The sequence below is a fragment of the Rhizobium sp. SRDI943 genome (assembly GCF_057653695.1).
In genome coordinates, this window is the sequence record NZ_JBYGKN010000002.1 from 110244 (window position 1) to 568789 (window position 458546).

A 458546-nucleotide genomic window follows, 5' to 3' on the forward strand; every position below is an offset into this window, starting at 1 on the left:
CTTCGTCAATTATGCCGCGATCCGCAGGGTAGCCGAGGACGCGCTCGCCCGGCTCGGCATCACCCTCGACGTCGACAGACCCCTCAAGGACTTCGCCATCGCCCAGCGCCAGATCGTCGCAATCGCCCGCGCGCTGGTCGGAGAGGCCCGCATCGTCTTCATGGACGAGCCGACCGCCTCGCTCACTCAGTCCGAGACCGATCATCTGCTGGCGATCGTGCGCACGCTGTCGGCTTCGGGCGTTGCCGTGGTCTTCGTCAGCCATCGTCTTGCGGAAGTGCTGGAAATCTCCTCGCGCATTACGGTGCTGCGCGATGGCGCGCTGGTCGGGGTCTATCCGGTGGAGGGCATGACCCAGTCTAAGGTCACCGAGCTAATGACCGGGCGCACCTTCGACCAGAACGTTCGCGCCCGCGACCGATCGCAGAACCCGGTCCTGCTCTCCGTCAGCAAGCTTTCCCGGGCTGGCGAGTTCGAGGACATTTCCTTCGATCTGCGCCGTGGCGAAACGCTCGGGATCACCGGCCTGCTCGGCGCAGGGCGCACCGAACTTGCGCTGACGCTCTTCGGCATGCGCCGTCCCGCCGCCGGAACGATCGTGCTGGAGGGAAAGCCGATGCGCTTTGCCTCCAACCGCGAGGCGATCACATCAGGTGTCGCCTATCTCTCCGAAGACCGCCTTTCGCTTGGTCTCAACCAGCCGCAATCCATCGCCGACAATCTGGTCATGGCCTCGCTCAACCGTATCCTGGGCGGCCGGCTCATTTCGCCGGAAAAGAAGCGCGCGCTCGTCGCGCGCTGGATCGCCGATCTCGGCATCAGGATCGGCAAGCAGGACGATGCGATCTCGACGCTTTCGGGCGGCAACCAGCAGCGCGTCGCGATCGCCAAATGGCTCGCCACCGATCCAAAAGTGTTGATCCTCGATGCGCCCACGGTCGGCGTCGATGTCGGCGCGCGCGCCGGCATCTTCGAAATCGTTGCGCGTCTGGCCGAGACGGGGCTTGCGATCATCCTCATCTCGGACGAGGTGCCGGAGGTCTATTTCAACGCCGATCGGATCGTCCATATGGAAAAGGGCCGGATCGCCGGCTGGCACGATCCCCGCACGACCACACTGAAGGACCTGGAGGCGGCGGTCTATGCGTAAGCTGTTTCTGGCCTATACGACCGAATTCGTGCTGTTTGCCGTCATCATCGCGATGAGTGTTGTCCTCGCTTTTACGACCGACCGCTTCTTCACGCTCGGGAATGGGTTCGACCTGCTTAATATCAGCGCGGTCAACATCATCTTTGCCGTCGGCCTGCTCGTGGTGCTGATATCAGGTGGGATTGACATCTCCTTCGCCGTCGCCGCCTCGATCGTACAATATGTCACCGCACTTGCGCTCGAGAGGATCGGCGGCGGCGGCTGGCTATCCGGCTTCCTGATTGCGGCCGGCATCGGCATCGTGCTCGGCATGATCAACGCCTTCCTGATTCATCGCTTCCGCATCATCTCGATCGTCGCGACGATTGCCACCTTCAACGTCTATTTCGGCCTGCTGATGTTCTTCACCAAGGGCGTGTCTATCTACAATCTGCCCGACTGGCTGACGAGCCGCGTCATTATCTACGAGCGCGAAATGGCCGATGGGAGCTGGGCTGAGATCACCTTGCCGGTTGTCGTCATGGCCGTCTGCACGCTCGCCACCTGGTTCTTCATTACCCGCACGACGACCGGACGGCAGCTCTATGCCTTCGGCGACAATCCGGAAGGCGCGCGCCGCTTCGGCATCAATATCGGCGCCATGCAGTTCATCGCCTTCGGCTGGCTTGGATTGATGGCAGGCATCGCCGGGCTCATGCAGGCGCATTATGCGCAGGAGGTGGTGCCGAACGCACTGTATGGCCGCGAGCTCGATGTCCTGGCCGCAGTGGTGCTCGGTGGGGCGCGGCTGGGCGGCGGCAAGGGCTCCGTGCTCGGTTGCGTGCTGGGCGTGCTGCTCGTCTCGATCACCCAGAACGGCCTTAACCTAATGGGTGTCTCGCCCTTCGCCTTCAAGATGATCGTCGGCGCGATCATCCTCGTTGCGATCACCTTGTCGAGCGCCCGCATCGGCAATCTGGTGCCGGTGTTTGCGACCCGCAAATCGACCGGTGACAGGACTGTAGACAGAGGAGAGAGCTGATGGACGCGCTCGCCGCCCGCTTCAACGCCATCTTCGGGGCCGACATGGCAGGTCCCCTCGCCGCGCTGGCGGCGGTGCTTGTCGTCTTCGGCTTCGCCTCGCCGCATTTCCTGACGGGCGCGACCTTCGGATCGGTCGCCTTTCAGCTTCCCGAGCTTGGCGTCCTGACGCTTGCCATGCTGATGCCGATCCTCACCGGCGGCCTCAACCTTGCAATCACCTTCACCGCCAACATCGCCGGCCTGACGCTCGCCTGGACGCTGGAGGCCAATGGCGGCATCGATGCCGGCCCGGGCGCCTTTTTGCTCGGTTCGGCTCTGGCGCTTGCCGTCGGCGCGGCAAGCGGCCTGGTCATGGGCCTCGTCATCGCTTTTACCCGCGCCCATCCGATCCTCGTTTCGCTGTCGATGATGATCTTCCTGCGCGGCCTCGGCGAGTTTCTGACGCGCGGCGGCGATATCTCGGGCTTTCCCACCTTCGTCGCTCCGATCGGCCACGGCAGCGTCCTCGGCATCCCGGTCCCGTTGTTGATCCTGATCGCCTGCGTGATCGCCAGCCACATCCTGCTCTCGCGCTCCAAGCTCGGCTTTTCCACCTATATGATCGGCTCCAATATCGAGTCTGCCCGCTATTCTGGCATCAACACCCGCAAGGTCCTGGTGCTGGTCTATATGCTTTCCGGGGTTATGGCTGCGGTTGCCGGCATTATTATGCTTGCGCGGTTCAATTCGGTGCGTGTCGGCCACGGCGAATCCTATCTGCTGATCACCGTGCTCGCCTGCTTTCTCGGCGGCATCAATCCCTTCGGCGGCTTCGGCCGCGTCCTGCCCGTCTTCGTGGCGCTCATCGTGCTGCAGCTCCTCTCTTCGGGGCTCAACCTGCTCGGCGCCAACCAGCACCTCACCACTGCCGTCTGGGGCATCCTGCTCATCGTCGTGATGGTGCTGCGCTGGCTCTCGGCCAAGTTCATCAAAATCGTCAAATAGGAGATACGACCATGGAAGGTTTCGGCGTTCACACCAGCATGTGGACCATGAACTGGGATCGCGCAGGCGCCGAAAAGGCAATCGCCGGAGCCGTGCACTACAAGATGGACTTCATCGAGATCGCGCTGCTCAACGCGCCGGCCGTCGATGCCAAACACACCCGCGACCTGCTTGAAAAGAACGAGCTGCGCGCCGTCTGCTCGCTCGGCCTGCCGGAGCACGCCTGGGCCTCCGTCCGCCCGGATGCGGCGATCGAGCACCTGAAGGTTGCTATCGAAAAGACTGCGGAAATGAACGCCGAGGCGCTCTCGGGAGTCATCTTCGGCGGCATCGGCGAGCGCACCGGCCTGCCACCGACGCAAGGCGAATACGACAACATCGCCAAGGTGCTCGACGCAGCAGCAAAACACGCGAGGAAGTACGGCGTCCAGCTCGGCGTCGAGGCCGTGAACCGCTATGAGAACCACCTGATCAACTCGGCGCAGCAGGCCGTCGATATGGTGGAGCGTGTCGGCGCGGACAACGTCTTCGTTCACCTCGACACCTACCACATGAATATCGAGGAGAAGGGTGCGGCAAACGGCATCCTGATCGCCCACGACCACCTCAAGTATATCCATCTTTCCGAAAGCGACCGAGGCACGCCGGGCTACGGCAATATTCCTTGGGATGCGATCTACGCCGCGCTCGCCGCAATCGGCTTCAAGGGCGGACTTGCGATGGAGAGCTTCATCAATATGCCGCCCGAGGTCGCCTATGGCCTGGCCGTCTGGCGCCCCGTCGCACGCGATATGGAAGAGGTCATGGACAAGGGCCTGCCATTCCTGCGCAACAAGGCGGAACAATATGGTCTTATCTGACCCCAGTTGCCGGATGTCGCCCATTCGGTTGCATCAGCTTTAGATCGAGGCTGATGCTGGCCGTCTGCCATTGGTCACAAGCCGCAACCGTAGCGTCCACATGGGGCGTTTGACTGAAGAGATCTCGCCATCGCTGGCAGAGGACCGTGTCGGCGGCCCGCCTCTTCAGCACATCCCCTGAATATCACTTGGCCTCGGGCAGGCGAAATGACTGTCAAGAAATATCATACTGTTTGTGATATTGTTATTATTGCTTGTTACATTCTTCCTCCTATGCCATTTTGCCTATTAAAATAAGAGGCTTGAACGGCTCACGCCCGGGCTCTAGTTTCAAAGAGATGGCGGCGTTTCGATCGACCATCGATATGGGGGAATCTTGGATGGCACGCATTACGCTGAGGCAACTGCTCGACCGTGCTGCGGAGGAAGGCTACGGCGTTCCCGCTTTCAACATCAACAACATGGAGCAGGCGCTCGCCATCATGGAAGCCGCCGACGCGTGTCATGCGCCGGTTATCATGCAGGCGTCGCGCGGAGCCCGCGCCTACGCCCATGACATCATGCTGAAGCATATGATGGATGCCGTCGTTGAAATCTATCCGCATATTCCGGTCTGCGTGCATCTCGATCACGGCAATGATCCCTCCAACTGCATGACGGCGATCCAGGCGGGCTTCACCTCGGTGATGATGGATGGTTCGCTGAAGGCCGACGCCAAAACGCCCGCCGACTGGGCCTATAATGTCGGCGTCACCAAGATGGTGACCGATATGGCGCATTTCGGCGGCATCTCGGTGGAAGGCGAACTCGGCGTTCTCGGTTCTCTCGAGACCGGCATGGGCGAGGCCGAGGACGGCCACGGCGCCGAGGGCAAGCTTTCGCACGACCAGCTGCTGACCGATCCAGACGAAGCCGTGAAGTTCGTGCGTGAAACCAAGGTTGATGCGCTTGCCATCGCGATGGGCACATCGCATGGCGCCTACAAGTTCACCCGCAAGCCGGACGGTTCGGTGCTGGCGATGAACGTCATCGAAGAAATTCACCGTAAGCTCCCGAACACGCATCTTGTCATGCATGGCTCGTCCTCGGTCCCGATCGAGCTGCAGGAGATCATCAACAAGTATGGCGGCCAGATGAAGCCGACATGGGGAGTGCCGGTCGAGGAAATCCAGCGCGGCATCAAGAATGGCGTGCGCAAGGTCAATATCGACACCGATGGCAGAATGGCGATGACCGGTCAGATCCGCCGCGTGCTGCAGGAAGACCCAAGCGAGTTCGACCCGCGCAAATATCTGAAGCCGGCAATGACGGCGCTGACCAAGCTCTGCAAGGAGCGGTTCGAACAGTTCGGCACTGCCGGCATGGCGGGCCGCATCACGCCGCTTCCCGTTTCGGAAATGGCGAAGCGTTATAAATCCGGTTCCCTCGATCCGGCTTTCTCTTGAAACTGGGTTAGCCTGAGGCCGGGCGGGGTGCCTTTTCCGGCTCGGCGGCCGCAGGCTTGCCCGTCAGCGTTTGGCCGTGGAAACGGCTCAGCTGGCTGACAACCTCCTGGATTTCGCTTGCCGTGCGTTCGCCGTCCCAGCCCAGCGCTGCCTCAGCAACGCCGGCGATTTCCCGCAAGCCTTCCAGCGTCAACCGACCCTGGATCGCAAGCGTCGTGCGGCGCATCACGATGTCCGACAGGTGGATAACGAGTTCATTCCGGGCAATCCAGTCGATCTCGCGGAGGCTGTAATGCGGCGCACCCGTCAGGCGCTGTTCGTCGGAATAGCTTGAAGGGGAAGAAAGCAGGGCCGTTGCCGTCGTGCCGTAGCGGCCGAGCAGTTCGTCGGCTCGCTCGGCAACAACAGCGCCGCGCGCCGCGGCATCGCTGATCCAGGCGTGACGCTGCTCAGCATCCGCCGGAAAGGCCTTACCGCCGCCGATCGCCAGATAGCGTGTCGAATGGCTGCGGCGGCGCTGTAGCCGGGAGAGAACGGTGTCGGCGACCTCTTCCGCAAATCCGCGGAACGTCGTCCACTTGCCGCCGACCAGTGAAACGATCGGAAACGGTCTGCCGCTTTCTGGCTCCTTTACCGGCGCGGAGTGATCGCGGCTGATCAGCCCCGGTGCTGTCGCATCCGATGCCGGCAGCGGGCGGATGCCGCTATAGCTGTAAACGATCTGATCGCGATCGAAGCGAAGCGTCGGCAGCAGCGAGCGGATGCTTTCGAGGAAATACTCCGTTTCCGGCTCCTCGCAGGAGACATTGTCCGGATCACCGGCCGGAATGTCGGTCGACCCGACCAGTGCCAGCCCGAGATAGTCGTAGACCAGGCAAATGCGGCCGTCGTCGGCCTCGAAATAGATCATATGGCCGTTGAGGCTTCGCACCAATTCGGGATGGTTAAGCAGGATATGGGAACCCTTGGTGCCGCCGATCAGCCGCGATGGAGCGCCGAGCAAAGTGTTGACCTGATCGATCCAGGGACCTGCCGCATTGACGACCAGCTTGGGAGCGACGCTGAACTCGCGGCCATCGGGCTGACGGAAGGTCAAACGCCCTTCTGAAACGGCAGCCAGTGTCGCGAAATTTGCCGTGAGGCTTCTCGCGTTCGCGTCGAGACCATCACGCACGAGCTCATAGACGAGCCGCTCCGGCCTGCTGATCTTGGCGTCGTAATAGATGCCGCCGGCGACGATGGCGGGGGTAATATGCGGCATTTCTCTGCGCGCCTGTTTCTTCAGGATCAGCCGGTGGCGCGGCATGACCTGATCGCGCGAACCGAAGAAGTCGTAGAGCCGAAGCCCGATCTTGATGAGAACCGCACCACGGCTGCGTGGCGCCGTCTTCGACCCAAAGAGCGTCCGGATCGCTGCCCAGATGCCGCGGGTCCAGGAAAAGACCGGAATGAAGGTCGGCAGCGGCTCGACGCAATGCGGCGCGTTCTTGAGCAGGAGGTTGCGCTCAAGCGTCGACTGCGCAACCAGTCCGAACTCACCCGTTTCCAGATATTTCAGGCCGCCGTGAATAAGCCGCGATGGTGCGGCGCTCGTGCCGGAGCCAAAGTCGGCCTTGTCGACGATCAGGCAATTGACACCCTGTAGTGAGAGGTCGCGGAACAGGCCGGCACCGTTGATGCCCGCCCCGATGATCAAAACGTCGATATCGTTCTCGCCGAGATTCGAGAAGCGCTGCTGCAAATCGGAGGTCATGCTCATCGTCCTAAATCGCCCGCCGCAGCAGGCATCTATCTTTTCAGTTTGCCGATTGCTCCGGCGCAAGCGCGGCAATCCTAGGCCAAAGGGGGACCATCGCGTCGGCAATGTCGCGGAACACCTGATAACGCTTTTCATAATCCGCGCTGCGCACTGCATCCGGCCGGCAAGTCTTCGCGATGGAGGCGGTGTCGCGCGGATCGCTCTGCGGATCGGCAAAGATACCCACGCCCGAGCCGGCACAAAGCGCAGCACCCCAGGCGGCCGCCTCATCCGTCTCGGTTACCGTCACTGGCATGCCAAGCACATCGGCAAACATCTGCACGACGGCAGGATTGCGCGAGACGCCCCCGGCGAGCCGCACCTGATCGAAGGCAAAGCCGTCGCGAAGCGCATCGACATGGATGCGATGATTGAAAGCGATGCCTTCAAGCACGGCGCGCAGCATGTCGCCGCGGTCGTGCCATCCACCGAGCCCGAAGAAACCGGCGCTGGCGGCTGCGCCATAAGGCGAGCCGAACAGATAGGGATGGAAGAGCGCCGTCGAGGGGCGCTCGAAGGCGGCGTCGATCTCGGGCGCCAGCAGGGCGTGGATCGAGTTGCCTTGGACCTCGCCATTCGTTCGCTCGGCAGCGCAGAGCGTATCCAGAAACCAGTCGTAATTGGCTGTCGATGCCGGGGAGATCGACATGCTGTTCCAGATCCCGGGCGCAATCCCGTTGCGGCAGAACCAGCGCCGATCGACACGCGGTTCCGACGAAAGCGTCTCGTTGATCGAATAGGTCCCGGCAATGACCGCGACAACGCCCTTGGCATAGCCCCCTGCCCCGAGCGCCGAGGCGGTGACATCGTGCAGACCGGCAACGACAGGCGTCCCTTCGGCAAGGCCCGTCAGCTGCGCGGCTTCACGGGTCACGCGTCCGACCATCTGGTCGGAGCACGAGGCTGGTGGCAGGGCGTGGACGAGATCCTGCAATCCAAACAGCCGCAGGGCGTCCTCACTGTAGTTCTGCGTTTTGACATTGGTGAAGGAGGTGCTGGCTTCGGTGCGGTCCGTACCGATGATCCCGGTCAGGCAGAACCGCAGCCAGTCCTTGCAGCTGCAGAAATGGCCAATGCGCTTGTAGCGCTCAGGCTCCATGTCGCGGATCCAGGCAAGCAAGGCCGATGGAGCGGAGACATGCGGGATCTGCCCGGTCAGCTCGATCGCCAGGTCGGCGACATCGCTCTGCGTCCACCGGTCGACGATCGCCCCTGCCCGGCTGTCCAGCGAAAGAATGGCCCGGCCGAGCGGCTTTTGGGCGTGATCGAGCAGGTAGATGCCGTCTCCATGTGCGGTAGCGGCAATGCCCTCTATGTCGCTTGCCGGTCGCCCGCTGAGCGAAATCGCTTCGCGGATGGCATCGGCCGTCGCGTTCCACAATTCATCCATGTCACGCTCGATATGGCGGGCCTTCGGAATGAACTGCGTGACGCGGCGCCGGGCGGCTGCAAGCGGCGTGCCGTCGATATCGAAGATGACCGCCTTGGTGACTGTCAAACCACTATCGATCCCGAGCAGTGTCGGCATTTAAATTTACCTCACGAGGAGCAACGGGCCGGCGCCGTCAGGAGCGCCCTCCGGCGCCCTTGGCGATGACCACGTTGATATCTCTGGACCGCATGCGGTCGATGTGCACCGGCTGGGTCTTGTCGTCGACGATAACGACGTCGAACTCATCCAGTGCTGCGAAACTGTGGAGCGCACGCCGTTCGAACTTGGTATGATCGGCAAGCAGGATGCGCTTTACGGAGCAGTCGAACATGGCGCGCTTGGTATCGACTGTCTCGGGAGACTGGTGCAGCACCGTGCCATCGCTGATCGCCGACATCGAGATGAATGCGACATCTGCCCTGAGAGCCTTGATCTCGTTGATGGTCATGCGACCCATGAAGGCATTGCACCAATTGTAATATTGGCCGCCGAGGGCGAGCAGCGTCACGTCGTGCAGGCCCGTCAGCGCATTCATCAGGGTCAGGGAATTGGTAATTGCGGTGACCGGTACCTTCGAAGGCAAATGCGCCGCCATCTGAAGTACCGTGGTCGAGTCATCGAAAAAGATCGCCTGTCCCGGTTCGACGAATTGCATTGCCGCCTCGGCGATCAGCTTCTTTTCCGCCGACTGGCGGTTGGAGCGGTAGACGTCGCTGGATTCGATGAGATTGGTCGCCGCCGCAGTGACGATGCCGCGTGTCTTCCTGAAGAGGCCGCGGCTGACGAGTTCATCGACATCGCGGTGAGCCGTCATCAGGCTGATCCCAAAGCGGTCGGTCAGGTCTTCAATCCGCATCGAGCCTTCACCCATCACGGCTTCTGCAATCATGCGGCGGCGCGCAATCTGGCGCGTCTGCCGGCTGTCGCTGGTGAGCTGGTCCAACAGATCGTCGTCCCGGCTGGTCTTCTGTGTCACGGGTCACCCCTGTCGCTGAATAATGGATCCCAGCTTCGTACAGCGATTGCCGCGCCAAGGCAAAAAGGCGAAACACAACTGGCGGTTGGACCGCCGGCCATAGCTTCGAGCATGAAAATGAGGGCGCTCTTGCGAGCGCCCTTTACCGTTTTACTGCGACAGGACGAACGGGCCAGTGTATTTGTCGATGTTGTCCTTGGTGATCAACAGGCAATCGAAGAGCTGCTTCTCGCTCTTGGCACCCGTGTTACCCGTCTTGATCAGATTGTCGGCCTGCTTGACCGCTTCTTCGGAAAAGACGGCAACCGGTTGGAGGACGGTGTATTGGAGTTCGCCCGCCTTGATGGCAGCAACGGCATCCGGTGAACCGTCGAAGCCGCCGACCTTCACATTGGCGAGCTTGCCGGCTTCCTTGAGTGCGGCAATCGCACCAAGCGCCATTTCGTCATTGCCCGAGATGACGCCGACGATATCCGGGTTGGCCTGCAGCATGGACTGCATCTTGTTGTGGCCCTGGGTGCGGTCCCAGTTGGCAACTTCCTTGGCGACCTTCTTCAGATCCGGATACTGCGAAAGGACAGTCTCGTAGCCATTCGACCGCGTTGCCGCGTTGTTGTCGGACGGAGCGCCGAAGAGTTCGGCATAGTTGCCCTTGTCGCCGATTGCTTCGACCCATTGCTGTGCGCCGAGGGCGGCGCCCTGTGCGTTGTTGGAAACAAGCTGCGCCTTGGCCAGGCCTTCCTGGTTGATTTCGGCGTTGACGAGGATGACCGGGATGCCGGCAGCAACGGCCTTCTTGACCGCACCGACGGAACCGTCGGCGTTTGCCGGGTCGAGGATAATCGCCACCGACTTGTTGGTGATCGCCGTATCGATCAGGTTGCTTTCGGTATTGGTGTCACCCTTGTGGGCGTTGACCGAGGCCGTATAGCCGAGCTTCTCGGCGGTTGCCTTGGCGACATTGCCTTCCGTCAGCCAATAGGGATTCGACGGATCGTTGACGATGATCGTCATCATGCCCGCTGCCCAAGCCGAGCTTGCCAGAAGCGGTGCTACGGCCGCGGCGGCCAGAAGTATGCGCATGCCTTTCTTAAACATAGTCTCTCTCCCATTCGTGAGCTCAGTTATTGCCGGTGATCCGGCGTTGCTTTCCCCAATCGGCTTTCTGGACTCCAGGCTGCCGTCGTGGATAAGTTTCGGTCTCAGCCGTCAGGACGATTTGACCCGGCGGCCGTATTGGATGCTGTTCATGAGGACGGCGAGAACGATCACAGCGCCGGTAAATACTGTCTGCCAGTAGGCCGAGACACCGATGATCACGAGGCCGTCCGAAAGGAAACCGATGACGAAGGCGCCGAGCATCGTGCCGCGAACCGTACCGCGGCCGCCGGTCAGCGCCGCGCCGCCGATGACCACGGCTGCGATCGCCGTCAGCTCGTAGGTTGTGCCTGCCGTCGGGCCGGCGGAGGTCAGCTGCGAGGAGAGGACCAGGCCGGCGATTGCGGCACAGACGCCCGAAAGCACATAGACGATGATCTTCACGCGCTTCACCGGAACGCCGGAGAGATCGGCAGCACGCTCGTTCCCACCTGAGGCGTAGAGCCAGCGGCCGAAGGCGGTGCGGCTCAGCACGATGCCGCAAATGATGGCGAGAACCGCAAGCACGATGACGCCGATCGGAATGCCTGCGAGGCGGTTGAAGCCGAGCCAGTCGAAGCCGGTATTGCCGAGTTCCGGACGGCCACCGAGATTGTTGTAGGTCAGGCCGTTTGTCATCAAGAGCGCGATACCGCGGGCGACGTAGAGCACGCCGAGCGAGGCGACGAAGGCCGGCACCTTGAGATAGGCGATCAGCACGCCGTTGACCGCACCGACCAGCGCGCCGAGCGCACATGTGATGACGACGACGGCCCAGACCGGCGGGTAGAGGATGACGCCGAAATAGGTGAGCGTGACGCCGTGCATCAGGAAACCGGCAATGCAACCCGCAAGCCCCAGTGTCGAGCCGACCGACAGATCGATGCCGCCATTGAGGATAACGAGCAGCATGCCGATCGCCAGAATGCCGAAGATCGCGACGTGCGACGCCATGATCAGGAAGTTGTTCAGCGTGAAGTAATAGGGCGACAGGAACGAGAAGACCGCGATGATGACGATCAGCGCGAAGAAGGCCCGGCCCTCCAGGATGAGACGCACGATATTGGTGTTGCGCTTCGGCCCGCTGGAAACTGATTTCTTTTCGGTGACGTTCGTGACTGACATAATCAGTGCTCCATAATCCAGGCTAGTGCGCGATCACGGCTTCGCCGGAGGCGGCCATGATCTTTTCCTTGGTGACATCCGAGCCGAACTCGGCCGATATCCTGCCGCGGTGCATGACGATGATGCGGTGTGCGATACTCAGGCATTCATTGACTTCGGACGTCGAATAGATGACCGCCAATCCCTGCTTGGCGCGCTCCGCGAGCAATTTGAAAACTTCCGCCTTGGCGCCGATGTCGATGCCGCGGCTTGGCTCATCAAGCAGGATGACCTTCGGCTGGGTTGCCAGCATCTTGCCGATGACGACCTTCTGCTGGTTGCCGCCGGAGAGCGAGCCGATCGAAGCCGCACCGCCATCGGTTTTCACATGCACCCGCCGGATCGCGTCATTGACGAGATCGCGCTCCCGATGGCCGGAGGTGAAAAGCCCTTTGGTGAAGGCGCGGATACTCGCAAGCGACAGATTGGAGCCGACCGTCATCGTCTGGACGAGGCCGTCGCGCTGGCGATCTTCGGGCACGAGCACGAGACCGCTGGCAATGCGCCTGGCGATGCTGAGCGCACTGACGTCCTGTCCTTCGAGCAGAACCTGTCCGCCACTTGCGCGCAGACGTCCGGCAATGCACTCGAGCAGTTCCGTGCGCCCCGCCCCCATCAGCCCGTAGATGCAGACGATTTCGCCGGCACGCACCTTGAGAGACAGACGATCGACTGCATTATAAGCAGCGCCGGAGGGACCGGGGACACTGAGGTTTTCGATGGAAAGCGAGACGTTTCCGAACGGGTGATCCTCCGGTGGGCTGCCAAGGTCGAAATTCTCGCCGACCATGTTGCGGACGATCCATTCGAGATCGATATCCTTGCGCTCGGCATAGGCCGTCATGTTTCCGTCGCGCAGAACGACGGCGTGATTGGTGATCTGCAGCGCCTCTTCCAGATGATGCGATATGTAGACGATCGACACGCCGCGGCTCGTCAGGTCGTGGATGACCTTGAAGAGCACTTCCACCTCCGTCGCGCTCAGCGCCGAGGTCGGCTCGTCCATGATCAGGATGCGCGAATTGACGGAGAGTGCCCGTGCAATCTCGACGATCTGCTGCTGGCCGAGGCGAAGATCCTCGACGCGCGTCAGCGGATCGATGTCTTCCTCGAGCTCTTCCATCAGCGCCCAGGTCTGACGCGCCTCTTCAGCGAAGTCGACGACACCGCCCTTGATGATCTCCCGGCCCATGAAAATATTGTCGCGGACACTCAGATTGGGGGCCAGGCTGAGCTCCTGGTGAATGATCGAGATCCCGCACTCGCGCGCATGGGTCGATGAGCTAAAGCTGATCGGTGAGCCGTCGAGAATGATCTCGCCGGAGCTTGGCTGCGCCACACCCGAAAGGATCTTCATCAAGGTTGACTTGCCGGCGCCGTTCTCTCCGAACAGCGTTGTGACCTGGCCGCGATGGATGTCGAAGTTCACTCCCTTGAGGGCGTGAACGCTGCCGTAGGATTTTGCGATATTGCGGGCGGCGAGGACGACCTCGCCTTTCGGCCCGTTGTTGCGTTGCGGCTGGCTCATTTGAGCTCAACCTTCACCGGCGTGACCAGCCAGTTCTTCGGGTTGATGAGCTTGAAGACGCCGACCACGGTCGCCTGCTTTCCGTCCAGGGCGTCAGCATCCAGGCCCGCAAAAACCGCCTTCTTCATCTCGTTATTGATGGCCGAGCCGGCATCCTGATACTGGATCTGGTTGGTAAACTGGCCGAATTCGATGGTGCCGGTTGCATCGCGGAGGTCCGTGCCGTTGACCGCAGGGCCGGTCTGGACACGGACCACCGTCTCGGGAGGCAACCCATCGATCTTCATTTCGTTGGTGTTCGACTTGCGGGCGCCGAAAACGCCGGTCAGCGTGACGGGAATGACCGGTCCGGTGCTCGTCGCAGTGCCGTATTTCTCGGCCGCCGCCTTCTTGTCGGCGGCAATGGCGGCCGCGAGATCGGCGGCTGCAATCGCCCGCTCCTCGACATTTGCCTTGATCTTCGGGAATTGCTCGGCGCCGAAGGTTTCCGGAGAGAATGCCTGCTGGCGCACATCGTTTTCGGAGCCGATCTTGACCACCGTCGTGTCGAAGGCGATCGCTGCAACGACGATGACCGCCAACGCCGCGCTGACAAGGAGCCCGCGATTGCCGCTGCTCGGCTTTGATGCTGCATGATCGGGCGAGGTACTCATGTCCGGACGGCCTTTGGCTTGGAATGGCAAGATGGAGAGGGCTAGCGAGATGATGATCGCAGGCGGCCTGGAGCATTGCGCCGCACCGGATCACAAACCGGCGGGCCACCCGCAAGAGCGCAACTCTGGACGAATATTCGCATTGGAAGCCTCCTCAACAAGACCGGCGGCTGTCTCCTCCAACCGCCTGGGCCTGCAAATTCTCCATCAGGAAGCGCACTTCCGTGATAGAAGTATGTTAGTTATGCCGTAAATCATGTTATATATTTTATCAGCTGTCAACGGCACTTTCGCGGCAACTCGACTGGAATGCACGACCTCACATCTTGTTCATCACGCTGCAGCGCAGCAAAAAGCGACGGAAAATGCAGACATTTTGACATTTGTCACTCAGCCGTAAAGTGGCGCCATCCACATGTTTTTAATGCAATATACGACAGATGAAACATTGCGTGCACTGCCGCTTTTGATGCCGCCCCCCGCTGGCGCGACGGCGCGCAAGCAAACTCCTTGCTCTTCTATTTTAGATGAAAAAAATTACATCGCTAGAAAAATCTTACTGGCATTGTGGTATCTTTATGTTATCTTTTCGAGCGAGCTCAGGGAGGTTTCAGCTGCGCGCCGTCTGGAATTTGTCAAAAGCGGCGCGCTTGCCGTTGCCCATGGACGAGCCGACGTTGGCAGCCGGATGCATCATCCCAGAGAGTTTAGGGATCGGGAGGACTTCAGATGAATTTGATGCGCGTATTGCCCGCCGCGGCGCTTGCTGTGGTGGCGAGATAGGCCTGCGATGACATCGACCCAGAAGATCATCATTGGCATAGATGCCGGCACCTCGGTCATCAAGGCCGTCGCCTTCGATCTGTCCGGCCGCCAGATCGCCACGGCCTCCGTTCGCAACCGATACGCCACCGGAGACGATGGGTCGGCAACGCAGTCGCTGGATCAGACCTGGCTCGATTGCGCCAGCGCGTTGCTTGGTCTCGGCGAAAAAGTCGCCGATCTTGCGTCACGCACCGCAGCCATCGCCGTCACCGGACAGGGCGACGGCACCTGGCTCGTCGGCCGCGCCAATAGGCCCGTTGCCGATGCCTGGCTATGGCTCGACGCGCGCGCCGCAACGACGGTTACGGCACTCGCCGGCGGAACGCAGAATCGTGCCCGCTTCGAGGCGACCGGCACCGGCCTCAACACTTGCCAGCAGGGTGCGCAACTCGCCCATATGGACCGCTTCACGCCGGATCTTCTCGATCGGGCGGAGACGGCACTGCACTGCAAGGACTGGCTCTATCTCAACCTAACAGGCGTGCGGGCAACCGATCCATCGGAGGCAAGTTTCACCTTTGGCAATTTCAGGACGCGCCAGTATGATGCCGTCGTCATCGACGCGCTCGGCCTTGACCACAGGCGCGGGCTCCTGCCCGAAATCATCGACGGCAGCGAGATCAGTCACCCGCTGACATCGGAGGCGGCGAAGGCCTGCGGGCTTCTTGCCGGAACGCCGGTCTGCCTCGGCTATGTCGACATGGTGATGACGGCGCTTGGTGCAGGTGTGCGCAGCGGCGCTCGCAACGCTGCCTGCTCGACGATCGGCTCCACCGGCGTGCATTTGCGCGCCAAGTCCGTTGCCGACGTTCAGCTCAATCGCGAGGGCACCGGCTATGTGATCGCCCTGCCTATCCCCGGCATCGTCACTCAGGTCCAGACCAATATGGGCGCCACGATCAACATCGACTGGATCCTTAATGTCGCCGCCTATCTGATGGCCGAGGCAGGCAAGCCTGCTTTGCATGCAGACCTCATTGCACGCATTGACGGCTGGTTTGCAGAAAGCCGACCGGGGTCGGTACTTTACCACCCCTACATTTCCGAGGCGGGCGAACGTGGGCCTTTCGTCAACGCCAATGCGCGCGCGGGCTTCACTGGGCTTTCGATGCGTCACGGCTTCCCTGACCTGCTGCGCAGCGTGGTCGAAGGGTTGGGTCTTGCCACCCGCGACTGCTACGCGGCGATGGGTGCGATGCCCGAAGAACTGCGGGTCACAGGCGGGGCAACACGCTCCGTCGCCCTTCGCCGTTCACTCTCGGCCGCCGTTAACGCACCGATCCGCCAGTCGCGCCGCGAGGAGACGGGGGCGGCCGGCGTGGCGATGATGGCCGCGGTGGCTGTCGGCGTCTATTCCAGCATGGACGATTGCATTGCCGACTGGGTGACGCCGCTGCTCGGCGATCCGGAGACACCGGATGCCAGCGAGGCCCACCGGTTCGACCGGCTCTTTTCTGCCTATACCGATGTGCGCCAGGCAATGGCGCCCGCCTGGGACAAGCTTGCCGCAGCCGCAACGACGCCGCCGGTGGGCGCGCAATTCTGATGCAGCAGGCATCGAAGGAGCATGACATGACCGAACCCGAACTCCTGGATCTCTTCGTCATCGGCGGAGGCATCAACGGCGCGGGGATAGCACGCGATGCTGCCGGCCGCGGCCTGAAGGTCGTGCTCTGCGAAAAGGACGATCTAGCCCAGGGAACCTCGTCGCGCTCGGGCAAGCTGGTGCATGGCGGCCTGCGTTACCTCGAATATTACGAATTCCGCCTGGTGCGTGAGGCGCTGATCGAGCGTGAAGTGCTGCTCAACGCCGCGCCGCATATCATCTGGCCGATGCGCTTCGTCCTGCCGCACAGCCCGGAGGATCGCCCAGCATGGCTCGTGCGGCTCGGCCTCTTCCTCTATGATCATCTCGGCGGCCGCAAGAAGCTGCCCGGGACCCGCACGCTCAACCTGCTCCGCGACCCGGAAGGCACGCCGATCCTCGATCAATACACACGCGGCTTTGAATATTCCGATTGCTGGGTCGACGACGCCCGCCTCGTGACCTTGAACGCGGTCAGCGCAGCGGAAAACGGCGCTCTTGTTCTCACCCGCTCGCCGGCCGTGTCGGCCCGTCGCGAGAATGGCGGTTGGACCGTGGTCACGAAAAGCAACGCCACGGGCGAGATGCGAACCTTCCGTGCCAAATGTCTGGTGAACTGCGCCGGCCCCTGGGTGATGGACATCATCAATCGCGTCGCCGGTTCGAACTCCGGCCGCAATGTCCGCCTCGTCAAGGGCAGCCACATCATCGTGCCGAAGTTCTGGGCAGGCGCCAATGCCTATCTGGTGCAGAACCACGACAAACGCGTCATTTTCATCAATCCCTACGAGGGCGACAAGGCGCTGATCGGGACGACCGACATCGCCTACGAAGGCCGGGCCGAGGATGTCGCCGCCGACGAGACGGAGATCGAGTATCTGCTCAAGGCGGTCAATCGCTACTTCAAGGAAAAGCTGCGTCGCCACGACGTGCTGCACAGCTTCTCCGGCGTGCGCCCGCTGTTTGACGATGGCAAGGGCAACCCGTCCGCCGTTACCCGCGACTATGTCTTCGATCTCGACGAGACAGGCGGCGCTCCGCTGCTCAACGTCTTCGGCGGCAAGATCACCACATTCCGCGAGCTTGCCGAACGCGGCATGCAGCGTCTCAAGCATATTTTCCCGAATATGGGAGGCGACTGGACTGAGAAAGCGCCGCTGCCGGGCGGCGAGATTCCGAATGCCGATTACGAGAGCTTCGCCAACAGCCTGCGCGATATTTATCCCTGGATGCCGCGCAAGCTCGTGCATCACTACGGCCGTCTCTATGGCGCCCGCGCCAGGAATGTGGTTGCCGGTGCGACGGGCATAGAAGGGCTCGGACGGCATTTCGGCGGACAGCTCTATGAGGCCGAGGCCCGCTATCTCGTCGCCACGGAATGGGCCGAAACGGCGGACGACATCCTCTATCGCCGCACCAAACACTACCTCCATCTGAACGAAGCGGAGCGCGCGGCCTTTGGCGAGTGGTTTGCTTCAACCCGCCTTGCCGCCGCCTGAAGGATGCCGCCATGCCGCTGACCCTTTCGCTCAATACCAATCCGCTGGTGAACCGCTTCGCCGACCCAGACGATCTGATCGATACGGTTGCGCGTGACCTGCGGATCCGCGACCTTCAACTGACCCACGAGTTCATCAATCCGAGCTGGCAGGCGCCCGTGATCAGCCGCCTGACGCGCACGATGAGCGCTGCACTGAATCGCACCGGCGTGCGGGTCACCTCGGGCATGACCGGCCCCTATGGGCGCCTCAACCATTTCGGACATCCGGATGCCGATGTGCGCCGCTACTACGTCGACTGGTTCAAGACCTTTGCCGACATCACCGCCGATCTCGGCGGCCATTCGGTCGGCACGCAATTTGCGATCTTCACCTATGAGGACTTCGACGATCCGGCCAGACGCGAGGAACTGATCAAGATCGCCATCGATTGTTGGGCCGATGTCGCCGATCATGCGCGCGCCGCAGGCCTCTCCTACTTGTTCTGGGAGCCGATGAGCATCGGCCGCGAGTTCGGCGAGACGATCGGCGCTTGCCTGTCGCTGCAGGAGCGTCTGACAGGCGCCGGGATGGCTATCCCGATGTGGATGATGGCGGATATCGATCATGGCGACATCACCTCCGCCAATCCCGACGACTACGACCCCTATGCCTGGGCACGCGCCGTCCCGCCGGTATCTCCGATCATCCACATTAAACAGAGCTTGATGGACAAGGGCGGGCACCGGCCCTTTATCGCCGAATTCAACGCCAAGGGCCGCATACAGCCGGCAGCTCTGCTCCAGGCGCTGGCCGAAGGTGGGGCGAAGGACAATGAAATCTGCCTGGAACTTTCCTTCAAGGAACGCGAGCCGAACGATCGCCAGGTCATCCCGCAGATTGCCGAAAGCGTCGCCTTCTGGGCGCCGCATATCGACACCGGCGTCGCTGACTTGAACATCTGAGGCGGAGATCTTTAAAAGGCAGCACTGCGATACGGCGGAATCGCCGCATGACCTTCGAAAAGGAGCCGTGATGACGGACGCCGATGATACGCTTGCCGTGCGTGCTGCCTGGCTTCACTATGCCGGTGGTCTGACGCAGTCCGATGTTGCTCGCCGCCTCGGCGTGCCGTCGGTAAAGGCCCATCGCCTCATCGCCAGAGCGGTCGCCGATGGCGTCGTCAAAGTCACCATCGACGGGGATATCGTCGAGTGTGTCGAGCTGGAGATGCGGCTATCGGAACGGTTCGGGCTTCAATATTGCGAGGTCGCACCCGATCTCGGCGAGGAAGGCTTGCCACTGCGCGCACTCGGCCATGCCGGCGCCGGCTATCTCAAGCGCGAGATCGAGCGCGGCGACAATACGGTCATCGGCCTTGGTCATGGCCGCACGCTTTCCGCCGCCGTCCAATATATGCCGAGGGTGAGCGCGAAGAACCTGCGTTTCGTCTCATTGCTTGGCGGGCTGACACGAAATTACGGCGCCAATCCCTATGACGTGATGCATCGCATCGCCGAAAAGACCGGCGCCCATGCCTATGTCATGCCGGTTCCCTTTTTCGCCAATACCGGCGAGGACCGCGAAGTGCTGAAGGCGCAGCGGGCCGTCAAGGAGGTCTTCGACCTTGCCAATAATGCCGACCTGAAGCTCGTCGGCCTGGGCACTGTCGATGCCGAGGCGCAGCTGGTTTTGTCCGGGATGGTCGAACCCGGTGAAATCGACGACATTGCCACTGCCGGCGGCGTCGGCGAGATCCTCGGACATTTTTTCGACGCCGACGGCCATATCCTCGACACCGCGCTGACGGCACGCACGCTCTCTGCGTCTTTTCCCAAGACCAAGAAAGAGCGGCTCGTGGCGCTGGCGGGCGGACAGTCGAAGGTGCCGGCCATCCGGGCAATTTTGAATAGCCGCCGCCTTTTCGGGCTGATCACCGACGAGCGAACCGCGCAGGCGCTGCTGAAGTAGCTACGGGAACACAACAATATTTTGATGGCAAAATCACAGAATAAATGTTGATTATCACGCAAACTCCGTTATCTTAACATTAAGCGAGGGTGGAGACCGGGATGAGGCGGGAAGAGCGGCAGCAGTTGATCGTCAACCTGCTCGTCGAAAACAAGACCGTCGATCTCGACGACCTTGCCGATCGCTTCACTGTGTCAAAGATGACGATCCATCGCGATCTCGACGATCTCGAGCAGGCCGGCGTCCTGCGCAAGGTTCGCGGCGGCGCGACCATTGACGCCGGAACGCAGTTCGAAAGCGACTTCCGCATTCGCGAACGCCAGGGCAACGAAGCCAAGCTGGCTATGGCTGAGACCGCGCTGGAACTGGTCGAACCGGGGATGACGGTGATGGTAAATGACGGCTCGATGGCGGCCGTGCTCGGCGAAATGCTGCTGCAGAAGCGGCCGCTGACCTTGATCACCAACAACGCGGCGATCATGGAGCGGTTGAAAGGCGAAGCCGGCATCGCGCTGATCGCGCTTGGCGGTATCTATTCGGCGAAATTCAACGCCTATCTCGGCGTCGTCACCGAGGAGGCACTGTCGCGGCTGAGGGCCGACATCGCCTTCATTTCAACGCCCGCCGTCAGCGGCGGGCGCGCCTATCACATGGACGATAACGTCGTGCGCGCCAAACGGGCGATGATCGCGTCGTCGACCAGGACCTGCCTTCTGGTCAACCATCAGCGCATCGGCCACACCGCCCTGCATGTCATGGCGGACCTGGCCGACTTCGACGCGATTATTACCGACAGCGCACCGGATGCTGCTGTCCTGGAAGAATTCGAGCAGGCCGGCATTACGCTCACCATCGCATCAACGCAGGATCCGACATGACCGAAAAGCCGCGCTTCTGGATTGGCACCAGCTGGAAGATGAACAAGACGCTTGCTGAAGCCGAACACTTCGCCCGCGGTCTCGAAGCTGCCGACGCCGCACGCGACCCGCGTATCCAGCGCTTCGTCATTCCGTCTTTCACCGCCGTGCGCGAGGTCAAGGCGATGCTTGCCAAAACTTCGGTGAAGGTCGGCGCCCAGAACATGCATTGGGCCGACCAGGGTGCCTGGACCGGCGAAGTCTCGCCGGTAATGCTGAAGGACTGCAATCTCGATCTCGTCGAGCTCGGTCATTCGGAACGGCGCGAACATTTTGGTGAGACCGACGAGACTGTGGGTCTGAAGACTGAAGCGGCCGTTCGCCACGGTCTCGTTCCGCTGATCTGCATTGGCGAGACGCTTTCCGACCGCGAAAGCGGAAAGGCTGCCGACATCCTCGCGACCCAGGTGCGCGGCGCGCTTTCGAAACTTTCGGGCGCCCAGAAAAGCGCCGAAATCCTGCTCGCCTACGAGCCGGTCTGGGCGATCGGCGAGAAAGGCATTCCGGCGACTGCGGATTATGCCGATGCCCGCCAGTCTGAAATCATCGCCGTTGCCGAAACGGTGCTGGGCCGGAAGATCCCCTGCCTTTATGGTGGGTCGGTCAACCCGCAGAACTGCGAAGAACTGATTTCGAGCCCGCATATCGACGGGCTCTTCATCGGCCGTTCGGCCTGGAATGTCGAAGGTTACCTCGACATCCTGGCCAAATGCGCCGCCAAACTCTGAGGAGAAAGACAATGAAACTTGCCATTGCAGGAGACAGCGCCGGCGAAGGCCTCGCCAAGATTCTGGCTGACCATCTGAAAGAGCGCTTCGACGTCTACGAAGTCTCGCGCACGAGCGCCGGTGCCGATCCTTTCTACGCCAACCTCTCGGACCGCGTTGCCTCAGGCGTCATCGACGGCACCTACGACAAGGCGATCCTCGTTTGCGGCACCGGCATCGGCGTCTGCATCTCGGCCAACAAGGTTCCGGGCATCCGCGCCGCCCTGACGCACGACACCTATTCTGCCGAGCGTGCCGCGCTTTCCAACAATGCGCAGATCATCACCATGGGAGCCCGCGTCATCGGCACGGAGCTTGCAAAGTCGATCGCTGACGCGTTTCTTGCCCAGACCTTCGACGAGAACGGCCGCTCTGCCGGCAACGTCAAGGCCATGGATGATCTCGACGCGAAATACAGCGCCCGCTGAAGAATGACGATGCCGGGCAGGAGTGTGTTCGATGTCACTGAGGCCGCACCCGACGACTGCTCGACCCGATCCAGATCCGGCAGCGAATTCGGGACGCGGAATACGGGAGGCATCTCCGCGTTAAGTCGTTGAATTGAGATTCGTTTCGACTCGGAACAATCCGCCGTGTGATTCGGTTGAGTCGCGTTGTTGCCATCGAAGCGAAGAAGAAGCAGATGAAAAAGCCGAGCAGGACAAAGTCCAAGGCTGGGGAAAAGCAAGGGCCGGCACCGGGCAATGTCATCAGAATCATGAGTGCTCGGCGCAAGCCGGTCGAAGTGGAAAACCGCTCGGGGAGGCGTCAGACTTAATCATGAAGCGCACGCGCCGCCCACTGCCCTTGCTCGACGAGTCTCACTCAACGCTGCATTCTCGTCCGATCCGCAAACGCGATCCTGACCAGCCCAGCCTGCCCTTCGATCCAATGCCATCGCGCGTCGAGCCCTGCCTCGCGCTGCTGAAGCCGACTGTGCCCATTGGGCCGGATTGGCTCTATGAGGTGAAGCTGGATGGCTATCGATTGGCAATCCACGTTGAGCCGAAGGGCGTGCGGGTCATCACCCGTGGCGGCCATGACTGGACCCATCGCTTCCCCACCATCGCCGCGGCAGCGAAACAGCTTGGCGTAACGACCGCCATTCTCGACGGCGAGGCCGTTGTACTCGATGATAACGGCCGATCGGATTTTGGTGCCCTGCAGCGTTCGCTCGGCGGGCGGGGAGGCAAGCGAGTATCGACCGAGTCGATCCTCGTCGCCTTCGACCTTCTCTATCTCGATGGACACGATCTGACCGGCACCGAGCTTGACGTACGCCGACACCTGCTCGAAGACCTGATACCGGGCGGCGACGATCAGACGATCCGCCTCTCCGAGCAGATAGAGCTGCCGGCCGAAGAACTCCTCGAGCACGCCTGCCATCATCATCTGGAAGGTATCATCGCCAAGCATCGCGACCGGCCCTACGGCAGTGGCCGTACGGGCGACTGGCTGAAGATCAAATGCGTCCAGAGCGAGAGCTTCATGATCGTCGGTTATGAGCAGTCCGCATCCGCCCGCGGCGGCATCGGCAGGCTACTGCTGGCCGGCAGACGAGGGCTCGACTGGATTTACGTTGGCTCCGTCGGAACTGGTTTCGGTGCCAGGGATGCTGAATACCTGAAAAAGACGCTGGACCGGTTAAAGACCAACCGGCCGGTCGTTCCGCTGAATGGCAAGCGCCTCGTCCTCGTCCAGCCGACGCTGATCGCTGAGATCGAGTTTCGCGGCTGGACGGATGACGGCAATCTCCGCCATGCTTCGTACAAGGGGCTGCGCGAGGTCCAGGATAATGCCGCAGTCTTCGATATGACCTAACCGCTCGCACTTTTCGGCATCATGCTCTAGATTTGAGCGCTTGCAGCAGGTCAAAACGTCGATCAGAGGCTCTTCAGAAGAAGCCCAAAACTGTGCCGTCCATTGGAATATATCGACGCTCACGTAAACACCGGAGCGGACGAAGGGATCTCCTGCGCTCATGAGTTGCTGTATCGCAAAAAAGCTGATTGATGGTCAGATTCTCGGCAGGTCTGGCATCCAGAACCTGCCGGAAAGGCTCTAGCAGACCGGCGGTCGAGCAGGTCGGCTAAATCGTCCTGATAAAACAAGCTAAATAGTCGACGAAGCAGCCGAGATCCCGTATGCCGCTCATATGTCGATCCGACAGGCAATAGAAAGTCATACCGATGGCAAACTCGCCCCGCAGACCTGTCAATCCAATGGATGCTGCCGAAGCGTTGTTCAAACCCGCGAAGAAGAAGCCCGAACAAGCTGTTGAGCGGCCAGCGCTGCCGAATATCAAGGAGCTCGTTTCGCTCAAGATCGACAGTGATGTGCTTGCCCTTTTCCAGGAAGATGGCCCCGGTTGGCAGGATCGGATCAACGATACATTGCGCGCCGCGATGAAGAACAGGCTCTGACCCTGTTGCGCCATCTTGTCCGCCACGGGTGGTCGCTGTGATGCCGAATGCGCTGCACCGGCTTCTCCGCAGTGGTGTTGTCCATGTTCTCTTCGCCTTTTTGGCAATGGGCAGCTGGGCGGTTTTCGCCAATCTCGCGCACGCCATGCCATTGCCGCTCTATGCCGGCCTTGTGCAGGGGACGATATCCGCCTGCCTGACGCTGTTCCTGAAATCTGTGATCGACTGGCTTTCGAAGCGCTTCGTCGGATCTGCGCGATTTTGGGCGCCGCCTCTCATTGCTTGTCTCGGCTCCGCCAGCATTCTCGCGGCAATCCATGCGGCGACCGGTACACCGGAAATACTCAAGACCATCGCACTTCCGCTGCTCGTATCGACGAGCTACGCGGCAATTTACAACTATTCGATCTCGCCAAGACGAGGTTTCGATACATGATGGGCAGGCAACTGGTCCCATTGGCGGACACGCCTCCTGCGATAACAAGCAGCCGCATGCTGGAGGAAGCAAGGCGTGTCCGCGGTACATGTCACTCCTTCACTGCCCCGGTCATCGATGAGACGTAGTAGTCCACGAAGAACGAGTAGAGGATGACCACCGGGAGCGAGCCGAACAATGCGCCCGCCATCAGTGCCCCCCATTCGAAGACGTCGCCGCGCACCAGTTCGGTCAGCACGCCGACCGGGATGGTTTTGTTTTCCGACGACTGGATGAAGGTTAGCGCATAGATGAATTCGTTCCAGGACAGCGTGAAGGCGAAGATGCCAGCCGAAATCAGTCCGGGTACGGCGAGCGGCAGGATGATCTTGGTGAGAATCTGCCATCTATTGGCGCCGTCCACCAGCGCGCTTTCCTCCAGCTCGAATGGGATCGAGCGGAAATAGCCCATCAGCAGCCAGGTGCAGAAGGGAATGAGGAAGGTCGGATAGGTGAAGATCAGCGCTAGCCGCGAGTCATAGATCCCGAGCTTGAAGACGATGAAGGCAAGCGGGATGAAGAGGATCGACGGCGGCACGAGATAGGCGAGGAAGATGACGAGGCCAACCGAACGGGAGCCTGTAAAGCGGACGCGCTCGATCGCATAGGCGCCGAAGACTGAGGCCACCAGCGAGAGGAAGGTGGAGCAGACCGCGACCAGCATCGTGTTCCACAGCCAGCCCGGATAGGATGTCTCAAAGAACAGGTATTTGACGTGATCGAGCGTCGCTCCTACCACCCAGAAGGGGCTGTAGTTGCTGTAGTCGGTCAGCTGGTCGTTCGGCTTCACCGCGGTGATCGCCATCCAGTAGAACGGGAAGAGCAGCACGACGACGAAGACGGCCATCGGCAGGTAGAGCATCACGATCCGCCGCGGCAGGCGGTTCAGATAGCTCATGCCTTCGGCATTGTCGGTCACGACCTGATCGGCGGCGTTTGAGTTTATCGACATCGTCACTCTCCCCTAATCCTGGCCGCCCTGTTGCCATTTGCGCCGTTGCAAGCCGAAGAAGCTAAACATGATGGCGCCGAGCAGGAAGGGCACCATGGCGACTGCGATGGCCGCACCTTCACCGAGCTGACCGCCCGGAATGCCGCGCTGGAACGATAGCGTCGCCATCAGATGCGTCGCGTTGACCGGTCCACCCTTGGTCAGCACGTAGATGAGCTGGAAATCCGTAAAGGTGAAGAGAACCGAGAAGGTCATCACAACGGCAATGATCGGCGTCAACATCGGCAGCGTCACATAGCGGAACCGTTGCCAGCTCGTGGCGCCGTCGAGAGAGGCGGCCTCCTGCAGCGACGCCGGAATCGTCTGCAGCCCCGCAAGCAGCGAGATCGCCACGAAGGGAATGCCGCGCCAGACATTGGCGACGATGACGGATATGCGCGCATTGATGGGGTCGCCGAGAAAATTGATCGGTCCGTTGATCAACCCCAGCTGCATCAGCGACCAGGAGATGATCGAAAACTGGGAATCGTAGATCCACCAGAAGGCCAGCGCCGAAAGCACCGTCGGCACGACCCAGGGAAGCAGCACGATCGCCCGGAAGAAGGACTTGAACGGTAGGTGCTGATTGAGCAGCATCGCCAGCCAGAGGCCGAGCGCGAATTTCAGCACCGAGGCAACGGAGGTATAGAGAATGGTGTTGAAGACCGACAGCCAGAAGACGCTGTCGTCCATCAGGAACTGGTAGTTCTCCAGGCCGATGAAGACGCCGTCGCGGCCGATCCTCGTATCGGTGAAGCCGAGCCAGACACCGAGCCCCAGCGGATAGGTCAGAAAGCAGACGAGGAACACTGCCGCTGGCAGCATGAACAGGAAGCCGAGAACATTGTTGTTCTGCAGGAGCGAGGAGATCGGCCCGCGTCTATCCTCCGGATTCACCATCGACATTGCTTATCTCCCAGATTGCACTTGAACTCTCAGAGGACGTTGCGGCATGCCGCAGCCGGCATGCCGCTTGCTTTGAAGCGCGGCTCAGACGCGGTAGTAGCGGTTGGCCCGCCGTTCAGCTTCCTTCATCGCATCCTCGGGCGACATCTGGCCGGTGACGGCGGCGGCATACATGTCGACCAGAACGTAATCGGCCATGGTCGCTGCCGAGGCATAACCGAGTGGGCCGGCATAGCCGTTCGGACGCAGCTTTTCCGAGGCACGTGCATAAGGCGCGTGGATCGGATCGGATGTCCAGATCGGGTTCTTGGCGAAAGCCTTGAGCGGCTGGCAGCAATAGGCGCTTGAGCCCTGGATCCAGGCATTCATCTGGTCGGCTTCCATCATGAACTTGATGTAGGCCTTCGCCGCTTCCGGATATTTCGTATGCTTGAAGAGAAGCAGCGAGCTCGTCTGGAAAAGCTCGACGCTCTGGCCAACCGGGCCGATCGGGAAATTCGTCGTGCGGATGTCCTTGGCGATCTCGGCGAGCTTCGGGTCGTTCTTGGCCGTGTAATAGACCGAGACGCCGTTGGCGATCAGCGACACCTGGCCGGCGAGGAAGGCGCGGTTGTTGTTGACGTCCTGCCAGCTTTCCGTGCCCGGAATGAAGGTCGCATAGAGTTCCTTGGCATAGTTGATCGACGCCAGCGTTTCCGGGCTGTTGATCGTCACCTTGCCGCCTTCGTCGACCATCTTGCCGCCATGGCTCCAAAGCAGCCAGTGGGCGTAGTTGTTGCCGTCGCCGACGGCCTTGCCGTGCGGGAAGCCGGCCGGCGTGCCCTTGGCTTTCATCGCCTTGCAAAGCTCGAGGAAGCCTGCCGTGTCCTTCGGGAACTCGCTGAAGCCAGCTGCTTTCACGTGAGTGTCGCGATAGACCACCGCATTGCCGATTGCCGCCAGCGGCATGGCGATGAAGGTATCGCCGCGCGCGGCATAGCCCTTCACACCGTCGTACCAGCCGCCATATTTGTTGCCGAGATAGTTGGCGAGTTCGGTCAGGTCGACCAGCTTGTCGGGATACTGGTGAGCGTCGTCGAACCAGCACATGATGAGGTCCGGGCCGGAGCCGACATTGGCCGCGACGGCAGCCTTCGGGCGTATATCTTCCCAGCTTTCCTTGTCGATGCGCACCTCGACGCCGGTCGCTTCGGTGAATTTCTTGGTGTTGGCAAGCCATGCCTCCTCGTCGCCCTTGACGAAAGGTGTCCAGCGCAGCAGCCGCAGGCTGGCGCCGCTTTCCGGCGTGTAGGTCGGTTCAGCCTGCGCGAAGGTCGGCCGAATGCCGAGGCCGGCGGCGCCGGCGACGGCAGCCGAGGCGGCAAGAAAGTCACGTCTTCTGATCCTCATGAGATTCCTCCTCATTAAAAAGCGGGTGCGAACTCCCCGTCGTTCACTTCCCGCTTGGTGAGCGACGGTCCTTGCATCCCTGAGAGGGGATGCGTGCCTGTCTGCGGGTGACGAGAGGGCTCCTCCGCCCCGCGCCGCCGCCGGCCGGCCTCAGTCTGTCAATCTCCGCCCGGTTTCGGTGTCGAAGAGATGAACATGCGCGGCGTCGATAGAAACGCGCAGGGTTTCGCCCGGCCGCGCGCTGACGCGTTCGCGGAAGACGCAGCTGAGGTCGCTGCCGCCGAGCCTGAGGATAAGATGCGTCTCGTAGCCGGTCGGCTCGATCACCACGATTTCGCCGGGCAACCCGTTGGCATCGAGTAAAATGTATTCCGGGCGCAGCCCGTAGACGAGGTCGCGGCCGATGGCGTCGGCTGGCGGATTGGCGACCGGGAGCGCAGTGCCGTCGGATGCCCTGAAACTTGTCGGGTTTTCGGGTTCGAGCCTGCCCTTGATCATGTTCATCGCCGGCGAGCCGATAAACCCGCCAACGAAGAGATTGGCCGGCTTGTCGTAGAGCTCGAGCGGTGTGCCGATCTGCTCGACGACGCCGTCATGCATGACGACGATCTTGTCGGCCATGGTCATGGCCTCGATCTGGTCGTGGGTGACATAGACCGTCGTCGTTTTCAGCCGCTGGTGCAGTTCCTTGATTTCGGCGCGCATGGCGACGCGCAGCTTCGCATCGAGGTTGGATAGCGGTTCGTCGAACAGAAAGACTTCCGGATCGCGGACGATCGCCCGCCCCATGGCGACACGCTGGCGCTGACCGCCGGAAAGCTGGCGCGGATAACGGTCGAGCAATTTGTCGAGACCGAGGATGCCGGCGGCATATTTCACCCGCTTCTCGGCTTCCGCCTTCGGTGCCTTGTTCAGCATCAGCGAGAAACCCATGTTCTCCTGTACCGTCATATGCGGATAGAGCGCATAGTTCTGGAACACCATGGCGATGTCACGGTCCTTGGGCGGCAGCGTGTTGACCACGCGCCCGCCGATCTTGATCTCGCCGCCGGAAATATTCTCAAGTCCCGCCAGCATCCGCAGAAGAGTGGATTTTCCACAACCCGACGGGCCGACCAGGATCACGAACTCCCCGTCGGCAATGTCGATATCCACGCCTTTGATGACCGGAAATGTCCCGAATGATTTCCGCACATCCGCGAATTGAACGCCTGCCATACCCACTCCTCCCAGAAATCGAGCGCTACATGCTATGTATTCGTACTTTCGTATCTCTTGCCGGCGGCCTTATGTTCTCAAGTCCTTCTGTCAGGGCAATCCCGCATATGCGGGTGTGCCCTGGCGGCACTCTCCTCCTATGGGGCGGCTCAACCTCATTTGGACGCACCCGGAGCGTCTTCGGCGAGGTAGACCTCGATCAGCTCGTCCACCGTGGTTTCGGCGACGAAACCCAGTTGCGTCGCCCGTTCGGGCGTAAAGGACTTCGGCCATCCGGCGACGATCCCTTCAATGACCTCGTCGCGGCGACGATCGATCAACTCCGCCGCCTCGGGACCGGCAGCACGGCGTAAGGCGGCAATCTGGTCGGCAACGGTGGCGGCGACGCCCGGCATGGTGAGCGTGCGCCGGACACCCAGCGCCGCGGTGTCGAGCGTCGCCGCATGGATCAGGAACTTGATGGCGGAACGCGGGCTTGCCAGCCAGTGCTTGACCGTTTCCTCGACCGGAAGAACAGCCCGCTGGCCTGAAAGCGGTTCACGCAGGATTCCGGAAAAGAAGCCCGATGCGGCGGCATTCGGCGCACCCGGCCGGATCACGATGGTCGGCAACCGGATTCCGACGCCGTCGATAAAGCCGCGCCGCGAATAGTCGGCAAGCAGAAGCTCGGAAATCGCCTTCTGGACTCCGTAGCTGGTCAGAGGTGCGAGCACGTAATCATCGGGAATGGGATCGGGAAACGGCGAGCCATAGACCGCGATCGACGAGGAGAATACGAACCGGGGAACATAGGCTTGGCGGCTTCCTTCCCGGCGGATTGCTTCCAACAGCAATCGCGTGCCGTCGAGATTGACCTTGTAGCCGAGGTCGAAATTGCGCTCGGCTTCGCCGGAAACGATCGCGGCGAGATGGAAGATCACGTCGGCCCGGCGAGCCGCCAGGGCTTCCGCTGCGCCGCTTTCGCAAATATCGGCAGCCAGCGCTTCCACCGGCGCAACGACACCGGCGGGTATCGGCGGAGGCGCGATATCCACGAGCGTCATGCGCGTGATTGTATCGCCGCCGAGTGACCCGCTGCGCCCCAGCGTGGCTGCGAGCTTCCGGCCGATCATTCCTCCCGCCCCGATAATGAGAATATGCATCGTGTTTCGCCTCCTTGCGAACTACGAGAAGAGTAACTTGGTCGTCGTATAAATACGGGTTTCGTGGATTGCGAAGGCCGTGCATGCGGCATCCGGGTCCCGCGTCTCCAAACCAGCGAGGATCAACCGGTGATCGGCGATGCTCGTGGTGATCGTTCCGGGCTGCGATACGACGCGCCTTCGGTGGCTCAGAAGATAGGAATAGAGGTCGGCGGCCATATCAGCCAGCACCGCGTTGCCGCTGGAACGGTAGATAACGGTATGAAATTCCCGGTCACATATCAAAAAACGCACAGGATCGTCACAGGCGGCCTCCTGCGCTGCGATCGACTTGCGGAGATAATCAAAAGTTGAAGGCTCCATCTTGAGCGCGGCAGCCCTGACGACCTGCGCTTCGATAAGAAGCCGGGCCTCATGAACATTGTCGAGACTGTAGGCCGCGATGTCGCGATAGCGCGCAGCCTGGACGGCCAATTCGCCGACGTCCTCCGATGCCACTACCGTGCGCGTTCCGTGCACAACCGAGAGAATCCCATGGGTGGAAAGGATAAGGATCGCCCCACGGACTGTCTCGCGGCTGACCGAGAGTGCGGAGGCGAGTTCACGTTCGCTTGGCAACGGATCGCCTACCTTGAGAATGCCGGTGGCAATGAAGGTCGCAATCTTCTGGACAACGAAGTCTTTCATCGACTTCTTCGGCGCTCCACCGAGCGCCGCAACGTCTTCGAGCATCGCTCGAACGTCCATTGCTTTTCCCCTCCCCGCTCAGGTCTACTGGTCCGGTAAGTGGACCAGTAGACCTGAGCGAAGGAGGATTGTCAACGCATGATGGCTGCGATTTACCCACCGTTATTTGGAGCAGTTTTGTGAATGGCAATATCAGCGCGCCGAGAAAATTCACGCCGAGAAAGCCGGCTGATCACAGTGCCGGACGGTCCATAGTCCGATAACGCTCAAGCCACTTTGGAGACTTTGCCGAGCCGCTTGATCGCCTGTTCCAGCGGACGCTTGCCATCGCCGTAATCCTCCCAGGCAGAGGACTTCGACAGCAGCGTCGGGACGGTGCGAATGGTGAAGCGCTTCGGGTCGAGATCAGATTTGACCTGGGTCCAGGTCAGCGGCATCGAGACGGTGGCACCCGGCCGGGCGCGCGGCGACAAAGGTGCAACCGCCGTCGCCATCCGATCGTTGCGCAGATAGTCGAGGAAGATCCGGCCATCCCTCAGGCTCTTCGTCATCTTGATCAGATAGAGTTCGGGATTGTCGCGTGCCATCTGCTGGCAGACGTCGTGGGCAAATCCCTTCGCTTCGGCCCACGAAAGCGGCTTGCGTTTGTTGATCGCAAGCGGAGTGACGACGTGCAGACCCTTGCCCCCAGTGGTCTTGCAAAAGCTGATCATTCCCAGCGCGTCGAGACGGTCCCGCATTTCGCGGGCCGCCGAAACGACCGCGGAGAAGGGCACATCCGGACCTGGATCAAGGTCGAAGACGAGCCGGCCGGGCACCTCAGGCTGACGCGGTTCGCAATTCCAGGGATGCAGCTCGACGGCGCCGATCTGCGCGACGGCAGCAAGGCCTTCGATACGGTCGATCTGCAGGTATGGTTTTTTGTCGCCGAAAACCTTGACCAATTCGACAAGATTCGAGGTGCCGGGCATCGCATGACGCTGAAAAAACTGCTCGCCGCCGATCCCGTCGGGTGTACGGATGATCGAACACGGACGTCCCTTGATGTGCTCGATCAGCCACGAACCGACGGCTTCGTAGTAGCAGGCCAGGTCCTCCTTGGTAACGGTTTTGCCGTCATTGGCATCCGGCCACAGCGGCTTGTCCGGGTTGGAGATCAGCACCCCCATGACCTCGGCCTTGGCGCCTTTTTTGCGGACGGGTCTGGTTTTCGCCTCCACCGTCGGCTGTGGCACGTCAGGTTGCGCGGGCTTTGCCGGCCGTTCGGCCTTGACCTCTTTGGCCGGCTTGTCTTCCCGCAGTCCCTTGAAGGCCGCCTGCCGGACAATGCCGTCGGCGGTCCAGCCTGCGAATTCGATTTCCGCTACGAGCTCGGGTTTTAGCCAGATGACCTCGGCCTCCTTCTTCGGCGCGCCGATGCCGGTGAACGGCGATTTCGCCGTCTCGAGCGCTTTCAACTTCGGAAGCAGCGTTTCCACTTTCTTCGCGCCATATCCCGTGCCGACGCGGCCGACATAGACGAAGTGGTCGCCGTGGTAGACGCCGACCAGCAGGGATCGGAATTTCCCGTTGGTCTGGGCATAGGCGCCGATCACCACCTCGTGGCCGGAGCGGCATTTCGACTTCGCCCAGCTTTCGGTGCGGCCGGATTGATAGGGTGCATCCGCCTCTTTCGAGACGATGCCTTCCAGTGAAAGCTTGCAGGCAGACTGGAGAACTGCATCACCGCCGGTGTCGAAATGCTCGACGAAACGGACGCGCGGATCATCGCCGGCGTCGGACAGAAGGCTTTGAAGCCGCGCCTTGCGCTCGACGAGCGGCAGCGATCGCACATCCTCGCCACCCTCATAGAGAAGATCGAAGGCGAAATAGACGAGCTCGCCGGTCTTGCCTTCCGAAAGGGCCGCCTGCAGGGCCGCGAAATCAGGAGCGCCATGATCGTCGAGGGCGCAGATCTCGCCGTCGATGATCGCATCGGGCAGTGTCGATGCCGCCTCGGCGATCTCGGGATATTTTGCCGTCCAGTCGAGCCCTTTCCTGGTCTTCAGCGTCGCCTCACCATCCAGCACTCGCATCTGGATCCGGTAACCGTCGAATTTGATCTCGTGAACCCAGCCAGTGCCGGCAGGAGGGCGTTCTAGTGTCCGGCAGAGCTGCGGCGCAATGAAATCCGGCAGATCGACCTTTTTGACCGGTTTCGATTTCCGATCGCCTCCGGCGTCTTTTCGCTCTTCGGCAGCCAGCCCGTGATTGCTGTCCCAAATGGCATCAGCCTGAACGTCGCCACCCTCGATCATGAAAGGCCTGGGCTTTCGTCCCTTGCCGGCGGCAATCATCTCCATGGTTCGGCCGGAGGCGACAGAGGTGTCGTTCTCCTCGAGGACCGCTTCGCCTTTGTTTTCGACGGAGAACTCATCATGGTGTTTGATGAGCAGCCAATTTGTCCGGTTGCCGCCGTTGCGATCATTGCGCATGCGCACCAGCACGAAGCTACCGTGCAGGCGTTTGCCTTCCAAGGTGAACTTGAAGTCACCCTTGGCGAGGGCCTGCTCGGGGCTCTTCTTTCCTTCCGGTTCCCAATAGCCCCGGTCCCAGAGCATGACCGTCCCACCGCCATACTGGCCCTTCGGAATGGTGCCTTCGAAGTCGCCATAGTCGAGCGGATGATCCTCGACCTCAACTGCCAGCCGCTTGTCGTGCGGGTCGAGAGACGGGCCTTTGGTGACCGCCCAGGATTTGAAGACGCCATCCAGCTCGAGCCGCAGGTCGTAGTGCAGCCGGGTGGCATCATGTTTCTGGATGACGAAGCGACGGCGATTGCTGCGCGCGAGGCGTTTTTCACCGCTCGGCTCATCCGTTTTTTTAAAGTCGCGCTTCGACCGATAGGTCGATAGTTTGTCACTGGCCATGGTCGTTCCCGAAAGCAGCCCCGACAGCGAAATGCCGCCTGGCGGCTGAAGTTCCATCAGGGTGCTCCTCCAGCCGTCAGCGGATGAAACGGCTGGGATAGACGAGAAAAAATTTCTCGGCCTCGCCGCATCGTTCTCTTGCTTGAAACGTTAATTGCTACCACCGGGATGCAAACATGCGCGCTGATCAATGGCTATCTCTTCTCATCATCGCGCTGATGATGGGCGCGTTCCTGTGGGGTCGTTATCGATACGATATAGTCGCCGTAAGCTCCCTTCTCGCTGCAATCATTGTCGGCATCGTTCCCGCCAAGAATGCTTTTTCCGGCTTTTCCGATGACATTGTCATCATCGTTGGCAGCGCGCTCGTCGTCAGTGCGGCGATCTCCAGATCGGGGATCATGGATGTCGCCTTGCGCCGATTTTCTCCCGAACGACGCGGGCCACGGATGCAGCTGATCATTCTGGTTGCCATTGTCGCAGCCCTGTCGGCTTTCATCAAAAACATTGGTGCGCTGGCGATCATGATCCCGGTCGCTGTGCAGATGGCCCGGAAATCGCGCGTATCACCGTCGATGTTCCTGATGCCGATGTCTTTCGCCTCTCTGCTCGGAGGGCTTATGACGCAGATCGGCACGTCGCCAAACATCATCGTTTCCCGGGTGCGCGAGGAGATCACCGGGCAGCCGTTCATGATGTTTGACTATACGCCTGTCGGCCTGGCGCTCTCGGTCGCCGGCGTTGTCTTTCTGGCGCTGTTCTACAAGCTGCTGCCTGAAAGATCACGGGTCGAAACGTCGATGGATGAGGCGGTGGCGATCAAAAACTACACGACCGAGGCCAAGGTCACCACGCCATCAGGGGCGATCGGGCGGTCCGTCAGCTGGCTGCAGAAGCCGGCGGGCGGCGATGCGATGGTGACTGCGATTATCGGTGGCAACGGCCAAAGACGAACGCCCCTTCCCGACACGGTGCTCAAGGATGGCGACCTTCTTATTATCGAGGGAGAGCAGAGCGCCCTCGACAAGATCGTCAGTGAAGCCAAGCTTCAACTGTCCGACCGTAAACACGAGCCTGAGACACGCCAAGACATCAGTTCTGTCGAAGCTATCGTTGGCGAACATTCCCGATTGATCGGCGTCAGCGCAAAAGACGTTTCTCTCTTCCACAATACCGGGCTCAACCTTCTTGCCGTCAGCCGCCGCGACAGGCGCTTCACCGAGCGCCTGGGTGAGATCAAGATCCGCAATGGCGACGTCGTGGTCTTGCAGGGCGACTTGCAGAAACTACCGGATCTTCTACGCGAATGGGGATGTTTGCCGCTGGTCGAACGAGATATGAAGCTCGGCAACGCCCGCAACGGCATGATCCCCGTCATTATCCTGATGGCAACGATGGGAGCAACAGCCTTCGGGGGCATTCCCGTAGCGACAGCGTTTTTCGCCGCCGCTTTTCTGATGGTGGTCACCGGATGCGTTCCTTTGCGGGAAGTTTATCAGCATCTCGATGCGCCCATTCTGATCATGCTGGCCGCTCTCATTCCGATCAGCGACTCGCTCAGGACCACAGGAACCACCGACATCATCGCGGACCTCCTCTCGCGAACCGCCGAAATGCTCCCGCCCTTCGGTGCTTTGGCTCTGATCCTGGTTGCGGCCATGGCCGTAACCCCGTTTTTGAACAACGCAGCGACGGTTCTGGTCATGGCCCCGATCGCCGCGACCTTTGCCGAGAAGCTGGGCTTCAGGCCCGATGCCTTTCTGATGGCGGTGGCAATTGGAGCCGGCAGCGACTTCCTCACGCCCATCGGACACCAGTGCAACACGCTGGTGATGGGACCGGGCGGATATCGTTTTGGTGACTACGCCCGACTGGGTCTGCCGCTGTCGCTCATTGTGGTGCTCGTCAGCGTGCCGATCCTGTTATTGGTCTGGCCGATCTGATTGCACCTGACACCGGATGTTGCGGTGACCGATAAGAAATTTCGAAGCAGAGTTGTGTTCCTCACGCGGTGACGTCGGGAATAGGCAAGCCTAGGATCTCGGCATGTTTGCAAAGCTTTTGCCAAGCTGCATCGCCGACCGGCACGCCCTCTTCTAACGCCGAGCGGCGCTTTTGCGCTGCGCTGTCGCCCGGCATGCGAACGGGGCCATTGTTCCAGGGCGCCGGAGGATTGCTGCGGCAGGCAGAGGCGAGAAAGTCAGACTGCGCTGTAAAGGCATCGAGCCCGGCAAAAAAGGCCGGATCGATGACCTGAAGGAAGGCGCTTTGCGAAAAGACACCGGATGGCGTGTTCGCCCGTCCCTTGCCGGAAAGCCCCTGCCCGAGCAACTCGACGATCAGTCCGAGCCCAAAACCCTTGTGCCCCTTCAACTGGCCGCCGAGAGGCATCATCGTCCCGCCCCGTTCCGTCACCTCGCGCGGATCATCGGTCGGCTCGCCTGCGACAGTGAAAGCCCAGGCCTCAGGAAATTTCTTGCCGGCCTCCGCCAGGTCTTGCGTCATGGTCGTGGTGGTGATCGAGGCCGAGACGTCGATCAGGATCGGATCCGCAGATGTCGGGAAGCCGGCCGCCATCGGGTTGGGCGTCAGAAGCGGCTTCGTGCCGCCATAGGGCGCAACGCGGCTCGCCGCGGGATGCGACACCGACAGCTGTACGATGAGGCCCCGTTCGGTCACCTGCCGCATGAAGGCTGAAAGCGCGCAGGTATGGTGGCAGTTGCGGATCGCGGCGGTGACGACGCCATGATCGCCGACCCGTTCGCAGGCCTGCTCGATCGCCTTCGTCAGCAGCCATGCGCCCGGCAGGGATTTGCCGTCCCAAACAAAGGCTGCGCCGCGGTCATTGACGATCTCATAGCTGCCGGACTTTGCCAGCGAGCCGTCTTCCAACGCCTCGACATACCAGCTCAAAAGACTGACGCCATGGGTTTCGTGGCCGATCATGTCGCCTTCCACCAGGATGGCGGCAGTCGTTTCGGCCTTGTCGGCCTCCATGCCGGCGCGGGTCAATATCTGCTTTGCGAATTGAGTCACGGCAATGCGGTCAATCAGCGGCATCGGCATTTCTCCCTCACGTCATGGAAAGCACGGGCCGCTGTTTGCGGCGGCCCGTGGTTAAGTGTGGCATACCGGCTTACTTGAAGCGGATCTGCGACAGCTGCAGTTCGGAATTCGTCGCGATCGTCGGCTTGAAGTCGAGACGCGGCGAAACGCGGGTGAAACCGACCATGTGAAACATCGGGATGTCGGCGATGATTTCGGTGTTCACCTTGGCGAAAAGCTCCTTCCAGAGTTTTGTGCGCTCGTCGCCGGTGGCAGACGTCGCCTTGGCGATCAGCGCGTCAACGGCCGGATCGCGAACCATGGAGTGGGAACCGTCGGTCGCGTATTTCACGAATGCGGTGAAGACGGGGTCGCCGGTCGCATTGTCGTGCTGCGACTGGGTCAGCGTCGGACCGGAATCGGCGACAAAGGGTGCAACGAAGTAGCCGTTCCACACGGACACGTCATACATGTCGAGCTTTACGTTCAAGCCGACTTCCTGAAGCATCGCCATCATCGCTTCCATCGCTTCGGTTGCGTTTGGATATTGTCCATTGCGACCGATGATACGGATCTCACGATCGACCGGGACGCCGTCCGCTTTCGCTGCTCCGACCAGTTCCTTTGCTTTTTCGGGATCATAGGGCCAAGCGGGGATATCGGCATTGTAACCGATCGTGGTCGGCACGACGAGCTGTGTCGCGATCTTTGCCTGTTCGGGGAACAGCGTTCCGAGCATCGCCTGACGATCGATGGCGAGGTTCATCGCTTCGCGGATGCGCCGGTCGTTAAGGGGTGCTGCGCGCGTATCGATGCGCAGCGATGTCGTCTCCGAATTCGGGTAGGCGAAATCGGTTTCCTTATTGGTGGCATCCTGTACGGATACGGCCGGAACGATATCGGCTTCGCCAGCATCGACCATGGCGGCAGCAACGGCGCTGTCGGACCGGAAGAGATAGGTCGCCTGTTCGACCTGGGGTTTCTCCCCCCAATATTCCGGATTGCGTTTCAGCACGATTGACTGGCCGATTTCCCATTTGTCGAACGTATAAGGGCCAGTGCCAATCGGCTTGCGGGTGAATTCGTCGGCTGGTGTCGCCTCGGCCGATTCCACAGCCATCACCGTCATCAGAAGCGGAAGAATCGGCTGCGCCGGTTTTGTCGTAATGCGGATCGTGTTGGCATCGGGCGTTTCGAAGCTGAACTCCGTGCCGCCGAAATATTTGCCGCCGGTCTCACAACTGAGCTTCTTATTCTTGTTGCGCTCGATGGTGAATTGGACATCCTTGGCGGTGAACGGTTTGCCATCGTGCCATTTGACATTCGGGCGCAGCTTGAACTCCCAGGTGTCGTCATCGATCTTCGACCATTCCGTCGCCAGGCGGGGTTTCAGGCCGCCATTGACGTAGTCGAACTCCACCAGCATCTCGTTGACGTTTTCAGAAATGACCCGGCCGACGTCCTGGCGCGCTGCCATACAGGGTTCGACGACATCGACGGTTTCGGCAAGCACAACAGTGACGTTGCTCTTGGCATCCTGAGCGTGTGCCGTACCGCCGCTCAGCGCGAGCACCGTTGTTGAAAAGCAGGCAGCTAACAAATGCAGTTTCATTTCGTTCTCCTCCCATGCGCCTTTGGCGCTCCTCACAGTGAATCTGCGTCCCGTTTCCGGTGCTCCGACGTCCATCTCCTCATAGTTCTATAAAGCACAAGTGCACTAATATACTAGTTAGTGACAGCCTTCAACCCAGGCGCTCCGAAGCACGGAGCCCTCAACCGTGTCTGGAACCCTTCATTTTTACTGGGCCGAAGCAATCAGTTCGCGCATCATCTCGACTTCCTCGTCGGTGAGATCCGTCAGCGGCGCCCGCACCGGTCCCGCCTCAAAGCCGCGCAATCGCACGCCTGCCTTGACCGCGGATACCGCATAACCGGCTTTGCGATCGCGAATACGGGCAAAGGGATAGTAGAAATCGCGCAGCATCTGTTCACAGGCAGCGTCGTCACCGGCAAGGAATGCCTTGTGGAATTTCAATGCCGTTTCAGGCACGAAATTGAAGACCGCGGAGGAATAGGTCGGCATGCCGGCTCCGCGATAGGCCTGGGCAAACAGTTCGTGTGTCGGCATGCCGCCGATATAGGAAAGGCGGTCGCCGAGCGCGATCGTGACACGGCGCACTGTATCGATGTCACCGGTTCCATCCTTGAAGCCGATCAGATTCGGGCATTCGTCGGCAAGCTGAGCAAGCTGCTCGGCCGAAACCCGCGCCTGGCCACGATTATAAACGATAACGCCCATATTGGTGGCCTTGCAGACGGCCCGTACACGCGCGGCGATGCCATCTGCCGGCGCCTCGGTCAGGTAATGCGGCAGCAGAAGAATGCCGTCGCCACCGGCCGCCTCGATCTCGCGCGCCATGTCACAGGCAATCCGCGTGCCGTAGCCGCATCCGGCAATAACCGGCGCGTCACCGGATACGGCGCGGGCGGCCTTTACCACCTCGACCACCTCGCCCGGCGTCAGCGAGAACAGCTCACCGGTGCCGCCGGCAACGATCAGGCCGGCAACGGGATAGGACGACAGCCATTCCAGATGCGCTGAAAACGGCTTGGCGGCAAACCGGTCCTCGGCATCGAAAGGAGTGACGGGAAAAGACAGCAGGCCGTTGCGAATGATCTCGCGAAGTTCCGTCGGGGCGATCAATTTGGTACTCCTCGGTTTCAGTTGCGCAGGTCTTGCGGCAACAGGTCGGCGGGGAAATTCTGATAGGCGACGGGGCGCAAAAACCTGCGGATCGACATGGTTCCGACGCTGGTCGCGCCGAAGTTGGTCGAGGCCGGGTAGGGTCCGCCATGCACCATGGAATCGACAACCTCGACGCCGGTTGGAAAGCCGTTGACCAGCACCCTGCCGGCCTTCCGTTCGAGGATTGGCAGCAGGTCGCGGGCAAGGCCCAGATCGGCGTCGTCCATATGGATCGTCGCGGTCAGCTGTCCCTGAAAGCTTTCGGCAAGGGTGAGCAACTTTTCAGGCGAGCCGACGCGCACGACGAGGCCGAGAGGACCGAATACTTCTTCGCTGAGCGAGTGATCGGCAAGCCAGGCCGAGCCGTTGGTCTCGAACAGGTTCGGCGTTGCTTCGCGGCCAGCACTCTGTGCCGCCAGAACCGGCGCGACGGCATTGCTTGTCCGCATGCGCTCGACACCTTCGTGATAGGCCGTGGCGATGCCTTTGGTCAGCATCGTCTGCGGCGCCACCTTTTCAAGAGCCGCCTTGGCGGCACTGGTGAACTTGTCCGCTTCCGGCCCATCGACGACGACGGCGATGCCGGGTTTGGTGCAGAACTGGCCGGCACCAAGCGTCAGGGAACCGGCCCAGCCTGAACCGATTGCCTCGGCCCGGGCAGCGGTAGCGGCCGGCAGCAGGAACATCGGATTAACGCTGCCGAGTTCCCCGAAAAAGGGGATCGGCTCAGGGCGCTGGGCGCAAAGGTCAAAGAGCGCCCTTCCGCCGGCAAGTGAACCGGTAAAGCCAACGGCTTTGATGGCCGGGTGCGTCACCAGCGCCGTTCCGACATCACGACGGCCGCCCTGGATCAGGCTGAAGACGCCGGCCGGCATTCCAGTGCGCTCGATAGCGGCTGCAATCGCCTCGGCAATGATCTCACCTGTGCCGGGATGGGCCGAATGTCCCTTCACCACGACCGGGCAGCCCGCGGCAAGCGCGGCTGCCGTATCGCCGCCGGCCGTCGAGAATGCCAGCGGAAAATTCGAAGCGCCGAAGACGGCGACCGGGCCGATCGGCCGTTGCACCAGACGGATCTCGGGCCGCGGCGCCGGCTGCCGATCGGGTTGGGCTGCGTCGACGCGTGCGTCGAGATGCGCGCCCTTGCGGATATGGTCGGCAAACAGTTTGAGTTGGCCGGTGGTGCGGGCGCGTTCGCCGTTGAGCCGGCCCTCTGGAAGCCCGGTTTCCTGCGTTCCGATGAGGGTGACGGCCTCGCCGCGCTTGTCGATCTCCTCGGCGATTGCCTCGAGGAAAATGCCGCGCTCCTCGCGTGTCGTTGCCGAAAACACTGCAAAAGCAGCTTCGGCGGCGCGGCAGGCGCGGTCGACCAGTTCCGTTGTGCCGACAGCAAAGTCATGTGCCTGCCCATGCGCCGGCTCTGACCGAAATGTCGTCGTTCCGGCAATCCACTCGCCGGCGATGAAATGCCTGCCTGAAGGGGTCCAGCTCATTGTTCTTCTCCTCGGCGGAGCCTCGCTCCGTCCTGATGCGTGAAGTGTTGTCCAAGTTTGGGTCGCCTTAGAACAGGATGATTTTAGGCCTGTTCGGCCCTGAAATCTGAATCCTGTTCTAAATTAAATAGGTAGAGCATGATGTCGTCCGAAAACCGCTCACACTTTTCGGCATCATGCTCTAGCGGCCATTCGCCTTCCGCCATTCGGCAAAGAGCGTCAGATTGCTTTCGTCGGTGGCCGGGTAGAGGCCGATGATCGTATGACCTTGCTTGACGCGCTCGGTAACGAAATCTTCGTAAGCGGTCATCTCTACCGCTTCATCAGCGATCTCGTCGGCGATCTCGGCAGGGATGACGATCACGCTGTCGTCGTCGCCAACCATGATGTCGCCGGGGAAGACCGCCACATCGCCACAGCCTATCGGCACATTGATGTCGATTGCCTCGTGCAGCGTCAGGTTCGTCGGGCTGGAGGGACGATTGTGATAGGCGGGGATATCAAGGCCACCGATGGTCATGGCGTCCCGGAAGCCGCCATCGGTGACGACGCCGCCGCCGCCGCGCATCATCAGGCGGGTGATCAGGATGTCGCCGGCAGAGGCTGCGCGCGGATCCTTGCGGCTGTCCATCACCAGAACAGAGCCTTCCGGGCAAGTCTCGATGGCAAGCCGTTGAGGATGTTTCGGGTTGCGAAAGACGTTCATCGCGTTGCGGTCCTCGCGCGCCGGCATGTAACGCAGCGTAAAGGCCGGTCCGACCATATTGCGGCCCTTCGGCTGCACCGGCCGAACATCCTGGATCGTCTGGTTTCTCAGACCGCGCTTGAACAGTGCCGAACAAAGCGTCGCGACAGAGACACCCATCAGTTTATCACGGGTTGCGGGGTTCATTTGCTTCTCCTCGTTCTCATTCAGGCGCCGAAACTGCGCGTTTCCACGGTCCAGTCGCGGGCTTTGCCCGTCAGGCTGCAGCCGAGCCCCGGACGGGCCGGCACGATCATCCGGCCGCCCTTGATCTCGAGTTGTTCGTTAAACAGTGGCGCCAGCCAATCGAAATGCTCTACCCACGGCTCATGCGCATAGGCGGCGGCCAGGTGCAGATGGATTTCCATGGCGAAATGCGGGGCCAGGCGCATACGTTTCGCCTCGGCGTGTGTGCAGATGCGCAGAAAGGGCGTGATGCCGCCCACCCGCGGCGCATCCGGCTGAATGAAGTCGACCGCATCGGCCCGGATCAGCGCCATGTGTTCGTCGGCGCTTGCCAGCATTTCGCCGGTGGCGATCGGCGTGGCGAGTTCGCGTGCCAGTGCCGCATGGCCCTCGGCGTCGTAGGCATCGAGCGGCTCTTCGATCCATTCGAGGTTGAGCGGTTCGACCAGCCGGCCGAAACGCAAGGCCGTCGTGCGGTCCCATTGCTGGTTTGCATCGACCATCAACGGGACACGGCCATCGATATGGCTGGTCACCGCATCAAGCCGGCGAAGGTCGATCATCGGGTCCGGTTGTCCGACCTTGATCTTGATGCCGCCGATACCGGAGGCGATCGAGTGGTCGATGGCATCGCGGATTTCCTCGACGCTCGATGACAGGAAGCCGCCGGAGGTGTTGTAGCAGGCGACACTGTCGCGATGCGCGCCAAGCAGTTTTGCAAGCGGAAGGCCGGCGCGTTTCGCCTTCAGGTCCCAGAGGCAGATGTCGATGGCGGCGATTGCCTGCGTTGCAATGCCGGAGCGCCCGACCGAGGCCCCGGCCCAGCAGAGCTTGTCCCAGATGCGCGCGGTATCGTTGGGGTCTTCGCCGATCAGGTTGTCGGCAAGCTCGCAGGCATGTGCATAAAGCGCAGGTCCGCCTGCCCGCTTCGAGTAACTGAAACCAAGCCCACTATGGCCAGCCTCGGAGACGATCTCGCAAAATAGAAAGGCCACCTGGGTCAGCGGCTTCTGCCGGCCGGTCAACACCTTGGCATCGCTGATCGGCCGCGCCAAAGGCAGGTAAGCGAGCGACAGGGTGACCGATCGGATGGCGTCCAGTTTGGACGGACCGGCAGCGAAGCCAGCCTTGGGCGGCTGTGCGGGGATCGTGCGTTGATTGGGATCAAACATCGTGGTGCCTCAGTTGATGGCCGGTTCCGGCGTCTTGCCACCGAATTCGGTTGTCAGGAAATCAAAGTCGCAGCCTTTGTCGGCCTGCTCGATATGCCCGGAGAACATAAAGCCGTAACCGCGTTCATAATGCCGCGTCGGCGCCACCCAGGCGGCCCGCCGCGCTGTGATCTCTTCTTCGGAAACCAGCATATTGAGGCTGCGTGCCGGAATATCAAGCTCGACCATGTCCCCCGTCCTCAGCAGCGCCAGAGGCCCGCCAACATAAGATTCCGGTGCGACATGCAGCACGCAGGCGCCGAAACTGGTTCCGGACATGCGGGCGTCCGAGATGCGTACCATGTCGCGCAGGCCGAGTTTCAACAGCGCCTTTGGCATCGGGATCATGCCCCATTCCGGCATGCCTGGTCCGCCCTGTGGGCCGGCATTGCGGAGAACGAGAACCGTGTCCGGCGTCAGCGGATAGTCGGGATCGTCGATGATCTTCTTCATCTCCGCATAGCTGTCGGCGACCAGCGCCGGGCCACAATGACGATGGAATTTTGGGTCGCAGGCCGCCGGTTTGATGACCGCGCCGTCGGGACACAGGTTTCCCTTGAGCACGGCCAGCGAACCTTCGTGATAGACCGGGTTCGACAATGGCCGGATAACGTCGTCATTGTAGATCTTCACCTGGTCGAGACCATCCACCAAGGGTTTTCCCATAACGGTAATCGCGCTGGGATCCAGCTTGTCGCCGAGCTGCTTCATCAGGGCGCGCAAGCCGCCGGCATAAAAGAAATCCTCCATCAGATAGGTCGAACCGGAAGGCCGGATGTTGGCGAGAACCGGCGTCGTACGACCGATGCGATCGAGATCATCGAGCTCCAGCGGGACGCCGGCGCGCCGCGCCATGGCGATCAGGTGTATGATGGCATTGGTGGAGCAGCCGGTCGCCATGGCGACCGTGACCGCGTTGTCGACGGCCGCCGGAGTGATGATCTGGTCCGGTGTCAGATCCTCCCACACCATATCGACGATGCGCCGGCCACAGGCCGCAGACATGCGCTGGTGGTTGGCGTCGGCAGCCGGGATCGAGGATGCGCCCGGCAGCGTCAACCCCATAGCCTCGGCGATCGCCGTCATCGTCGACGCCGTGCCCATGGTCATGCAATGGCCGTAACTGCGGGCGATCCCGCCTTCGATGCCCTGCCACTCCTCCTGGGTGATCGTGCCGGCGCGGCGCTCGTCCCAATATTTGAAGCCGTCGGTACCAGAACCCAGCGTCTTGCCGGCATAGTTGCCGCGAAGCATCGGGCCGGCCGGCAGATAAATGAAGGGAATGCCCATGCTGACTGCGCCCATGACAAGGCCTGGTGTGGTCTTGTCGCAGCCACCCATCAGAACGGCGCCATCGACAGGATGGCTCCGCAGCAGTTCCTCAGTCTCCATCGCCAGCATATTGCGATAGAGCATCGTGGTCGGCTTGACGAAGTTTTCGGAAAGGGAAAGAGCGGGCAGTTCCATGGGGAACCCACCCGACTGAAGAATTCCCCGCTTCACCCATTCGGCGCGTTCACGGAAATGCATGTGGCACGGCTGCGCATCGGACCAGGTGTTGATCACGGCAATGATCGGCTTTCCCTGCCAATCCTCCGGCGCGTAACCCATCTGCATGGTCCGCGACCGGTGGCCGAACGAGCGTTGATCATCCGGCAGCATCCATCGGGCGGACCGCAATTGCTCGTAGGTTTTCCTCGCGGTCACGGCTTTCTCCCACCTTTTCGCTTGCTTACTTCAGCGTTTGCACCAACTGATATTTTAGTTTGACATATATATCAATGGCAAGTTTGCGTTCTTGTGCATTAGGTCGTGCAAAGCTATGAATGGACTCGAATAGGACGCCTCAGATGAATTCCCAGTTCGCCTCTACATTCGGCCTGACCGCGCCCGGCTTTCCAGTCGTTGCCGGCAGTACCGTCCAGCGGGTCTATGATGACCTGCGAAAGCGTATCATTACTATTCAGCTGCCGCCGGACACCACACTGTCGCGCACTGAGCTCACCGAGACTTATGAAGTCAGCCAGACGCCCATCCGCGACGCATTGCAGCTCCTCAAACAGGAGGGTCTGGTTCGCATTTATCCGCAGTCCCGCACTGTGGTGACCAGGATCGACGTCCTGCAGATTTACGAGGCACATTTCCTTCGCGTGGCGCTGGAAACGGAAGTTTGCCGCCGCCTCGCAACCGATCCGGATCCGGATCCGAGCGTCGTTACCCGCGCCCGGTCGATCATCAAGATGCAGGCGGCAGTCGCCGACGACGTCGATCAGGTCGCGATCTTCCAGGAACTCGACGAGCTCTTTCACCAGACATTGTTCGCAGGCGCAAAGCGCAGCAGCCTCCACCAATTGATACGCGAGCGATCCGGCCATCTCGAGCGCATTCGTCGCCTGCATCTGCCCGAGAAGGGCAAGATCGTCAGCATTCTCGATGGGCACCACGCCATCATCGATGCGATTGCCGCGCGCAACGAACAGGGTGCGGTCGATGCAATCCGTGAACATCTCAGCCAAACCGTCGCAAAAGTGGAAGACCTCAGGAAGGAGTTCCCGGACTACTTCGTCTGATCTGCCGCGCCGCGGGTTTGCCGGATCAATTGACCGGCGTCAGCAGCGGCCTGCCTGCGAAGAAGGCGGCAAGGTTGTCGACCGTCAATTGCGCCATCCTGTCGCGCGTTTCCTCGGTACCGCTGGCATGATGGGGATAGAGCACAACGTTGTCGAGCGCTGCAAAGCGCGGATCGGGATTGGGTTCGTTGAGGTAGACATCGATGCCGGCCGAGGCGATCCGCTTTTCCTGCAAGGCCTTGATCAAGGCCGGCTCGTCGACCACGGTGCCCCGGGCAATGTTGATGAAGCTGCCCGTCGGTCCGAGCGCATTCAGCACGTCCGCCGAAATCAATCCTTCGGTCGAGGCCCCGCCAGGCGTCGCGACGATCAGGATATCGGCCCAGTCCGCAAGTTTGACCGGCGTGTCGAAATAGGCAAAATCGTTGCCGGCTTTCTTCGTCCTTCCATAATAGCCGACCGTCAGCCCGACAGCTTCGCATCGCTTGGCAATCGCCATCCCGATGCGGCCGAGGCCGACGATCCCGGCCTTCTTGCCCCACGTCGATGTCGTCAGCGGCATCATGCCCTTCTGCCCCCAATCGCCGGAGCGCACATAGCGATCGCCTTCCGGCAGGCGCCGGCGTGCCGCCAGCATCAGAAGCAGTGCCATGTCAGCAACGTCGTCGCACAGCACCTCGGATGTGTTGGTGAGCTTGATGCCGCGCCGTGTCATCGCCTCGACGTCCATCTGGTCGTAGCCAGCCGAGGAACAGGCGGCGAGCTTTAATGCCGGCAATTTCGAAAGCAAGGCTTCGTCGATCGTCACATGGCCGTTGCAGACCAGGGCGGAAGCGATCGGGCCGGCTTGCCGCAAGAGAGCATCGCGCTCTTCGCCTTTGACAAGATCCAGCCGGTGCAGCGTGTAGGTCTCCTCCAGGATCGCCATCTGATGGGGCCGGAGCGGATAGGCGACGATGACATCGGGCTTCATGCGGAAACGAGTCCTTCCTGTCGTTGGCGGGCGGCGCGTCGGGTGGCCTGGATCTCCGGATCGGGGTCGAGGCTCGCGGCAAGAAGTGCCTGCGTGTAGGGGTGGGAGGGCGCGGTGAAGATCTGTTCGACCGGCCCCTCCTCGACAATCTCGCCGGCCTTCATGACGATGACACGATCGGCGAAATCGCGAACCACCGGCAGGTCGTGCGCAATGAAGAGGTAGGACAGGCCGAATTCGCGACGCAGGCCCTCAAGCAAGGCGATTACCTGCGCCTGGATCGACACGTCGAGCGCCGAAACCGCCTCGTCGCAGATGATCAGTTTCGGCTCCATCGCCAGCGCCCGGGCAATCGCGATGCGCTGGCGCTGGCCGCCGGAAAACTGATGTGGATACCGGTCGGCCATATCCGGTTTCAGGCCAACCTTGACCAGCAGTTCGGCCACTCTCTCCTTCCATCTCGCTTTCGGCAGGATATCCGGGTGAATGACCCAGGCCTCTGAAATCAACCGGAACACGCTCATCCGCGGGTTCAGTGACTGGGTCGGATCCTGAAAGACCATCTGCAAATCGCGACGCAGCCCGAATATTTCTCTGGGGGTCATCGCAAGCAGATCGTTGCCGCGATAGAGAACCTGGCCCTCCTGCGGATCATCGAGGCGAACGATTGCCCGGGCAAGGGTCGACTTGCCGGAACCGCTCTCGCCGACAACGGCAACCGTCTCGCCGGGCATGATGACGAAATCCACGCCCTTCAGCGCCTGGAATGCGCCGAAACTCTTTTTCAAGCCGATGGCGCGCAACAACGGCTCGCCCTGCCGGTCACGCTCTTGCGCCATCGCACCCTTCCCCGGCGCGGCAGCTATCAGCTTCTTCGTATAGGCGTTCTGCGGGTTGCGATAGACTTCGGCCGCATTGCCGGTTTCGACCACGCAGCCGGAATTCATCACCACCACCCGGTCGGCGATCTCGGCAACGACGCCCAAATCGTGGGTGATCAGCAACAGGCCCATGCCGGTTTCCTGCTGCAACTCCTGCAGAAGTTCGAGCACCTGCGCCTGCACCGTCACATCAAGCGCGGTGGTGGGTTCATCCGCGATCAGGATATCGGGCTTGCAGGCGATCGCCATGGCGATCATCAGGCGTTGCCGCTGGCCGCCGGAGAACTGGAATGGATACTTTCGCATTGCCGCCTGCGGATCGGTTATGCCGACGCGCCCGATCAATTCGAGCGCCCTCGCGCCGGCGCGCTCCGCCGACTGGCCATGCGTCGTCATCATCTCGGTGATTTGCCAGCCGATCGGATAGACCGGATTGAGGTGGGCGAGCGGGTCTTGAAAGATCATGGCGATCTTGGCACCGTTGATCGAGCGCCGCTCCTCGGGCGTCATTTTCAGCATGTCGCGCCCATTGAGGAGGATTGTGCCGCTGGTGATCTTGCCGGGTGGCATGTCGATCAGGTTCATGATCGCCGAGGCCGACACGGATTTGCCCGAACCGCTTTCCCCAAGGATCGCCAGCGTCTCGCCGCGATCGAGATGCCAACTGACATCCTGCACCGCCTTGACGGTCCCGCTGGCGGTGTGGAACTCGACCGAGAGGTCACGCACTTCCAAAAGATGTTCAGCCATTTTTCCTGCCCCTCATTTCAAGGCGCCAGCGTTGTGTCGGATCGAGCGCGATGCGCAGCCAATTCGACAGAAGGTTCAGCGACAGCGTCGTCAGAATGATTGCAAGGCCCGGCCAGAAGGAAAGCCACCAGGCATTGGTGAGATAGGGTCGTCCTTGCGCAACCATGAGACCCCAGGTGATCTCCGGCGCCTGAATGCCGATTCCAAGGAATGACAGGGAGGATTCGGCCAGCATGACGAAGGCGAAATCGAGCGTCGCGATGGTCACCAGCGTGGGGAAGATCACCGGCAGGATGTGATGGAAGACAATCCGCCAATACGATGCTCCCATCACCTTCGCCGCCTGCACGAACATCCGCTCGCGCACTTCCAGCACTTCGGCGCGCGTGGTGCGCAGATAGATGGGAATGCGGGTGATCGCCAGGACGAGGACGATATTGGTGACCGAGGGCTCGAGCATGTAGAGCACGATCACCGCCAGAAGCAGCGACGGAAAGGACATGATGACGTCGCCGAGGCGCATGATCCATTGAGCAGCAGAAGAGCGGCTGTAACCTGCGACCAGACCGAGCGCCGTCCCGACGACGGATGATGCAAGCACGGCTGCCGCGGCAACCAGGATGGTGTTTTGCGCCGCCACGATAACGCGGGCAAGAAGCGGCCTGCCCAGCGCATCGGCGCCGAGGACATAAAGCATTCCGCGGGTGATATCGAACGGCGGCGCGTTGCGGCCCCGCAGGTTCTGCTTGGTGGCGATGGCTTCCAGCAGGAGCGGGCCAAACAGCGCACAGAGCAGAACGATCAAGAGGAACAGAGCCGCGAAGAAAGCGAGCTTGTCCGCCCACAGCATCGTCAGCCAGCGCCCGATCGGGCCGCTTGGTTTTTTCTCGGCGAGGATTTGTGTGTCGGCCATCGTCATCGCTCAATACCGGATGCGCGGATCGAGCAGCGCATAGGCGATGTCGATCAACAGGTTCATGATGAAGATCGCCAGTGCCGAGACCATGATGACGGCCAGCACGACGGCGAAATCGCGAAGCAGGATGGAATCGATCATTAGCTTGCCGATTCCAGGAAAGCCAAACACCGTCTCGACGACGACGGCACCGTTCAAGATGGCGGCCGCCTGGTCGCCGATGACTGTGATCACCGGCAGCATGGCGTTGCGCAGTCCGTGAATGAAGATGATTGAGTTCGAGCGGACCCCCTTGGCGCGGGCCGTCTTCACATAGGCGGAAGACAGAACACTGATCATCGAGCCTCGGACCACCTGCAGGATCAGGCCGAAAGGCCGGATGAACAGCACGCTGACCGGCAGGACCCAGTGCCAGAAAGTTCCCGTTCCCGATGTCGGCAGGACATGCAGTTTAACGGCGAAAATGACGATCGCCACGATGGCCAGCCAGAAATCCGGCGCCGCAGCGCCGATCAGCGAGAAGAAAGTGGCAAGACGGTCGAAGACGCCGCCGACGCGAAACGCCGCAAGCGAACCGATGACGATCGCGGCGATCGTGACCAGCACCATGGTGATGGCAGCCAGCCAGAAGGTCCAGACGAAGGCCTCCAGCACGACATCCATGGCCGGACGGGCCTGCCGCAGTGACTGACCGAAATTGCCCTGGGCAAGATCCGAGACATAACGGCCGAACTGGATGATCAACGGATCGTTGAAACCGTTCATCTCACGGAATTGCTGGCGCATTTCGGTGGTCGCATCGATCGGCAGATAGAGGTCGGTCGGATCGCCCGTCAGCCGGGACAGGAAGAACACGATGACGATAAGCACCACGAGCGATACGCCACTGGCGATCGCGCGTTTGCCGATGAAACTCTTCATGCCACTCCTCCCGAGTGAACCCCATGGGGTCGTGATGTCCGGTTTTTCGTCTTCGTTTGTGCTACCTGTGATACCCCTCCGGCAACAGGCACGGCTCGACGACCAGTCGCTGTAACTGAAATATTAGTGCATCTAGAATTTTTGTGAACCCCAAAAATGATTGGGGCTTATCGCGGCGGCTTGCGTCGCCATGTCATGCCGCGGGTTCCAATAATGGCCGCGCCGAAGATCACAGCCGCGCCGATCCACGTCTGTACGGCCGGAACTTCCGCGAAAAATGAGAAGGCCATAAGGGCCACGACGGGCAGTCGGAGAAAGTCGAGCGGTGCCAGAACGCTTGCGGTCGCCATACTGAAGGCGCGCGTGATCAGCGTCATGTTGAGTGCGCCGAGTGCCCCTTGGAGGGCAAGCAGTCCCAGTTGGCTCCAGGTCGGCATCGACCAGACCGGCAGCATAACGATCAGGCCAAGCGGTACCGTCGCTATCAGGTTCCATGCAACCAGCCGGTCGGCACTATCTCTCAATGCCATCCGCCGCAGCATCAATTGGCTGGCCGCCGTCAAGACCGCTCCTGCCAGCGCAAAAAGCAGCCATTGGTCGAAACCGGACGCTCCAGGGCGAATGATGATCATGACGCCGATAAAACCTGCGACAATTCCCACCACGCTGGAGATGCCGACATGTTCCTTGAGCACCAGCCACGCACCGAGAACGAGAAACATCGGCATGGTGAAATTGATCGCCGTGGCATCGGCGAGTGGCGCGTGCGCAAAGGCGACGAACAAAGCAACCAGTGAGGCAAGCTTCAGAGCCGCACGCACGACATGCAGAACACGATAGGGAGAGGATTTCAGGTCGACCCGCGACACGATCCAGGGCGTGACGACAAGAAGTCCGAAAAACGACCGGAAAAAGCCGATCATCAATGGATGCACCTCGCCGGCCAGCAAACGCACAATGACTGCGTCGAAACTATTTAAAATGGAGGCAGCCACCATCAAGCAGACGGCAAGGCCTGTGCGACCAGGCTGCATCACGCTTCTCCTGACCAAACCAAGGTGAACCCCGCTATATCGGCCATTCGATACAGCTGCGCGTTGAACCGGCAATCCATTGGAAATAAAGCCTTCCTGGCGTGTCTGCTAATCTCCGGGCCTCCCAACGGTTTGCCGCGGCTGAGACCGCTCGTTCTTGCCAGGGGCCGGCAGCATCCATTATCTCCGGCGCGGATTAACGGCTTTATCTCAATCCATCGGCCGCCGTCCACACTGACAGAGCGCACTGCTGACGGGGCCGCCCTCGCCCCCGCTAGTGGATCACTCCGTTCGTTTTCGCCCGGTTCGAGAACTGGTGGACGAGCATGATGCCCTGCTCAAGGAGTAACTCGGCTGCCTGCAGATCGCGCGGCGTGAGATCGCCGGATAGACCGCGAATCGTATTGGCGACGCAGATGGAGTTGGCGACGAAGCGGGCGTCGCCCTCCCCTTCCGCCTCCTCGGCCGTTGCTTCCAAGGCGTCGGCGACGGTGTCGAGCAGGCTCGAGCGTTCGACGAGCGTCATGTCGTTCAGGGTTTTGGAAATGCCGTTCATGATTGTCTCCTCGCGTGTGCTCAAGGCGGATCGCAGCTCCGTTTTCTCGATTTCAGTGACGTGGCGGTGACTGTCAGATAGGATAGCTGTTTTCAGAAGCAACTCATGGCTGCCGCGCACCTCACGCATGAGTGAAGCGAGATCGGACGGCTCAATCAATAATTTCGGGCCGATCATTCAAGATGCGTCAGTAGGTCGGCAAGCATCGGTCGCTGCCCTTTCAACAGCTTTATGGCTGCGTCGCGCGGGGAAAACCACCCGGCGCGATCGACCTCCGGAAAGCTCTTTACCCGGCCTGACCGTGGTGGCCATTCCATTTCAAACTCGGAACTCTGTATCGCATTCACGTCCAGTACCGGATCGGCTTCGATCGACCACGCGACAACCATCTTTCCGCCAGGTTGTCGGTATTCGCCCAACGGTGTGAACCTGCCATCGACTGCTACACCCAACTCTTCGGCAGTTTCCCTTATTGCCGCCGCGAGCTCATCTTCTCCAGGTTCGATCAACCCCTTCGGGATCGACCACGCAGCCTCGTCTTTCCTAGCCCAGAAAGGACCGCCCGGATGGACGAGAAGCACTTCGATGTCCCTGGAAACACGCCGGTATAGCAGAAGTCCGGCGCTGCGGATTGCCATCGCCTTGTGCCCTCCTTGTGTCGATCACGAGGCCAGGCATTCCTCACAGATGCCGCAGCCGTCATCGTCCATCCACTGACGCCGGCGCTTGCAGCAAAGGCAAGCAGCACTGTCGGGTTGTTCCTTCAAGTCTTCCGGAGGAATGATCTCGATAGTCGTGTCGAATAGAGTGTCAGCCACAAGCTCCGCCATCTCGTTGCTCCATTAGTCTGTTCTAAATAAGATAGGAACGGCGATCGATACCGGCAAGCTCTCGACGACGTCAGGCGGTTCAATGAAAGGGTCAACTTCGACGTCGGTCAGAGCGGCAGATGGCATTCCGAACCACATTCGGCGATCTCAACATCGAACGCTGGGCCTTCTTGCGACAAGTGGTATAGTCAAAATTCGGTCGTCCACCTCGGCGATACGACAAAGGAATTATTCCATGGGAGACCAGAAACGCCCGCTGCAACCAGGAGAAACCGCCCCCGCCTTCGCACTCGCCACGGCCAACTTCGACGGAACCGTCTCTTTCGCCGACTTGAGGGGTCGCCCGTTCGTGATCGGGTTCTTTCGCGGGTTGCACTGCCCGTTCTGCCGGCGCCAGCTCGAACAGCTTGCCGGCGTACAACCGACCCTGCGCGCCGCCGGTGTGGAGACCGTGGCCGTCATCAACACGCCGGTGGAACGTGCCCGCCTGTATTTCCGCCACCGGCCGACGCCAATAACACTTCTATGTGACCCGGACTGCCGCACGCATCGGGCCTACGGTGTGCCGCATGGCGAGTTCCTGCCCGAAGGGAGCTGCGAGCAGCCCGAATGGCCCTATGGCGCAACGATGGCGCAATTCCAGGCGGCACGTATCAACCCCACGGGCGAGCTGCCGGAACCGCTGCACCCGATGGAAGCCAACACCATACTCAACGCCAAGGACGGCTTCGAGCTTGACGAAGCCGATCATGCGATCTTCGCGAACCACGCTACCCAGCTCGTCGGTCACTTCCTGGTCAATGCGAATGGCACCATCGGCTGGGCACAAATCGAGGCGCTCGACGGACCGAACAGCCTCTCCATCTTCCCGACCGCAGCGGAGATCATCGCCGCCGCTGGCAGCCTTGGACGCTGACGTGCAGCGAACCTTCCGCTAGCGTTGGCGAACTCGTCTCCGACCTGTCATTAGCTTGAACTCTACATCACATTCCGCCAGTCCGGAATTAGATGGATCGCAACCGTTTTTCGGTTTTTGCGTCGAACAGATGCAGTTTGCTGAGGTCCGGGGTAATGACGATCTGGTCGCCGGCGTGGAGATCAAGGCGCTCTCTTACCGTCGCAACGAGGTGATCCGTACCAAACTTCGTGGTTACCTGGATCTCGGCACCGGTGGGCTCGACGAGGACGACCTCAGCGGCAACAGGACCTTGTCCGATTGTAAGGTGCTCAGGGCGAATGCCGTAGATAAGCTGCGCGCCGCGTTCCAATGGCGCTGCTTCGGGCAGCGGCAGCCTACCTCCGTCGTCCGCGATCAACTCCAGCGGCCCTGACGTGCTGACCTGGCCTCGAATAAGGTTCATCGCCGGCGAACCGATGAAGCCCGCCACGAAAAGGTTTGCCGGCCGGTCGTACAGATCCAGTGGCGAGCCTATCTGCTCGACGAAGCCGTCCCGCATCACAACAATCCGATCGGCCATTGTCATGGCCTCGATCTGATCGTGAGTGACGTAAATGGTCGTTGTCTTCAGTCGCTGATGCAGTTGCTTGATTTCCGAGCGCATCTGTACCCGCAGCTTCGCGTCCAGGTTTGACAATGGTTCGTCAAACAGGAAGACTTGCGGATTTCTAACGATGGCACGGCCCATCGCCACACGTTGGCGTTGGCCACCCGACAGATTTCTCGGATATCTGTCGAGCAGATGTTCGAGCCCAAGAATTTCAGCGGCCTCCCGAACACGTTGCCTGGTCTGTTCTTTGGGCGCTTTCGCCAGCTTGAGGGAAAAACCCATATTCGCCTCGACTGTCAGATGGGGGTAGAGCGCATAGGACTGGAAAACCATCGCGATATCACGTTCTTTTGGCGCGACATTGTTCACGACCTTGCTGCCGATCGATATCCGGCCAGCCGAAATCTCTTCGAGGCCGGCGATCATCCGCAACAATGTCGACTTCCCGCACCCGGACGGACCGACCAGGATCACGAATTCGCCGTCTTGGATATCGATATCCACCCCATGAAGAACCTCGAAGTGACCGTAGCTCTTGCGGGCATTCGCCACACTTACTGACGCCATAACTTTCTCCGGCTGAATGTTGATATCTTCGGGACGCAGCCGCTTGTCTGACACGGCTGTCGATTGCTCATCGGCTTGCCGTGGCGGCTGAATAAGGTGCCAATACCGCGTCGACAGCAGCAAGGCAGAGTTCGCGGGCCTTCGGAGCGACCCGCTTTGACACCACGTCGGAATAGAACCGGCCGAGATATTGGCTGATCAGAGTTTCGGGAATTTCATCGGGGAGCCGGCTGAACAATTCGCCGACCGCGGCGGATGCGCGAGGATCCGGCCAGTAATAGCGAATTCGATCACTATAGCTGAAATGCCGTTGCAGTCGCTGCTCGTCGGGACTGCCGCCATAGTGGCCCGTCCAGCTTACCGGCTGCTCGACCATGATTTTTTCCATGGTCGTCACCAGTCCGGTTCGTGGCGTCTTCCCAGTAAGCACATCAGCGATCGCATCGAGACCGTACAGCGCTTCGCGCAGCGCGAAAGTCAGCCCCGGTCCGACCTTGAGGATTGCAAAGCCGCCGTCAACGAGAGCAGACAGGGCTTTGGCCGGTTGGTAGTCGGTGGAATGTGCTTCGAAAACCAAGCCGGGCATGCCGTCCAGCGAACGAATGAGGCTCTTGGCCCGTTCGGGCTTGTAGAGCGCCACGTCCGTGTTGCCAAATTCCACGCCCGGCTGAACCACGATCCCAATGACCCGCCCCATCGCCGACGTCAAACCTGCTTCGGCAAACGACGCCCGGTGAACCGCCAGGGTTTTCATCGCCGCATCGGCCCGGGTGATTTCGATGTCTTCGAGTGCGTGTGTTGCACCACCTGGAGGCGGCACCTCGGTTCCGATGATATAGACCGGCGGACGGCGGCCTGAACGAAGAGCGGCCTCCTCAGCGGCCTTTGCCAATCGAGTGGCCCGCGCCGCGGTCAATTCGTCATCGAGCGCCGTTGGTTCACCGGCACAGCCCATCGACGTGTCGAGGTGAATCTTTTCAAACCCTGCCTCGACATAGGCCGTCACCATAGCCGCAGCGCGCAGCATTGCCTCCTCGGCCGCCAATTTTCTCCATGGGTTGGGACCGAGGTGATCGCCTCCCAGGATGATGCGTTCGGCTGGAAAATCAGTCGCTGCGGCGATGTCCTCGATGAACCTGCGAAAGTCTGCCGGCGTCATCGCCGTATAGCCGCCCTCCTGATTGACCTGATTGCAGGTGGCTTCGATGAGGACCGCCCGGTGCTCCATGCCGGCGCGCCGAAGGGCTGCCTCGATGACCAGCGGATGCGCCGAGCAGACCGAAGTGACGCCATGCGGAAGAGGCAGGTTTCGGGCACCGAAAAGCTTTCGCAGCGCGATCTGGCGGTTCTCTTCGATCGACGTCATGCGAGGGTCACAACCTTCGTCAGGTGACGGGGAGAAACCGTGTCGATTTGTCGAGCCTGCGCGGCCCGTTCGCCGAGGACCTGCAGTGCCGGAAGGACAACGAGACCCGCAAGCGACAGATCGACATCGACGGCGAGTTCCAGATCGCCCGGACCGCCCACACCAATGACGACTGCGCCTTTTTCTCTCAGTTCTCCCACCAGTTTCGTCTCCGCCTCCTTCTGGTCGGAGCTGTACAGCATGACCGCAACCGTCTTCCCGTCAACGAGGCTGATCGGCCCATGCCGGTATTCCAGCGGGTGGAAGGCCTGGGTCATGATCTGGCTCATTTCCATGAGCTTGAGCGCTCCCTCCAGGGCGACGCCGAAGAGCGGCCCGCCGCCGAGAAAGACGAAGTGCGACCGGTCGGCGATAATTCCAGGAAGTGCGGCATCGAGAGCGCTTGCGAGCTGGCGGGCGGAATTCACGACAGAGACAGGAACCTTCTGCCCGATCATCTGCAAACCGAGAAGGACCATGAGGCTCGCCGATACCGTCATGACGATCCCTTCGTCCGGATGGGTTGCGGCCGCGACCATCCGATCGCAATTTTTCGCCAGAGAGCTTTCCGGTTCGACGGTGATCGCCGTCACGAAGGCGCCGGCGGCGCGGCTTGCCTTTGCCGCGGCAACTGTCTCCGTCGTCTCGCCGCTCCGGGAAAGTGCGACGACGTGCGTGTTGCGCCACTCCGGCCAGAAGGCCGAGGGGCGGTTTTGCCATTCGGCTCCGGGCACCGCGATTGCCTTGCGTCCGGCCATATTGGCATAGGCTGCCAGCGAGAGTGCAAGATTGAAGGATGTGCCGCAGCCGACGAAGACGAGCAGCTCCGCCCTATCGACAGCTGAATTCGAGCCGATCGCCTTCTCCCAGTAGGGAAATTGCTCGAAAATGACTTTTTCGGTCGTGTTCATGAAGTCTCCGATTATTTGACTGAACCAGCCAACAGGCCGCTGACGAGGTAACGGTTGAGGAAAATGACGACGAGGGCGGGGATGACGATGGCGATCGAGCCGCTCGCTGTGATGAGCCCGTAGTCGATGAAGTTCTTCGTTACGAATTCCGGAATCAGAACCGTTAGCGGCTTCGTCGCCTGCGGCGAAAAAATGAGCGGTACGAGATACTGTCCCCAGGCACCCAGAAACGTAAGGATTGCCGCTGCCGTCAGGCCCGGTCCGGCCAACGGCAGGACGATATTGAAGAAGATGTAGAGCCGGCCGGCTCCGTCGAGTTGTGCCGCCTCTTCCAGTGAGATCGGAAGAGCTTCGAACACGCTCCGCAGCAGCCATAACGACAGGGGCAGGAAGGCCGAGACATAGATCAGCGAGACGCCCAGATAGGTATCGACGAGATGCAGCTTGATCATGATCTGATAGAGCGGGATCAAGACGGCGTAGGCAGGAATGGCCAGGGTCGCGACGACGGCGACAAAAAGCGCTTTGCGGCCGGGAAACTGCAGCCTGGTGAACGCGTAAGCCCCAAGTGAGGATATCGCGACGCAAAGCAGCGTAGCGGCGATCGATGTCACCACGCTATTGAGCAATGCGGCACGGAACTGTTTGAACACCTCCACACCCCCGATCCGGGCGATATTGATGCCGAGCAGCCGCGAGTAGTGATCGAGCGTAAAGTGCTGCGGAAAGAAGTTGATCGGTCGGGTCGAAAAGTCTTCGCTGGGCGTAACCGAACTCGCGATGGTCCAGTAGATCGGCCCCAGAGACCAGATCAACAGGACGACGACATCGGTCCAAATCATCATTCGATAGGCAATAGTGGATCTCATCAGTCGAACCGTGTGTTGCGATAGACACGAAGGACGTAGACCAGCGAAATCAGCAGAGATACGAGAGTGATCACGACCGATAGCGCCATGCCATACGAGAAGCGGAGATTCTGGAAGGTTTCGAGGTAGATCTGGACGAGCACCGGCCGGGTCTCGAGGCTGGCACCCGCCAGAACCCAGGCCTCGTCGAAGAGATTGAAAGCGTTCACGGTTGCGTTCGTCATGGCGACAGCGATCGCACTGCGAACCAGCGGAAGGGTTACCCATCCAAACATCTGAACGCGCGTGGCCCCATCGATCCGCGCAGCCTCGTAGAGATGGGCAGGTATGCTCTGCATCGCGGCAAGAACGATGACGATCGTCAAAGGCATCATGCGCCAGACATGGACGACCGTTACGGCGACGATGGCGCTGGTGCGATCGTTGAACCAGACATGATTTTCGAAGGGGAGCCCGAGCGCCGAAAGAATACCGTTCAACAGACCCGCACCCGGTTGATAAATCCAAAGCCAAATGACCGAATTCACAACGCCGGGCAGCGCCCAGGGCAAGATCACCGCTGCGAGAACCCACTGCCGCCCGACCTTGATCTGATTGATGAGAGCGGCGGCAAGAACGCCGAACACCGTTTCGGCGGTGACGGCCAGAACAACGTACATGAGCGTGTTGCTCCAGGTCGTCGCGAGTTGGCCATCCGACAGCATTCGGCTGTAGTTTTCCAGGCCGATGAATGGCGTGCCGGCCTGCATGGGGTTGACCCTGTGCAGGCTGTCCCAGACGGTTCTTCCCATCGGGTAGAAGACCAAAGCTGCCATCGTGAGAACGATGGGCGACACCAGCAGCAAGCCGAGTGTGGTGTCGGCGTTGAAGCCGACCCCACGTTTGCTCGTGGCCTCTTCGGACGCCAAAGCTGTCATTGCGCCATTGCCTGCTTGGCGGCGGAAGCGATGGCCTCCATCGCCTGGTCGACGCTCATCTGTCCCTTGGCAGCGCTATTGATCGCTGTGTTCACGCCGCTGGAAAATTGCGGGTACCAAGGCGGCGTGCCTTGCGGGAACAGCGGCTCAACCGTCTTCGATTGCGCCACCAGAGCGTCGCCGCTGTTCAGCTTTCCGGACTCGTTGAGTTCGGAAAGCGCCGACGTGCGTGTCGGCAGGAAGCCGTTCACGGCATTCTTCTTCTGGAAGTCCTTGCTGGTAAACCATTTGACGAAGGCAATCGCCGCCTCCTTGTTGGGAGAGACGTTTGGAATAGCCAGCGCTTCCGGAAGGCCGAAACTGCGCGTTTCGCCGCTTGCCGTCGGCACGAGGATCGCCTCTACCTGGCCGGCGACTTTCGACTGCTTGGGATCGTTCATCTGGCCAAGACGACCAGGCTCGCCGGAGATCATGATGCTGGTGATGCCCTGCGCGAACATGCTCTCATTGATTTGGCTGTCCTTCAGGCCGGTAGACGCCGGATCGACCAGGCCTTCCTTGAGGAGCATCAATTCGAAAGCAAGCGCCTTGTAACCAGCCGAATCCGGCGAGGTGAAGAGCGGATTGAAGTCCTTGTCGAAGAGTTCGCCACCGAAGGCCTTGGTCAGCAGGTACCAGCTCGTTGACGCGCCTTCGGTCGCTGAAACCGGCAGGCCGACCGGATACTCGACAATACCCTTTTCCTTGATCTTCTTAGCTGCAGCGACCAGGGCGTCCAATGTTTTCGGCATCTCGGTGATGCCTGCATCCGCGAAATGCTTCTTGTTGACGAGCATCACCCGGAAGTCGTTGGTGTAGGGAATTCCCAATAATTTGCCGTCAACCGTGAAGATCTTGGCAACGCCGATATCTTTCACCGTATCGGCGTCGATCACGTCGTTGAGCGGCATATACCAACCGGCCGCGCTGAACTGACCGGTCCAGGACCAATCGAATTCGGTCACATCCGCTGGCGCTGTACCGGCAACCAAGGCTGTCACCAGCTTCGGGCGGATGTCGTCCCACGACAGGGTCTGCAGGTCGACGTGAATGCCGGTTTCGGCCTCGAAGTCAGAGGCGATGTTCGGTCCCTGCGGCGATGGCATGAGCACCGTGATCGACTGACCGGCAAGCGGCTTGGCGTCCTGGCCCAGAGCGGGTGCGGCGATTGCCAAGGCCGCCGATGCAAGTAGAGGCAAGATCAATTTATGCATGTTCCCATCCTTCATTATTCTTGAGCTCAATTACTGGGATGCGCAGTCACCGCCTTCGGCCGTGGCCACGATTTGCCCGAACCAGCCGTCGTCTAACGGCCAGTCGAGAAGTTGGGCGGCAGCCAGGAGCGCGCCGCCAATCGGGGGAAGTTTCGGCAAAGCCGGAGGCCTGCCAATTCGCCGTTCAAGCGCCTGCAAAAGAAGCCGGCTCGAAAAAGTACCGCCGGCATAGGTCCAGTCGGCATTCGGATCACAATGGCCGGCAATTGCCGCATGATGCTTCGCCAGTTCATCGGCGGCCTGCTCGATCAAGCCGACCGCCCCTTTATCGCCGCCAAGTGCGACCTGATCGACGAGGGCCGAAATTGCTGCAATATCCGCTCGTGGGTTCGCCAGGGAGCTGGCCCAATCGCCGAGCCCATTCATCGGATTGCTCAAGTCGATGCGAAGATGGTCAAACAAGGCCTTTGCGAGAGCCGTTGTCGGGGCACGCCCGTCCAGGCTTTGGCTGACGAGATTGAGCGCCCTCTGCCCGATCCAATGGCTGCTGCCCTCGTCACCGATGAGGTCTCCCCAGCCGCCGGTGCGCGCCGACTGGCCTTTGGAATTACGCGCCCATGCCATTGAACCCGTGCCGGAAAGAAGGAGGATACCCGGCTCGCCGGCAAAAGCACCAAGGTGCGCCGCGTCGACATCGTTGAGGACGCGGCGGTGGACGTTTAGGAACAGGCGCTCGATCGCATCGCGCTGTAGAGCCGACAAGCGCTCAACCTCGCCGTAGGCCGGCAGCGCCGCGGCGACGGCCGCCAGATTTCCTTCATCGAGAAAGGGAAGGAGATGCTGCTCCAGCTCCTGGAGCCAATTCGGATTGTCCATGGGATTGACGCCATGGCCACGGGAACGCCGCAATATCCGGCCACGCTTGTCCGCGAGGGCAACCAGCACCTTGCTTCCGCCACCGTCGATGCCGAGGATCAGCTCGTTGCTCACTCTTTCGCCCTCAGATCGGCGATCGTTGCGTCGACGCCGAAGTTGACAAGCTCGTCACGCCAATGCCGCGAAAGCCCGGAATCGGTAATGACTTTCGCGGTGTCCAGCGGCGCGACCTTGTAGGTCGCCGTGGTTCCGAATTTCGAGGAATCGGCCAGGACGAAACGATTGGCCGACCGAGCCAGCATGCGCCGGTTGAGGCTCGCTTCCGCACTGTCCACGCTGTAGATCGAGCCGTCGGAACTAATGGCGCTGGCGCCAAGAAAGAGCTGGTCGAACCATAAAGTTTCCAGCATTGCCTCCGCCTGAGGTCCGACAAGCGACGCATTCTCGCTGCGCAACTGACCGCCGAGAAGCACCACTTCCAAATTCGGAATATTCAGGAATTCCTGCGCTACCGTCAGGCCGTTGGTGAATATCCTGAGCGGCATGGGGTTGATGCGAACGAGGCGCGCAAGCTGCAGGACGGTGGTTCCCGCGTCGAGAAAGATCGCCGTACGCGGATGAAGCAAGTCGTAGGCGGCGGTGGCAATCGCCCGCTTCGCCGATAAATGGCGCTTTTCCCGCTCCTGAAATGCAACCTCAACCGACGATCCTTCGGCAATGCGCGCTCCACCATGCACGCGATCAATGGCGCCCTCCTGCTCAAGGATCTGCAGGTCTCTACGAACCGTAGCAAGCGATGCTCCGATCGCATCGGCAAGCGCCTGAATGGTCGAAAAGCCGTTCGCGTAGAGGTGGCTGCGAATGGCATCCAGTCGATCGACCTTCACTCCAACTGCCTGGCTCAACGAAAACCTCCCTCACGGCCGATCCCAATTTCAATCATGCTTTCATTTCAAATGATCAATGTCAATCAATTTCCTGACGTTTTTTGATTTATTGGAGGGCGCTGGAATGAAAAAAACGCGCCGTGAATTCACGACGCGTCTAAACGAATGAACTGCCATGCGCTTGTGGCTGGCTTATCCGCGGGATCTCACTGATATCTCGGCAACAAATCGCCGTGTGCGACGATCAGGTCGTCGACAAGGTTCCAGATTTGGTCTGGCGACAATTCCGCAGACGTATGCGGATCGAGCAGAGCGGCCCGGTAGATGCGCTCGCGGTTTTTTGTAAGAGCCGCCTCGACCGTCAACTGCTGAACGGAAACGCTCAAGTTCATGACGGCGGCAAGCTGAGAGGGGATCCGACCGACCCGGACCGGCTGAATTCCGTTTCTGTCGACATGGCAAGGCACTTCCACGATGCATTCATCGGGCAGATTCTCGATCAGGCCGTTGTTTGGGACATTGCCGTATATCAGCGCCGGGTTGCCGGTTGCCGCGGCATGAATGATGCCGGCGGCATACTCATTGCTGCGGCACACCTCGATCGGCTTGTCGCCTTCCAGTTCCTTGCGCAGGGCATGCCATTCATTGATCTGCACCTCGCAGCGCCGGATGTATTCGTCCAACGGAATATTGAGCTGATCGATCAGATCCCCTCGTCCCTCCTTGATGTACCAGGAGGTATACTCGGAGAAATGTTCGCTGGATTCGGTGACGAAGTGGCCGAGCCGTTTGAGCACATCGAACCGCACCCGATCGTCCGACGGGACGCGGCCATCGGCGGCGAGCGCGTTCAGTCTCGGATAAAGATCTTCCCGCCGTCCGTCGCTGTGAACTTTCTCATATTTCAGGAAGAAGCCGACGTGATTGATCCCGGCCGAAATATAGTTCACGTCGGCAATGTCCTCGCCGAGGCATTGCGCGAGATGCCCGGCTGTGTGCTGCACGCTATGACACAAGCCGACGGTGCGGATTTCCGGGGCCAGCTCCTTGATCGCCCAGCAGTTGATGGCCATCGGGTTGACGTACTGCATCAGAAGAGCCTGCGGGCAGACCTCCTGCATGTCTCGGCAGATCGCCTCAAGGACTGGTATCGTCCGCAAACCGCGGAAAATGCCGCCGATGCCGAGGGTGTCGGCGATCGTCTGACGCAAGCCATATTTTTTCGGAATGTCGAAGTCCGTGACGGTAGCCGGCTTGTAGCCACCGACCTGCATCATGAGGATGACGAAATCCGACCCCCGCAGCGCTTCCCGCCGGTCGAGCGTGGCGTCGATCCTGACACTTGAAAGCTTAAGCGACTCGCAGATCCGGCGAGCGACGATCTCTGACGTCTTCAGTCGCTCGGGATCGATATCGAAGAGGCTGATGACGTAGTCGCCGCCTCTCTGCGAGGACAGGACGTCTCCCAGAATGTTCTGTGCAAAAACGGTGCTACCAGCGCCTACCAGGCAAATCTTCGGCATTGCAATCTCCCCATGGGTTGTGATTGCTTGTTGCTCCTTCTAGATCAGAATTTCTTCCTGAAATCGGCCTATTAATTCCGGGATTCGAGTCTACAGATGAAATATACCCAAAGCCGCGGCGAATGGATTGGATCCCGAGGGCAGTTCTTGATCGAGCGTCACATCGCTGATGCGATGGCGGCACCGCATTGGCACGACCACGTTGAATTAAACCTGCTCATGGAAGGCCGGATGACCTACCTTTTTAATGGAAGGCAGGAACAGGTTGAGGCCGGCCGCCTGGTTTTATTCTGGGCCGCAATTCCTCATCAGACGATCGCTGTTGCCGAAAACGCGCCGCTCGTATGCCTCTATCTTCCCCTTATCGATTTCCTGGGTCTGCCGGTGGACAGAAAGGCCAGGCAGTCGATCATGCAGGGGAGATTTCTGGCGCAGGCAAATCAGGAAACGATGGATGCGTTGACACTCCCACGATGGGAAAAGGAATGGCAATTCGGCAGTGCGGCAAGACGGAAATTGATCGTCGAGGAGGTTCGACTGCGAATACGGCGTCTGATTCTCGACAATGCCGAAATCGACAATTCGCCAACCCATGTCTCTCCGACATCGTTGGCCGGCCAGGCAGTGCGACACGTCGAGCTACTGATCGACCTCATCAATATCCGATATGCAGATCCGATTAGCGTACCCGATCTCGCCAAGCTTGCGGAAATGCATCCAAGCACCGCCAACAGCGCTTTCCGAAAGGTTTTGGGAATATCAGTCAACGAATACCTGACCCGACACCGGATTGCCCGGGCGATGCAGCTGCTGACGGACACGGAGGATCCCGTCCTCCAGATCGGCTTTGACTGCGGGTTTGGTTCCAGCAGTCGCTTTTACGAGATTTTCAAGGAGCGAACGGGTACGACACCCCGTCATTTCCGGGAAGCGGTGAACTCCAGGACCACTCCGGCGCCTTGATGCGATATGAACTGTCGACCTCCAAATTGCTCGCGGGATCGACAAGAACGAGTTGATGCTGGATATTCCGGCGTTAGGATCGGAGGCGGTCCGTGAAGAAAATCTCGGATTGGTGGCAAGCTCAAGCGGTGGCCGCATTCGAAAGCTGTTGGCGCAAAGCCCACTCCTCCTTCGTCAGAGTCTTGATGTCGAACTGGTCGCGCGTCCTGGCATAGGTGTGGCTGCCCATTCTGCCGACGGCATCCATTCGCTGCTGGTCGATGTGCAGGTTCGCCGGATTGACCGCATCGCTTCTGACATGGACACCGAGCACTTCGCCGAGGATGATTTCGCGGGCGGGGCCGACCTGCAGGGTCGTGTGGCGGCGGCATTCGAGTGCTGCGGGCGCTGCCAGGATGCGAGGGCTTCTGACCATCTGTCCCGGTACCGTTACCAGTCCGGCTTCGGAGAGTTCGTCGACCTCGGGCCCGAACTTGATGGCGCAGACCTCCATCTGGTCGACAAGGGCGTCATCGCAGATATGGACCGTAAACTCGCCGGTTTCGCGGATGTTGCGGGCCGTATCCTTGAAGCGCATGTCGGAATAGTTTTCGACGCCGATGGCGACAATCGCGGGATCATGGGTCAGAACGTTGAAGAAGCTGAACGGGCGGGCATTCGGCTTGCCATCCTTGCTCACCGTCGTCACCAGCGCGATCGGGCGGGGAATGACCGTGCCGATGAGGATCTTGTAACGCTCGCGCTCGGTCAGTTTGGCGAAATCGAAATGCGTGTGTTGTTTATGATGGGTCATCTCAGGCCTCGGCAGCGACGCGGTGGGTTTCAAGCGGGGTATGGCGGCTGAGGTTCTCAAAGCCGTCCTTGGTCACGACATACATGTCGCCGATATTGCAGCCGGCCGACAGCGGTTCCAGCCACTGCGTGTGCAGCACGAAGACCATGCCCTCCTCCATCCTGTCGTAGTTATGTGAGGAGATGTTGAAGCTGTTCTGGCCGCCTGCCATGCCGACCGAATGGCCGAGGTTCGGATTGTGCGGTCCGTGCGTTGCCGGATAGACGTGCATGAGTTTGCGGCCCTGCGCCTCCCAGTCTATGTCCTTCACATACTGATTGGGGATCAGGCGGGCCCCGCCGTCTTCCATCGGCGACCAGTTATAGGGCATGGTGCGCGCCTCGGGTGAGGTCAGCATGCCGCGCTCGATCATCGGTTCGAAGGCAGCATTGTTGACGTCGCGCATCAATGCGCCGGGCTTGATGAGCTTTTCGGCCCGCTTGACGCCCTCGGTGCAGGCGGCAAGCACCTCCTCCTGACGGCTGGTGATGTCACCAATCGCGATCATGCGGGCGGTCTGGGCGGTATAGCCGCGATAGGTGACGTTGGAGATGTAGAGGTTGATGAGGTCGCCTGGGCGGACGATGTGGCCATAGGGCTTGCCGCAATGGGTGCCGAATTCGTTGATGCCGATCTGGTAGCCGTCGCCGGTTTCGCCGCCGAGTGCCATCTGCGCATAGGTGAAGGCGGCGAGGATTTCATGGTCGGTCACGCCTGATTTTGCCACATGATAGGCAGCCTGCGTGCCGATGCTGATCAGCTGGGCGGCGGCGCGGAAGATCTCGATCTCGCGCGTCGAGCGGACCTTCTGCATGCGGTCGAGAATGGCGTTGTCAGCCACGAACTTGCTCTTCGGCATCAATTCCTCGAGTGCAGACCAGAAGGTCAGCGACGTGCGGTCGCCGATCCTGCCGATCTGGGCCTTGGTGAGGCCGAGACTGGCGAGAACCTCGGCGCATTTCTCGGCAGTCTTGATGACGGAATCGCCGGGGCGGTCGGCATATTCGCGGCCGATCGGACCGATCTGCCAGATTTCGTCGACGAGCACAGGCTCGCCGCCCGGCGGAAGCAGGACGGATTGGGTGAAGAAGGACAGAAGCACCATCGCCTTGTCGGCGTCGGTCGGGATGATCAGCACGCCTTCGCGCATCCAGTCGCAAATATAGCGCAGATAGGCGTTCGAAGCGTGGAACCAGCCGACGCTGCCGGCATGGACGATCAGCGCGTCATGACCGGCTTCGATCGCCTGACGGCGAATTCGGCGAAGGCGGTCCTCGAACTCTTCGACAGCAAGCGGCAGCGGCGCGGAGAAATCAAAATCCGGCTGGAAATCGGCCAGCAGCGATCCCATCCGATAGCCGCCTGCGTTTGTCGCGTGCATGTTCATGAGTTTGTTCCTTCCAATTCAAGCATAGGTCAATGGCGGATCGTTCAGGCCGGCCGCGGCGGCGCGAGAACGCGCCGGGCAACCAGCAGTCCGACCAGCGTCACGGCGATCAGAATTCCGGAGATTGCCGCGACGCGCACATCGAGGGATTCCTCGATCAAAGCGAACATGCGCAGCGGCAAGACGGTCGTTCGGGCATCGGCGAGGAAAAGCGATACCGACACATTGTCGAGCGACTGGATGAAGACGAGGAATGCCCCGGCCAGAATGCCGGGCATCAGCAGCGGCAGGGTCACGCGCCGCAATGTCATGAACCAGCTCGCGCCCATCGTCGTCGATGCCTCGGCAAGCGAGGGATTGAGACCCTGGGCGACGACTGAGGCGGCGCGGTACATCAGCGGCCCGAAGACCACGACATGGCCTGATACGGTCAGCCAGAGCGACGGCTTGAAGCCGATGAAATTGGCGACGATCAGGGCGGCAAGGCCGTAGACCAGGCTCGGCAGGACGAGCGGGGCGAGCAGCAGTGGCTCGATCGTGCCGACCGCGCTGCGCTTCATGCGCGTCATGCCGATGGTTGCCGGAACCGCAAAGATCAGCGATCCGAGGACGGCAAGGCCGGCGATCTTCAGCGAATTCCAGGCGGCGATATGTTCGGTTGCCGAGCGCACCGGATCGAGCAGCGCCGCATACCACCTGAGCGAAAAGCCCTGCGGCGGATATTTCAATGTCTGCCCCGAGGTAAACGACATCGTCAGCGCAATCACGATGGGTGCCACGAGATAGATGACGCAGAGGCCGCCGAAACCGTAGACGAATGCCTTATAGAGCATGACGGGAATGGGATTTTCGCGACGATCAGGCATGACCGACCAACCTCCTGTGACGGGACATCATGGTAAGGGCGACCAGCAGGCAGCCGGTGGACAGCAGCAGGACGACGGCGATGGCCGAGGCCAGCGGCCAGTCGAACAGCGTACCGACCTCGCGGTAGATCAGCTGCGGCACATAGACGTTGCGCGCGCCGCCGATGACAGCCTGGGTAACGAAGGAACTGCTGGTGCTGGCAAAGACCAGGATCCAGCCCGCCAGCAGGCCCGGCAGCATCAGCGGCAGAAGCACGGTGACGAGGATGCGCCAGGGACCGGCGCCGGAAACCTGAGCCGCTTCCGTCAGTTGCACCGGCGTGCGCGACAGGATGGCAATCAGCGGCAGGATGATCAGCGGCAGGTCGATCTGGCACATGGCCATGACCAGGCCGAGTTCGGTAAACAGCAGGCTGGTCGGCATTCCCGTCAGGCCGAGCGCGACCAGCGCTTCGCTGATCGGCCCCTGGCGTCCGAGGATGACGATCCAGGCGAAGGTGCGCACGACATTGCTGGTCAGCATCGGAATGAGCGTCAGGAAAATCAGCACCTGCCGAAGGTTTCGGCCGCCGTGCCAGTAGAGGAGTGCGATCGGTACGCCGAGCAAGGTCGTGCCGATGACGGTTTCGAGCCCAAGCCTTGCGGTATTGACGAGGACGCGGAAATTGAACGCGTCGCCGAAGAAGCGGGCATAATGTTCGAGGGTCGCTCCGCCGGGCCCGGCGAAGCTGAAACCGACGAGGACGGCGAGCGGCGTTGCGAAGAACGCCACGGAAAGCAACAGCATCGGCAGGACGTATGGGAAGCCGCTCGCCTTCATCACATCACCTCAACCGGCAACGAGGGCGTCGAACTGGCGGATCCAGCCGTCGCGGTTCTTGTTGATCGCGACCCAGTCCGGATAGACCATGGTCTTGATCTGGTCGCGGGTGACATAGGCTTCGATGCCAGGTGTCAGCGCCACATCCTTGTTGGTCGGGAACATCTCGGTCGGCGGCTCCTTGAGCTGGTCCTGGGCGGCCTTGGAGATCGCGGCATCCATATAGGCATAGGCCGCATCGAGATTGGCCGTGCCCTTGGTCAAGTGGATGTTGACGGGGGCTGCCGGCGAGCCGGTTTCGGGTTGGACGAACTCGGCGTTGAGGCCGAGGCTCTTCAGGCGGGCGACGTTGCCGGTCGAGCACATGAAAACGGCGATTTCACCCTGCTGAAACAGCGTCATCTGGTGGTTGGTGCTGTCGACCACGCCCTTCAGATGCTCCGGATGATCCTTGAACAGCTTGAAGACGGCGTCCATGTCGTTGGGGCCGGAACCGAAGATCTTGGCGATCTCGGTATAGGCCATGACGGCGGTGTTAGAGGCAAAGCCGGTCCAGGAAACCTTGCCGCTATAGGCCGGGTTTTCGAAGAGATCGCGATAACCCTTCGGCTTCGGAACGAGATCGGGATTGTAGGCGATGCCGTTGACTTCGATGGTCACGGTCGGGCCGTATTCGCCCTGGAAGGACGGATCGAGCATGCCCCAGTTCTTGAGCTTGCTCGGATCGATCTTCTGGATGAGATCCTTCTCGATGGCGACGGCCATCTGGCCGGGCGACATCAGCAGCGTGTCATAGGGCGGGTTGCCGGGGCTTGCCATGATCTTGGCAAGCTGGTCCTGCGCCATCGCCGGGGCAATCGTCAGGTCATAGCCTGCATCCTTGACCATCGGCGTCAGCACTGTGCGGTAAGCATCCTCCCAACTGCCTGGGAAAGTGGCGGCAACGGCTCCTCCGCCGGCAGCGCGGGCGGAAAGCGGAAGCATGGCCGATGCGGCGACACCGGCCGCCAGGAAACCGAACCCACGACGGGTAATCTGAAAGTCCTTCATCACGTTCACCTCTGTTGAATTGTTTCTTCACTCATGATTTCCGGTTCGGCCGGAAAGGCGTGACACCTTGCGGTGTCGATCTCGGCAAATAGCGGCGTTCCCGGTTCGGGAAGAATGTGGAGGGGCCTCTGACCTCGGAAGCGCGCAGGCCCGTGCCGTCTTCCAGAACAAGGTCATGGACGAGGGAAGGGCCGAGCGGCACGGAAACGGTCATGTGAACCGGCAGAGTACTCTCGCTCGGCTGCGTCGACAGGCGAACTTCCTCCGGCCGGAAGGTGATCGTGACCTTCGAGCCGAGGGTGAAGTTCAGCCGGCGCGGCAGGAGCAGGGTCCGGTCATTCGCAAGGCCGATCAGCGTGCTCTCGGCATCGAGCCGCAGCACCGTTCCATTGAGCAGGTTTGCCTGGCCGATGAAGGTGTTGACGAAGAGCGTCTTCGGGCGGTCATAGACGGTCATCGGCGTGTCGATCTGCTCGACATTGCCCTTGTTCATCAGCACCAGGCGGTTTGCGAGGCTCTGAGCCTCCTCCTGGTCGTGCGTGACGATCAGCGTCGTGATGCCGAGCGTCTTCTGCAGGTGCAGTAGCTCGACCTGCAGATCGAAACGCAAGGCGCGGTCGAGCGCGCCGAAGGGTTCGTCGAGCAGAAGAAGGGACGGGCGCCCGGCGATGGCGCGGGCGACGGCGATGCGCTGCTGCTGACCGCCGGAGAGTTCCCGCGGCAGGCGGTTGCCGTAATCCTTGAGCCTGACGAGAGACAGCATCTCCTCGACGCGCGCCTTGCGCTCAGCGCGAGGAAGCTTCTGGCAGGCGAGCGGATAGGCGATGTTTTCAGCGACCGTCAGATGCGGAAACAAAGCATAGTTCTGGAAAACCATGCCGACGCCGCGTGAGCGGGCCGAGACATCGGCCAAGTCCTTCTCCCCGAGCACAATCCTGCCAGTCTTCGGCTGGATCAGCCCGGCAATGGCGCGCAGCACGGTCGACTTGCCGCAGCCGCTCGGCCCAAGCAGGGCAACGATCTCGCCGGCCTCGATATCGAAGGCCACGTCGCTGATGGCATTCTGGCCACCATAGCTGTGTGTGAGGCCCTGAACGCTGAGCCGTTTGCGTTCAGCCATATTCGGTATGCCTGGCATAGGGCCTCCCTGGTGCTGGGTCGAGGTCACGGATTGCTGCGCGGTCTCCGGGACAAGACGGAGATGCGGTCCGGCGAGAAATTTTGCGTCGAGCTTGTTCATGAGAAACGACTTGCAAGCGGCGTGCCAGTTTTGTCCTTCGCCGCTGACGGCGATAACAAGTCTATGAAAATAAATAGATATTTTTGACTTACAAACTTGCGAAAGTTTGTAATAATAATTATTCTATTTAGAATGCGCATTTACTTTTTGTATAAATTTTCGCCAGCCTCGTATATTAAATGGGCATCAGATAGAAACAGCCACGGCCCCTGAACGGGCGATCAAGCGCCGAAAAGCGCGGGGTTTGGCATCTGAAGAGGTGTTTTTGGGTCTTGTGAGCGAATGCGGCGGTCAAAAGTGATGCGGCAGGGCCGGCAAGCGTAAAAATTGTGCATCATATGTTCGAAACTTCATGCGAAATATATTGCGAAACTCTATCAGAAATGTCGTCATCAACAAAAATCCTATTGATATCAGATAATTATTGACGCGTCACTGCAGGTGGCACGGCGATTGCATGGATGATCCCGAGAATGCACCGGTACAAAAATGAAAGGGGATCACATGATGCGCATTCATAAAATCTTGAAGGCCGGGGTTGCCGGAGCGATGGTCTCTTTGATCGCGGCCTCTGCTTATGCCGCCGGAGGTGCCGCTGAGAAGATGACGCCCGATGCCGATGTCGCCAAGCTCCCCGGTGTCGTCCTCACGCAGAAACTGGCCGACGGGCTGCCGCCCTCCATCAAGTCATCGGGCGTGCTGAAGGTCGCGACCGACCTGACGCCGCCGATCAGCTTTCACGGCGAAGACGGCAAGCTGATCGGCATCGATGCCGATATTGCTGCCGCAGTCGGCGTCATCCTGGGTGTCGATGTTGAGATGACCGATGTCGGGGCGGGTGCGGCGATCGTGCCCTCCATATTGGCGAAGCGCTTCGACCTCTCGATCTCGGGCATCAACGACGATCCGGAGCTGGAAAAGCAGGTCGACGTCATCGACTATATGTATGACGCGACGACGATCATGACGATCAAGGACAATCCTCTCGCCATTAAGGGCCTGGAGGATCTGTGCGGCAAGAAGGTCGCCGTTCCCGTCGGTACCTTCCAGGCGAAGATGGTCGAGGCGGCATCGGCCAAATGCGCGACCCCGGTCAACATCATGTCGATTCCGAAAATGCCGGATGTGCTGCAGGCCGTCCGCACCGGGAGGGCTGACGCCACGGTCAACGGTTACGCCACCAGCGTCTACACCACCGAACACCAGACCGGAAACGGCAAGGGCCTGCAGGCGCTGCCGGATATCCGCCTTGCCGTCGGTTATCTCGGCATGCTGACCGCCAAGGAAAATCCGCAGCTGCGCGACAGCGTCGTTGCCGCCTTGCAGCAGATGGTGGACTCCGGCGCCTACGAGACCATCATGAAGAAGTGGAGCCTCGGACCGCTGGCCGTGAAGACCGTCAAGGTCAATGATGCCGCCAACATGCCTGCGGATTGACGCCGATGGCCCTGTTTGAAGCGTCACCCATATCGCTCTCCCTTGCGCCATCGGTCGGAAGACCGATGCGTTGGGGACAGATCGCAACCGGTGCCATCGCGATTTCAGCGCTGGCCTTCTTTGCGCTCGTCGTCGGGCAGAGCCAGAGCATCCAGTGGTCCGAGATCCCCCGCTATCTGGTGGATCCTTCGATCCTGCGCGGCGTGCTGCTGACGCTTGAACTGACGGCTGGCGCCATGGTGTTTGGCATCGTACTCGGATGCCTGCTGGCGCTGATGGCGACGAGCCAGAACCCGGTTCTCAAGGTGATCGCCGCCGGCTTCGTCTGGTGGTTTCGCGGCGTGCCGTTGATTGTCCAGATCTTCTTCTGGTTCAATATCGCCCTCTTCATCCCGCAGGTCGGGATGGGAAGCTTCACCATTTCGATCAACGATCTGGTGACGCCGGCCCTGGCCGGCTTCCTCGCACTCGGGCTGCATGAAGCTGCGAACATGTCGGAGATCATCCGCGGCGGCCTGGTCGCAGTCGATCGCGGCCAGCGCGAAGCGGCAACGGCGCTCGGGCTGAAAAAGACACAGACCTTTCTCACCGTCATCATGCCCCAGGCCACGCGTATCATCGTGCCGCCGACGGGGAACCAGGCCATCGGCATGCTGAAGGCCAGCGCTATCGTCTCGGTCATCGGCATGCAGGATCTGCTGACGCAGGCCCAGGCAATCTACGCCCGGAACTTCCTCGTCATCGAACTGCTGTTCGTCGCCTCGATCTGGTACCTCGCCATCACGACCGTCGCATCCATAGGCCAGCACTATCTCGAAAAGAGTCTCGTTCCGAAAGGCCGGACAGCAGAGAAGCCTCGTGCTCCCGGACGGGCGTGATCGCGGATCCATCGACGTGAATTGAGATCAACAACGAAGGGGTCGCCAGTGCAGCGCGCCCCATCAGGAAACAGCAGAGGAGCATGACATGAAATTGGGAATCGACAGCATAAAGCTGCCCGAGTCAAAGAAGCGGGGGCCTCTGGCAAGCCTCGATCACGTCAAGGAACTTGGGCTCGCAGGCATTTTCTTCAGTACGGCGCTGGACATGAGCCCCGATCTCGACAGCGGCCTGCTGCGCGACATCAGGGCGAAGGCCGACGACCTTGGCCTCTATCTCGAAAGCGGCATCGGCAAGATCAATCCCTATTGCAGCGCCGAGGAACCGGCGCTGCGGGCAGCCGGCGGCGGCGATATCATTGCCGGTTTCACGCGCATGATCGAGGCAAGTGCCGCGATCGGCTGCCATGAGCTCTGGGTTGCTCCGGGCAATTTCAAGAGCGAATATCGCGGCCGGCTGGCCAATGACCGCTTCCGCACCGATGTGACCTGGGAAGAGCAGTTGATCGGGATCGAAAAGGTCCTCCGCAAGCTCGCGCCCGTCGCGCGCGCCAATGGCGCGCACATGAACATCGAAACCCACGACGAGATCACCTCCTTCGAGATCCTGCGATTGATCGAGAAGGTCGGCGCCGATTGCGTCGGCGTCGTCTTCGACACGGCAAACGGACTGCAGCGGGGCGAGCATCCGGTCTTCGCCGCCAAGCGGCTGGCTCCCCATATCCGCCAGACCCATATCAAGGATGCCTATGTCGGGCGCGCTCCGGGTGGTCTCGATTTCCAGACCAGACCCGTTGGCGGCGGCATTGTCGATTTCGCCGCGATCCTTCCCATTCTCAGCGACGCCAACGCCGCGCTGAACCTATCGCTGGAGGTTGCCCAGTCTGTCGCCGACAAGCCTCGCAAGGCCAATCCACGCCAGTGCATCGAGATCGACGATCCGGTCTGGCGAGCTGGCCACCCGGACCTGACGGCGGATGAGCTTGCGGCCTACATGGCGATGGTGGATGCCTATGAAAAGCGGGTCGCCTCCGGAGCGGTTCTCGACTGGGAAGCCTATGAGAGCAGCCGCTACGGCTACCCGACCTATGAGGTGCAATCCTACGGTTTCGACGAGGCGATTGGTTTCATCAAGCAGTCGGCCCGCCACATCGAGGCTATTTGCGCCGAAAAGGGTATTACCTTGTCCCCGCCGGCAAAAGAACAAAAGGCAGCCTAGCCTTTGAAGATAGCGCGGGCGGATATTTTTGTCGGCGCCTTCAATTGGGATTTCTATCAAAATGCAGTGGTTGCGCAGAAACATTCTTATAGAAATAATTACGACGAACGGATATTCGGTGCACGAGTAACTGGACGCAAAACATTACCGAGGCTTGAAGTGGTGAAGGCAATAAGGAAGACGCGCCGTCAAAGCGTCAAGGCGCCACCCGCGTCCAGTGGGGCGGTCGATAGCGCCGACAACAACGACGACGTCTCCGAGCGCATTCGCGCCACGCTGGCGGCAGCTATCGGTGAAGGCGCCTTAAAGCCGGGCACGAAAATCCTGGAGGAGGCGATAGCGGAGCATTTTGGCGTTAGCCGCACGGTCGTACGCGGCGCGCTCGGTGTTCTCGAAAGTGATCACCTCCTGGAGCGAAAGAGAAACCGCGGCACTTTTGTTGCCGAACCCAGCATTGCCCAGGCCAAGAACCTGTTCGAAGCCCGCCGAAAACTTGAAGGACTTCTGCTGGAGCTCGTTATTGCACGGGCAACGGCCGAACAACTCGATGCCCTGCAAAAACTGACCGACGAAGAAGAGCACATCCATCATCATGGTGATGAGAAATCCAAGACGGTTCTGTCTGGCAAATTTCATATCGTACTCGCCGAAACCGCCGGAAATCCTGTCTTGACGGAAATGCTGTCGAAGATCGTCGCTCGCCTGTCCCTCGTCATGTCCTTGTACGAAGAAGAGCGTAAGGACGATTGCGGCGCAGACCACCACCGAATGATCGTGGCGGCGCTGAAGGCCAAGGACCTGGCGAAGGCTCAGCAACTAATGGACCATCACCTGGCCGATATCGAGGGCCGAGTGCGGCTCACCGAAGGACACGGTGATCGGCATACGTTCCTGGCTGTCCTGGAGAACTTCTCGTAGTTTCGAACGTCGCTCTCCGAATAAGATATGCCCATCAATGTTCGCTTTGATGGGAATCAAACCGACGAGATGGAGATCGGTTCTTGTGACCCCGGCCCTGCTGCCGAAATGACCGCCGATCCGGAGCGGAGTTGCAATTGACGTTTGGCCGGTGCGACGCGCCGTATGGCAAATGACGGATCTATTGCAGCGTGCCGCTGATCACCATTTTTGACACGAATGCGGAAAGAAGCTGGCTATCGAAATGGCCCGGCGAATTCATCATCATGTTGATCGCCTCTGCTTGTGAGAAGGCGCGCTTATACGGCCTGATGGTGGTCAGCGCTTCGTAAACGTCACAAATCGCCGCAAGCCGGGCGACGTAAGGGATCTTCTTTCCGGCGAGGCGACCAGGATAGCCGGAGCCATCGAACTTTTCGTGGTGGTAGCGACAGATGTCGAGCACCGGCTTCGGGACATGGGCGACATGGGAAACCAGCTCATATCCCCGCTGAGGGTGCCCGCGCACAAGATCCATTTCCTCGGCCGTCAGTTTACCGGGTTTCGTCAAGATGTCGTCCGGAAGCGCCATTTTTCCAAGATCGTGAACCAGTCCACCCAGTCCCAATACCCGCACATCCTCTTCTCCATGACCGAGGCTGCGCCCCAGGGTGATCATCAATGCGCTAACCGCCAGCGAGTGGAGGAACGTCAGCTCATCTTTTTCCTTCAGCTTGGCGACTGCGATCAGCGCACCCGCATTGTCGAAGGCTGCCGACATGATCCGCTCCACAGCTGCGCTTGCCGCATCACTGGCGAAAGAGGCTTTGATCCTGGCATGGGCAAGCATATGACGGATCTGCGGTCTCGTATCCTCGACGCATTCCCTCGCCTGCTTGATATCCTTGGCCGAAAACACGGCACGAAGCTGGGCGTCAAACGCAGCCCGGTCGATGTCCTGTGCCCCGCCCGGATCGACATCCGCGCCCTTTCCGACGTCGATAACAACAGTCATGAGGCGGCTTGCCATCAAATTCTCGACCTGACCGGTGGCCGATATCAGGAACGGCTTGAACCGGCGTGTCCTGTCTTCTCCCTCAATTTCGACGTCCTCAACATACATTCCGACCCGCAATTGGCTGACATGTATCCGTTTTCGCATCTCTGATCCGTTCAAAGTGATCTTGGTATTCAAGCGTTGTCTCAGGTATCCGGGGCCGGCTCGAGCGCGAAAACCTCGCTCAGGCTATAGGGCTCCGGCACGGGTCTTGTCTTGGTTGAGCCGTTGTCCATGCTGATCTAAAAAGGCCGCGGCAACCGTTCGATCGACGGCTTTCGAAAATAGATAGCCCTGCCCGAGCTTGCAGCCGAGCTGGCTCAATTGAGCAGCTTGGGGTTCTGTTTCAATCCCCTCTGCGACGACCCGGATTCCCAGCTTGTGAGCTATTCCGATCAAGCCCTCAACGATGAAGGTCCCAGCGTCGCCCGGCACCATGCGGTCGATGAAGGACTTGTCGATCTTGATGATGTCGACCGGCACCGTCAGCAGGTGGGTCAAAGACGCGTAACCCGTGCCAAAGTCGTCGAGGGCAACCCGCAAGCCCTTGGACCGAAGAGCCTTTATCTCGTCCGCGACGACATAGTCCCGTTGTCCGAGATAAACCGATTCCGTCACTTCGAGGATGATGTGCTTGAGGGGAACCTGCGCTTCCCCGAAAATTCGGCACAGCCTGTCTTGCAGATTACCGCCACGAAAATCTGCCGCGGACAGGTTGATGCCTACATGCTGGAGAGGAAGGCCTCGGGCGAGCCAGCTGCGGATGTCTTTCGCAACCCTCAGCAACATCCGTTCGGTCAGCTCAGCAGCAATATGCGCGTCTTTCGTCGCCTCATGGAAATGCGCTGCGGCTATGATTTCGCCGGAAGGCGTGGTCATTCGACACAAGGCTTCGAAACCGACAATTTCGCGCGTATCCAGGCGCAAGATCGGCTGGTAATGCGCATCGATCCGATCGTCTTTCAGGGCGACGCCCACGTCCCGAACCGCCCTGAAGCGTCTGGTCAGGGCGGTGCCCAGGCCGGGATAGTGTTGCACGTACCGGCCGCGATTGTGTTCTTTTGCATGATAGAGCGCCACATCGGCGTTCTGGCGGGTCTGGTCAGGGTTTGTTTCCGTCTCTGCCAACGCGCCGCCAATCGTCGCGGCGGGAAAGACGACATGACCGTCGCAGGTTGAAGGAGAAGACAGTGCTGTGAGGATGTCGGTCGCGCTCGCCTTCAGATCAAGGTTTTTGTCGCCCGACACAATGACAGCAAACTCATCTCCACCGAGCCTAAAGGTGTTTTTGGTGCCTGCTGTCGTGGCGACCCGGTCTGCGACCACTTGAATCAATGCGTCGCCGGCTGCGTGCCCGAACGTGTCGTTCACGAGTTTCAAGTTGTCGATGTCAACAAGCAAGATGCCCCAGGCGCGCCGGGATCGAGGCAGCTCTTCGGCGAGAAGCTGGTTGAAACGAGCGCGATTCGACAGGCCCGTCAAAGCGTCGCTGTATGTCAGCCGCTGACGTTCCATCACCCGCTCTTCGCGATCGATGGCGATCGTGCAGAGATGGGCACAAGCCTCGACGAGGTCCCGTTCGACGACCTTCGGACCGCGGCGGTCTCGATAGTAGAAGGCGAAGGTGCCGATCACCCGGCCGCCGCTCTTGATTGGGCTGGACCAGCAAGCCCGCAACCCCAGCGGAAGCACCAGAGACTTGAAATCCTGCCAACGAGGATCGGTCTCAATATCGGTGACAACGACCGCTTCTCCGAAATAGGCAGCAGCGCCACAGGAGCCCGCAAGAGGACCGGCTTGAAGATTGTCGACAGCCGTTGAGTAGTCAGGCGGCAGGGAAGGTCCGGCAAGTGTGTGGAGACGGCTCCCGTCGAACGTCAGCACCGAAGCGATGACTCCAGGAACGGCGGCCTCAACCTTAAGGCAAAGTTGCTCGATCGTTGCTGCCAGCGGTTCCCCTTTGGCAATCATTTCCAGAATGGCATTCTGCAACTCAAGGATCATGACGTTACTTCCCGGAAGGAGACCCCTGCCTACCAAACCGACTTTCAAATCAGGTTACGCCGTTGATTAGATTTTGATCGAATAGACGCCGAATGATCGGTTGGGACCTGTCGTGGCGAGCTTCGCGTGCGAAAGCTCTCCAGCATTCTGACCTCCTTCTCGGAGTGAGATTGACCGATGTCACGATCGTTCTCTAAAGACGGTTATGAAATGCAATCCTCAGTCGCGCTCTTGAGGGCGCCGAGTCGGGAGCACGGCATAATTTTCGAGAGTCAGAAATCAGCTTATCGGATATGGTTCTAAATGCGTTGCAATGTCACCATCTGGCTGTCGCCGCACAAATGGAAATTGGCCTAAAAGATGATCGGTGGCGATAAATACGTTGGCTCCGTAGGAAAAGCATCGCTCGCGATCATCGCGCTGATGTTTCTGTCACTGACCACCCTTTTGTCGCTCTGGCTCATTTCCAGTTACGAGACAGCTGTTCGCCGGGGCGATGAGCGTGTCAGCGCGGCTTCCAAAATCGTTGCAGCGAACGCGAACTGGTTGAATTCCCTTGCCCGGGAGACCCTGCACCGGATTGATGATGCTCTGGGGCCGAGTATGTCTTTGCCCGGGCCGGATCGCGTGCGCGATCTCGACGCTGCCGTCTACGACCTTCCTCCTCAGGCGACTGCCTATGTCATCGGAGCCGTTGGAGAAACGCTCTACTCAAATGATCGCGATATCCGGCCGGTCAACGTTACGGATCGCGACTACTTCGTTCGGCTGAGAAACGGTGCTGACGAATATACATCGCCGCTGATCATCAGCCGCCTTTCCCAGCGGCAGATATTCGTCTTCAGCCGCAGGCTGGAACGAAATGGCGAGTTCGCCGGCGTCGCCGTGATTGCCTTCGACGCGAGCATCCTAAGGCCAATATGGGACGCGGTGGCGATAGGCGAGAACTCGATTGTCAGCCTCATAAGACGCGACGGGCAACTTATCGCCCGATACCCGGAACCTGCCGGACCAGTCGATATGCGAAACCACAAGCTGTTTACCGACTATATGAGGAAGGCGACATCAGGCACATATCGCTCCGTGTCGCCAGTCGATGATGACGATCGCCTGGTTGGATACCGAATCCTCGAACGCACCCCTTTCGTGGCCATTGCTTCGGCAGATATCCATGTGATCATGCAGCCCTTTTGGGAGGATGCAAAAATCGCGGCTTTGTTGGTCGCTTTCGCCCTCGTCGGCGCTTTGGCCGCTGCATTGTGGATTCAGAACCTGATCAAGGTAGACACATTGCACACCAAGCAGCTTGCGGATGCGTTGCGGTCAAATAAAACGCTCATGCGCGAGATACACCATCGAGTGAAGAACAACCTGCAGACGGTGATGGCCCTGCTGCGCTTGCAGGGTTTTGAACCGGAGGCTGTTCAAAAATTAAATGAGCGCATTTCTGCGATGTCTGCCGTTCACGAGCAGATGTACGGCTTCGACCAGTTTAGCGGAATATCTGCTCGAGAGTTCATTCCATCATTCGTTAGGACGCTCGTCGACGTCCATGGCCGCGCCGTTTCCGTCGACTTTGAAATCGACGACATCGTGATTGCAGCCGACAAGGCAACGCCGTTTGCCCTCTTGCTCAACGAGTTGATTGCCAACAGCATGAAATACGCGTTCGACGGCCGAGCATCCGGAAACATTCGCGTCATGCTGCACGTGACCGAAGGAGAGGAATCCCAACTTACCGTCGCTGACGACGGGATTGGATTCGATGGTCGATCGGACAGCGCCGGGATGGGGACGCGGCTGATTAAAGCCTTCGTCAATCAACTGCATGGCGAGGCGAGATATAGTCGCCTGGAAGGGACGCAGTTTACGGCAACACTCAAGCTTGCCGATTGAGCGAGAGAAGCCACCTCCCTGCCCAAAGCAAGCCTTGGGTTATCCCGCCGTGTCGGGAGCACTTTTCATTGGGTTGGAGCGACACATTTTCCAGATGGCCTGCCGCTCGTGCGGGATTGTTCCTCGCCGTCGGCTTGCTTCGTTCAGATGTCACTGGGAGCAAAACATGACGAATGTTCCAACCATAGCCCGTATCTGGCGTGGCCGCACCAAGCCGGAATTTGCCGATGAATACGAGGCTTACAATCGCGCTGAGGGAATTCCGCCACTGCTTAAGACGGCGCTCGGCGTCCAATTGCTACGCGAAGATCGAAAGGATGAAACATGGTTCACGACGATCTCCTACTGGGCCGACATGCAATCGATGACGGCGTTTACGAAAGGTGATCCGGAGCAGGTTCATCATCTGGCGCGAGATGCAGAACTGCTGTGCGAACTTCCGGAGCGTATCCAGATACACAAGATAGTGGTCCCTCCCAATCTGCGTTGAGAATCCTTGGCCGCTTTCCGAGTCTTGCGCCCTTCCGCTAATCCAAAGATAATCATGGATTCCGGCGCCTCTCATGGAGCCAAAACGTTTTGGCTTGACTCCCAAAACGTTTTGGAGAATCTTTTTCTCAATTCGGGAGGAAGATCTTGGCCAATCTCAAACAGCTCGCGCAATCGCTGGGACTGTCGATCACCACGGTATCGCGGGCGCTCGATGGTTATGCCGATGTGTCGGCCGCCACGCGCGAACGGGTTCGAGAGGCTGCCGACAAGGTCGGCTACCGGCCGAATGCTTCGGCGAGGCGCCTCCGCAGGCAGCGCGCCGAACTGGTTGCGGTCACGCTGCCGAGCGATCCTGGCCATATCGGTCCTCCGCATTTCCTCGATATGTTGTCCGGCTGTGCCGAACACCTTGCCGCTGCCGGCCTCAATCTGGTGATTGCGCCGGTGCCGCGCGGCGAGAGCGAACTCGACATCTGCCGCCGCTTCGTCGATGGCCGCCGCGTCGACGCCATGCTTCTCGTCCGCACCAAACGCAAGGACGAGCGCGTCGAATTTCTGCAGTCGCGCGGCATTCCCTTCGTCACCAACGGCCGCACGGAAAGCCTGCTGTCCCATCCCTATATCGACGGCGACGGTTTTGCCGGCTTTCGAGCCGCGACGCTGCGCTTCCATGCTGCCGGCCACCGCCGTATCGGCCACATCGCCGGCCCGCAGGAATATTACTTCGCACATGACCGCTGCCGTGGCTGGCGGGCGGCGATGGAGGAATGCGGCCTTGCCACCGACCTCTGCGCCGAAGGCGCGCCGTTGGAACAGGGCGGTTATCTCGCCGCACTCGAACTTCTGCGCCAACCCTCGCGTCCGACCGCACTCGTTTGCGCCACCGACGAAATGGCGATCGGAGCGCTCCGGGCGCTACGCGAGGTCGATGGCGGCAACCAGATCAGCATTGTCGGCCATGACGACCTGGCAATGGGCGCCTTCACAAGCCCGCCGCTGTCGACCATGCGCATGACCGGCGAAAACCTCGGCGCGAACTTCGCCTCGCTGCTGCTGCGCGCCATCGCCGGCGAACCTGCCGAAGAACTCCAGGAGCTTCACGCGATCGAATTCGTCGATCGCGACAGCCATCGCCGTCCCGCCAAGGCGGCATAGACAGCCGTGCATCTCAAACAATGAACAATGAAGGAGGAGAAGATGAAACATATCATGTCATTTGGAATTCTGGCTTCCACGGTGCTGGCCTTCGCCTCGCCGGTGCTGGCCCAGACCGTTTTCGTATCCACCCAGCTTCGTCCGATCGAGGAGGCGACCGTCGTTCGCGAGGAACTCCTGAAGGACGTCGGCTCGGTTGACTACGTGGTCGAGGAGCCGCCGCAGTTTGCGGTGCGCATGGAAGCCGAGCGTCAGGCCGGCAAGCACACCGTCAGCCTCGTCGGTGCACTGCATGGCGAGCTCTCGCCGCTCGCCGACAAGGACACGCTCGAGCCGCTTGACGATCTCGCCAAGAAGTTGGCAGCGAGCGGCATGCCGCAGTCGCTGCTCGATCTCGGCAAGCTCGGCAAGTCGACCCAGCAGTACATCCCGTGGATGCAGGCGACCTATGTGATGGCCGCCAAGAAGGAAGCGCTGCAATACCTGCCTGCCGGCGCCGACGTGAACGCGCTGAACTACGATCAGCTGATCGAGTGGGGCAAGAATATGCAGGACGCAACCGGCCAGCCGCAGATCGGCTTTCCCGCCGGCCCGAAAGGCCTGATGGCGCGTTATTTCCAGGGCTATTTCTATCCCTCCTTCACAGGCGGCGTCGTGCGTACTTTCCAGAGTGCCGATGCGGCCGCCGGCTGGGAGAAGCTGAAGGTGCTGTGGGCCTATGTGACACCGAACTCGACCAGCTACGACTTCATGCAGGAGCCGCTCGCGGCCGGCGAAGTCATGGTTGCCTGGGACCACATCGCCCGGCTGAAGAATGCCATTTCCGCCGCACCGGATGATTATGTGGTCTTCCCCGCTCCCGCCGGTCCGAAGGGCCGCGGCTACATGCCAGTCGTCGCCGGTCTCGCCATTCCGAAGGGCGCGCCTGACAAGGCCGGCGCAGAAAAAATCATCGAGCACCTGTCCATGCCGGACACGCAGCTCCTGACCGCCTCCAAGGTCGGCTTCTTCCCGACCCTCAACGTCAAGCTGCCGCCGGATCTCGATGCCGGCGTCGCCCTGCTCGCCGGTGCCGTCACCGCCACCCAGGCCTCCAAGGACGCGGTCATCTCGCTGCTCCCGGTCGGCCTCGGCGACAAGGGCGGCGAGTTCAACAAGGTCTACATGGACAGTTTCCAGCGCATCGTGCTGCAGAACGAGCCCATTGCAGACGTGCTGAAGGCCCAGGGCGCGACGATGGCCAAGCTGATGACCGACACCAAGGCTGCCTGCTGGGCGCCTGACGCCAAGAGCGACGGCCCCTGCCCGGTTCAATAAACCCACTTAGCAAGCGTCCGGGCGAAATGCCCGGACGCTCTTTCACCCCTCTGCTCGTCGAGGCGGGAGCCGATGACCAATAGCCGACCCTGGATCCCCTATCTGCTGATCCTGCCATCCGTCGCCTTCCTGGCACTGCTGTTTGTCGTGCCGCTGGTGCAGACGATCTGGCTGGCGGTGTCGGATAATGGCGCGCCGTCGCTTGCAAATGCCGAGCGCATGGTCACCGACATCAACTTCACCCGCTCGGTGAAAAATACCTTCCTGCTGACGATCGCGGTCGTGCCGGTGCAGATCGCCCTTGCGCTGGCCATGGGCACGATGGTCGCCAAGGTCGGCCGCGGGCGCGAGACGATCCTGTGGATCTGGACGATCCCGCTCGGCATTTCCGATCTCGCCGCCGGTCTCGTCTGGCTGTCGATCCTGCAAAATACCGGCTATCTGAATTCGCTGCTCTTCGGCCTCGGCATCATCAGCCGGCAGGCAAGCTGGCTCTCCTACCAGACGCCGGTCGCGCTCTTCATCGCGATTGCAGTTGCCGAAATCTGGCGCGGCACGGCAATCGTCATGGTCATCATCGTTGCCGGCCTCAACCAGGTGCCGAAGGAGTTCAAGGAAGCCGCCGAAATCTTCGGCGCGGGTCCGTGGACGCGTTTCTGGCGCATCACCCTGCCGCTGATCCGCCCCGCGCTGCAATCGGCGCTGATCCTGCGCACCGTGCTCGCCTTCGAGGTCTTCGCGGTGGTCTATGCGCTCGGCGGGCGCAATTTTCCGGTCCTCGTCGGCGAGGCCTACAACTGGCAAAACCAGAACCAGAATTACAGCGTCGCTGCTGCCTACGCGGTGCTGATCATGATCATCTCGCTTGCCGCCACGCTTATCTATCTCAAAGCCCTGAAGGTCGATCCGGAGCGCCTGCCATGACCACGGATACCATCAGCACGACCACAGACACCCCTAAAGCCGCCAGCTTCGTCTCCTCACGGCGCTGGCTTTTGTGGAGCGGCATCGCCGCCCTATGCGCCTGGGTGCTGGTGCCGATCTATCTGGTGGCGCTCGGGGCGCTCGGTGGTCGCCAGGGCGTCTATGTCTGGCCGAAGACCGGTCTTCCCGCCGGCATATCGCTCGAGCCCTTTTTTCTCTTTCTGAAGACCGAAGGCGTCGTCCAGTCCTTCCTCAATTCGCTGGGGGCAGCCGCCATCACGGTGGCGCTTTCGATCCTGCTCGGCGCGCCGGCAGGTTACGCGCTCGCCCGCTACGATTTCCGCGGCAAGGACAGCTACCGCCTTCTGGTGCTGCTGACCCGCGCCTTTCCGCTGGCGATCCTGGCCTTGCCGCTGACGGTCTCCTTCATCCGGCTCGGCCTCTACGATACGATCCTCGGCGTCGGCCTTATCCATACGGTTCTGGCGCTGCCTTTTGCCGCACTCGTCACCCAGGGCATTTTCCTCGGGGTACCCAAGGAGTTGGAGGAAGCCGCCTGGGTGTTCGGCTGCACCCGCATTCAGGCCTTCTTCAAGGTGGTGGCACCCTTGGCCCTGCCGGGCATCGTCGCGACCGCCGTCTTTGCCTTCGTCATCTCGTGGAACGAGGTTTTTGCCGCCTCGGTACTGACGGTGCGCAACCGCACGCTGACCGCCTACCTGCTGACCGTGCTTTCGGAAAGCCCGATGCATTACCGCTTTGCCGGGGGCCTGATGCTCATCCTTCCATCGGTTGTCTTCATCTTCGCGGTCAGGCGCTACCTCTTCGCGATCTGGGGCATTTCCTCCAAATAACGGGACCAGAGATATGGCCAACATTGTCATCGACCGCATCCGCAAGAGCTTCGGAGCCTTCCAGGCGCTGAAAGAGGTCTCGCTGACGATCAACGACGGCGAATTCGTCTCGCTGCTCGGTCCGTCCGGCTGCGGCAAGACCACGCTGCTGCGCATCATCGCCGGCCTCGAGACCGCAACATCGGGAGATATCCGCATCGGCGACAAGTCGGTGATCGGCTTGCCTCCCAAGGATCGCGGCCTTGCGATGGTCTTCCAGAACTACGCCGTCTTTCCGCACATGACGGTCTATGAGAACGTCGCCTTCGGACTGCGGATGCAGAAGGCCGACGACGCCAGGGTGAAGGCGCAGGTCGAGAAGGCCGCCGGCCTCCTGCATATCGAGCAATATCTCGACCGCTACCCGAACAAGCTTTCCGGCGGCCAGCGCCAGCGCGTCGCGGTCGCTCGCGCCCTTGCCGTCGAACCGAAGGTTCTGCTGATGGACGAGCCGCTTTCGAACCTCGACGCGCTGCTCCGCCTCGAAATGCGCACCGAACTCAAGACGGTGCTGCAATCGGCCGGCACCACGACGATCTACGTCACCCACGACCAGACCGAAGCCATGGGCCTTTCCGACCGCATTGCCGTCATGCATGGCGGCGTGGTCGAACAGGTCGGCCATCCGGTCGAGATCTACAACCACCCGGCGACACGTTTCGTCGGCGGCTTCATCGGCAACCCGCCGATGAATTTCATCAAGGTGCCGGTGACAAACAGCCAGGTGGCGGCAGGCGCCGTACAGCTTGTCGCGCCGCGGGGGTCCGGCAATGAAGTGATCCTTGGCCTGCGCGGCGAAGCCGTCGAACTCGCGCCGCTGCCGCAGGGTCTCGAAATGCGGGTGCGCGTTGCCGAACCGATGGGCTCGCACCTGCTTCTGACCGGCTCGATCCACGACCAGCCGGTGCGCGTCATCCTGCCGGCCTCGGAGACCGTAAAGAGCGGCGACACGATCGGTCTGAAGCTCGACCAGAAGCGCATCACCTGGCTTTCACCCGAAAGCGGCAAGTCCTTTCCGGCCCTCTTGGCCTAAGAATACCGGAGCATCCGACATGAACATGCATACCGACCAGGCGAAGCGCATCCTCGCCGCCAACGATCGCGGCGGCTATACCGTGCCGACCGACCGGCTCTACCCGTTCCAGTGGAACTGGGATTCGGCCTTCGTTGCCATGGGCTTTGCGCTCTACGATACCGACCGCGCCTATCGCGAGCTGGAGCGGCTGGTCGAGGGCCAGTGGGCTGATGGAATGATCCCGCATATCGTCTTCCATGCGCCAAGCGATACTTACTTCCCGGGACCGAACGTCTGGCGCACGAGACACGCTATCCCGACCTCCGGCATAACCCAGCCGCCGGTCTTTGCGATTGCGCTGCGCAAGCTGCATGAAGCCGCCGGCAAGGATGGCGAAGCGCGCACCCTGCCCCTCTACGTGGCGGCGCTGAAATGGCATCGCTGGTGGTATTCGGCGCGCGACCCTGAAGGCACGGGGCTCATAGCACTCCTGCATCCCTGGGAAAGCGGCAGCGACAATTCTCCCGCCTGGGACATCGCGCTCGCCCGAGTGCCGACCAATACCGATACGCCTGTGGTGCGCAAGGATACCGGTCATGTCGATGCCGATATGCGCCCGCGCGACGAGGATTACCGCCGCTTCATCCATCTCGTCGATACCTATGCCGCCTGCGGCTGGGATCCGGCGCGGCAATGGGAAAAGGCGGCGTTCAAGGTCGCCGAGATCCAGACGACCGCAATCCTGCTCAAGGCGGGCGAAGATCTGGAACACCTTGCCCGCCTGTTTGGGCGGACCGATGACGCGATCGAGATCGCTGCCTTCAACGACCGCAGCCGCAAGGCGATAGTGGCCCAGTGGCGGCCGGAGCTTGTCCGCTTCGTCTCGCGCGACCTGATCTCCGGCGAAGATGTCGAAGCCGCCACGCAAGCCGGCTTCATCCCCCTCCTCTCGCTGGACCTCGACAAGCAGGTTGCGGACGCCCTGGTCTCCGAAATGAAGGCCTGGTCCAAGGATCTCAAGGTTGCCTTCCCCACGACCAAACCCGGCATCGCCAGTTGGGAGCCGAAGCGCTACTGGCGCGGCCCCGCCTGGGCGATCATCAATTGGCTGCTGATCGACGGCCTTAAGCGCAATCGCTACGCGGATGTCGCCGAAGAGCTGCGGCAATCCACCATCGCAGCGATCGAAACGGAAGGTTTCGCCGAATATTTCGACCCGGTCACCGGCCAGGGCTGCGGTGGCCTCGGCTTTTCCTGGACGGCTGCCGCCTATCTATGGCTTGAGCGAGGCGTCGTCCTCGCCTGAGTGTAGAGCCGCGCCCAACTAAGCCGTTTCTACGATTGGCTTAACCCCTCCAGGTCGCCTAAATGTAAAGTGTATGATTTAATCATACACTTTGTTATAAGGAGATAACCGAGGACACACACTATGCGTACAACCCAACCCCTCACCATCACCCTTCCATTGGAAATGGCGCAGATGGTGAAGGCCAAAGTCAGCTCCGGCGAATATGCGACCGAGAGCGAAGTCATCCGCGACGGCCTGCGCACCTTGGCCGCCCGCGACGCCGCCGTTGAGAAATGGCTGCGAGACGAGGTCGTGCCTACCTATGACGAGACGAAAGCCCACCCCGAGCGCGGCCTTTCTGCCGAGGACGTCGGCCGGCGGCTCGATGCCCGTATGGCCGCTCACGCCAAGAAATAGCGCAGGGCATGAACTACAACGTCATTTGCGCCCAAGGCGAGCGACGACCTCGAAAGCTTGCACCCGAACCTTCATCCAACTGCGATTGAAGTTTCAGCGGCTCAGGACCTCTCCCTAATCCGGCTGCCACGGCTGCATGGTGAGCACATTGCCGCCCAGCTTGGCGAAGGCGCGCTGGCGGCAGGAGAAGACGAGGATCTGCTGGTCGCGCGATTGGCGGTGCAGCGCATCGAACATCCGCTCGATTCGGTCGTCGTCGGAATAAACAAGCGCATCGTCGAGGATGACAGGCGCCGGCCGGCCATCGCGGGCAAGCAGCCGGGCGAATGCGAGGCGGGTCAGCACCGAGAGCTGCTCCCGCATGCCGCCGCTCAGCCGGTCGACATCTTCGTCCAGACCGTTGCGGCGCACGATCTGCGGCAGCAAGGTGTCGCCGTCGAAGGTGATCGAGATGTCGTCGAACAGCAGGCCGAGCAGCGGGGCTAGTTCGCTCATGACCGGCTTGAGATAGAGGTCACGCGCCGCCGCGCGCGTCGCCGTCAGCGCCTTGCGCAAGCGATCGAGCACGCCGACCTCCGTCTCGAAACGCTTCACCTGTTCGCGCGCCGCTGCCAGAGAATCGCGCGTTTCCGACCAGTTTTCTTCCAGCGCACTGTCCGAACGGGTGCGGATCTGACCGCCGAGATCAGCAAGCTCTTCGCGGAGCCTGGCAATTTCGCGGCCTGCGGCGTCGGCGACCGAGCGCGCCCTGGCAAGGGCGGCCTCTGCGCCTGCGAGGTCCCGCCCTGTCCTGCGCAAAGGCGCGGCCCGAAGTTCGACAGCATCGACCTGCTCTCTGGCGCTGGAAAGTTTTATGGCGAGGTCCTGCTGCAATTCAGTTCGGCCGGACTCGGGGCCGATGACCGCTTCGATGGCCTCGAGTTCCTGGCCAAGCCTGGCGTGCTCGGTCTGCGCGCGCAATATGGCCTCGCCGGCTTCCGTGCGCATCATTGACGCCTCCCGCGCCCGGTTGCGCGCCAGTTCGATGCGCCGTGTCGCATCCGCGAGACCGGCACGCACCTCTTCCGGGTTGGCGTCGAGTTCGACCGCACCCTGGCTGAGTTCGGCAAAGCGTGCGGCGTCGAGGTGAAGTGCGTCAATGCCATTCGGGGCGAGATCGGCGAGCCGCTGGCGCGCCCGCACCAGTTCCTCCTGCTTGTTCCGCGCGGCAATTTCGCGCTGCCGCGCCGCCCGCAGACTGTCGATACCGAGCTTGGCAAGCAATGTTTGGCGCATGGCTTCCGCGGTCTCCAGCGCCCCATTGTGATCGGCCTGCCGGTTGGAATGGATGGTCAGGGTGCCGACGCCTGCTATGTCGAGCCTCGCCATCCCGGCAAAGCTCTTATCCTCGCCCCCAATCAAAGGCTGGCGGTCCATGCTCACCAATCCGGAGACGTCCTTCAGGTAATCGATCCGGAGCGTGGGAAGGCCGACTTCGGCGGCTGCGCGCAAGCCGACGATCTTGATGTCCAGCGCTTCAAGCCGTTCGATGGCATCGGCTGGAATGGCGAGCAATGCATGCGCCGCATCCCCATCCTCGATCTGCTGGCGCGCGGCTTCCGCCTGTTCGAGACGCAGGCGGACCTCGGCCAAGCGCTCTGCGGCGTGGCGTGAACGTAGCGCTGCCTCGATCCGCGCGAGAAGTTCGCGGTTTACCCGCTCCTCCTCTTCGGCCGCCTGAACCTCCGCCGTTGCAGCCTCGCTTTCAACAAGCGATGCCGTGCGTCGCTCGGCTGCATTTGAAAGGTCCTTTTCCGCCAAGGCGAAACGCCGCGCGAGTTCGCCGCTGCGGTTCAATGCTGCGTGGAAGCGGTCGAATGCCTGCTGCGCGTCGTCGCGGCGGCTGGCGGCCAAGGCAGCCTCGGCATCGAGCGCTTTGAGTTCCCTGTCATGCAGTTTAGCAGCTCCGAGCGCCGACTCGGCATTGGCAATCGCGGTCTTCCGGCCGGCCTCCTCATCGGAGTTTTCCAGTTCGCTGAGTCTCGCCTGCACTGAGCGGCGGCGATCGAGCGCGCCGTGCAGCATCTCCACCTCCTTGGCCAGCCGCGCCTCCTCCGCCTGCAGCCGGTCACGCTCCTCGAGCGCGGCGGCAAAGCGGCCTCCGGTCTTTGGCCGGAGCGTCGCGGTGACCAGGCGATTGAGTTCATCCTCGCAGGCTTCGAGCACCGCCGACATGCGCCGTCCGCCCGTCAGCGCCTCCACCTCTCCCTGCACCGAAGTCAGCAGGCTTTCTCGCACCCGCTTGTCGTTCTCTTCCTCGCTCTTGCTACGATTTTCGATGCCGGTGATGCCCTGGCGCACCCAGAGCAGGCCTGCCGGGCCGGCAGTTCCGCCGGAAATGAGATCGCCGATGAAAGCCTCGGCCTCGTCTGCCTGGGCGACGATCCGGCCGCTGCCGAGATCGGTGACGCTGGCGCGCCGTCCGCTATGGAACTGCTTGGTCAGGCGGTAGCGGCCGGCTTCGATCGTGATGTCGGCCTCGACGATCGGATTGCCGCCGCTATAGGGGCGCAGCATCTGCACGCTCTTTGGATTACCGCTGTGCGGCTGGAAGAACAGAGCATGCAGCGCCTCAAAACAGGTCGATTTGCCATGTTCGTTGGCGGCGCTCAGCACATTGACGCCGTCGGCGATTCCTTCGACGGATATGCCGCGGCCGGCGAAGCGTTTGACATTGTGAAGGCGAAGAGCGTTAAGTTTCATCGATCAATCGCCTCGCAATAGGAAAACAGGCGGATCAATGCCTCGCGCGCCACGCCCCTGTCATCGCCGGAGCGGGATTGGTCGAGGCTTTCGGAAAGCAGCAATTCCGCAGCATCGCGCAACGCGCCGGCTCGGTCGATGGTCTCGAGATCATCGCTCTCACAGTCGGTCCCCAGAAGGTCGGTATCGATCTCCAGATGCGCAAATTCCGGCGCGACCTGCTCCAACAGGCTGATCATTGCCGTCCGCCCGTTCAACCGGGCACGGCCGGACAGCGCGACGCGCAACAGGGTTTGTCGCCGCGCGAACGGTTCCGGCAGCGCGGCCTTCAGCGCTTCAACACCGTCTTCCGATGCCAGCAGCGGAAGCTGTAACGTCTGCCAGGAAAAGCTGGCGGTCGTCACCGCTGTCGTCGTCGGCATCGCTCCCTGCCCGGCAATGGAAACAACCATCGCCTGCCCCGGCCGGTCATGCTTGAAACGGTCGGGCTCGGGAGCGCCGCTGTAATATGTTCTGGCGTCCACCGCTACCGATCCGTGCCAATCGCCGAGAGCCATATAATCGAGGCCGGCCAGCGCCGCGCGGTTCGGCGCAATCACGTTGGTGGCCGTGGCATCCTCCGAGAATTCCTGGATTGGGCCATGGGCGAGGCCGATGCGGATAGAGCCATCAGGTGTGGCAGCACCCGTCATCCATTCGGTCAGGTCGCGGCCCGGCCTCCTGGTCGTGCAAGGCGCCGGCAGCAGGATGACACCAGGTTCAAGCGGAAGGGGCGCCGCCTCCGTCGCCAGGATGACATTGTCGGGCACCACGCCGCGCGCCGCACTCCAGAGTTGGTCCGCCAGCAGCGAATCGTGATTGCCCGGAAGCAGCACCCAGCGCAGCGAAGCATTCCGGGCCATCTCACCAAGCGCTTGCCGAAGCACGGCCGGCGTCGGCGTCTCGGTATCGAAGGTGTCGCCGGCGAGCAGGATGACATCCGTCCCATGCTCTCGTGCCGCGCTGGCAAGCCTGGCGATGACACCATGCCGCGCCTCGCGCAGGCGCCCTCTCAAATCCTCCGGAAGATTGCCAAATCGCTTGCCAATATGAAGGTCCGAACTGTGCAGGAAGGAAAACATTAATCAGCCATGTTTGCGATGCGCCGCGAGCTTTCGAGCATGGCCAAGGACCTCTCGTCCACAGTTTCATGATTCCGTTGTTCCGAGGCAGACCATGCCTCCCGGCTATGGGCGAGGCAAGTCCATCCTGGCCGAGCAAGCAGTTATCCAATGTTTGTCTAATTTTGGGCGGTGCACGACACCCATCCCGTAGCCCTACAAGAATTAGGCAGACGCGGTGACCCGCCACGCGGCGAAGGCATCGTCTATTATCCAAGGGTTTTACCTGCCGATGGAAATCGAACGGTTGATCCCATGATCGCCGCCCCTAAGTCACCTGGTTGAATACCACCATCTTGTCGTCGGCCATTTCTTCCATCGTCCAGGGAATGCCGCCGACGCCGTATCCTGACTGTCTGCGTCCGGCGAAAGGCATCCAATCGGTGCGGAACGCGGTGTGGTCGTTGACGAGAACGGCCGATGCATCCAAATGTTTTGCCGCCCTGAGAGCAATCGCTATGTCGGCGGAAAAGACGCTCGCCTGGAAGGCATAGGGCAGCGAGTTGGCAATGCCGATCGCTTCGTCGAGGTCGCGGTAGCCGTAGACGCAGGTCAGCGGTCCAAAGACCTCGAGCATGGATACTTTCGCTTCAGTAGGCGGGTCCAGCAAAACCGAAGGCAGAAGTGTCGTCTCGGACATCCGACCGCCGCCGATCTGCCTGGTTCCGGCGTCCGTCGCCTCCTTGATCCAGGCGGCGACGCGGTCTGCCTCGCGTGGCAGGATGAGCGGCCCTACCTCGGTTTGCGTAAGCGTGGGATCGCCGACATGCAGAGCTGCCACCCTGGCAGCGAGAGCCTCGGTGAAGGAAGCCAGAATATCTTCATGCACGAAGAGACGCTGGGCCGACACGCAGACTTGCCCGGCGTGATAATAGCCACCTTTGACAATGGTGCCGACGATCGCATCGACATTGGCGCTGCGGTCGACGATGACGGGTGCCGCTCCACCGTGCTCAAGCGCGCATCGGGTCCCCGGCGGCAGCTTGCCCTTGAGGTACCAGCCGACCTTGGCGGAACCGATGAAGCTCAAAAACGCGACGCGGCGATCGGTTGCAAAGGCTTCGGCAAGCGCGTTGTCCTCGGTGATGAGGGTCTGGCACCAGCGCTCATCGAGACCTGCCTCCCAGAACAGCTTGACGATCTCGATGCAGGAAATCGGCGTCGTTGCCGCCGGCTTCACGATAACCGGGCAGCCGACCGCGATCGCCGGCGCGATCTGGTGGATGATGAGATTGAGCGGATGGTTGAAGGCCGAGATCGCCGCCACGACGCCGATCGGCTCCTTGGTGGTGAAAGCCCATCTGTTGGCGCTGGCCGCAGTCAGCCCCATGGGGATTTCCTTGCCGCCGAAATTGCGCAGCTCGTCCGCCGCATTGAGGAGGCCGTCGATCCCGCGCGTCACCTCGATGATCGCATCCGTCAGCGGCTTGCCGCCTTCACGGGCGATCATCATCGCAAAACGATCGCGGTTCTCCTGCAAAAGCGCCGACGCCTTTCTGAGGACCGCCATCCGCTGATGCGCGGGCAGCCAGCCGTCGCGATCGGCGAAGGCGTTGGCGGCGATCTGAAGCTTGCGTTCGAGTGCGGCCGCGTCATCGGCCGGCAGCTCTGCAATCGGTTCGCGGTCGAACGCCTGGTAGACCTTCATGGCAAGCGGCATCTCAGGCCTCCAATATCTGGGGGAGCCGTTCACGAAGCTCCTTCACCAGCACGCGTTCGTTCTCCGAATAGTCGACAGGAACGTTCACCAGATGGACGCCGCCTCCGGCGAACGCCTCTTCGAGAACCTGTTTGAACTGGCCGATATCGTCGACCCTGGTTCCCTTGGCGCCGTAGGATTCGGCATATTTCACGAAGTCGGGATTGCCGAAAGTCATCCCGAAATCCGGGAACTCGTCCACCGCCTGCTTCCAGCGGATCATGCCATAGGCATTGTCCTCGATCACGAGGACAACGAGATTGAGTTTCAGCCGGACGGCGGTTTCGAGTTCCTGGGAATTCATCATGAAGCCGCCGTCACCGCAGATCGCCATGACGCGCCGCTCCGGGTAGAGCATCGAGGCAACCATCGCAGACGGCAGCCCGGCTCCCATGGTCGCAAGAGCGTTGTCGAGCAGCAGCGTGTTCGCCATCCGCGTCCGGTAGTTTCGCGCGAACCAAATCTTGTACATGCCGTTGTCGAGCGCCAGGATGCCGTCATGCGGCATCACCTCTCTTATATCGTGAACCAGCCGCTGTGGCGTGAAGCGATCCTCCGTCGCCCGCGCGGCGATACGCTCGAGAATGCGCTCGCGCAGATGAAGAAGCGCTTGCGCGTTTGGTAGCTTGCCCTCGAGGCGATCGGCCAGCGCCTTCAGAGAGGGGCCGATGTCGCCGATGACTTCGGATTGCGGGAAATAGACCTGCTCGACGGTCGCCGGCTGATATCCGATATGGACGACCTTCGGGCCGCTCTTGCCCATGATGAACGGCGGCTTCTCGATGGTATCATGGCCGATCGTGATGATCAGGTCGGCCTGTTCGATGGCCTCATGGACATAATCCCGCTCCGACAGCGCGGCGGTGCCCATATAAAGCTCGGTTCCGCCGGGAACCGTTCCCTTCCCCATCTGGGTGGTAAAGAACGGAATGCGCGTACGGATCACAAACTGCGCAATATCCGATGTCGAGCGTGGACGAGAGGCGGCGGCCCCGAACATCAGAAGCGGACGTTTGGCTGCGGCAATGAGTGCAGCGGCGCGGTCGAGAGCCGCGTCGCTTGCCGTCGGCAATTCGAGCTGATGCGGCGCAATCAGCGCCACCTCCTGGCATTCCTCGGCCGCGATATCTTCCGGAAGCTCGAGATGGACCGGACCCGGCCTTTCCTCCTGGGCTATGCGGAACGCCTCCCTGACCGTCGTCGGGATCATCTGCGGCGACACGATCTGCCTTGCGAGCTTGGTCAGCGGCTTCATCGACGCGACGACGTCGACCACCTGGAAACGTGCCTGGCGGGACGAGAGGATCCCCTTCTGACCGGTGATCATCACCATCGGCATCGCACCGAGCAAGGCATATGCGGCACCCGTCGAGAGGTTGAGGGCACCCGGCCCGAGCGTCGTCAGGCAGACGCCGGGCTTTCCAGTCAGGCGGCCATAGGTCGCGGCCATGAATGCCGCCGCCTGTTCATGCCGGGTGAGCACGAGCTCAATCGACGACTTGCGGATGGATTCGACGACGTCGAGGTTCTCTTCGCCGGGAATGCCGAAAATGCGGTCGACACCTTCGTTTTCAAGCGCTGCCACTAGAAGATCGGAGCCTTTGGTCATGGATGTGTGCCCGTGCTGTTTGGTTTGAGACTTCCAGAAAGGAAGGTCCTTCGAAGATATGTTCTTTTCCGGGGCTGTCCATGCGTTCGGCGGCTTCAGCCGCAGTTCCAGCTTGATCTCGGACCGTGACGGGTGCTTGAGCCGTCATCGAGCGCTGGCTGATATGGACGTTCCCGAGCGCTCCCTGAGGAGGAAGCTCGCCGGAGCACTGCGGGCATTTGGAGCCAGCGCTCAGTCGAAAAATACGACTTGGTCTTCACCTGCGAATTTGAAGTTGCCTTAAGACCAAGAACAAAATTGAAGATATTTGCGCCGCCGGCCTCGCGCGTGAAGCTGAGATAGGAGCCGAATCGTTCGGATTCAACGTTTTGAAGGTTTCGGATCGAGGCAAGAGTATCCTCGAAATCACGCCAGCACGCCTGCTTCACGATGATCTCGAAAATGCGAAGGGTGGCCGGGGAGAGACGTCCCTGGGCGTCGGTCGTCGGCCCGATGATCTTGGCGCGGATCTCAAGAATATCGCCCATTTCATCTCCACGAACCTTAACGAAGGTCGAGCTGAGTGGACGCACCTCGTCGCGTTCGTAGATCCGCTGAAAATAACACTCAAAGCTGCGATTGCGCATCGATGCGGCTTTCCATTCGCTCATATCGACGCCGGCTTCTCGAAGAGCAGCGCAAAAGTTCGACCCCGAGACGCGCCACATCCGCAGAAACTGACTTGCCAACTCCAGCTTCGGGACCTCGATCAGCTGCAGCGGTATCGGCGTCGACGGGAGGGGAGAAGGAGCCGCTGGATCAGGGCGGGCGGCGATGCGAGATGATCGGGCAGCCTTATTGACAGTTCGATTTTCGAAGGGGCCGACCGGATCTTCGAGGTGATGGATTTCACGGTAAAAAACGACGGTGCCTGCAAGAAGCAAAATTAATATCAAAAGCCCTGGCCAAAGCAGGGACCAGCGGTTCCTCGGCATTGGGAAATTCCGGTGCCAAGGCGGGCTGTCTCGAGGAGGATCGACTGCTGATGGCACTTTATCCACGGCGCGACCTCACAAGCAAACAGGAGCGGCTGTGAGTTCGAGCTCAATCACTCTTGATCCTATTTGCGACCAACCGGTGTCGGTCGGCGCGTTGACCAATCAGCTCTGCTGACGACTCCCCCTGAGATGAGCAACGGATGCGAAAAACGGTACAGTCTGTCCGACTCACCTTCGACGCTGCAAGTGTGAAGTCGCGTGAGTGGAGCGTCAAGCATCAACCCCAGTGGATGGCGCTCGTCCCCTAATATTCACGTGGCGGCTTTGCAATGTCGGCAGCAACGTCGAGCGTTTCACAAGAAGCAACGCAGGGGTTAGTCTGCGAGCAGACGCAGCCTTAGACAATGCTTTGAAGCAATGGTGTCATGCGGTCATATGACGCGCTTGGCGCCAGGCCTGATAACGCTCCAGGGTCTCCTTGTTGGGCGGGTATACGCCCAAGGTCGATTTGCCTGATTCGATTTCCAGCTTGAGAAACTCTTCCTGCTCCTCCATCGCGACGGCTTCTTCGGCAATGTCGTCGACATATTCCCGCGGAATAACGATCACCGCTTCGCTGTCGCCGAAGATGATGTCATCGGGGTAAACGGCAACGCCGCCGCAGGCGATTGGCTGGTTCATGTCCGAGGCGTGGTGGGCAACCAGGTTCGCCGGCGCTGCCGGTCCCATGCAGTAGGTCGGGAGGCCCAACTGCGCGATATCGGCCGTATCGCGGACGCCGCCGTCGAGCACAAGACCGACGGCGCCACGATAGACGAGACGACGGGCGAGCATGGCGCCAATGCCGGCGACTTCCGCCAAGGAGCGGCAATCCAAGACGAGAACATGGCCGTCGGGGATCGTATCGATGGCCTTGCGCTGTTGATTGGATGGATCCGAACTGTAAGTCGAAGCGTCGATATCTTCGCGCGCGGGGATGTAGCGTACGGTGACGGCCGGGCCGATCATCGGCCTGCCGGCGCTCGCCAGCGGCCGCACGCCGCGAACCGCGGTGTTCTTCAAACCACGCTTCAGCAACAGGGTGCTGAGACTTGCAGAATTCGTCCGCAAAAGCTTTGCGTAAACTGATGGGTCCAAAACCGTCATGAGATCCTCCATTGTCCGGTGGAAGCTCTAGCACAAGGAATAGAGAGTTCAATAGAGAATTTTATGTTTCTTATTTGGATAAAGGCTGTTTGCCATTAATCGCCTTTGTCAAGATGGCGGCACCCTCCACAACCTCGCGCTTGATTGCGCGCGCCCTGTCTGGGGTGGCTTCACCGATAAACGGGACGCTGATCGTTGCCACAAGTCGACCCTCGGAATCGAAGACAGGCGCGGCAAAGGCCCGGAGGCCAAGGTTGGATTCCTGGTTGTCCTCAGCGCATCCATTGCGCCGAATTTCAACGAGTGCTTCCTTTAGCGCCTCCGGATCGGTAATCGTATATGGCGTCTTTCCTTCCAGTCCGACGCTGCAATAGGCCTCGATGTCACCGTAGTCTGAATAGGCAAGCGCTAGCTTGCCGGCGGCGCCGACATGTTTAGGCGAGCGACTGCCGACCTTGATGAAGAGCGAATAATCGCCGGGACTGGAGGCTGCAAATATCGTCATCATCTCGTTGCCTTCGGGGGCGGCCAGCCTGAAGGATTCGAAAATGCGGTCAGCCGCAGCCGTCAGGATCGGCCTTGCCGCCTCGATCACCGTTGCCCTGTCGGCGCCAGGCGAGATGCGGCGCGCAAGCTCGACGAATTTTGGCCCCAGCTCGTAGGACGCTCCACCATTCACCCGCGCCACAAGCCCATGCGCGGCCAATGAATTGAGGATCCGGTAGACGGTCGAACGCGGAACTCCAAGCTGATCAACCAGCGCGGCCAGGGAAATTCCCGTCCTCGCATCGGCGACTGCCTCGAGCAGGTGGGCGGTCTTTTCGACGATGGGTGAGCCATGCTTTGGTTCAATCATGAACTTAGAATTCCATATGAGAATTATAATATTGACTTCGCCGGACCGAGCGAGCATGCTTGGCGGCGTAAGTGTCACATTTGACACTACGCGCTTGGCGGAGGAAGTAAAGCCATTTGGATAACCGCTGCGGCGGTGCTCAACCGGGTGGTTTTCACAAGACGGCACTGCGATGGACAGGATGCCGCTCGTTTGGTCTGGAGGAGGGATTTCATGAAGAAGATGAAGGCAATTGGTGCGCTGAGCATCGGACTGGCATTTCTGCTGGGTCCGGGCAGCGCAATTCGCGCCGACGCTGCCTCGGATAAGCTGACGGTCGTGGTGACCGACGAACCGAAGTCGCTCGATCCCTGTGACACCGACCTTTCGGGCAATTCTCGCATTCTGCACAACAACATCACCGAAGCGCTGGTCAATCTGAGCCCGGCCGACGGATCAGTCGTCCCGAGCCTTGCCGCCAGCTGGCGGCAAGTGGACGAGCTGACCTGGGAATTCAAGCTCCGCGACGACGTCACCTTCCACGACGGCAAGGCGTTTGATGCCAGTGCAGTCGTTGCCGCTCTCAAGCGGGCGCAGGATCCGGCACTGGCCTGCGAAGTCGGACTTGCGACGCTGAAGGGCGTCAAGTTCAATGCAGAAGCGGTGAACCCCACCACCCTCCTCATCAAAACGGATATCGTCGAGCCGATCCTGCCGAACAAGATGTCCGCCGTGGACATCGGTTCGCCGGCGACCCCGAACGACGGCAAGTCGCGCTCCCCGGCCGGAACCGGACCTTACAAGCTTGCAGCGTGGACGCCCGGGCAATCGGTCGACCTCGTGGCCTATGACGGCTATTGGGGCGACAAGCCGGCGATCAAGAACGCGACCATCATCTGGCGCGCCGAATCCGCTGTTCGCGCGGCAATGGTCGCCACCGGTGAAGCGCAGATCGCCTATGAAATAGCACCCCAGGACGGCACGACGGAACAGGATCATGCCTTCCCGAACGCCGAAACCTCGCTGCTGAGGATCGACGCAGAAATTGCGCCACTCAACGACAAACGCGTGCGCGAAGCCCTTAATCTTGCGATCGACCGGGACGGACTTGTCGGCACCATCTTCCACCAGGATGCCCAAAAGGCGATGCAGGCGGTGCCGCCGTCCGTCTTCGGCTTCAATCCCGACATCCCCGTCTGGACGTATGATCTCGAAAAAGCGAAGTCCCTGCTCGCCGCGGCGAAAGCCGATGGCGTGCCGGTTGACAAGGAAATCGTCATCTACGGCCGCATCGGCATCTATCCCAATTCGTCCGAAAGCCTGGAAGCCATTCAGGCGATGCTCGCGGATGCAGGTTTCAATGCCCGGCTCGAAATGCTTGAAACAAGCCCGTGGCTGAAGAAGCTTCTTAAGCCCTGGGACAAGGAACGTCAGCCGTCGATCCTGCAGACGCAGATCGACAACACCGAAGGCGACGCCGTATTCACGCTGCCGAACCGTTTTACCACCGACGGCAACCAGTCGACCATCGCCGATGCCAAACTCGACACATTGATTGCCGACGCGTCGAAGGCAACCGGCGACGAACGCAAGAAACTGTTCGAGGAGGCCTTCAGCTACATCGCCGTCGATGCGGTCAATATCGTGCCGCTGTTCCACATGGTCACGATTGCCCGCGTCGCCGAGAACGTCACCTACACGCCCGATGTGCAGGCCGGCAACGAGATCAAGCTTAAATCGATCAGCTACCGCTGACGGCGCAGACTGGTTGCCGAACGTCCCTTGAGGAGAGCGGATGTCCTTCACCTACTTCCTGAAACGTGCGGCCTTTGCGGCACTCGCCCTTGCAGCATTGATGACGTCCGCCTTCTTCCTCGTGCGGTTGACGGGCGATCCCGTCAATCTCTACCTGCCCGTCGATGCCTCGGATGGCGCCCGCGAAGCCATGCGCGTCCGTCTCGGCCTCGATCGTTCCCTCCCGTGGCAATTCCTCGATTGGGCCGGGGATATGCTGAGCCTCGATTTCGGCACGTCGCTTTGGCACAACCGCCCGGCCATGGACGTTGTCCTGGAGGCGCTGCCGAACACGCTGGCGCTCGGTGCCATTGCCTTGACCCTGGCCTTCATCGCCGCCGTCATCATCGGATCAATTGCCGCTGTCAATGCCGGCGGTTGGATCGACCGGGCCATCAACGTGCTGTCGCAGGCGGCGGCCAGCGTGCCGGATTTCTGGCTCGGGCTGATGGGCGTTCTGCTATTTGCCGTCACCTTGCGCATTCTGCCGACATCGGGTTTCGGCGGTCCGATCTATTGGATCCTGCCGGTTGCCTGTCTTTTTGCCAGACCGTTCGGGACGCTGGTGCAGATCGTCCGCGGCTCGATGATCGAAGCACTGAACGCGACATTTGTCCGGACTGCGCGGGCCAAGGGCGCGCGCGGCGGCCGGGTTACCTTCGTGCATGCGCTGCGCAATGCCCTCCTGCCCGCGGTGACCGTGACCGGTGACCTCGCCGCCCAGTTCGCCGGCGGCGGTGGCGTCGTCGAGGTTGTTTTCGGGTTTCCCGGCATCGGCAAGCTGCTGATCGACGGCATCCTGAAGCGCGATTTCGCGATCGTCCAGGCATCGATCTTCGCGGTCGCCGTCGTTATCTTCGTCATCAATATCCTGGTCGATATGCTCTATGCATCGATCGATCCGCGTGTGAGGGTCGAATGACCAGCACCTCCGCCGACGTCCTCCCTGCCCGCGAGCGCCGAAGCCGCCGCATCTTGTGGTTCATGCGTGCGCTCGCGGGTGACCCTATGGCGGTCGCAGCGACAATTTGGCTGCTGATCGTCGTCCTTGCCATTCTTGCGGATGCATCGTCGCTGCTGGGCGAAAACCGCATTTCGCTGAAGGCGCGCAACCTGCCGCCCTTCGACTTCGGCCAGTCCTGGACGTTGTGGCTGGGCGCCGACGCTCTGGGGAGACCACTTCTCGTTCGCCTCATTCAGGCGGCATCGACGACGATCGGCATAGCGCTGGTGACCGTTCTGACGAGCCTGATCGGCGGAACGCTGCTCGGCGTGATCGCCGGTTACTTCGGTGGCATCATCGGCAACCTTGTCATGCGGATCTGCGACATCATTCTGGGTTTCCCGACACTGCTGGTGGCGCTCTTCGGGCTCTACCTGTTCGGCCCGAGCGTCGGTAACCTCATCATCGTGCTCGCCGTTACCCGCATGCCGGCCTATATCCGCGTCGCAAGAGCCGAAACTCTCGAAGTCCGGGAGAGGCTTTTCGTTGATGCGGCGCGCGTCTTTGGCGGCGGGCCTGTCTGGATATTGCGCAATCACATTCTCCCAAGCGTCGCTCCCACGATGCTGACGCTCGCCTCGGTCAATCTCGCCATGGTCATGCTGTTCGAATCCGGGCTGAGCTATCTCGGCCTCGGCATCCAGCCACCTGCGGTGAGCTGGGGCCTGATGGTGGCGCAGGGCCAGGGATATCTGTCATCCGCCTGGTGGCTGGGTTTTTTCCCCGGCCTGGCTGTGATGCTCACGACCATGTCCTTCAATCTCCTCGCCAACTGGTTCCGGATCATCAATGACCCGTCGCAGCACTGGCGTCTTGTCAGCCGGAGGCGCTGATGGCTCTTCTCGAAGTCAAGGACTTGCAGGTCAGTTTCGATACGGCAGCCGGCCGCATCCTGGCGCTCAACGGCGTCTCCTTCTCGCTCGAGCGTGGAGAGGTTCTGGCGCTGCTCGGCGAAAGCGGCTCCGGCAAGTCGGTGACCGCATCGGCCATCATGGATCTCGTTCCCAACCCTCCTGGCGAAATCAATCAAGGATCGATCCGTTTCGACGGTGTCGAGCTGTTGCAGCTCTCGCGAAACGAGCGGCGCGATCTCTGCGGCGATCGGATCGCCCTGATCTTTCAGGATGCGCTCGCAGCGCTCAACCCGGTCTATTCCGTGGGTTGGCAGATCGCTGAAATGTTCCGCATCCACGGCCGCACTCCGGAAGGCGGTGTCGAAAAGGCCGTGATCGACCTTCTGACGGCCATCGGCATTCCCGACCCTGAAAGCCGTGCCAGGCAATATCCGCATGAATTTTCGGGCGGCATGCGCCAACGCATCATGATCGCCATGGCCGTGGCACTGGAACCGGATGTCATCATCGCAGACGAGCCGACGACGGCGCTCGACGTGACGATCCAGGCGCAGGTGGTTGATCTTCTGGAGACTATCAGCAAACGCAGCGATGCCGGCATGATCTTCATTACCCATGATCTCGGCGTCGTCGCCGAACTCGCCGATCGCGTTGCCGTCATGTATGCCGGCCGCGTCGTCGAAACCGCAAGCGTCTTCGAACTGTTCGAAGATGCCCGCCATCCCTACAGCGTCGGATTGCTTGCCTCGCAGCCGCGCATGGACACGGATGAAGACGAATTGGTGCCGATCCCCGGCTCCGCGCCCAATCCTGTCGCCCTGCCTTCCGGCTGCGCATTCAGAACGCGCTGTCCACGCGCCGAAGGGCTCTGTGCCGAGGTCGTCCCCTCTCTTGAAACCGTAGGGCCGGGCCGCCAGGCCGCCTGCCACTTCCCGGTATCACCAGTATGATCGAACCTCTGCTCAAGATCCAAAACCTCTCCCGGCACTTCGGTAGCTCCTCTGCACCGGTGCGTGCCGTCGACGATGTCAGCTTCGAGATTGCCAGTGGAGAGACGCTCGGCCTCGTCGGCGAAAGCGGTTGCGGCAAAACCTCGCTGGTTCGGACGCTCTTGAAGCTTGGACCGGCAACAAGCGGCAGCGCTTTGCTTGACGGTGTGGACATTACGACAGCCGGTGGCCGGCGGCTGCATGAATTGCGCCGCAAGATGCAGGTCGTTTTCCAGGACCCCTACCAGTCGCTCAATCCCCGCATGCGGGTCGACCGGCTGATTTCCGAACCCTGGGCGTTGCACCCCGGGGTCGTGCCCAAGAGCAACTGGCGTGAAGAGACGGTCAAGCTGCTCGAATCCGTCGGGCTGCGCGCCGAGCATGCGGAGCGTTATCCCGCGGAATTCTCAGGCGGCCAGCGGCAGCGCCTTGGCATTGCCCGCGCTCTCGCGCTCAATCCGACACTTCTTGTCTGCGACGAGCCTGTCTCGGCCCTCGACGTCTCGGTGCAGGCGCAAGTGATCAACCTGCTGGCCGGATTGAGGCGCGAGCGCAATCTGGCGATGCTGTTTGTCGCGCATGATCTCGCCGTCGTGCGGCATGTCTCGGACCGTGTGATGGTCATGTATCTCGGCAAGATCATTGAAACGGGGCCGAAGCAATCGATCTTCAGCGCGGCGGCCCATCCCTACACGCAGGCACTGATGTCGGCGGTCCCGACACCGGATCCGAGGCGTCGTGCGCAGCGCAAGCGTATCGTTCTGCAGGGAGATCTGCCGAGCCCCGCAAATCCGCCCAGCGGATGCCGTTTTCGAACGCGTTGCTGGAAAGCGACGTCGATCTGTGCAGAACAGGAGCCTGCCCTGACCAGGCGAACGGCGGCCCCAGGTCTTCTGACCGCCTGTCATCACGCCGATCCGGAAATCGCCGACACAGCGCCTGAATTGGACACTGCATGGGTCCCCTCGCCTTGAAGGGAACTGAAGCCAGGCCCATAATGCCAAGGTGATCGCAAAGCTGCGCAACCGTTGCGCCGGTCAGCGACGATTATTTTCCGTTCGTGTTTCCCGTTTGTTTTGTGGCTGCCTTTAGCCCGCCTTGCTGCAAATCCGCCTCGTCGGCAAGAATGGCGGCGGCTTCATCGAGCAGGACGTCCTTTGCGTTCTTGCGAGCATTCTCGATGGCAATATCAGCGCTCAGGCTGCGCTCGCCTGCCTCCAGACCATCATCTCCACCCGGATCCTCGCCATCGCTCACTTGCGCTCGATCCTTGAACCGTTTCTCTCGAGCCGTCGCTTCTTTGCGACGTTCCGCTTCATTGAGGGAGATAACCCCTTTCTCGCGCTGTGCCTTGAGGTCGGCAAGGTCTTTTAACAAGCGTTGGAAATCCGGATCGCTTCCAGCCCGCGCATCATGGCGGCTTTGCAATGTCGGCAGCAACGTCGAGACAGTGTCGGAGGGCGTGTAATTCGCGGGCTTGACCTGCGCCCACGGCAGCGCATTGTCATAACTGGTCTCGCCGAAGCTCGTGGGATCGGTAAGTCCCGGTAAGCTGATATCAGGCGTCACGCCGCGCAGCTGCGTCGTACCGCCGTTGACCCGGAAAAACTGGGCAATCGTCACTTTCAGCTCCCCGAACTCAGGCTTGCTGTTGCGGACGATCTGGTCAAGGTCGACGACGGTCTGAACGGTGCCCTTCCCGAAACTGGGTTCGCCGACGATCACGCCTCGACCATAATCCTGGATGGCCGCGGCAAAAATCTCTGAAGCCGACGCCGAGCCGCGATTGATCAGGACACCCATCGGGCCTGCCCAGACAGGCGCTGCAAGCTCAGCGCTTTTGACCTCGATCTTGCCGTCGCTGCCGCGTTGCTGAACGACCGGTCCATTGCCGATGAAGAGACCGGTCAAATCAATCGCCTCGTCCAATGAACCGCCGCCATTGTTGCGCAGGTCAATCAGAACGCTGTCGACCTTTTCTTCCTTCAGTTCGTCGAGAAGCTTGGCGACATCGCGGCTTGCGCTTTTGTAATCCTGGTCACCTTTGCGCTTGGCTTCAAAATCCTCATAGAATACCGGCAGCGTGATGATCCCGATTTTACGCGTGGCGTCGCCCGCCTTCACGGACAGCACAGTCTTCCTGGCAGCCTGCTTGTCGAGACTGATTTTATCGCGCACCAGGCTGATGACGCGATGCGTGCCATCTGCTCCGGCATCTGCCGGCAGGATATCCAGCCGCACGACGGAGTCTTTTTTTCCGCGTATCATCTGCACGACTTCATCAAGGCGCGTGCCCACCACTTCTTTGATCGCCCCATCCTTGCCTTGACCAACGCCCGTAATGCGGTCTCCGACCGCGAGCTTGCCGGAAAGCTGCGCCGGCCCGCCAGGCACGAGCTCACGGATCGTCGTGTAGTCGTCGCGTTCCTGCAGCACGGCACCGATACCAAACAGCGAAAGCTTCATCGAGACATTGAAGTCGGCTGAAGCGGCCGCGCCGAAATAGTCCGTGTGCGGATCGATCGACGTTGAATAGGCATCCATGAACGACTGGAAAACGTCGTCGCTTTTAAACTTGTAAGCGCGCTCGAGTATGTTCTCATAACGTTTGTCGAGCGTTTCGCGGATGGCCGCGTCGTTTTTGCCGCCGAGTTTCAACCGCAACCAGTCGCTCTTGACGCGCTTGCGCCAAAGCTCATTGCTCTCGGCTTTCGACTGCGACCACGGCGCTTTATCGCGCAGCACCGAATAATTTTCCTGCGTACTGAAATCGAAGTCCTGCTTCAGCAGGCTGCGCGCATAGTTCATGCGGTCGACAACGCGCTGTTCATAGGCGTTGAAAATCGCAAACGGGATCTTCAAGTCCTTCCGTTCTATCGCATCGTCGATCTCGCTGCGATCGGACATGAACTTGTCGATGTCCGCTTGCAGGAAGAGCATGCGGTCCGGATCAAGTGACTTGATGAACTGATCCATGATCCTGGCCGACAAGGCGTCGTCGAGTGGAACGGGCTTGTAGCTATACCGCGAAAGAAATTGTGCGCTCAACTCAGCGGCCTGCGCTTGTCGCTTTAGCGGCGCCAAAACAGGCGGTGATGCGACTTCAGCATATGCGGACTGTGCAATTGCAAGAAATGCACCAAGGAAAACGTAGGCTATGCGCATTCAGCGTTGATCCAATTCTTGATGCCGAGTGTCGATGTGCGATCTATGTGACGCAATCATGGTTTTTTGGCAACCAAATGGCAAACGACATGGTTTGCAAAGTGGCGGAAACATATCCGCGCGTGGTCGGCGTCTCCGTAGCCGACGCTCAATCCGCCTGCACGTCTTTCCAGGAAACGAATGTCGCAGCTTGACCGCGACGGCATCCGATGCGGTCGACGAGATCCCAGACGATGGCGTTCTCGATATAGAAACGCCGCCCTGACTTGGCAATGCGAAGTCCGCGGTAGTCGGCGATAAAGCCGTTGGCCGCCACGGTATTCAACAGCCTGTCACGTTCCGCGCGATCGGGTGCCTCCGCCGAAAGGCGCGATGGCAAAGTGATGAACTCGTCCCATGAATATTCAAAACAGGCCTGGGCGGCGCGGTTTGCGTAGATAAAGCGCGGATCGGCGTCGGTATTGTGAGCAAGGACCACCGCCGGCGAGTGGTCATACAGCCATTCGGCACCCTGGCCTTCCGGCGTCAGGCGGCGTCCCACGCTTCGTTCGAAGCTTTCCGCCATCAATGCGTAAAATTCGAGATCGTAAGACAGGTCGAGTCCGGCGTCGTTGTAGTTGGCAATCATGCTGCGCATCCTGGATTGCGGCGAGAGATGTTGAACTGATGTTCTCGCTACAAAATCCTTTTGCGCTACAGAAAGCGCAAGCTCCAAATGCGACGCGGTCAAGCTGGCGACCGGGACTTCAGGCGTCATCCTGGAGGTAGCGTTCCGCGAGCCTTGCCCACATGGCTGCGCCAACCGTGAGGCTGGCATCGGCGAAATCATATTTGGGACTATGCAGGATGGCGGAATTCATGCCGTTGCCGAGACGCAGGAAGCTGCCCGGCTTGTGCTCGAGAAAGTGCGAGAAATCCTCGCTGCCGGGAATGAGCGGGCAGGTCGCGACCTTGTCTTCGCCGACCAGTTCCGCCGCGACGATCCGGGCAAAATCTGTCTCATCGGGCGAATTGACGACGACAGGATTGCCGCGATCGTAGTTGATCTCGATCGAAGCACCATGACCGTCCGATACCGAACGGGCGAGCTTGGTGATGCGTTCCTGCAGGAGGTCGCGAATGCCAGGCTCGAAGGAGCGCACGCTCAATGCGAGCTTGGCATACTCAGGAATGACATTGACGGCATCGCCGGCATGGATCGTGCCGACAGTGATGACCGCCGTCTGGGTCGGGTCGAGGTTGCGCGAGATGATCGTCTGCAGCGAGACGACGAGGTTGCACGCCACGACCACGGGATCGATGGTCAGGTGCGGCCGCGAGGCATGGCCGCCTTTGCCCTTGATGGTAATCTCGACGGTGTCCGACGCCGCCATCATTGGGCCGGATCGCAGCAGGATGGTGCCTTCCGGAGCGCCGGGATGGTTGTGGAGGCCGAAGATGGCGTCGAACGGGAACCGTTCGAACAGGCCGTCGGCGATCATTGCCTGAGCGCCGCTATTCTTGCTCGCCTCTTCAGCAGGCTGGAAGATCAACGTCACCGTGCCGCTGAAGCGGCGGGTACGGGCCAGATATTCGGCGGCGCCGAGCAGCACGGTCGTGTGGCCGTCATGGCCGCAGGCGTGCATCTTGCCGGGGGTGCCGCTGGCATAGGCAAGTCCGGTTGCCTCGACGATCGGCAGCGCATCCATATCGGCGCGGATGGCGATGCCCTTGCTGCCCTTGCCGGCGCTGAGGCGGGCGACAACGCCGTGACCGCCGACATTGCGGGTCACGTCATAACCCCAGCCTTCCAGCTTTTCCGCGACAAAACGCGCTGTTTCCGCTTCCTGGAAGGAGAGTTCCGGATGGGCATGCAGGTGCTGGCGGGTCGCCTTCAGCTCCGCCTCCATGGCTTCGAAATCGGAAAGGCGGGCATAGGCATTGTCGAGCGTGGGCATGAAAACATCCAGTATTGGTCGAAAAGGACGATTGCTCCGGCCCGAGGGTCGAAGCAGCGAGCTGACACCGGTCAGAGAAAACGGGCGAGAAAAGCCTGGGTCCGGGGATGTTGTGGATTGCCGATGACATCCTCGGGCTTGCCCATTTCGACGACATTGCCGCCGTCCATGAACACCACCCGATCGGCCGCCTCACGGGCGAAACCGATCTCGTGGGTCACGACGATCATCGTCAGGCCCTGTTTGGCGAGATCGCGCATGGTGGCCAGCACTTCGCCGACGAGTTCTGGGTCGAGCGCCGAAGTAGGCTCATCGAACAGCATCAGCTTCGGCTTGATCGCCAGGGCGCGGGCGATGGCGACGCGCTGCTGCTGGCCGCCGGAGAGCTGGCGGGGATAGCTACCCGCCTTTTCCGATAGGCCGACCCGCTCCAAAAGCCGCATGGCGTTCTCGGTCGCGGCCTTACGACTTTCTCCGTGCACGCCGATCGGGGCCTCGACGATGTTCTGCAGCACCGTCATATGCGGATAGAGATTGAATTGCTGGAACACCATGCCAATCTTGCGCCGCTGGCTGGCGATCCCGTTGCTCGACAGCTTTTCCAGCCGGTCCTTGCGGAGACGGTAGCCGATCTGCTCGCCATCGACTTCGATAAACCCCTTATTGATCGCTTCGAGATGGTTGATGCAGCGCAGGAAGGTCGATTTTCCCGACCCGGACGGGCCGAGCACGACGACGACTTCACCCGGCATGACGTCGAGGTCGATCCCCTTCAGCACTTCGAGCTGGTCGAAGGACTTGTGGACGTTGCGGGCTCTGACGAGGGGCTTTGCAATTTCGGCACCGGTCAATGGCTTGCCTCCTCGGTAAGGGTCTCGGATTTGGCGGCAGCGGTGTTGTTGCGCCGTTCGCTGCGGCCGTAATAGGCCTCGATATAGCTCTGGCCGAGATTGAGGATGGAGGTGATAAGCAAGTACCAGAGGACCGCGACCAGCAGCATCGGGACGATCTCGAAGGTGCGATTATAGATCGACTGGACGGAATAGAGCAGATCGGCCATGGCGATGACGCTGACGAGCGAGGTTGCCTTGATCATGCTGATCAGCTGGTTGCCCGTCGGCGGCACGATCGAGCGCATCGCCTGAGGAATGATAATCCGCCACAGCGCCCTCGCCTTGGTCATGCCGAAGGCTTCCGCCGTCTCGAACTGGCCACGATCGACCGAGAGCAGGCCGCCACGAATGATCTCCGCCATGTAGGCCGCTTCGTTCAAGGCCAGGCCGACGATCGCCGCCGTCATCGGCGTAATCACCGAATTGGTCTCCCAGCTGGCGAGCGTCGGGCCGAACGGAATGGTGATCGAAAGTTCGGGAAAGAGGGTCGAGAGGTTGTACCAGAAGATCAGTTGCACCAGGAGCGGCGTGCCGCGAAAGAACCAGATGAACAGCGATGCCAGCGACCGAGCGAGCCGGTCATTCGACAGCCGGGCGATCGCCAGTCCGAGGCCGAGCACGATGCCGATGGCCATCGCGACCACCGTCAGGCCCAGGCTGACGTAAAGGCCGTTGATAACAGTCGGATCGAAGAAATAAGCCGCGACGACAGGCCAGCCGAAATTCTCGTTGTGGGCGACGATCCACAGGAAGTTTGCGGCAATCAGGAGCACTGCCACCCACAAGAGGAGCCGGCCCGTTGGAAAGGGCTTGTGGGCATGGGCAACATCCCGGAAGTCCGCACCGCCAGACGGCGATGCGGCAGTCGTGCGGTCATTGCTCATTTCGGCAGGGCTCCACCAAGATTGAGACCGGGCTGCTTGATCATGTTGTTCTCAAGACCCCACTTTTTCATGATGGCGGCATAGGCGCCGTTATCCATCAACGCCTTGATCGAGTCGAGCAGAACGGGGCCGAGCGGCGAGCCCTTCGGCACCACGGCGCCCTGATAGAGGTCGTCGAAGCCATTCTTCTGGCCGACGCCGCTCAATTCCAACTGGCCGTTTGCCTGAGACACGAAATAGGTCAAGGGTGCCTGCGAGGAGAAGAAGGCGTCGGCGCGTTTGGAGCGGACCGCCAGGATAGAGCTCGGCTGGTCGGTATAGGACTGCACTTCGACCGCAGGCTTGCCGTCCGTCTTGCACTTTTCGACCTGGGCCTGGATCACCTTTTCGGCGGAGCCGCCGGCCATGACAGCAATGCGATTGCCGCAGGCGCTGTCGAGCGAACCGATGGCCTTCGGATTGCCCTTCTGGACGGAGAAGACCACGTATTCCTGAACCCAGTCGACGAAATCATTGGCCTCTTCACGGGTTTTGAAGTCACCGATCGGGCCGAAGGCGAACTGGTATCGGCCGGAATTGATGCCGGCGAGCAATGCGGTCAGTCCACTGACGGTTTCGTGCTCGATCTCGACGCCGAGCATCTGGCCGATCGCATCGGTCAGGTCGGCGCTGGCGCCGGTCAATTTCGTGCCGGTGACGATTTCATAGGGCGGAAAGGAACCGTTGTTGACGGAGATCATCTTGCCGTCCGTGCGGATCTTCTCCGGCAGGCGGGCGCGAAGCGCGTCGTTGACGGTCTGTTTTGGTACGGCCGTTTCCTCAGCGAAGACCGAAGTCGTCATCATCAGACCCAGCAGGGCGGCGGAAGCGATCAGTTTCGAGTGCATGTCATTCCCCTTTTTTTTGGTTTGCGAAAATCGTGATTCAACGATGAGGCCTGCGAAGAGTTTCCCCAGGCCTTGTTCATCGCGCCTTGGCGTGCCACGGAAACAACTCGGCGGGCGTCAAAAGGCGCGGCATGACTTTCTGTTCGTAAAGTTCTTCGGCAAAATCGGCGATCATTGCCTCGTTCTCGGCAAGCCCGCTGATGTTCCAGTTCGGCGGCAGGTCGGCCGCGCAGCGGCGCAGTTCGTCGATCATCCAGGGCGTGGTGTCGGCGTATTTCTCACGCTTTTCCAGCCACAGACGCTGGGACTCGTCGATCAGCTCGCTGAGTTCATCCATGATCCAGGGATTCTCCCTGACGATATCAGCCTTGAAGCCGATCAGATGCATGCCCGGGATATAGCCAACCTCGTGGAAGTAGGTGACCTCAGCGGCGCGGAAATCATCCAGCACCTGGCGGAGCGGCGATTCCTGATCGAAGAAACCCTTCGGCATGAAAGGCGTGAACACGGCATCGAGCCCGCCATCCAGCAGCAGATCGACCATCGGACGCTCGCCGGGAGCAGCCTCGATACGGCCGGGCCGTCCAAAACCATCGAGCCGGTCGGCGATCGGATGAGCTTCCGTCAGGCGCCCGGCATACCACATGGCATCCTCGACGCCGACGCCTTCCCGGCGCAACGCAGCACGGGTCCAGGTGTTTCCGGAATCGCGCCAGCCGGTCACGCCGATGTTCTTGCCGGCCAGATCGGAGAGCTTGCAGATCGGACTATCCTTGGTGGTGATGATGCAGCGATGGCGGAAGCCGCGCATGATGAAGTTCGGCATGCCCAGAACCCGATCATCGCCATCATGACGCATCTGCGAATAGCGGCTGAAGGACATTTCCGCGGCGTCATGCGCCGCATCATCGGCGAGGCTGGAGACCAGCGTGCCGACGCGATCCACTTTGATATCGAGGCGGGAAGAACTGACATCTCCGAGGACGAGCGGTGTCATGTAATCCCAGTCCCGGAGGGCGATGCGAAGCGTCACAGGCATGCAAAAACTCACAAAATTGCTCGACGAGCGGCAAATTAAATGTTCAAAATGCATAGTACAAATGTTATTACGTTATTGAACATTTAAAGTGAGAGAAAAATGGGCGATACGGTCGAAGCCTCCTGGTTTGCCGAAAAAATAGCCGACCGCAGTATCAGGGGGATCGCTCTCGAAACGAGCGCGCTGATCCGTGCCGGTGTCCTGCCCATTGGGACGCGCCTGCCGGCGATCCGCGATATCGCTTACGAATTGCATGTCAGCCCGGCGACGATCTCCGAAGCCTGGAGCGAATTGCGGCGGCAGAAGATCATCAGCGGCCGGGGGCGCAACGGCACCTGGGTCAGCGGTGACCGCTTTGTCGCCAAGCCGGAACGCCTCGCCAGCTCGGGAAATTATGCGGCAGGTGTGCTCGACCTCACCTTAGCCGGACCGGATGCAGCACTTCTTCCGCGGCTCGCCGAAGCGATGGCCTATGGCGCGTCCGTCGATGACCTCAACAGCTATGAGCGCAGCCGGATCGTCCCTGAGTTGAAGGACGCCGTTTCAGAGCGATGGCCCTATGAGGCGGAAGCCTTTCTGGCGACCAATGGCGGTTACAACGCCGTCTATACGATATTGCATGCACTGGTTTCCTCGGGTTCGTCGGTCGCGATCGAACATCCGACCGGGATGCGGCTGCTCGATATTCTGGAAGATCTCGGCGTAAAAATCATCCCTGTCGCCTGCGACGGCGAAGGCCCGCTGCCGGATTCGCTGCGCGAAGCATTGCAGCAACGTCCGGCGGCTTTCCTGTTCCAGCCGCGGTTGCATTCGGTGACCGGCGTTACGGTCAGTTCATCCCGCCTCGATCAGCTCGGCGATGTGCTGGAAGACAGCGATACGCTTATCATCGAGGATGACGGCGTCGGCGACGTGTCGGCGGCACCTCCGCAGTCGCTCGGCGACCGATTTGCGGAGCGGACGATCCATATCCTCTCACTCTCGAAAAGCCTCGGCCCGGATCTGCGTCTCGCAGTTCTGTCGAGTTCCGCGCCGATCGTCGACCAGATCCAGTCTTACCGTTCCTTCAGCGCCGGCTGGACCAGCCGTATCGTGCAAGGTGCCGCCGCCTGGCTATTGCGCGATCCGGCAACCTGGCAGCTTATCGCCGAGGCGCGCGAGATCTATCGGCAGAGGCGCGACGCTCTTGCCGATGCGCTCAGCGAACGGGGAATACCGATACCACCAAGCCAGGGCCTGTGCCTCTGGGTGCCCGTCGTCTCCGAACCATTCGCGATGGTGACGCTTGCCGCACGCAATATCGCCGTCAACCCGGGCAGCAAATTCTCCGTCCTGCCAAGCAGTCATATTCGCGTGGCGACCAGCACGCTCAGCGATCGCTGCGAGGAAGCCGCCGATGCGATCGCGCTGGCTCATGCGCCGTGAACGGCTGGGCCGCACCAGGTCTCTGATCCCCGTTCATTCCGCGCAAGTCCGGAACTACTTTCCCTCAAGCCATTCCTGCAGTTCTGCCTCAGCCCGCTCCAGAGCGCTGTAGTTCAGGAGTTTGCGCAGGAAAGCGACGGTGACGGCGCGGGCGCGCAAATTGAAGCGGCCGTCCTCGTGGTCGTCGCCGGCGCTCTGGTAGACGTCGAGCTTGTCGTAGAGCTGCTGCAGGCGGTTCTGCACGCTGCGCAGGGAAAGGCCCCGACGTTTGGCGATGGCCCGGTCGGTGAGGCCGAGCGCGATATCGACAAGGATCTCGTATTCGGAATCGGTAAAGCCGTTCGTCTGGCCGAGGCTCTTTTGCTGCAGGCCCCGCACCTCGCGGTCGATGACGCACTGGCTCTCGATGAAGATCGAGCGCAGCGCAAGCTTCAGCCGCTCGTCGGAGGCGGATTTCAGCACATAGCCATAGGCGGCGCCATCCGGCACGATGCGCGAGACGCCCCGTACGTAGGCCTCGTCCGAGTAATTCGACCAGAACAGGATGCGGGTCTCCGGCCGCTCCTTCCAGATGGTGCGCGCCGCCTCGATGCCGTTGCGGTTTGCCATCTGCAGGTCCATGACGATATGCGCCGACTTGTGGTCGCGGGCGAGCTTCTCGCCGACGGTTCCATTCTCCGCCTCGATCACCGTATCGCATTCCGGCAGAGCCGCGTTGACCGCCTCGTGCAGATAGGACCGGTGCAGCGGGTCGTCCTCGACGATCAGAACCTTCATTGCGCCCTTCTCCTCAGTTTGGCCCGATTGCCGGGTGGTTCGGTACGAGCGGTAGCACGACGCGCACCACAGTGCCGCGATTGTTGTGGCCGGGGCCGGTCGTGAACCGCGCCGAAATCAGCCGCGCACGGGTCTTCATATTGTCGATGCCGCCGCCGATCCGTCCCCGCGCCTTGGTGAGCCCGGTCCCGTCGTCGGAGATTTCGATCGACAGCCGCTCCTCGTCGGCCTCAAGCCGCACCATAACGGCCAGGGGCGCGGCATGGCGCACCGCATTGTTGATCGCTTCCTGGGCAATCCGAAACAGCGCGACGCTGACGGTCGGTTCCAGTCGCTCCAGTGCGCCGTGCGTCTCGTCGACAAGGCCCCATTCGATCCCCGATCCGCTGTCGCGGGTCGATCGGTCCAGATGATGTTCGATCGCTTGGGCGAGGCCGAAGAGCTGGAGCACGGAGGGTTTTGCCTGCTCGATGATCTGCCGCAGATCCTGCATGCAATGCTGCAGGGAACGGGAGATCGGCTCCAGCGTCTCGGGCGCCACCTCGCCGTGGCGCGACAGTCGATCGATCCGGCGGGCGAGCCGCGTCAGGTCGGCGAGCGTCTGGTCGTGCAGGTCCATGCCGATGCGCTGGCGTTCCTGCTCCAGGGCTTCGGTCAATTTCAGTGCACCTTGCCGCAAGCCCTCCTCGCGGGCGCGGGCCTCTGCCTCGACAATGGCCGAGCGTTGCGCCTGCTCGGCCGCCTGCAGCGCGAAGAAATAGGGCGTCAGCAGGTCGGCGATGATGCGGGCGCGTTCGATATCCTCCATCGTATAGACGCCCGCCCGGTGCGACGAGCAGGAAAGCGCCGCGATGATCGTGCCCTGCACCTTCATCGGCACATGCAAGCGGCTTCTCAGCGACTGTTCGACGATCGGCCGCTTGAACGCGCCCTCGAAGTGGAAACGAGGGTCGGTCATGGCGTCGTCCGCCAGCAGAAAATCCACCTCGCCCCAGAGCAGCGCGCGGATGGGGCTGTTGACAACAGGCGCACCGGCAAGCCCGCCCCAGGCGGTCTCGATGCCCGTCTCGTAGGCCGTGTGGTAGTTACCGCCCTCAAGCAGCACGCAGACATCGAGGTGGTCGTGCGGGATGATATGGGCGACCTCGGCCGCGACGGAACGGATAGCCGAGCGGAAGTCGAGCTGGCCCGCGAGCAGCCGGGAAATGCCGAGATAATGGTCGAACATGGCTGCGGGTACGAGATGCAGCATCGTCAGTTCCTCCCCGAGGCGGCAGCAGGCTCCTCAACCCGCCGCGACCCTTCGCAGTAAGCGCCCGCGGAAGCGCCGCCGTCTTGCGTAAACCCGCAGCTTGTTGCGCAAATCCCGCAAACGGATTGCCGCCTTGCCCCTGTACAGGCCGGTCGATCTCCCGCATCCTGCCCTTACTGAGAGGAGGAAGCTCAGTGCAAGAACAATTTTCACTCGGACCCAATTGGGCCGGCAGGAGTGAAGCGATCCGCCGACCAGCGCGATCATCAGGGAGGAAGACATGACAATCCGTAAGATGCTTCTGGCATCGGCCGCTATTGCTTGCGCCGCGATGCCCGTTTCCGCCTTTGCCGAGACATCGGCCAAGAAAATCGCCCTTTCCAACAACTATGCCGGCAATTCGTGGCGCCAGGCCATGCTGACGAGTTGGGGCAAGGTGACGGGCGAAGCCGTGAAGGCCGGCACCGTTGCCGCAGCCGACCCTTTCACCACCGCCGAGAACCAGGCGACGGAACAGGCCGCGCAGATCCAGAACATGATCCTGCAGGGTTATGACGCCATCGTGCTGAACGCCGCCTCGCCGACGGCGCTGAACGGTGCGGTCAAGGAAGCCTGCGACGCCGGGATCACCGTCGTGTCCTTCGATGGTATCGTCACCGAACCCTGCGCCTGGCGTATCGCCGTCAACTTCAAGGAAATGGGCCGCAGTGAGGTCGAGTACTTATCGAAGAAACTTCCGGACGGCGGCAACCTGCTCGAGATCCGCGGCCTTGCCGGTGTCTTCGTCGACGACGAAATCTCGGCGGGCATCCACGACGGTGTCAAGCAGTTCCCGCAGTTCAAGATTGTTGGCTCCGTTCACGGCGACTGGGCACAAGACGTGGCGCAGAAGGCTGTTGCCGGCATCCTGCCGAGCCTGCCCGACATCGCCGGCGTCGTAACGCAGGGCGGTGACGGCTATGGCGCCGCACAGGCGATTGCCGCAACCGACCGGAAGATGCCGATCATTATCATGGGCAACCGCGAGGACGAACTGAAGTGGTGGAAGGAGCAGAAGGACGCGAAGAGCTACGAGACCATGTCCGTATCCATCGCGCCAGGCGTCTCCACACTCGCTTTCTGGGTGGCCCAGCAGATCCTCGACGGTAAGGAAGTCAAGAAGGACCTCGTCGTGCCCTTCCTGCGCATCGACCAGGACAATCTCGAAACCAACCTCGCCAATACCCAGGCCGGCGGCGTCGCCAACGTGGAATACACGCAGGCAGACGCAATCAAGGTCATCGAGTCCGCAAAGTAATTCTCCCGGCGACTGCCGCGCATCCGCAGAAGGTCGCGCGGCATTTTTTTTCAAGCAGGCATGGCGGGCAGCATGGATGACGTTTTGAAGGCGGTGATCGCCGTCGATGGCGCCAAGGTGAGTTTCGGCGCAGTCAGGGCACTCGATGGCGTGACCCTTCGCGTCATGCCGGGCGAATGCGTCGGGCTTGTCGGACACAATGGCGCCGGCAAGTCCACCATCGTCAGCGTCATCAACGGCGGTCTCACACCGCACGAAGGAGGTGTGGCAAGCGACGGCGAACGGCTGGAGCGTTATGGCATCAACGCTGCGCGTGCCCGCGGTGTGCGCTGCGTCTTCCAGGAGCTTTCGCTCTGCCCCAACCTTTCGATCGTCGAGAACACGCGCATCATGCATCGCCATCTCGGAGGCTTCGGCTGGCGAAGGCGCGCCGCACAAATCATCGAAACGAGCCTCGACGCCGTCTTTCCCGGCCATGGCATCGACAGCAGCCGGGCCGTGGGGGATCTTTCGATCGCCGAGCGGCAGATGGTCGAGATATCAATGGCCTTTTCCGACGCCGGCATTGCGCCGCGTCTGGTGATCCTCGACGAACCGACCTCGTCGCTCGATGCAAGCCTTGCCCGGCAGATGCTCGACCATGTCCGCCGCTTCATCGCCACGGGCGGGTCCGTCATCTTCATCTCTCATATCCTGCACGAGATCCTCGAAACCTCCGACCGCATCGTCGTCATGAAGGACGGCCGCGTCGTCGCCGAGCGCCCGGCGCAGGGCTTCGACCATCACGGCCTCGTCGAAGCAATGGGCACTGTTGCGAAGGAGGAAACCAAGCGCTCGGCCCGCGAACAATCCATCGCTCCGCTCGTTCTGTCCCATCAGGCGAAGGGTCTTCCCTTTGCGGCCCGCAAGGGCGAGATCATCGGACTGGCGGGTCTGGCCGGCCATGGGCAGACCGAGCTCCTGCTTGCCCTGCATGCCGCCCAGTCGAGCAACTGGCTGCCCCAGCGCGATCCGCTCGTCACCTTCGTTGCCGGCGACCGCCGCCTAAACGGCGTCTTCGAACTCTGGAGCATCCTGCGCAACTTCTCCATCGCCTCGCTCGGTGACCTCTCCCGGCGCGGCCTCATCCTCGCGGGCGAAGAAGAGGCGAAGGGCGCCGACTGGAAGCGGCGGATCGAGATCCGCACGCCCCATATGGACAACCGCATCCTGTCGCTTTCGGGCGGCAACCAGCAGAAGGTGCTCTTTGCCCGCGCGCTTGCAACGCGCGCACCTGTCGTCCTGATGGACGATCCGATGCGCGGTGTCGACGTCGGCACCAAGCAGGAGGTCTACGCGATCATCCGCGAGGAAGCGGCGCGCGGCCGCACCTTCATCTGGTACTCGACCGAGATGGACGAGGTTCGCCTCTGCGACCGCGTCTACGTCTTCCGCGAAGGCCGCATCACGGCCGAACTCGCCGGCGACGCGGTCAACGAGAAGAACATCATCGCCGCCTCCTTCGAAGGGGTCGCCGCATGACGTTCCGGCTGTCGTCCGACGCCCTGCGTCTAGCCATTCCCGCCCTATCGCTGACGCTGCTGCTCGCCGCCGTCTTCTGGCTGCAGCCGCGCGCCATGAGCTATGTCGGGCTCAACCTGCTGTTCAACCTGGCTGTGCCGATCGCGCTTGCGACGATCGCCCAGATGATCGTGATGGCGGTCAACGATCTCGATCTCTCGATGGGCGCCTTCGTCAGCTTCGTCGCCTGCGTCACCGCGACCTTTCTGCGGGATGCCCCGGTGATCGGCGTGCTGATCCTGGCCGGCGCGATCGCAACCTATGCGGGCCTCGGCGTCGTCATCTATCTACGCAACCTGCCGTCCATTGTCGTGACCCTTGGCATGAGCTTCGTCTGGGGTGGCCTTGCCGTCCTGCTGCTGCCGGCACCGGGCGGACAGGCGCCGGACTGGGTGCGCTGGCTGATGACCGTCAAGCCGCCGCTGGCGCCGATGGCGATCGTCGCCAGCATCGTCATCGCCTTGGTCGCCCACCTTCTCGTCATGCGGTCGTCGCTCGGCGTGCTGATGCGCGGCATTGGCGGTAACCAGCGTTCGGTCGAGCGCGCCGGCTGGTCGATTGTCGGGGCGCGCGCTGCCGCCTATGGTCTTGCCGGCCTCTTTGCGGTGCTCGCCGGCATCGCCCTCGTCGGCCTGACGACCTCGGCTGATGCCAATATCGCGTTGCGCTACACGCTGCTGTCGATCGCCGGCGTGATCCTCGGCGGCGGCGAGTTCATCGGCGGCCGCGTTTCCCCGATCGGCGCCGTCATCGGCGCGCTGACACTGACTCTTGCCGGCTCGTTCCTGTCCTTCCTGCGCATTTCGCCGGACTGGCAGATCGGGGCTCAGGGCGCGATCCTGATCATCGTGCTGGCACTTCGGCTGATGCTGAACCGCCTGGAGAAGCGGGAGAAACGCCGATGACCCCGCTCCTGCGCCTGTTCCGCAAACCCTGGATCTGGTCGTGGCTTGCCGCCTTTGTCGTCTGGTTCCTGACGATCATGGTGACGTTCGGCGCCAGCACGCTTGGCCTGTCGCAGGCAGCACTCACCTTCGCGGCTTTCTCGGTCATCGTCGGCATCGGCCAGATGTTCGTCATCACGCTCGGCCCCGGCAACATCGATCTCTCGGTTCCCGCCACCATGACGCTTGCCGGCACGGTTGCGCTGAAGCTGATGAATGTCGAAAACGGCATGATCCTGCCCGGGCTTCTCGTCGCCATCGTCATCGGCCTTGTCGTCGGCCTCGGCAATTATGCGCTCATCAAGGCGCTGCGCATTCCGCCGATCATCGCCACGCTTTCCATGAGCTTCATCGTCCAGTCCGCAGCGATCTGGACGAACCGCGGATTGCGCATCAAGCCGCCGAGCGTGCTGGCGGAGTTCACCACGTCGAACACGCTCGGCGTGCCGAATGTGGCGATCGTCGCATTCCTGATCTCGCTGCTGGCCTGGTTCCTGCTCGAGAAGACGATCTACGGACGCTGGATCTCGGCGATCGGGCAGAGCATGCCGGCAGCGCGCATGGCCGGCATACCGGTCGATGGCACGCGTCTCGTCACCTACCTTTTCTGTGCGGTTCTCGCATCGGTCGCAGGCTATCTGCTCGCCTGTTTCTCCGGCGGCGCGGCGCTCAACATGGGCACGGAATATCTGCTGATGTCGATCGCCGTCGTCGTGATCGGCGGCACGGCGGTTGCCGGCGGCGATTCCAACGTACCGGGCATCTGGGGCGCATCGCTCTTCATGTTCCTGGTCGTCTCCATGCTCAATACTTATGGGTTCGGCGCGGGCATCCGCCTGATCATGACCGGCCTTATCATCATCAGCGTTATCATGCTCGCCGGCGGTCGCCGGGCCGGCATGCGATAAACGGGAAAACCGCCATGGCCGAGGCCAGCATTTACGAAATCCACGACCCGCGCTTCCGGCAGATGATCGTGACCAGTGCCGGTCTGGACGAACTCTATTCCGGCTGCCGCTGGGCGGAGGGTCCCGTCTGGTTCAACGATGCGAACCAGCTGCTGTGGAGCGACATTCCCAACCAGCGCATGCTGCGTTGGACGCCCGAGAGCGGCGTCTCCGTCTATCGCCAACCCTCCAACTTCACCAACGGCCATACGCGCGACAGGCTGGGACGGTTGATCTCCTGCGAACATGGCGCGCGCCGTGTCACCCGCACCGAGATCGACGGCTCGATCACCGTCCTTGCCGACCGTTTCGAGGGCGCCCGGCTCAATTCGCCGAACGATGTGGTGGTGAAATCAGACGGCTCGATCTGGTTCACCGACCCAACCTACGGTATCATGTCGGACTATGAAGGTTATCGCGCCGAGCCGGAGCAAGCTACCCGCAACGTCTACCGGCTCGATCCGACGACCGGGGCGCTTTCCGCAGTCGTCACGGATTTCATTCAGCCGAACGGCCTCGCCTTCTCGCCCGACGAGACAATCCTCTATGTGGCGGATTCGGCCGCCAGCCATGACGAAAGCCTGCCGCGCCACATCCGCGCTTTCGACGTGATCGACGGCATCAGGCTGGCAAACGGCCGCGTCTTCTGCCTGATCGACAACGGCATTCCTGACGGCATCCGCACGGACGTGAACGGGAACCTTTGGTCGAGTGCGGCCGATGGCGTGCACTGCTTCGACCCGGCGGGTACACTGATCGGCAAGATCCGGGTACCGCAGACCGTCGCCAACCTCACCTTCGGCGGGCCTCAACGCAACCGTTTGTTTATTGCGGCGACGCGGTCGGTTTATTCGGTTTATGTGGCGGTGAGTGGGGCTCAGGTGCCGTGAGGTCGCAATACAAACCGTTGCTACAAAAAGCTCGGCGGCCCGCCCCGTATGCTGGCCGCCGAGTGCACATAAATCTCTTCATCATATGGGCTGATTGAACCCTCCGCTCGTAAGGCCATGCATTTCCCGGATCAGATCGGCCGCCCGCTCTCCGATGACAACACAAGGCGCCATCGTGTTGCCGGTGGTGATGCGAGGCATGATCGAGGAGTCTGCGATGCGAAGGCCATCAATACCGTACACTTTGAGCTCGTTATCGACCACCGACATGCTGTCGCGTCCCATCTTGGCTGTGCAGGATTGATGCCAGTAGGTGACGGCCGATCTGCGGATGAAGTCAATCATTCCCGATCGATCGCGCGCGCCTGGCGCTGTCTCTCCCGTCACCAGCGGCGTAAACGCTTCGCTGTTTCCCAGTTCCCGGCATAGCTCCACCGCGACCAGGGCAGCAGCCATGTCTTCTGGTTCACTCAAAGAGTTGGGTTCGATTAGGATGGGGTCATTTGTATCCGGGCCGGAGAGCCGTAGTCGACCACGGCTTTGCGGTTGGGCGAGACCGCTAAACATTGTCCAGCCATGTTCGGGCGTTTGGAGACCCGTCTCGATCGGCGAAGGCACGGCGAACTCCAACTGGCACTGAAGAATGTCCGGCTGGGCAAGACGCGAGTCGCTTTTCCAATATAGTTTTGCTTCGCAGCCGCTACCACCGATGGTTTCAGGCTTTCGATATGCCCAGGTGCAGCCGAATGCGAGGTGATCCTGATGATTGCGACCAACACCAGGTAAGTGCTGAACGACAGGAATGCCATGAGCTTGTAACTCATCTTCCGGGCCTATACCCGACTGCATCAAGACTTTCGGCGTGTTGATCGCGCCAAGCGACAGCACCGTCTCGCAACGCGCCGTGAACTGACGTCGCTGACCATCGACAAGAACCTCGACACCAATCACCCGCTTGCCATCGAAGATGAGACGCGTGACCAGGGCATCGGTCAGCACCGTCAGGTTCGGCCGCGACATGAGCGGACGGACATAGGATCCGAACACGGATTCCCGCTTGCCATCTCGGATCCGCAGTTCAGCGATCGATGCCCCTCTGTCGGCGCCTAGGCTGTTGGCACTGTCCCTCCATCGATCGTATATTCGGTACCAGTGATTGATGCAGCCCGGTCCGAAGCGAGGAAGGCAATCAGGTTTGCGACCTCTTCCGGCTTTGCCGGACGCCCCAGCGGAATGCCGCCCAGCCCGTCCATGATGATCTTTTTGCCCCCCTCAAGGTCAGTTCCGGCCTGCTTCGCCAGGCGCTCTGCAAGGTGGACCGAAGCTTCCGTTTCGATCCAGCCCGGCGACACCCGAACGACACGAACACCTTTGGGCGAAACTTCCTTCGACATCGCCTTGCTGTAAGTGGAAAGTGCTGCCTTGGCTGCAGCATAGGCGGTCGTCGATTCTGGAAGCGGCAGGACTCTCTGGATGGATGTCACATGCACCACCACACCGTTTCCTTGAGCGACCATGCCCGGAACCAGTTGCCGATCCAGGCGAACGGCTGGAAAAAGGTTGAGCGACAGCTCCTTATGCCAGTCGTCTTCCGACAGTGCAGAAAATCCACCTCCGGCCGCTGAAGAGCCACCGAGCATATGGACGATGACGTCGACGCCGCCAAGGCGCCGCCGCGTGGCCTCTGCGACGATTGCACATCCCTCTTCCGTGGTCAGGTCCGCCTCGACGAACATTTCTTCCGACAGGCTTTCCGGACGGCCCCGCGCTGTCGTCAGCACCTTTGCGCCTAGCTCCCGAAACAGGCTGACGGTTGCAGCGCCGGTACCTTTTGTTCCAGCGGTAATGAGTGCGCGTTTGCCCCTCAGGTTGAGAAAGTCGGTCATGACCGGATCTCCAGCCAGACGATCCTGTCGTCCTTGAGGGTGAAGCCGTGGGTGAGCATCACCGGGCTACCGGGAAACTGGCCGCTCACCCTTGCTCGGACGATTGCTTTGTTGCCGTCAATCGCGGATTCCACGGGTTCTGCACGGTATTGGGTGGCCTTCTTCGCCGCCACCCACCACTCGCGGATTGCGGCGACGCCTTGATGGTGCGCTCCTTCGTCTTCGACGACGGCTTCGATCGCAAAGGTGTCCAGCAGCGCATCCGCGTCATTGCGACGGTCTGCTTCAAAGTACGTGTTTATGATACCGGGCATGTCCATTGTGTTCTCCTCATAATCTAACCGATACTTATCCCTCGACCATTGCGTAAATAAGTGGGATAAACCGGCATGCGATGATGAACAGATCGGGACGATGGAGCTATCCAGCCTGAAGGAACTTGAAGCGGCCATTGCAATTGCCAGGCGCGGGACTTTTCGAGCAGCGGCCATTGATCTCGGTATGTCCACGACCGCGTTGAGCCATACGATAAGCAGGCTCGAGGCGGGACTTGGCGTGCGGTTGTTTAACCGCACCACCCGCAGTGTGTCGCTGACGGATGCCGGCCGGTTGTTTGTGCAGCAGGTTGGGCCCACGCTTCAGGATCTCCATGCTGCTCTGGATCTGGTACGCTCCCACCGCGAGACTCCTTCCGGTACGATACGGATCAACGCAGCGCCATTTGCGGCGCGCGCCATCGTCTCACCGCTCGTGCTGGAGTTCCTGCGCCGCTATCCCGACATGAATGTCGATATCGTTACCGAGGGTAAAATGGTCGATATCGTCAAGGACGGGTTCGATCTGGGCGTCAGGGTAGAAGGCCTCGTTCCCAGCGACATGATTGCCGTTTCGCTCGGCCGGCCTCAGCGACACGCAGTGGTTGGGTCGCCCGAGTATTTCGAGAAACATGGTAAGCCCACGGTGCCTCCGGATCTTCTCAGTCACAGGTGCATTCGTGTTCGCCTGCCAGACGGCTCCTTGTTTCGATGGCGGTTCGAAAAGGACGGCGAGTCGTTGCAGATCGACGTGCGGGGGCCAATCGCACTCGACGAGACCAGTCTTACGCGGACTGCTGTGATCGAAAGCGCCGGCGTGGGCTATCTCTTTGAACAGGACATTCTCTCGGACATAGAGGCGGGGCGCGTTGTGCGCGTTTTGAAAGATTGGACGCCGCCGTATCCAGGGCTATGTCTATACTATCCTGGACGCCGAAATCTATCGGCTGGCGTCCGAGCATTCCTCGACTTAGCTCGTGAGTTCTCCCGAAAAGTGGGTTGACCCACTGCCTTCACCTTGAACGGTTTAGAACCGTTGGCGGTGAACCCTCCTGCGTCGCTCCTGCCTACCGCCCGCCTACTACTGCGCCGGTTCCAGCATCGCGCAATCTTCCCCGCCGTTGCACTCTCCCGAGAGGGTGCGCTGACCGAGCGCAATGATAAGGACGGTTGCGGCCCCGGCGGCTGCAGACACCCAGAATCCGCTCTGGGGACCGTAGCTGTCGACGACCCAGCCGGAGACGAAAGCGCCGAGCGCCATGCCGATGCCGATGCCGGTCATTACCCAGGTGACGCCTTCCGTCAGCACCGATTCCGGCACGCGACGCTCAATCAGTCCGAAGGCCGTAATAAAGGTCGGCGAGATTGCGATGCCACTGACGAAGACGGCCACAGCAAGCAGGGTTACCGAACTGCCGGCGACGAGCAGCGGCAGCGAGGTCAGGGCGAGGATCGCAACAGCGATCAACAACTGACGGTGCAAGGGGATGCGGATATTTAGCGCGCCGAGGGTCAAACCCACTAGGAAGGAACCGAGGGCATAGACACCGATGACCAGGCTTGCGGCATTCGGCTGACCAAGCTCCTTGGTGATGGCGACAACACTCACTTCAGCGGTTGCGAAGATCGCGCCGACGAAGATCAGCGCGAGTGTGATGATCTGCACCGGGCGCTGGCGGATCGCAGAGCCAACCGAAGCCGCGCCGGCGACATGACGCACCTTCGGCTCGGTGCCGCGCTGCACGATGAAGGCGGCCGTTCCGAGCGCCAGAAAAGCTGTGCTCACTATCATGCCGGCCTCCGGGAATAGGGCGACGGCCAGCCCGACCGACAGCGAGGCGCCGGCGATGTAGACCAGTTCGTCCGCGGCACTTTCGAACGCGAAGGCGGTGTTGAGTTCGGGCCGGTTGCGAAAGAGTTCCGTCCAGCGCGCCCGCATCAGCGCCGGAATGCTTGGCATGGCCGCCGCGAGGAAGGCAGAGGCAAATAGCGTCCACACCGGCCAGTTCTGATTGGCCGCGGTGATCAGCGCGATGAACGCCATCACCGATACCATGGTTGTTGGAACGACGACTGCCGTCTGGCCCAGTCGGTCGACCGCTCGCGAAATCTGCGGTGAAATCACAGCATTGGTGAGCGCATAGGTCGCCGACACGGCGCCTGCCAGCCAATATTCGCCACGTGCCTGGGAAAGCATGGCGACGATGCCAATCGGCGCCATGGCGATAGGAAGGCGTGCGAAAAAGCCGGCTGCGGAGAAGCCCTTGGCCCCAGGTGCCGCGAATATTTGTTTATACGGATTTGACATGGGACGATCCTTCCAGATATCGGATAGAACGCTTATATACGGAGCGTATGTGTTTTAGATAATGCATACGTTCCGTATGTCAATGAAAAAGATACGCGGCGTATGCCAATGGAGAAGAGATGCGCAAACCGCGCCAGGAGATGATCGCAGAGACCCGCGGCAAACTGATCGCAGCCGGGCGGCGTGCCTTTGGCACGATCGGCTACGCGGAAGCCTCGATGGACGATTTCACCGGCGAAGCGGGACTGACGCGCGGCGCCCTCTATCACCACTTCGGTGACAAGACGGGCCTGCTCCAGGCCGTCATCATCGAAATCGATGCAGAAATGACGGACCGGCTGAACGAGGTCTCGGCCGCCGCTCCCACGCGCTGGCAGGGATTTGTCGACGAGTGCTCCGCCTATATCGAAATGGCGCTTGAGCCTGAAATCCAGCGTATCATGTTTCGCGATGGCCCGGCTGTGCTCGGCGATATCTCGCAATGGCAGAACACCCCCGGCTGCATCGCCGCCCTCTCCCGCAGCCTCGACCGTCTCAAGGCCGATGGCGAGATCATCGATATCGACACCGAAACCGCCGCTCGCCTCATCAATGGCGCTAGCAGCCATATGGCGCTGTGGATCGCCAATGCGGAGAATCCGGAGGCGGTTTCGAAGCGGGCGGTCGCGGGATTCAAGGCTATGTTGGGCAGCCTCCGCAGGCAGCAAGGAGGTGTTTGATTTTCTATTCAGGCGCCATCGGGCCTGGGTCGTTCCCTTGACGATCGCGTTCCTGCCGCTGTGTAGCCACCGCTCCACACTCTGATACGTTTTTGGCATTTCCTGAAACATGCCAGATACCCAGACCCGTCAGACATCACTCCGTCACGAAATGTCGCCCTGGGCGACAAGAACATGGAGTGCCACATGAAGAAGTTTGACAATATTTTCGCCTGGCGCCGGCTTGCCCGCGGAGCAATGGTGATGGCGGTTGGACCGATGTTGCTGTTCCCAGCCGGTTACCTTGTGCCGGCGAGTGCCGCCGACGTCACATCGGACGGGCCGGCGACGCCGATCGAGGCCGACGAAACGATCCGCCCGTTCCAGATCCACGTTCCGCAGTCACAGCTTGACGATCTGCGCAAGCGCGTTGCCGAAACGCGTTGGCCAGACAAGGAGACCGTGAGCGACACCTCGCAAGGCATCCAGCTTTCGCGCGTCCAGGATCTGGTCCGTTACTGGGGCACTGATTACGATTGGCGCAAAGCCGAGGCGGAGCTCAATGCACTTCCGGAATTCATCACGACGATCGACGGCGTCGATATCCAGTTCATCCATGTGCGATCGCGTCATCCCAACGCCCTTCCGGTCATTTTGACCCATGGTTGGCCGGGTTCGACCTTCGAGTTCATCAAGGCGATCGGCCCTCTTACCGATCCGACTGCCTATGGCGGTAAAGAGGAGGACGCATTTGATGTCGTCATCCCTTCGATCCCCGGCTACGGCTTTTCGGGTAAGCCGACGGAGCTTGGCTGGGGCCCCGACCGCGTTGCGCGGGCATGGGACATCCTGATGAAGCGGCTCGGCTACGCGCACTACGTTTCCCAGGGTGGCGACCATGGTTCCGTTATCTCCGACGCGCTGGCGCGCCAGGCACCGAAGGGTTTGCTTGGTATCCATCTCAACATGCCGGCGACCGTTCCGGGCAATCTCACCAAGGCGATCAACAGTGGAGACCCGGCTCCCGCAGGGCTGTCGGCGCCCGAGCGGGATGCCTATGAATCCCTGAGCACCTTTTTTGGCCGGAATGCCGCCTATGGGGCCGTGATGGTGACGCGTCCGCAGACGATCGGCTACTCGCTTTCCGACTCGCCGTCGGGCCTGGCTGCCTGGATCTACGAAAAATTTGCGCAGTGGAGCGATAGCGAGGGCATTCCCGAGCGCGTTTTTTCCAAGGACGAAATGCTGAATGACATCACATTGTACTGGCTGACCAACACTGGGGCATCCTCGTCGCGGTTCTATTGGGAAAACAACAACAACAACTTCAGCTCAGACGCCCAGAAGACCAAAGAGATCAAGATCCCGGTGGCAATCAGCGTATTCCCAAAGGAGATCTACCAGGCGCCGGAGAGTTGGAGCAAGCAGGCCTATCCCACGCTGCATTACTACCACCGTGTCGATATGGGCGGTCACTTCGCCGCTTGGGAACAGCCCCAGCTTTTCGCTGAGGAACTGCGAGAGGCATTCAGACCGGTGCGCTGATCCATCGGCTGCAGAATGACGGCTTGGCATATCCGCGGCTGAGAGTGGCGAATTCAAAGCCGCGGAGAATCGAGCTCGAACCGTTTCATCAAATCATCCTCATCCCATTGTATTTTCCGCGGGTCAGTTCAATGCGCCGCCCGCTGCCAATACCTCGTCCGGCGTATCGACATCGAGCAAGGCTGCGTCGCCAACATCGACATCAAGCACAGGCAATCCTGATGTGGCGATGATATCGCGCGCGCCGACATCGCCTTCAAGTCTCAGGACTGCCTGATTGAGAGAACGTGGCAGGATAACGGGGTTGCCCGGTTTCCCTCGCGAGACCGCGCGCACGACGGCGTCGCCGCCCACATTGCGAAAGGCGGAAATAAGGGCATCGAGATGCGTCGTGGAAATGCCGGGCATATCGGCGAGCATGACGAGAATGCCGTCGGCGCTGTCAGCGCCCCTCGATGAGAATCCTGCCATGAGCGAGCTCGCCATGCCGCTGGCGTAATCGGGATTATCGACGAAAGTCAGAGCGAGCCCATCGAGCGCGGCCTCGATCTCGCTCCGGCAATGACCTGTGACGACGATAACGGAGGCTGCATCCGTACCGAGCGCGGTCAATGTTGACCGCCGCACGAGCGGCACGCCATCGAACTCGGCCAGCAGCTTGTGCTTCCCGCCCTCACCCATCCGGCTTGCCTTGCCGGCAGCAAGAATGACGATCGCGACTGACGCCTTACGCATAAGCCACCAGTCTTGCCGCAGCGATGTCAGCCAGAACCGACAGGGCGAGCGAGGTTGCATCTCGCGTCGGGCCGAACATCCCGATGGGCGCTTTGATGCGACCGATGTCATCCTTTCCGAAAGCCATGGTTGTCAACCGCACGACACGCCGATGATGCGTGCGGCTACTGCCGAGCGCGCCGATATAAAAGGCGGGCGAGTGAAGCGCGGTCTCGAGAATGGCGGCTTCGGCGTCGAGGTCATGATGCAGGAGCACAACGGCCGTGAAGGGGTCGATGATGTCGGCCGCAACCCTGCCCCCCTCGCCCTGTCCTCTGACGATCACGTCGTAGCCGGAAGCCTCGGCCAGTCGTGCGACGGCCTGCGCTTCGATCGTCTGCCCGGAAAGGACGACGCGGGTGCGGGGACGGTAGACGCTCAGGAAATCTCGCTCGAGCCAGCACGCCCGTGACAGTGGGTCTACCGCTTCGAGCGTCTGACGTTCTGGCGAATAGGCAAGACCGGCTGCCTGCCGCCGTTCGAGACGATCGAGAACCTCCCGCAAAGCGCTGACATCTTTGAGGACATGGATTGCGACGGTGATCCCGCCGCCGCAGGGAAGGACAATGTCGAAGAAGGGAGAGCCGTCGCCGAATTTGACCGTGCGGTCCCGTCCTTCCGCCATTGCCAGAAGCGCTTCGGAAGCGACGGCGGCTTCGACACATCCGCCGGAGACATAGCCGCAGAACCGCCCGTCTGCGGCAACCGCCATATGAGCGCCGAGCGCCCGCGCGGCCCCGCCCCGGATGTCAACGAGAGTGGCGAGCGCCGCCACGCCAAGACCATGGGCGTCTATCGCGAAGCGAAGCAGGTCCGACGGATCGTCGGTGGACGAGGCCCTGACGGGAATTGGCGCCGTGATGGGCGCAAGTGTCTGATCCATCGGAAATCCTACAGGAATTGGCGGCGGTCCGCTTTCGAGACCGCCGCCGAAATAATCAGGCCACGTCCGGCAAGCCGCCGATAAGCTTGTCAAGCGTCAGCGGATAGTGCCGAACCCTGACGCCGGTCGCGTTATAGACGGCGTTGGCGATTGCTGCCGCGACGCCGCAAAGGCCAAGCTCGCCGACGCCCTTGGCCTTCATCGGCGAGGACATCGGATCGGTCTCGTCCATGAAGATTACCTCCTGGTGCGGAATGTCGGCATGCACCGCCACTTCGTAGCTGGCGAGATCGTGGTTGACGAAGAAGCCGCGGCGGGTGTCGACCGCCAATTCCTCGGACAGTGCGCCGCCGGCCCCCATCGTCATCGCGCCGATGACCTGGCTGCGGGCGGTGATCGGGTTGAGGATGCGGCCCGCCGCGCAGACTGCGAGCATCCTGCGAATACGGCTTTCTCCCGTAGCAATGTCGACGCCAACCTCCACGAAGTGTGCGCCGAATGTCGATTGCTGATGCGTCTCGGTAAGCTCTCCCCACTTGATGGTGTCCTCGCCGACAAGACCCTCCGGACCGGCGGCTTCGGCAAGAGGCACCGAACGATTGCCCGAGCGGACCGCGCCATTCTCGAAGATGACGTCTTCGGAGTTGAAGCCGAGCTTCTTGGCGATTGCCTCACGCAGCTTGACACAGGCTGCGTAGACGCCGGACGTGGAGGAATTCGCACCGAACTGTCCGCCGGAACCAGCAGAAACCGGAAAACGCGAGTCGCCAAGTTGGACGGCGACCTTGTCGATCGCAACCCCCATCATCTCGGCGGCAGTCTGGGCGATGATCGTGTAGCTGCCGGTCCCGATGTCGGTCATGTCGGTTTCGACAGTCACGACGCCTTCCCGGTCAAGCTCTACCCTTGCTCCTGAAGGAAGGGCGAGGTTGTTGCGGAAGGCGGCGGCAACGCCCATGCCGACCAGCCAGTTGCCGTCACGCCTGGAACCGGGCTTCCCCCGGTTACTCCAGCCAAACCGCTCCGCACCGAGCGTGAGGCAGCCGATGAGATTGCGCTGGGAAAAAGGCCGCTGCGGCTTTTCCGGATCGACCTGCGTGTCGTTGACGATCCGAAACTGCACAGGATCGATCCCAACTTTTTCGGCAATCTCGTCGATGGCGATTTCGAGCGCCATCAATCCGGGGGCTTCGCCCGGAGCGCGCATGGCGTTGCCCTCCGGGAGGTCGAGTGTCGCCAGCCGCATCGCGGTCATCCGGTTCGCCCCTGCATAGAGAAGACGGGTCTGATTGACAGCGGTCTCAAGCTGGCCGCCGGGTTGGTCGCCCGACCAGCTTTCGTGCGCTATGGCGGTGATCTTGCCGTCACGCTCGGTTCCAATGCGGATCCGCTGGATCGTCGCCGGCCGATGGGTGGTGTTGTTCATCAGGAAGGGCCGGGGCAAGGCGACCTTGACGGGCCGCTTTGCCGCACGCGCGCCGACAACGGCCAGCACGGCATCCGCCCGCAGGAACAGCTTGCCGCCGAAGCCGCCGCCGATGAAGGGCGACATGAGGTGGATCTTCTCCTTGTCGATGTCGAGCGTCGTCGCAAGGTCGGAGCGCCACCAGTCGATCATCTGGCTGGAGGTCCAGACGGTCACCTCTTCGCCGTTCCAGGCTGCGATCGATGCGTGCGGCTCCATCATCGCATGTGACTGGTCGGGCGTCGTGTAAGATGCGTCAACAGTGACGGGAGCTGACCTGAAGGCCGCCTCGAAGTCGCCGACCGCTGTATCGGGCTGCTGCGATTCATCCGGCTTGACGGCTGAATCCTTTGCCATGCCGAGATCGAACACACCCTTCTCCTCGGCATAGTCGACCTTGACCAGGGAGGCTGCGGCGCGTGCCTGCTCAAAGGTCTCGGCGACGATGACCGCAATTGCCTGGTGATAGTGCTGAATCTCGTCGCCGCCAAAAAGCTTGGCGGTGTTGAACTTGCCCTTCTTCCGCTCGCCGATGTCGAGCGTCGTCACGACGGCAAGCACACCCGGAGCCCTCTTGGCGGCGGACACGTCCATGGACGTGATGCGGCCCTTGGCGATGGCCGCACCGATGGGATAGCCGTAGGCGTAGGACATATTCGGATCGTGCCACTCATAGGCGTACATCGCGCGGCCGGTCGTCTTGAGCTGGCCGTCGATCCGATGGATCGGCTGACCGACCACCTTCAGATTATCGATCGGGTTGGTTGTCGCTGGCGTATCGAACTGCATGGCTCAACCCCTTGCTTCGGCGATGACCGCGCCGAGCGTGCGCTCGACCAGACGGACCTTGAAACGGTTCTGTTCGGTAGGACGGGCGCCGGCAAGAAGGACGTCTGCCGCCGCGCGCGCACCTTTCGGCAGCTCGGCTTCGGCTGCCTCGATGCGCCATGGCTTATGGGCGATGCCGCCGACGGCGACCCGCCCTGTACCATCCGGCTGGATCACGGCTCCGACCGAGACGAGTGCGAAGGCATAGGAGGCACGGTCTCGCACCTTGCGATAGATGTGCTTGCCGCCGAACGGGGGCGGCAGCAGGACCGCCGTGATAAACTCGCCGCGCTCGAGAACGGTTTCGATATCAGGCGTGTCGCCGGGCAATCGATGAAAGTCGGCGATCGCAATTGCGCGACGACTGCCGTCGGCCTTGACCGTTTCCACGACAGCATCGAGCGCCCGCATGGCGATCGCCATGTCACTCGGATGCGTGGCGATGCAAGCTTCGCTGGTGCCGACGACGGCATGCTGGCGGCTAAAGCCGCCGATGGCCGAACAGCCGCTGCCCGGCTGCCGCTTGTTGCACGGCTGGTTCGGGTCATAGAAATAGGGACAGCGCGTGCGCTGCAGGAGGTTGCCGGCCGTCGTCGCCTTGTTGCGCAGTTGCCCGGAGGCACCCGCGACCAAGGCGCGGGACAACAGACCATAGTCGCGGCGAACAGTCTCGTGCGCTGCAAGATCGGTGTTGCGGACCAAGGCGCCGATGCGCAGCCCGCCCCCCGGCGTGGGCTCGATCTTGTCGAGGCCGAGACCGTTGACGTCGATCAGATGCGTCGGCGTTTCGATCTCGAGCTTCATCAGGTCGAGGAGGTTGGTGCCGCCGGCGATGAATTTGGCTTCAGGATTGGAGGCTGCCGCCTTGGCAGCGGTCTCGACGGATGAGGCACGTTCGTAGGTGAAGGCTCTCATGCTTTTATCCCCGCGACTTCCGAAATGGCGTCGATAATGTTGGAATAGGCGCCGCATCGACAGATATTGCCACTCATGCGCTCGCGGATCTCGGCCGGAGTGACGGCCGCCTCAGCCGTAAGATCGCCGGTAACGTGGCTCGGTATGTTCGCCTTGATCTCTTCCAGCACCGCCACGGAGGAACAGATCTGTCCTGGCGTGCAGTAGCCGCACTGGAAGCCGTCATGCTTGATGAAGGCCGTCTGCATCGGATGAAGGTTTCCAGGCTGGCCGAGCCCTTCGATCGTGGTGATTTGATCGCCTTCGTGCATGACCGCCAGCGTCAGGCAGGAGTTGATGCGGTGGCCGTCGACCATGACGGTGCATGCACCGCACTGGCCGTGGTCGCATCCCTTTTTCGTGCCTGTGAGATGCAAGTGCTCGCGCAACGCGTCGAGCAGCGACGTTCTGTTGTCGACCTCGAGATCGCGGTTCTCACCGTTCACCGTGAAGGAAACTTTCGATGTATAGGCCATGTCATTTCCTGGGGACTGCGCCGCCGCGGGCGCGACGGCTCCGGTGACCGCAATCGCTGCGGCCGACGAGATAAGTAGATCTCGACGGGAAAGTTCCAGTTGTGTCTGGCTTGGCATGAACTGTTCCACCTTGCTCGTTGGACATAGGCGCGTCAACGCCGTCTGCTGAGGTAGTGCATCTCCGCCGTCTGATTAGGTCCCTTCCGTTGCATACGGTTATCGATCTGGCTCATGAATTCCCCGGGCCGCGGTCATAAGATGCCGCGAACCACATCTTCAATGAAGTGTCTTGAATGTGGAAGCGCCGGCGGAGTAACGCCCGTCGATGCGCGCGAAAAAAAGCAGCGCCATGCGCAAAAAATGATGCTTTTCGGGCTCATCATTATTCCCTACTCCCTATCGAAGCAGGTGACGAAAAGGGATGACCGCATGCCCACGCCGTTTTACTGGAACGAGCTCAATACATATGATTTTGCCGGCCTCTCCCCCGAGACCACGATTGCCGTTCTGCCCATCGCCTCGACGGAACAGCACGGCCCGCATCTGCCGATCGCAACGGATGTCGCCATCGCGACCGGCATGCTGGCGGAGCTGAAGCGGCAGCGGTCGGAGGATCTGGACATCCTGGTCCTTCCGACACAGGAGATCGGCAAGGCCAACGAACACATCTACGGCCCCGGCACGCTGTCGCTCAGTGCAGAGCTGCTCATCCCCGTCTGGACGGCGATTGGCGCAAAGGTTGCCGAAGCCGGGCTGCGGAAGATGGTGATCGTCAATTCCCACGGCGGCAATGTCGACATCATGAGCATCGTCGCGCGCGAACTGCGCGTGCGCCATCAAATGGCGGTGGTCTCCACGCAATGGGGCCGCTTCGGTCACCCCGAAGGCATGGTCAGCGATCACGAGAGCAAATACGGCATCCACGGCGGCGATGTCGAAACATCGTTGATGCTGCACTTCCGCCCCGAGCTGGTGCGCATGGACAAGGCGCAGAACTTTGCCTCCAAGGCCGAAGGGATGCGGCAGCAATCCAAATTTCTTCAGCCTCTGCCGCCGCATTCGCTGGCCTGGATCGCGCATGACCTCAATCCCCTCGGCGTTGTCGGCGATGCCTCGATCGCCACGGCTGAAAAGGGCGAGGCGATCTGCCGCCATCAGGTCAAGGGGTTTGTCGAGCTGCTCCGGGATCTCAAGGCCTATCCGCTTTCGAATCTCTATGTGAAATAGGCTCAGCCGCGGGTTTGACATCCGGTGGGATATGACCCTTGGCCTGCAATTCCTGCACCAGGCCGAGCAGTTCGGCGAGCAGATATTCGACGAAAAGGCTGGTGGCCGCGTCGAGAGGCGCGCGGGCGCGGGCAAACAGCTTCATCTGCTGGTAACGCGCATGCGGCTCGGCGATCGGCCGGAAGACGAGTTCACCGCGCCGGCATTCGGTGATGACGTCGAGCGGATTGAGCAGCGTCAGCCCGGTGCCGCATTTGACGAGCTGCTTCAGCATCTCCGATGCATTGGTTTCCAGCACCGGCTCGACCGAGATCGGCAGGCGCGCAAAAGCAAGGTTGATCACCTCGCGCAGGCTGGTGCCCGGCTGCGCCAGAACCAGTTTTTCCTGGGTGACATCGGCAAGGTTGATCGGCCCGGGACCGATCAGGTGATGCCCTGGCGGCAGCACGACACCGATCGGGATATCGAAATTTCCAAGCGTGCGGATGCCTGGAGTGGCGGGGATGTTGAAGCCGAGACCGATATCCACCTCGCCGGATACAACGGGGCTGGCCGTCGTGCCGCCGGTATCGTTGCGCAGCTGGACGAAGACGCGCGGATGCTCTGAAAGAAAGCGCGCGATGATTTCGGGCAGCGGCCCGGCGGCAAGCCCAACGGTCGTCACCATGCGCACCTTGCCGGCCTGCTGCATCTTGAGGCTGCGGATGCGCCCCTCCAGGCGCTCGTAATTCTTCAGCACGTCCCGGATATGTTCGATGCAGAGTTCGCCGGCAGCCGTCAGCCGCAGGCCACGCGGCAACCGCTCGAAAAGCGGCGCCCCGATCTCCTCCTCCAGCGCCAAAATCTGCCTGTTAACCGCCGATGACGCAACATTGAGGCGCGCGGCCGCCTTGCGGATCGAACCGCACCGGGCGATCTCGTTGATGTAAAGAAGGCGTCTGGAGTGCAGCATGGTCTCTCCGATGCATAAATTTTGCGCAGGGCGCACAAATTATTTTCAGCTTTCCGACAGATGCCGAAAAGGCATCAATGCGCACGAATTTTGATGCTTTTCAAAGCGCATGGCAATGGCTCAAATTCCCTCAAACGGGAGCCACTAAGGTCTCCCTCGGCCACAAAAGGGGAACTGCCGACCATGTTGAAAGCACAGACGAAGATGCAATTCCTGAGCTGCCTCGGCCTCGCCTCGATGCTTGCGGCTGCCTCACCGGCGCTTGCCCTCGACAAGGTGAGCTACGGGACGAACTGGCTTGCCCAGGCGGAGCATGGCGGCTTCTACCAAGCCGTCGCCGACGGCACCTATGCAAAATACGGCCTCGACGTCACCATCGTCCAGGGCGGCCCGAATGCTGCAAACAGCGCCCTATTGATCTCCGGCAAGCTCGATTTCTACATGGGCGGCCCTCAGGGAGAGATATCCGCCGTCGAACAGGGCATTCCGCTGGTCGATGTCGCCGCGATCTTCCAAAAGGATCCGCAGGTACTGATCGCCCATCCGGACAACGGCGTCGACAAGTTCGAGGACCTCGCCAAGCTGAAAACGCTGTTCCTCAGCAAGGACGGCTATCTCACCTATTTCGAGTGGATGAAGGCCAACTTCAAAGGCTTCAAGGACGAGCAGTACAAGCCCTATAACTTCAGTCCCGCCCCCTTCCTCGCAGACAAGGAGTCTGCCCAGCAAGGGTACCTGACCTCCGAACCCTACGAGATCCAGAAGCAGGCAGGCTTCGAGCCAAAGGTCTTCCTGCTCGCCGACAACGGCTACTCACCCTATTCGACGATGATCACGACCACGCAGGCGACGATCGATGGCAAGCCCGACGTCGTGCAGCGCTTCGTCGATGCCTCGATCGAGGGCTGGTACAATTACCTCTACGGCGACAACACCAAGGCGAACGCGCTGATCAAGAAGGACAATCCTGAAATAACGGACGGCCAGATCGCCTATTCGGTCACCAAGATGAAGGAATACGGCATCATCGAATCCGGCGACAGCCTGGACAAGGGCATCGGCTGCATCACCGACGCCCATTACAAGAAGTTCTTCGACGAGATGACTGCTATCAAGGTCTTCAAGACCGACACCGACTATACCAAGGCCTTCACGACGAAGTTCGTCTGCAAGGGCGCCGGAATGGCGCTGAAGAAATAAGCCTCCCGGGCCAGGTCCGCCGCTCGTCTGGCGGCGGACCGCACTCCTTCGATAAATGAGCGAGAAAATGTCCCTAGCCGAAACCAAGGCGGCGCCTTCCAAGGAGGCGAGAAAGCGGCCACTGGTCGTCATGCAGTCGGTGTCGAAGGTCTTTTCCAGCGGCACGACAGCGCTCTCGGGCATGTCGTTGACCGTCGAAAGTGGCGAATTCATCAGCCTGCTTGGCCCCTCCGGCTGCGGCAAGTCCACGGCGCTGCGCATCATCGCCGGCCTTGGCGACATCACCGCGGGCAAGATCGACTGGCCGAGTTCACGGATCAATTCCAAGGGCCTGCCTGAAGGTGATATCGGCTTCGTCTTTCAAGAGCCGACGCTGATGCCGTGGAAGACCGTTTTCGGCAACGTCTACCTGCCGCTGAAACTGCGCGGGATCTCCAAGGCGGAAGCCCGCGGCCGGATCACCGAAGCGCTGGCGACCGTCAGCCTCCAGGATTTCGCCGATGCCTATCCGCGCGAACTCTCCGGCGGCATGAAGATGCGCGTGTCGATCGCCCGCGCGCTGGTGACCAAGCCGAAGCTGCTGCTGATGGACGAGCCTTTCGCCGCACTCGACGAGATCACCCGCCAGAAACTCAACGACGACGTGCTGCGGCTGTGGAAGGCGACCGGCATTACGGTGATCTTCGTGACGCATTCGGTATTTGAATCCGCTTATCTCTCGAACCGCATCGTGGTGATGAAGGCGAGGCCCGGCCGCGTGCATGCCGATTTTCCGCTGACCACCAGCCTTGAGCGGGATTCGCATTATCGAACCTCGGAACAATATCGGCAGGCCTGCGAAAAAGCGTCTCGTTCGCTGATCGAGGCGATGGGCGGATCGGAGGATCACTGATGAGCGTCGAAAGCATCGAAACCGCAGAAGCCGCATCTCCGCCCGGCTCCCGACCGGCGAACGCCCGGCGGCGTGAGTTAGCCCTGCGCATTGCCGTGCCTTTCCTCGTCATCACCGTGCTCATCATCGCCTGGGAGCTTTACGTGGTGCTCTCGGACGTTCCGCCATACATCCTGCCCGGTCCCGGCGCGGTGGCTGCGGCCTTCATCAATGATTGGGGCACGCTGGCGCCGGCCCTCTGGGTCACGACCAAGATCACCTTCATCTCGCTGATGCTGGCGCTGATTGGCGGCGTGGGGTTTGCAATCTTCCTGGTGCAATCGCGCTGGATCGAGATCGCCTTCTATCCGCTCGCCGTTATCCTGCAGGTGACGCCGATCGTGGCGATCTCGCCGCTGATCCTGATCTACGCTCCCTCCACGCAGGTCGCGCTTCTCATCTGCGCCTTCCTCGTCGCGTTCTTCCCGATCCTTTCGAACATGGTGCAGGGCCTGAAGAGCGTCGACCATAATCTGATCAACCTCTTTGAGCTCTACGGCGCCTCGCGCTGGCAGACGCTGTTCTTTCTCAAACTGCCTGCCGCCCAACCCTATTTCATGACCGGTCTTCGCATCGGCGGCGGCCTCGCACTGATCGCCGCCGTCGTCGCCGAATTTGCCGCAGGATCCGCCGGTGCCGGCTCCGGCCTCGCCTTCCGCCTGCTCGAAGCGCAGTACCGGATGAACATCCCGCGGCTCTTCGCCGCCCTCTTGATGCTCTCCATGCTTGGCGTAGCGATCTTCGGCCTCACCACCCTCATTGCCTGGCTGAGCCTTCATCGCTGGCATGAAAGCAGCATCAAACGGGAAAACTGATGACCTATTCCTTCATATCCCCGCCGAATGCGGCCCGCTTCGTGTTGAGCAACGCGACAGTGCCCGCCGTCACCGTCGAGCATGTCGACGTGCCGGTCACCGAAGGGCTGGCCACGGTCGATATCGTCATCAGCGACGGCATGGTTGCCGCCATTCGGCCGGCCGGCGCCGCACCCGCCGATTATGCCAGGATCGATCTCAAGGACGGCATGGTGTGGCCGTGCTTTGCCGATATCCATACTCATCTCGACAAAGGCCATATCTGGCCGCGCCAGGCCAATCCCGACGGCAGCTTCATGGGCGCGCTCGATGCCGTCAGGGCCGACCGGGAAGCAAACTGGTCGGCCGCAGACGTCAAACGGCGGATGGAATTCTCGCTCCGCTCCGCCTATGCCCATGGCACCAGCCTGATCCGTACGCACCTGGACTCGCTTGCGCCACAGCATCGCATCTCCTTCGAGGTTTTTGCCGAAATCCGGGATGCCTGGAAAGACAGGATCGCACTGCAGGCGGTCGCTCTCTTCCCGCTGGATGCCATGGCAGACAGCGCCTTCTTTGCCGATCTCGTCACAACAATCCGACAGAACGGCGGCCTGCTTGGCGGCGTCACCAGGATGGGGCCGGAACTGGTCTGGCAGCTCGACACGCTCTTCAGGACTGCCTGGGAGCATGGCCTTGATGTCGATCTGCATGTCGACGAGACGGATGATCGCGGCGCCGAGACGCTGAAGGCAATCGCCGAGGCCGTGCTGCGCAACGGGTTCGAGGGCAAGGTGACCGCCGGCCATTGCTGCTCGCTCGCCCGCCAGGACGAAGACACCGCCGCGCGCACCGTCGAATTGGTCGCCAAGGCGGGTATCGCGGTCATCGCGCTACCGATGTGCAACATGTATCTGCAGGACCGCTATCCCGGCCGCACCCCGCGCTGGCGCGGTGTCACCCTGTTCAAGGAGCTGGCCGCCGCCGGCGTCGCGACCGCGGTCGCATCCGACAATACCCGCGACCCCTTCTATGCTTATGGTGATCTCGATCCGGTGGAGGTTTTCCGTGAGGCCGTGCGGATTCTGCATCTCGACCATCCGCTCGATACCGCCGCCCGCGTCGTCACCACCTCGCCCGCCGCCATCGTCGGACGGCCGGACAAGGGCCGCATCGCCGCCGGCGATCCGGCCGATCTCGTGCTCTTCAGCGCGCGGCGCTGGAGTGAATTCCTGTCCCGTCCGCAGTCTGACCGCGTCGTGCTTCGCCGCGGCAAGGTGATCGACCGCAGCCTGCCGGATTACCGTGAACTCGACAACGTCGTTGGAGCCTGACATGGCCGATTATCAGAAGATCAAAAAGGACCTCGAAGGCATCGCCGTCGAGGACAATCCAGCGCTGGTTCGCCAGAAGAGCCGGGATTTCTACTGGTATTCGCCTGTACTCAAAGCTCAGCTCGACAATGTGACGGCCGATCTCGTCGTCACGCCGAAGACCGAGGAAGAGGTTATCCGGACGCTGAAGGTCGCCTTTGCCCATGGCGTGCCGGTCACGCCGCGCGGCGCCGGCACCGGCAATTACGGCCAGGCCATGCCGCTTTCCGGCGGTATCGTGCTGAACCTTGCCGCCATGGACAAGATCAAGGAGATCCATCCCGGCCGTGTCGTCTGCGAACCGGGCATCGTTCTTGCCCAACTCGACAAGCAGACCAAGGCCCATTCCGGCCAGGAGCTGCGCTTCCACCCCTCCACCGCCCAGACGGCGACCGTCGGCGGCTTCATCGCCGGCGGTTCCGGCGGCGTCGGCTCGATCACCTGGGGCGGCTTGCGCGACCTCGGCAATATATTGCGCCTGCGTGTCGTCACCATGGAGGCCGAACCGCGCGTCCTCGATCTTACCGGCTGGGATCTCCAGAAGGTGAGCCACGCCTACGGCACCAACGGCATCATCACCGAGATCGAGATGCCGCTTGCACCTGCCTATGACTGGGTCGACGTGCTTGTCGGCTATGACGACTTCATGGAAGCGGTGCGCTTCTCCGACGCGCTGGCGAAATGCAACGGCATCCTGGTCAAGGAGATCGCGCCGATCGCCGCTCCCATTCCTTACGACTATTTCACCCGCCACAAGCCCTACATCCGTCAGGGCCAGTCGATCGTCGTGCTGATGATCGCGCCGCACTCCATGGATGCTTTTCTCGCCTTCACGGCGGCGCAGAAGGGCGAGATCATGTTCCGCTCCGACAAGGTGGAAAGCATGCGCGGCATTCCGCACGCCTACGAGCTTGCCTGGAACCACACGACATTGCGTGCGCTGAAGGTCGATCCGAGCTTCACCTATCTGCAGGTGCAATATCCGGGACCGGATCATGTCGCCAAAGTCCGCAAGATGGTCGAAATCTTCGGTGACGAAGTACCGGGTCATCTCGAATTCATCAAATTCGACGGCCAGATCCAGTGCTCCGGGCTGCCGCTGGTGCGCTATACCACCGAAGAGCGGCTGGAGGAGATCATCAAGATCCATCAGGACAATGGTTGCCCGATCTTCAACCCGCACCGCTATACGCTCGAGGAAGGCGGCATGAAGCGCACCGACGCGGTGCAACTTGCCTTCAAGCAGGAAACCGATCCGAAGGGCCTGCTCAATCCCGGCAAGATGATTGCGTGGGACAATCCCGATTTCGATTTCAACGCCGGCAAGAATTATCTCTTCCCGGGCCTGGCAGCCGTCATGGAGGCTTCATGAGGGTTCTCGTCCTCCACTCTCACCCGGTCGAGGAAAGTTACGGCAAGGCGCTTTACCGGCAAACGGTCGAGAGCCTTGAGAAGGCCGGGCATATTGTGGACGCCTGCGACCTCTATGAAGAGCAGTTCGATCCGGTGCTCTCGCGCCACGACCGGCTCGTCTATCACGACTATCCGGAAAACCTGAAGCTGGTGGAATCGCACGTCGAACGGTTGAAGGCGGCCGAGGGGCTGGTGATCTGCACCCCGATCTGGAACTTCGGCTTTCCGGCAATCCTGAAGGGATATTTCGACCGTGTCTGGCTGCCGGGCGTCTCCTTCGAGCTGGTCAATGGCAAGGTGGAATCGCGGCTGCGCCACATCCGCAAGCTCGCAGCCGTCCTGACTTATGGCGCAACGCCCTTCCGGGCCTTTGCAGCCGGCAACCCGCCAAAGAAAATCGTCAAGCGCGTGCTGAGGGCGCAGATCAATCCGGTGAGGCCGGTGACGTTCCTCGCCCATTACGACATGAACAATTGTACGCCGGAGACGCGGGCAAAATTCCTCGCCCGCGTCGGAGGCGCGATGGAGCGATTCTAGAAAATTTTCGCAGCCGTCACTTCGACCTCGACGAGGAATTCTGAGCGGGTAAAGCCGCCGATAACGAGCAAGGTGGAAACCGGCTTCGGATCGAGCGTATAGCGATCCCGCACGGCCATATAGGTCGGGAAATCCTCGCGGCGGGTGACGAAGCCCGAAATGCGGATGACGTCGGCAAAACTCATCTCCGCCTCTTCCAGGATCGCCTTGATCGCCTCGAAGCAGAGTTCCGCCTGAGCCGTGATGTCGCTCGGAACAGTATCGTCGAGACCGATGCCCAGCTGGCCCGAGGTGACGAGCAGCGCTGCGCCGGGCGGCACCAGCAGGCCGTGATTGTAATTCCCAAAAGGCCGGCGCACCGGGGCCGGATTGAAGATCTTCTTCATCGATCGCTCTAAAATTCCTATAGGTCCGTAGATCCCGCGACCCTACAGGATGCGGCGGGATATGAGAATATCGCTGCCGCTCATGATAAGTTGCGAGGAATGATGTGGGACAACCCGCCGCGGAGGGGCCGAGGATCGTCCAGGCGCCAGTTCAATATCCACGGTACTTAGTCTGATGTCCGCCGCGCTTCATCTTTGTATCACGCGCCGCGAGGCGACCAAGTGGATGGGGCTGTTGCCTTCAAAGGCTCGTCCGCTGCGCTGCCCGTCCGCCGCGCCTCTGTCGCCGTCCAATTGAAACTGATTGACCAGATCCCGCAGCCGGCCTGCCTCGGAGGACAATGAGGCAACGGCAGCTGTCGATTGTTCGACCATCGCTGCATTTTGCTGGGTCGCTTGGTCCATCTGATTGACGGCCGTGTTGATCTCGGCAAGTCCAATCGATTGCTCGCGCGCCGATGTGGCAATCGCATCCATGAGTTGGTTAATCTGTATGACGTATTCACCGATCGACTTGAGCGACGTTCCGGTTTCGAGAACCAATTTCACGCCATTTTCCACATCAGTTGACGACTTTTGAATAAAGCCCTTGATCTCCTTGGCCGCTTGAGCGGCGCGCTGGGCGAGCTCACGGACTTCCTGGGCGACAACGGCAAAACCCTTGCCCGCCTCACCCGCACGGGCAGCCTCAACGCCAGCATTCAGCGCCAGGAGGTTCGTCTGGAAGGCGATTTCATCGATTGCACCAATGATGTTCGAAATCTGCTGTGAACTGTCTTCGATGCGGCGCATGGCCTGTTCCGCCTCGGAGACGACCGTTGCCGACCGCTGGGCACTGATATCGGCTTCCTTAGCCACATTTCGCGCCTCGTCGGTGCGTTTGGTCGACATCGTCACATTCGAGGTGATTTCGTCCAAGGCTGCAGCCGTCTCCTCGAGAGAGGCAGCTTGTTGTTCAGTGCGTTTGGAAAGATCCTGCGCGGCAGATGCAATTTCACCGGTACCATTGTCGATGCTGTGTACCGTCTCGAGCACGGCGCCGATGGTCGCACCCAATTGCCGGAGCGAAGCGTTGAAGTCTTCGCGCAAGGCTTCGTATTCGGCCGCAAATTGCTCCGAAAGCTGGAAGGAAATGTCGCCTGCTGCAAGCCGCCGGAGGCCTCCGCCCAAAGTCGTGGTCGCGAAGCGCAACTGTTCTGCCTCGCGTTCGGCGCGCTGTTGGGCTGCGGCGCGCGCTGCTTCGCTCTCGCTGCGGGATTCGGCGGCTTCCTTCTCCAGCCTGACGACGTTTAGGGCATTCTGACGGAAGATTTCAACCGCGCCGGCCATTTCGCCGACTTCGTCGGTGCGACCGGCATAGGGAATATCACTGTCGAGATCGCCATCCGACAAGCGCCTCATGGCCGAAGCGATGCTTCGGATTGGGTTAGCAATGCCCGATATCGCAAAGAATATGCCGGCAACGGCAAGAAGCACGGCCAGCGTTGCGATCGTAGCCGTCAGCATGAAAGCGGATTGTGCGGAAGCACCGCTCGCGGCCACGAAACCTTCGGCCTGGCCGAGAATGAAGGCGACCAGATCTGCAACCGCCTTGTTCATCAGCTCGGCTTGTGGCTCCATATTTTCCTTGAAGAGACGGATTGCTTCAGGCGTCTTCCCGTCATTTTCAGACGCGATCATTTGCTCTGCAAGCGCGCGATATTTGGCGAGTTCCGGCTTGATCTGATTGATCAGTTCGCGCCCCCGCTCGGTGCGGACGCCTTTTTCGTATTCGCCAACAACTGTGTCGAGCGCGGCGCCGGCTGCATCGATTTTTTGCTGTCCGACATTCCTCCTCCGCTGTATTCTCCAGGAGATACTGGGCATAGACCAATTTCAGGTCGAGGAAGTCATCCTTGATCTCCCGGGCCGTCACAAGCCGCTGCATCCAGAAGGTCCCGATCTGCTCGGTATTGGCACGAAGTGTCGAAATCGTGCTCAGCGAGATATAGGACAGGCCAACCATGAACAGACTGATGATCGACAGCTTTAAGATCAGGGCTTGCTTGATGCTCGGGCGCTTCATGCGGGTCTCCTCGAAGGTCTGGATCGACCGGCATGCCGGCTGATGCAAGATCTCGCGCCAGATTCAATAATTTAGTATTAACTAAACAATGATCCCGCTCTTTTTCCTGAAATCTTCTGAGCAGATCCATACTTCCGCGATTAATTAAACGACATGCGACTTAAAGTTCCTGGAAATCCAAGGAAATAGCAGCCATGGCGAGCGAAAATGGCAGCGCCATCAGGTCTCGGTACCAAGAATGAATCGGTCGCCATTGACCCGGCTTTGGACATCAATCGCCGTCAGGGTAAGAAACATCGATCCGCTCACGCAGCCGTCCTGCCGTCCGCGACGAGAGATCCTGACGGGCAAGGCGGAGCTCTGCCGATCGATCATGGGGCTTTGCCAGATTGGCTTTCAGAACCTGAGGTTATCGAAGCGGCGCCCCGGCGATCGAAGACCTGCCGGTGTTCGGCTATGTCGAAGCCGATGTCGTGACCGCGTTGATGGCCTTGAAGCCGCACCCGCCGGGCGCCGTCGAGATCGCGCTGATTGCGACGCGACCCGAATATCACGGTCGCGGCGCCGGACGCCATCTCGTCGATGCGGCAGAACGTTTCGGCCACGAATCGGGTGCGCGGCTGCTGACGGTCAAGACGCTGGCCCCGCGCGGCCGCGACGAACCGCAGTTCGAGGCGACGCGGCGCTTCTATGACCGGAACGGCTTCGTGCGGGCTGAGGTCTTTGCAAAGCTCTGGCACGAGGACCATCCATGCCTGTTCATGGTCAAGCCGCTCGCTGGTGTCCAGGTAGGTGAGGCTACGCTTTGAGACGACGGGATTTTCTGCTTGGCGCGCATTTGCAATAACTGGCGCGCAGGGCACCCGTCTCTGCGCGCGGTGGACGATAGGAGCTAGTGGCGCCCCTCCGGCAGCGGGCAGGCTTCGCCGCAGCCGCCGACGCCCGGCAGGTTATAGCGCAGGCAGCAGACTTTCCGGCGCACGAATTCGAGCCCGGATTGCTGGCGCGCAATGCGGATCATGCCGAACATCGGGTTGCGCCCGCCGCCCGGCCATTGAGCTTCTTCCAGCAGCGCCAGGCCACCTTCGACGAGGAGGGGCTCATGGCGATGAGCGATCTCCTTCAGAATCCAGGAGAGATAGGCCGCGACATTGTTCCAGAGAAGCTTCGGCGCGACGCCGGCATTGGCGGCGATCGCCGCGATGACGGGCTCGGCGTGACCGAGCATCAGCCGGTGAAGCTCGCCGGCCGGGTCAGTCGTCACCTCGGGCCTGCCGGACATCACGAATGCTTCCGGTTCGCCTGTCTGCTCGGCACAGACGAGCGATAGGCGGTCGATCTCTAGCGGCAGCCCGATGTGGTGCACGAACATATGGACGCTGGGGGCGATGGTCAGCATGCTGAAGTAGTAGAGCGTCCACATCGAGACGATCGCACGACGGTCGCTGCCCGGAAATTTTTGCGCATACCGGCCAATGATCTCGTCGAAGATCGCCCGGTCGCAAAGATCTCTGCAGGAAACGACGATACCCGTCTGCGGCGGGGAATCGAGGAGCTTGCCGCGGCAATAAGAGAACGGTCCGTCGCCCAGCAGTCCGTCGAGGTTATGGTCAGCGATCAAGGTCAGGCGCTGGAGCGCCCCGTTTGTCTCCATTGCCGTGTCTTACCACCGGTATTTCAGGGTGCCGGTCATGTTGCGGCCCTGTCCGAGATAGCAGAAGCCCTCATTGCAGACAGTGTCGCGTTCGTCGGCAATGTTGCGGATATTGAAGGCGGCCGTCAGGCCCTCATATTTCTTGTCGACCGCGCCGAAATCATAAGCGGCGGACGCATCGACATAGAAACCCGAAGGGTTTTTCGAAGTATTGGCGGTATCCGTCCAGTTCTCGCTGACGTAACGGACACCCGCGCCGACCGACAGCCCGTTGAACGGATTGATTTCCTGGAACGTATAGTTGGCCCAGAGACTTGCGACATGCGAGGGGGTCACAGCCGGCGTGTTGCCCTCGTTTTCACCACCTCCGGTCACCTCGGAATGGTTGTAGGTGTAGGTTGCGATGAGATCCAGGCCATCGGCGACCGCCGCGCGGGCTTCAAGCTCGATGCCCGTTCCCGTCACCTCGCCGAGCGAGTTATAGGCAAGGGTCACGGGGTTGGCCAACACCGGCTTGTTCTTTTCGACGATGTGATAGGCGACCGCCGATAACAGGATATCGGTGCCGGGCGGCTGGTACTTCACGCCGAGTTCGTACTGTTCACCCTCCGTCGGCTCCAGGATCTTGCCGGATGCCGACCGGTTGGTCACCGGATCGAAAGAGGTCGCATAGGAAACGAATGGCGCGATGCCGTTGTCGAAGAGGTAAAGCGCGCCGGTCTGCCAGGAGAAGGCATTCTTGCTGACGTCTTCGGGGGCGTTCAACCCCAAAGAGGGATAGGTCGTGCCACGCGTCTGGTTCACCCAGGCCTGGCGGCCGCCGAGATTGAAGCGCCAGTTGCCGGCCTCGATCTGGTCCATGGCGTAAACACCGACCTGCCGCATGTCGGCATCGGCAACGATGAAGTTATAGGCCGGCGTGGCGCCCGAGACACCAGAGATCGGGTTGGCGATATCGAAATCGAATGCCGAGTTGACGGCGCCGATGCCGTAGCCCCAGTTCGACTGGAGATTGGTGTAGTCGAGCCCGAAGAGCATCGTGTGGGCAATCGGACCTGTATCGAACTTCGCCTCGAGCTGGTTGTCGACCTGGAAGACGTTCATCTCGTCCCGGATCGAGCTGGCGTTGCGATGCGCGACGGTCCCGGTCCAGCTGGAAACGCCGAGGTAGCGAGCGCGAAGATCGAGATGCGAGTAACGCAGGTTCTGCCGGAACGTCAGGCCGTTGTCGAATTCATGCTCGAACTGATAGCCGACCTGCTGCTGCTTGACCTTCTGGTAGTCGTAATCGGGATCGCTCTGCCTAATGTCGAGTATTCTGTCGTCCAGCGTCGTGATCGCGCCGACATTGGAGTCGGTCTCGTCGGCCTGCACCAGACCGTACAGCGTGAAGGTCGTGCCCTCGTCAGGTTTCCAGGTAAAGGACGGTGCCAGGAAATAGCGGTCGTCGGCAATATCGAAGTTGGTGTCGCCGTGGCGGGCAAGGCCGACGATGCGATAGAGAAAATCGTCATTTCCTTCGCTGATCGGCCCGCCGAAATCGAACATCGCCTGAGCCCGATCCTCGGTGCTGTAGGAGATACCGACTTCGTGGATCGGCTCTTCGGCGGGAAGCTTCGATATCTTGTTGACGAGGCCGCCCGGCGATCCCGAGCCGTAGAGAACGGATACCGGCCCCTTGATCACCTCGACGCGCTGCAACTGATAGGGATCGGTGCGGAACATGCCGTAATTGATATAGGGCTGACGCAAGCTGTCACGGTAGTCGCCAACCGTCGTAACGTTGAAGCCGCGAATGAAGATCTGGTCGAAGCGCGGATCGAAGCCGTTCGGTCCGGTTGTCACGCCGGCCGAATAGCGCACGGCCTCGATGATGCTCTGGGCGCCACGCTGCTCGATTTCCTTCTCGGTGGTCACCGAGACCGAACGCGGCGTTTCGACGAGCGGCGTGTTGATCTTGGTCGCGGCCGAACTGTTCTTGGCAGCAACGGACGTCCGGTCAGTCTTGCTATCAGAGGATGCACCTTGAATGACGATCGGATCCAGCGCTGTCGCGCTGGCATCCGTGGACGCGCTCTGGGCTGAAGCCGGCGATGCTGCAACGCCGATCAGGAGGATCGCTGTCGTCACAAATAGGCTATCCCTATAAATTCGCGATACATTATTAGAAACATTAAAAAAAACACGCGCCATTGCTTGGTCCCTACACCACCGATGCGAGCGGAACCTATGGAGCGAAATTGGCCTTGTCAACATAAGATGATTATTTTAATCATCTTTTAATCTGCAAGAATCCACGCCTTCGAGTCACCCGAAAAGGTTGCATGTAGAATTGGGGCCATGACGTCCCGTGCAGATAAATTGCCAACCTGCCGGTCTTGATGGGTCGAGATTGCGGGATGGCTCGGCAATCGTCAGCCGCTTGTCGCTGCTATGTCGGTGCGTACCACGGGTTGATAACGTTAAGTCCTGCGGCTTCGAAGGGACTAGTGTCGCGGGTAGCGACAATAAATCCGTTCGCCGCGGCAGTTGCGGCGATATAGGCATCTGCTTTACCGATTGCCCGACCTGCTACGCGTGCTCGCGCCATTAATTCCGAATAGCTCTTTGACACAGCCATGTCGAACGATAGAATGCGTCCAGAAAATAGAGGTAGAACTTCCTGCTCTAGTCGATCGTAGAGGACGGCCTTTCGTCTTCCGCTAGGCATCGCGGCAATGCCGAACCGTAACTCAGCTACAGTAATCGCCGAGACGAACAGTGTTTCCACTGCTTGAGCATCGATCCACGCCAGCACCTGATTATCGGGTGTGGGCTTCCATGGCTCCGAGATGACGTTGGTATCGATCAGGATCATTCGAAACTCATAGGTTCCGCAGGCGCTTTGTCTCGGACGTGCTGCAGATTATCCACGTCGTTGTTGGAAAGCCCTGCTTCGCGCCCGATCGATGCTAGCAACGAGCCCAACATGACGCGCTCAGCTGGCCGTACCGCTGTTTCTAGGATGTCACGGATTTCTGCTTCGGTACTGCGGCCGTGATGAGCTGCCCTCACTCTCAAGGCACGATGTGTCTCCTCAGACAAATTGCGTATTGTAACTGCTGCCATCGCTTGCACCCCCTTAACACTGATGATCATGCTATCAATATATGGAAGGTGATATCACCTGACAACTCCTCTAGTTGTTTTGGAAATGACGCTTTTTGAATTGCGACAAATTGCAATCCTCATCCACCATCCATGCGCAACCTTTGCCACCCGACCGCGGTCAGTAGTATCGACGGACTGAGTAGGAGGGCATTTCGACCGCAGGTGCCGCTGAAGTGGCTCGCCGGCTAGATCGGCTGGCGGAGTTGCGCAAAACCCCATCGCGCGCAGTTGAGCAACTGCCACTCCCATTAGAGCCGCTGGCCAATTATGGGATGAGGCCCCGTGGTCCGATAGGCCCGGATCGTCCGGTCATAGATGCCGATGTCCCGGCAACCGCGCGCGACCAGCTGCGCGCCTTCCATAGCAGCAAAAATATCCTTGAAGATCGAGGACACACTGGCCTTCGAGTTCCACGGCTCTCCGGCCAGCGTGCAGGAACAGGTCGAGATGGTCGCCGGCATCGGAGAACGGTGGCAAGGACTTCGAGTGGGCCAATACGCCGGAAGAACGCAACCGCCTGAAGCTATTCATTTGACCGATCCTCGGCGATCAAGCCGTTTTCAGAGTACAGCGCCGCGCGTCGTTTGCGTGTCTTGCCAATTCGCCGTCGTGTTCCAGGCAAAGTCGATAGCCGCTCCCGTCGTGGTCAGCAGCGAAATACCGGGAGAAACTTCAACCGTGGAAGACTCGACGCCGCCGATCCGCTTGCGACTAACATTGCCAGATATTCCAAATTGCGGATTGAAGCGGTCTTCCGCAACCAAGAGTCCGAACTTTTCGGACGCGCGATCGATGTAGGCGCTGCGGATCGTGCGGTTGTTACGCAACCCGAGAAAGACGGCATCCTCCAGCGTCAAGCGCGTTCCGGATAAAAGCACCGGGCTGGTGGAGGCTGACCGACTGGCTTGCCCGATGTCTGGGGTAGCATCCATTTGAGCCGGTCGCGGAATTGGAATAGGCACATTGCGAGAAGCTCGCGCCCCGCTTTGCGGAAACACCAAAGCACTGACCATCATCAGAGCGATCATAGAAACGCGGTACATTACTCGCTCCTTAAGGCCGCAACGGGATCGAGCCTAGCCGCTCTGCTTGCCGGATAAATGCCGAAGAACAGGCCGACGATCAGTGCCACGCCCGCCCCCAGCGGAAGCGCCAAGGGTGCGGCTTCAAACTGCCAACCGGTGCCATCGGCGAAGATCCAGCCTGCAAAGTAGCCGATTGCCGTGCCGATCGCGCTGCCGATGACCGCAAGGATGAGGGTTTCGGACAGGAACATAAGCCGAATGTCGTTGCGCCGGGCCCCGAGCGTCAAGCGCAACCCGATCTCCTGCCGTCGCTCCATGACGCTCATCAGCATCACGTTCATGATACCGACGCCGCCGACCACAAGCGAGACCGCGCCAATGCCGAGAATGAGGCTCGCATTGATGCGCATCTGCGCATCAATGCTGGCGATCACTTCGCGCGCCGTGGTCACCTGCATGGTTCCCCCCTGGATCTTGTCCTTGAAATATGCCCTGATCGCCTCCGCTGTTTGGACATCATTAGCGCCGGCCACCATCCTGCCGGCAATGTTGGTGACAGCAGGATTTGCCACAATCCGCCGTGCTGCTGCGAAGGGGACGACGATCGACCGATCGAGTTCGATACCCAGGATGAAATTGGCCGGTGTATCGTTCAGCATACCAACCACGGTGAGGATCTGGTCACCGAAACTGATGCGATCGCCAACCGCGATGGCTCTTCCGGCCGTCGCCTCGATTTCGGAAGCGATCCCCGCCCCGACCACTGCAAAGGGTGCGAAGGCGTCGAGATCGGAGGTGACACGACCACGCTGAAGGCTCGCCTTCGCAAGCGAATAGATTCGATCCGTCGCGGCGATGATGGTCACCTGCAGATCCGCCCGTCCGACCCGAATATTGCCTCCGCTCTGGATCATCGCCGATACCTCCGAAAGGCCGATATTTCGTTTCGGCAGATCGAGAACGTCGCCGACATGCACCTGCGCCGTCGAAAATCCCGAGGCTTGCGGCTGTATCATCACCAGGTCGGTTCCCAGCGTCGCGAACTGGCTCAAAGCCGCCTTCCGGGCATTGTGTCCAACGTGCAGCATGGCGATCACCGCCGCAGTTCCGATGGCGATGCCGACCAGAGCCAACACACCACGGCCCTTGACCGTCTGAATATTTTCGATGGTTTCGCGGACGATCTCGATTGCTATGCCGCTCCCGCTGCGCATCATGCCGTCTCGACGCTCTTAAGGGTGGCAGAATTGTCGTCAAAGACCTCCCCGTCGCGCATGACAATTCGACGCGGACAGCGCGCCGCGATCGTTGGATCATGGGTGACAAGCAGGACCGTCAGCCCTAGAGCGGCGTTCAGGTGAAGAAAGAGCGACAGGATCTCAGCGGCCGTTTCAATATCAAGATTGCCGGTTGGCTCGTCTGCCAACAGCAACATAGGATCGTCGACAAGCGCGCGCGCAATCGCGACACGCTGGCGCTGGCCGCCAGATAGCTCATCCGGGCGATACAGCATGCGTTCCGTGAGACCGACGCGGTTGAGTGCGTCTGACGCCATCGCTCGCCGCCGACGTTTTCCGATGCCGCGGTAAACAAGCGGAAGCGCAACATTGTCGAGTGCCGTGTACCGAGGCAGCAGATGAAACGACTGGAAGACGAAACCAATCATCCGGTTTCGAATGTGGGCGGCCGCGTCGTTGGACAGCCCTGATGTCTTCCTCCCAGCGATCTCTATCTCCCCAGCCGTCGGCTTATCGAGGAGACCGATGAGGTTCATCAGAGTTGTCTTGCCGGACCCGGAACACCCCGTCAACGCACAAAACGCCCAGGGTTCGCATCGATATTGTCCAAGCTAAGTTTTCGCTCTGGTCGGCGAGGCCCCCGCCGCTGCGGAGCTAAGGACATGCGTTATTTCGGCGTAGGCCAGGTCATATAGTAGCAATTACCGCCGATTTGACCCATGTCGGCACTCTGGCCCGTTGCCTTGTCAACGTAGGCGCCAGATGCCGTGCGCAAGTAGTTCCCGCTGTCGTCCCTTGCTAGATGATCGTTGAGAAAGTCCATCCATCCCTCATCATCATATTTCATCGCAGACCCGGAGGGGTTCCCATCCGTGTCAATGAACGCAATGTCCCAGGCGTTGGTCTCGGGACTTTCGATCGTGAGGGTTCCAGCATTCAGCGCATCGATGACCTCACCCGCATAAGGTGACCATCCCTTCGCAGCTTCCTGCGTATCTCTAAGATAGTCTTTGAATGAGGAGCTCGTCATATCAAGAGGGGGGGTCTGCGTCCAAACCTGTTCCGTTCCAGTTGGCAAGCCAATCTCTGCAGCGAGACTCTGCATCCAACTCCCAGCAACATTTGCGTGGCTTTTCGAAGCCTCGATTGCCTTTGCGGAAGAGGAGGACGATTGTCCTGTCTGTCCGTTCCCGCCTTGGCTAGAGTCAGTGCTGTCTGATCCGGACCTGAGGACTTTCAACGCCAAGTCGGCCGACAACTGACGTGTTGTGCTTGATACGATCTGCATAACTGCCTCACCATGGTCTGAAGAAATAACAACCAGTGGACGAATTTTTTGTGAACCTACAATTTGCAGGGTGTATCCTCACGTTAAACGTGTCGATATCTCGCGTGGGCAACCCGCCGGTATCCTGGAGAAATGTCCATATTTTTTCGAAAATTGATTCTCGCTGCCATCATGGCAGCGGCAATTCCTGCTATGGCTCTTGCTGCCACGACTGAGGTGACAATCAAAAACAACAGCACATCCGGTACTGCGAATGTCGGCAGTATCAGTTGCATCGGCTGCACGCCCAACTTCCCCTCCAGCATCTCTCCTGGAGCGTCAGTTGTCTTTACGGCGCAAGGCAACACCATCGACGGCTTCATGACGTTTCGCTTCGAGTGACCAGAGGCGTCGCTCCGGCTCGGACGTGCAGAGCGTCGTTGAGCGTCAACTATGATCCTGCGACCGGCCAGGCGCTGTCGCTTGCCGGAACGCCGGCCTGGGTCGCCATTTCAGGCGGAACTCAGGCCCCTACCTGCACGCAGACATCCGCCCCGACAATCTCCGGTGGCAAAGTCCTGTGGAACCTCTCTTTCGTCGCCAACTGAGGATTAATTCCTCTGGCAGGTCCCTTTTTAGCGGACCTGCTCTTCCTTTCGTTGTACTTATATGATTGCCCAACCATGCGTGGAGCTTGCTTCAAATGACGGTCCTCAGAAAAGGTTTGGCGCAATGCGAGGTGCAGGGCATAAGCAGGACGACTTTGACGCTAACCGACCCCAATTCTGATCGCCCTGTTTGGGATTCGGACGCCATTGATCGCCAGAGCGTTGTTTGCTGTCGTTACCATCCACATCCCGCGCGACTTTAGAGGGAATCAGTCTCAGGATTGATGCGCTAGCCAGCTCCGATTCAAGCAGATCCGGCCGCCCTTCTTTAAGGGGCACGATCGAGCTTTCCGCTGAACGATGAAAAGTGTCGTCGTCCCCACCTTGAGAGGCTCATCTTCGCGCGTCGCTTTCGACGGCACCCGGTGTTCAGGCCAGAAGCGATCGAATGCGGTGAGCCGTTTGATGGTGGATTCGCGTCAGCCCAGCGATAGATTCCAATGCAGATGGCGGAGTTCGTCGCCGAAAGCTTCTTCCGCAAGCGCAATCCACCAGGATTTCGGACGGCCTTCCGACCAACAGGTTCGAGTGCAGGTCTTGAACGGGATCGAACTGCCGACCCGATGCCTTCTCCCTTTCCTACCGAAATCGGACGCGGACTGGATGCCAGGCTGGAAGCAACGCCACCGGTTTTCTTTCGGGACACGCTTTTGGTTGAGGGGCACAACTGCGTCTGATGTTGTTGTCTACCTAGGCCGTGCAGAAAGAACGCCTATGGTGCTGAGCCGAATACGAAAAGCCCCAGAAAAGCGGCGCGCATCGTCGTCAAAATCTCGGTACGCGTTATGTTGCCTGCTTAGCCGTTTTGCTTGATCAGCGCTTCGGTGGAGGGTCACAACGCGTCCTGCGGCGACGGGACGGCGACGCGAATGGCCTGCGAAAAATTCGGTGAGACACCGTCGTCGTGCGCCCTTGCAGCGATGTGTGCGGCCGAGCGCAGTTGCGACAAGGGAACCGAAATGTCCAGCGCGCCACGGTCATAGGCGTATTCCGGCAGATATCCGTTGACGACGAGGCGCCAGTCCGTCGGCACGGCGTCGCCTGCGACGTGCATCATCTTGATGATCGTCGTCGTGCAGTTGGCCGTCAGCGAATTGTAGAAGGCGGGCGTGGCCGCAAGCGCGTTTGCGTCGGAGACGTACTCTCGCAGAAGGAGCCTCGCAGCCGCCGGCGACGCCCTCAGGCGATAGATCTGGACGTCCTCACCGCGAAAATTGGAGCGGAGGCCGATCACATCTCTTTCGTCTGCGGCGAGGATGATGAGAGGGCTGTTTTTGAAGAGGTCCGCCAGCGGTGAGAACGAACCTCCGGAAAGGCGACGCACTTCGATAGACCACGCCAGATAGCGGCCGTCGTCGAAGCCGAAGCTCATGATGACATGCGCGATGGTCGGACCTGACCAGTAAGACATGAACATGTCGACGCTCTTCAGCTTGTTCAGGTCATAACTGCGCGTCGTCCATCGTTCCGTGAAGTCGGTGGAGCTGCGCCACTCGAAATCGCGGACATTTGTCAGCGTCAACAGATCACCGTCGAATTCGCCGGTGACCTGACGATCGACGTCCGGAGCCCACGCTCCATTTGCCTGCGGCTCGATCGTGCTCCACCAGACGAGGACAAGGACGAACGCGGCCGCAAACGCGAGGACCGCACGAGAGCGCCTTCTGCCAAAGAGCGCCACGACGACGGAGGCGCCAAAAAGCCCGAACAAGATGGCGCTGGCGTGCCTGCCGACCTCGGGCAACGGAAAGCGGTACCAAAGCGCGAGCGACGACCAGGCCGATGCGAAGGCGACAAGCAACACAAGCACTGCAATGACGATCGCACGGACCGGTCGAACCATTTTGCTTTTCCAAACGAGTTTGAAGCGTCCGTCCCTATCCAAAACTACGGGCACTCGCATCCTCCATTCGGTATAGCCTGAATTCCGTTTGCGTGACCGACGGTGCCAGACAAGGCCAAGATATGCCTCCGGAAATCATTCCGCTCCCTCGAGAGCATCACGGGGCGAAAGAGGAAGGCCTCCAACACGACGAATTCTCGCAGCTATCCGTCTTCGATTTTTCAACGCCCAGCGCGGCGGCCATCAACTGGCCGGCCCGATTTGTCTCCAGCCTTGGATCGAACCGGCTGCACGCTGCTTTTCCTTGATTTTCCCCGGAAGAAAAGGAAGGCCACTATCATGAGGAATACGATGACGAGATAGCCGGAACTGTCTCCGCTCTTGCTCCCGCTTCGGTTTCCGATGGGGATGGCGGGAGCCGGCGGCGACACTTGCCGCGAAAGGCTCACCGGCTCGGAAGAAAGGACCTCAAGCTTTGGATCGACCGAAGGCACGATGGGTGCCGCAACCACATCCACCGGCAGCGCGGCAGGCTGCGCATCGGCAATCGAACTCGGAAATAGCGCGTTCAGCGAATCCTGGGTCACGACGCCGGAAGGCGTGAGCCCATGGGCCCGCTGAAATCCCTTGAGTGCGGCGACGGATTTCGATCCCCAGATCCCGTCTGGCGTGCCCGCGTCGAAACCCTGATCGGCGAGCGCCTTCTGGACGTCGCGAACCGGCCTGATTTCGGCGTAGGCCTGTCCTGTCGAGATCGCGCACAACATGCACACAACCACCAATGCCGCGAATTTCGCTTGGATTTCCATGTCACTCATCCCCCGAGACGGGTGACTATACACCGCTGGGTTGACGCGCCAACGCTCTCGGCCCTCCCGCAACACCGGTCGCTACAACTTTTCTGTCCAGTTGGCGCAAAGTCCAAAAAAAGTCGGCATCAACTTCGGCGTTTAGATTCAGGAATCATCGCAACCAATCTATGCTATCACCTTCTGGTTGCTCCTCAGGATGACACAAGTGAACCTGGACATCGCGCCGATCTTCCGGCCCTACCTTGATGAAGCCATAGCGCGCTTCTCCTATCTGCATCCCGAGGTGGCCGTCACCACCACGGAGGGCGGCGTCGAGGTGAGCAGTTCCGACCTCGATCTGATCGCCGCATTTCGGCATACGCTTTATCGCCAGAAGATCCATCGTGAGACCGATATGCTTCGCCGGGCAGTCATCGAAAGACTGCTGCGATGACCGTGATGCCGCTGAAGTTCCGGCCGATCGGCACGGGAGGCTTCATCTTTTGCGATGACGCCGGGGGATTCTTTCGTTCCAACGAGACGTTCCTCGATCGCTACGTTGAGGACAGGCTGGCGCCCGGCGATGAGGCTTTTCTCAAGACGAACGGGCATGCTTTCGAAAAGAGCGGCGACCTCGCCTATAGTGCTTTCGCCTACCGATGGGCCAAGCGTCTGCACGCCCCGTCCGAGCTCGACTACCTCATTCTCGTGCCCACACTGCGCTGCAATCTCTCCTGCGCCTACTGCCAGGTCAGCCGTGTCAACGAAAACGCAGTCGGACATGATTGGGATGCGGCAACGCTCTATGCCGTCCTCGGCTTCCTCGACGGGCTCTCGGCGAGGACGATCAAGATCGAATTCCAGGGCGGCGAACCCCTCCTTCGACTGGACATTCTAAAGGAGGTCCGCGCCTTCGCGCGGCAGCGTTTCGAGATGGCGCAATTCGTTGTCTGTACCAATCTTCAGGAGGTGAGCGAGGAGGCCTGGGATTTCCTGTCGTCACAAGACACCAACATCAGCACCTCGCTCGATCCCACAATCGACCTGCATCAACGTCACCGGACCGAAAGCGCTGCGACGACGCAGCGGTTCCTCCGGAACCTGGCGCGTGCGACGAACGCCTGGCCCGAGCGGGTATCAGCACTACCAACCTTCGACGTCGATGCCCTGCCCGATCCCTGCAACGTCATCGACCTCTACTCGTCCTTTGGCTTCCGGTCGATCTATCTGCGCCCGGTCAATCATCAGGGCTTTGCCCGAAGACGCTTCCGGACAAAAGATGTCGCCGGTCGCTGGAGCGACTATGTCCGTCGATTCATCATGGCCCTCATCGAACATAACGCGACATCGGATCAGACGATGGAGGAGTTCTACTTCTCCCACTGTCTGCGGCGTGTCGCGCGCGGCGGTCATGACAATCATGTCGACCTCAGGAACCCTAACATCGTCGGCAGAAGTTATTTGGTGATTGACCACGACGGTTCGTTCTATCCGACCGACGAGGCGCGCATGATCAGCCGGCTCGGCCAGATCGATCTGCGCATGGGCGACGTCCGCACGGGACTGGATCGGACAATCGTCGATGCGCTGAACATGGAGGCGCTCAATCTCTTTGACGCAGATTGCGTGCACTGTCCCTATCAGGCCTTCTGCGGCGTCGACCTCATCGATGACCTCTCCAGATATGGGCGGATCGATCTGCCCCGCCACCAAACCGACTTCTGCCAGCGGCATACAGCGATCTTCGATCTCGTTTTCGAGCTGCTTTTTTCCGACGACCCGAAGGTGCGGAGATCGATCGCGCTATGGTCGGGCCTGGAGGAGATCGATCCGCTATTGACGAAGGTCCACTCATGATCGACCTGCGCATCAAGGTCGAGCCGCTTCCGATCGTGGATCCTCTCATCGTCAGACTGCGAAACGAGGCAGACGATCTTGGGCCGAATGACGCTGTCCTGATCGGGACCGATAGAGCTCGGCGGGAATACAACTTCCAGGGCTTCTCGCTCACTCTCCATGCGTCGGACGGAGTCGCGCTCGATAACGACGTCATCATGATCCTGCCGGGACAGGCAAGCGCCCGGCGGCTCATCAGGGCGGATTCGCAGCACAACACGTTTCTGATCACCGAGCAGTGCGACCAGCTGTGCCTCATGTGTTCGCAGCCGCCGAAGAAGAACCATGTCGACCTTTTTGCCGAACTGGAGACCGCCGCCTCGCTCGCGCCGACGAATGCCTATATCGGCCTCTCCGGCGGCGAGCCTCTCCTACATAAGGGCAAGCTCTTCGACATGCTGCTGTCGCTGTCGAAGGCCCGGCCCGACCTGAAATTCCACATCCTGTCGAACGGCCAGCATTTCGACGAAGTGGACATCGCCACGCTTCAAGAGATCGGCCCCGAGCGCATCCTCTGGGGTATCCCGCTCTATGCGGCTGAGACAGAACTCCACGACGCCATCGTCAAGAAGCAGGGTGCCTTCGACCGGCTCCTCCAATCCTTCGCTATCCTGTTCGAGGCAGGTGCTGCCATCGAGCTTCGAACGGTTGTGATGCGGCAGAACGACATCAACCTGCCTGCGCTGGCCGGCTTCGTTGGCACAGCCCTCCCCTTCGTCGAACGCTGGGCGATCATGCAGCTCGAAAACATCGGCTTCGGCCGCATGAATTGGGATTCGAGCTTCAAGGACACCTCGACGGATTTCGACAATCTCGCGCGCGCCATCAGTATCGCGACCGCAAGAGACGTGCCCGTCCAGCTCTATAATTTCCCGCTCTGCTCGGTCCCGGAGCGCTACCGCCACCTCGCGGCAGCGTCGATCTCCGACTGGAAGAACAGAAAGGAGCCCTTCTGCACAACCTGCTCCGCACGGCAGCGATGCGGAGGGTTTTTCGAATGGTATGATCACAGGAAAGGTTTCAAGGGGCTGGGGCCGATATGAAACGACGCGTATTTCTCATCCCGTCGCTGTTGGCGGCAGGATTCCTGCCGGTAAAGACTGACGCCATGCCGCTTGATCCGATCGTCAAGAAACCAGACCCGCATTCGATTCTCGAGCGGCTGAAGATCAGACATCTCTATTCGCTGGCCGGCCACCGCTCCCACTCGAGCCACAGCTCGCACAGCTCCCACTCGAGCCACCGGTCGAGCGGAGGCGGCGGCTACCTGCCGAGCGCGACCTATAGGAGCCCCTCCTACAGTGAACCCTCGCCACCGCCGCCACCTCGCTACACCGCGCCAACCTATTCCCCACCGGCAGCTCTGATTGCACCGGCGCCCGCTCCTGCGCCGGCCGCTCCGCAGCAGATGGCACCCGAGAAAACACTGCCCGGAAACTCGAACAAGTTCAGGCGGATCGTTATCCAGGTGCAGTCGGGATTGACTGCGTACGGTTATTACGCTGGCTCCCTGACTGGCGTCGTCGACGAGGACACGCGCGCGGCGCTGAGCCAGATGCAGAAGGACAACAACCTCAAGGTAACCGGTACGGTAACGACAGAGGTCTTGAACGCATTCGGGATTGCAGCACGATAGCGATTGGAATGCCCTGCCGCTCTATACGCAGCGCTTTTCCGACATAACGGCGATAGTAGTCAAGCCCCATTACAGCCATCATTACCTTGTTTTTATTCTATTTATTTCGGGTCTAGATGCGTGAGCAATCGCGATCCCGACAAAAGGGGATAAAGACAGGGCGCCGTATCTAGGTCATCGGGGCGACCTGCTTCTCCCTCGCCGCATTCAAAACGCGGATAAAACGCGTCGCTCACTTCTTGTTACCATCGCATTGTTTTTGCTGAAAAAACTCACCCCTCTCACCTGAGTGGACCGTGACGATAGGGGCGAATCTGATATAAGGGGGATAAAACGAGGAAACGAAATGCCTATCCATGATCCATGCGCTTTGCTCAACCGGTTGCTTCAAGAGCCGAACGAAAGTGGGTGGCTGGAATTCAAGGTCAATAACAAGGATCCGCGCGAGATTGGTGAGTATGTTTCCAGCCTCGCGAATTCATCCATGCTGGCTGGCAGGGATCGTGCTTTCCTTGTCTTCGGCGTGGAGGACCGCTCGAAAGAACGGGTGGGGACCGAACTCCGTTTGCAAAAACTAAAGCAGGGAAACGAGGATTTTACAAATTGGCTGAGCCGGATGATCGAGCCGCGTGTCCTCATCGAGGTTCTGGATTTCTCGTGCGATGGCCTTGCCTATTCCGTGATTGCCATCGAACCGTCCTATGAACGGCCCGTAAAGTTCAGCGGTGTGGAATTCATCCGGATTGGGGAGAACAAGAAAAAGCTCGCCGAGTTTCCGGAGCATGAGCGGGCGCTGTGGATAGCGACCGGAAGGCGCCGCTTCGAGACAGCCGTGGCTGCATCCAACGTGACCACGGAAGATGTTTTCGCGCTCCTGGATCCGGATCCTATGTTCGATTTGACCGGCGAGCCAAGGCCCAAGAACCAAGAAGAGGTGACCCGCAAGATGGCGGATCGAGGGTTTGTTCTGGATAATCTTGAGGGCCGGTTCGACATTACCAACCTCGGCGCCATCATGTTGGCCCGCGACGTCACGGCTTTTCCCTCCATCGCCGGGAAAGCCGTTCGCATCGTCAAATATACCGGCCGCGATAAATCTCGATCCGACTTCGAACAGGAAGGCAAGAAGGGCTACGCCGTCGGTTTCACCGGCATGATGAAATTCCTGATGGAACGCCTGCCCAAGGACGAACGCTATATCGACGGGGTTCGACGCATGGTTCCGCACTTCCCGGAAACAGCTATCCGGGAAGTGATTGCCAACGCACTCATCCACCAGGATTTCATGGCGACCGGCGTCGGTCCTGTGGTCGAGATCTATGATAACCGGATCGAGGTCAGCAATCCGGGTAACTCTCTGATCAGTACCGACCGAATCCTCGACGAACGACGCTCCCGAAACGAAAAACTGGCAGCGATTATGCGTTCATTCGGCCTCTGTGAGGAACGCGGTGGCGGTCTCGACAAGACGCTAATTGAGATCGAAGCAGAGCATCTCCCGGCCCCCGATTTCATCTCATCCGAAAACTCAATGCGTGTCGTGCTGTTCGCGCCCAAAAGCTTCAACCAGATGTCGAAGGCAGAGAAAATGCGGGCGTGCTTCTTTCATTGTATTCTGCGCTGGCTAACTCACGATTACATGAGCAACGCAACTCTCCGGGAACGGTTCTCGCTTCCGGCCGAAGAGTATCAGGCAGTTTCCGCAATTATCGCGGAATCGATCAAACTCGGCCGCATCGCACCGGCAGATCCGGACCAGGGCAGGAGAAACGCGAGATACGTTCCGTACTGGGCCGTCTAAGGCAAGTGACCGCCTTGACAGGAATCGAACCGTGAATTCGGTCTGGCATGAGTGAGACTTTGGCCCGATATGATACGTTTACGACATACTGTCGTCCGCTGGTACAAAATCATTAGGGCAAGCAGATCGTCTTTTGGGGCGGAATTCGCGGCCCGTCTTGTCTCCGGTCGTCTGCTCCCTAGATCCGACACATGGATACCGAGCGAACCACAGCTCCTATCAAATCGGTAAGGGCGTCTTCGCGGAAACCTCTCCAGAGGTTGAGCCCGGCCATTGTCGAGCAAGTCGAGCGCCTGCTCGGTGGACGCACGCGTGATATCCGCTTCAATGGGGAACTGGCTCAGCTTTTTGGCGAACGCTCCTGGCCGCGGACTGCCAAGATTATCCGCGCGTGGATGGTTTGGGTTATCGTGCTCGACGTCCTGACGTTGGGCCTCAACGCGATCTTGCTTCCGACCGAAACCGTCATGTCGATGCTTTGGCCAGCGTCTATCCTTCCCCCCGCGGCTCTTGTCGCCGCGATAGCCTTCCTGCGGCCGCACGCTTTGTGGGTGCAGGGCGTTTTCCTCCTCTCGGCTGTTTTTCTCATCCTCCTGTCGGTCGCCTTGGTGGGCGTGAACACCGGTGGCGAGTTTTATGAGCGGCATTTGACCATCATGCTTTTTGTGGCCGTCACTGCCATTATCATATTTCCCATTCCACTCGGTTGGGCGATGGCGATCGGTGCTTCTGCCCTCGGTATCTACCTTGTGTTTCAACTGCGCAATCCAGCCATCGAAGTGGGCAGTGCTCTGGCCGGGACGCTGTTTTTCGCAAGCGGTGTGGCTGCAACCGTCGTTGCCCGACGTACCGCAACCATCTTCGCTCAGAAGACTTTCTTGCTGGAGTTACGAGATCGAAGTCGCCTCGCGGAGCTTACCGACGCCAATTCCCAGCTGGAATTGCTGGCACGGACAGATCCGTTGACGGGTGTCGCCAACCGGCGCTCGATGATGGAAACGCTCCATTATTTCTGGAGCGAGGATCTTAAACGAACGAGCGGTGCGGCGATGCTGATGTGCGATATCGACGACTTCAAGCATCTCAACGATAATCTCGGACATGCCGAAGGCGACCGCTGCCTGGTGAAGGTTGCCGGCATCATTCAGAGCAGCATGAGAGACGAGCGGGACCAGGTCGCCCGTTACGGAGGCGAAGAATTTCTCGTCTTTCTCCCAGGCTCAGATGAGCAAGAAGCCAAGGTCGTCGCTGAGCGGATACGCAGCCGAGTGGAAGCTGCGTCTCTTCCAAACCCGACCTCCCGCGTCGTTGCTTATGTCACTGTCAGCATTGGAGTGGCCACGATGATGCAAGACAGTGAGCTTGTGTCAGCAGAGCACATGCAACGCCAAGCGGATGCGGCGCTCTACCTTGCCAAAAAGACTGGCCGCAACCGTGTGGTGGTCCATGCCGCAAAGGTCGACCAAGCCTCAGACTAAGCCGTTTGGCTATCGTGGTCTCCAAAACGACTGCCTTAAAAGGGCGCAATCTGGGTCCGGTGTCAGCCCTGTCAGCTTGACCATTTGACAGATATCCTACAAGTAGATATGTAACATCGATCTTATCGGCGATGCGGGAAAGTGACCGGCATGACATTGAAATCGATGAAGCCGTTGACGCGCGCGCCACTGCTGCATGTCTCCGTGCAGGAAAGTCTGCGCGCCTATATCGACGACAATGGCCTTGCGCCGGGAACCCTGCTTCCGGCCGAGGGAGAGCTCGCCACCCAGCTCGGTGTCAGCCGCAATTCGCTGAGGGAAGGCATCAAGGCGTTGGAATCGCTCGGCGTGCTGGATACGCGGCGCGGCGTCGGTATCTTCGTGAAGGCCTTTTCCTTCGGGCCGCTTCTCGACAACCTCGCTTACGGCCTCGGCGGCGCGCTGCGGCAGATCGAGGAGGTCCTCGAAATCCGCCGTACGCTGGAAGTGGGATTGATCGGCAAAACGATCGACGTGGTCGGCGAGCAGGACATCGCCGAATTGCGCGCCACCGTCAATCGGATGCGCGCCCAGGCCGAGCGCGGTGAAACCTTTGCGGAAGACGACCAGCTGTTCCACCGACTGCTGTTTCGCTGCCAGGACAATGAAACGCTGGTGCGGCTGATCGATGTCTTCTGGCTCGCCTTCTACAAGGCGTCGGATTTCGTCAACCTTGAAAATGCCGATCCGATGGCAACGTGGCGCGACCATGCCGCAATCGTCGATGCGATCGAGGCAAAAGATCTGGAGGAGGCGCGCAGACGCCTGGATCGTCACTACGAAGGCATTGCCCGGGTGATTGCCAACAACAAGACAAGTTCAAACGTGGGAGGAACACATGAAAAGACTGTCTAGATTATCCGTGATTGCGCTTGGCGCCCTGCTGTCGACGGCTGCCGTTCCAGCTCTTGTCGTTTCGGGCGTTGCAATAGAGGCCCAGGCAGCCACGCTGTCGGGCGGCTTCGATGTCGGTCCCGGAGGTTTCCAGGGCAACTTCAATCCGCTCGCCGCGACCGCCGGCTTCACCTGGCTCAGCGTCTATTACGAACCGCTGATCACTTATGACGAGAAGCTGCAGAAGGTCGTCGGCGCGCTGGCAAGCTCCTACGAGGTCAGCTCCGACCAGATGACCTACACGTTCAAGCTGGTGGACGCCAAATGGCATGACGGCAAACCGTTCACTGCCAAGGACGCAAAGTTCACCATGGGCCTTGCGATGGATGCGAAAACCGGCTCGGTGCTCGCCGCCCGGCTGAAGGGCATATCGTCCGTCGAGACGCCGGATGAGCACACTGTTGTCATCAAGCTCAGCGCCCCCAGCAGCAGTTTTCCCGACACGATGACCAAAGTGATGATGCTGCCCGAGCATGCGCTCTCCTCGATCCCGGCCGACCAGCTGGCGAAGAACACCTGGTGGTCCACAGCTCCGATCGGCACCGGTCCGTTCAAATTCACCAAATACGTCTCGGATCAATATGTCGAACTTGCCGCAAACACCGATTATCGCGGTGGCAAACCCGCACTGGAACGCGTCATCAATCGCTATTTCGCCAACCCGGCCGCAGCAATCGCTGCGCTGAGATCCGGCGAAATCCAGTTCACCTATGTCGATTCCAACGACGTGCCGACCTTCAAGGACAACAAGGACTTCCAGGTCATAGAAGGCAACTCTTTCGTCGTCAACTATCTGGGCTTCAACCACGAATCCCCGCTCTGGAAGGACGTGCGCGTCCGCCAGGCGGTAATGTACGCGATCAATCGCGATGCCATCATCCAGAGCCTTTATGGCGGTGCGGCCAAGCCTGCCAACTGCGCCTATGTCGCCGAACAGTTGATACCCCCTGATATCGACAGCTATGCCTATGATCCCGAGAAGGCCAAGCAGTTGTTGACGGAAGCCGGCTGGGACCAGATCAACGGCGGCAAGCCGATCACCCTTCTGACCTATTACACCACGCCGCTGGCGACCAACGTGCTTGCCGCAGTCCAGGCGATGCTTGCCCAGGTCGGCATCAACATCGTCCCGCGCGCCGTCGATGCGCCGACCTATAACAGCATCGTGCTCAATGCGACGCCGGATATCGCCCAGTTCCAGTTGGTTTATGCCGGGCTGCAGAACGGGCCGGATGCCGGAAGCATCAATGTCGGCCTCAACGAGAAGCAGATCCCTCCGGCCGGGCCGAATGTCGCCAGGGTTCGCATGCCTGACCTCACCAAGGCGCTCGATAGCGCCTTGGCCGAGCCTGATAGCACCAAGCGGGATGCCGCCTACCAGGACGTCTGCAAGGTGATGAACACCAACCTGCCCTGGGCGACGCTCTGGGTGGCAAACCGCTATGGCATCGTCTCGACAAAGGTGAAGGATTTCGTCTGGACGCCAGCGCCGGGCGGCGGCCCCTACCAGGCCAATCCGCAGAAATGGTCGATCGCCGAATAGGCGCTTTCCGGGAAAGCCTTGAGGGTGGCTTCGGCCACCCTGACAAGACGGCGGACAAGACGGCCCGATAAGACGGATTACCGATGCTCCAATACAGTCTCAGACGCCTGATCATAGGAATAGGCATGCTCGTCGCCCTGAGCATGCTGATCTTCCTGCTGCTGCGCCTGACACCCGGCGATCCAATCGATGCCTATATCGATCCTAACCTTCCGATGTCGCCGTCAGACCTTGCCGATCTGCGCCGAAGCCTCGGCCTCGATCAGCCCTTGCCGGTGCAGTATCTTGGCTGGTTGCAGCAGGCGGTGACGGGCAACCTCGGCTATTCGATCAAGCGTCTCGATCAGCCGGTTCTGGGGCTGGTGCTGTCACGGATCGGCCCGACAGTTCTGTTGATGGGCACCGCACTTGCCTTTGCCATCGTCGCAGGCATCACTTTCGGGGTGATCGGCGCCGTCCGCCGCAATTCGCTTGCCGATCTGTCCTTGTCGGTGGTTGCGCTTGCCGGTATTTCCAGCCCGGCCTTCCTCAGCGCGCTGATCGGCCTTTATATTTTCTCCGTCCGCCTGCACTGGATGCCATCAGGCGGCATGCTGACGCCGGGCGAGGAATCCTCGCTCGGCGATCTCCTCCACCATCTGATCCTGCCGGCGGCACTTCTGTCTGTCGCGCAAGCCGCATTGATCATGCGTTATATGCGCGCCTCGCTGCTCGAAGTTCTGAACCAGGATTACGTGCGCACGGCCCGCGCCAAGGGCGTTCGCGAGTTCTGGGTCATCAGCAAGCATGCCTTGCGCAATGCGCTTCTTCCGATCGTGACGCTGATCGGCTCCACTATCGGACTTGCAATCGGCGGCGCCATCTTCATCGAAAGCGTCTTCAACTGGCCGGGCATGGGGCTATTGCTCGTCGATGCCGTGCAGACCCGCGACTACCCCGTCATCATGGGGGCGACACTCGTCATCGGCACCTGCGTTATCGTCGTCAATCTTCTGACTGATATCACCTATGCGGTCGTCGACCCGCGCATCAAGGTGGGCTGACCATGCTGGCACGCTCGTCCGAACGCCGGAGCCCCGGACCATTTTCCCGCGCCTTCAGTCGGTTTCTGCTCAACCGCGCAGCTGTTGCCGGCGTCTGCATTGCCACGCCAATGCTGCTGCTGATCCTCTCCTATCCCCTATGGTGGGCTTTCCGGCCGAACGACATCGATCTTCTGGCCATGAATAGCGGCCCGACGGCAACGCACTGGTTCGGAGCCGACGGCGTCGGCCGCGACGTCTTCGCGCGCGTGCTCGAAGGCGGCCGGATTTCGCTGCTGGTCGCCGTCGCGTCGACTGCGCTTTCCGCGGTCATCGGGTTTCTTTTCGGGGCAATCTCGGCGCTTGCCGGACGCTGGACGGACGCCGTCTCGATGCGCTTCGTCGATCTGGTGATGACCCTGCCGCCCGTCATCTTCCTGCTTGTGCTCGCCTCGATTGCCGGCACCGGCATCTGGCCGACGGTGCTGGTCATCTCGCTGCTTTCCTGGCCGCTGCTTGCGCGTATGATCCGCTCTCGGCTGCTGGAATTGCGTGAACGCGACTTCGTCATGGCCGCCCGCGGCATGGGCGCCGGCATCGGCCATCTGCTCTTCCGCCACGGCCTACCGAACTCGATCGATATCCTCGTGGTCTATGCAACGCTGCAGATCGCCAATGCCATCCTGCTCGAGGCGGGACTGTCCTTTCTCGGTCTCGGTATCGCCCCGCCGGCGGCAAGCTGGGGCAACATGCTGAACGCGGCCCGCTCGACCGCCGTGCTCGAACAATATCCGTGGCAATGGCTCTTCCCCGGTGCCGCGCTGATCCTTGCCGTCCTGGCGATCAACTTCATTGGCGATGGCCTCAGAGATGCCTTCGATCCGCGTGCCGAACTGAACTGACAATCGAAAGAAGCGAAAATGACCAAATTCAAGGGTGTCGTCCCTCCCGTCGTAACACCGCTCAATCCGGATCTCACCATCGACTACCCATCCTATACACGCGTGCTCGAGCATCTCATCGATGCCGGTTGTCATGGCGTATTCGTGCTCGGCTCGACGAGCGAGGTGATCTTCCATGACGAAAGGACCCGGCGGGAAATCATCGAGCATTCGGCCAAGGTGGTGAACGGCCGGGTGCCGCTGATCGTCGGCGTCATCGATCCGACCACGGATCGCGTCATCGCCCATGCGAAGGTCGCAAAGGCGGCCGGCGCCGATGCGGTCGTGGTGACGGCGCCATTCTATACGGTCACCAGCCAGTCAGAGATCCTCGATCACTTCCGTTATATCCGCGACGCGGTGGACATTCCGCTGATCGCCTACGACATTCCCGTCTGCGTTCACGTCAAGCTGCAACGCCAGACCGTGGTCACGCTCGCCAGGGAAGGCGCGATCATCGGCCTCAAGGATTCCAGCGGCGACGACGGCAATTTCCGCTACGCGCTCCTCGACCTTGCCGAACACAAGGACGTCTTCCTGATGACCGGCTCCGAGATCGTCGTCGACACCGCCCTGCTGATGGGTGCCCATGGTGTCGTTCCTGGCATCGCCAATGTCGATCCGCACGGCTATGTCCGGCTTTGGGATGCTGCCCAACGTGGCGACTGGATCGCCGCGAAGAGGGAACAGCAGCGTCTCTGCCGCTTGTTCGAAATCGTCTGGGTCGCGCAGGGTCGTGTCAGCGGCGGCGCAGCCGGCATCGGCGCCTTCAAGACCGCCATGCGCAGCCTCGGCATCATCGATTCCGCTGTCATGCCCCGGCCGCGTGCCTCTCTTAACGAAGCCGAAACGGCGCGGATCGACGAGATCCTGCGTGCAACCGGCCTGCTGAACTGAGCCAGTTGATGGAACAGACCGCCGAACCCGTACTCGACATCAGAGGATTGCGAACGATCTTCCGCATCCGCGGCGGCGAGATCACGGCGGTCAACAATATCGACCTGACCGTTGCCGCCGGCGAGACGCTTGCGCTCGTCGGCGAATCCGGCTCCGGCAAATCGGTCACCAGCCTGTCGGTCATGCGGCTGCTCACCCGCAACATCGGTTTGATCGCCGCAGGCAGCATCCGCCTTGCGACGAGCGACGGCGTCGTCCGCGATCTCGTCTCGCTCGATGAAGAGAGCATGCGCAGGATCAGGGGCGACGACATCGGCATGGTGTTCCAGGAGCCGATGTCGAGCCTCAATCCCGTCTTTACCATCGGCGACCAGATTGGCGAGCCGATCCGCATCCATCGCGGCGCCGACCGCAAGGCGGCGATGAACGCAGCCGTCGCGCTGCTTGAAAGCGTCGGCATACCGGACGCCCGGCGCCGTGCCGGCCAATATCCGCACGAACTGTCGGGCGGCATGCGCCAGCGCGCGACGATCGCCATGGCGCTCGCCTGCGATCCGGCGCTGCTGATCGCCGATGAGCCTACCACGGCGCTCGACGTGACGATCCAGGCGCAGATTCTCGACCTGCTCCTCAAGCTGCAGCGCGAGCGCGACATGGCCATGCTGTTCGTCACCCACAATCTCGGCGTCGTCGCCGAAATCGCCCATCGCGTGGCGGTGATGTATGCCGGCCGGATCGTCGAAGAAGGGCCGGTCGGCGAGGTCTTCCGCAATCCCAAGCATCCCTACACGATGGGCCTTCTCGCCTCCATGCCGCGCCTTGGCGATGCCGCACGAATGAAACAGGCCGGCGAAAAGCTCGCCGCCATTCCCGGCATGGTCCCGAGCCTGATGAACATGCCGAGCGGCTGCGCCTTTTCCCCGCGCTGCAAATTCGCGATCGATGCCTGTCGCGTGGCGGTTCCCGCGCTCGAACAGATCAATCCGCAGCACCGAAGCCGCTGCATCAGATGGCAGGAGATCTAGATGAGCGCACCGCTGCTTTCCGTCCGCGACCTTTCGAAACATTATACCTCCCGCGGCACGCGGCTGAACATTCTCGAGGGTATCTCCTTCGATATCGGCAAGGGTGAAGTCGTCGGGCTTGTCGGCGAATCCGGCAGCGGAAAGACCACGATCGGGCGTTCCGTCCTTCGCCTCGTCGAACCGTCGTCCGGCAGCGTCCGTTTCGACGGGACGGAACTCACAGCACTTTCCGCCTCCGCGCTAAGGCGGCAGCGGCCGCGCATGCAGTATATTTTCCAGGATCCCTTCGCCAGCCTGTCGCCGCGCATGACGATCGGCGAGATCCTGACGGAAGGCCTGAAGATCCAGGGGATCGGCACCGCCCGCGGCAGGCTCGAACGGGCGCAGTCGGCTTTGGTAAAGGTCGACCTGCCCGCCGATGCTATCAATCGATATGCCCATGAATTTTCCGGTGGCCAGCGCCAGCGCGTCGGGATTGCCCGTGCGTTGACCTTGTCGCCGGAATTCATCGTCGCCGACGAGCCGGTCTCGGCGCTCGACGTATCGATCCAGGCGCAAGTGATCAACCTGCTGCGCGACCTCCAGCAGCAGCTTGGCCTGACCATGCTGTTCATCTCGCATGACCTGGCCGTCGTCGAATATATCTGCGACCGGGTGATCGTGCTTTATCTCGGACGTATTATGGAAATCGCACCGAGTGCCGATCTCTATGCGAGACCGCAGCATCCCTATACGCGCGCGCTTCTGTCGGCGATTCCGTCGCCCGACCCGGATGCTCGCCGTAACAGGCAGATCCTGAAAGGCGATATTCCAAGTCCGGCCAATCCGCCGAGCGGATGTGTTTTTCGCACGCGCTGTCCGAGCGCCCTCGATGGCTGCGCCGGCGCCGTTCCGCAACTGCGGGAAATCGCTCCCGGTCACTTCAAGGCTTGCATCCGCGACGACCTCAACTGATCCGTCATCTATCGGAGAAACAAGAGATGAATGCTAAGACGCCGCGTCCCGCCATCGGTGGAAATTGGGCGAGCCTGCTTCTGCCGATCGCAGCCGATGACAGCATCGAATTCGACAAGCTCGGTGAAGAGATCGACATCCTCATCGATGCCGGCGTCGATGGTATTTACTCAAATGGTACGGCTGGCGAATTCCACAATCAGACGGAGGAGGAGTTCGACAGGATCCAGGCAATGCTGGCCGAACGCTGCAAGGTCTCCTCTATGCCGTTCGTCATCGGCGCCTGCCAGCCCGACCCGCTGATCATGCTCAATCGCGTCCGCCGCGCCGCCGCCCTCGATCCCCGCGCCATTCAGGTCATATTGCCGGACTGGTGGCCGCTCAACGATGCCGAGGCGGTCGACTTCCTAAAACGAGCGGCCGAGGCTGCCGACGGAATTCCGCTCATCCTCTACAACCCGCCGCATGCAAAACGCGTGCTGGCGCCAAGGGTGCTCGGCATGGTCTGCGCGGCAGTGCCTGAGGTGATCGGCATCAAGCTCGCCGATGGCGACGCCTCCTGGTATGCTGAGGCACGCCGGCATTTGTCCGGGCTGTGGCTCTTCGTCCCCGGCCATCATCTCGCAACCGGCACCAAGGAAGGTGTGGCAGCAGGCTCGTTTTCCAATGTCGCCTGCCTTAGTCCCCGCGGTGCTCAGACCTGGACGGTCTCGATGCGAAACGAGATCGACGCCGCACTCGATCTGGAGCGACGCATCTGCGCTTTTATGGACGCGCATATCGTCCCGTTTCGCCAAGAATTTGGCTATTCGAACGCCGCTCTCGACAAACTTTTAAGTGCGATCGGCAATTGGGGACCCGTGGGTACCCGGTTGCGGTTTCCCTATCGCTCGATAGACACGGCAGAAGCGGTCAGGTTGAGACGTATCGCACGCGCCGAACTCCCCGATCTCTTCCTCTGATTTTGCTCGGGCTGAGGGAATGAGCCCCGGCCCTCAACTGCACAACTCTAGTCCCGCGGCATCCTGACTTTTCTCGAGATCTGTGGTCGCCCCAACGGTCTATCCCTCAAATGATCTGTGGTTTAGCTGCGCCGCACATCCTCCGCGTGGAGTAGCGACCAGCGCAAATATGATCCAGAAGACCGACAACCCGATCTCGGTCTTTAAGAGCAGAAGAATTTTCTGTTGTGGCAAATGAAAAATCTGATTTACTGCGACTTCGCTGCTTGGCTTTAAGGGGGATATTGCCGATGCCGTGGACACGCAGAAATATTGTGCTTGGTGGATTGGCATTACTTGGCGCCGGTGCAGTCCGGAAACCGGTATTTGCCGCGGCGTCTTCCTTTTTCGACGGCACCACCGTCGACAACGGCGTGACGTTTCGAAGGACCAACTTCGCCAAGATCGACAAGAAGTGGCACCGCCAGGTCGTCAAATATTTCAGCAGCGAGCCGATCGGCACCGTCGTCGTCGATACGAGAAACCATTTTCTCTACGTGATCATGGAGAACAAGACGGCCATCCGCTACGGCGTCGGCGTCGGTCGCGAGGGCTTCAAATGGTTTGGCCGCGCCACGATCGACAGCAAATCGCTATGGCCGCGCTGGACGCCGCCGCCGGAGATGCGCAAGCGCCATCCCGAACTGCCCGAATTCGTGGCGGGAGGCTCACCGAAAAATCCACTCGGTCCCCGCGCCATGTACCTGCATCGCGACGGCGTCGACACCGGCTATCGCTTCCACGGCACGCTGGAGCCGTGGAGCATCGGCAAAGATGCCTCCAGCGGCTGTATCCGCATGTTCAACGAAGACGCCATCGATCTTTACCAGCGTTGCCCGATCGGCACCGCGGTGCAGGTTCTGCCGCATATTGCCGACCAGGCTGAAAGTGCCGCGCAGGTCAGCCAAACAACCACGGTCGAATAAGGAATATCAACTTGATGTCTGCTCCGACCGGATATGTGAGGCGCCTTGCCGCCGCAACCATGCTCTTGGCGCTCGCCGCCTGCAGCACCACCGATATCGCCTCCGTGGAAGAACCTGCTGCGGCGCCGATGACCGGCCAAACCAACGATCCAGCACCCGGTTTCGAGAACGTTGCGATGGGCAGTGAAGAGGATTTCATCCTTAATGTCGGCCGCCGGATCTACTTCAAGCAGGATTCCGCAACACTCGATTCCGTCGCCATGGCAACCCTGGATAACCAAGCCGCCTGGCTCAACAGGAACCCGTCCTGGCTGCTCAAGCTGCAGGGATTTGCCGATGATTCCGGCTCCGCAGCCAAAATGGAGACGCTGTCACAGAAGCGCGCCGATGCGGCGATGGCCTATCTCGTCTCGAAGGGCGTGGACGCCAGGCGCATGTGGGCCAAGGGCTACGGCAACGACCGCGAAGTCCGCGACTGCACCGAGCGCTCCTGCAAGGTCCAGAACAGGCGCGTCGTCACCAATCTCCGCACCCAGCCTGACGCGGCCTGATACAGCTCGAACCATTCAGCGCTTGGCGCAGACGCGCCAAGCGCTATCGGCCAGGCTCAGCTCGAATATGACATGGATCTCGCTAGCCTGCGTTTAATACGAAGGTGGCAGTGCATATTCGAGTAGTGACGGCAGATCGATGACGAACCTGATATCCGCGGCATTGGCGGCCACGACCAACTGATAGGCGCCCGGTTCGGCGCGAAAGGCACCGGCCTCGACGTCGTAATAAGCGAGGTCGCGCGGCATGATCTTCATTTCGGCTGTCCCTGTCTCACCGGGCAGGAGCGACAGCTTTGCGAAGGCGCGCAATTCCTTGTCCGGCCGCTCCACCTTGGACTTTGGCGAACGCACATAGAGCTGGACCAGTTCCGACCCGGCCCGGTCGCCGATATTGGTCAGATCGACGCTGACAGTCACGCCTTCGGCACCCATGTCGCCGGCCGAGAGCCGCGGCTCGCCCCAGCTGAAGCGCGTATAGCCAAGGCCGAAACCGAAGGGGAAGAGCGGCTCGACAGCGCGTGTATCGTGGTGACGGTAGCCGACGAAGACGCCTTCGTCGTAACGCACATGCCCATCCTTACCCGGATAGACGGCTGGATCGCCCGTCATGGCGGAATTGTCGGCAAGCGCCTTCGGGAATGTCTGCGGCAGGCGTCCGCCGGGCTCGACTTCGCCGAAGAGGACATCGGCGACGGCGTTGCCCAGCTCCTGCCCGGGATACCAGATCTGCAGCACGGTGCGCACCTTGCCGAGCCAGGGCATTTCCACGGGGCCGCCGGTCTGCAGCACGACCACGGTGTTGGCGTTGACGGCCGCAACCCGCTCGATCAGCTCTTCCTGCCGGCCCGGAAGCCGCATGTCGGGCAGGTCCAAGCCCTCGGTATCCCATTCGCCGTCGCGGCCGACGAAGAGAAGCGCCACATCGGCATTTAGCGCCATCTCGACGGCTTCCTGCATATCGGCCTCACCCAAGGGCTTTTCGACGCCGAAGCGAATGGCCGTGAGGTTGATCCCCTCCCCGGTCGCCACCGGCGTGTCATATTCGACGGTGACGGTATGGGCCTGGCCCGCATCGAGCGCCACCGTGCCGCGCTGTTCGTCATTGGCCGTGCCGAAATAGTTCTCGCCGCGCGTCCAGCCGTCATGGCCGTCGACCGTGAGCCTGCCATCGACGAAGAGCCGCGCCAGTCCGGCATTGGTCATGCCGAAGACATGATCGCCGCTCTCTTCCGGTACGAATTGCATCGTCATCCGCGCCGAGAAATCGGTGGGGTCGAGTTCCCCTGACGGCAGCTCGAACCAGAAGAACTCGCCCTTGTCGACGGTCTCGACATGAACAGGATTGCCCCGGCAACCACGCCCCTTGAAATATTCGACGGTGATCTTTCCCTTGGCCACCTCGATCAGACGGTTGTGGCGGCAGCCGACGGCGTGGCTGACGCTGTTGGCATTGGAAAGGGCCGCTCGAATCCCTTCGAGCGGGCTGACCGTATAATGCGCCGCGATCTGCGCGCTGCCGCCGCCCATCACACGGGCGCTTGCGGCGTTGGGTCCGATGACGGCGATCCGGTCGAGCGACGTCTTGGCAAGCGGCAGGATGCCATCGTTCTTCAAAAGGACTGCGCCTTCCGCGCCGAGACGCCGGATCAGCACCCGGTCTTCCGGCAGGTCGACTGCCTGCTCCGTGAGATCGGGCGTCTTCTCGAACGCGCCGACCCGCTCGAGCAGAAGCAGGATCCGTCGGGCCGCCGCCCGCACGGTCGCCGCTTCAACCCTGGCTTCGCGCACGGCGGCAACCAGCTTCTCGCCACGATCGCGCGCCGGACCAGGCATTTCGAGATCAAGACCGGCATTGATCGTCTCGGCCGTCGAATGCGAACCGAACCAGTCGGACATGACGATCCCGTCGAATCCCCATTCCTCCCGCAGCACCTTGGTCAGCAGCCACGCATGCTCGCTGGTATAGGTGCCGTTGAGGCGGTTATAGGAAGACATGACGGCCATTACGCCGGCGCGCCTGACAGCCTGTTCGAAGGGCGGAAAGTAGATTTCGCGCATCGTCCGCTCGTCGATATCGGAAGACATGGTCTGCCGCTCGATCTCGGATTCGTTGCCGGCGAAGTGCTTGATCGTCGCTGCGATCCCCTGGCTCTGCACGCCCTTGATATAGGCAACGGCCAGTTCCGCGGTCAGCATCGGATCCTCGGAATAACATTCGAAATTTCGCCCGTTCAGGCCGGAACGATGGATATTCACCGTGGGTGCGAGCAACACGGCGGCACCCTTGCTCTTCGCCTGGTGGGCAAGCGCCACGCCCATGCGCTCGACGAGATCGGGATTCCAGGTGGCGCCGAGCGCGATGGCGACAGGAAAGCAGGTCGCCTTGACGCCGCCGACCAGCGAGCCCGCGCCGCGAGCCCCATTCGGCCCGTCCGTCACCTTGATCTTCGGCACATCAAGGCGCTCGACGGGAACAGTCGTCCAGAAATCGGCGCCAGACAGCAGCGAAACCTGCTCCTCGAGCGTCATCTTGTCGAGAATGGAATCGATCATGCAAACCTCCCCTTCAATGGAATTCGGGCATTGCGACGTGCTGACTAAGCATGCCCGGTGCCAATTCTTCCGGCGGCGACGCCGACTTCTCCACGCCCCAGGCAGTTCTTAAACTTACCGATTACTCGGTATTTTTAAGATGTCAACTGCCGAGCCGTAATGTATGGATGGAGGGCGGGGAAAAGAGGCAGACGGAAAAGACGATGGCAGAGGTTTCCGAATCGAAGGCCGGACAGGACGAAAAGCGACGGCGCCGATCCCGCAAGGGCGAAGCGCGCCGCGCGGAGATCCTGTCGGCTGCGATGCGACGCTTTGCCGAAGACGGCTACCAGAATGCCGCCATCGGCGATGTCGCCCGCGACGTCGGCCTGTCGCTGCCCGGCCTGCTGCACCATTTTCCGACCAAGGTTGATCTCCTGCTTGCCATTCTGGACAAGCGCGATCTCGAAAGCGAAAGCTTCATCGGCCCCTATCGCTCCGATCTCCGCGGCCTGCTCAAGGGCATGGTCGGGGTCTTCCGCCGCAACGCCGAAATGATCGAGGTCATCAGGACCTTCGCCATCCTGAATGCCGAGAGCCTGATGAAGGATCACCCGGCCAAGGCATGGTTTCTCAATCGCGTCACGGAGCTACAGGACGACATCGCTGCGACCTTCGAACGGGCCGTCGCCGATGGCTCGATAGACGGCAAGATCGATGGCAGGGCAATGGCGGCCGAGTTGATCGCGGTGATGGACGGCCTTCAGATGCTCTGGCTGCGCGATCCCACACGCTTCGATATGGTCGGCGGACTGGAAGCCTATATCAGCCGCCTGCTGGCGAGCCTTGGGTTAGAGGACTGAGCCTTGGCTTACTGCCTTCCATCAAAGCGTGCCAACCAGACCATAATGCGGCTTACAGCTTCGTAATACCTCTGCCCGACAAGCAGACCCGTATGTGTGGTACCCTGGAGACCTAGATACTCGCTACCGATGTGGCGTGCTGTCGCCAGGCCTCGATGATCATCGGATTCGTCGTTGACGGCGCAAATGACGAGGCTGGGACAGGTGATCTTCTCACCTTCGATGGAAATCCCTCCCCCGAAATGAAAGGAGAATGCGCTGAATGCCTTTGCAGATTCCATGGACAGGTACTTCCGCTGGAATTCAATATCCTCGAATGTTTCATCGGTACTGATTTGCTCGTCACGCACGGGAGCAGGCACGACGAGGCCGGACATTCGCAACGCGAGATCGCGATAGGGCGCCTCCGCATGCACTTGCCTGCAAATGCTGGTATCGATCAGCACCAGCCCGGCTATCTTCACGCTTTCCGCCAGTTTCTGGCTCAGGATTCCTCCCATGCTGAAAGCGATCACGATGGGAGGAGTTCCACATTCTTCGACGATTTCGGAGATCACCAGCCGGATGTCTTCCAGGTAATCTTCAAACAGGATTTTTGTGAAATCCATCGACCTGCTTTTGTAGTGGCCTCGCAGGTTGACGCAATAAGAATTCCATCCAGCCGATGTGAAATGAGAAATGTATTTGCTCCACATCCAGCTCCCGGTAAATGCGCCGTGAACAAAGAGCAACGGCGGCCGAGCGGACTGCCCTGGATCGCTGTGCCCATGAAATATTTCCAGAAATAGGTCATTCTCTCCGACGTATTTTTCCGTGTGCTCGGGTCGTTCTTTTGCATAGTCCCGCATACCGCTCACTCCTTTGATATTGGCTGGCCGCGCATCGAGACAAAGGATATTTCCTACGCAATATTGCTCAACGGCGGCTCATGGATGTACATAAAGGACAAAATATCTTCAATCGGGTGTTGATGTGGACAGTCTCGCAAGCGTTATCGCCTTCGTCCACGCCGTCGAACAGCAGAGCTATGTCGCAGCCGCCAGGGTTGGCGGAGTTTCGCCTTCCGCGATCGGAAAGGCTGTGGCGCGGCTCGAAAGCCGGCTGGGCGTGCGGCTCTTCAACCGGACGACGCGCAGTATCAGCCTGACCGAGGAAGGAGCGGTCCTCTACGAGCGCTACAAACGCATCATCGATGACATGGACGACGCAGAGGCCACAATCTCACGAAGCCGGGAGCGCCCAAGGGGGCGCCTTCGCGTCAGCGTACCGCATATTGTCGGGCATCACCTTCTCATGCCGATCCTGCCCGTTTTTGCCGAGCAGTTTCCGGAGATCGAACTGGACATCGATTTCGAAGACAAGGTCATCGACCTGGTCGCAGAGGGCCTGGATGTTGTCGTGCGAAGCGGTGAGCTTGCCGATGCACGATTGATTGCCCGCCATCTCGGCGATCAGCATTTCGTCGTTTGTGGAAGTCCCGATTATCTCAAGCGCCATGGGCGACCGGAGACCCCGGATGACCTCTCCCAGCATGCTTGCATTCACTTCAAATACCCATCCAGCGGTCGTGTCGCGCCGTGGGCATTCCGCCGGCCATGTGAGCGGTTGCCTTTGCCGAGAGGCCTTACATTGAACAACACGGATGCAGGTCTGCGGGCAGCACGGGACGGTTTGGGCCTCGCGCATCTGCCTGTCTACGTCGCAGAGCCCCATATGCGAACCGGGAGTTTGGTCCCCGTCCTGACCTCCTTCATGGTGCCGTACGGCTCGCTCTCGCTCGTCTGGCCCTCCAATCGTCAGCTTTCACCAAAAGTCCGGGTTTTCGTGGACTTTGTAGTTGCGAACTTTGCCGCCCGACCCGACGCTTTTCGACCGGCGTCAAGTTTGTAGCGATGATCGAAATCGGCCGAACGCCGAGGCACGACAGCGCCGCACGTCTTTTCTCACCGATTGGACATCATTCCCCTATCTATGACCGTGAGGTGCAAGGCATCGAGTATGGGGCCGAGCGCGGACAAGCGGATGAGATCCCATGCGGGGCTGTCGGCCTCAATGCTGGCCGTAGCGCGATCATAGACGGCAACGCACTGCTTGTTGGTGATCCGGGACATGTAGAGAATGCCGTCGACATTGGTGCGATCGTAGATTTCCTGACTGAGCCGGCGTCCGCTGGCCTGTGCCCTGGCTCGAACGGCATCTGTCGAGACCCCGAGCAGGTTTGCGCCTTCGTAGCGCAGGTCGAGCAGGAAAAGCGGCTTGGGGTTTCGAATAACGGCGATCGAATAGCGGTCGAACTCTTCCCGCAGTATCAATCGCTCGGCCTTGCCTTGAAACCGGTCACGAACGATCGTCTCCGCGATCGCCGTCGCGGGATCCTGAGCGAGATAGAGCAACCGGAACTTATCCCTCGGGCTCGAAAACCGCGTCTTGCCGAAGCCCATACCGAGAGGCGTCGCGGCGTGAGCGCGCGAGATGATTCTGACATAGTCGGTGACGTCGGCGCGAACGGCGAGGCGCTGCAGGACGGCCTTGTCGAGCGTCATTGCGCGGCGAAATAGGTCTGGGCCGCATCGACGACCTCATCCGCATGATCCTGTTTCAAGAGGTTTATGGGCCGGCGCCCGCCCAGCATGGGATTCGGCTGGCTGAGCCACAGCCATGCCACCCGCTGATTGGAAACGAGAGCGGCAATCGTTCCTATGCCCTTCGCTGGACGCCCGTCGATGAATTGTTCGATCGGATAGACGTGCTTCCTCGTTCCTTTCAGCAGCGCGATAACCTCGCCGGCATGCTGCCAGCGATTGAGGGTGGAGCGCGCAATTCCGAATTCGCGCTGGAGTTCGTTTGCGCCGGCAACCGGCCCCGCCCAATCCTCGAGCTTGCGGGCAACCGCAAGCTCGCCCAGCAGTCGCTCGCCTTCCTCCGCCGTGGCGATCTTCCCAAGCCCTTCGCCCCTGGAGGGTTCCACGGCCTTCGGAATTTCAAGCGCGATCTTGCCGCCATCAGGTGCATCGCTGAAGGTCTCCACCAGACCACGAATGCGGCGGGCAAGTTCGCCCTGTCGCTTGCTGAGTTCGCGTCGTACGCTAACGGGAAGATCGACAATGGCCGCCGCCGCCGCTCCCGCAATTCTGGCGGACAGGGCAACCGAGCCGGACTCGAATGTAGCGTCGGCTTTCAGCACATCGGCGACTTTGGCGGCAACACGATCGGCGACCTGCGCCTGACGAGCACGATCCAGCTGCACATGGGAACCAGCCATTAAACTATCTCCGTTCTTACAGGAGCTGATATAGTCTCAAATGACCCATTTGTCCAGATTGTCCCACCAAGCGGGTTTTGCTCTATGGTGAGACCCGCAACGCCTCCCGGCATCGAAGCGGTGAGGCGGGATCTCCCGGGAAAGGAAGATCAGCCATTCTGCAGCTTCCAGGTCCTGACTTCGAACGGCATGATGTCGGCAGGTCCCTTCCGCTCCATCGGCTCTTCGAGAATGTTCAGCGGCTGCGATGCCTTCCATCCGGAAGGCAGGTCGAGGGCGAGGCTGCCGCGCCGGCCGGCCGGTTCGTAAAGGCGCAGGATAAGCCCATCGCCCTCTTCCGCCGGCTTCAGGCCTGAGAAAGCGACGGGGATGCCGGTGATCGCAAGCGGCGCGAAAGTGCCGGCGGAGAGGCCGCTCGCTTCAGCCGCGACGAGCGGTTGGTTGAGATCGATCGCCTCGTCGAGGACGCCGCCTTCATGCCAGGCGCCCTCATGCGGCATCAGCGCATAGGTGAAGCTCTGCTCGCCTTCGTCGGCCAGCGGATCCGGATAGATCGGCCCGCGCACGAGGCTCATGCCGATCACGTTGCCGCGGGCGCTATGGCCGTATTTAGCATTGTTGAGCAGCGCGACCCCGAAGTCCGGTTCGCTGATATCGACGAAGCGGTGCGCGACGGCCTCGAACATCGCCTGCTCCCAGGACGTATTCGTGTGCGTTGCCCTCTCGACGATGCCGAAGGCGCATTCGAAGGTCGCCTTGCGGGCCTGCGCGGCAACCGGGTTCAGGGTTCGCAGCAGGGTGCGGCGGTCATGCCAGTCGATCGTCGTTTCGATGTCGAGCCGCCTGGCGTTGGCCGTCAGCACATAGGTCTGCGTGACGCTCGAATTCCGGTAGCGGTAAACGACGCGGATCGCCGCGCGGTGCGGCCCTTCTTCCACGAGGGTGATACTGTCAGGCGCATCGAGGCGGACGGCCTTTTCGGCATAATCCGCATCGATGTCCCAGGCGTCCCAGTTGCGCGGCTTGTCGGCCGGATAGACCCAGAGCTGGTTTGCCGAGCCGTCGACCGCTTCCCGGCCCGTGGCCTTGTGAAGGAGGCTCGAAACCGCCCCGTCCTTGCCGATGGAGACCGAGAGGTACTCGTTTTCCAGACGGTCGGGGCCAGCTTTCAGTGCGCCTGCCGGCTTGAGCGGGCCCTTGTCGAAGACCGCGACGGATAAGGGGGCAACGAGATCGGCGGCCGCAATGACCGTGCCGTCGGCGAGCGTTGCGCTAAGCGGTCTGGCCGCAAGAGACGGATTGACGACGACGAGGGCATCGCCAACCCCGCCCTTCGGCAGCTTGGCCGACAGCGCCTGCAATCCCCCCGCCTGTTCGGCCTTGGCATGTTCAATGACGCCGTCCAGTTCCTGCTCTGCATCCTGATAAACTTCGCGGATGCTCGAGCCCGGCAGAATGTCGTGGAATTCGTTCTTCAGCACGACGCGCCAATCCGCTTCGAGGCTTTTCGGCCTGCCTGCTCCGAGCATATGCGACAGCGAAGCGATAGTTTCGGCGGTGATCAGCGCCCGTTCGGCCTGGCGATGCTTGCGCTTGACGCCGCTTTGCGACGTAAGCGTCGCACGATGCAGTTCGAGATAGATTTCGCCATCCCACACCGGAAGGTTCTTTTCGCCTGCGGTGCGGTGCGCCCGTTCGTAATAGCTCTTGACGGTGCCCCAGCGTGCCTGCGGGATAGCCGGGAAATCGCGTAGCTGCACCTCGCGCTCGACCATCTCGGGCGTGACGCCGCCGCCGCCGTCGCCATAACCGACGGCCAGCAGCGAGGTATCGTGCTGCGTCTTGCCGCGGAAATTCTTCCATGTCGGCACGTAGCAATCGGGTTGCACGAAACCGTTATAACCCTGCATCGGATTGTCGAACGTATGGGTCAGCACCCGGCTGCCGTCGAGGCCCTTCCACCAGAAGAGATCGGATGGAATATGATTGGTCTCGCTCCAGTTGACCTTGATCGTGAAGAAGCTGTCGATGCCGCCCTGCCTCAAGATTTGCGGCAGCGCGCCTGAAAAGCCGAAGCAGTCCGGCAGCCAGCAGACAGTATGGCGTGTGCCGAAGGTCTTTTCGAAATAACGCTGGCCATAGAGAACCTGACGGGCGAGGCTTTCGCCGGTCGGCATGTTCGTGTCGGGCTCCACCCACATGCCGCCGACGGTTTCCCACTTTCCGTCCGCGACTTTCTGCTTGATGCGCTCGAGAAGCTCGGGGTCTTCCTCTTCCATCTGCGCGTAATAATGAGCGGTCGATTGATTGAAGCGGAAATCGTCGGAGCGCTCCATCAGCGACAGCGCCGTATTGAAGGTGCGCCGCATTTTCCGCCGCGTCTCGCGATAAGGCCAAAGCCAGGCGAGATCGATATGCGCATGGCCCGTCAGCAACAGTTCTCCGTTCGGCGGGAAACGCTTCTGCAACTCCTTCAACCGCGCCGTCAGAGCCTCGAAGGCCGTGGCTGCCGAGCCGCTCTGCTCGTCCGTGAGGCCTGCCGGATTAACCTCAAGCTCCGGCAGTTCCCAGATCTTCTGCTGCATGACGGCGCCGGATGTGCGGGATATATAGGCCGCCGTATCCGACGGCCAGTCGAGGCTGCGCAACGCATGCTCGGCGGCATCCATCAGATGCGGCACGACTTCATGCTCGCCGAGCACCTCGATTGCCTCGGCAACCTGCTTCAGCAGAAGATGCATGCGATGAGCGGGACCATCGAGCCAGATAAATCGGGCCTTGTTGAGCCGTGGAGCGCGATTGGGCTCGCCGAATGGAAACCGGGCGACGGTTTCGGTTGCGATCGAAAAGCGGCGGCCCTTTACCGGGAATTCCTGATGATAAGGATCGAGACCGAATGTTTCGGTCTCGCCGTCGGGGTAGCTCAGCGTAATCAGGCTCTCGCCACCAAGATCGAGTTGCAGGCGAATATCCTCGAGAGGCCACGCCTCCGGCGCTTCAGCGATCACGGCAAAATGCACCACCCCCTGGCGGTGCGGCCAATCCTGGTGATGTTCGATCGGCTCGCCCTCGAAAGTCCAGCCGTCGATCGCAGCACTTTGTCGATCCCGCCAATGAGCCAATTCGGCAATGCGAACTTTAAGACGATCGAGGCGCTGGGCAATGGTCAGAGGCATGGCTTATCCTGTTGAAAATCGACGGCTGACAATCTTATCGTCATGCTTTTGGGGTCGTGGTCATGGTTATGGGGGAGATGAAGATGGCGCGACCGACATCGCGATTGCCCGGCCCCTCCTCCAAGCAGGCTTGCAGAGTCTTAGATTAAGTAACTTTGATTTGGCGTCAAGCCCGGAAGAAGCGAACCGCACCCGGTTTACGGTTGTCACCGTCACGCCATGTCTTTGCAAAAGCTTGCTTGCTCGACCAGAAGCTCTTGTGCATGAGGTCAGATTACAGGGAGGACACCGAAAGTCGCTCCACCAAATTGCAGGACATAACTCGACTGCTCGGGCAAGCTTCGCTTCCCGCCACCACGCTATTCAACAATTCCGCCCCTTGCAGACCGAGATCATAGTACGGCAAAGCGGCAGTGGTCAGCTCCGGCCTCAGCGCCAGGGAAACCGTCCGGAAATCGTCAAAGCCGACAATACTGACGTCCTCGGGAATCCGAAGACCCAATGCCATGGCTGCGATGTAGATTTGGATCGCCATTTCGTCGTTGCCGCTCATGATTGCGGTCGGTCGATCCCTTTGTTGAAGCATCTCGGTGGCGGCAGCAAAAACGTAATTCTTCTCTGCTCCTACCGGTCCTTCCATGCCTAGACGGATACTTAGGTCACTCTCCGAAAGGCCAAAGTCTCCGGTGGTCTTGCGGAAAGCATCGAGGCGCAGTTCCGCCCCCAATAAAATGGGATTGAGCCGGATATAGCCGATCTTTCGATGACCCCGCTCAAGCAGATAGCGGGTAAGATCTCGCGCACCCTGATAGTCATCGGGTTCGATCGACGGCAACAGCTCGCTCGTTTTTGGTCGGCAGTTGATCATGACTGTGGGGATGCCGACGTCGCCGATTTCGGGGTCAACGATGCGGTGGTACATCGTTACGTAGAGAACACCGTCAATGCGGTGCGATTGGAACATTTTCCAAATTTTAGTTTCCTGTTCGGACGCACCGCCGGTGTTTGCCATCAGAATGGTCTTGCCGTTGGCATTGGCCCAATCCTGGATCCCGCGAACGATATCCACGGAATAAGGCGTCGTCGACACGTAGTCAGCGATGATACCAAATGTGTTGGAGCGACTTGAGCGTATTTGGCGCGCGGCCATATTGGGCACATATCCGAGGTCTCGAATTGCCCTTTCGACCCTCTCCCTGGTTTCCTCGGTCACATATGGTTCGCCGTTAATGACGCGAGACACAGTTTTGTTGGAAACTCCCGCCACTTTCGCGACGCTGATTATGCTGACCATGTACGCCAATCTCCTTGCCGGATTCGTTTTAAACCAGACGCATGACAACGTCGACATATTTTTATGACAACGTCGTCATTCTGTATTGACAACGTCGTCATACGAAGACTACTTTCGCAGCAAGAAGGAGGGCTCAGTGCAAGTGCAGCGGGCCACATGGGAGGAATCGATGAAGAAATTGCTTGGTGCCAGCGCACTTGCGCTTGTTTTCATAACCGCCACTGCCAATGCCGAAACCATCAATATCTTGGTCGAAGGCGGCGGCGAAATGTTGCAGAAGGCGGTCGCCGAGAAGTTTACTGCCGAAACAGGCATCGAGGTGAACTTCACGACCGTTCCCTATCAGGGTGTCTTTGACAAATTCTCAGCCGAAATCGCCTCTGGCTCTTCCGCGTTCGATGTCGTGACGATCGACGTCGTGTGGAATGCGAAGTTTGCAAGCCACGTCGAGGATCTCTCGGCTCTTTTCACCGATGCGGTTCGCGCGGATTTACCGCCTTCCTTGCTTGCCGATGCGAAGGTTGGTGACAAACTGATCGGTATGCCTGCCTGGGCCAATGCCGAGATCGTGTTCTATCGCAAGGATCTGTTTGATAAGGCGGAGGAAAAGGAGGCTTTTCAGGCGAAGTATGGCTATCCTCTCGCGCCGCCCAAAACCTGGCAGCAGTGGCGCGACATTGCGAAATTCTTCACGCGTGACACTGACGGCGATGGAAAGACCGACTTCTGGGGCACCGACACCATCGGCACGTTTTCAGAGGAATGGATGGCGCATGTGCTGCAAGCGGGTTCGCCAGGGGTGATCCTCGATAAGGACGGGCAGGTCATCATCGACAACGAGGCGCACAAAAAGGCACTGGAATTCTACATCGCGCCACACTGCATTGATCGTTCCGTTCCGGAAAATGTGAACGAAATCGGCTGGGGCGAGGCGCAGAACCTGTTCTATCAGGGCAAAACAGCGATGATGAAGTTCTGGACGCACGCCTACAAGATGACGCCTCCGGATTCAAAGGTCAGCGGCAAGGTCGGCGTGGTACCAATGCTGACCGGCGACGCCGGGATCGCAGCTGTTCCTGGCCCTTGGTACAACGTCGTTCCCTCGACATCCGAGCACAAGGATGCAGCGAAAAAATTCATCTCGTTTGCGATCGCCAATAATGCCCTGGGTATCGAAGCTCCCCTCGGTCTTGCCGCGACGAATTCCGCCTATCGCAGCTATTCAGGCAAGGCCGGCTATGAGCACTTCCCCCCACTTCTTGAGACGCTGAGCGCGCCTGCCACCCAGGGCCGGCCGATCAATGAAAAATATCAGGAAATCGTCGATGAAGCTGTGCTGCCGGCTATCCAGCAGGCACTCACCTGCAAGGCGGATATCGGGGAGGTCCTGACGGAAGCCAAGGAAACGATCGAGGACATTCTCAACTAGCCTCGTACATTCCTCCACATCGTGGGGCAAAATATGCCCCACCCTTAGCTTTCGGAGACGGACATGTCGGGTGAAGACCGATTTGTACTTTGCATGCTCGCGCCTGCAGTCGCCATTCTCGGCGTGCTGGTCGCTTACCCGGTGGGGCTCCTGGTCTTCGATTCCTTTTTCAAGGTCGATACGATCACGCCCCATATTCGCGAATGGGTCGGGCTGCAGAACTATGTCGATGCCTTGACGTCGAAACGTGTCATGGAAAGCGCTCTGCGGACCGTTCAGTATTCGCTTTTCGCGCTGTTCTTCGAGTTCACGTTCGGCTTCTGTGCGGCGCTGATTTTTTCGGCGCTTGCCGGTCAATCGCGGTGGCATCGCACGATCTTCGCTCTGCCGCTGATGGTTCCGCCCATCGTCGCGGGTCTACTTTGGCGATTTCTGCTCGTCGGCAATATCGGCATCCTGAACTACGGGCTCGTCCGTTTGGGTCTGATAAGCGAACCAGACGCGATCGCATGGTTGTCCAGCGAAGATATCGTCATCTATTCTGTTTCCTTTGCCGACATCTGGCTGACGACTTCCTTTGTCGCCCTTGTGTCCTATGCCGGGCTGACGAACATCCCAAAAGACCTGCTGGAGGCAGCGCGGATCGACGGGGCGAATGCGCTCAAGCGCTTTTGGCATGTCACCCTTCCCCTCATGCGGCCGGTGATCGCCGTCGTGGTGATCGTGCGGGGCGTGGATGCTGCAAAGACATTCGACCTGATCTGGATACAGACGCAGGGTGGTCCCAGTCACGCTTCTGAAGTGTTCTCGATGAACATCTACCAGCGCATGGTTCGGTTCGGCGATCTCGGCGAGGCTTCCGCGTCAGGAACATTGTTCCTCATCGTCATGATGCTTTTGGCGGCAGTCGCCTATTGGAAGATATGGAGGCCGGTCCATGCGTAGAGCTCCCCGCCCCAATCTCAGCGGAATCCTGATCAACGCGGCAGCCCTCGTGTTGGTGCTATCCTACGCGCTGCCTTACATCTATCTCCTGATGACCTCCATCAAGCCCGCGGCTGATGTCCAACAGATCCCGCCAAGCTTCTTTCCGGCCGTTGTGTCGTTCGAGAACTTCCGCGAAGTGCTGCGATCCTCCACTTTGCCGAGAGCCTTCGTCAATTCCCTCACCGTCGCGGTGCTGACGACGGCTCTCTCGCTTTCGGTGGCCGTGCCTGCCGCTTACGTTGCCACGCAGTACCGGCGCCGGATCACCACCATTTTCCTGCTCTTCGCCCTGGTGACACGCATGGTGCCGTCGGTGGCGCTCGGAGTGCCGCTGTTCCAGCTTTTGAAGTCTCTGGGTCTGCTCGATACCATTCCAGGCCTGGTGCTCGCTCACACGTCGGCCGCGGTACCACTGGCACTGCTGCTCATGTCCGCGTTCTTCGAGGGCATACCGAAGGAGCTCGAAGAAGCCGCGCGCATGGATGGCTGCACGCGATTCCAGGCATTTCGAAAGATCGTGCTTCCGGTCATGACAGGGGGGATAGCGGTCACCGCGCTCTTTACCTTCATTACAAGCTGGAACGAGTTCCTCTACGCGCTGCTGTTGACATCGGAGGCGACCAAAACGGCGCCGATCGTCATCGCCGAATACAATTCGGTCTACGGGCTTGCCTGGGGGGCGATGACCGCCGCAGCCGTCCTCTACTCGCTGCCGGTCATCATCGTAACGCTCGCACTGCAAAAACAAATCGTCGGCGGCCTGACTTTCGGCGCTGTGAAGGGATGAGGGAGGCAAAGGCATGGCCGGCATAGAACTGCGCAATATCAACAAGGTCTATGGAAACAGCTTTCACGCTCTGCACGATCTGAGCTTCGACATCAGGGATGGCGAGTTCATGGTTTTCGTCGGCCCGTCCGGATGTGGGAAATCGACGGCGCTCAGGATGATCGCTGGCCTGGAGAGCATTACGAGCGGTGAACTCAAAATCGGTGACAGGTTAGTCAACGATGTCGATCCCAAGGATCGCGACATCGCCATGGTCTTTCAGTCCTATGCGCTCTACCCGCACAAGACAGTGCGGGAGAACATTGCCTTCCCCTTGCTGATGGCAGGCCTGCCGAAGACCGAGATTGCCAGCCGCGTAGACGAAGCCGCCCGCATCCTCGAACTGACGACTTTGCTCGACCGCAGGCCGGCACTCCTTTCAGGAGGCCAGCGTCAGCGTGTCGCCATGGGACGGGCGATCGTCCGCAAACCAGCGGCCTTCCTGATGGATGAACCGTTGTCGAACCTCGATGCCAAGCTGCGCGTGCAGATGCGCGCCGAGATCGCCAGTCTCCAGAGAAAACTGAATGTCACGACGATTTACGTGACCCACGACCAGGTCGAGGCGATGACGATGGGTGACCGCGTCGCTGTCATGAAAGGCGGTGTGCTGCAGCAAGTCGACACACCGCAAAACCTGTACAATCGTCCTGACAATGTCTTTGTCGCCGCCTTTATCGGATCGCCCTCGATGAATTTGTACGAGGCCGTTCTGAATGGGAGGACGCTGACCCTGGGCAGCAACAGCCTAGAAATCCCCGACCGGGTTTTCGAAGGCCGCCCCTCGCTCAAAGGTGCGTCCAACCGTCAGGTCATTGTCGGTATCCGGCCCGAGCATATGAACGACGCCGCAATCCGGCCCTCTTCGGCCGAGATCTCGGCCCCGGTTACTCTTGTCGAGGCGCTAGGTTCTGAATCCATGGTGCATCTGAATATCGACGCCACCCGGGTGGATGCCGGCGACCCGGACGCCGTCGCCGACATCGGCAACGAAAAGGCTGCTGTAGCCCGCTTTTCTCCGAAGAGCACAGTCCGCGCAGGTGACATCGCGCGCATCGCTGTCGATGCCGACGAACTCCATTTCTTTGAACCGGACAGCCGCACCAGCATCTGGTGATGGTGCGCAGGATCCTGCTCCAAACTCGAACAAGAGAGCCGATTGAACGCATAACCCCAGGCGGCTTGCGCACGACAAGCCAATCAAGAACACCGGTCTACTCTCGCTGTAGCGTAGGAAATGGCCGCGGAGACATGAACCATGGTAAGTGAAAACTTTTACGACGTAACACAATATCCCTCAGGCAACCCCCATGAGGACATTGGATCGGTCATCAATAGCATCATTGCGGATATTAAAAGCAGGCAAGCGGTTCCCGACCAGAATGACGGCGGAAAGCCTGGAGCAGTGATCTATATACCGCCAGGCGATTATCGTCTTGTCACCCAGGTCGTGATAGACCTGAGTTATCTGAAGATTGTCGGCTCGGGACATGGCTTTACGTCTTCGAGCATCCGTTTCAACACACCTGCTGACGAACTGGCACAGTGGCGCGAAGTGTGGCCGGGCGGAAGTCGCGTATGTGTGGACATGTCTCCGGACGCCGCCGACGGTGAGGCTGCCGGAGCCGCGTTCTACGTCAAGCGCACCGGCAATCCTCGCATAAGCTCTGTGGAATTTGCCGATTTTTGCATCGATGGCCTGCACTTCATGGACGACGGTTCGGGGCAGAATGATGCGGAAAATACCTACAGGAATGGCAAAACGGGAATCTATGTGGGCAGCGCCAATGACTCATTCCGAATAACGGGGATGGGCCTTATCTATCTGGAACATGGAGTGACTGTTCATGACGCGGATGCGCTGGCGATAGACAATAATTTCATTGCAGAGTGCGGCAACTGTATCGAATTGAAAGGTATGGGGCAGGCCTCGAGGATAGCGAATAATTTTGTCGGAGCCGGATATAGGGGACACTCCGTCTACGCTGAAAATTACGGCGGCATCCTGGTCTCTTCAAACAACGTCTTCCCCCGAGGTGCCAGCAGCGTCTATTTTTCCGGCGTGGTGCGTTCCTCGATCACAGGAAACAGATTCCATTCCTTCTATCCCGGAATGCTGGTTTTTGCTGCGAATTGCTGCGAAAACCTGGTTTCCTCAAATCACTTCCTGCGGGATCGCGAGCCGTGGGCGCCCATGCAGAAGTACGATAACGGCCTGGATGACCTGTTCGGACTTTTGCGCATTGAGGGCAGCAATAATTCGGTCATCGCCAACCACATTTCAGAAACGATCGATACTCAATATATCAAGCCTCTCGCCGCAAAGCCTGTGATCATCAATGTCGTTTCCGGCAGCGGGAACTACATCGCCAATAATCACATCGTGGCCACAACCGAAATGTCGCAAATCAACGACGCACCAAACAGCGCGTGTTTTTCAACGCAAGTGGGCGCATTGCTTTCAACGGACAATTTGAAGGCGCTCGAGGTAACGGCAGTACGGGTGCAAAGGGGTTCGGTGCGGAATACAGTTCTAGATTCAGGCCGTGTCGAACAGGTCGAGATGGACAGAACAGTGAATGCTTTCAGGGGCACTCCAGTTCCCGGGCAATCGTCGGCAGAGTTTCACTAGACCGAACATAGTTAGGCCGTCGGTCGAAAATCCAGTGACTATTCGGAGTTGTGTTCATGGCGAACCAAATGGACCGGCAAGATGGCCCGTTGATGCAGCAAAACCTGTTCCTACCCTCGGGATACCACTTGGAATTTTGGGCCGCGGGCGACGGCTTTTTTCGTATCGACATTGACGGGAAAACGGTTTGGCAGGTTCGGTCATTTGCCATCGATCCGGAGTTTTTCAAATATCACCACAGGGAAGCTTGCGAGGTCACCATTGTCACCAATGCGCCGGACGCTGTTCTGTGGGCCTATGGATATCAGCCTCAAACCGTGCACGAGACCGGTATAACAGTGTTTGAATTCTCGCAAAAAGGGATCCTTCAACGCACCGGCGCGGAAATTGAAAATTGGCTTCGGTCCGATCCGGATCGTCCTGCGCTTCATTTCTCGCCAATCCGGCATTGGATGAACGACCCCGTAGGTCTCTGCAAGATCGACGAGCTATGGCACCTTTTTTATCAATTCCATCCGAGCGGCAGTGATTGGGGACCGATGCACTGGGGACATGCGACCAGCCGCGATCTGGTCAATTGGCTTCACATGCCGGTATTTCTGCATCCAGAACAGAACCTGTGGCGTCTCGGCGCCACAGGGGGCGCATTCTCCGGCAACGCCTTTCGGGATCGAGATGGAAGTTTGATGTTCTTTTACACCGAGCGCCTGCCTGCCTATGACCTTTTCAAGGGCTATCGGGAAATTCAGAAAATAGCGCGCCCGGATCGGAGGATGATCAAGGCAGAAGGCATTGTGACGGTGTTGGAAGAGCGTCCCGATGGGGTCGAGCACGATTTCCGCGATCCAAAGGTTTGGTGGGATGACGCAGCCAACGCCTATCGCATGATACTCGGCGCATCGATCGAAGGCGATCCCGCAGTGTTGTTGTTTGGCTCCGCCGATGGCCTCGATTGGCAATATCTCAGGCCGCTCTACCGTGCACCGGCTAATTTCCGCCAGGAAGGCGCGCGTGCGGTTGAATGCCCGGATTTCTTTCGGCTGGAGGAAAAGTGGGTTCTGGTGATGGGTTTTGTTGGCCATGTCGAGCCACGAACACGGCGCCACAATCTCCTTTATGCCCTGATCGGCGAGTTTATAGACGACTGCTTCGTGGCCGACATGCCGGAAATGCAATTGCTGGATTTCGGCACCGATTATTATGCGATGCAGAGTTTCGAAGCGGGAGGGCGCCAGATCGCCTTTGCCTGGCTTTTCAATTGGGAATATCGCAAGCCCGAGGGCTCAGCCTATTCCGGAGAGATGTCCCTACCACGTGTTCTAAGTTTGAGTGAGGACGGGAAGAGGCTGCGCATGCTGCCGACGATCGAAGTCGACGATCACTTTGCCGCTGACCCTATCGTCGAGAAACAATGCGGCAAATTCTCGCTACCAATGGCACCCATTGAAATTCGCCTTTCCGGAGCCCTGGAAGGCAGCAAGGTCGTTGCAACGCAGGGCGGCGAACTTGCCTTCGAGGTCTGCGTCGCTGGAGGTATTCTCTCGATCCGGCTCGCCCAGGACGACGGCTCGATCCATTACGTGGCGGAGCTTGCCGACGGAAAGGACCTTCGTCTGTTTCATGATTGCGGAATCGTCGAGATTTTCGCCGATGGCGGAACTGTTTGTGGAACCCGTCGCGGATACGCGAATATCAACCCCGATTACCTGGAAATCTCATCGTCCGCTTCAACGCGGGTGCTGGAAAGGGATGCGAAACGCTGCTGTGCTGGCGCAAGATGAGCTATTGAATGAAACGCTTGGGCCTTCACGGAATAACGAGATCTTGATCGACAACAACAGTTATCGAAACCCCGGTCGGCCCTATTTGACCGAGTATTGCGCTGATATGGCAGATTTCAGGCAGTGCTGGGGAGGGTGGGATGCTTCAAGTCCGCAAAAAATTGCTGATAACCGCGACAGCCGTCATCGTGGTTGCGGTATCGTCGTCATCCTGCACGACGAGCTCGAATGACTCGATGCAGACCGGCTCGGTTGGATATACCGGCGCCGACTATTCGCTCAGACCTGCCTGCCGCGATGGGTTTGGCAACGATCATCCTTGCAGCTATTAACGACCGATAGAGTGAAGCTCCGATTGCCGTGTAGTTTCCGGTCTGACGCTGCATAAGGCGGCTGCCAAGCCCGGCTTTCCCATAGCCCGCGGATGAAGTACACAACCGAGGTGGTGCTCTAGGAAAGACAGTCATGCGGTATCTTCGGTCAGGGCCGCGTCGGCTTCAAACCCCGGACATGGGCGCCCCGCGCACCAAAATGGTCGGTCTGCGGTCTGGTGAAATCGCCGACCGGAATATTCGCGTCATTCTGGAGGCGATCCGCCGTCATGGCCCGCTGACCCGGATGGAGCTTGGGCGTCATAGCGGCCTGACCGGCCCTGGCATTACCAATATTCTCCGCCGATTGGCCGAGGAAAAGCTTATCACCTCCAACCGTCGCAATGGCCTTGGCGGAGGGGCCACCGCCACCGAGTTTGCCTTGCGTCCGGAAGGTGCTTTCTCGATCGGCGTCAAGCTTCGCCAAAGGCGTGGCGAGGCCGTACTCATCGATTTGAGTGGTCAGCTCCATGACCGGGTCTATATCGAGCTGGACCCCGCTGACAAAGTCGGTCTGGTGCATGCGGCCGTCAGGGATATGGTCGATCGCCACGCCGCGTTGCCGATCATCGGGCTCGGCATCGCCGCCAACGACTGGACGGAGGATCAAAGCGATCAGATCGCCGCGATGTCGACGATCGCGCGTCCCTATGTCGAGAACGAGTGTACGGCGAGCCTTCTCGCCGAGCGCACGATCGGAAGCTCCGGCAGGGAAGGCGGACTTGCGATGATCATCATCGACGACGACGTTCAGGCCGGCTTTCTCATTCGCGGTATTCCCTATTCCGGCGTGCATGGCCGGGCGGGCAGCATCGGCGAAATGTTGACCGGTCCCGACAATGTCCAGCTCAATACCGTCGTCGGTTTCGAATCCCTGCGATCACGGATCGGCGACCAGGCGTTCACTAGCCTGCTGAAGGGCGAGGAAATCTCCTCGCCGCTACTGTCGCAATGGATACGGGAAGCCGCTGGCCATCTGCTCGACCCGATCATCGCCATGGCCGGTTTCCTCGCCCCGAGCGTCGTCATGATCGGCAGCGATCTGCCGCAGGGCGTGATCGAAGCGCTGATCCATCAGCTTTCCATCGAGCGGCGCGACACCTCGACGAGACCGTTGCTGACGCCCTGGATTTCTCCGATGAAACCTGCGAGCTTCAGCGGCGGCGGCGTTGCGCTCGGTGCCGCTCTCCTCCCCTTCCTCAACACTTTGCTGCTGCCGCCTGCCTCGGCTTGACGCATGTTGCTTCAGGCGAGCGCTTCATCGGCGTGGCTGAGATCGGAGGCCAGCGCTTTGTCCAGGACTTTCTGGATATTGGCCGCCCGCCGGAACGAGGGTTCCTGGGTCCTGCCCGCCCGCACTGCCTGGACGAAACGCTGGTAGTTCGTCTCGACCGGATCGAAGGGGACGTCACGCCAGGTCGCCGTGTGCACGTCCTCGCCAAGACAGGCGCGAAGCGTCGATTTTCCGGTGTCGTAGATCATCTCGATCGAGCCGGTTTCGCCATAGACCCTGAGGCGCAACTGATCCATCTGTCCGGCCGCCGTGCGCGTCGCCTGGATCGTGCCGATTGCCCCGCCAGTGAAATCGACATTCATCGTAAAACTGTCATTCGCATCGAGATCATATTCGCCGATCTTGTGTCCTGGCGCCTTGTCGAAGGTCTTCAGCCGCGCGAAGACATGAGCAACGTCAAGGCCTGAACCGTATGATGCGAAATCGACGATGTGAATTCCGATATCACCGAGCGCGCCGTTGGATCCATGCTTCTTGCTCAGCCGCCACAGCCATTTGCTTTCGCTCTTCCAGTCGCCCCAATGCCGACCGACCAGCCAGCTTTGCAGATGCGACGCCTCGACATGGCGCACTTGCCCGATTTCGCCGGCGAGCACCATCTGCCGGCCCTTCTGAAGGGCGGGCGAATTGCGATAGGTGAAATTGACCATGCCGACCTTGCCCGATCGCTCGATGGCCTCGGTCATCTCCATGGCCTTGATCGCATCGGTGGCGAGCGGTTTCTCACAGAAGACGTGCTTGCCGGCTGCGATCGCCTGTAGCGTCGTCGGGTGGTGAATGCGGTCCGGCGTGACATTTGCGACAGCGTCGAACTCGCCCCAGGCGAGAGCTTCCTCAAGGGTCGTGAAATGGTTGGCGATGCCATGTTCGGTGCAAAAGGCCGCGAGCCTTTCCGGGACGACATCGACGCCGCCCACGACGCTGACACCTTCAATCGCCTTGAAGTTGGCGGCATGCTGGTTGGCCATGCCGCCGGTACCGAGAATGAGTAGACGCATCTTATCCTCCATGGAATTAACTTCCCGCGACGGTTCAGCCGGGCAAAACCGCACTCACGCCATCGCAGCAATCCGTGATTGCCTCGTGCTCTTCTTCAGGAAAATTGCGGTGGATGCGCCGCGCGTGCGGCGGGACGCTCCATCACTTTCACGGCGTATATCCTTTTCCGGAAATCGATCTCGATTTTCCGGAACGGTGCGCTAGCTGCTGTTGATTGTCGCCAGCATCTCAACCTCCCAGGCCTTACAAGCTGTGGCTTGACATCAAATCAAAGTAACTTAATCTAATTAATGCAGCACGGAAATGAGGAGAGGTCAACTGACCGCCAGGCTGTATCCGTTCAAAATGGGGAGGAGACCCATCATGAAGAGCGCCACCGTCAGCGCATTTGCGCTGAGCACCATGTTATTTTCAGCATCTACGTCATTTGCCCAGGAACTTGCCACGAAGGACAGGATCGGCCTTGCCGATGCGCCCAAATCCCTCGTCGTCCGTTTGACGAACGACAGCCCCAACAATTCGGATCCGGCGATCGCCGAGGGCTATCAGAAGCTCTTCGTCGATTTCATCAAGAAGCATCCGGACTGGAAATTGCAGATGCAATTCATGTCCTCGGACATCGGCACCGAACAGGCCAAGATGCTGGAGCAGGCCAAGGCCGGCAACGCGCCTGACTGCGCCGCTGTCGACTCCTTCGTCCTCTCGCAGTTCATGGTCAATAAAGTTCTTGCGGACTTCACGCCGTATTTTTCGAAGGAGGAAGTGGATGACCTGTTCCCCTTCATCCGCAGCGGCATCACCGATAAGGACCAGACGGTCCGCGCTTGGTGGTGGGATACCGATCTTCGTGTGCTCTACCGCAACAAGTCGATCGTTGCGGACGCGCCGCAGACATGGGACGACCTGAAAAAGGCCGCGCTCGCCTCCACCAAGGAAGGCATGGAAGGTGTCCTCTTCAATGGCGGGCGCTGGGAAGGCACGACGTTCGACTGGCTCGCGAATTATTGGGCGCTGGGCGGCAAGCTTGTCGACGATTCAGGCAAGCCGGTATTCGGCGAAGGCGAGAACAAGGAGAAATTCCTGAAGGCCCTGAATTATTTCAAGGATCTCGTCGATTCGGGTGCCGCGCCCAAGCGCGTCAGCACGATCGCGAATTATGACGATTTGAATGCTGCGGCCGCCGCGGCGACGACGGCTCTCTTCATCGGCGGCAACTGGCAATATGCGCAGTTGAAGGCCACGCTCGACGAGGACGAGTTCAACAACTGGACCTTCTCGCCGATCCCCGGGCCCAGCGCCGATCAGCGTTCGACCGGCACCGGCGGTTGGACGATCGCCTCCTTCAGTAAGGACAAGGATAAGGTCGAGATGTGCGCCAACCTCGCCCGCGAGGTTTATATGGGGCCGGCAAACGCGCTGCAGCAGCAGTTGCCGACCAGGAAGTCGCTGTTCGACAAATATGAGGTCTTCTCTACCGAAGCCAACAAGACCTTCGCCAAGGCTCTGGTCGACGGACAGGCACGCCCGGGTGTGCCGATCTATCCCGAAATCTCCAACCAGATCCAGATCATGATGGGCGACGTGCTCTCGGGGACCAAAAAGCCGGAAGACGCGTTGAATGCCGCCTACAACGCGGCGCTGGAGGCTTACAAGCGACTCTAGTGCTTCTGAGCGTGACGGCGCCTGCCCCCGGGCGCCGTCACATTGCGAAACCCCGGACAGAGAGGCCCAATGAGCCCCATCGCCATCGAGGTTGACAGCCCGCCTCAAAGCAGATCGTTCATGCGCCGTTTCGCCGGTGCGCCCCTGCCCTGGATCATGCCCGTGATCATCGTCATCGGCATCTTCTATCTTTATCCCGTCATCGATGTATTCAGGCTTTCATTCACCAATGCGACGCTGATCGGCGACAATCAGGATTATACGCTGGGGTCGATCACCAATGCGTTGAGCTCGCCGCAGCTGCCCGACATTTTATGGGCGACCCTGATCTTCGTCGGCGGCAGCGTCATCGGCCAGCAGATTTTAGGTCTTGCGGTCGCCGTCGTGGTCATCCGCGGTGAAAAACGCGGCCTGTTCGGCACCACCATTTTGAGGACGACGGCGCTTGTTGCCTGGGTTGTTCCCGGAATTGCCGGCGGCATCATCTGGCAGATGCTCTTTTCCGAAGCGCCTTATGGCGCGCTGAACAGCATTCTCAGGTTGATGCACATGCCTGTTGTCGCCTGGCTCTCGGACCCCGCAATCGCACCGTGGTCCACCCTCATCTCCAACATATGGCGCGGCACAGCATTTTCGATGGTCGTCATGTATGCGGCGCTGAAGTCGATCGATCCCTCGCTCTATGAAGCGGCGGAGGTCGACGGCGCAACGGCATCGCAGCAGTTTTTCTTCGTCACGCTTCCGCAACTGCGCGCGGCAATCCTCGTCAACATGATCCTCATTACGATCCAGACGGTGAATACCTTCGATGCGATCATCACGCTGACAGGCGGCGGTCCGGGGCGCGCGACCGAGGTCATCTCACTCTACGTCTTCAATATCGTCTTTAGAAACTACGACCTGTCCGGCGGCAGCGTGCTCTCCGTGCTCATGCTGATCATCAGCCTCGGGCTCGCCTTTATCTATGCGTCGTTCCTGCCGAAGGAGGAAGAGCAATGAACGGACGGACCGGAACGCGGCTCGGCGATGCCATGAGTTATCTGTTCATGCTGGTAATGTTCGTGTTCTTCGCTGGCCCCCTCACCTATCTCCTGTCGATGGCGATGCGTGACAAGCGCGAGATCTATCGCGGCGCGGCGCGATATATTCCAAACAATCCCACCATCGACAATTTCATCACCGTTTTGAACAACAGCTACTTTCCGATCTATCTCTGGAACGGCCTCAAGCTTGCCGCCCTTAGCGGACTGGGCGTCCTGATCGTCGCACTGCCCGCGGCTTACGCTTTTTCCCGCTTTCAGTTCCGGGGCAAGGGCCTGTCGATGATGGGGCTGCTGCTTTTCCAGATGATCTCGCCGCTTGTCATCATGGTGCCGCTCTACCGCTACATGAACCGCCTCGGCCTGCTGGATACGCATTTTGCCGTCGTCATGGTCTATATCGCGCTTGGCGTTCCGCTGGCGACCTGGCTTCTGAAGAGTTCGGTCGACGGCATCCCGCGCAGCCTCGACGAAGCGGCGATGATCGATGGCTGCAATCGATTTTCGGTCTTCTGGCGCATCATTCTGCCACTGTCGGCGCCGGGCATCGCCTCCGTCTTCATCATCACGGTGATTGCCGGTTGGTCGCAATTTCTGGTGCCTTTTCTGTTGCTCACGAAAAATGATCTGATGCCGATCGGCGTCGGGATCTTTAACTTCCGCGGCATGCAAACCGACTCGTCCATCCAACTGCTTGCCGCCGCCTGCCTGATCGCGGTCGTTCCGGCGATCGTCGCCTTCCTGTCGCTCCAGCGGCTGATCCTCGGTGCGATGACCAGCGGCGCGGTCAAGGGATGACGAGCGGTTCAGGCTATGCGCAAGGAAGGATTTCGGGCATGAACCAGACACTCGGCGCCAGGCTGTCCCCGGATCTGACCGGCGCCAATGTCGAAGATGCAGGTGAGCACAACAGGGCTATCGTTCTGCGCTGTATTCATCGCCAGGCGCCGATTTCGCGCGCCGAAATCGCCAGGCGGACGGGTTTTACCAAACCGGCGATCGCCCGGATCGTCGATCGTCTCCTCGATGAGGGCCTGATCATGGAGGCCCGCCGGCGGCATGGGCTGAGAGGTCAGCCGGCGATTGAACTCGAAATCAATCCGGATGCCTGCTTTGCCATCGGCATCAACATCGATCGCGACCATCTGACGATCCTGGCCGTCGATGCCGTCGGCAACGTCCGCGCCCGCGTGCATCACGAGAAACGCTTCATTCTGCCGGCGGAATTCCTGCAGCTCACGGCCGATGCGATTTCGCATTTCCAGCGCAGCCGGCTCATCGACGACGCGCGCCTCGCCGGCATCGGTCTGGCGATGCCGGATTGGCTTGGCGAGATTTCGCTTCTCGGCAAGCCCAAGGCCTATCAGGAATGGACAGCATTCGACGTGCGCGCCGCACTTGAGAACCTGACGCAGCATCCCGTCTTCATCGAAAACGAAGCGAATGCCGCAGCCCTTGCCGAACTCGATTATGGACTGGGTGCTGAAAGCAGCAGCTTCTTCTACATCGCCATCAATCCATGCCCGGGTGGCGGCCTCGTGCTCGACGGCAACGGTCATCGTGGCGCCATGGGCCTCAGCGGCGAAATTGGCTGGCTGCCGATTGCCGATGGCGGGGACGGGAAGGCCCATAAGGTCCAGCTTCTCGGCGAGATATTCTCGCTGTTCTTCCTCTATGATTTCCTTGCGAAACACGGCGTCGAGGTGAGTGTTCCCCACGATCTCCTGACGCTGGATGCGCACGGCAAGCGCCTCGTGTCGCAGTGGCTGAAGGAAATGAGCGCGCATCTGGCTGTCGCCGTCAAGCATATCGGCATGGTCGTCGACCCCGACGCCGTCCTGGTCGGCGGCCGATTGCCGATCCGCATCGTCGACGAATTGCTGCGCTATGTGCACGAGCATCTCGATGCCGAGGACACCAACCTGCCCTCGCTTCATCGCGCCTCGCTCGGAGAGGATGCCTCGGCCATGGGGGCGGCGGTCATGCCGATGGCAGCAGCCCTCATGCTCGCATCGGCGGACGCTGCGCAACGCACACGTTCGCCACTCAAGAACATGGATCGCCTGAACAGTTGAAACGGCCGGCAAGGCCTACGGATTATAGTGAAGATTTTGGTGAAGATGGGAGGATTTTGGTGAAGATCGGCTTTTACACTTCGACATTCAACGATCGCCCCTTCGAGGAAGTGGTGGATTTCGCCGCATCGGCCGGTTTCGACGCCATCGAAATCGATGTCGGCGGCCATATCAAGACGCCGGATCGCGTGGAGGCCGCCGTCGCGCTCGCACGCAGCCGCAACCTCTTCGTGTCGTCGATCACCTATTTCGGCAATCAGCTCGATGCTGACCGCGTAAAACGCGAGGCACTTCGCGAAAGGACTGCCGAATTTGCCGGCGCGATCGGTGAAGCGGGCGTCCCGATCTTCGTGATCTTCCCGGGCCGGGACGACACGGCAAGCGACGAAGCCAATTATGATGACTTCGCCGATTTCGCCAACGGGCTGATCGCCAAGACACAGTCCTATGGCCTCACCTTCGCAATCGAGAACTGGCCGGGTCCGAAGGATAATTTCATCGGAACGACACCCAAAGGATGGCAGGAGCTTTTTCAGCGGATCAGGGACCCGCGCTTCGGCCTGGAATTCGATCCCTCGCACCTCATTCGCATTGGCGTCGATCCCTATCAGGCGATGGAGGCGGTGAAGGACCGCATCGCCATTCTTCATGCCAAGGACACGGCAATCGATAAGGAGAGCCTGCAGGCTGTCGGCTATCACGGCAAGGGCTGGTGGCAATACAAGCTGCCAGGGCTCGGCCTCATCGATTGGCCGAGGTTCCTGCGCCAGGCCCGCGGGGCTGGTTTCGACGGCACGTTGTCGATCGAACACGAGGATGCCGCCTATGGCTGGCCGGGCAGGGACTTAGCCGCCCGCAAAGACGGCGAGCGCCTCGGTCTTGATTATTTGAGAAATGTCCTGAGCGGACTTTGACAGCGATTTCGGGAGGACGGCAATGGCCCATGTTTCGGTCAACAATGCGCGCAAGGATTACGGCGCGTTCAAAGCCATAAAAGGCGTCTCGGTCGATATCGGCGACGGCGAGTTCGTCGTTCTGGTCGGTCCCTCCGGCTGTGGCAAATCCACGCTTCTGAGAATGATCGCGGGCCTCGAGGGTATCACCTCGGGGCAGATCCAGATCGGCAAGCATATCGTCAACGAGCTTGCCCCCAAGGATCGGGACATCGCGATGGTGTTCCAGAATTATGCGCTCTATCCGCACATGACCGTTGCCAAGAACATGGGGTTTTCGTTGCGGCTGAAACGAATGCCGCGCACGGAGATCGATCAGCGGGTCGGCAACGCCGCGAAGATCCTCGGTCTCGAAAGTCTATTGGAGAGATACCCCAAGCAACTGTCGGGCGGCCAGAGACAGCGTGTGGCGATGGGGCGGGCAATCGTGCGCGACCCGGCCGTCTTCCTCTTCGATGAACCCCTGTCGAACCTCGACGCCAAGCTCAGGGTGCAGATGCGCTCGGAGATCAAGGAATTGCATCAACGGCTGCAGACGACCACCATCTATGTCACCCACGACCAGATCGAAGCCATGACCATGGCCGACAAGATCGTCGTCATGAAGGACGGGCTGATCGAGCAGTCGGGTTCTCCGTTGGAATTGTACGATCGTCCGAACAACCTTTTCGTCGCCGGCTTCATCGGCTCCCCGGCGATGAATTTCATCAGCGGCAACATGACGGAAGATGGGTTTCGAACCGCCGACGGCCTACTCCTGCCGAGTGAGCGCCGTCCGGCAGATGCCGCGATCTACGGCATTCGCCCCGAACATATCCGGTTGGACCCAGGCGGCATCGAGGTAACGACGGTGGTCGTCGAGCCCACGGGTTCGGAAACGCTCGTCATCGTCCGGCTGGGGACGCAGACGCTGACCTGTGTCTTCAGGGAACGGATCAGGGCCGCCCCCGGCGAGGTGCTGAGGATTGCACCAATCCATGATGCGGTTCACCTGTTTGCCGGAAACGAGCAGCGGATCACATCAGGCGAAGCCCCGTTGAACTGACCCGGCCGATTGCCCCTCCCCTTCGGCCGGCGCCAGCCGGGGGCGCGTTTTCCGCGCCCCCGACCCCAAATGGAAACGCTATAGAACACTGCTATGAGAAAGCCGTCAGCCGGCTCTAGCTGACGGCGTTCCTTTTGCCGAGGAGGGCTGCGCGGATCTGTTCGCTTTTGCTCAACAGCGGAGCGCGAACCGGTGCTGTCTGCTCGGGCGCGTCGGCTTTGCCGGTAGCCTGCTTGAGGCTCAGGAAGCGGTTTTGCGCGACCAGCCGGTCTTCGGGCGACAGTGGTTCGACGGGTTCACCGTCAAGGTCATGGCGCATGGAATCCGGCTGGGCGCTGGCGAAATAGTAGCGCCGGCCGTGGACGTAGGCCGCGGTCGCCCGCCTGAGCGTCGTGACGCCGGCATCGGGCTTCAGGAGCGGGCGGAGTTCGTTGAAAAGGCCGACGGCAAAAGGCAGGACCGGATCTCCCGCCTTGGCAGGAAGGACGCCAACCGGCCGGATCAACAGCGTGTTGATCGCGTTTGCCTTCTCCACGTCGAGCTCGGTTGCCGCAATCGGTCCGCGGCTGATCTTCCAGGGCTTGTCCATGCGTCCTCCATGTTACGTCCATAGCGACCGACTGTGATGGTATCTTGACGGACAGGGGCGAGCAACGGAAGTCGCACATCGTCGGTTCCACTGCAAGCAGGTGAGACGCGGAACAGGAGCCTGGTGGCAAAAAGCCGCTCCCCCGGGGCCGATATGGTCCGGTGTAATCGGTTGGCGTTTCATCTAATCGTTTTTATCACGGAATATGCATTGACCTGCCGCATCGATTACACTTCTTATCCGCGCCCAAGATGGAGTGACCGGCCCAGGGAGGATATATGCGGGTTTTCTCGAGCATTGACGAGCTGCGCCACACGCTCGATGCGCTGAAGCGGCAGGGGCGGACCGTCGGCCTTGTTCCGACGATGGGCTATCTCCATGCCGGTCATATGGAGCTGGTCTCGCGCGCTCGCGCCGAGAACGACATCGTCGTCGTCTCGATTTTCGTCAATCCGCTGCAGTTCGGCCCGGCGGAAGATCTCAGCAGATATCCACGCGATCTGGAACGCGACGCCGCCATGCTGAGGCAAGCCGGCGTCAATTTCCTTTTTTCACCTGGCGTCGAGGGCATGTATCCCCGCCCGATGCTTGCTGTCGTCGACGTTCCCGATCTCGGGCGCGAACTCGAAGGAGCGCTGCGGCCGGGGCATTTTGCCGGCGTCGCCACAGTCGTCTGCAAGCTTTTCAACATTGTGCAGCCGCAGACCGCCTATTTCGGAGAGAAGGATTACCAGCAGGTCGTCATCATCAAGCGCATGGTGGACGATCTGGCCTTGCCGGTGCGCGTGATATCGGTGCCGACGGTCAGGGATAGCGACGGCCTCGCATGGTCGTCGCGCAACGTCTATCTCAGCGAGGCGGAGCGGCGTGCCGCGGTGATCGTCCCTCAGACCCTTGACGAGGCCGAGCGCCTGGTCGCCGACGGCTTGACCGATCCGGTGGAACTCGAGGCAAAGCTCACGGCGTTTCTTAGCCGCGAGCCTCTGGCAAGGCCCGAGGTCGTCGCCGTCAGGGATGCCTCGACGCTGCAGCCGGTCACGTCGATCGCGGAGCCTGTCGTCGTGGCGCTCTTCGTTCGGCTCGGCTCGACACGGCTTCTCGACAACAGGGTCGTCAGTGACAACCGAATTGTTGGTGACAACCGAGTGATCGGGAACAACAGGGTTGTCGGCGGGCGGAGATTGCCGGGAAAGGGAGTGACCCGATGAGCGCGGCCGGAATTCAGAAGCGCCTTACACCAGTGCGCATCTCAGCAATGAAAGGCGGCAAGCCGATCGTCTGCCTGACCGCCTATACGACGCCCATGGCGCGGCTTCTCGATGAGCATTGCGACCTCCTGCTGGTCGGGGATTCGCTCGGCATGGTGCTCTACGGCATGGAAAGCACCATCGGCGTGACGCTCGACATGATGATCGCGCACGGCAAGGCGGTGATGCGCGGCGTCGGCAGGGCCTGCGTCGTCGTCGACATGCCGTTCGGCAGCTATCAGGAATCGAAGGAGATCGCCTTCCGCAACGCAGTGCGCATCCTGCAGGAAACCGGCTGCGATGCGGTCAAGCTGGAAGGGGGCGAGGAGATGGCCGAGACCATCGCCTTTCTGACCAAGCGGGGGATCCCGGTCATGGGCCATATAGGCCTGATGCCGCAGCAGGTTCAGACTGCAGGCGGTTATCGGTCCGTCGGCCATTCCGAACACGAGACGTCGAAGATCCGCCGTGACGCCCACGCCATCGGCGGGTCGGGTGCCTTTGCCGCTGTCATCGAGGGCACGGTGGAACCGCTCGCCCGCGAGGTGACAACCGCCATGCACATCCCGACCATCGGTATCGGCGCCTCTTCCGCCTGCGACGGCCAGGTTCTCGTCTCCGACGACATTCTGGGGCTCTTCAGCGATTTCACCCCGCGTTTCGTCAAGCGCTACGACGAACTCGGCAAGAGGATTTCGGCCGCCGCCGCCGCTTATGCCGAAGAGGTCCGGTCGCGACAGTTTCCGGCAGCGGAGCATACGTTCAAACGGCGATCCTGAGACGAGGCGATGTGAGCTCCATCACCGCGCGATATACTGTTCGCGCATGCTGTCGGCTGACCGGCGAACCGCCTCGGAAACCTGCACGAGCTGCTTGGCCATAGGCGTCGAATGGCGCCAGATCATCCCGATCGTTCGCGACGGCTGCGGAGATTGGAAGCGCGAAATCGAAACATGCGCCGAGCGCGTTTCGAGGGGAACGGCCATCTCCGGGATCAAGGTGATGCCGATACCGGCGCTGACCATCTGAACCAGGGTGGATAAAGAGCTGCCTTCCATGACCTCCCGGGGGCGGGCCGGCCCTATCTTGCAGAACGACAAGGCCTGATCGCGAAAGCAATGGCCTTCCTCAAGCAGCAGCAACCGCATTTCGCGCAGCGCCTCGCGTTCGGGCACCGGCTTGCCCTCGTCTTCGGGCCGCCGGACCAGCACGAATTCTTCCTGGAAGAGCTCGAGCTCGGTCAGCGAGGGCTCGGATACCGGCAAGGCAACGATTGCCGTGTCCAGCTGGCCTTGCGCCAGCTCGTGAACCAGCTTCGACGTCTGCGTCTCGCGCACCTCGATCTGGATGCCGGCAAAGCTCCTGTTCAGATCGTTGATGATCGCTGGCAGCAGATAGGGCGCAATCGTCGGGATGATGCCGATGCGCAGCCGCGTCAGGAAAGGATCGCGCGCGGCACGCGCCAGATCCGCCAGTTCGTCGACGCCACGCAGGATATCGCGGATCCTGAGTGCGACGCTTTGGCCGAAGGCGGTCAGCTTCACCTCACGCGCGTTGCGCTCAAAAAGCTCACCGCCCAACTCTTGCTCAAGTTCTTTGATCTGCATTGACAATGCCGGCTGGGAGATCGCACAGGCGTCGGCGGCACGTCGGAAGCGGCCATCTCTAGCCAGTGCTTCAAAATAACGTAGCTGTTTCAGGGTAAGGTTCTTCATAAGTTCAACTTATCGCAACGATCAGTAAATCCAACTTAAATTTATTACATGCTTCCGATATGAAGACTGCAAGGGGAGAGTGGGGCGCCAGCTCGGCTCATCTTTTTTACGCGCAGAGAGATCAAGCAATGAAGGAGACGATCATGGACAACCCCACTGACAGCGCAGGCAAATGTCCTGTGCCACACGGCAATACGCCTCGCAGCAGCCGATCCAACCGCGACTGGTGGCCAGACCAGTTGAACGTGCAGATTCTTCACCACAATTCCGGCCGCGCCGACCCGCTCGGCCAAGCCTTCGACTATGCGGAGGAGTTCAAGAAGCTCGATCTCGACGGCCTGAAGAAGGATCTTCACGCGTTGATGACGGATTCGCAGGATTGGTGGCCGGCCGATTTCGGTCACTATGGCGGCCTGTTCATCCGCATGGCCTGGCACAGCGCCGGCACATACCGCATCACCGATGGCCGCGGCGGCGCCGGGGCTGGCCAGCAGCGTTTTGCGCCACTCAACAGCTGGCCGGACAACGTGAACCTCGACAAGGCTCGCCGCCTGCTGTGGCCTATCAAGCAGAAATACGGCAACCGCATCTCCTGGGCTGACCTGTTGATCCTCACCGGCAACGTCGCGCTCGAATCCATGGGTTTCAAGACCTTCGGTTTCGCCGGCGGCCGCGCCGACGTCTGGGAGCCGGAAGAACTTTACTGGGGTCCTGAGGGAACCTGGCTGGGTGACGAACGCTACAGTGGCGAACGCGAACTGGCAGAGCCGCTTGGCGCCGTGCAGATGGGCCTTATCTATGTCAACCCGGAAGGCCCGAACGGCACCCCGGATCCGCTGGCATCCGCCCGCGACATCCGCGAAACCTTCGCCCGTATGGCGATGAACGACGAAGAAACCGTGGCGCTGATCGCCGGCGGGCATACCTTCGGCAAGACCCATGGCGCTGGCGATCCGTCGTTTGTCGGTGTCGACCCGGAAGGCGGCGAGCTCGAAGCTCAGGGTCTGGGCTGGACCAGCAAGTTTAACACCGGCGTCGGTCGCGATGCCATCGGCAGCGGCCTCGAAGTGACCTGGACCCAGACGCCGACCCAGTGGAGCAACTACTTCTTCGAAAACCTGTTCGCTTTCGAATGGGAGCTGACCAAGAGCCCGGGCGGCGCGCATCAGTGGCAGGCCAAGAACGCTGAAGCCTCCATTCCGGATGCCTACGACGCCTCGAAGAGGCACCTGCCGACCATGCTGACCAGCGACCTCGCGCTGCGTTTCGATCCTGTTTACGAGAAGATTTCGCGCCGCTTCCTCGAAAATCCCGACCAGTTCGCCGACGCTTTCGCCCGCGCCTGGTTCAAGCTGACCCACCGCGACATGGGACCGAAGGTGCGCTACCTCGGCCCGGAAGTTCCGGCCGAAGACCTGATCTGGCAGGATGTGATCCCGGCCGTCGACCACCCGCTTGTCGACGACAAGGACATTGCCGACCTGAAGGAAAAGGTTCTCGCCACCGGCCTCACGGTGCAGGAACTCGTCTCGACCGCCTGGGCGTCGGCCTCGACCTTCCGCGGCTCCGACAAGCGTGGCGGCGCCAACGGCGCGCGCATCCGCCTTGCCCCGCAGAAAGACTGGGACGCCAACCAGCCAGCCCAGCTCGCCAAAGTCATCGGCGTTCTCGAAGGCATCCAGAGGGACTTCAACGCAGTTCAGACCGGGGCCAAGAAGATCTCGCTCGCCGACCTGATCGTTCTCGCCGGTGCAGCCGGCGTCGAGAAGGCGGCGGCAGCGGGCGGCAACGCTGTCAGCGTGCCCTTCACGCCGGGCCGCACGGATGCTTCCGAAGCCCAGACCGACGCGCATTCCTTCGCAGCGCTCGAGCCGCGCATCGACGGCTTCCGCAACTATGTGAACGGCAAGCGCCATCAGTTCATGAAGCCGGAAGAAGCGCTCGTCGACCGCGCCCAGTTGCTGACGCTGACCGGACCGGAAATGACCGTCCTCGTCGGCGGCCTGCGTGTGCTGAAGGCCGGCGCGCCCGAGCATGGCGTCTTCACTTCGCGTCCCGAGACGTTGACGAACGACTTCTTCGTCAACCTGCTCGACATGGGCACGCAGTGGGTTCCCCTCGCCGGCAAGGAAGGCGTCTATGAAGGCCGCGACCGCAAGACTGGCGCCGCCAAGTGGACCGGCACCCGCGTCGACCTGATCTTCGGCTCGCACTCGCAGCTTCGCGCCTTTGCCGAAGTCTACGGCCAGGCCGATACCAAGGAGAAGTTCGTGAGGGACTTCGTCGCGGCCTGGACCAAGGTTATGAGCGCCGATCGTTTTGATCTCGTCTGATCTACAGCATTTCGCCCGGGGGCAGTTTCGGCTGCGCCCGGGCATTTTTTCATCGGAGACCGGACCTACCGCCCGACCGTCCAGTTCTCGGCACGCCTGATGCTCGATTGGGCGGCGACTACCCCTCCTCCGTCATCCCTGTGCCCTCAGTGCTTTGCCCGAGTGATGTCACAGGGATCCAGCGCGTCCAAGTCCTTGGGCGCGGGAGACTTCCTTGCTTTGATAAGAGTCATTCACCACGCAGACGCGCGGTGGCTGGATTCCTGTGACGTCCCTCGGGCCAAGCGCGAGGAAGGGAATGAGGAGTGTGCCCCGATCGTGAGGCCGTCTCGGGGCTTTTAACGAGGCAAAATGCCGAAAGGCGAAAGTGACAGCAGATCGGGATCAGTCGCCGCCGTTGCCGTCGCTACCTGGGCATGGTTTATGCTGTAGCCGTAGGTGAGGACGCGGTCACCGTCGATCATGAAGAATTGCGCCTGATCCAGGCCGGGCCGCAGGTTACCCGTCACGGTGACGGTCTCGTACATTCTTGCCAGGTGCAAAGGCTCTTCCGGAACGACACGAACCAGTTGGTTAGGCGGAGGGGACGGCATGTGACTGCAGGCTCCGGCCCAAGGCACCAGCTGAATTCGTAGACAAGATCGCCATCCTGGTCGACCGGCAGCACGAAGCCCGTCAATTCGATCGGATGCTCCTCTCCATGCCAGGCGAGTGTTTCGCCCTGTGGGCCGCTCACCGCCTTGCCCGACAGCGGAACCGTCGCTTTGGGCTGATCGGCCGGCCGTAAAGCGTTCCAGAAAATAGGCTGAGCTGCAGCGAAGGCGTCAGAAATTGGGCATGCGAAACCAAATGCCAGCGCCGCGAACGTCAGGAGGAAAGGTTCGTGTTTCATCATTGCATCTCCATCGGGCCGGCCGCTTTGACCACCTTGCCGCTGCCGTGTGGATGCTACTCCCGATCCCGCTTAGCCGTCAAAGCTTCCGGCGCGAACTACTCAGGGCTCTGCGGGGAGCAAGGAGAGGGTGTGCGGTGGCCGCCCCCCTCGACCGGAGGCAATAGCGCGGGGGAACGACGACCGAGTGGTTGGCAGTCAGGAGACCCCACGTGGGGTGAATGTGGGATCTCCCTGCCGGATCTGCGGGCTGGTGAAGCCTTACTTCTCCGGCATCATCGAAGAGTGGTGCGAGGTAATCAGCCAGTTCTCGTCCTTGAACTCATAGGTATAGGTGTAGCGGGCGGGAACCTTCGAGCCGTCCTTCAGGCTGAAGGTGTAGGTGCCGGTGTCGACAGCCCAGTTGCAGCCGATCTTGACGTCGCGGCTATCGATATGGCCCTTGGGCTCATTCGCCAGGAAGTGCTCGAAATAATCGATCCGTTCCGCCTGAGTCAGGCGAGGTTTGTCCGACAAGGTCGCGAGCAGCACGGAGTCGTCACTGTAGTTCTTGGCGACCTCCTGGGGGCTCAGCGTCGCGAGTGAGGTATTCCAGCGGTCGAAGAGCTTGGCGATTTCTGCCTCGCTTGTGGGCGCACAGGTTACGGTTTCGGTAGCCGCCGCAGCCGACTGGACCTGAACGAAACCGAGAACGAGGGCGGCAGCAATGATGGTACGCATTTTGACTTTCCTATGTAGCGGTTCCGGCGGACATCGCATCGGTCGACCGCATGACCAACATCTAAGGTGCCCAATGCCGCCGCCCCATCTGCCGGGTGGCTCCGATCGGGTCTGCCGAACGGCATAGATGACATTCCTGCCGGAATGACTATCGTGCCCGCGTCATTCATCTCGGAGCAGTACCGTCAGGCATGAACCACGATACAGGCACGACGCATGCGCCGAACGTCACGGAATTGAGGGCCCTTTACCGGGCGGCGGAAGCGCGCGCGGCCCGGCTGCGCTTCATCATCGAGGCGCGAAACCTGCTTGACACCCAAGCCTTCGAAACGGCTGCCCAGGAGGTTCTATCGCGGCTCGCCGACTTCGCGGGAGCAGCCTTTGCCGAGCTCGTTTTTCCATCCTTGCAGGGAGATCTGCCGGTGCAGCTGATGGTCGGCAAGTCGACGAGCCCGGGAAGCGACAGCATCTTATTTACCTCGCAGGACGGCTCCGGTTTCCACCTCACGTTGATCGGTCCGTCCAGAGGCCGCGCCATCGACGCCGACGATCGGCAGACATTGGAGGTGGTGGCAGGTCAACTGGCCGACGCTTACAATCTTGATCGGCAGGCGGGGGAAAATCAGGCGCTTCTCGGCGATCTGGAACGGCAGCGCAGCGAGCTCGCAGCCCTCGTGGCGCAGCTGATCCAGGCGCAGGAGCAGGAGCGGCAGCGAGTGGCGCTCGATCTTCACGACGGCTCGGCGCAGCTGGCAGCAGGCCTCAGCTATCGCCTGCAGGACCTTGCGGCCCGCATCGGCGAGGCGCATGTCCTGAAGCCCGAGATCGACCAGCTGGCCGCACTGGCGCGCCATTCCGTTGCGGATCTCAGGGCGGCGATCGCCGATCTTCGCCCGCCCGAACTCGATGATCTCGGCGTCGCCGCGGCTCTGCGCACGCGTCTCGATGCAATCGACGATCTCGAGGTGATCGCCGATCTCGATGCTGCCGCCGATCGCTGGCCGACATCGACCGGGATCATCTTCTATCGCGTCGCGCAGGAAGCGATCACCAATGTGATCAAACACGCCGAGGCGAGCCGCTTGGTCGTGCGCCTCTTCGAGGACGGTAAGGGCGAAGCGCATCTCGAAGTGATCGACGATGGCAAAGGCATCGGGGAGGTGCGCCATCCCCAGATGCGGGGCGGGCAACTCGGCATCGTCGGCATGCGGGAACGGCTGGCGCTGCTCGGCGGCCGGATCGAGATCGAGGCCGGGTCTTCGGGCGGCACGCATGTCCGCGCCGCCGCCCCTCTTCAGCAGGAGACGACATCAGAATGACGGCATCGATCCTTGTCGCCGACGATCATGACATCGCCCGCGCAGGTCTTATCGCCATGATCGGCGGCGAAGACGATTTTCATATTGCCTGGGACGTGCGCGACGGCGTCGAAGCGGTGGAGGCCTGTATGCTGCACAAGCCGGATCTTGCTCTCCTCGACATCCGCATGCCGCGCATGGACGGCCTCGCCGCAACGAGGGAGATCCGGCGCGTGTCGCCGGGGACACGCGTCATGATCATCACCATGCATGACAGCCTCGACTACCTGGAAGCTGCGATCGAAGCAGGCGCCACGGGCTACCTGCTCAAGGATGCCAGCCGGGAAGACATTCTCCGCACGATCCGGCGCGTCCTTCAGGGGGACGCCTTCTTCGACGGCCCGCTCGTCGCCAGGCTGTTGCGCCGCGCCGCCACCAAGCCGCAAACCAACAGCAGCGCTCTGGAGACGCTGACCATCCGGGAGCGCGAAGTCCTGTCGAAGGTGGCCGAGGGCCTGACGAACAAGGAGATCGGCCGAGCCCTGAAAATCTCGCCTGGTACCGTGAAGATCCATGTCGAGCGGATCATCGGCAAGCTCGGCGCTGGCGACCGGACGCAAGCCGCCGTCATGGCTGTGCGCGGCGGGTTCGTGTCAACATCCAGGGAAGAGCAGCAATGACCGCGACGACGCGCCGGCAGGCGCTACGCTTCGCCGATCTGCCGCTGAGGGCAAAGGGTATCGTCATCATCACTGTGCCGCTGGCGCTGCTGCTTGCGGCTCTCGCTTCCGTCTTCGTGGCCGACCGGCAAAGCCGGATTGCTGAGGATCAGGTGCGGGTAACGCTCGAAATCCAGTCGGGCATTCAAGAGATCCATGCCTCGATCGCCGAAGCGGCCACCGCGATGCGTGGTTATCTGCTGACCGGAAGAGCCGATTTTCTTGATCCCTTCAACCGGGCCGAGGACAGATTGCCTGTCGTGCTCGACGAGGTCGGCCGGCGATTGCGAGATGAAGAGCAGAAGAACCGCCTCGAACGCATCCGCACTCTCGTCGTCGCGAAAGTCGATCGTCTCCAACTCCTGAAACAGGCCGACATCCTGCGCGCCGGCGGACGCGAGGACCTTGCGGCCAAGCTCATCGAGGGCAAGCAGGTCCTCGATGTGCTGAGACAGGAAATCGACGCGATGAGCCGGCGGGAGGCGGATCTGCTTCACGCGAGGACCGAGGCCGCGGACCGGGTTCGCACTCTGTCGCGAAGCCTGATGATCGCAGCCGGCTTTCTTGGTTTTGCCGGCGCGCTCGTCGCCGTCTTCCTGTTTTCGGCAAGCATCGTGCGCCGTGTGCATGCGCTGAAAGCTGAGGCGCATCGGCTGTCGCAAGGCGAGGTCGTGACGGTGGCGGATCCCTTCCGCGATGAACTCGGCAGTCTCGGACAGGCGCTCGAAGATGCGAGCGTCCTTCTGAAAAAACGCGAGGCGGACCTGACCGAGAGCGAGGAGCGCTTTCGGCAACTGGTCGAAGGCGTCAGCGACTACGGCATCTTCGGGCTCGATACGTCAGGACGGGTGATAAGCTGGAATGCAGGCGCCGAGCGGATCACCGGTTATGGCGCCGAGGAAATCGTCGGGCAGCATTTTTCCCGCTTCTATCCCACGGAAACCAGGGACACCTTTCCGGCAGAAGAGCTTGCCGAAGCAGCCCTTCGCGGACGCACCGAAGCGGAAGGCTGGCGCGTTCGCAAGGACGGGTCGCAATTCTGGTCGCACGTCGTCGTGACCGCACTCCATGATGAGACGGGCCGGTTGCGCGGCTTTTCCAAGATCACGCGCGATATTACCGAGCGCAAGCAAATCGAAGAGGCCCTGCTTGGCGCCCGTGAGGATGCGATCCGCGCGAGCAACGCCAAGAGCGAATTTCTGTCGCGCATGAGCCACGAACTGCGCACGCCGCTGAATTCCGTGCTCGGTTTCGCGCAGCTTCTGGAAATGGACGTCACCGATACCGAGTCCAGGGAGAGCGTCGCCCAGATATTGAGGGCCGGCCGACATTTGCTCAGCCTCATCGACGAGGTTCTCGACATGGCGAGGATCGAGGCCGGGCACATGGATCTCGCTGTCGAAGCACAGCCCGTCGCCGAGGTGATCGATGAAGCCTTGTCGCTTGCAAGACCGCTCTGCGGTAAGCAGCAGATCACGATCGAGGTCGTCGAGCCGGTCGAGCCGGATCTTTCGGTGCTCGCCGACCGGCGGCGTCTGCTGCAGGTGTTCCTCAACCTCCTCTCCAATGCGGTGAAATACAATCGCCCCCAGGGAAGGGTAACCGTCAGCCACCGCGCGATGGATGGCGGCCGTATCCGCATCGAGGTCAGCGATACCGGTCCCGGTATTCCGGCCGAACGCGTCTCCCGGCTGTTCACCCCGTTCGATCGGCTGGGAGCGGAACGGATCAGCCGGGATGGAACCGGTCTCGGGCTCGCGCTGTCGAAACATCTGATCGACGCCATGGGCGGAACGCTCGGCTTCAGCAACCGGGAAGGCGGCGCCACTTTCCACGTCGATCTGCCACGCACGCCTGCAGCGGTAGAGGCAAGACCGGTTGCGATGGGAAGCCCGCCGTAAAGGCATCACCTTTGATTTGGCCGCGCCGCTTGATATCAGTTCGGCATCGCTTCAACGAAATATTGGGTCCATGACAGATTCCACCGATATCGTGCGCCGATCGACGATCCTGATCGTCGACGACGAGCCCGCCAATGTCTCGCTGCTGGAGCGCATTCTCAAACGCGAAGACTTTACGGCGCTGATCAGCACCACCGAGCCGCGCGAGGCCTTGCGGCTCTTTCGCGAACATCCTGTCGATCTCGTTCTTCTTGATCTGATGATGCCCGATCTGGACGGTTTCGCCCTGCTCGAGACCTTTGCGAGGCTCATCCCGGAAAACAGCTATCTGCCGATCCTGGTGCTCACTGCCGATGCGACCTTGCCGACGCGCAGGCGCGCACTTTCGCTCGGCGCCAGAGATTTTCTGACAAAACCATTCGATGCGATCGAGGCCATCCTGCGCATCTTCAACCTTCTCGAAACCCGTATCCTGACCCTGGAGCTTGCCAAACACGGGCTGGCAACGCCGAAATCGGAGCGTCCCCGAATTGATTGATCGGGATCGCGTGGAATATGAGCTGACGCAATCGGGCAATCCTTTCTCATTCCTATGAAAACCCTGATTGGATGGGCCGAGCAGAACCACCCGGCAATCGCTAGCGCGCGGCAACGACACGAAAACGCTTAGCGCGAACTTCAAGAGAGCCTCATCCTGAGGCGCCCCGCAAGGAGCCTCGAGGCGGGCGCTTGCCCCGTCAGGCCAGCAGAACCTTGCCACCCGCTCGGAAGGGAAGAGCGGATTGCAGGGCTTGCCGGACATTTTCCAGGGGGAATACCTCCCGCACCTCGGTCGCGATGACCTTCGAAACGATCTGCGCCGCGACCTCGGAATAGGCCTGCTGCACGTCGCTCATGGCTTGCGAATGAACCCATTCCCGGAGGTGAAAATAGGAAAAGGAAATATCGGGATGGGACGCCCAGAATGAATTCGGAATGCTTTGGCCCGAAAGCAGGCCGTAATGCACGAAGCGTCCGCCCGGCCGCAGCGCATCGGCGAGGACTGCGGCGCGCGCACCTCCGACACAATCGAGCACCGCGTCGAGCCCATGCCGGCCGGCGAGCCCGGCAACCAGATCGCTTTCGCTTTCTTCCCTATCGATGATAACAGCCTCGACCCGGCCGCGCAGGCGCTCAAGTGATCTTTCGCTGCGGACGATGGCGACCGGTTCCACGCCCGCCGCGTTGGCGAGACCGATCAATATCGCTCCGATCGAAGAGGCGGCGGCATTGATGGCGATGCGCATGCCCGGCCTCAGCCCGATCTTGGCATGCAGCATCAACCAGGCCGTCATCGGATTGACGTAGCTCGTCGCAGCCTCGAAGTCGGTGAGCTCGTCAGGAACACGCAGGCACCAGCCGGGATCGTTATCCTTGAATTCCTGCCAGCCGCCGGCGCTACGCACCGGCAGCACGCGTGCCCCGGGGGAAAGCCCATGAACCTCTTCACCGCACTGTTCGACCACGCCGAACGCTTCGAAGCCGGGAATGAAAGGCAATGTCGTGCGTCCGCTATAAGCTCCCGAGATGGTGATGATATCGGAGGGATTGATCGCCCGCGCCAGCAGGCGCACCCTCACCTGGTAGCGCGCCAGCGGCGGCAGCGCAGCCTGCTCGAGCTCGACGACATCCTGAGCCGGGCCGAATTTTCGCACGACCGCCTGATATTGCATTGCATCCCCCACACACTGCGGTTAGATCAGCCCGTCGAATTTCGGTGATCGAATGAGCGTTGACGACAGGCCTTTAGCATCGTTCCGGGTCTCGATGCGAGACATCGACATCTATGGTCATGTCCACAACTCCCGTTATCTCGATTATTGCGAGGATGCGGTCGTCGAGTTTCTGCGGCAACGGCAAATTCTCAGCCATTTTCGTCACACCTCCTCGGGCGTTGCCTATCACGTGAAGAAGGCGGAGATCACCTTTCACAGCCCGATTGATCTCGACGATGTCGTCGAGGCAAAGGTGGACGTGGAGAAGATCGGGCGCACGAGCCTGTCCTTTGCCATAGAGCTCTTTCGCCAGCGCGATGGCGCCCATTGCGCATCGGCGCAATTCGTCTGGGTCTGCGTCGGCCTTTCCGACAGCCGCCCGACGCCGATTCCCGATGCGACCAGAGCCGCTCTGTCTCCCGGCTGATTGCCGATCGTTCAAACCCGCGGGTGTCCATGCCAATCCATGCGCAGCTTCTTCGACATGCAACGGAGACACCGGACAAGCCGGCGCTGGTGATCGACGGGCATTCGCTCAGCTATGGCGAGCTCTATATGCGCGCCAAGGCAATTTATCGGTTTCTCCAGGATCTCCCTCGCTCGAACCGCCGCATGCTCGATCTGCCCGGTGTGGAGAAGCTTGCCGCTCTCAGCCTTGGCAACCATATCGGCTTTGCCGAATATTTTGCGGCGGCCACCGCTTTCCCGAATGCCTGCGCGGTCATCGACCCGATGATGCCGGCGGAAAGGATCGAACGCATTATCGAGCGGCTGGCGCCTGACGTTCTGTTTGTCGACGACGATGTCGGGCCGAGTGCTGAAATTGCCCGAAGACTCGGCATTCCTGTTGTGGCTGCCGGAGCGCAGGCTTTCGAGCTTGCCGCGGCGGAAGGTGAAGCCGAGCTGCCGGCCGATACTGACAAGATCTTTCTGATCGGCTTCACGTCAGGGACCACCGCTGAGCCGAAGGCCTATTATCGCTCACGCGAGCAGTGGCGCCGGAGCCTCGATCGGGGACGCGTCGTTTTCGAGCTCGAAGATGCGCCGTCGACAATGTGCCCGGGAGCCTTGGCTCATGGCCTGGCGCTTTATGCGCTGGTCGAAGCTCTTGATGCCGGGGCAACCTTCCATTCAGTCCGGAAATGGGACCCTGTCGCGGTCGCACGCACCCTCTCCTTCTGGCACGTCGAACGGCTGGTCGCCGTGCCGACACATATAGCCGGCATTGCAAGGGCATGGACGGGCAAACCCGCTCTGACCTCCTTGCGCGACGTCCTGACCGCCGGCGCAAAGCTTGACAGGAACGGGGTCGAGTCCATGCGCCGACTGTTTCCGAAGGCCCGTATCCGGGAATATTACGGGGCATCCGAGATTGGATTCATGACCGTCTCGACCCTTGTCGGGAGCGAGATCGATTTTCCGATCGACCGGGTCGGACAAGCCTATCCCGGCGTGGGAATTTCCATTCGCGACCCCGATGAAAACGACGTTGGGACCGATGTGGCGGGAACCATATTCGTTGACAGCGACCTGATCGCGGATGGATATCTTTGGGGCGACGACGGTCAGGCCTTCCGGGTCACAAAAGCCGGAGCGACGGTCGGAGATCTCGGCGAACTCGACGCCGATGGCATGCTGCGGGTGATCGGCAGGGCCGGCGGCATGATGATATCAGGCGGCAACAACGTTTATCCCGCCGAAGTCGAGAGCGCGCTCAAAGCCTGCCCCGGCGTAGAGGATGCCGTTGTCTTCGGGCTGCCGGACGCCTATTTCGGCCAGCGGATCGTCGCCGTCATCTCGGGAGAGACGATGGACCCGAAGATCCTGGCCGATCATTGCGCGCAGATGCTCGGGAAGTACAAGATCCCCAAGCAATTCTACCATATAAGGTCCTGGCCGATGACGAGCAGCGGCAAGATCTCGAGGGGGCAAGTGGAGACATCAGTGATCTCAGGAGACGATCGTGTCCTACGCCTTTCAGCCTGACGAGGATTGGCAGCCAGTCGTGGTTGCCGCCTACCGATCGCCGATCGGCCGGGCTTTCGGGTCGCTTGCCACTGTCACGGCGGAAGATCTGCTTGTGCCGATCATTCGTCGGATCCTTTCCGAAACGGGAATTGCACCCGACACGATAGACGACGTTCTGGTGGGCAATGCCGCCGGCGGCGGTGGAAACATCGCGCGGCTGGCAGCGCTCACAGCAGGTCTGCCCATGTCGGTTCCGGGTGTTGCGATCGACCGCCAATGCGGCTCGGGCCTGGAAGCGATCATCATCGCGGCCCGCTTGATCCAGGCGAAAGCCGGCGCGTGTTTTCTCGCTGGCGGCGTCGAGAGCGTCAGCACCGCGCCATGGCGCGTCGAAAGACCAAAGGCGAACGGGATGCCGCCGCGATTTTACGGGCGCGCCCGGTTTTCGCCTGAAACGATCGGCGATCCGGAAATGGGAATTGCCGCCGAAAACGTTGCGCGTCAATTCGGCATATCGCGGCAGAGACAGGATGAATTCGCCCTGCGCAGCCATAGGCTCGCCGTGCAGGCGGCCGAGGCAGGCATCTTTCGCCCCGAGATCGTTGACATCTCCACCGGCCACGGTCTGATCGAACGGGACGAATGCCCGCGCACGTCCACATCTCTTGAGGCTCTCGCAAACCTCCGGCCGGTCTTCCTGGCCGATGGTTCGGTGACAGCCGGTAATGCCTGCCCGCTGAACGACGGCGCCTGCCTGGTGCTGGTCATGAGCCGCGGGATGGCAAGGAGCATGGGCATCGAAAAGGGCCTTGCCTTCATCGATAGCGCTGCTGCCGGCGTAGACCCCAATCTGCTCGGCATCGGCCCGGTCGCTTCGACCAGGAAGCTGCTGCAGCGTCAGCCCGGGCTTTCGCTCTCCGACATCGATGCCATCGAATTCAACGAGGCCTTCGCGGCCCAGGTTCTGGCATCGCTGGATCAGCTCGATATTCCGGCCGACACGATCAACAGGAACGGCGGAGCAATTGCCTTGGGCCATCCGTTCGGGGCCTCCGGCGCAATCCTTGTTACCAGGCTGTACAGCCAGCTGATCCGCAACACCGGGGAAGTCGGGGCGCCCGGCGCCACTGCCTTGGCCATGATCGGCATCGGCGGAGGTATCGGGCTGACCGCCATGTTCGAGGCTACTCAGCTTTCCTGACCCGGCGAAGGCGCAGACCGTCAGGCGGCGGCGCGTTTGTGATCGGCCGGATGCTGAAGCCGAAAGGCGATCGCCAGCCTGTTCCAGGCGTTGATCATCGCAACACCGATCGAAAGGGCCACGAGCTCGTCATCCGAGAAGTTGGCGTGCGCCTCTTCATAAACATCATCCGGCGCATGGCTTTTCGCGATCTGAGTGAGAGCCTCAGCCCAGGCAAGCGCGGCCCGCTCCCGAGTGGTGAAGAGCTGCGACTCCCGCCACGCGTTTAGAAGCAGCAGCCGGTCATCCGTTTCGCCGAGCTTCAGCGCGTCCTGGCGGTGCATGTGCAGGCAGTGAGCGCATCCATTCATCTGGGAAACGCGCACTTTGACGAGTTCGAGCAACTTCGGATCGAAGCTTTTCGCAATCCAGCTTTCAACGGCCACGAGGCCGTCGATGCCGCTGCTTCTATGGGCCATGAAGTTCAAACGCTTGATCATTCTTATCTCCATTGTGAGAGGATTGATGACGCAAGCCTCGGCTTGCAGGCCAGTGAATACGCCTTGCTTTCCGGGTCGGCCATCTGCCCCAAGGGTAGGTCAGGCCGATGCCTGTCGACGTGATGTTCCTCCATTTTGGCCGGATTCCTCGACCGCAGAGCCAGCTTCCCTACTGCGTTCGCATAGGGTGACAGCGACTGAGGAAGAATAGTTTGGGGCCGCGATCCGGCGCATTCTCCTGCCCATCGGTTTCAACCGGCCGCACCGGCGACGGTCCCGATGAAGTCGCTTCGCTCATCGAGGGCGCGGGGGCATGCCGAGCAGTTGCCTGCTCACCTTCAGGTCACCAGAGGACATTTCTCGTAAAGGACAAGGAGACTACCCATGAAAATCGTCGTTATCGGCGGCACTGGCCTCATCGGCTCAAAGACCGTGGAAAGATTGCGCAACAAGGGGCACGAGGTGTTGGCGGCTTCGCCGAACTCGGGTGTGGACACGATCACCGGCAAAGGCGTGGCGGAAGCACTCGCCGGGGCACAGGTGGTGCTCGATCTCGCAAACTCGCCCTCGTTCGAGGACAAGGCCGTCCTGGAATTCTTCAAGACGTCGGGCCGCAATCTGCTCAAGGCAGGGGCCGCCGCCGGCGTGAAGCATCATATCGCGTTGTCGATTGTCGGCATGGAGCGGCTGCAGGGCAGCGGCTACATGCGCGCCAAGATGGCCCAGGAAGAGCTGATCAAGAGCTCCGGCATACCCTATACCATCGTGCACTCCACCCAGTTCCATGAATTCATGGCTGGCATCGCCCAGTCGGGTACCGTCGGCCAGACCGTGCATCTGTCGCCGGCCTACGTGCAGCCGATCGCCTCGGATGACGTCGCCGACGTCATGGCCGAGGTGGCCCTCGGCACGCCTGTGAACGGCACGATCGAAATCGGCGGGCCGGAGAAAGTCCGCCTCACCGAAATCGTCACACGTCTCTTCAAGGCGACGAACGATCCGCGGCAGGTGATGGCGGATCCGCACGCCCGCTACTTCGGCGTTGAGCTCGAAGATAATTCGCTCGTGACCGGAGCCAATGCGCGACTTGGCCAGATTCATTTCGACGATTGGCTGAGCCGGCAGCCGCCCCAGAAAAAGAGCGCCTGACACCGGGCGCCGACCCATTCCAACGCAGGAGACCAGACATGCTCAGAAAAATGATCTCGGCGGCGGCGCTCGCCGTTGTCCTTGCCGTCGGCACTCAGGCTCACGCCGCAGGCGGCGACGCGAAGGTAAGCGTCGTTTTCGACCAGAAGCTTCCGAATGTTCCCGGCAAGAGCATGCGGGGGGTGCTCGTCGAATATGCGCCAGGCGGTTCCTCGCCCGGCCATACGCACCCGGCATCGGCCTTCATCTATGCCACCGTTCTCGAAGGTGCGATCACCAGCAAGGTGAATGACGGGCCAGAGAAGGTTTACAAGGCCGGCGAAAGCTTTCCCGAATTTCCCGGCGATCATCACAGCGTCAGCAAAAATGCCAGCAAGACAAAGCCGGCGCGCCTGCTTGCGGTGTTCGTGCTGGATACCGACGAGACGGAACTGACGATCGACGACAAGTGACCCCATGCCCGATGCCCGGCGTCGCCGGGCATCGATTTCCCCGGCGTGTCTCAGGCCGCCTGCAGCGCCAGTTCCAGGTCGGCGATCAGATCGTCCGGATGCTCGATGCCGATCGAAAGGCGGATCGTCGATTCCAGAACGCCGATGCGCTGGCGGACATCGGCGGGCACGCCGGAATGCGTCATGGCAGCCGGATGGCTCGCAAGCGATTCCGTGCCGCCGAGGCTGACCGCGAGCTTGAAGATCTGCAGCGCATTCAGGAATTTGAACGAGGCGGGCTGACCGCCGCGGATATCGAAAGAGAAGGTGGAACCCGCGCCGGTGCATTGCGCTATGAAGGTCCGGCCGGCCGGCGAGTCCAGATCGTGGTAAGGCAGGTAGTGAACCTTCTCGACCTTCGGGTGATCGCGCAGATAATCGGCGACGGTACGCGCGTTGCTGTTTGCCCGCTCCATGCGCAGCTGCAGCGTTTCCAGCGAACGACCGAGCATCCAGCAGGAATGCGGATCGAGCTGCGTGCCGATCGCGCCGCGAAGGGCCTTGATCTGCTTGATCACCGCCTTGCGACCAAGAACGGCGCCGGCGATCAGATCGGAATGACCACCGACATATTTCGTCAGCGAATAGAGCGAGATATCGGCGCCGTGCTCGATCGGCCGCTGAAAGACCGGTCCGAGCAGGGTGTTGTCGCAGACGATGATCGGCATATGGCCCTGTCTTGCACCAACCAGGTCGGCCACGCGCCGGATCATCGCGACATCGACCAGGCCGTTGGTCGGATTGGCAGGCGTTTCGATCAGAATGACGGAGACGCGGCCCTTGGCCATCGCCTCCTCCGCCGCCTTCTGCACCGATCCTTCGCTGACGCCGTCGGCAAATCCAACGGCGGCGGCGCCGAGGTTCAGAAAAGTCTTCGCCAGTAAAGTTTCCGTTCCCCCGTAGAGCGGCTGCGAATGCAGGATCGCATCCCCCGGCCGGACGAAGGCGAGCAGAGTGGTGGCGATCGCCGCCATGCCCGATGAAAACAGCACGCCGCTTTCCGTTCGTTCGTAGACGGCGAGCCTGTCCTCGACGATCTCGCTGTTTGGATGGTTGAAGCGCGAGTAGACGAGGCCCGCCCCCTTCCCCTCTGGCGGCTCGCGGCGGCCCGACACGTAATCGAAGAAGTCGCGGCCATCCTCGGCCGTCTTGAACACGAAGGTGGATGTGAGGAACACCGGCGGCTTGACCGCCCCTTCCGAGAGTTCCGGATCGTAGCCGTAGTTCAGCATCTGTGTTTCGGGATGCAGGGCATGATTGCCGATATGGGTTTTGGAAGGATGCGGCGCGGTCATCATCGTCTCCTGTGTCGGGACTGCAGAAATGTCAGAATACATCAAAACCATACGAGAGGAGCAATCATCGCGGTCAACTCCTGGTCTCGCCGAGAGTATCAGCGACATAGGCGCCGCGTGCTCCCATCGGCAGCGGCGCTCCCGTCGTCGTGTCCTTCGCAGTCTGATGCTCCAGTTCGGCGTTCAGTTCTCCTCCGACGATTAGAATGACCACGGAAAGCCAGATCCAGATGAGAAAGCCGATCAGCGCGCCGAGCGTGCCGTATGTCGCATTGTAGTTGGCGAAATGATCCAGATAGAAGGAAAAGCCGAGGGACATGGCGGCCCAGGCGATCGTGGTCAGAACCGCGCCCCACGTCATCCAGCGGAGCTTGGCAGGCTCGCGGCTGGGACCGAAACGGTAGACCGATGTAACGGCCGCCGCGACGACCAGCAGAAGCAGCGGCCATCGCATGAGAAGGGCCATGTGCTCCTTGAATTGATCGAGCCAGAGATAGGAGAGGATAACAGGCATGACCCCGACAAGCACCACCATGACAACCGTCAAAAGCATCGCGCACAAGGTGAAGCAGAGGCCTATCAGGTTCAACCGGATAAGACCCCGCTTCTCCTCTTCCTCATAGGCGACGTTCATCGCGTCAAAGATCGCCAGCGTGCCGCTATGCGTGCTCCAAAGAGCGATGCCGAGACCGACGAAGAAGGTCACGCCGAGCGTAGCATCACGCCGGCCGACGAGCTCTTTGATTTGGTTGGCAATAAGATCGAACGCGCCTGATGGCATGAGGCCGGCCAATTCGCGAAGATGTTCGGATATGGTGGTCGGATCTGCAACCAGCCCGTAGAGTGATACCAAAGCCGCCATGGCTGGGAAGAGCGCCAGCAGCAGATAGAAAGTCACGCCCGCGGCAATCAGCGTGACCCGGTCGGCGAGGACCTCGTGGAAGACGCGCCAGAACACGTCGCGAAGGCCGCTGAAGGGGATAGCCTCGGGCGTGCTGGCGCTACGGCCACGATCGTCACCTGCGCGGTTGGTATGCTCAGGCGGGGCGACCGCCCTGCGCTCGGGTGCCTGCATCAAGACAAGTGCACCAATCGCTGCGGCCATCAATGCCGCCGCGATGGAGAATCTCTTGGGGTGAAACACATCAGGCATGAGGATGATCTCCGGTCTGGTGCGGAGATAACGCCGGGTGCCGCTAAAGGATGCAAGCCGTTGCTTTCTTGCGGACATTTAGGCCGGCGCCGAGGTCAGTCCGTTTCACACGCGGGTCAGGCAGCTGGGAGTTGGAAGCGGTTGAAAGCTCGTCAAACTCCACCACGGCCGAGCTCGGTATCGCCGAAAGCCACAAATCCGAAGTAGTTTCAAAAAGTATAAGTCGTTGATATTGCTGAGGCTGCTCCCTGATATGGAAGCGATGCTGGACTTTAGTTTCGTTACCGCATGGTAGGGAGTCGCTTCAACGCGTTTACCGATAGGCCGGCTTGGCGGCCGCGAGGCGGCAAATTGGTGCGCAGCTCGTACAAGGAGTGCGACTTGGACCTCAATTGCACCTGTTGCTATCTGATGCCGGCGCCTGTCAGCGACCGGACCGTGCAGCCGATGCGTTGTGCAGCAAGCCCGATAAAACAATAGCGCTGGTGACAATCGCCTGCAATAGCCGTTTGCGTTATCAACGGGCAAATACTGGGTCCGCCCTGCAAACCGTCGCCTTCTCTGGGCGCGCCTCATAATGCTTCGCGAGACCGAGGTACTGCCCGCCTGCGGACGCGATCTCGATGGTGGTTGCTTGATGGCGTCTCAGCAACCGGCAGAACGCGCGTCGCAGTCGACCAAGTTGGCACGCGAAAGCAACTGCCCGTCAAGGGGGCGGAGGCATCATGCGCGCTGCTCCAGACGTCGGCCAGCCGCACCCTGGCGCTATGTGCCACCGGCGGCCCCTCCCCCCGCCGCCACTGAAGGCGCTTCCTCCGGCAGTTGATCGCTGGGCATCTCCAGCGTCCCACTCAAATGCGCAGGATCGGCTCCTGACATATCGGTCAGAACTAACGCAGGTCTTCCGCATTGCTGAGAGCGAGGGGCTGCACGTCATCAGATAACGGGCATCGACGACGGGCGCCGCGGTTGTCTATTCCAGGACGGAACGGCCCGGACGCTAGCGTTCCTACATTTACTCGCTTTACGGCGCTAACAGTCCGGCTGCAGTCGCCGCTGTGTCGCCCGCGCCGACGGACGGCCGGTCGACAAGCAATTACCCGTTCGCAATGGGCTGATCGCTCGAAGGCTTCGGCCTGGGCTTCGGATCCCGCATGATCGGAGGCCCCTCCCCTACCGTATAATACTCTCTGCTCGATTGCATGAAGAGCCGACCGCGGATCACAGCGAGCCTTCGATGGGCAGCCGACCCCGCGGCCCAAGCGAATCCGTGAACGATAGCTGTCGGTTGGGTGTTGCCTATCGTGCCGTTGTCCGCGGACAACAGGATGATCAGCATGGTAGCCGTCAAGTCGTTTGCACATGGACCAATCTCCGTAGTAACTGAATTTGAGCGGTCGTTAAAATATCTCTGATGCCGCCCTGCTGGTGGATGCGCTTGTGGCATTATGGCTGCCCCGATGGCTCTGTCGGGCATTGGAGCAACGGGCTCATACGCCTTACCGGGCAGGCGTGGGCATATTCGGCTCCAAGAGTTCTGAAGAGCTTCGTGGGTGTGCCGACAGGTCCGCAATACCAAGAGGCCGCTCGCTGTCTAAGGAGGAGCAGAGCCCCGCCCATGAAACGAGACCGCGGATTGCTGGCGCAGCAGCTGCGCTCACCGGAAGGGATCCGCAGCAAGGATGGCAGGCGGCCGTGGCGGCGTCATCCTTGCTGCTATTGTGTCTTATTGACGCGACAGTAATTGAGCTCGCCCGTCGCCCGTCGCTCGGTGAAGTTTTTGGCAAAGGCTGGGCTTCGGTCGCAATCCCTGGGTCGATCGTGTTGGCGCGGCGGCGGCCAGCCCCGTCCTTCGGGGCCTCTGCGGTGCGCCTCAGCAACCGTGTTGTTGGGGCTGGTTCGATGGGGTTCGTCTTCCTTCTAAGAATGGTGTTGATCATGATGATGAGCTTTCGCATGGCGACCTTGGGCGGTTTGCCCGCGTCGCGCAGCCTGTTGTGGAACGTCTTGATGGCCGGGTTGCAACGGTTGGCCGAGTGCGTTGCCATATAGAGGGCGCATCGGACAGTGGCGCGGCCGCCAGCGAAATAGCGTTGTCCAGGTGCCGCTGTCGTGAGCCATCGTTGCAACACCGACGAGGGCGGCGAGCTGCTTGTCGTCGATTGCGCCGAGTATGGGCAGTTCGGCGATGAGCACAGCGGTACTGACCTCGCCAATGGCCGGCACGGTCAACAGCAGATTACGGCGTTCGGCCATGTCGGCCTCGGCCTCGATGCCCAGCGGTGGCGGCATGGACTCGGGCGAGCTCGGCCTTGTGGGCGGCGAAGGTCTCGCCATCAGCACTGCGACGGCCTCAGGCGGATGTTCCAGGCGGCTCTTCTGGGCGACCGCCATGTCGATGAGCTGGCGGCGGCGGGTGACACGCGCAGCAAGCGCGAGCCGCAGTCGTCGAAGTGGGGGATCTGTGCCGGCCGCATCGCTCTGGCGAAGTGGAGGATGACGCGGGCGAATTCCTGGACAGTTTTGGCCAAGCGACGGCTGGCCCTGGCGAAGTCGCGCACCAGGCGGGGATTGATGACGGCGACGGCAATGCGGGCGGCCGGCTTGATCGATATCTCGCGCAGTTCGGCTGACGGTCAGCTGGAGATAAGCGCCACGCTCTTGATCGGTGAAAGGCGCCGGGCACGGCAAGCCCAGGGCTTTTTGTGAGGGGTTTTCCCTCGCATGTCCGCCTGCCGGCGTACGCGCGGTACGATCCCCGCTGCCCTCATCAACTACTACTTCGTGCGGGAGTTTCTCTTTGCTGAAAGCGGGAGAGCTCCCTTCGCCCGGGTTGCTGCTCAGCAAGTTGTCCGCGGACAACCCCTCGCCTGGCACCCTATCGCCTGCGAGGGAAGGTTATAATGCCTAACCGATTCGTCTGCGATATCCGCGTGGCCGCCAGGCTTGAATTTGCCGCATTGCGGCACTACCTCGTGATGGACTGAAGCGCTTAACCCCTCCGAGCCGCTTCGGTCCGACGGACAGCACTCCTCCTCCCAGGCTGTCGGTCACTATCGAAGCCCGGCGCACCTCTCCCGCGCCGGGCTTTTGTCGTTCTGGCAATCCGCCGCCGGACAGACAGCGCATCCTCACTTTCCATGGGTGTCGATCTGGTCCTGGTGAGACGTGCCGCGATCAGGGAGGCGGGGGGGTATCCGCTTCACCGATTTGCGTCGGGCCCGCAGTATTGCCTCCAACAAGGGAGCCACGAGGGGCTGTCTCCTGAGATCGTGGGTAAGCAAGTCATACGTCACAACCCGACCGGCTCAATCGCCGCCACTTGCTGATCTTCACCGTCAGTCTGAGCGTCGCCATCCAAGAGAAGGCGCCGGATGCCTCGGCTAGGTTGCGCCAGCGTATTAGCGTCAATCACGTCGGCTGTCTACGCGCCGTATTCGGCGCGCGCTGGCCACTGCATTTCAGCATGCCGCGGCCATCAATTTCGTCTGGATCTCGGCCGGCATGGGCAGCCGCTCGGGTCCTGGCGCGCTTGATCCGATCTCACAGATGGCAGGCGGCAAATTTCGACAATAGGCTTTTCGTGCGGGGCAGGGGAAGGATGCCGGCGGCGAGGCTGCACTAAGCTCGAGATAACCAGATCCGAGCTCGGCGCCCTGGGCGTGTTGCCGCCCAAGCCCTTTGCTCCGGATGTTTGGCGTTGCGACGTCGTCGGTCAGAAGTGCGGCCAGCGGATCGCGCCGCCGCGGCGCGCTACGTCGCTCTGGTTCCCTGCGGAGATGGGGCGGGCGGTCTTGCGGACTTGGCCGTGATGGTACAGACGTCGTCATAGCAGAGCGCCCATTGGTCGCCGATATGCCAGCAACGCCCTATCCGCGGCTCCGTCTTCCAGAGCAGGCTTTTGACGAACTCGATGCCGCCGCGCTCGAAGGCGGCGGTCAGCGCGTCGATCTCGTTATCGTCGGTTGTCAATCCACCGTTGGCGCAGACGAAATAAGCTGTGCCGATCCAACGCGCCGCAAATCCACAATCGCCGCGCTCGATACGAAGAGCAGCGCCATGGGACGCATGACGGCCGCTTTTCGGCGGTCGGTCCTGGCGCGGTACGCCAAGTGGCAACACCAGGCGCCCTCCGGGCCGCAGCCTTTCGATCCAGGGTTCCGCGGGCCGCGCGACGGCGAAATTCACATAGATCGCATCCACCGCGTGCTGTGGCCATTGACTGCCGTCGGCGTTAACGACGCTAACATTGGCCCGATCAGCAAGCGCTGCTTGTGCGTGGGCAGCCAGATCAGGATCCATCTCGACGGCATGGACATGACCGGAAGTGCCGACCAACTCTGCCAGAATGGCGCTGTAATAGCCGGTGCCGGCACCGACATGGACGATGCGATCGCCGCCGATCTGCACGTCCAGTTCCGCCAAGAGTCGGGCATGCAGTGACGGGCTTCCATTGTTGACGCCCTTTTCGGACTGCAGGACGAACAGTACGTCCTGATAGGCCAGAACCAAGTCGGAGGAGGGGAGGGGGCGATATCCGCCGCCCAGATTGGCGATCTGCCATGGAGGCGCACCGAGGAAGTTCTCGCGCGGGACGGTGGCAAAGGCAGCTTCGATCCGCGGGTTCGTCGTTGCGGCAGTTGCCACTACCTGATGGGCGTAAGCGCGGCGGATCACCGCCAGTTCGTCGGCCGTGAACAGCGCAGTCGGCATCGGCAAATCTCCGGGTATGGCTTTGATCTGCTCCTCTTTTACGTCCTCTCGGCTCCAAATCCATCTCTATCCCGACTGCTTGACCAATAGGGACGAGAACTCATGACGGAAGTTAAATGGCAATTCTGTTCCATTAGTGAAAATTAAGTTTTTACTTCATATGGTTAACATTCCGGTAGCCGCAAAATTTAACTGTATCGCCGTACATTAAAGTGTGGCCTCAGCGCAGTCGAACACGTTTCAGGCGTCGGGTATCGTGTGGTGTCTGGCGCCTACTCTGAAACGCTTCTTGATCCTATCGACCGACGTCCCGTCCTGAAGCGGAACCTGGACCAACCGGTCATATGTCTCGAAGCCCATCTTTGCGTAATAGCCAAGGCCGCTGAAATTGTCGGCGCGAATGGTGGCATTGATGAATTCGAGCCCGAATTCTTCCGCTGCGGCTCGGGTTGCGGGGAAGAGAGCGCTGCCAACGCCGGGGGTTCTTGGGTTCAAGCGGGCAAAGGTTGCGATGTCGGCGAAGCCTTTCGGCGGATCGCCGTATAAGCTCAGCGACTGAAAGCCGACAAGCGACTGATCGCGCTCGGCAACATGGCAGGTCAGAGGAAACTCGCCGTCGATGAACCAGTCCGCGAACTCGGCAGCCGAAAGCGGCGTCTCGAGTGCGGTTGTTCCGCCGGCAAGAATGATTTCGTTCAAGAGACTGCTCAGCTCCTCCGCGTCGGCGGAGACGGCTCTTCGAATGTGCATGCCTTGGCTACCTCGTTTTGGAGGTACAGCCTATCGGCGAGATCAGAGATTACAAGTCGCCAATTCGCTGCGAAGGCGAGGAGTGATCAAGAACTCCGCATGCCGTCACATTCCGGTTCCGCGTTCGACGGACTTGCTCCAGGCCTTTCGTCTTCAGGCGTTCAGGCGCTGCTGCGTCTGCCGGTCGAAGAAGTGAACCTTGGCCGTTTCGAAAGAAAGCTTCACCGGCTGTTCCGGCACCAGCTCGACACGTTCACGAACGACCCATGTCAGCTCCCTGCCTTCGAGCTCCACCGCGACATGGGTTTCCGATCCCGTGGGTTCGACCACCTTGACCACGGCATCCACACCGTTTTCGCCACCGAAGGTGATGTCTTCGGGGCGAATGCCCAGCGTCAGCGGTCTGTTGGCGGAATTGGCTGGAGCCCGCGAAAGCGTTACGCGCGACCCACCCGGCAGCGACAATACCGGGTTGCCTGCGCCCTCAAGGGTTCCCTCGAGAAAGTTCATCGCGGGGGAGCCGAGGAAGCCGGCGACAAAGATATTGCGTGGTCGGTCATAGAGCTCGAGCGGGCTACCGATCTGTTCGACGCGACCGCCGTGGAGCACGACGATCTTGTCAGCCATGGTCATGGCTTCGATCTGGTCGTGGGTGACGTAAACGATCGTGGTCTTCAGGCGTTGGTGCAGAGCCTTGATCTCCGCCCTCATCTTCACCCGCAGTTTCGCATCCAGATTGGAAAGCGGCTCGTCGAAGAGAAAGACTTTCGGATCTCGAACAATGGCGCGGCCCATGGCGACGCGCTGCCGCTGTCCGCCCGACAGCTGCGCCGGCTTTCGATCGAGAAGCGGCTGCAATCCGAGAATTGCTGCAGCCTCACCGACCTTCTGTTCGATTTCCGGCCGCTTGACCCCGGCGAGCTCGAGCGCAAATCCCATGTTCTGGGAGACCGTCATCTGCGGGTACAATGCATAGTTCTGGAAGACCATCGCGATATCGCGATCCTTCGGCTGCAGATTGTTCACGACCCGACCATCGATGCTGATCTGGCCGGCGGTGATATCCTCGAGCCCGGCAATCATGCGCAGCAATGTCGACTTGCCGCAGCCGGAGGGGCCGACGAGAATGGTAAATTCACCGTCGGCGATCTCGACGTCGACACCATGAATGATGTCGACCGTGCCGAAGGATTTCTTGACGTTTCTGATGCTCAAGCCAGACATGGATCTATCCTTCAACGTTTCCTGCGCACACGCAGCGCCTGGAATGGCTTGCGCGGAATTTTCACGCCGAAGGCCGCGTCCGGCTTGCCGCCGCGCACGACCGAGCCATGGCGCGTCGGATGCGGAACGGGAGCCGCCACCTTTTCGACCGGCGTGATCGTCATCTCCCAGGTGTCGATGAGATCGACATCGTAGTCATCGCTATCGACCGGCAGGCCCGTCGACCAGATCACCGGCTGATGCTCGCCGAAATAGATCAAACGGAAATCGCCGTCGCCGTCGCGCGCGCCCGACACGCGGGACCAGGGCCACTCACCGATGATGCCGAGCGGCTCGAGGCCGTGTTTGACATCGGCTTCCAGGAGGTCGCGGAGGAAGGCGATGCGCTTCCACGCTTCGCCGCGCAGTTCCCCGCCCTTGGCCCACCAGATCAGGTCCTCGGGATGAGAATAGGTTTCCCCATGACCGGCATAGCCGCCACGCGCCATGGTGATCCAGAAGCGATGCACGAGTTCCTGCGCATTGAGGTTGCCCCATGACTGCAGGATGTCGCCCTCATATTCCGGCTCGTCGTTGACGACAGGCTTGCCGTAGGCATCGCGCCATTCCTGGGTCCGCTTGACGTCAGGGTTTTGAATGCAGGTGTGCGTGACCCATGGCTTGCGATGATCGAAATTCGCCGTCACGTCGCCGTTATGGATGGAGCGCAGGTGCTGGTAGGGGTCGTTTTCCTCCAGGATGTGGAAGTAGCGATCCCACTGCTCCATCGGCTTCGTATCGATGAGGAAATCATATTCATTGGCAAGCGACCACCAGACATTCCGGTAGGCAGCGAGACGAGCGGCCAGATACTCGACATAGCGAAAATCCTGCTTCGTCGACATGTCGGCATAGCCCCACCGGTCGTAGGGGTGGAAGATGATGATATCGGCTTCGATCCCCAGCTGGCAGAGCGCTGCGACCTGCTTCTCGAAGTGCCGGAACGAGGCGGGGTTCGGACGATCGAAGTCTTCCTTTCCGTCCGCTCCGCGTTCGAAGCAGGCGTGCAGCGGCTCGTTGACGTTGTAGGGATAATCCTTCGGAAACACGCCCATCCGCATCTTGTTGAAGCGGGCCTTCTTGAGGGTTTCGAGGGTCTGCTTCTGCATGTCGAGCGGCTGGTGCGTCCAGGCGTAGCAGGTCGTCCCGAAGGACAGGAACGGGGTGCCGTCGGCATAGGCGAAGTGGAATTTGTTGCGCACGCGAACCGGGCCGTGATTGCCGGCCGAAGGCTCGGTCGCAGTCAATGCGCCGGTCTTGCCGTCGAGTGCAGCAGTCCTGGAACGGGTCAGAAACGACCATTCGCCTTCGATGTCCGGCATGAAGCGGATGCGGTAAGTTCCGTTGCCGTCATAGAAGCCCGGCACGCGGACTGCGCGGCTCTTATGGGTGAACACGGCATCGAATGCCACGTCGAGATAGGGATTGCCGCTGGAGGGTCCATCAAAGGAGGCCTCGAACACGCCCCATTTTTCGACCGTTGCATCAGACATAGAATATTCTCCTCGTGGAATGCTTTTCGTGGCCCTAGCCTTTGACGGCGCCGGAGGTCAGGCCAGAGACGAAGTAACGCTGGAAGATGAGATAGACGATCGTCGCCGGCAGGACGGTCATCACAATGGCGGCATTGAGCTGGCCGTAATTGCTCGAGAACTGCCCCTGAAACGACATCAGGCCGAGCGGTAAGGTCCACATGTGCTGGTCCTGGAGCAGCACCAGCGCCATGGCGAATTCGTTCCAGGTGGAGACGAAGTCGAGGATGAGCAGTGCGGCGAGCACGGGCAGGCACACCGGCAGAAAGATCCGTCTGAAGATGATGAAGTGGCTTGCACCGTCGATCAGTGCTGCTTCCGACAGCTCCTTGGGAATGCTCTTGAAGAAACCGTGCAGGATGAAAACCTGATAGGGAACGCCGAAGGCGATGTAGGGAAGGATGACGCCGGGGTAGGTGTCGATCAGGCCGAGTGAATTCACCAGGGTAAAGAGCGGCGCAAGCATCACCTGGAAGGGGATCATCGTGCCGAACACGACAAGCAGCAGCAGGGCCTTGGTGATCTTCAGCTTGATCTTGGCAAGGGCATAGGCGGCCATCGCCGAAAGGAACAGCCCGAGCGGCACCTTGATGACCGTTATGATGACGCTGTTGAAGAAGGAGTTTGCGAAGTTGCCGCGGCTCCATGCAGCGCTGTAGTTTTCGAAAGCCAGCTCGGTTGGCGGCACGAAGGCGCCCGTGCCGGTCACCGCCGCCGGCGTCTTCAAGGAGGTGAAGACGATGAAGACGAATGGCGCGACCCAGACGAGCGCCACGATAACAAGCGTGATCCAGAGACCGATCAGAATGGGATCCCGCTTCATCGATGATGGTTCGACCTGCAAATGCACTGCGGTCTGGTCGGTCGGTACTGCTGTCACGATTCAACCTCCTCGTGCTTCTGGGTCCATTTCAGATAGGGAATGACGACGGCCATGGTGATCAGCAGCAGCACGACCGAAATCGCCGCACCTCGTCCGAAATCGAAGATCTGCATCGCCTGCGTGAACGCCCAGAGCGCCAGCATCTGGGTAGACTGCGCCGGTCCGCCACCCGTCAGACCGTAGACGATGTCGAAAGCCTTCAGGGAGGAGATGACGGAAAGAACGAGAACGATCGTGATCGTCGGGCGCAAGGCCGGCAATGTCACATGCTTGAACACCTTCCAGCGGCCGGCGCCATCGATGCGCGCTGCCTCGACAAGCGTCTGAGAGACATTCTGCAGGCCCGCCAGAAACAGGACCATCGAGAAGCCGACCGTCTGCCAGAGATAGGCGACGAAGACCGAATAAAGGGCGATATCCCTGTTGCCCAGCCAGTCATTGATCCAGCCCTGCATGCCCCACGAGGTGAGCAACTGGCTGAAAAGGCCGAAGAACGGATCGTACATCCACTTCCACATGGTGGCGACGGCAATCGGCGCGATGATAACAGGCAGATAGAAGATGGCCCTGAGGCCATTTCGGCCGAATATCTTCTGATTGAGGCTCAGCGCCAGCAGCAGTCCGATCATCGGCGGGAAGATCAGGCTCATCAAGGTCCAGATCACGGTATTGCGGAACGCAACCCAGAAGACCGGATCCTTCGTGAAAATCGCCGAGTAGTTTGCAAGCCCTACAAATTGCCGCTGCGGGTCCAGCCCGTTCCATTTCTGGAAGCTCAGGATGACGACATTGAGCATCGGATAGAGGGCAAAGACGGCATAGATCGCCAGGGCTGGCACGAGCAGGATGAGCGCTTGGACGCGCGGATCATGTGTCGATTGTCGAAGTGACATGCTTTCCTCCTGGCAGTGAAGCGGCTGCCAGCTGATGAAAGAATGTGCCGGTCGATCGACAACTGGTCGATCGACTGGCACCTCGGGAGGAATCAGGTTCGGCTTGCGATAAAGCTCTGCAACTGCTTGGCCGCATCGGCCGGCTCGGTGTTGCCGGAAGCAACATCGTTGATGACCCGGAAGTACTCCGTCGTGACGTCGAGCGGGAACGCCTGGTCGCCGTTCATGTAGACCTTGCCGTATTTCTGGAAGATCCCCAGCCATTCCGCCTCGAGCGGCTTCTGGTTGGCATATTGGACGTTCTTGTTGACGGAGGTTGAACTCAGCTGGCCGAGCAGGTCCTGCTGGACCTTCGTCGAGAGGAAGTAGTCGAGGAACTTCGCCGCTACATCAGGGCTCTTGCTCTTGGTGCTGATGTAGTTGTACTCGGCGAAACCGTAGAGACGATCGGTGTTGGTCGGGAAGGGGAAAATCCCGTAGTCGTCGAGATTGGCGCCGGAGCCGTTAAGCTGGCTGACCAGCCAGTCGCCTTCGAGCATCATCGCTGCACGACCCGCGGTGAAGAGGCTGTAGGACTGTTTGTTGTCGATGCCCATGAACGGCTGCAGCGTATAGTCCTTCGTCCACTTGGCGAACTCCGCGAATGAATCCGTCGCGCAGGGTTCCTTGGTCCAGTCCAGCGTCATCGCCTTCAGCGCATCGTGTTTTTCAGCACCGCACTTCGTTTCAAGGATGACGTCCATGAGACGCATGACGTGCCAGTTGACCGTGCCGCCGAAGGTGAAGGCGGGAATGCCGGCAGCCTTCAGCTTATCGGCCGCGGCAAGGAATTCCTCGTAGGTCTTCGGCTCTTCCTTGATGCCGGCCTGTTCGAAAAGCTTCTTGTTGTAATAGACGGCCTCACCCTTGAAGGTGAAGGGGACGCCGTGCTTGCCGCCGGGATAGAGGTCGGCAAAAGCCGCTGCCGAGGGCAGCAATTCGTCGCTCCACTTATACTCGGCATAGTATTTGTCGAGGGGCAGGGACAGACCGGCCTTCACATACTCGCCGCCGAGGCCGAGGCCCGCCCAGCTGAAATAAATGTCAGGTCCCTTGTCGGAGCCAGCAGCGACGCGCAAGGCGGTCTTATGCTCGTCGACGGCGCGCTGAACGATCTCGACATGCGTTCCGGGGTTTGCCGCTTCGAAGTCCGTCGCCACCTTTTTCAGAGCCGTGTTGGCAGCATTGTTGTCGAAGTTGAGGGTCCAAAGCGTGATGTCTTCCGCAAGAACCGGCGTGGCCGATAGTGACGCCACGGCGATCGCAACGATGCTCGCAGTCTTCAATTTCGCAGAAAGGGTCAGCATTACCGTCCTCCTCTTGTAAAGCCGGGCCCCTTGTTGCAGATAGTCATTGACATGTCAACTGGTATGATGAGCTAACCATCGTGATGCTGAGCAAATTTGGCCATCGCGGCGATGATGATGACGGCGGACGCGGCGCCGGGATCGATGTGCCCGATCACGCGGTCCCCCAATCGCGAAGCCCGTCCCTTGGTCGCCGTCATCTTGCTGGTCGTTTCACAGCCTGACCGCGCTGCCCGCTCGGCCGCCTCGAAGCATTGGGGGAGGGGCTTTCCCGACTGCCAGGCATCGAGTGCTGCGTCGGCCGCGGGTTTCCAGGCGTCAACCATCGTCTTTTCACCGGGTTCGGCCTTTCCGCGTTCCTGGATTCCCTGCGCCATTGCCGCAAAGACACGCAGGAAATCGTCATCGCTCAATGTCTGCTTGTCTTTGGCGGCTGCTCCGGCGCGCATGAAGGCCGTGGCATATAGCGGGCCGGACGAAGCGCCGACCGCATTCAGGAATGCCTTAGCCGCGACGTTGAATGCGGTTGTCGGGGCAATCCCGGCGTCGAGTTCGCCGACCGCTTTCGCTGCGGCCTGGCAGCCTGCATCCATGGCAAGGCCGTGATCTCCATCGCCGATGGCGCCGTCCAACGCGCAGAGATGGTCGCTCTCCGCCGCAATATCCTCGGCAATCCCGGCAAACATGCGCTGAAGGTCTTCGGTCGTAAACGTCATCGATTACCTCACAAACATCGCGCAATCACAGGGGTGGTCGATCAATCGCTGAAGCTCGTCGTCGAGATGCATGACCGTGATCGACGCGCCGGCCATTTCGAGAGAGGTGCAGTAGTTTCCGACGAGCGATGTATGGATAACGAGCCCGGCATCGTCGAGCCGGGACTTCACGCGCCGCATCATGATGTAGAGTTCCATCATCGGGGTCGAACCCAGCGAATTGACGAGCACGGCGACACGATCGCCCCGGTCTGCTTTCATTTCGCGAAGAATGCTGTCCATGAGTTCGTCGGTCACCGCGTCGGCCGGCCTCAGCGGCTCACGCGCCACGCCAGGCTCTCCATGAATGCCCATTCCGATCTCCATCTCCCCTTCGCCGATCAGGAAGTTCGGCCTGAGGGTCTGGGGCAGCGAACAGGGGGAAAGCGCGACGCCCATCGTGTAGGTTCGCGCATTGGCATGGCGGGCGGCGCGCTCGACATCGTCGAAAGAGTAGAGAAGATCGCAGGCTGCGCCGGCGGCTTTGAAGATGAAGACGTTGCCCGCCACGCCCCGCCGCTTGTCCTTTTGATCGGCAGGTGCGGACGCCACGTCATCCGTGGTCAGCACGGTGCGCACCTCGATCTCGTCAAGCGCCAGCATTTCGGCGGCCATGTCGAAGTTCATCACGTCGCCGGCATAATTGCCATACATGAACAGGACGCCGACGCCACCGTCGACCGCCTTGGCGCAGGCGATGATCGGATCGGGCGGCGGCGACGCGAACACATTGCCGATTGCGGCCGCGTCTGCCAGCCCCTTGCCGACAAACCCCAGAAATGTCGGTTCGTGTCCAGATCCGCCGCCGATGATCAAGCCGACCTTGCCCTTGCGTGGCCCGTTTCTGGCAATGATCGCCCGGGGCATGTCCTCCACCGCGTAGAGGTGGCGCGGATGCGCCGCCAACACCCCTTGCAGCATTTCATCGACGGCATCTGCGCCGGCATTGATAAGCTTCTTCGTCTTCACGCTGATCCTCCCAGTGCGAGCTCCGCCTGCATAAATGCGGCTGCAGCGCCGGAGGTCAATCCGCCAGCGGCAGGACGACGGTCGCAAACGGCGCGAGCAGAAACTCTTTGCCCGAATCTGCCGGCCGGCAGGCGTCGCAATCGACCTTTCGTTCTTCGCCCGTCAGATTGACGACGTGAAGCCTGGCGCCTGCGGCATCGCGTGTAACGAAAGACAGCACCTCGGAGGGCGAGGAGGAGACGCATGCCTGCCAGGATGCGCCAGCCAATCGAGACAATGTCCGCACTGTGTTGAACAGCGGGCGCCGCCCGCCTTGCTCGGTCGGTTCGGCTGGACCGGCGATCAACCCGAACGGGCCTGACAAGGCCGAGAGCGTCAGGCATTCCAGATCGGCATCCAGCACCCGTATCGCGTAGCCGAGCGCGAAGGCCTCCGCGAAGCGTCCATTGTGACGCGGGTCGCGATTGGCCATGGGAACGCGTGCGCCCGACGGATTATCCATCGTGCGGCTGCCATAGGGATTCTGTCGCATCGGGATCGTCGACGGGCCGATCCGGTAGGGTCTGTCACCGTAGATCGCACGCACCGACCGTGTGATGAAGGGCAGCGCTTCCAATGTCTGCATGACGCTAAGATCGTCGGCGGCATGCACGATCGGATTGGTGCAGTGGCTGACGAAGTCGAGCTGTCCATCCGGGACGCGCTTCCGGTTGAGCTCGGTGAAATAGCTCAGCATACCCCCGCCGATGCGAATGCCGGGAAAGGCGGCGCGAGCGGCGGTATAGACTTCATCCAAAGGCGGGCATTCCGGCCATTTGCTGCCGGGCGGCGTCGACTGCCGGTCAACCGAAGGCGAGATCATGATCGCATCCGGCCTGAATTCCGCCAGCCTCATCTGGTGGGCGATTTCGGCCAACTCGCTTGACGGCGACGATGTGCAGGGAAGGGCGATCTCCAGCGTCGAGCGGCCGCGATGGGCCGCGGCGAGCATGGCGAACTGCGTGAGCGCGTCGACGCCGTGTCCGGCACCGGGGTCGAAATGGAAGAGCAGTTCCTGGGGAGCGATTTCCGACAGCACGGACTTTGCCGACAGTGTCGCATCGGCTTCCTCGGGCGTAACGATCACGCCGATATCAGGCATGGTGCCGGTTCGCGCCCCGAGTTCGAGTTGTATGGCGCCGCCTGACGCCGCAGCTGGAGGATGCCGTGTCGAACCGCCGATATTCCTGATAACAAGCGACGTCTTTTGCCGAACGGGCTGATTGGCGGCAATCTGGTATGGCCAGGGCAGGGCGAGCGGCCTGACATATGTCTTATAGGATGCGTCCGACCAGTTCCTTTGGTCTTCCATTTCAAAGGTGTCGCCCTCCATTCGGCACTCCGCCTGAACGTCAGGCATGACCGCGTGGGTGATGGCGCGCATGTCCTTGAACGGCTGCCAGGGCTCGATGACATCGGGAAACTGTGTGACCACGATCTGCCCGTCGACATGCTCGACCGTCGCCGGTGAACCCGCCACGCCGACGATCGGATGCAGGATGCAGAAGCCGCAGCGGTTGGTCTCGAAGCCGGTTGCGGCGATGGCTTCGGCCTCGAAGGCAAGCCGATCCGCATTCCCGGTGATGTGAACATCGATGATGAGTTTGGTATCATCCGGTCCCTCGCAGCGGGCGAGATAGGCGACCTCGAAACGATCGTCACTCTGCTCGATCCGGAGATCGGCGATTTCAGGGCTGTAAGTGCCCCAATCCCGGTCGCGAACAAGATAGGAAATCGCCCGCAGCACCTCGGTTCCACCATAGCGGATCGTGCGGAGGTTGCCGTTGACGAGATCGGCTTCCAGTTTTCCGGCTCTCAGGCGAACCGGCGGCGTTTCGAAGAGACGGGTGCCGTAGAGCTGGAATGCATCGATCGTCATCGCAGCATCGCTCCGACATCGATCGTCTGTCCCTCGGCAGCGCTGTCATAGGCAGCCTCGACGAGCGCAAAAGTTTTCAGATTGTCCGCCCCTGACGTCGAATGTTCGGCGCCGCGCTCCAACTGGTCGACCCAATGCTGCTGGATCGCGTGGACGCTCTCCTGGATGTTGTGCCAGGGCCGCGAGGCCCATGACAGCAGCTTCGGAGACACGTCCGTGGTCGTGGTGCCCTTGGCGTTGGTGATTTCGAGGCCGTAACCCTGGGTCAGGCGGATCGTGCCCTCTGAACCGTCGAGCTCGATCAATGTCTCGGGGAATGGCTCCTTCGAGAGCTTGGTGGCATAGCTGACGTCGACCACCGACGTGGCACCGTTTTCATGATCGAGCAGAATGGTCGCGACATCCTCGCCCTTGATTCTCGGACTAACCCGCTTGGTGCGGGCCGTGAGCGATCGAACGTCGCCGAGGATATAGCGGGCGATATCGAGCGTATGGATGCCGAGGTCTTCAATGATGAACCGCTCGCCCTCGGCGAGATATGGCTGGCCGGAAAAGACGTCGTAGGCCGAACGGAAGGAGAAGCGGCCCCAGAAGGGCGTGCCGATCACATTCGCCTCCAGCGCCTTGCGGACCGCCTGGATCGGCGTCTGCCAGCGAAAATTCTCGTGCACCATCAGCGGTATGCCGGCATTGCGGCACGCCGCGACCATCGCCTTCGCGTCCGACAAGGTCTTGGCGAACGGCTTCTGGCAGATCGCCGGCACCTTGTTCCGAGCCGCCATTTCGACGAGAAAACGATGGCTTTGGACGGTCGTGGCAATGTCGACGAAATCAAAACCGCCGTCGGCGAACAATGCCTCGGAATCGCCATAGCGGCGAGCGATGCCGAACTGATCGCCGACGATCTTCAGCCGTTCCGGGTCCCGATCGCAGATCGCGACGATGCCGGCACCTCGAACGTCGTTCCAGGCATGCAGCTGGTTGACCGCAAAGAAACCGCAACCGATCAAAGCCCCTTTCAATTCCGTCATCTCAACCTGCCTTTGCCATCTGCATGAGGGTGACGCGCTGCTGCAGGCGGCGCTGCGCCTGATCGACCACGACGGCGATGATGATGACCAGGCCCTTGATGACCATCTGCCAGAAGGAGGAGACGCCCATCATCACCAATCCGTCGGAGAGGATGCCGATGACGAAGGCGCCGATGATCGTGCCGCCGATCGTGCCGCGACCGCCCGACATCGAGGTGCCGCCGAGCACGGCTGCGGCAATCGCATTGAGTTCGAAGCTTTCGCCGGTTGCCGGATGGGCTGCCATCAGTTCGGAGGAGATGACGACGCCGACGATGGCGGCGCAAAGTCCCGAGAACATGTAGACGAAGATCTTCACGACATCGACCCGGATACCGGACATGCGCGCGGCCCGTTCATTGCCGCCGACGGCGAAGATGTGACGGCCAATCGGCGTCGAGCGTGCGACATAGGCGGCCAGCAGCGCAAGCACGATCAGAATCCAGATCGATACCGGCAGGCCGAGAATGCGTCCCGCGCCGAAGAAATCGAAGCCGGTCGTCGCATATTCAGGTCGGCCGACAAGGTTCGGAAACGTCTGGCCGTCCGACGACAGCAAAGCGAGGCCGCGGGCGATATAGAGTGTGCCGAGCGTGGCGATGAAGGGCGCAACGTTGAGCTTGGTGATCAGCAGGCCGTTGATCAGACCGATGAGCAGGCCGATCGACAAGGTGATCAGCACGATCTCGAAGAGGTTGAAAAAGATGGTGTAGCCGATCGGCAATTCGATGCCGTAAAGGATCAGGCCGCCGGCGACCATGCCGCAAAGCCCGACGATCGATCCGACTGAGAGATCGATGCCGCCGGTGATGATGACGAAGGTCATGCCCATGGCCAGGAAGGCGTTCAGCGCCACGTGCTTCGACATCAGGATCATGTTCGCCGTCGAGGTGAAGTTCGGGGCGAAGATCGCAAAGAAGATGATGACGGCGAACAGAGCGATGAACGTCCTGAGCTTCATCAGCGTCAGAAGCGCCGAGCCGTTGGCGCCCTTCGGCGCAAGAGTGGTTGATGTTGCCGCCATCATGACGCGAGTTTCCCTTGATGTCCGTGTCCCTTGGCCGAAGCCGCGATAATGGCTTCTTCCGTCGCCTCGTTGCGGTCGAAGACGGCGACCAGCTGGCCGTTGCTCAAGACCGCGATGCGATCGGAAAGCGCCATGACCTCCTCGAGGTCGGAAGTCGAAAACAGAATGGCAAGCCCATTGGCCGCCAGCCGCCGCATGGTGCGAAAGACGTCGGCCTTGGCGCCGACATCGATGCCGCGGCTCGGCTCGTCCATTAGAAGCACTTTCGGATTGGTCATCAATGCCTTACCGATGACGACCTTCTGCTGATTGCCGCCGGACATCGAGGTCACCTCGAAATCCGGATTCGGCGCCTTGATCGAGAGATCGCGGATTGCATCGCGAACGGCATTTTTCTCCGCCCCCCTGTCGATGTGAAAGAGCCGGGTGAAGCGGCCGAGGCTCGCCAGTGTCAGATTGGAGGCGATGGAAAGCACCTGGACCAGACCTTCGCGCTGCCGGTCTTCCGGAATGAGCGCAAGGCCGCGGCGGATGCGCCGCGTAGTGTCGCGGGCACGAACCTGCTTGCCGTCGATGAAGATCTTGCCGGTCGAGTGTGTGTGACGGCCGATCACGCATTCGAAGAATTCGCTGCGCCCGGCACCCATCAGGCCGTAGATGCCGAGGATTTCGCCCGCCCTGACCGACAGGGAGACATCGTTGACCGAAAGCCCACCCGTCGGCCGCGGCAGGCTGATGTTTTCGGCGCGAAAGACCTCGGCTCCGACGGCGTGGTCCACAGACTTTGCAAAATCCTTGGCATCCGAGCCGATCATGGAACGCACGATCCAGCGCGTGTCGATATCGCGGACCATCGCTTCGCCGGTGACCTGGCCGTCACGCAGCACCGTGATGTAGTCGCCGATCCGCATCAACTCCTCGAGCCGGTGCGAGATATAGACGATCGCCACACCCTGGGCCTTCAGTTCCGCGATCACCTTGAACAGGATCTCGACTTCGGCCGCCGAAAGCGCCGACGTCGGCTCGTCCATGATCAGGATACGGGCATTCAACGACATCGCCTTGGCGATCTCGACGAGCTGCTGCTGGCCGATCGGCAAATCCTCGACCATCGCATCCGCCTCGATTCCGGCATCCAGGCGCTTCAAAAATGCATTGGCCTTTTGCACCTGCGCCTTGTGATCGATGCCGAGGATGCCGCGGGTGATCTCACGCGTGGTGAAGATATTCTCGGCGACCGACATGTTGGCGAAGAGATTGAGTTCCTGGAAGATCATGCCGATGCCATTTGCCTGCGCGTGCGCCGGGCTGTCGAAGGATACGGGCTTGCCATCGAGGATGATGCGGCCGAGCGTCGGACGCTCGACACCGGCGATGATCTTCATCAACGTCGACTTGCCTGCACCGTTTTCGCCGACGAGGACGTTCACTGCACCGCGGCGCAGCTCGAGATTGGCGCGCTTGACGGCGACGATGCCAGAATAGACCTTCGACACGTCGTCGAGGCGCAGGATGATGTCGTCCTTTTCTGCCTCTCCTGTGGTCATGGGCCGACCTTCAGTTCCGAAGGTGTTATGAGCGGCAGCTCGCCGCTCTTCGGCAGCGGAAACGCGCCGATCGCGGTCACCGTCTTGCCGGCGAGGCCTTCGCGCGGAACGGCTGACAGAAAGGCCGTATTGGCCTTCTCGTTGAAGGCTTTGCCGAACTGCGCCCACTCGATCTGGTTCTTGAATTCGTTGAAATTGACGAACTCCAGCGTGTCGCGCAGCGCCGTGCCGCGCAGCGCTGGCCCGATTTGCACCTTGGCGTCGGCCTTGCCGTCGCCATCTGCGTCGACATCGAGTGTTGCCGCGCGCGAGGCCGTATCGGCCGCGACAACCTTGCCCGTGATCTTCACCGCATAGGTCCATGGCGAGCTGCTCTGCTTGCGGGGATTGCCGTATTTCTCGCCGGCGGCGTCGGGGCTGGAGGTGGCCAGTTGCATGACGTCCTTGAGGTCGCCGGCGCGCTTTTCGAAATAGGGCACTGCCTCGGACTGCCAGATCGCCTCGACCTTTGCATTCGGATCGAAGGCGGTCTTGGCCGCTGCCGCAGCCTTTTCCTCAGCCGTCGGCGTCTTGATGATCTTGCAACCGGGCAAGGCGGCCGCCACGACGGCAGCGAGCAGGGCGCCCTTCATTCTCAACATGCTTTAAACCTCGACGTCTTGCAAAATGCATTGCGGAGGGCGCAGCGCTGCGCCCTCCGCAATTCGCGGCTGATCAGTTCGTCAGGGCGAAGGTTTCGAGCTTGCCGGCATTGTCGGCGTTGATGAGAACGCAATCCATCAACTGCTTCTCTTCCTTTGGCGTCGTCTTGTTCTTTATGTATGCGTCTGCCTGTTCCACCGCCAGCTGAGCCTGCGCATAGGCGGGCTGCAGGACCGTTGCCTTGATGCCGCCCGACTTGATGGAGTCGCGCACGTCGTTGGAACCGTCGAAGCCGACGACGATCACGTCCTTGCGGCCGGCCGCCTGCAGCGCGGCGATCGCGCCCATGGCCATGGTGTCGTTGCCTGAAATGACGCCCTTGATGTCGGGATTTGCCTGGAGGATGGTTTCCATCTTTGAATAGGCTTCCGTCTGGCTCCAGTTGGCCGACTGCTTGGCGACGGACTTCAGGTCCGGATAGTCGTCGATGACGTCGTGATAGCCTTGCGAGCGGATGCCGGCATTGGTGTCGGACTCCTTGCCCACCAGCTCGACGTAATTGCCTTTCTCGCCCATCAGCTTGACGAATTCCTGCGCCCCGAGCTGGGCGCCCTGATAGTTGTTCGAGACGATCTGGGCGACGGCAACGCCGGTCGCGTTGATTTCACGGTCGATCAGGAAGGAGGGGATGCCTGCATCCTTTGCCTTCTTGACGGCTGCGACGGAGGCGTCGGCTCCGGCATTGTCGAGGATGATCGCCTTGGCGCCGCGCCCGATCGCCGTGTCGATCATTTCGGACTGCTTGTTGGCGTCGTCGTCATGCGTCATGAGCAGCGTCTCATAGCCGAGCTCCTTCGCCTTGGCTTCAGCGCCGACAGCTTCGGCCTTGAAGAAGGGATTGTCATGCGCCGGCGTGATGATGGCGATGAGATCGGCCGAAAAGGCCGGAAGAGCCGTTCCAAGCGCCAGTGCGCCGGCAAAAGCTGCAAGTGTCAGTCTGCGCGTCAGTTTCATATTTTCCTCCCTGTTGTGAATGAAGCCCCGTCTCCCTGGGGCGGCTAGACCCCGTCTCCCCGGGGCAGTTGAGGGGGAGGGCTTGCCTCCCCAAGCCGGTTCACGTGATGCGCCGGATGCTTTCGGCGATCTCCTGCGGTTCGAATACTTTTTTCCAGTCGTCGCGCATCAGCGCCGGGATGCCGAACTCGATCGCCTTGTTACAGGCATCCGAGAACACGCCGTCGACTTCCTTGAAGATGACCGCGCCGAGCACGTTCATATGGCCGAGCAGGAAGTCGCGGGCGGCCTGTTCCGGCACGCCGCGTGCCACGCATTCGTCCATGGCCTGCCGCATGACGACGAGCAGCGATGCGCAGACGGTTTCCGACAAGCCCGGTTCGAGCATGGCAAGCTGATCGACCGTGACCCGGTGCGAGCGCATGACCGGGGCCCAGATCAGCTTGGCGATTTCCTCGCCGAGCGCGTAGGCGCTTTCCGGACCCTGCATCAGCGCCGAGACGATATGCTGCTTGGCGAAGAGGCCGCCGAAGTGGTCCTTCTTCGCCTGCATGTCCGTCTCGTCGTTGAAGATCGGCGGATGGCAGGGATGGGTGACGAAATAGGTAAGATCGTCGCGCTTCGGCAGGTGGCCGGCAAAGGGAGCCGCAGCGTCCAGCGCGATCACCATGGTACCTGATGCGAGCTTGTCGACGATGCCTGCCGCGACTTTGCCGATTGCCGTGTCCGGCACGGCAAGGATCACCACGTCGGCGCCGTCGAGCCCGATATCCACGGGCACGCAATCGACACCGAGATCATTCTTCAAACGGGCCTTGCCTGCGTCGCTCACCTCGATATGGCGCACTTGGAAACGCGAGCCTTTGAGATTTTTGGCAAGCCGGTATCCCATTTTTCCGCCTGCGCCGAAGAGGGCAATCTTAGTCATGTTTTCCTCACCTTTTCCGTTTCTGGATAGGATCATATACTGGTATGATGAGTCAATCACCATATCACTTGATTCATATGATCCACACGTTTTTCTGCGCCAAGCCGGTTCGGGGAAACCATCACAGTTTCCTTCCATCGCGGATCTGCGTGAAATAGCCGTCCGTCCCGACCTGACCGCCTTTGAGGGCAATCTGCAGGCCGTTGGTCGGCTGATAGTCGCCATGCGCAAGGCAAAGCGGAGAACCCGGCGTCTGGGGCAGCGGAAGAAGCGTTGTCAGCGCGTCGATCTTCAACTGTCTCAGTGCGTGACTGGATGTGTCGCCGCCGGCGACGACCGCACGTGAAAGTCCTTCGCTCTCGATCAGGCGGCGCAAGATCGTGCCGAGCGCGCTGCCGAGCCGGTGACGAGCGCCCGGATGCCTGTCGATGTCGGTGCCGCGGTCTGCGGACGGGCCAAGCGCGGTATAAAGGATGACGCTCTTGCCTTGCCGGAGCATCTGGATGCCGGCCTCGACCGCTGCATCCACCGCGCCTTCGCCATGCTCCGAGACCAGTGCAAGCGGATCGAGCGCGATACTCTCGAAGCCGTTGTCGACAGCCGTCCGGATCTGGCGCTCGGTCGTTGGCGATACGCTGCCCGAGACGACGGCGAGGCGATCAACCGGGCCGATATCGGGAAACTCGGCGCCGCTGTTGCCGATGAAGCCGCTCCGCCGCCACGCGCTGAGCAGGGCATATTCGACCCCCGAGGAGCCGGCGACAAAGCTTCCCGAACGGCCGGTGGCACGAAGCAACTGTCGACCCGCGGCCTCCTGCGTCGCCTCGGAGTCGACATCGATGAGCAGGATCCCTTCTGAAGCCGACGCCAGTTCGTCGATCCGCGCATCGGCGTCCGGCGCGGTGATGGCGACGAGATCGGCGAGCAGGACGGGAAGGCGGGTCTGCTTCGACAGGTGGACCGCAAGGTCCGCCTCGTCCATCGGGGTCACCGGATGGCGGCTCATGACGGGATGGCGGTCGATGCGAAAGATCCGGCCCTGGTAAGCGGCAAAGAGATTGCCGAATGCCGTATAGCGCTTCAATTGCGGCGCACCGACGATGACGGGCACGACGGATTGCCCGAATACCGATCGGCCGATTTCGATCGCCTTGCCGATATTGCCGATTTCGGGGCCGGAATCGAAGGTCGAGCAGACCTTGTAGTGGCAGATGTCAGCGCCGAGCGAATTCAGCCACTCGAAAGCGCGCGCAAGGTGCTCTTGCATCCATGCGGGGGTCTCGCTGCGGCTTGTCCCGGCAATGCCGATTGCCCGGCAATCCCCAAAACGCGCGAGCAGTTCCGGTGTCGGAACGTCGAGGAAGAGCACGGTCGACACGCCGTTCGATGCCAATGCCTCCATGACATCGGTGGAGCCGGTGAAGTCATCCCCGTAATAGCTGACGAGAGGTCCATCCATCGCGGTCACGCGCCCTTGCCGTCGCTGAACTTTGCAATCGAGGCGGCGAGCTCCGGATGATCTTTCGCGTAGGTCTCCAACGGGATGTCCGCGACCGCGGCCTGCCAAGCCTGCTGCACGGCCCGAACGCCGGCCGCCGGGCCGCCGGGGTGGCTGACGATGCCGCCGCCGCAGAGATAGAGAAGATCGACGGTGCGGCCGGTCCGCTGATAGGTCTCAGGCGCCTGTCCTCCCCACTGACCCGAACCGGCAACCGGAAGCGGGCAATCGGAGGCATCAAACAGCGGCGTACTGACGGCCTTGAAGGACGAAACGAAGCTGTCGTCCGGCTCCCAATATTTGACCCTGATGCCGTTGATCTGAAACTGATCGACGCCCAGCAGCCGCCAGAATTGCTGGTAGACCTTGAAATCCATGCCGGCGCCCGGGTCGCGCGTCAGCAAGTCCCAACCGTTTCGATGTGCGTGCAGCACCAGATTGGAGCGCTTGCGCAGAAAACTCATGCCGCCGAAGCCGATCGAGTTGATGTTGACGACGGCGCAGTTGCCGGCGGCCTTGGCGACGATGTCGTGGTTGCGCATCATCTCGTCGGGGTCGGCATGCGAGATGCCGAAGGCATACATGACCTTCTTGCCGGTCTTCTGCTCGTGATCGAGAATGCGCGGCATGATCGCCGCAACGCGGTCCTTGAGCGGCGAATAGGCCGGGCTCATCAGTTTTTCGTCATCCTTGATGAAGTCGACGCCGGATGAGATCAACTCGCCGACCAGTTCCGCCGTTTCGTGCGGCCTGAGACCGAGCGCCGGCTTGACGATCGTTCCGATGATGGGTCGGCCTTCGACGCCGGTGAGGCGGCGGCTTCCAGGAATGCCGAACTGCGGTCCGGGATGCGCGCTTTTGAAGGCGTCGGGCAGCGTCATGTCGACGATGCGGATGCCGGTCATGCCCTTGATGGAGTAGACGCCGCCGATCGCAATGGTCATCAATGCCGAAAGGTCGGTGCCGATCGCATCCAGTGGAAAGGCTATGTCGACATCGGCGCGATGAAGCAACGTGCCGGGGGCGATCTCGGGCCAGGTCGGATGACGCGCATCTTCGAGCGGACGGATCGCCAGGACGCGGGCGGCGACACGTGATTTCAGCTCTTCGGTCTCGCCGGGGACGGGAACGAAGGTGCCGGTCGACTGGTCGCTCGCGATCTTTTCCGCCATCGCCTCGACGCTGCCGGGCGTTTCGATACGGTAGGTCAGGGTAACTATCATGAAACGGACGGTTGCTCCTCTCGCCACGCAGATTACCATGGCGTCAACTTGTGATCTGGTATAATGAGTATTCCAACTCATGAAAAGTAGAATCTTCGGATCCGCAAATTTTCGCCGACAGCTTTGTTCTCGACCCGGAAACTGTTAGGAGGAAACATTTGAGCCAGCGAGATATGATGACCCAGCCCCTCGAACAAATCGTCCGCCGGAAACTCTCTGACGAAGTGTTTGATCGACTTGAGCGAATGATTACCTCGGGCGAGCTCCAGCCCGGCGACGAAATGCCTTCCGAGCGGGTGCTGATGGAACGCTTCGGCGTCGGCCGGCCGGCGATCAGGGAGGCCATGCAATCCCTCGCCAACAAAGGTCTGGTCAGCATTTCACATGGCGAGCGGGCCAAGGTTCTCCGGCTGACGGCAAAATCGATATTCCGCCAGGTCGATCTCACCGCCAAGATCATGCTGTCGCAATCGTCGGACTCGCTGGAATATTTGAAGAGCGCGCGCATCTTCTTCGAGCGGGGCATGGCGCGCGAGGCCGCGCAGCGGTCCTCGGCAAGCGATATCGCCGACCTCAGGAACATCATCGAACGCCAGCGAATGTCACTTGGCCGGGCCGAAGAGTTCATCGACGCCGACATGGAGTTTCACACCCGCATCGCGCAGATATCAGGCAACCCGATCTACATTGCCGTCAGCGAAGCAATGCTTGCCTGGCTGAAGGAATATCATACCGAGATGCTGATCTGGACCGGCAAGGAAAAATTCACGCTCGCCGAACACGACGAGATCGTCGACCGCCTTGAAGCAAACGATGTGGATGGCTCGGAAACGGCGCTGCTCAAGCATCTTGAGCGGTCGCGGGCGCTTTACGCGAAATAATCGCCGATTACCTTGTGAGCAATGGGTGCTCATCCTCCTGCTTAAAAGACCTCGATTGTTGACCGCGTCGCGGCTGTCGGACGCGGCAGTGCATTTATCGGCCGCAGCGGAACAATGATCAAAGAACGAGGTTGTGAATGGGTCAAGCACGCAAAGATCCCCAAGGAGGACATCACAATGCGCATGAAACTTGTAGCAGCTTCCCTCTTCGCTATCGGGATGGCCACATCCGCTTTCGCCCAGTCCAACCCAGCGCCGGCCGGCGCAACGATCGACAAGAATCAAGCCGATCAGGGCGGCGGCGCCACTAGCGACACGAAGACTAAAAAGCCGATGGCAACGGATTCCACCACGACGAATTCCACGACCAGCGGCACGATGAAGATGGATAAGACCAAGTGCCCCAATCCGGTCAATAACTCTGCCAATCTTCAGACACAGGGCGGTACGAGCAACGCCACCCCGATGGATGAAGCCTGCGCGGCTCACAACAATTGATCGGCTTCCTCACGAAAATTCCCATCGTGACCTGACCCCCGAAAGTTGGACATCCAACCTCGGGGGTTTTGCGTGGCCGAACTTCAGCAAAGCACGTCCGTCGGGCAGGACCGCTGCCGGCACGACGGCTTCAGGCCGCTAGCCCTCTTTTCTCGATGGCATGATTCACCAACGCGAAACGTGCCGGATCGGATGAAAGCGACGTGTTTGTCCGATATCGTATGCATTTGGACTTGAAAAACTCCAGCGATGCCGTCCATGCAAGGCCCAACACCGGTTATTAAAAATGCGCCGCCAGACCCCCCAATTCATCCGGCGCCGGCCAAAAGGGGGCGAGAGGACAACTATTGGTGCCGTTGAGTGGCGAACTGGTCCTTTTCTAAGGAGCAGACCAAAGTCATCGTTTCAGGAACTTCGACGCCTGCCGTCTGGGAAGGCACCGAACTGGCGACGATCGAGGACGCAAGGCAACAAGCCGTGCAAGATGCGAGAGCGCTGATGAGCCAGCAGTGCTTGCGGGAAAAGACATGTCGGCGAGAAAGATACACATCGGTGACGAACAGGGAACCGTTTTTCTGACTATGCTCTTCGTCAGAGACGATCAGAAGCTCCGACTAAGACATCCTGTTCTAAATTGATGTCGTCCGAAAACCGCCCACACTTTTCGGCTTCATGCTCTAGCGGAACGCCGGATCGGCAGTCCGATCAAGCGCTCGTATTCCCGTTCCGGAATGCCGTAGCTTCCGGCGGCGATCTCCTCCAGCCTTTCTCGGTCGAGAACCTTGACGTTGGCGCGGGTCGACCTAATGGCTCTCATTCCTTCGATGACATGCAGTTCGTTCGTCACGCCCGAGCGTCGTACGCCGAGCATCAGCGCCAGAAATTCATGCGTGAGCGGCAGGTCGTTGCCATTCAGCCGATCGTGACACATCAACAGCCAGCGGGCGAGCCGCTCATGCATGTTGTAGCGCCCGTTGGCGAGAGCCGACTGAGCCAGTTGTATATCACAGCAATGCATATATTGGAGGAACAGATCGTTGACGGCAGGAAACGCTGCGAGCACCCGCCCGAAGGTCTCGACGGAGACCAGCAGGCCGGATCCCGCGACCTGCATGAAGGTCCGATTGGGTGTCGTATTCGTCTTCAGAACAACATGCAGTCCTGCCATGCCCTCAAATCCGATATGTCCGACCTCGACGGCTTCGTCTTCGGCGTTCGTCGCCACCATCGATGCCAGACCACTTTCGACGAAACAGACATGTTCGTTCGGCTGGTCTGACTCGACCAGCACATGTCTCAACGGCAGCTCGACGGCTTGGGCATCGGCGGCCAGCAGGTCAAAGGCCTCCGCAGGCAAAGCCTTCAACAGCAAGTTATGAACAATACGCTGATCCTGTGCGGGCATGACCCCTCTCCAGCGGGAGGGAGCCCGCGCTCATACCGGCAGCTATGAGATCGCGGTAATGACCAGCTTATGCGTCAAAACAGCAGCCATATCCATATTTGGAAGGCGCTTTGTGCGGTTTTGACAAAACTTGCGGGCTGCCCGGGAAATCTGTCAGGGATTCCGGGGCAGACGGATCAGAAAACTCGCGCCGGGCCGCCGATTCTCGATGTGAAGCTCGGCCCTCAACTGCTGCACCAGAACGCGCACGACCTTCATGCCCAAGCTCTTGCCGTCATTTTTAGAGACGGAAAATCCGTCCGGGAAACCTTTTCCATCATCGGCGATTTCAAGGCGGATTTCGTCGGCGGTGGCGCGCGCACTGACGGTGACAGTGCCTGAAATATCGGAATAAGCGTGCTTGAAGGCGTTCGTCACCAGTTCGTTGACGAGAAGGGCAAGCTGGATTGCCCGGTCTGCATCGATAACGCACGCATCCGCGTCGACCGAAACCGTGTGCTTTGATGCCGCCTGCTGCAGGCGCAGACACAGGCTTGACAGAAAATCCGCCAGTTCCACCGTTTCGATGTTCGGTTGGCGCCACAATTGATCGTGTACCTCGGCAATGGTGCCGACGCGCGCTTCGGCATCGCGCAAAGCCTCTCCCACCTCCTGCTGTTCAGCCGAGCGGGCCTGCATCGAAAGCATGGCGGTGACCAGTGTCAGGCTGTTTTTGACACGATGGCTCATCTCGCGCAGCATGATTTGCTGGTGCTCATCTGCAAAGTGACGCTCGGTGTCATCCCGAAGTACCTTGAGATAGCCGGCTCTTTGATGATGGGCGCGCAGCGGCATGGTCAATCCGCTGCCCCAGAACGTGGATCCATCCTTACGCAAATGAAATCGTTCGTTTTCAGCCCGGCCGCGCTCAAGCGCCGTCTCCATCTCGCGGTCAAGCGCCACATGGCCCTCGGTGCGGTCTTCCGGTACGAAGAGAATGCGTGCGTCTTGACCGAGAATCTCATCCTCCAGATATCCAAAGATGCGGCAAGCCCCGGTGTTCCAACTGATGATCCGCCCATCTTGATCAAAGGAAAAGATCGCGTAATCGATCGCGCTTTTAAGAATAAGCTGGAGGCGTTCCTCGCTGGCGCGCAACGCTTCGTCCTGCTGAAGCGTCAGGGTCCGGTCCCGGACGATTTTCGCCAGGCCGTAGATCCCACCCACGTCGTTGCGAAGCGGCATCATCAGCCCTGACGCCCAGAACATGCTGCCGTCTTTTCTGACGTGCCACCGATTGTCGTCGGCGCGGCCGGTGGTCAGCGCAAGCCGCTTCTCTTTGAGCGGCGCTCCGGCGAGTTGATCCTCGAATGAAAAGATGATGACCCCATTCTGTCCGATCATCTCGGATGCCGAATAGCCGAAGAGGTTTTCCGCACCGGCACTCCACGTCGCCACAGTGCCATCGAGATCCATGGCAAAGATCGCATAGTCGAGCGCGCTCTCGACGATGTGGCGATGGATTTCATCCTCGTCGCTCGGGAAGGAATATTGATCCATACCAGTGACCCCCAGCTGGATTACCGTAGGTGAGACTTTAGCATCTGCTAAAGGAATTTCTCGACGCGTGCGATTGCGTACAAAACCCGGTCGGCGAACCGCGTGCAAAAGAGGCACGGTGGGTCAAATGCCTTGCAATCGGCCACCCCGGGTTCAAAATTTCGGCATCGCCGAGCAGACTTCATGGCGCTCGCGGCTGGGAGACGGCGTGCTCTCGCCAAACGACGCGAGCAGTGCGATACGACCGTTCAAAAGCGAAAAATCTATCGCAGCTGGCGGATCCGGAGCTTTCTTTTTCTGGACAGCATTCTCGAGCCAAGCTCGGCGGCCACCGACGTCGTATGGAGGCTGGCGCCCTTGGATTTCTAGTTAACCGACCTGTCGTTCGTCGATTGGTCGTATATTTGCCGCCGTCCTCAGGCTTTGCACCAGTAGCGATCGGGGCTTGCCCCTCGTCGGCGAGAACAAGTCGTGCTCTGCCTTTGGATAAACAATCTTTTTCCAGTTATGCGGCGGATTGACGCACAACCCAAGGGATGCTACCTATAACTTAATTGGTCAGGCCAATTGACCAGCTGCGCGCTTGAGGAGAAGCCGCCTAGGGAGGCCACGATGTTTTCGCCTGTTGAATCACGGCGCCTGTATCGGCAGGTCGCGGATCAGATTCGTATGATGATCGCCAGCGGTGAGCTTGCCGTCGGCCAGCGGCTGCCGGCCGAGCGCGATCTGGCGGAGCAACTGTCGGTTTCGCGCCCGACCGTCCGCGAGGCGCTGATCGTCCTGGAGGTCGAAGGCCTCGTCAATATCCGCATGGGATCCGGCATTTATGTGGTGCGCCAGCATGCTGCGACCGTCGCTGGGGCCGAGCGCGAGCCAGTGGAGGGGCCTTTCGAACTGCTCCAGGCGCGGGCCCTCATCGAATGCGCCATCGCCGAAGAAGCGGCCGGTCGCGCCAAGCCGGACGATATCGCTCTGCTCGATGAAGCTCTGACGCGCATGGGTGGTGTGGTTAACGATGCAATCGCAGTGCTCGATGCCGATCGCGCCTTCCACACCGGCATTGCCGCCATCATTGGGAATGCGACATTGATCCGCGTGACGGGCGAGATGTTCGACATGCGCATGACGCCTTATTTCGCAAGGCTCGCTAGCCACTTCGAGGGGCCGACGACATGGCGCAGCGCTCTGGATGAGCACCGGGCCATTCGCGACGCGATCGCCGCCGGCGATGCCGCCGGCGCCAAGGCTGCCATGCGCGCCCATCTGACCATGTCGCAGAAGAGGTTTTCCGAAAGCTTCGGGGAGGAGTTCTCGGGGGAAGAGGAGCGCGGACGCAACAAGCGGCCGCCGAAAGGAACTGCCAAGACTTAACCCAAGCTCGGGAGGAGAGAGCAATGAAAAGCAGACTGGCAACGATACTTTGCACTGCAGCCGTAATCATGGCGAGCAGCGCGATCGCACAGGCCCAGACAGTGCTGAAATGGGCTCATGTCTATGAAACGTCAGAGCCCTTCCACACGGATTCCGTATGGGCCGCAGAAGAGATCAACAAGCGCACAGACGGGCGCTATAAGATCGAGGTCTATCCGGCGTCGCAGCTGGGCAAGGAAGCCGACATCAACCAGGGCCTCAAGCTAGGGACCGTCGACATCATCATCTCGGGATCGAGCTTCGCGGCGCGAGACTACAAGCCGATCGGCGTGACTTACTTCCCCTACATTTTCCGCGGTCCCGATCACCTGATCGCCTATACCAAGAGCGATGTCTTCAAGCGTCTTGCCAAAGGCTATGAAGACAAGACCGGCAACCACATCGCGGCCGTCAGCTATTACGGCACGCGCCATACGACATCAAACAAGCCGATCACCAAATGCGCCGATATGCAGGGCTTGAAAATCCGCGTGCCTGACGTTCCGGCCTATCTCGCCATGCCGCGCGCCTGTGGCGCCAACACCACGCCGATCGCCTTTGCCGAGGTCTATCTCGCTTTGCAGAACGGTACGGTCGAGGCGCAGGAAAATCCGCTGACGACGATCGAGGCGAAGAAGTTCTACGAAGTCCAGAAGAACATCATCCTCACCGGCCACATCGTCGATCACCTCAACACCGTAGTCTCGAAGACGCGGTGGGCGAGCCTTTCCGACGAGGACAAGAAGATCTTCGGCGAGGTCATGCAGGAGGCCGCCGAGCGTACGAGCAAGACAATCGCCGGCAAGGAAAACAGCCTCATCGCGACCTTCAAGGAAAAAGGGTTGAATGTCGCCGAGGTCGACAAGGCCGATTTCGAAAAGACCGTGATGGAAAAGGTCAAGTTCGAGGATTTCGGCTACGAGAAGGCCGATTGGGAAGCAATCCGCGCGATCCAGTAAACCCACGCGGCGCGGCGCCTTACAGCGCCGCGCGTCTTTCAGACGCGCAAGGATGCAGTAACACGTTGGTTGCTGCAGGCGCCGCGCTCCTTCATTCCGAACTGGAACAGGGCCGATCATGTCGCAAGAAATTCATACGCAAATCACGGCCGAAGAAATCGGTCACGAGTTCGAAGGGCACGCGCCGACCGCAAACGTCTCGGACTACGCCATTGAAGACTGGATCACGCTGAGCGTCTTCTGGCTGATGGCCGGCTGCGTCTTCCTGCAGTTCTTCACGCGCTATGTGCTGAACGACAGCTACGCCTGGACCGAGGAGATTGCGATCAACTGCCTGATCGGCGTCGTCTTTCTCGGTTCCGTCATGTGCGTGCGCACCTCGCGGCATATCCAGGTGGATGTGTTCTATCACTATATGCCGGCAGGTCTGGCACGCGTGCTCGCCACTTTCGTCGATATCGTTCGCATTGGCTTCTTCGCCTATGGCTGCCACCTGATGTGGCGTTACGTCGATATCGTCGCGGACGAGCAGATGGTCACCGTCGACCTGCCGCGCAACGTCGTTTTCTACAGCGTTCTCATCGCCTTCGTGCTGATGCTGATCCGCGCGATCGTCGTCTTCATCGCCAATGTGCGCCGCGGCTACTCCGTTTTGGAGCGCCCCGAAGAATTCCAGACCGTCGAGGATTGATCTGATGCTACTGCTTCTTGGCTCGTTTCTGGTGCTGATGCTGGTCGGGGTGCCCGTTGCCATCTCGATGGCCGTCGCATCCGTGCTCTACATCGTCCTTTACGACGTGGCGCCCGATATCATCGTCGCCCAGCGCATGATCGCCGGCGTCGAAAGCTTCCCGCTGCTCGCCGTGCCCTTCTTCATCCTGGCGGGCAATCTGATGAACTCGGCCGGCGTCACCGGCCGCATCTATTCCTTTGCCGTCGCTCTCGTCGGCTGGATGAAGGGCGGTCTGGCGCAGGTTAACATCATCGGTTCCGTGATCTTCTCGGGCATGTCTGGCACGGCGCTTGCCGATGCGGCCGGTATCGGCACGATCGAGATCAAGGCAATGAAGGATCATGGCTATCCGGTCGAGGCCGCGGTCGGCGTGACGGCGGCTTCGGCAACGCTTGGCCCGATCTTCCCGCCGTCGCTGCCTTTCGTGATTTACGGCATGATGGCGAACGTCTCGATCGGCGCTCTTTTCATGGCGGGCATCCTGCCCGGCATTGTCATGACGCTCCTGATGATGATCACCGCCGCCGCCTTTGCCTATTGGAAGCGCTGGGGCTCCGACGCGCCATTTGATGTCAGACAGCTGCTGTCGGCGGGGATGGAAATCGTCGTCGTCCTGGCGGTGCCGCTGGCCATCTATCTGCTGATGCAGGCGGGCGTATCGATGAATGTTGCGGCGGGCATTGCCCTTGCCCTGCTTCTTGCCCTCGACTGGTATTTCCGCTTTTCCGCCGTCATGGCGCTGATGACGCCCGTCATCCTGATCGGCGGCATGACGATGGGCTGGTTCACGCCGACGGAGGCAGCGGTTGCGGCTGTCCTCTGGTCTCTGTTTCTCGGTCTGGTGCGTTACCGGACGATGACGCCCTCGACGCTTGCCAAGGCGAGCTTCGATACGATCGAGACGACGGCATCCGTTCTCTTCATCGTCACTGCGGCATCGGTCTTCGCATGGTTGCTGACGGTGAGCCAGGCGGCGCAGTTGCTCTCCGATGCGATCCTGTCGATCACCGACAATAAATGGTTTTTCCTGATCCTCGTGAACCTGCTGATGCTCTTCGTCGGCTGCTTCCTGGATACGATCGCGGCCATTACCATCCTGGTGCCGATCCTTCTGCCGATCGTTCTGAAATTCGGGATCGATCCGGTCCAGTTCGGTCTCATCATGACGCTGAACCTGATGATCGGCCTGTTACACCCGCCGCTCGGCATGGTGCTTTTCGTGCTGTCGAGGGTTGCGAAACTCTCCGTCGAACGTACGACCATGGCGATCCTGCCCTGGCTGGTGCCGCTCTTCCTGGCGCTGATCCTGATCACCTTCGTGCCCGCCATATCGCTGTGGCTGCCGCAGCAACTCGGGCTGCTGAGATAGGAGCGGAAGATGCGGACACGTGTGGCACGGCTTTACCAAAAGGGCGATCTGAGGATCGAGACCGATACGGTTGCGGCCCCTGGTCCCGGCGAGGTGCTTCTCAAAATGGCGGCCGCAGGGATTTGCGGCTCCGACCTGCATTATTATCAGGACGGCGGTTTCGGCCCAGTCCGGGTTCGCGAGCCGATCATACCCGGCCACGAGGCCTCGGGGACGGTGAGCCAAGCGGGCGAAGGCGTCGACCTAAACGCCGGGACGCTGGTGGCGGTCAATCCCAGCCAACCCTGCGGGCATTGCGAATATTGCGAGAAAAACATGCCAATCCATTGCTTGGAAATGCGCTTCATGGGTAGTGCGATGCGCCTGCCGCATGAGCAGGGCATGTTCCGGGAATGGCTGGTGGTGCCGGCCAAGCAGTGCTTCGCGGTCGGAGCAGCGACAACTGCTGCGGAAGCGGCCTGTAGCGAGCCGCTCTCCGTCTGCCTGCACGCGGCATCGCGCGCAGGAGATATCACAGGCAAACGCGTGCTGGTCACCGGCGCCGGCCCGATCGGCGCTCTGATGGTTGCCGTCGCCTCCTATCATGGCGCAAGCGAGATCGTGGTGACCGATCTCGCGGATGCGGCGCTGGACCGGGCCAAAGCGATGGGCGCCAGCCGCACGATCAATGTTTCCAAGAATGCCCAGGCGCTTGCGGAATTCGAGGCGGGAAAGGGCTATTTCGATCTCGTCTTCGAATGCTCGGCCGCCGCCCCGGCCATCCGCGGCGCGATCGCCGCCATCAGACCACGCGGAACGATCGTGCAGGTCGGCGTCACGGGAGACGTCCCGATCCCTCTCAACGCCATCGTCGGCAAGGAGCTTCAACTCCACGGAACGCAGCGCTTCCACGAGGAATTCGGTACTGTCGTCGAGCTGATCTCCAGCCGCAAGATCGATGTGCGGCCGATCATCAGCCACAGCCTGCCGCTCGAACAAGCCACCGCTGCCTTCACGCTCGCCGGCGATCGCGCAGCCGCCTGCAAGGTGCAACTCACCTTTTAGAGCGCGTTGCGGAAGTGACACCTGCGCGGCGGGGCGATGAACAATCGAATCCGCCCGGCCGACGCAGCATTCGCTTCGCCGTGAAGCAGTAACCTCACTCCCCTGAAACTGCTCTATCGCTCAGTCGGCGAGAGGAACCGATTTCGAAGTCTCAAGAAATTCTTGACGTCTATCTTATGTCTACATAATGTCTTCCAAAAGGATTATGAGATGGACGATGAAATTATCTCCGAGGTCGGCAACCCCGACCGTAAAACGAATCTAAGCCTGACGCTTCGCAGACGCATCCTGACGATGGAACTGCCGCCGGGTGCGGTACTGGACGAAGTGGCGCTGAGCGAGGAGTTTGGGTTGTCCCGACCGCCGGTTCGCGAGCTGATGCGACAGATGGCTGGCGAAGGCTATATCGAGCTGGAAGCCAACCGTGCTGCGCGGGTCAGTTCGATGAGCTACCAGTCGCTGCATGACTTCTTCCTTCTTGCGCCGATGATCTACATCACCGCCAGCAAGCTGGCGGCCGAGAACGGAACGCGCGGGCAGCTCGACGTGCTCAAGCAGGTTCAGCAATCATTTCGAAAGGCCGTCGACAATTGCGACGTCGAAGGGCGCGTCTTCTACAACGACCAGTTCCACCGCCAGATCGGTGAGATGGCGCACAACGTCTATCTGGTTCCGAGCCTGCGGCGACTGCAGATCGACCATGCGCGCATCGGCAAGGTTTTCTACAAGCACCCGAACACGCCTCGCATGCAGGAAGAACTCGAGCTCGCCACGCAACAACATGATGAGATGATCGAAGCCATCGGGAAACGCAATCCCGACGCAGCCGGAGAACTGGCGCGGCTTCACCTCGAGCTTTCACGACGAAACATGGCCATGTACGCGGCCCCGGAGGGGCTGGAGACGCCGACCCTCTAGGACCTTTGGCTCGACCCTTCGACAGCCTAACGCAGGACACCAAACGAATGTCTGACTTCCAGTTTCCAGGCCTGAATCTTGCCATTACCACGCCGTTCGACGATGCCGGACGCATCGACTACGGCAGGCTCGAATACAATGTCGAGCGCTATCTCTCAGCAGGCGTCAGGAGCTTCCTGTTCAGCTCCGGCACCGGCATGCACGTCTATCTTTCCAAGGAGGAATCCGAGGAGCTGATCCGGCGCGGAGCGCAGATCGTCAATGGCCGGGCGAAGGTGATTGCGCAGACTTCCGCGCTTCTGGTGGAAGACGTCGTCGAACGCACGATCCGCGCGCGCGACGCCGGCGCCGAAGGCGTGATGGTTCTACCGCCCTTCTTCGAAGGGCCGACCGACGACCTAGACATCGTCGATTTCTACAGCGAGGTTGCGAAGGCCGGTCTTCCGGTGATTGGCTACAACGTTCCCCAGGCGGTCGGCGTCGCCGTCACGCCCGAACTTCTCGACAAGCTGAGCGAAATCCCCGGCTTTTGTGCCGTCAAGGACAGCAGCGGCGATCTTGGAAAGCAGGCAGCACTTATCCGCACCGGCCGTTTCGTCATGAACGGCGCTGACCCTCTCGTTCCCTATGCGCTCTATGCCGGATGCGACGGCCTGATCTGGGGTGGGGCGAACTTCGCTCCGAAAACCTGCGTCGCCCTCGTCGAGGCCGCCGCCGAGCACAAGTGGGACGAGGTTCGCGCGCTCTGGAAAATCTTGGAGACGTCGATGGGGTTGATCTGGGAAGGCGATTACGTGCAGTCCGTCTATGCGGCGGCGGATCTGGTGGGCTACGGCGCCGGCGTTCCGCGAAAACCGCTGCGGGGGCTTGCCCCCGAAAAGCTTCCGGCCATCCGGCGCTCCCTCGAAACGCTCATGGAGCGGGAAGCGATCTGACGTGACCCAGGCCGCAAGGAATGTCTTCGTCGCTTCCAGGCTGCCGAAACGCGCAGGCGTTTCGGGCTGGGTGGCCATGCTTGCGCCCCGCACGCCACGGCCGGCGCTGACCGGACCGGTCATTGCCGACGTCGCGATCATCGGCGGTGGTTTCGCCGGCCTTTCCGCGGCCCGGCGCATCTCACGTTTGGACCCGGCCGCGCGGGTCGCCGTCCTTGAAGCGGGCATTGTCGGCGAGGGGCCAGCGGGCGCGAATTCGGGCTTCATCATCGACCTGCCGCACGAGGTCTCGTCCGACGATTTCAGCGGAGAGACGGAGGCCAGGTTCAGGCAATCCGTGCTCATTCAGCGCTCGGCCATCGCTCTGGCGACCGAGATGGCGACGGAAGATGGCTGGGGCAAGGAGGTGTTCGATCCCTGTGGCCGATACAGCGTCGCCATTAGCGCGGAAGGCGACAAGCACCTCGATGACTATGCGCAGCAGCTCACGAACATGGGCGAAGACCATCGGCTCCTGAGCGCCGGGGAGATCGAGGCAGTAACGGGATCGCCGGTTTACACCTCCGGTCTGTTCATGCCCGGCACGATCATCGTGCAGCCCGCCGCCTACATTCGCGCGGTCGCCGACTGCCTGAAGGAGCCTGTCACCCTTTGCGAGCGGACGCCGGCGCTCTCGTTCGAGCGCTCCGGTACGGGATGGCTCGTCAAGACGCCGCAGGGTTCCGTGCAGGCGGCAAAGATCATCATGGCAAACAATGGACATGTGGAGAGCTTCGGCTTCTTCCCGCAACGCCTGCTCCACGTCTTCACCTACGCCTCCCTCACCGAGGCGTTCGACCCCTCGCGCCTCGGTGGAGAGCGGAAGTGGGCCGCCACTCCCGCCCTGCCGATGGGAACGACCGTCCGCCGCATCAGCACCGGCGCCGGCGACCGGATCCTGGTGCGCTCGCGCTACAGCTATAATCCGAGCATCGCAGTCAGCGACGCCGCGATCCAGCGGGCCGGCCGCCTCCACGACGGCAAGTTTTCAAAACGCTTTCCCACCCTTGGCGGCGTCGGGATGCAGTATCGCTGGGCCGGCGCGATGGCGCTCACACGCAATCATGTTCCGGCATTCGGCGAGATCGAGCGTGGCGTATTCGCGGCATGCGGCTGCAACGGCCTTGGAGCGTCGAACTCGACAGCATCAGGGATCGCGGCTGCGGAGCTGGCGCTCGGACATGATTCCGAACTCGGCCGCGTCTACGCGCGCCTGGCTGCCCCGACGGCATTGCCGCCGCAGCCGTTCACGACGATCGGAGCAAAGATCCACCTCGCCTATCGCGAGTGGAGCGCAGGATCCGAGTGACGAGGGGTCTCCAGTCTGCGCCAGCGCCGAAGTTGACGATACAGCGAGGCTGGTCATGCGCGCGATCCGGCTGGGTGTGCGGGTGGTATCGCGGTTCAGCGCCGGCCCCTCGTGCGCGTCGCCAGGACATTGCGGATCGAGAAGCTGGAATGAATCCTGAGGACACCGGGCAAGGTCGACAGGATCTCCTTGTGGATCCGCTCGAACTCGCCGGCATTGGCAACCTCCACGCGCAGCAGATAGTCCGAACCGCCCGTCATCAGAAAACATTCCCGGATCTCGGGATGCCGCCGGACTGCCGCCTCGAGGCGGTCGAGATAGTCTTCTGTTTGTCGTTCGAGAGTGATGTTGATGATCACGGCGATCATCTCATCCGCATTGCCGGTGTCTACCAGCACCGTATAGCCGCGGATCACGCCTGATTTTTCCATGATCTTGATGCGCCTGAGGCAGGCCGAGGGAGAGAGACCGATTTCGGCGGCGAGCTTGGCATTGCTCATGCGGGCATCAAGACGCAGCAGTCTCAGAATATTGCGATCGATCGCGTCGAGGGCAGCCATGGTGGATCATTCCAAATTGTGATTGATTATGCGAATATTTAGCAAATCATGCAATAATCGATTGCTGAATGGCCGGCAATTTCGCTCATTCTTTCATAAACTCCTGAGATCGAAAAGGGGTGGACATGGATAGCTATATTTTGGTTTCCCGCACACGCATTGCGACGACCACGCAGGGAGCCACGGGCTATCTGACGATCGATCTTGCCGCCCTTGGTCGTAACTATCGCAAGCTCGTATCGATGCTGGCGTCGGTCCGCGCCGGCGCCGTCGTCAAGGCCGACGCCTATGGCCTTGGCGCCGAGCGGGTCGGAAGAACGCTTTACAGTGAAGGTTGCAGGCACTTCTTCGTCGCCCAGTTTGTCGAGGCCTTGAGGCTCCGGCCGGCCCTTGCGCACGATGCCCAGATTTTCGTGCTGAACGGCTTGCAGCCGGGTTACGAGATCGCCTGCGCCGAGATGGGCGTCGTTCCGGTTCTCAATTCACTGGCGCAGTGGCGGCAATGGTCGACGGCTGCGCGCATTCTGAAGCGCTGCCTGCCAGCCGTCCTGCAGTTCGACACCGGCATGTCGCGGCTCGGTTTTCCCGAGGAGGAAAGGGCGGAGCTGGCGGCAGCCCTTAGCGGCAGCACCAATGTCGAAATCCTGTTCATCATGAGCCATCTGGCTTCGGCCGATGACATGGATAGCGATCAGAACGGCGAGCAGATTGCCGAGATGTCCCGCATCGCCGACGAGTTTCCCGGCTTCGACATTTCCTTCGCCAATTCCGGCGGCGTTTTCCTGGGCGACCCCTATCACGGCGTACTCGCCCGCCCCGGCATCGCGCTTTATGGCGGCGCTCCGAACGCCGGCGAGAAGAACCCGATGGAGCCGGTCGTCAGCCTCAATGTCGCCGTCGTGCAGACGCGCACCGTTCCGGCGGGTGCAAAGGTCGGCTATGGCGGCGCGCATGTGACGCAACGGGAAACGCGTCTCGCCACCATTGCAGCCGGCTATGCCGATGGTCTGCCGCGATGCCTCGGCGACCGCGGCGCCGTCTATTTCAAGGGAATCCGCCTGCCGATCGTCGGCCGCGTGTCGATGGACAGTGCGACCGTCGACATATCAGCACTGCCCGAAGGGGCGCTGACCTTCGGCAGTCTCGTCGAGGTGCTTGGCCGCCATCAGACGCTCGAGGACATCGCCCGCGATGCCGGCACCATTTCTTACGAAATCCTAACGGGCCTGGGCGATCGTTACGACAGGCAATATCGCTGAGAGCCGGCGGCTCCAATCATTGGGGACATCATGAAGGTCATCGTTCTAGGAGCCGGCATCGTCGGCGTCACGTCCGCTTATCAACTGGCCAAGGCCGGCCATGAGGTCACGGTCGTCGACCGGCAGCCTGGTCCGGCGCTGGAGACGAGCTTTGCCAATGCCGGCGAAGTCTCCTTCGGCTATTGCTCGCCATGGGCGGCACCCGGCATTCCCATGAAGGCCATGAAGTGGCTGTTCATGAAACATGCGCCGCTCGTCCTGCGACCGAAACTCGACATGGCCATGCTCTCCTGGATGGCCAGGATGCTGTCGAACTGCACCTCCGAGCGCTACGCGATCAACAAGAGCCGCATGCTGCGCCTTGCCGACTACAGCCGCATCGCGCTGGCTGATCTTCGCGCCGAGACCGGCATCGCCTACGACGAACGCATGCAGGGAACCCTGCAGCTGTTCCGCACGCAGCAGCAACTGGAGGCCTCGGCAAAGGATGTCAAAGCGCTGGCTGCCGACGGCATTCCCTATGAGGTGCTGGATCGGGACGGCTGCATCCGCTTCGAGCCGGCGCTGAAACATGTGCGCGACAAGATTGTCGGCGGTCTGCTGACGCCGAAGGACGAAACCGGCGACTGCTTCAAGTTCACCAACGCGCTGGCCGCCAAGGCCGAGGCGCTCGGTGTCCGCTTCGTTTACGGAACGACGATCAAGGCACTGGATGTCGAGGCCGGCCGGGTGCGCGGAGTCATCACCGATCGTGAGCGGATGAGCGCGGAGGCTGTGGTGGTTGCGCTCGGCAGCTATTCGCCGCTGCTGCTGAAGCCGCTCGGCATCAGGCTGCCCGTCTATCCCGTTAAGGGCTATTCGCTCACCATCCCGATCACCGAGGCGTCACGGGCGCCGGAATCGACCGTCATGGATGAGACCTACAAGATTGCGATCACCCGGCTCGGCGACCGCATCCGGGTCGGCGGCATGGCGGAAATATCGGGCTATACCAACGATCTCGGATTGGCTCGCCGCAGCACGCTGGAACATTCTGTCACCGATCTCTTCCCCGGCGGCGATGTTTCCAAGGCCTCCTTCTGGTCCGGCCTGCGCCCGATGACGCCTGATGGCACGCCGGTCATCGGCGCGACCAAGGTCGCCGGCCTCTTCCTCAATACCGGTCACGGCACGCTCGGCTGGACCATGAGTACCGGTTCGGCCAGGCTCATCGGCGATCTCGTCAGCGGCGGCCAGCCGGAAATCGACGTGAGAGATCTCGCAATCAGCCGCTACGGTTGACACCGCCCGGCAACGCAAAAAAAGAGACGAACATGATTGCGAAAATCCATTATCACTTGTGTACATCGTCTTTCGGGGTCACGAATGTCCGTTAATTCTCATATACATAACGATGGCAGCCTCGCCCAACAGCTGGCGATGCAGAGCATGTTGTTTCGGGAAACGGCGCACAGTGGAACGGACCCGGATGCGCTCTCGGAAATATTGTCGACGCCAAACTCCCCGATCAAGGTTGCGGCGGAAGGCAATATGCCGATTGCATACCACTGCAATTTCGTCTCCGTCGGAGAAGAGGTAACCGTCGCCGACTGTACCTACGAAGGCACAATCCTGATCAGGCGGGAAGCGCCCAGCGACAGGATGATCGTTTTTCTACCGATGACAGGGAACGCATCCTTCGAGGGCATGCGGGAGCAAATATATTCCGTTCCCGCCCGTGGCACGATCCTTGAGGCAGGTCGTGCCGCGGGTGCTCGCCTGTTCGGCCCCCGCCGTCATTTTGGCCTGTTCGTCGATCAGGCCAAGATCACCAGCCACCTCACGCATATGTTCGACAGAACGATCAGCGGCGACGTCGACTTTCATCCGCACATCGATCTGACGACCGGTCCGGGGCTTGTATTGCAGCAAATTGTCTCGAGCCTCCATCGCGGCCTCAGCGGGAACGGACCGCTGCAGCGGTCGCCGCTGGCTGCCGGCTCGCTCTGCGACGCGGCGATCTATCTGCTTCTGGAGACCTGCCCCAATCGTTATTCGAACGAGCTTGCGCTGCCTGCTCCGGCGCCGGCCCCACGCCATGTGAAGTGGGCAATCGACTTCATGCAGGAACACGTCGCCGAGCCGATTTCGCTCAACGATATCGCGATGGCAGCCAAGGTCAGCGTTCGGACTTTGCAACAGGGTTTCCGGCAGTTCAGGGATACGACCCCGATGTCCTACCTGCATGACCTTCGGATGGCCGCCGCCCATCGAGATTTGCTCGGGTCCGACGGGAAGCAGGTCGTCGCCGATGTCGCGCTCAGATGGGGGTTTACGCATCTGGGGCGATTTGCTGCCGAATACAGGAAGCGTTTCGGCCAATTGCCGTCACAGACCTTGAAGCGCTGAGCTCTATCTCGGCGTGCCGGATGGCTCGTCGACGATGGACCAGACGTCCGATCGCCGACGGGAACACCACGTCGGATGCGGATCTATGCTGCGCGCTTCAAGGCATCGCCGAGCATCGCGACGATCGTGTCGATCTGGTCTTTCTCGATGATAAGCGGCGGAGAAAGCGCGATGATGTCGCCGGTCACCCGGATCAGCAGGCCCTTTTCGAAGCAGTCGACGAAGATTTCGTAAGCGCGGGTTCCCGGCGCTCCTTCACGAGGAGCTAGTTCGACCGCGCCGACCAGTCCGAGATTGCGGATGTCGACGACATGAGGCAGGCCATTCAGCGAATGAAGGGCCTCCTGCCAGTATTCGGCGAGCTCGGATGCGCGCGTCAGCAAGCCTTCTTCCTCGTATATCTCGAGCGTAGCGAGCCCGGCTGCGCAGGCGACCGGATGGCCGGAATAGGTATAGCCATGGAAGAGTTCGATCGCATTTTCCGGTCCGACCATCAGGCCGTCATAGACCTTGCGGCTGGCAAAGACCGCGCCCATCGGGATCGTGCCGTTGGTGATGCCTTTTGCCGTGGTGATCAGGTCGGGCACGACGTCGAAGTAGTCGGTCGCAAAAGGGGTGCCGAGACGCCCGAAGCCGGTGATGACCTCGTCGAAGATCAGCAGAATCCCGTGCTTGTCGGCGGTTGCGCGCAGCTTCTCCAGATAGCCCTTCGCAGGCAAGACGACGCCTGCTGATCCCGACATCGGCTCGACGATGACAGCCGCGATGGTCTCGGCGCCGTGCAACTGCACCAGGCGCTCGAGATCGTCCGCCAGTTCGACGCCGTGGGCGGGGAGGCCCTTTGAAAACGCATTGCGCCCGATGTCGAGCGTGTGGCGCATATGGTCGGCCGGTATTTGCGGGAAGACCCGCCGGTTGTTGACGAGACCGCCGACAGAAATGCCGCCGAACCCGACGCCATGATATCCCTTCTCGCGCCCGATGATCCGTGTGCGGGTGCCCTGGCCGATCGCCCGCTGATAGGCGATGGCGATCTTGAGCGCCGTATCGACCGATTCCGAGCCTGAGCCGGTGAAGAAGATCCTGTCGAGCTTGGCGTCAGGACCGCCCGGCGCGTTCGCAGCCAGTTTTGCAGCGAAGTCGAAGGCGATCGGATGCCCCATCTGAAAGGTCGGCGCGTAGTCGAGGGTTGCAAGCTGTCGCTCGACGGCTTGGGCGATCTTCTTGCGGCCGTGGCCGGCGTTGCAGCACCAGAGCCCGGCCGTGCCGTCAAGCACCTGATGTCCATCGATGTCGGTGTAGTACATGCCCTCTGCGGCTGCGAGTAGCCGCGGCGTGGCCTTGAATTGCCGGTTCGCGGTGAACGGCATCCAGAAATTTTCGAGTACGGGCGCGTTCGTTTTGCTGAGCTGGTCCATCCTGGCCTCCTTTGGGATGGCGCCGAGAATGGCAATTTCTTCCTTTCAAACAAGTCCTTTTCTTTGTCGGTGCAAGCTATTGAAATTCAATGGTTGGAAGGATATTAATTTGGATATTCTGGACAACACAAACGGGTAGCATCATGTCAGTCGATATCGGCAACCGCCTTCGCTATCTCCGCATCGCCCATAAGCTTTCCCAGCGTGAGCTCGCCAAGCGCACCGGCGTGCCGAACTCGACGATCTCGCTGATCGAATCGAACGCCTCCAACCCGTCGGTCGGGGCTTTGAAGCGAATTCTGGACGGTATCCCCATCGGCCTGGCGGAATTCTTCGCCTTCGAGCCCGAGCGTCCAAGGAAGGCCTTCTATGCGGCCGAGGAGTTGGTGGAGATCGGCAAGGGCGCCATTTCCTACAGGCAGGTTGGAGAAAACCTGTTCGGGCGCAGCCTGCAAATACTCAAGGAATGTTACCAGCCGGGCGCCGATACCGGAAAGGTTCCGCTTGTTCACGAGGGGGAGGAGGGCGGGATCGTGCTCTCTGGAAGGCTCGAGGTGACGGTCGACGACGAGCGGCGTATCCTTGGAGCGGGTGACGCCTACTATTTCGAAAGCAGGCGCCCGCACCGCTTCCGCTGCGTCGGACCGGTGCCCTGCGAGGTCATCAGCGCCTGCACGCCGCCGACGTTCTAGTTCTTGCCCTCGATGCGGGCAAGCACGCCATCGAGTGCGGCGGTCAGTGCGGCAAGGCCGCCCTTCTTCTCGAAGTCTGAAAGAACCTGCTCGTTCAGTCCTCCCTTGGTCGCGAATTCGCGGCTCAGCGCGCTGAACGGTTCATTGCCGGGGCTGTTCGCTTTCTGCGCGAGGCTTGCAAAGAGCGGCGCAATGTAGGCCTGTCCCTTCGCCTTTTCGAGGCCGCTTCTTTCCAGCCAGACGGCAACTTGCTCCATGATGCCGAAATAGGTCGACATCATTGCGCTCGCTGCCGCGAGAAGATCATATTCCTTTCTGGACTGGCATTGGACGGCCGTTCCGAGCGTGTCGAAAAGCGCCGCGACGGCGGTATCAGGCGGATAGACGGCGGTGACGCCTTGCCGGCCTGCGACGAAGGGCAGGGGGATCGCCTGCACCAGATGCACGTCGGCGCCAATCCATTCGATAAGAGCCTGGCGCTCCGTCGCCGCAACGAGGCTGACGACCATTTGGCCATCCCTGAACGATAGCGCACGCACGACCTCCTCGGCGACCTGCGGCCGTATCGCCAGGAACACCATGTCGCTGCGTTCGACGACGTCCTGATTGTCCTTGGCAATTCTGACGGCGGCGAATTCTTCTGCCAGCGTCGCGGCGATGTGAGCGCTTCGTGGAGAAACGTGAATTTCGGAGGCATAGGCCGGCTCATTCAGAAGGCCGCGAACCATGGCCTCGGTAATTGCGCCGGTTCCGACGAAGCCGATACTGTCGATTTTCATTTGATTACTCCGCAGCCCGCAGCGGGCCTAACGCGACATAGGCCAAGCCACATCGCCTACAACACGACAAAGGCGACCGTTGCCACCTCCAAGCCAGTACCCCGCGACTATGCACCCGACAGGGACCGGGTCAATGCCGTCTACGTCACATCCGGGGTCACGCGGTTCTGCGGTCGGATGAGCGGAAGCCGTGGTTGGAAAGGGCCGGTCGAACGCGGTGGCGATATGCCGGACCTGGAGACGATCAATCGTGGAGGACTATAATGATAGTCGCAGCTGTGGGGCCTCCAGGCGATTGCGACAAGCCTGGAGCTTATTTGTAAGTGATCTTGTCGCCGACCCTCGGGCGATTGAAGTAATGGCGATCGAAGCTGTAGCCATTCTGCCCGGTGAAGTTTGAAAAGAACGCCGAGACCGGCGTCGTCAATGTGTACTGCACCCTGGTCAGCACCACCTGCACGCCATCATCCTGGATTTCCGAAGGGACCTCGATTGTACTCGCCGCGCCGGAGTTAAGGGCGGAGGTGTTGAGTGCTGCAGACCAGTTGACCGTCGCGCTGCCGCTCTTGGCGATATCGTCCACCGCGACGGTGATCGTCAGCCCTGTCGTCTCATAGGGCTGCAGGATGAAGCTGGCGCCAGAGAGAAGCTTGGCGACGTCGGACTTCGTCCAGGAGCCCTGCTGTGAAATCATGTCGCCTGTGGAGGAGGCAATCTCGTCTATCTTTCGGCTGACTGTGAGCGCATGGCCGAGATCGACGGTGCCGAACAGGAGCATCACCAGGATCGGCAACACCAGCGCGAATTCCACACCCGAAGCCGCTGACCGGTCGCGCACGAGATGACGGGTGCGGGATCGGGCGAAGCGGAAGAAGGACAGGCTCCGTTTCATGATCATCTCAGAAAGGCTCGTTGCGGAACAGAACGGAAGATCCGAGCAGGTAGCGGCCGTCGGAAAGCTTGGCGCTCGAAAGGCTGAAGAAATTGACGACGGCTGTCCATGGCAGGAACGTCTGAACCAGGATGTAGTCGCTGCCTTTGCCGATGTCATAGGTCTCGGTGACCGTGAGATTGCCGCTGTCGTCGATGGGATCGGTGCTGGCGGCCGACGAGAGGTCGGAAAGCACGATCACCTTGACCAGCAGACCGCTGGAGCAGCTGAAGGACAGAAGCATGTCGTTGCAGATTCTGGTCTTGAAATCGGCCAGCGTGATCTTGGAGGATGCAACCTCGCCGGTGCGGATCATTCGGGAGATCTTGTGCACGGACGCGTCCAGCGCCGAGTTGACGAAGAACATCAGCGACACTTCGATAATGCCGAATATCATGATGAAGAGCGGCAGAGCCAGGATCGCAAATTCGATCGCAGCGACCCCTTTGCGATCGCCGAACAGGCGGCGCAACGATGCGAAGCGTTTCCCTCGCCTCATTGGGTCAACCGGACGGATGCGAGATATTGGGTGAAAAGCGCCGACAGGCCTGCGGTGATCTCGGTCGATGACGATGCTGATAGGAACAGGCTCTTGGACGATGCGCAGTCGGAAAGCGCATAGGGGATGTAATCCCGTCTCGTGATGCTGGTCGACACGCCACTTTGCATGATGCCACCATAGGTGCCTTTCCAGTTGGCGCTGGCCATGGTCGAACCGACAGTTGCGTTGTAGCCCCAATCCGACGTGAGCGGCAGGTATTCGGTATAGAGCACCGCCATGGTGGCGGACTGGTCTTTGAGGTAGGCGCACCAGGCTGGATTGAGCGGCGCCACCTTGTTCCAGTACGTCCCGGAAATTGCCTTGTTGTTCGACCATGTGACCTTGTCGGTCACCCATTCGCGCTGCGATTGGACGCCGTCCGTCAGCAGGAGAACCAGCTTGAGCGGCGAGTTCGAGGCCGTCCCGTCCCCGCCCGTGCCGACTTTCTGTTTGAGCGTTGCCAGGGAGACGTCGAAATAGGTGGCTGCCTTCGAGGTCGCGCTGGTGAGGCCGTAGCTTGCGTCCGCGAGGCGGTTGCGCGCCGTGTCCGTGCTGAGCGTCGGGGCCAGAACTTCCGTAAGGGTATCGCCGAGGCTATATAATCCGACCTTGATGCGTTGATGATTGCTGTCTGAGGTGTCGATCAGCGCAAGCACGTCCTTGACGGCATCACCGGCGACGTCGGCGCGCAACTTTATGTTCTTGGCAGTGCTGTATTCGTAATTGTTGTTGTATGTCTTGTTGCCGATTTTGTGCGCGTCGCCCGTGTGGCAGGCGAACTGGCAGCCGATGCCGGAATACATGGTCGCCTGGCCGGCCGTTGTTGCCGCCAGAAGCATCGACGGGGATGTGTCGATGACGATATAGACGTTAAGATAGGAGGTGGCCGGCCCCTTGACGGCGCTTGCCACGCTGACGTCAACGGTGTCGATGTTGGCGATCTTCATCAGCGTCGTCGGAACCGTGCCGCTGGCTGTCGCCGTGATCTTATGGTTTGATGTGTCAATGTTGATGTCGCCAAGCGTATAGCTGTTTTCCACCTGCGCGTGGAACCAGTCGGAAACCTTTTGCTTGAGGGCGACGGCGTCGTCGGTATCGATCTCTTTGACTGCGGCGATCAGCGCCGTGTCCAGGTCGCTCTGCATCCTCTGGCGGACATTGTAGGTCCTGATGTAGTCAAAGCTCGCGCCGACTGCGACGATCATCGGCACCAGGGTGAGGGCAACGACGATCGCGACATTGCCGCCCCTATCCCTACCGAGACCACGAAGGGTTTGGAAGACCCGAGCAAGTGAATATGAAAGACCCGAGCGCAAAAAGACCACCGTCAAATAAGTCATACTAATATGCAAGAAGTATCCGGATTGCTTAAGTCTCTGTTAATTATTGTATTTTCCGCCACAAAATGGCCGCCGCCGCGCTATTTCCTGCGCAAATTGTATATGTCTGCGAATTATGGATAGGCGCGGAACGACATCGCATGGCCTTTCACGCTGAGCGGATCGCATACGTGCGGCCGGAAGTGGGCACACGCCCGGCCCTCATCCGCGACCTCTCCAGCGTCATCGTTCAACAGCCTTAGCTGTCCAAGCGGAGATCCGCACGTTCGGCAGCATGTTCTTCTAATTTCCACTGCTCTTGCGCCGGAGACCTGACCGACGAAGCGGGCCGAGCTCGAGACGCTCAAGGCCGGAGGATTTATCCCGTCAATAGTGCGAGACATCATGACATCTCGTTGCCAAGGGCGGCGATGACGCGGTCGGCCATGAAAGCGCAACGGACGCCGTCGAACGGGAAGAGGGCCGAGAATGCGCCGGAGAGCTGTTTTTCGATGGACTGGCGCATCATCCTGCGCGCCCGGTGCAGCCGGGTCTTGGCCGTTTCGGGTCTTATGCCGAGATACGAGGCAGCCTCCTCCGTGCTCATGCCTTCGACATCCCGCAGCACGAACACGGCGCGAAAATCGTCCGGGAGCCCGTCGACCGCATTTTCGAGGAGATGCCGCGCCTGGCTCCTGGACAGCTCGGTTTCCGGATCAGTTGCGGACAGGGAAGACGGAAACTGTAACACTTCGCCACCCGGCGCCGTCGTCTGCATGTCGATTTCCTCGAGTCCGGTGGTGTTCCTTCGGGCCCGCACACGGCTGAGCGCCTCGTTGAGGGTAATGCGGGTCAGCCATGTCGAAAGTTGCGCCTCGCCCCGGAATGTCGCCAGACTGGTGAAGGCCTTGATATAGGCGGCCTGGACGATGTCTTCCGCCTCCGCATCATTGCGGATGACGGCGCGCGCCGTCCGGAACAGGCGCTGATTGTGACGTTGAACGATGGCGCGGATGGCGAGCTCGTCGCCTGCTTTTGCCAAGAGCACGAGATCGGTGTCGGACAGTATCGACATCTGCTGCCGGTGTCGCTCGGCCGTAACCGGAATGGCTGTCATAGGGAGTCCTCCGCCCCGCTCGCCTGTCTTTCGATTGGAGCCCGGCCTATGGCCGGACGTCCAGCTTGCCCGTCATGGCGGGATGAAAGCGACAATAGAAATCGACCGCTCCCGCTTGGGCGACCGTCATGCGGGCTTCCGATTTCGGCGGCAGGTCGATATCGAAGCTCTTGTCGCGAGCGGTTGCCGTGTGCCGGAATATATCATCGTTTCGCCAGACGATCACATCGCCGACACGCAGCTCGGCAGGCGGCGAGCCGAATTTCATGCCGGTGATGGTGATCTGATAGTCGGCCGCCGAGGCAACCCCGTTGCCCGCCCAAAGCAGTGCAGACAGCAGCGGGAGCCGTAGCGATTTCATCAGCGAGCCCATTCCTCAAGCCTATTTGATCATGGAAGCCAGATGCTCGGCATGCATCTGGTGCTCCTTGAATAGCGTCAGGCCCGTTTCCAGCAGCGACTTGAGCTCTTTATTCTCAGCCGACGGGATCAAGGTGTTGGCAAGCGCGTCGTTGACCGACTTGTGATAGGCGACTTCGTTTTCGACATAGGCCTTGTCAAACGCCGCGCCGTCGAGCGCCTCCAGCGTCGTCAGTTCCTTGGTCGCCTGTGTCGACAGGGACTGGCTGACTGCGTTGTCTTCGGGCGTCACCTTCAGCTTCTTGACGAGGGCGAGCGCCTTATCATTGACGGCCTTGTGGTCGCGCTCCATGGTTTTGGCGAATGCTATGACGTCGGCATTCTTGCTCTTCTTCAAAGCCTGCTCTGCCGCGGTGACATCGATCTGCCCCGCCGTATAGGCGATGTGGGCGATCTGAGGATCGGTCGGCTTGGCATCGGCGGCGATCGAAGCGGTGCCGAGTGAGGCCGCCATTAGGGTGGCGCCGAGAATTCGTTTCAACATGATCTGTCTCCCTTGTGTCGTGGCCGAATGTCTTCCGGCAGCAACGGTGATGCGCCTTGGGAAGCGAACATTGGATGCAGATCGAGCGAAAAGGTTCCCGGAAATTTCGGGACCCAGAGAAACAGCTTGTCACCGACGCGTCAGTCTTTGCCGAGGAAGCGCTGAAGCACGATGGCATGATTGTGGGCCATGTCTTTTGCAGCGTAGAGAAGCGTCACGTCCTCTTGTCGGATCTGGCGTTTCAACTCCTCGACGGAGGATGGATTTTTCTCCAGCTCGTTTTGATACCGGCGCTGGAACTCGGTCCATTTGGCCGGATCATGGCCGAACCATCGGCGTAGCGCCGGGCTTGGTGCGATATCCTTCAGCCAGATATCGACTGCCGCATCTTGCTTGCTCAACCCGCGCGGCCATAGCCGGTCGATCAGGATGCGCGTGCCGTCCTTGTCGTCTTTCGGCTCGTAGATTCGTTTGAGGTGCAAGGACATTTGTTCACCCGACATAAGTTCGAAAGCCAATCTAGACGAATACGCGTGACAGGGCTTTGGTTCCGGGCTCGAGCCCGCGGCTCGATCGGGTGGGTGGCACAGGCAGCCATCGCACTCAACTTAGGAATATAGGTTGTCGGTCGGCCACAGATGAACGCCTCCGATTGCTGTAGCATTGTCGCGGCCAACTGATGCTCTTCGGTCCTTGGCCGCTGATATTTTTCGATTCTCCCAATATTGCCAAATGTCACGTTTCGAATATGCCTGTGGCTTTGCGGAGGGATTTGCATTGACGCAGCTTTCGAACGCCCGCGCTTCATTCTTCGAACTGATCGTTCTGATCGGACTCGGCGTTGCTGTCAGCGCTCCAGCGGCATCGGCGGGCCAGAACCAATGCGCCGGCCGCGCCTCAGACATCATCCGTCTTGCCTATCCGGGTGCCAAAAACGCCGACGACGCTTTTCTGTTTGGGGGCGCAACCATCACATTGCCGACAGACGACAATGTCGACGGCGATCCGCGTCGGGTGAATTGCCGGATCTGGCCAGCTCAACCGCAACTGACCCTTGTTGCTGTCCCCTTGATGACAGAGCAGTCGGATTCGGAAAACGAGGGGGACATCGAACTGCTCGTGGTCGACAGCACCAATCTTCATGTAAAGCGCGCCTGCGTCTTCAGGGACTTATGTCCGACGATGCCATTCATGTAGAAAGCGTCGCCTTCGATACCGCACGTTATCAACTCGCTCCTGGGAAAACGGCTTTTGGATTGCGTGTTACGCTGGAAGGTAGTTCGCGCGCCAATCCATTCGGCGAAACGACCTTATGGCTCTTCTCAGTTGACGCTGATGGGCTGAAGCCGGTTCTCGACAATATTGTCGCCAGCGAGAACCACGGAGAATGGGATACCGCCTGTGCCGGTGAGTTTGATGAAACCACGCGCACGCTTTCAATGGGTTCACCAGCAAAAGCCGTGTTTGCCGATGGAATGATATAGTCGTAGCCGAAAAAACGACCACTTCCGTTGCCACTGTCGGAAAGGATGGTGATTGCCAGAGCGAAGATAAAACGACGATTGGCAAACACCGGCTGCGTTACGACGGATCGAAATATATCGTTCCCAAAGATCTGAAGCGCGATGAGTAAGAGGATGTTTGTCCAGGCCGGTGATGGCCGCAATGACCGGGACAACTGCGATAGAGCGCCGCGTGTCCTACAGGACGCTCTATCGCTTGAATTGGCGCGATCTGCCCTTTGCCGCTGTCGACGTCAGAAAGGATAGTGCTGGGCGGAATCCTCGACCGTGATCCAGCGCAGGTCGGTGAATTCAGCGATTGCCGCCTTGCCGCCGAAGCGGCCGTAGCCGCTGCCCTTGACGCCGCCGAAGGGCATTTGCGCCTCGTCGTTTACCGTCGGGCCATTGATGTGGCAGATGCCGGATTCGATCCGCGCCGCAACCGACATTGCCCGCTGGACATTGCGGCTGAAGACGGCGGATGACAGGCCGTATTCGGTGTCGTTGGCGATGCGGATGGCTTCTTCCTCACTGGTAACGCGAATGATCGGCTTGACCGGGCCGAAGGATTCTTCTGCATAGACGCGCATCTCGGGCGTGACATGATCAAGCAGCGTCGCCTCGACCACGGTGCCCGAGCGTTTGCCGCCGGCCACGAGTTTTGCCCCCTTGGCCGTCGCATCGGCGATCAGCTCCTCCATTTTCTTCGCCGCATCGAGGCTGATCAGCGAGCCGAGAACGACGTGGCCACGTGGGTCGCCGGCCGGCAGCTGGCTGGCGCGGGCGGCCAGTTTGGCGACGAACTGATCGGCGATCGTCTCGTCGACGATGATCCGCTCCGTCGACATGCAGATCTGGCCCTGATGCATGAAGGCGCCGAAAATGGCGGCGTTGACGGCACCGTCGATATCGGCGTCGTCGAGGATGACCAGCGGCGCCTTGCCCCCGAGTTCAAGAAGGGCGGGTTTGAGATACCTGCCGCAGGTCTCGGCGATGATCTTGCCGACCTTGGTCGATCCGGTGAAGTTCACGCGCTTGACGGCTGGATGGGCAATCAGCGCGGTGACGATCTCAGGCGCGTCCTCCGGCGCGTTGGTGAGGACGTTGATGACGCCGGCCGGCAGGCCGGCTTCGGTCAGCGCGGTGGCGATCAGCCTATGCGTGCCGGGGCATTGTTCGGATGCCTTGAGCACGACGGTATTGCCGCAGGCGATCGGCATGGCGATGGCGCGGGTGGCGAGGATGACCGGCGCGTTCCAGGGAGCGATCGCCAGGCAGACGCCGGCGGCCTGGCGAACACCCATGGCGAGCGTGCCCGGCTTATCGGAAGGGATGATTTCGCCTGATATCTGCGTCGTCATGGCGCCGGCCTCGCGCAGGATGTTGGCGGCGAGCATGACATTGAAGCCGGCCCAGGGTGCGGTTGAGCCGGTCTCCTCGATCATCAGCCGGGTAAACTCGCCGACTTTGGAATCCATGATATCGGCAGCCTTCATCAGGATCGCGCGGCGCTGGCCGGGGCCGGTCTTCGACCAGGCGCCGAAGGCAGCGGCGGCGGCTTCGACGGCAGCGGCCGCATCATCCAGGCTTGCCGCGGCGGCGCGGCTTGCGAGCTTCTCGGTGAAGGGATCGATGCGATCAAAGGTCCGGCCGCCGGAGGCCGCGCGGTCGGCGCCGTTTATGAGGAGGGAAATATTCATCGGAGGTCTCCAGGGGACAAGAACTAGAAGCCGAGGACTTCGGCGTTGATGGAAGCTTCGAGGCCGCCGTCGACGGCAATGTTGGCGCCGTTGATCCAGCGTGCGCCATCCGAGCAGAGGAAGAGCACGGCGGGGGCGATATCGGCGGAGGTGCCGGCGCGGCCGACGCGGGTGATGTCGCTATCGACCCTGGCATCGCCGAGCACGGCGCGGAACTGCTTGAGGATCGGCGTTTCCACCGGTCCGGGGCTGACCGCATTGACCCGGATGCCGCGGTTCTTGAACAGCGGCTGATGGGCCGCCCGCATGGTCCAAAGCAGCAGCAGCTCCTTGGAGAGCGGGTAGGCTTCCTCATCCTTGAGGCCGTGTTCGGCGACGAGCATCGCCACTTCGGGAAAGCCTTCGATTGATGTCAGCGACTTTGCCCGCTCGAGGTTGGCGCGCCAGCCGTAGCCGGCGATCGAGGCGACGTTGACGATGGCCCCGCCTTCGCGCAGGCGGGGTACCACGGCTTCGGACAGGGCGCGAAGGCCATAGAAATTGACGGCGAGCGTCGAGACGACACCTGTGTTGCCGGAAAGGCCGGCGACATTGGCGAGTGCGTCGAGGCGCACTGGGAGCTGCGCGACGATCTCGGCTACGCCTGATGCAGTCGACAGATCACCCTTGATGAAAGCGGCACTTCCGCTGGCAGGCTCGCGCACATCGACGCCGATGACCTCGGCGCCCATCTGGCCGGCCAGCTCCGCCGTGCGGGCGCCGATGCCGGAAGCCACGCCGGTCACCAGGATCGTTTTACCAAAAAGCATGAACGTCACCTTTCGCAAGAGAATCCAGACATAACCCGGCTCATTCTTCCCATTTGATTTTATGCGGACCCGGCAATTTCAGCCGGTAGCCGACCGGCAGAAGTTGAAAATCGAAGCGGCGCTCGATTTCGCCCCACAGGCCGCGCGGCAGGTAGAGCGAGAATATCAAGGCGGTGGCGCCAAGGCCGATCAGGTACCAGACGCCGGCTCCGCCGAAGACGGTCTCGATCACGAAGAACAGGATGGCGCCGAGGATCGCGCCTTCGAACTTGCCGATCCCGCCGACCAGCACCATGAAGATCATGTAGGCCGTCCACTGGACGCTGAAATAGGTCTTCGGCTGAAAGGTGGTGGCGGTCGCCAGCCACAGGCCGCCGGCAACGGCGATGCCGAAGGCGGCGAGCACGAAGAGCAGCCTCTTGGTCGCGATCACCCGCACGCCGAGCGAGGTTGCCGCCTCCTCATTGTCGCGGATCGCCTGCATGGCCGCACCGGCGCGACTGCGCATCAGCATGAAGAGAGCGCCGAGCACGGCGGCCATGGCCACCAAGGCGAGCCAGTAGATCGTTGCCCGCCGCGTCGCACCGTCATAGACGTTGAGCGAGATCAGCGAGGTTCCGGTTTCCCCCTGGATCAGCCGGTCGAGGTTGACGAGCAGATGGGCGAGTTCCGCTATCACCCACATGCCGATTGCGAACTCGCCGCCCTTCAGGCGCAGCATGAACAGCGAAAGCGGGATCGACAGCGCGCCGGTCACGATCGCGGCGGCAAACAGCGAGACGAAGGGATTGAGCCCCGCATCCGCCAGGCGGATGGTGAAATAGGCGCCGAGGCCGAAGAACACCTGCTGGCCGACCGAGACCAGCCCGCCGAAACCGGCAAGTGCATTCCACATGGCGGCAAGGATCACGTAGATGAACAGGGCCGTCATCCGGTCGATCGCGCCGGCGCCGAGGACAACGGGGGCAAACATCAGCAGGACAAGCACCGCGGCCATGCAGCCGAGCGCCACCCGCGACGCCTTCGTCCAGCGTTCTATCGATATTCCGTTGGAGGCAAGGGTCGCGTTTGGGCTCATGTCGGGCTCCGGAGACGGGTGCGCAGTTTGAGAAAGGCGCCAAGTTTGTCGAGAGACGGCATGCCGAACCGGGATAGCCTGACGAAAAGCACCAGCAGGAACACGGCATGGCCGCCGATCAGGAAGCCTTGCGGATGCAATTGGGCGCCGAGCGATTGGGCAAGACCGAGAACGATGCCGCCGGCAAGCGTGCCCCATAGCGATCCCGCGCCGCCGATGACGGCCGCCTCGAAGGCGAAGAGAAGTTGTGGGCCGCCGGAGTAGGGGCTGAAGGTTGCCCGCATCCCGAGAAAAGCACCGGCGATCCCGACCGTGACCATGGTGATCGCGGTGGCGACGGCGTTGACCCTGCGGGCGTCGATGCCGACCAGCCCCGCCGTATCGGGATCTTCCGCCGTGGCGCGGATCGCGCGGCCAAGCGCAAAGCGGCTGAGGAAGAACTGCAGCCCGCCGAGAACGAGGACTGCCGTCACCATCATCATGACAGCAAGCTTGCCGACGTAGATGTGGCCCGGCAGCTGCCAGGATGCATAGGACAGGTTGCCGATGAAGGGCGCGAGCGAGCGGGTGTCGGCGCCGAACTGCTCGAACAGCAGGTTGTCGATGACGATCGACAGGCCGAAGGTCGTCAGGATCGGCAGGAGCGTGCCGCCGCGGGCGCTGCGTTCCAGAATGAAGCGCTGCAGCAGCCATCCCGCCGCCGCCATGACCGGCAGCACGATCAGCAGGCCGGCGAAGGGTGGAATGCCGGCTTTGGCGGCCAGCAGCCACAGCCCATAAGCGGCTGCGACCGCCAGGCTGCCATGCGCGAGATTGATGATCCGCATGACCGAGAACATGAAGGACAGTCCGCAGGCGATAACGGCGTAGTAGCCGCCGAGCAGAATGCCCTGGAGCAGGGTGTTGATCACGATGCGCTCCTTTCGCCTGATGTCCGGTGCAATCCGAAATAGGCTTGAGTGACATGTTCGCGCGTGACGGCGGCGGCCGGCCGGTCGAGGACGATGCGTCCTTCCAGCATGCAGATGACACGGCTTGCCACGCTCATGGCGCGAGCGAGATCCTGCTCGACGAGCACGATGGTCGTTCCCGACGTGAGCAGCGCCTGCAGCTGGGCATAGACGCGATCGACGACCAGAGGCGAAAGTCCGAGCGAGACCTCGTCCAGGAGAAGAATATCGGGATTGCTCATCAGCGCCCGGCCGATGGCGGTCGCCTGCTGTTCCCCGCCCGAGAGGTGTCCTGTCTTGGCGTGACGGCGCGGTTTCAGGTTTGGAAAAGCGTCGAGGACGCGCTCGATGTTCCACTCGCCCTTACGGCCGGAACTCTTTCCGAGAAGCAGGTTCTCTTCCACCGTCATCTGTGAAAACAGGCGCCGGCCTTCCGGCACCAGGGCGATGCCCTTGGCGATCCGTTTGTGGGAGGGGACGGCGGCCAGATCTTCGTCGTTGAGGAGGACGCGGCCGGAGGATGGCAGATGGGCGCCTGCGATCGATCTGAGCAGCGTCGTCTTGCCCGCACCATTTGCGCCGACCAGCGCCAGCACCTCGCCCTTGGCAAGATCGAAACTGACGCCGCGCACCGCCTGGAGCAGGCCGTGGCGGACGTCGAGGTCGCGGATGGAGAGAAGGCTCATGCGGGTGTCCCTCCGAGATAGGCCTTGACCACCTCCGCATTGCTCATGACCATTTTCGGCTCGCCATCGGCGATGATTCTGCCGGCGTCCATGCAGATCAGCCGCTCCGCCACCTGCAGGAGGATATGAACGATATGTTCGATCCAGACGATGCCGATGCCGCGGCGGCGCAGTTCGAGAATGGTTTCCACCAGTTCGCTCGCCTCGCCATCGGTCAGGCCGCCGCCGATCTCGTCGAGCAGCATCAGCCTCGGCTGCGTGGCAAGCGCACGGGCAAGCTCCAGGCGTTTGCGGTCCAGCAGGCCGAGCGTGTCGGCCGGGCGGTTGGCGACGCCAAGCATGCCGCAGAGCGAAAGCGAATCCACCACGCGCTCATAGGCCTCGTCACGGCTTGCGGCATTGCCGTGCGATGCGGCGACGAAAACATTCTCAAAAGTCGTCATGCCGCCGAAGGGCTTGGGAATCTGATGGGTCCGGACGAGCCCGGACCGGCAGCGTTCCGCCGCCGTCCGGCGCGTGACGTCGACGCCATCGAAGGTGATGCTTCCCTCATTCGGCGGGAAGGCGCCGGCGAGCACGCTGAGCAGGGTCGTCTTGCCCGCGCCGTTCGGCCCGACAATGCCGATCGCCTCGCCATCGCCCATGGAAAAATCCAGATTCTCCAGCACCACCAGCGCGCCGAACCGCTTGTGGATCCCCTTGGCCGAGAGAAAGGCTCCCCCCGGCCGTCTTTGAGCTTCCCGCTGCAGCACTGTTCGTTATCCGTTGTAAGCAGTGAGCTTGGCGCCCACCGGGACATTGGGATCGGTGGCGTTTTCGGTGACGACGTAGTCGAGCGCGAATTTCGAGCCCTCCGGCGCTTTCACCCATTGCGTGCCGATGATCGGTCCGGGAGAGACGTTGGCGACGGGGCCGCTGGTGAAGTCGACCTTGCCGGCGATGGTGGTGGTCTTCAGCGTGCTGATCGCCTTGGCGACGGCCTCCTTGCTCTTGACGTCGGTGCTGGCCTTCAGCGCATCGAAGCCGGCGTCGAGAAGCGCAAGGCTGGCGCCGAGCTGTTGCGTCCACTGCTTGCCGCTTGCGGTTTCATAGCCGTCGGCGAGTTCGGTGCCGGAGACACCCGTCAGCGTCGACTTGTAGGGGAAGGCCTTGTGCCAGTAGGCGGCGCTGCCGATGTTCAGGCCGAGGTCGCCGAGCGCCTCGATGTCGGAGGGAAACAGGCCCGTCTTGGCGATCTGGCAGATCTTGATCTGCTGGGTAAGGCCCTGCTGTGCGGCCTGACGCCAGAAGGCGGCGAAGTCAGGTGGTATCGGGAACGAATTGAAGATCTCCACGCCCTCTTGCCTGAAGAGAGCGATCTGCGCCGTAAAGTCGGTGGTTCCGGTTTCATAGGCGCCGGGATCGACGATGGTGAAGCCCTCCTTGGCGAGCGCCGGCGCCAGATGGGCGCGGATCGCATTGCCGTCGGCGTCGTTGGGATACATGACGCCGACCTTCTTGTTGGTCTCGATCAGGTTCCACTGCGAGACATAGGCCTTGTGGAACTCTTCGACGCCGAAGCCGAAATGATAAGTCCACTTGAACGGCGAGGGCGCGCCCGGCTTGGCGCCGCGGCCGAAATACCAGGCTTCCCAGGGCATGACCGTCGAGAGGCAGGGAATGCCCGCCGCCTCGCAGGCGTCGGCCACCGGATTGATGGTTTCGGGCGTCGAGACGGCGAGCATCAGGTCGATCGCCTGGTTGTTGATCAGGTCCTTCGCCAGCTGGCCGGCGCGCGAGGGATCGGACTGGGTGTCCTGGTCGAGGATCTCAACCTTCCAGGTCTTGCCGCCTGCCTGCAGGCCGTTCGCCAGCGCCTTGCGCGCCAGTTCCAGCACATAGCCGTCCGTCTCGCCGAAGCCGCCGAGAGGGCCGGTGCGCGGGCTGATGAAGCCGACCTTCAGCGTATCACCGCTTTGAGCAAAGGCCGTGCGGCCGGAAAGCGCCAGCGCCGCACCACCCGCCACGGTCGATGCGATGAAAGAGCGGCGGCTCAGCGATGCCGCGTTGATTTTTCCGCTGCGGAAAATGCCGTTCATGAAATCATTCCTCCCTCTTGATCGGGCCTCCCAGCCCGTTCCCAGTGTTCATGTCGGCCGATCGATTCAGATCGGGTAGTGACGTTTTGCCGAGGCCATGGTGATCCATCTGAGCTCGCTGAATTCATCGATCGCCGCCTTGCCGCCGAAGCGGCCGTAGCCGCTTGATTTGACGCCGCCGAAGGGCATTTGCGGCTCGTCGGAAACTGTCGCCTCGTTGATGTGGCAGATGCCGGATTCGAGCCGCATGGCAACGGCAAGAGCCGCATTGACGTCGGCGCTGAAAACGGCGGCCGACAGCCCGTATTCGTTGTCGTTGGCAACCGTGACGGCCTCGTCGACGCTGCCGACCCGGACGATCGCCGCGACCGGCCCGAAGCTCTCCTCGCGGTAGATGCGCATGGCAGGCGTCACGTGATCGATGACGGTCGCGTCCATCAGCGTGCCGTTGACCTGGCCGCCGCAGACGAGGACAGCGCCCTTTTGCAGGGCATCATCGACGAGCGACCGGACACGCCGGACGGCCTCAGCGTTGATCAGCGTGCCGAGCGGCGTGTTGCCGTCCTTGGGATTGCCGGCGACGAGGGTTGCGGCTTTGGTGCGGAATTTGCCGACGAAGCCGTCGGCGATCTCGTCCATCAGGATGATCCGCTCGGTGGACATGCAGATCTGGCCCTGGTTCATGAAGGCGCCGAAGGCGGCCGCACGCACCGCCTCATCGATATCGGCATCGGCAAGGACGATGAACGGCGCCTTGCCGCCGAGTTCGAGCAGGCAGCGCTTGAGATGCCTTGCCGCGGACTCGGCAATGATCCTGCCGACGCGGGTGGAGCCAGTGAAGTTGATGCGGCGCACGGCCGGATGGGCAATCAGCGCATCGACGACGGCGGCGGCATCGCTCGGCGCATTGGAAACGACATTGACGACGCCGCGCGGAAAGCCGGCGTCACACAGGATGTCGCCGATCAGGCCATGGGTCTTCGGGCAAAGTTCTGACGCCTTGAGGACGACGGTGTTGCCGCAGGCAAGCGGCATGGCGACGGCGCGGGTGCCTAGGATAATTGGCGCATTCCAGGGGGCAATGCCGACGCAGACGCCTGCCGGCTGGCGGACCGCCATGGCAAGGCTTCCCGGAATGGCGGAGGGAATGATCTCGCCGGATATTTGCGTGGTCATCGCCGCAGCCTCGCGAAGAATATCCGCGCCGAGCCCGCAATTGATCGCCGCCCATTGCGCGGTGGCGCCGGTTTCACCGGTCATGGCGGCAACGAGTTCGGGGGTGCGGGCCTCCAGGATGTCGGCGGCGGCATTCAGGAGCCTGCGTCGTTCGCCCGGGCCGGTCTGCGACCAGTTCGGAAAGGCCGCTGCTGCCGCATTGGCTGCCCTCGTCATGTCAGCAACGGATCCTGCCGAGGCGATCGTTGCGACATCGCCGGTCAACGGATCGCTGCGTTCGAAGGTGGCCCCTTCGGAAGCATCCATCGCCTCGTTGTTGATCATCAGCTTTGCCGAAAACACCGTTCCACCATTCCCCACGCGTTGGTTCCACGTGATGACGCTCGCATTGTTGCCATGGGAGAAAACGAGCGGACGCGGCGCCACGAGGGCCGCCTGACCGTTCCTGCATCTGTTGAAGTGCCTCCTCCCAAAGGCTGATGGAGAAAAGGTTACGCCGATCTGGTACGGATGGAATGCGATTTATTGGGTTAATATTGTAATTATCCGGTGAAATCAGCATTGTTTGACTTGGGGAGTGGAGGAGAAGCGTTGGCGACGGACGGAGGGATTCATCACTATGCCAGGGGCGAGTGGCACGCTCCGTCGCTGTCGCACCGGCGCATCCGTTTTCAAAAAGGGCTGTATGCCGATTTCCATCATTTCCTTCTGCTCGGCGAGGGGAGCGGGGAACTTCACTTCGACAATGGCGAACATCGGCCGCTGCACGGACCGCTGCTCGCCTTCCTGCCGCCACAGGCGCGATGCGACCTGTCGATATCAGCCGGAACCGCGGCTCATCTGGTCGGCGCTTCGCCGCAGATCATGGTCGATGCGATCGGCGACAAGGTGGAATCCTATTCGCTGCGCATCTTCACCGAACAGCGCAAGCTGGTCGAGGCACTGGATCCCTTGACGGTCACCGAAATCAGTCCGCTGATCTCCGGCTTCGTGCGGGAATTGGGCGATCCCTCCCGCTCCTCCTGGATGGTCGCATCCGCCTATATCAGGCTTATCCTGATGGCGTTGTGGCGCGGCTCCGATGGCGAAAGAAGCGAGCAGCGCGGGCAGGGCGAAGTGGGATCGATCCTGCAGAGATACCGGCAACTGGTCGAGGCCGGTTTCCGCCAGCACCGGCCGATCAGCGACTATGCCGCAGAACTGGGCGTCACGACCGACCGGCTGCATTCCACCTGCCATAGGGCGCTCGGCCGCTCACCGATCCAGCTGCTGCACGAGCGCGTGGTGCAGGAGGCAAAGCTCAGATTGGAGCGATCAGCCCGCAATATCCAGGAAATCTCCGACAGCCTCGGCTTTCGCGACCCGACCTATTTCAGCCATTTCTTCAAGCGCAAGACCGGCCTTTCACCCGCCAGCTACCGCGAAATCGCCCGCGCTTCGGCCGGCTCGGGAAACAGCATGCTGTCCTCGGGCTATGCCGATTGGCCTTAGGTTGGGGGCTCCTTGGTCAAAGTAACAGCTTGCCAATCCTGGGTCATGGATCATGCGCCGGAATCAATCCCAAGCCGCGTAGGGCTGCAATGCGACGGGAGCAGTCCTACGCGGCTTAAAGGACCGAGTGATTTGGGGCCGACAGCAGACCGACAGCGCTTCGGGGCTCTAATCCTAAATAGCGGACCTTCACGTCAGAGCGAGTATTTTCGTTTCTTGACCGCATCCGGTCGTTCCGCGAAATAAGCTCGAACTTCCAGAATGCGACTCAAAGCCGTCAATGACAGCCGCCCAAATGAGGCGTATGATTGCTTATCGCTGGCTAGAACCTTTCAACCGTCAGCGACAGAGCGCGCAAGACTCCCGCCTTCATAAGAGCGCGCTTCAGCTCGCAAGCCTTCGGGCGCGCCCGACAAGATGTCGCACTGTGCCGGAATCTCTTTTGCTCGACTCCGGTCCAGACCCCTTTTTTATGGTTCGGAGGAGCGTACTGATGCAGATCATCCAAACCCGCCGCCGATTCCTGGCCGCCGCTGCAATGGCAGGCGCTGCCGGTATCGTCGGTCTTCCGGAGGCACTCCAGGCGGAACCGCTGGAAACGACCTCGGTTCGCCTGCCGCGGTACGTCGGTGGTTCCTACTGCTGGGCAGGCGCGTACATCGCCGGAGAACTGATGCGCGCAGAGGGCTTCACGGATGTCCGCTACGTCGAGGGCGACAGGAGCGTCGACCAATCGGAGTGGATGGCTCGCGGTGAGACCGATTTCTCTGTGAACTTTCCGCCTAATCAGATCGCGTCGATCGACGCCGGCGTGCCGATCAAGGTGCTAACCGGGTTGCACTCGGGATGCCTCGAACTGATCGCCAAGGAGAGCATCCGCAGCGTGACGGATCTCAGGGGCAAGAGGGTGGGCGTGGATGGTTTCAATAACTCGCGACACGTGTGGCTGACCCTCATGGCCGCCTATGTCGGGCTCGATCCCGTCAACGACATTCAGTGGGTCTTGACTGGAGACAACAAGCCGACGGAACTCTTTATCGAGGGGAAGATAGACGCATTCCTTGGCACGCCGCCCCAGCCGCAGCAGCTGCGCGCCAGCAAGATCGGCCACACGATCCTGAACAATGCCGTCGACCGCCCGTGGTCACAGTATTTCTGCTGCATGATCTCCGCCAGGGCGGACTACGTGAACAAGTACCCGGTGGCGACCAAGCGGGTCTTGCGGTCCATCGTTAAGGCCGCCGACCTCTGCGTGTCGGATCCGGCAACGGTGGCGCGGCAGATGGTCGATCGCGAGTTTGTCCCGTCATATGATTTCGCGCTGCAGACGCTGAAGGATATCCGCTACGACCGGTGGCGGGAATATGATGCTGAAGACTCTCTGCGTTTCTATGCCCTGCGCATGCAGGAGCTGGGCATGATCAAATCCACTCCGCAGGAGATTATCGCTGGCGGCACCGACTGGCGTTTCCTCGGCGAGTTGAAGCGCGAGTTGAAGACATGAGCAGGTGGCCGACGCTTCTTCTGTCACTGGCGCTACTTTCCGGGCCGGCGCATGCGCATGACGTATCGCACGATCAGCGCCTGCCGACGATCGGACCGGCGGCGGATTTCACGCTGACATCGCAGGACCGGACACCCGTTACGCTGCGCGACCTCCGCGGCAAGGTGGTCGCGGTTGCGTTCATCTTTGCTTCCTGTGCCGACATCTGCCCGATGCTAACCGACAACATGGCGCGCGTGAAAACTAAGCTGGGTGGTACGTTCGGATCCGAGATCGTTTTCGTTACCATTACCGTCGACCCGGAGCGTGACACCCCCGAGGTGCTGAAGCAATACGCCGGTAGTTTCGGCGCAGACTTAAAGGGTTGGTCATTTCTGACCGGTGATCCGGCAATTGTCCATGAGGTTGGACGAAAATACGGCGTTATCGCCAGGAAGACGGCGAAGGGTGACATCGATCATACTCTGCTGACGTCGCTCGTAGATCCGAATGGCATGTTGCGCGTACAATATCTCGGCGCTGGATTCGACCTGGAGGAGTTCCGGAGTGATCTTCTTAGCCTCCTGGAATAAGCCGATTAATCTCACGAGACGGCTGATCGACTGGGTCGCGCAGCTGCCGTTTGGCGTCCAGACCAAGCTGTTGATCGCGTTCCTGTCGATCGTCGGAATGCTGATCGTGCTTGGAACCGTCGGGTTGCAGGTGCTGAGTGGAGTCAACGCTCAGACGACCGAGCTGATCAGGCTTCAGCGTAAGATTGCCGCCTATCGCCAGGTCCAGCACGACACGACGAACCAGCTCTACAGCATCTCGACCGCACTTTTGCTTCAGGACGATGGGATGCTCGATACAGCATCCCGCCAGCTCAACCAGTTTGGATATGACCTCGACCGCATGGAGTTTGTCGCCGCAAGCGAGAAGCAGGTGTTGGCCCAGGTCCGGCAAGAATACAACCAGCTAACCGCAGAAGTCACGCATGTCGTCGAGTTCATCCGCGCCGGGCGCACAGACGAGGCGCGCAGGATGCAGCTCGATGAGATCATACCATCGGCCGACCGCCTCGAGCGGCTGACCAACCAACTGGTCAACATCGCGGAAGCCGACATGGTGGCGGCAATCAAGGCGACCGAAGGTGTGTATGGGACGTCACGACTGATCGTGGTCTCGTTTGCGGTAGGCAGCATCCTGCTTGCACTCGGGCTTGGCTACGTTATTTCTTGGTCATTGATCGAGCCGGTCAAAAAGATCGAGATGCGGCTGCGCCAGATCGCGGCCGGCGACTTTGCGCAACAGGTTACCGTCGCCAACCGGGATGAGCTTGGTGTGCTTGCCAGAAATGTCAATCAGACGTCCGAGCAGTTGGGGCGGCTATATCAAGAGGTACAGGTGCGCACGGCCGAACTTGCACGCTCGGTTGGCGAACTTGAGGCGCTCGGGGAAGTCAGCAAGGCTGTCAACTCGACGCTCGATCTTGACACCGTGCTGGAGACGATCGTCGCGAAGGCTGTCCAACTGTCGGACACGGATGAGGGCATTATCTATGTGTTCAGCAGCACAAGGCAACAATTCCGCCTCCGCGCTACTTTTGGGATGAGCAATGAGCGTATCGCCGCAATTTCCGACCAGCCGATAGGACTGAACGACGCAGCTATCGGCGACGCCGCACGGCGTGGGACGCCGATCCAAGTCCCTGACCTTGAAGAACAAACGCCACCTTCCGTTCAGAAGATCGTCTCCGACGCCGGATATCGCAGCGTCCTCGTGGTTCCATTGCTCGGGCCGAACAAGATCGTCGGTACGCTTGTCGTCAGGCGCCGCGAGCCAGGTGAATTCGGCGAACAGGTCGTGCACCTGATGGAAACCTTCGCAGCCCAGTCGGTGCTTGCCATCCAAAACGCGAAGCTGTTCCGCGAGATTGAGGAGAAAGGCCGGGAGCTCGAAGCAGCCAGCCGCCACAAGTCTCAGTTCCTCGCGAATATGAGCCATGAACTCAGGACACCGCTCAATTCAGTCCTGGGCTTCACCGAGCTGTTGGTCGACGGCGTCTACGGGGAGCTCCCGGACCGGGCGAAGACCACCGTGGCGCGCGTGCAAGCAAGCGGCCACCACCTATTGGGGCTCATCAACGACGTGCTCGATCTTTCAAAGATCGAAGCGGGCCAGCTGACGCTTGCGCTCGAGGAATACTCCGTCGGGCAGATTGTTCGATCGACTATTACGGCGGTAGAGCCGCTCGCGCGAGCCAAAGGTCTGATGCTCGCGGCGACTGTTGCCGAAAAACTTCCCATCGGACGGGGGGACGAACGCCGCTTGACGCAGGTCCTCCTGAATCTTGCCGGCAATGCCGTCAAGTTTACCGACACGGGTGCGATCGACATTCTTGCCGATGCGGTCGATGGACACTTCGAGATCACAGTGCGCGACACAGGTCCCGGCATTGCGGCTAAAGACCAGGTGCTCATCTTCGAAGAATTCCAGCAGGTCGACAGCAGCAGTACCAAGCAGAAGGGCGGCACCGGTCTAGGCTTGGCGATCTCAAAACGTATCGTTGAAATGCATGGCGGAACCATAGACGTCGAGTCCGTTCCCGGTTCAGGCTCGACCTTCCGCTTGAAGATTCCGATCCGGGTAGAGGAAAGCGCGGAGGCGGCATGAGCAAACGAATACTGATGGTGGAAGACACCGAGGACAACCGCCAGATCATCCGCGATCTCATGGGCACCACCGAATACGAACTGATAGAGGCCGCGGATGGTGCTGCGGGGGTCGCCGCCGCAGCAGCTGTGAAGCCGGACCTGATCCTCATGGACATTCAGCTTCCTGTGATAGACGGGTATGAAGCCGCCCGCCGTATCAAGGCCAACCCGGAACTCCGGCACATTCCAATCATTGCCGTCACCTCCTACGCGCTGTCGGGTGATGAGGCGAAAGCGCTTGCTGCGGGATGCGATGACTACCTAGCCAAGCCATTCAGCCCGCGTGAGTTGCTCGCGAAGGTTCGCGGATTGCTTGGTTGAGGGAGATGGGACATTGCACGATCCGCCTCTCATTCTTACCGTCGACGATACTCCAGAAAATCTGGAAATCTTGCGCCTTCGCCTTGAAGCGAACGGCTATGAAGTGATGACTGCCGCGGATGGCGAAGAAGGGCTTGCGAAGGTGCGTGAGTTCAAGCCGGATCTGATCCTCCTCGACATCATGATGCCTAAACTCGATGGCATCAGCGTTGTTCGCACGCTCAAGCAGGACGTCTCCCTTCGATCGATCCCGGTCATCCTTGTCACAGCGAAGGCCGATACGCGGGACGTGGTCGAAGGATTGGACGCTGGCGGCGACGACTATCTGACCAAACCCTTTGAGCACAGGGCGCTTCTGGCCCGTGTGCGTTCGATGCTGCGCCAAAAGGCGCTTCACGACACGGTCGAGAGCCAGGCACTGCGCCTGGAAGATCAGGCCGCCCAATTGGCGGCATGGAATCGGTCCCTTGAACAAACGGTGGCTGAGCAGGTAACGGAAATCGAGCGAATGGGCCGGCTCAGGCGATTTTTGCCGGCGCAGGTCGCCGACCTTATCGTCGCAGCGGGGGATGGCGACACGCTTCTCCAAAGCCACCGGCGCGAGGTGACAGTCGTTTTCTGCGATCTGCGCGGCTTTACGGCCTTCGCTGAGACCACCGAGCCCGAAGAGGTGATGACAGTCCTCAGCGAGTACCATTCCTGTCTAGGAGAGCTAATCACTCGCTACGGAGGGACTTTGGAGCGTTTTGTCGGTGATGGTCTACTTGTCGTCTTCAACGATCCTTTGCCCTGCGCTGACCACACGGAAAAAGCCGTCTCTATGGCCACGGGGATGCGCGATGCCATTGACGAGCATTTGGAACAATGGCGCAAACGTGGCTATTTGCTTGGTTTCGGGATCGGCATCGCCCGTGGCCATGCAACCATCGGGCAAATCGGCTTCGACCAGCGCTCGGATTATGCGGTCATCGGCACCATCCCCAACCATGCCGCCCGATTGTGCGAGCAGGCCAAATCACGTCAGATCCTCGTCAGCCAACGAGTCTTTGGCGCCGTGGAACCGTTGGTCGAAGCCGTTACAGTTGGCGAATTGAGTTTGAAAGGCTTTCATCGCCCGATGCCGGCCTACGAAATTATCCGGTGGCTTGGCTGAGGAGCCCTGGCCGATATGAGGTAGATCAAAAAGGCTGATACAGGCGGTGGGAGCGGCCGTTCCAGCGAAGGCAAGCGAACGGCTACAATTGGCGCAACCGCGATCTACAGTTCGACGATATCCTCGCTCAACTAACCTGAAGCCCTGAAAGTATTGTGAATGGGATGGGTAGCACTCAATTATTGCGGGAAAGACGCTAGCTGCCTGGACGGCTCACTTGCGGCATTGTCGCATTCATAGCCGACCGGCAGCTTTCAGAACGACAGACCGGGGTCTTAACGGCCGTCTTGGGGGCGAGAAGTTGCCGAACACCGATTGCCCAATGAATGTCCACTTCGGCCCCTTGGCGGAACCTGCTAAAGCTGGCTTGACGTCGACGAGAAGAGGAACCTCACGACAGCGCGAAGATCCTCACCTCTCTCCCGATGCCCTGAAGCTCCGCCATCCGGGAGGCCGAGGTGATGCCGCTGTCGCGGAGGATTTCTGAAACTTGGGCATCCTCGACGATTGCCTCCGTCGTCATGATCACATTGGGATCGGCTAGGCCCTGGACGCGCGACGCGATATTGACGGTCTGGCCGAAGTAGTCCTGCCGGTCGTTCAGGTTGACCGCGAGGCATGGTCCCTCATGGATGCCGATCTTCAGGAGAAGGTCGTCGCTGCCGTGTTCGGCATTTAAACGAAGCATCGCCTCCCGCATCTTGAGTGCGGCCGCCACCGCACGGTCCGGGCTCGGGAAGGTCGCCATCACGGCATCGCCGATGGTCTTGACGACCGCTCCGGCCTCTGTGGCGACGATCTCGTGAAGAACCCGGAAATGCGCGCGCACCAGATCGAAAGCGGCAAGATCTCCGACGCGCTCATAAAGCGCGGTCGAGCCCCTCAAGTCGGTGAAGAGGAAGGTCAGGCTGGTGATCTTGAGGCGCTGGTCGACATCGAGTGTGTCGGTCCGATAGATGTCTCGGAAGCTCTGGTTCGTCAGCAGACGCTTGGCTGTCAGGAAAGGCCGCCTGCGGCCCAAGAGGTCGTGCAGCTCGTCGCCTGCGATGCAGACGTTCGGCACCACTCTGCGATCGGTGTGGTTTTCGAGCGTCAGCCGCAGTGAGCCGGGGCGCAGGGTCAGCGTTTCGTTCAGCGCATGCGTTCGGCTGATGATCATCGAGAGGGTTTGACGTTCGTCGGTCGGCTCACCCTGCACGTCGATGAACTGCGCCGAGTGTGTGACCGGATCGAAAATGATGACGAACTGCGCCGGCAGTTGCAGGGAGACGAAGGCCTTTTCGCCCGGAGCCAGCTCGATCATCTCCAGCTGGATGCGTGAAAACCTCGCTTCGAGATCGTCAGGTAGGTCGACCCCGGAGCTGAAGAAGATCTGGCGGTAGTATTCAAGCGGCGCCAACCGATCGGGATCGTGACCGGCAATCCTGCGCACGCGCGGGCTGACTGTAAACGTGACCTCGACCATCTCGTCGAGAGTCGGCTCGTATCCGGCCGCGCAGAGCGCGCAATGATACGTCTCGTGGACGACGGTTTTGAGGGTTGCGCCGCTGTCGAGGACGCCGCCGCATCCCGGGCAAAGGACATTCCAGGTCATCTCGAATGCGCCTATGCGGGCTGCATGGAGAAACGCGGCGATGGTTTTCTCTTGGTCGAGATCATGCTTATCGGCGAAAGCGAGCGCATTGATGCGATTGAGCTCGCGATCCGAACCATGCGTGACGACGTTTTCGATGCACTCGACCGTCTGCGGGTCAGCCGCCTGTCGCAGGGAGGCAAAAAGTACGTCCACTTCGCTCATGAGACAAGTCTCCGTGTGCAGAACCCACGGCGGACGACGCCAGGATGGGGATCATAACACGGGGGTTACCCAATAGAAATCTAAAGGCTTGGATGCTGCTCGCTTCCCAAGCGAAGGCGGGTTTCAGTTCCCCTTGTATATCCGCTTCAGCGCCGCCAGCAGCGCGTCCAGTTCGTCGCGCGAAAACAGCTCGATGAAACGCTGCTCGTGCCTATCGATCAGCCCACGCGCCCTGGCGAGCATTGCGTGTCCCGCCTTCGTCAGATGGAGTTCCTGGCGCCGGCGGTCGGCCGCGGAGGGGCGGCGCTCGATCAGGTCGCGGGCTGCCAGCCGGTTGACGAGGGCCATCATCGTGGCCCGGTCGGTGCCGAGCGTATTGGCAAGGTCGATCTGCGATGCGCCCGGATTGCCGGCGACGAGTTCCATCACCGCCAGCTGCTTTTGCGTCAGCGCCAGTTCTTCCATGGTTTCGGCGAAGTCGCGATAGATCGCGACATGGGCCATGCGCAGATGAAATCCCAGCAGATCGCCAAGCCGGCCGACGTCGAGTCCCGGTGTCGCGGGAGCATCTTCACCCTCTAAATCGTCCTGCGGTGATTTTGTCGCCATCGTTCGTTCTCGCCTCGTCCAGGCGCCATAACCATCAAAATCAGCAGGTTAGTCAATATCCGTAGTGCGGATTTCCTCGCGCCATTCGCGCGATCGGATTTGTCTTAAACAGCCTCTTGCATCTTTCCGGGAAAGGATATTAGTATGTGTTGCATACAAATGTGATGCCTGCCGCGGGGAGCGGTGGGCATGGGAGGAGAAAATGGCGCATTCCTTTTCCGGGATGGCTTCGTCGGCGGATTGCGGACTGGTGACGGATGATCCGATCCTTTACCGCGCCCGCGTCGCACCGGACCGTCCGGCCCTGTTCGAGATCGCCACCAACAGGCAGCTCACCTTTGCCGAGCTCGATACGCGGATCGCCCGCTGCACCGGCCTGCTGAGCGATGTGCTCGGAGCGCGCCGCGATGGCGCGCGTGTCGCCATGCTGGCGCGCAACTCGATGGATTCGATCGTGCTTGCCTTTGCCTGCCAGCGTGCCGGCGCCATCTACGTGCCGCTCAACTGGCGCCTCAACGCCGCCGAGCTTCGGCCGATCCTTGCCGATTGCGCGCCGGTTCTGCTCGTTCACGACGAGGAGTTCGCGGCAACCGTCGCCAGCCTTGCGAGCGTCGATCCCGAGATGGCGGTGATATCGACGGCCGACGGCCCGGCCGGGCTCGCCGCGCGGATCGAGGCAAGCCTTCCGGCCGCGCCGGTGTCCGCCGATGCCGATGGAGCCTGCGTCCTTCTCTACACCTCGGGCACGACGGGACAGCCGAAGGGCGTCGTCATCACCCGCCGCAACGCTTTTTTTGCCGCCATTAATTTTTCCGTCGTCGGAGAGATCGGGCCGGGATCCGTCGCCCTGTGCGACCTGCCGTTCTTCCACACGATCGGGCTGATTGCCGTCGCGCGCACCACATTGATGCTGGGCGGCACGCTCGTCGTCTCCGATCGCTTCACGCCGGCGCGCACGCTCGCTGCCCTTGTCGACCGGCAGCGTGCCATCACCCATTATTTTGCCGTGCCGCAGATCGCGCTCGCCTTGCGCAACGATCCCGCCTACAGCGCCGCGGCGCTCGCCGGCCTGCATGCGCTCTTTGTCGGCGGCGCGCCGCTGACGCAGGCGCTGATCGAAAGCTATCTCGACGACGGCGTTGCGCTGGTCAACGGTTATGGCATGAGCGAGGCCGGAACGGTGCTGCACGTGCCGATCGATCGGCGCGCCGTGCAGGACAATCCCGGCAGCGTCGGTCTTCCGGCACCCTTGCTCGACATTCGCATCGTCGGCGAGGACGGCCGCGAGGTTGATGAAGGCGAGATCGGCGAACTCTGGCTGCGCGGGCCGGCGGTGACGCCGGGCTATTGGAACAAACCTCAGGAAACCGCTGCCGCCTTCACCGACGGCTGGTACCGCACCGGCGATCTCGGCCGGCGCGAAGCGAACGGCTTCTATCGCATCGTCGACCGGCTGAAGGACATGTACATCAGCGGCGGTGAGAATGTTTATCCCGCCGAGGTCGAAGCCGCACTCGCAAGTCATCCCGATATCCTCGACGCCGCGGTCGTCGGCCTTCCCGATATCCGCTGGGGCGAATGCGGTGTGGCTTATGTCGTGCTGCGGCCGGGTGCCGTGGCAACGGGCGATGAGATCGCCGGCTATTGCGCGGCAAGGCTCGCCGCCTTCAAGCGTCCGGCCCGCATCCTCTTCATCGAGGCCATTCCCCGCACCGCCTCCGGCAAGGTGCAGAAACATGTCCTGCGCCAGTTCCATTCAGATGAAACCCTTCAACGACAGGCCCTGTGACGCGGCCCCGGCATTCACGCCGAAACCCATGGAGTAATCTCATGACCGATATGCAATCGCCGGTTCTGGTCGAGTTCGACAACGGCATCGCCTTCGTGACCCTCAACCGTCCGGAAAAGCGCAATGCGATGAATCCGGCCCTGAATATCAGGATGCTCGAAGTGCTCGACGAGCTCGAGGGCGACGAGCGTTGCGGCGTCCTCGTCCTGCGCGGCGCCGGCGAATCCTGGTCCGCCGGCATGGATCTGAAGGAATATTTTCGCGACAATGACGACAAGCCGCGTGACGTCACGCTGAAGGCGCGGCGCCAGTCCGGCAACTGGTGGGGCCGGCTGATGTATTTCGAAAAGCCGACGATCGCCATGGTCAACGGCTGGTGCTTCGGCGGCGCCTTCACGCCGCTGGTTTCCTGCGATCTCGCCATCGCCGCTGAGGAGGCGAATTTCGGCCTCTCCGAGATCAATTGGGGCATTTTGCCGGGCGGCAACGTCACCCGCGCGGTCGCTGAAGTGATGCGCCATCGCGACGCTCTCTATTACATCATGACCGGCGAGTTGTTCGGCGGGCGCAAGGCCGCCGAAATGGGTCTCGTCAACGAGGCGGTGCCGCTGGCGGAGCTTGAAACCCGGGTCCGCAAGATCTGCGCCAGCCTGCTCGAAAAGAACCCGGTGACGCTGAAGGCCGCCAAGGACACCTACAAGCGCGTGCGCAACCTGCCATGGGAACTCGCCGACGATTACATCTACGCCAAGCTGGAGCAGATGCTGTTTCTCGACAAGACCAAGGGGCGTGATGAGGGGCTGAAGCAGTTCCTCGACGACAAGACCTATCAGCCGGGGCTCGGCGCCTACAAGCGCGGCCGCTGAGGACAGGCCCGACATGCCGGGCCGTTTGCGAGCCGATCATCTGGAGGAGGAAAGCAATGAAGATCCATGCCGCGGTGGCGCGTGCGCCCCATACGCCGTTTTCGCTGGAAAGGCTCGATCTGGAGGAGCCGCGCGAGGGTGAGATCCTGGTTCGCGTCGTGGCGACAGGGGTTTGCCACACCGATATCGTCATGCGTGACCAGCACCTGCCGGTGCCGCAGCCGGTCGTGCTCGGTCATGAGGGCGCCGGCATCGTCGAGCGTGTCGGGCCGGGCGTTGCCAAGGTCAAGCCCGGCGATCATGTGGTCATGACCTTCAATTCCTGCGGTCATTGCCCGAGCTGCAACGATCACGAGGAGAGCTATTGCCACGAATTCTTCCCGCGCAACTTCTTCGGTGCGCGCGCCGATGGTTCGAGCGGGCTCTCATGCGAGGGAGAGCGGGTTCACGGTAATATTTTCGGGCAATCCTCCTTTGCCAGCCACGCACTGTGCCATGAACGCAATATCGTGAAAGTGCCGAAGGAAGCGAACCTAGCGCTGCTCGGGCCGCTCGCCTGCGGCCTCCAGACCGGCGCCGGTGCGGTCATGAACGCGCTGAAGATCGAACCGGGAAAAGTGCTCGCGGTTTTCGGCATGGGCTCCGTCGGGCTTGCCGCCGTGATGGCGGCGCGGATCGTCGGCGCGTCACGGATCATCGCCGTCGATGTCAACCAGACGCGGCTGGCGCTTGCGGCGGAACTCGGCGCGACCGACATCATCAACGGCAAGGCGAGCGACGCGGTTGCCGCGATCATGGCGCTGACCGGCGCTGGCGTCGATTATTCGATCGATGCCTCCGGCGTGCCCGCCGTCATCGACCAGTGCGTGCGGGTGCTGGCGCCGCGCGGCACCTGCGGCATCGTCGGGGCCTCGCCCCATGGCGCAACGCTGACGCTCGACCTCACCCATATCCTGTCGGGCGGGCGCCGGGTCCGCGGCATCGTCGAGGGCGATTCCAATCCCGACGTGCTGATCCCGTTGTTGATCGACCTGCATCGGCAGGGCCGCTTCCCGTTCGACAGGCTCATCACCTTCTATGATTTCGCCGACATCAACCAGGCGGTGGAGGATTCGGAAAAGGGCATCGTGCTGAAACCGGTCGTGCGTCAGCCGGCCGTCTGACATCGTTCAAGGGAGGAAACAATGAACACCGTCACCCCAATCGCCACCGATACCAGCCCCGATGTCATGAAGGCGCTGCTTGGCCGGCAAAGGGCGTCGTTCCTGAGGGATGGCCCGCCGGGCATCGACACCCGTATCGATCGCATCGACCGCGTCATCGCCCTTCTTGTCGATCATAAGGATGCAATCGCCGCTGCCCTGTCGGAGGATTTCGGCAGCCGCAGCGTCGAGGCGAGCCTGCTTCTCGATGTCTTCACCTGTGTCGCTTCGCTCAAATACGCCAAGGCCCATCTTGTCGAATGGCTGAAGCCCGAGCAGCACGAGGCATTGTTCCCGGACGCCGTGGCCGAAGTGGTCTATCAGCCGAAGGGGATTGTCGGGATCCTGAGCCCGTGGAATTTCCCCTATCAGCTCGCCCTTGCGCCGCTTGCCGGCATTCTCGCCGCCGGCAACCGCGCCATGATCAAGCCGTCGGAGGTGACGCCGGCCTCGGCCGAATTGATGGCGGAACTCATTGCCGGGGCCTTCGACGAAACGGAAATATCAGTCGTTCAGGGCGGACCGGCGACGGGCACGGCCTTTACATCCCTTGCCTTCGACCACCTGATCTTCACCGGCGGAACCGCGGTCGCCCATCATGTCATGCGCGCGGCGGCGGAAAACCTGACGCCGCTGACGCTGGAGCTCGGCGGAAAGTCGCCCGTCATCGTCGGCCGCTCGGGCGACCTCGCAGACGCGGCGCGCCGGGTCATGACCGTCAAGACGCTGAACGCCGGCCAGATCTGCCTTGCACCTGATCATGTCTATGTGCCCGAGGAAAGCGTCGAAGCCTTTGCCGGCCACGCGGTCGCGGCGGTCGGCGCGATGTATCCGGCGCTGAAGGAAAATCCTGACTACACCTCGATCGTCAATGCTCGCCACCACGCCCGCATCCAGGGCCTGATCGACGATGCCAGGGCCAAGGGCGCGAGGATCGTCGAGATCAACCCGGCGGCAGAGAATTTCTCCCAGCAATCGGTCCACCGCATGCCTCCGACCTTAATACTCGATCCCACGGAAGAGATGCACGTGCTGCAGGAAGAAATCTTCGGACCGGTGCTGCCGGTCCTTCCCTATCGCGATATCGCCGACGTCATCGATCGTATCAATGCCAGGCCGCGCCCGCTCGCTCTCTATTACTTCAGCCAGGATCAGCAGGAGGAGGCCCGCGTGCTCGACAATACGACTTCCGGCGGGGTGACGGTCAACGACTGCATGAGCCACGTCACGGCGGAAGGCCTGCCCTTCGGCGGCGTCGGCCATTCGGGCATGGGTTCCTATCACGGCAAATTCGGCTTCCTCGCCTTCTCGCATCCGCGCGCCGTCTATCACCAGAGCAGGATGGTGGAAGCGGAATACATGATGCGGCCGCCCTATGGCGATGCGATGCGTGGCTTCTTGGCGGCGGCGATCTGCAAGTAGTCGAAGAAGCGTTGGACGATGCCGTCGGCAGCCGCGGCTGCTGGCGGCATGGGCTGGCCGCTTGCAACGGCCCGATTGCGCAGGCTTATCCGGATAACGGTATATTGTGTCATTGGGATATGTGTCCCGACGCAGAGGATGCTGTTGTTAAATATACCTTATGCAGCGGCTGCTAGGCGTTGAACCGCAGGGCGTTGCGGACATGATGTCTCTTGCCGTGCTGGAGCATGACCTTTCCATAGATGTTGCCAAATCTGGCAGCGGGCCTCTCTGCCCATACCTAATCGTCGGGGCGGACGCCTGCTTTCCTGTCATCGCATTGCTGCCGACCGGCCGGGAGACGCGTCTGCGAAGGAATATGGCTTGATAGGTCTTTGATTTAACGAAGCTCAAACCAGTGTTGCCCTATGATTGGTTCGATACATGTATTGGAAGGTGGATCCAACGCAGTGAATGGCATCTGGACGCAATTCGGTGGCAACCTGTCATTCGTGTGCCTGGCGATTTCGCTCTGGGCGCATTTCTCGATCCAATTTCAGCGTCGTTCGGTCACACAGGAAAAAATCGCCTTCGGAATCATAGCCGGCGGCGCCTCCATCGGCTCCATATTGCTGGCCGTCGAAGTCAATCCCGGCATTTATATCGACATCCGCTTTTCGCCGCTTGCTTTGGCGGGCATGTTTGGCGGACCGATCGCGGCCGCCTTTGCGGCGTCGCTGGCGATAGTCTTCCGCTTCTGGGTCGGCGGCGCGGCAATGATCGACGGTCTGATCGCAATTGCTGTCGCGACCGGTATCGGCCTGGCTGCCAACGTCTGGATCCGCAAGAGATCTCCCGAGCTGATAGATGTTGCGCTGCTGAGCCTCGCGCTCGGCGGCGCACTGATTGTTTTGATGGCGGTGCTTCCCACCCTGGTCCACGCCCGCGTATTGGCCATCATCGGTCTGCCGATGACGGTATTGAATTGCCTGGCGACGGTGCTGTGTGGTTTCGTTCTGTTGAAGACGCAACAATGGGAGCTGGAGCGAAGCATCCTGGTGACCGCATTTTCGCAGTCGCCCGATTATCTCTACGTGAAGGACCGAAACAGCCGGTTCATCACCGTCAATGAAAATATGATCCGCCTTTTTCGTTTCAGAACCACGGCGGAGATGACCGGATTGTCGGATTTCAATCTTATCTCGCGGCCGCGCGCCGAAGAATTTTATTATCTCGAACAGCAGGTCATGGACACCGGGGTGCCCCTGATCGACTCCGTCGAGCGTGTCGAAGACAGATACCTGCTCGCCTCCAAGGTGCCGCTGAAGGATAGGCAGGGACGGGTGATCGGCCTGGCCGGCGTCACGCGTGACGTGACGGAGCGGGCTGCTCTGGAGCGGGAATTGCGCAAGAGCAAGAACCTGCTGTCACATGCGATGGCCGGCATGTCCGATGGCATCGCCATGTACGACAGCAAGGGTTTTCTGGTTTTTTGCAACGACCAGTATCGCGCCGCCTTTCCGCTATCCGGAGACGCCCGCGTGGTTGGCGCTCATATCAGCGACATCCTTCGCCGCGTTGCCGAAACCGGCGAGCGCACGGGTATCCCGGACGCTGACCGCGAAGAGTGGATCAGGTCCGTCAGTGCGACGTTGCACAGCAACAAGGACGAAGAGGTTCAGCTTCACAACGGCGACTGGCGCAGCATCCGGACAAGGTTAGCGGAAGACGGCACGGCGATGGCCGTTGTCTCCGACATCACGGCGACCAAGCAGGCGGAAATCGCCCTCCGGCTGTCGGCGGAGCAGCTGAAGTCCCTCGCCGAGACCGACGGGCTCACCGGCATGGTCAACCGCCGGGCCTTCGACGAGGCTTTCGCCCGCGAGACCGCAGGCAGCGCCAGGAAAAACACGCCGTTCAGCCTTCTGATGGTCGATATCGACCGCTTCAAGGCCTATAACGACACCTATGGTCATCCCGCCGGGGACCAATGCCTGCGTGTCGTCAGCAGGTGTCTTCGCCAGTCCGTAAGCCGCCCGGCCGACATCGTCGCACGCTACGGCGGAGAGGAATTCGTGGTTCTGCTGCCTGCAACCAGTGCGAAGGGGGCGATGATCGTTGCCGAACAGTTCGCACGTCTCCTAAGCCAGGAAAATATCGTTCATACCGGCAGCGAATTCGGCCGGGTGACCGCCAGCATCGGCATATCCTGTGCGACGGGAGCCACCTTGAGGATCAACCCGAACCGCCTCCTGAGCGAGGCCGATGCCGCGCTCTACGACGCCAAGACGCAAGGCCGCAATCGCATCCTGGCACATTCACCCGAGGAGCGGCACGCCATCAAGGACGTCGGCTAGTCGAATCCTTGATAGGTTTTTCCTATCGAGCCATCGCGCGTGCGCCCTTGATGTTTTCCCCGCTTCGACAATACAGGGCGCATGGACACAAAATTCATTGGTAAGAAGTCGGCAGCAGCCGGGGGCTGGGGCGCTTTGAAGAGCTGCGGCAAGCGCTTGCTGCAAAGCGGCATGCCGATTTCAGGGGCGCGGACGATGCTGAAGGCGAACCAGCCGGATGGGTTCGACTGCCCGGGCTGCGCCTGGGGCGATCCCGAGCACGGATCGTCGTTCGAGTTCTGCGAGAACGGCGTGAAGGCCGTCGCCTGGGAGGCGACGGAAAAGCGGGCAACGCCCGCCTTCTTCGCGGAAAGGACTGTATCGCAGCTGCGCCAGTTGACGGACTATGAACTGGAACTCAATGGCCGCCTCACGCATCCGATGCGCTACGATGCGGCGAGCGACCGTTACCTGCCGGTCGCGTGGGCGGATGCCTTTGCCGAGATCGGCAGCATCCTGAGGGGGTTCGATAGCCCCAACCGGGCGGAATTCTACACGTCTGGCCGGGCGAGCAACGAGGCCGCCTTCCTGTACCAGCTGTTCGTGCGCGTCTACGGCACCAACAATTTTCCCGACTGCTCCAACATGTGCCACGAGGCGAGCGGCATCGCCATGCGCCAGGCGGTCGGTGTCGGCAAGGGTACCGTGCTGCTGGAGGATTTCGAAGAGGCCGACGCGATCTTCGTGATCGGGCAGAACCCGGGCACCAACCATCCGAGGATGCTCGGCGATTTGCGCCGGGCGGCCATCCGCGGCGCGCGCGTCGTCGTCTTCAATCCCATCCGCGAACGCGGCCTGGAGCGCTTCTCCGACCCGCAGGACAAGGTCGAGATGCTGCGCGGCGGCTCGACCGATATCGCCAGCCTTTATCTGCAACCGCAGCTCGGCGGCGACATGGCCGCGGTGCGCGGGATGGCAAAGGCCGTTCTGGCCGCGGAAGACGCAGCGGTCGAAGCCGGTCTGCCCTTCGTTCTCGACCACGCATTTCTCGCCGAACACTGCGCGGGTTTTGCAGAATACCGGGCGGCGGTCGAGGCGACGAGCTGGGCTGACATCGAGGACCAGTCGGGACTGAGCCGGCAGGAGATCGAACGGGCAGCCGATGTCTATATCAGCGCCGAGCGGGTCATCTGCACCTGGGCGATGGGCGTGACCCAGCATCTGCATTCCGTGGCGACGATCCGCGAGATCGCCAACTTCATGTTCCTGCGCGGCAATATCGGCCGGCCGGGGGCAGGCCTTTGCCCGGTTCGCGGCCATTCCAACGTGCAGGGCGACCGCACCGTCGGCATCAACGAAAAGCCGGCGGACGATTTCCTCGATGCGCTGGAGAAGCATTTCCGCTTCACCGTTCCTCGCGAACATGGTCACAATGTCCTTGCCGCGATCGGCGCGATGCTCGATGGCTCGGCCGAGGCCTTCATCGGGCTTGGCGGCAATTTTGCCCGCGCCACGCCCGACAGCGCGCTCGTTGAAAAGGCGTTGCGGCGGCTGAAGCTGACGGTGCACATCGCCACCAAGCCCAACCATTCGCATCTCATGCCCGGCGAGGTGGCCTTCATCCTGCCGTGCCTCGGACGCACCGAGATGGATCTGAACGCGGCGGGCAACTCCCAGCTTATAAGCGTCGAGGATTCGATGAGCATGGTGCATGGGTCTGCCGGCATCAATCGTCCGGCCTCGCCGCATCTCCTCTCGGAAGTCGCCATCATCGCCGGCATTGCACAGGCGACGGTCGGCTCCGCCGTGGTCGACTGGGAAGAGCTTGCCGACGACCACGACCGCATCCGCGATCATATCGAGACGACCATTCCAGGTTTCGAAAATTACAATGCGCGCTTGCGCAAACCGCGCGGTTTCCACCTGCGCAATACGGCAGCCCATCGGGAGTGGGATACGCCGGCAGGCAAGGCATCATTTTCTTGCGAAGCGCTTCCGGAGGAGACGGTGCATCAGCGGGCGCGAAAGGGTGAGGGGCGTTTCGCCCTGCAGACGTTCCGGTCGCACGATCAATACAATACGACGGTCTACGGTCTCGATGACCGATATCGCGGCGTCTACGGGGAGCGGCAGGTCATCTTCATTCATCCAGCCGACCTCAAGGCGATGAATGCCGAGGCCGGTGATCGGATCGACGTGGTCGGCGAGCATGATGACGGTATCGAGCGCATCGCCGAGAATTTCCGCTTTGTGCCCTATGACATTCCGCGAGGAAGCATTGCGGGTTACTATCCCGAGCTGAACGTGCTCGTGCCGCTTGGCAGCGCGGGCGTGGAAAGCGATACGCCCACCTCGAAATCGATCATGGTGTCCTTCCGCCGGCGACAAGCCGCGTGAGCCAAGAGGCCTCCGAGGCCGATCGTTTTCTTGCCCTCGTCGCTGCGGCGCAAGGCAGGGATATCAGGCTGACATCTATACAGGCCGGTCTCCTTGTCGCCGCGGAATTGGGGATTGCGCATGACAGCCGCGCCTTTGCGCGCCTGCTGGGGATCGCGCATTCTCTCGTGCTCAGGGAGCTCAACGCGCTCGCGGAACGCGAAGACGTGCTGCAGATCGTGAAGCGGGATCTAAGGACGATGAGAGTGCACTACACATTGCCGCCGCCGCCGGATGAGGCGTAAACACCCCTGCGCCGCAAGCCACGGCCTCTATCGACGGATCACGCGCTTCCTGGTGTCGGAAGGGTATTCTCCGTATGTGGTTTTATAGACTGCCGAAAACCGGCCGAAATGAAAGAAGCCCCATTTGAGGCAGATGGCCTTCATGGTCTCCTTGCTCTCGGGATCGAGCAGATCCTGGCGCGCGGCACGCAGCCGAAGCGTCAGCAGATAGACGGCGGGAGAGGTTCCCCTGAACGCACGAAAACCGGTCTCGAGCGCCCGGCTGGATACGCCGGCGGCTTCGGCCACCTTCGGCATGGTGATCGGCTGATCGATATTGGCGTGCATGAATTCGATCGCCCTGCGGACATGCCGGGGGGCGATCAGGGCGGGGCGATTCTCCAGGAAATGCGACAGCCGGTGCGGCACCAGGCGCACGACCAGATCGGCGAGCGCCTGCGTCATATGCGCCATGGCGATCGGCGACTGCAGCAAGGGGCCATCGTCGCGCATGCCTGAGATGATCGTCTCCGTGAGATTGCCGATCAACCGGCCTTCAGGCTTGGACAGATCCAGTTCGGGCAGCAGGTCGAGGGAGCCGCTGAACGGCATCTCGAAAGTCTGGCCGATCGTCTGCAGGATGACAGGCCAGTTGATCAGCAACTCGTCGATGACGTTCGATTGCCCATGCATGATGACGCTGTTGGGCTCGAAATTGTTATAGAGAAGCAATTTTCCTTGCCCGGCCTCGGCGATGCGGGACGATCCGTAGGTTACCCCCATGCCGCCGCTGCGCGGCACGACGATTGACAGATACTCCGCCGTATCGGCGGTCGGCTCGATATTGAACTGAAACTCCGCCTCATGATAACCGGTGAGCAGGACTGCTTTTTCACAGACCGAGAAATCCAATCCCCAATGGAAGTCCTGGGCGCGGCCGACAGGCTCTGCATCAAATGCGCCAAAAGCGCCGCCCAGCGTTTCGACCATGTTGTCGAAGGACGAACCACTAAATCGAAATGAAAATGGGGGAGGGCTATTTTCAGTCATGCTGCTCCCATTGTTCGGCCCGGCTGTTTCGGCATGCTCTTTTCCAAGGCTCGCAGGTGCCAGCGCGACGCGCGGCCGACCCGAATCTCGGATTTGTGCGCGTACCTCTGCCAGCCTTGCCGGTCGTCATGGATGGTCGTCCCCCGCCGCGGCGCTCCATCTGAGTCCGCAGATGGAGCGGATGAGCGGGGCTTGGATGTATATTAGGCGATTATTGGATAAAGTGCAGCAGCTTGCAGCAGAGCAGGTGGATCTCCGCGTGCTATCGGCATCGAGGTCAGCGGCTTGCGCTAGCTGATGCAGGCCGAATCCGGGCACGGTAAACGTCAAAAAGACCAGCCCGTTGAATGCATTAGTTCCCATCCAGATCAGGAACTGACAGAACCCGCGGCCATTGGCAAGACTTCACGCTGCCGGTCATAACGACAACCCGCTGGCAAACGATCACGCTGATGGAGCGATTCTACAGCTGTATCCGCCGCGCCGCAGGGTGACCGCGGCGATCTGGCCGAGATGCGCATCATCTGAAACTTATAGAGAACGCCCCATTCGAGAGCCGCGCAGTCGCCTGCCGAAGGTTCTTAGTGGACCGCTTAAAGATGGCCTTCGGCAGGCAGACAGGCATGCAGACATACGCACGGGATGGAGTGCGTATGTAAGATCCCTTCCATCCTTTGGGGGGTCATGGGATGGATGGGCTTGGCTTTTAGACCGCAAACCATCATGGCCTTGGTCGGGTTTCATCTTACTGTTCCTTAGCTATGGAGCAATTGTCTGGCCCCGATATTGTCGGCCAACCGGCTTTTCGTGACGCAGTCTGGACTGATCTTGCGCAAAATGTACATGAACCGGTCCCGCTGAAGCCGCCTGTTGCGCGCAATGAACGCCGGCATGATGCCGCCGGGCGCGATGCATTCGGTTGTTTCCGTTGAGCAATGATTTTCTCACTGAAGGCACAAGCGACGGATCGTTTCCAACAGGCCTATGTCGACGTCAAGACGATCGGTTTCCGCGACGCTCGCGGGCATCGTCCTGTCTCCGGGGATACGGACTCCCCTGGAACGCAGCCGTTCCAATTGGGCCTTGGCGCGCTCCGCGAAATCCGAATCCGCGGCCGCGGGAAAGAGCGCGATCACCGTCATTCCCGCATTCACCGGGTGCTCGCCCGAGAGAAAGTGGCCGGCATCGAGCGACCACGCGGCCCCGGAAAGACCCGCCGAAAGCATCTCGACGATAAGGGCGATATTGCCGCCCTTGTAACCGCCGAAGGGCAGGAGAGCACCGAGCATCGCCTTAACAGGATCGGTGGTGATGGCGCCGGTTTCGTCGATGGCCATGCCGTGAGCGATCGGCAATTGCGCCTTTGCCGCCTCGGCAAGCGTTATGAACGCCGTCGCACTCGTCGCCTGGTCGATGACGACAGGCGGCAAGGGTTCCGGCATGGGCACGCCGAAGGCGAGCGGATTGGTGCAGTAGACGCGCTCGCCGCCCTCGGCGGCGGCCATCAAGGCCGGTCCGTTGGCAGCGGCGATGGATATCAACCCGTCCTGAGCGAGGCGCCGGACGTAGTATCCCAATTCCCCGGCGGTATAGCTGTTTCTTTGCGTAAGGACTGAGATGCCGAAGGTTTTCACGCACTTTACGAAGTCGTCGTAAATGAGATCAAACCCGAGCTGCGCTATGCCGCCGTCCGCATCGGCCTGGATCAGGGCCGGCAGCACATGGTTGAAGCGGGGCTTGGCGTCGCCATTGATCCGCCCGTCGCGCAGGCTGGTGAGATAATCGACGAAATGCGGAAAACCGAGCTCAGTGCGCCCGAAGCAGGCGGCCGAGAGCGTTGCATCGACAAGCGCCTTCGCCATGGCCGGGCTGCCGCCGCAGGCGAGACAGGCTTCGAGCGCCAGTTGGCGGAGCTCGTCGATCGGCATTCTCATCTTCTGCCCGGCCATCACAGCGCCAATGCCGCTCGTCTGCCCTCATAGAAGGCATAAGGCGCCTGGCGCGGCGCAGCGCAGTCCCCGATCTCCACCACCTGACGATCGTTTGAACGCAGTTCATCGCCCAACCAATTTGCTGCCGCATTGGTGGTGGCGAGCACCAGGCTGTCGCCTTCCTCGAAGAAACGCTCGCCGGTATTGTGATCCAGCAGGGTGACGCCATTACCGTGCCATTCCAGCACGCTGACCTCCAGAAGCCATTTGACGCCCAGCGTCTTCAACGTCCGGCGCAGCGGGACGTCGGCGGTGGTGCGCTGAAGCTCTTTGCCGATGAACGGGTCGGGCGAGAGCATCGTCACCAGGTGCCCATCTTCGGCGAGCTTCCAGGCGGTTCCGCAGCCGCGCCAGCCGCCGCCCTCGTCCAGCAGCAGAACTCTCTTCCCCGGCCTTGACTGCCGCGCCATGACGGCCTCGACGGTGAAGACGTTTCCTTTTTCGATACCGGGCAGCGTCGCAACTGAGGGCAGAGCCTTCTGGAAGCCGGTTTCGGGTGAATGGGAACCCGTTGCCAGGATGACGGCGTCTGCGCCGATGGCCTCGACATCCGATGCCTCGACATAAGAGTTGAGCCGGATATCGACGCCGAGCTTCGTCAGCTGCCGCTCGTACCAGCCGATGAGGTCGAGGATTTGCGCCCGGCGAGGCTGCATGCCGGCGAGCAGGAAATTGCCGCCGAGCCGGCTGGATGCTTCCGCGAGGATGACCCGGTGGCCCCTTTCAGCGGCGGCGCGGGCGGCTTCCAGGCCAGCAGGCCCGGCGCCGACCACCAGCACCGTCCTCGGCTGGCCGGCCGGTGCGAAGCGGTCGCCGCCCCATTGATATTCCCGTCCGGCCGATGGGTTGATGAGGCAGCTTATCCAATAATCGCGCGAACGCCGGCCCCAGCACATCTGGTTGCACGAAATGCAGCCACGAACATCGTCGGGGCGGTCCTCGCCGGCTTTTCGAGCCAGATGCGGATCGGCAATCTGGCCGCGCACGATCGAGACAAGGTCCGCCGCTCCTTCTCCAAGAACGGTTTCGCCGTTCTCCGGCGTTCTGATATGGCTTTCGGCAATGACGAGCGCATGTTTGACGGATCGCCTGATCGTTGCGGCAAGCTCGGCGCCGAGCTTCTCCTGGTAGAGGAATGTCGGCATCAGCTTGTGGAAGTCGAGATAGCCGCCCGAACCGCAGGTCACATAGTCGACGAGACCGAGTTCGTCATGGAGAGCGACGATCTCGGCAAGCTCGTCCCGCGTCAGCGCAACGCTATGATCGGGCTCATCGCTGATCGCAAGCCCGATGATGAAATCCTGACCGCACACTGCCCGGATGCGGCTGATGATTTCCCGCGAGAAGCGGGTCCGGTTCTCCAGCGAACCACCCCATTGATCCTCTCGCCGGTTCGACCAAGGCGTCCAGAACTGCTCGATCAGGCCGAGATAGGCCGCCCAGACTTCGACGCCATCGAAACCGGCCTCGCGACAGCGCCGCGCCGCCTGCACGAAGCCGTCGATGGTTTCCCAAATCTCAGCCTCGCTCATGGAATGCGAGCCATCGCTGTCGTGATAACTGGGCAAGCCGGAAGGAGACCAATGCGGGTGGTATGAATTGTCGGAATCCCCATGCGCGCCGACATGGTAGAGCTGCTGGATCGCGACCGCGCCGTTTTCCTTGATCGCGGTCGTGACCTTGCTGAAGTGAGGGATCACGCTGTCGTCGCCGGGAAGAAAATTTCCGCGCGTCAGCACGGCCGCGGGATGCACCGGCATCGGTTCGACCACGATCATCGCGGCGCCACCGATCGCGCGCTCGGCATAATAGGCGACGTGGCGTTCGCCGGGTACACCGTCGCTCGCCATGTTTGCCGTATGCGCTCCGAAGACGATCCTGTTGCGCAAGGTTTGTCCGCGCAGGCCGATCGGCGAAAACAGACGCGGGAAGAGCTTCGACATGGTGATTCCCAAGCGTCAGGCGGCTGACTTCCAGGCTCCTGCGATGGCGACGCGCCCGATATCGGCGTCGCCAACGAACCAGAAAGACGGCCGCATTTGGAGCTTCAAAGTGCGACCGAGAGGGCACTGTCGCGTCGGGGAGCCACCTCGTGCGAGTTCACCATCGCGCCCGCGAGCTGGCGGAAGGTAACAAGCCCCAATGCTTCCCCGGATGGTGAAACCACCCTGGCATCGTCGTGTGCCTCCGATGCCAGAATCCGGACGGCGTCTTCGACGGTCGTGCCTGATGCGATCGTCAATCCACCTGGGACCGCGCCGGAATGCAGGGATGTCATGATGGCATCGACCTGGATGACCCGGCCTCGATTGACCTCCTTGACGAAGTTGGCGATGTAGGCGTCTGCCGGACGCAGAACGATGTCCTGGCTGGTGCCCTGCTGGATGACTTCGCCATCGCGCAGGATCGCAATCTGGTCGCCCAGCCGAAGGGCCTCATCGAGATCATGGGTGATGAAGACGATGGTCTTCTTGATCTCCTTCTGAATGTCGAGAAGGACCGACTGCATATCGGTGCGGATCAAAGGGTCGAGCGCCGAATAGGCCTCGTCCATCAGCAGAACCGGCGCATCGTTCGAGAGGGCGCGTGCCAGCCCGACGCGCTGCTGCATGCCGCCCGACAGCTGGTTGGGATATTTGCTCTCGAAGCCCTTCAGGCCGACCCGCTCCAGCCAGCCCATGGCGACGTCAACGGCTTTCGAGCGCTCCATGCCCTGCACTTCGCGGCCGAAGATAGTGTTGTCGAGAACATTCCGGTGCGGCAGAAGCGCGAACTTCTGAAACACCATTGCCGTCTGGTGGCGCCGAAACGTCCGCAATTCGGTCTCGTTCATTTTCACCACATCGACGCCGTCGACAAGCACTTCGCCGGCGGTTGGATCGATCAGACGGTTGATGTGGCGGATGAGCGTCGATTTGCCCGAACCCGAAAGGCCCATGATGACCTGGATGCGGCCCGAGGGTATCTCGACATTGATATCTTTCAGGCCCAGCACGTGGCCGTGCTTTTCATTGAGCTCGGTCTTCGACAATCCCTTCTTGACGGCATCGACATGAGCGCCGGGATTGGGACCGAAGATCTTGTAGAGATGGCGGATCTTGATGCCGCCGAAACGTTGATCAGCCATGGACGATCTCCCGATGTTTCTGGAGCCGCTTGCCATACGCCTGGCTGACCCGGTCGAAGATGATGGCGATACCGACGATGGCAAGGCCGTTGAAAATACCCAGGGTGAAGTACTGGTTGGCGATCGCCTTCAGAACCGGCTGGCCAAGGCCCTGGACGCCGATCATCGAAGCGACGACGACCATGGCGAGCGCCATCATGATGGTCTGGTTGATGCCGGCCATGATGGTGGGAAGCGCCAGCGGCAGCTGGACCTTGAACAGCTTCTGCGAGCTCGACGTTCCGAACGCATCGGCTGCCTCGAGCACGTCCTTGTCGACCAGGCGGATGCCGAGGTCGGTCAGCCTTATCATCGGCGGGATGGCGTAGATGACGACGGCGATCAGTCCCGGCACCTTGCCGATGCCGAGCAGCATGACGACAGGGATCAGGTAGACGAAGCTCGGCATCGTCTGCATGACGTCGAGGATCGGATTGATAACGCGCTGCAGCCGGTCGGAACGCGCCATCAATATCCCCATCGGAATGCCGATGGCGATGGAGAGCACGGTACAGACGAAGATCATCGAGACCGTCCGCATCGTATCGTCCCACATGTCGAAATAGCCGATCAACAGCAGTGTGACGAGACAGCCGAGGACGATCTTCAGGCTGCGGCTTCCAAACCATGCGATGACAAGGATGATTGCCGTAATGATCGGCCACGGCGTCTGCGTCATGAAGCGGTCGGCGGCGATCAGGAAATGCTGCAGCGGGGAGAAGAGGCTTTCGATCGCGTCGCCATAGCTGCGGGTAAATGCGCGAAAACCGTCATCGATCGCCTTCTTCAGATTGCGAAGGGCATCGTCATCCATATGCGGGAATTTATAAAACCATTCCATTCGGTTCCCCTTTTTCTTCAAAGAGCCGTGGCAGTCTTTTTGATTTTATCGGCAGCGAGAGGCGGTGCGCATTAAGCGCACCGCAGTAGTCGGCGTTAAAGAGCAGCTTCGATCTTCGTGGCTGCCTCAGGCGAGACCCACTTGGTCCAGAGGTCCTTGTTTTCTTTGAGGAAGTGCTTGGCACCGTCCTCGCCGGTCGCCTGGTTGTCGGTCATCCACGCCATCAGCTTGTTGACCGTGTCATTGCTCCAGGAGCGCTTCGTCAGGTAGTCCATGACCTCCGGCCCGGCCTTTTCCGAGAAAGGCTTTGCAACGAGGGTGACGATCTTGTCGACCGGCCATGCGTTCGGCTTCGGATCGGGGCAATCGGCGACGGTGTTGCAGCGCTTCCATTCGGCGGCGTCATTCGGCACGCCGGCTTCGAGCTTGACCATTTCATATTTGCCGAGCAGCGCGGTCGGCGCCCAGTAATAGCCGGCCCAGCCTTCCTTGCGTTCGTAAGCCTTGGAGATCGAACCATCGAGGCCGGCAGCAGAACCGGTATCGACGAGGGTGAAGCCGGCCTTATCGGCTTCGAAGGCCTTGTAGAGCTGCGTGGTCACCACGGTGCCGCCCCAGCCCTGCGGGCCGTTATAGATGGCGCCCTTCTTCGCATCCTCAGGAGCGGGGAAGAGTTCCGGATGCTTCAGCACGTCGCCGATGGTCTTGATATCGGGATGAGCGTCGGCCAGATATTTGGGAATCCACCAGCCCTGGACGCCGCCATCGGGCAAGGGAGAGCCGACCTGGACGATCCGGCCTTCATCCGTTCCCTTCTTGACGACATCGGGCAGCAGGTCGATCCAGGCTTCCGGCGCGATGTCAGGCTGGCCCTTTTCGGCCATCGAGGTAATCGTCGGGACGGTATCGCCGACGGTGATTTCGGCATCACAGCCATAACCTTCGTTCAGGATGAACTTGTCGAGGTTGGAGAGAACCTCTGCACTCTGCCAGTTCATGCTGGCGATGGTCACCGTGCCGCATTCGGCGGCGCTGGCGAAAGACGCCCCGCCGATCAGGCCGAACGTCAGACATGTCGATGCGAGTAGTTTTTTCATTCTCGTTCCCTCTGTTTAGCGGCCGGTTTTGCTGAGCGGGGCGCCGCAGGACCCACTCCAACGGTTGTCAGGAAGCGTCTCCCATACTCACCGATTTCTTGAATGCTGCCGACAGTCCCTCCGCAACCGAAGCGTCGAACCCGGCAGCGCGCATGCCTTCGATGGCCGCCGCAGTGGTGCCGCGATAGCCAACAAAGGTTTGAACGACATCGTCAGGAGAATCGTCTTGGCGCTCCAACAGGCGGCCGGCGCCCGTGATCACCGTGTTGACGGCGCGGCGCGCAATCTCCGCCGGCAGGCCATTGGCGACGGCGTCGCGCATCATGGCGGCGGCGAGCAGCGCCGGGAATGCCGGTCCAGACCCGGAAAGGCCGGTGAGGTAATCGATGTCGCTTTCCCTTGCGACCTCGTCCTCAGATCCGCATGCTTGAAAAATCGCGCGGACGAGCGCCCGGTCGACTTCGGTGACGTCGCTCGCGCCAATCCACGGCGTATAGGACTTGGCGACTTCGGCAGCGGCATTCGGCAGAGCGCGCACGACGCGACCGGTGTTGTGGCACTCGGAAAGTGCGTCCAGGCGGATGCCCGCCATGACCGAGATGACCAGCTTGCCGCCGGCATCGACATCAAGAGCACGCCAGTCATCAGGACGGACGGAAAGAACGATCACGTCCGAGCGGTCGGCAAGCGCTTGACTGTCGGTGGTCAGGAAAGAATTCGGGAAACGGCGCGGCTGCTCACTGCGATAGGAGAGGGAGAGATTTCGAGGTTCGACCAGGCCGCCATCAAGGATCGAGCCGGCGATTGCTCCGCCAAGCCAACCGCCGCCGCCAATGATACCGATCCTCAAGGAAACGCTCATCCCGCCCTTCCCTAACCCGGCCTGTAGCCATGCCGCGAGAAGAAGCGATCGAGTTCCCTCTGCTGCGGCACTTCGCCGGTGTAGATCGCGATATATTCGGGTATCCGTTTCATGCGGACGGCGAGTTCCTCCCTGGCTTGCATGGAGATATATCCGATCTGCACGAGGTAAGTTGTTCGCGCTCGGACATCCGATGTCGCTTCTGGTAGCCCAAACCGGATAAACATCAGCTTGAGGGCTTCCAGTCGAAGCTGATCGGCTCGCCGGACCTCGGCGAGAATCTCGTCGGACTGCAGCGCCCAGCTGCGCACGGCGAATTCGAACCTGGCGTCGAACAGCTCATTGTTGAGCCAGCAGTCGAAGACGTTGAGCATCGCCTCGGCAAGCGATTCCGCGTAGGCTTCGGACTGCTTGATGATGTTGCCGGTGTTTTTATCGCGCCACCGCGCCACGAGGCCGGCCAGCAGTTCCTCCCGGTCCTTGAAGAACCAGTAGAAGCTCGTGCGCGAAAGGTTGAGTTTCTTCGCCAGCGGCAGAATTTTCACCGAATCCACGCCGGAATCCAGCAGCGAGTGGTAAGCTGCTTCCAGCCATCCCTCCTGCGATCCGCGCCAGCCAGTGTCATTCAAAGCCTGATCCATGGATGATCTCCTATCAAATTGCGAGGCGGCGCACAAGAAAAATGTACATCTGTGTCTAAAGTAACGACCCAGTTGTTTTCATTATTGACACATATGTACATTATGCTTAGCGTCCCCTCCGATGTTTTAATCCGGAACCACGGCCCATGTCGAACGATCCCCTTCTTCAGCCCTACCAGCTCAAGCATCTGACGCTGCGCAACCGTATTATCGTGACCTCCCACGAGCCGGCCTATCCGGAAGACGGCATGCCGAAGGAAAGGTATCGCGCCTATACGGTGGAGCGGGCAAAGGGGGGCGTGGCCTTGACGATGACGGCCGGCTCGGCCGCGGTGTCCCGGGACAGCCCGCCGGTCTTCAACAATCTGCTCGCCTATAAGGACGAGATCGTACCCTGGATCAGGGAAATGACCGACGCCGTGCATGAAGAGGGGGCGGCGATCATGATCCAGCTCACCCATCTCGGCCGGCGCACGCGCTGGGACAAGGGCGAGTGGCTGCCGGTCGTGGCGCCATCGCATCAGCGCGAGGCGTCCCACCGCGCCTTTCCGAAAAAGATGGAAGATTGGGACATCGAGCGCATCATCAAGGATTTTGCCGATGCTGCGGAACGCATGAAGGCGGGCGGCATGGACGGTGTCGAACTGGAGGCCTACGGCCATCTGATCGACCAGTTCACGTCGCCGCTCACCAACGAGCTCGAAGGACCCTATGGCGGATCGCTCGATAACCGTTTGCGCTTCTGTCTCGACGTCTTCAAGGCGATCCGGCAAAGGGTGGGGAACGACTTCATTCTCGGAGTGCGCTACACCGCCGATGAATGTCTTCCCGGCGGCACCGGCAAGGGCGACGGCATCGAAATCTCCAGGCGCCTGAAGGCAAGCGGCCTCATCGATTACCTCAATGTGATCCGCGGCCACATCGATACCGATGCGGGTCTCACCGACGTGATTCCGATCCAGGGCATGGCGAATTCACCGCATCTCGATTTCGCCGGCGAAATTCGCGCCGCGACCGATTTTCCGACGTTCCACGCGGCGAAAATCCCTGACGTCGCCACCGCGCGCCATGCGATCGCCTCCGGCAAGGTCGACATGGTCGGCATGACCCGCGCCCACATGACCGACCCGCATATCGTCCGCAAGATCATCGAAAAGCGGGAAGACGATATTCGTCCCTGCGTCGGCGCCAATTACTGTCTCGATCGCATCTACCAGGGCGGGGCCGCCTTCTGTATCCACAATGCCGCCACCGGCCGCGAACTGACCATGCCGCATATCGTGGCGAAGGCCGACGCCAAGAAAAAGGTCGTCATCGTCGGTGCCGGCCCGGCCGGTCTGGAAGCGGCGCGCGTCGCTGGAGAACGCGGCCACCAGGTCGTGGTTTTCGAAGCGGCCAACAATCCCGGCGGTCAGATCCGCCTCACCGCCCAGAGCGAGCGCCGCAGGGAGATGATCAGCATCATCGACTGGCGCATGAGCCAGTGCGAGAAATACGACGTCACCTTCCACTTCAACACCTGGGCGGAAGCCGATACCATCGAGGCCGAGAATGCCGATGTCGTCATCATCGCGACAGGCGGCTTGCCGCATACCGAGGTTCTCGCCAGCGGCAACGAGCTGGTGGTCTCGTCATGGGACATCATCTCCGGCGACGTGAAGCCTGGAACCAATGTGCTGATCTTCGACGACGCCGGCGACCATGCCGGCCTGCAGGCGGCAGAGTTTCTTGCCAAGGCAGGCGCCAAGGTCGAGATCATGACGCCGGACCGGTCCTTCGCGCCCGAGGTCATGGCCATGAACCTGGTGCCCTATATGCGCTCTCTGCAGAAGCATGACGTGACCTTCACCGTTACCTACCGTCTCGAAGCCGTGGAGAAGAGCGGCAACCAGCTCGTCGCCCATGTCGGCAGCGATTACGGCGGGATCGCCAGGCAGCAGAGCTTCGACCAGATCGTCGTCAATCATGGGACCATTCCGCTCGATGATCTCTATTTCGAGTTGAAGCCCAGCTCGAGTAATCTCGGCGAAATGTCGCATGATCAGCTTCTTTCCGGAGAACCTCAGTCCGTCATTCGCAATCCTGATGGCAAGTTCCAGTTGTTCCGGATCGGCGATGCGGTCGCCGCACGCAACACCCATGCCGCCGTCTATGACGGGTTGCGCATCGCAAAAGATATCTGATCGCAAGCGCGGGCCGCTTGCCGGCCGATCGTCTCCGGAGGTGATGACATGAGTTTACGCAAGGAAAGCCTGCAGATTTTCCTCGATGCGGCTTTCGTGGCTTTCGACGAGTTCGCCAAGGCCCCGGAAGCCCGCCGCTCGATCCGTCAGATTTTTGCGGCGCTGGAGCGCCCGGGGGCTGCGCGCGTGGGGGAGGGAAGGCGATTGCCGGTTTGCGCTCAGCTTGATGTGGCGCTCTCGATCGATACGGCCTATCCTTCGCTGACGCGATTGATCGACGGGTTCAAAGGCATCGAGCCAAAGCTTGAATGGCGTCAGCGCACCAAGTATGACCACACGGCCAGCGACAACTTTGTCGATGAGCATGCCAATGCCATGATTATCGGCCCGGGAGGATTGGAAGAGCGGAGCGACCTGTGGATCGGTGTGACGTTGATGGCGCCTCACGTGCGCTATCCGGATCATGATCATGCGCCCGAGGAAGTCTATCTCGTGCTTTCCGAGGGAGAGTTCCAGCAGGGGGAAGGGGACTGGTTTTCGCCTGGTATCGGCGGATCCTTCTACAATGTCCCCGACATCAAGCATGCCATGAGGTCGCTCGACACGCCGCTCTTCGCCTTCTGGGCATTACTTGCCGAACGGCCAGCAGTTTAGAAATAAAGGGGGGTTGCCCATGAAAATTCTCGTGCCCGTCAAACGGGTTGTCGACTACAACGTGAAGATCCGGGTGAAGCCGGACGGCACGGGTGTCGAGCTTGCCAATGTGAAGATGTCGATGAACCCGTTCGACGAGATCTCGGTGGAAGAAGCGCTGCGGCTGAAGGAAGCCGGCAAGGCCGAGGAAGTGGTGGTGGTGTCGATCGGTCCTGTTAAGGCCGAGGAGACGCTGCGCACCGCACTTGCCATGGGCGCCGACCGGGCGATCCTGGTCGAGACCGACGATCAGATCGAGCCGCTCACTGTCGCCAAGATCTTGAAGGCTGTCGCCGATGCCGAACAGCCGGGGCTGATCATCGTTGGCAAGCAGGCGATCGACGACGACAGCAACCAGACCGGCCAGATGCTGGCGGCGTTGATGGGAACCGCCCAAGCGACCTTCGCCTCGAAGATCGAGATCGGGGATGGCAAGGCTCAGGTGACCCGTGAAGTCGATGGCGGCCTGCAGACGATCGAGATCAAGCTGCCGGCGGTGATCACATCAGATCTGCGCTTGAACGAACCGCGTTATGCCTCGTTGCCTAATATCATGAAGGCGAAGAAGAAGCCGCTCGACAAGAAGACGCCAAGCGACTTCGGCATCTCGACCACGCCGCGCCTCAAGGTGTTGAAGACCGAGGAGCCGTCGGGCCGCAAGGCCGGCGTCAAGGTCAAGTCGGTCGCCGAACTGATCGACAAGCTCAAAAACGAAGCCGGCGTGCTGTAATCAGCCTGGAACAGGAGCCATCATCATGACCATTCTTCTTCTGGCTGACCACGACAATGCAAGCCTGTCTGATCAGACCGCCAAAACTCTGACGGCAGCCGCAAAGATTGGCGGCGATATTCACATTCTCGTTGCCGGCAAGGCTGCCAAGCCTGCCGCCGATGCCGCCGCCAAGCTTGCCGGCGTCTCCAAGGTGCTGCTGGCCGAAAGCGATGAACTCGCCAACAATCTGGCCGAACCGCTGGCCGACCTGATCGTCTCGCTGGCTGGCAGCTACGACACGATCCTGTCTGCCGCCACCTCGGTCGGCAAGAATGTTCTGCCGCGCGTCGCCGCTCTTCTTGACGTCGCCCAGGTCTCCGAGATCATCGAGGTGATCTCGTCAGATACCTTCAAGCGGCCGATCTATGCCGGCAATGCCATCCAGACGGTGCAGGCAAGCGATGCCAAGAAGGTGATCACCGTGCGCACCGCATCCTTCGCCTCTGCACCGGAAGGCGGCTCGGCAACGATCGAGGCGATCCCGGCGGTTTCCGATCCGGGACTGTCGACCTTCGTCAGGGACGCGCTGTCGGCCTCCGACCGTCCGGAACTGACCTCGGCGAAGATCATCATTTCCGGCGGCCGGGCGCTCGGCTCGGCGGAAAAGTTCAGGGAGGTCATCCTGCCGCTTGCCGACAAGCTGGGTGCTGCCGTCGGTGCAAGCCGTGCGGCCGTCGATGCCGGTTATGCGCCGAACGACTGGCAGGTCGGCCAGACCGGCAAGGTGGTGGCGCCGCAGCTCTATATTGCCTGCGGCATTTCAGGCGCCATCCAGCATCTTGCCGGCATGAAGGATTCGAAGGTCATCGTCGCCATCAACAAGGACGAGGAGGCGCCGATCTTCCAGGTCGCCGACTACGGACTGGTCGCCGATCTCTTCGACGCCCTGCCGGAATTGCAAAAGGCGCTCTAGCGGGGGAGACCGAACGTGGCGCGCGTCGTGGGACGTCCAATCAAACCTGGTGCCGACCTTCTTTTGAACGATGACGAAAAGCCGGCATACATACGGCTGCACGACATCGGGAGGGAGAGGCGCTCTCGGCCGCTGCAGGAATTCCTCAATGATGTCGGCGGGCTGATGTTGTCGGCCGAGGCTCCTGCCGTCGCCAGTTTCGTCGCGGGCAAGGTCCTCCAGAAACTGCTCAAGACCGGCAAGGTGCGTCCGGAGGGCGGGCCTCTTCCTGGCGCGCCCAACGGGCTTGATGACGCCATCGGCCATCTTGCAAAATCGGGACGGAAATACGAGGCGATCGCCGGCCAGTTCCAGAGTCTCGCCGATAAGCTGCTCTGGAGACGCGGCCGCTCCGGTCCGTTCGCAAGCCTGAATTTTGGCAATACGCACTCCCATGCAGTCTTGGTCGGTCCCGGCGGCATGGAGGAACGCGCCGATCTCAGGGTCGGCGTGATCTATATGGATCGCTATACAAGATTTCCCGATCATGTTCAGACGCAGCCCCGCGCCTTCATTCTGCTTTCGCCGGGTGAAATCCGCCTTGGCGATTCCCATTGGTTCTCTGCCGATATCGGTACGGTCTTTGCGAATGACGCCGGCGAATCCTTCGCGATAAGATGCACAGCCCGGCCGCTGCTGGCGGTCTGGTGCCAGGTTGAGCGGGAGAGGTGATAGACCCTTGGCGACAATGAGCCTGAGATGAATGAAAAGCGCGAAGGCGAGAGCATGATATCTCGGCTGTGACGCAGCAGCAAATCGGTGAGAAGCCGGCCCCTTCGAATATGTAGCATCAGAATTCAATTTAAGAGGAAGGATATCAAAATGGACGTTCGCGCCGCCGTTGCCGTTCAGGCAGGAAAACCGCTCGAAGTGATGACCGTGCAACTGGAAGGGCCGCGGGCCGGCGAAGTGCTGGTGGAGGTCAAGGCGACCGGCATCTGCCACACCGATGATTTCACTTTGTCGGGCGCCGATCCGGAAGGCCTCTTCCCGGCGATCCTCGGCCATGAAGGCGCCGGCATCGTCGTCGATGTCGGTCCAGGCGTCACCTCGGTAAAGAAGGGCGACCATGTCATTCCGCTCTACACGCCGGAATGCCGCGAGTGCTATTCCTGCACCTCGCGCAAGACCAATCTCTGCACCTCGATTCGATCAACCCAGGGCCAGGGCGTGATGCCGGACGGCACCAGCCGCTTCTCGATCGGCAAGGACAAGATCCACCACTATATGGGCTGCTCGACCTTTTCGAACTTCACCGTGCTGCCGGAGATCGCCCTTGCCAAGGTCAATCCCGACGCGCCGTTCGACAAGATCTGCTACATCGGCTGCGGTGTCACCACCGGCATCGGTGCGGTCATCAACACCGCCAAGGTGGAGATGGGCGCCACGGCGATCGTCTTCGGCCTCGGCGGCATTGGCCTCAACGTGCTGCAGGGTCTGCGTCTTGCCGGTGCCGACATGATCATCGGCGTCGATATCAACCCTGACCGCAAAGCCTGGGGCGAAAAGTTCGGCATGACCCACTTCGTCAATCCGAAGGAGGTCGGCGACGACATTGTGCCCTATCTCGTCAACCTGACGAAGCGCCACGGCGATCTGATCGGCGGGGCCGACTACACGTTCGACTGCACCGGCAACACCAAGGTGATGCGCCAGGCGCTGGAAGCCTCGCACCGCGGCTGGGGCAAGTCGATTATCATCGGCGTTGCCGGCGCCGGCCAGGAAATCTCCACCCGTCCGTTCCAGCTGGTCACCGGCCGCAACTGGATGGGCACCGCCTTCGGCGGCGCCCGCGGGCGCACCGATGTGCCGAAGATCGTCGACTGGTACATGCAGGGCAAGATCCAGATCGATCCGATGATCACCCACACCATGCCGCTCGAAGACATCAACAAGGGTTTCGAGCTGATGCACAAGGGCGAAAGCATCCGCGGCGTGGTCGTGTACTGAGCCATGAAGACGATCTCGACCGAAAATTGTCATGGCGGCACCCAGGGCGTTTACGTCAATCGCTCGGATGTCTGCCAATGCGACATGACCTTTGCGGTATTCCTGCCGCCGCAGGCCAAAGCACGCAAGCTGCCGGTTCTATGGTACCTTTCCGGTCTGACCTGCACCCATGCGAACGTCATGGAAAAGGGAGAGTATCGGCGTCTTGCCGCAGAACTCGGTATGATCATCGTCTGCCCCGATACCAGTCCGCGGGGCGATGCCGTCCCGGACGAACCTGGCAATTGGCAGTTCGGCAAGGGTGCCGGCTTCTATCTCGACGCCACCGAGCCGCCATTCGCACAGAACTATCGGATGTACAGCTACGTCGTCGATGAATTGCCCAAGCTTATCGCGGCCGAGTTTCCGGTCGACATGGACCGACAGGGCATCTTCGGTCACTCGATGGGCGGACACGGCGCGATCACGATTGCGCTCAAGAACCCCGGACGCTTCGGCAGTTGCTCGGCTTTTGCGCCGATCAGCCATCCCTCGGTCTCCGGCTGGTCAAAGCCGGCATTCCAGAAATACCTCGGATCGGATGAGACGGCCTGGCGGGCATATGATGCCTGCTCGCTGATCGAAGACGGGCACCGGTTCCCGGAATTCCTCGTCGACCAGGGCACGGCGGATAGCTTCCTGGAGGATGGATTGCGCCCCGAAGAGCTCAGGCAAGCCTGCGAGACGGCTGGCATCAGCCTGCGGCTTCGCATGCAGGAAGGCTACGGCCACTCCTACTTCTTCATTTCGACATTCATGGAAGACCATCTGCGCTGGCACGCGCGGAGATTGGGAGACTGATTGCAGAGCTTGGCCGGGCATATCGCAAACGGCCCAGAAGGGGAGGAGAAACCCATGACCAGCATAGCCATACATCCGGCAGTGGATTCAGGCTTTCGGGCGACTGACGCAGCTTTCGCAGGCGGGACGCTCGTCTGCAAGTGCGCCAGCAACCCCGTGAAGGTCAGGATCAAGAGCGACATCGCCCATAATCATGCCTGCGGCTGCACGAAGTGCTGGAAGCCCGAGGGCTTTGTCTTTTCAGTGGTGGCAGTTGCGCCGACCGAAAGCGTCGAAGTTCAGGAGAATGGCGACAAGCTCGCCGTCGTCGATTCCACAGCCTTGATCCAGCGCCACGCCTGCAAGGAATGCGGCGTGCATATGTATGGGCCGGTCGTGCGCGAACATCCGTTCCAGGGATTGTCGTTCGTCCATCCGGAACGTTTTCAGGAAAGTGGCTGGACGAAGCCGGGCTTTGCGGCCTTCGTGTCGTCGATCATCGAAAGCGGCTTCGACCCCGCGAAGATGGATGCCGTCAGGGCGCAGTTGAGGACGTCCGGCCTCGAGCCTTACGATTGCCTAAACCCTGGCCTGATGGACTACATCGCAACCTGGATGGCCAAGAAGAGCGGCGTCCTGGCTGCGTGATTGGCTAAAGCAATTCCCAGCAAAAGTGCGCAGCGGTTTTGCGTCCGGGATTGCGTAAAAACAAAAGAGAGCATTTCCGTGACTTCAGAGAAAGCGGAAATGCTCGGGGAACGCCGAGCCGGCGCTCCCCGACAAAACCGCCGCTATCCGGATATCGAGATACTCCGTGATGCCGCACGCCGGCCTTCCGGCGGCCAGGCTTCCGACGCCTGATGATCAAGGTTGATGCGTAAACCCCATCAACCTCGACTGCACAGAAATCCTCACAGACCTTGCCACCGTAATCTGCTTGGGAAACTTCGCGTTGGCCGCCGCCGCGCAACGTCGACCCTGGACAGCACTTTGAAATGACGCCTGACGCGCACCCGGGACGCTTTACTCGGCATCATTGTGTATTTAAGAAATACCAATTGTGTACACAGAGTACACAATTATTGACTCGCCGCGGGAGGCGTGCCATCTTCACGGCGTAGAGCAACCAGCGGCCGGAGAGCGACGATGGCGAAGACACCGAAGAGCAATCTCTACGAAGATCTGAAACGGCAGATTCTGACGATGGAGCTGGATCCGGATGCCGATCTGGACGAGGCCAGTTTGAGCGAAAAATACGGCCTCTCCCGGACGCCGGTCCGCGACATATTCCGTCGCCTTGCCGGTGAGGGCTATATCGACATCCGCGAGAACAGGGGCGCGCGGGTCATCCCGATGAACCACTCCACCCTGCGAAATTTCTTTCTTGTTGCGCCGATGATCTACGCGGCGATCGGCCGTCTCGCCGTGCAGAACTTCAAGCCTACTCAGCTTTCAGACCTGAAGCAGACCCAGGAGCGGTTCCGCTCCGCGAGCGAGAACATGGACGCTCTGGCGATGGTCCTCGAGAACAATCGCTTTCACGAAATCTTCGGCGAGATGTCGGGCAACGTCTATCTGCAGCCGAGTCTCGGCCGGCTGCTCATCGACCACGCGCGCATCGGCCACACCTTCTTCCGGCCGAGGAACGAGGACATGAAGCGGCGGCTTCAAGTGGCCGTCGGCCATCATGACAGCTTCATCGATGCGCTCGGCGCTCACGACGAAAACGCCGTCGTCGACCTCGTCTTCGAACACTGGGAATTGTCCCGCGAGAACATGGAAATGTTCATCGCCCCGCAAGGCCTCAAGGCGGACGCCTTCCTCGGCGGCCCCGCCACGCAATTATTGGAGAAATCGTCGTGAAGTTTGAGGGGATCTATACGCCGGCGGTGACGCCGCTCGACCAAAATGGTCAGATCGACAGGGCTGGATTTGCCGCCGTGCTCGAATCGCTGATCGAGGCGGGCGTCCACGGCATCATCGTCGGAGGCTCGACGGGCGAGTACTACGCCCAGAGCAGCCAGGAGCGTTTCGAGCTCGCCGCCTATGCGAGGGACGTCATCGGCACGCGGCTGCCGCTCATTATCGGAACCGGCGCCACGCGGACCGAAGATTCGGTCGATTACGCAAAGGCGGCCAAGGAAATCGGCGCGGACGCGATCCTGGTGTCGTCACCGCCATACGCGCTGCCGACCGAACGCGAGAATGCGGTCCACGCCCTGACCGTCGACCGCGCGGCAAACCTGCCGATCATGCTCTACAACTATCCGGCCCGCATGGGCGTGATGATGGGCGAGGAGTATTTCTCCCGCCTCGGCAAGTCGAAGAACGTGACCGCCATCAAGGAAAGCTCCGGCGACATGGGCAATCTGCACCTGCTTGCCCGGAAATTTCCGCATATTGCGCTGTCCTGCGGCTGGGACGACCAGGCGCTCGAATTCTTCGCCTGGGGCGCGAAGAGCTGGGTCTGCGCCGGCTCCAATTTCCTCCCGCGCGAACATGTCGCCCTCTATGAGGCCTGCGTGCTCGAAAAGAATTTCGACAAGGGTCGCGCGATCATGATGGCGATGCTGCCGCTCATGGATTTCCTGGAATGCGGGAAGTTCGTTCAATCGATCAAGCACGGATGCGAATTGATCGGGCTGAATGTCGGATCGGTCCGCGCGCCGCTGCGTCCGCTCAACTCCGAAGAAAAGCGAACCCTTCAGACCGTCGTCGCCACGTTAAAGCGCACGGTCGCCCAGATCACCTCGGGAGCAAATCATGCATGAACCCTTGACCGCCTCCGAATACAAGGCGATCGCGGCCGGCCTTCAGTTTCCAGCGAATGCCTTCATCGACGGCGCATTTCGTCCGGCCAATTCCGGGCAGACATTCACCTCGACGAATCCCGCGACGGGCGAGGTTCTCGCCGAGATCGCCGCATGCGACGCCACCGATGTCGACGCCGCCGTCGCCAAGGCAAAGCAAGCCTTCGACGACGGCCGCTGGCGGCTGCGTTCGCCAGGCGAACGCAAGGCGGTGCTCCTCAAGCTCGCCAGGCTGCTCGAGGACAATCGTCACGAGCTCGCTGTCATGGAGAGCCTCGACAGCGGCAAGCCGGTCGGCGAATGCCAGACGGTCGATGTTCCCGATACCATTCACACGATCCGCTGGCACGCCGAACTGATCGACAAGCTTTATGACAACACCGCGCCTGTCGGCGCCAACGCACTGACGATGATCGTGCGTGAGCCGGTCGGCGTCGTCGGATGCGTGCTTCCGTGGAATTTTCCGCTTTTGATGCTGGCCTGGAAGATCGGCCCGGCGCTTGCTGCCGGCTGCTCGGTGATCGTCAAGCCTGCACAGGAGACGACGCTCACCACGCTGCGCGTCGCCGAGCTTGCCCATGAAGCGGGCATTCCAGCCGGCGTGTTCAATGTCGTGACCGGCGGCGGCAAAGAGGTCGGCGAGCCGATCGGCATGCACATGGATGTCGATATGGTGGCCTTCACCGGATCGACGCCCACCGGCCGCCGCTTCCTGCGCTATGCAGCGGACTCGAACCTCAAGCGCGTCGTGCTCGAATGCGGCGGCAAGAACCCCGCCGTCGTTCTCGACGATGCCGAAGACCTGGACCTTGTTGCCGAGCAGGTCGTCAACGGCGCCTTCTGGAACATGGGCGAGAACTGCTCGGCCACGTCGCGTCTGATCGTTCATTCCAAAATCAAGGACGAACTGCTGAAGCGCATCGGCGCCTATATGCGCGAATGGAAGACGGGCGATCCGCTCGACCCTGCAAACCGCATCGGCGCGCTTGTCAGCAAGGCCCATTTCGAGAAGGTGAAATCCTTCCTCGACGACGCCAGGAAGGAGAAGCTGACGGTCACCCACGGTGGTGAAACGCATGGCGGCATCTTTATCGAACCGACAGTGGTCGAGGGTGTGACGCCTGCCAGCCGTCTTTTCCAGGAAGAGATCTTCGGGCCGGTGCTTTCGGTCACCACCTTCAATTCGCTTGCCGAAGCAATCGCTCTAGCCAATGACACGAATTACGGTCTGACGGCGTCCGTCTATACCGGCAGCCTGAGGAACGCCATCAAGCTCTCGCGCGAGATCCGCGCCGGCGTCGTTACCGTCAACTGCTTCGGAGAAGGCGACGCCAGCACGCCGTTCGGCGGCTACAAGGAGTCCGGCTTCGGCGGCCGCGACAAGTCGGTCTTTGCCCATGACAACTACTGCGAACTCAAGACCATCTGGATCGATGTCTCGGAACGCTCTGTCGACGAGACCATCCGATGACCCGCCATGTGATCAAGCGCTTGCCGATCGACACCGGCGTTTCGGGATGGGAGGCGATCAGCGAACGCGCCTTTCCCGCAACAGCGCTTGAGCACGACATGACCGCGGACTGGCTAATCGTCGGCGGGGGGTTTGCCGGCTTGTCGGCGGCGCGCCGCCTTTCGCAACTCCGCCCTGAGGACAAGATCGTTGTCCTCGAGGCTCGCGAAGTCGCCAAGGGACCGGCCGGGAGGAATTCCGGCTTCATGATCGACGTGCCGCACAATCTGTCCTCAGGCGAATATTCGGTGGCCGACGAAGAGGCGACCAAGGACGAGATCAGGCAGAACCGTCTGGCGATTTCCTTCGCAGCCGATGTCGCGGCGGAATACGGCTTGTCCAGGGAAACCTTCGATCCGTCGGGCAAGGTGAATGCGGCAGCCTCCGAGCGGGGGCTCGGGCTTAACGACAACTACAGGAAGTCGCTCGAAAAGATCGGCGAGGAGCATCGCGTTCTCGATGCCGATCAGATGCGGGAGATGACCGGCTCGCGCTATTATCGCGGAGGGCTCTTTACGCCAGGCGCCGTGATGATCCAGCCGGCCGACTATATCCGCGGCCTGGCGCGCGGACTTAGCTCGAAGGTCGTCATCCACGAGCACTCGCCGGTGCTGGAGCTTTCGCGCGAGGGCAGGTCCTGGAAGGCGAAATCCGGCCGTGGATCTGTTTCCGCGCCGAAGGTCATTCTCGGCGTGAACGGCCATATTCAAAGCTTCGGCCATTTTCGCGGACGGCTGATGCACATCTTCACCTACGCGTCGATGACATCAGCCTTTTCCCAGAACGAGTTCGGCGGCGATGTCACCGGCGCAGATCGTTGGGCGCTGCTGCCGGCCGACCCGATGGGAGCGACGGTCAGAAAGATCACCACCGATGGCCGTTCGAGAATCGTCATCAGGACGAGGTTCACCTATGACCCGAGCCTCCAGGTGTCGGAGAAGCGGGTCGCCGGCGTGGCGGCCGAGCAGCGCCGGTCATTCGACGCGCGCTTTCCCGGACTGGAAAGCCTGCCGATGGAATATAGCTGGGCTGGTGCTCTCTGCCTCAGCAGAAACCATGTGCCAGCATTCGGCGAGGTCGAAGAGGGGCTTTTTTCCGCCTGCTGCGAGAATGGTCTCGGCACTGTCAAGAGCACGCTCGCAGGGATGATGGCGGCCCATCTGGCTGCCGGCGCGGGTAGCCCCGAACTCGACCGATACAGGAACCAGCCGGAACCGAGCAAATTACCTCCCGAGCCCTTTGCGTGGCTGGGGGTCAATTCGGTTATCCGCTTTCAGGAATTGCGTGCAGGCCGCGAGGGATGATCCCTCGGCCCGCGCAATATGAAGACTGCCCGCTCGCAGACTTCAATGACAATGGGAACGAAAAACAGGAGTAAGAACAATGAAGACTTTGTGGAAGGCGCTCTGCGCTGCTGCGATGATCGGGGTCAGCATCCTTCCTGCTCGCGCGGAAGAAAAGACGATCACCATGGGCACGATGTCGTGGGAGGACCTGACGCCCATCACCGGTATCACCAAGAAAGTTCTCGAAGACGCCGGCTATACGGTCAAGGTGACCGAGTTCTCCGAATGGGGCATCGCCTATGCCGCTCTCGCCAAGGGTGACATCCAGGTCCTCACCTCGCAGACGGACTATGTTGCGCAAGACTACTGGGACAAGAACAAGAACCGGCTCGAGAAGATCTCACCCGTTTCGCACGGCCTCTATCAGGGCGTCGCGGTTCCTAAATATGTCCCGATCGACTCGCTGGAACAGCTCAACGAAAACGTCGACAAGTTCAGCGGCAAGATCATCGGTATCGAACCGGGCGCCGGCCTGATGCGCGATACTTCGAACGCGGTCAAGGATTATGGCCTCAAGCTCCAGCTCGTCGAGGGCAGCACCGCCGCGATGACGGCGGCGCTGAAGTCCGCCTATGATCGCAAGGAGTGGATTGCGGTGACGATCTGGGAGCCGTCATGGATGGTCCAGAAGTACGAGGTCAAGTACCTCAAGGATCCGAAGGGCGTATTCCCGCCGCCGCAGAGCTATTACTGGATCGGCCATAAGGGCTTCTCCGCAGAGAACCCGCATGCGCGTGAAGTGATGGCCAGTGTCTACGTGCCGATTGCCGACATCACCGCCATCAACGGCGCAGTCAATGAAGGCAAGACCATGGACCAGGCCGTGCAGGATTGGATCGGCGCGCATGCCGACCTGATCAAGCGCTGGGAAAACATCAAGAAGAGCTAAACGCGTCGTGGCCGTCCGATCCGTCGGGCGGCCACCCTGAAACCTAATGAAGAAGCCAGCGCTGAATGGCTCGATGGGGATCGCTATGAAAACCGTAAATGCCGATATCAATGACGTCCTGATCGACTGCCAATCCCTTTGGAAAGTCTTCGGTGACAAGTCCGCTGCGGCAATGAAGTCGATCAAGGAGCGCGGCCTCGGCAAAAAAGAGGTCCTGAAGGAGTTCAACTGCGTCGTCGGCGTGTCCGACGCGAGCATTGAGGTCCGGCGCGGCGAAATCTTCTGCATCATGGGCTTGTCGGGAAGCGGAAAATCGACGCTCATCCGCCTTCTCAACAAGCTGATCACGCCGAGCTCGGGCAAGGTCCTCGTCAAGGGACGCGACCTCGCCGCCCTGTCGCCGGTCGATCTCCGGCAGATGCGCGCCAGGAACATCGGCATGGTGTTTCAAAGCGTCGCTCTGTTGCCGCATCGGACGGTCCTCGAAAATGCGGCCTTCGGCCTCGAGGTTCAGGGAATTGCCAAGCCGGAGCGAAACAAGACCGCCGTTGCAGCGCTCGAGAAGGTCGGTCTCACCGACTGGGTGAATCGGTTTCCCAACGAGCTTTCCGGCGGCATGCAGCAACGCGTGGGGCTGGCCCGCGCGCTCGCTTCCGACCCCGAGATCATTCTGATGGACGAGCCGTTCAGCGCTCTCGATCCACTCATCCGGCGTCAGCTTCAGGACGAATTCCGGCAGTTGACGAAAGCCTTGGGCAAGTCCGCGGTCTTCATCACCCATGATCTCGACGAGGCGATCCGGATCGGCGATCGCATTGCGATCATGAAGGACGGCGTCATTATCCAGACCGGCACGGCAGAGGAGATCATCCTCAACCCTGCGGATGCCTATGTCGCCGAATTTGTCGCCGGCATATCCCGCCTTCATCTGATCAAGGCGCATTCCGTCATGCGCAGCGTCGCCGAATTCCAGCAGAGCGCGCCGAATTCCGACATCGCGTCGCTGGCGCGCACGACGCCGGACGCCGATATCGACGAACTCATCACATTGACGATGCAGTCGGAGCGCGATGCCATCGCCGTCGTCGACAATGATCAGATCGTCGGCGTGGTGACACCACGCAGCCTGCTGATGGGCGTCAAGGGAACCTCCACCACGATCTCACGCCGGCGTCCCACAACTGGAGCTGATTGACATGGATAGTTCAGGCTTCACCGATCTTTTTGATGAATGGACGGACGCCGCGCTCGAGTGGGTGAGCGACAATGGCGAATTCCTTTTCGATTCCATCAGGCAGCTTCTCGAAGGGCTCTATGACGGGATCCTCTGGCTCCTGCAGCTTCCGCCTTTCTACCTGGTCGCGCTGATCGTGGCGCTCATCGGCTGGCGGTTGGTCAATGTCTGGTTCGCTCTGCTGAGCGGCGCAGCACTGGCGCTTTGTTTTTCCATGGGGCTCTGGCCAGAGACGATGAGCACGCTGGCGCTGGTATTGACCGCAACCGCACTCGCCCTGGCGATCGGGATCCCAATCGGTATTGCCGCCGGCTTTTTCCCCGCCCTTGATCGATTCATGGAGCCCGGCCTGGATCTGATCCAGACACTTCCGCCATACATCTACCTGCTGCCGGCGATCGCCCTGCTCGGCTACGGACCGGCGACGGCACTGATCGCGACGGTGATCGTCGCCGTACCGCCGGCGATCCGCCTGACCTCTCTCGGTATCCGGATGACGCCCAAGGAGTTCATCGAACTTGGAGAGGCGCTCGGGATGACGCCGGCGAAGATGTTCTTCAAGATCCGCCTTCCCTTTGCGCTGCCGAGCATCATGGCAGGCATAAACCAGAGCCTGATGATGGCCTTCGGCATGGTCGTCATCGCCGGCATCGTCGGCTCCGGCGGGCTTGGCGAGACGATCTATGGCGCGATCAGAACGCTCGACATCGCGACCTCTATCAATGGAGCGATCGCCATCGTGGTACTGACCATGGTGCTTGACCGGATAACCCAGAGCGCGGCTCGCTTGGGAACGGGGAGGAAGTCATGAACCCATCCATCCTGCAGTTTTCGCCCGGCGCTTTCCTGGCGCCGTCAGTCGATTGGCTCAACACCAACCTGCATCCGCTGTTTGCGGCGATCAGCTATCTGATCGAAGCAGTCCTTTCCGGATTCGAGGCGCTCCTCCTGTTCGTGCCGCCCTATGGGCTTATCGCGATCGTCGTCGTCCTGGCATTCGTCGCCGTCGGTCTGCGCGCCGCGATCCTTGCTGGTCTTTGCCTGGGCTTCTGTCTCCTCATGGGGCTGTGGACGGCATCGATGCAGACCCTCTCCCTGGTCACGGTCGCGGTTCTGATCTCCGTGCTCATCGCCTTCCCGCTCGGCGTCCTGTGCTCGCGCCACAAGACATTGGAGGCGATGGTTCGCCCGGTTCTCGACGTAATGCAGACCGTGCCGCCGTGGGTCTATCTCATTCCTGCGGTGATGATCTTCAGTCTTGGACGTGTGCCGGCAATCATCGCCACCATCGTTTATGGCATTCCGCCGATGCTCCGCCTGACCACGCTGGCGTTCAACCAGATACCGAGAGAATTTGTGGAACTCGGCAGCGCCATCGGCGCGCCTCCCAGCTCGGTGCTTTGGAAGATCGAGATCCCCTTGGCCAGGCAGACGCTCCTGGTTGGGCTCAACCAATGCATCCTTCTGTCGCTGGCGATGGTCGTGTTGGCCGGACTTGTCGGCGCCGGCGGTCTCGGCGCCGAGGTGACGCGCGGCCTGACGCGCATGGAGATGGGGCTTGGCCTGCGGGCGGGCCTGGCGATCGTTGCGGTCGCCCTACTGCTCGACCGGCTTTCCCGCGGCCTGCTCGACCGCGACAGGCCACGGAAGGCAGGATGAGCAAGGACATAAAAAGATGAGAAACAGCTTCTTCTGTATCGATGCGCATACCTGCGGCAATCCCGTCCGCCTCGTGGCCGGAGGCGGTCCGCTGCTTCCGCATGCGCCGATCGGTGAGCGTCGGGAGATTTTTGTCCGGGACCATGACTGGGTGCGCCAGGCGCTGATGTTCGAGCCAAGGGGGCACGACATCATGTCAGGCGCGATCATCTATCCGGCCTATCGGGAGGATTGCGATTTTGCCGTTCTTTTCATCGAGGTGAGCGGCTGCCTGCCGATGTGCGGCGCCGGCACCATCGGCACCGTGACCGCCGCGATTGAGGAAGGGCTGGTCAAACCGCGGGAGCCCGGCCGGGTTGCTATCGAGACGCCTGCAGGAAGGGTCGACGTCACTTATGAGGAGAAGGGCGGATATGTCGAATCCGTTCGTCTCCACAATGTTGCGAGCTATCTTCATGAGGCTGATGTCGATGTCGATGTGCCGGGGATGGGCCGTCTGCGCGTCGACATCTCCTATGGCGGCAACTATTATGCGGTCATCGAGCCACAGGAAAATTGGAGCGGCCTCGATGGCATGACCGCATCCGACATTGTCGGCTGCAGCCAGAAACTCAGGTCAGCACTTGCTGGTATCTGCGATCCCGTCCATCTCGACGACGCCAGGATACGCGGCGTGCATCACGCCATCTGGTGCGACCGCCCCGTCAACAACACTTCGGATGGGCGTTGCGCGGTCTTCTATGGCGAGAGGGCCATCGATCGCTCGCCGGGCGGCACCGGCACTTCCGCCCGCATGGCCCAGCTCTATGGGAAGGGACGGCTTACCGTCGGGTCGAGATACCGGCATGAAAGCCTGATCGGAACCGTCTTCGAGGGCCGGGTCGAAGCCGAGGCACGCATTGGGCCCTATAGCGGTATTCTTCCAAGCATTGGAGGCTGGGCACGCGTCATCGGCCACAACACCATTTTCGTTGACGATCGGGATCCGCTAGCGCATGGCTTTCAGATCCGATGAGCGCGTTTTCGTCTGAAAAGACGGGCGGTGCGGTAAGAGCGGCGAGGAGATGACTATGCGACCCGAGCAGCATCGACAGGCAGACGACGCCGCGAAGTCGGCTGGCCGGCTCAAGGTCGGCTTCGTTCTTGCGCGATCCTTCACGCTGTCCGCTTTCGCGCTCTTCGTGGACACGCTACGGCTTGCCAGCGACGAGCAGGATCGTTCCGGAAGGGTCCTTGCCGACTGGCAGGTGATCGGCAGCACGCGGCACCTGATCACCGCGAGCTGCGGTGTCCAGGTCGCTCCGACGTCCGATTTCGTCGATCCGTCGAAGTTCAATTACATCGTGGTCGTTGGCGGCCTTCTGACGGTGGAGAACCCCGTCGACCAGGAGACCATCACTTTTCTCAAGCAGGCGGACGCCAAGAAGGTGCCGCTGATCGGCGTGTGCACGGGTTCGTTCATTCTTGCTGCGGCAGGCCTGATGAAACGGCACGAATGCTGTGTGAGCTGGCTGCATTACAAGGAGTTTCGGGAGCGGTTTCCCGATCTCAACGTTCGTTCCGACCGGCTCTTCAATCTCGATCGCCAGCGCGGATCCTGCGCAGGCGGCAGCAGTTCGGCCGACATGGCGGCGTTGCTGGTCAGGAAATGTATCAGCCGCGACGCCGAACGAAACGCGCTGGAGGTCCTTCAGATCGACAAGGCCCGGACTTCAGCGGACATACAGCCCCGGCGGCCGCTCTACGACGACTATGACGACGCCCGCGTCAAGGCGGCAATGATTACGATGGAACAGTTCGTCGACGGCAGCATCTCAATTCAGAAGCTTGCCGCGACGGTTGGCCTGTCACGGCGCCAACTGGAGAGGATCTTCATCGACAAGACGGGAATGTCTCCCGCCAAGGCCTATAATCGTGTTCGCATGGAGCGGGCAAAATCGATCCTTGCCCAGTCGAAGGCGCCAATGATCGAGATCGCGCTGGATGTCGGCTTTGAAAACGCCTCGCAGTTCACCAGAACCTTCAAGCGCACATTCGGGCAAACGCCGTCGCAGCATCGCGCAGCCGCTTCGAGAGCGCACTAGAACAGGATGATTTTAGGCGGGGTCGGCCTAAAAGCTGAATCCTGTTCTACATTAAATAGGTAGAGCATGATGTCGTCCGAAAACCGCTCACACTTTTCGGCATCATGCTCTAGGCCTATTCAGATATCTTCCCACGGAAATGTGTCCAGCCGCTCCGCTCCCCTTGCCGTGATCAGAGCCTGAGTTTCCAGCTTGATGCTCTCGGATCCGGCTTCGGCAATCAGGCTTTCGACGTTAAGCACCATGCCCTCCTCGATGATGCCGCTGAAATCCGGGTCGAAATCCGGATGCAGAAGGATCCCCGGCCATTCGTCCGCCATTCCGGTTCCGTGCAGAGCAAGCGTGTATCGATAAGGCTGGTATTTCTCCGGAATCCGCCACGACAGCGCGTTGAACTCCGCAAAGGTCATGCCGGGTTTCAGGATTACGAGATTGTGCTCGATCTGATCCCTGGCAGCGGCGTAGAGTTGCTTCTGCCTGGCGTTCATCGCGACGTGTCCCGCTGTCCACGATCGCGAGAGATCGGCGCAATAGCCGTATGGTCCGATCATATCGGTGTCGAAGGATATCATCTCCCCGCGTTTGACCACGTAGTCCGAACATTCCTGATACCAGGGGTTTGTTCTCGGGCCCGCGGTCAAGAGCTTGGTCTCGAGCCACTCGCCGCCACTGCGCGCGTTTTCGAAGTGAAGCTCGGCCCAGATCTCTCTTTCGGTGCGGCCGGGCTCGGACACCTCGTACATCCGCGCCATGCCCGCTTCGCAGACACGGATCGTCCATCTCATCAGCTCGATTTCCTCAGTGCTCTTGATGGATCGCGCCCGCTCGGCCAGTTCCTGACCGTCTAAGAGCGTGAAGCCGCGTTCCCGCAATTCGAACGCCCCGGCGGGTTCGAGCCTGTCCACGGCCACGCGCTTGTTGCCGCCATTGCGGCTCACGAGGTCCGCGACCTCGTCCGTCCAGGCTTTCAGGCGGGGTTCTATAAGGTTGCCTGATGTGAAGAATATCCAGGATTTCGCCGGCCGGATCTCGTCGATGCCGGGAAGCCCGACATTGACGTGTTCGGCGCCTTCGAATTCGAAAAGTCTCGCCGGACCATCGGCCAGGATCAGAGCGTAGCGCGAGGCGTTGTGCATCGTCCAGATGCTCATATTCGATGAATCGAAGGCATATCGGATGTTGACGGGATCGTAGAGAAGCAGGGCGCCGCAATCCCATTCGCGCATCTTCGTGCGCAGGCGTCCCAGACGATAGCGGCGAGCCCGATCGAGTGTCGTGGCCGGCAAAGGACTGATAAGAGGCCGATCCGCTCCCTCAGGATTGAGATATGCCTGCTTTCGCTCATCCTTGAAGACTGCCGGGCCGGCCAACTCGGCGGAATCGCTTTCCTCTCGCAACATTTCAGTGAGCCCCTGTTGTCGGTGAATGACGCGGCGTACCGGGCGCTCAGCGCTCAGCGCTCGATGACGAGATCGCTGAGCGGCTTGGAGCAGCAGGGCAGAAAGAAGCCGGCGTCGATTTCCCTCTGACGAATTCCGCCATTGTGGTTCATGTCGACCGTGCCTGACGTAAGCTTCGACTTGCAGGTGCCGCAGACGCCATTCGCACAGGACGACGGGATCCTGACGCCTGACTTCTTGGCACAAGAGAGCACGCTCTGGTCGCCTGTTACCTCGATGCTGCGGGCCTGTTTCGAGAAGGTGACCTGAAAGACCCTCGCAGCTGCCTCCTGAACCGCGGGGATCTCGGCTTCGTCGATGACCGCCGCGTCGAAGCTTTCCTCCAGGTAGTTTGAGGCGGCGACGCCGAGCTCGGCGGCAATGCCGCGCGCGGCGGCCATGAACGGGGCGGGGCCGCAGCACATCACGGTTCGCTCGGCGATATCGGGAACTGCCAACCGCATATAATCTTTCGAAATGCGACCGGTCAGACCGGGCCAGGACGGCTCGCCGGCCACGGTCTCCGGGAGGAAATGCAGGCGAAGGCCTTTCAGCCTGCGGGCGATGCAGGCCAGTTCGTCGCGAAAGATCAGATCCTGTGGCGTCCGGCCGGCGTGCATGAAGACGACGTCGGCGGGTTCGCAACTGTCGGCGATCTCCCGCAGAATGGACATGACGGGGGTAATGCCGGAGCCGCCCGACAGCAGCAGAAGCTTGCGTCCCGACGTCTCGGGCCTGACAAAGTGGCCGAGTGGCCCGTTCGCCTTGACGGTCGCGCCGGGAACCAGGGTGTCATGAAGCCAGTTGGAGATCTTTCCGCCGGGAACGCGCTTCACCGTCACGGAGAAGGCGTTTGTCCGATGCGGCGAGGAGGAGATGCTGTAGCACCTGTTTTCAGCGTCTCCACTATGTTCCAGGTCGAACAGAAAATACTGCCCGGCCTTGAACGCGAACCGCTTGCCTTCGCGCGATGCGAAGGTGAATGTCTTGACGTCGTGGGTTTCCTGTTGGACGTCGAGGCAGACGAGCGCGTCGTCCTCCTCGGGATTCCAGACGTCATGAAGGGCGGCCCTGGCTACGGGCATCTGCGGGCTCCTAGTATCCATGGGCGCGCATCCGATCGATGTACCAGCTGGCGAACTTGTCGAGGTTCGTCTCGGAAAAGCGGGAGTAGGGGCCAGGCTGATAGGCCGGGTCGAGAGTGCCTGCATGGGAGCGCGCGACGAGATCGGCGTCCTGGTCCGTCGTCGCGACCCAGACATCCGTCAGCTTGTCGAGATCGTAATCCACGCCTTCGACGGCGTCCTTGTGGACCAGCCACTTGGTTCTGACCAGCGTCTTGCCTGCGGAGAGCGGAATGACGGTTGCCACCACGGCATGATCGCCCATGAAGTGGTTCCAGCTGTTGTGGCCCCAAAGATGCATGTCGCCGAGATCCTTGCGGGTCATGTGGCCGAGAAGCTTGGAGGACGCGGCGGTGGCATCGTGGGTCTGGGATTCGCCGGCGCCTGATATGATCAGCCGCTGGGTGCGGAAGTTGGTGGCGCAGTCGGCGAGCTGCTCGACGGCCGCCGAGGGAAAGCCGTCGGACTCCCACGCCTTCGTCTGCTCTTCATACAGCCTGAAATGCTCCTCGGCCTGTTCGCGATCCTCCGGGCTCAGCGTCTCGGGGTCGAAGCCGAAGTCGAGATCGACGAAGGAGACGCAAAGCTCCGGATGGTTCGCGGAGCAATGGTAGCATTCGCGATTGTTTTCCATCGTCAGCTTCCAGTTGCCATCCTCGATGACATCCGTTTGGAAGGCAACCTTTGCGTTCCGGATGTCGTAGGGGGCGAGGCGCTCGGTCATGGCCTGTTCGAGGAGAGCAATGTCCTCGGGCGGATTGTCGGAGAGACAGACATAAATCAGCCCGCCGATCGACTTGAAAGTGACGGGTTTGAGGCTCCGACACTCCTTGTCGAAGTCCTTGCCCATGTGAGGCGCGTAGCTGAGCTCACCCGTCAGTTCGTATGTCCAGGTGTGATAGGGACAGACGAGCTTCGAGACGATCGACTTGCCCGGATCGAGAAGGCGGGAGCCGCGATGGCGACAGACATTGTGCAGGACGCGAATTTCTCCGTCGTCGTCACGCAGAAGGATCAGGCTCGTCTTGCCGATATCGATCACCGTGGCGTCACCGGGTTCGGGGACATCGCAGTCGAGACCGACACAGATCCAGTGATTGTGGAAGAAGACGTCGATGTCTGCTTCAAACACGTCTTCTCTGACGTAAAGGCCGGCCGGCAGGGAGTGACCGTTGGCACGAGCGTCGAGAAGGGCAGAAATGGACGATGGGAGCTTGTTTAGCATCAGAACCTCTTATGCGAGAGTTTCCCCAGATTGCCCTTGCAGTGCCGATGTTTCAACGGCATAAAAAATTAGGTTCGCATAAGTTTTTGTCATGCGATGAGGGGTTCTGTGATGCACTTTAGAAGACGGATCCCGTCACTGACGGCACTGGTGACCCTGGAGGCGGTGCTCAGAAAGAAGAGCTTCACCACGGCCGCGACCGAATTGGGTGTCACCCAGGCGGCGGTCAGCAGGCAGATTGCATTGCTGGAGGAGGAATTCGGCCAGCCCCTATTCGTGCGCAAGCATCGAGCGATCGAGCCGACGGCGGCATGCATCAACCTCGGAGCCACGCTTGCCAAGAGCTTTGCCGATATTGCCGAAAGCGTGGAAGCGCTCCAGTCGCGCAGCCAGGACGTGTTGACCATAGGGGCGACCGTTGCATTCTCTTCTTTCTGGCTGCTGCCGCGGCTGGCCGAGTTTCGCCGTGCAAACCCCGGCATCCTGGTGCGGGTGATATCCCAGGACAGCCCGATCGCTCTCGATGACGGAGAAGTCGACGTGGCAATTCGATATGGTGTGCCTCCCTTCACCGATAGCACCGTCATCGCCTCGCATGGCGACGTCATCTGCCCCGTCTGCTCTCCCGACCATCTCAAGCGTCGCGGAAATGGTCCGCTCGGCTCCGCCGACGAATTCATCGAAACGGACGTTCTCGATCGTTCCTGGTATAGCTGGGCGCAGTGGTTTTCGCTCACCGGCGCCAATCTCGAGGTAAAGCCGTCGCTTCGGTTCAACCACTATACCGAAACCATCGCAGCCGCGCGCGCAGGCCAAGGGATTGCCTTGGGATGGCGTATGCTGGTGGGCACCTTTCTGGAGGATGGAACCCTGGTGCAGGTCGACGGCGGCGAGCTTGCCGCGGAGGATCGTTACAACGTGATCGTGCCTATCAAAGCCAAGCGAAGCAACGCACGCGACCTTGCCGCCGCCTGGCTGACTGCATCACTGCACGGGTGATCAAGCCACTTTACAAGCCCAGTCCCACGGCTGCGGTTCGGTGAACGCCTTTCGGGACGAAGGCGAAGCGATCTGCCAGTCCCAGGAAATCGGCCGCCAGGTGAATGACGGAAAGCCACATTTCCGTCCCCTGCAAGCTCGGTTCACCACCATCGGCAAACGGGAATCCCTCGCCATCCCGCCATCTATCCAGCGCCCTTGAGATGACCTTGCGGGCGATCGCCTCGCCGTCGGCCCGTCTGTAGTCGGTCTGCCGGGCAATCAGCAGCAGAGGATGAATCGTATCGAGCAGGTTGCACGCATTGTATTTTGCAGCAACGAAGCCCTTGTGGTTGCGATAGTTGAGATGAACCGTTTCGAGTGAGGCGTGCGGGTGGGGAAGTGCCACGCCGAACTGGGCGTAGGTGCCGCGCGTCAGGCGATAAAAGCCGTTCACCGGTTGAAGCCATCCTTCCGCCGCGGTCGGTTCACCCCACAACCCCGAAACGCTGTTGGCATTGCGGCTTAGCCATTCGAAGAGCGCCTGCCGTGAATGCCTGATGCCGAAAGACTTCGCATTGAAGTACATGGCAGTTCCGATCGCATCGACCACGCTTCCGGCGTGCCATGCCCGGGTCGACCAGGGCAGGGCGCTCAGCCATTCATCCAGTTCCCCGGCCTCGAGCTCGACTGCATGGACGGGTTGGCGCGGACCTGAACCAAGCAGTTCAAGTGCATAGCCAACCGCAAGGACGTTATAGAGCGCCTTTGGATCATCCCTAGGGGTCTTGCCATGCATGCGCGCATGCTCTTCCGGGAAAAGGCCGGTCTCTCGGTCTTGAAGACCTTGGAGACGCTCGACGGTCTCCGCCGCATCGAGATCGGGCGGCAGGTGGCCGAAGCCGGCAGCGATCTCGATTGCATCGCAGAGATGCCGGATCGCCGGTCTGCGGATGCCGTCCGCTTCCAGCGATTCATAGGACCCTCGCGTTTTCCAGCGTGCAAGGATGTCCGGCCACTGGTCTTTCGCTTTCTGGCCGAGCCTCACCAATTGATCTTCGATGTCGCCGGTGCCGGTTTTCGTCGGCGCCGAGCCTCGGCTTCGCAGCACCCGGGCGGGCACGCCACCGGCAATTGCCATGGCGGGAATGTCTCCAGCGACCACCGCTCCGGCGGCGATCACCGCGCCGTTTCCAATCGTGGCGCCATCGAGGATCACGCAATTTGCGCCGATCCAGACATCGTCGCCGATCACGATGCCGATGCTGACGACGCCCTGGCGGTGTATAGGAATGGTCGGATCGTCGAAGCCATGATTGAAGCCGACGATCGATGCATGCGAAGCAATCCGAACGCCATGACCGCACGTCACCGTTCCGGAAACACAGGCATAGGGATTGATGGTGCAATCGTCGCCGAGGATCACATGGCCGCGAACGAGCGCGTGCCCGGCGATCCAGGACCGCTCGCCCATCGTCAGGCTTTCGGTGAAGATTGCGGCATGCTCGGCAATGTAGGACGTCTCGGCCAGTTCCGCACTGCATGATCGCCTGAGTTCCGCCTTGCGGGCGAGGTGAGTGGGATGACGGAGGTCAGACGCAATGTGTTCCCAGGTCAGGTATTGAAGCCTGCGCGCTTCCTTCTCTTCGCTCACTGACGATTGCGGGCTATTGACGTGATCCATTCTGCTCCTCATTCCCGGGTTCAACCGCAGAATATTCGTCTGACTCAGCGATCCATTGCCTCGCTGCATCAGACGGCCTGATCCGTCGAAAATCAAGACTTCCGACAATGGCGGCGCAGCCCTGGTTGAAAGGGGGTCCGGCCTCCCGGCGACCGATGCGATCACAAGCGCTCATAGCGGTTTGCCGTGTGGGCGGCCGAATTCGCGATTTGCAGAGGCGTCATGCGCCACGCACCGATCATCGGCAACGCGCTGAGCCATCTGGAAACCGTGAAGTCGCGTTAAGCCGCGTTCAGAAGTTCAGCGCTAACCGGCATTCCCATATGAAAGCCCTGGACGCGGTCGATGCGAAGATCCTTGAGAAGGGAAAATTGTGCTGCAGTTTCGACGCCTTCCACCAGGATCGTATTCCCACGATTGCGGATGAGAGCAATCATGTCCTGAAGCATCGTCAGACCGCGTGGGTTCGAGCAGTCGTGCAGGAAGGTTCTGTCGACTTTGACCGTCTGAAACTCGATTGCCCTCAGCCAAGAGAGGCCCGCGAAACCGCAGCCGAAGTCGTCAAGCCAGATCTCGACGCCGAGTGCCCGCAGATCGGCAATGCATTTAAGCACCTCCGACTGCATATCCATGTCCAGGCCCTCGGTGACTTCCAAGGCTAGTCGCGACCCGCAAACCCCGCACCGATCAAGGATATCAGCGACACTGGCAGCAAAGCCGGGGGAACGCAGTTGTATCGGCGACACGTTGACGCTGACGGTCGCCATGCGATCGGTCATCAGTATATCCCGGCATGCCGTCTCGATCGCCCACCTGCCCAGCTCGAGGATAGCACCACTTCGTTCGGCAACCGGGATGAATGTCTTCGGCGAAACCGCGGTGCCGTCCGGCATCCTGAGGCGCATCAAAGCCTCGACAGCCCTTGCTTTCCCGTTCGTCACGTCGAAGATCGGTTGGTACACGAGCGAGACCAGTTTGCGATCGATGGCGGCCGCCAGCAGCGGGACGAGTTTGCCAGCATGGTCGTCGGGGCGAGGCAAAAACGGATCAAAACTGCGAATGCAGTTTCGGCCACTTGCTTTGGCATTGTAGAGAGCAAGGTCGGCTTCACGGACTATTCGTTCAACTTTCTCTCCAACTTTCTCGCGGGTGAAGGCGACGCCGATGCTGACGGTTACGGTCGACATATCATCTGGTCGCTCGTCGTGAGCAATCGCCAAAGACTCGACTTCCATTCTGATCTTCTCGGCGAGAGTCATCGCAACCTTGGGAAGGGCAGCCGGCATGACCACGATAAACTCCTCGCCACCATACCTGCCGATCATGCCATCCGACGACCCGACAACCGCCTTCAGCGCATTGGCGATGACAGTCAGGCATCGGTCTCCTTCCTGATGTCCGTAGCGATCATTGAAGCGTTTGAAAAAGTCGACGTCGATGAGGAACACGGAGAAGTCGCGGCGTTCGTCTTTCCAGGCGGTCCAGCATTCGTCGAGCCGCCGATCCAGCGCGCGTCTGTTGCCTATGCCTGTCAGGTAGTCAGTATGTGAAAGCTCGAGCAGTGACCTTCCGCGCTCGGACGCTTCCCAATGCTGGTGGCGAGCTTCTGCCGCGTTCAGCAACACGTTTCGACGCTCCACGTTCAATCGCCAATTGACGAAAGACGTGAAGACAAAGCACGAAATGTAGAACATGCCGAAGGCAAGCTTGTAGGTCTCGCTTGAAGGAAAAAATTCCACGATCGTAATAAAAAATGCGCATAGAACGAGGCCGGAGGTGATCACCGAAAGCCGAAACGGGAAACTGAAAAACAGGTTGGCGCCCATCATGAAGATGGCGCCGAATATCATGTAGTATGACATGGCGGTGACGTCGCGTGTGGCAATCGCCGGGTAAAGCCAGCCCACATAGCCCACAAGAAGTGCAGTGGCACATGTGATGTCAAGCCAGACGGTTTTCGCGTTTGCCAGGCGCAGGGTCTCGAAAACCAGCAGCGCGATCGTTGCAACGACGAATCGCGCGGCGATCGTCACAGGCGCGACATCGGGGATCAGCCATCGGTCGGGAAGTGCGAAGGCCACATAAACGGCAACCGCGATCCAAAGACCATGTCGTGAGCTCCGCCTTCGGACAGCATCATTTTCAGTTTTCAGAGACTTGAGGGCCTCAGCGAATGAAAAACTGGCGGTGGATTCGTCGTGCTGGACATTAGCGTAAGGCGCGATCATGCAATAACACCGGCCTGACAACCATCTAAAGTATGTTGAAAAGTAAGCCATACTTCGGCGCCCTCCAAAATCGCGTTCGGCAATCTGCAACCGGTTTGTCTTATTGCTTAGCTTTGTTAGAGGGGTAGCATCTGACCCGCAAGAGTAGAATTACCCTTATCCCGTGTGGATTCTAGTCGCATCCTATTTCGAGGTTGATTATGCTTAACGCTATATCAAGGGGGTCTCGAAATGGCACAAAGCCTGGTCTTGGACGGTGAAAGTCTTGTTGCGCCCGGCGAAATTCGTCGGATCGCAAGGAGGGTTGCTGCCCCAGATCCCGGCCAGCTGATCGTTGCCAGAGCCGAGCTTGCCCTCAGCCTTGACGTGTCGACCCGTCAGTTCAAATCCGGCGTCCCCCCCCATGCGATCATCGAGCGTCTTGCCGAAGCCTTGCATCAGATACGGCGGCGCTTTCATCCGGAGGTGTGGGACGTCATCGTTCCGATCGCACAATCTCATCCGGTTGCTCACTATCTTCATCAAGATCCATTAACGCGCTGGTCGTTCGAAAAACCGCGCGGCTATTCTGGTGACGCACGCCTTCTCGACTTCATCTACGGCCGACCTGAGATTGAGGACGCAGTCTTATCATCGAGCAGCTTGGGACGCTCGATCTACGCCTACACTCGAAATGCTTCGTCGTCCGTCGCGGTGAGGGAGCGTCGAGACATTCTGGCTCGCCGCGTTGACGAAATCGCTTCGGCCCGGCCTGGTTCCACCGAAGTCCTCGCCATCGCCGCCGGGCATCTCCGTGAGGGGCCTTTGTCGTGCGCGCTCAGCGCCGGCGCGATCAGACGCTGGGTGGCGTTGGATCAAGACCCGATGAGCGTTGGAACCGTCGCCCGCGATTTCGCCGGCACGTCCGTCGAGGCGGTGAACGGGTCGGTCAAATCCCTGCTCGGTGGGAGGCATGCGCTTGGAATGTTCGATTTCGTTTATGCCGCGGGTCTCTATGACTATTTGCCAGACGCAGTAGCCGTAAGGCTGACCAAGAAGTGCGTCAGCATGCTGAAGCCTGGCGGCACATTCCTATTTGCCAACTTCTCCCCGGAGACGGACGTCGATGGCTATATGGAGACCTTCATGAACTGGGCGCTGCTGTTGCGGTCGGAACAAGAGATGGGCTTGATCGCCAGTGAAAGCGTGACCGGGACGGATGTGAAGGTGTCTGTTTGGCCCGGCTCAAACCGCAGCATTGTCTACTGTGAAATTCAAAGACCGCATTAGGCCGCATGTCTGCCGTCCAATCCGGTAGTCTTCGGGCAGTCATTTAGTTCAAACCCGGGGCGACCCTATCAGAGGCTGCATGAGAAAGGGCGTGGCTGCTCTCAGCCACGGCCTTCGAGTTGTTTATCGGCCGGGGCAAATCAGACGGCCCATGGCTGTGTCCAGTGTGGTCGTGCCCTTCACCGGCTCGCCCTCGAACCGGATCCAGCCTTCGTTGAAGCCATCGATCATACGCATCCGCGGGAGGGGGTTCTGCATGCCCTGATCGGTGAAAATCTGCTCCCAGGTGTCGCGGGCGACCGGCTCCGCCCGGACGGGTTTGCCGAGGACGGACGATAGGACAGCGGCGATATCGTTGGGCGTGACGCCCTCTGGCCCCATCAATTCGACGACCTGCTTGCCCACCCACTCCTGCTGCAGCAGTTCTGCCGCCTTGGCTCCGACGTCGAAGACAGAAACCATCGGATAGGGCTGATCGAGCGGCTGCAGGAAGCTCGAGAGGACACAGGTCTCGCGCGCCGGCGCGATATCCCAGGCCGTGTTCTCCATGAACCAGCCGGCACGCAGAAAGGCGATCGGCATTGGCAAGGCAGATAACTTCTGTTCGACGAGACCGAGCTGACTCAAGAGGTTAGGTTCCCTGGCCTGTGCGCCGATGGTGGAGAGGCAAACGACCTTGGCAGGACGAGACGAATGAAGCGCGGTCTTCAGGGCGGCAATGACAGCGCGCACTTCCATCAAGCCAGGGGTCGGATCGAAGGTCGGCGGGATCAGCAGAAAGACGCCGTCGGCGCCGGCGAAAGCCTTGGTGAGCGCATCGGCGTCGGTCATCTCGGCCAAGGCCAGTTCCGCGCCTTTGTCCTTCCATTCCGCTGCTTTCTCCGCATTGCGCGCGACGGCGCGTATCGGCACCCCCGCCTTCAGCAGACGCGCGGCGACAATGCCTCCGACTTGGCCTGTTACTCCGGTGATCACAAACATGGTTGGACTCCTTTGCTGCCTTCACCGCCAGCAGGTTGGCGGTGTGTTACGCTAATCATGTCCTTTGGCGGCATTTGACTGAAGCGCGCTTCTGTCACATGATTGGTGACTAAAAATCACGGATGCCCGATGTTTGACGGACGATTATTGAATGGCGTGAGCGTACTGGCCGCCGTTATCCAGAGCGGAAGTTTCGCGCGGGCGGCGGAGTCAATGGGACTATCGGCGTCGGGTGTCAGCCGCGCCATTTCCCGACTGGAGGGGCGGATCGGTCTGCGGCTGCTCGACCGGACAACACGCACGATGCGGCTGACCGATGACGGCGCGCGGTTCTACGAACAGGTGGCCCCACTCTTGAGCGGTATCGAAGAGGCTGCGCAGACAGCTGTTGGCGCCAGACAGGCGGTGCGTGGCCGACTGCGAGTCAATGTCGATCCATATTTCTCACGCCTTGTGCTCGGCCCCCGGCTCGGCGCCTTCCTCGATCGTTACCCGGATATCCAGATCGAGATCATCACCCGCAACGAGATCGGCGATCTTGTTGCTGATGGCATGGACGTCGCGGTGCGCTTTGGCGAGCCTGCACAGAGGTCGCTTATTTCGCGCCTGTTGATGCAGACGCGCGTGATCACGATTGCGGCTCCCGCTTATATCGAGCGATATGGTCGGCCGAGCCGTCCACAGGATTTGAGCGAGCATACCTGTATCCAGTTCCAGGACCCGCTGACTGCAAGGCCTTTCGAATGGGAGCTTCGGTGGGGTGAAGAGGTCGTCTCGATCGAGACCCGCAGCCGCATTTTGGTCAACGATGCCGGCACGACCTTGGCGACCTGCCTTGCGGGGATAGGCATCGCGCAAGTCTTCTCACTCGGGATGGCGGATTATCTGAGCAATGGGCAGCTCGTGAACCTCTTTCCCGACTGGTCGGACGAGACATTCCCGCTCTACGCCTTCTATCCCTCGCGTCAGCATATTCCGGCTAAGGTCAGGGCCCTTATAGATTTCTGCGTCGAGATCATCAAATAGACGGAGGCGCCGCGTCGCCACTGCCGGCTTAAGCCGGCCGCGGCTTTCTGGTTCTGGGAAATTTATCGTCTATGGGTTCTTTCATGCTTGGGAGGAAGTCGATGTGATATCTCCGGCCGTAAAGCCCTTGTCAGATGCGTTCTATGCGGACCGGATACTCGCCGCGCACCAGCAACGGCTCGAAGCCATTGTCGAAGCGGCCGAGCCGGATCAGCCCGTCCCAGCGGTAATCTGCGTAGAACAGGGCCAGGTTACCCCACGGTTTGAAGTAGCAAAGGTCGCCCGGCTGCTCGTTTCCGAAAGCACCGCTGCCTTCTTCGGTCAGATTGCGCGGCAAATGGACGATCTTTTCGTTCCTGCTGTAGTCCTCGATCGTGAGGTTCAAGGGCAGCATGGAAACGAGATCGCGCGCAGTCGGATTGTCGAAGAGTGTCGCGGTCAGGCTTAGCTTGTTGAAGCCTATCCTGATCCTGACGTCTGTCGCCTCGGGATCCCCCGGGCCGCGGTCGTTCTGCCCTTGCGCCACGAGAGGGAGAGCGGCGGCCGCCAAGGTTCCACCCAGCACCGCGCGACGGCTCATGACTTTGGATGTCGTCGACATTGCGCGCCTCGCGTCAGACAGGTTGAGCCGTCGGCCGAAACAGGATTTCGTTGATGTCGACATCGTCTGGTTCGTTCACCGCGAAGGCGACCGTTCGGGCGAACGTGTCCGCGCTGATGGCGATCTTGCTGACGAACACCTTGGCGCCCGCCTGGATGTCCTTTTCGCTGATATGTTCCAGGAGTTCTGTGCTCACTGCGCCGGGTGAAATGATCGTCGTGCGGATATTGTATGGCTTCACTTCCTTCCGCAGCCCTTCCGAGAGGGCGCGCACGGCAAATTTCGTCGCGCAGTAGACGGCGGCACCCGGATCGACCACGTGACCGTAGACGGAGGATACGTTGATGATGTGCCCCGACTTCTGCGCCTTCATGTGCGGAAGCGCTGCTGCTATGCCGTAGAGCACCCCTTTGATGTTTACGTCGATCATGCGATCCCACTCGTCAACTTTGAGCCGTTCGAGCGGCGCAAGTGGCATCAGGCCGGCATTGTTCAGCATCACGTCGATGCGGCCGAACGTGTTGACGGCGGTGTCGACAAGCGTCTTGACCTGAAGTTGGTCCGTGACGTCGGTTTGGACTGCCTTGGCCTTATAGCCTTTGGCGGACAGCTCCTCAGCCAGCTTGGCGATGCGGTCGCTACGTCGCGCGCCGAGGACGACGGACGCGCCGCGTTCGGCAAGGTGACGGGCGGTGGCTTCGCCAAGTCCGCTGCTTGCCCCGGTAATGACGACCACTTTGTTTTCGATTCCTTGGGGCATGATGATCTCCTGTTATGAGGTTTCTGAAGGTTCAGGAACGGCGACCGGCGAGCGCGGCAAGGACTGCCGAACCGGCAAGAAGGCAGGCAGCCAGAAGGAAGGTGCTCCACCATCCCACGGTGTCGAACAGCATGCCGCCAGCGAAAGCGCCGCCGGCAATGGCAAGTTGGATCAGCGCCACCTGCAGCCCACCTGCCGCTTCCAACTCACCGGGGACGATAGCGGCCATCCAGGTGTTCCAGGCGACCGGAATCGGCGTCGAGAAAAATCCCCACATGACGAGCAGGGATGCGGTAACCGCCGCGATTGGCCCGAGAGCGATCAGCAGCAGGGCAAGGACCGCAAGAGTAGCCGGCAAGCCCACGAGAACGAGGAGGAGGTGGCGCCGGGCGACGAAGCCAATGACGGAGGTTCCAGCCAGTCCGCCGACGCCGAGGCCGAGAAGCACCATGGACAGAACATTCAATTCCAGTCCTGTGACGCCTTCGAGGAACGGACGAAGATAAATAGACAGCGCGTTCTGGCCGATGAAGGCGAGAGCGGTCGCCGCCATTCCAATCGCGAATGTGCGATTGCGCAGCAGCCCGAATATTCTGGCCACCGAGACGGTTGATGTCGCCGGCATCCTCGGCAGGACGACCAGTTGCCAGACGAGCGCGGCAAATCCAATCGGTACCGTGATGAAGAAGGTTCCGCGCCATCCGATCAACCCGCCAAGAAAACTGCCGAGCGGCGCGGCAAGGACGAGGGCGAATGCGGTGCCACCTTGAAGAAGCGCAATGGCCTTGGGCAGGTCACGGTCTGACGTCAGGCGTGCCAGAATAGCCGTCGACAGCGACCAGAAGCCGCCGATCGACACGCCGACCAGGGACCGCCCGACGAGAAAGACAAGGAAGTTGGGTGCGAGGGCAACCGCCAAGCTCGATACAACAAGAACCGCGGTATAAAGCAAGACGACAGACTTCCGGTCGATCTTCGCCAGGAAGGCGTTGCCGAAAAGGCTGGTGACAACCGCGAAGACCCCCGACACGGTGATCGCCAATCCGGCCTGCCCCTCTGACACCGAGAGGTCCCTGGCGATCGGGGTCAGAAGGCTCACAGGGAGAAACTCCAACCCCACCAGAAGGAAAGTAAGAAGCGTGAGACAGATGACAGCAGACCACGAGGTCGCCGTGTCGTCCGTCAGTGAGGTCTCATTCAATGTCAACTCGACGGTCATTCATATTCTCCTGTCCGTTGCCAGATAGATAGCTGGACTGGTTTTGCGCGACTAGAAGCTATAATCTGAACATCGTGATGAAGGAGATTCAACAATGCGGCGCGACGAGTTCACGGAAATGCGTGCGTTTCTGGAGGTGGCTCAAGAGCGGAGTTTCACGCGCGCTGCATCAAAGCTGGGAGTCACGCGCTCGGCGTTGAGCCATACGATCAGCGCGCTCGAAGCACGGCTCGGCGTCCGGCTTCTCTCCCGCACGACGCGTGACGTGGCTCCCACGGCGGCCGGTGCGCGCCTGGTGGAAAGTATCCAGCCGCATTTCGAGAGCATCGCCGCCGGGATCAGTGCCCTCGGCGTGCTGCGCGACAAGCCTTCGGGCACAGTCCGCCTCGTATGTCCCGATGACGCCGTGGAGCTGGTCTTCCGTTCGAGGCTGCCGGCATTTTTACGAGATTACCCCGACATCACCGTGGAACTCATCGTCGACAACGGTTTCACAAATATCGTGGAGCGCCAATTCGATGCCGGCGTGCGGCTCGGCGAAGCGATTGCGCGCGACATGGTGGCCGCTCGCATTGGACCCGATATCTCTTACGCCGTGGTCGGATCACCCGGATATTTTGCGGCCCGCCCTGTGCCTTCGACCCCGCATGACCTGACGGACCACAATTGCGTCAACCTGCGTCTTCCGACGTCAGGCGCTCTCTATGCCTGGGAGTTTGAAAAGGATGGCCGCGAGTTCAGCGTTCGTGTGGAAGGCCAGCTGGTGATGAGCAACATAGGGCCGGCAATCAATGCCGCTCTCGATGGCGCCGGGCTGTCTTATGTGCCAAGGGACCTCGTCCGGCAATATTGTGACAGTGGTCAACTGAAGGAAGTGCTCACGGATTGGGCGCCAACATTCCAAGGATATCATCTCTATTACCCCAGCCGGCGCCATCCATCCCCTGCTTTCTCCGCCTTTGTCGAAGCCTTTCGCTACCGGCATCGGTAACCAACGCTCATGTCGAGAGGCTCTGCCGGACAACGGGGGGCGTGACAGACTGCGCCTCTTGCTCATCGACGGTTGCCGAGGGCTGTTACCGGGCGCTGTCGATCGCCGACGACAAGTTCACGAAAAACTCGAACCGGACTTGTCCCAGCCTTCCTTGACCGTTTCCATCGCGACATTCGTCGATGTGCTGGCAACGTGGGGCAGTGTCGAGATGCGCTCGCCGAGAACGCGGCGGTAGCGGCCGATATCGCGGGTGCGGATCTTCAGCAGATAGTCGAACCTGCCGGCGATCATATGGCACTCTTCGACTTCGCTGATCTTCTTGATGGCATCGTTGAAGCTCTTCAGCGCGTCCTCGCGGGTATCGGAAAGCTTCACCTCGACGAAAGCAATATGGTCGAGCTGCATTTTCGACGGATTGAGGATGGCCTTGAAGCCTTCGATATATCCGTCGCTGATCAACCTTCTGAAGCGGATCTGGCACGGTGTCTTCGACAATCCGACACGCGCGGCCAGATCGGTGATCGACAGCCTTCCGTCCTCGGCGAGTGCAGCGAGGATCTTTCTGTCGAACTGGTCCAATTCACTAAAGATGTCGGTTTCAGCGGCCATTTGACCTCTCAAGGGTGAATTAATAAGTTCATACAGCCTGTAAACGGCTGAAATCAAGTGAGATCGCGATTTGAGGCTGTGGTAGATTGTGGGCCGGGCAGAAGAGTGCTGAAATCGGTATCGGCGCCGCGCTCAAAACGGGGATCATTTATGCATAACAGAGAAGCGGATGACGATCGGGCGCCGGATTTGCTCGCTTACTACAGGCCGCTTGCGATCAGGGCCGTGGCCGCGGCGCTCACCCTCAAGCGCGACAGACCGGATGCCCGCCCGCTGCGAGAGACGGAATATTCCGGCCCCGCCTGCACGGACGATGATCAGTGGGACGACGAGCCCGGCATCTCGTTCATCCGTTAAACCAGATATCGATTGATAGGTACTTTCATGGTGAACGCAGCGATCGACCCCGCCCCCTGCAATAATCCGACCGACGGCGCGCCGTTTTCCGGCTTTGCCCCACCGATCCGACCGCAATCCGAACTTCGCCAGGCCATTACGGCTGCCTATCGCCGGCCGGAAACCGAATGCCTGCCGCCGCTCGTTGCGGCAGCGCGCGTCTCCGAGGCAAAACGTTATGACATTCGCAGCACGGCCCGCAGCCTGATCGAGGCGTTGCGCGCCAAGCACAAGGGGACCGGTGTCGAAGGGCTGGTGCAGGAATATTCGCTCTCCAGCCAGGAAGGCGTGGCGCTCATGTGCCTCGCCGAAGCGCTGCTGCGCATTCCCGATACCGAAACCCGGGACGCGCTGATCCGCGACAAGATCGCCGAGGGCAACTGGACCTCCCACATCGGCGGCGGTAAATCCATGTTCGTCAATGCCGCGACCTGGGGGCTCGTCGTTACCGGCAAACTCACCTCGACGGTCAACGACCGAAGCCTTTCGGCAGCGCTGACGCGGCTGATCGCGCGCGCCGGCGAGCCGGTCATCCGTCGCGGCGTCGATATGGCGATGCGCATGATGGGCGAGCAGTTCGTCACCGGCGAAACGATCGCAGAGGCGCTGAAGCGCGCCCGGCCGCTGGAAGCGCGCGGCTTCCGTTATTCCTACGACATGCTGGGCGAGGCGGCCACGACGGGCGCCGATGCCGAGCGTTATTACCGGGATTACGAAAAGGCGATCCACGCCATCGGCAAGGCGTCGGACGGACGCGGCATCTATGACGGCCCGGGCATTTCGATCAAGCTTTCGGCCCTGCATCCCCGTTACGTGAGGTCGCAGGCCGGCCGGGTGATGAGCGAGCTGCTGCCGAAGGTCAAGGCGCTGGCTGTTCTCGCCAAGACCTATGATATCGGCCTCAATATCGACGCCGAGGAGGCCGATCGGCTGGAGCTTTCACTCGATCTCCTCGAGGAGCTTTGCTTTGCCCCTGATCTTGCCGGATGGGACGGGCTGGGCTTCGTCGTGCAGGCCTATGGCAAGCGCTGCCCTTTCGTCCTCGACCATATCATCGATCTCGCACGCCGTTCCGGGCGCCGGGTCATGGTCCGTCTCGTCAAGGGCGCTTACTGGGATGCGGAGATCAAGCGCGCCCAGCTTGACGGTCTCGACGACTATCCGGTCTATACCCGCAAGATCTACACCGATGTCGCCTACGTCGCCTGCGCGCGCAAGCTGCTCGATGCTCCAGATGCGGTCTTCCCGCAATTTGCCACCCATAATGCCCAGACGCTCGCCACGATCTATCGTCTGGCGGGTCCTGATTTCACCGTCGGCAAATACGAGTTCCAATGCCTGCACGGCATGGGCGAACCGCTCTACGACGAGGTCGTCGGAAAGGAAAAACTCGACCGGCCCTGCCGCATTTACGCGCCTGTGGGAACGCATGAGACGCTGCTCGCCTATCTGGTTCGGCGTCTTCTCGAAAATGGCGCCAATTCCTCCTTCGTGCACCGCATCTCCGATCCGAATGTCTCGGTCGAGGCGCTGATCGCCGATCCCGCCGAAATCGTTGCAGCCATGCCCGTTATGGGCGCCCCCCACGCGCAGATCGCCTCGCCAAAGGCTCTTTACGGCAACGCCCGGACCAATTCCGATGGTCTCGATCTCTCGAACGAGGCCACCCTTTCGGATTTGGCTGAGGCGCTCGTCTCCACGGCTGCTGCCCCCTGGCATGCGCTTCCCATCCTCGCCGACGGGTCTATCGATGGAGTGACGCGCGATGTTCTCAATCCTGCCGATCACCGTGATGTCGTCGGCACGGTGACCGAGGTGAAGGTCGAAGAGGCTGCGCGCATCGTTCGCATGGCGGCCGAGCACGCGCCGCAATGGGCTGCCGTGCCGCCGTCCGAGCGTGCCGCCTGCCTGGAGCGGGCCGCCGACATCATGCAGGCCCGCATCAAGGTGCTGATGGGCATCGTCATGCGCGAGGCCGGTAAATCGGCGGCCAATGCCGTCGGCGAAGTGCGTGAGGCCATCGACTTCCTGCGCTACTACGCCGAGCAGGCGCGCAAGACGCTGGGCCCTTCGCATGCGCCTCTCGGCCCGATCGTCTGCATCAGCCCGTGGAATTTCCCGCTGGCGATTTTCACCGGGCAGGTCGCCGCAGCCTTGGTGGCAGGCAATCCCGTGCTTGCAAAACCGGCCGGCGTCACGCCGATCATCGCTTCGGAAAGCGTGAAGATCCTCCACGAGGCGGGCGTGCCCGTCGGTGCTTTGCAGTTTGTGCCCGGCAGCGGCCGTCTCGGCGCCGGCATGGTCGGGGCGGAGGAGACGGCAGGCGTCATGTTTACCGGGTCGACCGAAGTTGCCCGCATGATCCAGGCGCAACTGGCCGAACGGCTGTCGGCAGGCGGCAAACCGATTCCGCTGATTGCCGAAACTGGCGGCCAGAACGGCATGATCGTCGACTCCTCGGCTTTGGCCGAGCAGGTGGTGGCCGACGTCATTGCGTCTGCCTTCGACAGCGCCGGTCAGCGCTGCTCGGCGCTCAGGGTTCTCTGCCTTCAGGACGATGTCGCCGACAGGACCCTCAATATGCTGAAGGGCGCCTTCCGCGAACTGACGATCGGCCGTACCGATCGGCTGAGCATCGATGTCGGCCCAGTCATCAACGACAGCGCAAAGACGGAGATCGACCAGCATATCGAGCATATGCGCGGCTTGGGCCGCAAGGTGGATCAACTGCCGCTGCCCGAAAGTGCTGCGGCGGGGACCTTCGTTTCGCCGACGATCATTGAGATCAAATCCCTGGCAGACCTGACGAGGGAGGTCTTCGGCCCGGTCCTGCACGTCGTCCGCTTCAAGCGAAACGGGCTCGACCGTCTGATCGACGACATCAACGCATCGGGTTATGGTCTCACATTCGGGCTTCACACCCGGCTTGATGAAACGATCGCGCATGTGACCAGCCGCATCAAGGCTGGAAACCTCTACGTCAACCGGAACATCATTGGCGCCGTCGTCGGCGTGCAGCCGTTCGGCGGCCGCGGCCTGTCGGGAACGGGTCCGAAGGCCGGCGGTCCGCTTTATATCGGCCGGCTGGTGCAGCGTGCGCCCGTGCCGCCGCAGCAGGATTCCGTTCATACGGACCTCGCCCTTCGTGACTACATCGTCTGGCTCGACAAGAAGGGCCTGTCGGGCGAGGGGGAAGTGGCGCGTGGATATGCGAGCCGCTCGGCGCTCGGGCTCGAACGCGAACTCACCGGTCCGGTCGGCGAGCTTAATCTCTACGCGCTCCATCCCCGCGGTCGTATTCTCCTCGTGCCGCAGACCGAAGGCGGGCTTCATCGCCAGATCGCCGCAGCCCTATCGACCGGCAACCAAATCGTCGTCGACGCCGGTTCCCTATCGAAATCAGTGCTGGCGGATCTTCCATCGGCTGTCGCCAGCCGAATTTCCTGGACCTCGGATTGGGAAAAGGACGGGCCGTTCTCAGGTGCCCTCGTCGAAGGGGATCGCGACAGGGTTCTCGCCGTCAATCAGAAGATCGCTCACCTGCCCGGTCCGCTGCTGCTGGTCCAGGCCGCGACGAGCGAGGAATTGGCGAGCGATCCCGAAGCCTATTGCCTGAATTGGCTGCTCGAGGAGGTGTCGACCTCGATCAACACCGCAGCTGCCGGCGGCAATGCAAGCCTTATGGCCATCGGCTGAGTAGAACACGAGGGCGCAGAAAATGCGCCCTCGAAACTCCAGGCGGAAAAGAGGGCCTCTTCCCATACCGGCGGGCCCTACTGAGCGCTGCATGACCGGAAGCGTGTCATTCCAGTAATATGCGTAGACGATTCACTTCATGCAGGTGGAGAGAGGTTCAGTCGAAGAAGCCAGCATCCTCTTCCCTGAGATATCGCCTGGCCGCCTCGGCGTCGATATCGAGGCCGAGCCCCGGCGCTTCCAGTAGGTCCACCATGCTGTCCTTCACGATCTGCGCCGGCAAGCCGATGACCAGATCCTCCCACCAGGGGTCGGAGGCGCTCGGATATTCGAAGGCGATATAATTTGCCGGCAAGGTGGCGCAGACATTGATCAATGCGCCGAGCCCCAGCAGGCCGTTAGCTGTGCCGTGCGGTGCCATCAGGATCGAGTGCATGTAGGCATGCTCGGCGACCCATTTGAGCTCGGCAATACCGCCAATATCGGCTGGATCGGGGCCGATGACGCGTACCGCCTGCGTCTCGATAAGTTCCTTGAAATTGTGCCGCAGGTAGATCTGCTCACCAGTGTGGATCGGCGTCGAGGTGGAAATTGTCAGTTCCCGATAGGCCTGCGGATTGACCCACGGCACGTAGTCGCCGGTCAGCATGTCCTCGAGCCACATCAAATTGTACTTCTCGACCGCGCGCGCGAACTTGATCGCATCGGGCAGCATCCAGCCCGGACCGCAGTCGAGCGCCAGGCTGACTTTGTCGCCCAGCACTTCCTTCATCGCGATCACGCAGTCGAGCATGTGATTGAAGCCGCGCTCGCTGATTACGCCCTGATCCATGGCACCGTGATAGCCGGCCTTCTTCTGCGTCACGCCGTAGTGGAAATCCTCGATGGTGTCCTTCATGTTGGAGTGGAACGAGATCCCTTGTTTGACCATGAAGAAGTTCTGCGGCTGCTCCATCATCCATTTGACGTCAGCGGCGTAATCCTCCGGCCGGTCGCCGGTGCGTTTCTGGCGGATCGAGCCGTTGTAGACGCGCACCTTGTCGCGCACCTTGCCGCCGAGCAGTTTATAGGCGGGCACGCCCGCCGCCTTGCCGGCAATATCCCACAGCGCATGCTCGATCGCGCTTACCGCCGCGCCGTAGGGCTTGAAAGAGCCGCGTTGGCGGATCTTCAGCATCACTCTCTCGACGTCGGTCGGGTCCTCGCCGATCAGCGCTTCGCGGAAATGCAGCACAAAGGGCTTGAGGTAGGACTTGGTGAACTCGACTTCGCCCAAGCCATAGAGGCCCTCGTCCGTGACGATCCGGACGATCGGATGTTTGCCGATAACGGCGCAGCGCAGATCGGTGATCTTCATTTTCGTTCCTTTTCGCCTCAGCTCCAGGTGCGATCCCAGGAATATTCGTCGTCCCAGCGATCCGTGGGCTGCCAGATGCCGGTGACGCCCGGCTGCAGATGTTGCGAGATCATCTCGTCGACGACGTCGTCAATCCCCAGGCCCGGCTTATCCGGAACAGTGATAAACCCGTCCTTCACCAGCGGCTTGGGAAGGCCGGTGACGATATCGTCCCACCAGTCGACATCGGCGGAATGGTATTCGAGCGCCATGAAATTTTCAGTCGCCATCGCCACGTGTGCGGCGGCCATCGCAGCGATTGGACTTTCTGCCATGTGGATGGCCATGGCGACACCATGGTCCTGCGCCATGTCGCCGATCTTCTTGGTCTCGAGGATGCCCCCACTGGTGAGCAGATCCGGATGGATAACGGAGATACCGCCGCTCTCGAGCAGAGGCTCGAAGCCCTCCTTGAGGTAAATGTCCTCGCCAGTGCAGATCGGCACTGTGGTTGAGTCCTGCAGTTGTCGGTACTGCTCGGTATACTGCCATGGGATCACATCCTCGAGCCAGGCTGGCACGTATTTTTCAATTCGCCTGGCAAGACGAATGCCGTTCTGCACCGAGATGTGGCCGATGTGGTCGATGGCGAGCGGAATATCCATGCCGATGACGTCACGAACCTCGGCAATGTATTGCTCAAGGAAGTCGAGGCCCTTGTCGGAAAAGTGGAGGCCGGTAAACGGGTGCGGGACGTTATGCAAATCATACGTTGCGTTACGCACGCGCCGCTCTTCAATGGTCTTCAGCGGGCCGCGGCCGGGGTGGCTGCGGTACCCTTCAAGGGAACCGGCAGGAGACACGACCGCACCGGGCACATCCGCGATCTGCATCAGCCCCAGATCCATCTTGAGGAAGGTGAAGCCGAGCTCCATGCGCTGCTTGAGGCGCCTGCCGGTCTCGGTGCCGCTGGGCACGGTGGCATCGGTGTCGCAATAGACGCGCACTTTGTCCCGAAACCGGCCCCCGAGCATCTGGTAGATGGGGACGCCATAGGCTTTGCCGGCAAGATCCCACAACGCGATTTCGACCGCCGATACGCCGCCGCCTTGCCGGCCGTGCCCGCCGAACTGCTTGATCCGGCGAAACAGGCGGTCGATGTCGCAAGGGTTCTCGCCAAGCAACCGGCTCTTCAGCATCAGCGCGTAGGTGGCGCTGGCACCGTCGCGCACCTCGCCAAGCCCGACGATGCCCTGGTTCGTGTAAATCTTGAGCAGCACTGAAGTGAACGGCGCGCCGACAATTTCCGCTACCCGCATGTCGGTAATGCGAAGGTCGGACGGCTTGGAATGCGTATTCACCCGATTAAGCGCCTCGTCGGCTCCATCTGCCTCTGGCATGATCTATCCTCGTTCTGTCGGCGGGGTTCGTGGGCGCACGGCTGCGGCGGCATAGAGACTTGCTAATCGAGACTTGCTAATCCAGCTCTATCTCGTGATTTTGAAGGTAGTCGCGGTTCATTTCAATGCCGAGACCAGGCTTGGGCGTAAGCTTGAGGCTGCCGTTCGAAACATCGAGTGGTCTGTCGATAAGATGATCGTATTTGCCGAGGTTCCACTCCGACGTTTCGAGTTTATAGAAGTTGGGAACGGTCATCATCACCTGCGCTCCCGCAACCACGTTGATCGGTCCTGCGGCGTCATGCGGCGAGACCGGGATGTAGTAGGCTTCGCATAGGGCAGAAATCTTCTTGAGTTCGGTGATGCCGCCGGTCCAGGTGACATCAGGCATGATGTAGTCGGCGAGCCTGTTTTCGAGCACCGGCACGAAATCCCACTTCGTATGGCCGCGCTCGCCCCACGAGATAGGTGCGCTGACCTTCTCACGGACCTGTCTGAGAGCGTTGAGGCTCTCCGGTGGACAGGGCTCCTCGAACCAGTCGATCTGACCAGCTTCCTCGAGGCTCCGACAAAGGCGAATGGCGGTGGGAACGTCGAACCGGCCATGGGCATCGATGAGGATGTCGACATAAGGGCCCGCCGTTTCACGGATCAAAGCCGTGAGTTCGGCGGCTTCGCGCTCATCCTTGCGGGTCATGCTGCCGTCGAGGTAGCCGTCCCGCTGCTCGCGGGACTGTCCATCGGCGGTGCGGCCCTGGTATGGGAAAGGATCGAACTTGAGCGCAGTGTGGCCGGACTCGACGATGTCTCGAATTTCCCGGACCACAGCCTCTTTGCTGGTGAACTTGGCCTGGTTGGGATGGGTGTAGAGCGCGATTTCATCGCGTACCGGTCCACCCAACAGCTCGTAAATCGGCTTGCCCAAGACTTTGCCTTGGATGTCCCAAAGGGCTATGTCGATGGCGCTGACGCATTCGACTGCGGCGCCGCGACTGCCCATGTAGGTGAAGCTGCGGAAAATCTTGTGCCACAGATACTCGATACGCGCCGGGTCCTCGCCTGTCAGAGCGGCACCGATCTGGCGCAGGATCGTGCAGAGGGCGCGATTGGCGAGCCTTGTCGTGGTGGTGATCTCTCCCCAGCCGCTCACCCCCTCGTCGGTCGTCACTTCGACGAACAGAAACTCTCCCCAATAAGAAGCATCGGATCTGATTAGCCACGGCCGAACGCTGGTGATTTTCATCTCGACTGCCTTTGCTTAAGTGGTCGGGATAACGATATCCCAGGCTATGTATTCTATCCTGCCCGAGCGGCGTTACGCGCACGCATGTGTTCGAGGATGTGCCGGCCGGAGCCCTCGACATGGCGTGCAATGAGTTCGGCTGCCTCGCTCGCATTTCCCGCTTTTACATGCGCGATAAGCTCGCGATGCTCGCTAAGGATCGCGGCACGCCGGGCGAGCGTGAAGTTGAAACGCCGGCTCACGGCTCGAAGCACTTCGCGATGCTTCCACCAAAGCTCGGCGGCATGGCGGTTGTAGTGCTTTTGGTACATGACGGTGTGAAAGGCGGTGTCCAGCTCGCTGTGCCTGAACGTGTCGGCGAAGTCGTTTTCTTCAATCAGGCCCTGGATTCGTTCGAGCTCAGCAATGTCTTCGACGGTGGCCATATTCACGAACCATCGCGTCAGGGCCGGCTCGATCAAGACTCCGATCTCGTAGATGTCGCGAACAAAATCCTGGTCTATGGGCCGCACGCGTGCTCCGCGGTTGGGAACGAGGGTGACAAAGCCCTCGCCACGCAACAGTTGCAGAGCCTCGCGCACGGGGTTGGTTGAGGTACCGTGGCGCCGGGCGAGATCGGTGACCACAAGCCGCTCGTTGGCAGCGAGCCGCCCTTCGATGATGTCTTCCCTGATCAGTTGATAAAGCGAGGCGCCCTCGCTGGAGGCCCCGATGGGGTCGATCCCTTCGGGGGGCTTTGCTTTGAAATCGCTGGTTTCGGCCAAGACGGTCCCCAATCAATACACATATTGGTCCGATATCACGCAAGACTTCTCGAAACAATGTACGATTTCTTCAATTGACAGGCAATCTACAATCTGAAAACGTATGATCTGGTCGAAGGGATACATTGGGTGGAAGTCCCGCGGCCGGGAGCAAAGACCGCTTGCCTCGACGCAAAGCGGCTTGGGAGAACCTGGAGGATACCTATGACGAGGATTTCACTCGGCGGTGCCGCCGCGCGCGCAACTGTATCCACTGCTTTGATGCTATCGTTGATGTCCGCGTCTGCACTGGGCGCGCCGGTCGACTTGAGCAAGTGGTCGCCGGAATATGTGCGCTCCATTGCCGGCACACAGGACTTTGACACGGCGGGCGATTGCGCCAAGGTCACCCCCCTCGACTACAAGGGGCGACTGACTTTCTGGTATCAGGGCGTGTTCGAGGGTGACCCCGACCTCCTGCGCCAGTATTACAAGGAGTTCTTCGAGACCTTCCGCAAGACCTATCCAAACATCCAGCTTGAGGAACAAGCCCTCACCTATAACGACCTGCTGGACAAGTTCCGCACCGCGCTCCTTGGCAATGCAGCGCCAATGGCGGTGCGTCTGCAAATCCTGGGCGGCACCGAGTTCGCCTCGAAGGGCTATCTGGAACCCCTCAAACCAGAGGACGTAGGGTATTCGACCGACGACTTCTGGCCCGGTGCAATGAAGGCCGTAACCTGGGAGGGGGTGACCTACGGCATCCCGACCAACAACGAGACGATGGCGTTCATCTGGAACGCCGACGTCTTCAAGCGTGCAGGCCTCGATCCGGAAAAGGCTCCGGCAACCTGGGACGACGTCGTCAAATATTCCAAGCAGATCCACGACAAGCTCGGCATTGCCGGTTACGGCCTCGTGGCGCGCAAGAACGCCGGCAATACGCCGTATCGCTTCATGCCGCAGCTGTGGGCCTATGGCGGCGGCGTTTTCGACGAAGCCACCGCCAATCCGACCTACAAGCAGGTCCAGCTCGACAGCCCGCAGAGCAAAGCGGCATTGCAAGCCTCCTACGATATGTATGTCCGCGACAAATCGGTTCCGGTTTCGGCGCTCACCAACCAGCAGGCGGATAACCAGCCCCTCTTCCTCGCTGGCCAGCTCGGCATGATGGTCTCGCACCCCTCCGACTACAACGTCATGCTCGACCTGCAGAAAAAGACGACGGGCGGCGACAAGGACAAAGCGCAGACCGTCATCGACAATATGCGCTACGGCCTGATTCCGACTGGCCCCGACGGCAAGCGTGCCGTCGTGTTTGGCGGCTCGAACATTCACATCCTGAAGCCCGAATATGTCGAGGGCGGCAAGGTCGACGAGCCGGCTGCAAAGGCTATCAGCTGCATGTGGGCAAGCCCCGAATGGTCGCTGAAAATGGCCTATGCCGGCTCGAACCCGGGAAACCTTAACGGCTTCAAGACCAAATGGATGAAGGAACGCCTGGACAGTATAAAGTTCCTTGATGTCACGACTTCGATGCTGCCATACGGGATCCCGTTTCCGGCGCTGCCACAGTCCCCCGAGATCATGAATATCATCGTCCCGGACATGCTGCAGAATGCCCTCACCGGAGCCATGACTGTCGACCAGGCAGCGGACGACGCAGCCAAGAAGGTCAAAGACCTAACGGATGGCGGACTCTAGTCCGCGCCTGCCGATCTGACCGGCTGCGCCTCCACCGCAGCCGGTTTCTTCCGAAGAATAGGGGCAGGGCACAGTGACGATCTTGACTGGCAAGGCCGAGGCGCGCCGAAGACTGCAACCTGACGGGCACGGCGTGCTGCGAAAGATTTGGGAGCATCGCGCTGACTACGCGTACGTGCTTCCCGCGATCGCCGTGATGCTCATCGTCATAGCCTATCCGATATACTATACGATTGAGCTGTCGTTCTTCAACACACCGCCTGGCCTGCAGCTCCGCGACAAGATTTTTATCGGCTTCGACAACTACACTGCCATCCTCACAAGTCCGGTGTTCTGGACAGTCACCTCGAACACTCTGATCTGGACTTTAGGATCCACTTTGATCTCATTTGTCCTGGGGTTTGCCTGCGCCCTGGCGCTTCATCGCGACTTTGTCGGCCGCGGCATCCTGCGGGCCATCCTGATCATTCCCTGGGTCATCAGCGCGGTCGCCGCGTCCTATATCTGGAAGTGGATCTACCATTCGGACTTTGGAATCATTGGCGCGGTGCTGGTCGGCCTCGGATTGGCCGACAGGCCGCCGAATTTCATCGACAGCGTCAGCACAGTGCTGCCCTCCCTGATCGTCGTCAATATCTGGCGGGAGTTTCCGTTTGCCATGATCATGATGATGGCTGGCCTGCAGACGGTTCCCGATCAGCTGCTGCGCGCCGCAAAAGTTGACGGAGCCAATGCATGGCAGCGGTTCTGGCACGTCACTTTCCCGCATTTGAGAAACGTTTCGACGGTGACGATCCTTCTGCTGGCAGTGGCCAACTTCAATTCATTCATCATCCCCTGGATCATGACCGGCGGCGGGCCGTCGAACGCATCGCACATCTGGATCACGCACATTTATGAGCTCGCCTTCGGCCGCCAGCGCTGGGGGGTGGCATCGGCCTATTCGGTGTTGCTGTTCCTGATCCTGATGTCGTTCGGCTACTTTTACGTCCGTGCTCTGAGCGGCAACGAGCGGAAGGATGGGAGCGCATGAGCACGATTGCCGAGACTGCTCCTCGGGTTAAAGCCCGTCGCCGCATGCGCATCGACGGATGGCGGTGGGGCGGACGCATCTTCCTCGTGTTCATGATGCTCTACACCGCGTTGCCGATGATCTGGATGCTGATCACCTCGATCAAGTCCGGCTTCGCGGCCATGCAATTCCCGCCGCAATGGTGGCCTGACCAACCCACCCTTGCCAGCTATGAGAAGCTGCTCGATCCGCAAAACAGCGTCGGCCAGGACTTCCTCCGCTTCTTCTGGAGCAGCCTTTTCGTCTCCACCGCCACGACCATCCTTTCGGTCATCGTGGCAGTACCTGCGGCCTACGCGTTTTCGCGCTTCACCTTCCCGGGCCGAAACTTTCTGTTCTTCGCCGTCTTGCTTCGCAACATGTTCCCGGCCGTGATCTTTCTCGTGCCGCTCTTCATCCTTATGCGCGCGATCGGGCTGGTGAACACGCATGCGTCGCTCGTCCTCACCTACCTCACATTTGGCCTGCCGCTGGCAATCTGGCTCCTCAAGGGCTTCTACGACAACATTCCGGTGCAGCTCGAGCAGGCGGCGCGCATCGACGGCGCGACGCGGTTCCAGGCCTTTGTCCTGATCGTGATGCCGCTCTCGACGCCAGGAATCATCGCCACTGCGATCTATTCCTTTATCGGCGCGTGGAACGAATACATCTACGCATACACCTTCCTTTCCAAGAACGAGCAGTTGACACTGCCGGTCGGCATCCAGCGCTTCTTCTCGGAAAATACGACGGACTTTCCGGGCCTGATGGCGGCCAGCTTTATGATGAGCGTGCCCGTCGTGGTCCTGTTCCTCGTCCTGCAACGATACTTCGTACGCGCCCTCACGGAAGGCGCAGTCAAGCACTAGAGGAGTTGCCGGTGGCCCACGTGGTCCTTAACGATCTGGTCAAGACCTATGGCAGCTTCAAAGCTGTCAACAACGTTTCGCTGACGGTCAACGACGGCGAATTCGTTGCGCTTGTCGGCCCTTCAGGCTGCGGCAAGACAACCACGCTCAATCTTGTGGCGGGGCTCATCCCCATCACATCTGGCGACATCGTCATCGGCGACCGGGTGGTCAACGACCTCGACCCCAAGGACCGGGACATCGCAATGGTGTTCCAGAACTACGCGCTCTATCCGCAGAAGTCGGTCTACAAGAACCTGGCGTTTCCGCTGCAGATGCGCAAACTGCCAAGGGACGAGATCGACAGGAAGGTCAAGGAAGCAGCGCGCGTGCTCGACATGACGCAGCTGCTCGAGCGCAAGCCCCGCGAACTTTCGGGCGGGCAACAGCAGCGCGTGGCGCTCGGCCGTGCCCTCGTTCGCGATCCGGCGGTATTTCTGATGGATGAACCACTCTCCAACCTCGACGCAAAGCTGCGCGTGCAGATGCGCTCAGAGATCAAGCGTTTCCACCAGGACCTCAAGGCGACGATCATCTACGTGACGCACGACCAGCTCGAAGCGGTGACCATGGCCGACAGGATGGCGGTGATGAACGGCGGCTACCTGCAGCAATACGATTCACCGGCGCAGGTCTTCGCCCATCCGGTGAACATGTTCGTCGCCAGCTTCGTCGGCAGCCCGGCGATGAGCCTTGTTCCGCTTGAGGCATCAACGGCAAGCGGCAACACTGTGTTGACCAGCGCGGAGGGCTGGCACTTCGAGCTCTCGCCACACAACGCCCAGAAGGTCGCGAGGGCAACAACCAAGAAAGTCGTGCTCGGCGCACGTCACTCGGCGATCAAGCTGCACAAGAGTGCGGTACCAGGAAGCATCCCTGCCAAGGCCTATACGGTGGAGCCGACCGGAGACGTCACCTTCGTACAGGCGTTGCTGTCTGGCGCCATCGTCAACGTCAGCGTGCCGCCGACCATTGCCGTTGCGCCCGACGAGCAGATTTGGCTCGAGTTCGACCAGGAGCGGATGCATCTGTTCGACGGCGAAACAGAAATGGCCCTCAAGGCCAACTGAGACCAAGCGGATGCGTGTGAAACGAGGGCATGGATGACTACGGAGCTTAAAATCACGGCGATCAAGCCCTATCCAGTATGGGTTGGAACGCGCAACCAGATGCTGGTCAAGGTCGAGACTGACAACGGCATCTTCGGTTGGGGCGAGAGCGGCTTGAGCGGTCGCGAGAAGGCCGTGGCCGGCGCGATCGAGCACTATCGCGAGTTTCTCATCGGCCGCGACGCGATGCAGATTGGTCGGATCTGGCAAGAAGTCTATCGTAGCCAATACTTCGAAGGCGGGCGCGTTCTGCAGGCGGCAATTTCCGCCATCGACATTGCCCTTCACGACATCAAGGGCAAGGCGCTGGGGGTGCCGGCCTACGACCTGCTGGGCGGCAAGCAGCGCGACCGCATTCCTACCTTCGCCTCGACCGGTGACGAGGCCGAGGGCGATGTTGCCATCGAACGAGCCCGCGAACTACGCGCACAGGGATGGCAGGCGATCCGCTTCTTCCCCATCGGGCAAAACAGCAAGGACTTCTTTGAGCCGCGGGAGTCGATCGGCGCGACCGCAACGATGCTAAACAAGGCGCGCGAGGCGCTGGGCGACGACGTCGTCCTCGGCATCGACTATCATCATCGGCTATCGGTGGCAGAGGCGGCGAGCTTCTGTAACAAGCTCGGCCGTGGCGTGATTGATTTCCTCGAAGAGCCGATACGAGACGAAACACCGGAGGCCTACGAATCCCTGCGCACGATGACCGACATTCCGTTCGCCATCGGCGAGGAATTTGCCAGCAAGTGGCAGTTCCTGCCCTACATCGAGCGTGGCATCCATCAGTTCAACCGGCTTGATATTTGCAATGTGGGTGGGCTCACCGAAGCGATGAAGGTCGCTGGTTGGAGCGAGGCGCACTATGTGGACCTGATGCCGCACAATCCCCTCGGCCCAGTCTGCACGGCCGCGACCATCCATCTCGCCGCCGCGGTGGCGAATTTCGCTTGGCTCGAGACCAGGGCGCCCGAAGCAAAGCTCGGCTTCGACAACTCCGAGTTTTTCCCCGTGCAACCGCGGCTTGACGGCCCCGACTATCCGGTCAGCGATCTGCCGGGGCTCGGCGTCGAGGTCAACGAAGAGGCGGTCAAGGCGGAGAGCTTTCGGTTCTGGGAAGCACCTCACCTGAAGCGCCGCGACGGTTCTGTTACGAACTGGTAGTTCATCACCGGAGTCTAAAATGACGCATACTTCCGACATTACGCGACCGCCCAAAGATATGATCGACGCACTGAGGGAAATCGGCGCCGCGACGGTTTCCGGCACCCTTGGCCACATGGGCTTCCGCAATCCGCACATGGTCGGTCCCGTACCGCAGAACCGGGGGAAGTCGATCGTCGGGCCGGCGCTGACGCTCCAGTTCATGCCGCAGCGGCCGGACCTCTTCACCGAGGGGGAATATGCCGATCCGGAGACGCAGTTGCACCGGCACGTGCTCTATCACGCGCAGGAGGGCGATGTGGTCGTGGTCGACGCGCGCGGCGATATGAGCTCGGGCGTCTTTGGCGATATGATGTCGACGTATTTCAAAGGCAGAGGCGGCGCTGGCATCGTGATCGATGGCTGCATGCGCGATCGACCCAATGTCGAGAAGCTGGATCTCCCCCTTTGGCTGCGCGGCTGGACGCCCAACTACCATGTGCAGACCAGCATCTACCCCAATGCCGTCAACGTTCCGATTGCCTGCGGCGGTGTCACGGTCATCCCCGGCGACATCATCGTCGCCGACGATGATGGGGTGGTGGTGCTTCCAGTCGCAATGGCCTCGAAGGTAATCGAAGAGTCGCAAAAGCACCACGATTGGGAGGAGTTTTCGCGAGAGAAGCTTATGGAGGGCGGGTCGTTGCAGCGCTACTATCCGCTGCATGATGATGCCCGCGGAGAGTACGACGAGTGGCGCGGAGCAAACCGCTTGGAGAACCCAAGTTAACCTATCGATTACCCGAGGCGGGCAGCGACCTGCCGCATCGACTTGCGCACCGCGTCAAGAAAGGCGTGGCTGGCGTTCTCCATCAAATGCGAGCGGTCGGCAACCTGATCTGCGTGTGGCAGGGCTTGTGCGGTTGTCCGGGCATATCACGACCGCCGTCTCGTGCGACGATTCCGATCTGGGGCTGCTGGAGCAGCCAGGCATTGGCGGTCGCCGGTTCCCGGTCGGCCAAATGCGGTCGTCTTTTCTGCGTTTAAGATCGCAGATGATCGTGCCATGTCGATGATTGCGGCGCGACGCATCATGCACTGCTTCCACTTTTAACGCGGCAGTGACCGAATCGGAAAGCCGAAACTGGGCTCGCATGGTTTTGATCGCCATTGACAGATAGGTGTTCGAAACGCCGAGCAGTGCGCGTAAAAGCCGCTTGACAAAACGCATACGCCGCGAGTATTGGGTAATCGATCACCCAAGGAGGATGGTGCGGATCGTGGCAGTATCTCTTTCTGACATCGCGGAACGTGCGGGAGTCTCGGTAAAGACGGTTTCCGGCGCATTGCACGGCGGCTCCGCCCGCATGTCGGACGATACGCGCCAGAAGGTCAAGGCCATTGCGGACGAACTCGGCTACGTGACCAACCTTGCGGCGCGTGGCGTGCGTCAGGGCTGGCTGCCGCTGGTTGGAGTCGTCTCCGACGGCCTCATCACGTCGCCCTTCGCCACCGAGATCGTGCGTGGCCTCGACGGGGCGGCCCGCAGCGCCGGCATGGCGGTCTTTGCGGTCAACCACCGCAGCGGCCAGTCTATCGGCTCGGTGCTCGACGAGGTGCAGCAGTTCCGGCCGCGCGCCGTTGCTTATGCCGCCATGTACCACAAGGATGTCGCCCTGCCGGACAGGTTGGCGGGCGCCGTCGGCGTCATGATCAACTGCCGCGAGGCTACCGGCCGCGTCACCGCGCTGGTCCCGGACGAGGAGGGCGGCGCGCGGGAGATCGTGCGTTATCTCCTCGTCGCCGGCCGCCGTCGCATCGCCTTCATCAACCTGCCGGGCATTCTCGCCGGCACGCTACGCGAGACGGGGTTTCGTGCGGCGCTTGAGGAGGGGGGCATCGATCCTGCTGGCGTGTTGCCGGCGGTGCGCCGCAGCGTCTACAGCGACCGCGCGCCAAGTCTTGTTGCCTTTCATGTGGAGGCGCTTCTGAAATCCGGTCAACGGCCTGACGCCATCTTGTGCGGCAATGACCGCGTGGCGATGGAAGTCTATGCGGCGCTTGCCCGTGCCGGCCTTCGCATTCCGGATGATATCGCGGTGGCAAGCTTCGACAACCAGGTCGAGCTGGCCTCGCGGCTGGACCCGCCATTGACGACGATGGCCCTGCCGCACCGCGCCATGGGCCGCCTTGCCATGGAGATCCTCCTGGCGGAGCAGCCCGAACCGCCGCATCTGCGGAAACTGCCGTTCCATCTGGTCGAACGGGCATCCGTCTGAACATCGAATAGTGCCAAACAGGAGGAGAATACGAAATGAGGATTTTGATGGGTAATCGTTTACTTTCCGCACTCCTAGCGTCCGCTACCCTGGTCGCGACCGCCGGTTTCGCCGAGGCGAAGACCGTCATCCACGTCATGCACCAGGGTGATCCCGGCTGGGTAAAGGCCTATGGCGACGTTGCCACCCGCTTCGAGGCCGTCAATCCCGATGTCGACGTCGAGATGATCTACGCGCCGCACGATGCCTATAACGAAAAGTTCAGCGCCGCCGTCATGGCCAAGCAGCTGCCCGATATCATGGAACTCGATGCTCCGTTCCTCGCCAATTATGTCTGGTCCGGCTATCTACAGGCCGTCAAGCCGCTGATTGACAAGGACCTGCTCGATGACATGACGGATTCGAATATCGCCCAGGGCACCTATCCGATCGACAAGGACCTCTATGCGATCGGGCTCACCGACTCCTCGGTCGTGCTCTACGGCAATAAGAAATATCTTGAAGCCATTGGCGCCCGCATTCCGAAATCGGTCGATGATGCCTGGACCCGCGAGGAATTCGAAGGCTATCTCGAAAAGCTTTCCAAGCTCGAAGGCGTGAAGTGGCCGATCGACACCTTCCGAGGTTACGGCATCAAGACCGAATGGATCACTTATGCCTACGGCCCCCTGCTCGAAAGCGCCGGCTGCGACCTGATCGACCGCAAGACTTGGAAGGCCAGCGGCACGCTCGATGGCGAGGCCTGCGTCAAGGCGCTGACGATGATGCAGGACTGGGTGAAGAAAGGCTGGGTCGTACCGACTTCGTCAGGCACCAACCAGTTCTACGCCGAGGGACAGCCGGCCGCGCTCGCCATGGGCGGTCACTGGTTCTACGCGGAGGCGTCGGCAGCGATGAAGGACAATATCGTCGTCATGCCGCTGCCGAAGATCGGCGACAAGGGCGTGAGCCCGAACGGAACCTGGATCTGGGGCATTTCCGCGACCTCGAAAAACCCTGAGATTGCCGGCAAGTTCCTGAGCTTCCTTTTGAAGGACAAGGAGTACCGGGAGTACGCCAAGACCCAGTCCGCCTATCCGGGCCTGAAGAGCTTCGCCGCCGAATCCCCGCTCTATGCGGAAGGCGGTCCGCTCGCCGTCGCCTTTGAGCAGGCTTCCAAGACCGCGATCGCCCGTCCGCCGCACCCGGCCTATCCGACGATCACCTCGGCCTTCATGCAGGCCGTCGACAAGATCTTCAACGGTGGTGACGCGCAGGAAGCGCTGACGGCCGCCGCCGAGAAGATCGACGAGGATATCGAGGACAACGCCGGCTACCCGCCCTTCGACGAGCAGAAGTAAGGGGTTTTGACGGGGCCGGCTCGTCCTGCCGGCCCTGGACTATCTCGGGAGGATGACCGATGAGGAGGAAACAATGACTTTGCAACAGACCTCCACGCCCGCTTTGCGACGTCCGGCCAAACGCCGCGACAACAAGCGGCTCTGGCAGGAAATGGCGATGATCGCGCCTGCCTTTCTGCTTATGGCGATATTCCTGATCACGCCGTTTCTCTTGTCCTTCTGGACGGCGATGACCAACCAGCCGCTCGTGCCGCGCCCGACGCCGGTGCGCTTCGTCGGCCTCCTGAATTTCGAGCGCGTCTTCACCGATCCGCTGTTCTGGACCTCGCTGTGGAACGTTACGCGCTTCACCGTCTGGGTGCTGCCGCTACAGTGCGGCCTCGCCTTCCTGACCGCGCTACTCTTGCATCAGAAGCTGCCGATGCAAAACCTGCTGCGCGGCCTGTTCTTCCTGCCGGCGATCACCTCCATGGTGGTGGTCTGCGTCATCTGGGGCACGCTTTTCCAGTACCCGAGCGGCCCGCTCAACCAGATCGTCGGTTTCCTTTCCGGCGGCACGATTCAGCCAATCGACTGGATCGGCGACCCCAACTGGGCGATGTTCTCGATCGTGTTGCTTTCAGCCTGGCAGGCCTATGGCTTTCAGATGATCATCTATCTCGCCGGCCTGCAGGGCATTCCCGAAGAACTATACGATGCCGCCCGCATCGACGGGGCAAGCGCGCTGCGCCGCTTCTGGCACGTCACCATGCCCGGTCTTCGCCCGACCCATGTCTTCGTGCTGGTCATCACCACGATCCAGGCCTTCAAGCTCTATACGCAGGTGGCAATCCTCACCCAGGGCGGCCCGAACGAAAGCACCGAAACCGTTGTCCACTACATGGTGCGCGCCGGCTTCGAGGAGCAGAAACTCGGCTACGCATCGGCCGTGTCCGTCATCCTCTTCGTCATCGTTCTTCTGATCGCGCTCCTGCAACGCAAACTCCTGAGGCGCTTCGATGTCTGATCTCGCTTTGACCCAGCCCGTCCCGCTGGCAATCGCAAGGGGCGACGGCAAGAGAAGCCTGCGCATCGTGCAGAGTCTCTGCATCCTGGTCATCGCGCTGGTGATGATCTCGCCGCTGTTCATGCTACTGATCGCCAGCCTGAAGGACGACCGCTTCCGCATCCTCGCTGACATGGGCAGCTTCCGCGCCTTCTGGGTCAGCGACCCGACGCTGTCGAACTACAAGGAGGTCGCCCATTTCTCCGGCGAACTGGCCTATGGCCGATATCTCTTCAATTCGTTGGTGATCCTCGTCGCCACTGTCGTCTCCGGACTGGTCGTCAATTCCATGGCAGGCTTCGTTCTCGCCTGGGGCTCGCTGCGCGGCAAGGCGGCGCTCTTGGCGCTGGTCGTCGCGCTCTATGTCATCCCGCAGGAAAGCATCATCATGCCGCTCGTCGTCATGATGTCGCGGGCGGGGCTGACGGATACCTTCGCGGTGCAGATCCTGCCCTGGGTGGCAAGCCCGCTCTATGTCTTCCTCTTCTACCAGTTCTTCGCGCAGCTGCCGAAAGAACTCTATGAAGCGGCGGAAATGGATGGCGCGTCGACCTTCCGCATCTACCGGTCGATCTATATGCCGCTCAGCCTGCCGGCGCTCGCCACGGTCTCGATCCTCATGGGCATCGAAAGCTGGAACCAGTATCTCTGGCCGACGCTGGTCACCCAGACCGACTATGCACGGCCGATTGCCGTCGCCATCGCCACCTTCTTCGGACAGGACAGTATCTACTGGGACCGCGCCATGGCCGCCTCGGTGCTGATGATGATCCCGGTCCTCATTCTCTATCTGGCTTTCCAGCGCTGGTTCGTCAGTTCATTCGTCGGCTCCGCCGTGAAAGGTTGATCATGTCTCTGCAGGCAAAATCCGAAACGTCAGCGCCTGAAACCATTGAAGCGGGGCTGCCTGAAGGCACGGTGCTGCATCTCTGGCTGAAGGCGCGCCATGCCGGCGGCGAGGCGAAGCTCTTCGTCGCCGTTGATGGCAACGACATCGGCGAGCCCTCGACCCACCGCGCAGGGGAATTTGAGTTCTTCGCTGTGACGCTCGCGAAAGGCGGTCGTGCCACGCTGTCTTACGATGCGACAACCACAGCGCTCTCCGTCGCTTACGCCTTCCGGCCGGAAACCGTGATGAAGGAGGGCATCCGCGTCCTGCACAGCGATGCCCGCACCGCCGCCCCCGACGTGCCCGACAGCTACCATTTCCGCCCGCCTTTCGGCTGGATGAACGATCCGAACGGTTTTGGACGGTTCGGCGGAAACGCCCACCTCTTCTACCAGCATTATCCTCATGAGCCGCGCTGGAACACCATGCACTGGGGCCATGCCGTCTCGAAGGATTTCGTCCGCTGGACGCATTTGCCCATGTTCCTCTTCCCGGCGGCGCATCTATCGGAAAAGGACGATGGCCGCGGCGGCGCCTTCTCCGGCTCGGCGATCCCCGGCACCGGCCCGGAAGGCGAGGAGATCCGCGTCTTCTACACCGAGCATGTGCGTGACCGTCTACCGGAAGAGCAAATCCAGCTTTCCGCCGTCAGCCGCGACGGCATCGTCGCCGGCCCGTCGGAAATCGTGATGCCGCTGCGCCCGGAAGGCTTGAACCTCACCACCGATTTCCGCGACCCCTATGTCTTCAAAGGCCCGGACGGGCGCTGGAAGATGCTGCTCGGCAGCCGCGACAGGCAGGGCGGCGTCGTACTGCTCTATGAAACCGCAGACGCGCAAGGCGCCGATGGCTGGACCTTCCTCGGCATCCTCCATCGCGAGGACGGTTTCGGCATGACGGCGGCGGAATGCCCCTGCATGGTGCCGCTTTCCGGCAAAAACGCAGAAACCCGCTGGGCGCTGATCTTCGGTCTGCTCACCAGCCGCGACCCGGCCACCGGCCGCCGCAACCTCACCTCCGTCACCGTCGGTGGTTTCGATGGCCGCACCTTCGTCGCGGAATTCGTGCAGGAGTTGGATTTCGGTTCGGATGCCTATGCTTTCCAGGCCTTCGTTGATGGCGACGAGCCGGTCGGCATCGCCTGGCTCGCCAACTGGACGGATTTTTCCAAGAAGGACGATTTCCCGACGGCCATGACCCTGCCGCGCCGCATGTTTCTCGACGGCGACACCGTGCTGACCCCGCCGGTCGCAGCCGTCGAAAGCCTACGCCATCGGTTGCTGGACGACACCGCGCTTGCCGCCGGCAAGACCGTGCCGCTCGGCACCGGCGCCGTCGAGATCGTGCTTGATCTCACCGCGCCGGGCGCCGCCTTCGATCTCACCTTCGATCATCCGGATGTCGATCTAGGCGTGAAACTCGACGCCGATGGTCTGGCGATTGTCTTCGACGCCCGCACCGGTATGAGGCCGCCGCGTTACGTCGCCGCCGGCGCGAAACCGTCGAGCCTGCGCATCTTCCTCGATGCCGGCTCCATCGAGGTCTTCGCTGACAACGGTCGCTGGACGGGGTCCAAACGCATTCCGAGCTTTGCCGCCGCACGTTCGGCAACGCTCGCCGGCGCCGTCGCTGGGGCTGGCGTCTGGCAATTGAAACTGTGAGGGAGGACAGACAATGGCATCGGTAGCAATCGACCGGGTTCAGAAGCAATACGGCGCGGCCTCCGTTATCCACGGGGTTTCCGCAGATATCGAGGACGGTGAGTTCGTCACGCTCGTCGGGCCGTCCGGCTGCGGCAAGTCCACGCTTCTGCGCATGCTGGCGGGGCTAGAGGATATCAGCGGCGGTGAAATCCGCATCGATGGCCGCGTCATGAACGACGTCGCGCCGAAGGAGCGCGATATCGCCATGGTGTTCCAGTCCTACGCGCTCTATCCGCACATGACGGTGCGCGAAAATATGGGCTTTGCCCTGAAGCTGCAGGGGCGCGATAAGGCGACAATCAACAAGCTGGTGAGCGAGGCCGCCGGCATTCTCGCACTTGAACCCCTGCTGGAGCGCCTGCCGAAACAGCTTTCCGGCGGCCAGCGCCAGCGCGTCGCCATGGGCCGCGCCATTGTACGCCATCCGAAAGTGTTCCTCTTCGACGAGCCGCTGTCCAACCTCGACGCCAAGCTGCGGGTGACCATGCGCAGCGAGATCAAGGAGCTGCATCAGCGCCTTGGCACGACCATCGTTTACGTCACCCACGACCAGATCGAGGCGATGACCATGGCCGACAAGATCGTCGTCATGCGCGCCGGCCGCATCGAGCAGATCGGCAAGCCGCTCGATCTCTACGACCGCCCGGATAACACCTTCGTCGCCGCCTTCATCGGCTCGCCGTCGATGAACCTCTTCGAGGGCGGCATCAGCGACGGCGGCTTCCGTATCGGAGGTGGCGTTTCCCTGCCGCTTCCGCCGCGATTGAGCCAAAGCGCGGCGCGCACCTACGGCATTCGCCCTGAGGACCTCGAAATTGCGGAGACGGGCATTCCGGCCACCGTGCTGACTGTCGAGCCCACCGGTGCGGAGACCCATCTTTCGGTGCGTGTCGGCACGGAGACGGCAACCATCGTGCTGCACCGGCGGGTGGATTTAAAACCTGACCAGCAAATCCACCTCGCGCCCAAATCCGAGAAAGTCCACCTCTTCTCCGCCGAAGGCCGTCGGATAGACTGATCCCCCGGCCCCTCCTGCTGAGCCGCGTCCGTCATTTGACGGCCACGCCTGGTATCCTCGGACGGCTTCCGCGTTATCCAGACAGAGCACAGGTCGAAACGACGCTCGATGAAAAGGAGCTTCTTCGCGAAGAGGTACTTAACGCTCTGGAAATCCAAATAATACCGAGAATATGCATGGCAATGCCATCCAAAGTGGCCGTCACATACAGAATTCAAAACCCGAATCTATCAATGAACTTGAACCAAGCTCTGAAAAAGAGCAGGGCGAAAACTTGCGGGACGAGCCGCAGACACAGAGTATGAAGCGTGAAGGGCCAAAGCGTTGAACCGATTAACTCGTTTCCGTTGGGCATAGTTCTTCGAGCCCGCCCACAAATTTTGGACTAGGGGCCAAACGGCGGCATATCGCATTGGCGCGAGCTGATGACAGCCGCCCTGGTGGTCCGCTCAATGCTGGGCGTAAGCCCCTCAGCCGATGAGGAAGCTTGCGAAGCCATGGGTCCTCGAAATGCCGCGGCAGCGATGGCGTGCATTCTGGAACGCTCAAACTTACGTCACTCGTCGATGTCGCGACCGATTTCAGGAGCATTGGTAGCGCAGGGCTCGCCTCATGATACCGGAATAGGGGTTTGACGCTTATTCCGCGTGCTCGCAGGCGCGGGCTACGAGTGTGGGGTGCAAGACCACGAACCTCAGCGCCTGCGGGTAACTCGAGGAGGCCCGATGATTTTGCTGCAGGTGACGCTGCGACTAGCAGGAGGGCGGCAAAACCCCTCTATTGCCTACAGTAAGGATATGCTCTATATATCCCAGAGTATCTATATCATTCAGGATATGAAATGACGGAATGGACGGTCGACTTTCATGGTCGCTTCAAGAGTAGGTGACCGACCTTCCTGCCCATGTTCGGGTGGAGTTGCTGGCGTATTTGGTACTCCTGCGCCAGAAAGGCTTTCGACTGGGCCGTCCTGAGGTTGACACGCTCGGAGGTTCCAAACACGTGAACATGAAGGAACTACGTATCAAGGTATTGAAGGCTCAATGGCGGTTCGCCTTTGCTTTTGATCCCGAGCGAAAAGCCATCGTCCTTTGCGGCGGAGCGAAGAGCGGCATGAGCCAGAAACTCTTCTACAAAAGACTGATTGATCTGGCGGACAAACGATACGACGAGCACTTAAGCGAGTTGGATAAGAAACATGGATGACCTCGACAAGCTGATACAGACGCTTCCCGAAGCCGAACAGCACGCTGTTGCAAAGCGTGCTGAGGAACTTGTCACGGCGCACAATTTGCGAGAACTGCGGGCGCTCGCCGGACGGACGCAAGAACAGGTGTCTGCCGGGACCGGATTTAAGCAGACGAACGTCTCGAGGCTAGAAAAACGTGCGGATATGAAGCTTTCCACACTTCGCGAATACGTTGAGTCACTCGGTGGCACATTGAGGATCGTTGCGGATGTCGCGGGCAAGAAAGTCGATCTGTCCAGCATTGCTGAACGATCTCGGCACGGTTCAAAACTCTGATTGGCAACCGTCGATTGACGTAGCCCACATTGATGCTTGTTGGTTATGGAAATCAGCACCACAGCATCCGGGCGGCCCGCCTGCTTCGCCGCGTCGCGTTGTTAAAATAACTAGATGCCCGCTGAACCGAGCGATGGCGTAACTGTTCCATTGCCTCCGGGAGGGGAATACCGCGGTTGGCTGCCTCGGTGAGAAAACCAGACCGCAGCCCAGGCGGACCCTTCCCAACGAGCGCCGCAGCCAACTCATAGGCGGGAAAAGGCTGCCCAAAGTAATCTATCCGTTATTTTTGGGTGGCCAGCGCCTCGATCATCACGACCAGTCTTCGAAGGTGATCGCTTTGAAGTGCCTTGAGCGCCACGGCTATTCTTTCATGGAACAGCTCATCCGTCGTTCTGACGTTCTCCTCAGCGACGATGCAATCAATCTCGATAAAGAGATCGCGCTTCTCCGGGATCAGCTGGCGCGTAAGCTTCAAATACAGAATACACAATTAAAGAGGATGCTGCAGCGCTTTGAGCGCTGAGGCGTCCAATTACGGACAGTCCGCTCCAATTCCGTCACCAGCCTCGGGGCTTGTCGCACGCGCGGCTGAAATCAGCCGGGATGCCAATCGGCTGCTGTGTTACAGGAGGATTGAACAATGTCAGGCTCTCCATTGACGCGAGTAACGGTTGCGTGTGTATCTCCGTTCGCCGTTGGCACCCTGCCGAAAGCTGTGAACAGATCGCAGTTCCTCAGCAACTCGGAGGGAACCTGATCTGGAATGGAATAGCTTCGCGCTGTGTCTTCTCCGCCTGCAACCCCTCACTGCCCGCTAGGCGCTTTCAGAACGCGAGCGAACGGGTGCCAAAACACAAGCTGTTTAGGTTCTTCAGTCGGATGACGTGATATGGCTCTGACAGTTCTTGGGGCAGACGCGGGCGCATGCGCCGCAGCCGATACAACGGCCCGGATGATCGACAATCATCAGCAATCGCTCGACCTCATCGTCTGCTCCATCCCCGACGTCTACAATATCGCCTGAGTCGGTGATGCCGCCAAGGTGCATGACGTCACGCGAACAGACTTTGAAGCAGCGGCCACAGCCAATGCAGCTTGCGTCTATCTGGCTCAAATATTCGGGGAACCACCTAGACCCATCGCGGCTTACGAATGAAACCACCATCGTGTTCTCCGATGCAGTGAGTTCTGCTCCGGCCACGCCGGATAGAGCGTTGCTCTTGAGAGTCTTTTCGGAAACGTTGGGATCGACGGTGCGATACGGATGCTTTTCCTGTAAACAGGTCTCATTGAGCGTTGCCATGGTACCTCCTTCAGCCGTTTGAGCTTTTTCTGCATTGATGCTCCAGCGACACGAGTTGTCGTCCTTGCGTGAGAAGAATTTTCAATCGTCGTGCCAAAGTCGCCCAAAGATGGCGGGCGAAGTCGAGCGCGCTGGTATTTCATCTACTTAGACGCCAAAAAATAAGAGACTAAAAAAGAAACCAGGTGGCTGACGCCGCGGGGTAACCGCCCGATTGGCACCGCCTGCCGCCTAGCGCCCTGATGGCCTAAGACACGTGTTTAACGACGTCGTTAGCGACGTGTCTTAGGCGAGGATTGCGATGCGCGTTGAAATTCTTGGGCAGGAACGTCGACGGCGGTGGCGCGAAGACGACAAGCTTGCGATTGTCATGTCGGTTGGGGTTTCTGGAGCCACGATCACAGAGATTGCTCATCGTCATGATGTAACGCGGCAGCAGATATACGCCTGGCGTAGCGAGCTCAAGAAGAAGGGGCTGCTCCCGGTGTCTTCGAATGCATTGTTCATTCCCGTCGATCTGAATGCCGTGCAGAACGATGCCCCTGAATTGAGGGAGAGCTGCTCCGGGATGATTGAGCTACGATTGATCTGCGGCCGCACGCTTCGTTTCGAGAGTTCTATGGCTCCCGATGTCCTGACGCAGATTATCCGGGCAGTGGAAGCAGCATGATTGGGCCTGGGACCGGCGTTCGGGTGTATCTTGCGTGCGGGATCACGGACATGCGCAAGGGAGTAGAAGGCCTTGCCGCGCTTGCGCAGGATGTTTTGCGTCAGAAGCCGACTGGCGGCGCGGTCTTCGCCTTTCGCGGCAAGCGTGGCGATCGTTTGAAGCTGCTGTATTTTGATGGCCAGGGCTTCTGCCTGTATTACAAGATCTTGCAGAAGGGGCGGTTTCCTTGGCCTTCGGCATCCGACGGGACTGCCCGGCTGACGTCGGCCCAACTGGCGATGTTGTGGGAAGGGATCGATTGGCGTCGACCTGATTGGGGTGCGCCACCGGCCCGTGTCGGGTGATTTTATCCCACTGAAACCACTGGTTTTTATGGAAATTTATCCTGGCTCGTGGTAGTCAGGATCATGTCTAGCGCGACGACAAATCTTCCGGACGATCCAGCCTTTCTCAAGGCAATGATTGCCGCTTTGCAGGCGGAAAACGCGAAGATGTCGGCCACATTGCAAGCGCATGATCAGTTAATCCAAACGCTGCGGCTGCGCATTGCCAAGCTGAAGAAACAGGTCTTCGGCAAGTCCTCCGAAAAGATTGAGCGTGAAATCGAGCAGTTGGAACTAGCGCTTGAGGATCTGTTGATCGCCGCCGCTGAAGGCAGTACGGCGCCAATCGATGAACCTGATGAGGCGGCGTCTGTTGTTCCCTTGGCGGATACATCTGAAAAGATCATGCGCCGGCGCCCACGCGTCTCGGACAAGGCGGTTCGCGAGCGCCGAGAGCTCGATCCTGGCTCCTGCTGCCCGGAATGCGGAGGTGAATTGCGTCTTGTCGGTGAGGACGTCAGCGAAATCCTCGACATGATCGCCGCGCAGATGAAAGTCATCGAAGTTTCTCGACTGAAGAAGTCCTGCCGCTGCTGCGAGAAAATGGTGCAGGTGGCAGCACCCAGCCGCCCGATACCGGGCAGCATGGCCGGCGCTGGCCTCTTGGCGTACATTCTGGTCTCGAAGTTCGACGACCATTTGCCACTGTACCGTCTGAACGAGATCTTCGCCCGCATGGGCGCCGACATTCCCGACAGCACGATGGTTGATTGGTGTGGTCGCGCCATGCAGGTGCTTCAGCCTCTCAGCGAGCGGATCGAAACGGCGATTATGGCAAGTGACCTCCTTCATGCCGACGACACCCCGATCCGAGTGCTGGATCGCTCGCTGCGAGACAAGGGGTTGGGCAAGGGTGTGAAGAAGGGCAGGATCTGGACGTATGTCCGGGATCAACGTCCATGGGTGGGGACTTCCCCGCCCGGTGCAGTCTACTATTTTGCTCCTGACTGGAAAGAAGAGCACGTCCACCGCCACCTCAAGCAATCAAGCGGCATCCTTCAGGCTGACGGCTACAAAGGATATGGCAAGCTATACTCGCCTGGAGAGAATGGAACATCTCGCTTCAAGGAAGCCGCCTGCTGGGCTCATTGGCGACGAGACTTCCACGATATCTGGACATCAAACAAGTCCGAGATCGCGCGAGAGGCTCTCGATCGCATCGGAGCGCTTTACGACATCGAGCGTGGCATCAATGGGCAGCCTCCTGAGATCCGGCTTGCCGCGCGTCAGACCCAGAGCAAGCCTAAGGTCGATGCATTCCGCCACTGGGCTGAAGCTCAACTCACGCGCATTCCGGGCAAAAGCGATCTGGCGACAGCTTTCCGCTACGGATTGAGCCGATGGTCTTCGCTCTGTCTGTTCCTCGAAGACGGTCGCGTTGCGATCGACAACAATGCCGCCGAGCGGGCACTGCGGCCGATAGGCGTGGGAAGACGGAACTGGCTCTTCGCGGGAGCCGATACGGGAGCGGAGACCTTGGCACGCGCCATGACGATCATCGAGACGGCAAAGATGAATGGTCTTGACCCGCAAGCCTATCTGACTGACGTGCTCGATCGCATCCACGATCACAAGATCAATCGACTCGACGAACTCCTTCCGTGGAACTGGTCGACGATCACCGCAATCGACGCAAAGGCAGCCTGATGGCGACAGTCACCTACGTCCGTACGATCAAATTTGTTGCCGAAATTCTCGAAGAGGACCCGGAACTTCTTCAGGCAATCGTCTCCAACGATGATAATCTGAGCTACGGCAGCATCATCTCCGTGTACACCGGAGACGACGAATCCGTGACCGCACTGACGGACGACGGCATGGACGAATTGGAGCAGATGCTCAAAGACGCCCGCCGCTCACCCCAAGAATGGAACGACTTCCTCGACAGCTTTGTTGACGACGAGCTGCTCGTCGCTCGCATCAAAGCAAAATCGCCGCGGTAGCAATCGGGCGGTTACGCCGCGGGATGTCGTGACAATTTTGTATACTGTGTCTTATGGATGTCGTCGCGTACACAATCCGCCTCGTTGAGTGCGGAACGAAAAATACACGTCCAAGACGAACACGAGCCTCTTGAGTGGCCTCCTTATATTGGTCGGCCCTCACGGAGGGGCCAATATTCCCTTATGGCTAACTCAGCGGGAATGGGCCCCACCCGGAAATAGGTTCGAAGGAACAGCCGAATGACAGTCAAAAACCCATCACATGGACGAACGACGATTTTCCCGATGTGGGCGCGTCCAATGTAGCAGCTTCGATTGAGTTCCGATCTTTTACAGGAGCTTTCCGTTTAAGCGACCGAAAGCCTTCTGGCGACTAACGATGTGCGAAGCTTCATGGCCGGCTTTTCAATCAGCGCCCATGATAGAGCGGCTAATGCCACGGTCCCGACCGGCTCGACGATCCAAAGCCACCAGTGGCCGACCCATCCGATGCCGATCAGCGTGTGCATGACGAGCATATGGTAGAGGTAGATCCCGTAAGACAGATCCTGCCCGCGCAAAAGGTTAGGGCGCGGAACTGAGTACGCTGCTGACAGGACTAGACCGGCAAGAATAGCGATTCGGAATGCATCGACAGGCGCCGCATTGTTGATAGAGATGAATGTAGCGGACGTCCCTGCTACCCACGACGTTATCGCGAGATGAGTTGCCAGCCACCACAAGAGCTTCCCCTCAAAGATCCTGCTTACGCGATGCCAGTAAAGCCGAGCAAGAACTCCCATCGAAAAAATCCAGAAAGTCGGGCCCACTGTCACCGACAGGAACGGATTGTACCTATCAGTTATGTTGAAGTGCTGCGCCATGACCCAAGACCCGAGAGCGGCGACGGCAACGACTAGCGCTCCTGCTCGTTTCCACCGCCGCCAAAATTCCAGCAGCGTTGGCAGGGTGAGGTAGAATGTCAGTTCCACCGTCAGCGTCCACAGCACCCCACTTGGGTCCGAGACGCCGTAAAAGCCGCTCAACGTGTAGGGCTCGTAGGTGAAGTAGACGGCCCAGATTCGTGCAGCGGTCAGGATGTATACCGTGAAGTAAGACAGATACTGCAAGGTGCCAGTGACATTTAATCCCCCAGTTACCAGCAGGGCAAATTCCATCAGGGCGATGTTGACGAACAGTGCAGGAAAGATCCGGAGCGACCGCTTAACAAAAAAAGAGGCCGCAGAAGATGAGCGAATATAAGAATCTGTTACTAGAAAGCCGCTGATTACAAAGAAGATCGCAACACCCGGTGTAGAAAACAACAGATTGAAGGCCGCTGTGCCGTTCAAAGAATCGCCCAGGTGAAGCCAATTCCACGCGTGGCTGAACATCACTTGGCAGGCGGCAAAGAGCCTTAACAGGTCAAAGTTGTTCCGGTGGCCGGATGAGTGTTCATTGGATGGTCCCATGATGTCCATTAGCCGGCAGATGCCGCGCAACCTTTCGGCGTTGTATTGAGAACAGAACTCAGGTGTGGCGGTGGACGGCTTAATTGTCTGCAGCCAAGACGGTGTAATTGCCGCTTCTCGAGGACCAGATGGCCTGTCGTCGAGGGAGAGAGCCGTTTGCGCCGTGGTGACTGATTTCGCCCAATGCCGCCTGCGGATAAAAACCCGAGCGGCATTGGCATCCCCCGTCAGATCGTTTGCCCTCGTTGGTCAACAACATCAATGAGTACTACCTATGGCTTGGATCAGCTATGAGACGTCTTTGGCCGATCTTTTGGATCAAACTGAACAATCGTGATCCAATTGGCAGTGAGTGCGGGCCGGTTCTCGTTTTCGATCTCGACAGTCACCTCGTAGGTCGTCACCAGCATGCTTGAGCCCCGAAAACGGCAGTCAGACAATACGAAGCGGCCGCGTACGCGGCTGCCAGTCTTAACGGGCGACATGAAGCGCACGTTGTCGAAGCCGTAGTTGAGGCCCATTGACTGCTCGCGAATTTTTGGCATTCCGCTGAAATTCATCACCGACAACAGCGAGAGTGTCAGGAAACCATGAGCGATCGTTCCGCCGAACGGGCTTTCCGCCGCAGCGCGTTCGGGGTTCACATGAATGAACTGATGGTCATGCGTTGCATCCGCGAAGAGATCGACTGTTGATTGATCGATCATGATCCACTCGGATCTTCCAACTTCCTGGCCAACTCGCCCAGACACATCCGCGAGCGAAATTTCATTCATACGACCTCACTTATTCTAAATTTCAATGGAAAAGTTTCGGTATTTGCCCGAAATCGTGCTAGCTCCAGGAGCTATGTAATTATTCGACAGTGACCGATTTTGCGAGATTGCGCGGCTGGTCGACATCGGTTCCTTTGGTGACCGCCACGTAGTAGGCAAGCAGCTGTAGAGGTAGAGAAAAGATGATGGGGGCGATTATTTCCTCGACATCCGGCAGCACGAGCGTGTGAATGGTATCGAGCTTCGAACGCGCAGCTCCGCTCTCATCGGTGAGAAAAATGACGCGGCCGCCGCGTGCGGCGACCTCCTGCATGTTGGAGACGGTCTTGTCGAAGAATCGATCATGTGGCGCGATAATGATGACGGGCATGTTTTTATCGACAAGCGCGATCGGGCCGTGCTTCAGTTCGCCGGCGGCATAGCCTTCAGCGTGGATATAAGAAATTTCCTTGAGCTTTAGCGCGCCTTCCATCGCCAAAGGGAAACTAGTGCCGCGGCCGAGAAAGAGCGCGTGAGAGTATCCCGAAAGTTCCTTCGACAGGAGTTCGATCTTTGGCCGAATGTTCCGCAGCACCCGCCTCATGATGCGCGGCATTTCTATTAAGCTCATGACCAGTTGCCGCTCCTCGTCCTCGGTGATAGTACCGCGCGCCTTGCCTGCACTGATCGCCAGAGCAGCAAGAACTGCGAGCTGGCAAGTGAACGCCTTGGTCGAGGCGACCCCGATTTCAGGACCTGCAAGGATCGGGAAGATGACATCGGCTTCTCGGGCAATGGTCGACTCGCTTATATTGACGACGGCGCCGACCTTCAGCCCGTGTGCCTTGCAATATCGCATTGATGCTAGCGTGTCGGCGGTTTCACCGGACTGCGAGATGAAAAGCGCCGCCGCATGTGGCGACAGGGGGATATCGCGATAGCGGAACTCTGAAGCGACATCGATTTCCACTGAAAGGCGTGCGTAGCGTTCGAACCAGTACTTGCCGATCAGGCCTGCCAAATAGGCAGTGCCGCATGCGGAGATCACAAGGCTACTCACGTTTGCAAAATCCATTTCCGTTGATACTTGGACCGCCCGGTGGCTGGCAATATCGATGTAGCGGGCAAGAGCTCCGGCTATGACCTCGGGCTGTTCGTAGATCTCCTTCTCCATGAAGTGGTCATAGTTACCCTTGGTCACTCGGTCGGCTGAAGCCATCGAGGTGTGTCGAGGGCGTGTGACGACCTTGCCCTCACTGTCGAAGATCCTGAAGTCTGTTTTCTCGATCACGGCCCAGTCGCCGTCGACCAGGTAGGTAACTTCGTTGGTCAAGGGAGCAAGCGTGATAGGGTCGGAGCCTAGAAACATTTCCCCATCGCCATGACCAATCACCAGCGGAGGTCCATTGCGCGCCGCCATGATAGTGGATGGGTCATCTTGGAAAATTATTGCAAGGCTGAAGGCCCCCTTCAGACGCTTCAGCATCGCATGCATAGCCTCTTGGCTACTCATACCCTCGCGACAGGATTTTGCGAGGAGATGCGCGACGACCTCGCTATCGGTGCTCGTCTCGAAATCCGCACCAGACGCCTCCAGTTCGGCCTTCAGCTCCGCGAAGTTTTCGATGATACCATTGTGAACGACAGCAATACCGTCGACAATATGGGGGTGAGCGTTTCGTTCTGTCGGCGCCCCATGAGTAGCCCAGCGGGTGTGGCCGATGCCAATGATCCCGTCTAGCGGCTGTTGCTTTAGCCTCATTTCGAGATTGACGAGCTTGCCCTGCGCACGGCAGCGCTCCAAATTGCCCTCGGAGATCGTGGCAACGCCAGCGGAGTCATATCCGCGGTACTCCAGACGCTTTAGCGCGTCGAGCAGTCGCTGCGACACCGGGTGCCGCCCGACGATGCCCACAATCCCACACATTGATTTGTCTCCGTTCGGTGTGCCAAAGGACGCAGGTATGATGCTTTCCATCGCGACCCATTTGAGGACCTTCTAATCTCACTCTCAGAGATATTTAAAATCGATTGTTGTGATCGCTGTCATCCAAACGATGGATGCGCTGCCCGTGAGGCCTTTAGGCAATTTGTACTCGCGGGAATATCACGAGTCCTCACACCAACCCTACATTGATGGTGAGACCTGCATCTTCTCAGCCGAGCCCAGCTTTCACCGGTCCGGCGAGACGTGCAAAGGCCACACCCTGTGCATTCGTCGGAAGACTTTAGGTTGCCGCGTTGCCGTTAATACCAAAATCTACCGAACCCCAGCCGCGCATCCACTTGGTGGCAATGTGAGCCCGACTGTGGGGTGACATGCAGAGCCTGGGAAATGGCGTCCTCAGGCTTGCGTCAGCGCTTCAACCGAGCCGGATTTCCCATGGCCTTTTCCCCTGCGGGTATATCGCGGGTGACTACGCTTCCGGCGCCGATGACGGCGTTGTCGCCGATCGTCACCCCTGGGAGGATAATTGCTCCACCACCAATCCAGACGTCTTTGCCAATCCGGACAGGCCGACCTAGCTGCAGACCAGCCTGCCGCTGCTCGGGATCATGCGGATGGTCGGCGGTGTAAATCTGCACAGCCGGTCCGACTGCTGTCCCAGCACCGATCGTCACTTCTGCTACGTCAAGGATTACGCAGTTGAAATTAATGTAAACGTAGGCACCAAGCCTGATGTTGAAGCCGTAGTCGCAATGAAATGACGGACGGATGACGGCTCCAGTTCCGACCTCTCCTAGTCGCTCCAGAAGAAGTGCGTTCCAATGCTCGGCCGTACTTCCCAGTGTATCATTGTATCTCTTCAGCCAAGCTCCCGTGGCCAACAGGTCCGTCTGAATCTCCTCGTCCGCGGGGTTGTACATCTCGCCCGCCAGCATCTTTTCTTTTTGAGTGCGTGTCATTGTCTGTTCTCAGTTCGCGTTCATGGATGAAGTTGTTAGTCCCCTGACGCCCGGCTTGAACGAGGTTCAGATAGCTCCTCTTCTCGACGCTCAACATCGCATGGCGCAGAAGAGAAGTCCCGGCAGGAAAACGGTCGACAACGCGGCGCTTGCGTGGTCCAGAGGCTCGTTCGACAGCAGTGGATTGAAAGTGGCAGTGACTAGCCTCACCCCGCCTTGCGAGCAATCCCCGGCGAGCGGTTGTGGGCTAATCATTGGTGCGAATTGACCTACATTCGTAACGGCACGCCAGTTAGCTTCTCTCCAGCGGCACCACCCTCGCGGTTGCAGCTGGAACCATTCCGGCCACACCGTCCGCCTTTTCACACTTGTCTGAATGCCAGGACGGCGTTGGTGCCTCCCATGGCGAACGCATTGCTCATCGCCACACGCACCTTGCGCTCACGAGGGACATTGGGCGTGACGTCGAGATCGCACTGGGGGTCAGGCTCACGATAGTTGGCGGTGGGCGGTATGACACCTTCTTGGATCGCCATGACGCAGGCAATCATTTCAAGTGCGCTGGCGGCACCCAGGCAATGGGCGTGCATGGACTTGGTGGAGGAGACGGACATCTGAAAAGCGTGGTCTCCGAAGACGCGCTTGATCGCGGCCGTCTCCATCTCGTCATTCGCAACGGTGCCGGTCCCGTGCGCGTTGAGGTAGTCTACATCGTCCGGGTTCAGCTCGGCATCGGCGAGGCAGCTGCGCATTGCGGCCTCGGGTCCCTCGATGGACGGCATGACGATGTCGTAGGCATCGCCGGAGAGTCCTATTCCGGCAACCTCGGCAAGCATAGTCGCACCGCGGGCAGCGGCGTGCTCGTAGCTTTCCAGGACAGCCATTCCGGCACCCTCGCCAAGGACAACACCTTTTCTGTCGGCGGAGAACGGGCGACAGGTATCAGGGGCAAGCACGCGCAGTGCTTCCCATGATTTCAGGACTCCCCAAGTGAGCGGCGCATCGCTTCCCCCGGCAAGCATGACGTCTGCACGGCCCAGCCTGATCTGATCTACCGCGGAAGCGATGGCATGGTTCCCCGCCGCGCAGGCGGAGGTGACGCCGAAGACGGGGCCGCGCAGGCCGAGATAAATGCTGACCTGGCCGGCAGCCGCGCTTGGCATTCCCTTCGGTGCTGTGAAAATGCGCGCGCGGGTCACTCCGTCTAGAAGGATACTGCGGTAGGTTTCTTCAATCGTTCCCCAGCCAGGCCCGCCGACGCCCATCGCGGCGCCGTAGCGGTGGGCATTCTGTTCATTGGAGGAAAGCCCGGCCTGTCGCATGGCTTCGGTTGCAGCAATCACTGCGAGCAGGCTGAAGCGGTCCATAGAGACAAGCTGTTTGCGCGGGATGTCGTGTGTTGGAATCGCCTTGATCTCGGCACCGACCGTGCCTTCCATATCATAAAGATCAGTCGTGATGATCGGGCTGATTGCAGAGCGGCCGTCGCGCATTTCTTTCCAAATTGATGAAGCGTTCGTTCCTAATCCGCATATTCCGCCTATCCCCGTGATTACGACGCGCCTGTCCATCACGCCTCCTTCGCGATCAAACCGCGAACGGCTTCGACGACATCGCCGATATTTTTCAGATTAGACCAAGCATCGGCCGTGTTCATCTCGATCCTGATACCGTAGGCCTGCTCCAGGTCCCAGAGCACATCGGCCAAAGCCAGTGAATCGATGCCAAGGGAGGTCAATTCGCTATCAGCGGTGATTTCTCCGATTGCTACAGGAATCCTCCCGCCATTTTCTGATTGGGCGAGATTTTTGATTGCAGCAATAATTTCTACTGTGAGCTGATCGGCCATCGTGTTCCTTTCCATCATTCCAGTGAGTCCTGAACGCGGCGCACAGCCGGGCAGAGCAAGGCTTGAGCGCGTTCGATGCTCCTGCGGGAGGGGTTGGCCCCCGTCTGGTCTGTGCTATGGAGCATGCTGAAGGATCGGTAAAATTGATTGATTGGATCGGAAGCATCCGCAGTATGGATGATGCAATGAGCCACGCGCATCATTCGCTTCCGCCGTTGTTCATGTGGCGCTCAGATGAAGCGCGAGATCCAGGACGAGGAGAGGTTGGCGTGGGGTCGCGACTTTCAATATAGCACAAACGCTGATGGAGCCGAGCATGGCTGCCGGCCAAAATGGACCGATGGCAGCTCTCGCGACGTCACCTGCTCATCAAATCCATCGCGATCCTAGAAACCGTGCGGCTGGTCAACGCGTGAGGTAGGCGAGTCCCGTTTGAATTGTAGTACTTTAAGCGACGGTAGCTCGACGAGGATTAGGTCGCTCTGGCCTCTTGGGAGCATCGGCGGATGACTCAATGCGCGAAGCCTCCTCCAGTATTATGTTGCGCATCCAGATGTTGCCGGGGTCTGAATTGTGAAGCAAGGGCCACTGTAGTGCTTCTGTGAACGAAAGCGGAGGCAGGGGATGATCTACGATCTGCAGGGGAACCGTCGGTTCGAAATGTCTGACAAGTAGCAAGGGAAGGGTTGCTATCCGATTAGTCCCCTGTAGTAACATCGGGATCGAGTTGAAACCCGGGACCACTATTTCAATACGCCGCTTAAAACCGTGCTCCAGCAATAGCCATTGTTCAATGGAAGGTTTCAACGTACGTCCAAACATGGCCGCGACGTGTCCCAGCGACATGAATCGCTCGAGGGAAAGCTTCCCGCGCAGCTGCTGATTGTTAGGGCAGCCGACACATACGAGCTTGTCTTCAAACAGCTTGGCACTCGGATGAGTGGCTGACATGAACTGATCCGGAAGGATCAAAAAATCCAAGTCTCCACTCCGCAGGCGCTCCTCCGGATCATCGTTGACGTGGAGCAATTCAAAACTGACGCCGGGTGCCTCGCGCGCTACGCGCTTTATGACCTTCTCGAAGAATACCAGCGTCATGAAATCCGACAGTACGATTCTGAAGCGCCGGTCAGATTCCGCCGGGACTAATGGATCCCACGCAATGACAGAGAGCTGAATGTGCAGAAGAGCCTCGCGAACTGCAGGGGCGAGCGCTTCCGCTCGCGGTGTCGGGACAAGTCTGCGCTGCTGCATCAGAAACAGTTCGTCGTTGAAGTAGGCGCGCAACCTGCCGATGGCTGCGCTCATGGCTGGCTGACTGAGGTTGATGCTACGCGCTGCCGCGGTGAGCTTCCGCTCGGTCATCAAAGCATCGAGTGCCACGAGAAGATTTAAATCCAGGCCCTTAAAACGCATTCTCGATCCACGCTGTAGATGATTGTGATCCAAACAATCAATTTTACCAATCTTTCGGAGTGCTTATTAGAAAGGCCGGAACTTATCAAGGCGCCAAAGCAAACTAGCGAGCGGAGGCGGATCGTATCTGTCGCAAATAGACGACGAGCGGTCCCATCTGTCCCATCAGCGTGTGCGCCTGAACCAATCTCTGCTGCTTTGGGCTTGTTGGCTGAGGAACGAATTGGAGCTTTGCATGTCTGCTGGAGTGCGGTGGAAAATAACCTGGGAAAATGATCTCGAACCCTCGGATCATGCGGAACTGTCTGAATTTTTCCGAGCAACCTATGGTCCGACTGGCGCATTCAATGCCAAACCTTTCGAGACTGGCCGCAGTTGGGCGGGTGCGAGGCCGGAACGCCGGGCAATTGCTTACGATTCAAAAGGCATAGCCAGCCACATGGGTTTGCTGCGTCGTTTCATAAAAGTCGGCGACACCGATTTGCTGGTCGCCGAACTTGGCTTGTATGGAGTGCGCCCGGATCTGGAGGGGCTTGGCATCGCTCACTCGATCCGCGCCTTGGCTCCGGCTTTGCAGGAACTGGCGGTGCCGTTCGCGTTTGGCACTGTCCGACATGCTATGCGGAACCACGTGGAGAGATTCTGCCGAGACGGTATTTCCAATATCGTCACGGGGGTTCGTGTACGCTCGACCCTTCCAGATGTGCTGCCCGATATGCCTTCCACGCGCACCGAAGACGTGCTCGTCCTGGTATTTCCGATAGGACGACCGATGAGCGAGTGGCCTTCCGGATCATTGATCGAACGAAACGGGTGCGAGCTATGAAGCGGCGCGCTTATATAAGCGAAGTGCCGTTTGATGAGGCCGGGAGCGACGATCGCAGCATCTACTTGACGTTCGACGACGGTCCCAATCCGGAATGCACTGGCCAGATTCTGGATGTGCTCGCCGAACACCGCGTACCAGCCACCTTTTTCGTCCTCGGTGCCTATGTCAAAGACCATCCGGATCTTGTCCGCCGTGTTGCGGCAGAAGGTCACTTGGTTGCCAATCACACGATGACCCACCCCGATCTTACGGCCTGTGACCCGGAGGCGATCGAACGAGAGATAAATGAGGCAAACAAAGCCATCGTCTCGGCGTGTCCCCAAGCTGCGGTTCAACATTTACGAGCGCCATACGGCGCTTGGAACGCGGATGTCCTTTCAAGATCGATGAACGCCGGACTTCGACCTGTTCACTGGTCGATAGACCCGAGAGACTGGTCCCGTCCTGGAGCCGATACTATCGTGGAGGCGGTACTCGCTGCTGCTCGGCCAGGTGCAATCGTGCTTTTGCACGACGGTTGCCCACCTGATGAGGTCGGGAACTGCAAGCTTGCCGGACTGCGTGATCAAACACTTTCGGCGCTCTTGGCAATTATCCCGGCACTGCATAGCCGTGGATTCTCCCTTCGTTCACTTCCCCAGTAAAACCAAATCGACGAGAAATCATGACCTTGCTTGAAACAACCAGCATCGCCGCCGTCTCGCTTTATGGACTGCTTTCCTCCGCCTATAGGAGTGTGCAGGTCCTTCATGCTCGGCGAACTCTCAAGTCGGAAATAGCGGAAAACACCGTCGAAGAGAGCTCTTTGCCAAGCGTGGACATCATTGTGCCTTCGTTTAACGAGAGCCCGCGCATCCTGTCCGATTGCCTGGCGTCCCTAGCCAATCAGGACTATCCGGGGGTGTTGCGCGTTTATGTGGTTGACGACGGTTCCAGAAATCGCGACGCCGTGGTCTCCGAGCAGATCGTCTATGCGGACGACTCGAGATTCGAATTCATCATGCTTCCCAGGAATGTCGGAAAGCGCAAAGCGCAAATCGCTGCCATTTCCCGATCGTCCGGGGACCTGATCCTGAACGTGGATTCAGACACCACTCTCGCCTCCGACGTGGTTTCCAAACTCAGTCAGAAAATGCGCGATCCGGCGGTCGGTGCGGTGATGGGGCAGCTTGTAGCAAGCAATCAGAGCGACTCGTGGCTGACCCGATTGATCGACATGGAGTACTGGCTGGCCTGCAATGAGGAGCGCGCCGCGCAGGGCCGGTTCGGTGCCGTGATGTGTTGCTGTGGACCCTGTGCCATGTACCGCCGGTCCGCCTTCGTCTTGCTTCTTGATCAATACGAGACGCAGCTTTATCGGGGAAAGCCGAGTGACTTTGGCGAGGACCGTCATCTGACCATCCTAATGCTTAGCGCCGGCTTCCGTACCGAATATGTCCCAAGCGCTATCGCCGCAACCGTCGTTCCTGACGGTTTGGCTGCCTATCTGCGCCAGCAACTGCGTTGGGCACGGAGTACATTCCGAGATACCCTGCTTGGGCTTCACCTCCTCCGTGGCATGAATTGGTATCTGACTTTGGACGTCGTCGGGCAGAATGCCGGCCCTCTTCTGCTTGCATTGTCCGTACTGGCGGGTCTTGCACAGTTCGCCCTGACGGGTTCAGTGCCCTGGTGGACGATAGGAACGATTGGATCATTGACGCTGATACGATGCGGCGTAGCTGCTTATCGTGCCAGGCAGCTTAGATTTCTTGGTTTCTCGCTGCACACGCTCGTGAACGTCTTTCTATTACTTCCGGTGAAGGCTTATGCGCTCTGTACGTTGTCCAACAGTGATTGGCTGTCGCGCGGCTCCGGAGTCAACGCATCAGGTGCCGTTCGGAAGCAGAAGGCCTCCGAAACTCCAATGCTTGCGGCCCCCGAAGCTACTTTCAGCGGCGAATAATCGCTGTGTCGCCGCATCTTGTAAACCTTAGGAACCACATGAACGGTCAATCGGATCTACAGGCAGCTGTGGCTGAGACGCTCCGCCGCCAAAGCAACCTACCGTGCATTTCGATTTCAGAAGCAATCGCTCCCCAAGTAGGAGCGATATCTTCTATTGCGATCGAGCTCGTCGGCGTTACCAAATCATATCGTGGGAAGGCCGTAGTTGACGGATTGTCTTTCAACATTGGGTCAGGAGAATGCTTTGGCCTATTAGGCCCAAACGGCGCCGGAAAAAGCACGATCAGCCGTATGATTCTAGGAATGACGTCGCCTGATGCGGGCAACATCTCGGTGCTCGGAGTGCAGGTACCCCGGCAGGCTCGTTCGGCGCGCGCCCGTATCGGTGTCGTCTCTCAGTTCGACAATCTCGACATGGAGTTCACAGTACGGGAAAACCTGTTTGTCTACGGCCGGTACTTCCGCATGAAGACCACGGAGATCGAAGCGATCGTGCCCTCGCTGCTGGAATTTGCGCGGCTTGAAAACAAGGCAGATACGCGGGTGGCCGATCTTTCTGGAGGCATGAAGCGGCGCCTATCATTGGCGCGCGCGCTGATCAATGACCCGCAGATCCTCATACTAGATGAACCGACCACCGGCCTCGACCCGCACGCACGCCACCTGATCTGGGAGCGTTTGCGATCGCTGTTGGCGCAAGGCAAGACGATCCTTTTGACGACCCACATCATGGAAGAGGCAGAACGCCTATGTGACCGGCTGTGCGTGCTCGAAGATGGAGTTAAGATAGCCGAAGGCCGCCCCTTTGACCTGATAAAGGAGCAGATCGGCTGCCCCGTCATCGAGATCTATGGCGGAGACCCCCAGGAGCTTAGCCTTTTGATCAAGCCATACGCACGGCGCAGCGAAATCAGCGGCGAGACACTGTTCTGTTACACCCCCGACCCAGAACAAGTTCGGGCGCAACTCCGCGGACACTGGGGTCTGCGCCTCCTGGAGCGGCCGCCAAACCTAGAGGACGTCTTCTTGCGGTTAACCGGACGCGAGATGGGGAAGTACCAATGAGTGGAGATAGCGTAACGGCATTGCCGGGCGGCAGCTTGAACTGGATTGCTGTCTGGCGTCGAAATTATCTTGCATGGAAGAAGGCGGCGCTGGCGTCGCTTCTGGGTCATTTGGCCGAACCCTTGATCTACCTGTTTGGCCTTGGCGCTGGTTTGGGCGTGATGGTGGGCCGCGTTGATGGCGTTTCCTATACTGCTTTCTTGGCAGCTGGAATGGTCGCGACAAGTGCGATGACGGCTGCAACGTTTGAGACGATTTACGCAGCTTTCGGCCGGATGGAGGGTCAGCGCACTTGGGAGGCGATGCTCTACACACAGCTGAGGCTAGGCGATATCGTTCTCGGTGAGATGGCCTGGGCGGCGACGAAGGCCGCTCTGGCGGGTGCCGGCATAGGCGTGGTCGCCGCCGCTCTAGGGTACACGCAGTGGCTGTCGCTGCTATATGCGCTTCCGGTCATCGCGCTGACGGGTTTGGCCTTTGCAAGCCTTGGGATGGTCGTCACCGCCCTTGCTCCGAGCTATGATTATTTCATCTTCTATCAGACGCTTGTTATCACACCTATATTGTTCCTCTCGGGTGCCGTCTTTCCAGTCGATCAACTGCCCATTGTCTTTCAGACGGCTGCGCGATTTCTTCCTCTGTCGCATTCCATCGACCTCATACGTCCGATAATGCTCGGTCACCCCGTGGTGGATGTCTGCCTGCATGTCGGCGCACTTTGCATCTACATCGTCATCCCATTCTTTTTATCGACAGCCTTGCTGCGGCGCCGACTATTGCGCTGACGATCAGCGCACATCCGAACCGCCTATCAACTCTTTGGTTAGAGAAGCCTTTGGCCTCATCGGCGCGGTAGTTCGGGCAATGGTTGATAAATTTCCGTAAGGGCTTGTGATGCGATTTATCAGCTACACAGCAGGATAGTTTTTGCTGCTGCTCTCGGGATGCGTAGTGGGCCCGAATCATGTTCCGCCTGAAATGCATTTCCTTCGAGATTCAGCGAGGGTGGAGTCACCTCAAACGGCGACGTTACTGTGGCTGCTTGGTGGACAGCATTCAACGATCCAATGCTCACCTCTTACGTGGAACAAGGCATAAGCCAAAATTTGGATGTCCAGCAGGCGATCGAAAGGATTAATTCGGCGGCTGCTAATGTCACGATAGCTAGAGCCGGCGCACTTCCAAGTCTCACGTTGAGCGGGTCTCATACGGTAAGCGGGCAAAAGGGTGAACTCCGCAAACAGACTTACACTAGCAATACCTCCACTGGTGAGTTGTCGCTATCATGGATTCTCGACCTCTTTGGCGCCTACAAGCGCAATACTGAGAGCGCGGAGGCCGCCCTCGATTCGGCGTACGCGTCAGTAACTATGGCGAAACTCGCCTTCATAAACGATATTATATCAAGCTATGTTGACGCTCGTTATTACCAGCGGCGCTTAGCGCTTTCGCAGGCTAACCTTAAATCAAGAAGGGAGACTTTTGAGCTCACGAAGTCTAAGTTTGACGCAGGGGCCGTGGCTCGCATGGATGTTGTGCGGGCAGAGGGGCTGGTGCAATCGACGCTGGCTGAAATTCCTAGCCTTGAGGCTAGCTTTCGCATCTCAGCCAATCGGATAGCGACGTTGCTTGGTAAACCCGCCGGTTCCATGGTCGAGGAGATTGCAAAAGGTTCAAATCAGCCCGCGTTTCGCGCGGATGTAAATGTTGGCATCCCTGCAGATATCATTCGAAATCGACCGGACATTCGAAAAGCCGAGCGCGATCTTGCTGACAGCACTGCGCAGATCGGGGTGGCGGAAGCGAAACTATTTCCATCTATTACGCTTTCCGGCTCTATTTCGCCATCTGGCGGCATCAACGAACGCGGGGTCTATGGGAATCTCACACCATGGTCATTTGGGCCAAGCTTGAAGCTTCCTATTCTCGACGGCGGAGGTCTGCGAGCAAATGTGGACGTAGCAAAATCCAAAGCGACGGTTTCTTACTTGAAGTGGAAATCCAGTGTGCTCAATGCCATCGAACAGGTTGAAAATGCTTTAGTAGCTATGCATCGTGAGGGGCGTACCGTGCGAGCTTTGAAGAGAGAGGTTGAGATCGCGCAAGAAACTCTGAGACTGTCAACCTTGTCTTATAAGGACGGCGCGTCTTCGCTTCTCGATTTGCTGGAAGCCCAGAGGTCCCTCTCGGTTACACAAGCCAGTCTCGCCAGAGCCGTACAGGAATGGGCAAAAGTATATGTTGTACTCAATATTGCGATCGGGAGTGGATACGACCCTGTGGCAAAGGCAGGCTTATAAGTGTCCCTGCGATTGCATAATATTTGACTTCAGAGTTAGCGACGACCGGCCGGGGCGGAGACGCAAACGTTCCGCGTTGCCTATTCCTCACCAAGTCAGTCGCGCGAAATCCGCAAGTTGGGCGTGCCGCGTCAGTCCTGATCGGGTTGCTTCATTGCCTCGACTGTGATGGGTAACCGGGTGCCCTGCGGTAGGTCAGGGAGGGCGAGCAGCCATCCATTCCTCACCAATATCAACCCGCCCCACAAGTCTTCATTCTCCACCGCAACAACCGGCTCCTCGACATCCTTTTTGGACATATAGATCGACAAGCCGACCCCATTCCTCCGGATCATTGCTTTCATGGGCTGTACCTCCTTTTACACGCATGAGATTTGCTCTGTTTCAACCCGCGCGAGGCGACGATGCTGCTACGCTCGAATACCTCCCTTAGTGAGAACTGCTGATGAGGAGGGTGCCCGCCTGCGTGAAAATGCTCCGCAGGCGAGTCTTTTTGTCGCTCTTTTCCTCGCGTTTAGTGCGGCTGCTTAGGCGGGGACGCAGGTGTTCGGCATCGGACAAATGGCCCTGCATTTGGGCGCGTCGAACTCAATCCTGCACTCCGTGCATATTTTGGGATCGACCACGAACCTGTCAATTTTGAAACTGATTGCGCCTGAGGGGCACTCAAATTCGCATGCGCCGCATTGGGTGCACTGCGAGGCGATGATTTTGAAGGCCATGATTCAGCTCCTCTGGTTTAATTAAAGTGTGGGTTAAATCGCAGTTGCTAAAGCTTCGATGTGAAGCACCGCGCGATAAAGAGCGCCGATTGCCTGCTCGATATAAGAGCCGTCATAAGCGCCCGTTGCTCGAACACCTCGGCGCGCAAGCTTATTCTTGGGGCTCTTGCCGATCTCAGAACAAATCAGCACATCTAAGCCTTTGAACGCATCGATGATAGTGTTGAGGGTAGCCTCCTCCCCCCATCCACCAAGGCAGTACGGGTCGATCTTTAGGTGACCTATCAATCCGATGCCTTTTTGACAGACTGAGAAAATCTGCATTTCCTGCGGATGACCGAAATGTTCATTGACCCGGCCTCCACCTTTGGTGGTTACAGCTATAAGGAAAAGTTCGTCAGATGGAGCTGAGACCGGTGTGGCCGCGTCACTTTCTTCCAATGTTTGGCCGCGTCGCTCGCGCTCGATCAACTGGCGATAGGCATTTCGCTTGCCACTGTCGTAGGTCTCGTCAGCTGGGAGCTGGCCCAGTGTGAATTCGTGTGCGCGATCATCACTGAGCAGACCGACTGCATCGGCACGGCACTGGCGGCAATGGCGCATCACCTTCGTATTACCTTCAAGCCGGTCCCGAAGCGCGATTAGTTCAGAAGGGGCAGGGCAACGCTGACCGTTCAGACCATAGAAAGTACCATGTGAACGCTCTGAGATCAGGGGCATCACGTTGTGCATGAACGCGCCCCTGTCCTTGACCCACTTGTTAACCTCGATGAGATGCTCGTCGTTGACGCCCGGAATCATCACCGAATTGACCTTGGCGAGAATTCCGCGTTCTGTCAGCATTTCGAGCCCCAACATTTGCCTCTCATGAAGGATCCTGGACGCGTCGATGCCGTTGTAGCGGCGACCATCATAGAATATCCAGGGGTAGATCTTGGTCCCGATCCTTGGATCTACCATGTTGATGGTGATCGTTACGTGCCCGACATTCATGTCGACAAGCTCGTCGACATGTTCAGGAAGTGCGAGGCCATTGGTCGAGATGCAAAGCTTGACGTCGGGGATTTCGCGGGCGATCGGTATGAGCGTCGCTTTTGTCTTCCTCCAATCGTAGCAGGCATCGCCTGGCCCGGCGATGCCGACCACTGAAAGCTGCGGCACTTCGTTTGCCACCGCAATGGCCCTGCGCAGCGCCTGGTCGGGAGTCAGCCTATGTGATGCTACTCCTGGTCTGCTTTCGTTTGCGCAGTCGTATTTTCGATTGCAGTAGTTGCATTGAATGTTGCAGGCTGGTGCGACCGCGAGGTGCATCCGTGCGAAATAAAGATGCGCTTCCCGCGAGAAGCACGGGTGGTCTTTAATCTTTTCACGGATCGCTGGATCCATAGCATCCGGCTCTGAACTGCCACGGGACGAAGGTGCATAGTCACCGAACGTTGTTGCCTCCGACACGCGTGCGGCAGGTGCTGCGTTGGTGATCCTACACTTACTCATCCCTCTGGACATTCCGGAACTCCAATGACATTTGAAATCTCAATTCCGCGAGCAAGAGCGATGCCAGTCTGAGAAACGTCACCCTGCAAGGCCGATACGCTCTTCGATGTCCGCTTTAGACCATTTTGCTACAGGGTTTCGTTGGAGACACGACAGGGCCACTTGGCAGACCTTGTCTGGTGGGGGGGGAAGCTAGAATCGCCAGGCGTCTGTTGGGCGCGACCTGGCGAACCAGGTCTGCGCCAATGATCTCCGTTGTTAGAAGACTTTTCGTTCGATCCCGTGTCGGCGCAGAGAGTAACCGACCTGTCGCGGCGTTCGGCCAAGGAGCCGCGCAGCTTTAGCCTGAACCCATCCGGCCGTCGCCATTGCGTGTTCCAACCTCTCTTTGCCGATCAGGCCGGACTGCCCCATTATGGTTTCAGGCGCGAAGGAGGCGGCACCACCCGGCTGTCCCATTGACACCGTTTCATCTCGAGCGTGCCCATGCACTGCGCCCTTGCCAATTCGCTCGGCAACGGCCTTTTTGAGGAGCGGGGAATAGCATCGACCCTGTTCACAGGCGAGATCTTGAGGAACGATGACGTCCGAACGGGCGAGAGTTGCGGTCCTCTGTGTGCAGTTTTGCAGCTCACGAATATTGCCCGGGAACTCGCATTTTGACAGGATATCAAGCGCCGAGGGTGCGAAGCTTAACGAACGGCCGTTCTCCCTGTTGAAACGCTGGAGGAATTTTTGGGCCAAACGCGGGATGTCACCATCGCGCTGCCTGAGTGGTGGCAAAGTGATCGGTACGACATTGATCCGGTAATATAGGTCGGCTCTGAATTCTCCCGCCGCCACGGCCGTTTCAAGATTCTTATTGGTCGCGCATACCAATCTGACATTTACTTTCAATGTTCTCGTCCCACCGACACGCTCGAGTTCGCCTTCCTGCAAGACGCGCAGCAACTTGGCCTGAAACTCGGCCGAGATTTCTCCTATTTCGTCGAGCAGCAAAGTTCCACCGTGCGCCAGCTCGAACCGACCTTCTTTCTGAGAGGTAGCGCCGGTGAAGGCGCCTTTCTCGTGCCCGAACAGTTCCGATTCCAGAACGCCTGCCGACAGCGCAGCGCAATTCAACTTTACGAAGGGCTTTTCGCGGCGCGACGAGGAATCGTGTATCAGCTTTGCAAAGAATTCCTTGCCCGTGCCGCTCTCGCCTCGCAACAGGACAGGCGCGTTGCTCCTTGCGACAATCTGGGCGATTTCAAGAACCTCCTTGAGTGCGGCACTCTCGCCCACAATTTCAGCCGGCCGCACTGCAGATTTGGGCATCGTCTCATCATCTGATCCAGCCACGGGACTACTCCACTCAGCACATGGTTGAGAGTGCTTTGGGCACTCAGGACATGGAACGTCCTCCGCGCTACATATTGGACTTCGAAGGTCAACAAAAATTACAAATTGGTAGGGCGTTCCACCAGCCGGTTCGTCATTGTTTGCTTACCCTGCGTTTGCCACCGAATGGCTGTATCGACTACAGAAGAAGCTGTTCATCCAAACTTGAAGAGAACGCCGAACCCACCTCGTGGATACGTCCACTCAATGTCGCCGTCGGGTCCGCATAACACGTTGCATGTCCCGCATTCCAAGCAGCCATCGGAAACGATGATCACCTGACGTCTGTCGTTCAGCTGGTAGCATTTCGCCGGACACACTTGCGTCAAGGCGATCAGGTTTGGGGTTGGAAACAGGTGCTTCCTGACCGATATGTGTGGGCGGCCCGGGTCAACCAGATATCGGTTCTGGTAAAGCTTGTCCTCGACTCGCCGTTTAACGATGGCCTTCATCTGGATCTCCTTTTAGCGCCACGCGCGGGCGAGCCGGACTGCATCTGAAATTAATCCCCACCGGGATCGTGCTTTCGAAAAGGCGGCAGACGTGGCCTTTTCCTTGTCGATTTTCGAAGTTCCATCGACGCGGACGAAACTTTGCGCAGCTTTAGATATTAACTTTGGGTATAAAACAAACAAACTCTGGCTGTTCGCGTGGAGAAACCTTGGCATCTCTTTATGCTTGATCAGATCTTTGATGACAAAAGATGAGTCGAGCATGCTCTTGTAAAGAGCCAAGTTGCTTTTCACCATCGAGCCGCCACGATCCTGTATTTCTGCGATCGCTTTGCCCGCCAGGTAACCTGATGTCATCGCAAGGTTCGAGCCCTCGCGATGTGCGGTATTGTTCAACTGGGCAGCGTCTCCAACCGCGACCCACCCATCGCCGAACAGCTGTGGGATAGCCGTATAACCGCCTTCCGGAATGAGATGAGCAGCATACTCTTTCACCTCAGAACCGGCGATCAATGGCCGGATCGAAGGATGGTGCTTGAAGGCTTCAAGCATATCGTATGGCCTTTCCATGGCCGCGACCAAACCGGAAACGAGGCATCCTATTCCGATCGAGATGGACTCCTTGTTCGTATATAGAAAGCCAAGCCCCGGCACTCCCCGTGAAATTGTCCCGCCTGCCTCGATCACACAGCCTTCGTCTGCAGTCAGGGCGAAGCGTTCCGCGATAACGTCCTCCGGTAGGAAATGCATCTCTTTCACGGCAAGTGCCACGCTGTCCGGTTTGGGAATTTCACGCAAACGTCCTCGTGTTCCTAGGAAGCCGTTCACCCCCTCAGCAAGCACCACGACGTCGGCAAAAATGGCCTCGCCTGGTCGGTCGGTGTATACGCCTGTCACGTTGCCGCTCGAATCCTGGTTAAGTCTTGTGGCCAATGTCTCGCAGAGGACGGTGCATCCGGCCTCGCGCACCTTGGCCGAGAACCATCTATCGAATTGGGCACGGATGATCGTGTATCGGTTTGGCCGCCGTTCGTTGAAGTCATCCGACCGATAGTGAATTCCGGTGTGCGACGTGCCGTCCATGATCCAGAAGCGCTGCTCGACCAGATGCCGTTCAAGAGGCGCGTCATCGCGGAAGTCTGGAATGATTCTCTCCAGCGCGTCTGCGTACAGTATCGCTCCTTGAACGTTTTTCGAACCGGGGTATTCGCCCCGCTCCAACTGCAGCACTTTCAAACCACGCATGGCCATCGCATAAGCGGCCGCGTTACCTGACATACCCGCCCCGACCACGATCGCATCGAATTTCTCGTTCTTCATCAGCGGCACCTCAGTTTACTTGCATCGATTGGTTATGCGGCGCTAGTCGCCTGGTGAACGCCGTGGTCAGTGCCGGCAGAAGCCCAACCGCATCAGCCACAACCGCGACATGGGCGAAATCGAAGATCGGGGCGTTGCCGTCGGTGTTGATAGCAACGATCATATCAGCCCCTTCGACGCCAACCCGATGTTGGATCGCCCCTGATATTCCAGCGGCAAGATAAAGTTTGGGCCGGATCGTCTGGCCCGTTTGGCCAATCTGCCGATCAACCTCCATCCAACCTTTTTGAACCAAAGGTCGGGAGCAACCGTATTCACCGCCAATCGTCCTCGCTAGCACCATTACACGCTCCAGATTCTCGGCGGTGCCAATACCAAGCCCACCGGCGACCACGATGTCGGCATAGGCGAGGTTGATTTTTTCTAATCGCCCATCCGGAAGGAAGCCGAGAACCTTTGTGACAATCTCTTCCTCAATCATCATCAGGTCATGTCGAATGATAGGTCCAATCCCATTGGTCACGCGATTGGGAGTCGCCATGACCCGGGGCCGCACTGTCGCCATCTGCGGGCGAGAGTTGAGAGTGTAGATCGTGCACAGCAGCGAACCGCCAAATGTGGGCCTGGTGGCTGCGAGCGAGCCGTCTGCATCGACATCCAATTCGGTGCAGTCAGCCGTAAGCCCTGTTTCCAAGGTAGTTGCCACAGAACCGGCGAGGTCTCGTCCAAGCGAGGTGGCGCCGAGCAGCAGAATTTCCGGCTTATGAAGGATGACCAGGTCTGAGAGAGCTTTAGTGAAGGGCTCGTTTCGGTAGTCCGATAGCAGCGGTGATTCGACGAGATATGTGAGATCGGCCCCGTAAGCGAACGCCTCTGCAATGGCAGACCGATTCCCCAGGCCTTCCGCGGTTCCAATGACCACTCCCGCCAGTTGAACGCTCAGCTTATCGGCAAGCTTGCGCCCTTCACCAAGCAGTTCAATAGACACGGGGTGCACTTGACCTCGCTCCAGCTCGACGAAAACCCAGACGTGCCGATTGTCGCGGAAGTGTCTGGGCAATTGCTTCTTCGCGCTGGCACGACTGACGATTGGAGATTGACTTTCAGCTTCGCGGGCTTCCATTTATGCTCCTTGTTTCTCACGTGAGCCCATTCGGTTGAAAGCTCGCTTCCAATGCTGGCTGGTGCTCGAAGATCGATGCGATTATTTCGTCAGACAGCGCACCGCACTCGTCATCGTTTATCTCGATTTGGATTGCTTTCTCGGCTCGTGGGGTCGGGGCGAATACGCGCTTGACGACAGTCGGCGATCCTCTCAAGCCGCAGTTAGCTATCTCCACAATACCGGCGTCGGCGGCACGCCAGGTCGGTATTTGCGCGCGTGCGGCATGCAATGCGTCAGCGACGGAGCCGCGACGGATGGCGTTGACGCCTTCAAGGACACTGATCAAGCACGGCAGTCGGGTCTTCAGCATTTGTGTGCCGCCTTCCGAACGGCGCTCCACCGTGATCTCTCGGGCATGAAGATCGACTGAAACAATTTTCGTTACGTAGGTCAGTTGTTGCAGTTCGAGACGCCTGGCAATCCCCGGCCCCACCTGCGCTGTATCGCCGTCGATCGTCTGCTTGCCAGTAAACACGATTTCAGGCGCGTGGCGGAGACCAAGGTTCGTAATAGCTCGGGAGATAGCAAATGAAGTTGCCAGGGTGTCTGACCCGGCGAAGTGACGGTCGCTAAGGAGGATCGCTTCATCTGCCCCGTATGCCAGAGCTTTCTCCAGCGCTTGTTTTGCCATGGGCGGGCCCATGGTAAGCACAGTGACTTTACCCCCATACCGGTCACGTAGTTCAAGAGCTTCTTCCAAGGCGAAAAGATCGTAAGGATTGATGATTGTCGGCACGCCTTGGCGCATGATCGTGTTCGTAACCGGATGAACCCGGATCTGTGCGGAGTCAGGCACTTGCTTTATGCAGACCACGATATTCATGCTGTCTTTGGCTCCAACCGAATGTAGCTTTTGTGTCTCGGTCGGTCCTAGCACTCGTCGTGCCAAGCCGACTGCGCGGAGTTTGGCTGGCGGATTTCGGGGGGATTCGGCTTGGCTGGTAGTCGCAATGCGACAGCTTTGTCAGGTTTGCGACACAGGTCGCTGCATGCGCTTGGCAAGATTTTTAACCGCAACCGACTTCGCTAGAGCACCGCGCCGCTTTCCATTGCCAGCATTTACAGCAAGCGCAGCTCACTCGACCGAGAATTGTAGCGCATTGAAGCCGACCCACTGCTTTCTCTTCAGGAGCAACATGACATGTGTGCGACATTGTCGTCTCCTTTGTCGACATAGTGACACGTCTTAGGATTCTTCGGTCTGGTATTTTAACCCTGTAAGTGTTTGCGGCAGCACCAAATTCCGTTCTGCCACATCAATCCACCCAGTCTGGCACGACGCTTGAAAATTGTCCTCGGGCCGCGACGGAACCAGCCGCGTCCGATGTCGCGGCATCACCTCGGTCGGTTGGAACACGAAAAGGAAGCAATAATGGCTGCTCTGCGTCAGATCGCGTTTTACGGAAAGGGAGGCATTGGCAAATCCACTACATCCCAGAATACGCTCGCTGCCCTTGTCGAACTTGGGCAGAAAATCCTCATCGTCGGCTGCGACCCAAAGGCTGATTCGACGCGATTGATCCTGAACTCCAAAGCGCAGGGCACTGTTCTGGATCTAGCCGCAACGAAGGGTTCAGTCGAAGATCTGGAACTCGGCGACGTGCTCAAAACTGGCTACGGCGGCATCAAGTGTGTGGAGTCGGGCGGCCCTGAACCTGGCGTCGGCTGCGCCGGACGGGGCGTCATCACATCGATCAACTTCCTGGAAGAAAACGGCGCCTACGACGACGTCGACTACGTCTCCTATGACGTGCTCGGAGACGTGGTGTGCGGGGGCTTTGCTATGCCCATTCGCGAGAACAAGGCTCAGGAAATTTACATCGTCATGTCCGGTGAGATGATGGCCTTGTATGCTGCAAACAACATTGCAAGGGGCATCCTCAAATATGCCAGCGCCGGAAGCGTGCGGCTTGGCGGTCTGATCTGTAATGAGCGGCAGACCGATCGAGAATTAGACCTCGCGGAAGCGCTGGCCGCCAAGCTCAATTCCAAGCTCATTCACTTCGTGCCACGCGACAACATTGTCCAGCACGCGGAGCTTAGAAAGATGACCGTGATCCAATACGCGCCACGCTCCAAACAGGCGGCGGAATATCGATGGCTGGCCGAGAAGATCCACTCCAACTCGGGAAAGGGCACTATCCCTACTCCGATAACAATGGAGGAGCTGGAGGACATGCTGCTCGACTTCGGCATCATGAAGTCAGACGAGCAGATGCTTGAAGAACTTCTCACGAAAGAGATGCAGGCGACATCCTAGAGATAGTCGGAACGGATGACGCACCGCGTTGATCGACAAACCATGCCTCCTTGCCGAGGCTCCATGCGAACCTTCGAGAGAGGAAAGGCCCTATGAGCCTCGACTACGAGAACGACGGTGATTTCAACTCCAGGCTTATAGATGCGGTACTCTCCCAGTATCCGGATAAGACGGCTAAGCGCCGCAAAAAGCACCTTGGCGTCGCGAAGGGCCGAGAGGCAGCCGAGCAGGGCTCCGATGCGCTTTGCGAGACCGGGGTGAAATCCAACATCAAGTCCATTCCGGGCGTGATGACTGTTCGCGGCTGCGCTTATGCCGGCTCGAAGGGTGTCGTGTGGGGCCCGATCAAGGATATGGTCCATATATCACATGGGCCTGTCGGTTGTGGGCACTATTCCTGGTCGCAACGCCGCAACTATTACGTCGGTCTGACGGGTGTCGAAGCCTTTGTCACCATGCAATTCACGTCTGACTTTCAAGAAAAGGATATTGTTTTTGGTGGCGACAAAAAGCTCGAGAAGCTCATCGATGAAGTTGAGCAACTGTTTCCACTGAACAACGGTGTCAGCTTGCAGTCAGAGTGTCCAATCGGATTGATCGGCGACGATATTGAAGCTGTGGCGCGCAAGAAGGCCAAGGAGCACAACAAAACGATCGTGCCGGTGCGATGCGAAGGGTTTCGTGGAGTGTCGCAATCGCTTGGCCATCATATCGCCAATGACGCGATACGCGACTGGGTTTTCGATAAGAAAGACACCCACTACGAGGCCAGCTTTTTCGACGTTAACGTAATAGGTGACTACAATATCGGCGGCGATGCGTGGGCTTCCCGCATTCTGCTGGAGGACATGGGGTTGCGGGTGGTCGGCAACTGGTCGGGAGATGCCACACTCGCGGAGGTGGAGCGTGCGCCAAAAGCGACGCTCAACCTTATTCACTGCTACCGGTCCATGAACTACATCGCTCGGCATATGGAGGAAAAGTACGGCATTCCCTGGATGGAGTACAACTTTTTCGGTCCTTCCCAGATCGAAGTTTCTTTGCGCAATATCGCCGCATTTTTCGGGCCGGAGACCCAAGATAGGGCCGAAGCACTCATCACCAGATACCAACCCCTCGTCCAGGCGGTGACGGAGAAATACCGTCCGCGCCTCGACGGCAAAACTGTGATGCTCTACGTTGGCGGATTGCGTCCCCGCCATGTCATCACCGCCTATGAGGATCTCGGAATGGAGATCGTTGGCACGGGCTACGAATTTGGCCATGGCGACGATTACGAGCGCACCAGCCACTATGTCAAAAAAGGTACGCTTATCTACGATGATGTGACCGGCTACGAGCTCGAGAACTTCGTCGAGGCCATTCGCCCGGACCTAGTAGGCTCGGGCATCAAGGAAAAATATCCGGTTCAAAAAATGGGCATACCGTTTCGCCAGATGCATTCTTGGGACTATTCGGGTCCGTATCATGGTTATGACGGCTTCGCCATCTTTGCCAGAGACATGGATCTTGCCATCAACAATCCGATCTGGGGCCTCTACGACGCGCCATGGAAAGAAGCGCACTGCAGCCATGCCTGCAGTTGCGGCGGACAAGACGAATAGTCTCTGCCGAGCGACAAGATGTAACAGGTCTCCCAAGGGCCACGCAGCCGCATTCGCGGCAAAAAAGGATGAAAACTATGCCGCAATCGGCCGAGACTGTTCTCGATCATGCTCCTCTGTTCTGCGAGCCGGAATACAGGAAAATGTTCGCCCGTAAGAAGTTGACGTTCGAATGTCCACATCCGGATAAGGTCGTCTCTGCTCAAAGCAAATTCACCGAGACATGGGAATATCGAGAAAAGAACCTGGCCCGCGAGGCCCTTGTCGTAAACCCGGCGAAGGCCTGCCAGCCGCTGGGCGCCGTTTTCGCAGCCGCTGGTTTCGAGCGGACGATGTCATTTGTCCACGGCAGTCAAGGCTGCGTCGCGTACTACCGCTCGCACCTGTCACGCCATTTCAAGGAACCCTCGTCGGCAGTTTCATCTTCGATGACAGAGGATGCGGCCGTGTTTGGCGGCTTGAAAAATATGATCGACGGGCTCGCCAACACCTATAAGCTTTACGATCCCAAGATGATTGCGGTCTCGACGACTTGCATGGCCGAGGTCATTGGGGATGATCTTCACGGCTTCATTGAAAACGCCAAAAATGAAGGCTCCGTTCCGGTCGATTTCGACGTGCCCTTCGCCCATACCCCAGCCTTCGTCGGCAGCCATGTCGATGGTTACGACAGCATGGTCAAAGGCATTCTCGAAAATTTCTGGAAGAGCACTGAACGTGTGCCGACGCCAGCACTCGTCAACATTATTCCAGGCTTCGATGGCTTCTGCGTCGGCAACAACCGAGAAATCAAGCGCCTGCTCGACACGATGGGAGTCGCCTACGTTTTCCTTCAAGACGCCTCGGACCAGTTCGACACACCTTCCGACGGCGAGTACCGCATGTATGACGGAGGGACAAAGATCGAGGACGTGAAGGCAGCCAAACATGCGGAGGCGACAATATCGCTGCAGCACTACAATACGCGCAAGACGTTGGACTATTGTCGCGAGCTTGGTCAGACGACTGCCTCGTTCCACTACCCGCTGGGCATTGCGGGCACGGACGAATTCCTGATGAAGATATCCGAGCTTTCCAAGAGGGAAATTCCCGAATCTATCGATCGTGATCGAGGTCGATTGATAGATGCCATGGCCGACAGTCAATCTTGGTTGCATGGCAAGAAATACGGAATCTACGGCGACCCGGACTTCGTATACTCAATGGCGCGCTTTGTCATGGAAACCGGTGGTCAGCCTACACATTGCCTTGCCACCAACGGCACCGCAGCCTGGGAAGCGGAGATGAAGGAATTGCTCGCGTCCTCTCCCTTCGGAGGAGGTGCGCAGGTGTGGGCTGGCAAAGACCTGTGGGCAATGCGCTCGCTTCTTTTGACGGAACCAGTGGATCTGCTGATCGGCAATTCCTACGGCAAGTATCTCGAGCGTGACACCGACACGCCACTGGTTCGGCTTACGTTTCCGATTTTCGACCGCCATCATCATCATCGCTTTCCTCTCATGGGCTACCAAGGCGGATTGCGTCTTCTGACGGTCATTCTCGACAAGATCTTCGACGAGCTTGATCAGGAGACCATGTGGGAGGGCGTTTCGTACGACCTCACGCGCTAAATGCTTGGCCGGCGTCGGCCGGCCATCCCGCCACTGCATTGGAAGGTTGCGCGATGTCATCGATCGAGACACAAATGCGAGATGCCTCCGGCGAGGTATTCCGCACCACGGAAACCAAGGAGACATGTCACAACGCGTCACAGGGATCAGCAGCGGGCGGTGGCTGCGCCTTCGACGGAGCTAAGGTCGTGCTGCAGCCAATCACCGATGTCGCACATCTCGTCCACGCGCCGCTCGCATGCGAAGGCAATTCCTGGGACAACCGAGGCGCCGCATCTTCAGGTCCAGTTCTTTGGCGCACAAGTTTCACCACTGATCTTACCGAACTCGACATAGTGACGGGAGATAGTGAGCGAAAGCTTCTCAAGGCTATCCGGGAGATCAAGGAGGGGTATGCGCCGGCCGCAATCTTCGTCTACGGAACCTGTGTCACGGAGCTGATCGGTGACGACATCGATGCGGTCTGCAGGCACGCAGCGCAGAAGTTCTCAATACCAGTGGTGCCGGTGAAGTCGCCAGGCTTCGGCGGTTCGAAGAACCTCGGTAACCGGCTCGCAGGCGAGGCTCTGCTCGAGCACGTCATAGGCACGGTGGAGGCCGATGATCCAGGTTTATACGACATCAATATACTCGGCGAATTCAACCTCTCAGGGGAATTCTGGTTGGTGAAGCCGCTTTTGGACCGACTTGGGATCCGTGTCCGCGCCTGCATTCCCGGCGACGCGCGCTACGCGCAGGTGGCTGCTGCCCATCGCTCACGTGCAGCTATGATGGTGTGCTCCACTGCTCTCATTAATGTTGCTCGCAAGATGGAAGAACGCTGGAACATTCCATTTTTCGAAGGCTCCTTCTACGGCATTTCCAGCACTTCTGAATCCCTGCGGCGGATCGCCCAACTGCTCGTAAAGAAGGGCGCTGGTTTCGCTTTGCTCCATCATGTCGAGACTCTCTTAGCAGAAGAGGAGGAGGGGGCCTGGAGGAAGCTGGAAGTGTATCGGCGTCGGCTTGAGGGGAAGCGCGTTCATCTGAACACCGGCGGGGTGAAATCCTGGTCCATCGTACACGCACTGATCGAAATCGGCATGGAGATTGTCGGTACATCCGTCAGGAAATCGACTGCCAGGGATAAGGAGAGAATCAAGCAGATGCTGAAGGACGAGAACCACCTTCACCAATCGATGGCAGCGAGCGAGCTCTATGCAATGTTACGTGAACACAAGCCTGATATCATGCTGTCGGGCGGACGCACTCAGTTCGTCGCGCTTGAGGCGAAAATTCCTTGGCTCGACGTCAACCAGGAACGCCAGCATGCTTACGCTGGCTATGACGGCATGGTGGAACTAGCACGCCAGATTGATTTGGCAATCCGCAACCCGGTTTGGGCGCAGTTGCGCGAACCGGCGCCGTGGAAGCAGTTCGTTACGACCGTAAGATCGGCGGAACCAAGCAATAATGAGATCTGCCGACGAGGCGACAGGTGGTTTCCATTGAGGTGAAAATTATGGCTCGCATCCTGACCCAAACAAAAACGGCAGCGATCAACCCTCTAAAGTCGTCTCAACCATTGGGCGCTGCCTTGGCGTTCCTGGGCGTCGATGGTGCGCTGCCAATACTGCATGGCAGCCAGGGATGTAGCAGTTTTGCACTGGTGCTGCTCGTGAGGCATTTCAAGCATATGGTCCCGTTGCAGACTACTGCAATGGACCAGATCGCGACTGTGGTGGGCGGCGCCGAATTTCTCGAGAAAGCTCTCGTCAAACTAAAAGCTCGCACGTGGCCCCGGCTGATCGGGATCTGCACCACCGCTGTGGCAGAAACTCGCGACGAAGATATCGCACCTGATATCTTTAACGCCACAGGGGCGGGCCTGAGAGGACGCATTGATACGGAAGTGGTACTCGCACGCACTCCCGACTTCGCAGGGGCGGTCGAGGAGGGATGGTCGAAGGCTGTTACGGCTATTATCGAGGCAATCACGCGGCCAGGGACTCAGGACCGCGATGCGGGGAGGGTCGTGATTCTGCCCGGCTCGAATATGACAGTTGCCGATGTAGAGCATCTGCGGGAAATGGTTGAGAGCTTCGGCTTAATACCCCTCATTTTGCCTGACGTGTCCGGCGGGTCTGACGAAGCTGTCCGCGATCGATGGATTCAAATCTCACGCGGTGGCGCGAAGGTGGAGCATATCCGTGATCTCGGGGCGGCAACACAGTGCATCGCGGTCGGCGAACAGATGCGCCGACCGGCTGAAGCTTTGCAGGGTCTGACTGGATTGCCATACGTGATGTTCAGATCACTCACGGGCCTGATTAACGCCGACCGTTTCGCCTGGCTCCTTGCAGCGATTTCGCGGGACAGCGCGCCGGCAGCTGTCCGTCGTGGCCGCATGCAGTTGCAGGAGGCGATGCTCAGCGGGCATTTTCATTTTGCAGGAAAGAAGGTCGCCATTGCGTGCGAGCCGGACCAGCTCTTGCAGTTCGCCCAATTCTTTATCGGCATGGGGGCGGTCATTACAGCCGCGGTCACCACTACCGGGCACCCAAAGGTGCTGCAGACAGTATCAGCGGATACTGTCCAGGTGGGTGATCTTGGTGACCTGGAACAGCTCGCAGCGGATGCTGATCTGCTCGTCACGCACTCCCATGGCCGACAGGCCGCAGAACGCCTCAGCGTTCCACTGATGCGAGTCGGTTTCCCTGTTTTCGACCGCATTGGAGGCCAGCATAAATTGAAAATCCTTTATCGAGGAACGCGCGACATGATCTTCGAAGTTGCCAATATAATTCAGGCGAGCCAAGGTCTGCCGCCCGCTCGCGCACCAGCGGACCCGTAGGACAAGGTCAGCGGTACCTTCATCCGTCACGAACTCCTCCTCATCTCGAGTATCGCCGAGCCGTGATGATTTGATCGACTGCAGCGCGGAACTGAAGAAAAAGGAGGTCTTACATTGAGAGGCAAACGCACATCTGATGAGTTTGTGATCGTACTGCTCGGTCTAATCGCCCATGAAGAGACGTGACAAAACACCCCTTTCGAACTGACGCCGTACAAACACATTGTTCCAGAGCTCATTCTTGAAGGCGAAACCCATAAGCTTTCCAAAAATCGATCAAAAGAACTTCAGGTCGGAGGTTCTACAATCTTCGGTACCTCTTCTCCTCATTTTCCGGGCTGCCGGCTGCAGCCTATGCGAAATCATTGCTCCGATCCTTGACGACACCTCACCTACGGGTTTTAGCGCCTTTGTCGTCCTCCTCATACTTTGCGAAATGTTCATGACCCTGAATCGGATAAGATAGGTCGCAACCGTAAGCCCAATCCAAGAGCAATTGTTGAAAGATGGTCTTCCTCTTCGACACAAAGTCCTTTTGCCGGTGATCGACGCTCGCTGCTCGCAGGCGCGGGTCGGCAAGGTACTTGTCTGATTTCTTTTTGCGCTCCATGTCATCGTGCTCCTTGTGTAAACCTACCGGCAATGATGTCGCCTGCAAGGGATCAGCATTCATAGTAAAAGGATTGCCCTGTCGCGATATCGTTAGCCGCAGCAGGACATTTGATGAAAGCGGTAGATAAAGCAACGCACTTGTTGGATATATTTTTCGTTGTAACGTGCGCCATCCAATATTATAGTTTATAATGTAGGAAAACAGTGGGCTATAAGAATATAAATCTGCATATATTATTGTATATATTGCGTTCGTTGCTTTAGCTCCAATCCTCATCGCGAATTTATCCGCGACCGCTCTACGGCTGAAGCAAATCAGCTGCACGATATGAAGCGCTGACTCCGGTCTCCGAGTCGCGGAGGAAATGCTCGCGGCCGAAGGCATCCAGGTCAGCCACAAAACGCGCGGCAGACGGATGGCTGCCGACGACTCTAGAATGGCAGCCTGGCGTTTTCCTTGGCTTCCTTCATCACGAAAAAAGTGCGCGTCTGGCGCACGCCAGGCAGGGCGATCAGCTTCTGGCCATGCAGCTTGTTGAAATCGGCTATGTCGCGGACGCGGATTTTCAGTAGGTAATCGAAATCTCCGGGGACCAGACTGCAGTCCAGCACTTCCTTCAGCTCCATGACGCGCCCTCAAATGCGCCAAAGCTCTCAGGTGTGGAGCGATCCAATACGACGCCAACCATCACCTTCCGTTCTTTGCCTCTCTCTTTTCAGCCGCCGTCGCAGACGATGGCAGTCCCTACCTTAACGGTCCCAAGCCCAAATCCCCACCCTAGATAAATTCGACGGCGCGCCTGAGTGTCTTCGCGAGTCTACCGGGCAGACCCAGACGGGAACCTCCCTTCCTTGCAGGGTCGGCTCCCTATAAAACCTCAAATGACTAGCTTTAGGTGGCTGGATAAAACCAGACCCGCGGCGCCACGTAGAGCCGTATGGCCTTCGCCGATACCATTCACTGTGATTGATATCTCCTGACCAGGTCTCTTTACCACTAGCTGCTTGACATGCCGTCTGATCAGCTCCGCAGCCTTCATTCCGCCTCCGGCGACGTCTCCGTGAAGGACGTAGGAGTTGAGGGACAGTGTTTGCTGCAGGTTGACGATGCCGAACGCCACGTTGCGTGTATAACGGTCGAGAAGTTCCTCTGCCGCATTCGAGCCTTCGTCTGTTTCCTTGACAAGTCTGGCACAGGTGACGCTTCGGGGATGTGGTAAGCCCATTCGGACGGCTTCTTTTCGTAGCCACGGAAGGGCAGCTACCGTCTCCCAGCAACCGTGCTTTCCACAATTGCAAAGGGCACCGTCGATCTGAACCACGCTGTGCCCGAGCTCACCGCCGGATCCGGCGAGTCCACGATAAACCTTGCCGTCGATGAAGAAGGCGCCGCCAAGCACCTCGCCGGTATAGACCGCGGCAAAATTTTGTTGGCCGCGGCCGGGCCCGAACCATCTGTCCCCAACAAGCAAGGCACGAGGGTGATGATCGATAACAACGGGAAGAGAGAAGCGTTCTTGTAGTATCGCTACAAGAGGTAGTCCCGTTAGAACGGGAGCAAGGTTGACGGTAAGAATTGTTCCTTTGTCACTGTCGATCATTCCAGCAGAAGCCACGCCAATGCCAAACGGTGCCCGCTGGGCCTGAGACAGTGTGGCAGTAAGCGTCTTCGTCATGACAGCGATGAATGCTTCTGTGTCGCCATGCGGATCAAACTCAGCTTTCGTAACGGCCTTGATCTCGCCAGTTAGAGCCACGAGGCATGATTGTATCGTGCCGGGCAGAAGGAGGACTGCGCCAAGCATCGGTGCATCGGGGTTAAAATAAAGGGGACGAGCCGGCTTGCCGCCTTTGACGTCGGAAGGAGACGCATCTCCCTCGATAAGAAGCTGGTCTTCGATCATCGGCTGCACAATACCGGTGATCGTGGTCCGGTTGACGCCCGCAAGTCGAGCGAGATCCGCCCGGCTTTTGGGTCCGTTATCATACAAAGCTTGAAGTACGCGACCGCGATTTATGGCGCCGAGTGCCGATTGGGAGACAAGCGTAACGTTGCCGCTGTTCTCGCCGGCGGCGACTTCTCTGGTGGCAGGGGTGCGCTGGCCCAACGAATAGGACGGCTGGCTCTCAAACTTCACTTCTCTTCTCCAATCTACCGGATCCTTTTAGCCCGTACATTATCGAACGGCCATACAGCAAAGGGCCCTTTCCGGTGGCGCAAGCAGGATGTCGATGACAAGCGCGGTGCAGCGGAAATTTTGGTGACCACTTCTTGACACTAACATAAGTTTGTGCGAGGTACAAACTAACCGCCTACAAAAGGCGAATTAGGGGTAACAATCTCAGATCGACAAGCGGAAGCCCGGTGGCTCCGCTGAAGGGCCGAGGTTGGGATACGAAGCAACTGAGGAGGCTGTTTATGACAATCGATATCGGAAATATGTCGCGACGTGACCTGCTGAAAAGCGCTTCCGTCGCAGCTCTTGTGGCTGGCGCGGGATCACTGGCCATTCCACGGCGAGGAGCCGCGCAGGATGCGAACACGGTTCGCGTCCTGTCCGTTGAAGACCCATTCTTCTTCTCAATGAAGGAGTTGGTGCCGGAATACGAGAAAGAAACCGGTATCAAGGTCGAACTGGAGAGTCTCTCCTATGACGCCCTTCAATCGCGCCTCGTGTCTGCCTTTGTCGCCAAGACCTCAGACGCCGACGTCATCGTTGTCGATCAGATGTGGCTCGGGCAGTACCTCGACAATGGCTGGATCATCTCGCTGAACGATTTTATTGCCAAGGACAGCGAATTCGACCTCTCAGACTTCATCCCGGAGGTCCTTTACTCCTCGAACATGTGGCGCGGCCAGATCGGGACATTGCCGGTCGCCGCCTATGCCCAAGGGGTTATGTACCGCAAGGACGTGTTTGACAAACTCGCCATTGAAGCGCCGCCGACCAAGACCTCGGAAGACTGGACCTGGACCAAATATGTCGACACACTGAAGTTGATGGAAGGCAAGTCATTTGGCGGCAAACCGTTGTTTCCCACGGTTGTCTGCGGCTCCCAACCGTCGCCGATCGTCCACATGTTTACGCAGGTGTCGGCAAGCCACGGTGCCAACTGGTTCAAATCATTCCCTGCCGACCCGTGGGATTTCTCTCCGCAGTTGACAAGCCCCGCCTGGGTCAAATCTGTTGAAGTCTATAGGCAGCTCTACAAGCTGTCTCCGCCTGAAGCGATCAACTATGTCTGGTTCGACGCCGGCACCCGTTTTGCCAAAGGTGACATCGGGATGTTCTACTGGTGGACGCCGTACTTCTACCTGATCAAAAACTCGGGCTACATGACCGGCAAGAAGTCGGACGTGATGGACAAGTACGCGACGGCGGCCTTGCCAAAGGCTGAGGGCGTGCCTCAGACGGTCAGTCTCGGCGGATGGAGCCTTGGCATCCCATCCAGTTCCGAAAGGCAAGAAGCAGGCTACGCCTTCATCAAATGGGCGACCTCGAAAACCACGCAGAAGAAAATGGCTCTTTGGCCGGACCTTAACTACCAATTCTCCGACTTTGCGCGCGTTTCACTCTACGAAGACGAGGAAGTCAAAGCGCTCTACCCGTACCTCGATGTGCAGTATGCGATGATGAAGCAGGGTAACGGCAAGGTCACACGCCCGCCTGTACCTGGTTACACGGCCATTGAAAGCGTGCTGGGCCTCACATTGAACCAGCTTTTGACCGGTAGCGAAGAGCCGAAGACCGGCCTTGAACGTGCCAACAGCCTGTTCGAGAGCATCCTGAAGGGTAATCTCATGATCCCTTATCAAAAAGCCAGCTACGCAGACACTCTTGACGGGGCCAAAGCCCAGATCGCCAAGAGGTAATAGAGTTCTCCTCGGGCCGGCGCGACAGCGATCGCGCCGGCAGCTACTTGAAGAAGAACTGGATCTGCCAATGCACACGACAACTGTTCGCTCACCGCGAGCCTTCAGGCCCGCCTGGAAGAGCTTTATCCGACGAAACCTGCCATACTTGCTGATCGCGCCTTCGGTCGTGATGCTGCTCGCTCTGATCGCCTACCCCTTACTGTTTGCCCTACGATCGAGCTTCTACTTCTGGAACCTGCAAATCGGTCCGGAGCCGCTTCAGTTCGTTGGCTTCGAGAATTATGTGCAGGCCTTTAACGCCTTTGACTTTCGCGCCGCACTGACCAACACCTTGATCCTGTCGATCCTTGGCACGACACTTGAGTTCACGTTTGGCCTTGCGATCGCCCTCATCCTGCTCAAGGCACTGCCTGGCATGAACGTCGTGCGTGCCCTGCTGATCCTCCCCACCACGATTGCCCCTATCGTCGTCGGATTTTTGTTCCGCTATCTCTATGATCCAGGCGGTGGACTGTTGAGCTGGGTGTTGCAGTCGCTTTGGCTACCTGTGCCGGCAGAGGGAATTCTTGGCTCGCCTTCAACCGCACTTACGGCAATCCTCTTCGTCGACATTTGGCAATGGACGCCGTTCTTTGCAATCGTCCTCTACGCAAGCCTCTTAGCCGTTCCTGACGAAATCTTGGAGGCCGCGCGACTGGATCGGGCATCCGCGTGGACGATCCTGATGCGTATCAAGCTGCCGCTGATCAAGCGCACCGCGATTATCATCGTCATGCTTCGCTTCATGCAGATCTTCAACACCTTCGACACGGTGCTTGTGCTCACCCGCGGAGGACCGGGCACCTCGACGCGCACCCTTGGATACTCGCTCTACGAGCAGGGCCTCGTCAACTTCAACATTGGCCTTGTCAGCGCAATGACCTGGATCACCGTGCTGATCGTCAATGTCATCGTTGCCCTCTACGTCTTCTTCGCGTTCAGAAACGAGGAGTGGTAAAATGTCCCGTCGTCGCACAAGCTTCAACACGGCACTCACCTACGCCGCCGGCCTCCTCTTCCTGGCAATCTTCGTTGGGCCGATCCTATGGTTTATCGCTCTTGCCGTACGCCCGGCCGAGACGGCCTTCACCATGCCGCCGCAAATTACCTTCGAGCCCAATCTCGACGCATTCCGGCACATCCTCATCGATCCTGGCACTAACTCACCGCAACTGGTCAACAGCCTGATCGTCGCAATCGGTGCCGTGTTGCTCAATCTGCCCTTTTCCGTTCCTGCTGCCTACGCGTTGTCCCGCTTCAAGCTGCGCGGCAAGAAAAACATCATGTTGTGGTACCTCGGCTTGCTGATGGCCCCGCCAGTCGCGTTCCTGATCCCTTATTTCATCCTCATCACGCGCATCGGTCTCCAGGGTTCCTACTTCTCGATGGTCCTCGTCCTGCAGACGCTGACGATCCCGTTTTCCGTCTGGTTGATGAAGAGTTTCATCGACGAGGTGCCGGTGGAACTGGAGGAGGCTGCCCGGGTCGACGGCGCGCGATGGTACACGATTATGTTGCGGATCACGCTACCGATCGTTCGTCCCGGCATCATCGTAACCTCGATGTTTGCCTTCGTGTTCGCATGGAATAACGCGGCTTTTCCGCTGGTGCTGAGTTCGCGCTCCACCGCCACCCTCCCGATCGGAACACTTGGATATTTCGCTACCAGCGGCGTGACGTGGAACTACATCGCTGCCGCCGCAGTGCTCGCGATGATACCGCCGATGATCATCTTCCTTGTTTTCGATCGATACGTCGTTCGAGGCCTCACCTTCGGTTCGGTGAAGGGCTGAGCTTTCCCTTATGAATGGAGTAATGCAATGAACAAACTGCGAATGGGCGTCATCGGCGCCGGTCTTTGGGGCGGCAATCATGCCCATACCTTTAATGTCTTGCCGGAGACCGAACTGGTCGGCGTCTGTGACCTCGATGAGGGCAGGGCGCTGAAGATGAAGGAAGCCTACCGCGCAACGCAGGCCTTTACCGACTATCAGAAGCTGATCTCAAGCGACCAGATCGATGCCATCTCGGTTGCGACACCTGACTTTACCCACACGCCGATCATTCTGGCCGCTCTGAAAGCCGACAAACACGTATTGAGCGAAAAACCGCTTGCGACGACAGTGCGCGAAGCCGAGGAAATTGCTGCGGCCGCCGCAAAGTCCAAGGGCAAGCTGATGATTGATTTCCATAATCGTGTGAATCCAATCCTCGCCCAGGTTCGTGACATGATTCAAGGCGGTCAGATCGGCTTGGCAAAGCACGGCACTGCGCGTCTCTCGAACACGACATTCGTTCCGTTCGAAATGCTGAGCTGGGCCGCGAAGTCTTCTGCACTCTGGTTCCTGGGCAGTCATCTGGTGGATGTCCTGCGCTTCATCCTGGCGGACGAGGTCGTACGGGTTTATTCCGTCGCCCGCTCGGGGACCCTGTCGGCCGGCGGCGTGGATACGAAGGATTTCCATGTCTCGGTGCTTGAATTTTCCAAGGGCACGGTCGTGACCACGGAGAACAGCTGGATCCTGTCGCGTGACAATCCTTCGCTCGTCGATTTCAAGATCGAGTTTGTCGGTGAAAAGGGCCAGGTCCAGGCGGACCCCACCCACAATGGCGGCCTGCGAAAGATCGTCGACGGCGGACTAAAATACAATGACTATATCGGCATAACACCAACCGGCGCGACGCGCATCGGCGGCTTTGTCCTGGAATCCATCGCTCGCTTTGTCGATAGCGTCGTGCGCGACGCTCCGCTACTGGCAGATGCACAGGACGGCCTGGCGAACACCAAGACCCTGGCAGCCATCGAGGAATCCGTCACGACCGGCAAGGCTGTGAACATCGGCTAGAGCCGGAACCAAAAGCGCGGGGCATGTCCGGACGAACAGTGCGGCTTGCCTCGCTTGAAAATACGGGGAGTAAATAAAAATGGCGTCCATGACCTTCGACGGGATCGGCAAGACCTTTCCGGACGGAACCGTTGCCGTTGCGAATGTAAGTTTTTCGGTCGCCAACGGAGAATTCGTCGTGTTGGTCGGCCCGTCCGGTTGTGGCAAGTCGACATTATTGCGGATCGCAGCGGGTCTTGAAACGCTCAACAGCGGCCGGTTGCTCATGGATGACGCTAATGTCACCGAGACTGAGCCCCAGGACCGGGATATCGCGATGGTTTTTCAGAACTACGCGCTTTACCCCCATATGACTGTCTACGACAATATGGCCTTCGGTCTGCAGCAGCGCAAAATGCCCAAGGACAAGATCGATAAGCTGGTGCGTGACGCGGCGGAAATGCTCGACCTTACCCGCTATCTCGAACGCAAACCAGGGGCGTTGTCGGGTGGCCAGCGCCAACGTGTGGCAATGGGTCGGGCGATCGTTCGCCATCCCATGGCCTTCCTGATGGACGAGCCGCTTTCAAACCTTGATGCCAAGCTCCGCGTACAGATGCGCGGCGAACTGAAGTTGCTCAACCAGCGGCTCGGTGTAACGACGCTCTACGTAACCCACGACCAGGTCGAAGCCATGACCATGGGCGATCGTGTCGCTGTGCTGAAGCCAGTATTCAATGGCGAGGAGAGCAATCTTCAGCAGATCGACACCCCGCAAATGCTCTACGACAAGCCCGCCAACCTCTTTGTCGCGGGCTTCATCGGATCGCCGGCGATGAATTTTGTGCGCGTCGAGTTGACTGCGGAAGCCGGGTCACTCAAAGCTGCGGTAACTGGAACGCAGATATCCTTCTCCGTCGCCGCCAAGCCGGCACTTTCGGAATATATAGGCCGGCAGGTCATCGTTGGAATTCGCCCGGAGATGTTTCTGGTTTGCCCCGCGTCTGAAGCCCTCTTCAACGAGCAGGTCCCGGTTGCCGAAGCGCTGGGAGCCGACACCTTCGTCTTTTTCGACATCGCGTCACCGCCGGTCAACGTAAACGATGCCGAAGATACCGAAGACTTTCCAAACAAAGGTAAGAACCGACTTGTCGCGCGGATCCCACCGGCGCTCACACCGCGTCCCAACCAACATTTGCCGCTCACTGTCGATCTGGAGAAATTGCACTGGTTCGATCCGGTAACCGGAACTGCGATCCGAGACTGACAGGACATCCGCAAATTATCGCCACACTAGGAATTCAAGTCTTTTCTCCTGCCCTCCCAGGCAACTTAGCTGTCGTCGAATACGAGGTCGGCGGCAGCCATTTTTTTCTTCGGATTCCGAATTTTGAAATGCAGAACCTGAACATTCATGCACCGCGACAGAGCTTAGAGGAGTGGCTTGTGAAACATGTTTCCATTGTCGGGAAGTTCTTTGTCATCATGGCCATTTTTGGTGTCACGGCGCTGGGACTGACATTCTATCAGAGCCGCCAGATGCTTGCGGTAAACGACGGTTACCAAGGGCTTCTCGACCGGGATGCATCTGCAGCGCTTCGATTGACACAGTCAAACAGAAGTCTCGAAACGGCGCGTGCCAGCATCAGCGACATGGTGATGACGCGGTCGAAAGAAGCGAGGGCGCGGGCAGAAGCAGGTCTGAATGACGCGCGAGAGAACTTCGTCAGGTTCATGGATCTGGCCATCCAGGCAGTTCCCGAGCAGGGTGAACTGCCGAAGTTGAAGGCGGATGGATTCTCTGTCCTGACCGACACGTGTGGTGCAGCGATCGCTGTGGCCCGCGGCGCGACCAGTGAAGCCGAGCTTGCCATGGTACAGCAACTCTATCTGACTTTATGTCAACCCGCCTTCGCTGCCATTTCACCGAGGTTTACGTCCGTGACGGAAGAACTCGCTTCAGACGCGGAGCAAAAGCGTGCTGATGTTTTACGCGTTGTCGGTGACACGTCAGTAGTGAGTTTGGGAGCAGCGATTGCCGCACTGCTCGCCGTCTCATGCTTTGGTTTCATCACAATTCGCTCCTGGTTGGTCAAACCTATCAAGCAGATGGTTTCGACGATGAAGGTCATTGCCGAGGGCGATCTGACGTTGTCCGTTGAGGGAACGATCCGCCGTGACGAGATCGGATCCATGGCCCGCGCAGTGCAAATCTTTAAGGACAACGAGTTACGGACACGCGATCTCGAAAAGGATGTAGAGGCCAGTCGTGGGGCAAGCGAGATCGAACGTACCCGCCTCGCCGACACCGAGCGCCAGCGGGCACGTGATATGGCGGAGGCCACGGCCGGGCTGGCTGAGGGCCTGAAGCAGCTTGCGGGCGGCAACCTCGTGTTCAGTCTCGACGTCAGTTTCGCTGAGGATTTCGAACCATTGCGCGCAAATTTCAACGCCGCTGTTGTTCAACTCGCTGAAAGCCTGAGAGCCGTGTCGCACACTACCAGATCGATAAATGATGGCGCGCAGGAGATCGCTTTGAGCGCGCAGGACCTGTCCCGGCGGACTGAGCATCAGGCCGCTTCTCTGGAGGAAACTGCCGCCTCCCTCGATCAGATCACCCAGATATCGCCAGCTCTAGCACGCGCACGGCGGAAGCCCGACACGTTGCGGTCGAGGCGAACAAATCCGCCCGTCATTCCGGGAAAGTTGTTTCCAGCGCTGTCGCAGCAATGCAGCGGATCGAACATTCTTCCTCGCAGATATCGGCTATTGTCGGCGTGATCGACGAAATCGCGTTTCAGACCAATCTCCTGGCCCTCAATGCAGGCGTTGAAGCGGCACGGTCCGGCGAGGCCGGAAAGGGCTTTGCAGTCGTTGCACAGGAGGTGCGGGAGCTTGCTCAACGCTCAGCGCACGCAGCAAAGGAGATAAAGGACCTGATCCTCAATTCCGTTGACGAGGTCAGCAGTGGCGTCACGCTGGTTTGCGATACCGGTGAGACGCTCAAGATAATCGAGGAACAAATCGTGTTGATCAACACCCAGCTTGATGCAGTCACGGTTGCTTCCAATGAGCAGTCGGCAACTCTTTCCGAGATCAATCGGACCATCAATCAACTGGATCAAGTTACGCAGCAAAATGCTGCCATGGCCGAGGAGTCCACGGCTGCAAGCACTGCACTTGCCGCAGAGGCAAAGCGGCTGCGGTCGATCGTCGCCGGGTTTCAGATTGACATCGGCAATGGGATCTCTGAGCAGCTAAGCGATCAGACAAACGCCGGTACAGCGTCAATGTCTTCACCACCGCGACTTAGGCTGGGAAAGGGTGCGCACCCAGTCGGAACATTGAGATAGCTCGGCAGCGCCATTTGGCGCCGTAAAATACATACCCGAGGATCGCATGCGGAGGCAGTTAGATGACGAAATTCAGCAATTCAGAAAGAAGCAGACTGGCGGCACCGCGTAGAGCAGCCAGGCATTCGCCATCTCCGAAAACAAGGGCGATGTCATCACCTGGGCGATGGAATACCAGATCGTGGAAGCTTTCCTGAATCAGACGAAGAATGGGGCCTCCCCCCCGTACAATGTCCCCGTGAATAACAATGAAATTCGGCGCCATAAACTGCTGGAGGTTCGCCAGGCCAACCGCGATATTGAACGCGTAGTCGCGAATGAGATCTCTCGCGCCCGGCACGTCCTTGTCGGCCAGCGTCGACAATCGGCTCACATCCAGGGAGAGAGGTCGTGGCAACCGCCTGACCTTAGCTTCGGTCCTTAGCCACTTCGAGCTGGCGATCGTTTCCCAGCATCCGCGTCTGCCGCACTGACACATCCGACCTTTGATGTCTACGGTCGTATGACCGATTTCACCACCTGCACCTGCGGGTCCGCGATAGAGATGTCCATCAAGGTAAAGCGCTCCGCCCAAAGTCTCTCCGATATAGACCGAGGCGAAGTTTCTCCGACCGCGGCCCTGTCCAAACCAGCGATCCCCAACGAGTAACGCCCTCGTATCCTGATCGACGCAGACTGTGACTCCGAAACGCTTGTTCAATTCGGTTTCGAGCGGAAATCCATCGAGGAAAGGCGCAAGGCCGACGGTCACGATCGTGCCAGTCTCCGTATTGATCATTCCTGCGACGGCTACACCGATCCCCAAGATCGGCTTTCCAAATGCGACGGCTTTTTCGATACAGGTGCTTATAATACGGAATGCGTCGGCCGCATTTGTTACGTTCTTCGGGAAGTAGACGACATTTTGCGCATAGACCTCGCCCTCCAAAGAGACCAAACACGCACTCACTCGGTCGTGCAGCAGGAGCACCGCGCAAATTGGCCTTGCGTCCTTGGAAAACCACAATTTGGTAGCCGGCTTGCCGCCTGTTTCATTGGGAGGGATCACCTCTCCTTCCGCGAGCACCCCCTGATCGAGTAAAGGCTGCACTATCCCACCGATAGTTCCTCGAGTCACACCGGTAACGCGGGCCAGATCCGCCCTGCTAGATGCTCCTATGTCGTACAAGGCTTGTAGCAATCGTCCTCGATTTGCGGCCCCTAAAGTTCCCGTCGAGATTAGTTTTTGAGCCAGCATAATGCCCTTACCGCTTTCGCTTTTTTGGCTATCGTCAGGGCTGCTCTCATTCTCTCCAAGCCGGAAAGCTTGAAGTCTTCTTATCAACGAGTCCATTTCATCCGATCCTGTTTTACGAATCCAACTGAGCCTAAGCGGTGAGCACTATCATCCGGATAACTGGAGCTCCCCGTTCGGACCGGATCGTGTTTTTAGGGCCATCTGGGGCTCCTTCAACGCGTCTTATGACCGCACGTGCCGCCTGGAAAACCCTGAAAGATCCCCTCACAAGGCTTTCCTCAATGACCTCAGATGTCCGAGCAATCGTTAAAAAACAATTGAAATATTGAAGTGACGAGCCGAAGCGGAGCGGGGCTCCAATGGCTGCGCCAATTATTCCACGCAGCCATATTCGAGATGCAGTCTGTACTTGTCTATATTGATGCCCCCACATATATCTTCATATATACTTGATTTTATACTCACTTTTAACTTTTGCATCTCCGAAAACGGTGATAGCGATTGCGAGGGCTGATCAGCATTTCAATGAACGATGATTGGACAATGCAATGAGCGGATTTGGTGCACCAGAGCGCAAAACGCGCAACGCGCAAGGTGCTTGCGCAGTCGAGAAGCTCGCCATTTTCGGTGGGAAGCCCGTGATCCCTCTGGGACGCGTCATACCTTGGCCCGCGGCAGAGAAAAAGCACTTGGATGCGCTTCGCGGAGTTGTGGATAGTGGGAAATATCACCGCGTCAATCATCCAATTGTCAGCGATCTGGAGCAAAATCTTGCAAGGTGGATTGGAAAGTGGCAAGTGCGGGCTGTCGGCAGCGGAACGGCGGCCATTCACATTGAACTCGACTACTTCAAGGAGCGCGGGGAGCAAGTTGTTACCGCGGCACTGAATTGGCCGGGAGCGGTAGGACCAATTACAATCAATGGCCTTGAACCCGTCTTCGTCGATGTCGACATGAGCGTAGCCGGGATTGATCAGCAGGCGGCCGCTGAGAGGTTCAACCCCAACGTCGCTGCGGTTCTGATCACCCACCTTTTCGGGAACAATGTTCTCGTCCCCGATGGAAGGCATGCTGCGCGTGCTCAAGGAATTGCAGTGATCGACGACATCTGCCAGTCGATCGCAGCCGCGAAAGCAATCGTCGGCGGCTCTCATCTTGATGCAGACGCACTCGCTCTTTCCGGAAACGGCGCTAAACACCTTGGGGCCGGCGAGTTGGGATTTGTGATAACGGAGGACGACGACCTAATTGCACATGTTGATCGCGTATCGCTGTCAAGCTCGTCTCGCAGCGGAGCGCGAATATTTTCACCTCTTTCCCAAGGGTACAATTACCGGCCCAACGTATTCTCTTCATCTATTGCGAAGCTGCGGGTCACAGAGATGGATGCGCAACTCGAAATTCGAAGAGACAATAGCAATCTGTTATGGGAGATGATCAGCGACCTTGCGGGTATACTTCCGCTTTTCGACCCGTCAGACCGCGACCATTCGATGCTCAACTTTCCTTTGCGGATTGAACCTGAGGTGCTTGGCTTTCCGCCAGGTCCGGCTGCAAGGGATTTCGTCGTCAAATCGCTGCAGGCCGAAGGTGTGCCTATCTGCGTTTGGCTCACGAAGCCCGTTTTTGAATATCTCCCGGAAATTCGCAACAAGTGGAACGCCGCCGATTTTCCACACACCGTGAAAATATTGGATACGATGTTCTACGTCTCCGAGATCGCACCGCCAAATGGTGGCGAGTTGATGCATCTTTACGCAGATGCTTTTCACAAGGTTTGGAGTGCTCTTCATAAGCAGGGGCCGGAGATCGCAGCTGGAGCAATTCCCAGCTGAGCACCACGCGTCGCGACAATTCCCCGGGCCGCAATAGTCTACCCCACAGGTTTTAAGCACACTCTGCTCAATGGGCAAACATCTAAGCAGCACTGGGACAAAACTCAAAGCCATTTCTACGACGAGGCCCCTTGTATGTCTTTCTCAAAAAAACCGGAATTATTGATCTTCGACTGCGACGGGGTCCTCGTCGATAGCGAGCTTATCGCAACCGCGGTGCACATCGAAGCGTTGGCGAAGTGTGGCTATATCATATCCGCTGAAGAGTATAATGATCGTTTCGTGGGAATGACTGACCAGCAGAGTTATTCAGTCATAGAATCCGAGCGGGGCCTCCGCCTACCAGAGGATCACCATGAAAGCGTTATGGCCGAAATCGCAAATCGTTACGCGCGTGATCTGCGCGCGACCAGCGGCGTTCGGCAAGCGTTGCAAGCTATCAATTTGAAGAAGTGCGTCGCGTCGAACAGTGACACTACAAAGCTCTGCTTGGCACTCATAGTCACAGACCTACACAAGTTTTTTTGGCCCCATGTCTTCAGCGCTTCGCAAGTTGCTCGTGGGAAGCCGGCTCCGGATCTCTTTTTGTTTGCTGCACAGAATATGAAGAAACCAGCTGGCAGTTGTCTTGTTATTGAAGATAGCGTTGCGGGAACCCAGGCGGCGGTGGCTGCGGGGATGACGGTGATTGGCTTTGTTGGTGGCTCCCATTGCCTACCTGGGCATGGAGAAAAACTGGCAGAAGCAGGTGCGATAAAGCTGTTTAATGACATGGCGGCACTGCCACAAATCTTGGCTCGTTTGTGATCACCAATTGCGCGCAAGCGATCCGTTTGAGCCCCGGTATCACTGTCCAGATTCATGGTGCGTGCGATAGCACTAGGGTAGTGCACGGGCTCGTCATTTGACTATCCGCGCTTGTTTGCTCGGACCGCTAAAGACATGGAGACACTATGACAGCTGAAACTCCGGTGACGATAGATTACCTAGAAGGATTTCCGAATTTCCTTTCCGTTTGCACAAGCTGGGCCTTCGGACAATGGGGTTGTCAATCGTATGGCTCATATGAACAAACGCGACGTGAGTTTGAAGCCGCAACGAGCGGTTCAATGCCGCTAACACTTATTGCCATTGAAAACGCGGTGCCCGTAGGAATGATCACGTTAGCTGATCGTGACTTCGACGGAAAATCCAATCTATCTCCATGGCTTAAGTCGCTGTATGTCCATCCATTCCACCGCAATAAAGGAATAGCCGCGTTGTTGATTAAGCGGCTGGAGCAGGAGGCATCGCGTCTCGGTTGCAAAAGCCTCTACTTGGTAACAGAGGACGCGCGCGTTCTTTACGAAAAGAGTGGCTGGCAGGCAATTAACTACGTCCAAACACCGTTCGGCGCAGCAGATTTGATGACGAAGGTTCTGCCGGAGAGTCCACTTGACTGAAAAACCCCTACGCCACAGCGTTGATAACGCGATATTGCGACCCCTTTGGTGTGATCCAATTTTATGGACCATCTTGATGTTGCTGTTGCAGCCATAAACGCCAGCGGCGACCGAGGCGCTGGCTCACTGTCCCTTGTCGCTGCCATGGCATTCACCCTGCTTCCGTTCCCACCAGCTTAGCCATTGCTGAGATGCTTGTGCTGCAAAAAAGCCGCAGGTGTAAGAGGTACGACGTAGCGAGCTGACGAACATTATCATCGAAAGGTTCTGAGTCTTTATGCAATCCAGCAACAACGTAGCAGCGTCAGCGACTCTTCATTCTAGCTCCTGGCGTTTTGGCCACCTCTGCGGCCGGTCGTGTCTGCGAGCATCGCTCATATTGACTTCTTTTTTTGCCTTCGGCGTTTCATCTAGTGCCGAAGCAGCGGCTCTGCTGCCGGTAAAGCCTTCACCATATCTTGTAAGTGCGATTACGAGAAACATGTTTAAGGTGCCGGAACCCGACGATGACCTGGTCATCTTATCTGCACACCGCGGATCCTGGGAGATCTATCCAGAGAATTCTGCCTACGCCTTGCAAGACGCCTGGAATTCGCAAATCGAGAGCGTGGAAGTCGACGCCCGCTTCACTGCGGACAAAGAAGTCGTTCTATCTCACGACTACAGGATTGACCGCGTGTCAACTGGAAGCGGTTTTTTATATAACCAAAACTTTTCTCAATTGAGCCGGACGGATCTAAGGGACCGGCATGGTCGCGTTTTTACGGATTCGCAGGGGCACAAGGCTAAGTTCCTGACGTTCTCTGCCGCGCTCGATCTACTCGCCCAATTTGTTTCCGACGATGGTCGTGGTTACGTGATGATCGTGGATGTCAAGGCGGCGGTCGATGATCAGGACCCGACCGATCCTGACCTTGCCCCCAAGTTTTATCCAGTCTTGAGTTCGCTCCAGCGGTTTTTGGTTGCTGTTGTTGGTTCGGTAGCGGCGGGTTGCGGTGCGGAGCCATTTCGGCTGCGCAGCACCGCATCACGTCGCGGGTTGAGTGTCTGAGCGAATTCGGCCGGTGTCAGCCAACCAAGGCCTGAATGCGGGCGTTGATTGTTGTAATCGCTACGCCAGTTTGAAAGCGCGGACCGGGCGTGAGCAAGCGACGAGAACAGAGTTTCATTCAAGAACTCGTGTCGCAGCCGCCCGTTGAAGCTTTCGATAAAAGCGTTCTGGATAGGCTTGCCAGGCGCAATGTAATGCCAGTCAACTTTGGTCCGGTCCGCCCATTGCAGGATCGCGTTGCTGGTGACTCGCTGCCGTTGTCGCTGACGATCATCCTCGGCTTGCCGCGCTCCTCGATAATCCGGTCAAGCTCCCGTGCGACGCGAAGACCGGAAAGCGATGTATCGGCGACGAGCGCCAGGCACTCCCTCGTGCAATCATCGACGACGGTCAGAATCCGCAACCTGCGCCCATCGGTGAACTGATCCGACACGAAGTCTAGCGACCAACGATCATTGGCCACCATCGGCACCAGCATCGGCGCTCGCGTGCCTATCGCTCGCTTGCGACCGCCGCGCTTGCGCACCGTCAGTTTCTCCTCCCGATAGAGCCGGAAGAGCCTCTTGTGGTTCACGAGGTGACCCTCCCGCCGGAGCAGCACATGAATGCGTCGATATCCGAAGCGGCGACGTTCATGCGCCAACGCCTTCATTCGCTCGCGAAGCTCATGATCATCGTCGCGCCTGGTCTCGTAACGGACCGTCATTCGGCAAAAACCAATGGCTTTACACGCCCGCCGTTCGCTCATCTCATGATGGCTCATCAGATGCGCGACAGCTTTCCGCTTGGCCGCGGGCGTCACCACTTCTTTCCCAAAAGGTCTTTCGCTAAGGCGAGACCAACGCGTCCACAAAGGATTGTTTTATGAATTATGGCAAAGAATCTTCCTACTGTTTTCTGCGGTGGGTTGTCTTGCTGCTGGCGTGGGCCAATCAGCATCATGCATCGATGAAGCCAATTGTCTTAGAAGCGCATCCGGCAAAGTATCTCAGACCCTCACACCGAAGGTCGTGCCGATTTTCGGGCGATATCCAAAGGTGTACATACACGACTCGGCGGCAGGATTGGATTATCCAGTGCCTGAAAATACGAGGCAGGCATTTGACTTTTATACCAACAAGACTTCTTTCAACTTTCCACCGCACGGATCAGTCGAGACCAGTCAACCCGCATCGATCAGACCGGACCGAGGATTCACAGTCCTTTTGGTGGAAAAAACCCGAGATAATCCCGTTCCTAACGGCGGTAGCGCGCTGTCGCTACTCAGTTCAACTTCGAACGGCGCCTACCTATCCTTCGCGTTAGGTGCCACGCCTAACGCCAATGGTCAAAAGTGGTCTTTTGCAAAAAGCCGCTTCAAAGTGGAAGGGCGGATACTGCGTGGTGGCAAAAGCCGTGGGATATGAACGTTGTGGGGCCAACAGGCGCATTCTCCGGCACAGAGTGGATTTACTACACCTTCACTCCAGACGGCAAACTTCGCATCGACCGTTTCGCGCCATATACCTATCTTTTGGTGTTTACAGCTTACCAATGGGATGAGGCAGTGCTCGACAGCGGTTTCCCGCATTCTGCCTACAGCTCTGGTACGCCAACCGGCCGGCCGAAATCCGTCACTTTCGGCTCGGTTGGGCCATGGGTTATTGGCGCGGCCGCGGTGCCCGGGCAGAGCTCGCCCATGATCGAGCCAGTAGAGGCACTGCCGGGCTTTGAGGGAGTGACGATCTTTTCGACGCCGTTGTCCATGAAAGAAGTAATAGCGTATCAGAACTCCCTGAAGTCGAGCGATTTTCTCGATGTCGACATGCTGCCATGCAATAGCGGCCAGTACCTTTCGGGTGAAATCAAAACCCCTTGTGGTACGGCTCGTCCTGGCAATCCTCCGTCCAATGTTAATTCGGTGGCTCGAAATGAGATCAGCAACAAAATCGAACGCCAGTGACTCTCATTCTGTTCCGACGGCAGTTAGACGGAACCAGTTCCAGGGACGACGGTTAGCGGGGAAAGCTGCGCGAGAAATTGATCGTGACAAACAAACAGAGCCGTCTCCAGGCAGCTGAGTGGACGGATTGCGTGACCATCAATAGTCGGCACCCCTCACAGACCCAATGCCCGCATCATATTGCGAGGGCGGCAATGTGTCATGCGGGGTGCATGGGTGTGATCGGACGCTGGATCTATGATCGCTGAGATGTGTCAGAGGCGGGATCGATCGAAATCAAGCAGCCTTCCGATTTTCATGAGGCGTTTCTGCTTGAGCCTCATCTCGGATATCTTGTGCCGGTTAGTTAAGGTTAGCACGCCTCGCGAAGCAGATCGACGCTGTCGATTAGGACGGCCTTGCCTCTGACTTTGACGCCCGACGCCGCAAGCGCCGCAAATGCGCGGGAAAGGGCTTCCGGTGCCAATCCCAGTTTGCCGGCTAGGATTCTCTTCCGATAAGGAATACGGAACGTGATCCGTGTGGTGGTCGTCGATGCGGAGCAGCGGCTTATGAGATAGCTTGCCACCCGTTGCGCGGCCGTCAACAGCCGATCTCCCGCAATACAATCCATCGCGCCGAGCAGGTGCCTGACCATGATGCGCATGACGTTCCGATGTACGACCGGATATTGCGCGGCGAACGCCTGCAAGTCCGTAACCGCAAACAGCGCGACCTCGGCCCCGTCGGCGGACCGCGCGCTATAGGCATAGGAGTCGCCCCCCACGAGGAGATATTCCCCAAAGGTGTCGCCCGGCTCGCACACGCAGATATCCGCCTCGCGCCCGGCGGATTCCGATTTTGAAAGTCGGACAAACCCGTTCATGACGCAGTAGACGAACGATGCCTGCTGACCCTCGGTTATGATCTTCTCGTCAGCGGCGAAGGTTCGAAGCTCAGCCGTTGCGGTGAATTGCTCCGCAGTCGCCTGATCCAAACCAGCGAACAGTTCAGACTGCAGAAGTACAGAATTTTTCGCAAGCATCCATCTTCCTTTCGTGTTTGGACCCAGTGTGCGGTCAGGGTTCTCGTTGATCGGTTTCGTCCTCGGCGAGGATTCGCCAGGCGGCGCCTTGAAGGTCGTCATACTGGCCGCTCTTCAGCGACCAAAGGAATGCCAGGAGTCCTATTCCTCCCATCAGTAGCGCGATCGGTATGAGATAGATCAACATGTTCATGCGGCTTTGACCTCCGCACTCCTGCCGATCCCTCCTCGAGTGTGCATACCCGGACGCTTGCTGAGGGCGTTCAGCCGCAGTGCGTTGGTCACGACGATGATCGAAGATGTCGACATTGCCACCGCCGCTATCAGCGGCGTCGCCAATCCGGCGATGGCGATCGGCACCGCCAGAACGTTGTAACCAATGGCGAGAGCGAAGTTCTGCCGGATGAGGCTGGCGGATCGTCGCGCAACGGCGATCGCTTCCGGAACAGCGTCAAGGCGATCGTTGAAGAAGACGAGGTCGGCCGCCTGTCTGCCGATATCGGAGGCCGTGGCGGGCGCCATCGAGACATGCGCGGCAGCAAGCGCCGGGGCGTCGTTGATCCCGTCGCCAACCATGAGCACGCGACGACCTTCGCCATTCAGCCTCTGGCATTCCTCGACCTTCTGTTTCGGCGTCAGAGAGCCCAAAGCGCTGTCGATACCCAGGGCATGCGCCGTATTGTCGACGACGGTCTGCCTGTCGCCCGACAAGATCAGCGTTTCAAGGCCGGCTGCATCGAGCCGGTCGATGGCCTCGCACGCACCCGGATGAAGCGTGTCATCGAAGAAGAAGCGGGCAAGATCGACGCCATTCTTCGACAGGACCACTTCCGAGAACGGACTGTCGGCGGTGCGGGGCACGAAGCTGGTTCCGCAGGCAAACGCCGCGTTGCCCAAGCGATAGATATCCGCTCCGTTCCTGGCTTCCAGTCCCCCGCCGGGGATTTCCGTGACCCTGTCGAAGGAGATGGGGGCAGTTTCGGTGTCCCGCACCAGAGCCCGAGAAAGAGGATGCCGTGAATGCGCTGCCAATCCACCGGCGATTGCAGTGGCGCTCTCGTCCATGGCATCCACTCTGACAAGGCGCGAACTGCCCATCGTCAAAGTGCCCGTCTTGTCAAAGGCCACGGTGTCGGTCTCAGCCAGTCTTTCGAGTGCTGTGCCGTCCTTCACCATGATGCCCTTCCGGAAAAGCTCCCCCGCGGCGACGACCTGGACCACGGGCACGGCAAGACCCAATGCGCATGGGCAGGTGATGATCAGGACCGCTACGGCGACCAGCATGGCCTGTTTCCAGTCTCCGCCCAGGAAGCCCCAGGCAAGGAAGGAGACCAACGCCAGCAGATGCACGACCGGCGAATAGAGTGTCGCAGCGCGATCGGCGATCCTGCGATAGCGAGCTCTTCCGCCCTCGGCGGCTTCCATGAGGCCGATGATCTCCGAGAGAAGTGAATTCTTGGCAATTCTCGTCGCCCGCAACACGAGCGAGCCGGTCAGATTCATCGCCCCGGAACTCACTTCGCTGTCGCTGGCGACGGCGACGGGGCTGCTCTCGCCGGTGACGATGGAGAGGTCCAGGTCGCTTTCTCCGCTGACGACTATGCCATCGACGGGAACCCGTTCGCCTGCGGCTATCGAGATTTCATCCCCCGCCGCGATCTCTTCTACCGCAATGTAGCGTCGCGACCCGTCCGGATTGATCAGCAATGCTCCGCGCGGGGCCAGCCGTGCCAGTCCGTTGATCGCTGCCCGAGCCTTTTCCCGCATGATATGATCGAGGGTTCTGCCGATCAGCAGGAAGAAGAGCAGCGAGACCGAAGCGTCGAACCACGCATGCTCGCCGTGATGGACGGTCTCCCACAAGGAAACGGCATAGGAGAGCGACACGGCGAGTGAGATCGGAACGTCCATGTTGGTGCGCCCGTGCCGCAGCGCATTCCAGGCCGATTTGAAGAAGAAGCGCCCCGCATAAACCAGCGCGGGCGCTGCTATCATCGCCGAGATCCAATGAAACATATCGCGCGTCGCGGCATCTGCACCCGACCAGACCGATACGGAGAGCAACATGATGTTGGCGGCCGCAAAACCGGAAACGCCGATCGCGAGGAGAAGCTGATTTCTGGTCTTGTCGTTCTCGGGAGCTGAAGGCGTGAAGAGATGCGCGCGATATCCGGCCGAGTTGATCGCTGCGAGGATCTCGGACGGATCGGCGGCATGCGTCTCGATCTCCTCCTGGTAGACGCAGGTCACCCTTCGAGCCGTGAGATTGACGCGCGCCGTCTTGACGAAGGGAAGTGTCAGCAGCGCCCTTTCTATGGCCGAAATGCAGCCACCGCAGTGAACGTCGGGAACACTCAGGTCCAGCTGACGCAATCCCTCGCCGAGCGGCTGACTGGCAAGACGGACCTCTTCGGCACTGAATGATGTCGTGCTGAGGGCAAGCACGCTTTCCGCGTCCATGGTACAGCAGGTCATTGGTCCAACTCCGCGCTATCGATGCGTTTTGCCTCATGCATGACGACCACGCCGCCGTTGCGCGAGATGGCCTCGACGATCCAGTCACCTTCGGCTAGATCATGTTCCGCTTCGAACCGCCCCGCGGCTGCCTTCTTGAGCGTAAGGAGGAAGTCCTCGTGGTCTCCGACGGGCCGTTTGAAATTCAGAACGACGTCGTCGACGATCGCAGGCGATCCTCTCTTGTCGTGAATGTCGTAGCGGATCTCGTGCCCCTTTATGGAGAGGTTGCCCTCGATGCCGGAAGCGGCCATTGCCTTCATCGCCGCCGCTTTGCGGTTGAACTCCTGACTGGCGACATAGGTGTTTTCCACGACCAGACCGCTCCAGCTGGAGGAGGCATAGAAGGCCATGGTGACGTTCACCGCGATCACCACGCCAAAGAATGCCGAGGTCGCAAGCAGCATGTGCAGGCCTGTAAAACCTTGAGCGGAGGTCTTCATTTGATGTCTCCCGGTGCATTGAACGCCGCGCGGTAGGTTGCCCGATCGGCATGATCGGTATCTTCGATAACGAACAGAAATTCATTGATCGCGGCTCCGGTAGGCTTGCGTGTAACAAAGACCTTGAGCGTCGTGGCCGCGTCGGGTTCGGCATGGACTGTAAAGCTGCGAGCGTCTTCCTTGCCGAACTCGGGGATGCGCATCGTCGCCCCCTCCAGCCCGACCAGGCTTATGTTCACATCCCTCGGCGTCGGCACCATGTTCAGGACACGAAGCGTGTAGCCATTCCTGAGAGAGCCGTCGCTTTCCAGAACATATTGGGGGTTTCGGTCGTGAACGACGTTGAGTTCAAGGCGCTCCCGAAAGGTGAGATGGACGAGCATGGCCACGCCGACCGACGCCCAGGCGACTGCGTAAAACACGGTTCTCGGACGATAGATAATACGCCAGTCGAAGTGCCGGATCGCCGGAACGAAGGTCCCATCCTCGTTTCGAACCCTGGACGGCTGGACGGCCGTTCGTCCTTCATCCGTGGCAACCGACATGTTGCTCGAGTATTCGCTCAGCGTGGCGTAGGCGATCAGGCCGCGGGGCTTTCCGAGCTTGTCCATGACACCGTCGCAGGCGTCGATGCAGAGCGCGCATGTGATGCACTCCATCTGCTGTCCGTCGCGAATGTCGATTCCCATCGGACACACCGCCACGCAGGCATTGCAATCCACGCAATCCCCGACCGATAGGCCATTGACCAAAGCCTTCTTGGCGTGACGCGACCGCTGCTCGCCCCGCCAGTCATTGTATGTGACGACGAGAGAATTTTCGTCGAGCATCGCACCCTGGATGCGTGGCCATGGGCACATATAGGTGCACACCTGCTCTCGCATGAGACCGCCGAGCACATAGGTCGTCGCGGTAAGGATGGCGACGGTGGTGTAGGCGGCTGCAGGAGCGCGGCCGGTGAACAGCGAAACAAACAGGCTCGGCGCGTCGGCAAAATAAAAGATCCACGCTCCGCCCGTGACGACGCCGATCAGCAACCAGATCGAGTGTTTGACGACACGCTTCCTCAGCTTGGCAAAGCTCATGGGACCAGCATCAAGCTTCATTCGCGCGTTTCGATCGCCTTCGATCGCACGTTCGACGACGAGAAAAAGATCAACCCAGACGGTTTGCGGACAAGCGTAGCCGCACCATGCGCGGCCAACCGCGGAAGTGACGAGAAACAGGCCGAACCCCGCCATGACGAGGAGGCCCGCTACATAATAAAATTCCTGGGGCCAGATTTCGATGAAGAAAAAGAAGAAGCGCCGTGAACACAGGTCGATGAGGATTGCCTGGTCAGGCGCGTACGGACCGCGATCCCAGCGAACCCATGGCGCGAGATAGTAGATGCCGAGCGTAATCAGCATGACGATCCACTTGAACCGGCGAAACCTCCCCTCGGCGCGCTTGGGAAAAATCTTCTTCCGGGGGGCATAGCGGGGCTGCCTGTTACGGCGTGCATTGACGGGCTCGACGCCGACGCGCTTTATGTCGTTGGGATATGGGGCACTAGAGAGATTCATGGCTCTGTCCGATTTTGACCTCCCCTTTTCCCACCTGCGGGACATCAGTTCCTTGATGCAGATCAAGAAATGCCCAAATGCGATGGCGTGGGAAAGTGATCTTCCTGAAAAAGGAACAGGCCACGCCCTGGACAGAGGGCGTGGCCTGCAGGAGCTGCCGAGGAGAGGTACGGTTGGGACATCCTCGACGAGCTAAGGACTAACGGCGCGTCTGCTTGTGGTCCTTGACACAGGTCAAACTTACCGTCGAATTGCCGATCTTTGTCGGATCGTCCTGCTCGGAGTGACGGGGCATCGTCTTGGCATGCGCCGACACACGCGATCGTATGGTGGCGCGCGGCGTGCAATAGAGATCGAGGATCGGGTTGTGGCCGTGAACTGCCATGGCTTTTCTCCTCACGTCCCGCCGCCAAGCGAATGCACGAAAATGGTAAGTTCCTTGACCGTCGTATCGCCGAGACGCCCTGCCCAGGCAGGCATGACGCCATGCTTGGGAGCGGCCACCTGACGGATGATCGCATCCTCGCCGCGTGCCTTCAGCCAGATCGCATCGGCGAGATCCGGCGCGCCCATTTCGGCTTTTCCTTTGGCGTCGTCACCGTGACATGCGGCACAGTTATCGACGAAGACCTGTTTTCCGGCCTCTGCGAGACCGGGGTCCGACGGTGTATTGGTCAGTCCCCAGACGTAAGCCGCGACCTGCCTTGTTTGGAGGGGATCCAGAACATCGGCAAACGGCGGCATCTCGGACGCATGAGTGTCCGTATCCCCGTCGAAACGAATCCCCTGCGCGATCGTCGCCTGGATGGCATCCAGGTCTCCGCCCCATAGCCAGTCGTCGTCGTTGAGGTTCGGAAATCCCGGGCCGCCGCTTGCTCCCGAGCCATGGCATGTCGCGCAGTTCACCTTGAATGCAGATGCGCCGCCGGCGACCGCAAATTCGCGAAGGGCAGAATCGGAATCGATCTCGTGTACCGTCTTGGCGGCGATCAGATCATGAAGCGTCGTCTGCGATGCCTTGGCATGATCCAGGTTCTGCTGCAGCTCGGCGCGGCTGGAAAAGCCCAGCATGCCCTTCGTGGCGTCGGTAATCATCGGGATCGCGGGATATGCGATTGCATAGCCCAACGCCCAGACAATTGTGGCGTAGAAGGTCCATACCCACCAGCGGGGCATCGGATTGTTGAGTTCGCGGATGCCGTCCCATTCATGTCCGGTCGTTTCGACGCCGCTAAATTCGTCGATATCTTTTTCCGACATCTCAATCTTCCTTTAGGGGAATATCGGCGGCCTCTTTCGCCGTCTGCTTGCTGCCTGGGCGAAGGGTGAACACAACGACGCCGACGAAGAATGCCGCCATTGCCAGGAGGCCCCAGCTGTCGGCGAAGTGTCTCATTGCAGTGTAGGTTTCCATGGATCACCTCATCGGTAGCCGGTCGCATCGTCGTAGGTCGAGAAATCGACCAATGTTCCGAGCATCTGCAGGTAGGACACCAAGGCATCCATTTCGGTCAGCGCAGCAGGATCGCCGTCGAAATCGCCGGTCTTCGCCTTCGGATAGCGGGCGAGCAGCGCCGTCGTATCTGCGTTCGGATCGGCCTGGGCCTTAATGTCGGCCTCTGCGTTCGCCAGCATGTCGTCGTTATAAGGCACGCCCACATCCTCGTTGGCCTTCAGGTCCATTCCCACGTCCTTGACCGTCACCCTCTGTTCTTTGAGGAAGGCGTAACTTGGCATGATCGACTCCGGCACGACTGCCCGTGGATCCGCGAGATGCTGGACATGCCATTCGTTGGAGTAGCGTGCGCCGACACGGGCCAGATCCGGTCCGGTTCGCTTGGATCCCCACTGGAAAGGATGATCGTACATGGACTCGGCGGCGAGCGAGTAATGGCCGTAACGTTCGACCTCGTCGCGGAACGGCCTGATCATCTGGCTGTGGCAGAGATAGCAGCCTTCGCGGATGTATATGTTTCGTCCGGCCAGCTCGAGCGGCGTATACGGCCGCATGCCTTCCACTTTTTCAATCGTGTTCTGCAGGTAGAACAGCGGTGCGATTTCGACGATGCCGCCGATGCTCGCGACGAGCAGCGAGCCGACGAGAAGAAGGGTCGCGTTCTTCTCCAGGACCTTATGTTTATCCAATATCGATGCCATGTCTCACCTCACTCGGCGGGCTGTGCTTGGGGCACGAAAGTGGTTGGGATTGCAGCCTCGTTGCGCACGCGGCCGCGGATCGTCATGAACACGTTCCAGGCCATGACGAGACCGCCCGCCAGATAGAGTGTCCCGCCCACAGCGCGCAGCACGTAATAGGGAATCATCGCCGCGACCGTCTCCGCGAAGGAAAAGACGAGGAAGCCTTGGGAATTGTACTCGCGCCACATCAGCCCCTGCTGGATCCCCGCAACCCAAAGCACGGCTGCGTAGACGACGATCCCGAGAGTTGCGAGCCAGAAGTGCCAGTTGACCATCCGCAGGCTATAGAGACGCTCGCGTCCCCATAGCTTCGGCGTCAGGAAGTAGATCGCCCCGAAGGTGATCATTCCAACCCAGCCGAGTGCGCCGGAATGCACGTGACCGATCGTCCATTCGGTATAGTGGCTGAGCGAATTGACTGTCTTCACCGACATCATCGGGCCTTCGAAGGTTGACATGCCGTAAAAGGCGATGGCGACGATCATCATACGGATGATCGGATCGGTGCGGATCTTGTCCCAGGCACCTGAAAGGGTCATGAGACCGTTGATCATGCCGCCCCAGGAGGGCATCCAGAGCATGATCGAGAAAACCATTCCAAGCGTCTGGGCCCAGTCGGGCAGTGCCGTGTAATGCAGATGATGCGGGCCGGCCCAGATGTACATGAATATCAGCGCCCAGAAGTGGATGATCGAGAGCCGGTATGAATAAACGGGTCGGTTGGCCTGCTTCGGCACGAAGTAGTACATCATGCCCAGGAAGCCGGCGGTCAGGAAAAAGCCGACGGCGTTGTGGCCGTACCACCATTGGGTCAGCGCGTCTTGGACGCCTGAGAAGGCAGAATAGCTCTTGGACCCCAGGAACGAGGCGGGAACCGCAAGGTTGTTCACTACGTGCAGCATCGCGATGGTGACGATGAAGGCGAGGTAGAACCAGTTTGCTACGTAGATATGCGGCTCTTTGCGCTTCAGGATCGTACCAAGATACACGGCGAGGTAGGCGACCCAGACGATCGTCAGCCACAGATCGACGTACCACTCAGGTTCAGCGTACTCACGGGCTTGGGTGATGCCGAGCACGTAGCCGGTCGCAGCCATCACGATGAAGAGCTGGTAGCCCCAGAACACGAACCAGGCCAAGCTGCCTCCGAAAAGGCGTGCATGGCACGTTCGCTGAACCACGTAGAATGAGGTCATGATGAGCGCATTGCCGCCGAAGGCGAAGATTACGGCGGAGGTGTGCACCGGTCGAAGACGGCCGAAATTAAGGTAAGGCGCTACATTGAGGTCCGGGAAAGCCAACTGCAGCGCGATGATCACGCCAACCAGAAAGCCGACCACGCCCCAAAACACGGTGGCGATCAAGCCGTATCGGATCACCTCGTCGAAATAGCCCGAGACATCGACTTTCCGCCTGTGGGCTGCAGGTGAAAAATCAACCTTGCTGATCAGCAGCGCAGCACCCGCGAGCAGGCAGAAGCAAAGAATACCCATGTGGACTGCAAAGAGGTGGTCATGCCCGAATGCAGCTCCTAGCAGCGCCAGAAACGCCGCGACCGTGATCACCATCGTTTCCGTTGTGTAATTCATGATATCGTCCTCAGTGCACAGACGGCCGTTTTCCGGCCGGCTTTCTGGTACTTGCGCCAGGACTGTCATGAAGCCGGTGCTGGCCTCTTGATCCAAGTCAAACTAGGCCAGCGTTTTCCCACTATGTGCGAGGTTGTTTCATTCGTGAAGGGGCTTGGACGCCAGTCTGATGGCTACACTGAAACGACAAACACGAAGATGCAGATCAACACTTTTCGCAGGAACCGCAGGCCGCAGTCGAGCGCCCAGATGATTTCGTGGCTTGCGGAAGAGGACATTCGCGAAGTACACCGCCGAGCCGTCGCCAACGGGGCTATGCGGGGCCATCTTTGACTTTGCTTAAGCCGAGGGGCGTGACCTTCAACGTCGGGGAGGGGCTGTGATCATGTTCGCCTTCAGCCCGGCGAGGAGATGATGGCTGATCTTGTGAAGACCGCGGCCACGAAAACCCGCATCGGCGTGGCTGCAGCTTAGTTGTGAGGCGAACAGGTCATCGTCGAAGGCTATGCGGAGCTCTGCATCGAACGGGAGTAAGATTGGGGACCACAGGGGCAGTGAAGGTCCGCCAAGATGTTCTCGAACCGTCGCAGGATCTGACCGCTTTACTCTTCTGGCAGCATTGCAGCAGTGAGGTTTTCTCCCCGCTCCTCCGGCTTGCCGGAGTACGATCACCCAAAATCGCCTCAACTGCGAGATCGTCTTTACGAGGGGCTTTCGAAACCACAGAGCGGCGTCGATTGAATTCTCGGCTTGGGGCTTCGGTATGCGATCACAAGACTCACGCGGGGCGAGAAAATCCTGTTAGTCCACGTTCGTTCACCTCTTGTACGATCCTTGAGACGGCACCCTGTTCTAGATCAAGGTGGTTCATCAACGCGGACTGCGCCCGGTCCGTTGCCATGCCTAGTTCAGACATTGCGGCACTTAGTCTTCCGAGACTTTTGACAAACGCGGGCCGAAGATCGGACGCGGTTATTTCCATTCGTAGAGGGTGAGTACAAAAACAGAATCGGTGGACGATTTTGCAGGCCTCACAATTGGCCGCTTCCTCGGCGATTTTAGAGAAGATCGCTTCTGCCCTTAAGGCGAGTTCGTCAGGGGACAATTTGTCCGACACGCTCCAGCTCTCTGGTACCTGCGGCCGCATTCGATTTAAGGCCGAAATGAGGGTCTCGCGTCCAACAACGTAAAAATCCAACAGTGTATTTTCTGACATCGGTCTCGTGAAAAAACCTCTTTGAGGGATGTATTGGATCTTTCCTTCCGCTGCTAGCCGTTGAAGTGCTTCGCGAACTGGGGTTCGACCAATATCGAGCTTAGACGCCAGATCCTGTTCCCTGAGATGTTGCTCCGGCACACGACCGTAACTGTGGAGCAATCGTCGAATAGCATCGTAGGCAATATCGGCCTTTGCAGGTTCTGGTTCAATGTCAAAATTTGAATCGACCCCGCGACGTGGGGGCTCGTTCTTGCAACACCGCATTTGATAGTTTTCCTCTGTCGATGTCCTTTAAGGACCCTACAGGAGCTTATTCGTTCATATCGGGCGTCGTTCCGAATTCAAGGCTGAACTATTTGGCCCCTATGCCGGCACGAATTTTGGCTCGAGCGAAAATGGGCGGCCTGTATTACAGCCCCAGTTGGCTTTTATCGTATTCTCTGGCCGCTGAGTTCAATGCCACGGGCAAGAGGTCGCGGTCACGTTCTCCAACGAGAAGGCCGTCCTTCATCTCTGGCCGATCGATTCTGGCTTTGTCGGTGTGCATGTTGTCACGTCGGTTCATCTAAGCCTCCCTTCGCTGACCGGGGTAGGCCCCCGCGCCGCGTGTTGACCAGATCTAGACGGCGGCTCGCCACAGATCAATATATGAGGATAATATATTTTTTGATATTCTGGATTGCCGCACTAGCGTCTGATTTTGTATTTTAGCTGCCGCCGAATTACTTAGTAACATTGAAATTTTTTATGTATTAGTCAGACAGCGGTAAATGTTTAGCAACAAGATTCGGCAGTTGGCGGTTCGTAAAGCCTTAATGGTCATGTTCCCTTATCAACCGCCCAAGCAGTCGGATGGGTTCTCCGTCTTGCTAGACAATCCCAACATTTTAGGTGGATCGATTAGTTCCTCACCTAGGAACGCATGGCCACGCAAGTGAATTCCTTGTAGAAAATCAATGGACATGGATAACACAATAGAAGTGAATTATCGCTGTGTCGGGGTAGGGGATCGAGAACTTACGAGCATGTGGATAACGAAGACTTTTAGCCCGCGCGCTAAGTCACACAGATTTAAGAGCCTGTAGATTGAGTTGGTGCGCTAGATCGACAAGCTGACGCTGCTGATGCTTTGATAGGACGGTGTCGCAAAATAGGCAGCGACGTGTCCGTGATGCCAAATCCAATTTGAGCCATGACATACAGCTTCGACGAGCGCGACTTTCTGCCGTTGTGAGTTAATGGCGGACCGTGACTTGCGGGTTTTGAGAGGCTAACCGGTGCGCCTGATTTGGGCGAGAAGTTTCTGGCGAAAGACTTCTGCCGGCGTTTTGTAGCCGAGGCATTTGCGTTGCGTTCAGGCGGTTGCAGATCTCGGTGAGATCGCGGTCGCCGAGAGACAGTGGATCGACCTCTCTCGAAAGCCATTTCCTGGCCCCGTCTATTGGTGTTCTCGACAGTGCCCTTCTGCCACGGGGATTGCGGATCGCAAAACCATGTCTGCGCTCCGATGCTGGCCTGCAGGTAAGGCCAGTCGGTGAACTCCGTGCCACGATCGAAGGTGATCGAGCGACGGGCGAGGTGGGGCAGGGATTGTAGCACCTGGATCAGGCCGTCCATCACCGGCCTCGATTGCCGGTCATTGTTGCGCAGGAAAATGGCAAAGCGACTGACCCGCTCGACCAGTGACGTCACGTTGGCCTTGCCGAACTTCTTGCGAAACTGGATGAGATCGCACTCCCAGTGCCCGAACTGTTTTCGCTCGGCGACGGCGTCTGGCCGGTAGAGAATGTTGACATCCGGGATGAACCGCTTGCCATGGCGGCGTCTGGCGTGCCGCGGCCGGCGTCTGGCACGATGCTCCTGCAGGTGTCGCCACAGTTTGATGGCGTGACCGTCCGAGGAATAGGCGAACTTATAGATCGTCTCATGGCTGACGGAGATCGGATGGCGCTCAAGCTGCAATCGGCCGGCGATCTGTTGCGGCGACCAGCCATGCATGATGCGCTCGATCACCGACTGGCGGAGCTGCGCGAACCGGGCAAGTTTGCGCAGCTTGGCACGCCGTTCTCGCGCCATGTCATTGGCCATCACGCAGTAGTAACCGTGGAGGTCCGGCATCTCACGATCCTCAAACGTATTGCGGCGCAGCTCACGGAAAATGGTTGAGGATGTCGGTGCAGCTTCTCGGCGATCACGTCAACGCTGATCCCAGCCGTGCGCCAGCGGGCAATCTTGCGGCGTTCATCGATATCAATCTGGGAGTAGGTGCGCTTCATGTCTCGTTCCTTGCAAGGATAAACCGTTGTTCTCTATTGCAAGTCGCACTTCATCCTTGAACCCACACCCTTACATGCGAATGTGGCGTAAGCATACTTATGGAACTGAAATTGAGCCGCGTTTCGCGCTGCTCGCAATCTCGTTTCATTGGGAACCCCTGTTGGCGTCCGACAGTCAAATTTGCGATAAAAGTTCGAGGACCTTGCCTCGTTGAAGACATTCATCGCGGAGAAGTCGGAACTGTTTTGCTGGGCGCTCGTTAAATCCGCGGCGGGGGAACCAGAGATGACCAGGTCGAAATTTGAATGGCTTGCGCGGGCTGGATATAGCGCCCGAGGCATTGTGTTTTTGCTCGTTGCTGCGCTGGCAGTATTTTCGAGCTTCGGCGGCGGAAAGGCCGATACCAAATCGGCGCTCGACGCTGTCTTGGAACAGCCATTGGGCCGGGTGTGGCTTGGCTTGATAGGGCTCGGGCTACTCGGCTTCGTAGCATGGCGGCTTGCCCAGTCCATCGCAAACGCAGACAACCATGACCACAGTGTGAAAAGCTACCTGATCCGTGCCGCCCTCCTCGGGAGCGCCGTGACGTACATGGGGTTGGCGATATACGCCTTTCAGGACGCCCTTGGTTTTGGATCCGGTGGCGACGGCGGAGAAAAGGGCTTAGCAGCTTGGGTCATGTCGCAACCGTTTGGTCGATTCCTAGCCGGTGCGATTGGTCTCGGGTTTGTCGTTGGTGGTGCCGTTACCGCGTTGAAAGGTATCACGAGGCGATTTGAGCGATATCTCACGCTCGGTCAAAGCCGACCTCTGTTATTGATTTGCGTCTATGGGCTTGTTTCCCGTGGGATCGTTTTCGTGATCGTCGGCGTCTTCTTTTGCTATGCGGCCTTCACCGTCGATCGGGGCCAGGCAGGGAGCATAAGTGATGCCTTGACCTTCGTGAGACAGCTTCCTTTCGGAGCTGTTCTCTACCTCGTCGTGGCTATCGGCTTGGCTGCGTTCGGGATCTATAATTTGGTCGAGGCACGATATCGAACCGTGTCGACACCAAATCTCTCGCAGGTACGGTCGGAGCTGCCACTATCTCACAACTGAGAAGCATTCGAGAAAAGTCATGTCAACCTTGATGTCCATGACGGCTTTGACCTCGGCGGCGCTGGTGCTCATGCGTCCAACCCGCGCTTCTGCAGCGAGCGCGTGCGCTTTGAATGCCGCTGCCTCGGTTTACGGGTGGTGGGAGTTTTTCATTTAGGGGAGATCAAACTTGAGTGTCGCGATCACGCGTGAGGATTTCGATAGAAGCAAATTTTTTGCAGGGATCGCACGCGGTATTGCGGGAGCATTGCTTTTCGCGCTGCCCATGTTCATGACCATGGAAATGTGGGAGCTCGGCTTCTACATGGACCGCAGCCGCCTGTTTCTCTTGCTGATCGTCAATATTCCCCTTCTCGTTATTCTCTCGGACCGGATCGGATTTGAGCGGACGTCGACCTGGCGACAAGCGATCCGTGACGCAAGCATTGCCTACGGCCTTGGGGTTCTGGGCAGCGCACTGATCCTCTTCGCCATGGGGGTTCTGAAATACGACCAATCTCCGCACGAGATGATCGGAATGATCGCGATCCAGTCCATACCTGCCAGCATCGGCGCGATGCTAGGTCGGAGCCAGCTCGGCGGACAGTCGGACGATGGTGACGATGCCAAGGAGCGCGATAGTGATGACCCAATCCACGAACGGGAAACGAGCTATGCCGGTGAACTATTCCTGATGGCGGTCGGCGCCCTGTTCCTCAACCTCAACGTCGCGCCCACCGAGGAAATGATCTTGCTCTCTTACAAGATGACGCCGTGGCATGGACTGCTCATGATCGCCGCCTCGCTGGCGGTCATGCATGGGTTCGTTTACGCCCTTTCTTTCAAGGGGAGCCACGATCTCGCCGAGGGTACGCCAAGCTGGCACGCTTTCGTTCGCTTCACCCTGCCGGGCTATGTAATTGCCGGTCTGATCAGTGCCTATTGCCTCTGGACGTTCCATAGAACCGATGACATCGGGTCTACCCAAATCCTTATGGCCGTTGTCGTTCTGAGCTTTCCCGGTGCCATTGGCGCGGCAGCAGCTCGCCTGATCCTGTGAGGCACGATGACAAAAATCTCCAACGGCAAAAATCTGGAAGCAGGCGAACCGCATTGGATTGAATGGGTCACGGGCGTCGTCTCGGCCGTCATTGTCCTTGGCGTGATTGCTTGGATTGGCAAGGATGCATTGGTGGACCGTGACTCTTCGCCGAATCTGGTCGGGGTCGTGCTGCAAACCGAAAAGCGCGAGGGTGGCTTTCAGGTCCTCTTCGAAATCCGAAACGATTCAAGCGCGACCGCGTCGCAGGTAACCGTCCAGGGCGAGATACGAGAACAGGGTGCGGTGCTTGAAAACGTCGAGACCGTCTTGGATTATGTCCCGGGACACTCGAAAGCCAAAGGTGGGCTGATATTCCAGCAAGACCCCGCCGGGAAGACGTTGACGGTCAGAGCGTCCTCATTTGATGAGCCATAGTCGCGTTGGGATTCTTGCGAGACCCAGCGCCTCCCCAACCGTGCCAGTCTTATTAGTTCAACGAAGATCGGATATATGCTTGGGAGACATTTTTATGACCGAGGATGCCACTGACCCGGTTGTCGTACACGAGCTGCAGCTACAGCGAAGCAGCTGGGTGCCAAACAACCCGAAACTGTCAGTTCTAATCTATCGACGTGCGCTTTCAGCCGCAGCAGGCAGCAAGAGTTTCGAAGACCTGTTCGCGAGCAACGGATGGACTGGGATATGGCGGAATGGAATCTTCACCTACGACCATTATCATTCTGGTGCCCATGAGGTGCTTGGTATTGCCAGGGGCACGGCCAAGCTTTTGCTCGGCGGGCCAGAGGGCAAAGAAATCGATGTCGTAGCGGGCGATTGTCTGATCTTGCCAGCCGGGACCGGCCATCGGAACCTTGGGGCGAGTGCGGATTTTTCCGTGGTGGGAGGCTATCCGCCCGGACAGCATGCAGACATACTGACATCAGCTCCGTCTCGGGAGCAGCTTTTGACCATTGCCGAACTCTCGATCCCGAGCAGCGACCCTATCGAGGGCGCCGATGGATACTTGGTTCGCGCATGGCCCAGAGATTAATTGAGGTTCCCTGGGACGGCTGGTCAAACTGAAAATGCGAGGGCACGCCGCTAATCACGCGCCGCCCGTTCTAGCAGCACGCCGCGCGAGACCGTTGAGTAAACCAATAGTCGCCCATTCCGACAGTTGATTATTCTCGGAGTTTTATTGGTCAGGCTGTTCGTCCAAGGGTGGAAAGTGCGTCCTGAAGTCTGAGCGTCGCCAGTGCCTTGGTTGCCTCGTCCGAAGACCATCCCGCTTCCAGCGCCGCAGACAGGACCAGCGATTCCGTTTGGAGCTCGAGCTTCTCATAAAGCGGCTCGATGGCTTCGCGCGCCGTTACAACGTGCTGGTCCGGTGGGGTGATGGGTGTGGCGGCAACCGTAGGCATGAAATGCTCCTCCTATTGAACGCTAAGGTTCGAAACCCGTTAGGGGCATCCTTGTTCCATTCATATCGCCTTTTCGGTCTTCGAGCGGCGATGCGAAAGATGACGACGCCACATATGGCGAAATTTCCTCCATCGCAGGAACGCGCGAATAATGATTGCCGGCGGGATCTTCTTGTGGTCGCCGACAGTCCCCTGCCTGGTGATAGATGCGTTCGGGTCGAGCAGAAACGCGACCAACGTGCTTGCACTCTGCACCTCTACTTCGAGCTTGTCATCCGATAAATGCAGCCCCTGCTCGCCTTCTGCGAACGGCTGCGTATCGATGACAACGAAACCGCTAAAGACATAGAAATAGAGGTCTCGGCCATGTTTCCGCGGGAATTCCACCCGTATGCCTGCGTCTAGCCGGATATCAAAGACGTCGATCGCACTGCGGACATAGAAGGGCGCACCCTCTCCTTCCGGCCCGACCAGGTGTCGCCAGACGTTTGCCGCGGCAGCTGGCATCGGCCCATGCTGGATCTTCGGCTCCAGATCGACCGCGTAAGGGCGAACGAGGATCTGCAGCATTCGCAGAGGCGGGTCGGATGCCAGCGTCTCTTCGGAATGCCAAAAGCTTGCTCCGGCATTCATCACCATCAGATGGTCGCGGTCGATCACCAGTCGGCCGGCGGCCTTGTCGTCGTGCCGCATGACGCCTTCCGGCACCCAGGAAATAATCTCGTCGTTCCTGTGCTCATGCATGGCGATCAGGCGGCCAGGATCGAGGATGGATTCAACGACCATGGCAAGAGGGCCGTGGCCGTGATCGGTGGGCTTGGGCTTCAACCACCCCGGCATGTTGAGGTGCGCGACGAAGCCTCCCATATCCCGCACCACGAATGTTCGTTCGCCCTTGAGCAGCATCGCATCCTCCATGCTTGCAAGGCAGTGATGAGCCCGGGCCACGACCGCGCCTGTCGTGATCAAGAGCCAGGGCGTGCGTCGTCCCGCTCTACAAATCGATCACGATGTCGCCGTCAGGCTTTGAGCAGCAGATCAGCACATTGCCGTCCGCCGGCGCATCGATGGGGTCCGGGCGGTAATGGACCCTTCCCTCGACAAGTCCGGTCTCGCAAGTATGACAGACGCCGGTGCGGCACGACCATCGCACTGGCACGTCGCAGGCCTCGGCCAACTCGAGCAAGCTCTGGAATGTCGGCTCCCAGCGCACATTAAGGCCGGTGCGGGCAAACGACACCAGTGGCCCGGAATCTGCAAGCCCTGCCGGCAAATGTGGTGGCCGGCGCGGCGAGGCAGCTATGCCCGGGGTCATCGCGGGACCCGCGCTGAACATCTCGGTGTGGATCCGGTTCGGCGCGATGCCCAAGGCTGCAAGGCCGGCGCTCAGATCGCTCATGAAGCTCGACGGCCCGCAGACATAGACGTCACAATCGCGCGGCAGGTTGAGCGACTTGAGCGCCTGCGCATTCAGATGGCCGCGAGCGTCGAAATCTATATCGGGCCGATCCTTGGGGTCGGGAGTGCTGTAGCAAACATGGCTGTGGTGGTGAGGAAGCTTCTTAAGCAGCCCGCGCGCCTCCTCGGCAAAGGGATGTTCGCGGCCGTTGCGGGTTCCGTATAGCCACCAGACTTCCCGGGACGATGCTTCGGCGGCCAAAACATGAAGCATCGCGAGCACGGGCGTCACCCCGATCCCGGCGCTCAACAGAACAACCGGCGTATCGCCCGACCGCAACGTGAAACTGCCGCGTGCCGCACTTGCCTGCACGATGTCGCCCACCTGCAATTCCTCGTCGATGTAACCGCTGGCAGCGCCATGGGCTTCCCGCTTGACGCTGACGCGATAATGCGTGCCGCCGGGCTCGCCCGACAGCGAATAGCTGCGCGTCAGCGCAGGCGCCGAAGCCGGGCCGAACCGCAGCACCACGAACTGCCCGGGGAGTGCTGCGGCAACAGGTTGGCCATCTGCCGGTTCGAGCACGAGGGAAACGACGCTACCGCTTTCGCGCACCTTGCGCGACACCCGCAACGGGCGGAATCCGCGCCATGCCGGAGGCGGCCCGGACGCGGCTGCCAGCCCGGCATTCCCTGTCGTCGCGCCCTGCTTACGCTGCTGCTTGAGCAGCGCCTCGAATGAACCGCGCCATCCTGCGCTTAGTGCCGGGATGCGCAGGGCGCGCTCCAACTGATCGTGAGGGTGACCCGGCATATAAAGCAGCGCGTTGATCTCGAAAACGCTCATGCCCTCCGGTCCGGACGCGACCTTGGTGATCTCGTCGCCGGCCTGCACTTCGCCTTCCTCCAGCACACGGAAATAGAAACCAGGTCGGCCGTGTTTGACGACCAGCGCGGCCATCTCCGGCTCGTCCATGCGTATGCCGAGCCGGTAACAGGTGACGCGCGGTTGCGTCACTTCGAACAGGGCGCCGCCGATGCGGTAACGGTCTCCTATGCATACCTCTACGTCCGGCAAGCCATCGACGGTGAAATTCTCGCCGAACTGCCCGTAGACGAAGTCGTCTCGGCGCAAGTGCTCCTGCCAGTACCCATAGGAATCGGTCTGATAGACAAAGACTGCGCGGCGTTCGCCGCCGTGGCCAGCCAGATCGCCTTGTCCATCGCCATCCACGTTCAGGCGCCGCGCCATACGCGGGCCGTCGACCGGCGTTTTCCAAATGGCAGTGTTGACGATCTTGCCTTGCCAGGTGATGTCGCGCGGCAGGCCGACATTGACCGAAAGCAAGTGTACCATGACATTTCTCCCGAATGATGATCACCGCAATTTCGAGATCGACGAAGGACGGCTAAAGCGTCAATCTCAGGTCGAGATAGTGTTCGGTCAATGTCGTCAAGGTGAAGGCTCTGTTGAGGCCGCTCGGATTTGGCAACAGCCAGACGTCTGCGCCGGCAAATACCTCAGGCTGCCGACCCCATTCAACATCGGCTCGAAGACTGATCGCCGCGTATGCCGCCTTTCCGAGAAAGGCCAAATTGGCTGGCGCAATCTTTCGTATCTTGTTTTCCAGGACGGGCGCGGCGCTGCGATAGTCCTGCTTCTTGAGCTCGTTTGCGCTTTTCGTAGGACGTGAAACCGCGGATGTCAGACCGCAGCCAAATTGCAGCAGCTCGCGCTCTTCATCCGCCCGCAGCAGACGCGGTGTAAATCCGGCGAGATGCAAGACCCGCCAAAAACGGTTGCTCGGGTTCGAGAAATTATGGCCGTCGCGAACCGCGGACAGAGCCGGATTCAATCCGCAAAAAACCACGGAAAGGCCAGGAGCGAGAATTTCCGACAATCCGGCTTTCGGCATTGTCGGGTCGCCTGTGCCATCGAGGTTCCCGGACATGGCATCATCTTGCATTATGGGACATCGCTCGAATTAAGCCTGTCAAATACACCAACCGCGCATCGATCGAAACGAGCTTCCTGAACACCATCAAGGAGAGGTTGGTCTAACAGACACGGTGTCAATCATCTTGCTGAAAATGCCGATGGATGGCCTTAGTGGCAATTTGAAAATCTGGGCCTAATCGATTCTTTGACAGGATCTGCAATGACCACCGAAGCACGTAGTTCGCATCCCATCTACTTCGTTGGAGCTTTTGCCACGGGCGGGCTCCTGACTTTCATGGTGCACCTCAACGGCGAGTTGGCCCGTTATGGCAATCCTCTGTTCTCATCTTGGACCGCACACGGCACGGGCATCATCGCCGCTGTCCTTCTTCTCCTGATGGTCCAACGCCGGCGCACGCCTAGGGTAGAAAAAGCTCCCAGGGCACCTTGGTGGGCTTATCTCGGAGGGATATCCGGCGCTGCAACGGTCATTCTGACCTCGACCGCGGTCAACTCACCGCTCGGGCTCTCCGGCACCTTGGCTTTGGGTTTGGCAGGCCAGGTCGCCTTCAGCGTCGCGGCCGACAGTTGGGGACTGTTCGGTCTGCCAAAGCGGCGCCCAGATAGACGAGACATCGTAGCACTCGGCTTGGTCGTCACCGGGGCCGCACTCATTATATTGTTCGGGCGAGGTGCGGCGTGACCATATTCATTCTCCTGGCATGCCTGGGCGGTGTGCTCGTCGGCCTCAGTCGTCAGCTCAATGGACGGTTGAGCATATCGACAACGCCGCTGATCGCATCCTTCTGGAACCATGCGATAGGCTTTGCCGCCCTCACCTGCCTTGGTCTCTTTGTCGGAGGTCTGCTTCCTGCGGGTGCGGCCGAGGCGCCTTGGTATGCCTATCTGGGTGGTCCCATCGGCGTCATCTTCGTGGCGGCGGGCAGTTGGGTCATTGCTCGAATAGGCGCAGTGAATTCGGCTCTGCTGATCATTGGTGGCCAGATGGTAACAGGGGTGGCATTTGATTATATCAGCGCCGTCCCAGCGTCATTTTGGGCGAACGCCGCCGGAATTGCTCTCATCGTCGGCGGAATGATGGTCAGCCGGGGACGACGCAAAGCCGGCGGTCCTCAATAGCCAAGCGGATGGCTTTCGACGCCATGGCCGACCGGGCAATTTGATCGACCGATCGCAGGCCAAGGGACGGATGGACGGCGGGGGATGCCTCCCCGCCCCGCAGCATCTTTTCGGCGCGGCCTTCTCAGGGCAGGATTAGCGACTATGAACCGATGCAGGCATGACATCGTCAGGTATCGGGCACACATAGGCTTTGCCGCTGGTCTTTTCCCGCCACTCGGCCGTCGCGGCTGCCAGAAGGCCGGATGACGACATCAATGCGAGCCCCGTTGTCGCAAGCGTCTTGGCCGCATGCGCCATGGCTTTGTGCGCGGCCGGGCTTTTTCCCTGCGCGACGACCTGCCAGGTATGGGGATTGGTGCCGATCGCCCAGGCTGGTGCCCAGCATTGCGCGGTCGGCGTCACCCAGCTGACATCGCCGACATCGGTCGATCCGGCCCGGAAATGCGATTGTCCCTCGAAATCGCGCAGGCCGGTGTGCAGGGGCGCCGAGCCATCGACCTTGGCGTTGGAGAACACATCGCCCTTGATCTGATAGAGGCGGATGCTGCTCCTGATCGCTTCGGGTGTGAAGGTATCCTGGATTTTGCTCGCGAAGGCGATGTCGGCCTCGTCAAAGGCTATCGGCCCGAGGGCGACCATGTTCTCGTGCATCGCCGTTTCAAGTGTGATGTTGGGAAGAAGGTTCGTCGAGGCGGTGTCGAACACGATCTCGACCTCTGTTTCGGTCATCATCGCCGCACCTCGTGCAACCTTCTCGACCCGCCCGGCAAGCTCAAGCGCCTGCGGCATGTCAGGCGCCCTGATCAGATAGAGAACCTCGGCGCTGGCCTGCACCACATTGGCGGCCCTGCCGCCGGTGTCGGTGATCGCGTAGTGAACGCGACAATCCTGCGGCATGTGTTCACGCAGGAAGTTGACGCCGACATTCATCAGTTCGACCGCATCGAGCGCCGAGCGGCCGAGATGGGCGCTGTTGGCCGCATGTGCTGCGACACCCCTGAAGCGATAGTAATATTCGAGAACTGCAAGATTGTTCGTCGAGCGAACACCGTTGAACGGAGCCGGATGCCAGGTCAGGGCAGCATCGACGTCATCGAACGCGCCGGCACGAACCATGAAGGTCTTGCCGGAACCGCCCTCCTCTCCCGGGCAGCCATAATAGCGCACTGTTCCGGGCAGGTTGTTCTCCTTGAGGTGGCGGGCAAGCGCAACCGCCGCCATCAGCGATCCGACGCCAAGCAGATTGTGCCCGCAGCCGTGACCGGTCGCTCCCGCCGCCTCGGGAAGAGGCTCGGCTAGGTCGGCGGTCTGGCTCATTCCGGCCAGGGCATCGAATTCTCCGAGGAAAGCAATCACCGGCTTGCCGCTGCCGGATTCGCCGATGAAGGCCGTTTCCATGCCTGCGACGCCGCGGCGCACGGCAAAGCCGTTTTCCTCGAGTGTCCTTGCCAGCAATTGCGACGAGCGCCGCTCCTCGAACTTCAACTCTGCGAAGTCCCAGATGCTGTCGCTGAGGGCAGTATAGTCCGGCTTGATCTTTTCGATCGTCGCGGCAATGGAGCTGATCGCGTCAAGATTCATGGTATTCCTCGCTGTCTGCCCTGCCGCCACAGGGATGTGTTGCACCGGACCCGGCAGGACTGCCTGCCGGATCTCCTGTTGACTGTCGAAGTGGGATGGCGGCGCCCGAACTATCGGGCGCGGCGATTGAGGATCAGTTGTCGAGCGAAACTTCCCAAAGACGGGCATTCGATTGCCAGACGGGCTGGCCCTTCAGCTTCTTGGTCGCGCCCCAGACATCCACCATGTCATAGAGGAAGATGCCCGGCATTTCCTTGAGCATCAGCGTGTGAAACTCGTCGAAGATCGCTTGACGCTTCGTCTGGTCGGCCTCCGCATAGGCGGCCTTCATCAACTCGACAGCCTTTGGATCATCCCACATCAAGGACGCATTCTTGTCCTTGTTGCCGACATAGAAGCCGTACATCAGCGCCGGATCGAGCCGCGGCGCGACCGATTGCGAGATGATCTGGTAGTTGCCGGACCGGCGGCGATCGACCTGCGTCGCATAGTCGAGCACCTCGATCTGCACATTGAGACCTGCCTGCTGCATCATGGCCTGCGCCATCACCGCGGCCGGGAAGCTTGGCACGTTGCTGCGCTTGTTGGCGATGATGGTAATCGGCTCGCCCTTATAGCCGGCCGCCGCAAGCTCTTTCTTCGCGGCCTCGATGTCGTAGGGCAGACGCTCCTTCTGGACATCGTCGAAATAGAGCGAGTCTTGCGAAACCATCGAACCGTTGGCTGCGCCGGTGCCATTGGAGGCGGCCTCGACGAGCTGGTCGAGATCGAGCGCCATCGCCATGGCGCGGCGCACGCCGGGATTGCTCAGAACCTTGTCGCGCGTCTGGATGTAGAAGAGGTTTTTGCCGTTGTTGCGAGCCACGATCAGTTGCATCGCGTCGCTCGTCTTGAATTCGGGAATGAGATCCGGCGAAATCTCCGCGGTATCGAGCACGCCGGACTGAAGGCCGGCCTTTACGGTCGAAGCATCGGGAATGACCATGAACTTGATGCCATCGACGAGAGGGCGTTTGGAGCCGACCATGCCGTCGGGCTTGCCGTCATTCTCTGGCGAGACATAATCGTCGAACTTGGCGAGATGGATATACTCGCCCTTTTTCCATTCATCCCATTTGAAGGGGCCGGTGCCGATCGGCTTGACGAAATTTCCGTCTGCGCCGACCGATTCCGGGGAAATGATCCCGGTGTAACCGCATTCGGGGCGCGACATCAGGCCAAGGAAAACCGCGGATGGCTTTTCCAGCGTGATGGTGACGGTCGACGCATCGACTGCCTTGACCCCCGTAACATGCACGCTGCCGCTGCCGTCGAAGTCAGGAAGGCAGGTCCATTTCGTTTCGGGCTTGAGATAGCGGTTCCAGTTCCAAACGACGTCATCGGCGGTCAATGTCTTGCCGTTGTGGAATTTGACGTCGTCACGCAGTTTGAAGCTGTAGGTCAGCCCATCCGCCGAGACTTCGAAGCTCTTTGCCAGCAGCGGCTTGACCTCGCCGTTGTTGGCATAGCCGACGAGCCCTTCGACGATATGCAGGATGACGCCATCGGTATTGCCGTCGCGATTGACGCCTGGATTGTTGCTGCGCAGATCGGAACTTTGAGCCACGACGATGTCGCGGGCGTGGATCACGCCGGTCATCGCCATCAACATGGTACCTGCAAGAAGAAGCTTGTGCATTGTTCTACCCTCTTTTTATGATCGTCAGGATTGGAGTTCATCCCAGCAGGCGCGTGAAAGCCTGCCGATGGTCTCAAGTGCGACCGTGTAGCCGGGGGTGCCGTCCGGCATCTCCTGCGGCACGTCGTCGGTATAGGCGGCGATGATGTAGAAGGGGGAACCGTCGCGATAGACGATACCGGCATTCATGCGGCCGCGCTTTCCCGTTCCGCCCTTGTGGGCGACGAGCACACCGAAGGGCAGCCTGGAGGGAATGGCATAACGCAGGATCTGGTTCTTCAGGGTCTGAAGCGCGTAAGCGCTGAGCGCCTGCGAGCAGCCGAGCCGGTCCGCGGCTTCCCGCGAATCCTGCGCATCCAGGATGGTCTGCAGCAGATAGACCTGATCCCGCGCCGTCGTCGTGGTGACGGCTTTCAATGAGTGATCGGGCGACAGCGCCAAGGGAGGGATGAGGAAGCGATGGTTGGTGCCCGTCATGCCGATCGACTTGCAATAGCTGTCGACCTCATCGAGCGTCAGCCTTTCGAAGACCATCTTGGTGCAGACATTGTCGCTCAGCACCATCATGCCGGTGATGGCATCGCGCAGCGATATGACGATACCGGGCGTCAGATAGCGGAACATCCCGCTCGCCACTTCCTCGGCGAAACGCTTTTCGTAGGTGATCTGTTCGTCCAGGTCCAGGCGGCCCTCATGGGCGGCCTTCAAGGCGGCCATCATGATCGAGGTCTTTCGGGTGCTGGCGGAAGGGGTTTCCTCGTCCGCGCCTCTGCCGATCGTTTCACCTGTGCCAAGCGCACGCACCATGAAACGCGTGACGAAAGGCTGGGCATCGCAGATCGCGTTCAATCGCTCGCCGAGCTTTGCGGATTCAATCATCGTCGTCATGTCAGTTCTCCAGGCGCCATTTGAGGATCACGCCGCCCTGAGCATTGTGGTCCAGAGCGGGGATGGCCGAGAGAAGCCTTTGCGTATAGGCCTCCTTCGGTCTGTCGAAAACCGTATCGCGGTCGCCCTCCTCGATGATCCGGCCGTCCTGCATGACGACGACGCGATCGGCCACCTGTTCGACCACGCCGAGATCATGGCTGATGAACAGGCAGGAAAAGCCGTAGCGTTTTTGCAGATCGGACAGGAGTTCGAGCACCTGCGCCCTGACCGTCACGTCGAGCGCCGATACCGGTTCGTCGGCGATCAGGAATTTCGGCCGGCGCGCAATGGCGCGGGCAATCGCCACGCGCTGCCGCTGGCCGCCCGAAAGCTCATGCGGGTAGCGCCCGGCATAGTCGGACCCAAGACCGACTTCCTCCAGCGTCTCCAGGGCGCGCTTGCGCTTAGTCATGGCGTCGAGATCGGGAACGAGCCGCAGCGCTTCTTCCACGAGCGCGAGGATGGTCATGCGCGGATCGAGCGAGGAATAAGGATCTTGAAACACCATCTGGCAATTCAGCCGATAGTCCATCCAGTCTGCGTCGCGGCTGCGTCCCTTGAACCGGATATCGCCTTCGCTCTCGCGGACCAGTCCGGCAATGGTGCGGCCGAGCGTGGTCTTGCCGGAACCCGAACCGCCGACCAGCGCCACGACTTCGCCCTCGTGGATATCGATGCTGACGCCATGCAGCGCCCGTTTCGGCGTTGCCTTCTTCATCAGCGACCGCCGGCCCGGATAGTCGACGACGATATCGCGCGCAGAGACCATCGGCGCTCTGGTCTTGTCGATCGTCCGCGTCTCTCCGCGAAACGGCAGGGAGGAAAGCAGTTTCTTCGTATAGGCACGCTGCGGTGCGTCGAGCAGATCGGCGGTGCGTCCTTCTTCGACGATCACGCCCTTTTCCATCACGACGATGCGGTTCGTGTAGCGGGCAACCATCGGCAGATCGTGACTGATCAGCAGCACGGCGGTGCCTTCCGCCTGCGTCAGCTCCACCATCAATTCCATGACATCGCGCTGGATCACGGCATCGAGCGCGGTCGTCGGCTCGTCGGCGATCAAGAGCGCCGGTTTCAGCAGCATCACCGATGCCAGCATGATGCGCTGGCGCATGCCGCCTGAGAATTCATGCGGATAGGACGTGAGCGCCCCGGCGGGGTCGCGGATCCCGACCCGGTTCAGCATGTCGAGGATCCGGCTGCGTCGTTCCTCCTTCGAAAGTTTCGTATGCAGTTGCAACCCTTCTTCGAGTTGACGGCCGACGGTCATCGAGGGATTGAGCGAGGTCATCGGCTCCTGGAAGACGACACCGATTTCCGCACCACGCAACTGGCGCAATTGCGCGCCGTTCATGGAAAGCACGTCGCGTCCCTTGTAGGCAATGGAGCCGCCGATCACCCTGATGGGTGCCGGTAGCAGCGAGATCAGGGCGCGTGTTGCCAGCGTCTTGCCCGATCCGCTTTCTCCGACGATGCCGAAGATTTCGCCCGGCGCGATGTTGAAGCTGACGTCCTTGACGACCTGCACACCGGTCCCAGTGACCTGAAGCGACAGGTTGCGGACATTCAAAAGCGTTCTATTGGTCATTTCAGCCCCCTCATCCGCGGATCAAGCTTGTCCCGAAGAGCGTCGCCCAGAAGATTGATGCCGAGAAGCGTCAGGGCGATCGCCAGGCCCGGGAACAGACCCAGCCAGACAGCCTGCTCGATGAATGGTCGCCCGGCAGCCAGCATGTTGCCCCAGGTTGGCGCCGGTGGCGGGACGCCGAGACCGAGAAAGCTGAGCGCGCTTTCCGAAAGGATCGCCCAACCGAACATCGAGGTCGCCAGCACGGTGATTGGGGCGATGCAATTGGGGAGGATATGGCGGAACATGGTGTAGAGCTCGCCATTGCCCATCACCTTGGAGGCCTCGATGAATTCCCGCTCGCGCAGCGACAGGACGGCACCCCGGACAACGCGGGCCATCGAGGGAGAATAGGCAATGCCCAGCGCGAAGATGATGCCATATTGGTTGGCGCCGAAGACGGCGAGCAATCCAAGCGCCAGAAGGATGCCCGGAAAGGCGAGAAGCGCATTGTTGACGGCCATAATGACGGCATCGATCCAACCGCGGGCGTAACCGCTGACGAGACCGATCAGCGTGCCGCAGACCGTCGCGAATGTGACCGTCAAGGTGCCGATCCAGACGCTCGCCCGGGCGCCGACGATCAGGCGGCTGAGCACGTCGCGGCCGAATTCATCGGTTCCGAGCCAGTGGGCGCTGCTTGGTGCCGCCAGCCGTGCGGTGAAGCCGAGCTTCATCGGATCATAGGGGGTCCAGAAAAGGCCGATCGCAGCGGAGATCAGCAATGCGGCAATCAGAATGCTGCCGATGAAGCCGTTGAAGGTGACGTTTTTCATTCGGCGACTACCCGCGGATCGAACAAGGGATAGAGCAGGTCGACGACCAAATTGACCAACACATAGGAAAGCGAGACGAACAGCAGGCAACCCTGGATCACGGGGTAATCGCGGGCAAAAATACTGTCGACCATCAGTCGCCCGAGCCCCGGAATGGTGAAGACAGTTTCGATGACGGCAATGCCGCCGAGCAGATTGCCGAGGATCAGACCGATGACTGTCCAGGTCGGGCCGAAGGCATTCTTGAAGGCGTGCCGCCAGAGGACGGCCCTCTCGGAAAGCCCCTTGGCCCGGGCGTGGGTGATATAGTCGAGACGCAGCACTTCCAGCGTCGAGGCGCGTGCCATGCGGATCAACACACCCATCTCGTGAATGACCAGGGTCATGATCGGCAGCACGAGGTAAAGCAGGCCGCCGGTAACGTTGCTGCCGATCGAGACATAGCCGAGGACCGGTAGCCAGCTGAGTTTCAGGCCGAAGAAAAGCAGGAGCAGGAGGCCGAGCCAGAATGTCGGGATCGACAGCAGGATCGTGGCCGTGCCGACGAGCGCCAGGTCCGTCAGACTGTTCTGCCGCCAGGCGGCGATGACACCGGCCGGCACGGCGATGAGGCTCGCCAGAAGGACGGCGATGACGACGACTTCGGCGCTGACCAGAAAGCGTGATGCGACGAGCGGCAGAACCGGCTCGTCGTTGACGATCGAGCGGCCGAAATCACCCTGGACGACATTGGCGGTCCAGATCAGGAACTGTTCCGGCAGCGATTTGTCGAGGCCGAGTTCCGAGCGCATCGCCGCGATCTGACCCGGCTCAGCCATATCACCCAGCATCAATGCCGCCGGATCGCCGGGTATGAAGCGGATCAGCGTGAAGACCGTCACCGAAACGAGGACGATCGTCGGCAATGCCATCAACAGGCGGTTTAGAACGAATTTCAGCATTTTTGTTCCCCGCGATGGGTAACGGACAGTGCCCCGCGCCATCGGTTTCGTTGCCGCAGACTATGATCGAATGAGGAAATATCCGCAATATTATGCGATTCTGTCATAAGTCTATGCGGAATACGACCGCAACCAAAGCGGCTGCGCTGGAATAGGGATGCAGGCTAAATATTTAATTTCAAATGTCTTTTTGCGATAGCTTAATCTGTCGCTTTAAGGCGTCGCTAAGAGCATGGGCGGCAATCGAGAGTGGCGTTCCGACCGCCCTCGCCAATCCGAACTCCTGGGTCGCGCGTGGCACGAAACGACGGTGAACCACCGGCAGGTGGCGATAGAGATTCGCATAAAAGCTGCTGATGATCGTGACCCCAAGGCCATGCGCGACATAGGAACAGGCGGAACTGTTGGTATGCGTCTCGATTTTGACGATCTGCTTGATGCCGGCCCGCCGGAAAGTCTGGTCGAGCGCCATGCGGTTCGGCCGTTGGCGGCCAATCAGAATGAGGGGCACGTCGCGCAAATTTCTGACCGTGATTTCCTCCAGTTTCGCAAGAGGATGATCCTTCGGAACGACGCAGACGCTTTCGCCGGTTGCGACCCGCTCGACCTCGATGCCCGGTCCGCTCTCGCCCTCCATGCGCAGAAAGCCGAAGTCGATCACCCTCTGCTCGACGAGCTTGTTGATGGCGGTCGTCGTCTCGAAGAAGGTTTCGATCCGCACACCGGGGAAATCGCCGATGTAATCGGCCAGCATTGCCGGCGCGAAATGCTCCCACATGCTGCTCGGCAAGCCGACGCGGACGATCTCCGGGCCGGCAGCGCCGCTTCTTAAGTCCTCCGCGTGGCCCGACATCCGATCGACCGCCAGCAAGATGTTCTCGGCATCGCGGGCGAGAAGCAGGGCCTCGGGGGTGGGGATGAGACGGCCTTTGTCGCGCACGAAAAGCGACATCGAAAGGTCCGCCTCGAGCTGCTGGAGAAGGCGGCTGACGCCGGACTGACTGAGGCCCATCGTCTTTGCCGTGGCAATCGTCGACCCTGTCGCCAAAAGCGTGCGCAGGACTTCCAGTTGCTTGATATTCATGCGTTTGCGACCCCCCGGTACCGTTCAGGCGCCGTCATCATACCCAGTCCGAAATGCTTTGAAGGAAGAGGCTGGCGGCCTTGGGCATCGGAAATTTCTCTCCGCTGATCAGCGCGTAAGCAACCGGCAGTTCCGGTTCGAGCGGAATGAACTGCAGCGGCAGCGTCGCATATTCGCGGGCGATGATCTCGCCGACCAGTGCAATGCCGAGCCCCTGTGCAGCCAGCGCGCAGGCACTCGCGACCGAATGCGCCTCGAGCAGGGGGCGTTGACGGATGCCGGATTTGTAGAACAATGCCTCAAGCTCATGGCGAACCGGTCGCTCCCTGTTCAGCATGATCAGATCCTGCCCCTTCAGGTCGCCGACCGACAATTGGCGGCTGCCGGCCTTGGGATGATCGTTGTGCAGGGCGCAAATGACCCGCGACGACAGGATCTTCTCCTGTTTCAATCCCGAGCTCATCAGCGGCAGACGCGCGAAGCCGAGATCGGCCTCGCCGTCAGCCACCATCCGTTCAATTGCCAGATAGCTGCCGGATGCGACTTCGACGCGCATCGGTCCATTCGCTGCGAGAAAGTTCTTCACCAGCTTCGGAATGCGCGTCGAGGAAAGACTGGAGGGAAAGGCGAGCCGCAGCATGATCTCGCGCGATCGACCGCTCTCGAGTTCCATCGCCGCCGTTTTCAAGGCGCGTAGCCGGTCGGAAATGGCACGGATTTCCGGGCCGAGCTGCAGCCCCTCGCGGGTCGGTTGAAGCCGGTTCTTTTCCCGGTCGAAAAGCCGGACGCCGAGATAGTCTTCCAGTTGCTGCAACAGGCGACTGGCGTTCGATTGCGAGATCCCAAGCTCGACGGAAGCGGCGATCGTCGAGCCCGTCGCGGCGATCGCGTCATAGGCCTCGATATGCTTCAGGCTGATCGCCGCACTCGTGTGTCGCGCCATTCTATCTCCAACGTCGATAGCCCTACCCGCAAACCGCATAAGATTGCGGAGCTGCGGAAAGTTGAACATTTTCCGCTGAGAACCAAACTCACGGAAAGACTTTCGTCAATGGCCACCATTCTCCGGAAGATCGCGGAACAGCTCCTGTCGCGAACGACGTTCTCAAACCTCGCGATGGACCGGGCAAGAGATGCTGCGGTGGACACCATCGGCTGCATGATTGCAGGCAGGGGCGATGACAGCGTTGCCGCACTCACCCGTGCCTTCGACGGGGAAATCGCCGGAGGCGGGCAAGCGCGGCTCGTCACCGGCGGCTCCGCCTCGCCCTCTTTCGCCGCACTCATCAACGCAACGGCGGCTCATGCGCTCGATTTCGATGACAATTTCCATCCGGCAAGGGCTCATGCTTCCGCGGTGCTGGTGCCGGCGCTGCTGGCGGTTCTGACGCGCGGCAAGGCCACAAGCGGAAGACGGTTTCTCGAGGCCTACCTGGCCGGGCTGGAAGCGCAAGCGGCGGTCGGCTTTGGCGTCAATCCCTCTCACTACAACAGGGGCTGGCACGCAACGGCGACGGTCGGCAGCATCGGGGCCGCGGCTGGCGTAGCACGGCTTCTCGGCGCCGACGAAAACGGCTTAGTCGCGGCGATGAGCCTGGCGACGAGCTTCGCCTGCGGCCCGAAAGGGCAATTCGGCACGACCGCCAAACCGCTTCACGCCGGCATTGCCGCGCGCAATGCCGTGGACGCGGCACGCATGGCGTTGGTGGGCATGAGCGGGCGGCCGGATATCCTCGAACGGCCGCAAGGCTTCGTCGATCTTTTCGGGGGCGATGACGCCAAGGGCTGGGACGGCCTGACATTCGAGGCGGAGCACATCATCGAAAGCCGGGGCGTGGTGACCAAGCGCCATCCCTGCTGCGCCTCCACCCATCGCGCCATCGACGCGCTTCTGGATCTGAAGCAGGAGCATGGGCTTTTGGCGGACGACATTGCCAGGATCGAGACGAAAGTCGGCATATCCGCTGCCCGTAACCTCGCCTATCCCGAGCCCACCGACGAGATGCAGGCACGCTTCTCGATGCAATATTGCCTGGCGACAGCTTTCCTCAAAGGCTCCCTTAGCCTTTCGGACTTTACACGGCAGGAGATTGGGCGAGCGGAAATCCGGGAATTAGTGCCGCGCATCGACATGCAGTCCTATTCGGCTGATGAGGAAAAAGGCGTGGAGCGCCTCCCGCATGTCGTCACGGTGACGATGCGCGACGGGCGCATTTTGAACAAGTCCCGCTTGCATGCGAAGGGATCGCTCGAAGCGCCGATGAGCGTCCATGAACGCGAAGTCAAATTCATGGACTGCTTGCGCTGGGGAAATCGGAATGTGTCCGGCGCCGCTTTCCTGCGGCTTCGCGGGCTTGCCGATTTGGAAAACCTGTCCGGCGACGATCCCTTCTGGAGCCTGATCACAGACCGTCAGTCGCCTTGACAAGCCGCGGGACGGAAAAGCGGCGGGGAATGGCTCCCCGCCGCGGCTCGTTCAAGTCCGGTTTCTCAGGCGAGGTATTTCGTAAACCAGTCGACCGTTCGCTGCCAGGCGAGCTTGGCTGCCGCCTCATCGTAGCGGGGCGTGGAATCATTGTGAAAGCCGTGGTTGACCTCAGGATAGACGTAGGCCTCGAATGTTTTTCCCGATGACTTCAGCGCAGCTTCGTAGGCCGGCCAGCCCTCGTTGATGCCCTTGTCCAGTCCGGCATAATGGAGAAGCAACGGGGCCTTGATCTTCGGCACGTCTTCGGCGCGCGGCTGCCTGCCATAGAAGGGCACGGCTGCGGCAAGCTCCGGATAGGCGACCGCCGCAGCGTTGGCAACGCCGCCGCCATAGCAGAAGCCGGTGATACCGACCTTGCCGGTGGTGAGATCGCTGTGCATCAAAAATTCGACCGCCGCGAAGAAGTCGTTCATCAGCTTCTCCGGGTCGACCTTCTGCTGCAGTTCCCGCCCCTTTTCGTCGTTGCCGGGATAGCCTCCGACCGAGGTGAGGCCATCCGGCGCAAGTGTAATGAAACCTGCCTTCGCCACGCGACGCGCCACATCCTCGATATAGGGGTTCAGGCCCCTATTCTCGTGAACGACCACCACGGCCGCGACTTTGCCGGTCGCGTTTTTAGGGCGGACGAGATAGCCACGGACATCGCCATTTCCCTTTGGCGAGGGATAGGTGATGTATTCGGCTGAGATATCGGGATCGGTGAACTCGACCTGGGTCGCCAGCGCATAGTCAGGGCTCAGCGATGAAAGAATGGCAGCTGCGGTCAGTCCGCCGACAGCGAATTTGCCGGCCCGGTCGAGAAACTCGCGCTTGGTAATTCTCCCGTGCGCGTAATAATCGTAGAGTTCGAGAAGTTCCTGAGGGAAATCCTTGGCTGTCATACGTGTCATGATGGCTCCTCCTTGCCTCCGGGTTGTCGCGCCCATCCTACACACGTAAACTCGCGGCTCTTTTCAACATTTCGCGAGTTCCGCGTGAGCTTTGCCGGGGCGATCGCTGGCTGTGCCAACAGTCGCTGAATTCGCTGCCCCGGCGTTAAGTGATGCGCACACGTCCCTTGTGGAATCTGCGTCCGGCCGGTGACAGCCAGCAATCGACCGCCGGCTATCGATCTATGAAAATTAATTTCATGCTTGCGCTTCGATGCCCGTTTTCTATTGACGCCCCCCGATTTTTGTCCCAACTTAAAGAAAATAAATTACTAAATGGGAACTTGATCGGCATGAAAGTGGGAATCATCGGGCTAGGATTCCGGCTCGGCTATCTCGGCTATGTTTTCAAGGCAATCGATAGCAGCTTCGACATTGTCGGCTATGTGGATCCGGAACCCGCCGGACTTCCGGGATTGACGGAAAAGGGAATTTCAGTCGGCAAGGCCTATGGTTCGCCGGAGGAGCTCCTTGCCTCTGAAAAGCTCGATCTGCTGATGATCGGCTCCCCCAACCACCTGCATCTCGACCATATCAGGCTCGGACTTCAAGCCGGTCTCAAGGTCTTCTGCGAAAAGCCGATCGTCACGACGATCGCCGAAAGCATCGAACTTGCCCATCTGATGGCAAAATTCGGCCATGAGCGACTGATGGTCGGTCTCGTCTTGCGCTATTCTCCTCTTTATAAGGATCTTCGCGCCATCCAGGCCGAGGGCAAGCTTGGTCAGATCGTGTCGATCGAGGCTTCCGAACATATCGAGCCTTATCACGGCGCTTTCTTCATGCGCGACTGGCGCCGCTATGAGCGCTATTCAGGCAGCTTCATGCTGGAGAAATGCTGCCACGACCTCGATCTCTATAATGGCGTCGCCGGCGCACGGCCGGAGCGCGTCGCAAGTTTCGGCGGCCGCAAGAGCTTCATTCCGGCAAACGACCCGGCGCGCGAGGGCATCAACGACCTCGAGCTCTTCCACCGCAAGCCGAGCGGATGGATGGGATCGGACAAGGTGTTCGACAGCGATGCCGATATCATCGACTATCAGGTCGCGATCGTCGAATATGCCAATGGCGTCGGCATGAACTTTCACACCAATCTCAATGTGCCCGACCAATTCCGCCGTTTTGCCATCATGGGTTCGCGGGGCATGGCCGAAGGCGATTTCGTTCGTGGCTATCTCGACGTTCACGAACAGCTGACCGGCAACAAGGTGCTCGAAAACAAATATGCCGCCACCGAGCTCTCTCAGCACTACGGCGCCGATGAGCAGATGGCGAGCGACCTGCTTGAAAGCGTGCGCACCGGGCTCGAACTTCCTGTTTCCACCCTGAATGCGCTCGAAGCCGGCATCCTCGCCTTGGCGATGGACGAAGCGAGGATGAAGAAAGCGGTCGTCGATCTCAGACCCGTCTGGGACCGCTTCGACGAAGCCCTTCACGCGAGAGCGGCTTGAGGAGGGCGGCAAGATGAGTGTTCAAAGAAGCACCTTCATCTTCGCTTGCGTCCTTCTTCTTCCGGCTGTGCTCTATGTCCTGGCGATCGTCGCCTATCCGCTGGTCGATACCTTCATTCTCTCCTTCACCGACGCGTCCCTCAGGAAGACCACCAATTGGGTCGGCTGGGCCAATTACGAGAAGATCTTCAACGAGCGGTTTGCCGAAGTCATCATCCGCACCTTCATCTGGACCTTCTTCTCGGTCGCCCTGAAAATGGTGATCGGCACCTTCGGGGCGACCATGCTGAATGCCGCGGTCCCCGGCCGCTCGTTGTTTCGGCTTTTGACCATGCCGCCATGGATCGTGCCGATGGCCATCGGCATCTTTATGTGGGGCTGGATGTATAATGGCCAGTTCGGGATGATATCGGGCATGCTGCAGCGCTTCGGTCTCGTCGACGGCCCCGTCGCCTTCCTCGCCTATGGAAACACCGCCTTCTGGGCAACGATCATCACCGACGTGTGGATCGGCGTGCCGCTGGTGACGATCTACTTCCTGGCGGCGATCCAATCCATTCCGAAGGATCTCTACGAGGCCGCCTGGACCGACGGCGCCGGCCGCTGGTACCGCTTCCGCCGCATCACGCTGCCGCTGATGGTGCCGGCGATCATCACCATGTCGATGCTGTCGCTGATCGCCACCTTCAACTCGTTCGACATCATCTGGATCCTGACGCAGGGCGGACCGAGCGGCGAGACGACGACGATGATCATCGATACCTATCAGACCGCGATCGGCTCGAAGAAATACGGTGAAGGTGCAGCGCGCGCCGTTTTGATCTGCATCTTCCTGTCGCTGTTCTGCTTCGCCTATTTCCGCGTCACCCGCCGCCTCAACCCGGAGAAGCGCGCATGAGCAATGCAGCCATGATCGACCGTTACCGTTGGTGGGAAATCATCCTGATCTATTGCGGCATCGCGCTATTTCTTTTCTTCGTGCTGTCGCCCTTCGTCGAAGGTTTCCTGGTTTCGCTGAAGCCGCTCAGCCAGCTTTTCTCTTCGCCCTACCGTTTCTGGCCGGAGAACGGCTCGTTTGAAGCCTATCGGACGATGTGGATCAGCGTGCCGGGCTTCGGACGTTATATCTTCAACTCGTTCTTCATCTCGATCATCGTCACGCTGATCGTGCTCTGCCTCGTCATTCCGGCGGCTTATGCCTTTGCGAAGTTCGAATTCAGGGGCATGGGCATTCTGCTCGGCGCCTTCCTGACGGTAAACATGTTCTCCGGCGCCGTGCTGTTGATCCCGCTCTTCCGGCTGATGCGCAGCATCGGCGTGCTCAACACCTATCTCGCCATGATCGTGCCGGGCGTCGCCTTCCTGATCCCCTCGGCGATCTGGCTGCTGCGAACCTACATGATCCGTATTCCGCAGGAACTCAACGAAGCGGCCTACATGGATGGCGCCAGCCACTTCTACACGCTGCGCCGGGTCATCCTGCCCATTGCGATGCCGGGGATCATCGTCGTCGCCATCACCACCTTCATCGGCGCCTACGCCCAGCAATTCATCTTCGCGCTGACGTTCAACTCGAAGACCGAATACATGCCCTTGCCGGTGGGGCTCTTTGCTTACTTCGGCAAGCAGGAGGTCATCTGGAACGAACTGATGGCGGCTTCCTTCGTCGGTATTGCGCCGGCGATGGTCGTCATCTTCTTCCTTCAGCGCTACCTTGTCGGCGGGCTGACCGCCGGTGCGGTGAAACAATAAGACCAAAAAACGAGTGAACAGCTAACACAAGAATGGGAGTCACGACGTGAGCATATCAATCAAGACAGGCCTTATGGCGCTCGCCCTGCTCGGTTCGACGGCACTGACGGCCGTCACTGCCCAGGCGGCCGACAAGGAAATCAGCTGGATCTATTGCGGCGACACGATCGACCCGGTCCACACCAAATATATCAAGCAGTGGGAAGAAAAGAACACGGGCTGGAAGATTGCCCCTGAGGTCGTCGGATGGGCACAGTGCCAGGACAAGGCAACGACGCTCGCTGCCGCCGGTACGCCGGTGGCGATGGCCTATGTCGGCTCGCGCACGCTGAAGGAATTCGCGCAGAACGACCTTATCGTTCCTGTGCCGATGACGGACGACGAGAAGAAGACCTACTATCCGAACATCGTCAACACCGTGACCTTCGAGGGCTCACAGTGGGGCGTTCCGATCGCCTTCTCTACCAAGGCGCTCTACTGGAACAAGGATCTCTTCAAGCAGGCCGGCCTCGATCCCGAGACGCCGCCGAAGACCTGGGCTGAAGAAATCGAGATGGCAAAGACCATCAAGGAAAAGACCGGCATTCCGGGCTTCGGTCTCTCCGCCAAGACCTTCGACAACACGATGCACCAGTTCATGCATTGGGTTTACACCAACAACGGCACGGTGATCGATGCCGACGGCAAAGTTACGCTCGACAGCCCGCAGATACTCGCCGCGCTAAAGGCCTACAAGGATATCGTCCCCTACTCCGAAGAAGGCCCGACGGCCTACGAGCAGAACGAAGTCCGCGCCATCTTCCTCGACGGCAAGGTGGCGATGATCCAGGCAGGATCGGGTGCAGCCGACCGCCTGAAGGCGACGAAGATCAGCTGGGGCATCACGACGCTGCCGCTCGGTCCCGACGCCAAGGGCCCCGGCACGCTGCTGATCACCGACAGCCTGGCGATCTTCAAGGGTTCGGGGGTCGAGGACAAGGCGACGGAATTCGCCAAGTTCATCACCTCGCCCGATGTGCAGTCCGAATACGAATTGCAGGGCGGCGCCGGCCTCACCCCGCTGCGGCCTTCTGCAAAGGTCGATGAATTCGTCGCCAAGGATCCCCATTGGAAGCCGCTCATCGACGGCATCAGCTACGGTGGTCCCGAGCCGCTCTTCACCGACTACAAGGGCTTCCAGAACTCGATGATCGAGATGGTACAGTCCGTGGTGACGGGCAAGGCCGAGCCGGAGGCTGCTCTCAAGAAGGCTGCCGGCGAAGTCGAGGCGTTCAAGTAAGCCCATTGGGCTCTTCGGGATCGCGGGAGACCATCCGCGATCCCTTCTCTGATGATCGAATGTGCGACGGCCGCCAGCGGAGACAGATTTTTGGGACAGCTCCTTCTCAACAAAGTTCAGAAGTTCTATGGCGACTACGAAGTTCTGAAGGGCGTGCAGCTCGATGTGAAGAACGGCGAGTTCGTCGTCTTCGTCGGTCCGTCCGGCTGCGGCAAATCCACCTTGCTGCGCATGATCGCCGGTCTCGACGCGACGAGCGCGGGCGACATCGTCATCGATGGTATCAGGGTCAATGATCTGCCGCCGGTCAAGCGCGGCATTGCCATGGTGTTCCAGTCCTACGCGCTTTATCCGCACATGACTGTTTTCGAGAACATTGCCTTTCCGCTTCGCGTCGAAAGGATGGAGGAGGAAAAGCTCAAGGCCAAGGTGGAAAACGCGGCGCGCATCCTTCACCTCGAACAGCGGCTGCAGCAGAAACCCGGCATGTTATCCGGCGGCCAGCGCCAACGCGTCGCGATCGGCCGCGCGATCGTGCGCGAACCGAAGATATTCCTGTTCGACGAGCCGCTGTCCAACCTCGACGCAGCACTTCGCGCCGACATGCGCATCGAGCTTGCCAAGCTGCATAGGCAGTTGAAGGCGACGATGATCTATGTGACGCACGACCAGGTCGAGGCCATGACGATGGCCGATCGTATCGTCGTGCTGGATTCCGGCGATATCTCCCAGACGGGGGCGCCGCTGGAGCTCTATCACAAGCCCGCAAATCAGTTTGTTGCCGGCTTCATCGGCAATCCGAAAATGAATTTTCTGCCCGTAATCTGCAAGGGCGTCAGC

General features: G+C 60.0%; 407 protein-coding genes and 18 pseudogenes (2 of these 425 cut by a window edge). 212 read left to right on the top strand and 213 right to left on the bottom strand.

Features of this window, described 5'->3' with window-relative positions:
* The 5 genes from AC245Y_RS24670 to fba form a co-directional block, all read left to right on the top strand.
* On the top strand, nt 1-1150 hold the 3' portion of the coding sequence (locus tag AC245Y_RS24670; RefSeq protein ID WP_017996210.1) for a sugar ABC transporter ATP-binding protein. Its footprint begins 365 nt before the window's first position; only the last 1150 of its 1515 coding nucleotides appear in the window; the start codon falls outside the window, past its left edge; the stop codon is at nt 1148-1150.
* Complete coding sequence (locus tag AC245Y_RS24675) at nt 1143-2171, top strand: ABC transporter permease (protein WP_012755621.1); 1029 nt, start codon at nt 1143-1145, stop codon at nt 2169-2171. Before AC245Y_RS24670 ends, AC245Y_RS24675 begins: the two co-directional genes overlap by 8 nt.
* Entirely contained in the window at nt 2171-3157 is a 987-nt protein-coding gene (locus AC245Y_RS24680) for an ABC transporter permease (protein ID WP_017996209.1), read from the top strand. Before AC245Y_RS24675 ends, AC245Y_RS24680 begins: the two co-directional genes overlap by 1 nt.
* Nucleotides 3158-3168: 11 nt before the next feature.
* Nucleotides 3169-4017 carry a sugar phosphate isomerase/epimerase family protein gene (locus AC245Y_RS24685; RefSeq protein ID WP_017996208.1) on the top strand — a complete coding sequence of 283 codons (849 nt, stop codon included), beginning with the start codon at nt 3169-3171 and terminating at the stop codon, nt 4015-4017.
* 380 nt (nt 4018-4397) lie between these two features.
* On the top strand, nt 4398-5462 hold the full coding sequence (gene fba / locus AC245Y_RS24690; RefSeq protein ID WP_017996207.1) for a class II fructose-bisphosphate aldolase: 1065 nt from the start codon (nt 4398-4400) through the stop codon (nt 5460-5462).
* Nucleotides 5463-5469: 7 nt separating this feature from the next.
* Here fba and AC245Y_RS24695 read toward each other — a convergent pair whose 3' ends face one another.
* The 7 genes from AC245Y_RS24695 to AC245Y_RS24725 all read right to left on the bottom strand — a co-directional run bounded on the left by AC245Y_RS24695 (nt 5470) and on the right by AC245Y_RS24725 (nt 14150).
* Nucleotides 5470-7221, bottom strand: coding sequence for a glycerol-3-phosphate dehydrogenase/oxidase (locus AC245Y_RS24695; RefSeq protein ID WP_017996206.1), 1752 nt, complete (start codon nt 7219-7221; stop codon nt 5470-5472).
* 37 nt (nt 7222-7258) lie between these two features.
* On the bottom strand, nt 7259-8788 hold the full coding sequence (locus AC245Y_RS24700) for an FGGY-family carbohydrate kinase (protein WP_017996205.1): 1530 nt from the start codon (nt 8786-8788) through the stop codon (nt 7259-7261).
* A gap of 37 nt (nt 8789-8825) precedes the next feature.
* Nucleotides 8826-9668 (bottom strand): DeoR/GlpR family DNA-binding transcription regulator, encoded by an 843-nt coding sequence (locus AC245Y_RS24705; protein ID WP_003562490.1) that lies wholly within the window; start codon nt 9666-9668, stop codon nt 8826-8828.
* Between the two features lie 150 nt (nt 9669-9818).
* Entirely contained in the window at nt 9819-10766 is a 948-nt protein-coding gene (locus tag AC245Y_RS24710; RefSeq protein ID WP_012755626.1) for a D-ribose ABC transporter substrate-binding protein, read from the bottom strand.
* A gap of 111 nt (nt 10767-10877) precedes the next feature.
* Nucleotides 10878-11930, bottom strand: coding sequence for an ABC transporter permease (locus AC245Y_RS24715; RefSeq protein WP_003562489.1), 1053 nt, complete (start codon nt 11928-11930; stop codon nt 10878-10880).
* 22 nt (nt 11931-11952) lie between these two features.
* Nucleotides 11953-13497: a sugar ABC transporter ATP-binding protein gene (locus AC245Y_RS24720; protein ID WP_017996204.1), complete on the bottom strand. Its 1545-nt coding sequence runs from the start codon at nt 13495-13497 to the stop codon at nt 11953-11955.
* On the bottom strand, nt 13494-14150 hold the full coding sequence (locus tag AC245Y_RS24725; RefSeq protein WP_012755628.1) for a DUF2291 domain-containing protein: 657 nt from the start codon (nt 14148-14150) through the stop codon (nt 13494-13496). The genes AC245Y_RS24720 and AC245Y_RS24725 overlap by 4 nt, the downstream gene beginning before the upstream one ends.
* Before the next feature lie 415 nt (nt 14151-14565).
* On the opposite strand from AC245Y_RS24725, the gene AC245Y_RS24730 reads away from it, so the two are divergent.
* The 9 genes from AC245Y_RS24730 to ligD (AC245Y_RS24770) all read left to right on the top strand — a co-directional run bounded on the left by AC245Y_RS24730 (nt 14566) and on the right by ligD (AC245Y_RS24770) (nt 23514).
* Nucleotides 14566-14883, top strand: a complete 318-nt coding sequence (locus AC245Y_RS24730; protein ID WP_157628364.1) for a hypothetical protein — start codon at nt 14566-14568, stop codon at nt 14881-14883.
* Nucleotides 14884-14940: 57 nt separating this feature from the next.
* Complete coding sequence (locus tag AC245Y_RS24735) at nt 14941-16521, top strand: FGGY-family carbohydrate kinase (protein WP_032996879.1); 1581 nt, start codon at nt 14941-14943, stop codon at nt 16519-16521.
* A 26-nt stretch (nt 16522-16547) separates the two neighbouring features.
* On the top strand, nt 16548-18059 hold the full coding sequence (locus tag AC245Y_RS24740) for a glycerol-3-phosphate dehydrogenase (protein ID WP_012755630.1): 1512 nt from the start codon (nt 16548-16550) through the stop codon (nt 18057-18059).
* Between the two features lie 11 nt (nt 18060-18070).
* Nucleotides 18071-19003, top strand: a complete 933-nt coding sequence (locus AC245Y_RS24745) for a sugar phosphate isomerase/epimerase family protein (protein WP_017996200.1) — start codon at nt 18071-18073, stop codon at nt 19001-19003.
* Nucleotides 19004-19073: 70 nt separating this feature from the next.
* Nucleotides 19074-20009, top strand: coding sequence for a sugar-binding transcriptional regulator (locus tag AC245Y_RS24750; protein WP_017996199.1), 936 nt, complete (start codon nt 19074-19076; stop codon nt 20007-20009).
* A gap of 101 nt (nt 20010-20110) precedes the next feature.
* Entirely contained in the window at nt 20111-20887 is a 777-nt protein-coding gene (locus tag AC245Y_RS24755) for a DeoR/GlpR family DNA-binding transcription regulator (RefSeq protein WP_017996198.1), read from the top strand.
* Nucleotides 20884-21654, top strand: a complete 771-nt coding sequence (locus AC245Y_RS24760) for a triose-phosphate isomerase (protein ID WP_017996197.1) — start codon at nt 20884-20886, stop codon at nt 21652-21654. The genes AC245Y_RS24755 and AC245Y_RS24760 overlap by 4 nt, the downstream gene beginning before the upstream one ends.
* Before the next feature lie 11 nt (nt 21655-21665).
* On the top strand, nt 21666-22121 hold the full coding sequence (gene derI, locus AC245Y_RS24765) for a D-erythrulose-4-phosphate isomerase (protein ID WP_017996196.1): 456 nt from the start codon (nt 21666-21668) through the stop codon (nt 22119-22121).
* A 352-nt stretch (nt 22122-22473) separates the two neighbouring features.
* Entirely contained in the window at nt 22474-23514 is a 1041-nt protein-coding gene (gene ligD / locus AC245Y_RS24770) for a non-homologous end-joining DNA ligase (RefSeq protein WP_017996194.1), read from the top strand.
* A 62-nt stretch (nt 23515-23576) separates the two neighbouring features.
* Here ligD (AC245Y_RS24770) and AC245Y_RS24775 read toward each other — a convergent pair.
* Nucleotides 23577-23682, bottom strand: a pseudogene (locus tag AC245Y_RS24775) (YciI family protein); the annotation flags it as partial.
* 200 nt (nt 23683-23882) lie between these two features.
* Here AC245Y_RS24775 and AC245Y_RS24780 point away from each other — a divergent pair.
* Nucleotides 23883-24116 (top strand): BrnA antitoxin family protein, encoded by a 234-nt coding sequence (locus AC245Y_RS24780; RefSeq protein WP_012755636.1) that lies wholly within the window; start codon nt 23883-23885, stop codon nt 24114-24116.
* A gap of 40 nt (nt 24117-24156) precedes the next feature.
* Nucleotides 24157-24552, top strand: a complete 396-nt coding sequence (locus AC245Y_RS24785; RefSeq protein WP_032996876.1) for a hypothetical protein — start codon at nt 24157-24159, stop codon at nt 24550-24552.
* A gap of 91 nt (nt 24553-24643) precedes the next feature.
* On the opposite strand, the gene AC245Y_RS24790 is transcribed toward AC245Y_RS24785, so the two are convergent.
* The 7 genes from AC245Y_RS24790 to ligD (AC245Y_RS24820) form a co-directional block, all read right to left on the bottom strand.
* The gene (locus AC245Y_RS24790; protein ID WP_012755638.1) at nt 24644-25543 is read right to left on the bottom strand and encodes a carbohydrate ABC transporter permease; all 900 of its coding nucleotides are present in this window, start codon (nt 25541-25543) and stop codon (nt 24644-24646) included.
* 12 nt (nt 25544-25555) lie between these two features.
* Nucleotides 25556-26488, bottom strand: a complete 933-nt coding sequence (locus tag AC245Y_RS24795) for a carbohydrate ABC transporter permease (RefSeq protein ID WP_012755639.1) — start codon at nt 26486-26488, stop codon at nt 25556-25558.
* Nucleotides 26489-26572: 84 nt separating this feature from the next.
* Nucleotides 26573-27877, bottom strand: a complete 1305-nt coding sequence (locus AC245Y_RS24800; RefSeq protein WP_003562462.1) for an ABC transporter substrate-binding protein — start codon at nt 27875-27877, stop codon at nt 26573-26575.
* A 150-nt stretch (nt 27878-28027) separates the two neighbouring features.
* Nucleotides 28028-29095, bottom strand: a complete 1068-nt coding sequence (locus AC245Y_RS24805) for an ABC transporter ATP-binding protein (RefSeq protein ID WP_012755640.1) — start codon at nt 29093-29095, stop codon at nt 28028-28030.
* 155 nt (nt 29096-29250) lie between these two features.
* Nucleotides 29251-30237 carry a D-erythronate dehydrogenase gene (denD, locus tag AC245Y_RS24810; RefSeq protein ID WP_017996192.1) on the bottom strand — a complete coding sequence of 329 codons (987 nt, stop codon included), beginning with the start codon at nt 30235-30237 and terminating at the stop codon, nt 29251-29253.
* 21 nt (nt 30238-30258) lie between these two features.
* Entirely contained in the window at nt 30259-30984 is a 726-nt protein-coding gene (locus AC245Y_RS24815) for a FadR/GntR family transcriptional regulator (protein WP_017996191.1), read from the bottom strand.
* A 206-nt stretch (nt 30985-31190) separates the two neighbouring features.
* Nucleotides 31191-33833, bottom strand: a complete 2643-nt coding sequence (ligD, locus tag AC245Y_RS24820; protein WP_026157582.1) for a DNA ligase D — start codon at nt 33831-33833, stop codon at nt 31191-31193.
* Between the two features lie 176 nt (nt 33834-34009).
* On the opposite strand from ligD (AC245Y_RS24820), the gene AC245Y_RS24825 reads away from it, so the two are divergent.
* Nucleotides 34010-35776, top strand: coding sequence for an SLC13 family permease (locus tag AC245Y_RS24825; RefSeq protein ID WP_012755643.1), 1767 nt, complete (start codon nt 34010-34012; stop codon nt 35774-35776).
* A 61-nt stretch (nt 35777-35837) separates the two neighbouring features.
* Here AC245Y_RS24825 and AC245Y_RS24830 read toward each other — a convergent pair whose 3' ends face one another.
* The 7 genes from AC245Y_RS24830 to araD all read right to left on the bottom strand — a co-directional run bounded on the left by AC245Y_RS24830 (nt 35838) and on the right by araD (nt 44966).
* A complete protein-coding gene (locus AC245Y_RS24830) occupies nt 35838-36899 on the bottom strand; it encodes an Ldh family oxidoreductase (protein WP_017996189.1) in 1062 nt (353 codons plus the stop codon).
* Nucleotides 36900-36969: 70 nt separating this feature from the next.
* On the bottom strand, nt 36970-38490 hold the full coding sequence (locus AC245Y_RS24835) for an ABC transporter substrate-binding protein (protein ID WP_017996188.1): 1521 nt from the start codon (nt 38488-38490) through the stop codon (nt 36970-36972).
* A 186-nt stretch (nt 38491-38676) separates the two neighbouring features.
* The gene (locus AC245Y_RS24840; RefSeq protein ID WP_017996187.1) at nt 38677-39582 is read right to left on the bottom strand and encodes a 5-dehydro-4-deoxyglucarate dehydratase; all 906 of its coding nucleotides are present in this window, start codon (nt 39580-39582) and stop codon (nt 38677-38679) included.
* A gap of 17 nt (nt 39583-39599) precedes the next feature.
* The gene (locus AC245Y_RS24845; RefSeq protein ID WP_017996186.1) at nt 39600-41117 is read right to left on the bottom strand and encodes an aldehyde dehydrogenase (NADP(+)); all 1518 of its coding nucleotides are present in this window, start codon (nt 41115-41117) and stop codon (nt 39600-39602) included.
* A 181-nt stretch (nt 41118-41298) separates the two neighbouring features.
* Complete coding sequence (locus tag AC245Y_RS24850) at nt 41299-42009, bottom strand: ribonuclease activity regulator RraA (RefSeq protein ID WP_017996184.1); 711 nt, start codon at nt 42007-42009, stop codon at nt 41299-41301.
* A gap of 20 nt (nt 42010-42029) precedes the next feature.
* Nucleotides 42030-43220, bottom strand: a complete 1191-nt coding sequence (locus AC245Y_RS24855; RefSeq protein WP_012755649.1) for an L-talarate/galactarate dehydratase — start codon at nt 43218-43220, stop codon at nt 42030-42032.
* Nucleotides 43221-43229: 9 nt separating this feature from the next.
* Complete coding sequence (araD, locus tag AC245Y_RS24860) at nt 43230-44966, bottom strand: L-arabinonate dehydratase (protein ID WP_017996183.1); 1737 nt, start codon at nt 44964-44966, stop codon at nt 43230-43232.
* A gap of 143 nt (nt 44967-45109) precedes the next feature.
* Here araD and AC245Y_RS24865 point away from each other — a divergent pair, with 143 nt between their 5' ends.
* Nucleotides 45110-45829 carry a GntR family transcriptional regulator gene (locus AC245Y_RS24865; protein ID WP_003562449.1) on the top strand — a complete coding sequence of 240 codons (720 nt, stop codon included), beginning with the start codon at nt 45110-45112 and terminating at the stop codon, nt 45827-45829.
* Nucleotides 45830-45854: 25 nt separating this feature from the next.
* On the opposite strand, the gene AC245Y_RS24870 is transcribed toward AC245Y_RS24865, so the two are convergent.
* The 8 genes from AC245Y_RS24870 to AC245Y_RS24905 all read right to left on the bottom strand — a co-directional run bounded on the left by AC245Y_RS24870 (nt 45855) and on the right by AC245Y_RS24905 (nt 52690).
* Nucleotides 45855-46802, bottom strand: coding sequence for a 2-hydroxyacid dehydrogenase (locus AC245Y_RS24870; protein WP_017996182.1), 948 nt, complete (start codon nt 46800-46802; stop codon nt 45855-45857).
* Nucleotides 46799-48433, bottom strand: a complete 1635-nt coding sequence (locus AC245Y_RS24875; RefSeq protein WP_017996181.1) for an ABC transporter ATP-binding protein — start codon at nt 48431-48433, stop codon at nt 46799-46801. The genes AC245Y_RS24870 and AC245Y_RS24875 overlap by 4 nt, the downstream gene beginning before the upstream one ends.
* Nucleotides 48426-49352, bottom strand: a complete 927-nt coding sequence (locus AC245Y_RS24880) for an ABC transporter permease (RefSeq protein WP_017996180.1) — start codon at nt 49350-49352, stop codon at nt 48426-48428. The genes AC245Y_RS24875 and AC245Y_RS24880 overlap by 8 nt, the downstream gene beginning before the upstream one ends.
* A 3-nt stretch (nt 49353-49355) precedes the next feature.
* Nucleotides 49356-50270 carry an ABC transporter permease gene (locus AC245Y_RS24885; protein WP_012755654.1) on the bottom strand — a complete coding sequence of 305 codons (915 nt, stop codon included), beginning with the start codon at nt 50268-50270 and terminating at the stop codon, nt 49356-49358.
* A 167-nt stretch (nt 50271-50437) separates the two neighbouring features.
* Nucleotides 50438-51304: a DMT family transporter gene (locus tag AC245Y_RS24890; RefSeq protein ID WP_017996179.1), complete on the bottom strand. Its 867-nt coding sequence runs from the start codon at nt 51302-51304 to the stop codon at nt 50438-50440.
* A gap of 274 nt (nt 51305-51578) precedes the next feature.
* Nucleotides 51579-51860, bottom strand: a complete 282-nt coding sequence (locus AC245Y_RS24895) for a hypothetical protein (protein WP_020487077.1) — start codon at nt 51858-51860, stop codon at nt 51579-51581.
* 173 nt (nt 51861-52033) lie between these two features.
* Entirely contained in the window at nt 52034-52498 is a 465-nt protein-coding gene (locus AC245Y_RS24900; protein ID WP_012755657.1) for an NUDIX hydrolase, read from the bottom strand.
* Nucleotides 52499-52522: 24 nt separating this feature from the next.
* Nucleotides 52523-52690 carry a hypothetical protein gene (locus AC245Y_RS24905; protein ID WP_012755658.1) on the bottom strand — a complete coding sequence of 56 codons (168 nt, stop codon included), beginning with the start codon at nt 52688-52690 and terminating at the stop codon, nt 52523-52525.
* A 235-nt stretch (nt 52691-52925) separates the two neighbouring features.
* Here AC245Y_RS24905 and AC245Y_RS24910 point away from each other — a divergent pair, with 235 nt between their 5' ends.
* Nucleotides 52926-53606, top strand: a complete 681-nt coding sequence (locus AC245Y_RS24910) for a redoxin domain-containing protein (protein WP_017996177.1) — start codon at nt 52926-52928, stop codon at nt 53604-53606.
* An 88-nt stretch (nt 53607-53694) separates the two neighbouring features.
* On the opposite strand, the gene AC245Y_RS24915 is transcribed toward AC245Y_RS24910, so the two are convergent.
* The 9 genes from AC245Y_RS24915 to melA all read right to left on the bottom strand — a co-directional run bounded on the left by AC245Y_RS24915 (nt 53695) and on the right by melA (nt 63406).
* Nucleotides 53695-54765, bottom strand: coding sequence for an ABC transporter ATP-binding protein (locus tag AC245Y_RS24915; RefSeq protein WP_017996176.1), 1071 nt, complete (start codon nt 54763-54765; stop codon nt 53695-53697).
* Between the two features lie 67 nt (nt 54766-54832).
* Nucleotides 54833-56131, bottom strand: a complete 1299-nt coding sequence (locus AC245Y_RS24920; protein ID WP_017996175.1) for a D-tagatose-bisphosphate aldolase, class II, non-catalytic subunit — start codon at nt 56129-56131, stop codon at nt 54833-54835.
* The gene (locus tag AC245Y_RS24925) at nt 56128-57081 is read right to left on the bottom strand and encodes an SIS domain-containing protein (RefSeq protein WP_017996174.1); all 954 of its coding nucleotides are present in this window, start codon (nt 57079-57081) and stop codon (nt 56128-56130) included. Before AC245Y_RS24925 ends, AC245Y_RS24920 begins: the two co-directional genes overlap by 4 nt.
* Before the next feature lie 11 nt (nt 57082-57092).
* Entirely contained in the window at nt 57093-57926 is an 834-nt protein-coding gene (locus AC245Y_RS24930) for a carbohydrate ABC transporter permease (protein WP_020487076.1), read from the bottom strand.
* Nucleotides 57927-57949: 23 nt separating this feature from the next.
* A complete protein-coding gene (locus tag AC245Y_RS24935; RefSeq protein WP_012755663.1) occupies nt 57950-58867 on the bottom strand; it encodes a carbohydrate ABC transporter permease in 918 nt (305 codons plus the stop codon).
* A complete protein-coding gene (locus tag AC245Y_RS24940) occupies nt 58864-60120 on the bottom strand; it encodes an ABC transporter substrate-binding protein (protein WP_032996979.1) in 1257 nt (418 codons plus the stop codon). Before AC245Y_RS24940 ends, AC245Y_RS24935 begins: the two co-directional genes overlap by 4 nt.
* Before the next feature lie 30 nt (nt 60121-60150).
* The gene (locus AC245Y_RS24945) at nt 60151-61110 is read right to left on the bottom strand and encodes an N-acetylglucosamine kinase (protein WP_017996171.1); all 960 of its coding nucleotides are present in this window, start codon (nt 61108-61110) and stop codon (nt 60151-60153) included.
* Nucleotides 61107-61901, bottom strand: coding sequence for a DeoR/GlpR family DNA-binding transcription regulator (locus AC245Y_RS24950; protein ID WP_017996170.1), 795 nt, complete (start codon nt 61899-61901; stop codon nt 61107-61109). Before AC245Y_RS24950 ends, AC245Y_RS24945 begins: the two co-directional genes overlap by 4 nt.
* Nucleotides 61902-62089: 188 nt before the next feature.
* Nucleotides 62090-63406: an alpha-glucosidase/alpha-galactosidase gene (melA, locus tag AC245Y_RS24955; protein WP_017996169.1), complete on the bottom strand. Its 1317-nt coding sequence runs from the start codon at nt 63404-63406 to the stop codon at nt 62090-62092.
* A 96-nt stretch (nt 63407-63502) separates the two neighbouring features.
* Here melA and AC245Y_RS24960 point away from each other — a divergent pair, with 96 nt between their 5' ends.
* Nucleotides 63503-64369 carry a helix-turn-helix domain-containing protein gene (locus tag AC245Y_RS24960; protein ID WP_017996168.1) on the top strand — a complete coding sequence of 289 codons (867 nt, stop codon included), beginning with the start codon at nt 63503-63505 and terminating at the stop codon, nt 64367-64369.
* A gap of 121 nt (nt 64370-64490) precedes the next feature.
* On the opposite strand, the gene AC245Y_RS24965 is transcribed toward AC245Y_RS24960, so the two are convergent.
* From AC245Y_RS24965 to AC245Y_RS24990, 6 genes and pseudogenes are all read right to left on the bottom strand, one after another.
* Nucleotides 64491-65162: a flavin reductase family protein gene (locus AC245Y_RS24965; RefSeq protein WP_017996167.1), complete on the bottom strand. Its 672-nt coding sequence runs from the start codon at nt 65160-65162 to the stop codon at nt 64491-64493.
* A gap of 1 nt (nt 65163) precedes the next feature.
* The gene (locus AC245Y_RS24970) at nt 65164-66588 is read right to left on the bottom strand and encodes a M24 family metallopeptidase (protein WP_017996166.1); all 1425 of its coding nucleotides are present in this window, start codon (nt 66586-66588) and stop codon (nt 65164-65166) included.
* A gap of 44 nt (nt 66589-66632) precedes the next feature.
* On the bottom strand, nt 66633-67454 hold the full coding sequence (locus AC245Y_RS24975; protein WP_017996165.1) for an ABC transporter permease: 822 nt from the start codon (nt 67452-67454) through the stop codon (nt 66633-66635).
* Nucleotides 67447-68274: an ABC transporter permease gene (locus AC245Y_RS24980; protein WP_032996873.1), complete on the bottom strand. Its 828-nt coding sequence runs from the start codon at nt 68272-68274 to the stop codon at nt 67447-67449. The genes AC245Y_RS24975 and AC245Y_RS24980 overlap by 8 nt, the downstream gene beginning before the upstream one ends.
* 9 nt (nt 68275-68283) lie before the next feature.
* On the bottom strand, nt 68284-69324 hold the full coding sequence (locus AC245Y_RS24985) for an ABC transporter substrate-binding protein (protein WP_032996978.1): 1041 nt from the start codon (nt 69322-69324) through the stop codon (nt 68284-68286).
* 5 nt (nt 69325-69329) lie between these two features.
* A pseudogene (locus AC245Y_RS24990) lies at nt 69330-70564 on the bottom strand (ABC transporter ATP-binding protein).
* A gap of 504 nt (nt 70565-71068) precedes the next feature.
* Between AC245Y_RS24990 and AC245Y_RS24995 the strand changes: the two are divergent.
* From AC245Y_RS24995 to AC245Y_RS25010, 4 genes are all read left to right on the top strand, one after another.
* Entirely contained in the window at nt 71069-72001 is a 933-nt protein-coding gene (locus AC245Y_RS24995; RefSeq protein WP_017996161.1) for an ABC transporter substrate-binding protein, read from the top strand.
* Between the two features lie 5 nt (nt 72002-72006).
* The gene (locus AC245Y_RS25000) at nt 72007-72879 is read left to right on the top strand and encodes an amino acid ABC transporter permease (protein WP_017996160.1); all 873 of its coding nucleotides are present in this window, start codon (nt 72007-72009) and stop codon (nt 72877-72879) included.
* Between the two features lie 88 nt (nt 72880-72967).
* On the top strand, nt 72968-74098 hold the full coding sequence (locus AC245Y_RS25005) for a sugar phosphate isomerase/epimerase family protein (protein WP_017996159.1): 1131 nt from the start codon (nt 72968-72970) through the stop codon (nt 74096-74098).
* 171 nt (nt 74099-74269) lie between these two features.
* On the top strand, nt 74270-75016 hold the full coding sequence (locus tag AC245Y_RS25010; RefSeq protein ID WP_026157581.1) for a GntR family transcriptional regulator: 747 nt from the start codon (nt 74270-74272) through the stop codon (nt 75014-75016).
* A 181-nt stretch (nt 75017-75197) separates the two neighbouring features.
* On the opposite strand, the gene AC245Y_RS25015 is transcribed toward AC245Y_RS25010, so the two are convergent.
* Both AC245Y_RS25015 and AC245Y_RS25020 read right to left on the bottom strand, forming a co-directional pair.
* Nucleotides 75198-76157 carry an HD-GYP domain-containing protein gene (locus AC245Y_RS25015; RefSeq protein WP_050563554.1) on the bottom strand — a complete coding sequence of 320 codons (960 nt, stop codon included), beginning with the start codon at nt 76155-76157 and terminating at the stop codon, nt 75198-75200.
* A gap of 84 nt (nt 76158-76241) precedes the next feature.
* Nucleotides 76242-78056: a putative bifunctional diguanylate cyclase/phosphodiesterase gene (locus tag AC245Y_RS25020; RefSeq protein ID WP_003562424.1), complete on the bottom strand. Its 1815-nt coding sequence runs from the start codon at nt 78054-78056 to the stop codon at nt 76242-76244.
* Nucleotides 78057-78416: 360 nt separating this feature from the next.
* Here AC245Y_RS25020 and AC245Y_RS25025 point away from each other — a divergent pair, with 360 nt between their 5' ends.
* The 9 genes from AC245Y_RS25025 to AC245Y_RS25065 all read left to right on the top strand — a co-directional run bounded on the left by AC245Y_RS25025 (nt 78417) and on the right by AC245Y_RS25065 (nt 87453).
* The gene (locus AC245Y_RS25025) at nt 78417-79952 is read left to right on the top strand and encodes a sensor histidine kinase (RefSeq protein ID WP_003562423.1); all 1536 of its coding nucleotides are present in this window, start codon (nt 78417-78419) and stop codon (nt 79950-79952) included.
* Between the two features lie 166 nt (nt 79953-80118).
* The gene (locus tag AC245Y_RS25030; protein ID WP_003562421.1) at nt 80119-80442 is read left to right on the top strand and encodes an antibiotic biosynthesis monooxygenase family protein; all 324 of its coding nucleotides are present in this window, start codon (nt 80119-80121) and stop codon (nt 80440-80442) included.
* A 146-nt stretch (nt 80443-80588) separates the two neighbouring features.
* The gene (locus AC245Y_RS25035; RefSeq protein WP_012755682.1) at nt 80589-81599 is read left to right on the top strand and encodes a LacI family DNA-binding transcriptional regulator; all 1011 of its coding nucleotides are present in this window, start codon (nt 80589-80591) and stop codon (nt 81597-81599) included.
* Between the two features lie 42 nt (nt 81600-81641).
* Nucleotides 81642-82916, top strand: a complete 1275-nt coding sequence (locus AC245Y_RS25040) for an ABC transporter substrate-binding protein (RefSeq protein WP_032996977.1) — start codon at nt 81642-81644, stop codon at nt 82914-82916.
* 72 nt (nt 82917-82988) lie between these two features.
* Nucleotides 82989-83840: a carbohydrate ABC transporter permease gene (locus tag AC245Y_RS25045; protein ID WP_012755684.1), complete on the top strand. Its 852-nt coding sequence runs from the start codon at nt 82989-82991 to the stop codon at nt 83838-83840.
* Nucleotides 83837-84694, top strand: coding sequence for a carbohydrate ABC transporter permease (locus AC245Y_RS25050; protein WP_012755685.1), 858 nt, complete (start codon nt 83837-83839; stop codon nt 84692-84694). The genes AC245Y_RS25045 and AC245Y_RS25050 overlap by 4 nt, the downstream gene beginning before the upstream one ends.
* Before the next feature lie 13 nt (nt 84695-84707).
* Entirely contained in the window at nt 84708-85766 is a 1059-nt protein-coding gene (locus AC245Y_RS25055) for an ABC transporter ATP-binding protein (RefSeq protein ID WP_003562416.1), read from the top strand.
* A gap of 19 nt (nt 85767-85785) precedes the next feature.
* Nucleotides 85786-87054: an MGH1-like glycoside hydrolase domain-containing protein gene (locus AC245Y_RS25060; protein ID WP_017996156.1), complete on the top strand. Its 1269-nt coding sequence runs from the start codon at nt 85786-85788 to the stop codon at nt 87052-87054.
* Between the two features lie 123 nt (nt 87055-87177).
* Nucleotides 87178-87453, top strand: coding sequence for a ribbon-helix-helix domain-containing protein (locus tag AC245Y_RS25065; RefSeq protein ID WP_017996155.1), 276 nt, complete (start codon nt 87178-87180; stop codon nt 87451-87453).
* A gap of 114 nt (nt 87454-87567) precedes the next feature.
* On the opposite strand, the gene AC245Y_RS25070 is transcribed toward AC245Y_RS25065, so the two are convergent.
* The 7 genes from AC245Y_RS25070 to AC245Y_RS25100 all read right to left on the bottom strand — a co-directional run bounded on the left by AC245Y_RS25070 (nt 87568) and on the right by AC245Y_RS25100 (nt 97642).
* A complete protein-coding gene (locus AC245Y_RS25070) occupies nt 87568-90195 on the bottom strand; it encodes an AAA family ATPase (RefSeq protein WP_017996154.1) in 2628 nt (875 codons plus the stop codon).
* Nucleotides 90192-91316, bottom strand: a complete 1125-nt coding sequence (locus AC245Y_RS25075; RefSeq protein ID WP_017996153.1) for a metallophosphoesterase family protein — start codon at nt 91314-91316, stop codon at nt 90192-90194. Before AC245Y_RS25075 ends, AC245Y_RS25070 begins: the two co-directional genes overlap by 4 nt.
* Before the next feature lie 307 nt (nt 91317-91623).
* The gene (locus tag AC245Y_RS25080; RefSeq protein WP_017996152.1) at nt 91624-93015 is read right to left on the bottom strand and encodes an aldehyde dehydrogenase family protein; all 1392 of its coding nucleotides are present in this window, start codon (nt 93013-93015) and stop codon (nt 91624-91626) included.
* A 1-nt stretch (nt 93016) separates the two neighbouring features.
* Nucleotides 93017-94663, bottom strand: a complete 1647-nt coding sequence (locus tag AC245Y_RS25085) for an acetolactate synthase large subunit (RefSeq protein WP_003562409.1) — start codon at nt 94661-94663, stop codon at nt 93017-93019.
* Between the two features lie 95 nt (nt 94664-94758).
* Nucleotides 94759-95637, bottom strand: coding sequence for a DUF6030 family protein (locus AC245Y_RS25090; protein ID WP_017996151.1), 879 nt, complete (start codon nt 95635-95637; stop codon nt 94759-94761).
* Between the two features lie 426 nt (nt 95638-96063).
* Nucleotides 96064-96786: a ribonuclease activity regulator RraA gene (locus AC245Y_RS25095; RefSeq protein ID WP_017996150.1), complete on the bottom strand. Its 723-nt coding sequence runs from the start codon at nt 96784-96786 to the stop codon at nt 96064-96066.
* Nucleotides 96787-96856: 70 nt separating this feature from the next.
* Nucleotides 96857-97642, bottom strand: a complete 786-nt coding sequence (locus AC245Y_RS25100) for an IclR family transcriptional regulator (RefSeq protein ID WP_003562406.1) — start codon at nt 97640-97642, stop codon at nt 96857-96859.
* Between the two features lie 213 nt (nt 97643-97855).
* Here AC245Y_RS25100 and AC245Y_RS25105 point away from each other — a divergent pair, with 213 nt between their 5' ends.
* Genes AC245Y_RS25105 through AC245Y_RS25125 form a run of 5 tightly spaced genes read left to right on the top strand, consistent with a single transcriptional unit; the run spans nt 97856 to nt 103235 of the window.
* Nucleotides 97856-99376 carry an ABC transporter substrate-binding protein gene (locus AC245Y_RS25105; RefSeq protein WP_003562405.1) on the top strand — a complete coding sequence of 507 codons (1521 nt, stop codon included), beginning with the start codon at nt 97856-97858 and terminating at the stop codon, nt 99374-99376.
* Between the two features lie 40 nt (nt 99377-99416).
* On the top strand, nt 99417-100337 hold the full coding sequence (locus AC245Y_RS25110) for an ABC transporter permease (RefSeq protein ID WP_017996149.1): 921 nt from the start codon (nt 99417-99419) through the stop codon (nt 100335-100337).
* On the top strand, nt 100334-101251 hold the full coding sequence (locus AC245Y_RS25115) for an ABC transporter permease (RefSeq protein WP_017996148.1): 918 nt from the start codon (nt 100334-100336) through the stop codon (nt 101249-101251). Before AC245Y_RS25110 ends, AC245Y_RS25115 begins: the two co-directional genes overlap by 4 nt.
* On the top strand, nt 101251-102222 hold the full coding sequence (locus tag AC245Y_RS25120; RefSeq protein WP_050563544.1) for an ABC transporter ATP-binding protein: 972 nt from the start codon (nt 101251-101253) through the stop codon (nt 102220-102222). The genes AC245Y_RS25115 and AC245Y_RS25120 overlap by 1 nt, the downstream gene beginning before the upstream one ends.
* A complete protein-coding gene (locus tag AC245Y_RS25125) occupies nt 102219-103235 on the top strand; it encodes an ABC transporter ATP-binding protein (RefSeq protein ID WP_026157578.1) in 1017 nt (338 codons plus the stop codon). Before AC245Y_RS25120 ends, AC245Y_RS25125 begins: the two co-directional genes overlap by 4 nt.
* Before the next feature lie 73 nt (nt 103236-103308).
* Here the strand turns inward: AC245Y_RS25125 and AC245Y_RS25130 are convergent, their stop codons facing one another.
* The 7 genes from AC245Y_RS25130 to AC245Y_RS25160 all read right to left on the bottom strand — a co-directional run bounded on the left by AC245Y_RS25130 (nt 103309) and on the right by AC245Y_RS25160 (nt 111066).
* Nucleotides 103309-105426 (bottom strand): carboxy terminal-processing peptidase, encoded by a 2118-nt coding sequence (locus AC245Y_RS25130; RefSeq protein WP_017996147.1) that lies wholly within the window; start codon nt 105424-105426, stop codon nt 103309-103311.
* 148 nt (nt 105427-105574) lie between these two features.
* Nucleotides 105575-106054 (bottom strand): MEKHLA domain-containing protein, encoded by a 480-nt coding sequence (locus tag AC245Y_RS25135; RefSeq protein WP_020487073.1) that lies wholly within the window; start codon nt 106052-106054, stop codon nt 105575-105577.
* Between the two features lie 118 nt (nt 106055-106172).
* Nucleotides 106173-107363, bottom strand: coding sequence for a M20 aminoacylase family protein (locus AC245Y_RS25140; protein ID WP_017996145.1), 1191 nt, complete (start codon nt 107361-107363; stop codon nt 106173-106175).
* Nucleotides 107364-107434: 71 nt separating this feature from the next.
* Entirely contained in the window at nt 107435-108214 is a 780-nt protein-coding gene (locus tag AC245Y_RS25145; protein WP_017996144.1) for an amino acid ABC transporter ATP-binding protein, read from the bottom strand.
* Nucleotides 108211-109140, bottom strand: coding sequence for an amino acid ABC transporter permease (locus AC245Y_RS25150; protein WP_017996143.1), 930 nt, complete (start codon nt 109138-109140; stop codon nt 108211-108213). Before AC245Y_RS25150 ends, AC245Y_RS25145 begins: the two co-directional genes overlap by 4 nt.
* A complete protein-coding gene (locus tag AC245Y_RS25155; RefSeq protein ID WP_017996142.1) occupies nt 109137-110027 on the bottom strand; it encodes an ABC transporter substrate-binding protein in 891 nt (296 codons plus the stop codon). Before AC245Y_RS25155 ends, AC245Y_RS25150 begins: the two co-directional genes overlap by 4 nt.
* 76 nt (nt 110028-110103) lie before the next feature.
* Nucleotides 110104-111066, bottom strand: a complete 963-nt coding sequence (locus AC245Y_RS25160) for a substrate-binding domain-containing protein (RefSeq protein ID WP_017996141.1) — start codon at nt 111064-111066, stop codon at nt 110104-110106.
* Nucleotides 111067-111165: 99 nt separating this feature from the next.
* Here AC245Y_RS25160 and AC245Y_RS25165 point away from each other — a divergent pair, with 99 nt between their 5' ends.
* Nucleotides 111166-112491 carry an aminotransferase-like domain-containing protein gene (locus AC245Y_RS25165; protein ID WP_012755705.1) on the top strand — a complete coding sequence of 442 codons (1326 nt, stop codon included), beginning with the start codon at nt 111166-111168 and terminating at the stop codon, nt 112489-112491.
* A 54-nt stretch (nt 112492-112545) separates the two neighbouring features.
* Here the strand turns inward: AC245Y_RS25165 and AC245Y_RS25170 are convergent, their stop codons facing one another.
* Entirely contained in the window at nt 112546-113268 is a 723-nt protein-coding gene (locus tag AC245Y_RS25170; RefSeq protein WP_003562390.1) for a response regulator transcription factor, read from the bottom strand.
* Nucleotides 113269-113281: 13 nt separating this feature from the next.
* Nucleotides 113282-114520, bottom strand: a complete 1239-nt coding sequence (locus AC245Y_RS25175; RefSeq protein ID WP_003562389.1) for a GAF domain-containing sensor histidine kinase — start codon at nt 114518-114520, stop codon at nt 113282-113284.
* A 280-nt stretch (nt 114521-114800) separates the two neighbouring features.
* Between AC245Y_RS25175 and AC245Y_RS25180 the strand changes: the two genes are divergently transcribed.
* The 5 genes from AC245Y_RS25180 to AC245Y_RS25200 all read left to right on the top strand — a co-directional run bounded on the left by AC245Y_RS25180 (nt 114801) and on the right by AC245Y_RS25200 (nt 120158).
* Complete coding sequence (locus AC245Y_RS25180) at nt 114801-115817, top strand: ABC transporter substrate-binding protein (protein WP_003562388.1); 1017 nt, start codon at nt 114801-114803, stop codon at nt 115815-115817.
* 72 nt (nt 115818-115889) lie between these two features.
* On the top strand, nt 115890-117338 hold the full coding sequence (locus tag AC245Y_RS25185) for a sugar ABC transporter ATP-binding protein (RefSeq protein WP_032996975.1): 1449 nt from the start codon (nt 115890-115892) through the stop codon (nt 117336-117338).
* Complete coding sequence (locus tag AC245Y_RS25190; RefSeq protein ID WP_003550647.1) at nt 117335-118282, top strand: ABC transporter permease; 948 nt, start codon at nt 117335-117337, stop codon at nt 118280-118282. The genes AC245Y_RS25185 and AC245Y_RS25190 overlap by 4 nt, the downstream gene beginning before the upstream one ends.
* Nucleotides 118279-119229 carry an ABC transporter permease gene (locus AC245Y_RS25195; RefSeq protein ID WP_017996139.1) on the top strand — a complete coding sequence of 317 codons (951 nt, stop codon included), beginning with the start codon at nt 118279-118281 and terminating at the stop codon, nt 119227-119229. The genes AC245Y_RS25190 and AC245Y_RS25195 overlap by 4 nt, the downstream gene beginning before the upstream one ends.
* 14 nt (nt 119230-119243) lie before the next feature.
* Nucleotides 119244-120158 (top strand): SMP-30/gluconolactonase/LRE family protein, encoded by a 915-nt coding sequence (locus AC245Y_RS25200; RefSeq protein WP_017996138.1) that lies wholly within the window; start codon nt 119244-119246, stop codon nt 120156-120158.
* Nucleotides 120159-120239: 81 nt separating this feature from the next.
* Here AC245Y_RS25200 and AC245Y_RS25205 read toward each other — a convergent pair.
* From AC245Y_RS25205 to AC245Y_RS25215, 3 genes and pseudogenes are all read right to left on the bottom strand, one after another.
* Nucleotides 120240-121256, bottom strand: a pseudogene (locus AC245Y_RS25205) (GMC family oxidoreductase); the annotation flags it as partial.
* Between the two features lie 8 nt (nt 121257-121264).
* Nucleotides 121265-122044: an SDR family oxidoreductase gene (locus tag AC245Y_RS25210; protein ID WP_017996136.1), complete on the bottom strand. Its 780-nt coding sequence runs from the start codon at nt 122042-122044 to the stop codon at nt 121265-121267.
* Nucleotides 122041-122364, bottom strand: a complete 324-nt coding sequence (locus AC245Y_RS25215; RefSeq protein ID WP_017996135.1) for a nuclear transport factor 2 family protein — start codon at nt 122362-122364, stop codon at nt 122041-122043. Before AC245Y_RS25215 ends, AC245Y_RS25210 begins: the two co-directional genes overlap by 4 nt.
* 94 nt (nt 122365-122458) lie before the next feature.
* Here AC245Y_RS25215 and AC245Y_RS25220 point away from each other — a divergent pair, with 94 nt between their 5' ends.
* Nucleotides 122459-123361, top strand: a complete 903-nt coding sequence (locus AC245Y_RS25220) for a LysR family transcriptional regulator (RefSeq protein WP_017996134.1) — start codon at nt 122459-122461, stop codon at nt 123359-123361.
* 78 nt (nt 123362-123439) lie between these two features.
* Here the strand turns inward: AC245Y_RS25220 and AC245Y_RS25225 are convergent, their stop codons facing one another.
* Nucleotides 123440-124666, bottom strand: coding sequence for an MFS transporter (locus AC245Y_RS25225; protein WP_017996133.1), 1227 nt, complete (start codon nt 124664-124666; stop codon nt 123440-123442).
* A gap of 119 nt (nt 124667-124785) precedes the next feature.
* Here AC245Y_RS25225 and AC245Y_RS25230 point away from each other — a divergent pair, with 119 nt between their 5' ends.
* Nucleotides 124786-125385 carry a TetR/AcrR family transcriptional regulator gene (locus AC245Y_RS25230; protein ID WP_012755140.1) on the top strand — a complete coding sequence of 200 codons (600 nt, stop codon included), beginning with the start codon at nt 124786-124788 and terminating at the stop codon, nt 125383-125385.
* A 186-nt stretch (nt 125386-125571) separates the two neighbouring features.
* A complete protein-coding gene (locus AC245Y_RS25235; protein WP_017996132.1) occupies nt 125572-126909 on the top strand; it encodes an epoxide hydrolase family protein in 1338 nt (445 codons plus the stop codon).
* Between the two features lie 123 nt (nt 126910-127032).
* On the opposite strand, the gene AC245Y_RS25240 is transcribed toward AC245Y_RS25235, so the two are convergent.
* Genes AC245Y_RS25240 through paoA form a run of 5 tightly spaced genes read right to left on the bottom strand, consistent with a single transcriptional unit; the run spans nt 127033 to nt 132418 of the window.
* Nucleotides 127033-127644 (bottom strand): nucleotidyltransferase family protein, encoded by a 612-nt coding sequence (locus tag AC245Y_RS25240; RefSeq protein WP_017996131.1) that lies wholly within the window; start codon nt 127642-127644, stop codon nt 127033-127035.
* Nucleotides 127637-128566 carry an XdhC family protein gene (locus AC245Y_RS25245; RefSeq protein ID WP_017996130.1) on the bottom strand — a complete coding sequence of 310 codons (930 nt, stop codon included), beginning with the start codon at nt 128564-128566 and terminating at the stop codon, nt 127637-127639. The genes AC245Y_RS25240 and AC245Y_RS25245 overlap by 8 nt, the downstream gene beginning before the upstream one ends.
* A 55-nt stretch (nt 128567-128621) precedes the next feature.
* The gene (paoC, locus tag AC245Y_RS25250) at nt 128622-130820 is read right to left on the bottom strand and encodes an aldehyde oxidoreductase molybdenum-binding subunit PaoC (RefSeq protein ID WP_017996129.1); all 2199 of its coding nucleotides are present in this window, start codon (nt 130818-130820) and stop codon (nt 128622-128624) included.
* A 3-nt stretch (nt 130821-130823) separates the two neighbouring features.
* Nucleotides 130824-131774 (bottom strand): FAD binding domain-containing protein, encoded by a 951-nt coding sequence (locus AC245Y_RS25255; RefSeq protein WP_012755145.1) that lies wholly within the window; start codon nt 131772-131774, stop codon nt 130824-130826.
* A complete protein-coding gene (gene paoA, locus AC245Y_RS25260; protein WP_020487072.1) occupies nt 131771-132418 on the bottom strand; it encodes an aldehyde dehydrogenase iron-sulfur subunit PaoA in 648 nt (215 codons plus the stop codon). The genes AC245Y_RS25255 and paoA overlap by 4 nt, the downstream gene beginning before the upstream one ends.
* A 231-nt stretch (nt 132419-132649) precedes the next feature.
* Between paoA and AC245Y_RS25265 the strand changes: the two genes are divergently transcribed.
* On the top strand, nt 132650-133516 hold the full coding sequence (locus AC245Y_RS25265; protein WP_003562368.1) for a creatininase family protein: 867 nt from the start codon (nt 132650-132652) through the stop codon (nt 133514-133516).
* Here AC245Y_RS25265 and AC245Y_RS25270 read toward each other — a convergent pair.
* On the bottom strand, nt 133479-134468 hold the full coding sequence (locus AC245Y_RS25270; protein ID WP_003562367.1) for a LysR family transcriptional regulator: 990 nt from the start codon (nt 134466-134468) through the stop codon (nt 133479-133481). The genes AC245Y_RS25265 and AC245Y_RS25270 overlap by 38 nt on opposite strands.
* Nucleotides 134469-134651: 183 nt before the next feature.
* Between AC245Y_RS25270 and AC245Y_RS25275 the strand changes: the two genes are divergently transcribed.
* The 6 genes from AC245Y_RS25275 to AC245Y_RS25300 all read left to right on the top strand — a co-directional run bounded on the left by AC245Y_RS25275 (nt 134652) and on the right by AC245Y_RS25300 (nt 140716).
* Nucleotides 134652-135668: an ABC transporter substrate-binding protein gene (locus tag AC245Y_RS25275; protein ID WP_017996127.1), complete on the top strand. Its 1017-nt coding sequence runs from the start codon at nt 134652-134654 to the stop codon at nt 135666-135668.
* Between the two features lie 67 nt (nt 135669-135735).
* Nucleotides 135736-136560: an ABC transporter ATP-binding protein gene (locus AC245Y_RS25280; protein WP_012755149.1), complete on the top strand. Its 825-nt coding sequence runs from the start codon at nt 135736-135738 to the stop codon at nt 136558-136560.
* Nucleotides 136560-137414 (top strand): ABC transporter permease, encoded by an 855-nt coding sequence (locus AC245Y_RS25285; RefSeq protein ID WP_017996126.1) that lies wholly within the window; start codon nt 136560-136562, stop codon nt 137412-137414. The genes AC245Y_RS25280 and AC245Y_RS25285 overlap by 1 nt, the downstream gene beginning before the upstream one ends.
* Nucleotides 137414-138727 (top strand): cytosine deaminase, encoded by a 1314-nt coding sequence (locus tag AC245Y_RS25290; protein ID WP_017996125.1) that lies wholly within the window; start codon nt 137414-137416, stop codon nt 138725-138727. The genes AC245Y_RS25285 and AC245Y_RS25290 overlap by 1 nt, the downstream gene beginning before the upstream one ends.
* Nucleotide 138728: 1 nt before the next feature.
* Complete coding sequence (locus tag AC245Y_RS25295; RefSeq protein WP_017996124.1) at nt 138729-140138, top strand: FAD-binding oxidoreductase; 1410 nt, start codon at nt 138729-138731, stop codon at nt 140136-140138.
* A complete protein-coding gene (locus AC245Y_RS25300; protein WP_017996123.1) occupies nt 140135-140716 on the top strand; it encodes an NAD(P)H-dependent oxidoreductase in 582 nt (193 codons plus the stop codon). The genes AC245Y_RS25295 and AC245Y_RS25300 overlap by 4 nt, the downstream gene beginning before the upstream one ends.
* Here the strand turns inward: AC245Y_RS25300 and AC245Y_RS25305 are convergent.
* Together AC245Y_RS25305 and AC245Y_RS25310 are read right to left on the bottom strand one after the other, a co-directional pair.
* On the bottom strand, nt 140713-141102 hold the full coding sequence (locus AC245Y_RS25305; RefSeq protein ID WP_017996122.1) for a RidA family protein: 390 nt from the start codon (nt 141100-141102) through the stop codon (nt 140713-140715). The two genes, AC245Y_RS25300 and AC245Y_RS25305, sit on opposite strands and share 4 nt — an antisense overlap.
* 189 nt (nt 141103-141291) lie before the next feature.
* Nucleotides 141292-143107: pseudogene (locus tag AC245Y_RS25310) on the bottom strand (HAMP domain-containing methyl-accepting chemotaxis protein).
* A gap of 433 nt (nt 143108-143540) precedes the next feature.
* Here AC245Y_RS25310 and AC245Y_RS25315 point away from each other — a divergent pair.
* Nucleotides 143541-143976: pseudogene (locus AC245Y_RS25315) on the top strand (GNAT family N-acetyltransferase).
* An 83-nt stretch (nt 143977-144059) separates the two neighbouring features.
* On the opposite strand, the gene fhuF reads toward AC245Y_RS25315, so the two are convergent.
* The 4 genes from fhuF to AC245Y_RS25335 form a co-directional block, all read right to left on the bottom strand.
* A complete protein-coding gene (gene fhuF / locus AC245Y_RS25320) occupies nt 144060-144821 on the bottom strand; it encodes a siderophore-iron reductase FhuF (RefSeq protein WP_017996120.1) in 762 nt (253 codons plus the stop codon).
* A 9-nt stretch (nt 144822-144830) separates the two neighbouring features.
* Complete coding sequence (locus AC245Y_RS25325) at nt 144831-147014, bottom strand: TonB-dependent siderophore receptor (protein ID WP_017996119.1); 2184 nt, start codon at nt 147012-147014, stop codon at nt 144831-144833.
* Nucleotides 147015-147252: 238 nt separating this feature from the next.
* Entirely contained in the window at nt 147253-147678 is a 426-nt protein-coding gene (locus AC245Y_RS25330) for a type II toxin-antitoxin system VapC family toxin (RefSeq protein ID WP_017996118.1), read from the bottom strand.
* Entirely contained in the window at nt 147675-147929 is a 255-nt protein-coding gene (locus AC245Y_RS25335) for a FitA-like ribbon-helix-helix domain-containing protein (protein WP_026157576.1), read from the bottom strand. The genes AC245Y_RS25330 and AC245Y_RS25335 overlap by 4 nt, the downstream gene beginning before the upstream one ends.
* A 414-nt stretch (nt 147930-148343) precedes the next feature.
* Here AC245Y_RS25335 and AC245Y_RS25340 point away from each other — a divergent pair.
* A pseudogene (locus AC245Y_RS25340) lies at nt 148344-148491 on the top strand (2-hydroxy-acid oxidase); the annotation flags it as partial.
* A 40-nt stretch (nt 148492-148531) separates the two neighbouring features.
* Here AC245Y_RS25340 and AC245Y_RS25345 read toward each other — a convergent pair.
* The 4 genes from AC245Y_RS25345 to AC245Y_RS25360 form a co-directional block, all read right to left on the bottom strand.
* Complete coding sequence (locus AC245Y_RS25345; protein WP_157628363.1) at nt 148532-149014, bottom strand: hypothetical protein; 483 nt, start codon at nt 149012-149014, stop codon at nt 148532-148534.
* Nucleotides 149014-150213, bottom strand: a complete 1200-nt coding sequence (locus tag AC245Y_RS25350; RefSeq protein ID WP_017996114.1) for an ABC transporter permease — start codon at nt 150211-150213, stop codon at nt 149014-149016. The genes AC245Y_RS25345 and AC245Y_RS25350 overlap by 1 nt, the downstream gene beginning before the upstream one ends.
* Nucleotides 150210-150770, bottom strand: coding sequence for an ABC transporter ATP-binding protein (locus tag AC245Y_RS25355; protein WP_157628362.1), 561 nt, complete (start codon nt 150768-150770; stop codon nt 150210-150212). Before AC245Y_RS25355 ends, AC245Y_RS25350 begins: the two co-directional genes overlap by 4 nt.
* A 131-nt stretch (nt 150771-150901) precedes the next feature.
* Nucleotides 150902-151339 carry a hypothetical protein gene (locus AC245Y_RS25360; RefSeq protein ID WP_017996112.1) on the bottom strand — a complete coding sequence of 146 codons (438 nt, stop codon included), beginning with the start codon at nt 151337-151339 and terminating at the stop codon, nt 150902-150904.
* Nucleotides 151340-151654: 315 nt separating this feature from the next.
* On the opposite strand from AC245Y_RS25360, the gene AC245Y_RS25365 reads away from it, so the two are divergent.
* On the top strand, nt 151655-151903 hold the full coding sequence (locus tag AC245Y_RS25365) for a hypothetical protein (RefSeq protein ID WP_017996111.1): 249 nt from the start codon (nt 151655-151657) through the stop codon (nt 151901-151903).
* A 38-nt stretch (nt 151904-151941) separates the two neighbouring features.
* Nucleotides 151942-152109 (top strand): hypothetical protein, encoded by a 168-nt coding sequence (locus tag AC245Y_RS25370; protein WP_017996110.1) that lies wholly within the window; start codon nt 151942-151944, stop codon nt 152107-152109.
* Nucleotides 152110-153001: 892 nt separating this feature from the next.
* Here AC245Y_RS25370 and AC245Y_RS25375 read toward each other — a convergent pair.
* Nucleotides 153002-154012, bottom strand: coding sequence for an Lnb N-terminal periplasmic domain-containing protein (locus tag AC245Y_RS25375; protein ID WP_017996109.1), 1011 nt, complete (start codon nt 154010-154012; stop codon nt 153002-153004).
* 221 nt (nt 154013-154233) lie between these two features.
* On the bottom strand, nt 154234-154821 hold the full coding sequence (locus AC245Y_RS25380; protein ID WP_017996108.1) for a peptidoglycan-binding domain-containing protein: 588 nt from the start codon (nt 154819-154821) through the stop codon (nt 154234-154236).
* Between the two features lie 199 nt (nt 154822-155020).
* Between AC245Y_RS25380 and AC245Y_RS25385 the strand changes: the two genes are divergently transcribed.
* From AC245Y_RS25385 to AC245Y_RS25460, 16 genes are all read left to right on the top strand, one after another.
* Nucleotides 155021-155257 (top strand): hypothetical protein, encoded by a 237-nt coding sequence (locus tag AC245Y_RS25385; protein WP_210302872.1) that lies wholly within the window; start codon nt 155021-155023, stop codon nt 155255-155257.
* Nucleotides 155254-156660, top strand: a complete 1407-nt coding sequence (gene hxsB, locus AC245Y_RS25390; RefSeq protein ID WP_017996106.1) for a His-Xaa-Ser system radical SAM maturase HxsB — start codon at nt 155254-155256, stop codon at nt 156658-156660. The genes AC245Y_RS25385 and hxsB overlap by 4 nt, the downstream gene beginning before the upstream one ends.
* A complete protein-coding gene (gene hxsC, locus AC245Y_RS25395) occupies nt 156657-157742 on the top strand; it encodes a His-Xaa-Ser system radical SAM maturase HxsC (protein WP_017996105.1) in 1086 nt (361 codons plus the stop codon). Before hxsB ends, hxsC begins: the two co-directional genes overlap by 4 nt.
* Complete coding sequence (gene hxsA, locus AC245Y_RS25400) at nt 157739-158335, top strand: His-Xaa-Ser repeat protein HxsA (RefSeq protein ID WP_017996104.1); 597 nt, start codon at nt 157739-157741, stop codon at nt 158333-158335. The genes hxsC and hxsA overlap by 4 nt, the downstream gene beginning before the upstream one ends.
* A 346-nt stretch (nt 158336-158681) precedes the next feature.
* Nucleotides 158682-160136, top strand: a complete 1455-nt coding sequence (locus AC245Y_RS25405; protein ID WP_017996103.1) for an ATP-binding protein — start codon at nt 158682-158684, stop codon at nt 160134-160136.
* A gap of 191 nt (nt 160137-160327) precedes the next feature.
* Nucleotides 160328-161614 carry a GGDEF domain-containing protein gene (locus AC245Y_RS25410; protein ID WP_050563543.1) on the top strand — a complete coding sequence of 429 codons (1287 nt, stop codon included), beginning with the start codon at nt 160328-160330 and terminating at the stop codon, nt 161612-161614.
* A 150-nt stretch (nt 161615-161764) separates the two neighbouring features.
* Nucleotides 161765-162508, top strand: coding sequence for a FadR/GntR family transcriptional regulator (locus AC245Y_RS25415; protein ID WP_017996101.1), 744 nt, complete (start codon nt 161765-161767; stop codon nt 162506-162508).
* Entirely contained in the window at nt 162492-164090 is a 1599-nt protein-coding gene (locus tag AC245Y_RS25420; protein ID WP_017996100.1) for an ABC transporter substrate-binding protein, read from the top strand. Before AC245Y_RS25415 ends, AC245Y_RS25420 begins: the two co-directional genes overlap by 17 nt.
* Before the next feature lie 83 nt (nt 164091-164173).
* Nucleotides 164174-165133, top strand: coding sequence for an ABC transporter permease (locus AC245Y_RS25425; RefSeq protein ID WP_017996099.1), 960 nt, complete (start codon nt 164174-164176; stop codon nt 165131-165133).
* Nucleotides 165134-165135: 2 nt separating this feature from the next.
* On the top strand, nt 165136-166014 hold the full coding sequence (locus AC245Y_RS25430; RefSeq protein WP_017996098.1) for an ABC transporter permease: 879 nt from the start codon (nt 165136-165138) through the stop codon (nt 166012-166014).
* 18 nt (nt 166015-166032) lie between these two features.
* Nucleotides 166033-166950, top strand: coding sequence for a dihydrodipicolinate synthase family protein (locus AC245Y_RS25435; RefSeq protein ID WP_017996097.1), 918 nt, complete (start codon nt 166033-166035; stop codon nt 166948-166950).
* Nucleotides 166951-166958: 8 nt separating this feature from the next.
* Nucleotides 166959-167975, top strand: a complete 1017-nt coding sequence (locus AC245Y_RS25440) for an ABC transporter ATP-binding protein (protein ID WP_017996096.1) — start codon at nt 166959-166961, stop codon at nt 167973-167975.
* Nucleotides 167976-168929 carry an ABC transporter ATP-binding protein gene (locus AC245Y_RS25445; RefSeq protein WP_017996095.1) on the top strand — a complete coding sequence of 318 codons (954 nt, stop codon included), beginning with the start codon at nt 167976-167978 and terminating at the stop codon, nt 168927-168929. It abuts the gene before it with no gap.
* 26 nt (nt 168930-168955) lie between these two features.
* Nucleotides 168956-169891: a dihydrodipicolinate synthase family protein gene (locus tag AC245Y_RS25450; RefSeq protein WP_017996094.1), complete on the top strand. Its 936-nt coding sequence runs from the start codon at nt 168956-168958 to the stop codon at nt 169889-169891.
* A 290-nt stretch (nt 169892-170181) separates the two neighbouring features.
* Nucleotides 170182-170856 (top strand): L,D-transpeptidase, encoded by a 675-nt coding sequence (locus AC245Y_RS25455; protein WP_017996093.1) that lies wholly within the window; start codon nt 170182-170184, stop codon nt 170854-170856.
* Nucleotides 170857-170870: 14 nt separating this feature from the next.
* Nucleotides 170871-171407, top strand: coding sequence for an OmpA family protein (locus AC245Y_RS25460; protein ID WP_026157575.1), 537 nt, complete (start codon nt 170871-170873; stop codon nt 171405-171407).
* A gap of 93 nt (nt 171408-171500) precedes the next feature.
* Here AC245Y_RS25460 and AC245Y_RS25465 read toward each other — a convergent pair whose 3' ends face one another.
* Nucleotides 171501-173963 (bottom strand): beta-glucosidase, encoded by a 2463-nt coding sequence (locus AC245Y_RS25465; protein WP_017996091.1) that lies wholly within the window; start codon nt 173961-173963, stop codon nt 171501-171503.
* Between the two features lie 203 nt (nt 173964-174166).
* On the opposite strand from AC245Y_RS25465, the gene AC245Y_RS25470 reads away from it, so the two are divergent.
* Nucleotides 174167-174805 carry a TetR/AcrR family transcriptional regulator gene (locus AC245Y_RS25470; RefSeq protein ID WP_017996090.1) on the top strand — a complete coding sequence of 213 codons (639 nt, stop codon included), beginning with the start codon at nt 174167-174169 and terminating at the stop codon, nt 174803-174805.
* Nucleotides 174806-174813: 8 nt separating this feature from the next.
* Here AC245Y_RS25470 and AC245Y_RS25475 read toward each other — a convergent pair whose 3' ends face one another.
* Entirely contained in the window at nt 174814-175653 is an 840-nt protein-coding gene (locus AC245Y_RS25475; RefSeq protein ID WP_017996089.1) for an alpha/beta hydrolase, read from the bottom strand.
* Between the two features lie 124 nt (nt 175654-175777).
* Between AC245Y_RS25475 and AC245Y_RS25480 the strand changes: the two genes are divergently transcribed.
* A complete protein-coding gene (locus AC245Y_RS25480) occupies nt 175778-176695 on the top strand; it encodes a LysR family transcriptional regulator (protein WP_017996088.1) in 918 nt (305 codons plus the stop codon).
* A gap of 53 nt (nt 176696-176748) precedes the next feature.
* Here the strand turns inward: AC245Y_RS25480 and AC245Y_RS25485 are convergent, their stop codons facing one another.
* The 4 genes from AC245Y_RS25485 to AC245Y_RS25500 all read right to left on the bottom strand — a co-directional run bounded on the left by AC245Y_RS25485 (nt 176749) and on the right by AC245Y_RS25500 (nt 182537).
* Nucleotides 176749-177348 carry an RES family NAD+ phosphorylase gene (locus tag AC245Y_RS25485; RefSeq protein ID WP_017996087.1) on the bottom strand — a complete coding sequence of 200 codons (600 nt, stop codon included), beginning with the start codon at nt 177346-177348 and terminating at the stop codon, nt 176749-176751.
* The gene (locus AC245Y_RS25490; RefSeq protein WP_012755186.1) at nt 177345-178067 is read right to left on the bottom strand and encodes an antitoxin Xre/MbcA/ParS-like domain-containing protein; all 723 of its coding nucleotides are present in this window, start codon (nt 178065-178067) and stop codon (nt 177345-177347) included. Before AC245Y_RS25490 ends, AC245Y_RS25485 begins: the two co-directional genes overlap by 4 nt.
* A 149-nt stretch (nt 178068-178216) precedes the next feature.
* Nucleotides 178217-181243 (bottom strand): alpha-mannosidase, encoded by a 3027-nt coding sequence (locus AC245Y_RS25495; RefSeq protein WP_017996086.1) that lies wholly within the window; start codon nt 181241-181243, stop codon nt 178217-178219.
* Between the two features lie 274 nt (nt 181244-181517).
* Complete coding sequence (locus AC245Y_RS25500) at nt 181518-182537, bottom strand: LacI family DNA-binding transcriptional regulator (protein WP_012755188.1); 1020 nt, start codon at nt 182535-182537, stop codon at nt 181518-181520.
* Nucleotides 182538-182706: 169 nt separating this feature from the next.
* Between AC245Y_RS25500 and AC245Y_RS25505 the strand changes: the two genes are divergently transcribed.
* The 9 genes from AC245Y_RS25505 (at nt 182707) to AC245Y_RS25545 (ending at nt 191797) form a co-directional block, all read left to right on the top strand.
* On the top strand, nt 182707-183966 hold the full coding sequence (locus AC245Y_RS25505) for an ABC transporter substrate-binding protein (protein WP_017996085.1): 1260 nt from the start codon (nt 182707-182709) through the stop codon (nt 183964-183966).
* 63 nt (nt 183967-184029) lie between these two features.
* On the top strand, nt 184030-184911 hold the full coding sequence (locus AC245Y_RS25510) for a carbohydrate ABC transporter permease (protein WP_012755190.1): 882 nt from the start codon (nt 184030-184032) through the stop codon (nt 184909-184911).
* A complete protein-coding gene (locus AC245Y_RS25515; RefSeq protein WP_017996084.1) occupies nt 184904-185740 on the top strand; it encodes a carbohydrate ABC transporter permease in 837 nt (278 codons plus the stop codon). The genes AC245Y_RS25510 and AC245Y_RS25515 overlap by 8 nt, the downstream gene beginning before the upstream one ends.
* A gap of 13 nt (nt 185741-185753) precedes the next feature.
* Nucleotides 185754-186896: an ABC transporter ATP-binding protein gene (locus tag AC245Y_RS25520; RefSeq protein WP_012755192.1), complete on the top strand. Its 1143-nt coding sequence runs from the start codon at nt 185754-185756 to the stop codon at nt 186894-186896.
* Nucleotides 186897-187037: 141 nt separating this feature from the next.
* Entirely contained in the window at nt 187038-188411 is a 1374-nt protein-coding gene (locus AC245Y_RS25525) for a NosD domain-containing protein (RefSeq protein WP_017996083.1), read from the top strand.
* A gap of 92 nt (nt 188412-188503) precedes the next feature.
* Nucleotides 188504-190192 carry a glycoside hydrolase family protein gene (locus tag AC245Y_RS25530; RefSeq protein ID WP_032996967.1) on the top strand — a complete coding sequence of 563 codons (1689 nt, stop codon included), beginning with the start codon at nt 188504-188506 and terminating at the stop codon, nt 190190-190192.
* Between the two features lie 43 nt (nt 190193-190235).
* On the top strand, nt 190236-190424 hold the full coding sequence (locus tag AC245Y_RS25535) for a hypothetical protein (protein ID WP_164902314.1): 189 nt from the start codon (nt 190236-190238) through the stop codon (nt 190422-190424).
* The gene (locus tag AC245Y_RS25540) at nt 190333-190524 is read left to right on the top strand and encodes a hypothetical protein (RefSeq protein WP_012755195.1); all 192 of its coding nucleotides are present in this window, start codon (nt 190333-190335) and stop codon (nt 190522-190524) included. Before AC245Y_RS25535 ends, AC245Y_RS25540 begins: the two co-directional genes overlap by 92 nt.
* Nucleotides 190525-190657: 133 nt before the next feature.
* Entirely contained in the window at nt 190658-191797 is a 1140-nt protein-coding gene (locus AC245Y_RS25545) for an ROK family transcriptional regulator (protein WP_017996081.1), read from the top strand.
* Between the two features lie 11 nt (nt 191798-191808).
* Here the strand turns inward: AC245Y_RS25545 and AC245Y_RS25550 are convergent, their stop codons facing one another.
* Nucleotides 191809-192855: a Gfo/Idh/MocA family protein gene (locus AC245Y_RS25550; RefSeq protein WP_026157573.1), complete on the bottom strand. Its 1047-nt coding sequence runs from the start codon at nt 192853-192855 to the stop codon at nt 191809-191811.
* Nucleotides 192856-193219: 364 nt separating this feature from the next.
* On the opposite strand from AC245Y_RS25550, the gene AC245Y_RS25555 reads away from it, so the two are divergent.
* The 6 genes from AC245Y_RS25555 to AC245Y_RS25580 all read left to right on the top strand — a co-directional run bounded on the left by AC245Y_RS25555 (nt 193220) and on the right by AC245Y_RS25580 (nt 199631).
* Complete coding sequence (locus tag AC245Y_RS25555; protein WP_003562329.1) at nt 193220-194518, top strand: type 2 periplasmic-binding domain-containing protein; 1299 nt, start codon at nt 193220-193222, stop codon at nt 194516-194518.
* Nucleotides 194519-194587: 69 nt separating this feature from the next.
* Nucleotides 194588-195517, top strand: coding sequence for a carbohydrate ABC transporter permease (locus AC245Y_RS25560; RefSeq protein WP_017996078.1), 930 nt, complete (start codon nt 194588-194590; stop codon nt 195515-195517).
* A complete protein-coding gene (locus tag AC245Y_RS25565; RefSeq protein ID WP_012755199.1) occupies nt 195514-196356 on the top strand; it encodes a carbohydrate ABC transporter permease in 843 nt (280 codons plus the stop codon). Before AC245Y_RS25560 ends, AC245Y_RS25565 begins: the two co-directional genes overlap by 4 nt.
* Before the next feature lie 38 nt (nt 196357-196394).
* Nucleotides 196395-197633 (top strand): ROK family transcriptional regulator, encoded by a 1239-nt coding sequence (locus AC245Y_RS25570; RefSeq protein ID WP_003562326.1) that lies wholly within the window; start codon nt 196395-196397, stop codon nt 197631-197633.
* Nucleotides 197634-197692: 59 nt separating this feature from the next.
* Nucleotides 197693-198547: a sugar phosphate isomerase/epimerase family protein gene (locus AC245Y_RS25575; protein ID WP_026157572.1), complete on the top strand. Its 855-nt coding sequence runs from the start codon at nt 197693-197695 to the stop codon at nt 198545-198547.
* A gap of 22 nt (nt 198548-198569) precedes the next feature.
* Nucleotides 198570-199631 (top strand): ABC transporter ATP-binding protein, encoded by a 1062-nt coding sequence (locus AC245Y_RS25580; RefSeq protein ID WP_012755201.1) that lies wholly within the window; start codon nt 198570-198572, stop codon nt 199629-199631.
* Between the two features lie 115 nt (nt 199632-199746).
* Here the strand turns inward: AC245Y_RS25580 and AC245Y_RS25585 are convergent, their stop codons facing one another.
* Nucleotides 199747-200220: a ProQ/FINO family protein gene (locus AC245Y_RS25585; protein WP_017996075.1), complete on the bottom strand. Its 474-nt coding sequence runs from the start codon at nt 200218-200220 to the stop codon at nt 199747-199749.
* 278 nt (nt 200221-200498) lie between these two features.
* Between AC245Y_RS25585 and panC the strand changes: the two genes are divergently transcribed.
* A complete protein-coding gene (gene panC, locus AC245Y_RS25590) occupies nt 200499-201428 on the top strand; it encodes a pantoate--beta-alanine ligase (protein WP_017996074.1) in 930 nt (309 codons plus the stop codon).
* Nucleotides 201425-202246, top strand: coding sequence for a 3-methyl-2-oxobutanoate hydroxymethyltransferase (gene panB, locus AC245Y_RS25595; protein WP_003562321.1), 822 nt, complete (start codon nt 201425-201427; stop codon nt 202244-202246). The genes panC and panB overlap by 4 nt, the downstream gene beginning before the upstream one ends.
* A 21-nt stretch (nt 202247-202267) precedes the next feature.
* Here the strand turns inward: panB and AC245Y_RS25600 are convergent, their stop codons facing one another.
* Nucleotides 202268-203182 carry a hydrogen peroxide-inducible genes activator gene (locus tag AC245Y_RS25600; RefSeq protein WP_003562320.1) on the bottom strand — a complete coding sequence of 305 codons (915 nt, stop codon included), beginning with the start codon at nt 203180-203182 and terminating at the stop codon, nt 202268-202270.
* A 143-nt stretch (nt 203183-203325) separates the two neighbouring features.
* On the opposite strand from AC245Y_RS25600, the gene katG reads away from it, so the two are divergent.
* Nucleotides 203326-205515, top strand: coding sequence for a catalase/peroxidase HPI (gene katG / locus AC245Y_RS25605; protein WP_012755205.1), 2190 nt, complete (start codon nt 203326-203328; stop codon nt 205513-205515).
* Between the two features lie 338 nt (nt 205516-205853).
* Here katG and AC245Y_RS25610 read toward each other — a convergent pair.
* Nucleotides 205854-206410 (bottom strand): annotated as a pseudogene (locus AC245Y_RS25610) (DUF3299 domain-containing protein).
* Nucleotides 206411-206668: 258 nt separating this feature from the next.
* Entirely contained in the window at nt 206669-207127 is a 459-nt protein-coding gene (locus AC245Y_RS25615; protein ID WP_017996072.1) for an SgcJ/EcaC family oxidoreductase, read from the bottom strand.
* A 191-nt stretch (nt 207128-207318) separates the two neighbouring features.
* On the opposite strand from AC245Y_RS25615, the gene AC245Y_RS25620 reads away from it, so the two are divergent.
* The 5 genes and pseudogenes from AC245Y_RS25620 to AC245Y_RS25640 form a co-directional block, all read left to right on the top strand.
* Nucleotides 207319-208446, top strand: a complete 1128-nt coding sequence (locus AC245Y_RS25620) for a sensor histidine kinase (protein ID WP_017996071.1) — start codon at nt 207319-207321, stop codon at nt 208444-208446.
* Nucleotides 208443-209105 carry a response regulator gene (locus AC245Y_RS25625; RefSeq protein WP_017996070.1) on the top strand — a complete coding sequence of 221 codons (663 nt, stop codon included), beginning with the start codon at nt 208443-208445 and terminating at the stop codon, nt 209103-209105. Before AC245Y_RS25620 ends, AC245Y_RS25625 begins: the two co-directional genes overlap by 4 nt.
* A complete protein-coding gene (locus AC245Y_RS25630; protein WP_017996069.1) occupies nt 209102-211045 on the top strand; it encodes a sensor histidine kinase in 1944 nt (647 codons plus the stop codon). Before AC245Y_RS25625 ends, AC245Y_RS25630 begins: the two co-directional genes overlap by 4 nt.
* A gap of 70 nt (nt 211046-211115) precedes the next feature.
* A complete protein-coding gene (locus AC245Y_RS25635) occupies nt 211116-211583 on the top strand; it encodes a response regulator (protein ID WP_017996068.1) in 468 nt (155 codons plus the stop codon).
* A gap of 7 nt (nt 211584-211590) precedes the next feature.
* Nucleotides 211591-211715, top strand: a pseudogene (locus tag AC245Y_RS25640) (winged helix-turn-helix transcriptional regulator); the annotation flags it as partial.
* A 67-nt stretch (nt 211716-211782) separates the two neighbouring features.
* Here the strand turns inward: AC245Y_RS25640 and AC245Y_RS25645 are convergent.
* A complete protein-coding gene (locus AC245Y_RS25645; RefSeq protein WP_003562314.1) occupies nt 211783-212757 on the bottom strand; it encodes a zinc-dependent alcohol dehydrogenase family protein in 975 nt (324 codons plus the stop codon).
* Between the two features lie 52 nt (nt 212758-212809).
* Here AC245Y_RS25645 and AC245Y_RS25650 point away from each other — a divergent pair, with 52 nt between their 5' ends.
* From AC245Y_RS25650 to AC245Y_RS25660, 3 genes are read left to right on the top strand one after another with little or no spacing between them, the layout of a single operon-like run.
* Nucleotides 212810-213226: an acyl-CoA thioesterase gene (locus AC245Y_RS25650; protein ID WP_003562313.1), complete on the top strand. Its 417-nt coding sequence runs from the start codon at nt 212810-212812 to the stop codon at nt 213224-213226.
* 29 nt (nt 213227-213255) lie between these two features.
* Nucleotides 213256-214785: a class I adenylate-forming enzyme family protein gene (locus AC245Y_RS25655; protein WP_026157571.1), complete on the top strand. Its 1530-nt coding sequence runs from the start codon at nt 213256-213258 to the stop codon at nt 214783-214785.
* On the top strand, nt 214763-215968 hold the full coding sequence (locus AC245Y_RS25660; protein ID WP_017996065.1) for a thiolase family protein: 1206 nt from the start codon (nt 214763-214765) through the stop codon (nt 215966-215968). The genes AC245Y_RS25655 and AC245Y_RS25660 overlap by 23 nt, the downstream gene beginning before the upstream one ends.
* 20 nt (nt 215969-215988) lie before the next feature.
* Here the strand turns inward: AC245Y_RS25660 and AC245Y_RS25665 are convergent, their stop codons facing one another.
* Entirely contained in the window at nt 215989-216447 is a 459-nt protein-coding gene (locus AC245Y_RS25665; RefSeq protein WP_017996064.1) for a carboxymuconolactone decarboxylase family protein, read from the bottom strand.
* 384 nt (nt 216448-216831) lie between these two features.
* Here AC245Y_RS25665 and AC245Y_RS25670 point away from each other — a divergent pair, with 384 nt between their 5' ends.
* On the top strand, nt 216832-217596 hold the full coding sequence (locus AC245Y_RS25670; protein WP_017996063.1) for an SDR family oxidoreductase: 765 nt from the start codon (nt 216832-216834) through the stop codon (nt 217594-217596).
* A gap of 38 nt (nt 217597-217634) precedes the next feature.
* Nucleotides 217635-218048, top strand: coding sequence for a cupin domain-containing protein (locus AC245Y_RS25675; protein ID WP_017996062.1), 414 nt, complete (start codon nt 217635-217637; stop codon nt 218046-218048).
* 50 nt (nt 218049-218098) lie between these two features.
* Here AC245Y_RS25675 and AC245Y_RS25680 read toward each other — a convergent pair whose 3' ends face one another.
* The 21 genes and pseudogenes from AC245Y_RS25680 to oiaX form a co-directional block, all read right to left on the bottom strand.
* Nucleotides 218099-219382 (bottom strand): cystathionine gamma-synthase family protein, encoded by a 1284-nt coding sequence (locus AC245Y_RS25680; RefSeq protein ID WP_017996061.1) that lies wholly within the window; start codon nt 219380-219382, stop codon nt 218099-218101.
* A 73-nt stretch (nt 219383-219455) separates the two neighbouring features.
* On the bottom strand, nt 219456-220535 hold the full coding sequence (locus AC245Y_RS25685; RefSeq protein ID WP_003562306.1) for a YihY/virulence factor BrkB family protein: 1080 nt from the start codon (nt 220533-220535) through the stop codon (nt 219456-219458).
* Between the two features lie 1873 nt (nt 220536-222408).
* A pseudogene (locus AC245Y_RS25690) lies at nt 222409-223135 on the bottom strand (transposase); the annotation flags it as partial.
* A gap of 1153 nt (nt 223136-224288) precedes the next feature.
* Nucleotides 224289-225248: a protein-L-isoaspartate O-methyltransferase family protein gene (locus AC245Y_RS25695; protein ID WP_017996058.1), complete on the bottom strand. Its 960-nt coding sequence runs from the start codon at nt 225246-225248 to the stop codon at nt 224289-224291.
* 240 nt (nt 225249-225488) lie between these two features.
* Nucleotides 225489-225998: a GNAT family N-acetyltransferase gene (locus tag AC245Y_RS25700; RefSeq protein ID WP_003562303.1), complete on the bottom strand. Its 510-nt coding sequence runs from the start codon at nt 225996-225998 to the stop codon at nt 225489-225491.
* Nucleotides 225999-226151: 153 nt separating this feature from the next.
* Nucleotides 226152-227222 (bottom strand): ABC transporter ATP-binding protein, encoded by a 1071-nt coding sequence (locus AC245Y_RS25705; protein ID WP_017996057.1) that lies wholly within the window; start codon nt 227220-227222, stop codon nt 226152-226154.
* An 11-nt stretch (nt 227223-227233) separates the two neighbouring features.
* On the bottom strand, nt 227234-228754 hold the full coding sequence (locus AC245Y_RS25710; protein ID WP_017996056.1) for a DUF5060 domain-containing protein: 1521 nt from the start codon (nt 228752-228754) through the stop codon (nt 227234-227236).
* Nucleotides 228755-228788: 34 nt separating this feature from the next.
* Nucleotides 228789-229673, bottom strand: a complete 885-nt coding sequence (locus AC245Y_RS25715; protein WP_012755221.1) for a carbohydrate ABC transporter permease — start codon at nt 229671-229673, stop codon at nt 228789-228791.
* On the bottom strand, nt 229670-230569 hold the full coding sequence (locus AC245Y_RS25720; RefSeq protein WP_003562299.1) for a carbohydrate ABC transporter permease: 900 nt from the start codon (nt 230567-230569) through the stop codon (nt 229670-229672). Before AC245Y_RS25720 ends, AC245Y_RS25715 begins: the two co-directional genes overlap by 4 nt.
* A gap of 92 nt (nt 230570-230661) precedes the next feature.
* Nucleotides 230662-231915 (bottom strand): ABC transporter substrate-binding protein, encoded by a 1254-nt coding sequence (locus tag AC245Y_RS25725; protein ID WP_003562298.1) that lies wholly within the window; start codon nt 231913-231915, stop codon nt 230662-230664.
* 71 nt (nt 231916-231986) lie between these two features.
* Entirely contained in the window at nt 231987-232631 is a 645-nt protein-coding gene (gene dhaL / locus AC245Y_RS25730) for a dihydroxyacetone kinase subunit DhaL (protein ID WP_017996055.1), read from the bottom strand.
* A 3-nt stretch (nt 232632-232634) separates the two neighbouring features.
* The gene (locus AC245Y_RS25735) at nt 232635-233639 is read right to left on the bottom strand and encodes a dihydroxyacetone kinase subunit DhaK (protein ID WP_017996054.1); all 1005 of its coding nucleotides are present in this window, start codon (nt 233637-233639) and stop codon (nt 232635-232637) included.
* A 55-nt stretch (nt 233640-233694) separates the two neighbouring features.
* Nucleotides 233695-235557, bottom strand: coding sequence for a D-apionate lactonase (gene apnL, locus AC245Y_RS25740; protein WP_017996053.1), 1863 nt, complete (start codon nt 235555-235557; stop codon nt 233695-233697).
* Nucleotides 235554-236588: a Gfo/Idh/MocA family protein gene (locus AC245Y_RS25745; RefSeq protein ID WP_017996052.1), complete on the bottom strand. Its 1035-nt coding sequence runs from the start codon at nt 236586-236588 to the stop codon at nt 235554-235556. Before AC245Y_RS25745 ends, apnL begins: the two co-directional genes overlap by 4 nt.
* A 1-nt stretch (nt 236589) precedes the next feature.
* Entirely contained in the window at nt 236590-237654 is a 1065-nt protein-coding gene (locus AC245Y_RS25750; RefSeq protein WP_017957302.1) for an ABC transporter permease, read from the bottom strand.
* Nucleotides 237651-239201 carry a sugar ABC transporter ATP-binding protein gene (locus AC245Y_RS25755; RefSeq protein ID WP_003562291.1) on the bottom strand — a complete coding sequence of 517 codons (1551 nt, stop codon included), beginning with the start codon at nt 239199-239201 and terminating at the stop codon, nt 237651-237653. The genes AC245Y_RS25750 and AC245Y_RS25755 overlap by 4 nt, the downstream gene beginning before the upstream one ends.
* Nucleotides 239198-239842, bottom strand: coding sequence for a DUF2291 family protein (locus AC245Y_RS25760; RefSeq protein ID WP_017996051.1), 645 nt, complete (start codon nt 239840-239842; stop codon nt 239198-239200). Before AC245Y_RS25760 ends, AC245Y_RS25755 begins: the two co-directional genes overlap by 4 nt.
* 73 nt (nt 239843-239915) lie before the next feature.
* A complete protein-coding gene (locus AC245Y_RS25765) occupies nt 239916-240857 on the bottom strand; it encodes a D-ribose ABC transporter substrate-binding protein (protein ID WP_003550404.1) in 942 nt (313 codons plus the stop codon).
* Between the two features lie 100 nt (nt 240858-240957).
* Nucleotides 240958-241785: a phosphogluconate dehydrogenase C-terminal domain-containing protein gene (locus tag AC245Y_RS25770; protein WP_017996050.1), complete on the bottom strand. Its 828-nt coding sequence runs from the start codon at nt 241783-241785 to the stop codon at nt 240958-240960.
* A gap of 121 nt (nt 241786-241906) precedes the next feature.
* The gene (locus tag AC245Y_RS25775; protein ID WP_032996962.1) at nt 241907-243244 is read right to left on the bottom strand and encodes a four-carbon acid sugar kinase family protein; all 1338 of its coding nucleotides are present in this window, start codon (nt 243242-243244) and stop codon (nt 241907-241909) included.
* 5 nt (nt 243245-243249) lie between these two features.
* The gene (gene oiaX, locus AC245Y_RS25780; protein WP_032996858.1) at nt 243250-244506 is read right to left on the bottom strand and encodes a 3-oxo-isoapionate-4-phosphate decarboxylase OiaX; all 1257 of its coding nucleotides are present in this window, start codon (nt 244504-244506) and stop codon (nt 243250-243252) included.
* Between the two features lie 176 nt (nt 244507-244682).
* Between oiaX and AC245Y_RS25785 the strand changes: the two genes are divergently transcribed.
* From AC245Y_RS25785 to AC245Y_RS25795, 3 genes are all read left to right on the top strand, one after another.
* A complete protein-coding gene (locus AC245Y_RS25785; protein WP_026157568.1) occupies nt 244683-245387 on the top strand; it encodes a transcriptional regulator NanR in 705 nt (234 codons plus the stop codon).
* Between the two features lie 177 nt (nt 245388-245564).
* Nucleotides 245565-245885, top strand: coding sequence for a hypothetical protein (locus AC245Y_RS25790; RefSeq protein ID WP_003562285.1), 321 nt, complete (start codon nt 245565-245567; stop codon nt 245883-245885).
* 477 nt (nt 245886-246362) lie between these two features.
* Complete coding sequence (locus AC245Y_RS25795; protein WP_458394977.1) at nt 246363-246464, top strand: hypothetical protein; 102 nt, start codon at nt 246363-246365, stop codon at nt 246462-246464.
* A 91-nt stretch (nt 246465-246555) separates the two neighbouring features.
* Here the strand turns inward: AC245Y_RS25795 and AC245Y_RS25800 are convergent, their stop codons facing one another.
* Nucleotides 246556-247290, bottom strand: coding sequence for a Crp/Fnr family transcriptional regulator (locus AC245Y_RS25800; RefSeq protein WP_003562284.1), 735 nt, complete (start codon nt 247288-247290; stop codon nt 246556-246558).
* 153 nt (nt 247291-247443) lie between these two features.
* Nucleotides 247444-248829 (bottom strand): sensor histidine kinase, encoded by a 1386-nt coding sequence (locus AC245Y_RS25805; RefSeq protein ID WP_017996045.1) that lies wholly within the window; start codon nt 248827-248829, stop codon nt 247444-247446.
* A 612-nt stretch (nt 248830-249441) separates the two neighbouring features.
* On the opposite strand from AC245Y_RS25805, the gene AC245Y_RS25810 reads away from it, so the two are divergent.
* From AC245Y_RS25810 to AC245Y_RS25845, 8 genes are all read left to right on the top strand, one after another.
* Nucleotides 249442-250200: a FadR/GntR family transcriptional regulator gene (locus tag AC245Y_RS25810; RefSeq protein WP_017996043.1), complete on the top strand. Its 759-nt coding sequence runs from the start codon at nt 249442-249444 to the stop codon at nt 250198-250200.
* Nucleotides 250201-250223: 23 nt separating this feature from the next.
* Nucleotides 250224-251198, top strand: coding sequence for a sialic acid TRAP transporter substrate-binding protein SiaP (locus AC245Y_RS25815; RefSeq protein WP_003562281.1), 975 nt, complete (start codon nt 250224-250226; stop codon nt 251196-251198).
* Nucleotides 251199-251316: 118 nt separating this feature from the next.
* On the top strand, nt 251317-251889 hold the full coding sequence (locus AC245Y_RS25820; protein WP_017996042.1) for a TRAP transporter small permease: 573 nt from the start codon (nt 251317-251319) through the stop codon (nt 251887-251889).
* A gap of 4 nt (nt 251890-251893) precedes the next feature.
* Nucleotides 251894-253300, top strand: a complete 1407-nt coding sequence (locus tag AC245Y_RS25825) for a TRAP transporter large permease (RefSeq protein WP_017996041.1) — start codon at nt 251894-251896, stop codon at nt 253298-253300.
* Nucleotides 253301-253309: 9 nt separating this feature from the next.
* A complete protein-coding gene (locus AC245Y_RS25830; RefSeq protein ID WP_017996040.1) occupies nt 253310-254344 on the top strand; it encodes an L-idonate 5-dehydrogenase in 1035 nt (344 codons plus the stop codon).
* A gap of 210 nt (nt 254345-254554) precedes the next feature.
* A complete protein-coding gene (locus AC245Y_RS25835; RefSeq protein WP_017996039.1) occupies nt 254555-255262 on the top strand; it encodes a GntR family transcriptional regulator in 708 nt (235 codons plus the stop codon).
* 47 nt (nt 255263-255309) lie between these two features.
* A complete protein-coding gene (locus tag AC245Y_RS25840) occupies nt 255310-256197 on the top strand; it encodes a dihydrodipicolinate synthase family protein (RefSeq protein WP_017996038.1) in 888 nt (295 codons plus the stop codon).
* A gap of 1 nt (nt 256198) precedes the next feature.
* Nucleotides 256199-257545 carry an NAD(P)/FAD-dependent oxidoreductase gene (locus AC245Y_RS25845; RefSeq protein ID WP_017996037.1) on the top strand — a complete coding sequence of 449 codons (1347 nt, stop codon included), beginning with the start codon at nt 256199-256201 and terminating at the stop codon, nt 257543-257545.
* Between the two features lie 95 nt (nt 257546-257640).
* Here AC245Y_RS25845 and AC245Y_RS25850 read toward each other — a convergent pair whose 3' ends face one another.
* The gene (locus AC245Y_RS25850; RefSeq protein ID WP_003562274.1) at nt 257641-258105 is read right to left on the bottom strand and encodes an Lrp/AsnC family transcriptional regulator; all 465 of its coding nucleotides are present in this window, start codon (nt 258103-258105) and stop codon (nt 257641-257643) included.
* Between the two features lie 125 nt (nt 258106-258230).
* Between AC245Y_RS25850 and alr the strand changes: the two genes are divergently transcribed.
* The 3 genes from alr to AC245Y_RS25865 all read left to right on the top strand — a co-directional run bounded on the left by alr (nt 258231) and on the right by AC245Y_RS25865 (nt 261752).
* Nucleotides 258231-259364, top strand: coding sequence for an alanine racemase (gene alr / locus AC245Y_RS25855; protein WP_017996036.1), 1134 nt, complete (start codon nt 258231-258233; stop codon nt 259362-259364).
* Between the two features lie 30 nt (nt 259365-259394).
* Complete coding sequence (locus tag AC245Y_RS25860; protein ID WP_017996035.1) at nt 259395-260645, top strand: D-amino acid dehydrogenase; 1251 nt, start codon at nt 259395-259397, stop codon at nt 260643-260645.
* An 84-nt stretch (nt 260646-260729) separates the two neighbouring features.
* Complete coding sequence (locus AC245Y_RS25865; RefSeq protein ID WP_017996034.1) at nt 260730-261752, top strand: helix-turn-helix transcriptional regulator; 1023 nt, start codon at nt 260730-260732, stop codon at nt 261750-261752.
* Nucleotides 261753-261835: 83 nt separating this feature from the next.
* Here the strand turns inward: AC245Y_RS25865 and aptA are convergent, their stop codons facing one another.
* The gene (gene aptA / locus AC245Y_RS25870; protein ID WP_017996033.1) at nt 261836-263170 is read right to left on the bottom strand and encodes an omega-aminotransferase AptA; all 1335 of its coding nucleotides are present in this window, start codon (nt 263168-263170) and stop codon (nt 261836-261838) included.
* 143 nt (nt 263171-263313) lie between these two features.
* Here aptA and AC245Y_RS25875 point away from each other — a divergent pair, with 143 nt between their 5' ends.
* A complete protein-coding gene (locus AC245Y_RS25875) occupies nt 263314-263862 on the top strand; it encodes a cupin domain-containing protein (protein WP_017996032.1) in 549 nt (182 codons plus the stop codon).
* Here AC245Y_RS25875 and AC245Y_RS25880 read toward each other — a convergent pair.
* From AC245Y_RS25880 to AC245Y_RS25915, 8 genes are all read right to left on the bottom strand, one after another.
* On the bottom strand, nt 263859-264641 hold the full coding sequence (locus tag AC245Y_RS25880) for a pyrroline-5-carboxylate reductase (protein ID WP_017996031.1): 783 nt from the start codon (nt 264639-264641) through the stop codon (nt 263859-263861). The genes AC245Y_RS25875 and AC245Y_RS25880 overlap by 4 nt on opposite strands.
* 313 nt (nt 264642-264954) lie before the next feature.
* A complete protein-coding gene (locus tag AC245Y_RS25885; RefSeq protein WP_017996030.1) occupies nt 264955-265539 on the bottom strand; it encodes a TadE/TadG family type IV pilus assembly protein in 585 nt (194 codons plus the stop codon).
* Between the two features lies 1 nt (nt 265540).
* Nucleotides 265541-266071, bottom strand: a complete 531-nt coding sequence (locus AC245Y_RS25890) for a TadE/TadG family type IV pilus assembly protein (protein WP_017996029.1) — start codon at nt 266069-266071, stop codon at nt 265541-265543.
* Nucleotides 266068-267453, bottom strand: a complete 1386-nt coding sequence (locus AC245Y_RS25895; RefSeq protein ID WP_032996855.1) for a TadE/TadG family type IV pilus assembly protein — start codon at nt 267451-267453, stop codon at nt 266068-266070. The genes AC245Y_RS25890 and AC245Y_RS25895 overlap by 4 nt, the downstream gene beginning before the upstream one ends.
* 382 nt (nt 267454-267835) lie before the next feature.
* Entirely contained in the window at nt 267836-268549 is a 714-nt protein-coding gene (locus AC245Y_RS25900) for an RNA polymerase sigma factor (RefSeq protein WP_017996027.1), read from the bottom strand.
* A gap of 46 nt (nt 268550-268595) precedes the next feature.
* The gene (locus AC245Y_RS25905) at nt 268596-268922 is read right to left on the bottom strand and encodes a cupredoxin domain-containing protein (protein WP_003562258.1); all 327 of its coding nucleotides are present in this window, start codon (nt 268920-268922) and stop codon (nt 268596-268598) included.
* A gap of 9 nt (nt 268923-268931) precedes the next feature.
* Nucleotides 268932-269453, bottom strand: coding sequence for a DUF4142 domain-containing protein (locus tag AC245Y_RS25910; RefSeq protein WP_017996026.1), 522 nt, complete (start codon nt 269451-269453; stop codon nt 268932-268934).
* Between the two features lie 140 nt (nt 269454-269593).
* Entirely contained in the window at nt 269594-269941 is a 348-nt protein-coding gene (locus AC245Y_RS25915; RefSeq protein ID WP_012755246.1) for a DUF488 domain-containing protein, read from the bottom strand.
* Nucleotides 269942-270230: 289 nt separating this feature from the next.
* Here AC245Y_RS25915 and AC245Y_RS25920 point away from each other — a divergent pair, with 289 nt between their 5' ends.
* Together AC245Y_RS25920 and AC245Y_RS25925 are read left to right on the top strand one after the other, a co-directional pair.
* Nucleotides 270231-270650 carry a hypothetical protein gene (locus AC245Y_RS25920; protein ID WP_245274049.1) on the top strand — a complete coding sequence of 140 codons (420 nt, stop codon included), beginning with the start codon at nt 270231-270233 and terminating at the stop codon, nt 270648-270650.
* Complete coding sequence (locus AC245Y_RS25925; RefSeq protein ID WP_487762875.1) at nt 270626-270937, top strand: PA3715 family protein; 312 nt, start codon at nt 270626-270628, stop codon at nt 270935-270937. Before AC245Y_RS25920 ends, AC245Y_RS25925 begins: the two co-directional genes overlap by 25 nt.
* 272 nt (nt 270938-271209) lie before the next feature.
* Here AC245Y_RS25925 and AC245Y_RS25930 read toward each other — a convergent pair whose 3' ends face one another.
* The 8 genes from AC245Y_RS25930 to AC245Y_RS25965 form a co-directional block, all read right to left on the bottom strand.
* Nucleotides 271210-272655: an aldehyde dehydrogenase gene (locus AC245Y_RS25930; protein ID WP_017996025.1), complete on the bottom strand. Its 1446-nt coding sequence runs from the start codon at nt 272653-272655 to the stop codon at nt 271210-271212.
* Nucleotides 272656-272678: 23 nt separating this feature from the next.
* Nucleotides 272679-273464, bottom strand: a complete 786-nt coding sequence (locus AC245Y_RS25935; RefSeq protein WP_020487068.1) for a coniferyl-alcohol dehydrogenase — start codon at nt 273462-273464, stop codon at nt 272679-272681.
* A 40-nt stretch (nt 273465-273504) separates the two neighbouring features.
* Complete coding sequence (locus AC245Y_RS25940; protein ID WP_017996023.1) at nt 273505-274542, bottom strand: branched-chain amino acid ABC transporter permease; 1038 nt, start codon at nt 274540-274542, stop codon at nt 273505-273507.
* Nucleotides 274539-275453: a branched-chain amino acid ABC transporter permease gene (locus AC245Y_RS25945; protein ID WP_003562250.1), complete on the bottom strand. Its 915-nt coding sequence runs from the start codon at nt 275451-275453 to the stop codon at nt 274539-274541. Before AC245Y_RS25945 ends, AC245Y_RS25940 begins: the two co-directional genes overlap by 4 nt.
* Entirely contained in the window at nt 275450-276178 is a 729-nt protein-coding gene (locus tag AC245Y_RS25950) for an ABC transporter ATP-binding protein (protein ID WP_017996022.1), read from the bottom strand. The genes AC245Y_RS25945 and AC245Y_RS25950 overlap by 4 nt, the downstream gene beginning before the upstream one ends.
* Complete coding sequence (locus tag AC245Y_RS25955; protein WP_017996021.1) at nt 276175-276930, bottom strand: ABC transporter ATP-binding protein; 756 nt, start codon at nt 276928-276930, stop codon at nt 276175-276177. Before AC245Y_RS25955 ends, AC245Y_RS25950 begins: the two co-directional genes overlap by 4 nt.
* Nucleotides 276931-276936: 6 nt before the next feature.
* Nucleotides 276937-278256, bottom strand: a complete 1320-nt coding sequence (locus AC245Y_RS25960; protein WP_017996020.1) for an ABC transporter substrate-binding protein — start codon at nt 278254-278256, stop codon at nt 276937-276939.
* 66 nt (nt 278257-278322) lie between these two features.
* Nucleotides 278323-279756, bottom strand: a complete 1434-nt coding sequence (locus tag AC245Y_RS25965; protein WP_172643743.1) for an aldehyde dehydrogenase — start codon at nt 279754-279756, stop codon at nt 278323-278325.
* A 267-nt stretch (nt 279757-280023) separates the two neighbouring features.
* On the opposite strand from AC245Y_RS25965, the gene AC245Y_RS25970 reads away from it, so the two are divergent.
* The 6 genes from AC245Y_RS25970 (at nt 280024) to AC245Y_RS25995 (ending at nt 286597) form a co-directional block, all read left to right on the top strand.
* Nucleotides 280024-280923 (top strand): helix-turn-helix transcriptional regulator, encoded by a 900-nt coding sequence (locus AC245Y_RS25970; protein ID WP_003562245.1) that lies wholly within the window; start codon nt 280024-280026, stop codon nt 280921-280923.
* 493 nt (nt 280924-281416) lie between these two features.
* Nucleotides 281417-282427, top strand: coding sequence for an ABC transporter substrate-binding protein (locus AC245Y_RS25975; RefSeq protein WP_017996018.1), 1011 nt, complete (start codon nt 281417-281419; stop codon nt 282425-282427).
* Nucleotides 282424-282999 carry an SCO family protein gene (locus tag AC245Y_RS25980; protein WP_003562242.1) on the top strand — a complete coding sequence of 192 codons (576 nt, stop codon included), beginning with the start codon at nt 282424-282426 and terminating at the stop codon, nt 282997-282999. Before AC245Y_RS25975 ends, AC245Y_RS25980 begins: the two co-directional genes overlap by 4 nt.
* A complete protein-coding gene (locus AC245Y_RS25985; RefSeq protein ID WP_017996017.1) occupies nt 282974-285082 on the top strand; it encodes a sensor histidine kinase in 2109 nt (702 codons plus the stop codon). Before AC245Y_RS25980 ends, AC245Y_RS25985 begins: the two co-directional genes overlap by 26 nt.
* On the top strand, nt 285079-285444 hold the full coding sequence (locus AC245Y_RS25990) for a response regulator (protein WP_003562240.1): 366 nt from the start codon (nt 285079-285081) through the stop codon (nt 285442-285444). Before AC245Y_RS25985 ends, AC245Y_RS25990 begins: the two co-directional genes overlap by 4 nt.
* Before the next feature lie 13 nt (nt 285445-285457).
* On the top strand, nt 285458-286597 hold the full coding sequence (locus tag AC245Y_RS25995; protein ID WP_017996016.1) for a response regulator: 1140 nt from the start codon (nt 285458-285460) through the stop codon (nt 286595-286597).
* Between the two features lie 391 nt (nt 286598-286988).
* Here the strand turns inward: AC245Y_RS25995 and AC245Y_RS26000 are convergent, their stop codons facing one another.
* Together AC245Y_RS26000 and AC245Y_RS26005 are read right to left on the bottom strand one after the other, a co-directional pair.
* Nucleotides 286989-288395, bottom strand: a complete 1407-nt coding sequence (locus AC245Y_RS26000; protein WP_003562238.1) for an adenylate/guanylate cyclase domain-containing protein — start codon at nt 288393-288395, stop codon at nt 286989-286991.
* A gap of 123 nt (nt 288396-288518) precedes the next feature.
* Complete coding sequence (locus tag AC245Y_RS26005; protein ID WP_017996015.1) at nt 288519-289004, bottom strand: MarR family winged helix-turn-helix transcriptional regulator; 486 nt, start codon at nt 289002-289004, stop codon at nt 288519-288521.
* A 202-nt stretch (nt 289005-289206) separates the two neighbouring features.
* Between AC245Y_RS26005 and AC245Y_RS26010 the strand changes: the two genes are divergently transcribed.
* From AC245Y_RS26010 to AC245Y_RS26040, 7 genes are all read left to right on the top strand, one after another.
* Complete coding sequence (locus AC245Y_RS26010) at nt 289207-290793, top strand: AMP-binding protein (protein ID WP_017996014.1); 1587 nt, start codon at nt 289207-289209, stop codon at nt 290791-290793.
* 41 nt (nt 290794-290834) lie between these two features.
* Nucleotides 290835-291659, top strand: coding sequence for a p-hydroxycinnamoyl CoA hydratase/lyase (locus tag AC245Y_RS26015; protein ID WP_017996013.1), 825 nt, complete (start codon nt 290835-290837; stop codon nt 291657-291659).
* 56 nt (nt 291660-291715) lie between these two features.
* A complete protein-coding gene (locus AC245Y_RS26020; RefSeq protein ID WP_017996012.1) occupies nt 291716-292822 on the top strand; it encodes an NAD(P)-dependent alcohol dehydrogenase in 1107 nt (368 codons plus the stop codon).
* A 21-nt stretch (nt 292823-292843) separates the two neighbouring features.
* Nucleotides 292844-294283 carry a coniferyl aldehyde dehydrogenase gene (locus AC245Y_RS26025; RefSeq protein WP_017996011.1) on the top strand — a complete coding sequence of 480 codons (1440 nt, stop codon included), beginning with the start codon at nt 292844-292846 and terminating at the stop codon, nt 294281-294283.
* 407 nt (nt 294284-294690) lie between these two features.
* A complete protein-coding gene (locus AC245Y_RS26030; protein WP_017996009.1) occupies nt 294691-296619 on the top strand; it encodes a diguanylate cyclase in 1929 nt (642 codons plus the stop codon).
* Nucleotides 296620-296700: 81 nt separating this feature from the next.
* Nucleotides 296701-298995 (top strand): FdhF/YdeP family oxidoreductase, encoded by a 2295-nt coding sequence (locus tag AC245Y_RS26035; RefSeq protein WP_017996008.1) that lies wholly within the window; start codon nt 296701-296703, stop codon nt 298993-298995.
* Nucleotides 298992-299279 (top strand): hypothetical protein, encoded by a 288-nt coding sequence (locus AC245Y_RS26040; RefSeq protein ID WP_017996007.1) that lies wholly within the window; start codon nt 298992-298994, stop codon nt 299277-299279. Before AC245Y_RS26035 ends, AC245Y_RS26040 begins: the two co-directional genes overlap by 4 nt.
* Before the next feature lie 27 nt (nt 299280-299306).
* Here AC245Y_RS26040 and AC245Y_RS26045 read toward each other — a convergent pair whose 3' ends face one another.
* The 8 genes from AC245Y_RS26045 to AC245Y_RS26080 form a co-directional block, all read right to left on the bottom strand.
* A complete protein-coding gene (locus AC245Y_RS26045) occupies nt 299307-300308 on the bottom strand; it encodes an AraC family transcriptional regulator (RefSeq protein WP_017996006.1) in 1002 nt (333 codons plus the stop codon).
* A gap of 944 nt (nt 300309-301252) precedes the next feature.
* Complete coding sequence (locus AC245Y_RS26050) at nt 301253-302257, bottom strand: Ldh family oxidoreductase (protein WP_017996004.1); 1005 nt, start codon at nt 302255-302257, stop codon at nt 301253-301255.
* Nucleotides 302257-304242, bottom strand: coding sequence for an oxidoreductase (locus AC245Y_RS26055; protein WP_017996003.1), 1986 nt, complete (start codon nt 304240-304242; stop codon nt 302257-302259). Before AC245Y_RS26055 ends, AC245Y_RS26050 begins: the two co-directional genes overlap by 1 nt.
* A 104-nt stretch (nt 304243-304346) precedes the next feature.
* Nucleotides 304347-305426: a quaternary amine ABC transporter ATP-binding protein gene (locus tag AC245Y_RS26060; RefSeq protein ID WP_017996002.1), complete on the bottom strand. Its 1080-nt coding sequence runs from the start codon at nt 305424-305426 to the stop codon at nt 304347-304349.
* The gene (locus AC245Y_RS26065) at nt 305419-306306 is read right to left on the bottom strand and encodes an ABC transporter permease (RefSeq protein WP_012755274.1); all 888 of its coding nucleotides are present in this window, start codon (nt 306304-306306) and stop codon (nt 305419-305421) included. The genes AC245Y_RS26060 and AC245Y_RS26065 overlap by 8 nt, the downstream gene beginning before the upstream one ends.
* A 95-nt stretch (nt 306307-306401) precedes the next feature.
* Nucleotides 306402-307403 (bottom strand): ABC transporter substrate-binding protein, encoded by a 1002-nt coding sequence (locus AC245Y_RS26070; protein ID WP_017996001.1) that lies wholly within the window; start codon nt 307401-307403, stop codon nt 306402-306404.
* Between the two features lie 67 nt (nt 307404-307470).
* Nucleotides 307471-308265, bottom strand: a complete 795-nt coding sequence (locus AC245Y_RS26075; protein WP_017996000.1) for a pyrroline-5-carboxylate reductase family protein — start codon at nt 308263-308265, stop codon at nt 307471-307473.
* An 11-nt stretch (nt 308266-308276) separates the two neighbouring features.
* A complete protein-coding gene (locus tag AC245Y_RS26080) occupies nt 308277-308906 on the bottom strand; it encodes a TetR/AcrR family transcriptional regulator (protein WP_017995999.1) in 630 nt (209 codons plus the stop codon).
* 146 nt (nt 308907-309052) lie between these two features.
* Here AC245Y_RS26080 and AC245Y_RS26085 point away from each other — a divergent pair, with 146 nt between their 5' ends.
* The 18 genes and pseudogenes from AC245Y_RS26085 (at nt 309053) to AC245Y_RS26170 (ending at nt 327807) form a co-directional block, all read left to right on the top strand.
* Nucleotides 309053-311089, top strand: a complete 2037-nt coding sequence (locus tag AC245Y_RS26085) for an NADH:flavin oxidoreductase (protein ID WP_017995998.1) — start codon at nt 309053-309055, stop codon at nt 311087-311089.
* A 48-nt stretch (nt 311090-311137) separates the two neighbouring features.
* Nucleotides 311138-311743 carry a dimethylsulfoniopropionate lyase gene (locus AC245Y_RS26090; protein ID WP_017995997.1) on the top strand — a complete coding sequence of 202 codons (606 nt, stop codon included), beginning with the start codon at nt 311138-311140 and terminating at the stop codon, nt 311741-311743.
* Between the two features lie 19 nt (nt 311744-311762).
* Nucleotides 311763-312512, top strand: a complete 750-nt coding sequence (locus AC245Y_RS26095; RefSeq protein WP_017995996.1) for an electron transfer flavoprotein subunit beta/FixA family protein — start codon at nt 311763-311765, stop codon at nt 312510-312512.
* Between the two features lie 25 nt (nt 312513-312537).
* The gene (locus AC245Y_RS26100) at nt 312538-313467 is read left to right on the top strand and encodes an electron transfer flavoprotein subunit alpha/FixB family protein (RefSeq protein ID WP_017995995.1); all 930 of its coding nucleotides are present in this window, start codon (nt 312538-312540) and stop codon (nt 313465-313467) included.
* Nucleotides 313468-313482: 15 nt separating this feature from the next.
* Nucleotides 313483-314178, top strand: coding sequence for a dimethylsulfonioproprionate lyase family protein (locus tag AC245Y_RS26105; RefSeq protein WP_017995994.1), 696 nt, complete (start codon nt 313483-313485; stop codon nt 314176-314178).
* A 150-nt stretch (nt 314179-314328) separates the two neighbouring features.
* On the top strand, nt 314329-315456 hold the full coding sequence (locus tag AC245Y_RS26110; RefSeq protein ID WP_017995993.1) for an S-(hydroxymethyl)glutathione dehydrogenase/class III alcohol dehydrogenase: 1128 nt from the start codon (nt 314329-314331) through the stop codon (nt 315454-315456).
* Between the two features lie 3 nt (nt 315457-315459).
* On the top strand, nt 315460-316296 hold the full coding sequence (gene fghA, locus AC245Y_RS26115) for an S-formylglutathione hydrolase (protein ID WP_017995992.1): 837 nt from the start codon (nt 315460-315462) through the stop codon (nt 316294-316296).
* Nucleotides 316297-316350: 54 nt separating this feature from the next.
* On the top strand, nt 316351-316923 hold the full coding sequence (gene gfa, locus AC245Y_RS26120; RefSeq protein ID WP_003562213.1) for an S-(hydroxymethyl)glutathione synthase: 573 nt from the start codon (nt 316351-316353) through the stop codon (nt 316921-316923).
* 498 nt (nt 316924-317421) lie between these two features.
* Nucleotides 317422-318138 carry a GntR family transcriptional regulator gene (locus AC245Y_RS26125; RefSeq protein WP_017995991.1) on the top strand — a complete coding sequence of 239 codons (717 nt, stop codon included), beginning with the start codon at nt 317422-317424 and terminating at the stop codon, nt 318136-318138.
* Nucleotides 318135-319046, top strand: a complete 912-nt coding sequence (locus tag AC245Y_RS26130) for a dihydrodipicolinate synthase family protein (protein ID WP_017995990.1) — start codon at nt 318135-318137, stop codon at nt 319044-319046. Before AC245Y_RS26125 ends, AC245Y_RS26130 begins: the two co-directional genes overlap by 4 nt.
* Nucleotides 319039-320556: an aldehyde dehydrogenase gene (locus tag AC245Y_RS26135; protein ID WP_017995989.1), complete on the top strand. Its 1518-nt coding sequence runs from the start codon at nt 319039-319041 to the stop codon at nt 320554-320556. Before AC245Y_RS26130 ends, AC245Y_RS26135 begins: the two co-directional genes overlap by 8 nt.
* Nucleotides 320553-321899: an NAD(P)/FAD-dependent oxidoreductase gene (locus tag AC245Y_RS26140; protein WP_017995988.1), complete on the top strand. Its 1347-nt coding sequence runs from the start codon at nt 320553-320555 to the stop codon at nt 321897-321899. The genes AC245Y_RS26135 and AC245Y_RS26140 overlap by 4 nt, the downstream gene beginning before the upstream one ends.
* Before the next feature lie 79 nt (nt 321900-321978).
* Nucleotides 321979-322830 carry a glycine betaine ABC transporter substrate-binding protein gene (locus tag AC245Y_RS26145; protein WP_017995987.1) on the top strand — a complete coding sequence of 284 codons (852 nt, stop codon included), beginning with the start codon at nt 321979-321981 and terminating at the stop codon, nt 322828-322830.
* Between the two features lie 46 nt (nt 322831-322876).
* A pseudogene (locus AC245Y_RS26150) lies at nt 322877-324021 on the top strand (quaternary amine ABC transporter ATP-binding protein).
* Nucleotides 324022-324026: 5 nt separating this feature from the next.
* Nucleotides 324027-324875, top strand: coding sequence for an ABC transporter permease (locus tag AC245Y_RS26155; RefSeq protein ID WP_017995985.1), 849 nt, complete (start codon nt 324027-324029; stop codon nt 324873-324875).
* Nucleotides 324872-325723: an ABC transporter permease gene (locus AC245Y_RS26160; RefSeq protein ID WP_017995984.1), complete on the top strand. Its 852-nt coding sequence runs from the start codon at nt 324872-324874 to the stop codon at nt 325721-325723. The genes AC245Y_RS26155 and AC245Y_RS26160 overlap by 4 nt, the downstream gene beginning before the upstream one ends.
* Before the next feature lie 16 nt (nt 325724-325739).
* Entirely contained in the window at nt 325740-326738 is a 999-nt protein-coding gene (locus AC245Y_RS26165; protein ID WP_017995983.1) for a 4-hydroxyproline epimerase, read from the top strand.
* Nucleotides 326739-326793: 55 nt separating this feature from the next.
* The gene (locus tag AC245Y_RS26170; RefSeq protein ID WP_017995982.1) at nt 326794-327807 is read left to right on the top strand and encodes a GlxA family transcriptional regulator; all 1014 of its coding nucleotides are present in this window, start codon (nt 326794-326796) and stop codon (nt 327805-327807) included.
* A gap of 119 nt (nt 327808-327926) precedes the next feature.
* On the opposite strand, the gene AC245Y_RS26175 is transcribed toward AC245Y_RS26170, so the two are convergent.
* From AC245Y_RS26175 to AC245Y_RS26185, 3 genes are read right to left on the bottom strand one after another with little or no spacing between them, the layout of a single operon-like run.
* Entirely contained in the window at nt 327927-329207 is a 1281-nt protein-coding gene (locus AC245Y_RS26175; protein WP_017995981.1) for a M24 family metallopeptidase, read from the bottom strand.
* 53 nt (nt 329208-329260) lie between these two features.
* On the bottom strand, nt 329261-330331 hold the full coding sequence (locus tag AC245Y_RS26180; RefSeq protein WP_017995980.1) for an FAD-binding oxidoreductase: 1071 nt from the start codon (nt 330329-330331) through the stop codon (nt 329261-329263).
* A 10-nt stretch (nt 330332-330341) separates the two neighbouring features.
* The gene (locus AC245Y_RS26185) at nt 330342-331595 is read right to left on the bottom strand and encodes an aromatic ring-hydroxylating oxygenase subunit alpha (RefSeq protein ID WP_017995979.1); all 1254 of its coding nucleotides are present in this window, start codon (nt 331593-331595) and stop codon (nt 330342-330344) included.
* Between the two features lie 111 nt (nt 331596-331706).
* Here AC245Y_RS26185 and AC245Y_RS26190 point away from each other — a divergent pair, with 111 nt between their 5' ends.
* A complete protein-coding gene (locus AC245Y_RS26190; protein WP_032996848.1) occupies nt 331707-332594 on the top strand; it encodes a LysR substrate-binding domain-containing protein in 888 nt (295 codons plus the stop codon).
* Between the two features lie 10 nt (nt 332595-332604).
* Here the strand turns inward: AC245Y_RS26190 and AC245Y_RS26195 are convergent, their stop codons facing one another.
* Nucleotides 332605-334257, bottom strand: a complete 1653-nt coding sequence (locus AC245Y_RS26195; protein ID WP_017995977.1) for an acyltransferase — start codon at nt 334255-334257, stop codon at nt 332605-332607.
* A 281-nt stretch (nt 334258-334538) separates the two neighbouring features.
* Nucleotides 334539-336536: a putative bifunctional diguanylate cyclase/phosphodiesterase gene (locus tag AC245Y_RS26200; protein ID WP_017995975.1), complete on the bottom strand. Its 1998-nt coding sequence runs from the start codon at nt 336534-336536 to the stop codon at nt 334539-334541.
* A 180-nt stretch (nt 336537-336716) separates the two neighbouring features.
* On the opposite strand from AC245Y_RS26200, the gene AC245Y_RS26205 reads away from it, so the two are divergent.
* On the top strand, nt 336717-337754 hold the full coding sequence (locus tag AC245Y_RS26205; RefSeq protein ID WP_017995974.1) for a class I SAM-dependent methyltransferase: 1038 nt from the start codon (nt 336717-336719) through the stop codon (nt 337752-337754).
* 123 nt (nt 337755-337877) lie between these two features.
* Here AC245Y_RS26205 and AC245Y_RS26210 read toward each other — a convergent pair whose 3' ends face one another.
* Nucleotides 337878-338735, bottom strand: a complete 858-nt coding sequence (locus AC245Y_RS26210) for an NmrA family NAD(P)-binding protein (protein ID WP_003562192.1) — start codon at nt 338733-338735, stop codon at nt 337878-337880.
* 129 nt (nt 338736-338864) lie between these two features.
* On the opposite strand from AC245Y_RS26210, the gene AC245Y_RS26215 reads away from it, so the two are divergent.
* Nucleotides 338865-339761, top strand: a complete 897-nt coding sequence (locus AC245Y_RS26215) for a LysR family transcriptional regulator (RefSeq protein ID WP_003562191.1) — start codon at nt 338865-338867, stop codon at nt 339759-339761.
* 130 nt (nt 339762-339891) lie between these two features.
* Here the strand turns inward: AC245Y_RS26215 and AC245Y_RS26220 are convergent, their stop codons facing one another.
* Genes AC245Y_RS26220 through AC245Y_RS26230 form a run of 3 tightly spaced genes read right to left on the bottom strand, consistent with a single transcriptional unit; the run spans nt 339892 to nt 342341 of the window.
* Nucleotides 339892-340362 (bottom strand): cyclophilin-like fold protein, encoded by a 471-nt coding sequence (locus AC245Y_RS26220; RefSeq protein WP_017995973.1) that lies wholly within the window; start codon nt 340360-340362, stop codon nt 339892-339894.
* A gap of 13 nt (nt 340363-340375) precedes the next feature.
* Entirely contained in the window at nt 340376-341122 is a 747-nt protein-coding gene (locus AC245Y_RS26225; RefSeq protein WP_017995972.1) for an SDR family oxidoreductase, read from the bottom strand.
* Nucleotides 341123-341153: 31 nt separating this feature from the next.
* A complete protein-coding gene (locus tag AC245Y_RS26230; protein ID WP_017995971.1) occupies nt 341154-342341 on the bottom strand; it encodes an MFS transporter in 1188 nt (395 codons plus the stop codon).
* A 94-nt stretch (nt 342342-342435) separates the two neighbouring features.
* On the opposite strand from AC245Y_RS26230, the gene AC245Y_RS26235 reads away from it, so the two are divergent.
* The gene (locus AC245Y_RS26235) at nt 342436-343332 is read left to right on the top strand and encodes a LysR family transcriptional regulator (protein WP_017995970.1); all 897 of its coding nucleotides are present in this window, start codon (nt 342436-342438) and stop codon (nt 343330-343332) included.
* Between the two features lie 117 nt (nt 343333-343449).
* Here the strand turns inward: AC245Y_RS26235 and AC245Y_RS26240 are convergent, their stop codons facing one another.
* Nucleotides 343450-343944, bottom strand: a complete 495-nt coding sequence (locus AC245Y_RS26240; RefSeq protein ID WP_003562186.1) for an Lrp/AsnC family transcriptional regulator — start codon at nt 343942-343944, stop codon at nt 343450-343452.
* A 150-nt stretch (nt 343945-344094) separates the two neighbouring features.
* On the opposite strand from AC245Y_RS26240, the gene AC245Y_RS26245 reads away from it, so the two are divergent.
* Nucleotides 344095-344301: a hypothetical protein gene (locus AC245Y_RS26245; RefSeq protein WP_017995969.1), complete on the top strand. Its 207-nt coding sequence runs from the start codon at nt 344095-344097 to the stop codon at nt 344299-344301.
* 27 nt (nt 344302-344328) lie between these two features.
* Nucleotides 344329-348036 carry a trifunctional transcriptional regulator/proline dehydrogenase/L-glutamate gamma-semialdehyde dehydrogenase gene (gene putA / locus AC245Y_RS26250; RefSeq protein WP_017995968.1) on the top strand — a complete coding sequence of 1236 codons (3708 nt, stop codon included), beginning with the start codon at nt 344329-344331 and terminating at the stop codon, nt 348034-348036.
* Between the two features lie 157 nt (nt 348037-348193).
* Here the strand turns inward: putA and AC245Y_RS26255 are convergent, their stop codons facing one another.
* From AC245Y_RS26255 to AC245Y_RS26270, 4 genes are all read right to left on the bottom strand, one after another.
* A complete protein-coding gene (locus AC245Y_RS26255) occupies nt 348194-349393 on the bottom strand; it encodes a mandelate racemase/muconate lactonizing enzyme family protein (protein ID WP_017995967.1) in 1200 nt (399 codons plus the stop codon).
* Between the two features lie 17 nt (nt 349394-349410).
* Nucleotides 349411-350772 (bottom strand): mandelate racemase/muconate lactonizing enzyme family protein, encoded by a 1362-nt coding sequence (locus AC245Y_RS26260; protein WP_017995966.1) that lies wholly within the window; start codon nt 350770-350772, stop codon nt 349411-349413.
* A 76-nt stretch (nt 350773-350848) separates the two neighbouring features.
* Complete coding sequence (locus tag AC245Y_RS26265) at nt 350849-352015, bottom strand: mandelate racemase/muconate lactonizing enzyme family protein (RefSeq protein WP_017995965.1); 1167 nt, start codon at nt 352013-352015, stop codon at nt 350849-350851.
* Between the two features lie 53 nt (nt 352016-352068).
* On the bottom strand, nt 352069-352779 hold the full coding sequence (locus AC245Y_RS26270) for a GntR family transcriptional regulator (protein ID WP_003562179.1): 711 nt from the start codon (nt 352777-352779) through the stop codon (nt 352069-352071).
* A gap of 204 nt (nt 352780-352983) precedes the next feature.
* On the opposite strand from AC245Y_RS26270, the gene AC245Y_RS26275 reads away from it, so the two are divergent.
* The 6 genes from AC245Y_RS26275 (at nt 352984) to AC245Y_RS26300 (ending at nt 359457) form a co-directional block, all read left to right on the top strand.
* A complete protein-coding gene (locus AC245Y_RS26275; RefSeq protein ID WP_003562178.1) occupies nt 352984-354462 on the top strand; it encodes an ABC transporter substrate-binding protein in 1479 nt (492 codons plus the stop codon).
* 73 nt (nt 354463-354535) lie between these two features.
* Complete coding sequence (locus AC245Y_RS26280; protein WP_012755291.1) at nt 354536-355495, top strand: carbohydrate ABC transporter permease; 960 nt, start codon at nt 354536-354538, stop codon at nt 355493-355495.
* Nucleotides 355492-356382, top strand: a complete 891-nt coding sequence (locus AC245Y_RS26285) for a carbohydrate ABC transporter permease (protein ID WP_017995963.1) — start codon at nt 355492-355494, stop codon at nt 356380-356382. Before AC245Y_RS26280 ends, AC245Y_RS26285 begins: the two co-directional genes overlap by 4 nt.
* A gap of 11 nt (nt 356383-356393) precedes the next feature.
* Nucleotides 356394-357491 carry an ABC transporter ATP-binding protein gene (locus tag AC245Y_RS26290; RefSeq protein ID WP_003562175.1) on the top strand — a complete coding sequence of 366 codons (1098 nt, stop codon included), beginning with the start codon at nt 356394-356396 and terminating at the stop codon, nt 357489-357491.
* Nucleotides 357492-357524: 33 nt separating this feature from the next.
* Nucleotides 357525-358688 (top strand): mandelate racemase/muconate lactonizing enzyme family protein, encoded by a 1164-nt coding sequence (locus AC245Y_RS26295; protein WP_017995962.1) that lies wholly within the window; start codon nt 357525-357527, stop codon nt 358686-358688.
* Nucleotides 358689-358707: 19 nt separating this feature from the next.
* Nucleotides 358708-359457 (top strand): ribonuclease activity regulator RraA, encoded by a 750-nt coding sequence (locus tag AC245Y_RS26300; RefSeq protein ID WP_017995961.1) that lies wholly within the window; start codon nt 358708-358710, stop codon nt 359455-359457.
* Nucleotides 359458-359483: 26 nt separating this feature from the next.
* Here the strand turns inward: AC245Y_RS26300 and AC245Y_RS26305 are convergent.
* Nucleotides 359484-359757: pseudogene (locus AC245Y_RS26305) on the bottom strand (transposase); the annotation flags it as partial.
* Between the two features lie 178 nt (nt 359758-359935).
* Here AC245Y_RS26305 and AC245Y_RS26310 point away from each other — a divergent pair.
* The 9 genes from AC245Y_RS26310 (at nt 359936) to AC245Y_RS26350 (ending at nt 368466) form a co-directional block, all read left to right on the top strand.
* A complete protein-coding gene (locus AC245Y_RS26310) occupies nt 359936-360946 on the top strand; it encodes a LacI family DNA-binding transcriptional regulator (protein WP_017995959.1) in 1011 nt (336 codons plus the stop codon).
* Between the two features lie 47 nt (nt 360947-360993).
* The gene (locus AC245Y_RS26315) at nt 360994-362286 is read left to right on the top strand and encodes an ABC transporter substrate-binding protein (RefSeq protein WP_026157565.1); all 1293 of its coding nucleotides are present in this window, start codon (nt 360994-360996) and stop codon (nt 362284-362286) included.
* A 73-nt stretch (nt 362287-362359) separates the two neighbouring features.
* Nucleotides 362360-363292 (top strand): carbohydrate ABC transporter permease, encoded by a 933-nt coding sequence (locus AC245Y_RS26320; protein WP_017995957.1) that lies wholly within the window; start codon nt 362360-362362, stop codon nt 363290-363292.
* On the top strand, nt 363285-364178 hold the full coding sequence (locus tag AC245Y_RS26325; RefSeq protein WP_003562168.1) for a carbohydrate ABC transporter permease: 894 nt from the start codon (nt 363285-363287) through the stop codon (nt 364176-364178). Before AC245Y_RS26320 ends, AC245Y_RS26325 begins: the two co-directional genes overlap by 8 nt.
* Before the next feature lie 2 nt (nt 364179-364180).
* Nucleotides 364181-365881: a beta-fructofuranosidase gene (locus AC245Y_RS26330; RefSeq protein WP_017995956.1), complete on the top strand. Its 1701-nt coding sequence runs from the start codon at nt 364181-364183 to the stop codon at nt 365879-365881.
* A 13-nt stretch (nt 365882-365894) separates the two neighbouring features.
* Entirely contained in the window at nt 365895-366941 is a 1047-nt protein-coding gene (locus AC245Y_RS26335; protein ID WP_017995955.1) for an ABC transporter ATP-binding protein, read from the top strand.
* Between the two features lie 452 nt (nt 366942-367393).
* On the top strand, nt 367394-367576 hold the full coding sequence (gene repC, locus AC245Y_RS26340; RefSeq protein ID WP_487762876.1) for a replication initiation protein RepC: 183 nt from the start codon (nt 367394-367396) through the stop codon (nt 367574-367576).
* 250 nt (nt 367577-367826) lie between these two features.
* Complete coding sequence (locus AC245Y_RS26345; RefSeq protein WP_017995953.1) at nt 367827-368147, top strand: type II toxin-antitoxin system RelE/ParE family toxin; 321 nt, start codon at nt 367827-367829, stop codon at nt 368145-368147.
* The gene (locus AC245Y_RS26350) at nt 368140-368466 is read left to right on the top strand and encodes a helix-turn-helix domain-containing protein (protein WP_017995952.1); all 327 of its coding nucleotides are present in this window, start codon (nt 368140-368142) and stop codon (nt 368464-368466) included. Before AC245Y_RS26345 ends, AC245Y_RS26350 begins: the two co-directional genes overlap by 8 nt.
* A 52-nt stretch (nt 368467-368518) precedes the next feature.
* Here AC245Y_RS26350 and AC245Y_RS26355 read toward each other — a convergent pair.
* From AC245Y_RS26355 to fdxB, 3 genes and pseudogenes are all read right to left on the bottom strand, one after another.
* Nucleotides 368519-368677: pseudogene (locus tag AC245Y_RS26355) on the bottom strand (integrase); the annotation flags it as partial.
* Nucleotides 368678-368749: 72 nt separating this feature from the next.
* A complete protein-coding gene (locus AC245Y_RS26360; protein ID WP_157628361.1) occupies nt 368750-368944 on the bottom strand; it encodes a hypothetical protein in 195 nt (64 codons plus the stop codon).
* 396 nt (nt 368945-369340) lie between these two features.
* Nucleotides 369341-369634: a ferredoxin III, nif-specific gene (gene fdxB, locus AC245Y_RS26365; protein ID WP_080635495.1), complete on the bottom strand. Its 294-nt coding sequence runs from the start codon at nt 369632-369634 to the stop codon at nt 369341-369343.
* Nucleotides 369635-370073: 439 nt separating this feature from the next.
* Between fdxB and tnpA the strand changes: the two genes are divergently transcribed.
* From tnpA to AC245Y_RS26385, 4 genes are all read left to right on the top strand, one after another.
* A complete protein-coding gene (gene tnpA / locus AC245Y_RS26370) occupies nt 370074-370442 on the top strand; it encodes an IS66-like element accessory protein TnpA (protein WP_003557134.1) in 369 nt (122 codons plus the stop codon).
* Nucleotides 370439-370786, top strand: a complete 348-nt coding sequence (gene tnpB / locus AC245Y_RS26375) for an IS66 family insertion sequence element accessory protein TnpB (protein WP_003554417.1) — start codon at nt 370439-370441, stop codon at nt 370784-370786. The genes tnpA and tnpB overlap by 4 nt, the downstream gene beginning before the upstream one ends.
* Nucleotides 370787-370849: 63 nt before the next feature.
* Entirely contained in the window at nt 370850-372472 is a 1623-nt protein-coding gene (gene tnpC, locus AC245Y_RS26380; protein WP_017996994.1) for an IS66 family transposase, read from the top strand.
* Nucleotides 372472-372768: a hypothetical protein gene (locus AC245Y_RS26385; RefSeq protein ID WP_003554972.1), complete on the top strand. Its 297-nt coding sequence runs from the start codon at nt 372472-372474 to the stop codon at nt 372766-372768. The genes tnpC and AC245Y_RS26385 overlap by 1 nt, the downstream gene beginning before the upstream one ends.
* A 347-nt stretch (nt 372769-373115) precedes the next feature.
* Here AC245Y_RS26385 and nodX read toward each other — a convergent pair whose 3' ends face one another.
* From nodX to AC245Y_RS26420, 7 genes are all read right to left on the bottom strand, one after another.
* Nucleotides 373116-374219 carry a nodulation protein NodX gene (nodX, locus tag AC245Y_RS26390; protein ID WP_026157670.1) on the bottom strand — a complete coding sequence of 368 codons (1104 nt, stop codon included), beginning with the start codon at nt 374217-374219 and terminating at the stop codon, nt 373116-373118.
* A gap of 284 nt (nt 374220-374503) precedes the next feature.
* Entirely contained in the window at nt 374504-374995 is a 492-nt protein-coding gene (locus AC245Y_RS26395) for a MaoC family dehydratase (protein ID WP_012755321.1), read from the bottom strand.
* A gap of 79 nt (nt 374996-375074) precedes the next feature.
* On the bottom strand, nt 375075-376901 hold the full coding sequence (gene glmS / locus AC245Y_RS26400) for a glutamine--fructose-6-phosphate transaminase (isomerizing) (RefSeq protein WP_017996992.1): 1827 nt from the start codon (nt 376899-376901) through the stop codon (nt 375075-375077).
* Between the two features lie 428 nt (nt 376902-377329).
* On the bottom strand, nt 377330-377881 hold the full coding sequence (locus AC245Y_RS26405) for a sugar O-acetyltransferase (protein ID WP_017996991.1): 552 nt from the start codon (nt 377879-377881) through the stop codon (nt 377330-377332).
* A 362-nt stretch (nt 377882-378243) separates the two neighbouring features.
* Nucleotides 378244-379452: a beta-ketoacyl-[acyl-carrier-protein] synthase family protein gene (locus AC245Y_RS26410; protein ID WP_017996990.1), complete on the bottom strand. Its 1209-nt coding sequence runs from the start codon at nt 379450-379452 to the stop codon at nt 378244-378246.
* Nucleotides 379452-379730 (bottom strand): phosphopantetheine-binding protein, encoded by a 279-nt coding sequence (locus tag AC245Y_RS26415; RefSeq protein WP_012755326.1) that lies wholly within the window; start codon nt 379728-379730, stop codon nt 379452-379454. Before AC245Y_RS26415 ends, AC245Y_RS26410 begins: the two co-directional genes overlap by 1 nt.
* Nucleotides 379731-380177: 447 nt before the next feature.
* Nucleotides 380178-381146, bottom strand: a complete 969-nt coding sequence (locus AC245Y_RS26420) for a LysR family transcriptional regulator (RefSeq protein ID WP_017996989.1) — start codon at nt 381144-381146, stop codon at nt 380178-380180.
* A 235-nt stretch (nt 381147-381381) separates the two neighbouring features.
* On the opposite strand from AC245Y_RS26420, the gene AC245Y_RS26425 reads away from it, so the two are divergent.
* From AC245Y_RS26425 to AC245Y_RS26450, 6 genes and pseudogenes are all read left to right on the top strand, one after another.
* Nucleotides 381382-381972: a NodA family N-acyltransferase gene (locus tag AC245Y_RS26425; protein WP_017996988.1), complete on the top strand. Its 591-nt coding sequence runs from the start codon at nt 381382-381384 to the stop codon at nt 381970-381972.
* On the top strand, nt 381969-382619 hold the full coding sequence (gene nodB / locus AC245Y_RS26430; RefSeq protein WP_017996987.1) for a chitooligosaccharide deacetylase NodB: 651 nt from the start codon (nt 381969-381971) through the stop codon (nt 382617-382619). Before AC245Y_RS26425 ends, nodB begins: the two co-directional genes overlap by 4 nt.
* A 20-nt stretch (nt 382620-382639) precedes the next feature.
* Nucleotides 382640-383920, top strand: coding sequence for a chitooligosaccharide synthase NodC (gene nodC, locus AC245Y_RS26435; RefSeq protein ID WP_017996986.1), 1281 nt, complete (start codon nt 382640-382642; stop codon nt 383918-383920).
* 38 nt (nt 383921-383958) lie between these two features.
* On the top strand, nt 383959-384987 hold the full coding sequence (nodI, locus tag AC245Y_RS26440) for a nodulation factor ABC transporter ATP-binding protein NodI (RefSeq protein WP_017996985.1): 1029 nt from the start codon (nt 383959-383961) through the stop codon (nt 384985-384987).
* Nucleotides 384984-385772, top strand: a complete 789-nt coding sequence (locus AC245Y_RS26445) for an ABC transporter permease (RefSeq protein ID WP_017996984.1) — start codon at nt 384984-384986, stop codon at nt 385770-385772. The genes nodI and AC245Y_RS26445 overlap by 4 nt, the downstream gene beginning before the upstream one ends.
* Before the next feature lie 142 nt (nt 385773-385914).
* Nucleotides 385915-387287: pseudogene (locus tag AC245Y_RS26450) on the top strand (AdeC/AdeK/OprM family multidrug efflux complex outer membrane factor).
* 131 nt (nt 387288-387418) lie between these two features.
* Here the strand turns inward: AC245Y_RS26450 and nifT are convergent.
* The 8 genes from nifT to AC245Y_RS26490 all read right to left on the bottom strand — a co-directional run bounded on the left by nifT (nt 387419) and on the right by AC245Y_RS26490 (nt 394643).
* Complete coding sequence (gene nifT / locus AC245Y_RS26455; RefSeq protein ID WP_017996983.1) at nt 387419-387631, bottom strand: putative nitrogen fixation protein NifT; 213 nt, start codon at nt 387629-387631, stop codon at nt 387419-387421.
* Nucleotides 387632-387814: 183 nt separating this feature from the next.
* Entirely contained in the window at nt 387815-388009 is a 195-nt protein-coding gene (locus tag AC245Y_RS26460) for a 4Fe-4S binding protein (protein ID WP_017996982.1), read from the bottom strand.
* A 33-nt stretch (nt 388010-388042) separates the two neighbouring features.
* Nucleotides 388043-389515: a nitrogenase cofactor biosynthesis protein NifB gene (gene nifB / locus AC245Y_RS26465; protein ID WP_026157669.1), complete on the bottom strand. Its 1473-nt coding sequence runs from the start codon at nt 389513-389515 to the stop codon at nt 388043-388045.
* A gap of 246 nt (nt 389516-389761) precedes the next feature.
* Nucleotides 389762-390844 (bottom strand): nif-specific transcriptional activator NifA, encoded by a 1083-nt coding sequence (gene nifA / locus AC245Y_RS26470; RefSeq protein ID WP_017996980.1) that lies wholly within the window; start codon nt 390842-390844, stop codon nt 389762-389764.
* Nucleotides 390845-391038: 194 nt separating this feature from the next.
* Nucleotides 391039-391335, bottom strand: a complete 297-nt coding sequence (locus AC245Y_RS26475; RefSeq protein WP_003563205.1) for a ferredoxin family protein — start codon at nt 391333-391335, stop codon at nt 391039-391041.
* 12 nt (nt 391336-391347) lie between these two features.
* Nucleotides 391348-392655 (bottom strand): NAD(P)/FAD-dependent oxidoreductase, encoded by a 1308-nt coding sequence (locus AC245Y_RS26480; protein WP_017996979.1) that lies wholly within the window; start codon nt 392653-392655, stop codon nt 391348-391350.
* A gap of 10 nt (nt 392656-392665) precedes the next feature.
* Entirely contained in the window at nt 392666-393778 is a 1113-nt protein-coding gene (locus tag AC245Y_RS26485; RefSeq protein ID WP_017996978.1) for an electron transfer flavoprotein subunit alpha/FixB family protein, read from the bottom strand.
* Between the two features lie 16 nt (nt 393779-393794).
* A complete protein-coding gene (locus AC245Y_RS26490; RefSeq protein WP_017996977.1) occupies nt 393795-394643 on the bottom strand; it encodes an electron transfer flavoprotein subunit beta/FixA family protein in 849 nt (282 codons plus the stop codon).
* 549 nt (nt 394644-395192) lie between these two features.
* On the opposite strand from AC245Y_RS26490, the gene nifH reads away from it, so the two are divergent.
* The 5 genes from nifH (at nt 395193) to nifN (ending at nt 402127) form a co-directional block, all read left to right on the top strand.
* Nucleotides 395193-396080, top strand: a complete 888-nt coding sequence (gene nifH / locus AC245Y_RS26495) for a nitrogenase iron protein (RefSeq protein ID WP_012755340.1) — start codon at nt 395193-395195, stop codon at nt 396078-396080.
* 92 nt (nt 396081-396172) lie between these two features.
* Nucleotides 396173-397684: a nitrogenase molybdenum-iron protein alpha chain gene (gene nifD / locus AC245Y_RS26500; protein WP_017996976.1), complete on the top strand. Its 1512-nt coding sequence runs from the start codon at nt 396173-396175 to the stop codon at nt 397682-397684.
* 77 nt (nt 397685-397761) lie between these two features.
* Complete coding sequence (gene nifK / locus AC245Y_RS26505) at nt 397762-399294, top strand: nitrogenase molybdenum-iron protein subunit beta (protein ID WP_012755342.1); 1533 nt, start codon at nt 397762-397764, stop codon at nt 399292-399294.
* Between the two features lie 53 nt (nt 399295-399347).
* Nucleotides 399348-400790 (top strand): nitrogenase iron-molybdenum cofactor biosynthesis protein NifE, encoded by a 1443-nt coding sequence (gene nifE / locus AC245Y_RS26510; RefSeq protein ID WP_017996975.1) that lies wholly within the window; start codon nt 399348-399350, stop codon nt 400788-400790.
* 5 nt (nt 400791-400795) lie between these two features.
* Nucleotides 400796-402127 carry a nitrogenase iron-molybdenum cofactor biosynthesis protein NifN gene (gene nifN / locus AC245Y_RS26515; RefSeq protein WP_012755344.1) on the top strand — a complete coding sequence of 444 codons (1332 nt, stop codon included), beginning with the start codon at nt 400796-400798 and terminating at the stop codon, nt 402125-402127.
* 388 nt (nt 402128-402515) lie between these two features.
* Here nifN and AC245Y_RS26520 read toward each other — a convergent pair whose 3' ends face one another.
* The 3 genes and pseudogenes from AC245Y_RS26520 to AC245Y_RS26530 form a co-directional block, all read right to left on the bottom strand.
* Nucleotides 402516-402737, bottom strand: coding sequence for a hypothetical protein (locus AC245Y_RS26520; protein WP_020487135.1), 222 nt, complete (start codon nt 402735-402737; stop codon nt 402516-402518).
* 434 nt (nt 402738-403171) lie between these two features.
* Nucleotides 403172-403431 (bottom strand): annotated as a pseudogene (locus tag AC245Y_RS26525) (Lrp/AsnC ligand binding domain-containing protein); the annotation flags it as partial.
* Between the two features lie 186 nt (nt 403432-403617).
* On the bottom strand, nt 403618-404877 hold the full coding sequence (locus AC245Y_RS26530) for an ROK family transcriptional regulator (protein ID WP_012755347.1): 1260 nt from the start codon (nt 404875-404877) through the stop codon (nt 403618-403620).
* Nucleotides 404878-405158: 281 nt separating this feature from the next.
* Here AC245Y_RS26530 and AC245Y_RS26535 point away from each other — a divergent pair, with 281 nt between their 5' ends.
* The 7 genes and pseudogenes from AC245Y_RS26535 (at nt 405159) to AC245Y_RS26565 (ending at nt 412833) form a co-directional block, all read left to right on the top strand.
* Entirely contained in the window at nt 405159-406613 is a 1455-nt protein-coding gene (locus AC245Y_RS26535) for an ABC transporter substrate-binding protein (protein WP_012755348.1), read from the top strand.
* 70 nt (nt 406614-406683) lie between these two features.
* Nucleotides 406684-407613 carry a carbohydrate ABC transporter permease gene (locus tag AC245Y_RS26540; protein WP_012755349.1) on the top strand — a complete coding sequence of 310 codons (930 nt, stop codon included), beginning with the start codon at nt 406684-406686 and terminating at the stop codon, nt 407611-407613.
* Between the two features lies 1 nt (nt 407614).
* On the top strand, nt 407615-408448 hold the full coding sequence (locus AC245Y_RS26545) for a carbohydrate ABC transporter permease (RefSeq protein ID WP_017996970.1): 834 nt from the start codon (nt 407615-407617) through the stop codon (nt 408446-408448).
* Between the two features lie 27 nt (nt 408449-408475).
* A complete protein-coding gene (locus AC245Y_RS26550; protein WP_017996969.1) occupies nt 408476-409501 on the top strand; it encodes a Gfo/Idh/MocA family protein in 1026 nt (341 codons plus the stop codon).
* Nucleotides 409502-409580: 79 nt separating this feature from the next.
* Nucleotides 409581-410747 (top strand): ABC transporter ATP-binding protein, encoded by a 1167-nt coding sequence (locus AC245Y_RS26555; RefSeq protein ID WP_012755352.1) that lies wholly within the window; start codon nt 409581-409583, stop codon nt 410745-410747.
* An 854-nt stretch (nt 410748-411601) separates the two neighbouring features.
* Nucleotides 411602-411646 (top strand): annotated as a pseudogene (locus AC245Y_RS26560) (hypothetical protein); the annotation flags it as partial.
* A 458-nt stretch (nt 411647-412104) separates the two neighbouring features.
* Nucleotides 412105-412833: a methyl-accepting chemotaxis protein gene (locus tag AC245Y_RS26565; protein ID WP_245274064.1), complete on the top strand. Its 729-nt coding sequence runs from the start codon at nt 412105-412107 to the stop codon at nt 412831-412833.
* 58 nt (nt 412834-412891) lie between these two features.
* Here AC245Y_RS26565 and AC245Y_RS26570 read toward each other — a convergent pair whose 3' ends face one another.
* Nucleotides 412892-414166: an ROK family protein gene (locus AC245Y_RS26570; protein ID WP_017996968.1), complete on the bottom strand. Its 1275-nt coding sequence runs from the start codon at nt 414164-414166 to the stop codon at nt 412892-412894.
* A 452-nt stretch (nt 414167-414618) separates the two neighbouring features.
* Here AC245Y_RS26570 and AC245Y_RS26575 point away from each other — a divergent pair, with 452 nt between their 5' ends.
* The 4 genes and pseudogenes from AC245Y_RS26575 to AC245Y_RS26590 form a co-directional block, all read left to right on the top strand.
* Nucleotides 414619-415905, top strand: coding sequence for a DegT/DnrJ/EryC1/StrS family aminotransferase (locus tag AC245Y_RS26575; protein ID WP_017996967.1), 1287 nt, complete (start codon nt 414619-414621; stop codon nt 415903-415905).
* Nucleotides 415906-416040: 135 nt separating this feature from the next.
* Complete coding sequence (locus AC245Y_RS26580; RefSeq protein ID WP_012755356.1) at nt 416041-416712, top strand: HAD family hydrolase; 672 nt, start codon at nt 416041-416043, stop codon at nt 416710-416712.
* A gap of 146 nt (nt 416713-416858) precedes the next feature.
* Nucleotides 416859-417347 (top strand): GNAT family N-acetyltransferase, encoded by a 489-nt coding sequence (locus tag AC245Y_RS26585; RefSeq protein WP_012755357.1) that lies wholly within the window; start codon nt 416859-416861, stop codon nt 417345-417347.
* A 481-nt stretch (nt 417348-417828) separates the two neighbouring features.
* Nucleotides 417829-418107 (top strand): annotated as a pseudogene (locus AC245Y_RS26590) (glycerophosphodiester phosphodiesterase family protein); the annotation flags it as partial.
* Between the two features lie 167 nt (nt 418108-418274).
* Here the strand turns inward: AC245Y_RS26590 and AC245Y_RS26595 are convergent.
* A pseudogene (locus tag AC245Y_RS26595) lies at nt 418275-419212 on the bottom strand (IS3-like element ISRle4 family transposase); the annotation flags it as partial.
* Between the two features lie 588 nt (nt 419213-419800).
* On the opposite strand from AC245Y_RS26595, the gene AC245Y_RS26600 reads away from it, so the two are divergent.
* A complete protein-coding gene (locus AC245Y_RS26600) occupies nt 419801-420340 on the top strand; it encodes a hypothetical protein (protein ID WP_017996965.1) in 540 nt (179 codons plus the stop codon).
* Between the two features lie 352 nt (nt 420341-420692).
* Here AC245Y_RS26600 and AC245Y_RS26605 read toward each other — a convergent pair whose 3' ends face one another.
* From AC245Y_RS26605 to AC245Y_RS26665, 13 genes and pseudogenes are all read right to left on the bottom strand, one after another.
* On the bottom strand, nt 420693-421364 hold the full coding sequence (locus tag AC245Y_RS26605) for a Crp/Fnr family transcriptional regulator (protein ID WP_017996964.1): 672 nt from the start codon (nt 421362-421364) through the stop codon (nt 420693-420695).
* A 34-nt stretch (nt 421365-421398) separates the two neighbouring features.
* Entirely contained in the window at nt 421399-421557 is a 159-nt protein-coding gene (ccoS, locus tag AC245Y_RS26610) for a cbb3-type cytochrome oxidase assembly protein CcoS (RefSeq protein WP_003549679.1), read from the bottom strand.
* Complete coding sequence (locus AC245Y_RS26615) at nt 421554-423839, bottom strand: cation-translocating P-type ATPase (protein WP_017996963.1); 2286 nt, start codon at nt 423837-423839, stop codon at nt 421554-421556. The genes ccoS and AC245Y_RS26615 overlap by 4 nt, the downstream gene beginning before the upstream one ends.
* On the bottom strand, nt 423836-424321 hold the full coding sequence (locus AC245Y_RS26620; protein ID WP_003563096.1) for a FixH family protein: 486 nt from the start codon (nt 424319-424321) through the stop codon (nt 423836-423838). The genes AC245Y_RS26615 and AC245Y_RS26620 overlap by 4 nt, the downstream gene beginning before the upstream one ends.
* Nucleotides 424318-425886, bottom strand: coding sequence for a cytochrome c oxidase accessory protein CcoG (ccoG, locus tag AC245Y_RS26625; protein WP_003563094.1), 1569 nt, complete (start codon nt 425884-425886; stop codon nt 424318-424320). Before ccoG ends, AC245Y_RS26620 begins: the two co-directional genes overlap by 4 nt.
* 199 nt (nt 425887-426085) lie before the next feature.
* Nucleotides 426086-426271 carry a hypothetical protein gene (locus AC245Y_RS26630; RefSeq protein ID WP_017996961.1) on the bottom strand — a complete coding sequence of 62 codons (186 nt, stop codon included), beginning with the start codon at nt 426269-426271 and terminating at the stop codon, nt 426086-426088.
* A gap of 11 nt (nt 426272-426282) precedes the next feature.
* Nucleotides 426283-427146 (bottom strand): cytochrome-c oxidase, cbb3-type subunit III, encoded by an 864-nt coding sequence (ccoP, locus tag AC245Y_RS26635; RefSeq protein ID WP_017996960.1) that lies wholly within the window; start codon nt 427144-427146, stop codon nt 426283-426285.
* A 1-nt stretch (nt 427147) separates the two neighbouring features.
* On the bottom strand, nt 427148-427300 hold the full coding sequence (locus AC245Y_RS26640) for a CcoQ/FixQ family Cbb3-type cytochrome c oxidase assembly chaperone (protein ID WP_003549664.1): 153 nt from the start codon (nt 427298-427300) through the stop codon (nt 427148-427150).
* Nucleotides 427301-427308: 8 nt separating this feature from the next.
* Nucleotides 427309-428043 (bottom strand): cytochrome-c oxidase, cbb3-type subunit II, encoded by a 735-nt coding sequence (ccoO, locus tag AC245Y_RS26645; RefSeq protein WP_003563090.1) that lies wholly within the window; start codon nt 428041-428043, stop codon nt 427309-427311.
* Between the two features lie 8 nt (nt 428044-428051).
* Nucleotides 428052-429674, bottom strand: a complete 1623-nt coding sequence (ccoN, locus tag AC245Y_RS26650; RefSeq protein WP_003563088.1) for a cytochrome-c oxidase, cbb3-type subunit I — start codon at nt 429672-429674, stop codon at nt 428052-428054.
* 778 nt (nt 429675-430452) lie between these two features.
* Entirely contained in the window at nt 430453-431157 is a 705-nt protein-coding gene (locus tag AC245Y_RS26655) for a GntR family transcriptional regulator (protein WP_003563085.1), read from the bottom strand.
* 145 nt (nt 431158-431302) lie between these two features.
* Complete coding sequence (locus AC245Y_RS26660; protein WP_003563084.1) at nt 431303-431458, bottom strand: hypothetical protein; 156 nt, start codon at nt 431456-431458, stop codon at nt 431303-431305.
* A gap of 705 nt (nt 431459-432163) precedes the next feature.
* Nucleotides 432164-433169 (bottom strand): annotated as a pseudogene (locus tag AC245Y_RS26665) (IS30 family transposase).
* 211 nt (nt 433170-433380) lie between these two features.
* Here AC245Y_RS26665 and AC245Y_RS26670 point away from each other — a divergent pair.
* From AC245Y_RS26670 to AC245Y_RS26685, 4 genes are all read left to right on the top strand, one after another.
* Nucleotides 433381-434268: a DUF1206 domain-containing protein gene (locus AC245Y_RS26670; protein WP_017996957.1), complete on the top strand. Its 888-nt coding sequence runs from the start codon at nt 433381-433383 to the stop codon at nt 434266-434268.
* A 169-nt stretch (nt 434269-434437) separates the two neighbouring features.
* The gene (locus AC245Y_RS26675; RefSeq protein ID WP_026157666.1) at nt 434438-435307 is read left to right on the top strand and encodes a TIGR02587 family membrane protein; all 870 of its coding nucleotides are present in this window, start codon (nt 434438-434440) and stop codon (nt 435305-435307) included.
* Between the two features lie 6 nt (nt 435308-435313).
* Entirely contained in the window at nt 435314-435724 is a 411-nt protein-coding gene (locus tag AC245Y_RS26680) for a TIGR02588 family protein (RefSeq protein ID WP_017996956.1), read from the top strand.
* A 94-nt stretch (nt 435725-435818) separates the two neighbouring features.
* Nucleotides 435819-436340: a hypothetical protein gene (locus AC245Y_RS26685; protein WP_020487134.1), complete on the top strand. Its 522-nt coding sequence runs from the start codon at nt 435819-435821 to the stop codon at nt 436338-436340.
* Nucleotides 436341-436491: 151 nt separating this feature from the next.
* Here AC245Y_RS26685 and AC245Y_RS26690 read toward each other — a convergent pair whose 3' ends face one another.
* The 4 genes from AC245Y_RS26690 to mug all read right to left on the bottom strand — a co-directional run bounded on the left by AC245Y_RS26690 (nt 436492) and on the right by mug (nt 440075).
* Nucleotides 436492-436710, bottom strand: coding sequence for a hypothetical protein (locus AC245Y_RS26690; RefSeq protein ID WP_003553121.1), 219 nt, complete (start codon nt 436708-436710; stop codon nt 436492-436494).
* Nucleotides 436711-436770: 60 nt separating this feature from the next.
* Nucleotides 436771-437616, bottom strand: coding sequence for a pirin family protein (locus tag AC245Y_RS26695; RefSeq protein WP_017996954.1), 846 nt, complete (start codon nt 437614-437616; stop codon nt 436771-436773).
* Nucleotides 437617-437704: 88 nt separating this feature from the next.
* Entirely contained in the window at nt 437705-439465 is a 1761-nt protein-coding gene (locus tag AC245Y_RS26700) for an MOSC and FAD-binding oxidoreductase domain-containing protein (RefSeq protein WP_017996953.1), read from the bottom strand.
* 52 nt (nt 439466-439517) lie between these two features.
* On the bottom strand, nt 439518-440075 hold the full coding sequence (gene mug, locus AC245Y_RS26705) for a G/U mismatch-specific DNA glycosylase (protein ID WP_026157665.1): 558 nt from the start codon (nt 440073-440075) through the stop codon (nt 439518-439520).
* A 192-nt stretch (nt 440076-440267) separates the two neighbouring features.
* Here mug and AC245Y_RS26710 point away from each other — a divergent pair, with 192 nt between their 5' ends.
* Both AC245Y_RS26710 and AC245Y_RS26715 read left to right on the top strand, forming a co-directional pair.
* A complete protein-coding gene (locus tag AC245Y_RS26710; RefSeq protein WP_017996951.1) occupies nt 440268-440750 on the top strand; it encodes a DMT family transporter in 483 nt (160 codons plus the stop codon).
* On the top strand, nt 440747-441187 hold the full coding sequence (locus AC245Y_RS26715) for a DMT family transporter (protein WP_017996950.1): 441 nt from the start codon (nt 440747-440749) through the stop codon (nt 441185-441187). The genes AC245Y_RS26710 and AC245Y_RS26715 overlap by 4 nt, the downstream gene beginning before the upstream one ends.
* Before the next feature lie 135 nt (nt 441188-441322).
* Here the strand turns inward: AC245Y_RS26715 and AC245Y_RS26720 are convergent, their stop codons facing one another.
* From AC245Y_RS26720 to AC245Y_RS26755, 8 genes are all read right to left on the bottom strand, one after another.
* On the bottom strand, nt 441323-442771 hold the full coding sequence (locus tag AC245Y_RS26720) for a M20 family metallopeptidase (RefSeq protein WP_026157664.1): 1449 nt from the start codon (nt 442769-442771) through the stop codon (nt 441323-441325).
* A 133-nt stretch (nt 442772-442904) separates the two neighbouring features.
* The gene (locus tag AC245Y_RS26725; protein WP_017996948.1) at nt 442905-444449 is read right to left on the bottom strand and encodes an ABC transporter substrate-binding protein; all 1545 of its coding nucleotides are present in this window, start codon (nt 444447-444449) and stop codon (nt 442905-442907) included.
* 24 nt (nt 444450-444473) lie between these two features.
* Nucleotides 444474-445337 carry a serine hydrolase gene (locus tag AC245Y_RS26730; RefSeq protein ID WP_017996947.1) on the bottom strand — a complete coding sequence of 288 codons (864 nt, stop codon included), beginning with the start codon at nt 445335-445337 and terminating at the stop codon, nt 444474-444476.
* Nucleotide 445338: 1 nt separating this feature from the next.
* Nucleotides 445339-446967 carry an ABC transporter ATP-binding protein gene (locus tag AC245Y_RS26735; protein ID WP_017996946.1) on the bottom strand — a complete coding sequence of 543 codons (1629 nt, stop codon included), beginning with the start codon at nt 446965-446967 and terminating at the stop codon, nt 445339-445341.
* Nucleotides 446964-447782 (bottom strand): ABC transporter permease, encoded by an 819-nt coding sequence (locus AC245Y_RS26740; protein WP_017992060.1) that lies wholly within the window; start codon nt 447780-447782, stop codon nt 446964-446966. The genes AC245Y_RS26735 and AC245Y_RS26740 overlap by 4 nt, the downstream gene beginning before the upstream one ends.
* Nucleotides 447779-448723 carry an ABC transporter permease gene (locus AC245Y_RS26745; RefSeq protein ID WP_017996945.1) on the bottom strand — a complete coding sequence of 315 codons (945 nt, stop codon included), beginning with the start codon at nt 448721-448723 and terminating at the stop codon, nt 447779-447781. Before AC245Y_RS26745 ends, AC245Y_RS26740 begins: the two co-directional genes overlap by 4 nt.
* 178 nt (nt 448724-448901) lie before the next feature.
* Complete coding sequence (locus AC245Y_RS26750; RefSeq protein ID WP_017996944.1) at nt 448902-449807, bottom strand: LysR family transcriptional regulator; 906 nt, start codon at nt 449805-449807, stop codon at nt 448902-448904.
* 37 nt (nt 449808-449844) lie between these two features.
* Entirely contained in the window at nt 449845-450819 is a 975-nt protein-coding gene (locus AC245Y_RS26755; protein ID WP_017996943.1) for a LysR family transcriptional regulator, read from the bottom strand.
* Between the two features lie 39 nt (nt 450820-450858).
* Here AC245Y_RS26755 and AC245Y_RS26760 point away from each other — a divergent pair, with 39 nt between their 5' ends.
* Nucleotides 450859-452232, top strand: coding sequence for an MmgE/PrpD family protein (locus tag AC245Y_RS26760; RefSeq protein WP_017996942.1), 1374 nt, complete (start codon nt 450859-450861; stop codon nt 452230-452232).
* A 65-nt stretch (nt 452233-452297) separates the two neighbouring features.
* Here AC245Y_RS26760 and yghX read toward each other — a convergent pair whose 3' ends face one another.
* Nucleotides 452298-453185, bottom strand: coding sequence for a YghX family hydrolase (gene yghX / locus AC245Y_RS26765; RefSeq protein WP_017996941.1), 888 nt, complete (start codon nt 453183-453185; stop codon nt 452298-452300).
* Between the two features lie 332 nt (nt 453186-453517).
* Between yghX and AC245Y_RS26770 the strand changes: the two genes are divergently transcribed.
* The 5 genes from AC245Y_RS26770 to AC245Y_RS26790 all read left to right on the top strand — a co-directional run.
* Nucleotides 453518-454675: a Gfo/Idh/MocA family protein gene (locus AC245Y_RS26770; RefSeq protein ID WP_026157663.1), complete on the top strand. Its 1158-nt coding sequence runs from the start codon at nt 453518-453520 to the stop codon at nt 454673-454675.
* 13 nt (nt 454676-454688) lie between these two features.
* Nucleotides 454689-455573 (top strand): carbohydrate ABC transporter permease, encoded by an 885-nt coding sequence (locus tag AC245Y_RS26775; protein ID WP_003553168.1) that lies wholly within the window; start codon nt 454689-454691, stop codon nt 455571-455573.
* A complete protein-coding gene (locus AC245Y_RS26780) occupies nt 455570-456427 on the top strand; it encodes a carbohydrate ABC transporter permease (protein ID WP_003553169.1) in 858 nt (285 codons plus the stop codon). Before AC245Y_RS26775 ends, AC245Y_RS26780 begins: the two co-directional genes overlap by 4 nt.
* 73 nt (nt 456428-456500) lie before the next feature.
* Entirely contained in the window at nt 456501-457706 is a 1206-nt protein-coding gene (locus AC245Y_RS26785) for an ABC transporter substrate-binding protein (protein WP_017996939.1), read from the top strand.
* Nucleotides 457707-457796: 90 nt separating this feature from the next.
* Nucleotides 457797-458546 carry the 5' portion of an ABC transporter ATP-binding protein gene (locus tag AC245Y_RS26790; protein WP_012763210.1) on the top strand. It continues 384 nt past the right edge of the window, so 750 of the gene's 1134 nt are visible here — the first part of the coding sequence; its start codon is at nt 457797-457799; the stop codon falls past the right edge of the window.

Excerpts from the sequence above, each read along its gene's own strand:
- AC245Y_RS24675 (WP_012755621.1), top strand. The coding sequence starts at position 1,143 with ATGCGTAAGCTGTTTCTGGCCTATACGACCGAATTCGTGCTGTTTGCC.
- AC245Y_RS24680 (WP_017996209.1), top strand. The coding sequence starts at position 2,171 with ATGGACGCGCTCGCCGCCCGCTTCAACGCCATCTTCGGGGCCGACATG.
- AC245Y_RS24685 (WP_017996208.1), top strand. The coding sequence starts at position 3,169 with ATGGAAGGTTTCGGCGTTCACACCAGCATGTGGACCATGAACTGGGAT.
- fba (WP_017996207.1), top strand. The coding sequence starts at position 4,398 with ATGGCACGCATTACGCTGAGGCAACTGCTCGACCGTGCTGCGGAGGAA.
- AC245Y_RS24695 (WP_017996206.1), bottom strand. The coding sequence starts at position 7,221 with ATGAGCATGACCTCCGATTTGCAGCAGCGCTTCTCGAATCTCGGCGAG.
- AC245Y_RS24700 (WP_017996205.1), bottom strand. The coding sequence starts at position 8,788 with ATGCCGACACTGCTCGGGATCGATAGTGGTTTGACAGTCACCAAGGCG.
- AC245Y_RS24710 (WP_012755626.1), bottom strand. The coding sequence starts at position 10,766 with ATGTTTAAGAAAGGCATGCGCATACTTCTGGCCGCCGCGGCCGTAGCA.
- AC245Y_RS24715 (WP_003562489.1), bottom strand. The coding sequence starts at position 11,930 with ATGTCAGTCACGAACGTCACCGAAAAGAAATCAGTTTCCAGCGGGCCG.
- AC245Y_RS24720 (WP_017996204.1), bottom strand. The coding sequence starts at position 13,497 with ATGAGCCAGCCGCAACGCAACAACGGGCCGAAAGGCGAGGTCGTCCTC.
- AC245Y_RS24725 (WP_012755628.1), bottom strand. The coding sequence starts at position 14,150 with ATGAGTACCTCGCCCGATCATGCAGCATCAAAGCCGAGCAGCGGCAAT.
- AC245Y_RS24730 (WP_157628364.1), top strand. The coding sequence starts at position 14,566 with ATGTTTTTAATGCAATATACGACAGATGAAACATTGCGTGCACTGCCG.
- AC245Y_RS24735 (WP_032996879.1), top strand. The coding sequence starts at position 14,941 with ATGACATCGACCCAGAAGATCATCATTGGCATAGATGCCGGCACCTCG.
- AC245Y_RS24740 (WP_012755630.1), top strand. The coding sequence starts at position 16,548 with ATGACCGAACCCGAACTCCTGGATCTCTTCGTCATCGGCGGAGGCATC.
- AC245Y_RS24745 (WP_017996200.1), top strand. The coding sequence starts at position 18,071 with ATGCCGCTGACCCTTTCGCTCAATACCAATCCGCTGGTGAACCGCTTC.
- AC245Y_RS24750 (WP_017996199.1), top strand. The coding sequence starts at position 19,074 with ATGACGGACGCCGATGATACGCTTGCCGTGCGTGCTGCCTGGCTTCAC.
- AC245Y_RS24755 (WP_017996198.1), top strand. The coding sequence starts at position 20,111 with ATGAGGCGGGAAGAGCGGCAGCAGTTGATCGTCAACCTGCTCGTCGAA.
- AC245Y_RS24760 (WP_017996197.1), top strand. The coding sequence starts at position 20,884 with ATGACCGAAAAGCCGCGCTTCTGGATTGGCACCAGCTGGAAGATGAAC.
- derI (WP_017996196.1), top strand. The coding sequence starts at position 21,666 with ATGAAACTTGCCATTGCAGGAGACAGCGCCGGCGAAGGCCTCGCCAAG.
- ligD (WP_017996194.1), top strand. The coding sequence starts at position 22,474 with ATGAAGCGCACGCGCCGCCCACTGCCCTTGCTCGACGAGTCTCACTCA.
- AC245Y_RS24780 (WP_012755636.1), top strand. The coding sequence starts at position 23,883 with ATGGCAAACTCGCCCCGCAGACCTGTCAATCCAATGGATGCTGCCGAA.
- AC245Y_RS24785 (WP_032996876.1), top strand. The coding sequence starts at position 24,157 with ATGCCGAATGCGCTGCACCGGCTTCTCCGCAGTGGTGTTGTCCATGTT.
- AC245Y_RS24790 (WP_012755638.1), bottom strand. The coding sequence starts at position 25,543 with ATGTCGATAAACTCAAACGCCGCCGATCAGGTCGTGACCGACAATGCC.
- AC245Y_RS24795 (WP_012755639.1), bottom strand. The coding sequence starts at position 26,488 with ATGTCGATGGTGAATCCGGAGGATAGACGCGGGCCGATCTCCTCGCTC.
- AC245Y_RS24800 (WP_003562462.1), bottom strand. The coding sequence starts at position 27,877 with ATGAGGATCAGAAGACGTGACTTTCTTGCCGCCTCGGCTGCCGTCGCC.
- AC245Y_RS24805 (WP_012755640.1), bottom strand. The coding sequence starts at position 29,095 with ATGGCAGGCGTTCAATTCGCGGATGTGCGGAAATCATTCGGGACATTT.
- denD (WP_017996192.1), bottom strand. The coding sequence starts at position 30,237 with ATGCATATTCTCATTATCGGGGCGGGAGGAATGATCGGCCGGAAGCTC.
- AC245Y_RS24815 (WP_017996191.1), bottom strand. The coding sequence starts at position 30,984 with ATGGACGTTCGAGCGATGCTCGAAGACGTTGCGGCGCTCGGTGGAGCG.
- ligD (WP_026157582.1), bottom strand. The coding sequence starts at position 33,833 with ATGGCCAGTGACAAACTATCGACCTATCGGTCGAAGCGCGACTTTAAA.
- AC245Y_RS24825 (WP_012755643.1), top strand. The coding sequence starts at position 34,010 with ATGCGCGCTGATCAATGGCTATCTCTTCTCATCATCGCGCTGATGATG.
- AC245Y_RS24830 (WP_017996189.1), bottom strand. The coding sequence starts at position 36,899 with ATGCCGATGCCGCTGATTGACCGCATTGCCGTGACTCAATTCGCAAAG.
- AC245Y_RS24835 (WP_017996188.1), bottom strand. The coding sequence starts at position 38,490 with ATGAAACTGCATTTGTTAGCTGCCTGCTTTTCAACAACGGTGCTCGCG.
- AC245Y_RS24845 (WP_017996186.1), bottom strand. The coding sequence starts at position 41,117 with ATGAGCTGGACCCCTTCAGGCAGGCATTTCATCGCCGGCGAGTGGATT.
- AC245Y_RS24850 (WP_017996184.1), bottom strand. The coding sequence starts at position 42,009 with ATGAACCCCGCAACCCGTGATAAACTGATGGGTGTCTCTGTCGCGACG.
- AC245Y_RS24855 (WP_012755649.1), bottom strand. The coding sequence starts at position 43,220 with ATGTTTGATCCCAATCAACGCACGATCCCCGCACAGCCGCCCAAGGCT.
- AC245Y_RS24865 (WP_003562449.1), top strand. The coding sequence starts at position 45,110 with ATGAATTCCCAGTTCGCCTCTACATTCGGCCTGACCGCGCCCGGCTTT.
- AC245Y_RS24870 (WP_017996182.1), bottom strand. The coding sequence starts at position 46,802 with ATGAAGCCCGATGTCATCGTCGCCTATCCGCTCCGGCCCCATCAGATG.
- AC245Y_RS24875 (WP_017996181.1), bottom strand. The coding sequence starts at position 48,433 with ATGGCTGAACATCTTTTGGAAGTGCGTGACCTCTCGGTCGAGTTCCAC.
- AC245Y_RS24880 (WP_017996180.1), bottom strand. The coding sequence starts at position 49,352 with ATGACGATGGCCGACACACAAATCCTCGCCGAGAAAAAACCAAGCGGC.
- AC245Y_RS24885 (WP_012755654.1), bottom strand. The coding sequence starts at position 50,270 with ATGAAGAGTTTCATCGGCAAACGCGCGATCGCCAGTGGCGTATCGCTC.
- AC245Y_RS24890 (WP_017996179.1), bottom strand. The coding sequence starts at position 51,304 with ATGCAGCCTGGTCGCACAGGCCTTGCCGTCTGCTTGATGGTGGCTGCC.
- AC245Y_RS24895 (WP_020487077.1), bottom strand. The coding sequence starts at position 51,860 with ATGAACGGCATTTCCAAAACCCTGAACGACATGACGCTCGTCGAACGC.
- AC245Y_RS24900 (WP_012755657.1), bottom strand. The coding sequence starts at position 52,498 with ATGGCAATCCGCAGCGCCGGACTTCTGCTATACCGGCGTGTTTCCAGG.
- AC245Y_RS24905 (WP_012755658.1), bottom strand. The coding sequence starts at position 52,690 with ATGGCGGAGCTTGTGGCTGACACTCTATTCGACACGACTATCGAGATC.
- AC245Y_RS24910 (WP_017996177.1), top strand. The coding sequence starts at position 52,926 with ATGGGAGACCAGAAACGCCCGCTGCAACCAGGAGAAACCGCCCCCGCC.
- AC245Y_RS24915 (WP_017996176.1), bottom strand. The coding sequence starts at position 54,765 with ATGGCGTCAGTAAGTGTGGCGAATGCCCGCAAGAGCTACGGTCACTTC.
- AC245Y_RS24920 (WP_017996175.1), bottom strand. The coding sequence starts at position 56,131 with ATGACGTCGATCGAAGAGAACCGCCAGATCGCGCTGCGAAAGCTTTTC.
- AC245Y_RS24925 (WP_017996174.1), bottom strand. The coding sequence starts at position 57,081 with ATGAACACGACCGAAAAAGTCATTTTCGAGCAATTTCCCTACTGGGAG.
- AC245Y_RS24930 (WP_020487076.1), bottom strand. The coding sequence starts at position 57,926 with ATGATGATTTGGACCGATGTCGTCGTCCTGTTGATCTGGTCTCTGGGG.
- AC245Y_RS24935 (WP_012755663.1), bottom strand. The coding sequence starts at position 58,867 with ATGACAGCTTTGGCGTCCGAAGAGGCCACGAGCAAACGTGGGGTCGGC.
- AC245Y_RS24940 (WP_032996979.1), bottom strand. The coding sequence starts at position 60,120 with ATGCATAAATTGATCTTGCCTCTACTTGCATCGGCGGCCTTGGCAATC.
- melA (WP_017996169.1), bottom strand. The coding sequence starts at position 63,406 with ATGCCGAAGATTTGCCTGGTAGGCGCTGGTAGCACCGTTTTTGCACAG.
- AC245Y_RS24960 (WP_017996168.1), top strand. The coding sequence starts at position 63,503 with ATGAAATATACCCAAAGCCGCGGCGAATGGATTGGATCCCGAGGGCAG.
- AC245Y_RS24965 (WP_017996167.1), bottom strand. The coding sequence starts at position 65,162 with ATGACCCATCATAAACAACACACGCATTTCGATTTCGCCAAACTGACC.
- AC245Y_RS24970 (WP_017996166.1), bottom strand. The coding sequence starts at position 66,588 with ATGAACATGCACGCGACAAACGCAGGCGGCTATCGGATGGGATCGCTG.
- AC245Y_RS24975 (WP_017996165.1), bottom strand. The coding sequence starts at position 67,454 with ATGCCTGATCGTCGCGAAAATCCCATTCCCGTCATGCTCTATAAGGCA.
- AC245Y_RS24980 (WP_032996873.1), bottom strand. The coding sequence starts at position 68,274 with ATGAAGGCGAGCGGCTTCCCATACGTCCTGCCGATGCTGTTGCTTTCC.
- AC245Y_RS24985 (WP_032996978.1), bottom strand. The coding sequence starts at position 69,324 with ATGAAGGACTTTCAGATTACCCGTCGTGGGTTCGGTTTCCTGGCGGCC.
- AC245Y_RS24995 (WP_017996161.1), top strand. The coding sequence starts at position 71,069 with ATGATGCGCATTCATAAAATCTTGAAGGCCGGGGTTGCCGGAGCGATG.
- AC245Y_RS25000 (WP_017996160.1), top strand. The coding sequence starts at position 72,007 with ATGGCCCTGTTTGAAGCGTCACCCATATCGCTCTCCCTTGCGCCATCG.
- AC245Y_RS25005 (WP_017996159.1), top strand. The coding sequence starts at position 72,968 with ATGAAATTGGGAATCGACAGCATAAAGCTGCCCGAGTCAAAGAAGCGG.
- AC245Y_RS25015 (WP_050563554.1), bottom strand. The coding sequence starts at position 76,157 with ATGCGAAAACGGATACATGTCAGCCAATTGCGGGTCGGAATGTATGTT.
- AC245Y_RS25020 (WP_003562424.1), bottom strand. The coding sequence starts at position 78,056 with ATGATCCTTGAGTTGCAGAATGCCATTCTGGAAATGATTGCCAAAGGG.
- AC245Y_RS25025 (WP_003562423.1), top strand. The coding sequence starts at position 78,417 with ATGATCGGTGGCGATAAATACGTTGGCTCCGTAGGAAAAGCATCGCTC.
- AC245Y_RS25030 (WP_003562421.1), top strand. The coding sequence starts at position 80,119 with ATGACGAATGTTCCAACCATAGCCCGTATCTGGCGTGGCCGCACCAAG.
- AC245Y_RS25040 (WP_032996977.1), top strand. The coding sequence starts at position 81,642 with ATGAAACATATCATGTCATTTGGAATTCTGGCTTCCACGGTGCTGGCC.
- AC245Y_RS25045 (WP_012755684.1), top strand. The coding sequence starts at position 82,989 with ATGACCAATAGCCGACCCTGGATCCCCTATCTGCTGATCCTGCCATCC.
- AC245Y_RS25050 (WP_012755685.1), top strand. The coding sequence starts at position 83,837 with ATGACCACGGATACCATCAGCACGACCACAGACACCCCTAAAGCCGCC.
- AC245Y_RS25055 (WP_003562416.1), top strand. The coding sequence starts at position 84,708 with ATGGCCAACATTGTCATCGACCGCATCCGCAAGAGCTTCGGAGCCTTC.
- AC245Y_RS25060 (WP_017996156.1), top strand. The coding sequence starts at position 85,786 with ATGAACATGCATACCGACCAGGCGAAGCGCATCCTCGCCGCCAACGAT.
- AC245Y_RS25065 (WP_017996155.1), top strand. The coding sequence starts at position 87,178 with ATGCGTACAACCCAACCCCTCACCATCACCCTTCCATTGGAAATGGCG.
- AC245Y_RS25070 (WP_017996154.1), bottom strand. The coding sequence starts at position 90,195 with ATGAAACTTAACGCTCTTCGCCTTCACAATGTCAAACGCTTCGCCGGC.
- AC245Y_RS25075 (WP_017996153.1), bottom strand. The coding sequence starts at position 91,316 with ATGTTTTCCTTCCTGCACAGTTCGGACCTTCATATTGGCAAGCGATTT.
- AC245Y_RS25080 (WP_017996152.1), bottom strand. The coding sequence starts at position 93,015 with ATGCCGCTTGCCATGAAGGTCTACCAGGCGTTCGACCGCGAACCGATT.
- AC245Y_RS25085 (WP_003562409.1), bottom strand. The coding sequence starts at position 94,663 with ATGACCAAAGGCTCCGATCTTCTAGTGGCAGCGCTTGAAAACGAAGGT.
- AC245Y_RS25090 (WP_017996151.1), bottom strand. The coding sequence starts at position 95,637 with ATGCCGAGGAACCGCTGGTCCCTGCTTTGGCCAGGGCTTTTGATATTA.
- AC245Y_RS25095 (WP_017996150.1), bottom strand. The coding sequence starts at position 96,786 with ATGACGGTTTTGGACCCATCAGTTTACGCAAAGCTTTTGCGGACGAAT.
- AC245Y_RS25100 (WP_003562406.1), bottom strand. The coding sequence starts at position 97,642 with ATGATTGAACCAAAGCATGGCTCACCCATCGTCGAAAAGACCGCCCAC.
- AC245Y_RS25105 (WP_003562405.1), top strand. The coding sequence starts at position 97,856 with ATGAAGAAGATGAAGGCAATTGGTGCGCTGAGCATCGGACTGGCATTT.
- AC245Y_RS25110 (WP_017996149.1), top strand. The coding sequence starts at position 99,417 with ATGTCCTTCACCTACTTCCTGAAACGTGCGGCCTTTGCGGCACTCGCC.
- AC245Y_RS25115 (WP_017996148.1), top strand. The coding sequence starts at position 100,334 with ATGACCAGCACCTCCGCCGACGTCCTCCCTGCCCGCGAGCGCCGAAGC.
- AC245Y_RS25120 (WP_050563544.1), top strand. The coding sequence starts at position 101,251 with ATGGCTCTTCTCGAAGTCAAGGACTTGCAGGTCAGTTTCGATACGGCA.
- AC245Y_RS25125 (WP_026157578.1), top strand. The coding sequence starts at position 102,219 with ATGATCGAACCTCTGCTCAAGATCCAAAACCTCTCCCGGCACTTCGGT.
- AC245Y_RS25130 (WP_017996147.1), bottom strand. The coding sequence starts at position 105,426 with ATGCGCATAGCCTACGTTTTCCTTGGTGCATTTCTTGCAATTGCACAG.
- AC245Y_RS25135 (WP_020487073.1), bottom strand. The coding sequence starts at position 106,054 with ATGATTGCCAACTACAACGACGCCGGACTCGACCTGTCTTACGATCTC.
- AC245Y_RS25140 (WP_017996145.1), bottom strand. The coding sequence starts at position 107,363 with ATGCCCACGCTCGACAATGCCTATGCCCGCCTTTCCGATTTCGAAGCC.
- AC245Y_RS25150 (WP_017996143.1), bottom strand. The coding sequence starts at position 109,140 with ATGAGCAATGACCGCACGACTGCCGCATCGCCGTCTGGCGGTGCGGAC.
- AC245Y_RS25155 (WP_017996142.1), bottom strand. The coding sequence starts at position 110,027 with ATGCACTCGAAACTGATCGCTTCCGCCGCCCTGCTGGGTCTGATGATG.
- AC245Y_RS25160 (WP_017996141.1), bottom strand. The coding sequence starts at position 111,066 with ATGCCTGTGACGCTTCGCATCGCCCTCCGGGACTGGGATTACATGACA.
- AC245Y_RS25165 (WP_012755705.1), top strand. The coding sequence starts at position 111,166 with ATGGGCGATACGGTCGAAGCCTCCTGGTTTGCCGAAAAAATAGCCGAC.
- AC245Y_RS25170 (WP_003562390.1), bottom strand. The coding sequence starts at position 113,268 with ATGAAGGTTCTGATCGTCGAGGACGACCCGCTGCACCGGTCCTATCTG.
- AC245Y_RS25175 (WP_003562389.1), bottom strand. The coding sequence starts at position 114,520 with ATGCTGCATCTCGTACCCGCAGCCATGTTCGACCATTATCTCGGCATT.
- AC245Y_RS25180 (WP_003562388.1), top strand. The coding sequence starts at position 114,801 with ATGACAATCCGTAAGATGCTTCTGGCATCGGCCGCTATTGCTTGCGCC.
- AC245Y_RS25185 (WP_032996975.1), top strand. The coding sequence starts at position 115,890 with ATGGATGACGTTTTGAAGGCGGTGATCGCCGTCGATGGCGCCAAGGTG.
- AC245Y_RS25190 (WP_003550647.1), top strand. The coding sequence starts at position 117,335 with ATGACGTTCCGGCTGTCGTCCGACGCCCTGCGTCTAGCCATTCCCGCC.
- AC245Y_RS25195 (WP_017996139.1), top strand. The coding sequence starts at position 118,279 with ATGACCCCGCTCCTGCGCCTGTTCCGCAAACCCTGGATCTGGTCGTGG.
- AC245Y_RS25200 (WP_017996138.1), top strand. The coding sequence starts at position 119,244 with ATGGCCGAGGCCAGCATTTACGAAATCCACGACCCGCGCTTCCGGCAG.
- AC245Y_RS25210 (WP_017996136.1), bottom strand. The coding sequence starts at position 122,044 with ATGACCGACTTTCTCAACCTGAGGGGCAAACGCGCACTCATTACCGCT.
- AC245Y_RS25215 (WP_017996135.1), bottom strand. The coding sequence starts at position 122,364 with ATGGACATGCCCGGTATCATAAACACGTACTTTGAAGCAGACCGTCGC.
- AC245Y_RS25220 (WP_017996134.1), top strand. The coding sequence starts at position 122,459 with ATGGAGCTATCCAGCCTGAAGGAACTTGAAGCGGCCATTGCAATTGCC.
- AC245Y_RS25225 (WP_017996133.1), bottom strand. The coding sequence starts at position 124,666 with ATGTCAAATCCGTATAAACAAATATTCGCGGCACCTGGGGCCAAGGGC.
- AC245Y_RS25230 (WP_012755140.1), top strand. The coding sequence starts at position 124,786 with ATGCGCAAACCGCGCCAGGAGATGATCGCAGAGACCCGCGGCAAACTG.
- AC245Y_RS25235 (WP_017996132.1), top strand. The coding sequence starts at position 125,572 with ATGAAGAAGTTTGACAATATTTTCGCCTGGCGCCGGCTTGCCCGCGGA.
- AC245Y_RS25240 (WP_017996131.1), bottom strand. The coding sequence starts at position 127,644 with ATGCGTAAGGCGTCAGTCGCGATCGTCATTCTTGCTGCCGGCAAGGCA.
- AC245Y_RS25245 (WP_017996130.1), bottom strand. The coding sequence starts at position 128,566 with ATGGATCAGACACTTGCGCCCATCACGGCGCCAATTCCCGTCAGGGCC.
- paoC (WP_017996129.1), bottom strand. The coding sequence starts at position 130,820 with ATGCAGTTCGATACGCCAGCGACAACCAACCCGATCGATAATCTGAAG.
- AC245Y_RS25255 (WP_012755145.1), bottom strand. The coding sequence starts at position 131,774 with ATGAGAGCCTTCACCTACGAACGTGCCTCATCCGTCGAGACCGCTGCC.
- AC245Y_RS25265 (WP_003562368.1), top strand. The coding sequence starts at position 132,650 with ATGATGCTTTTCGGGCTCATCATTATTCCCTACTCCCTATCGAAGCAG.
- AC245Y_RS25270 (WP_003562367.1), bottom strand. The coding sequence starts at position 134,468 with ATGCTGCACTCCAGACGCCTTCTTTACATCAACGAGATCGCCCGGTGC.
- AC245Y_RS25275 (WP_017996127.1), top strand. The coding sequence starts at position 134,652 with ATGTTGAAAGCACAGACGAAGATGCAATTCCTGAGCTGCCTCGGCCTC.
- AC245Y_RS25280 (WP_012755149.1), top strand. The coding sequence starts at position 135,736 with ATGTCCCTAGCCGAAACCAAGGCGGCGCCTTCCAAGGAGGCGAGAAAG.
- AC245Y_RS25285 (WP_017996126.1), top strand. The coding sequence starts at position 136,560 with ATGAGCGTCGAAAGCATCGAAACCGCAGAAGCCGCATCTCCGCCCGGC.
- AC245Y_RS25290 (WP_017996125.1), top strand. The coding sequence starts at position 137,414 with ATGACCTATTCCTTCATATCCCCGCCGAATGCGGCCCGCTTCGTGTTG.
- AC245Y_RS25295 (WP_017996124.1), top strand. The coding sequence starts at position 138,729 with ATGGCCGATTATCAGAAGATCAAAAAGGACCTCGAAGGCATCGCCGTC.
- AC245Y_RS25300 (WP_017996123.1), top strand. The coding sequence starts at position 140,135 with ATGAGGGTTCTCGTCCTCCACTCTCACCCGGTCGAGGAAAGTTACGGC.
- AC245Y_RS25305 (WP_017996122.1), bottom strand. The coding sequence starts at position 141,102 with ATGAAGAAGATCTTCAATCCGGCCCCGGTGCGCCGGCCTTTTGGGAAT.
- fhuF (WP_017996120.1), bottom strand. The coding sequence starts at position 144,821 with ATGGAGACAAACGGGGCGCTCCAGCGCCTGACCTTGATCGCTGACCAT.
- AC245Y_RS25325 (WP_017996119.1), bottom strand. The coding sequence starts at position 147,014 with ATGGCGCGTGTTTTTTTTAATGTTTCTAATAATGTATCGCGAATTTAT.
- AC245Y_RS25330 (WP_017996118.1), bottom strand. The coding sequence starts at position 147,678 with ATGATCCTGATCGATACCAACGTCATCTCGGAGCCATGGAAGCCCACA.
- AC245Y_RS25335 (WP_026157576.1), bottom strand. The coding sequence starts at position 147,929 with ATGGCAGCAGTTACAATACGCAATTTGTCTGAGGAGACACATCGTGCC.
- AC245Y_RS25345 (WP_157628363.1), bottom strand. The coding sequence starts at position 149,014 with ATGTACCGCGTTTCTATGATCGCTCTGATGATGGTCAGTGCTTTGGTG.
- AC245Y_RS25350 (WP_017996114.1), bottom strand. The coding sequence starts at position 150,213 with ATGATGCGCAGCGGGAGCGGCATAGCAATCGAGATCGTCCGCGAAACC.
- AC245Y_RS25355 (WP_157628362.1), bottom strand. The coding sequence starts at position 150,770 with ATGAACCTCATCGGTCTCCTCGATAAGCCGACGGCTGGGGAGATAGAG.
- AC245Y_RS25360 (WP_017996112.1), bottom strand. The coding sequence starts at position 151,339 with ATGCAGAGTCTCGCTGCAGAGATTGGCTTGCCAACTGGAACGGAACAG.
- AC245Y_RS25365 (WP_017996111.1), top strand. The coding sequence starts at position 151,655 with ATGTCCATATTTTTTCGAAAATTGATTCTCGCTGCCATCATGGCAGCG.
- AC245Y_RS25375 (WP_017996109.1), bottom strand. The coding sequence starts at position 154,012 with ATGGTTCGACCGGTCCGTGCGATCGTCATTGCAGTGCTTGTGTTGCTT.
- AC245Y_RS25380 (WP_017996108.1), bottom strand. The coding sequence starts at position 154,821 with ATGGAAATCCAAGCGAAATTCGCGGCATTGGTGGTTGTGTGCATGTTG.
- AC245Y_RS25385 (WP_210302872.1), top strand. The coding sequence starts at position 155,021 with ATGACACAAGTGAACCTGGACATCGCGCCGATCTTCCGGCCCTACCTT.
- hxsB (WP_017996106.1), top strand. The coding sequence starts at position 155,254 with ATGACCGTGATGCCGCTGAAGTTCCGGCCGATCGGCACGGGAGGCTTC.
- hxsC (WP_017996105.1), top strand. The coding sequence starts at position 156,657 with ATGATCGACCTGCGCATCAAGGTCGAGCCGCTTCCGATCGTGGATCCT.
- hxsA (WP_017996104.1), top strand. The coding sequence starts at position 157,739 with ATGAAACGACGCGTATTTCTCATCCCGTCGCTGTTGGCGGCAGGATTC.
- AC245Y_RS25405 (WP_017996103.1), top strand. The coding sequence starts at position 158,682 with ATGCCTATCCATGATCCATGCGCTTTGCTCAACCGGTTGCTTCAAGAG.
- AC245Y_RS25410 (WP_050563543.1), top strand. The coding sequence starts at position 160,328 with ATGGATACCGAGCGAACCACAGCTCCTATCAAATCGGTAAGGGCGTCT.
- AC245Y_RS25415 (WP_017996101.1), top strand. The coding sequence starts at position 161,765 with ATGACATTGAAATCGATGAAGCCGTTGACGCGCGCGCCACTGCTGCAT.
- AC245Y_RS25420 (WP_017996100.1), top strand. The coding sequence starts at position 162,492 with ATGAAAAGACTGTCTAGATTATCCGTGATTGCGCTTGGCGCCCTGCTG.
- AC245Y_RS25425 (WP_017996099.1), top strand. The coding sequence starts at position 164,174 with ATGCTCCAATACAGTCTCAGACGCCTGATCATAGGAATAGGCATGCTC.
- AC245Y_RS25430 (WP_017996098.1), top strand. The coding sequence starts at position 165,136 with ATGCTGGCACGCTCGTCCGAACGCCGGAGCCCCGGACCATTTTCCCGC.
- AC245Y_RS25435 (WP_017996097.1), top strand. The coding sequence starts at position 166,033 with ATGACCAAATTCAAGGGTGTCGTCCCTCCCGTCGTAACACCGCTCAAT.
- AC245Y_RS25440 (WP_017996096.1), top strand. The coding sequence starts at position 166,959 with ATGGAACAGACCGCCGAACCCGTACTCGACATCAGAGGATTGCGAACG.
- AC245Y_RS25445 (WP_017996095.1), top strand. The coding sequence starts at position 167,976 with ATGAGCGCACCGCTGCTTTCCGTCCGCGACCTTTCGAAACATTATACC.
- AC245Y_RS25450 (WP_017996094.1), top strand. The coding sequence starts at position 168,956 with ATGAATGCTAAGACGCCGCGTCCCGCCATCGGTGGAAATTGGGCGAGC.
- AC245Y_RS25455 (WP_017996093.1), top strand. The coding sequence starts at position 170,182 with ATGCCGTGGACACGCAGAAATATTGTGCTTGGTGGATTGGCATTACTT.
- AC245Y_RS25460 (WP_026157575.1), top strand. The coding sequence starts at position 170,871 with ATGTCTGCTCCGACCGGATATGTGAGGCGCCTTGCCGCCGCAACCATG.
- AC245Y_RS25465 (WP_017996091.1), bottom strand. The coding sequence starts at position 173,963 with ATGATCGATTCCATTCTCGACAAGATGACGCTCGAGGAGCAGGTTTCG.
- AC245Y_RS25470 (WP_017996090.1), top strand. The coding sequence starts at position 174,167 with ATGGCAGAGGTTTCCGAATCGAAGGCCGGACAGGACGAAAAGCGACGG.
- AC245Y_RS25475 (WP_017996089.1), bottom strand. The coding sequence starts at position 175,653 with ATGCGGGACTATGCAAAAGAACGACCCGAGCACACGGAAAAATACGTC.
- AC245Y_RS25485 (WP_017996087.1), bottom strand. The coding sequence starts at position 177,348 with ATGACGCTCGACAAGGCCGTCCTGCAGCGCCTCGCCGTTCGCGCCGAC.
- AC245Y_RS25490 (WP_012755186.1), bottom strand. The coding sequence starts at position 178,067 with ATGGCTGGTTCCCATGTGCAGCTGGATCGTGCTCGTCAGGCGCAGGTC.
- AC245Y_RS25495 (WP_017996086.1), bottom strand. The coding sequence starts at position 181,243 with ATGCCTCTGACCATTGCCCAGCGCCTCGATCGTCTTAAAGTTCGCATT.
- AC245Y_RS25500 (WP_012755188.1), bottom strand. The coding sequence starts at position 182,537 with ATGGTCAGCATAATCAGCGTCGCGAAAGTGGCGGGAGTTTCCAACAAA.
- AC245Y_RS25505 (WP_017996085.1), top strand. The coding sequence starts at position 182,707 with ATGAAGAAATTGCTTGGTGCCAGCGCACTTGCGCTTGTTTTCATAACC.
- AC245Y_RS25510 (WP_012755190.1), top strand. The coding sequence starts at position 184,030 with ATGTCGGGTGAAGACCGATTTGTACTTTGCATGCTCGCGCCTGCAGTC.
- AC245Y_RS25515 (WP_017996084.1), top strand. The coding sequence starts at position 184,904 with ATGCGTAGAGCTCCCCGCCCCAATCTCAGCGGAATCCTGATCAACGCG.
- AC245Y_RS25520 (WP_012755192.1), top strand. The coding sequence starts at position 185,754 with ATGGCCGGCATAGAACTGCGCAATATCAACAAGGTCTATGGAAACAGC.
- AC245Y_RS25525 (WP_017996083.1), top strand. The coding sequence starts at position 187,038 with ATGGTAAGTGAAAACTTTTACGACGTAACACAATATCCCTCAGGCAAC.
- AC245Y_RS25530 (WP_032996967.1), top strand. The coding sequence starts at position 188,504 with ATGCAGCAAAACCTGTTCCTACCCTCGGGATACCACTTGGAATTTTGG.
- AC245Y_RS25540 (WP_012755195.1), top strand. The coding sequence starts at position 190,333 with ATGCTTCAAGTCCGCAAAAAATTGCTGATAACCGCGACAGCCGTCATC.
- AC245Y_RS25545 (WP_017996081.1), top strand. The coding sequence starts at position 190,658 with ATGCGGTATCTTCGGTCAGGGCCGCGTCGGCTTCAAACCCCGGACATG.
- AC245Y_RS25550 (WP_026157573.1), bottom strand. The coding sequence starts at position 192,855 with ATGCGTCTACTCATTCTCGGTACCGGCGGCATGGCCAACCAGCATGCC.
- AC245Y_RS25555 (WP_003562329.1), top strand. The coding sequence starts at position 193,220 with ATGAAGAGCGCCACCGTCAGCGCATTTGCGCTGAGCACCATGTTATTT.
- AC245Y_RS25560 (WP_017996078.1), top strand. The coding sequence starts at position 194,588 with ATGAGCCCCATCGCCATCGAGGTTGACAGCCCGCCTCAAAGCAGATCG.
- AC245Y_RS25565 (WP_012755199.1), top strand. The coding sequence starts at position 195,514 with ATGAACGGACGGACCGGAACGCGGCTCGGCGATGCCATGAGTTATCTG.
- AC245Y_RS25570 (WP_003562326.1), top strand. The coding sequence starts at position 196,395 with ATGAACCAGACACTCGGCGCCAGGCTGTCCCCGGATCTGACCGGCGCC.
- AC245Y_RS25580 (WP_012755201.1), top strand. The coding sequence starts at position 198,570 with ATGGCCCATGTTTCGGTCAACAATGCGCGCAAGGATTACGGCGCGTTC.
- AC245Y_RS25585 (WP_017996075.1), bottom strand. The coding sequence starts at position 200,220 with ATGGACAAGCCCTGGAAGATCAGCCGCGGACCGATTGCGGCAACCGAG.
- panC (WP_017996074.1), top strand. The coding sequence starts at position 200,499 with ATGCGGGTTTTCTCGAGCATTGACGAGCTGCGCCACACGCTCGATGCG.
- panB (WP_003562321.1), top strand. The coding sequence starts at position 201,425 with ATGAGCGCGGCCGGAATTCAGAAGCGCCTTACACCAGTGCGCATCTCA.
- AC245Y_RS25600 (WP_003562320.1), bottom strand. The coding sequence starts at position 203,182 with ATGAAGAACCTTACCCTGAAACAGCTACGTTATTTTGAAGCACTGGCT.
- katG (WP_012755205.1), top strand. The coding sequence starts at position 203,326 with ATGGACAACCCCACTGACAGCGCAGGCAAATGTCCTGTGCCACACGGC.
- AC245Y_RS25615 (WP_017996072.1), bottom strand. The coding sequence starts at position 207,127 with ATGCGTACCATCATTGCTGCCGCCCTCGTTCTCGGTTTCGTTCAGGTC.
- AC245Y_RS25620 (WP_017996071.1), top strand. The coding sequence starts at position 207,319 with ATGAACCACGATACAGGCACGACGCATGCGCCGAACGTCACGGAATTG.
- AC245Y_RS25625 (WP_017996070.1), top strand. The coding sequence starts at position 208,443 with ATGACGGCATCGATCCTTGTCGCCGACGATCATGACATCGCCCGCGCA.
- AC245Y_RS25630 (WP_017996069.1), top strand. The coding sequence starts at position 209,102 with ATGACCGCGACGACGCGCCGGCAGGCGCTACGCTTCGCCGATCTGCCG.
- AC245Y_RS25635 (WP_017996068.1), top strand. The coding sequence starts at position 211,116 with ATGACAGATTCCACCGATATCGTGCGCCGATCGACGATCCTGATCGTC.
- AC245Y_RS25645 (WP_003562314.1), bottom strand. The coding sequence starts at position 212,757 with ATGCAATATCAGGCGGTCGTGCGAAAATTCGGCCCGGCTCAGGATGTC.
- AC245Y_RS25650 (WP_003562313.1), top strand. The coding sequence starts at position 212,810 with ATGAGCGTTGACGACAGGCCTTTAGCATCGTTCCGGGTCTCGATGCGA.
- AC245Y_RS25655 (WP_026157571.1), top strand. The coding sequence starts at position 213,256 with ATGCCAATCCATGCGCAGCTTCTTCGACATGCAACGGAGACACCGGAC.
- AC245Y_RS25665 (WP_017996064.1), bottom strand. The coding sequence starts at position 216,447 with ATGATCAAGCGTTTGAACTTCATGGCCCATAGAAGCAGCGGCATCGAC.
- AC245Y_RS25670 (WP_017996063.1), top strand. The coding sequence starts at position 216,832 with ATGAAAATCGTCGTTATCGGCGGCACTGGCCTCATCGGCTCAAAGACC.
- AC245Y_RS25675 (WP_017996062.1), top strand. The coding sequence starts at position 217,635 with ATGCTCAGAAAAATGATCTCGGCGGCGGCGCTCGCCGTTGTCCTTGCC.
- AC245Y_RS25680 (WP_017996061.1), bottom strand. The coding sequence starts at position 219,382 with ATGACCGCGCCGCATCCTTCCAAAACCCATATCGGCAATCATGCCCTG.
- AC245Y_RS25685 (WP_003562306.1), bottom strand. The coding sequence starts at position 220,535 with ATGCCTGATGTGTTTCACCCCAAGAGATTCTCCATCGCGGCGGCATTG.
- AC245Y_RS25695 (WP_017996058.1), bottom strand. The coding sequence starts at position 225,248 with ATGCCGACTGCGCTGTTCACGGCCGACGAACTGGCGGTGATCCGCCGC.
- AC245Y_RS25700 (WP_003562303.1), bottom strand. The coding sequence starts at position 225,998 with ATGCACATTCGAAGAGCCGTCTCCGCCGACGCGGAGGAGCTGAGCAGT.
- AC245Y_RS25705 (WP_017996057.1), bottom strand. The coding sequence starts at position 227,222 with ATGTCTGGCTTGAGCATCAGAAACGTCAAGAAATCCTTCGGCACGGTC.
- AC245Y_RS25710 (WP_017996056.1), bottom strand. The coding sequence starts at position 228,754 with ATGTCTGATGCAACGGTCGAAAAATGGGGCGTGTTCGAGGCCTCCTTT.
- AC245Y_RS25720 (WP_003562299.1), bottom strand. The coding sequence starts at position 230,569 with ATGTCACTTCGACAATCGACACATGATCCGCGCGTCCAAGCGCTCATC.
- AC245Y_RS25725 (WP_003562298.1), bottom strand. The coding sequence starts at position 231,915 with ATGCTGACCCTTTCTGCGAAATTGAAGACTGCGAGCATCGTTGCGATC.
- dhaL (WP_017996055.1), bottom strand. The coding sequence starts at position 232,631 with ATGACGTTTACGACCGAAGACCTTCAGCGCATGTTTGCCGGGATTGCC.
- apnL (WP_017996053.1), bottom strand. The coding sequence starts at position 235,557 with ATGACGATCGATGCATTCCAGCTCTACGGCACCCGTCTCTTCGAAACG.
- AC245Y_RS25745 (WP_017996052.1), bottom strand. The coding sequence starts at position 236,588 with ATGACGGAATTGAAAGGGGCTTTGATCGGTTGCGGTTTCTTTGCGGTC.
- AC245Y_RS25750 (WP_017957302.1), bottom strand. The coding sequence starts at position 237,654 with ATGATGGCGGCAACATCAACCACTCTTGCGCCGAAGGGCGCCAACGGC.
- AC245Y_RS25755 (WP_003562291.1), bottom strand. The coding sequence starts at position 239,201 with ATGACCACAGGAGAGGCAGAAAAGGACGACATCATCCTGCGCCTCGAC.
- AC245Y_RS25760 (WP_017996051.1), bottom strand. The coding sequence starts at position 239,842 with ATGTTGAGAATGAAGGGCGCCCTGCTCGCTGCCGTCGTGGCGGCCGCC.
- AC245Y_RS25765 (WP_003550404.1), bottom strand. The coding sequence starts at position 240,857 with ATGAAACTGACGCGCAGACTGACACTTGCAGCTTTTGCCGGCGCACTG.
- AC245Y_RS25770 (WP_017996050.1), bottom strand. The coding sequence starts at position 241,785 with ATGACTAAGATTGCCCTCTTCGGCGCAGGCGGAAAAATGGGATACCGG.
- AC245Y_RS25775 (WP_032996962.1), bottom strand. The coding sequence starts at position 243,244 with ATGGATGGACCTCTCGTCAGCTATTACGGGGATGACTTCACCGGCTCC.
- oiaX (WP_032996858.1), bottom strand. The coding sequence starts at position 244,506 with ATGATAGTTACCCTGACCTACCGTATCGAAACGCCCGGCAGCGTCGAG.
- AC245Y_RS25785 (WP_026157568.1), top strand. The coding sequence starts at position 244,683 with ATGACCCAGCCCCTCGAACAAATCGTCCGCCGGAAACTCTCTGACGAA.
- AC245Y_RS25790 (WP_003562285.1), top strand. The coding sequence starts at position 245,565 with ATGCGCATGAAACTTGTAGCAGCTTCCCTCTTCGCTATCGGGATGGCC.
- AC245Y_RS25800 (WP_003562284.1), bottom strand. The coding sequence starts at position 247,290 with ATGCCCGCACAGGATCAGCGTATTGTTCATAACTTGCTGTTGAAGGCT.
- AC245Y_RS25805 (WP_017996045.1), bottom strand. The coding sequence starts at position 248,829 with ATGGATCAATATTCCTTCCCGAGCGACGAGGATGAAATCCATCGCCAC.
- AC245Y_RS25810 (WP_017996043.1), top strand. The coding sequence starts at position 249,442 with ATGTTTTCGCCTGTTGAATCACGGCGCCTGTATCGGCAGGTCGCGGAT.
- AC245Y_RS25815 (WP_003562281.1), top strand. The coding sequence starts at position 250,224 with ATGAAAAGCAGACTGGCAACGATACTTTGCACTGCAGCCGTAATCATG.
- AC245Y_RS25820 (WP_017996042.1), top strand. The coding sequence starts at position 251,317 with ATGTCGCAAGAAATTCATACGCAAATCACGGCCGAAGAAATCGGTCAC.
- AC245Y_RS25825 (WP_017996041.1), top strand. The coding sequence starts at position 251,894 with ATGCTACTGCTTCTTGGCTCGTTTCTGGTGCTGATGCTGGTCGGGGTG.
- AC245Y_RS25830 (WP_017996040.1), top strand. The coding sequence starts at position 253,310 with ATGCGGACACGTGTGGCACGGCTTTACCAAAAGGGCGATCTGAGGATC.
- AC245Y_RS25835 (WP_017996039.1), top strand. The coding sequence starts at position 254,555 with ATGGACGATGAAATTATCTCCGAGGTCGGCAACCCCGACCGTAAAACG.
- AC245Y_RS25840 (WP_017996038.1), top strand. The coding sequence starts at position 255,310 with ATGTCTGACTTCCAGTTTCCAGGCCTGAATCTTGCCATTACCACGCCG.
- AC245Y_RS25850 (WP_003562274.1), bottom strand. The coding sequence starts at position 258,105 with ATGGCTGCCCTCGACGCGATCGATCGCAATATTCTGAGACTGCTGCGT.
- alr (WP_017996036.1), top strand. The coding sequence starts at position 258,231 with ATGGATAGCTATATTTTGGTTTCCCGCACACGCATTGCGACGACCACG.
- AC245Y_RS25860 (WP_017996035.1), top strand. The coding sequence starts at position 259,395 with ATGAAGGTCATCGTTCTAGGAGCCGGCATCGTCGGCGTCACGTCCGCT.
- AC245Y_RS25865 (WP_017996034.1), top strand. The coding sequence starts at position 260,730 with ATGTCCGTTAATTCTCATATACATAACGATGGCAGCCTCGCCCAACAG.
- aptA (WP_017996033.1), bottom strand. The coding sequence starts at position 263,170 with ATGGACCAGCTCAGCAAAACGAACGCGCCCGTACTCGAAAATTTCTGG.
- AC245Y_RS25875 (WP_017996032.1), top strand. The coding sequence starts at position 263,314 with ATGTCAGTCGATATCGGCAACCGCCTTCGCTATCTCCGCATCGCCCAT.
- AC245Y_RS25880 (WP_017996031.1), bottom strand. The coding sequence starts at position 264,641 with ATGAAAATCGACAGTATCGGCTTCGTCGGAACCGGCGCAATTACCGAG.
- AC245Y_RS25885 (WP_017996030.1), bottom strand. The coding sequence starts at position 265,539 with ATGATCATGAAACGGAGCCTGTCCTTCTTCCGCTTCGCCCGATCCCGC.
- AC245Y_RS25890 (WP_017996029.1), bottom strand. The coding sequence starts at position 266,071 with ATGAGGCGAGGGAAACGCTTCGCATCGTTGCGCCGCCTGTTCGGCGAT.
- AC245Y_RS25895 (WP_032996855.1), bottom strand. The coding sequence starts at position 267,453 with ATGACTTATTTGACGGTGGTCTTTTTGCGCTCGGGTCTTTCATATTCA.
- AC245Y_RS25900 (WP_017996027.1), bottom strand. The coding sequence starts at position 268,549 with ATGACAGCCATTCCGGTTACGGCCGAGCGACACCGGCAGCAGATGTCG.
- AC245Y_RS25905 (WP_003562258.1), bottom strand. The coding sequence starts at position 268,922 with ATGGGCTCGCTGATGAAATCGCTACGGCTCCCGCTGCTGTCTGCACTG.
- AC245Y_RS25910 (WP_017996026.1), bottom strand. The coding sequence starts at position 269,453 with ATGTTGAAACGAATTCTCGGCGCCACCCTAATGGCGGCCTCACTCGGC.
- AC245Y_RS25915 (WP_012755246.1), bottom strand. The coding sequence starts at position 269,941 with ATGTCCTTGCACCTCAAACGAATCTACGAGCCGAAAGACGACAAGGAC.
- AC245Y_RS25925 (WP_487762875.1), top strand. The coding sequence starts at position 270,626 with ATGTCCGACGATGCCATTCATGTAGAAAGCGTCGCCTTCGATACCGCA.
- AC245Y_RS25930 (WP_017996025.1), bottom strand. The coding sequence starts at position 272,655 with ATGAATATTTCCCTCCTCATAAACGGCGCCGACCGCGCGGCCTCCGGC.
- AC245Y_RS25935 (WP_020487068.1), bottom strand. The coding sequence starts at position 273,464 with ATGCTTTTTGGTAAAACGATCCTGGTGACCGGCGTGGCTTCCGGCATC.
- AC245Y_RS25940 (WP_017996023.1), bottom strand. The coding sequence starts at position 274,542 with ATGAGCCCAAACGCGACCCTTGCCTCCAACGGAATATCGATAGAACGC.
- AC245Y_RS25950 (WP_017996022.1), bottom strand. The coding sequence starts at position 276,178 with ATGAGCCTTCTCTCCATCCGCGACCTCGACGTCCGCCACGGCCTGCTC.
- AC245Y_RS25960 (WP_017996020.1), bottom strand. The coding sequence starts at position 278,256 with ATGAACGGCATTTTCCGCAGCGGAAAAATCAACGCGGCATCGCTGAGC.
- AC245Y_RS25965 (WP_172643743.1), bottom strand. The coding sequence starts at position 279,756 with ATGATCAACAACGAGGCGATGGATGCTTCCGAAGGGGCCACCTTCGAA.
- AC245Y_RS25975 (WP_017996018.1), top strand. The coding sequence starts at position 281,417 with ATGCAGATCATCCAAACCCGCCGCCGATTCCTGGCCGCCGCTGCAATG.
- AC245Y_RS25980 (WP_003562242.1), top strand. The coding sequence starts at position 282,424 with ATGAGCAGGTGGCCGACGCTTCTTCTGTCACTGGCGCTACTTTCCGGG.
- AC245Y_RS25990 (WP_003562240.1), top strand. The coding sequence starts at position 285,079 with ATGAGCAAACGAATACTGATGGTGGAAGACACCGAGGACAACCGCCAG.
- AC245Y_RS26000 (WP_003562238.1), bottom strand. The coding sequence starts at position 288,395 with ATGAGCGAAGTGGACGTACTTTTTGCCTCCCTGCGACAGGCGGCTGAC.
- AC245Y_RS26005 (WP_017996015.1), bottom strand. The coding sequence starts at position 289,004 with ATGGCGACAAAATCACCGCAGGACGATTTAGAGGGTGAAGATGCTCCC.
- AC245Y_RS26010 (WP_017996014.1), top strand. The coding sequence starts at position 289,207 with ATGGCGCATTCCTTTTCCGGGATGGCTTCGTCGGCGGATTGCGGACTG.
- AC245Y_RS26015 (WP_017996013.1), top strand. The coding sequence starts at position 290,835 with ATGACCGATATGCAATCGCCGGTTCTGGTCGAGTTCGACAACGGCATC.
- AC245Y_RS26020 (WP_017996012.1), top strand. The coding sequence starts at position 291,716 with ATGAAGATCCATGCCGCGGTGGCGCGTGCGCCCCATACGCCGTTTTCG.
- AC245Y_RS26025 (WP_017996011.1), top strand. The coding sequence starts at position 292,844 with ATGAACACCGTCACCCCAATCGCCACCGATACCAGCCCCGATGTCATG.
- AC245Y_RS26030 (WP_017996009.1), top strand. The coding sequence starts at position 294,691 with ATGATTGGTTCGATACATGTATTGGAAGGTGGATCCAACGCAGTGAAT.
- AC245Y_RS26035 (WP_017996008.1), top strand. The coding sequence starts at position 296,701 with ATGGACACAAAATTCATTGGTAAGAAGTCGGCAGCAGCCGGGGGCTGG.
- AC245Y_RS26045 (WP_017996006.1), bottom strand. The coding sequence starts at position 300,308 with ATGACTGAAAATAGCCCTCCCCCATTTTCATTTCGATTTAGTGGTTCG.
- AC245Y_RS26050 (WP_017996004.1), bottom strand. The coding sequence starts at position 302,257 with ATGGCCGGGCAGAAGATGAGAATGCCGATCGACGAGCTCCGCCAACTG.
- AC245Y_RS26055 (WP_017996003.1), bottom strand. The coding sequence starts at position 304,242 with ATGTCGAAGCTCTTCCCGCGTCTGTTTTCGCCGATCGGCCTGCGCGGA.
- AC245Y_RS26060 (WP_017996002.1), bottom strand. The coding sequence starts at position 305,426 with ATGGCTGATCAACGTTTCGGCGGCATCAAGATCCGCCATCTCTACAAG.
- AC245Y_RS26065 (WP_012755274.1), bottom strand. The coding sequence starts at position 306,306 with ATGGAATGGTTTTATAAATTCCCGCATATGGATGACGATGCCCTTCGC.
- AC245Y_RS26070 (WP_017996001.1), bottom strand. The coding sequence starts at position 307,403 with ATGAAAAAACTACTCGCATCGACATGTCTGACGTTCGGCCTGATCGGC.
- AC245Y_RS26075 (WP_017996000.1), bottom strand. The coding sequence starts at position 308,265 with ATGAGCGTTTCCTTGAGGATCGGTATCATTGGCGGCGGCGGTTGGCTT.
- AC245Y_RS26080 (WP_017995999.1), bottom strand. The coding sequence starts at position 308,906 with ATGGATCAGGCTTTGAATGACACTGGCTGGCGCGGATCGCAGGAGGGA.
- AC245Y_RS26085 (WP_017995998.1), top strand. The coding sequence starts at position 309,053 with ATGTCGAACGATCCCCTTCTTCAGCCCTACCAGCTCAAGCATCTGACG.
- AC245Y_RS26090 (WP_017995997.1), top strand. The coding sequence starts at position 311,138 with ATGAGTTTACGCAAGGAAAGCCTGCAGATTTTCCTCGATGCGGCTTTC.
- AC245Y_RS26095 (WP_017995996.1), top strand. The coding sequence starts at position 311,763 with ATGAAAATTCTCGTGCCCGTCAAACGGGTTGTCGACTACAACGTGAAG.
- AC245Y_RS26100 (WP_017995995.1), top strand. The coding sequence starts at position 312,538 with ATGACCATTCTTCTTCTGGCTGACCACGACAATGCAAGCCTGTCTGAT.
- AC245Y_RS26110 (WP_017995993.1), top strand. The coding sequence starts at position 314,329 with ATGGACGTTCGCGCCGCCGTTGCCGTTCAGGCAGGAAAACCGCTCGAA.
- fghA (WP_017995992.1), top strand. The coding sequence starts at position 315,460 with ATGAAGACGATCTCGACCGAAAATTGTCATGGCGGCACCCAGGGCGTT.
- gfa (WP_003562213.1), top strand. The coding sequence starts at position 316,351 with ATGACCAGCATAGCCATACATCCGGCAGTGGATTCAGGCTTTCGGGCG.
- AC245Y_RS26125 (WP_017995991.1), top strand. The coding sequence starts at position 317,422 with ATGGCGAAGACACCGAAGAGCAATCTCTACGAAGATCTGAAACGGCAG.
- AC245Y_RS26135 (WP_017995989.1), top strand. The coding sequence starts at position 319,039 with ATGCATGAACCCTTGACCGCCTCCGAATACAAGGCGATCGCGGCCGGC.
- AC245Y_RS26140 (WP_017995988.1), top strand. The coding sequence starts at position 320,553 with ATGACCCGCCATGTGATCAAGCGCTTGCCGATCGACACCGGCGTTTCG.
- AC245Y_RS26145 (WP_017995987.1), top strand. The coding sequence starts at position 321,979 with ATGAAGACTTTGTGGAAGGCGCTCTGCGCTGCTGCGATGATCGGGGTC.
- AC245Y_RS26155 (WP_017995985.1), top strand. The coding sequence starts at position 324,027 with ATGGATAGTTCAGGCTTCACCGATCTTTTTGATGAATGGACGGACGCC.
- AC245Y_RS26160 (WP_017995984.1), top strand. The coding sequence starts at position 324,872 with ATGAACCCATCCATCCTGCAGTTTTCGCCCGGCGCTTTCCTGGCGCCG.
- AC245Y_RS26165 (WP_017995983.1), top strand. The coding sequence starts at position 325,740 with ATGAGAAACAGCTTCTTCTGTATCGATGCGCATACCTGCGGCAATCCC.
- AC245Y_RS26170 (WP_017995982.1), top strand. The coding sequence starts at position 326,794 with ATGCGACCCGAGCAGCATCGACAGGCAGACGACGCCGCGAAGTCGGCT.
- AC245Y_RS26175 (WP_017995981.1), bottom strand. The coding sequence starts at position 329,207 with ATGTTGCGAGAGGAAAGCGATTCCGCCGAGTTGGCCGGCCCGGCAGTC.
- AC245Y_RS26180 (WP_017995980.1), bottom strand. The coding sequence starts at position 330,331 with ATGCCCGTAGCCAGGGCCGCCCTTCATGACGTCTGGAATCCCGAGGAG.
- AC245Y_RS26185 (WP_017995979.1), bottom strand. The coding sequence starts at position 331,595 with ATGCTAAACAAGCTCCCATCGTCCATTTCTGCCCTTCTCGACGCTCGT.
- AC245Y_RS26190 (WP_032996848.1), top strand. The coding sequence starts at position 331,707 with ATGCACTTTAGAAGACGGATCCCGTCACTGACGGCACTGGTGACCCTG.
- AC245Y_RS26195 (WP_017995977.1), bottom strand. The coding sequence starts at position 334,257 with ATGGATCACGTCAATAGCCCGCAATCGTCAGTGAGCGAAGAGAAGGAA.
- AC245Y_RS26200 (WP_017995975.1), bottom strand. The coding sequence starts at position 336,536 with ATGGCTTACTTTTCAACATACTTTAGATGGTTGTCAGGCCGGTGTTAT.
- AC245Y_RS26205 (WP_017995974.1), top strand. The coding sequence starts at position 336,717 with ATGGCACAAAGCCTGGTCTTGGACGGTGAAAGTCTTGTTGCGCCCGGC.
- AC245Y_RS26210 (WP_003562192.1), bottom strand. The coding sequence starts at position 338,735 with ATGTTTGTGATCACCGGAGTAACAGGCCAAGTCGGAGGCATTGTCGCC.
- AC245Y_RS26215 (WP_003562191.1), top strand. The coding sequence starts at position 338,865 with ATGTTTGACGGACGATTATTGAATGGCGTGAGCGTACTGGCCGCCGTT.
- AC245Y_RS26220 (WP_017995973.1), bottom strand. The coding sequence starts at position 340,362 with ATGTCGACGACATCCAAAGTCATGAGCCGTCGCGCGGTGCTGGGTGGA.
- AC245Y_RS26225 (WP_017995972.1), bottom strand. The coding sequence starts at position 341,122 with ATGCCCCAAGGAATCGAAAACAAAGTGGTCGTCATTACCGGGGCAAGC.
- AC245Y_RS26230 (WP_017995971.1), bottom strand. The coding sequence starts at position 342,341 with ATGACCGTCGAGTTGACATTGAATGAGACCTCACTGACGGACGACACG.
- AC245Y_RS26235 (WP_017995970.1), top strand. The coding sequence starts at position 342,436 with ATGCGGCGCGACGAGTTCACGGAAATGCGTGCGTTTCTGGAGGTGGCT.
- AC245Y_RS26240 (WP_003562186.1), bottom strand. The coding sequence starts at position 343,944 with ATGGCCGCTGAAACCGACATCTTTAGTGAATTGGACCAGTTCGACAGA.
- AC245Y_RS26245 (WP_017995969.1), top strand. The coding sequence starts at position 344,095 with ATGCATAACAGAGAAGCGGATGACGATCGGGCGCCGGATTTGCTCGCT.
- putA (WP_017995968.1), top strand. The coding sequence starts at position 344,329 with ATGGTGAACGCAGCGATCGACCCCGCCCCCTGCAATAATCCGACCGAC.
- AC245Y_RS26255 (WP_017995967.1), bottom strand. The coding sequence starts at position 349,393 with ATGAAGATCACCGATCTGCGCTGCGCCGTTATCGGCAAACATCCGATC.
- AC245Y_RS26260 (WP_017995966.1), bottom strand. The coding sequence starts at position 350,772 with ATGCCAGAGGCAGATGGAGCCGACGAGGCGCTTAATCGGGTGAATACG.
- AC245Y_RS26265 (WP_017995965.1), bottom strand. The coding sequence starts at position 352,015 with ATGAAAATCACCAGCGTTCGGCCGTGGCTAATCAGATCCGATGCTTCT.
- AC245Y_RS26275 (WP_003562178.1), top strand. The coding sequence starts at position 352,984 with ATGACGAGGATTTCACTCGGCGGTGCCGCCGCGCGCGCAACTGTATCC.
- AC245Y_RS26285 (WP_017995963.1), top strand. The coding sequence starts at position 355,492 with ATGAGCACGATTGCCGAGACTGCTCCTCGGGTTAAAGCCCGTCGCCGC.
- AC245Y_RS26295 (WP_017995962.1), top strand. The coding sequence starts at position 357,525 with ATGACTACGGAGCTTAAAATCACGGCGATCAAGCCCTATCCAGTATGG.
- AC245Y_RS26300 (WP_017995961.1), top strand. The coding sequence starts at position 358,708 with ATGACGCATACTTCCGACATTACGCGACCGCCCAAAGATATGATCGAC.
- AC245Y_RS26310 (WP_017995959.1), top strand. The coding sequence starts at position 359,936 with ATGGTGCGGATCGTGGCAGTATCTCTTTCTGACATCGCGGAACGTGCG.
- AC245Y_RS26315 (WP_026157565.1), top strand. The coding sequence starts at position 360,994 with ATGGGTAATCGTTTACTTTCCGCACTCCTAGCGTCCGCTACCCTGGTC.
- AC245Y_RS26320 (WP_017995957.1), top strand. The coding sequence starts at position 362,360 with ATGACTTTGCAACAGACCTCCACGCCCGCTTTGCGACGTCCGGCCAAA.
- AC245Y_RS26325 (WP_003562168.1), top strand. The coding sequence starts at position 363,285 with ATGTCTGATCTCGCTTTGACCCAGCCCGTCCCGCTGGCAATCGCAAGG.
- AC245Y_RS26330 (WP_017995956.1), top strand. The coding sequence starts at position 364,181 with ATGTCTCTGCAGGCAAAATCCGAAACGTCAGCGCCTGAAACCATTGAA.
- AC245Y_RS26335 (WP_017995955.1), top strand. The coding sequence starts at position 365,895 with ATGGCATCGGTAGCAATCGACCGGGTTCAGAAGCAATACGGCGCGGCC.
- repC (WP_487762876.1), top strand. The coding sequence starts at position 367,394 with ATGCTGGGCGTAAGCCCCTCAGCCGATGAGGAAGCTTGCGAAGCCATG.
- AC245Y_RS26350 (WP_017995952.1), top strand. The coding sequence starts at position 368,140 with ATGGATGACCTCGACAAGCTGATACAGACGCTTCCCGAAGCCGAACAG.
- fdxB (WP_080635495.1), bottom strand. The coding sequence starts at position 369,634 with ATGGTGGTTTCATTCGTAAGCCGCGATGGGTCTAGGTGGTTCCCCGAA.
- tnpA (WP_003557134.1), top strand. The coding sequence starts at position 370,074 with ATGCGCGTTGAAATTCTTGGGCAGGAACGTCGACGGCGGTGGCGCGAA.
- tnpB (WP_003554417.1), top strand. The coding sequence starts at position 370,439 with ATGATTGGGCCTGGGACCGGCGTTCGGGTGTATCTTGCGTGCGGGATC.
- tnpC (WP_017996994.1), top strand. The coding sequence starts at position 370,850 with ATGTCTAGCGCGACGACAAATCTTCCGGACGATCCAGCCTTTCTCAAG.
- AC245Y_RS26385 (WP_003554972.1), top strand. The coding sequence starts at position 372,472 with ATGGCGACAGTCACCTACGTCCGTACGATCAAATTTGTTGCCGAAATT.
- nodX (WP_026157670.1), bottom strand. The coding sequence starts at position 374,219 with ATGGGACCATCCAATGAACACTCATCCGGCCACCGGAACAACTTTGAC.
- AC245Y_RS26395 (WP_012755321.1), bottom strand. The coding sequence starts at position 374,995 with ATGAATGAAATTTCGCTCGCGGATGTGTCTGGGCGAGTTGGCCAGGAA.
- glmS (WP_017996992.1), bottom strand. The coding sequence starts at position 376,901 with ATGTGTGGGATTGTGGGCATCGTCGGGCGGCACCCGGTGTCGCAGCGA.
- AC245Y_RS26405 (WP_017996991.1), bottom strand. The coding sequence starts at position 377,881 with ATGACACGCACTCAAAAAGAAAAGATGCTGGCGGGCGAGATGTACAAC.
- AC245Y_RS26410 (WP_017996990.1), bottom strand. The coding sequence starts at position 379,452 with ATGGACAGGCGCGTCGTAATCACGGGGATAGGCGGAATATGCGGATTA.
- AC245Y_RS26415 (WP_012755326.1), bottom strand. The coding sequence starts at position 379,730 with ATGGCCGATCAGCTCACAGTAGAAATTATTGCTGCAATCAAAAATCTC.
- AC245Y_RS26420 (WP_017996989.1), bottom strand. The coding sequence starts at position 381,146 with ATGCGTTTTAAGGGCCTGGATTTAAATCTTCTCGTGGCACTCGATGCT.
- AC245Y_RS26425 (WP_017996988.1), top strand. The coding sequence starts at position 381,382 with ATGTCTGCTGGAGTGCGGTGGAAAATAACCTGGGAAAATGATCTCGAA.
- nodB (WP_017996987.1), top strand. The coding sequence starts at position 381,969 with ATGAAGCGGCGCGCTTATATAAGCGAAGTGCCGTTTGATGAGGCCGGG.
- nodC (WP_017996986.1), top strand. The coding sequence starts at position 382,640 with ATGACCTTGCTTGAAACAACCAGCATCGCCGCCGTCTCGCTTTATGGA.
- nodI (WP_017996985.1), top strand. The coding sequence starts at position 383,959 with ATGAACGGTCAATCGGATCTACAGGCAGCTGTGGCTGAGACGCTCCGC.
- AC245Y_RS26445 (WP_017996984.1), top strand. The coding sequence starts at position 384,984 with ATGAGTGGAGATAGCGTAACGGCATTGCCGGGCGGCAGCTTGAACTGG.
- nifT (WP_017996983.1), bottom strand. The coding sequence starts at position 387,631 with ATGAAAGCAATGATCCGGAGGAATGGGGTCGGCTTGTCGATCTATATG.
- AC245Y_RS26460 (WP_017996982.1), bottom strand. The coding sequence starts at position 388,009 with ATGGCCTTCAAAATCATCGCCTCGCAGTGCACCCAATGCGGCGCATGC.
- nifB (WP_026157669.1), bottom strand. The coding sequence starts at position 389,515 with ATGTCCAGAGGGATGAGTAAGTGTAGGATCACCAACGCAGCACCTGCC.
- AC245Y_RS26475 (WP_003563205.1), bottom strand. The coding sequence starts at position 391,335 with ATGAAGGCCATCGTTAAACGGCGAGTCGAGGACAAGCTTTACCAGAAC.
- AC245Y_RS26480 (WP_017996979.1), bottom strand. The coding sequence starts at position 392,655 with ATGAAGAACGAGAAATTCGATGCGATCGTGGTCGGGGCGGGTATGTCA.
- AC245Y_RS26485 (WP_017996978.1), bottom strand. The coding sequence starts at position 393,778 with ATGGAAGCCCGCGAAGCTGAAAGTCAATCTCCAATCGTCAGTCGTGCC.
- AC245Y_RS26490 (WP_017996977.1), bottom strand. The coding sequence starts at position 394,643 with ATGAATATCGTGGTCTGCATAAAGCAAGTGCCTGACTCCGCACAGATC.
- nifH (WP_012755340.1), top strand. The coding sequence starts at position 395,193 with ATGGCTGCTCTGCGTCAGATCGCGTTTTACGGAAAGGGAGGCATTGGC.
- nifD (WP_017996976.1), top strand. The coding sequence starts at position 396,173 with ATGAGCCTCGACTACGAGAACGACGGTGATTTCAACTCCAGGCTTATA.
- nifK (WP_012755342.1), top strand. The coding sequence starts at position 397,762 with ATGCCGCAATCGGCCGAGACTGTTCTCGATCATGCTCCTCTGTTCTGC.
- nifE (WP_017996975.1), top strand. The coding sequence starts at position 399,348 with ATGTCATCGATCGAGACACAAATGCGAGATGCCTCCGGCGAGGTATTC.
- nifN (WP_012755344.1), top strand. The coding sequence starts at position 400,796 with ATGGCTCGCATCCTGACCCAAACAAAAACGGCAGCGATCAACCCTCTA.
- AC245Y_RS26520 (WP_020487135.1), bottom strand. The coding sequence starts at position 402,737 with ATGGAGCGCAAAAAGAAATCAGACAAGTACCTTGCCGACCCGCGCCTG.
- AC245Y_RS26535 (WP_012755348.1), top strand. The coding sequence starts at position 405,159 with ATGACAATCGATATCGGAAATATGTCGCGACGTGACCTGCTGAAAAGC.
- AC245Y_RS26540 (WP_012755349.1), top strand. The coding sequence starts at position 406,684 with ATGCACACGACAACTGTTCGCTCACCGCGAGCCTTCAGGCCCGCCTGG.
- AC245Y_RS26545 (WP_017996970.1), top strand. The coding sequence starts at position 407,615 with ATGTCCCGTCGTCGCACAAGCTTCAACACGGCACTCACCTACGCCGCC.
- AC245Y_RS26550 (WP_017996969.1), top strand. The coding sequence starts at position 408,476 with ATGAACAAACTGCGAATGGGCGTCATCGGCGCCGGTCTTTGGGGCGGC.
- AC245Y_RS26555 (WP_012755352.1), top strand. The coding sequence starts at position 409,581 with ATGGCGTCCATGACCTTCGACGGGATCGGCAAGACCTTTCCGGACGGA.
- AC245Y_RS26570 (WP_017996968.1), bottom strand. The coding sequence starts at position 414,166 with ATGGACTCGTTGATAAGAAGACTTCAAGCTTTCCGGCTTGGAGAGAAT.
- AC245Y_RS26575 (WP_017996967.1), top strand. The coding sequence starts at position 414,619 with ATGAGCGGATTTGGTGCACCAGAGCGCAAAACGCGCAACGCGCAAGGT.
- AC245Y_RS26580 (WP_012755356.1), top strand. The coding sequence starts at position 416,041 with ATGTCTTTCTCAAAAAAACCGGAATTATTGATCTTCGACTGCGACGGG.
- AC245Y_RS26585 (WP_012755357.1), top strand. The coding sequence starts at position 416,859 with ATGACAGCTGAAACTCCGGTGACGATAGATTACCTAGAAGGATTTCCG.
- AC245Y_RS26600 (WP_017996965.1), top strand. The coding sequence starts at position 419,801 with ATGAACGTTGTGGGGCCAACAGGCGCATTCTCCGGCACAGAGTGGATT.
- AC245Y_RS26605 (WP_017996964.1), bottom strand. The coding sequence starts at position 421,364 with ATGCTTGCGAAAAATTCTGTACTTCTGCAGTCTGAACTGTTCGCTGGT.
- ccoS (WP_003549679.1), bottom strand. The coding sequence starts at position 421,557 with ATGAACATGTTGATCTATCTCATACCGATCGCGCTACTGATGGGAGGA.
- AC245Y_RS26615 (WP_017996963.1), bottom strand. The coding sequence starts at position 423,839 with ATGACCTGCTGTACCATGGACGCGGAAAGCGTGCTTGCCCTCAGCACG.
- AC245Y_RS26620 (WP_003563096.1), bottom strand. The coding sequence starts at position 424,321 with ATGAAGACCTCCGCTCAAGGTTTTACAGGCCTGCACATGCTGCTTGCG.
- ccoG (WP_003563094.1), bottom strand. The coding sequence starts at position 425,886 with ATGAATCTCTCTAGTGCCCCATATCCCAACGACATAAAGCGCGTCGGC.
- AC245Y_RS26630 (WP_017996961.1), bottom strand. The coding sequence starts at position 426,271 with ATGGCAGTTCACGGCCACAACCCGATCCTCGATCTCTATTGCACGCCG.
- ccoP (WP_017996960.1), bottom strand. The coding sequence starts at position 427,146 with ATGTCGGAAAAAGATATCGACGAATTTAGCGGCGTCGAAACGACCGGA.
- AC245Y_RS26640 (WP_003549664.1), bottom strand. The coding sequence starts at position 427,300 with ATGGAAACCTACACTGCAATGAGACACTTCGCCGACAGCTGGGGCCTC.
- ccoO (WP_003563090.1), bottom strand. The coding sequence starts at position 428,043 with ATGGCATCGATATTGGATAAACATAAGGTCCTGGAGAAGAACGCGACC.
- ccoN (WP_003563088.1), bottom strand. The coding sequence starts at position 429,674 with ATGAATTACACAACGGAAACGATGGTGATCACGGTCGCGGCGTTTCTG.
- AC245Y_RS26655 (WP_003563085.1), bottom strand. The coding sequence starts at position 431,157 with ATGCGGTGTTGCAAGAACGAGCCCCCACGTCGCGGGGTCGATTCAAAT.
- AC245Y_RS26660 (WP_003563084.1), bottom strand. The coding sequence starts at position 431,458 with ATGAACCGACGTGACAACATGCACACCGACAAAGCCAGAATCGATCGG.
- AC245Y_RS26680 (WP_017996956.1), top strand. The coding sequence starts at position 435,314 with ATGACAAAAATCTCCAACGGCAAAAATCTGGAAGCAGGCGAACCGCAT.
- AC245Y_RS26685 (WP_020487134.1), top strand. The coding sequence starts at position 435,819 with ATGACCGAGGATGCCACTGACCCGGTTGTCGTACACGAGCTGCAGCTA.
- AC245Y_RS26690 (WP_003553121.1), bottom strand. The coding sequence starts at position 436,710 with ATGCCTACGGTTGCCGCCACACCCATCACCCCACCGGACCAGCACGTT.
- AC245Y_RS26695 (WP_017996954.1), bottom strand. The coding sequence starts at position 437,616 with ATGCTGCTCAAGGGCGAACGAACATTCGTGGTGCGGGATATGGGAGGC.
- AC245Y_RS26700 (WP_017996953.1), bottom strand. The coding sequence starts at position 439,465 with ATGGTACACTTGCTTTCGGTCAATGTCGGCCTGCCGCGCGACATCACC.
- mug (WP_026157665.1), bottom strand. The coding sequence starts at position 440,075 with ATGCAAGATGATGCCATGTCCGGGAACCTCGATGGCACAGGCGACCCG.
- AC245Y_RS26710 (WP_017996951.1), top strand. The coding sequence starts at position 440,268 with ATGACCACCGAAGCACGTAGTTCGCATCCCATCTACTTCGTTGGAGCT.
- AC245Y_RS26720 (WP_026157664.1), bottom strand. The coding sequence starts at position 442,771 with ATGAATCTTGACGCGATCAGCTCCATTGCCGCGACGATCGAAAAGATC.
- AC245Y_RS26725 (WP_017996948.1), bottom strand. The coding sequence starts at position 444,449 with ATGCACAAGCTTCTTCTTGCAGGTACCATGTTGATGGCGATGACCGGC.
- AC245Y_RS26730 (WP_017996947.1), bottom strand. The coding sequence starts at position 445,337 with ATGACGACGATGATTGAATCCGCAAAGCTCGGCGAGCGATTGAACGCG.
- AC245Y_RS26735 (WP_017996946.1), bottom strand. The coding sequence starts at position 446,967 with ATGACCAATAGAACGCTTTTGAATGTCCGCAACCTGTCGCTTCAGGTC.
- AC245Y_RS26740 (WP_017992060.1), bottom strand. The coding sequence starts at position 447,782 with ATGAAAAACGTCACCTTCAACGGCTTCATCGGCAGCATTCTGATTGCC.
- AC245Y_RS26745 (WP_017996945.1), bottom strand. The coding sequence starts at position 448,723 with ATGCTGAAATTCGTTCTAAACCGCCTGTTGATGGCATTGCCGACGATC.
- AC245Y_RS26750 (WP_017996944.1), bottom strand. The coding sequence starts at position 449,807 with ATGAATATCAAGCAACTGGAAGTCCTGCGCACGCTTTTGGCGACAGGG.
- AC245Y_RS26755 (WP_017996943.1), bottom strand. The coding sequence starts at position 450,819 with ATGTTCAACTTTCCGCAGCTCCGCAATCTTATGCGGTTTGCGGGTAGG.
- AC245Y_RS26760 (WP_017996942.1), top strand. The coding sequence starts at position 450,859 with ATGGCCACCATTCTCCGGAAGATCGCGGAACAGCTCCTGTCGCGAACG.
- yghX (WP_017996941.1), bottom strand. The coding sequence starts at position 453,185 with ATGACACGTATGACAGCCAAGGATTTCCCTCAGGAACTTCTCGAACTC.
- AC245Y_RS26770 (WP_026157663.1), top strand. The coding sequence starts at position 453,518 with ATGAAAGTGGGAATCATCGGGCTAGGATTCCGGCTCGGCTATCTCGGC.
- AC245Y_RS26775 (WP_003553168.1), top strand. The coding sequence starts at position 454,689 with ATGAGTGTTCAAAGAAGCACCTTCATCTTCGCTTGCGTCCTTCTTCTT.
- AC245Y_RS26780 (WP_003553169.1), top strand. The coding sequence starts at position 455,570 with ATGAGCAATGCAGCCATGATCGACCGTTACCGTTGGTGGGAAATCATC.
- AC245Y_RS26785 (WP_017996939.1), top strand. The coding sequence starts at position 456,501 with ATGGCGCTCGCCCTGCTCGGTTCGACGGCACTGACGGCCGTCACTGCC.